This window comes from Pseudomonas sp. MIL9 (genome assembly GCF_016887925.1).
Classification (GTDB): Bacteria; Pseudomonadota; Gammaproteobacteria; order Pseudomonadales; family Pseudomonadaceae; genus Aquipseudomonas; species Aquipseudomonas mohnii.
Genome location: NZ_JAFEHE010000001.1, coordinates 56,766 through 423,995 on the forward strand (window position 1 = coordinate 56,766; position 367,230 = coordinate 423,995).

General features: G+C 60.4%; 365 protein-coding genes, 4 tRNA genes, 8 pseudogenes and 2 riboswitches (1 of these 379 cut by a window edge). Of the genes and pseudogenes, 214 read left to right on the plus strand and 163 right to left on the minus strand.

Going from position 1 to position 367,230, the window contains the following annotated elements; genetic code table 11:
* The 17 genes from JQF37_RS00270 to JQF37_RS00350 all read right to left on the minus strand — a co-directional run.
* A protein-coding gene (locus JQF37_RS00270; protein WP_130209809.1) for an ABC transporter ATP-binding protein crosses the window boundary here: on the minus strand, positions 1 to 1,636 show its 5' portion. It extends 11 nt beyond the left edge of the window; only the first 1,636 of its 1,647 coding nucleotides appear in the window; the start codon lies at positions 1,634 to 1,636; the stop codon falls past the left edge of the window.
* A gap of 2 nt (positions 1,637 to 1,638) precedes the next feature.
* Positions 1,639 to 2,466, minus strand: coding sequence for an ABC transporter permease (locus JQF37_RS00275; RefSeq protein ID WP_130209811.1), 828 nt, complete (start codon positions 2,464 to 2,466; stop codon positions 1,639 to 1,641).
* Positions 2,467 to 2,469: 3 nt separating this feature from the next.
* Positions 2,470 to 3,429 carry an ABC transporter permease gene (locus JQF37_RS00280; protein WP_130209813.1) on the minus strand — a complete coding sequence of 320 codons (960 nt, stop codon included), beginning with the start codon at positions 3,427 to 3,429 and terminating at the stop codon, positions 2,470 to 2,472.
* A gap of 160 nt (positions 3,430 to 3,589) precedes the next feature.
* The gene (locus tag JQF37_RS00285) at positions 3,590 to 5,191 is read right to left on the minus strand and encodes an ABC transporter substrate-binding protein (RefSeq protein WP_130209815.1); all 1,602 of its coding nucleotides are present in this window, start codon (positions 5,189 to 5,191) and stop codon (positions 3,590 to 3,592) included.
* Positions 5,192 to 5,292: 101 nt separating this feature from the next.
* The gene (locus JQF37_RS00290; RefSeq protein WP_130209817.1) at positions 5,293 to 6,708 is read right to left on the minus strand and encodes an aldehyde dehydrogenase family protein; all 1,416 of its coding nucleotides are present in this window, start codon (positions 6,706 to 6,708) and stop codon (positions 5,293 to 5,295) included.
* Positions 6,701 to 7,891 carry a pyridoxal phosphate-dependent aminotransferase gene (locus JQF37_RS00295; protein WP_130209819.1) on the minus strand — a complete coding sequence of 397 codons (1,191 nt, stop codon included), beginning with the start codon at positions 7,889 to 7,891 and terminating at the stop codon, positions 6,701 to 6,703. The genes JQF37_RS00290 and JQF37_RS00295 overlap by 8 nt, the downstream gene beginning before the upstream one ends.
* 30 nt (positions 7,892 to 7,921) lie before the next feature.
* Positions 7,922 to 9,529: a 5-guanidino-2-oxopentanoate decarboxylase gene (locus JQF37_RS00300; protein ID WP_130209821.1), complete on the minus strand. Its 1,608-nt coding sequence runs from the start codon at positions 9,527 to 9,529 to the stop codon at positions 7,922 to 7,924.
* 10 nt (positions 9,530 to 9,539) lie between these two features.
* On the minus strand, positions 9,540 to 11,639 hold the full coding sequence (locus tag JQF37_RS00305; protein ID WP_204149433.1) for an acetate--CoA ligase family protein: 2,100 nt from the start codon (positions 11,637 to 11,639) through the stop codon (positions 9,540 to 9,542).
* Between the two features lie 17 nt (positions 11,640 to 11,656).
* A complete protein-coding gene (locus JQF37_RS00310; protein WP_130209825.1) occupies positions 11,657 to 12,817 on the minus strand; it encodes an acyl-CoA dehydrogenase family protein in 1,161 nt (386 codons plus the stop codon).
* Positions 12,818 to 12,868: 51 nt separating this feature from the next.
* Positions 12,869 to 13,660: an enoyl-CoA hydratase/isomerase family protein gene (locus tag JQF37_RS00315; RefSeq protein ID WP_130209827.1), complete on the minus strand. Its 792-nt coding sequence runs from the start codon at positions 13,658 to 13,660 to the stop codon at positions 12,869 to 12,871.
* A gap of 349 nt (positions 13,661 to 14,009) precedes the next feature.
* On the minus strand, positions 14,010 to 15,422 hold the full coding sequence (locus tag JQF37_RS00320; RefSeq protein ID WP_130209829.1) for an amino acid permease: 1,413 nt from the start codon (positions 15,420 to 15,422) through the stop codon (positions 14,010 to 14,012).
* A 208-nt stretch (positions 15,423 to 15,630) separates the two neighbouring features.
* Positions 15,631 to 17,892: an ATP-binding protein gene (locus JQF37_RS00325; RefSeq protein ID WP_130209831.1), complete on the minus strand. Its 2,262-nt coding sequence runs from the start codon at positions 17,890 to 17,892 to the stop codon at positions 15,631 to 15,633.
* Positions 17,889 to 18,662, minus strand: a complete 774-nt coding sequence (locus JQF37_RS00330; RefSeq protein ID WP_130209833.1) for a transporter substrate-binding domain-containing protein — start codon at positions 18,660 to 18,662, stop codon at positions 17,889 to 17,891. Before JQF37_RS00330 ends, JQF37_RS00325 begins: the two co-directional genes overlap by 4 nt.
* 5 nt (positions 18,663 to 18,667) lie before the next feature.
* Entirely contained in the window at positions 18,668 to 19,384 is a 717-nt protein-coding gene (locus JQF37_RS00335; RefSeq protein ID WP_130209835.1) for a response regulator, read from the minus strand.
* 92 nt (positions 19,385 to 19,476) lie between these two features.
* Positions 19,477 to 20,124: a TetR family transcriptional regulator C-terminal domain-containing protein gene (locus JQF37_RS00340; RefSeq protein WP_130209837.1), complete on the minus strand. Its 648-nt coding sequence runs from the start codon at positions 20,122 to 20,124 to the stop codon at positions 19,477 to 19,479.
* Positions 20,125 to 20,423: 299 nt separating this feature from the next.
* Entirely contained in the window at positions 20,424 to 21,218 is a 795-nt protein-coding gene (locus tag JQF37_RS00345; protein WP_130209839.1) for a class II aldolase/adducin family protein, read from the minus strand.
* A 74-nt stretch (positions 21,219 to 21,292) separates the two neighbouring features.
* Positions 21,293 to 22,342, minus strand: coding sequence for an ABC transporter substrate-binding protein (locus JQF37_RS00350; protein WP_130209841.1), 1,050 nt, complete (start codon positions 22,340 to 22,342; stop codon positions 21,293 to 21,295).
* A gap of 308 nt (positions 22,343 to 22,650) precedes the next feature.
* Here JQF37_RS00350 and JQF37_RS00355 point away from each other — a divergent pair, with 308 nt between their 5' ends.
* Both JQF37_RS00355 and JQF37_RS00360 read left to right on the plus strand, forming a co-directional pair.
* Positions 22,651 to 24,612: an FAD-dependent oxidoreductase gene (locus JQF37_RS00355; protein ID WP_130209843.1), complete on the plus strand. Its 1,962-nt coding sequence runs from the start codon at positions 22,651 to 22,653 to the stop codon at positions 24,610 to 24,612.
* 178 nt (positions 24,613 to 24,790) lie between these two features.
* The gene (locus JQF37_RS00360) at positions 24,791 to 25,387 is read left to right on the plus strand and encodes a cupin domain-containing protein (protein WP_130209845.1); all 597 of its coding nucleotides are present in this window, start codon (positions 24,791 to 24,793) and stop codon (positions 25,385 to 25,387) included.
* On the opposite strand, the gene JQF37_RS00365 is transcribed toward JQF37_RS00360, so the two are convergent.
* Complete coding sequence (locus JQF37_RS00365; RefSeq protein WP_130209847.1) at positions 25,384 to 26,328, minus strand: helix-turn-helix domain-containing protein; 945 nt, start codon at positions 26,326 to 26,328, stop codon at positions 25,384 to 25,386. The two genes, JQF37_RS00360 and JQF37_RS00365, sit on opposite strands and share 4 nt — an antisense overlap.
* 161 nt (positions 26,329 to 26,489) lie before the next feature.
* Between JQF37_RS00365 and JQF37_RS00370 the strand changes: the two genes are divergently transcribed.
* The 12 genes from JQF37_RS00370 (at position 26,490) to JQF37_RS00425 (ending at position 40,903) form a co-directional block, all read left to right on the plus strand.
* Positions 26,490 to 27,848, plus strand: a complete 1,359-nt coding sequence (locus JQF37_RS00370; protein WP_130209849.1) for a glutamine synthetase family protein — start codon at positions 26,490 to 26,492, stop codon at positions 27,846 to 27,848.
* A gap of 184 nt (positions 27,849 to 28,032) precedes the next feature.
* Positions 28,033 to 29,121 (plus strand): polyamine ABC transporter substrate-binding protein, encoded by a 1,089-nt coding sequence (locus tag JQF37_RS00375; RefSeq protein WP_130209851.1) that lies wholly within the window; start codon positions 28,033 to 28,035, stop codon positions 29,119 to 29,121.
* The gene (locus JQF37_RS00380) at positions 29,118 to 30,419 is read left to right on the plus strand and encodes an FAD-binding oxidoreductase (protein ID WP_130209853.1); all 1,302 of its coding nucleotides are present in this window, start codon (positions 29,118 to 29,120) and stop codon (positions 30,417 to 30,419) included. Before JQF37_RS00375 ends, JQF37_RS00380 begins: the two co-directional genes overlap by 4 nt.
* A gap of 171 nt (positions 30,420 to 30,590) precedes the next feature.
* The gene (locus JQF37_RS00385; protein WP_130209855.1) at positions 30,591 to 31,187 is read left to right on the plus strand and encodes a paraquat-inducible protein A; all 597 of its coding nucleotides are present in this window, start codon (positions 30,591 to 30,593) and stop codon (positions 31,185 to 31,187) included.
* A complete protein-coding gene (locus JQF37_RS00390) occupies positions 31,184 to 31,840 on the plus strand; it encodes a paraquat-inducible protein A (RefSeq protein ID WP_130209857.1) in 657 nt (218 codons plus the stop codon). Before JQF37_RS00385 ends, JQF37_RS00390 begins: the two co-directional genes overlap by 4 nt.
* Positions 31,821 to 33,497, plus strand: a complete 1,677-nt coding sequence (locus JQF37_RS00395; protein WP_130209859.1) for an MlaD family protein — start codon at positions 31,821 to 31,823, stop codon at positions 33,495 to 33,497. Before JQF37_RS00390 ends, JQF37_RS00395 begins: the two co-directional genes overlap by 20 nt.
* A 17-nt stretch (positions 33,498 to 33,514) precedes the next feature.
* Entirely contained in the window at positions 33,515 to 34,060 is a 546-nt protein-coding gene (locus JQF37_RS00400) for a PqiC family protein (protein ID WP_130209861.1), read from the plus strand.
* Between the two features lie 389 nt (positions 34,061 to 34,449).
* On the plus strand, positions 34,450 to 35,034 hold the full coding sequence (locus JQF37_RS00405) for a histidine phosphatase family protein (protein WP_343227657.1): 585 nt from the start codon (positions 34,450 to 34,452) through the stop codon (positions 35,032 to 35,034).
* A 221-nt stretch (positions 35,035 to 35,255) separates the two neighbouring features.
* Entirely contained in the window at positions 35,256 to 36,914 is a 1,659-nt protein-coding gene (arnT, locus tag JQF37_RS00410; protein ID WP_239142498.1) for a lipid IV(A) 4-amino-4-deoxy-L-arabinosyltransferase, read from the plus strand.
* A 312-nt stretch (positions 36,915 to 37,226) separates the two neighbouring features.
* A complete protein-coding gene (locus tag JQF37_RS00415; protein ID WP_130209867.1) occupies positions 37,227 to 38,240 on the plus strand; it encodes an iron ABC transporter substrate-binding protein in 1,014 nt (337 codons plus the stop codon).
* Between the two features lie 3 nt (positions 38,241 to 38,243).
* Positions 38,244 to 39,842: an iron ABC transporter permease gene (locus JQF37_RS00420; RefSeq protein ID WP_130209907.1), complete on the plus strand. Its 1,599-nt coding sequence runs from the start codon at positions 38,244 to 38,246 to the stop codon at positions 39,840 to 39,842.
* On the plus strand, positions 39,839 to 40,903 hold the full coding sequence (locus tag JQF37_RS00425) for an ABC transporter ATP-binding protein (protein ID WP_130209869.1): 1,065 nt from the start codon (positions 39,839 to 39,841) through the stop codon (positions 40,901 to 40,903). The genes JQF37_RS00420 and JQF37_RS00425 overlap by 4 nt, the downstream gene beginning before the upstream one ends.
* Positions 40,904 to 40,919: 16 nt before the next feature.
* On the opposite strand, the gene JQF37_RS00430 is transcribed toward JQF37_RS00425, so the two are convergent.
* The gene (locus JQF37_RS00430) at positions 40,920 to 41,858 is read right to left on the minus strand and encodes a tyrosine-type recombinase/integrase (protein ID WP_130209871.1); all 939 of its coding nucleotides are present in this window, start codon (positions 41,856 to 41,858) and stop codon (positions 40,920 to 40,922) included.
* Between the two features lie 380 nt (positions 41,859 to 42,238).
* On the opposite strand from JQF37_RS00430, the gene arnB reads away from it, so the two are divergent.
* From arnB to JQF37_RS00495, 13 genes are all read left to right on the plus strand, one after another.
* Positions 42,239 to 43,387 carry a UDP-4-amino-4-deoxy-L-arabinose aminotransferase gene (arnB, locus tag JQF37_RS00435; RefSeq protein WP_130209873.1) on the plus strand — a complete coding sequence of 383 codons (1,149 nt, stop codon included), beginning with the start codon at positions 42,239 to 42,241 and terminating at the stop codon, positions 43,385 to 43,387.
* Entirely contained in the window at positions 43,384 to 44,403 is a 1,020-nt protein-coding gene (gene arnC, locus JQF37_RS00440; RefSeq protein WP_130209875.1) for an undecaprenyl-phosphate 4-deoxy-4-formamido-L-arabinose transferase, read from the plus strand. The genes arnB and arnC overlap by 4 nt, the downstream gene beginning before the upstream one ends.
* A complete protein-coding gene (arnA, locus tag JQF37_RS00445; RefSeq protein ID WP_090461941.1) occupies positions 44,400 to 46,391 on the plus strand; it encodes a bifunctional UDP-4-amino-4-deoxy-L-arabinose formyltransferase/UDP-glucuronic acid oxidase ArnA in 1,992 nt (663 codons plus the stop codon). Before arnC ends, arnA begins: the two co-directional genes overlap by 4 nt.
* A complete protein-coding gene (arnD, locus tag JQF37_RS00450) occupies positions 46,391 to 47,275 on the plus strand; it encodes a 4-deoxy-4-formamido-L-arabinose-phosphoundecaprenol deformylase (RefSeq protein WP_130209877.1) in 885 nt (294 codons plus the stop codon). The genes arnA and arnD overlap by 1 nt, the downstream gene beginning before the upstream one ends.
* On the plus strand, positions 47,272 to 48,921 hold the full coding sequence (arnT, locus tag JQF37_RS00455) for a lipid IV(A) 4-amino-4-deoxy-L-arabinosyltransferase (protein ID WP_130209879.1): 1,650 nt from the start codon (positions 47,272 to 47,274) through the stop codon (positions 48,919 to 48,921). The genes arnD and arnT (JQF37_RS00455) overlap by 4 nt, the downstream gene beginning before the upstream one ends.
* Positions 48,918 to 49,262 (plus strand): 4-amino-4-deoxy-L-arabinose-phosphoundecaprenol flippase subunit ArnE, encoded by a 345-nt coding sequence (gene arnE / locus JQF37_RS00460; protein ID WP_090461949.1) that lies wholly within the window; start codon positions 48,918 to 48,920, stop codon positions 49,260 to 49,262. Before arnT (JQF37_RS00455) ends, arnE begins: the two co-directional genes overlap by 4 nt.
* Positions 49,259 to 49,660: a 4-amino-4-deoxy-L-arabinose-phosphoundecaprenol flippase subunit ArnF gene (gene arnF / locus JQF37_RS00465; protein WP_130209881.1), complete on the plus strand. Its 402-nt coding sequence runs from the start codon at positions 49,259 to 49,261 to the stop codon at positions 49,658 to 49,660. Before arnE ends, arnF begins: the two co-directional genes overlap by 4 nt.
* Positions 49,657 to 51,042 (plus strand): UDP-glucose/GDP-mannose dehydrogenase family protein, encoded by a 1,386-nt coding sequence (locus JQF37_RS00470; RefSeq protein WP_130209883.1) that lies wholly within the window; start codon positions 49,657 to 49,659, stop codon positions 51,040 to 51,042. The genes arnF and JQF37_RS00470 overlap by 4 nt, the downstream gene beginning before the upstream one ends.
* On the plus strand, positions 51,042 to 52,625 hold the full coding sequence (locus tag JQF37_RS00475; RefSeq protein WP_223272712.1) for a glycosyltransferase family 39 protein: 1,584 nt from the start codon (positions 51,042 to 51,044) through the stop codon (positions 52,623 to 52,625). The genes JQF37_RS00470 and JQF37_RS00475 overlap by 1 nt, the downstream gene beginning before the upstream one ends.
* A 142-nt stretch (positions 52,626 to 52,767) precedes the next feature.
* On the plus strand, positions 52,768 to 53,946 hold the full coding sequence (locus JQF37_RS00480; RefSeq protein ID WP_130209887.1) for an MFS transporter: 1,179 nt from the start codon (positions 52,768 to 52,770) through the stop codon (positions 53,944 to 53,946).
* A gap of 161 nt (positions 53,947 to 54,107) precedes the next feature.
* On the plus strand, positions 54,108 to 54,815 hold the full coding sequence (locus tag JQF37_RS00485) for an HPP family protein (RefSeq protein WP_130209889.1): 708 nt from the start codon (positions 54,108 to 54,110) through the stop codon (positions 54,813 to 54,815).
* 160 nt (positions 54,816 to 54,975) lie between these two features.
* A complete protein-coding gene (locus JQF37_RS00490) occupies positions 54,976 to 56,082 on the plus strand; it encodes an enoyl-CoA hydratase/isomerase family protein (protein WP_130209891.1) in 1,107 nt (368 codons plus the stop codon).
* Between the two features lie 3 nt (positions 56,083 to 56,085).
* Positions 56,086 to 57,237 carry an acyl-CoA dehydrogenase family protein gene (locus JQF37_RS00495; protein WP_130209893.1) on the plus strand — a complete coding sequence of 384 codons (1,152 nt, stop codon included), beginning with the start codon at positions 56,086 to 56,088 and terminating at the stop codon, positions 57,235 to 57,237.
* A 160-nt stretch (positions 57,238 to 57,397) separates the two neighbouring features.
* Here the strand turns inward: JQF37_RS00495 and JQF37_RS00500 are convergent, their stop codons facing one another.
* The 6 genes from JQF37_RS00500 to JQF37_RS00525 form a co-directional block, all read right to left on the minus strand.
* Positions 57,398 to 58,171 (minus strand): enoyl-CoA hydratase, encoded by a 774-nt coding sequence (locus JQF37_RS00500; protein ID WP_130209895.1) that lies wholly within the window; start codon positions 58,169 to 58,171, stop codon positions 57,398 to 57,400.
* A 14-nt stretch (positions 58,172 to 58,185) separates the two neighbouring features.
* A complete protein-coding gene (locus JQF37_RS00505) occupies positions 58,186 to 59,313 on the minus strand; it encodes an acyl-CoA dehydrogenase (protein WP_130209897.1) in 1,128 nt (375 codons plus the stop codon).
* A gap of 167 nt (positions 59,314 to 59,480) precedes the next feature.
* Positions 59,481 to 60,674, minus strand: a complete 1,194-nt coding sequence (locus tag JQF37_RS00510; protein WP_130209899.1) for an acetyl-CoA C-acyltransferase — start codon at positions 60,672 to 60,674, stop codon at positions 59,481 to 59,483.
* A gap of 11 nt (positions 60,675 to 60,685) precedes the next feature.
* A complete protein-coding gene (locus JQF37_RS00515) occupies positions 60,686 to 61,447 on the minus strand; it encodes an SDR family NAD(P)-dependent oxidoreductase (protein WP_130209901.1) in 762 nt (253 codons plus the stop codon).
* Positions 61,448 to 61,463: 16 nt separating this feature from the next.
* Positions 61,464 to 63,128, minus strand: a complete 1,665-nt coding sequence (locus tag JQF37_RS00520) for an AMP-binding protein (RefSeq protein ID WP_130209903.1) — start codon at positions 63,126 to 63,128, stop codon at positions 61,464 to 61,466.
* Between the two features lie 166 nt (positions 63,129 to 63,294).
* The gene (locus JQF37_RS00525; RefSeq protein ID WP_130209909.1) at positions 63,295 to 64,311 is read right to left on the minus strand and encodes an AraC family transcriptional regulator; all 1,017 of its coding nucleotides are present in this window, start codon (positions 64,309 to 64,311) and stop codon (positions 63,295 to 63,297) included.
* Positions 64,312 to 64,615: 304 nt separating this feature from the next.
* Between JQF37_RS00525 and efeU the strand changes: the two genes are divergently transcribed.
* The 4 genes from efeU (at position 64,616) to JQF37_RS00545 (ending at position 68,430) form a co-directional block, all read left to right on the plus strand.
* A complete protein-coding gene (efeU, locus tag JQF37_RS00530) occupies positions 64,616 to 65,473 on the plus strand; it encodes an iron uptake transporter permease EfeU (protein ID WP_204149435.1) in 858 nt (285 codons plus the stop codon).
* Positions 65,474 to 65,674: 201 nt separating this feature from the next.
* Positions 65,675 to 66,775 carry an IS110 family transposase gene (locus JQF37_RS00535; protein ID WP_130211657.1) on the plus strand — a complete coding sequence of 367 codons (1,101 nt, stop codon included), beginning with the start codon at positions 65,675 to 65,677 and terminating at the stop codon, positions 66,773 to 66,775.
* 588 nt (positions 66,776 to 67,363) lie between these two features.
* Positions 67,364 to 67,933 carry an antitoxin Xre/MbcA/ParS toxin-binding domain-containing protein gene (locus JQF37_RS00540; protein ID WP_130205443.1) on the plus strand — a complete coding sequence of 190 codons (570 nt, stop codon included), beginning with the start codon at positions 67,364 to 67,366 and terminating at the stop codon, positions 67,931 to 67,933.
* Positions 67,933 to 68,430, plus strand: coding sequence for an RES domain-containing protein (locus JQF37_RS00545; protein ID WP_103404423.1), 498 nt, complete (start codon positions 67,933 to 67,935; stop codon positions 68,428 to 68,430). The genes JQF37_RS00540 and JQF37_RS00545 overlap by 1 nt, the downstream gene beginning before the upstream one ends.
* Positions 68,431 to 68,504: 74 nt before the next feature.
* On the opposite strand, the gene JQF37_RS00550 is transcribed toward JQF37_RS00545, so the two are convergent.
* Complete coding sequence (locus JQF37_RS00550) at positions 68,505 to 69,353, minus strand: LuxR C-terminal-related transcriptional regulator (RefSeq protein WP_130205463.1); 849 nt, start codon at positions 69,351 to 69,353, stop codon at positions 68,505 to 68,507.
* Positions 69,354 to 69,385: 32 nt separating this feature from the next.
* Between JQF37_RS00550 and JQF37_RS00555 the strand changes: the two genes are divergently transcribed.
* The gene (locus JQF37_RS00555; protein ID WP_189340321.1) at positions 69,386 to 69,547 is read left to right on the plus strand and encodes a hypothetical protein; all 162 of its coding nucleotides are present in this window, start codon (positions 69,386 to 69,388) and stop codon (positions 69,545 to 69,547) included.
* Here JQF37_RS00555 and JQF37_RS00560 read toward each other — a convergent pair.
* Positions 69,541 to 70,200, minus strand: coding sequence for an isoprenylcysteine carboxylmethyltransferase family protein (locus JQF37_RS00560; protein ID WP_130205441.1), 660 nt, complete (start codon positions 70,198 to 70,200; stop codon positions 69,541 to 69,543). The two genes, JQF37_RS00555 and JQF37_RS00560, sit on opposite strands and share 7 nt — an antisense overlap.
* A 30-nt stretch (positions 70,201 to 70,230) precedes the next feature.
* Here JQF37_RS00560 and JQF37_RS00565 point away from each other — a divergent pair.
* Positions 70,231 to 70,554 (plus strand): annotated as a pseudogene (locus JQF37_RS00565) (pyridoxal-phosphate dependent enzyme); the annotation flags it as partial.
* 77 nt (positions 70,555 to 70,631) lie between these two features.
* Here JQF37_RS00565 and JQF37_RS00570 read toward each other — a convergent pair.
* Both JQF37_RS00570 and JQF37_RS00575 read right to left on the minus strand, forming a co-directional pair.
* Positions 70,632 to 70,952, minus strand: a complete 321-nt coding sequence (locus JQF37_RS00570; protein ID WP_090469717.1) for a DUF2388 domain-containing protein — start codon at positions 70,950 to 70,952, stop codon at positions 70,632 to 70,634.
* Positions 70,953 to 71,088: 136 nt separating this feature from the next.
* On the minus strand, positions 71,089 to 72,102 hold the full coding sequence (locus tag JQF37_RS00575; protein WP_130205439.1) for a helix-turn-helix domain-containing protein: 1,014 nt from the start codon (positions 72,100 to 72,102) through the stop codon (positions 71,089 to 71,091).
* Between the two features lie 298 nt (positions 72,103 to 72,400).
* Between JQF37_RS00575 and JQF37_RS00580 the strand changes: the two genes are divergently transcribed.
* From JQF37_RS00580 to JQF37_RS00590, 3 genes are all read left to right on the plus strand, one after another.
* Positions 72,401 to 73,189 carry an SDR family oxidoreductase gene (locus JQF37_RS00580; RefSeq protein WP_130205437.1) on the plus strand — a complete coding sequence of 263 codons (789 nt, stop codon included), beginning with the start codon at positions 72,401 to 72,403 and terminating at the stop codon, positions 73,187 to 73,189.
* Between the two features lie 95 nt (positions 73,190 to 73,284).
* Complete coding sequence (locus JQF37_RS00585; RefSeq protein ID WP_130205435.1) at positions 73,285 to 74,391, plus strand: NAD(P)/FAD-dependent oxidoreductase; 1,107 nt, start codon at positions 73,285 to 73,287, stop codon at positions 74,389 to 74,391.
* A gap of 87 nt (positions 74,392 to 74,478) precedes the next feature.
* On the plus strand, positions 74,479 to 75,072 hold the full coding sequence (locus JQF37_RS00590) for a DinB family protein (RefSeq protein ID WP_130205433.1): 594 nt from the start codon (positions 74,479 to 74,481) through the stop codon (positions 75,070 to 75,072).
* On the opposite strand, the gene JQF37_RS00595 is transcribed toward JQF37_RS00590, so the two are convergent.
* From JQF37_RS00595 to JQF37_RS00605, 3 genes are all read right to left on the minus strand, one after another.
* A complete protein-coding gene (locus tag JQF37_RS00595; protein ID WP_130205431.1) occupies positions 74,993 to 75,913 on the minus strand; it encodes a LysR substrate-binding domain-containing protein in 921 nt (306 codons plus the stop codon). The genes JQF37_RS00590 and JQF37_RS00595 overlap by 80 nt on opposite strands.
* 160 nt (positions 75,914 to 76,073) lie before the next feature.
* Positions 76,074 to 77,183, minus strand: coding sequence for an RHS repeat-associated core domain-containing protein (locus JQF37_RS00600; protein ID WP_130205429.1), 1,110 nt, complete (start codon positions 77,181 to 77,183; stop codon positions 76,074 to 76,076).
* Positions 77,184 to 77,468: 285 nt separating this feature from the next.
* A complete protein-coding gene (locus tag JQF37_RS00605) occupies positions 77,469 to 77,816 on the minus strand; it encodes a DUF6124 family protein (protein WP_130205427.1) in 348 nt (115 codons plus the stop codon).
* 626 nt (positions 77,817 to 78,442) lie between these two features.
* On the opposite strand from JQF37_RS00605, the gene JQF37_RS00610 reads away from it, so the two are divergent.
* Together JQF37_RS00610 and JQF37_RS00615 are read left to right on the plus strand one after the other, a co-directional pair.
* Positions 78,443 to 79,240: an SDR family oxidoreductase gene (locus tag JQF37_RS00610; RefSeq protein ID WP_130205425.1), complete on the plus strand. Its 798-nt coding sequence runs from the start codon at positions 78,443 to 78,445 to the stop codon at positions 79,238 to 79,240.
* Positions 79,241 to 79,267: 27 nt separating this feature from the next.
* Complete coding sequence (locus JQF37_RS00615; RefSeq protein ID WP_130205423.1) at positions 79,268 to 79,678, plus strand: SRPBCC family protein; 411 nt, start codon at positions 79,268 to 79,270, stop codon at positions 79,676 to 79,678.
* A 108-nt stretch (positions 79,679 to 79,786) separates the two neighbouring features.
* Here JQF37_RS00615 and JQF37_RS00620 read toward each other — a convergent pair whose 3' ends face one another.
* Entirely contained in the window at positions 79,787 to 81,181 is a 1,395-nt protein-coding gene (locus tag JQF37_RS00620; RefSeq protein WP_130205421.1) for a HAMP domain-containing sensor histidine kinase, read from the minus strand.
* Positions 81,159 to 81,842 carry a response regulator transcription factor gene (locus JQF37_RS00625; protein ID WP_047530042.1) on the minus strand — a complete coding sequence of 228 codons (684 nt, stop codon included), beginning with the start codon at positions 81,840 to 81,842 and terminating at the stop codon, positions 81,159 to 81,161. Before JQF37_RS00625 ends, JQF37_RS00620 begins: the two co-directional genes overlap by 23 nt.
* A 178-nt stretch (positions 81,843 to 82,020) precedes the next feature.
* Here JQF37_RS00625 and JQF37_RS31240 point away from each other — a divergent pair, with 178 nt between their 5' ends.
* Entirely contained in the window at positions 82,021 to 82,323 is a 303-nt protein-coding gene (locus JQF37_RS31240; protein ID WP_130205461.1) for a hypothetical protein, read from the plus strand.
* A 184-nt stretch (positions 82,324 to 82,507) separates the two neighbouring features.
* Positions 82,508 to 83,440: a hypothetical protein gene (locus JQF37_RS00630; RefSeq protein ID WP_130205419.1), complete on the plus strand. Its 933-nt coding sequence runs from the start codon at positions 82,508 to 82,510 to the stop codon at positions 83,438 to 83,440.
* Between the two features lie 175 nt (positions 83,441 to 83,615).
* Here the strand turns inward: JQF37_RS00630 and JQF37_RS00635 are convergent, their stop codons facing one another.
* On the minus strand, positions 83,616 to 84,227 hold the full coding sequence (locus tag JQF37_RS00635) for a glutathione S-transferase (RefSeq protein WP_130205417.1): 612 nt from the start codon (positions 84,225 to 84,227) through the stop codon (positions 83,616 to 83,618).
* A 353-nt stretch (positions 84,228 to 84,580) separates the two neighbouring features.
* Between JQF37_RS00635 and JQF37_RS00640 the strand changes: the two genes are divergently transcribed.
* The 3 genes from JQF37_RS00640 (at position 84,581) to JQF37_RS00650 (ending at position 87,251) form a co-directional block, all read left to right on the plus strand.
* Positions 84,581 to 84,985 (plus strand): TraR/DksA C4-type zinc finger protein, encoded by a 405-nt coding sequence (locus JQF37_RS00640; RefSeq protein ID WP_047530036.1) that lies wholly within the window; start codon positions 84,581 to 84,583, stop codon positions 84,983 to 84,985.
* 239 nt (positions 84,986 to 85,224) lie between these two features.
* Complete coding sequence (locus JQF37_RS00645) at positions 85,225 to 86,829, plus strand: methyl-accepting chemotaxis protein (protein ID WP_130205415.1); 1,605 nt, start codon at positions 85,225 to 85,227, stop codon at positions 86,827 to 86,829.
* Positions 86,830 to 87,035: 206 nt separating this feature from the next.
* Positions 87,036 to 87,251, plus strand: coding sequence for a hypothetical protein (locus JQF37_RS00650; protein WP_130205413.1), 216 nt, complete (start codon positions 87,036 to 87,038; stop codon positions 87,249 to 87,251).
* On the opposite strand, the gene JQF37_RS00655 is transcribed toward JQF37_RS00650, so the two are convergent.
* The 4 genes from JQF37_RS00655 to JQF37_RS31660 form a co-directional block, all read right to left on the minus strand.
* Positions 87,248 to 87,487 carry a DUF2789 domain-containing protein gene (locus JQF37_RS00655; RefSeq protein WP_047530030.1) on the minus strand — a complete coding sequence of 80 codons (240 nt, stop codon included), beginning with the start codon at positions 87,485 to 87,487 and terminating at the stop codon, positions 87,248 to 87,250. The two genes, JQF37_RS00650 and JQF37_RS00655, sit on opposite strands and share 4 nt — an antisense overlap.
* Positions 87,488 to 87,625: 138 nt before the next feature.
* Positions 87,626 to 87,856, minus strand: coding sequence for a hypothetical protein (locus JQF37_RS00660; protein ID WP_130205411.1), 231 nt, complete (start codon positions 87,854 to 87,856; stop codon positions 87,626 to 87,628).
* Positions 87,857 to 88,016: 160 nt separating this feature from the next.
* On the minus strand, positions 88,017 to 88,241 hold the full coding sequence (locus JQF37_RS31245) for a hypothetical protein (protein ID WP_103404730.1): 225 nt from the start codon (positions 88,239 to 88,241) through the stop codon (positions 88,017 to 88,019).
* Positions 88,242 to 88,553: 312 nt separating this feature from the next.
* Positions 88,554 to 88,679: a hypothetical protein gene (locus JQF37_RS31660; RefSeq protein ID WP_256590283.1), complete on the minus strand. Its 126-nt coding sequence runs from the start codon at positions 88,677 to 88,679 to the stop codon at positions 88,554 to 88,556.
* On the opposite strand from JQF37_RS31660, the gene JQF37_RS00665 reads away from it, so the two are divergent.
* From JQF37_RS00665 to JQF37_RS00680, 4 genes are all read left to right on the plus strand, one after another.
* Positions 88,653 to 89,123: a hypothetical protein gene (locus tag JQF37_RS00665; protein WP_047530027.1), complete on the plus strand. Its 471-nt coding sequence runs from the start codon at positions 88,653 to 88,655 to the stop codon at positions 89,121 to 89,123. The two genes, JQF37_RS31660 and JQF37_RS00665, sit on opposite strands and share 27 nt — an antisense overlap.
* Positions 89,123 to 89,320 carry a hypothetical protein gene (locus JQF37_RS00670; RefSeq protein ID WP_047530026.1) on the plus strand — a complete coding sequence of 66 codons (198 nt, stop codon included), beginning with the start codon at positions 89,123 to 89,125 and terminating at the stop codon, positions 89,318 to 89,320. The genes JQF37_RS00665 and JQF37_RS00670 overlap by 1 nt, the downstream gene beginning before the upstream one ends.
* Before the next feature lie 125 nt (positions 89,321 to 89,445).
* Positions 89,446 to 90,459: an ABC transporter substrate-binding protein gene (locus JQF37_RS00675; RefSeq protein WP_130205409.1), complete on the plus strand. Its 1,014-nt coding sequence runs from the start codon at positions 89,446 to 89,448 to the stop codon at positions 90,457 to 90,459.
* 116 nt (positions 90,460 to 90,575) lie between these two features.
* Complete coding sequence (locus JQF37_RS00680; protein WP_130205407.1) at positions 90,576 to 91,013, plus strand: DUF3995 domain-containing protein; 438 nt, start codon at positions 90,576 to 90,578, stop codon at positions 91,011 to 91,013.
* Positions 91,014 to 91,137: 124 nt separating this feature from the next.
* Here JQF37_RS00680 and JQF37_RS00685 read toward each other — a convergent pair whose 3' ends face one another.
* The 7 genes from JQF37_RS00685 to JQF37_RS00715 form a co-directional block, all read right to left on the minus strand.
* Positions 91,138 to 91,500, minus strand: a complete 363-nt coding sequence (locus tag JQF37_RS00685) for a Na+/H+ antiporter subunit G (protein ID WP_130205405.1) — start codon at positions 91,498 to 91,500, stop codon at positions 91,138 to 91,140.
* Positions 91,497 to 91,775, minus strand: coding sequence for a K+/H+ antiporter subunit F (locus JQF37_RS00690; protein ID WP_047530017.1), 279 nt, complete (start codon positions 91,773 to 91,775; stop codon positions 91,497 to 91,499). The genes JQF37_RS00685 and JQF37_RS00690 overlap by 4 nt, the downstream gene beginning before the upstream one ends.
* On the minus strand, positions 91,772 to 92,260 hold the full coding sequence (locus JQF37_RS00695) for a Na+/H+ antiporter subunit E (protein ID WP_130205403.1): 489 nt from the start codon (positions 92,258 to 92,260) through the stop codon (positions 91,772 to 91,774). Before JQF37_RS00695 ends, JQF37_RS00690 begins: the two co-directional genes overlap by 4 nt.
* The gene (locus JQF37_RS00700) at positions 92,257 to 93,942 is read right to left on the minus strand and encodes a monovalent cation/H+ antiporter subunit D (protein WP_130205401.1); all 1,686 of its coding nucleotides are present in this window, start codon (positions 93,940 to 93,942) and stop codon (positions 92,257 to 92,259) included. The genes JQF37_RS00695 and JQF37_RS00700 overlap by 4 nt, the downstream gene beginning before the upstream one ends.
* On the minus strand, positions 93,939 to 94,283 hold the full coding sequence (locus tag JQF37_RS00705) for a Na+/H+ antiporter subunit C (RefSeq protein WP_007986256.1): 345 nt from the start codon (positions 94,281 to 94,283) through the stop codon (positions 93,939 to 93,941). The genes JQF37_RS00700 and JQF37_RS00705 overlap by 4 nt, the downstream gene beginning before the upstream one ends.
* A complete protein-coding gene (locus JQF37_RS00710) occupies positions 94,283 to 97,201 on the minus strand; it encodes a monovalent cation/H+ antiporter subunit A (protein ID WP_130205400.1) in 2,919 nt (972 codons plus the stop codon). The genes JQF37_RS00705 and JQF37_RS00710 overlap by 1 nt, the downstream gene beginning before the upstream one ends.
* Before the next feature lie 200 nt (positions 97,202 to 97,401).
* Positions 97,402 to 98,427 carry a DMT family transporter gene (locus tag JQF37_RS00715; RefSeq protein ID WP_130205398.1) on the minus strand — a complete coding sequence of 342 codons (1,026 nt, stop codon included), beginning with the start codon at positions 98,425 to 98,427 and terminating at the stop codon, positions 97,402 to 97,404.
* Here JQF37_RS00715 and JQF37_RS00720 point away from each other — a divergent pair.
* From JQF37_RS00720 to JQF37_RS00770, 11 genes and pseudogenes are all read left to right on the plus strand, one after another.
* Positions 98,422 to 98,985: an XRE family transcriptional regulator gene (locus JQF37_RS00720; RefSeq protein WP_130205396.1), complete on the plus strand. Its 564-nt coding sequence runs from the start codon at positions 98,422 to 98,424 to the stop codon at positions 98,983 to 98,985. The two genes, JQF37_RS00715 and JQF37_RS00720, sit on opposite strands and share 6 nt — an antisense overlap.
* A 157-nt stretch (positions 98,986 to 99,142) precedes the next feature.
* Positions 99,143 to 100,345, plus strand: coding sequence for an SfnB family sulfur acquisition oxidoreductase (locus tag JQF37_RS00725; RefSeq protein WP_130205394.1), 1,203 nt, complete (start codon positions 99,143 to 99,145; stop codon positions 100,343 to 100,345).
* A gap of 10 nt (positions 100,346 to 100,355) precedes the next feature.
* On the plus strand, positions 100,356 to 100,832 hold the full coding sequence (locus JQF37_RS00730; RefSeq protein WP_130205392.1) for an acyl-CoA dehydrogenase: 477 nt from the start codon (positions 100,356 to 100,358) through the stop codon (positions 100,830 to 100,832).
* A complete protein-coding gene (locus JQF37_RS00735) occupies positions 100,832 to 102,235 on the plus strand; it encodes an LLM class flavin-dependent oxidoreductase (RefSeq protein WP_130205390.1) in 1,404 nt (467 codons plus the stop codon). The genes JQF37_RS00730 and JQF37_RS00735 overlap by 1 nt, the downstream gene beginning before the upstream one ends.
* Positions 102,236 to 102,566: 331 nt before the next feature.
* A complete protein-coding gene (locus JQF37_RS00740) occupies positions 102,567 to 103,472 on the plus strand; it encodes an AMP-binding protein (RefSeq protein WP_130205388.1) in 906 nt (301 codons plus the stop codon).
* The gene (locus tag JQF37_RS00745) at positions 103,469 to 104,245 is read left to right on the plus strand and encodes an ABC transporter ATP-binding protein (RefSeq protein WP_204149436.1); all 777 of its coding nucleotides are present in this window, start codon (positions 103,469 to 103,471) and stop codon (positions 104,243 to 104,245) included. Before JQF37_RS00740 ends, JQF37_RS00745 begins: the two co-directional genes overlap by 4 nt.
* Positions 104,245 to 105,126, plus strand: a pseudogene (locus JQF37_RS00750) (branched-chain amino acid ABC transporter permease). Before JQF37_RS00745 ends, JQF37_RS00750 begins: the two are co-directional and overlap by 1 nt.
* A 4-nt stretch (positions 105,127 to 105,130) precedes the next feature.
* Complete coding sequence (locus JQF37_RS00755) at positions 105,131 to 106,180, plus strand: branched-chain amino acid ABC transporter permease (protein WP_130205384.1); 1,050 nt, start codon at positions 105,131 to 105,133, stop codon at positions 106,178 to 106,180.
* Between the two features lie 27 nt (positions 106,181 to 106,207).
* Positions 106,208 to 107,548, plus strand: coding sequence for an ABC transporter substrate-binding protein (locus tag JQF37_RS00760; RefSeq protein WP_130205382.1), 1,341 nt, complete (start codon positions 106,208 to 106,210; stop codon positions 107,546 to 107,548).
* 3 nt (positions 107,549 to 107,551) lie between these two features.
* Positions 107,552 to 108,319 carry an ABC transporter ATP-binding protein gene (locus JQF37_RS00765; protein WP_130205380.1) on the plus strand — a complete coding sequence of 256 codons (768 nt, stop codon included), beginning with the start codon at positions 107,552 to 107,554 and terminating at the stop codon, positions 108,317 to 108,319.
* Between the two features lie 14 nt (positions 108,320 to 108,333).
* Positions 108,334 to 109,764, plus strand: coding sequence for an FAD/NAD(P)-binding protein (locus tag JQF37_RS00770; RefSeq protein ID WP_130205378.1), 1,431 nt, complete (start codon positions 108,334 to 108,336; stop codon positions 109,762 to 109,764).
* A gap of 659 nt (positions 109,765 to 110,423) precedes the next feature.
* On the opposite strand, the gene JQF37_RS00775 is transcribed toward JQF37_RS00770, so the two are convergent.
* Together JQF37_RS00775 and ppnN are read right to left on the minus strand one after the other, a co-directional pair.
* Positions 110,424 to 111,356 carry a cation diffusion facilitator family transporter gene (locus tag JQF37_RS00775; RefSeq protein ID WP_130205376.1) on the minus strand — a complete coding sequence of 311 codons (933 nt, stop codon included), beginning with the start codon at positions 111,354 to 111,356 and terminating at the stop codon, positions 110,424 to 110,426.
* Positions 111,357 to 111,804: 448 nt separating this feature from the next.
* Positions 111,805 to 113,178 carry a nucleotide 5'-monophosphate nucleosidase PpnN gene (gene ppnN, locus JQF37_RS00780; protein ID WP_130205374.1) on the minus strand — a complete coding sequence of 458 codons (1,374 nt, stop codon included), beginning with the start codon at positions 113,176 to 113,178 and terminating at the stop codon, positions 111,805 to 111,807.
* A 214-nt stretch (positions 113,179 to 113,392) separates the two neighbouring features.
* Between ppnN and JQF37_RS00785 the strand changes: the two genes are divergently transcribed.
* Together JQF37_RS00785 and JQF37_RS00790 are read left to right on the plus strand one after the other, a co-directional pair.
* Positions 113,393 to 113,920, plus strand: coding sequence for a DUF3087 domain-containing protein (locus tag JQF37_RS00785; RefSeq protein ID WP_130205372.1), 528 nt, complete (start codon positions 113,393 to 113,395; stop codon positions 113,918 to 113,920).
* A gap of 36 nt (positions 113,921 to 113,956) precedes the next feature.
* Positions 113,957 to 115,510: a sensor domain-containing diguanylate cyclase gene (locus JQF37_RS00790; protein WP_130205370.1), complete on the plus strand. Its 1,554-nt coding sequence runs from the start codon at positions 113,957 to 113,959 to the stop codon at positions 115,508 to 115,510.
* 3 nt (positions 115,511 to 115,513) lie between these two features.
* Here the strand turns inward: JQF37_RS00790 and JQF37_RS00795 are convergent, their stop codons facing one another.
* The 4 genes from JQF37_RS00795 to JQF37_RS00810 all read right to left on the minus strand — a co-directional run bounded on the left by JQF37_RS00795 (position 115,514) and on the right by JQF37_RS00810 (position 119,031).
* Positions 115,514 to 116,431 (minus strand): LysR family transcriptional regulator, encoded by a 918-nt coding sequence (locus JQF37_RS00795; RefSeq protein WP_130205368.1) that lies wholly within the window; start codon positions 116,429 to 116,431, stop codon positions 115,514 to 115,516.
* Between the two features lie 68 nt (positions 116,432 to 116,499).
* Positions 116,500 to 116,874 (minus strand): DUF2784 domain-containing protein, encoded by a 375-nt coding sequence (locus JQF37_RS00800; protein WP_204149437.1) that lies wholly within the window; start codon positions 116,872 to 116,874, stop codon positions 116,500 to 116,502.
* Between the two features lie 60 nt (positions 116,875 to 116,934).
* Positions 116,935 to 117,810, minus strand: coding sequence for a 4-hydroxy-tetrahydrodipicolinate synthase (gene dapA, locus JQF37_RS00805; RefSeq protein ID WP_130205366.1), 876 nt, complete (start codon positions 117,808 to 117,810; stop codon positions 116,935 to 116,937).
* Positions 117,811 to 118,095: 285 nt separating this feature from the next.
* Positions 118,096 to 119,031, minus strand: coding sequence for a sensor domain-containing diguanylate cyclase (locus JQF37_RS00810; protein ID WP_196585862.1), 936 nt, complete (start codon positions 119,029 to 119,031; stop codon positions 118,096 to 118,098).
* A gap of 161 nt (positions 119,032 to 119,192) precedes the next feature.
* On the opposite strand from JQF37_RS00810, the gene JQF37_RS00815 reads away from it, so the two are divergent.
* The 3 genes from JQF37_RS00815 to JQF37_RS00825 all read left to right on the plus strand — a co-directional run bounded on the left by JQF37_RS00815 (position 119,193) and on the right by JQF37_RS00825 (position 120,424).
* Complete coding sequence (locus tag JQF37_RS00815; protein WP_047529967.1) at positions 119,193 to 119,891, plus strand: AzlC family ABC transporter permease; 699 nt, start codon at positions 119,193 to 119,195, stop codon at positions 119,889 to 119,891.
* Complete coding sequence (locus tag JQF37_RS00820) at positions 119,891 to 120,202, plus strand: AzlD domain-containing protein (RefSeq protein WP_189340332.1); 312 nt, start codon at positions 119,891 to 119,893, stop codon at positions 120,200 to 120,202. Before JQF37_RS00815 ends, JQF37_RS00820 begins: the two co-directional genes overlap by 1 nt.
* A 66-nt stretch (positions 120,203 to 120,268) precedes the next feature.
* The gene (locus tag JQF37_RS00825) at positions 120,269 to 120,424 is read left to right on the plus strand and encodes a hypothetical protein (RefSeq protein WP_189340318.1); all 156 of its coding nucleotides are present in this window, start codon (positions 120,269 to 120,271) and stop codon (positions 120,422 to 120,424) included.
* A 51-nt stretch (positions 120,425 to 120,475) separates the two neighbouring features.
* On the opposite strand, the gene JQF37_RS00830 is transcribed toward JQF37_RS00825, so the two are convergent.
* The 5 genes from JQF37_RS00830 to JQF37_RS00850 all read right to left on the minus strand — a co-directional run bounded on the left by JQF37_RS00830 (position 120,476) and on the right by JQF37_RS00850 (position 124,165).
* Positions 120,476 to 120,703 (minus strand): hypothetical protein, encoded by a 228-nt coding sequence (locus tag JQF37_RS00830; RefSeq protein WP_130205360.1) that lies wholly within the window; start codon positions 120,701 to 120,703, stop codon positions 120,476 to 120,478.
* A gap of 95 nt (positions 120,704 to 120,798) precedes the next feature.
* On the minus strand, positions 120,799 to 121,479 hold the full coding sequence (locus JQF37_RS00835) for an SOS response-associated peptidase family protein (protein WP_130205459.1): 681 nt from the start codon (positions 121,477 to 121,479) through the stop codon (positions 120,799 to 120,801).
* A gap of 81 nt (positions 121,480 to 121,560) precedes the next feature.
* Positions 121,561 to 122,274, minus strand: a complete 714-nt coding sequence (locus JQF37_RS00840) for an ABC transporter ATP-binding protein (RefSeq protein ID WP_130205358.1) — start codon at positions 122,272 to 122,274, stop codon at positions 121,561 to 121,563.
* A 3-nt stretch (positions 122,275 to 122,277) separates the two neighbouring features.
* Positions 122,278 to 123,114, minus strand: coding sequence for an ABC transporter permease (locus JQF37_RS00845; RefSeq protein WP_130205356.1), 837 nt, complete (start codon positions 123,112 to 123,114; stop codon positions 122,278 to 122,280).
* Between the two features lie 64 nt (positions 123,115 to 123,178).
* Positions 123,179 to 124,165: an aliphatic sulfonate ABC transporter substrate-binding protein gene (locus JQF37_RS00850; RefSeq protein WP_130205354.1), complete on the minus strand. Its 987-nt coding sequence runs from the start codon at positions 124,163 to 124,165 to the stop codon at positions 123,179 to 123,181.
* Between the two features lie 287 nt (positions 124,166 to 124,452).
* Here JQF37_RS00850 and JQF37_RS00855 point away from each other — a divergent pair, with 287 nt between their 5' ends.
* From JQF37_RS00855 to JQF37_RS00865, 3 genes are all read left to right on the plus strand, one after another.
* Positions 124,453 to 125,400 (plus strand): ABC transporter substrate-binding protein, encoded by a 948-nt coding sequence (locus tag JQF37_RS00855; RefSeq protein WP_130205352.1) that lies wholly within the window; start codon positions 124,453 to 124,455, stop codon positions 125,398 to 125,400.
* A gap of 147 nt (positions 125,401 to 125,547) precedes the next feature.
* On the plus strand, positions 125,548 to 126,447 hold the full coding sequence (locus JQF37_RS00860) for a polysaccharide deacetylase family protein (protein ID WP_130205350.1): 900 nt from the start codon (positions 125,548 to 125,550) through the stop codon (positions 126,445 to 126,447).
* 113 nt (positions 126,448 to 126,560) lie between these two features.
* Positions 126,561 to 126,800, plus strand: a complete 240-nt coding sequence (locus tag JQF37_RS00865) for a DUF1652 domain-containing protein (RefSeq protein WP_130205348.1) — start codon at positions 126,561 to 126,563, stop codon at positions 126,798 to 126,800.
* Between the two features lie 9 nt (positions 126,801 to 126,809).
* Here JQF37_RS00865 and JQF37_RS00870 read toward each other — a convergent pair whose 3' ends face one another.
* Complete coding sequence (locus JQF37_RS00870; RefSeq protein WP_130205346.1) at positions 126,810 to 127,697, minus strand: LysR family transcriptional regulator; 888 nt, start codon at positions 127,695 to 127,697, stop codon at positions 126,810 to 126,812.
* 127 nt (positions 127,698 to 127,824) lie between these two features.
* On the opposite strand from JQF37_RS00870, the gene JQF37_RS00875 reads away from it, so the two are divergent.
* The 8 genes from JQF37_RS00875 to JQF37_RS00910 all read left to right on the plus strand — a co-directional run bounded on the left by JQF37_RS00875 (position 127,825) and on the right by JQF37_RS00910 (position 135,506).
* Entirely contained in the window at positions 127,825 to 128,973 is a 1,149-nt protein-coding gene (locus JQF37_RS00875) for a muconate cycloisomerase family protein (RefSeq protein WP_189340315.1), read from the plus strand.
* 10 nt (positions 128,974 to 128,983) lie between these two features.
* Complete coding sequence (gene catC / locus JQF37_RS00880) at positions 128,984 to 129,274, plus strand: muconolactone Delta-isomerase (protein ID WP_007978984.1); 291 nt, start codon at positions 128,984 to 128,986, stop codon at positions 129,272 to 129,274.
* 55 nt (positions 129,275 to 129,329) lie between these two features.
* A complete protein-coding gene (gene catA / locus JQF37_RS00885) occupies positions 129,330 to 130,259 on the plus strand; it encodes a catechol 1,2-dioxygenase (RefSeq protein WP_130205344.1) in 930 nt (309 codons plus the stop codon).
* A gap of 183 nt (positions 130,260 to 130,442) precedes the next feature.
* A complete protein-coding gene (locus JQF37_RS00890; RefSeq protein ID WP_130205342.1) occupies positions 130,443 to 131,402 on the plus strand; it encodes an AraC family transcriptional regulator in 960 nt (319 codons plus the stop codon).
* Positions 131,403 to 131,675: 273 nt separating this feature from the next.
* Positions 131,676 to 133,040, plus strand: coding sequence for a benzoate 1,2-dioxygenase large subunit (gene benA, locus JQF37_RS00895; protein WP_130205340.1), 1,365 nt, complete (start codon positions 131,676 to 131,678; stop codon positions 133,038 to 133,040).
* On the plus strand, positions 133,037 to 133,525 hold the full coding sequence (benB, locus tag JQF37_RS00900) for a benzoate 1,2-dioxygenase small subunit (RefSeq protein ID WP_047529940.1): 489 nt from the start codon (positions 133,037 to 133,039) through the stop codon (positions 133,523 to 133,525). The genes benA and benB overlap by 4 nt, the downstream gene beginning before the upstream one ends.
* Positions 133,526 to 133,535: 10 nt before the next feature.
* Complete coding sequence (gene benC, locus JQF37_RS00905) at positions 133,536 to 134,549, plus strand: benzoate 1,2-dioxygenase electron transfer component BenC (RefSeq protein ID WP_130205338.1); 1,014 nt, start codon at positions 133,536 to 133,538, stop codon at positions 134,547 to 134,549.
* Between the two features lie 183 nt (positions 134,550 to 134,732).
* On the plus strand, positions 134,733 to 135,506 hold the full coding sequence (locus JQF37_RS00910) for a 1,6-dihydroxycyclohexa-2,4-diene-1-carboxylate dehydrogenase (protein WP_130205334.1): 774 nt from the start codon (positions 134,733 to 134,735) through the stop codon (positions 135,504 to 135,506).
* 11 nt (positions 135,507 to 135,517) lie between these two features.
* On the opposite strand, the gene JQF37_RS00915 is transcribed toward JQF37_RS00910, so the two are convergent.
* Positions 135,518 to 135,880 carry an NUDIX hydrolase gene (locus JQF37_RS00915; protein WP_130205332.1) on the minus strand — a complete coding sequence of 121 codons (363 nt, stop codon included), beginning with the start codon at positions 135,878 to 135,880 and terminating at the stop codon, positions 135,518 to 135,520.
* A 216-nt stretch (positions 135,881 to 136,096) separates the two neighbouring features.
* Here JQF37_RS00915 and JQF37_RS00920 point away from each other — a divergent pair, with 216 nt between their 5' ends.
* Positions 136,097 to 136,288, plus strand: coding sequence for a DUF2188 domain-containing protein (locus JQF37_RS00920; RefSeq protein ID WP_130205330.1), 192 nt, complete (start codon positions 136,097 to 136,099; stop codon positions 136,286 to 136,288).
* Positions 136,289 to 136,347: 59 nt separating this feature from the next.
* Here the strand turns inward: JQF37_RS00920 and osmE are convergent, their stop codons facing one another.
* Both osmE and JQF37_RS00930 read right to left on the minus strand, forming a co-directional pair.
* Positions 136,348 to 136,698: an osmotically-inducible lipoprotein OsmE gene (gene osmE, locus JQF37_RS00925; RefSeq protein WP_130205328.1), complete on the minus strand. Its 351-nt coding sequence runs from the start codon at positions 136,696 to 136,698 to the stop codon at positions 136,348 to 136,350.
* A 13-nt stretch (positions 136,699 to 136,711) separates the two neighbouring features.
* Positions 136,712 to 136,954, minus strand: coding sequence for a hypothetical protein (locus tag JQF37_RS00930; protein ID WP_130205326.1), 243 nt, complete (start codon positions 136,952 to 136,954; stop codon positions 136,712 to 136,714).
* A 163-nt stretch (positions 136,955 to 137,117) separates the two neighbouring features.
* Here JQF37_RS00930 and JQF37_RS00935 point away from each other — a divergent pair, with 163 nt between their 5' ends.
* Together JQF37_RS00935 and JQF37_RS00940 are read left to right on the plus strand one after the other, a co-directional pair.
* Positions 137,118 to 137,336, plus strand: a complete 219-nt coding sequence (locus tag JQF37_RS00935) for a hypothetical protein (RefSeq protein ID WP_130205324.1) — start codon at positions 137,118 to 137,120, stop codon at positions 137,334 to 137,336.
* Positions 137,337 to 137,425: 89 nt separating this feature from the next.
* Complete coding sequence (locus JQF37_RS00940; RefSeq protein WP_130205322.1) at positions 137,426 to 137,767, plus strand: hypothetical protein; 342 nt, start codon at positions 137,426 to 137,428, stop codon at positions 137,765 to 137,767.
* Between the two features lie 3 nt (positions 137,768 to 137,770).
* Here the strand turns inward: JQF37_RS00940 and JQF37_RS00945 are convergent.
* Positions 137,771 to 137,989, minus strand: a pseudogene (locus JQF37_RS00945) (transcriptional regulator); the annotation flags it as partial.
* On the opposite strand from JQF37_RS00945, the pseudogene JQF37_RS00950 reads away from it, so the two are divergent.
* Positions 137,990 to 138,217: pseudogene (locus tag JQF37_RS00950) on the plus strand (NAD(P)/FAD-dependent oxidoreductase); the annotation flags it as partial.
* 217 nt (positions 138,218 to 138,434) lie between these two features.
* Here the strand turns inward: JQF37_RS00950 and JQF37_RS00955 are convergent.
* Together JQF37_RS00955 and JQF37_RS00960 are read right to left on the minus strand one after the other, a co-directional pair.
* Positions 138,435 to 139,067, minus strand: coding sequence for a response regulator transcription factor (locus JQF37_RS00955; protein ID WP_130205320.1), 633 nt, complete (start codon positions 139,065 to 139,067; stop codon positions 138,435 to 138,437).
* A 34-nt stretch (positions 139,068 to 139,101) separates the two neighbouring features.
* Complete coding sequence (locus JQF37_RS00960) at positions 139,102 to 140,463, minus strand: cache domain-containing protein (protein WP_130205318.1); 1,362 nt, start codon at positions 140,461 to 140,463, stop codon at positions 139,102 to 139,104.
* A 341-nt stretch (positions 140,464 to 140,804) separates the two neighbouring features.
* Between JQF37_RS00960 and JQF37_RS00965 the strand changes: the two genes are divergently transcribed.
* The 4 genes from JQF37_RS00965 to JQF37_RS00980 all read left to right on the plus strand — a co-directional run bounded on the left by JQF37_RS00965 (position 140,805) and on the right by JQF37_RS00980 (position 145,349).
* Positions 140,805 to 142,862: a carbon starvation CstA family protein gene (locus tag JQF37_RS00965; RefSeq protein WP_130205316.1), complete on the plus strand. Its 2,058-nt coding sequence runs from the start codon at positions 140,805 to 140,807 to the stop codon at positions 142,860 to 142,862.
* 14 nt (positions 142,863 to 142,876) lie between these two features.
* A complete protein-coding gene (locus JQF37_RS00970; RefSeq protein ID WP_103404773.1) occupies positions 142,877 to 143,074 on the plus strand; it encodes a YbdD/YjiX family protein in 198 nt (65 codons plus the stop codon).
* 222 nt (positions 143,075 to 143,296) lie between these two features.
* Complete coding sequence (locus JQF37_RS00975; protein ID WP_130205314.1) at positions 143,297 to 144,202, plus strand: hypothetical protein; 906 nt, start codon at positions 143,297 to 143,299, stop codon at positions 144,200 to 144,202.
* An 82-nt stretch (positions 144,203 to 144,284) separates the two neighbouring features.
* Complete coding sequence (locus JQF37_RS00980) at positions 144,285 to 145,349, plus strand: GGDEF domain-containing protein (RefSeq protein ID WP_204149438.1); 1,065 nt, start codon at positions 144,285 to 144,287, stop codon at positions 145,347 to 145,349.
* A gap of 21 nt (positions 145,350 to 145,370) precedes the next feature.
* Here the strand turns inward: JQF37_RS00980 and JQF37_RS00985 are convergent, their stop codons facing one another.
* Together JQF37_RS00985 and JQF37_RS00990 are read right to left on the minus strand one after the other, a co-directional pair.
* The gene (locus JQF37_RS00985; RefSeq protein WP_130205310.1) at positions 145,371 to 146,936 is read right to left on the minus strand and encodes an aldehyde dehydrogenase (NADP(+)); all 1,566 of its coding nucleotides are present in this window, start codon (positions 146,934 to 146,936) and stop codon (positions 145,371 to 145,373) included.
* A gap of 10 nt (positions 146,937 to 146,946) precedes the next feature.
* Complete coding sequence (locus JQF37_RS00990) at positions 146,947 to 147,570, minus strand: isochorismatase family cysteine hydrolase (protein WP_130205308.1); 624 nt, start codon at positions 147,568 to 147,570, stop codon at positions 146,947 to 146,949.
* 97 nt (positions 147,571 to 147,667) lie between these two features.
* Here JQF37_RS00990 and JQF37_RS00995 point away from each other — a divergent pair, with 97 nt between their 5' ends.
* The 3 genes from JQF37_RS00995 to JQF37_RS01005 all read left to right on the plus strand — a co-directional run bounded on the left by JQF37_RS00995 (position 147,668) and on the right by JQF37_RS01005 (position 149,165).
* Positions 147,668 to 148,204, plus strand: a complete 537-nt coding sequence (locus tag JQF37_RS00995) for a helix-turn-helix domain-containing protein (RefSeq protein ID WP_130205306.1) — start codon at positions 147,668 to 147,670, stop codon at positions 148,202 to 148,204.
* A gap of 122 nt (positions 148,205 to 148,326) precedes the next feature.
* Positions 148,327 to 148,671, plus strand: a complete 345-nt coding sequence (locus JQF37_RS01000; RefSeq protein ID WP_130205304.1) for a hypothetical protein — start codon at positions 148,327 to 148,329, stop codon at positions 148,669 to 148,671.
* Between the two features lie 260 nt (positions 148,672 to 148,931).
* Entirely contained in the window at positions 148,932 to 149,165 is a 234-nt protein-coding gene (locus JQF37_RS01005) for a hypothetical protein (RefSeq protein ID WP_130205302.1), read from the plus strand.
* Between the two features lie 94 nt (positions 149,166 to 149,259).
* On the opposite strand, the gene JQF37_RS01010 is transcribed toward JQF37_RS01005, so the two are convergent.
* Positions 149,260 to 149,994, minus strand: a complete 735-nt coding sequence (locus JQF37_RS01010; protein ID WP_130205300.1) for a FadR/GntR family transcriptional regulator — start codon at positions 149,992 to 149,994, stop codon at positions 149,260 to 149,262.
* Positions 149,995 to 150,351: 357 nt separating this feature from the next.
* On the opposite strand from JQF37_RS01010, the gene JQF37_RS01015 reads away from it, so the two are divergent.
* The 3 genes from JQF37_RS01015 (at position 150,352) to JQF37_RS01025 (ending at position 153,598) form a co-directional block, all read left to right on the plus strand.
* On the plus strand, positions 150,352 to 151,362 hold the full coding sequence (locus JQF37_RS01015; RefSeq protein WP_204149439.1) for a mandelate racemase/muconate lactonizing enzyme family protein: 1,011 nt from the start codon (positions 150,352 to 150,354) through the stop codon (positions 151,360 to 151,362).
* A gap of 72 nt (positions 151,363 to 151,434) precedes the next feature.
* A complete protein-coding gene (locus JQF37_RS01020; protein WP_130205296.1) occupies positions 151,435 to 152,376 on the plus strand; it encodes an AEC family transporter in 942 nt (313 codons plus the stop codon).
* A 349-nt stretch (positions 152,377 to 152,725) separates the two neighbouring features.
* Positions 152,726 to 153,598 carry a DNA/RNA non-specific endonuclease gene (locus JQF37_RS01025; protein ID WP_130205294.1) on the plus strand — a complete coding sequence of 291 codons (873 nt, stop codon included), beginning with the start codon at positions 152,726 to 152,728 and terminating at the stop codon, positions 153,596 to 153,598.
* An 84-nt stretch (positions 153,599 to 153,682) separates the two neighbouring features.
* Here JQF37_RS01025 and JQF37_RS01030 read toward each other — a convergent pair whose 3' ends face one another.
* Positions 153,683 to 154,243 (minus strand): lipid-binding SYLF domain-containing protein, encoded by a 561-nt coding sequence (locus JQF37_RS01030; protein WP_130205292.1) that lies wholly within the window; start codon positions 154,241 to 154,243, stop codon positions 153,683 to 153,685.
* Between the two features lie 545 nt (positions 154,244 to 154,788).
* Here JQF37_RS01030 and JQF37_RS01035 point away from each other — a divergent pair.
* Together JQF37_RS01035 and JQF37_RS01040 are read left to right on the plus strand one after the other, a co-directional pair.
* Complete coding sequence (locus tag JQF37_RS01035) at positions 154,789 to 155,670, plus strand: metallophosphoesterase (protein ID WP_130205455.1); 882 nt, start codon at positions 154,789 to 154,791, stop codon at positions 155,668 to 155,670.
* Positions 155,671 to 155,967: 297 nt separating this feature from the next.
* Complete coding sequence (locus JQF37_RS01040) at positions 155,968 to 156,429, plus strand: EF-hand domain-containing protein (RefSeq protein ID WP_130205290.1); 462 nt, start codon at positions 155,968 to 155,970, stop codon at positions 156,427 to 156,429.
* 220 nt (positions 156,430 to 156,649) lie between these two features.
* On the opposite strand, the gene JQF37_RS01045 is transcribed toward JQF37_RS01040, so the two are convergent.
* Positions 156,650 to 157,678: a D-cysteine desulfhydrase family protein gene (locus JQF37_RS01045; protein ID WP_130205288.1), complete on the minus strand. Its 1,029-nt coding sequence runs from the start codon at positions 157,676 to 157,678 to the stop codon at positions 156,650 to 156,652.
* Positions 157,679 to 157,926: 248 nt separating this feature from the next.
* Between JQF37_RS01045 and JQF37_RS01050 the strand changes: the two genes are divergently transcribed.
* From JQF37_RS01050 to JQF37_RS01070, 5 genes are all read left to right on the plus strand, one after another.
* Entirely contained in the window at positions 157,927 to 159,180 is a 1,254-nt protein-coding gene (locus JQF37_RS01050) for an MFS transporter (RefSeq protein ID WP_130205286.1), read from the plus strand.
* Between the two features lie 128 nt (positions 159,181 to 159,308).
* On the plus strand, positions 159,309 to 159,623 hold the full coding sequence (locus tag JQF37_RS01055; protein ID WP_130205284.1) for a DUF485 domain-containing protein: 315 nt from the start codon (positions 159,309 to 159,311) through the stop codon (positions 159,621 to 159,623).
* Positions 159,620 to 161,293, plus strand: coding sequence for a cation acetate symporter (locus JQF37_RS01060; protein WP_130205282.1), 1,674 nt, complete (start codon positions 159,620 to 159,622; stop codon positions 161,291 to 161,293). Before JQF37_RS01055 ends, JQF37_RS01060 begins: the two co-directional genes overlap by 4 nt.
* A gap of 59 nt (positions 161,294 to 161,352) precedes the next feature.
* The gene (locus tag JQF37_RS01065) at positions 161,353 to 161,907 is read left to right on the plus strand and encodes a cytochrome b/b6 domain-containing protein (RefSeq protein WP_130205280.1); all 555 of its coding nucleotides are present in this window, start codon (positions 161,353 to 161,355) and stop codon (positions 161,905 to 161,907) included.
* A 3-nt stretch (positions 161,908 to 161,910) separates the two neighbouring features.
* Entirely contained in the window at positions 161,911 to 162,903 is a 993-nt protein-coding gene (locus JQF37_RS01070) for a nitronate monooxygenase (protein WP_130205278.1), read from the plus strand.
* Between the two features lie 97 nt (positions 162,904 to 163,000).
* On the opposite strand, the gene JQF37_RS01075 is transcribed toward JQF37_RS01070, so the two are convergent.
* Positions 163,001 to 163,888: a LysR family transcriptional regulator gene (locus tag JQF37_RS01075; RefSeq protein ID WP_130205276.1), complete on the minus strand. Its 888-nt coding sequence runs from the start codon at positions 163,886 to 163,888 to the stop codon at positions 163,001 to 163,003.
* A gap of 113 nt (positions 163,889 to 164,001) precedes the next feature.
* On the opposite strand from JQF37_RS01075, the gene JQF37_RS01080 reads away from it, so the two are divergent.
* The 4 genes from JQF37_RS01080 (at position 164,002) to JQF37_RS01095 (ending at position 167,999) form a co-directional block, all read left to right on the plus strand.
* The gene (locus JQF37_RS01080) at positions 164,002 to 164,673 is read left to right on the plus strand and encodes an MOSC domain-containing protein (protein WP_130205274.1); all 672 of its coding nucleotides are present in this window, start codon (positions 164,002 to 164,004) and stop codon (positions 164,671 to 164,673) included.
* Between the two features lie 139 nt (positions 164,674 to 164,812).
* A complete protein-coding gene (locus JQF37_RS01085) occupies positions 164,813 to 166,330 on the plus strand; it encodes a CoA-acylating methylmalonate-semialdehyde dehydrogenase (protein WP_130205272.1) in 1,518 nt (505 codons plus the stop codon).
* 106 nt (positions 166,331 to 166,436) lie between these two features.
* On the plus strand, positions 166,437 to 167,486 hold the full coding sequence (locus tag JQF37_RS01090) for a nitronate monooxygenase (protein ID WP_130205270.1): 1,050 nt from the start codon (positions 166,437 to 166,439) through the stop codon (positions 167,484 to 167,486).
* A 195-nt stretch (positions 167,487 to 167,681) separates the two neighbouring features.
* On the plus strand, positions 167,682 to 167,999 hold the full coding sequence (locus JQF37_RS01095) for a hypothetical protein (RefSeq protein WP_130205268.1): 318 nt from the start codon (positions 167,682 to 167,684) through the stop codon (positions 167,997 to 167,999).
* Between the two features lie 77 nt (positions 168,000 to 168,076).
* Here JQF37_RS01095 and JQF37_RS01100 read toward each other — a convergent pair whose 3' ends face one another.
* From JQF37_RS01100 to JQF37_RS01115, 4 genes are all read right to left on the minus strand, one after another.
* A complete protein-coding gene (locus tag JQF37_RS01100) occupies positions 168,077 to 168,748 on the minus strand; it encodes a class I SAM-dependent methyltransferase (RefSeq protein WP_130205266.1) in 672 nt (223 codons plus the stop codon).
* Between the two features lie 192 nt (positions 168,749 to 168,940).
* The gene (locus JQF37_RS01105) at positions 168,941 to 169,462 is read right to left on the minus strand and encodes a cupin (RefSeq protein ID WP_047529870.1); all 522 of its coding nucleotides are present in this window, start codon (positions 169,460 to 169,462) and stop codon (positions 168,941 to 168,943) included.
* A 232-nt stretch (positions 169,463 to 169,694) separates the two neighbouring features.
* Positions 169,695 to 171,554, minus strand: a complete 1,860-nt coding sequence (locus tag JQF37_RS01110; RefSeq protein ID WP_130205264.1) for an ABC transporter ATP-binding protein — start codon at positions 171,552 to 171,554, stop codon at positions 169,695 to 169,697.
* A 319-nt stretch (positions 171,555 to 171,873) separates the two neighbouring features.
* Positions 171,874 to 172,077 (minus strand): hypothetical protein, encoded by a 204-nt coding sequence (locus JQF37_RS01115; protein ID WP_130205262.1) that lies wholly within the window; start codon positions 172,075 to 172,077, stop codon positions 171,874 to 171,876.
* 628 nt (positions 172,078 to 172,705) lie between these two features.
* Between JQF37_RS01115 and JQF37_RS01120 the strand changes: the two are divergent.
* A pseudogene (locus JQF37_RS01120) lies at positions 172,706 to 172,908 on the plus strand (cell wall hydrolase); the annotation flags it as partial.
* A 309-nt stretch (positions 172,909 to 173,217) separates the two neighbouring features.
* Here JQF37_RS01120 and JQF37_RS01125 read toward each other — a convergent pair.
* Positions 173,218 to 173,305 (minus strand) — tRNA-Ser (locus tag JQF37_RS01125).
* A gap of 123 nt (positions 173,306 to 173,428) precedes the next feature.
* Between JQF37_RS01125 and JQF37_RS01130 the strand changes: the two genes are divergently transcribed.
* Entirely contained in the window at positions 173,429 to 174,100 is a 672-nt protein-coding gene (locus JQF37_RS01130) for a Bax inhibitor-1/YccA family protein (protein WP_130204109.1), read from the plus strand.
* Positions 174,101 to 174,168: 68 nt separating this feature from the next.
* Here JQF37_RS01130 and JQF37_RS01135 read toward each other — a convergent pair whose 3' ends face one another.
* Positions 174,169 to 174,606, minus strand: a complete 438-nt coding sequence (locus JQF37_RS01135; protein ID WP_008155029.1) for an Lrp/AsnC family transcriptional regulator — start codon at positions 174,604 to 174,606, stop codon at positions 174,169 to 174,171.
* A 136-nt stretch (positions 174,607 to 174,742) separates the two neighbouring features.
* Here JQF37_RS01135 and JQF37_RS01140 point away from each other — a divergent pair, with 136 nt between their 5' ends.
* Entirely contained in the window at positions 174,743 to 175,636 is an 894-nt protein-coding gene (locus tag JQF37_RS01140) for a DMT family transporter (RefSeq protein WP_130204108.1), read from the plus strand.
* A 7-nt stretch (positions 175,637 to 175,643) separates the two neighbouring features.
* Here JQF37_RS01140 and JQF37_RS01145 read toward each other — a convergent pair whose 3' ends face one another.
* Positions 175,644 to 176,687 carry an FUSC family protein gene (locus JQF37_RS01145; RefSeq protein ID WP_189340242.1) on the minus strand — a complete coding sequence of 348 codons (1,044 nt, stop codon included), beginning with the start codon at positions 176,685 to 176,687 and terminating at the stop codon, positions 175,644 to 175,646.
* Between the two features lie 44 nt (positions 176,688 to 176,731).
* Positions 176,732 to 178,357, minus strand: coding sequence for an NADP-dependent glyceraldehyde-3-phosphate dehydrogenase (locus tag JQF37_RS01150; RefSeq protein WP_130204106.1), 1,626 nt, complete (start codon positions 178,355 to 178,357; stop codon positions 176,732 to 176,734).
* A 327-nt stretch (positions 178,358 to 178,684) separates the two neighbouring features.
* On the opposite strand from JQF37_RS01150, the gene JQF37_RS01155 reads away from it, so the two are divergent.
* From JQF37_RS01155 to JQF37_RS01195, 9 genes are all read left to right on the plus strand, one after another.
* The gene (locus tag JQF37_RS01155) at positions 178,685 to 179,572 is read left to right on the plus strand and encodes a Dyp-type peroxidase (RefSeq protein WP_130204105.1); all 888 of its coding nucleotides are present in this window, start codon (positions 178,685 to 178,687) and stop codon (positions 179,570 to 179,572) included.
* Between the two features lie 164 nt (positions 179,573 to 179,736).
* Positions 179,737 to 180,489, plus strand: coding sequence for a GntR family transcriptional regulator (locus tag JQF37_RS01160; protein WP_090462367.1), 753 nt, complete (start codon positions 179,737 to 179,739; stop codon positions 180,487 to 180,489).
* The gene (locus JQF37_RS01165; RefSeq protein WP_130204104.1) at positions 180,486 to 182,216 is read left to right on the plus strand and encodes a fumarate reductase/succinate dehydrogenase flavoprotein subunit; all 1,731 of its coding nucleotides are present in this window, start codon (positions 180,486 to 180,488) and stop codon (positions 182,214 to 182,216) included. Before JQF37_RS01160 ends, JQF37_RS01165 begins: the two co-directional genes overlap by 4 nt.
* Before the next feature lie 26 nt (positions 182,217 to 182,242).
* On the plus strand, positions 182,243 to 182,488 hold the full coding sequence (locus JQF37_RS01170; protein WP_008060065.1) for a ferredoxin family protein: 246 nt from the start codon (positions 182,243 to 182,245) through the stop codon (positions 182,486 to 182,488).
* Between the two features lie 233 nt (positions 182,489 to 182,721).
* Positions 182,722 to 184,128, plus strand: coding sequence for an ABC transporter substrate-binding protein (locus JQF37_RS01175; protein ID WP_130204103.1), 1,407 nt, complete (start codon positions 182,722 to 182,724; stop codon positions 184,126 to 184,128).
* A gap of 74 nt (positions 184,129 to 184,202) precedes the next feature.
* Positions 184,203 to 184,985, plus strand: a complete 783-nt coding sequence (locus JQF37_RS01180) for an ABC transporter permease (RefSeq protein ID WP_130204102.1) — start codon at positions 184,203 to 184,205, stop codon at positions 184,983 to 184,985.
* Entirely contained in the window at positions 184,985 to 185,833 is an 849-nt protein-coding gene (locus JQF37_RS01185) for an ABC transporter ATP-binding protein (RefSeq protein ID WP_130204101.1), read from the plus strand. The genes JQF37_RS01180 and JQF37_RS01185 overlap by 1 nt, the downstream gene beginning before the upstream one ends.
* The gene (locus JQF37_RS01190; RefSeq protein WP_130204100.1) at positions 185,830 to 186,792 is read left to right on the plus strand and encodes a HEAT repeat domain-containing protein; all 963 of its coding nucleotides are present in this window, start codon (positions 185,830 to 185,832) and stop codon (positions 186,790 to 186,792) included. The genes JQF37_RS01185 and JQF37_RS01190 overlap by 4 nt, the downstream gene beginning before the upstream one ends.
* Complete coding sequence (locus JQF37_RS01195) at positions 186,789 to 187,067, plus strand: DUF971 domain-containing protein (protein WP_130204099.1); 279 nt, start codon at positions 186,789 to 186,791, stop codon at positions 187,065 to 187,067. Before JQF37_RS01190 ends, JQF37_RS01195 begins: the two co-directional genes overlap by 4 nt.
* Before the next feature lie 45 nt (positions 187,068 to 187,112).
* On the opposite strand, the pseudogene JQF37_RS01200 reads toward JQF37_RS01195, so the two are convergent.
* Together JQF37_RS01200 and JQF37_RS01205 are read right to left on the minus strand one after the other, a co-directional pair.
* Positions 187,113 to 187,831: pseudogene (locus JQF37_RS01200) on the minus strand (AAA family ATPase).
* Positions 187,832 to 188,585: 754 nt separating this feature from the next.
* Positions 188,586 to 189,533: a YcaO-like family protein gene (locus tag JQF37_RS01205; protein ID WP_223272619.1), complete on the minus strand. Its 948-nt coding sequence runs from the start codon at positions 189,531 to 189,533 to the stop codon at positions 188,586 to 188,588.
* Between the two features lie 621 nt (positions 189,534 to 190,154).
* Between JQF37_RS01205 and JQF37_RS01210 the strand changes: the two genes are divergently transcribed.
* Positions 190,155 to 191,393 carry an MFS transporter gene (locus JQF37_RS01210; RefSeq protein WP_130204097.1) on the plus strand — a complete coding sequence of 413 codons (1,239 nt, stop codon included), beginning with the start codon at positions 190,155 to 190,157 and terminating at the stop codon, positions 191,391 to 191,393.
* Positions 191,386 to 191,526 (plus strand): annotated as a pseudogene (locus JQF37_RS01215) (gamma-butyrobetaine hydroxylase-like domain-containing protein); the annotation flags it as partial. The gene JQF37_RS01210 and the pseudogene JQF37_RS01215, both read left to right, overlap by 8 nt.
* Positions 191,527 to 191,631: 105 nt before the next feature.
* Here the strand turns inward: JQF37_RS01215 and JQF37_RS01220 are convergent.
* Both JQF37_RS01220 and JQF37_RS01225 read right to left on the minus strand, forming a co-directional pair.
* Positions 191,632 to 192,369 carry a TorF family putative porin gene (locus tag JQF37_RS01220; protein WP_130204095.1) on the minus strand — a complete coding sequence of 246 codons (738 nt, stop codon included), beginning with the start codon at positions 192,367 to 192,369 and terminating at the stop codon, positions 191,632 to 191,634.
* Between the two features lie 108 nt (positions 192,370 to 192,477).
* Positions 192,478 to 194,220: an amidohydrolase gene (locus JQF37_RS01225; RefSeq protein WP_130204094.1), complete on the minus strand. Its 1,743-nt coding sequence runs from the start codon at positions 194,218 to 194,220 to the stop codon at positions 192,478 to 192,480.
* 103 nt (positions 194,221 to 194,323) lie between these two features.
* On the opposite strand from JQF37_RS01225, the gene JQF37_RS01230 reads away from it, so the two are divergent.
* From JQF37_RS01230 to JQF37_RS01250, 5 genes are read left to right on the plus strand one after another with little or no spacing between them, the layout of a single operon-like run.
* Positions 194,324 to 195,238 carry a LysR substrate-binding domain-containing protein gene (locus JQF37_RS01230; protein ID WP_130204093.1) on the plus strand — a complete coding sequence of 305 codons (915 nt, stop codon included), beginning with the start codon at positions 194,324 to 194,326 and terminating at the stop codon, positions 195,236 to 195,238.
* Positions 195,239 to 195,298: 60 nt separating this feature from the next.
* Entirely contained in the window at positions 195,299 to 195,916 is a 618-nt protein-coding gene (gene lexA, locus JQF37_RS01235; RefSeq protein ID WP_090322797.1) for a transcriptional repressor LexA, read from the plus strand.
* Complete coding sequence (imuA, locus tag JQF37_RS01240) at positions 195,916 to 196,545, plus strand: translesion DNA synthesis-associated protein ImuA (protein ID WP_130204092.1); 630 nt, start codon at positions 195,916 to 195,918, stop codon at positions 196,543 to 196,545. Before lexA ends, imuA begins: the two co-directional genes overlap by 1 nt.
* 7 nt (positions 196,546 to 196,552) lie before the next feature.
* Positions 196,553 to 197,968, plus strand: coding sequence for a DNA polymerase Y family protein (locus tag JQF37_RS01245; protein WP_130204091.1), 1,416 nt, complete (start codon positions 196,553 to 196,555; stop codon positions 197,966 to 197,968).
* Positions 197,944 to 201,042 carry an error-prone DNA polymerase gene (locus tag JQF37_RS01250; protein WP_189340188.1) on the plus strand — a complete coding sequence of 1,033 codons (3,099 nt, stop codon included), beginning with the start codon at positions 197,944 to 197,946 and terminating at the stop codon, positions 201,040 to 201,042. The genes JQF37_RS01245 and JQF37_RS01250 overlap by 25 nt, the downstream gene beginning before the upstream one ends.
* 129 nt (positions 201,043 to 201,171) lie before the next feature.
* Here the strand turns inward: JQF37_RS01250 and JQF37_RS01255 are convergent, their stop codons facing one another.
* The 7 genes from JQF37_RS01255 to JQF37_RS01285 all read right to left on the minus strand — a co-directional run bounded on the left by JQF37_RS01255 (position 201,172) and on the right by JQF37_RS01285 (position 208,522).
* Complete coding sequence (locus tag JQF37_RS01255) at positions 201,172 to 201,834, minus strand: flavin reductase family protein (protein ID WP_130204090.1); 663 nt, start codon at positions 201,832 to 201,834, stop codon at positions 201,172 to 201,174.
* 12 nt (positions 201,835 to 201,846) lie between these two features.
* Positions 201,847 to 203,334 carry an amidohydrolase family protein gene (locus JQF37_RS01260; protein ID WP_130204089.1) on the minus strand — a complete coding sequence of 496 codons (1,488 nt, stop codon included), beginning with the start codon at positions 203,332 to 203,334 and terminating at the stop codon, positions 201,847 to 201,849.
* Positions 203,331 to 204,527: an amidohydrolase family protein gene (locus tag JQF37_RS01265; RefSeq protein ID WP_130204088.1), complete on the minus strand. Its 1,197-nt coding sequence runs from the start codon at positions 204,525 to 204,527 to the stop codon at positions 203,331 to 203,333. Before JQF37_RS01265 ends, JQF37_RS01260 begins: the two co-directional genes overlap by 4 nt.
* Positions 204,528 to 204,656: 129 nt before the next feature.
* Entirely contained in the window at positions 204,657 to 205,715 is a 1,059-nt protein-coding gene (locus JQF37_RS01270; protein WP_130204087.1) for an extracellular solute-binding protein, read from the minus strand.
* A gap of 17 nt (positions 205,716 to 205,732) precedes the next feature.
* A complete protein-coding gene (locus JQF37_RS01275) occupies positions 205,733 to 206,521 on the minus strand; it encodes an ABC transporter permease (protein WP_130204086.1) in 789 nt (262 codons plus the stop codon).
* Positions 206,518 to 207,435, minus strand: coding sequence for an ABC transporter permease (locus tag JQF37_RS01280; RefSeq protein WP_130204085.1), 918 nt, complete (start codon positions 207,433 to 207,435; stop codon positions 206,518 to 206,520). The genes JQF37_RS01275 and JQF37_RS01280 overlap by 4 nt, the downstream gene beginning before the upstream one ends.
* 1 nt (position 207,436) lies before the next feature.
* Positions 207,437 to 208,522, minus strand: coding sequence for an ABC transporter ATP-binding protein (locus JQF37_RS01285; RefSeq protein WP_130204084.1), 1,086 nt, complete (start codon positions 208,520 to 208,522; stop codon positions 207,437 to 207,439).
* A gap of 140 nt (positions 208,523 to 208,662) precedes the next feature.
* On the opposite strand from JQF37_RS01285, the gene JQF37_RS01290 reads away from it, so the two are divergent.
* The 4 genes from JQF37_RS01290 to JQF37_RS01305 all read left to right on the plus strand — a co-directional run bounded on the left by JQF37_RS01290 (position 208,663) and on the right by JQF37_RS01305 (position 214,720).
* Positions 208,663 to 209,352, plus strand: coding sequence for a GntR family transcriptional regulator (locus JQF37_RS01290; protein WP_047529816.1), 690 nt, complete (start codon positions 208,663 to 208,665; stop codon positions 209,350 to 209,352).
* A 162-nt stretch (positions 209,353 to 209,514) separates the two neighbouring features.
* The gene (locus JQF37_RS01295) at positions 209,515 to 211,626 is read left to right on the plus strand and encodes an ATP-binding protein (RefSeq protein ID WP_130204083.1); all 2,112 of its coding nucleotides are present in this window, start codon (positions 209,515 to 209,517) and stop codon (positions 211,624 to 211,626) included.
* Positions 211,627 to 211,759: 133 nt separating this feature from the next.
* A complete protein-coding gene (locus JQF37_RS01300; protein WP_130204082.1) occupies positions 211,760 to 214,396 on the plus strand; it encodes an excinuclease ABC subunit UvrA in 2,637 nt (878 codons plus the stop codon).
* Between the two features lie 135 nt (positions 214,397 to 214,531).
* Complete coding sequence (locus JQF37_RS01305; RefSeq protein ID WP_130204081.1) at positions 214,532 to 214,720, plus strand: hypothetical protein; 189 nt, start codon at positions 214,532 to 214,534, stop codon at positions 214,718 to 214,720.
* A 54-nt stretch (positions 214,721 to 214,774) separates the two neighbouring features.
* On the opposite strand, the gene JQF37_RS01310 is transcribed toward JQF37_RS01305, so the two are convergent.
* Complete coding sequence (locus tag JQF37_RS01310; protein ID WP_130204080.1) at positions 214,775 to 215,296, minus strand: DUF4142 domain-containing protein; 522 nt, start codon at positions 215,294 to 215,296, stop codon at positions 214,775 to 214,777.
* Between the two features lie 217 nt (positions 215,297 to 215,513).
* Between JQF37_RS01310 and JQF37_RS01315 the strand changes: the two genes are divergently transcribed.
* Together JQF37_RS01315 and JQF37_RS01320 are read left to right on the plus strand one after the other, a co-directional pair.
* Complete coding sequence (locus tag JQF37_RS01315; protein WP_130204079.1) at positions 215,514 to 215,747, plus strand: DUF465 domain-containing protein; 234 nt, start codon at positions 215,514 to 215,516, stop codon at positions 215,745 to 215,747.
* A gap of 110 nt (positions 215,748 to 215,857) precedes the next feature.
* Complete coding sequence (locus JQF37_RS01320) at positions 215,858 to 216,046, plus strand: hypothetical protein (protein ID WP_130204078.1); 189 nt, start codon at positions 215,858 to 215,860, stop codon at positions 216,044 to 216,046.
* Between the two features lie 52 nt (positions 216,047 to 216,098).
* On the opposite strand, the gene JQF37_RS01325 is transcribed toward JQF37_RS01320, so the two are convergent.
* The 6 genes from JQF37_RS01325 to JQF37_RS01350 form a co-directional block, all read right to left on the minus strand.
* Positions 216,099 to 217,187 (minus strand): SMP-30/gluconolactonase/LRE family protein, encoded by a 1,089-nt coding sequence (locus tag JQF37_RS01325; RefSeq protein WP_130204077.1) that lies wholly within the window; start codon positions 217,185 to 217,187, stop codon positions 216,099 to 216,101.
* Entirely contained in the window at positions 217,184 to 218,329 is a 1,146-nt protein-coding gene (locus JQF37_RS01330; protein WP_130204076.1) for an SRPBCC family protein, read from the minus strand. Before JQF37_RS01330 ends, JQF37_RS01325 begins: the two co-directional genes overlap by 4 nt.
* Before the next feature lie 105 nt (positions 218,330 to 218,434).
* Complete coding sequence (locus JQF37_RS01335) at positions 218,435 to 219,298, minus strand: LysR family transcriptional regulator (RefSeq protein ID WP_130204075.1); 864 nt, start codon at positions 219,296 to 219,298, stop codon at positions 218,435 to 218,437.
* A gap of 212 nt (positions 219,299 to 219,510) precedes the next feature.
* A complete protein-coding gene (locus JQF37_RS01340) occupies positions 219,511 to 221,358 on the minus strand; it encodes an amidohydrolase (RefSeq protein ID WP_189340239.1) in 1,848 nt (615 codons plus the stop codon).
* A gap of 294 nt (positions 221,359 to 221,652) precedes the next feature.
* Positions 221,653 to 221,967: an SCP2 sterol-binding domain-containing protein gene (locus JQF37_RS01345; RefSeq protein WP_130204073.1), complete on the minus strand. Its 315-nt coding sequence runs from the start codon at positions 221,965 to 221,967 to the stop codon at positions 221,653 to 221,655.
* 64 nt (positions 221,968 to 222,031) lie between these two features.
* Positions 222,032 to 222,742, minus strand: coding sequence for a histidine phosphatase family protein (locus JQF37_RS01350; RefSeq protein WP_130204072.1), 711 nt, complete (start codon positions 222,740 to 222,742; stop codon positions 222,032 to 222,034).
* Between the two features lie 200 nt (positions 222,743 to 222,942).
* On the opposite strand from JQF37_RS01350, the gene sohB reads away from it, so the two are divergent.
* Together sohB and JQF37_RS01360 are read left to right on the plus strand one after the other, a co-directional pair.
* Entirely contained in the window at positions 222,943 to 223,965 is a 1,023-nt protein-coding gene (gene sohB / locus JQF37_RS01355) for a protease SohB (protein ID WP_130204071.1), read from the plus strand.
* Between the two features lie 175 nt (positions 223,966 to 224,140).
* Positions 224,141 to 228,052, plus strand: a complete 3,912-nt coding sequence (locus JQF37_RS01360) for a DUF6543 domain-containing protein (protein WP_130204070.1) — start codon at positions 224,141 to 224,143, stop codon at positions 228,050 to 228,052.
* 48 nt (positions 228,053 to 228,100) lie between these two features.
* On the opposite strand, the gene JQF37_RS01365 is transcribed toward JQF37_RS01360, so the two are convergent.
* Together JQF37_RS01365 and JQF37_RS01370 are read right to left on the minus strand one after the other, a co-directional pair.
* Positions 228,101 to 228,595: a DUF934 domain-containing protein gene (locus tag JQF37_RS01365; RefSeq protein WP_047529786.1), complete on the minus strand. Its 495-nt coding sequence runs from the start codon at positions 228,593 to 228,595 to the stop codon at positions 228,101 to 228,103.
* Complete coding sequence (locus JQF37_RS01370; protein WP_130204069.1) at positions 228,579 to 230,237, minus strand: nitrite/sulfite reductase; 1,659 nt, start codon at positions 230,235 to 230,237, stop codon at positions 228,579 to 228,581. The genes JQF37_RS01365 and JQF37_RS01370 overlap by 17 nt, the downstream gene beginning before the upstream one ends.
* A gap of 522 nt (positions 230,238 to 230,759) precedes the next feature.
* Here JQF37_RS01370 and JQF37_RS01375 point away from each other — a divergent pair.
* Positions 230,760 to 231,845: an ABC transporter substrate-binding protein gene (locus JQF37_RS01375; RefSeq protein WP_130204068.1), complete on the plus strand. Its 1,086-nt coding sequence runs from the start codon at positions 230,760 to 230,762 to the stop codon at positions 231,843 to 231,845.
* 6 nt (positions 231,846 to 231,851) lie between these two features.
* On the opposite strand, the gene JQF37_RS01380 is transcribed toward JQF37_RS01375, so the two are convergent.
* Positions 231,852 to 232,070 (minus strand): DUF2970 domain-containing protein, encoded by a 219-nt coding sequence (locus tag JQF37_RS01380; RefSeq protein WP_103405769.1) that lies wholly within the window; start codon positions 232,068 to 232,070, stop codon positions 231,852 to 231,854.
* A 169-nt stretch (positions 232,071 to 232,239) separates the two neighbouring features.
* On the opposite strand from JQF37_RS01380, the gene JQF37_RS01385 reads away from it, so the two are divergent.
* Entirely contained in the window at positions 232,240 to 238,869 is a 6,630-nt protein-coding gene (locus tag JQF37_RS01385) for an NEL-type E3 ubiquitin ligase domain-containing protein (protein WP_130204067.1), read from the plus strand.
* Between the two features lie 68 nt (positions 238,870 to 238,937).
* On the opposite strand, the gene metH is transcribed toward JQF37_RS01385, so the two are convergent.
* On the minus strand, positions 238,938 to 242,648 hold the full coding sequence (gene metH / locus JQF37_RS01390) for a methionine synthase (protein WP_130204066.1): 3,711 nt from the start codon (positions 242,646 to 242,648) through the stop codon (positions 238,938 to 238,940).
* A gap of 156 nt (positions 242,649 to 242,804) precedes the next feature.
* Here metH and JQF37_RS01395 point away from each other — a divergent pair, with 156 nt between their 5' ends.
* The gene (locus JQF37_RS01395) at positions 242,805 to 245,102 is read left to right on the plus strand and encodes a fatty acid cis/trans isomerase (protein ID WP_130204065.1); all 2,298 of its coding nucleotides are present in this window, start codon (positions 242,805 to 242,807) and stop codon (positions 245,100 to 245,102) included.
* Between the two features lie 227 nt (positions 245,103 to 245,329).
* Entirely contained in the window at positions 245,330 to 245,914 is a 585-nt protein-coding gene (gene nfuA / locus JQF37_RS01400; protein WP_007959519.1) for a Fe-S biogenesis protein NfuA, read from the plus strand.
* 114 nt (positions 245,915 to 246,028) lie between these two features.
* Here the strand turns inward: nfuA and cobM are convergent, their stop codons facing one another.
* From cobM to JQF37_RS01420, 4 genes are all read right to left on the minus strand, one after another.
* A complete protein-coding gene (gene cobM / locus JQF37_RS01405) occupies positions 246,029 to 246,775 on the minus strand; it encodes a precorrin-4 C(11)-methyltransferase (RefSeq protein ID WP_130204064.1) in 747 nt (248 codons plus the stop codon).
* A gap of 83 nt (positions 246,776 to 246,858) precedes the next feature.
* Complete coding sequence (locus JQF37_RS01410; protein WP_130204063.1) at positions 246,859 to 247,272, minus strand: cobalamin biosynthesis protein; 414 nt, start codon at positions 247,270 to 247,272, stop codon at positions 246,859 to 246,861.
* Entirely contained in the window at positions 247,269 to 247,973 is a 705-nt protein-coding gene (locus tag JQF37_RS01415) for a CbtA family protein (protein WP_130204062.1), read from the minus strand. Before JQF37_RS01415 ends, JQF37_RS01410 begins: the two co-directional genes overlap by 4 nt.
* An 11-nt stretch (positions 247,974 to 247,984) precedes the next feature.
* Positions 247,985 to 248,179 carry a CbtB-domain containing protein gene (locus tag JQF37_RS01420; protein ID WP_047529763.1) on the minus strand — a complete coding sequence of 65 codons (195 nt, stop codon included), beginning with the start codon at positions 248,177 to 248,179 and terminating at the stop codon, positions 247,985 to 247,987.
* Between the two features lie 119 nt (positions 248,180 to 248,298).
* Positions 248,299 to 248,525: riboswitch (cobalamin riboswitch) on the minus strand.
* 204 nt (positions 248,526 to 248,729) lie between these two features.
* Positions 248,730 to 248,942, plus strand: a riboswitch (cobalamin riboswitch).
* A 97-nt stretch (positions 248,943 to 249,039) separates the two neighbouring features.
* Between JQF37_RS01420 and cobW the strand changes: the two genes are divergently transcribed.
* The 4 genes from cobW (at position 249,040) to JQF37_RS01440 (ending at position 255,681) form a co-directional block, all read left to right on the plus strand.
* Positions 249,040 to 250,107 carry a cobalamin biosynthesis protein CobW gene (gene cobW, locus JQF37_RS01425; protein WP_130204061.1) on the plus strand — a complete coding sequence of 356 codons (1,068 nt, stop codon included), beginning with the start codon at positions 249,040 to 249,042 and terminating at the stop codon, positions 250,105 to 250,107.
* A gap of 3 nt (positions 250,108 to 250,110) precedes the next feature.
* Positions 250,111 to 253,953, plus strand: a complete 3,843-nt coding sequence (gene cobN / locus JQF37_RS01430) for a cobaltochelatase subunit CobN (protein ID WP_130204060.1) — start codon at positions 250,111 to 250,113, stop codon at positions 253,951 to 253,953.
* 64 nt (positions 253,954 to 254,017) lie between these two features.
* Positions 254,018 to 255,016 (plus strand): AAA family ATPase, encoded by a 999-nt coding sequence (locus JQF37_RS01435; protein ID WP_130204059.1) that lies wholly within the window; start codon positions 254,018 to 254,020, stop codon positions 255,014 to 255,016.
* Between the two features lie 2 nt (positions 255,017 to 255,018).
* Positions 255,019 to 255,681, plus strand: coding sequence for a VWA domain-containing protein (locus JQF37_RS01440; RefSeq protein WP_130204058.1), 663 nt, complete (start codon positions 255,019 to 255,021; stop codon positions 255,679 to 255,681).
* A 95-nt stretch (positions 255,682 to 255,776) separates the two neighbouring features.
* On the opposite strand, the gene JQF37_RS01445 is transcribed toward JQF37_RS01440, so the two are convergent.
* Positions 255,777 to 257,321 carry an MFS transporter gene (locus JQF37_RS01445; protein WP_130204057.1) on the minus strand — a complete coding sequence of 515 codons (1,545 nt, stop codon included), beginning with the start codon at positions 257,319 to 257,321 and terminating at the stop codon, positions 255,777 to 255,779.
* A 103-nt stretch (positions 257,322 to 257,424) separates the two neighbouring features.
* Between JQF37_RS01445 and JQF37_RS01450 the strand changes: the two genes are divergently transcribed.
* Together JQF37_RS01450 and JQF37_RS01455 are read left to right on the plus strand one after the other, a co-directional pair.
* Positions 257,425 to 258,321 carry a LysR family transcriptional regulator gene (locus tag JQF37_RS01450; RefSeq protein WP_130204056.1) on the plus strand — a complete coding sequence of 299 codons (897 nt, stop codon included), beginning with the start codon at positions 257,425 to 257,427 and terminating at the stop codon, positions 258,319 to 258,321.
* 255 nt (positions 258,322 to 258,576) lie between these two features.
* A complete protein-coding gene (locus JQF37_RS01455; RefSeq protein ID WP_130204055.1) occupies positions 258,577 to 260,136 on the plus strand; it encodes a TerC family protein in 1,560 nt (519 codons plus the stop codon).
* Between the two features lie 222 nt (positions 260,137 to 260,358).
* Here the strand turns inward: JQF37_RS01455 and JQF37_RS01460 are convergent, their stop codons facing one another.
* Positions 260,359 to 261,087, minus strand: coding sequence for a hypothetical protein (locus JQF37_RS01460; RefSeq protein ID WP_223272617.1), 729 nt, complete (start codon positions 261,085 to 261,087; stop codon positions 260,359 to 260,361).
* Between the two features lie 404 nt (positions 261,088 to 261,491).
* Between JQF37_RS01460 and JQF37_RS01465 the strand changes: the two genes are divergently transcribed.
* The 8 genes from JQF37_RS01465 (at position 261,492) to JQF37_RS01500 (ending at position 268,169) form a co-directional block, all read left to right on the plus strand.
* A complete protein-coding gene (locus JQF37_RS01465) occupies positions 261,492 to 262,340 on the plus strand; it encodes a transporter substrate-binding domain-containing protein (protein WP_130204054.1) in 849 nt (282 codons plus the stop codon).
* A gap of 51 nt (positions 262,341 to 262,391) precedes the next feature.
* Positions 262,392 to 263,054, plus strand: a complete 663-nt coding sequence (locus JQF37_RS01470) for an amino acid ABC transporter permease (RefSeq protein WP_047529744.1) — start codon at positions 262,392 to 262,394, stop codon at positions 263,052 to 263,054.
* An 8-nt stretch (positions 263,055 to 263,062) separates the two neighbouring features.
* Positions 263,063 to 263,725, plus strand: coding sequence for an amino acid ABC transporter permease (locus tag JQF37_RS01475; RefSeq protein WP_047529742.1), 663 nt, complete (start codon positions 263,063 to 263,065; stop codon positions 263,723 to 263,725).
* Positions 263,722 to 264,519, plus strand: coding sequence for an amino acid ABC transporter ATP-binding protein (locus tag JQF37_RS01480; RefSeq protein WP_204149440.1), 798 nt, complete (start codon positions 263,722 to 263,724; stop codon positions 264,517 to 264,519). Before JQF37_RS01475 ends, JQF37_RS01480 begins: the two co-directional genes overlap by 4 nt.
* A 30-nt stretch (positions 264,520 to 264,549) precedes the next feature.
* Positions 264,550 to 264,939, plus strand: coding sequence for a RidA family protein (locus JQF37_RS01485; RefSeq protein ID WP_047529738.1), 390 nt, complete (start codon positions 264,550 to 264,552; stop codon positions 264,937 to 264,939).
* 144 nt (positions 264,940 to 265,083) lie between these two features.
* Positions 265,084 to 265,848: an IclR family transcriptional regulator gene (locus JQF37_RS01490; RefSeq protein ID WP_130204052.1), complete on the plus strand. Its 765-nt coding sequence runs from the start codon at positions 265,084 to 265,086 to the stop codon at positions 265,846 to 265,848.
* Positions 265,849 to 265,887: 39 nt separating this feature from the next.
* Complete coding sequence (locus JQF37_RS01495) at positions 265,888 to 267,105, plus strand: amino acid deaminase (RefSeq protein ID WP_130204051.1); 1,218 nt, start codon at positions 265,888 to 265,890, stop codon at positions 267,103 to 267,105.
* Positions 267,106 to 267,233: 128 nt separating this feature from the next.
* Positions 267,234 to 268,169 carry a sugar kinase gene (locus JQF37_RS01500; RefSeq protein WP_130204050.1) on the plus strand — a complete coding sequence of 312 codons (936 nt, stop codon included), beginning with the start codon at positions 267,234 to 267,236 and terminating at the stop codon, positions 268,167 to 268,169.
* Positions 268,170 to 268,217: 48 nt separating this feature from the next.
* Here JQF37_RS01500 and JQF37_RS01505 read toward each other — a convergent pair whose 3' ends face one another.
* The 14 genes from JQF37_RS01505 to JQF37_RS31665 all read right to left on the minus strand — a co-directional run bounded on the left by JQF37_RS01505 (position 268,218) and on the right by JQF37_RS31665 (position 286,222).
* Entirely contained in the window at positions 268,218 to 268,493 is a 276-nt protein-coding gene (locus tag JQF37_RS01505; protein ID WP_007933743.1) for a peptidylprolyl isomerase, read from the minus strand.
* A 64-nt stretch (positions 268,494 to 268,557) separates the two neighbouring features.
* Positions 268,558 to 271,095, minus strand: coding sequence for a PAS domain-containing protein (locus JQF37_RS01510; protein WP_130204049.1), 2,538 nt, complete (start codon positions 271,093 to 271,095; stop codon positions 268,558 to 268,560).
* A 288-nt stretch (positions 271,096 to 271,383) separates the two neighbouring features.
* The gene (locus JQF37_RS01515; RefSeq protein ID WP_130204048.1) at positions 271,384 to 273,339 is read right to left on the minus strand and encodes an acetoacetate--CoA ligase; all 1,956 of its coding nucleotides are present in this window, start codon (positions 273,337 to 273,339) and stop codon (positions 271,384 to 271,386) included.
* Between the two features lie 83 nt (positions 273,340 to 273,422).
* The gene (locus JQF37_RS01520) at positions 273,423 to 274,196 is read right to left on the minus strand and encodes a 3-hydroxybutyrate dehydrogenase (protein ID WP_130204047.1); all 774 of its coding nucleotides are present in this window, start codon (positions 274,194 to 274,196) and stop codon (positions 273,423 to 273,425) included.
* Positions 274,197 to 274,203: 7 nt separating this feature from the next.
* Positions 274,204 to 275,595, minus strand: a complete 1,392-nt coding sequence (locus tag JQF37_RS01525) for a GntP family permease (protein WP_130204046.1) — start codon at positions 275,593 to 275,595, stop codon at positions 274,204 to 274,206.
* A 287-nt stretch (positions 275,596 to 275,882) separates the two neighbouring features.
* Entirely contained in the window at positions 275,883 to 277,298 is a 1,416-nt protein-coding gene (locus JQF37_RS01530; RefSeq protein ID WP_130204045.1) for a sigma 54-interacting transcriptional regulator, read from the minus strand.
* A 135-nt stretch (positions 277,299 to 277,433) separates the two neighbouring features.
* A complete protein-coding gene (locus JQF37_RS01535; RefSeq protein ID WP_130204044.1) occupies positions 277,434 to 279,011 on the minus strand; it encodes an ABC transporter ATP-binding protein in 1,578 nt (525 codons plus the stop codon).
* A 13-nt stretch (positions 279,012 to 279,024) separates the two neighbouring features.
* Positions 279,025 to 280,047, minus strand: a complete 1,023-nt coding sequence (locus tag JQF37_RS01540) for an ABC transporter permease (protein WP_130204043.1) — start codon at positions 280,045 to 280,047, stop codon at positions 279,025 to 279,027.
* The gene (locus JQF37_RS01545) at positions 280,047 to 281,108 is read right to left on the minus strand and encodes a microcin C ABC transporter permease YejB (protein WP_130204042.1); all 1,062 of its coding nucleotides are present in this window, start codon (positions 281,106 to 281,108) and stop codon (positions 280,047 to 280,049) included. The genes JQF37_RS01540 and JQF37_RS01545 overlap by 1 nt, the downstream gene beginning before the upstream one ends.
* Positions 281,108 to 282,976: an extracellular solute-binding protein gene (locus tag JQF37_RS01550; RefSeq protein WP_130204041.1), complete on the minus strand. Its 1,869-nt coding sequence runs from the start codon at positions 282,974 to 282,976 to the stop codon at positions 281,108 to 281,110. Before JQF37_RS01550 ends, JQF37_RS01545 begins: the two co-directional genes overlap by 1 nt.
* A 134-nt stretch (positions 282,977 to 283,110) precedes the next feature.
* Positions 283,111 to 283,392 (minus strand): peptidylprolyl isomerase, encoded by a 282-nt coding sequence (locus JQF37_RS01555; protein ID WP_047529711.1) that lies wholly within the window; start codon positions 283,390 to 283,392, stop codon positions 283,111 to 283,113.
* 106 nt (positions 283,393 to 283,498) lie between these two features.
* Complete coding sequence (locus JQF37_RS01560; protein WP_196584950.1) at positions 283,499 to 284,380, minus strand: triacylglycerol lipase; 882 nt, start codon at positions 284,378 to 284,380, stop codon at positions 283,499 to 283,501.
* Positions 284,381 to 284,667: 287 nt separating this feature from the next.
* Positions 284,668 to 285,756: a 3-deoxy-7-phosphoheptulonate synthase gene (locus tag JQF37_RS01565; RefSeq protein ID WP_130204039.1), complete on the minus strand. Its 1,089-nt coding sequence runs from the start codon at positions 285,754 to 285,756 to the stop codon at positions 284,668 to 284,670.
* A 337-nt stretch (positions 285,757 to 286,093) separates the two neighbouring features.
* Positions 286,094 to 286,222: a hypothetical protein gene (locus tag JQF37_RS31665; protein ID WP_262984223.1), complete on the minus strand. Its 129-nt coding sequence runs from the start codon at positions 286,220 to 286,222 to the stop codon at positions 286,094 to 286,096.
* A gap of 159 nt (positions 286,223 to 286,381) precedes the next feature.
* On the opposite strand from JQF37_RS31665, the gene JQF37_RS01570 reads away from it, so the two are divergent.
* The 6 genes from JQF37_RS01570 to JQF37_RS01595 all read left to right on the plus strand — a co-directional run bounded on the left by JQF37_RS01570 (position 286,382) and on the right by JQF37_RS01595 (position 290,908).
* Positions 286,382 to 287,140: a carbon-nitrogen hydrolase family protein gene (locus JQF37_RS01570; RefSeq protein WP_130204038.1), complete on the plus strand. Its 759-nt coding sequence runs from the start codon at positions 286,382 to 286,384 to the stop codon at positions 287,138 to 287,140.
* Complete coding sequence (locus JQF37_RS01575) at positions 287,140 to 287,583, plus strand: GNAT family N-acetyltransferase (RefSeq protein ID WP_204149441.1); 444 nt, start codon at positions 287,140 to 287,142, stop codon at positions 287,581 to 287,583. Before JQF37_RS01570 ends, JQF37_RS01575 begins: the two co-directional genes overlap by 1 nt.
* A 126-nt stretch (positions 287,584 to 287,709) precedes the next feature.
* Complete coding sequence (gene uvrY, locus JQF37_RS01580; RefSeq protein ID WP_008015884.1) at positions 287,710 to 288,351, plus strand: UvrY/SirA/GacA family response regulator transcription factor; 642 nt, start codon at positions 287,710 to 287,712, stop codon at positions 288,349 to 288,351.
* Position 288,352: 1 nt separating this feature from the next.
* Positions 288,353 to 290,176 carry an excinuclease ABC subunit UvrC gene (gene uvrC, locus JQF37_RS01585; protein ID WP_130211425.1) on the plus strand — a complete coding sequence of 608 codons (1,824 nt, stop codon included), beginning with the start codon at positions 288,353 to 288,355 and terminating at the stop codon, positions 290,174 to 290,176.
* Between the two features lie 32 nt (positions 290,177 to 290,208).
* Complete coding sequence (gene pgsA, locus JQF37_RS01590) at positions 290,209 to 290,769, plus strand: CDP-diacylglycerol--glycerol-3-phosphate 3-phosphatidyltransferase (protein WP_047529703.1); 561 nt, start codon at positions 290,209 to 290,211, stop codon at positions 290,767 to 290,769.
* A gap of 63 nt (positions 290,770 to 290,832) precedes the next feature.
* A tRNA-Gly gene (locus JQF37_RS01595) sits at positions 290,833 to 290,908 on the plus strand.
* A 465-nt stretch (positions 290,909 to 291,373) separates the two neighbouring features.
* Here JQF37_RS01595 and mhpT read toward each other — a convergent pair.
* Positions 291,374 to 292,603, minus strand: coding sequence for a 3-(3-hydroxy-phenyl)propionate transporter MhpT (gene mhpT, locus JQF37_RS01600; RefSeq protein ID WP_130211424.1), 1,230 nt, complete (start codon positions 292,601 to 292,603; stop codon positions 291,374 to 291,376).
* Positions 292,604 to 292,911: 308 nt separating this feature from the next.
* Here mhpT and JQF37_RS01605 point away from each other — a divergent pair, with 308 nt between their 5' ends.
* Positions 292,912 to 294,237 carry an OprD family porin gene (locus JQF37_RS01605; RefSeq protein WP_130211423.1) on the plus strand — a complete coding sequence of 442 codons (1,326 nt, stop codon included), beginning with the start codon at positions 292,912 to 292,914 and terminating at the stop codon, positions 294,235 to 294,237.
* 5 nt (positions 294,238 to 294,242) lie between these two features.
* On the opposite strand, the gene JQF37_RS01610 is transcribed toward JQF37_RS01605, so the two are convergent.
* Positions 294,243 to 294,731 carry a MarR family transcriptional regulator gene (locus tag JQF37_RS01610; RefSeq protein ID WP_130211422.1) on the minus strand — a complete coding sequence of 163 codons (489 nt, stop codon included), beginning with the start codon at positions 294,729 to 294,731 and terminating at the stop codon, positions 294,243 to 294,245.
* Between the two features lie 212 nt (positions 294,732 to 294,943).
* Between JQF37_RS01610 and JQF37_RS01615 the strand changes: the two genes are divergently transcribed.
* The 6 genes from JQF37_RS01615 to JQF37_RS01640 all read left to right on the plus strand — a co-directional run bounded on the left by JQF37_RS01615 (position 294,944) and on the right by JQF37_RS01640 (position 303,125).
* Positions 294,944 to 295,774, plus strand: coding sequence for a p-hydroxycinnamoyl CoA hydratase/lyase (locus tag JQF37_RS01615; protein ID WP_047529695.1), 831 nt, complete (start codon positions 294,944 to 294,946; stop codon positions 295,772 to 295,774).
* A gap of 111 nt (positions 295,775 to 295,885) precedes the next feature.
* Positions 295,886 to 297,334: an aldehyde dehydrogenase gene (locus tag JQF37_RS01620; protein ID WP_130211421.1), complete on the plus strand. Its 1,449-nt coding sequence runs from the start codon at positions 295,886 to 295,888 to the stop codon at positions 297,332 to 297,334.
* A 103-nt stretch (positions 297,335 to 297,437) separates the two neighbouring features.
* On the plus strand, positions 297,438 to 299,321 hold the full coding sequence (locus JQF37_RS01625; protein ID WP_130211420.1) for a feruloyl-CoA synthase: 1,884 nt from the start codon (positions 297,438 to 297,440) through the stop codon (positions 299,319 to 299,321).
* Positions 299,318 to 300,559, plus strand: a complete 1,242-nt coding sequence (locus JQF37_RS01630; protein ID WP_130211419.1) for a thiolase family protein — start codon at positions 299,318 to 299,320, stop codon at positions 300,557 to 300,559. Before JQF37_RS01625 ends, JQF37_RS01630 begins: the two co-directional genes overlap by 4 nt.
* A gap of 43 nt (positions 300,560 to 300,602) precedes the next feature.
* Complete coding sequence (locus JQF37_RS01635; RefSeq protein ID WP_130211418.1) at positions 300,603 to 302,357, plus strand: acyl-CoA dehydrogenase; 1,755 nt, start codon at positions 300,603 to 300,605, stop codon at positions 302,355 to 302,357.
* Between the two features lie 54 nt (positions 302,358 to 302,411).
* A complete protein-coding gene (locus tag JQF37_RS01640) occupies positions 302,412 to 303,125 on the plus strand; it encodes a GntR family transcriptional regulator (RefSeq protein WP_047529686.1) in 714 nt (237 codons plus the stop codon).
* Positions 303,126 to 303,131: 6 nt separating this feature from the next.
* Here the strand turns inward: JQF37_RS01640 and JQF37_RS01645 are convergent, their stop codons facing one another.
* The 6 genes from JQF37_RS01645 to JQF37_RS01670 form a co-directional block, all read right to left on the minus strand.
* The gene (locus JQF37_RS01645; protein ID WP_130211417.1) at positions 303,132 to 304,082 is read right to left on the minus strand and encodes a PDR/VanB family oxidoreductase; all 951 of its coding nucleotides are present in this window, start codon (positions 304,080 to 304,082) and stop codon (positions 303,132 to 303,134) included.
* Positions 304,083 to 304,111: 29 nt separating this feature from the next.
* Positions 304,112 to 305,173, minus strand: a complete 1,062-nt coding sequence (locus JQF37_RS01650; RefSeq protein WP_130211416.1) for an aromatic ring-hydroxylating dioxygenase subunit alpha — start codon at positions 305,171 to 305,173, stop codon at positions 304,112 to 304,114.
* Between the two features lie 162 nt (positions 305,174 to 305,335).
* Positions 305,336 to 305,629, minus strand: a complete 294-nt coding sequence (locus JQF37_RS01655; RefSeq protein WP_189340517.1) for a hypothetical protein — start codon at positions 305,627 to 305,629, stop codon at positions 305,336 to 305,338.
* A 60-nt stretch (positions 305,630 to 305,689) separates the two neighbouring features.
* Positions 305,690 to 307,777: a TonB-dependent receptor gene (locus JQF37_RS01660; protein WP_130211415.1), complete on the minus strand. Its 2,088-nt coding sequence runs from the start codon at positions 307,775 to 307,777 to the stop codon at positions 305,690 to 305,692.
* 111 nt (positions 307,778 to 307,888) lie between these two features.
* Positions 307,889 to 308,278, minus strand: a complete 390-nt coding sequence (locus JQF37_RS01665; protein ID WP_198132010.1) for a DUF2946 family protein — start codon at positions 308,276 to 308,278, stop codon at positions 307,889 to 307,891.
* A 287-nt stretch (positions 308,279 to 308,565) separates the two neighbouring features.
* Complete coding sequence (locus tag JQF37_RS01670; protein WP_130211628.1) at positions 308,566 to 309,006, minus strand: VOC family protein; 441 nt, start codon at positions 309,004 to 309,006, stop codon at positions 308,566 to 308,568.
* Between the two features lie 461 nt (positions 309,007 to 309,467).
* On the opposite strand from JQF37_RS01670, the gene adhP reads away from it, so the two are divergent.
* The 3 genes from adhP (at position 309,468) to JQF37_RS01685 (ending at position 312,076) form a co-directional block, all read left to right on the plus strand.
* Entirely contained in the window at positions 309,468 to 310,478 is a 1,011-nt protein-coding gene (gene adhP, locus JQF37_RS01675; RefSeq protein WP_130211630.1) for an alcohol dehydrogenase AdhP, read from the plus strand.
* Positions 310,479 to 310,887: 409 nt separating this feature from the next.
* Positions 310,888 to 310,961, plus strand: a tRNA-Cys gene (locus JQF37_RS01680).
* Between the two features lie 137 nt (positions 310,962 to 311,098).
* Positions 311,099 to 312,076 carry a site-specific integrase gene (locus JQF37_RS01685; RefSeq protein WP_204149442.1) on the plus strand — a complete coding sequence of 326 codons (978 nt, stop codon included), beginning with the start codon at positions 311,099 to 311,101 and terminating at the stop codon, positions 312,074 to 312,076.
* Here JQF37_RS01685 and JQF37_RS01690 read toward each other — a convergent pair.
* From JQF37_RS01690 to JQF37_RS01835, 32 genes are all read right to left on the minus strand, one after another.
* Positions 312,073 to 312,318: a hypothetical protein gene (locus JQF37_RS01690; protein WP_204149519.1), complete on the minus strand. Its 246-nt coding sequence runs from the start codon at positions 312,316 to 312,318 to the stop codon at positions 312,073 to 312,075. The genes JQF37_RS01685 and JQF37_RS01690 overlap by 4 nt on opposite strands.
* Entirely contained in the window at positions 312,318 to 312,665 is a 348-nt protein-coding gene (locus JQF37_RS01695) for a hypothetical protein (protein WP_204149443.1), read from the minus strand. The genes JQF37_RS01690 and JQF37_RS01695 overlap by 1 nt, the downstream gene beginning before the upstream one ends.
* A gap of 561 nt (positions 312,666 to 313,226) precedes the next feature.
* The gene (locus tag JQF37_RS01700) at positions 313,227 to 313,514 is read right to left on the minus strand and encodes a hypothetical protein (RefSeq protein WP_204149444.1); all 288 of its coding nucleotides are present in this window, start codon (positions 313,512 to 313,514) and stop codon (positions 313,227 to 313,229) included.
* Positions 313,511 to 314,005 (minus strand): hypothetical protein, encoded by a 495-nt coding sequence (locus tag JQF37_RS01705; protein ID WP_204149445.1) that lies wholly within the window; start codon positions 314,003 to 314,005, stop codon positions 313,511 to 313,513. The genes JQF37_RS01700 and JQF37_RS01705 overlap by 4 nt, the downstream gene beginning before the upstream one ends.
* 8 nt (positions 314,006 to 314,013) lie before the next feature.
* Entirely contained in the window at positions 314,014 to 314,223 is a 210-nt protein-coding gene (locus JQF37_RS01710) for a hypothetical protein (protein ID WP_204149446.1), read from the minus strand.
* Positions 314,213 to 314,416, minus strand: coding sequence for a hypothetical protein (locus JQF37_RS01715; protein WP_204149447.1), 204 nt, complete (start codon positions 314,414 to 314,416; stop codon positions 314,213 to 314,215). Before JQF37_RS01715 ends, JQF37_RS01710 begins: the two co-directional genes overlap by 11 nt.
* Before the next feature lie 43 nt (positions 314,417 to 314,459).
* Entirely contained in the window at positions 314,460 to 314,789 is a 330-nt protein-coding gene (locus tag JQF37_RS01720) for a hypothetical protein (protein WP_204149448.1), read from the minus strand.
* A 116-nt stretch (positions 314,790 to 314,905) separates the two neighbouring features.
* Positions 314,906 to 315,502 (minus strand): hypothetical protein, encoded by a 597-nt coding sequence (locus JQF37_RS01725; protein WP_204149449.1) that lies wholly within the window; start codon positions 315,500 to 315,502, stop codon positions 314,906 to 314,908.
* The gene (locus tag JQF37_RS01730; protein WP_204149450.1) at positions 315,499 to 316,050 is read right to left on the minus strand and encodes a hypothetical protein; all 552 of its coding nucleotides are present in this window, start codon (positions 316,048 to 316,050) and stop codon (positions 315,499 to 315,501) included. Before JQF37_RS01730 ends, JQF37_RS01725 begins: the two co-directional genes overlap by 4 nt.
* Positions 316,051 to 316,056: 6 nt before the next feature.
* On the minus strand, positions 316,057 to 316,224 hold the full coding sequence (locus tag JQF37_RS01735) for a hypothetical protein (protein ID WP_204149451.1): 168 nt from the start codon (positions 316,222 to 316,224) through the stop codon (positions 316,057 to 316,059).
* A complete protein-coding gene (locus JQF37_RS01740; protein ID WP_204149452.1) occupies positions 316,221 to 316,637 on the minus strand; it encodes a hypothetical protein in 417 nt (138 codons plus the stop codon). The genes JQF37_RS01735 and JQF37_RS01740 overlap by 4 nt, the downstream gene beginning before the upstream one ends.
* Before the next feature lie 302 nt (positions 316,638 to 316,939).
* Positions 316,940 to 319,441, minus strand: coding sequence for a DNA methyltransferase (locus JQF37_RS01745; protein ID WP_239142493.1), 2,502 nt, complete (start codon positions 319,439 to 319,441; stop codon positions 316,940 to 316,942).
* Positions 319,442 to 319,522: 81 nt separating this feature from the next.
* Positions 319,523 to 319,774, minus strand: coding sequence for a hypothetical protein (locus tag JQF37_RS01750; protein WP_204149454.1), 252 nt, complete (start codon positions 319,772 to 319,774; stop codon positions 319,523 to 319,525).
* Positions 319,775 to 319,855: 81 nt separating this feature from the next.
* Positions 319,856 to 320,320 (minus strand): hypothetical protein, encoded by a 465-nt coding sequence (locus JQF37_RS01755; RefSeq protein ID WP_204149455.1) that lies wholly within the window; start codon positions 320,318 to 320,320, stop codon positions 319,856 to 319,858.
* Complete coding sequence (locus JQF37_RS01760; RefSeq protein WP_204149456.1) at positions 320,317 to 321,024, minus strand: hypothetical protein; 708 nt, start codon at positions 321,022 to 321,024, stop codon at positions 320,317 to 320,319. Before JQF37_RS01760 ends, JQF37_RS01755 begins: the two co-directional genes overlap by 4 nt.
* A complete protein-coding gene (locus tag JQF37_RS01765) occupies positions 321,021 to 322,643 on the minus strand; it encodes a YqaJ viral recombinase family protein (RefSeq protein ID WP_204149457.1) in 1,623 nt (540 codons plus the stop codon). The genes JQF37_RS01760 and JQF37_RS01765 overlap by 4 nt, the downstream gene beginning before the upstream one ends.
* Complete coding sequence (bet, locus tag JQF37_RS01770) at positions 322,640 to 323,446, minus strand: phage recombination protein Bet (protein ID WP_204149520.1); 807 nt, start codon at positions 323,444 to 323,446, stop codon at positions 322,640 to 322,642. Before bet ends, JQF37_RS01765 begins: the two co-directional genes overlap by 4 nt.
* A 166-nt stretch (positions 323,447 to 323,612) precedes the next feature.
* Positions 323,613 to 323,852 carry a hypothetical protein gene (locus tag JQF37_RS01775; RefSeq protein ID WP_204149458.1) on the minus strand — a complete coding sequence of 80 codons (240 nt, stop codon included), beginning with the start codon at positions 323,850 to 323,852 and terminating at the stop codon, positions 323,613 to 323,615.
* A gap of 114 nt (positions 323,853 to 323,966) precedes the next feature.
* Positions 323,967 to 324,101, minus strand: coding sequence for a hypothetical protein (locus JQF37_RS31670; RefSeq protein ID WP_275424132.1), 135 nt, complete (start codon positions 324,099 to 324,101; stop codon positions 323,967 to 323,969).
* Positions 324,098 to 324,232: a hypothetical protein gene (locus JQF37_RS31675; protein WP_275424133.1), complete on the minus strand. Its 135-nt coding sequence runs from the start codon at positions 324,230 to 324,232 to the stop codon at positions 324,098 to 324,100. The genes JQF37_RS31670 and JQF37_RS31675 overlap by 4 nt, the downstream gene beginning before the upstream one ends.
* A complete protein-coding gene (locus JQF37_RS01780) occupies positions 324,229 to 324,429 on the minus strand; it encodes a hypothetical protein (protein ID WP_204149459.1) in 201 nt (66 codons plus the stop codon). Before JQF37_RS01780 ends, JQF37_RS31675 begins: the two co-directional genes overlap by 4 nt.
* The gene (locus tag JQF37_RS01785) at positions 324,426 to 324,848 is read right to left on the minus strand and encodes a hypothetical protein (protein ID WP_204149460.1); all 423 of its coding nucleotides are present in this window, start codon (positions 324,846 to 324,848) and stop codon (positions 324,426 to 324,428) included. The genes JQF37_RS01780 and JQF37_RS01785 overlap by 4 nt, the downstream gene beginning before the upstream one ends.
* Before the next feature lie 23 nt (positions 324,849 to 324,871).
* Positions 324,872 to 325,078 carry a DUF551 domain-containing protein gene (locus JQF37_RS01790; protein ID WP_204149461.1) on the minus strand — a complete coding sequence of 69 codons (207 nt, stop codon included), beginning with the start codon at positions 325,076 to 325,078 and terminating at the stop codon, positions 324,872 to 324,874.
* Between the two features lie 115 nt (positions 325,079 to 325,193).
* The gene (locus JQF37_RS01795) at positions 325,194 to 325,532 is read right to left on the minus strand and encodes a hypothetical protein (protein ID WP_239142494.1); all 339 of its coding nucleotides are present in this window, start codon (positions 325,530 to 325,532) and stop codon (positions 325,194 to 325,196) included.
* 652 nt (positions 325,533 to 326,184) lie between these two features.
* A complete protein-coding gene (locus tag JQF37_RS01800) occupies positions 326,185 to 326,472 on the minus strand; it encodes a hypothetical protein (RefSeq protein ID WP_204149462.1) in 288 nt (95 codons plus the stop codon).
* Positions 326,473 to 326,628: 156 nt separating this feature from the next.
* Positions 326,629 to 326,696 (minus strand) — tRNA-OTHER (locus JQF37_RS01805).
* Between the two features lie 76 nt (positions 326,697 to 326,772).
* On the minus strand, positions 326,773 to 327,264 hold the full coding sequence (locus JQF37_RS01810; protein WP_204149463.1) for an HNH endonuclease: 492 nt from the start codon (positions 327,262 to 327,264) through the stop codon (positions 326,773 to 326,775).
* A 37-nt stretch (positions 327,265 to 327,301) separates the two neighbouring features.
* Positions 327,302 to 327,502, minus strand: a complete 201-nt coding sequence (locus JQF37_RS01815; protein WP_204149464.1) for a hypothetical protein — start codon at positions 327,500 to 327,502, stop codon at positions 327,302 to 327,304.
* Positions 327,489 to 327,941, minus strand: a complete 453-nt coding sequence (locus JQF37_RS01820; protein ID WP_204149465.1) for a hypothetical protein — start codon at positions 327,939 to 327,941, stop codon at positions 327,489 to 327,491. Before JQF37_RS01820 ends, JQF37_RS01815 begins: the two co-directional genes overlap by 14 nt.
* 478 nt (positions 327,942 to 328,419) lie before the next feature.
* Positions 328,420 to 328,824: a hypothetical protein gene (locus JQF37_RS01825; protein WP_204149466.1), complete on the minus strand. Its 405-nt coding sequence runs from the start codon at positions 328,822 to 328,824 to the stop codon at positions 328,420 to 328,422.
* Positions 328,825 to 328,875: 51 nt separating this feature from the next.
* Positions 328,876 to 329,121 carry a hypothetical protein gene (locus JQF37_RS01830; protein ID WP_204149467.1) on the minus strand — a complete coding sequence of 82 codons (246 nt, stop codon included), beginning with the start codon at positions 329,119 to 329,121 and terminating at the stop codon, positions 328,876 to 328,878.
* A gap of 8 nt (positions 329,122 to 329,129) precedes the next feature.
* On the minus strand, positions 329,130 to 329,798 hold the full coding sequence (locus JQF37_RS01835) for a LexA family transcriptional regulator (RefSeq protein WP_204149468.1): 669 nt from the start codon (positions 329,796 to 329,798) through the stop codon (positions 329,130 to 329,132).
* 108 nt (positions 329,799 to 329,906) lie between these two features.
* On the opposite strand from JQF37_RS01835, the gene JQF37_RS01840 reads away from it, so the two are divergent.
* From JQF37_RS01840 to JQF37_RS02105, 54 genes are all read left to right on the plus strand, one after another.
* A complete protein-coding gene (locus tag JQF37_RS01840) occupies positions 329,907 to 330,086 on the plus strand; it encodes a Cro/CI family transcriptional regulator (RefSeq protein ID WP_204149469.1) in 180 nt (59 codons plus the stop codon).
* Between the two features lie 29 nt (positions 330,087 to 330,115).
* Positions 330,116 to 330,328 (plus strand): hypothetical protein, encoded by a 213-nt coding sequence (locus JQF37_RS01845; RefSeq protein WP_204149470.1) that lies wholly within the window; start codon positions 330,116 to 330,118, stop codon positions 330,326 to 330,328.
* Between the two features lie 18 nt (positions 330,329 to 330,346).
* Positions 330,347 to 330,559: a hypothetical protein gene (locus JQF37_RS01850; RefSeq protein ID WP_204149471.1), complete on the plus strand. Its 213-nt coding sequence runs from the start codon at positions 330,347 to 330,349 to the stop codon at positions 330,557 to 330,559.
* 32 nt (positions 330,560 to 330,591) lie between these two features.
* Positions 330,592 to 331,014, plus strand: a complete 423-nt coding sequence (locus JQF37_RS01855) for a hypothetical protein (RefSeq protein ID WP_204149472.1) — start codon at positions 330,592 to 330,594, stop codon at positions 331,012 to 331,014.
* A gap of 145 nt (positions 331,015 to 331,159) precedes the next feature.
* Positions 331,160 to 332,068 (plus strand): hypothetical protein, encoded by a 909-nt coding sequence (locus JQF37_RS31250; protein WP_239142495.1) that lies wholly within the window; start codon positions 331,160 to 331,162, stop codon positions 332,066 to 332,068.
* Positions 332,055 to 332,852 carry a hypothetical protein gene (locus JQF37_RS01865; RefSeq protein WP_204149522.1) on the plus strand — a complete coding sequence of 266 codons (798 nt, stop codon included), beginning with the start codon at positions 332,055 to 332,057 and terminating at the stop codon, positions 332,850 to 332,852. Before JQF37_RS31250 ends, JQF37_RS01865 begins: the two co-directional genes overlap by 14 nt.
* Positions 332,849 to 333,385 carry a hypothetical protein gene (locus tag JQF37_RS01870; protein ID WP_204149473.1) on the plus strand — a complete coding sequence of 179 codons (537 nt, stop codon included), beginning with the start codon at positions 332,849 to 332,851 and terminating at the stop codon, positions 333,383 to 333,385. The genes JQF37_RS01865 and JQF37_RS01870 overlap by 4 nt, the downstream gene beginning before the upstream one ends.
* On the plus strand, positions 333,382 to 333,597 hold the full coding sequence (locus tag JQF37_RS01875; protein ID WP_204149474.1) for a TraR/DksA C4-type zinc finger protein: 216 nt from the start codon (positions 333,382 to 333,384) through the stop codon (positions 333,595 to 333,597). The genes JQF37_RS01870 and JQF37_RS01875 overlap by 4 nt, the downstream gene beginning before the upstream one ends.
* On the plus strand, positions 333,590 to 334,486 hold the full coding sequence (locus tag JQF37_RS01880; RefSeq protein ID WP_204149475.1) for an MmcB family DNA repair protein: 897 nt from the start codon (positions 333,590 to 333,592) through the stop codon (positions 334,484 to 334,486). The genes JQF37_RS01875 and JQF37_RS01880 overlap by 8 nt, the downstream gene beginning before the upstream one ends.
* Positions 334,483 to 334,953: a hypothetical protein gene (locus JQF37_RS01885; protein ID WP_204149476.1), complete on the plus strand. Its 471-nt coding sequence runs from the start codon at positions 334,483 to 334,485 to the stop codon at positions 334,951 to 334,953. The genes JQF37_RS01880 and JQF37_RS01885 overlap by 4 nt, the downstream gene beginning before the upstream one ends.
* On the plus strand, positions 334,950 to 335,171 hold the full coding sequence (locus tag JQF37_RS01890) for a hypothetical protein (protein ID WP_204149477.1): 222 nt from the start codon (positions 334,950 to 334,952) through the stop codon (positions 335,169 to 335,171). Before JQF37_RS01885 ends, JQF37_RS01890 begins: the two co-directional genes overlap by 4 nt.
* Positions 335,168 to 335,836 carry a recombination protein NinG gene (locus tag JQF37_RS01895; RefSeq protein WP_204149478.1) on the plus strand — a complete coding sequence of 223 codons (669 nt, stop codon included), beginning with the start codon at positions 335,168 to 335,170 and terminating at the stop codon, positions 335,834 to 335,836. The genes JQF37_RS01890 and JQF37_RS01895 overlap by 4 nt, the downstream gene beginning before the upstream one ends.
* The gene (locus JQF37_RS01900; RefSeq protein WP_204149479.1) at positions 335,833 to 336,054 is read left to right on the plus strand and encodes a hypothetical protein; all 222 of its coding nucleotides are present in this window, start codon (positions 335,833 to 335,835) and stop codon (positions 336,052 to 336,054) included. The genes JQF37_RS01895 and JQF37_RS01900 overlap by 4 nt, the downstream gene beginning before the upstream one ends.
* Positions 336,055 to 336,154: 100 nt before the next feature.
* Positions 336,155 to 336,358 carry a hypothetical protein gene (locus JQF37_RS01905; RefSeq protein WP_204149480.1) on the plus strand — a complete coding sequence of 68 codons (204 nt, stop codon included), beginning with the start codon at positions 336,155 to 336,157 and terminating at the stop codon, positions 336,356 to 336,358.
* Positions 336,355 to 336,633: a DUF6378 domain-containing protein gene (locus JQF37_RS01910; RefSeq protein ID WP_204149481.1), complete on the plus strand. Its 279-nt coding sequence runs from the start codon at positions 336,355 to 336,357 to the stop codon at positions 336,631 to 336,633. Before JQF37_RS01905 ends, JQF37_RS01910 begins: the two co-directional genes overlap by 4 nt.
* Positions 336,630 to 337,823, plus strand: coding sequence for an oxidoreductase (locus tag JQF37_RS01915; protein WP_204149482.1), 1,194 nt, complete (start codon positions 336,630 to 336,632; stop codon positions 337,821 to 337,823). Before JQF37_RS01910 ends, JQF37_RS01915 begins: the two co-directional genes overlap by 4 nt.
* A gap of 12 nt (positions 337,824 to 337,835) precedes the next feature.
* Positions 337,836 to 338,381, plus strand: coding sequence for a hypothetical protein (locus tag JQF37_RS01920; protein ID WP_204149483.1), 546 nt, complete (start codon positions 337,836 to 337,838; stop codon positions 338,379 to 338,381).
* Positions 338,382 to 338,486: 105 nt separating this feature from the next.
* Complete coding sequence (locus tag JQF37_RS01925; protein ID WP_204149484.1) at positions 338,487 to 338,981, plus strand: HNH endonuclease; 495 nt, start codon at positions 338,487 to 338,489, stop codon at positions 338,979 to 338,981.
* 69 nt (positions 338,982 to 339,050) lie between these two features.
* Positions 339,051 to 339,290, plus strand: coding sequence for a hypothetical protein (locus tag JQF37_RS01930; RefSeq protein ID WP_204149485.1), 240 nt, complete (start codon positions 339,051 to 339,053; stop codon positions 339,288 to 339,290).
* A gap of 362 nt (positions 339,291 to 339,652) precedes the next feature.
* Positions 339,653 to 339,967, plus strand: coding sequence for a peptidase M48, Ste24p (locus JQF37_RS01935; protein WP_204149486.1), 315 nt, complete (start codon positions 339,653 to 339,655; stop codon positions 339,965 to 339,967).
* A complete protein-coding gene (locus JQF37_RS01940; RefSeq protein ID WP_204149487.1) occupies positions 339,967 to 340,245 on the plus strand; it encodes a hypothetical protein in 279 nt (92 codons plus the stop codon). Before JQF37_RS01935 ends, JQF37_RS01940 begins: the two co-directional genes overlap by 1 nt.
* A complete protein-coding gene (locus JQF37_RS01945; protein ID WP_204149488.1) occupies positions 340,242 to 340,463 on the plus strand; it encodes a hypothetical protein in 222 nt (73 codons plus the stop codon). The genes JQF37_RS01940 and JQF37_RS01945 overlap by 4 nt, the downstream gene beginning before the upstream one ends.
* The gene (locus tag JQF37_RS01950; protein ID WP_204149489.1) at positions 340,460 to 340,738 is read left to right on the plus strand and encodes a hypothetical protein; all 279 of its coding nucleotides are present in this window, start codon (positions 340,460 to 340,462) and stop codon (positions 340,736 to 340,738) included. Before JQF37_RS01945 ends, JQF37_RS01950 begins: the two co-directional genes overlap by 4 nt.
* A gap of 110 nt (positions 340,739 to 340,848) precedes the next feature.
* The gene (locus JQF37_RS01955) at positions 340,849 to 341,028 is read left to right on the plus strand and encodes a hypothetical protein (protein WP_204149490.1); all 180 of its coding nucleotides are present in this window, start codon (positions 340,849 to 340,851) and stop codon (positions 341,026 to 341,028) included.
* A complete protein-coding gene (locus JQF37_RS01960) occupies positions 341,025 to 341,459 on the plus strand; it encodes a proteasome subunit beta (RefSeq protein WP_204149491.1) in 435 nt (144 codons plus the stop codon). Before JQF37_RS01955 ends, JQF37_RS01960 begins: the two co-directional genes overlap by 4 nt.
* A gap of 69 nt (positions 341,460 to 341,528) precedes the next feature.
* The gene (locus JQF37_RS01965) at positions 341,529 to 342,059 is read left to right on the plus strand and encodes an HGGxSTG domain-containing protein (RefSeq protein ID WP_239142496.1); all 531 of its coding nucleotides are present in this window, start codon (positions 341,529 to 341,531) and stop codon (positions 342,057 to 342,059) included.
* Positions 342,040 to 343,287: a terminase family protein gene (locus tag JQF37_RS01970; protein WP_204149523.1), complete on the plus strand. Its 1,248-nt coding sequence runs from the start codon at positions 342,040 to 342,042 to the stop codon at positions 343,285 to 343,287. The genes JQF37_RS01965 and JQF37_RS01970 overlap by 20 nt, the downstream gene beginning before the upstream one ends.
* A 4-nt stretch (positions 343,288 to 343,291) precedes the next feature.
* Complete coding sequence (locus JQF37_RS01975; RefSeq protein ID WP_204149492.1) at positions 343,292 to 344,686, plus strand: DUF4055 domain-containing protein; 1,395 nt, start codon at positions 343,292 to 343,294, stop codon at positions 344,684 to 344,686.
* A complete protein-coding gene (locus tag JQF37_RS01980) occupies positions 344,687 to 345,802 on the plus strand; it encodes a hypothetical protein (protein ID WP_204149493.1) in 1,116 nt (371 codons plus the stop codon).
* The gene (locus JQF37_RS01985) at positions 345,799 to 346,047 is read left to right on the plus strand and encodes a hypothetical protein (RefSeq protein ID WP_204149494.1); all 249 of its coding nucleotides are present in this window, start codon (positions 345,799 to 345,801) and stop codon (positions 346,045 to 346,047) included. The genes JQF37_RS01980 and JQF37_RS01985 overlap by 4 nt, the downstream gene beginning before the upstream one ends.
* 131 nt (positions 346,048 to 346,178) lie before the next feature.
* Positions 346,179 to 346,955 (plus strand): hypothetical protein, encoded by a 777-nt coding sequence (locus JQF37_RS01990; protein WP_204149495.1) that lies wholly within the window; start codon positions 346,179 to 346,181, stop codon positions 346,953 to 346,955.
* A gap of 65 nt (positions 346,956 to 347,020) precedes the next feature.
* Complete coding sequence (locus tag JQF37_RS01995; protein ID WP_204149496.1) at positions 347,021 to 348,151, plus strand: P22 coat - protein 5 family protein; 1,131 nt, start codon at positions 347,021 to 347,023, stop codon at positions 348,149 to 348,151.
* A gap of 53 nt (positions 348,152 to 348,204) precedes the next feature.
* On the plus strand, positions 348,205 to 348,507 hold the full coding sequence (locus JQF37_RS02000) for a hypothetical protein (RefSeq protein ID WP_204149497.1): 303 nt from the start codon (positions 348,205 to 348,207) through the stop codon (positions 348,505 to 348,507).
* An 18-nt stretch (positions 348,508 to 348,525) separates the two neighbouring features.
* Complete coding sequence (locus JQF37_RS02005; protein WP_204149498.1) at positions 348,526 to 348,771, plus strand: hypothetical protein; 246 nt, start codon at positions 348,526 to 348,528, stop codon at positions 348,769 to 348,771.
* Positions 348,771 to 350,150: an SGNH/GDSL hydrolase family protein gene (locus tag JQF37_RS02010; RefSeq protein WP_204149499.1), complete on the plus strand. Its 1,380-nt coding sequence runs from the start codon at positions 348,771 to 348,773 to the stop codon at positions 350,148 to 350,150. Before JQF37_RS02005 ends, JQF37_RS02010 begins: the two co-directional genes overlap by 1 nt.
* 15 nt (positions 350,151 to 350,165) lie before the next feature.
* Positions 350,166 to 350,657, plus strand: coding sequence for a DnaT-like ssDNA-binding protein (locus tag JQF37_RS02015; RefSeq protein ID WP_204149500.1), 492 nt, complete (start codon positions 350,166 to 350,168; stop codon positions 350,655 to 350,657).
* Positions 350,657 to 351,046 (plus strand): hypothetical protein, encoded by a 390-nt coding sequence (locus tag JQF37_RS02020; protein ID WP_204149501.1) that lies wholly within the window; start codon positions 350,657 to 350,659, stop codon positions 351,044 to 351,046. The genes JQF37_RS02015 and JQF37_RS02020 overlap by 1 nt, the downstream gene beginning before the upstream one ends.
* Entirely contained in the window at positions 351,043 to 351,612 is a 570-nt protein-coding gene (locus JQF37_RS02025; protein WP_204149502.1) for a hypothetical protein, read from the plus strand. The genes JQF37_RS02020 and JQF37_RS02025 overlap by 4 nt, the downstream gene beginning before the upstream one ends.
* A complete protein-coding gene (locus JQF37_RS02030) occupies positions 351,612 to 352,034 on the plus strand; it encodes a phage tail terminator-like protein (RefSeq protein ID WP_204149503.1) in 423 nt (140 codons plus the stop codon). Before JQF37_RS02025 ends, JQF37_RS02030 begins: the two co-directional genes overlap by 1 nt.
* 68 nt (positions 352,035 to 352,102) lie before the next feature.
* Positions 352,103 to 352,750, plus strand: coding sequence for a phage tail protein (locus tag JQF37_RS02035; protein ID WP_204149504.1), 648 nt, complete (start codon positions 352,103 to 352,105; stop codon positions 352,748 to 352,750).
* A 9-nt stretch (positions 352,751 to 352,759) separates the two neighbouring features.
* Positions 352,760 to 353,143 carry a phage tail assembly chaperone gene (locus JQF37_RS02040; protein ID WP_204149505.1) on the plus strand — a complete coding sequence of 128 codons (384 nt, stop codon included), beginning with the start codon at positions 352,760 to 352,762 and terminating at the stop codon, positions 353,141 to 353,143.
* Between the two features lie 17 nt (positions 353,144 to 353,160).
* Entirely contained in the window at positions 353,161 to 353,451 is a 291-nt protein-coding gene (locus JQF37_RS02045; RefSeq protein ID WP_204149506.1) for a DUF1799 domain-containing protein, read from the plus strand.
* A gap of 24 nt (positions 353,452 to 353,475) precedes the next feature.
* Positions 353,476 to 356,202, plus strand: coding sequence for a phage tail tape measure protein (locus JQF37_RS02050; RefSeq protein WP_204149507.1), 2,727 nt, complete (start codon positions 353,476 to 353,478; stop codon positions 356,200 to 356,202).
* A gap of 9 nt (positions 356,203 to 356,211) precedes the next feature.
* Positions 356,212 to 356,541, plus strand: coding sequence for a phage tail protein (locus JQF37_RS02055; protein WP_204149508.1), 330 nt, complete (start codon positions 356,212 to 356,214; stop codon positions 356,539 to 356,541).
* The gene (locus JQF37_RS02060) at positions 356,538 to 357,230 is read left to right on the plus strand and encodes a phage minor tail protein L (protein WP_204149509.1); all 693 of its coding nucleotides are present in this window, start codon (positions 356,538 to 356,540) and stop codon (positions 357,228 to 357,230) included. Before JQF37_RS02055 ends, JQF37_RS02060 begins: the two co-directional genes overlap by 4 nt.
* Before the next feature lie 2 nt (positions 357,231 to 357,232).
* Complete coding sequence (locus JQF37_RS02065) at positions 357,233 to 357,940, plus strand: C40 family peptidase (RefSeq protein WP_204149510.1); 708 nt, start codon at positions 357,233 to 357,235, stop codon at positions 357,938 to 357,940.
* A 59-nt stretch (positions 357,941 to 357,999) separates the two neighbouring features.
* On the plus strand, positions 358,000 to 358,347 hold the full coding sequence (locus JQF37_RS02070) for a hypothetical protein (protein ID WP_204149511.1): 348 nt from the start codon (positions 358,000 to 358,002) through the stop codon (positions 358,345 to 358,347).
* 56 nt (positions 358,348 to 358,403) lie between these two features.
* Positions 358,404 to 358,997, plus strand: coding sequence for a tail assembly protein (locus tag JQF37_RS02075; RefSeq protein WP_204149512.1), 594 nt, complete (start codon positions 358,404 to 358,406; stop codon positions 358,995 to 358,997).
* Positions 358,994 to 362,197: a phage tail protein gene (locus JQF37_RS02080; RefSeq protein WP_204149513.1), complete on the plus strand. Its 3,204-nt coding sequence runs from the start codon at positions 358,994 to 358,996 to the stop codon at positions 362,195 to 362,197. Before JQF37_RS02075 ends, JQF37_RS02080 begins: the two co-directional genes overlap by 4 nt.
* Before the next feature lie 3 nt (positions 362,198 to 362,200).
* Positions 362,201 to 363,487 carry a hypothetical protein gene (locus JQF37_RS02085; protein ID WP_204149514.1) on the plus strand — a complete coding sequence of 429 codons (1,287 nt, stop codon included), beginning with the start codon at positions 362,201 to 362,203 and terminating at the stop codon, positions 363,485 to 363,487.
* Positions 363,488 to 363,489: 2 nt separating this feature from the next.
* Positions 363,490 to 363,843 (plus strand): hypothetical protein, encoded by a 354-nt coding sequence (locus JQF37_RS02090; RefSeq protein WP_204149515.1) that lies wholly within the window; start codon positions 363,490 to 363,492, stop codon positions 363,841 to 363,843.
* A gap of 56 nt (positions 363,844 to 363,899) precedes the next feature.
* Complete coding sequence (locus JQF37_RS02095; RefSeq protein ID WP_204149516.1) at positions 363,900 to 364,433, plus strand: glycoside hydrolase family 19 protein; 534 nt, start codon at positions 363,900 to 363,902, stop codon at positions 364,431 to 364,433.
* A complete protein-coding gene (locus tag JQF37_RS02100; protein WP_204149517.1) occupies positions 364,430 to 364,942 on the plus strand; it encodes a DUF2514 family protein in 513 nt (170 codons plus the stop codon). Before JQF37_RS02095 ends, JQF37_RS02100 begins: the two co-directional genes overlap by 4 nt.
* A gap of 386 nt (positions 364,943 to 365,328) precedes the next feature.
* Complete coding sequence (locus JQF37_RS02105) at positions 365,329 to 365,553, plus strand: transposase (RefSeq protein ID WP_223272751.1); 225 nt, start codon at positions 365,329 to 365,331, stop codon at positions 365,551 to 365,553.
* Between the two features lie 393 nt (positions 365,554 to 365,946).
* Here JQF37_RS02105 and JQF37_RS02110 read toward each other — a convergent pair whose 3' ends face one another.
* The 3 genes and pseudogenes from JQF37_RS02110 to JQF37_RS31255 form a co-directional block, all read right to left on the minus strand.
* The gene (locus JQF37_RS02110) at positions 365,947 to 366,255 is read right to left on the minus strand and encodes a hypothetical protein (RefSeq protein ID WP_130211626.1); all 309 of its coding nucleotides are present in this window, start codon (positions 366,253 to 366,255) and stop codon (positions 365,947 to 365,949) included.
* 44 nt (positions 366,256 to 366,299) lie between these two features.
* Positions 366,300 to 367,013, minus strand: a complete 714-nt coding sequence (locus JQF37_RS02115) for a YafY family protein (RefSeq protein ID WP_130211625.1) — start codon at positions 367,011 to 367,013, stop codon at positions 366,300 to 366,302.
* Positions 367,006 to 367,152: pseudogene (locus JQF37_RS31255) on the minus strand (helix-hairpin-helix domain-containing protein); the annotation flags it as partial. The gene JQF37_RS02115 and the pseudogene JQF37_RS31255, both read right to left, overlap by 8 nt.
* Between the last annotated feature and the right edge of the window lie 78 nt (positions 367,153 to 367,230).

The following is a 367,230-nucleotide window of genomic DNA, read 5'->3' on the forward strand; positions in this document are numbered from 1 at the left end:
CCAGCGTAGGGTTTGAATTCGGGAGCGCGCGGCTGGCCAGCAAGCGGTCGAGCCAGTCGGGGTCCATTTGCGGTTCGGACGAAAACAGCAGTCCGGTGTAATCCTGGTGCGGCGGAGTGAAAATCTGGCTGCGTGAGCCGTGGTCGACCACCCTGCCCCGTTGCATCACCAGCACCTCATCGGCAATCGCGCGCACGGTGGCGACGTCGTGGGTGATGAACAGGTAGGCCACGCCCAGCTGTTGCTGAATACGATTGAGCAGTTTGAGCACGCCTTCGGCCACCAGTTGATCCAGCGCCGAGGTGACTTCGTCGCAGATGATCAACTGCGGGTCGGCCGCCAATGCCCGGGCGATGCAGATCCGTTGTTTTTGCCCACCGGACAGTTCCCGGGGCTGACGCTCCATGAAGGTGGCCGGGTCGAGTTCGATCATCTCCAGCAGCTCAACCACCCGTGCACGCATGGCCTTGCCCTTGAGCCCCAGGTAAAAGGTCAGCGGCCGACCGATGATATCGACGATGCGCTGGCGTGGGTTCAGCGCCGTGTCGGGAATCTGATAAATCATCTGTACGCGCCGCAGCTGCTCCTTGCTGCGCTGGCGAAAGTCCGCCGGCAATGGCTGGCCGTCATACAGCACCTGGCCCGAGGTCGGCGGCAGCAGACCGGTGATCAGTCGCGCGGTGGAGCTTTTGCCGCTGCCGGATTCGCCGATGACCGCCAGCGTCTGGCCACGGTACAGCTTCAGCGAAACGTCATGCAGCACCGGCTGACGACCGTAACTGGCGCAGCTGTTGCGCAGTTCCAGCAGCGGTTGCTCCTGCTGCGGACACGCCTTGGGTTCGGTGCGGAAACTGCGTACCGCCCATAACGACTTGGTGTAGTCCTCCTGCGGATCGCCGAGCATCTTGCGGGTTTCGGCTTCTTCCACCAGTTTGCCGTGGCGCAGCACCATGATGCGGTCGGCCATCTGCGCCACCACCGCCAGGTCGTGACTGATGTAGATCGCCGCGCTGCCGTAGGTTTTCACCGCATCGCGAATCGCCGCCAGCACTTCGATCTGGGTGGTGACGTCCAGCGCAGTGGTCGGCTCGTCGAAGATGATCAGGTCGGGATGGCACGCCATGGCCATCGCCGTCATCACCCGCTGCAACTGACCGCCGGAGACCTGGTGCGGATAACGCTGGCCGATCTGCTCGGGATCGGGCAGGCGTAGCACCCGATACAACTCCACCGCTTCGGTCATGGCCTGGGCACGGCTCATGCCGCCGTTTATCACGGCGGTTTCGACATGCTGATCAATCAGCCGATGGGCCGGGTTGAACGAAGCGGCCGCGCTTTGCGCGACGTAGGCAATGCGCAAGCCACGCAACTTGCGCAGGGCTTCGGGTTTGGCCTTGAGCAGGTCGATGCCGTCGAAATGCACCGAGCCGCCGGTGATTTTGCAGCCGTCACGGGTGTAGCCCATGGCCGACAGGCCGAGGGTCGACTTGCCTGCCCCCGACTCGCCGATCAGCCCCAGCACTTCGCCGCGCTGCAGGGTCAGGTCGATGCCCTTGATCAGCGGATGCCAGGCGTCTTCGTAGTGACCTTCGATGTGCAGGTTGCGGATTTCCAGCAAAGGTTTGCAGGTCGTCATGTTCAGCATTCCTTGAGGCCGCTGGATTGATGCAGCATCCAGTCGACGACGAAGTTGACGCTGACCGTGATCAACGCCACGGCCAGGGCGGGCAGCAACGGGCTAATGTCGCCAAAGGTGATCAGTACGGCGTTGTCGCGCACCATGCTGCCCCAGTCGGCGGTGGGCGGTTGAATGCCCAGGCCGAGGAATGACAGCGCACTGATGAACAAAAACACAAAGCAGAAGCGCAGGCCGAACTCGGCAATCAATGGTGCCGCCGCGTTCGGCAACACTTCCCGGGTTACCAGCCACCACAGGCCTTCACCCCGCAGGCGCGCCGCTTCGACGAAGTCCTGGACCACGACGTTCATCGCCACCGCCCGGGACAGGCGAAACACCCGGGTCGCATCCAGCAGCGCGATCACCAACACCAACGAGGTCGCCGTGGTGCCGACCACACTGAGAATCAGCAAGGCAAAAATCAGCTGCGGGATCGCCATCAGGATGTCCACCACCCGCGACAGCCCCTGATCGATCGCACCGCCCTTGATCGCCGCGACCAGACCGCTCAGGCCACCGAGCAGGAACGCCAGCACCGTGGTGAGGAAGGCAATGCCCAGGGTGTTGCGCGCGCCGTAGACCAGGCGGCTGAACATGTCGCGCCCCAGGTTATCGGTGCCCAACAGGAACTGCCCGCCCCACGGCGCGAAGCCCTCGCCCACCACCTGGGTTTCGCCGAAGGGCGCCAGCACCGGAGCGAACAGCGCCACCAGGATGTACACAACGATGACCAGCAATCCGAACTTGGCACTCAGCGGCGCCCGGACCATTTGTTTAAGCACGCTCATGGTCTACCCCTTTGGATGCATCAGACGTGGGTTGCTGGCAATCGACAGCACATCGGCGCTGGTATTGAGCAGGATGTAGGTCGCCGCGAAGATCAGGCTGCAAGCCTGCACCACCGGGATATCGCGCTTGGCCACCGAGTCCACCAGCAACTGGCCGAGGCCGGGATAGACAAACACCACTTCGACCACCACCACGCCCACCACCAGGTACGCCAGGTTCAGCGCCACCACGTTGACGATCGGTGCCAGGGCGTTGGGCAAGGCATGGCGGAAGATGATCCGCGACTGGCGGATGCCCTTGAGCCGGGCCATTTCGATGTAGGGACTGGCCAGCAGGTTGATCAGCGAAGCGCGGGTCATGCGCATCATCTGCGCGATCACCACCAGGCTCAGGGTCGCCACGGGCAGCACCGAGCGCTCCAGAATCGTGCCAAGGGACGCATCCGGCGCCAGGTTGGAAATGCTCGGGAACCAGTTGAGCTTCACCGCAAACACCAGGATCAGGATGTAGGCGACGAAGAACTCGGGAAACGACACCGCACTCAGCGCCGAGGTGTTGAGCAAACGGTCGAACCAGCTGTTGCGGTACAACGCCGCGAGCATCCCCAACAGCAATGCCAGTGGCACCGACACTATTGCCGCCAGCAGCGCCAGGCTGAAGGTGTTGCCCAGGCGTGCCCCGACCAGTTCGGCGATCGGTCGCTGGTTGGCCAGGGAGACACCGAGGTCGCCTTGCAACAGGTTCCAGATCCAGTGCCCGAAACGGGTCAGTGGCGGCATGTCCAGGCCCAGTTGCGCACGGAACGCTGCCACGGTTTCCGGGGTGGCGGATTGGCCGAGCATGGCCTGGGCGATGTCGCCCGGGAGCATGCCGACCGCGAGAAAAATGATCACTGACACCGCAAACAGCGATAACAGCCCCAATGCCAAACGCTGAAGTAGCAACCTGAAAATACTATTCACCGCGCAGTTCCTTACGAGGACCACCATTTCCAACTGTAGGAGCGAGCCTGCTCGCGATGGACGTCAACGATGACGCGGACAGTCTGAGTATCCGCGTTGCCTTGACCTTTCTCGCGAGCAGGGCTCGCTCCTACAGGGGTTCTTCATCTTTGCCGAACGCTTACGCCTGCCACCAGCGCTCGATTACGCGCAATCCATCCAGCTCACCGTAAGGCGCCGTCTGCCCGCCATGCGCGACCCGGTTGGAGCGCGCCGCCACGGAGCTGGCGAACAGCGGCACGATTGCCCCGCCGTCATCCCGACACAGCGACTGCATTTCGTTGTACATCTCGCGGCGCAGCGGGTCGTTCATCTCGCCACGGGCAGCGTTGAGCAGTTGATTGAAACGCGGGTTGTCCCAGTGGGTTTCGTTCCATGCCGCGCCCTTGGCGTAACCGATGCTGAACATGCGGTCGGCGGTCAGGCTGCTGTACCAGAACGACGTCGTGAACGGTTGCTTCATCCACACGTTGGTGAAGAAACCATCGGCCGGCTCGCGTACCACATCGATGTCGATCCCGGCCGCGCGGGCCTGCTCCTTGAACAGCACCGAGGCGTCGACGGCGCCGGTGTACGCCGCGTCCGAGGCTTGCAGACGCACCTTGAGCGAGTCCATGCCGGCCTTTTTCAGGTAGAAACGCGACTTGTCCGGATCGTAGCTGCGTTGTTCCAGCGCGGTGTTGATGAAGCGGCTGCCGGGCTGGATCGGGTGATCGTTGCCCACCAGGCCATAGCCATACAGCACCGAGGACAACAGGGTTTCACGGTTGATCGCGTGCTTCATCGCCATGCGCACGTCATTGCTCTGGAACACCGGGCTGTCGGTGAGCATCGGGAAGGTATAGTGCTGCGCACCCTTGGTTTCCTCGATGACCAGGTTCGGATTGCGCTTGAGCAGGGCCACGGTTTTCAGGTCGACTTTGTTGATCACGTCCACTTGCCCGGTGACCAACGCGTTGATTCGCGCGGCGCCGTCGCCAATGGCGATCAGTTCGGCGCTGGCGAAGTGCGCCCGTCCCGCTTTCCAGTAATCCGGGCTGCGCTCCAGGGTCATGCGCACACCCGGTTCGAAGTTCTTCAGGCGATAACCGCCGGTGCCGATACCGGCCTGCCAGTCCGGCGCGCCGTCCTTGCCCGGCATGATCACCAGATGATAATCGGCGACCACGTAGGTGAAGTCGGCGTTGCCCGAATGCAGTTCGAACACCACGCTGTCGCTGCCGTTGGCGCTGACCTTGGCCACGTCGCCCAATACGGTCTTGGCCGCCGAACTGGATTTTTCCCCGAGATGATGCTGGATCGAAGCGACTACATCGTCGGCAGTCAGGGTCTTGCCATTGTGGAAGGTCACGCCCTGGCGCAGCTTGAAGGTCCAGACCCGGGCGTCCGGGGTCGAGGTCCAGCTTTCAGCCAGTTCAGGGATCGCCGAGCCGTCGACGGCAATTTCGGTCAGGGTGTTATAGATCGCCGAGAACCCGACGAAGGTGAAGGTATCGACCCAGGAGCCAGGGTCTTTCGAGTCGGTGGTGCTGGCACCGGCCAGGCCCAGGCGCAGCACCCCTCCGGGCTTCGGCGTCGCTTCTGCCGCCATGGCGCCCAATGGCAGACCCATGGAGTACGCGCCGGCCATCGCTGCGGCCGCTGCGCTGTACTTTAAAAAGTCACGGCGCGCAAAGCTGAATTCATGGTTCGCTTGAGTAATCTTGTTTTTGTTATCGCTCATTGCATTGCCCCTGATTGAAAGCTAAGGAAATACCCGTTCAAAACCACCACGCGAAACACCGGGCCATGGCCCGGTGCGAACAACCTTTGAATCCTTTACCGTCACACCTGGATCGCCTTCACTTCGACGAATTCATTCAGTCCCTCTTCCCCCCACTCCCGTCCGTTGCCCGATTGTTTGTAGCCGCCGAACGGCGCCTGATAGTTGAAGGCCGCGCCATTGAGGAAACATTGGCCCGCCCGCAGTTGCCGGCCCAGTTGCAAGGCCCGTTCGGTGCTGCCGGCCCAGACGCCGCTGGACAGGCCGAACGGCGAGTCATTGGCAATCTGGATCGCCTGCGCTTCATCCGCATACGGAATCAGGCACAGCACCGGGCCAAAGATTTCTTCCTGGGCAATGCGCATACGGTTATCGACCTCGGCAAACAGCGTCGGGCGAACGTAATGGCCGCGCTCGAAGTCCGGCGCCGAATCACCACCGCAGAGCAACCGCGCGCCTTCGGACTGACCGAGGCGGATGTAATCCTCAACGGTGCGACGCTGCCCCGCCGAACACATCGGGCCGAGGAAGCTCTGTGGGTCGAGCGGATCGCCCATGCGCAGGCTCAGGGTCTCGGCCAGGGCCAGTTCCAGCGCTTCGGCATAACGGCTGGCCGGCAGCAACATGCGCGTCAGCGCGGTGCAGGTCTGCCCGGAGTTGATCATCACGTCCTGTACGCCATAACGCACCGCCGCCGCCAGATCGGCATCCTCGGCGATCAGCAACGGTGACTTGCCCCCCAGTTCCAGGCACACCCGCTTCACCGAAGGTGCTGCCGCTTGCGCAACGCGCACACCTGCGCCGGTGGAACCGGTGAACGACATCATGTCGACGTCCGGATGCCTGGCCAGGGCTTCGCCGACCTTGGAGCCCGGCCCGCTGACCAGGTTGAACACCCCGGCCGGCAGGCCGATGTCCTCGATCATCTGCGCCAGCAGAAACGCGTGCAGCGGCGTTTCCTGGCTTGGCTTGACCACCACCGTGCAACCGGCGGCCAAGGCCGGCGCGAGCTTGCCGACCAGTTGGTGCAGCGGGTAGTTCCACGGGTTGATGAACGCACAGACGCCAACTGCTTCACGGATCACCAGCGAGTTACCGACTTCACGCACCTCGTCCATCAAACCGGCGAGTCCGATGTATTGCTCCAGGCCAATGATCGGCCCGTCGACCTGCACCGAACGGCACCATTGCACCGGCATCCCCAGTTCAGTGGTGATCACCGCGGCCATCTCATCAGCGCGAGCCCGAAGTTGTTGGGCCAGTGCGCGGATGTAACCGGCACGCACGCTGGACGGCGTCCGCGACCAGGGCCCGAAGGCCCGACGGGCAGCGGCCACGGCGTTGTCGACATCCCGCTCATCACCCAGGGGCACGCGACCGGTGACTTCTTCGGTGGCCGGGTTGATCACCTCGGCGATGCCCTGCCCCGACGGGGTTTGCCAGCGTCCATCAATAAACAGTGCCTTGTGATCAAGCATCAACCTGAGCCTCCATCAATTCCCGGGCGCAACGGGCGATGCGCTGGCAGGCATCGCGCAACGGCGCCGTCCCCACCACCAACCCGAGGCGAATGTGTCCGGCGGCGCTCGGGCCAAAGGCTTCGCCGGCCAGCACCGATACGCCGTGGCGATCAAGCAGACGGTCGGCAAATGCCTGGGCGCTGAGGCCGGTTTCGCGGATATCGACCATCACGAACATGCCGCCATCGGGCTTCAGCGCACGCACGCCGGGGCAATCGGCCAGGCTTTCGCACACCAGATCACGGCGTTGCCGATAGGCTTCGCGCATGGCCTCCAGTTCCGGCAAATGGCTTTCCAGTGCGACCACCGCGGCGTCCTGGATAAAGTCCGGCGAGCCGTAGAGCATGCACAGCGCCAGGTTTTCCAGGTGCGCGGACAAAGACAGCGGCGCCACCACCCAACCCACACGCCAACCGGTCATGGCATGGGATTTCGACAGGCTGTTGAGGGTCGCGGTGCGCTCGGCCATGCCCGGCAGACTCGCCGGGCTGACGTGTTCGCCGTCAAACAGCAGTTCGCTGTAGACCTCATCGGAAATCAGCCACAGATCGTGGGCGATGCACAGTTCGGCCAAGGCTTCCCAGGTGCTGCGCGGCAGGCTCGCACCCGACGGGTTGTGCGGGCTGTTCAGCGCCAGGGCACGGGTCCGTGGCGTGATGCGGGCGGCGACATCTTGCGGCAGTACGCGAAAGCCGTTTTCCGAGCGCACCGGCACCGGCACGACCTTGGCCCCGCACGCACCGAACACGGCTTCGTAGGTGACGTACATCGGCTCGGCGACGATCACTTCATCGCCGGGATTGAGCACGCACTGGGCCACGCTGAACAACGCGCACTGAGCCCCGGCCAGTACCGTGACCTGATCCGCCGACACCAGTTGACCGCTACGTTGCTGATGCCGCCTGGCGATGGCTTCACGCAGGGCACGCTTGCCGCGCACCTGCGCGTAGTGGGTGTTGCCGGACAACAGGCTGTCGATGGCGCCCTGGACGATGGGTTGCGGCGTGTCGAAATCGGGGTCGCCGACCGACAGCAGCAAGATGTCCTTGCCTTGCTCCAGCATGGCCAGCGCGCGGTAGTGAATATCCCAGGCGGCGGCGCCGTCACCGGCGATGCGTTGAGTCAGATCGGAAAAGCGCATGGCCCTATTCCCTCCACAAAAGGTTGAACATCAGCGAACGCAGGCATGCTTGAGTTCGATCAGGGTGACGCCGTTGCGATTGAAGCCGTGGCGCAAATCGGTTTGCAGTTCCGCAAGGTTCTGCGGCTGCGTCACGGTGCAGCCGAAGGCACGGCCCAGCGCGGCGAAATCCGGGTTGCGCGGCAGCACGCCGATGGGCTCGATATCCAGCCCGATCATGTCGTCGCGAATCTGCCCCAGGGCGTCGTTGTTCCACAGCAACACCACCAGCGGACTGTCCAGCTCCTCGACCGCCGTCGCCAGTTCCTGTGCGGTGTAGAGGAAACCGCCATCCCCCACCAGCACCAGGCCCGGCCGTTGCGGTGCACCGAACTTGGCGCCGATACCGGCCGGCAAGCCGTAGCCCAGGGTGCCGTAGCCGGTCGGGTGCAACCAGCTGCGGGTGGCCTCACTGGCGAAGGCGTAGTTGCCGGTGTACGCCAGTTGGGTCATGTCGGTGCTGATGAAGGCATTGGCCGGCAGTTCGGCAGCGATGCGCTGCAGAATGGCCTGATGGATCGACTGCAACGGGCCATGGCCGGCCTGGATGGCTTCACGCAATGCCGCCACTTTGCCAATCGCGGCGCTGGCATCGCGGACATCCGGTGACAGGCGTTCGAGTACGGCGGCCAGGGTCTGCTGTGCGTCACCGTGCAACGCCACGGCGCACGGGTAGAAGTCGTTGAACTTGCACGGATCGATGTCCACCCGCAGCAGTTCGGCGTTGATTGGCAGGCGTTCGCGCCAGAAATCGGTGTCGGCCATTTCCGTACCGACCGCCAGTACCACGTCGGCTTCGGCGATCAGGTTCCAGCCCGGCTCCACGCACAGCGACGAACCGGCATTCAACGGTGCGTCCGGTGGCAGCAAGCCTTTGCCGGCGACGCTGGTGAACAGCGGCGCGGCCAGTCGGGTGCTCAGTTCGGCGAGTTCTTGCGCGGCATTCAGCGCGCCCCCACCGGCGATGATCATCGGCCGTTTGGCGCCGTGCAGTCTGGCGACCGCCTCGTCCAGTGCGGTGGCCGTGGGGGTGCCGCGACCGGGGCGACGCACCACGTCATTGCTCCAGTCGCGAGCGACCGGTGCCGACAACACGTTCAGCGGCACCGAGATGTGCACCGGGCGCGGACGCTCGCTGTCAAACACCGCGTAGGCGCGGGCAATCAGTTCCGGCAGGTCTTCGGCGGTCAGGGCCACGGCCGAGAACGCGGTGATAGGCGCGGTCATGGCGCGCTGGTCCTGGCACTCGTGCAGGCTGCCCCAGCCCTTGCCGAGGCTGGCGCTGTGGTTGACGCTGGAAATCACCAGCATCGGAATCGAGTCGGCGTAGGCCTGGCCGATACCGGTGGCGGCGTTGGTCACGCCGGGACCGGTGATGATGAAGCACACGCCGGGTTTGCCGCTGACCCGGGCGTAGCCGTCGGCCATGAAACTGGCGCCCTGTTCATGCCGGGTCAGCACATGACGAATACCGCTGCCAGGCAAGCCACGGTACAGCTCCAGGGTATGGACGCCGGGAATGCCGAACACGGTGTCGACGCCATAATTGGCCAGCAGACGCACCAGCGCCTGGCCACCGGTCAAGGTTTTGCTTTGCATGTTCAGTTCCTCATTCATGGCCGAGGCGAATCAACGCGTCGACGGCAGTCGTGCCCTGGGCACCGACCAACAATGGGTTCACATCGAGTTCGAGCAATTGCGCGGCGTTTTCGCAGGCGTAGTCGGCCACGGCACGGATCGCCGCCACCAGCGCGTCGAGATCCGCCGCCTCGCGACCACGGAAGCCTTGCAGCAATGCCGCGCTGCGCAGGCTCAGCAACGCCTGGCGAATGGCCCCGTCGGTGGTCGGCAGCAACAGGCTGCGACTGTCCTTGAGCAGTTCCACCAGAATGCCGCCAGCACCCATCACCAGCGCCAGGCCGAAGTCGTTTTCACGCTTGATGCCGACAATCAGTTCGGCCAGCGGCGGCTTGGCCATTGGCTCCAGCAGCAACTGATCGAACGCCACGCCGGGTGCGTACGCGGCAATGCTCGCGCGCATTTTTTCCAGTGCCGCGCTCAGGGCCACCTCGTCCTTGAGGTTCAGCGCCACGGCGCCGGCCTCGGTTTTGTGTGGCAATTGGGCGCTGACCGCTTTGAGCACCAGCGGATAACCCAGGGCGTTGGCGTCCTGCAGTGCCCGGTCCGGGGTGCTCAGTACGCCGTTGGGGGTGGGCAGGCCGAATACGCGCAAGGCCTGCTTGGCGTCCCATTCGTTGAGCAAATGGCCTTCGCCTTGCAGCGCTTGCGGGCACAGCGGCACCAACGCCGATTCACCCAGGGCCAACAGGGCCTGACGGTTGCGCTGGTAATTGGCAATGCGCCCCCAGGCCGCCAAGCCGTCTTCAACGCCCTGCAATGCCGCCACGCCCTGCTCATGCATACGCTCGCGCGCATGGGCCGGCAGCAACTCGGGGAAGGCCGAGGTGACGAAACCGGTTTTGCCGTGACGCTCCAGCGCCTTGCAGTACAGGTCCAGCAGCAGGTCACATTCCTTGCGTTCGCCGGTGAACTCGGCCGGGTAGTCGAGCACCAGCATCGCGGCATCGGCTTCGGTGCGCAGGGCGCTGTCGAGCATGCGGTTCAGTGCCTCGCCATCGCCCCAGATCGCCGTGGTGAAATCCAGCGGGTTGACCAGGTTGGCGTAGCTGGGCAGCACTTGCGCCAGCTCGCCGGTTTGACCCGCGTCGAGCTTGGGCAGCGCCAGTTCATTGCGCTCGGCGTAGTCGGCGATCAGCCCGGCGTCACCCCCGGAACAGGCCAGTGCGATCAGGCTGTTGCCCGCCGGCAGGTTGCCGCAGGCGACGGCTTTCAGGGTTTCGACAAAGCTCACCGGGCCGCTGACGCGGATCACCCCGAGGCGTGCGAACAGCGCGTCGTACAGCGCATCGGAGCCGGACAGCGAACTGGTGTGACTCAGGGCCAGCTCGGCGCCGATCTGCGACACGCCGGTCTTCAAGGCGATGATCGGCACGCCCTTTTCCAGCGCCTTGTGCGCGGCGCGGGCGAACCCCGGTACGTTCTTCAAACCTTCCAGGTGCAGACCGATGGCGGTGACCCGTGGCTCATCGAGCAGCACGTCCATCAATTCGGCCACGCCCAGTTGCGCCTGGTTGCCGACCGACGCCATGTAGGCCACGGGCAGCGAACGGTCGCTCATGGACAGGTTGTAGGCAAAGTTGCCGCTCTGGGTCAGCACCGCCACGCCCTTCTCCACCGCTTTGCCGCCATGGGCCACCGGCCACAGCGCGCAGCTGTGCAGGTAGTCGAGCAAGCCGTAGCAGTTGGGGCCGAGCAAGGCCATGTCACCGGCGGCTGCGAGCAGTTGCTGTTGCAGGGCCTGGCCTTCAGCGCCGGTCTCGGCAAAACCCGAGGCGTAGCAGATCGCGCCGCCGGTACCGATGGCGGCCAGTTCGGCCACGCAAGTCAGGGTCAGGTCGCGGTTGGTCGCGATGAACACCGCGTCCGGGCCGCACGGCAGGTCGGCCACGCTGCGCACACACGGCACGCCTTCGAGGCTCTCGTGCTGTGGATTGACCAACCACATCTGCCCTGGGTAGCCGCCCTCGGCACAACGCTTGAGGGCACGGGCCATGCTGCGGCCGCCAACGAACGCCACATGCCGGGGTGCGAGCATGCGTTTGAGGTTGTCACGAATAGTCTGGGACATGGGAGTTCTCCGGGCGATCAGCGCAGCAGCGGCCGCAGCAGTTCGCGGGAAATGATGTGGCGCTGGATTTCCGAGGTGCCTTCCCAGATCCGTTCGATCCGCGCGTTACGCCAGATGCGTTCCACCGGACCTTCGTCCATCAGGCCCATGCCGCCGAAAATCTGCACCGCTTCATCGGCTGCGCGACCCAGTACTTCGCTGGCAAACAGCTTGGCCATGCCGGCCTCGCCATCGGTCATGGTGCCCTGGTCCATTTTCCATGCGGTGTGCAGGGTCAGCAGTTCGGCCGCGCGAATTTGCGTGGCCATGTCCGCCAACTTGAACGACACGCCTTGATAGGTCCCGATGGGCTGGCCGAATTGCTTGCGGTCCGCCGCCCATTGCAGCGAGACGTCGAGCGCCCGTTGCGCCTGGCCGACGCAGTTGGCCGCGACCATCACCCGCCCGGCGGTCAGCCAGGCATTGGCCACGTCCCAGCCCTTGCCGACTTCACCGAGCACCTTGGAGGCCGGTACGCGGCAGTCGTCGAAGAACATTTCGAAGGTGTGATAACCACGGTTGCTCACGCACTTGGGACCACGGCGGATGGTCATGCCCGGGGTGTTGCGATCGACCAGGAACGAGGTCACGGCGTTGCGCTTCTTGCCGTTGTGCTCGTAGGTGTCGGTGACGGCGAAGACGATGGCGAAATCGGCATGGCCGGCGTGGCTGATGAAGTGCTTGCTGCCATTGAGGACGAAGTCGTCACCGTCACGCACGGCACGGGTCTTGATCGCGTTGGCATCGGAACCGGCACCCGGCTCGGTCAGGGCGAAGCAGTCGATCTTCTCGCCCTGGATGCACGGCAGCAGGTAGTCTTTGATCTGGTCGCCGGTGCAGGCCATGAGGATCTTGGATGGCCGTGCGACGAACACGTGCAGCGCCCAGGAGACCTTCGACAATTCACGCTCGATCAGCGCCTGGGACAGGTAGTCCAGTCCGCCACCACCGACCTCTTCGGGCATGTTGAAGGCGTAGAAGCCCGCGGCAATGGCCTTGCCGCGAATCTGCGCGGCGAGCTCCGGGGAGACTTCGTCGGCGCGATCGACTTCGGTTTCATAGGGCAGCAGTTCCTTCTCGACGAAGCTGCGTACCGAGTCCACCAACATTTCTTGTTCTTGGGTCAGTTGGAAATTCATGGGTGTTACCTGTGTTCGTTTGCAAAGAGTGGTTGGCGAGGCGGTTCGGGCTTAGCGACCGATAAAGCGTGCCGGGCGTTTTTCCATGGCGGCGCGCAACGCTTCGCTGCCGTCTTCGCTGCGCCCGCAGAGCAGGCCGGCGGCCAGTTCCGCTTGCAGTTGCTCGGGCAGGCTGCGGTCGGCGCCTTCGCGCATGAGTTTCTTGGTTTGGGCAAAGGCAAAGGTCGGCCCGGCGGCCAGGCGTGTGGCGAGCTCGCTGGCGACGGTCTGCAGTTGATCGTCGGCGCAGACTTCGCTGACCAGGCCCGCCGCGAGGGCACGATCGGCGCCCCACAGTTCGTCGAGGAACAACAGGCGCTTGGTTTGCTCGGCACCGATCAGGCGTGGCAGGTGCCAACTGGCGCCGGCGTCCGGCGAGTAGGCCATGCTGGTGTAGCCGGCCTTGAAGCGGGCCGACTGCCCGGCGATGCGCAGGTCGCAGCACAGGGTCAGGTCCATCCCGGCGCCGACGGCGGTGCCGTTGATGGCGGCGATGGTGGGTTTTTCCAGGCTGTACAAACGGGTCATCAGGGCGTGTGCGGTTTCGGTCCAGCCGTAGGTTTCCAGCGCGCCACGGGCTTCTGCCTCGGCCCACTCATCGAGGTCGGCACCGGCGCAGAAGCTGCGACCGCTACCGGTCAATACCACCACGCGTACCGCTGGATCAGCGTTGTAGGTGTCGAGCAAAGCGTGAAGGCTTTTCAGCGTCGGGATGTCCAGCGCATTGCGCTGAGCCGTGCGATTGAGGGTGATCCAGGCAACGCCTGCTTCGACCTGACTGAGCAGAGAATCGTGAGTAGTCATGCGGGTCCTCGAATTATTTTGTTTGTCTTGAGGTGTTGCGACTTGAGGCCATACTAAACGAGTGTTCAGTAAGCCGGCAATTGGCGAAGAAATGGGCTGTAACAAGTCAATTAACCAGCTAACACATTGTTTTTATTGAGTTATATGTCTATTGCGGAGCATGAGCCAAAACCGCTGTTACAACTTCGAACAACTGCCTACCGGGCCTCTCACCGAAGTTGCAGACGCAAACAACTGTGGGAGCGAGCCTGCTCGCGATGACGGCCGGACATTCAACATCGCTGCTGACTGCCGCACCGCTATCGCGAGCAAGCTCGCTCCCACAGGGGGATGTGCTAAAGAAAGTGAATTAAGCGCCTGGCAAACTCGGTGCCAGCACCGCTTCGCGCTTGCGATGGAACAGGAAGTACGCGCCATAGCACAGGGCGATAAAGCCGAAGCCCCAGTACAGGGATGGACGCTGGGTTTCATCCAGGGCCAGGAACACGAACAGTGAGCAGCACAGGGTGATGCACATCAGCGGCAGCACCGGGAACCACGGGGCGCGGTATTTCAGGTCGCTGAGTTTGCCGCCGTCACGCAGGTAGGCCTTGCGGAACTTGTATTGAGCCAATGCGATGACAATCCAGGTCACGGTGCCGGACATGCCGCTCACCGCCATCAGCACCATGAACAAGGTGTCGGCCGCGATGAAACTGGTCAGCAGTGACACCAGCGCAAAGCACAGGGTGATGCTCAAGGCGCGCAACGGCACGCCACGTTTGCTGAGCGGCGAGAGACTTTTCGGCGCCATGCCGGTTTTCGACATCGCCCAGAGGATGCGGGTCGAAGCATAGAGGCCGGAGTTGCCCACCGACAGAATCGCCGTAAGGATCACGAAGTTCATCAGGTCAGCGGCATAGGGGATGCCGACCATGTCGAACACCTGCACAAACGGACTTTCCATCAGGCCCGCCTGCTGCCACGGCACGATGGCCGACAGCACGATAATCGCCAGCACATAGAAAATCAGCACGCGGAACACCACGTTGCGCACGGCGCGCGGGATGCTCTTTTCCGGCTGGTCGGTTTCGCCGGCGGCCACGCCCATGATCTCGCAGCCCTGGAAGGCGTAGACCACAGTCATCATCACCGCGAATACGGCAGACAAGCCGTTGGGGAACAACGAATCGCCGATCAGGTTGGTCGCCATTGGCGCGGGCGCACCGCTGCTCAGCGGCATCACACCGAAAATCACCAACACGCCAACGACGATGAAACCAAGAATCGCCGCCACCTTGATCCCCGAGAACCAGTATTCGGCCTCACCGAAGGCGCGGGTGGCCATGGCGTTGATGCCGAACAGCACCACCACGAACAGCGCCGACCAGTACCAGATCGGCACCGCCGGGAACCAGCGCGTCATCAGCATGCCGGCAGCGGTGAACTCCAGGCCCACGGTGGTGGCCCAGCTCATCCAGTACACCCAGCCGATCATGAAGCCGGTGGCCGGACCGATGAATTTGGTGGCGTGGGTCTGGAACGAGCCGGACACCGGCATCTGCACCGACAGCTCCCCCAGGCAGACCATCACCAGGTACATCAGGAAACCGGCGACCAGGTAGGCCAGAATCGCCCCCACCGGACCGCCCTGGTTGATGGTGACGCCGGAGCCCATGAACAGGCCGGTGCCGATCACGCCCCCCAGGGACAGCATAAAAATGTGCCGGCTTTTCAGGGCACGGGTCAGTTGGATGCCTTTACGGTCGATGTTTTCACTCATGTCGGCACCTCAGCAGTCAGTGAGGTGCGCAGCGCAGGACAGGATGTCGTGGCGCGGGGAAGGATCAGCTTTACGGCAATTCATTATTATTATCTCCAATAAGCTTCGAAGACCGCGCTGCGGCGGTTGCGTCGATTATTGGAAAGCCATGTAAGGTCGCGTTGTACGTATGGATCGAAGTTGTAGAAAGTCGTAACAAAAATGTACGTCAGCTCTGCAACAGGGGTTCCAGCGCCTGCAGCGCGTGTTTGCAGTGCTCATCGAACGCAGGCGCCAACTGCCCGATAGCCGTTTGATCATTGAGCAGGGCCGCCTCTTCCAGCGATCTCAGAGCGCCAGCCAAGGCACGAAAACCCAAAGAGTCGGCGCTTCCCGCCAGACGGTGGGCCAGGTGAGCGATTTCAGTGACGTCGTCGGCGTCAATCGCTTCGCGCAGCGCCTCGCGGTGTTGCAGGATCGAGTCGCGCAGCACCGCCAACAGCCCCTGCACTTTCTGCTCGCCGAGCAAGTTACGGTGGGTTTGCAGCAGCGGCCAGTCGATGGCGCCCGCTTCCAGCAGCGGTTTGGGCGTCATCAACTGCCCGCCCATGGCCTTGCGCAGAGAGTCCAGATTCAGCGGCTTGGCCAGCACGCCATCCATACCGGCGTCCAAATACCCGCGAACCAGCGCAGGTTGTACGCTGGCAGTCAGGGCGAAAATGCGCGAGGTACGATTCGGCCCATCGTCACTGCGGATCCGTTTGCATAGTTCCACACCGGTCATGCCCGGCAGATGCACATCCAGCAGTATCAGATCGAACCGCTGCACGGCGCATTGGGCCAATGCCTGCTCAGCCTCTTCGGCCAGCCACACCTGATGGCCGTCCCGTTGCAGCAACCCCTGGACCACTTCGCGATTGAGTGCCACGTCCTCAACCACCAGCACCTTCAATGCCGGCCCTGCCACCGTGATCGGTCGTTGCGCCGTGACGCCTGCAGCGGGTTGCAACGTCAACTCGAACCAGAAGCAACTGCCCCGCCCGACTTCACTGGTGACACCGATGCTGCCACCCATTTGCTCGACCAGGTGTTTGCAGATCGCCAGCCCCAACCCGGTGCCGCCGAAGCGCTGCGCCACTTCCTCGCTGGCCTGGGTGAAGCGCTCGAAAATCCTCGCCTGCATCGGCGGGGCAATGCCGATGCCGTTGTCGGTGACACTCACCCGCAGACGATCGCCGCCTACCCCTTCAGGTTGCGCGAGCAACGACACTTCGACACTGACCTCACCGCACTCGGTGAACTTGATGGCGTTGGCCAGCAGGTTGCTCAAGACCTGCCGCAAGAATTGCTCGGCACCGTGGTGATACTCGGCGATGCGCGGATCGACCCGACACTGCAGGATGGTGTCGTTATCCAGCGCCTTGGGCTCCAGTAGCGTCAGCACTTCATCGATCAATTGGCGAATCGAGAAATCCACCGGTTCAGGCAGGCTTGCGCCCTCCTCCAGTTTGGCGAAAAACAGCACTTCATTAAGGATGGTCAGCAATCCCTCGCCAGCCTTGTGCAAGGCATCCAGGCGTTTACTGTCCTGCGGATCGAGGCTGGCGCCGCGCAACAACTCGGCCATGCCGAGGATGCCGTTGAGGGGTGTGCGCAACTCATGACTCATGGTCGCCAGGAACCGTGACTTTGCCAGGTTGGCCGCTTCCGCTTCGTCCTTGGCGCGCATCAGGCTGGCGGTGCGTCGCTCGACCATTTTCAGCAACTCGTCGCGGTTGTCCTGCAAGGCCAGCCGATCGCTTTCCCGGCGGTCGATATCGCTGAGGATGGCCCGGCGCATGTCGTCGAGGGCGTGGGCCACGGTGTCGATTTCGTCTTTGTGGACACTGCGCCGCTTGTGCAGGCGCAGCGGCTCATGCCATTCGCCGGCCGCAATACGCCGGGCGAACCCTGCCATGACTTGCAGGTGCCGGGTGACCAAACGGTAAAACAGCCAGGACAGTGCGATCGCAAGACCACAGAGGAACGCCCCCATCCACAACAGGCTGGTCAACCCGGTGACATACAGGCGCTGATACACCGCCCCCAGATCGGTACTGACTTCCAGTTCACCCAGGTGCCGCAACGGCCCGGACGGCGGTTGGTAGTTCAGGGCGAAACGTTCGACGCGCAACGGCCCGAGCGGATCCGGATTGCCATGCAGCAAGTCGAAATCCGGGCTTTTCAAATGCACCCGCGCGACATCGGAGAAGTCCACCAGGCCGCGCAACTGCACATTCAGTTGCTCCTGGTTCAGATCCCACAGGCTGCGCTCCAGGCTCGCCAGATAACCGGCGCGGATCAGGTCCATGCGCGAGTCGATGTCGCGCATTTCCCGACGGTATTCGATGTACAACTGCACGGTACTGGCGAGCACGGTGAAGCACAGGCTGAACAACAGAATGAACAGCAGCAGGCGCCGCAACAGGCCACCGGGTCGCGGGCGCATCATTGTTCGTTCACCGGCAGGTTGATCATGTCGCGGTAGGTGACTTCGCTTTCATTGAGCAAGCGCTCGATGTCGCCGGCATCGACCATGCGCTGCAGTTGCGCATTGATCTGCGGCATTTGACTGGCCAGCGGCGAGCGTCGGGAAACCGCGACCCGCAGGTAGTCGACGCTCAGGGCCTTGGGCAACGCGACGATGTCCTTGGCGCCCGCCAGACTTTCGATGTAGAGCTGGCCGGTGCGGCGTTCCTGGGTGATGAAATCGATGCGCCCGCGAATCAGCTTGCCGAAGTTCTGGCGGCTGTCGGAGACCCATTCGATGTTGTTGTTTTGCGCGACCATGCGATCGAATTCCACGCCGTAACTTTCACCGAACAGCAAGCCGCCACGGTAATGGGCCAGGTCAGCCAGGCGTTCGAACTGCACGGGGTGTTGGCGATTGATGAATAACGCGACCTCTTCGCGCAGCACCGGCACCGTGGAAAACAGCATGCTTTGTTCCCGTTGCGCGGTGCTGTAGGCCAGCACCACATCGACCCGGCCTTCGGCGGCATCGAGCAGGCAGCGTTTCCAGTTGCCCAGTACCACGGTTTCGACGTCATAGCCCAATTCACCGAACAGCTTTTTCACCACACTCGGCGCCAGGCCACGGACCTGCTTGCCGTCGCTCCAGGAAATCGGCGGGTAGACCGGATAATCGCAGTAGCGGACTTTTTCCCTGGCCGGGGCATTGCCCGCCACCAGCGCCAGCATCAGCCAGAGCAGTCGCCCCACGGCCGTCACGCCGCCAGGCTGGCGGTGAACAGGTAACCGGCGCCGTGGATGGTGATGATCAACTGCGGTTCCGCCGGGTCGTCGTGCAGTTTGCGGCGCAAGCGGCCGACCAGCACGTCGATGGAGCGGTCGTTGGGCACCCATTCACGGTTGCGGATCTGGTCCATCAACTGATCGCGGCTCAGGGTGTGGCCGCTGTTGCGCAGGAACACGCTGAGCAGTTGGTACTCGCCGTGGGTCAGCAGGGTTTCGCTGCCGGTGGGATCGATCAGGCGCCGGCGGTCGGTGTCCAGCGACCAGTCGGCGAACTGTTTGACCGGTTTGGCGACCGCCGCCACAGGCTGGGGCGTTTGCGCATGACGAACCCGACGAATCAGGTTTTTCGCCCGGGACACCAGTTCCCGTGGATTGAGAGGTTTGATCACGTAGTCATCGGCACCGCATTCGAGGCCGACGATGCGGTCGATTTCATCGTTGCGCCCGGTGATCAGGATGATCCCGACCTCCGAACGCACCCGTAGCTCACGGGTCAGGGTCAGGCCGTCCTTGCCGGGCAAGCGGATATCGAGCATGACCAGGTCCACGGTCTGGCTGGCCAGAAAGGTTTCGGCCAGTTCCGCCGTGGCGGCGCAATGAACCTCGTAACCCTCCTGGGACAGGTAGGCGTGCAACAGTTCGCGAATCAGCGGATCGTCATCGACGATCAGTACCCGAGGCGTCATTACTGGTTGTCCTGCTTATGCCCGAAGGCGCATTTCTTATTAGAGTGTTTTTCTGCATCAGCGCCAGAGAGTAGCCATTGCTGAACAACCGATCAACAGCTGCTCGTCTTGATACAGAACCGTTGGCGACCGCCCGCTTGCAAACCATCGACCCAGGCCTCGCAAATCTGGATGCCCTGCTCCGGGGTAAAGGTCCCCGGATTGAGTCCGGACTCCAGCCACAGGCCGTCGAGTAAGGCGCTGAGGCTGATCGCGGCGAGATCGCCATCGAAGTTTTCCCAACCCTCCTCCTGTGCCAGCTCCATCAACACCTTGCGCAGGATGGCGCGATACTCGCCGTAGGAATGGTCGTGGGCCTGGTTGATCGCCTCGGCGGTTTTCACCGCGCCCCAGAACGCCAGCCAGGCATCAATGAGTTGCGGGTCGAGCAATTCGGCGGAAAACGAGCCGCGAAAAAACGCCGACAAGCGTTCGCGGGCATTGGGTGCGGCCTGTTCCATGGCATCGCGCAGCAGGGTCATGACGCGCCCGGTGATCGCCATGTAGGCCTCGGCCACCAGTTCGTCCTTGCCGGAATAGTGATGGCTGATCAGCCCCACCGAGACGCCGGCCTCGGCGGAAATCTTGCGGATCGACGCCCCCTGGAAACCGTGGCGCTTGAGGCACACCAGCGTCGCCTCGATCAGATTGGCCTTGCGCAACTCCGGTTCCATGCGGGAAAAACGGGCTTCCTGATTCATGGGTGACATGCTCCTGGGTTCAATCATGGGGGCTCGCACTACGCCGGCAAGCTGAACGACTGTACAGCAAGAGCCTGTCATGTCTCCAGTCTGGTGTGCGTCTGTGACCCTGTGGGAGCGCGGCTTGCCGGCGATGGCGTCGGCACATTCAACCTCTACGTTGCCTGACACGCAGCCATCGCGAGCAGGCTCGCTCCCACAGGGTTTTTCGGTTGCTCATCCATTCCGGCTACACCCACACATCCTGTGGGAGCTGGCTTGCCGGCGATGGCGTCATTCCCATCAACAGAAGATCCGGATCAATCCCGATACCCCGGAGCGACCCGCTCAAGCAAGCGCAGCAATGCCGCCCAGGCCAATTGCATGGCATCCGGGTCGTTCAATTCACCTTCATCCAGCGGTCGGCCGGGGTCGTTGAACTGGCGCTCTGTGTGCTCACAGACTTCAGCCGGGGGCAGCACCAATTCACCGGCCGCTTGCGCGGCCAGTTGGATTTCGCAGGCTTTTTCCAGGTAGTACATGCGCAAGAACGCCTGCCCCACGGTTTCGCCGACGGTCAACAAGCCATGGTTGCGCAGCATCAGCACCGGCTTGTCGCCCAGGTCCTGCACCAGCCGTTGCTGCTCGCTCATGTCCAGCGCCACGCCCTCATAGTCGTGGTAAGCGACCCGACCGTAGAACTCCATGGAGATCTGATTCACCGGCAACAAGCCGCACTTCAACGCGGCCACCGCACAGCCGGATTTGGTGTGGGTATGCAGCACGCATTGCGCATCTTCGCGGGCGCCATGAATCGCGCTGTGAATCACAAAACCGGCCGGGTTCACCGGGTAGGGCGACGCCTCCACGGCATGGCCGTTGAGGTCGATTTTCACCAGATTCGATGCAGTGATTTCCTCAAACATCAACCCATACGGATTGATCAGAAAATGATGCTCCGGGCCGGGAATACGCACCGAAATGTGGGTGAAAATCAGATCGGTCATGCGGAAATGCGCAATCAGGCGATAACAGGCGGCCAACTCTTCACGCAGGCGCTGTTCGGTAGCGCTGCGCGCAGGTGCGGCCGTCAGGTGAGTCGCGATTTCGTTCATTGTTTTAATTCTCCAGACTGGTCGGCTGGGCAGACAGTACGGCTGGACGTGCAAGGACGTCCAGCCACAGGCGGTTATTTACTGGCCCAGGCGTTGAAGCGCTCTTCAAGCTCCTCGCCATGGTCAACCCAGAAACCGACGTCCATCGACAACGCGCCCTTGAGGTTCTGCGGCGCCGTCGGTACCCATTGCGCCAGTTTATCGTCCAGGCGAGCGGCGGCCTCGGTATTGGTCGGGCCATAAGGAATCTGTTTCACGTAATTGACCTGGGCATCCGGCTGGTTGGCGAAGGCGATAAAGCGCTTGGCCTGATCGACGTGTTTGGAACCCTTGATGATCGCCCAGTAGTCCATGCCGTACAGACTGCCGGGCCACACCAGCCCCAGATGACTGCCGGTTTGCGCGGCGGCAGCGATGCGCCCGCTGTAGGTCGAGGTCATCACCACATCGCCGGCCGTCAGCCATTGCGGCGGTTGGGCGCCGGCCTCCCACCATTGGATGTAGGGCTTGAGCTGGTTCAGTTTGGCGAACGCCCGGTCCACGCCTTGCGGGGTATTGAGCACCTTGTACACGTCCTCGACTTTCACCCCGTCGGCCAGCAAGGCGAACTCAAGGTTGTACACCGCGCGTTTGCGCAAGCCACGTTTGCCGGGAATTTTCTGCACATCCCAGAAATCCGCCCATGAGGTGGGGGCCCGGGCCAATTTGTCGGTGTCGTAGGCGATCGCCACGCTCCACACCAGCGCGGCCGAACCGCACTCCTGCGCGGCTTCGGGGATCAATTGATCGGCATGGCCCAGGCGGGTCCAGTCGAGGCGCTCATACATGCCCTCCTCGCAGCCACGCATCAGGTCCGGACCCTCGATCTGCACCACGTCCCAATCGACGTTGCCGGTGTCGACCATGACTTTGATTTTGGCCATCTCACCGTTGTATTCGCTCTGGATCACCTTGCTTTGATCCACCACGCTGAACGGTTGGAAGAACGCCACATCCTGGGCTTTTTGTCCGGCGCCGCCGTAACCGACCACCACCATCTCCGATGCCGCCTGAGCGCTGCCCAGGCCCATGGCCATGGACAACACCAAGGGATAAAAACCGTGCTTGAGCGTTTGCGATTTCATCAGTGGTTCCTCGTGCAGGTGCCCGCCGAACTCAAGTCGGTGTGGCCCTTTTTTATTGTTGTGAGGTTCGCCCCAAGATGCGGGTGCCATTTCAAACTACTGCAAGGCTCAGTAAAAAAACAAGTTGATTTTTTACTGCGGGTAAATTTCTATAGAACAAAATAACAACACAAAAACCCTCTGTAGAAGCGAGCCTGCTCGCGATGGACGTTAACGCTAACGCGTGTTGTCTGGATGAACGCGTCGTCCTCAAGTCCATCGCGAGCAAGCTCGCTCCTACAGGTCAGACTGCCCGGAGTACCCGCACCATGCCGAGCCCGACCCCAGCCTTCGCGCACCTGTTCGAACCCTTGCAGATCCGTGGCAAGCGCCTGAAAAACCGCATCATGTCCAGCGGGCACGACACCTCGATGCCCACCGACAACCTGGTCAACGAACAGTTGATCGCCTATCACCGGGCGCGGGCCGAGGGCGGTGTCGGGCTGATCGTGTTGCAGGTGGCCGGCGTGCATGACAGCGCGCGTTATACCTCCCATGTGCTGATGGCCACTGATGACGCCTGCATCGACGGCTACCGCAAAATCGCGAAAACCTGCCATGCCCACGGCACCGTGGTGTTGTCCCAGGTGTTCCATCCGGGGCGGGAAATCATGGAGTCCAGCGATGGCTTGCTGGCCGTGGCCTACTCTGCCTCGGCGGTGCCCAACGAGCGTTTCCGGGTCATGCCGCGTGCGCTCGATCAAGGCATGATCGACGAGATCGTCGCCGGCTATGCCGCTGCTGCCAGGCGCCTGCATCAGGCCGGTATCGATGGCGTGGAAGTGGTCGCGAGCCACGGCTACCTGCCGGCGCAATTCATCAATCCACGGGTCAACCGCCGCACCGATGGCTACAACGGTGACCTGGAACAACGCCTGCGTTTCCTGCGTGAAGTGATTGCCGCCATTCGCGCCAGCACCGACGAACAGTTCATCGTCGGCCTGCGCATTTCCGCCGATGAGCGCGACCCCGAAGGGCTGACCGAAGACGAATCCCTGGCCGCCGTGCAATCGCTGCAAGCACAACTGGATTACGTTCACATCGTCGCCGGCACCTCGGCCTCGCTCGGTGGCGCGGTGCATATCGTGCCGCCGATGGCGATCGAGGCCGCCTACCTGGCCAAGGAGGCCGGCACCTTCAAGGCGGGCTTGAACATCCCGTTGTTCGTCACCGGGCGCATCAACCAGCCCCAGGAAGCCGAACTGATCATTGCCCGTGGCCAGGCGGATGTCTGCGGTATGACCCGCGCCCTGATCTGCGACCCGCAAATGCCCAACAAGACCGACGCCGGCCGCGCTGAAGACGTACGCGCCTGCATCGCCTGCAATCAGGCGTGCATCGGCCACTTCCACAAGGGCTTGCCGATTTCCTGCATCCAGCACCCGGAAACCGGACGCGAGCTGATCTTCGGTGAGCGCCGACCCGCGAGCACGCGCAAACGCATCATGATTGCCGGCGGTGGCCCGGCCGGGATGAAAGCCGCGGCTGTCGCCGCCCAACGCGGGCATGAGGTGACGCTGTACGAAGCCAGTTCGCAACTCGGTGGCCAGGTGTTGCTGGCGCAGTTGCTGCCACGGCGCAGCGAGTTCGGTGGCGCCAGCACCAATCTGCAACGGGAAATGGAACTGGCCGGGGTACGTGTGGTGCGCAATACCCGGGTCGACCGTGCCCTGGTCGAACGGGAAAAACCGGACATGGTCATCGTCGCCACTGGCGCCGAACCCTACTGGCCGCACTTCGAACGCGGTGGCGAATTGCAGGTGGTGGACGCCTGGCAGGTACTGCGCGATGAGGTGCAGATCGGCCGGTCGGTGGTGGTGGTCGACTGGCGCTGCGACTGGATCGGCCCCGGCATTGCCGAGCGTCTGACCCGTGCCGGGCATCAGGTGCAACTGGCGGTCAATGGCACCCATTGCGGGGAAAACCTGCCGCTGTACGTACGTGATCAACTGGCCGGCGAGCTGCACAAACTGGGGATTGCCATCACTCCTTACGCGCGTTTGTACGGTTGCGATGACAACACTGTCTACCTGCAACACACCGCCAGCGGCGAACCGATGCTGATGGAAAACATCGACACCCTGGTGCTGTGCCAGGGCCATCAGCCGGTGGACACCCTGGGTGCCGAACTGCAGGGACTGGTTGAGTTCCGGCGCATTGGCGACTGCCTGGCGCCGCGAACGGCCGAAGAAGCGATTTATGAGGGCCTGAAAGTCGCGTGGGAGCTTTGAGGCTGTTTATACTCCGGGGCTTTGACTCTAAATGACCGCTCTTTGCAGGCGCGAGCCCGCTCGCGATGGACGCTGACGATGACGCGCGCTTTCTGGATAAACGCGGTGTCTTGACGTTCATCGCGAGCAGGCTCGCTCCTACAGGGGGCGGGGCGTAGCCACCGGTTCGGAATTCCCCATGAGCAACAACAGCAAGACACCGCCTGAAACCGGCAGCGCCGAACCGCATTTTCTCGGCACGCGGATTCGTGGCCTGCGCAAACGCCGGGGCATGACCCTGGCGGAGCTGGCGCAACAAAGCGAACTGACCGCTGGCTACATCAGCCAGCTGGAGCGCAACCTCGCGTACCCGTCGATTCCGGCGTTGTTCAATATCGCCCGCAGCCTGGGGGTGACCATCCAGTGGTTCTTCGCCAGCGAAGCGGTCACCGCTCCCGAAGATGACGGCATTGTCGTGCGCAAGAACAGTCGTCTGAGCGTGCACTACGAGGACGGCATCATTGACCAGTTACTGACGCCACAGCCCAGTCAGCACCTGGAAATGCTGCATTCGCGTTTCCCTCCGGGCACCTACAGCCAGCAAAGCTACAGCCACGACGGCGAAGAAGCGGGTTACCTGCTCTCGGGGCGTTTCGAGTTGTGGGTCGGCGAGCGCTACTTTCAGCTCAACGAAGGCGACAGTTTCAGTTTCTCCAGCCAGGAGCCGCACCGCTACGGCAACCCTGGGGATGTCGATGCGGTGGTGATCTGGGTGATCACCCCGCCGACCTTCTAACGGCGCCCGCGACCACTCGGCTGCGCGGCACTCACACGCTTGAGGGTGTCGCTCGGCAACTCCTTGAACAGCGCACGATAGCTGCTGGAAAACCGCCCCAGGTGCCAGAACGACCAGTGCATCGCCACTTCGGCGACGGTGGTTTGCGACGGCGTGCTGATCAGCAATTCCCGGCGGGCGCTGTTGAGGCGACGCAGGCGCAGCCATTGGGTCGGCGCCATGCCGGTGAACGTCTTGAAGGCGTGTTGCAACTGACGCAGTGAAACCCCGGCAACCTGGGACAGCTCCAGCAGATTGAGGTGTTCTTCGGGCGTATCCGCCGCCCATTCCCCTACCCGCTTCATGATCGCCCGTTCCCCCGCACGGCGCTGCAACGCGCCCTGGTCCAGGCACACGCAGGCGTTGTCGAGGATGAACAGGCAATCGTCAAGCAACTGCTGGGTCAGCGCCTCGCGGCTCGGCGGATCGAAGGTCTGCGACAAGCGTGTCAGGGTGCCGCTGAGCCAGCGACTGAACAGCGCATTCTGCTGCGAATTGAGCGGGGCCATGAACAGCCCTTCGAGCCTGGCCACATCCAGCGTGTGACGCTGCACGAACTCCGGCCCGAACACCACGGCGATTTCCTGATAGTTCTCCGGGGTGATCCAGATGTTGCGACTTTCACCATTGAGCACATACAGCGCGTTGTCGCTGCGATCGAAGCAGAACGCCAGCGAGCCTTGCGGCGCACTGAAATTCTGCTCGACCCGGGTGTTCATGTGTTCCTCGTAAATCTCCACGCCTTGCAGGTCGAGATAGCGCACCAGACCGGCGAAATGCCCTGGCGACATCTGTTGGTAATGCTGGACCCAACCCGGTGTGGCGCGGATTTGCTCGGCCACGTCGGCGGTGTTGAACGCTTGAACCTGTAACGGATTAAACACTGTCGTAGGGGCTGTCATGGGTGACCTGGCGCACTCTTTTGGTGCGCTTTGTGCTGCTTAAAGTGGATAGATGGAAGCGCAAGGCTCGCCCAAGATAGTCGTCAACGCGCTACAGGGGAAGTGTCCGAAAGATGAAATCGGCTTCTCCTGGCGTTAATAAAACCAATAACGAGGTCTTTATGAATGTCCCTTTCGATCAGCTGTTCACTTGGCTGAAAGATCACAAGATTACCGAAGTCGAGTGCGTCGTCAGCGACCTGACCGGCATTGCACGCGGCAAAATCGCACCCACCAACAAGTTCCTGCATGAGCGAGGCATGCGCCTGCCGGAAAGTGTGCTGTTGCAAACGGTAACCGGGGACTTTGTCGACGACGACATCTACTACGACCTGCTCGACCCGGCCGATATCGACATGGTCTGCAAGCCGGTGTCCGACGCGGTGTACGTGGTGCCATGGGCCATCGAACCGACCGCCATCGTGATTCACGACACCTTCGACAAGTTCGGCAACCCGATCGAACTGTCGCCACGCAACGTGCTGAAGAAAGTCCTGCAGCTGTACACCGACAAGGGCTGGAAGCCGATCGTCGCGCCGGAAATGGAGTTCTACCTGACCCAGCGCTGCGAAGACCCGGACCTGCCGCTCAAGGCACCGATGGGCCGCTCGGGGCGGGCCGAAAGTGGTCGCCAATCGTTCTCCATCGATGCCGCCAACGAATTCGACCCGTTGTTCGAAGACGTCTACGACTGGTGCGAATTGCAAGGACTGGACCTCGATACGCTGATCCACGAAGACGGCCCGGCGCAGATGGAAATCAACTTCCGTCACGGTGACGCCCTGGACCTGGCCGACCAGATCACAGTGTTCAAACGCACCCTGCGCGAAGCCGCGCTCAAGCACAACGTGGCAGCGACCTTCATGGCCAAGCCGATTGGCGATGAACCCGGCAGCGCCATGCACATTCACCAGAGCGTGGTGGAAGTCGCCACCGGCAAGCCGATCTTCGCCGATGAAAACGGCAACATGAGCGAGCTGTTCCTGCACCACATCGGTGGCTTGCAGAAATACATCCCGAAAGTGCTGCCGATGTTCGCCCCCAACGTCAACTCGTTCCGCCGTTTCCTGCCGGACACCTCGGCACCGGTGAACGTGGAATGGGGCGAAGAAAACCGTACCGTCGGCCTGCGCGTGCCGACCTCCAGCCCGGAGGCGATGCGTGTGGAAAACCGCTTGCCGGGCGCCGACGCCAACCCCTACCTGGCCATCGCCGCCAGTTTGCTCTGCGGTTTCCTCGGCATGGTCGAGGGCGTCGAACCGAGCGCCGGGGTCCAGGGCCGCGCCTATGAACGTCGCAACCTGCGCCTGCCGATCACCATCGAGGAAGCGCTGTCGCAGATGGAAGAATGCGAGACCGTCGGCCGTTATCTGGGCAGCAAGTTCGTGCGGGGCTATGTCGCGGTAAAACGCGCCGAGCACGAGAACTTCAAGCGGGTCATCAGCTCCTGGGAGCGTGAGTTCCTGATGCTCAGCGTCTAACCCCCCTGCTCTCCCTGGGGACACGCATCCCCTGTGGGAGCGGGCTTGCCCGCGATGAGGCCGGCACATTCGACCGTTGTGGTGACTGACACGCCGCCTTCGCGGGCAAGCCCGCTCCCACAGGAAACCGGTGATAACCAACACATCACCTGAAGAATCCAATAATTCCAAGAAAGGTGTCGATATGCGTCTATTGAAATCCGTGGTTCCGGTTGCGCTGGCGGTATTGTTCAGCGCCGTTGCCCAGGCTCAGCCACAGGTCAGCGTCTACAACTGGACCGACTACATCGGCGAGACCACCCTCGCCGACTTCCAGGCCAACACCGGGATCAAGGTGATCTATGACGTTTTTGACTCCAACGAAACCCTGGAGGGCAAACTGCTCGCCGGGCGGACCGGGTATGACGTGGTGGTGCCATCCAACCACTTCCTCGCCCGCCAGGTGAAGGCCGGCGCGTTCCTCAAGCTGGACCGCGAGCAACTGCCGAACTTCAAGAATCTCGACCCGAAGCTACTGGCGCTGCTGGAGAAAAACGATCCGGGTAACGCTCACTCGGTGCCGTACCTGTGGGGCACCAACGGCATCGGTTACAACGTCGACAAGGTCAAGCAGGTGCTGGGGATCGATCATATCGACTCCTGGGCCGTGCTGTTCGAACCGGAAAACATCAAGAAGCTCAGCCAGTGCGGCGTGTCGATCATGGACTCGGCGGATGAAGTGTTCCCGGCGGTGCTCAACTACATGGGCATGGACCCGCGCAGCGAAAACCCCGAGGACTACAAGAAAGCCGAAGCCAAGCTGTTGAGTATCCGTCCGTACGTCACCTACTTCCACTCCTCCAAGTACGTGTCGGACCTGGCCAACGGCGACATCTGCGTCGCGTTCGGTTACTCCGGTGATGTGTTCCAGGCCGCCAACCGGGCCAAGGAAGCCAAGAACAACGTGAACATCGCCTACGCCATTCCCAAGGAAGGCGCCAATTTGTGGTTCGACCTGCTGGCCATCCCGGCCGACGCCAGCAATCCGAAAGAAGCCCACACCTTCATCAATTACCTGCTCGATCCACAGGTGATCGCCAAGGTCAGCGCCTCGGTCGGCTACGCCAACCCGAACCCGCCCGCCAAGCAGTACATGGACGCCGAACTGGTGAACAATCCCGAGGTTTACCCCTCCCAGGCAGTGCTCGACAAACTGTACATTTCCACCACGCCTCCGCAGTCGATCATGCGTCTGATGACCCGTTCCTGGAGCAAAGTGAAGTCCAACCAATGAACCAGTACACCCAGGAACACACGCTCTCCTACTACGCCGTCTCGGCCAGGGACATGGCACCCCGGCCCGTGCTGGCCGGGGACCTGGTCGCCGATGTCTGTGTGATTGGCGGCGGCTTCACCGGCGTCAACACCGCCATCGAACTGGCCCAGCGCGGGCTCTCGGTGATCCTGCTGGAGGCCCGGCGGATCGGCTGGGGCGCCAGCGGGCGCAACGGTGGCCAGTTGATTCGCGGAATCGGCCATGACGTCAGCGGTTTCGCCCGGCACATCGGTGCCGACGGCGTGCGCTATCTGGAGCAGGCCGGTATCGAATCGGTGGCACTCGTGGGCCAGCGTATCCGCGAGCATGGCATCGACTGCGACCTGCGCTGGGGCTTTTGCGAACTGGCCAATACCCCGGCGCAGTTCGCCGGTCTGAAAGCCGAATACGCCGGGCTGAAGGAATCGGGTTACGCCCATGAAACCCGCCTGATCGAACCGGGGCAGATCCGTGAGCAGGTGGTGAACTCCGGTGTGTATGCCGGTGGTTTGGTGGACATGGGGTCGGGGCATTTGCACCCGCTGAACCTGGTGCTGGGCGAGGCGAAAGTCGCCGAGTCCCTGGGCGTGCGGATCTTCGAACAGAGCCCGGTGCTGGAATTGATCCATGGCAGTACCGTGCAGGTGCGCTGTGCCGGTGGCACGGTGCGCGCGGGTAGCCTGGTACTGGCCTGCAACGCTCACCTGGAAGAACTTGAGCCGAAACTCAGCGGCAAGGTGCTGCCGGCAGGCAGCTACATCATCGCCACCGAACCGTTGTCGGCAGAGCTCGCCTCACAACTGATTCCGCAAAACCTGGCCCTGTGCGACCAGAAAGTGGGCCTGGATTATTACCGGTTATCCGCCGACCGGCGCCTGCTGTTCGGCGGTGCTTGTCATTACTCGGGGCGCGATCCACGGGACATCTCGGCCTATATGCGTCCGCAGATGCTCAAGGTCTTCCCGCAATTGGCCAATGTGCGCATCGACTATCAATGGGGCGGCATGATCGGCATCACCGCCAATCGCTTCCCGCAGGTCGGGCGCTTGAGCCAGCATCCCAATGTGTTCTACGCCCAGGGTTATTCCGGTCATGGCCTGAACGTGACCCACTGGTGCGCCAGGTTGCTGGGTGAAGCCATTCACGCGGGTCACAGCCACGGCTTTGACGTGTTCAGCGCCGTGCCGCACATGACCTTCCCCGGCGGCCGCGTTCTGCGTTCGCCACTGCTGGCACTCGGCATGTTGTGGTATCGCCTGCGTGAAGTGCTGGGCTGAGGCTGGCCTCAAGAGATAAACCCACCCGGTGGCGAGCCCCCTCGCCACCGGTAGCCGGCTGATCAGGCCGCTTCATTCAGTCTTCAAATTGCCTTTCGATTTGCTCAATGGCCAGTCACTTCTATATTGAGGAGGTGCTCATTCATTCCTGCCTCCTGTCGAGCTTGGCCAATGGCGACGACTGCCCCACTGATCATTTGCGAGCACTGCGACTGTGTGTACGAGAAAGTCACGCTCGCCAAACACCAGAAAACCCTGTGCACCCGCTGCGGTGGGGTGCTGCAGCGCTATGACGGCTTGACGCTCCAGCAGCGTCTGGCATTGACCCTGACCGCGCTGATGCTGTGGGTTTTCGCCAATTTCTACCCGGTCATGAGCATCAGTCTCAAGGGCCTGAAAAACAGCGCGACGCTCTGGGATTCGGTCATGGCCCTGAGTCTGGGGCCCATCACGTTCATCGCCATGGTGGCGGCCATCGCCATGATCATCGCACCGATCTTTCAGCTGTTGCTGCTGATCTGGGTCCTCGGTTTCGCCCTCGCCGCCCGACGCTCGCCCGCTTTCAAGTTCTGCATGCGCTGGCTGGAAACCTTGCGGCCCTGGAGCATGCTGGAAGTCTGCTTGTTGGGGGCAATGGTCGCGGTGATCAAACTCGCCGGTTTTCTCGATGTGTTGCCGGGGATCGGCCTGTTTGCCCTGGCCATCCTCAGCCTGATGATGATCCGCATTGCCGGGCGCGACATTCGCGAACTCTGGGACATCCTATGACAACGCCTCCGGTGGCCCGTGAACTCGGCTTGTGCCTGTGTCACAGCTGCGGACTGGCTTGCGACATGACCCACGAGCCCCACGAATGCGAGCGCTGTGGCGCTCCGCTGCACCGACGCAAAACCAATTCGCTGACCCGCACCTGGGCCTACCTGATCACCTCCCTGGTGTTTTACATCCCGGCCAACTTGCTACCGGTGATGAACACCAAAATGGTTGGCCATGGCGCCGACAGCACCATCATGAGTGGCGTGCTGGAGTTCTGGGAGGCCGGTTCCTGGGACATCGCCCTGATCATTTTTATCGCCAGTATCGCGGTGCCCGGCGTCAAGTTCGTGGCCATTACGTTATTGCTGGTGACGGTGCAACGGGGCAGCCATTGGGCGCGCAAGGAGCGATCACAGCTGTACCGCTTCGTCGAGGTCATCGGTTACTGGTCCATGCTCGACGTGATAGTGGTGGCGCTGGTGGCCTCGCTGGTGAAGTTTCAAGCCCTGGCCGATATCGAACCGCGGCCCGGCATTCTGTTCTTTGGCCTGGTGGTGGTGTTCACCATGCTGTCGGCGATGAGTTTCGATCCGCGCCTGATCTGGGATGAAAAACCGCAAGCCCCACACAATGAGGAGATCACGGATGAAGCAACTAGCCACTGACGGGGCGCAGGTTCCCGGACCGGCACCGGTCAAGACCCGCCGCTTCAGCGTGTCACTGGTCTGGATCGTGCCGATTGTCGCGGTGTTGGTGGGCATTTCCCTGGTGGTGCACAGCATCCTGCAGGAGGGGCCGACCATCACCATCACCTTCAAGACCGGTGACGGCCTGACGGCGAACAAGACCGAGGTCAAATACCGCAACGTGGTGATCGGCCAAGTCTCGGACGTGGAACTGAGCAACGATCAGAAAAGCGTCAACGCGACCGTCAAACTGGCCAAGCAGGCGGAGAGTTTTACCCGCGAAGACTCAAAATTCTGGGTCGTGCGCCCGCGTATCGGCGCCGGCGGCGTGTCGGGCATCGATACCCTGTTGTCCGGGGATTACATTGGCGCCGATATCGGCCAGGCCAATGCCAGGGCGAAAAATTTCAAGGGCCTGGAAAACCCGCCCCCCATCACCTACGGCGAACCGGGCAAACGCTTCACCCTGCATACGGAGGACCTGGGGTCGCTGGATATTGGCTCTCCGGTGTACTACCGCAAGATCCCGGTCGGCCAGGTCGTGGCCTATGCCCTGGACCCTGACGGCAAGGGGGTGAACATCGACCTGTTCGTCCACGCCCCCAATGACCAGTACGTTACCGAGAACACCCGTTTCTGGAATGCCAGTGGCGTCGATGTGAACGTCGGCGCCAACGGCTTCGCGGTCAAGACCGAATCCTTGTCCGCCTTGCTGGTCGGCGGCATTGCCTTCCGTGCGCCTGAATACAGTCCCAACGACAAGCCGGCCGCGGAGGAATATACCTACGAATTGTTCGAGGACCAGCAAACCGCCCTGGCGCCACCCAATGGCAAGGCGCAATACCTCGCCCTGCGCTTCGATCAGGCTTTGCGCGGGCTCAAGGTTGATGCTCCGGTCGAATTCCAGGGCGTGGAGATTGGCAAGGTGGTCGGAGTCAATCTCGATTTCGACGCGCAAAAACGCAGTTTCCCGGTCAATGTCGGGATCGTGATCTATCCGCAACGCCTGGGTCCGGCTCATCAGAAAATGCTCAAGGCCATGAATCATGACCCCAACGATGAAGCCGGCGGTGTGCGGCTGATGGGTTCCTTCGTCGAAAACGGCCTGCGCGCCCAGGCACGCACCGGCAATCTGTTGACCGGCCAGTTGTACATCGCCCTGGACTTCTACCCGAAAGCGGAAAAAGTCACCTTCGATGCCAACGTGCGCCCGGTCATGATTCCGACGATTCCTGGCAACCTCGAACAACTGCAGGAAAAACTCGAAGCCATGGTCGCCAAGATCAATCAACTGCCGATCGAGCGCATTGCCAGCAATCTCGACAGCAACCTGGTCGAATTGCGCAAAAGCCTTGGACAGTTCAACGCCAAGACCTTGCCTGGCGTGTATAACACGCTCACGGACGTCAGCAAGACCCTGCAAACGGCCAACTCGACACTTCAATCGGCCCATTCCACCCTGGCCGATGATTCGCCACAACGGGAAAAACTGGACCAGACCCTGAACGAACTCGGGCGCACATCCCGTTCATTGCGTGATCTGGCGGACTACCTGGGACGGCATCCGGAATCCCTGATTCGCGGCCGCCCCGACAACGCCGCCCCGATTGATCTGCAAGGACCACCGAGCAAATGACCAGAGGAGCCTCACCCATGGTTTTTCCGCTGAAGATTACGTTGATCGCTGCGTTGGCAGTGCTCGCCGCCTGCCGCAGCGATCCGATTCAGTTCCACACCCTGACCCCGGCTCAATTGAGCACCCACTCGGGAACAACGACAGATATCCGGATTGAAAGCCTGGTCGTCCCGCCCCAGGTCGATCGTCCACAAATCGTCGTGCGCGAGGGCAATACGGGCATGGCGATCCTCGAAACCCAGTGGTGGGGGGCGAGCCTGGTGGATGAGTTGCGCAGTGCCCTGGCCGATCAGATGGTCAACAGCAATCCGCAACGCAAACTTTCGGTGCGCCTGGAAGTACAGCGTTTTGATTCGATCCCCGGCCAATACGGGCTCATCGATGTGAAATGGCGTCTGCGCAACGGCGAGGAGATTCTGATGACCTGCCACAGTACGTTACAGACCCCTTCCGGGCCATCCATCGATGAACTGGTGGCAGCACAACAGAACAACGTTAAACGCCTCGCTACGCTGATCAGCCAGGCCGCCTCGAGCACGCGCTCGAGTTGTCCGTCAGCCTGATCACCTTGCACAGGCTCGGTGCTCAACGGTAACTGGATCGCCGTTGAGCCGGGTGATCTACGCCCAGCTCGACTGTGTCTCAAGCCCCGGTAAAAGATAAGAGTTACCAATAACAAACAAAGTTATCCGTTCGCGCATCGTTGCGTTTTTTTCACATTCATTTCACCCCCCCGACACCTGCACGGATTTAGTTTTCACCGCGACTAAATCGCCCTCTTGGTTATGAGGCAATCATTCGGCGCCGTTTGAATCCTGTCATTAACAGCACATTCAAATGCGCCTCCGCAGGTAGAAAGAACTTGATCAACAGCTTTTCGCACAAAGGGTCTCAGCACCCCGTTCAGGCAAAGCGCCTGCTCAAACCGTTGCTGACACTCAGTGGTGTGCTGTTGGTTGCCGCGCTGGTGACCGGTTTTGTCTGGTGGCAAAAATCGCCGGTCAATCTGGTGGACGCCGGAACGCAAGTCAGGACTCAACTGTTGCAGGTATGGGCGGCTGGCGAGGTGGTGGTCCTGGTGCGCCATGCTGAACGCTGTGACCGCTCAACCAACCCTTGCCTGGGGCCGGCTGATGGCATCACCCGCCTGGGCAGTGAAGCGGCCAAGGCCGTCGGGCAAGGCTTTCCGGGCCTGGGGATGACGCAGGCCGATGTCCTTTCCAGCCCGCTGACCCGCACGATGCAAACCGCACATTACATGTTTGGAAAAGACGCGCAGGCCCAGGATTGGCTAGCCACTTGTGGCAGTACCCTGCGCAATGACGTCGTGGCGCACAAGCGTGTCGGACACAATCTGGTACTGGTGACGCACAGCGGATGCATCAGCGATTTTGAAACCCAGACCGGCTTCAAACATGCCGCTACCAGTGAATATGGCAGTTCATTGTTCGTGCACATCGCGACCGATGGAGAGCTTCAGATAGTCGGCATTGTCAAGGCAGAAGACTGGCACTTGCTGTCTAATCAAAAACACTGAAACAACCATCAGGCTTAGTTAAGAGTGCACTTGTGAGCGCACTCCCTTTTATTGAGTTTTCGCTGAAACTAAATGACACGTAATCAATTCGGCACCGTCGGCCAACAACCTGAAACTGCCCATACTTGCAGGCAACTTCCGAGTACCAAGGACGAGCAATGACGCACCACCCTTCCTTACCCCGATCTGTTGACGGCTTGCCCCGTAACGCCTCCCGGCCAATGCTTTTCAGTGAGCGCTGGATCCTGTGTGCCCTGGCTGTGGCGTTCGTGGCGTTCTACCTGCGGCCACTGATGACCCATGGCTTGTGGATTCCCGATGAAACCCGCTATGCCCAGATCAGCCAGGAAATGTTGCTGAGCGGTAATTGGGTCTCACCGCACTTCATGGGTATCCGTTACTTCGAAAAACCCATTGCCGGTTACTGGATGATCGCCATCGGGCAAGCGGTGTTTGGCGACAACCTCTTCGGGGTACGGATCGCCTCGGCGGTGAGTACCGGCCTGAGCGTCTGGCTGGTTTACCTGATCAGCCGCCGACTCTGGAACGATCCGCGCAAAAGTTTTGCCTGCGCGCTGTTTTACATGAGTTTCGGGCTGATCGCCGGCCAGTCCGGCTACGCCAACCTGGACCCGCAGTTTACGTTCTGGGTCAACTTGAGCCTGGTCATGCTGTGGTTCGGCATCGACAGTCGTACGAGCCGTGGTCGGCTGGGGGCCTGGGCATTGCTGGGCTTTGCCTGCGGCATGGGCTTCATGACCAAAGGGTTTCTCGCCTGGTTGTTGCCGGCGCTGATCGCCCTGCCCTATACGCTCTGGCAGCGCCGTTTCAAGGAAATGTTGGGCTACGGCTCGCTGGCGGTGCTCGTTGCGATCATCGTCTGCCTGCCCTGGGTGCTTGCCATCCACCATCAAGAACCGGATTTCTGGAACTTCTTCTTCTGGAACGAGCACGTGCGCCGGTTCGCCGCCGATAACGCACAACACGCTCGTCCCTGGTGGTTCTACCTGCCAATGATGGTGGTCTCGAGCCTGCCGTGGGCGGCGTTGTTGCCAACGACCTTCATCCAGGCCTGGAAGAACAAGCGCCAACCGGTCTTTGCTTTTCTCCTGCTCTGGCTGTTGTTGCCATTGGCCGTGTTCAGCATGTGCAGCGGCAAGCTGCCGACCTACCTCATGCCGTGCCTGTTGCCCCTGGCATTGTTGATGGGACATGCCGTGACCGAGTTGCTGGCCCAAGCGCGAGGCCGGACGATTCGCATTAACGGCTGGCTCAATGTCGTCATTGCCACCGGCGCCTTGCTGGCTTTGCTCTATCTTCAGGCGACCAGGGAAATCTACGCGAACACCGAGATGTTCAACCTGTCCATGGTGTACATCGTGCTGGTTGGCTGGATCATCGCCAACGCCCTGCAGATCCTGCGTCCCCTGGAACTTTGGGCGATGCCGGCACTTGGCATCTGGCTGCTGGTCGCGCTGCTGCCGGCCGCCATGCCGAGCCAGATTGTCGACAGCAAAATGCCCGACCGGTTTATCGCCGAGCACCTGGACAGCCTGAAGCAGACCACGTCATTGCTCAGCAATGACCTGGGGGCGGCCTCGGCGCTGTCCTGGCTGATGAAACGCCCACAGGTCGATCTCTACAACATTGCCGGCGAGTTGAAATACGGCCTCAGCGACCCGGCCATGGCTTCGCGCATAGTCACCAAGTTAGACGTCGGGCAGTGGATGACCGAGGCGCGCAAAAAGGGTTCGGTCGGCGTGGTGATGCGCGTCAACAGTGTCGATGAGATTCAGGAAGTCGAATTACTGCCCATCGACGGCCAGCGTTTTCAGCGCGGCAACCTGGAAGTTCTGATCTTCCCACAAAGCCAGCCCTGACGGCGATTGATGTGGAAAACCGAGACCCTCGACGGGTTCTCGGTTTTTTTTGCGTCAGGGGTGCACTGGTTTTTCGGGTCCAGGGCAACGCTGCGCGAGCCCTTTGCGCAGAAGCCCGCGCTTGAGCCGTTACTGGCCTTCGCTGAAGCGTCAAATGACGGGAATTAACGATTTTTTTGACGTTTTTTTCTCATTCTCCGCACTACATTCGCCCGCCAAACATGCAAATGATTCCTATTGAACTACACTGAGCGACGTCCTATCCTCGTCAACTCTACGTGTTCGATTCTTAAAAGCCGGAGCTGCCCCCGCATGATTTCCCGTTTGCCGTCATTCCTGAAAAAAGCCCTGCTGGCCACCGCCCTGGTGAGTGCTGGCCACGTGTATGCAGCCGACAGCGTCGGTATTGTGGTTTATAACGCGCAGCACGAAGGTCTGACCAAGGCATGGGTCGAAGGCTTTACCCAGGAAACCGGTATTCCCGTCACCTTGCGTAACGGTGATGACACCGAGATGGGCAATCAGATCGTGCAGGAAGGCGCCGCGTCGCCAGCCGATGTGTTCCTGACTGAAAACTCTCCCGCCATGGTCCTGGTCGATAACGCGGGTCTGTTCGCCCCGGTCGACAAAACCACCCTGGACCAAGTCGACTCCGCCTACCGCCCGGCCCACGGCAAATGGGTCGGGATCGCCGCTCGCTCTACCGTATTCGTCTACAACCCGAGCAAGCTGCCGGAAACACAGCTTCCGAAATCGATCATGGACCTCGCGGCGCCAGCCTGGAAAGGCCGCTGGGCCGCATCGCCGGGCGGGGCCGATTTCCAGGCCATCGTCGCTGCCATCCTGGAGCAGAAAGGCGAAGCCGCGACCCTCGAATGGCTCAAGGCAATGAAAACCAATTTCACCGCCTACCGGGGCAACAGCTCGGTGCTCAAGGCGGTCAATGCCGGGCAGATCGACAGCGGCGTGATCTACCACTATTACAGTCTGGTCGATCAATCCAAGACCGGTGAGAACAGCAAGAACACCGCCCTGCACTACTTCAAACACAAGGATCCGGGTGCCTTTGTCAGCATCTCGGGCGGCGGCGTCCTCGCCTCCAGCCAACACAAGGAACAAGCCCAGGCATTCCTCAAGTACGTGACAGGCAAGGAAGGCCAGGACACGCTCAAGAACGGCACTTCGTTTGAATACGCCGTGGGCAAGAACGCTCAATCCAACCCAAAACTGGTGCCTTTGCAGCAGCTTGACGCGCCAACTGTCGATGCTTCCAAACTCGACAGCAAGAAAGCCGTGGAGCTCATGACTCAGGCCGGACTACTTTAATTGTTGCCTGAAACCCTGCCGGCAGGTATCGCCGAGGCGATACCTGCCCACCTGCGTCGTCGATCACGCGGCCGGTTCGCGAGCCGTGGCGGCGCGTGGGTCATCGGCCTGTCGGTGCTGGTTTCCCTGCTGGCGTTGCTCCCCATTGCGTTCGTCATCGGCGTTTATCTGCAGACCGGCTGGTCCACCCTGGTGCCACTGGTGTTTCGGCCGCGCGTCGGTGAATTGCTGGTCAACACCGTGTTGCTGGTCGTTATCACCATTCCTTTGTGTATTGCACTGGGGGTGGCGCTGGCATGGCTGACAGAACGCACGAATTTGCCGGGGCGACGCTGGTGGTCGTTGCTGGCCACCGCGCCGCTGGCGGTGCCGGCCTTCGTTCACAGTTATGCCTGGGTCAGCCTGGTGCCACCGATTCACGGGCTGTTCGCCGGCGTGCTGGTGTCGGTCATCGCCTACTTCCCGTTTCTTTACCTGCCGGTGGCCGCGACGCTGCGCCGACTCGACCCGGCCATCGAAGATGTTTCCGAGTCCCTCGGGCTCAAGCCCTGGGCAGTGTTTTTCCGCGTGGTGCTGCCGCAATTGCGCCTGGCCATTTGCGGCGGTGCCTTGCTGGTCGGCTTGCACCTGCTGGCCGAGTACGGCCTGTACGCGATGATCCGCTTCGACACCTTCACCACTGCGATCTTCGATCAGTTCAAGTCCACCTTCAACGGGCCAGCCGCCAACCTGCTGGCCGGCATACTGGCCCTGTGTTGCCTGGCGATGCTGACCGCAGAATCGGCGGCGCGCGGCAATGCGCGTTACGCCCGTGTCGGGTCAGGCAGTGCCCGGGAGCAACGGGTGGTGCAACTGAGCGCGCCTTTGAAGGCACTTGCGCTGGCCTTGCAGATCATCACTTGTGTCCTGGCCTTGGGCGTACCGTTGTTCACCCTGGGTAAATGGTTGATGGCCGGCGGCACCCAGGTCTGGGACTTGCCCGAGCTACTTCCGGCCCTGGAGCAGACGCTGCTGTTGGGCGTGGCGGGGGCGGCGCTGACCACCTGCGCCGCGATTCCGATTGCCTGGCTGTCGATTCGCTCACCGGGCCGCCTGCAACGGCTGCTGGAAGGTTGCAACTACATCACCAGTTCGCTGCCTGGGATCGTCGTGGCACTGGCATTGGTGACGGCGACCATCCACTTTGCCCGGCCGATTTACCAGACCACCGTTACGGTGTTGCTGGCTTACCTGCTGATGTTCCTGCCTCGCGCCCTGGTGAGCCTGCGTGCCGGTATCGCCCAGGCGCCGGTTGAACTGGAAAACATGGCTCGCAGTCTGGGCCGCTCGCCTGCCCAGGCCCTGTGGCTGATCACCCTGCGCCTGGCCGCTCCGGGTGCTGCAGCGGGTGCCGCGCTGGTGTTCCTGGCGATCACCAATGAACTGACCGCCACCCTGCTGCTCGCCCCCAACGGCACGCGCACGCTGGCGACCGGGTTCTGGGCCATGACCAGCGAAATCGATTACGCCGCCGCAGCGCCCTACGCGCTGCTGATGATTGTCCTGTCGCTGCCGCTGACCGGGCTCCTTTATCACCAATCCAAGAAAACGGCTGGCCGATGAACGCTCTAGAACTGCATTCGATCTCTAAATCCTACGGTTCCCACCGGGCCCTGGATAACGTCAGCCTGTCGGTGCCGACTGGCAGCCGCACGGTGATTGTCGGCCCGTCGGGATCGGGCAAAACCACGTTGCTGCGGATGATCGCCGGCTTCGAATTTCCCGATACCGGCCGCCTTTCGCTCAACGGCCAGACGCTTGTCGATAGCACCCATGAGGTGCCGGCGCACCAACGCCTGATTGGCTATGTCCCACAGGACGGCGCCTTGTTTCCGCACATGACCGTGGCCGCCAATATCGGCTTCGGGCTGGCCAGCAAGGGCCGCGAACGGCAAGAACGCATCGCTGAATTGATGGACAGCGTTGCCCTTGACGCGCGCATGGCTGACCGCTGGCCCCATGAGCTGTCCGGTGGACAGCAACAACGGGTGGCGCTGGCGCGTGCCCTCGCCCAGCAACCACGGCTGATGCTGCTGGACGAACCGTTTTCGGCACTCGATACCGGCTTGCGCGCCGCCATGCGCAAACTGGTCGCGCGATTGCTGGCGGACGCCGGCGTGACCACCATTCTGGTCACCCATGACCAGAGCGAAGCCTTGTCCTTCGCCGATCAATTGGCGGTCATGCGTAATGGGCGGTTGGTGCAGTCCGGGCATCCCCTCGACCTTTACCGGTATCCCGAGGATGAAGAGACCGCGCTGTTTCTCGGTGACGCCGTGGTCATGCCCGCCCGAATCGAGGCTGGCTGGGCCCATTGCGATCTGGGTCGGATTCCGGTCAACAACCACCGCAACAACAACTCGGCGCAGATCATGCTGCGGCCCGAGCAATTGCAGCTGGCCAGCATCGCGCCCAACACGACAGAGGTTGCCGGTTGCAACGCGGTGGTGACCGAGCGGGATTTCAGCGGCAACACCTGCACCCTGACCGTGGAGCTGCAATCCTTGAACGCCGGCGACGCGCCAGGTCGATCACTGCTGGTACGCAGCTCCGGCATGTACGCGCCACCGACTGGCAGTACCGTTCAGGTCTCGACCATCGGTCACGCCCATGTCCTGAGCTGACCGTTCACCCTTCCCTTCAAAGGTCGAAGCGATCTACCGCCCGGCGCCGCTCATTGTCATCACGCACATCGTAATTGGCCGTGGTCTGGATGTTGCTGTGGTGGGCGAGCTTCTGGGCGATCGACAAGTCGTGCTCCTCGATGACCCGGGTGATGAACGAGCGGCGGAAATCGTGGGGCATGATCTTCACCCCCACCTGGGCGCCCCGCTGGCGGGCGATGTAATAGATCGCATGCTTGGTAATGCGCTCACGGGTGATGTGGCTGCCGCGCCGTATGCGGTTGAACAGAAAGGTGTCGTCGGCCTCGCCTTCCTTCAACTGTGATCGGCGCAGCTCCAGCCAGGCGTCAAGTTTGGCGAAGGCCCAGGCCGGGGCGTATTTGATTAACTGTTTATTGCCTTTGGCGGTGACCCGAAGGCTGCGTTCAGTGAAATCGACCTGATTCAAGTCCAGGTTCACCGATTCCGATTTGCGCATTCCCGAGCCGTACAGAATCCCGATGATCGCCGCGTCACGCAGGCCCTGCGGTCGCGGATCAGCGGCGCACACTTCCATCAGTTCCTGGATCAGCGTCCGGCGAAGATTGCGTCCCTGGGACAGGCGCGTGCCCGCGATCCCCTTGACCGAACGCATTTTCAGCAAGTGCTCCTGGCTGATCAGACTCATGCGCCACGCCTCGTTCATCACACCGCGTACCGCATTGACGTACAGCGACGAGGTATTCGGTGCGTATCCATCGGCGCGCAGGGTGGCGACCAGCGCAATCACATCTTCTGGTTGCAGTTGATGCCAAGGGATCTCTTCGATGTTCACGTCTTCGAAGTCCAGACGATCGGCAGCGTCCTGCAGGACGTAGCGCATGGTCAATTGGCTGGACGGCGCCAGTCGCGCCAGATACAGCGTCAGTGGATTGGTCTTGGGAATATTCGAGTCAACAACAGGTAAGTCAATCAAACGAAACGGCCTTGAATGAAAACAATTCAACGAAACAACTAAGGGTGGAAAACAGACCATATACAGCGCCATATTTATGTAAGACTTTTCTGTTAAAAGCAGCGAGAAACCGTAAAAGTCTGAACAGTCGCTTAATGGCTTTTGGATAAACGATTCGCCGACCGTTTTTTCATGTTCCTTTCACAAAATCGGGCATACCCTCATGCGGCTCCGGCGACCCTCGGCATTTTCCCAACTTGCCGATCGTTGTAGGAAAAGTCAACGGACGGTATTTCTCATCAATTTCAAGTAACTGGTTGATGTGTTTTTGCGTCTAGACTGCGACCGGATCCATTTTTCTAGCCTCAACGGCTACACTCTTTTTCAGCCAAGAGGTGCGCATGAGTCAGGCTCTTCTTCCCTTCTCCCGCCCGAGTATCGGCGAAGAGGAAATTGCCGCGGTAGAACAAGTCCTGCGCTCGGGCTGGATTACCACGGGGCCAAAAAACCAGGCGCTGGAAGAACACTTCGCCAATTATGTCGGTTGCCGTCATGCCGTGGCACTGTCCTCGGCCACGGGTGGAATGCATATCACTCTATTGGCACTGGGCATCGGCCCGGGCGATGAAGTCATTACGCCCTCGCAGACCTGGGTGTCCACCGCCAACATGATCAGCCTGTTGGGTGCGACTCCCGTTTTCGTTGACGTCGACCGTGACACACTGATGAGTGACGTGGCGAGCATCGAGGCGGCAATCACCCCGCGCACCAAAGCCATCATTCCCGTGCACTACGCCGGCGCGGCATTCGATCTCGATCCGTTGTATGCACTGGCCGACAAGCACGGCATCACCGTGATCGAAGACGCCGCCCACGCGGCGGGTACGCGGTATAAAGGTCGCCACGTCGGCTCCACAGGCACCGCGATTTTTTCGTTCCACGCCATCAAGAACATGACCTGTGCCGAAGGCGCAATGTTCGTGACCGACGATGAAGCCCTGGCCACGCGGGTACGCATGCTCAAGTTCCATGGCCTCGGTGTCGACGCTTACGACCGCCTGACCCATGGCCGCAAGCCCCAGGCGCAAGTCATGGAGCCGGGATTCAAGTACAACCTGGCCGACATCAATGCCGCCATCGCGCTGGTCCAACTGGAACGGCTGGACGAGATCAACGCCAAACGCACGCTGCTGGCCAACACCTACCTGAAACGCCTGGAAGGTCTGCCGGTGCAACCGCTGGCCATTCCTGCCCATGCCCAGCAACACGCCTGGCACCTGTTCATCCTGCGTATCGACGCCGAGCGCTGCGGCCTCGACCGCGAAGCGTTCATGAAAGCTCTGCAGGAACAGAACATCGGCACCGGCATTCACTTCATCGCGACACACCTGCATATTTGGTATCGCCAGCGTTACCCTGACCTGTACCTGCCCAATACCGAATGGAACTCGGCCCGACTGTGTTCGATCCCGCTGTTCCCCGACATGACCACCGATGACGTCGAGCGCGTTGTCGGCGCCATAGAAAACTGCCTGGACACACGCCTGTGAGACCTTACCCAATCAACTTCGTTTCGATCGTGATTCCGGTCTACAACGAAGAAGAAAGCCTGCCGGAATTGCTGCGCCGTACTGAAGCGGCCTGCGAGCAATTGCACCACCCCTACGAGATCGTACTGGTCGACGACGGCAGTCGCGATGACTCCGCGCATCTTCTGGAACAGGCCGCCTCCCGCCCCGACAGCCCGGTAGTGGCGGTCATTCTCAACCGCAACTACGGCCAGCACGCGGCGATCATGGCCGGTTTCGAGCAGTGCAAGGGCGACGTGGTGATTACCCTCGACGCCGACCTGCAAAACCCGCCTGAAGAAATTCCGCGCCTGGTGGCCCAGGCTGAACTGGGCTACGACGTCGTCGCCACCGTGCGCAACAACCGTCAGGACTCGGCCTTGCGCCGTTGGCCATCGAAACTGATCAACCTCGCCGTGCAACGCTCCACCGGCGTGGCCATGAGCGACTATGGCTGCATGTTGCGCGCCTACCGACGCACCATCGTCGACGCCATGCTGGCCTGCCGCGAGCGCAGCACCTTTATCCCGATCCTGGCCAACAGCTTCGCCCGTCACACCACGGAAATCCTGGTGAACCACGCCGAGCGCGAACACGGCGATTCCAAATACAGCCCCATGCGCCTGATCAACCTGATGTTCGATCTGGTGACCTGCATGACCACCACGCCGCTGCGCCTGCTGAGCATCGTCGGCTTCGCCATGGCGGGCCTCGGCGTACTCTTCGCCTTCGCCCTGATCGTGTTGCGTCTGGCATTCGGAGCCGGCTGGGCCGGCGGTGGCACCTTTGTCCTGTTTGCCGTGCTGTTCGTGTTCACCGGCGGGCAATTCATTGGCATGGGCCTGCTGGGCGAATACCTGGGCCGCATGTACAGCGATGTCCGTGCCCGCCCGCGTTTCTTTATCGAAAAGGTGCTGCGTAGCCAGCCTGCCTCTCCTGTTTCCGTTGCCACCATCGATGGCCTCACCTCCACTTCTTCTGATCGGGTTCACCCATGAGCGCAAAAGCCGTTGTCTTCGCCTATCACGATATCGGTTGTGCCGGTATTGAAGCACTGCTCGCCAGCGGTATCGAAATCGCCGCCGTCTTCACCCACGCCGATGATCCCAAGGAAAACGCCTTCTACGGCTCCGTTGCGCAACTGTGTGCGAGCAAAGGCATTACCGTTCACGCACCGGAAGACGCCAACCATCCGCTGTGGATCGAACGTATCAGCAAGCTCGACCCTGACTACCTGTTCTCGTTCTACTACCGCAACCTGTTGAGCGAGCCATTGTTGGCCACCGCACGCAAAGGTGCGTTCAACCTGCATGGCTCGTTGCTGCCAAGCTACCGTGGCCGCGCGCCGGCCAACTGGGTGCTGGTCAATGGCGAAACCGAAACTGGCGTGACCCTGCATCGCATGGTCAAGCGCGCCGACGCAGGTGCGATCCTTGCCCAGCGCGCCGTTTCGATCGAACGCAGCGACACCGCGCTGAGCCTGCACGGCAAATTGCGCCTGGCTGCCACCGACCTGCTGCGCGACACCCTGCCGCTGCTGCTGCAAGGCAAAGTCACTGAAACCCCGCAGGATGAATCCAAGGCCAGCGTTTTCGGTCGCCGCACACCAGCCGACGGCAAGCTGGTCTGGCAAAAACCGGCGGAAGAACTGTTCAACCTGGTTCGGGCCGTTACCCAGCCTTATCCAGGCGCGTTCTGCGCGGTGGGCGAGCACAAGCTGATTGTCTGGAGTGCCGAAGTGGCCAAGGGCAATGAAGGCCAGGCTCCGGGCCGAGTGATCAGTGTCGATCCGCTGCGCATTGCCTGTGGCGAAGACTCGCTGGTGATCACCGCCGGCCAGCGCAACGACAACGGCCTGTACCTGAGCGGCCCGCAACTGGCCAACGAGTTGGGCCTGGTGGACGGTTCCGTGCTGCGCGGTGCCGAGTCCGGTCGCGCGCCGCGTCGCACCCGCGTGCTGATCCTGGGCGTCAACGGTTTCATCGGCAACCACCTGTCCGAGCGTCTGCTGCGTGATGATCGCTACGAGGTTTATGGCCTGGACATCGGTTCCGACGCCATCGACCGTCTGCGCAGCCATCCGAACTTCCACTTCGTCGAAGGCGACATCAGCATTCACTCCGAGTGGATCGAATACCACATCAAGAAGTGCGACGTGGTCCTGCCGCTGGTGGCCATTGCCACCCCGATCGAATACACCCGCAACCCGCTGCGCGTGTTCGAACTGGACTTCGAGGAAAACCTGAAGCTGGTGCGCTACTGCGTCAAGTACAACAAGCGCGTGATCTTCCCGTCGACGTCGGAAGTCTATGGCATGTGCCAGGACAAGAACTTCGACGAAGACGCCTCGAACCTGATCGTTGGCCCGATCAACAAGCAACGCTGGATCTACTCGGTCTCCAAGCAGCTGCTGGACCGCGTGATCTGGGCTTACGGCGCCAAAGGCCTGAATTTCACCCTGTTCCGTCCATTCAACTGGATGGGCCCGCGTCTGGACCGTCTGGATTCGGCACGTATCGGCAGCTCCCGCGCCATCACCCAGCTGATCCTCAACCTGGTGGAAGGTACGCCGATTCGCCTGTTCGACGGCGGCGAGCAGAAACGCTGCTTCACTGACATTGCCGACGGCGTCGAAGCGCTGGCGCGGATCATCGACAACGATAACGATGTCTGCAACGGTCAGATCATCAACATCGGCAACCCGGACAACGAAGCCAGCATCCGTCAACTGGGCGAAGAGCTGCTGCGTCAGTTCGAAGCTCACCCGCTGCGCGACAACTTCCCGCCTTTCGCCGGTTTCCGCGACGTGGAAAGCAAGGCGTTCTACGGTGCCGGTTACCAGGACGTGGAACACCGCAAGCCAAGCATCGCCAACGCCAAGCGCCTGTTGAACTGGGAGCCGACCGTGGAAATGCGCGAAACCATCGGCAACACCCTGGACTTCTTCCTGCGCGAAGCCATGCTCGAAATCGCGGACAAGCGCTGATGCAGGCAGGCCTACGCATCGATGTCGACACTTACCGAGGCACCCGTGAAGGGGTGCCCCGGCTGCTGGAAATGCTGGACGAGGCACAGGTCAAGGCGACGTTTTTCTTCAGCGTCGGCCCGGACAACATGGGGCGCCACTTGTGGCGCCTCATCCGTCCACAATTTCTCTGGAAAATGCTCCGCTCAAACGCGGCCGGCCTCTATGGCTGGGACATCCTGCTGGCCGGCACTGCATGGCCGGGCAAACCGATCGGTCGCGATCTCGGGCACCTGATGCGTCAAGCCCGTGACGCCGGCCATGAAGTCGGCCTGCATGCCTGGGATCACCATGGCTGGCAGGCCAATGCCGGACGCTGGAGCGACGCACAATTGATCGAGCAGATTCGTCGTGGTGTGGACACCCTCAGCGACATCCTCGGGGCAAAGATCGAGTGTTCGGCCGCCGCCGGCTGGCGTGCGGATGAGCGCGTGATCGAGGCCAAGCAGCGCTTCGGCTTTCGCTATAACAGCGATTGTCGCGGTCAGAGCCTGTTCCAGCCGAAACTGGCCGATGGACGTCTGGGTGCGCCACAAATCCCCGTGGATCTGCCGACCTTTGACGAAGTGGTCGGTCCGAACGTCGCCGCCAAAGACTTCAACAGTTTTATCCTTGACCGGTTCACACCGGAAAAACTCAATGTCTACACGATACATGCCGAAGTAGAAGGGATTCTGATGGCCAATGATTTCCGCCAACTGCTGAGCGATGCTCGGCAGCGAGGCATTCACTTTCAACCCTTGGGCGATCTGCTGCCCGACACCCCTGACAGTTTGCCGACCGGTCGCGTGGTGCGCGGCACACTCGAAGGTCGCGAAGGCTGGCTGGGAGTGCAAGACGCATGAGCAAACGCTGGGCATTCCCGCTATTGCTGGCCCTTGTGGCGCTGGCTTACCTGCTGCCTCTGGGAACCCACGGCCTGTGGATTCCCGATGAAACCCGCTACGCCCAGATCAGCCAGAACATGCTGCTGAGCGGCAACTGGGTGTCGCCGCATTTCATGAACGTGCGCTATTTCGAAAAACCGGTTGCCGGCTACTGGATGATTGCCATTGGCCAGGCGCTGTTCGGTCAAAACCTGTTCGGTGTGCGTTTCGCCTCGGCGCTGAGTACGGCCTTGAGCGTACTGCTGTGCTACCTGATCGCCCGGCGGATGTGGAACGAGCCGCGCAAGAGTTTCGCCTGTGCGCTGTTGTACATGAGCCTCACGGTGATCGCCGGCCAGGCCGGATACGCCAACCTCGACCCGCAATTCACCTTCTGGGTCAACCTGAGCCTGGTTGCCTTGTGGTTTGCTGTCGATAGCACGAGCCGCGGTCAACGTCTGATCGCCTGGGCAGTGCTGGGGCTGGCGTGTGGCATGGGTTTCATGACCAAGGGTTTTCTCGCCTGGCTGTTGCCGGTGCTGATCGCCCTGCCCTGGATGCTCTGGCAAAAGCGCTGGCGCGAGTTGCTGGTCTACGGCCCGGTGGCGATTGTCGTGGCCGTGGTCGTCAGCCTGCCGTGGGCCTTGGCGGTACATGCGCAGGAGCCCGACTACTGGCGGTTCTTCTTCTGGCACGAACATATCCGCCGCTTCGCCGGGGAAGACGCCCAGCATGATGCGCCATGGTGGTACTACCTGCCGTTGCTGGTGGGGTTCAGCCTGCCGTGGGTGGCGTTGCTGCCGCCGGCGCTGAAACAGGCGTGGCAGACCCGTCGCCAGACCAACATTGCGTTTCTGTTGCTGTGGCTGTGGATGCCGCTGATCTTTTTCAGCCTCAGTAAAGGCAAGCTGCCGGCTTACATCCTGCCGTGCCTGCTGCCGTTGGCCCTACTGCTGGGTCACACCCTGGCCGATCGCCTGAAACTGGAGCAAGGCCGGATCCTCGGTATCAATGGGATTCTCAACCTTGCACTGGGCGTGATCGCCCTGCTCGCCCTGGTCTACCTGCAGCTTAAAAAGCCGCTGTACGACCATGAACTGCACAACCTGGTGCTGGTGTTTATCGGTCTGATCGGCTGGATCATGGCCAACCTGCTGCAAGCCTTCAGGCCACTGCAATGCTGGGGGGCGCCGGCCTTTGGCAGCCTGCTGCTGATCGGCCTGCTGCCGGCCGGCCTGCCCAACTCGGTGGTCGCCAACAAGACGCCTGATCAGTTCATCCTCGATCACGCGCAGGAGCTCAGCCAGAGCACCAGTTTGCTGAGCAATGACCTGGGAGCGGCTTCGGCCCTGGCCTGGCGAACGAAGCGCCCGGACGTGTCTTTCTACAACACGGTCGGCGAATTGAAGTATGGCCTTGCCTACCCTGATTCGTTGAAGCAGCGCGTCAACTCCGATCAGATCCAGCAATGGATGCTCGAAGCCCGTCAACAAGGCTCGGTCGGTGTGGTGATGCGGGTCAAAGGTGACGACGAACTGCACGAGCTCGAACAATTGCCCAAGGAAGGCAAGCGTTATGAGCAAGGCAATCTGGTCATTTTGATTATTCCTCAGGCCGCGCCATGAGCCTGATTCTGCTGCTGCTCGCTTGCCTGCTGACGTGCCTGGGCCAGGTTGCCCAGAAATACGCCGTGGAAAGCTGGCGCGGGCAACCCTCGAGCTGGGCGCAGAAACTGCGCTCGCCGTGGCTGTGGCTGGCGCTCGTCTCGCTCGGGCTGGGCTTGCTGGTCTGGTTGCTGGTGCTGCAGCGCCTCGAAGTGGGCATCGCCTACCCGATGTTGAGCCTCAATTTCGTGCTGATCACCCTGGTCGCACGCTTCGTTTTCCACGAAACCATCGACCGCCGTCACTGGCTGGGTGTAGCCCTGGTGATCGGTGGCGTGGCACTGCTGGGACAACACGCATGAACCCGCGTCGCGGAATCACCTTCGCCCTGGGCAGCGTGCTGCTGGTCAGTGCGGCGCAGTTGGGCATGCGCTGGAGCATGAGCCACCTGCCGTCGCCTGAACAATGGCTCAGCGCCCCGATCGACCTGGCAGCCGTCGCCGTGGTGCTGGCCGCCGTCCTTGCCTATGCCCTTTCAATGCTCAGTTGGCTCCTCGCCCTGCGTGACCTGCCCCTGGGCCGGGCCTACTCGCTGCTGAGCATCAGCTACGCACTGGTGTACCTGTTGGCCGCCAGCCTGCCGCTGTTTCACGAAGATTTCAGCCTTTCAAAAAGCCTTGGCGTCGCCCTGGTCATCCTGGGCGTCATCACCATTAATTCTCGACCTGCAAGTGCGCCCGAACGTAGGAGTGCCCCATGAAAATCAGTGTGTTTGGTAGCGGTTATGTTGGCTTGGTGCAAGCCGTTGTCCTGGCGGAAGTCGGCCACGACGTGGTCTGCATGGATATTGACGAGAAAAAAGTCAAGTTGCTGCAACAAGGTCATGTGAGCATTTTCGAACCGGGGCTTGCCAGCCTGGTGCGCGAAGGCCTGGACGCCAAACGGTTGCAGTTCACCAGCGATGAACAGTTCGCGGTACAGCACGGCCAGGTATTGTTCATCGCGGTCGGCACACCGTCCCGCGAGGATGGCTCGGCGGATCTGCGTTACGTCTTGTCCGTCGGCGACGCCGTGGCGCGGCACCGCGAACAACCGCTGATTCTGGTGGAGAAATCCACTGTACCGGTCGGCACAGGCGATACCCTGCGTGCACACATCGAACAATGCCTGGCCAAGGACGGGCGTTCTCTGCAGTTCGATATCGTCTCCAACCCGGAGTTCTTGAAGGAAGGCTCGGCCGTGTCCGATTGCCGGCGTCCGGACCGTATCATCATCGGCTGCGAGCGCGATGAAGTGCGCGATGTGATGCGCGACCTGTATGCCCCTTTCAACCGCAACCATGACCGGATCATGTTCATGGACCTGCGCAGTGCCGAGCTGACCAAGTACGCCGCCAACTGCATGCTGGCGACCAAGATCAGCTTCATCAACCAGATCGCCGAACTGGCCGAACACCTGGGCGCCGACATCGAATCGGTTCGTCTGGGCATCGGCGCCGACTCCCGTATTGGCTACCACTTCATCTACCCTGGTTGCGGCTATGGCGGTTCGTGCTTCCCCAAAGACATGCGCGCCCTGATTCACAGTGCCGAAGAGGCCCACTGCTCCAACGATCTGTTGCAAGCGGTGGAAGCCATCAATGAACGGCAGAAACACAAGCTGTTCGAACGCATCAACGCGTTCTACAAGGGCGATCTGAAGGGCAAGACCTTTGCTCTCTGGGGCCTGGCATTCAAACCCAACACCGACGACATGCGGGATGCGCCGAGCCGGGTCCTGCTGGAATCGCTTTGGGCCGCTGGCGCCAACGTGCGTGCGTTCGACCCCGAAGCGATGCAGGAAACCCAGAAGCTGTATCCCGATGAAGCGAAGCTGATGCTGATGGGCACGCCGGAATCGGTGCTGACCGGTGCTGATGCGCTGATCATCTGCACCGAGTGGCAGCAATTCAAGGCACCGGATTTCGACCTGATCCGCCAGCGTCTCATTGCCCCGGTGATTTTCGACGGACGCAACCTGTACGACACCGAGCGCCTCGCCCGTGGCGGCTTCCTGTACTTCCCGATGGGCCGTGGCGAATCGCGCAAGTTGCCAATCCCGCATCAACAATGGCCGTCCGACCCACTCGACGCCTCAGCGTAATGTCGCTGTCCATCCGCCAACAGTCCTGCGTCGTGGGACTGTTGGCCCTGCTGTTGTTCATCGCCGGGGTATACCAGCAAGCGCCAATCGGTTTCGATTCGCGCTTCGTGCTGTTTGCCCAGGAGATGCTGCGACACGGGCCGTCGTTTTTCCCTACCACCTATGGTCAGCCCTACGCTGACTACCTGGGGCTTTCGACGCTGTTCATCTGGCTGACGGCCCTGCCGTTCGGCCAGGTCACCAGCCTCAGTGCCTGGTTGCCAAGCGCCATCGCCGGGGCGGTCGTCGTCACGCTGATGTACCGTCTGGTCGCACCTGTTTCCAGCCGATGGGCGTTGCTGAGCATCGCCCTGATGTTGCTGACCAACACCTTCATCACCGAAGCGCGCGCGGTTTCCCAGGACTTGATGCTCGCGGCGGTGGCATTTGCCGTGTTTTACCTGGGCTACGCCGCCGATCACTTCTCGGCACCCCGTCGATGGCTACTGATCTTCGCCTTGTTGCTGTTGGGTTTCGGCCTGCGCGGGCCGATCGGGTTGGTGATTCCCACCGGCATGCTGTGCAGTTATTTCCTGCTCAATCGCCAATGGCAGCGGTTTTTCGGCTTCGGCGTGACGGCCGCTGTATTGCTGGGCCTGTGTGTCGGCACGCTACTGTGGATGGCCAAAGCCAGCGCGGGTCCGGTCTTCATGCAGGACGTGATTCGCATGCAGTTCATGGGGCGCATGGACGGTAGCGAAGGCGTCAGCGGCTCGCTCTACTACTTCACCAGTTCGATGGGCAACTATGCGCTGGCCTATCCCCTGGCGCTGCTGGCATTGCTGGCACTGGCCCTGAACAAACCGCGCGACACCGGGCCGGCACTTCGATTGCTGCAGTATTGCGCTGCAGCCGGGTTGATCGTGATGCTCGGGCTTTCGATTCCCCAGGCGAAAAAAGCCCGCTACCTGCTGCCGATACTGCCCTTTGTGGCGATCATCGCGGCCTATCCCTTTGCCGTGGCCCAGGGTCGGGTGTTCAGTTGGCTACGCGGCTTGATGCAAGGCCTGTGGCTGCTGATGCCGGCGTTGTTCATCGGCGGACTGCTGGTGGCCCAACGACGGCTTGATCAACACTTGCCCAACCTTGCTACGGTGTTGGTGATCCTTGGGGTGTTACAAGTGCTTGCACTGGCGATCCTTGCCAAACCGCACTGGCGCCCGCAGACCCTGGCCGTTTGTTCGGTCCTGGCGTTGTGGTCGGTATACATCCTGGTGTTTGAACCGCTCGAACAGCAGATGTACGACACCCGGACTTTCAGTCGTGCGTCCTTTGCACAGGTGCAAAAAGACCCGGCGCCGCTGGTGCTGCATGCCTTGGGCAAGGACGCCAAGGCCATCAAGTTCATGGTCAATATCGAGCAGGACCTGCAACCGGTGTTCACCGAGTCGGCTCAAGAGCTGGACGCGCTCCAGGGGCCCTTGTGGTTGATGATGGACGCCAAGGACTACAACGCCCTGCACGGCACCCCCTGGGGCGCTTTGCCACCCGTACTGAGCGGGCGTTTCGACAAGAACGACTTCGTTCTGCTGCATCGCCCCTGATAGAAGGACCGAAGTCACGGGGCGCGATCGGATGACCTTTCACCGCAAACTGTTGAAGATCGAGCTTGTTCTTCAACAGCTTGCGGTGACGTGCTAAACAGGAGGCTTACCGCACCTGCTTTCGAATAAGGACATTCACCCCGTGGCCGCTTACTCCCTCGTTATCCGCCGGTTGTTGATCTGCTCGCTGACCATCGTTGTCAGCCGCGCGATCACCAGCCCCATGCTCACGCTGTTCCTGAGCAACAAGCTCGGCCTCAACCAACAGGACGTTGGCTTGCTGCTGGGCATCGCGGTGTTCATCGCAACCTTGCTCGCGCTCTACGGCGGTTACATCATCGATCGCCTGGAAAAACGCCGTCTGCTGATTCTGACGATGCTATCCAGTGCCATCGGCCTGGTGCTCCTGACCCTGGCCGAAAACCTTTACCTGACCACCGTCATCCTGGTGGTCACCGAAACCGCTTCGGCGTTGTTCCTCATCGGTTCAAAAGCCATCCTCAGCGAAAACCTGCCGGTGGGCCAACGGGCCAAGGCGTTTTCCCTGAGCTACACCCTGACCAACATTGGCTACGCCATCGGCCCGATGCTCGGCGTGGTGATTGCCGGGATTTATCCGATCGCGCCGTTCCTGATCGCCGGCGCCATCGCCTTTTTCAGCATTTTCCTACTGACCGGCGTTGCCAGGGATCCGGCGCTGCCCCCTGCAATCGGACAGGCGCAGAGCTTCCTCAACACCCTGATCACCCTGAAAAACGACCGCACCCTGATCATGTTCACCTGCGGTTGCCTGCTCAGCACGGTCGTGCACGGGCGCTTTACCTTTTATCTGTCGCAGTACCTGCTGGTCACCAGCGACGACCAGAACACCCTTAAAGTCATGGCGGCCCTGCTCGCCTGCAACGCCATCAGCGTGATCCTGTTGCAGTACCAGATCGGGCGTTTTCTCAAGCGCGAGCACTTGCGCCACTGGATCGTCGGCGGAACGGCCCTGTTCATCCTTGGCCTGATCGGCTTCAGCCTGGCCGATAGCCTGGTGGGCTGGTGCGTGGCGATGTTCATCTTCACCCTCGGCGAAATCATCATTTACCCGGCCGAATTTCTCTTCGTCGATACCCTGGCCCCGGCTGAACTGCGTGGCAGCTATTACGGCGCACAAAACCTGGCCGCCCTGGGCGGTGCACTCAGCCCGGTGATTTGCGGCTTCCTGCTGATGCACACCCCGGCGCCCACCATGTTTTATGCCCTGAGTGTCCTCGCAGCCTTCGGCGGGATGCTGTGCTTCATGAGCGGGCGTCGCGTGGCAATACATCAGAAATAATGAACTGAAGCTTCATTAATATGAATTTGTCAGCATCAGGAATCACCGGCACACTGTGTTCGTTCCTCCCCCAACAGTTGGAACAACTTCAAGGGCTTTCCGGGCTTCCCCCGGTAAGCCTTTTTTTTTCCTCGATTTTGTTCAAGGGAACGCTCTCCGTCATGCTCGCTCGCTGGTTACCTGCCGCCATCAACACCCGCCCCTCTGAATGGAGCCGCGCCGCCATCGGCATGGCCTTCGGCACCCTGCTCAGTGTCTGGCTGTGTGGGCAGGTATTCGGTATCGAGGTGGCACAACATCTGATCGGACCGTTAGGGGCGTCGGCGGTGTTGCTCTTCGCTGTATCGTCAGGGGCGCTGGCGCAACCCTGGTCGATTCTCGGCGGCTACCTCAGCGCGGCGGTGGTGGCGCTGTTGGTGGCGCACGTACTCGGTCGCACCTTGACCAGCGCCTGCCTGGCCGCCGGCATGGCCCTGGTCCTGATGTGCTGGCTGCGCTGCCTGCATCCACCGGCCGGCGCCCTCGCCTTGACGCTGGTGCTGGCAGACCCGGCGACCGTTGCCCTGGACTGGAAAGCCCTCGGCCCGGTGATGCTCGGCGCCTCGATCATGTTGTTCTGCGCCCTGGCCTACAACAACCTGACGCGCATTCGTTACCCCAAGCGTGCCAACGAACCGGTGGCCGTGGTGCCTGCCGATCATCCGCCAACTGACCGCCAGGCGATCACCGCTGAGGACCTGAAAAAGGCCCTCGCCGATATGGAGGCGTTCTTCGACGTCACGCCCGAAGACCTTGAACAATTGATTCATACCAGTGAGTTACACGCCAAACGTCGCAGTATTGGTGAAGTACTGAGCCGCAGCGCCTGAACACGTCGTTGTCGGCCACAGGCGTCGATGGTTGCCATGCATAAATGCAGTAAGCACCTGCACATTTCCCGGTTGTACATCACAAATTTGCACTGTTACGATCCTGCATCGCTCGCGCGCGAGCTTCTTAATAAAGAACAATAAAAGCAGGGAGTTAGTGATGACTGCTCAGGTTTCTTCTCCGCGGACACAGTCCATGGATGCCACGCAAAACGACGTGCTGGCCGAGGTTCGCAACCACATCGGTCACCTGACCCTCAACCGCCCCACCGGCCTCAACGCCCTCACACTGGACATGGTCCGCACCCTGCAGCGCCAATTTGATGCCTGGGCGCAGGATCCGCAGGTGCACGCAGTCGTCCTGCGCGGTGCCGGCGAGAAAGCCTTCTGTGCCGGCGGCGACATTCGCTCGCTGCACGACAGTTTCAAGAACGGCGACACCCTGCACCAGGACTTCTTCGTTGAGGAATACGCCCTCGATCTGGCGATCCACCATTACCGCAAACCGGTACTGGCCCTGATGGACGGTTTTGTCCTCGGCGGCGGCATGGGACTGGTGCAAGGCGCCGACTTGCGCGTGATCACCGAAAAAAGCCGTCTGGCCATGCCGGAAGTCGGGATCGGTTACTTCCCGGACGTCGGTGGCAGTTACTTCCTGCCGCGCATTCCCGGCGAACTGGGGATTTACCTGGGCGTCAGCGGCGTGCAGATCCGCGCCGCCGACGCGCTCTATTGCGGCCTCGCCGACTGGTATCTGGACAGCAGCAAACTGGCCACGCTGGACGAAAAACTCGATCAGCTGCAATGGCGCGACACGCCACTGAAGGACCTTCAGGGCCTGCTGGCGAAACTCGCGGTGCAACAGCTGCCCGACGCGCCGCTCGCGGCGTTGCGTCCGGCCATCGATCACTTCTTCGCCCTGCCCGATGTGCCGGGTATTGTTGAGCAACTGCGCACCGTGACGGTCGCCGACAGCCATGAGTGGGCCACGACCACCGCCGACCTGCTGGAAACCCGCTCTCCGCTGGCCATGGGCGTGACCCTGGAGATGCTGCGACGCGGTCGGCGCCTGAGCCTGGAACAATGCTTCGCCCTGGAGCTGCACCTGGACCGCCAGTGGTTCGAACGCGGTGACCTGATCGAAGGCGTGCGCGCCTTGCTGATCGACAAAGACAAACAACCACGCTGGAACCCGCCTACCTTGCAGGCGCTGGACGCCGGGCATGTTGCGAGTTTCTTCCAGGGTTTCGATGAGAGCGGGAGCTGAGTCATGCACGATATCGAATTGAGCGAAGAGCAAGTGATGATCCGCGACATGGCCCGGGACTTCGCCCGTGGCGAAATCGCCCCCCACGCCCAGGCGTGGGAGAAGGCCGGCTGGATCGACGATGGCCTGGTGGCGAAGATGGGCGAACTGGGTTTGCTGGGCATGGTGGTGCCCGAGGAATGGGGCGGCACCTACGTCGACTACGTGGCCTATGCCCTGGCCGTGGAAGAAATCTCGGCCGGCGACGGCGCGACCGGCGCCTTCATGAGCATCCACAACTCGGTGGGCTGCGGGCCGGTGCTCAACTACGGCACTGATGAACAAAAACAGACCTGGCTCGCGGATCTGGCCAGCGGCCAGGCCATCGGCTGTTTCTGCCTGACCGAACCCCAGGCCGGTTCCGAAGCGCACAATTTGCGCACCCGCGCCGAATTGCGCGACGGTCAATGGGTGATCAATGGCGCCAAGCAGTTTGTCAGCAACGGCAAACGGGCAAAACTGGCGATCGTGTTCGCGGTGACCGACCCGGACCTGGGCAAGCGCGGTATCTCGGCATTTCTGGTGCCCACCGATACCGCGGGCTTCATCGTCGATCGCACTGAACACAAGATGGGCATCCGCGCCTCCGACACCTGCGCCGTGACCCTGAACAACTGCAGCATTCCCGAGGCCAACCTGCTCGGTGAACGCGGCAAAGGCCTGGCCATCGCCCTGTCCAACCTTGAAGGCGGACGCATCGGCATCGCCGCCCAAGCGCTGGGCATTGCCCGAGCGGCCTTTGAAGCGGCGCTGGCCTACGCCCGCGAACGCGTGCAGTTCGACAAACCGATCATCGAGCACCAGAGCATCGCCAACCTGCTGGCCGACATGCACATGCAATTGAACGCCGCACGGTTGTTGATCCTGCACGCGGCGCGCCTGCGGACAGCCGGCAAACCCTGCCTGTCGGAGGCCTCGCAAGCCAAACTGTTCGCCTCGGAAATGGCCGAAAAGGTCTGTTCCTCAGCGATTCAGATTCACGGCGGCTATGGCTACCTGGAAGATTATCCGGTGGAGAAGTACTACCGGGACGCGCGAATCACACAGATCTATGAAGGATCGAGCGAGATTCAGCGGATGGTGATTGCGCGGGAACTGAAGAACTACCTGGTGTGAGGCCCTGTAGGAGCGAGGTAGCTGAGCTGAGGGCGCCTCAAAAGCATCGCGGGCAAGCCCGCTCCCACAGGTTTTTCGGTGCGAAAAAAAAATCCGCAGCACACCCAAAACCTACTGTGGGAGCGGGCTTGCCCGCGATGGCGTCAGCAAGAGCGCCGCATTACTTGCCCTGGAACTCAGCCTCACGCTTGGCAATGAACGCCGCCATGCCTTCCTTCTGATCCTGCGTTGCAAACGCTGCGTGGAACACCCGACGCTCGAAACGCACGCCTTCCGACAGGCTCACCTCAAAGGCGCGGTTGACGCTTTCCTTGACCATCATGGCGATCGGCAGGGACTTTTTGGCGATCAGCGTCGCGACTTTCAGGGCTTCCTCCAGCAGTACATCGCTTGGCACGATCCGCGCCACGATCCCGCAACGTTCCGCTTCCACGGCATCGATCAAACGCCCGCTCAGGCACATTTCCATGGCCTTGGCCTTGCCCACGGCGCGGGTCAGGCGCTGGGTGCCGCCCATGCCCGGCAGCACGCCGAGGTTGATTTCCGGCTGACCGAACTTCGCGTTGTCGCCGGCCAGGATGAAATCGCACATCAACGCCAGTTCACAGCCGCCGCCCAGGGCGAATCCGTTGACCGCGGCGATGATCGGCTTGCGACGGTTGGCCACGCGATCGCTGTCGCTGAACAGGTCATCGAGGTAGATCTGCGGGTAGGTCAGCTCGGACATTTCCTTGATGTCGGCACCGGCGGCAAAGGCTTTTTTCGAGCCGGTCAGCACGATGCAACCGATGTTCGAATCGGCTTCCAGACCATCGAGGGCCTGGTTCAGCTCGCCGATGATTTGCGAATTCAAGGCGTTCAGCGCTTGCGGGCGGTTCAAGGTGATGAGGCCTACACGGCCGTGGGTTTCCAGCAGAATCGTTTCGTAGCTCACAGATGGACTCCTTCTCAAAGATTGCGCGAAATAACCATGCGCTGAATGTCGCTGGTGCCTTCGTAGATCTGGCACACCCGCACGTCGCGGTAGATCCGCTCCAGCGGAAAGTCGTTCAGGTATCCGTAACCGCCAAGGGTCTGCAACGCCGAGGAGCAGACCTTCTCGGCCATTTCCGAGGCGAACAGCTTGGCCATCGACGCTTCGACCAATGCCGGTTTGCCGCTGTCACGCAGGGCGGCAGCGTAATACACCATTTGCCGGGCGACCGCAATTTGGGTCGCCATGTCGGCCAATCGAAAAGCCACCGCTTGATGCTCGATGATCGGCTTGCCGAAGCTCTCGCGTTCGCGGGCATAGTCACGGGCCGCTTCGAAGGCCGCGCGGGCCATGCCCACCGATTGCGAGGCGATGCCGACACGGCCGCCTTCGAGGTTGGCCAGGGCGATCTTGTAGCCTTCGCCCTCCTCGCCCAAGCGATTGGCCACCGGGACTTTCACGTCTTCGAAGAGGATCTGGCAGGTGTCCGACGCGTGCTGGCCGAGTTTGTCTTCGACCCGCGCGACTTTGTAGCCCGGCGAATCGGTCGGCACGATCAGCGCGGTGATCCCGCGTTTGCCGGCACTCGGATCAGTCACCGCAAACACAATCACCACCCCGGCGTTCTGCCCGGAGGTGATGAATTGTTTGCAGCCATTGAGCACATAGTGATCGCCTTCAAGGCGTGCACGGGTTTTCAAGCCGCTGGCATCGGAGCCGGCCTGGGGCTCGGTCAACGCGAAGGCGCCCAACATCGCACCGCTGGAGAGGGGCTTGAGGAAGCGTTCTTTCTGCTCGTCGTTGCCGTAGTTGAGGATCGGCACGCACCCCACCGAGTTGTGCACGCTCATGATGGTCGAACAGGCCCCGTCGCCGGCGGCGATTTCTTCCAGGGCCATGGCATAGGCCAGGTAACCGGTGTCGCATCCGCCCCACTGCTCCGGCACCAGCATGCCAAAGAAGCCCAGTTCGGCCATCTCGCCGATGGCTTCCTTGGGGAAACGGTGCTCGCGGTCCCATTCGGCGGCGAACGGCTTCAGCCGTTCCTGGGCGAATTGCCGGGCCATGTCGCGGATTTGTTGTTGGTCGTCATTGGGGATCATGGTGAATCCTTAAAAAATAAGCTTTCGTACAACTACCTGACTGAAACACTGCCCCCTGTAGGAGCGAGCCTGCTCGCGATGGAGGTTAACGATGACGCGGGCTGCCTGGATAAACGTGGCGCCCTTGCGATCATCGCGAGCAGGCTCGCTCCTACAGGGGGGCGGTGTCAGTACAGGCATTCCACGGCCATGGCCGTCGCTTCACCGCCGCCGATGCAGATGGCCGCCACACCGCGTTTCAAGCCTTTCTGGCGCAGCGCCGACAGCAGGGTCACGAGAATCCGCGCGCCGGACGCACCGATCGGGTGGCCCAGGGCGCAGGCACCGCCGTGCACATTGACCTTCTCGTGGGGAATTTCCAGTTGGGTCATGGTCACCAGGCTGACCACGGCAAAGGCTTCGTTGACTTCGACCAGATCGACCTGGTCCAGCGACCAGCCGGTTTTGTGCATCAGTTTCTTGATCGCACCGACCGGTGCCACCGGGAACAGGCCCGGCGTATCGGCAAACGCCGCGTGACCGTGAATCACCGCCAGCGGCTTGAGGCCGCGCTTGTCGGCTTCGGAACGGCGCATCAGCACCAGCGCCGCCGCGCCGTCGGAGATCGAACTGGAGTTCGCCGCCGTGACCGTACCGCCCTCGCGGAACGCCGGCTTCAGCGAGGCAATTTTGTCCAGCCTGGCTTTTGGCGGTTGTTCGTCGTTGCTGATCGTCACCTGTTCTTTGCCGACGGTCACGGTCAGCGGCACGATCTCGTCCTTGAAACGACCCTCCTTGATCGCCTGCTGTGCGCGGGTGGTCGAGGCGACGGCGAAGGCATCCTGAGCCTCGCGGCTGAAACCGTTGGTTTCGGCGCAGTCTTCGGCAAAGGTACCCATCAGGCGGCCCTTGTCGTAAGCGTCTTCGAGGCCGTCGAGGAACATGTGATCGAGCACGCGGCCGTGGCCCATGCGGTAACCGCTGCGAGCGCGGTCCAGCAGGTACGGTGCGTTGGACATGCTTTCCATGCCGCCCGCGACGACCACCTCGGCGCTGCCGGCGACCAGCATGTCGTGGGCGAGAATCGCCGCTTCCATCCCCGAACCGCACATCTTGTTCAGGGTGGTGCAGCGTGTCGATTTATCCAGCCCGGCGCCCAGTGCAGCCTGGCGCGCCGGGGCCTGGCCGAGGCCGGCGGACAGGACGCAGCCGAACAACACTTCTTCGACCGCTTGCGGGGCGATACCGGCGCGCTCCACGGCGGCCTTGATGGCCGCCGCACCGAGTTGCGGCGCGGTCAGGCTTTTAAGCTCGCCCTGAAAGCCACCCATCGGGGTGCGGACGGCGCTGACGATGACGATTGGATCGTTGGAAAGGCTCATGACAATTCCTCTTATTTGGCGGCCATGCGCAAGGCACCGTCGAGACGGATCACCTCGCCATTGAGCATGCTGTTTTCAATGATATGCCTGACCAGCTCTGCGTACTCGGCCGGTTTGCCCAGACGCGGCGGGAACGGCACGCCGGCGGCCAGGGAATCGCGCACTTCCTGGGTCATACCAGCCATCATCGGGGTTTCGAAAATGCCCGGGGCGATGGTCATCACACGGATGCCGAAACGTGCCAGTTCACGGGCGGCGGGCAAGGTCAGGCTGACAATGGCACCTTTGGACGCGGCATAGGCTGCCTGGCCGATCTGGCCATCGAAAGCGGCGGCGGATGCGGTATTGATGATCACGCCGCGCTCGCCATCGGCGTCCGCGTCGGCTTCGGCAATCGCCGCCGAGGCGAGGCGCAGCATGTTGAAGCTGCCGATCAGGTTGACGTTGATCACCTGGCTGAAGCTGGACAGCGCGTGCGGACCGTTCTTGCCGAGGATCTTCTCGCCACGCACGATGCCGGCGCAGTTGACCAGGCCATTGAGACCGCCAAAAGCCTTGACCGTGGCCTGCACCGCCGCTTCAGCCGCGGCTTCGTTGCTGATGTCCGCCACCACGCTTTGCGCGCCGAGGCGTTGGGCCTGGGCTGCGACGGCTTCGGCGTTCATGTCCACCAGCATCACCTTGGCGCCGGCCGCAACCAGCATTTCAGCGGTGGCCGCACCCAGGCCGGAGGCGCCGCCGGTGACGAGAAAAACCTTGTTTTCGATCTGCATCATTGTTTCCTTGGATTCAAGCTGAAACGTTCTTCGCGGCAGCCTCTTGAGCCTTCGCGATTTCCTGGTTGCGCAAGATAAAGCGCTGCAATTTGCCGCTTGGGGTTTTCGGCAACTCGCTGACAAATTCGATTTCACGGGGGTACGAGTGCGCGGCCAGGCGCTTGCGCACATGTTGACGCAGCTCTTCGGCCAGCTCCGGCGTGGCGCGGTATTGCTCGCCGATCACGACGAAGGCCTTGACCAGCTCGGTGCGTTCCGGATCGGGTTTGCCGACGACCGCCGCTTCGATCACCGCCGGGTGTTCGATCAACGCGCTTTCCACGTCGAACGGGCCGACACGGTAGCCGGAGGTGGTGATCACATCGTCACTGCGACCGACAAAACTGATGCTGCCGTCCGGGTTCCACTCCACGGTGTCGCCGCTCAAGTAGTAGTCGCCGACGAACGCCTTGGTCGGCGCGCCTTCGTAACCGGCGAACCAGCACATCGGCGATTGGCTGCGGTCGATGGCCAGGATGCCCGGCTGGCCAACGCCCAGTTCCTTGTACTGTTCGTCCAGCACCACAATGCGGTGGCCCGGCGAGGCGTAACCGGCGGCGCCCATATGAATCGGGTGCTCCAGGCCATGATGATTGCACAACACCATGCCCAGTTCGGTCTGGCCGTAATGGTCGTGAATGACCACGCCAAGGTTGTCGGCGAACCAGCGGATCACTTCCGGGTTCAGCGGCTCGCCGGCGCTGCTGACGATACGCAGCTTGCCTTTGATCGACTTGGCGAACTCGTCGCCCCCGGCGATCAGCAAGCGATAAGCCGTCGGCGATCCGGTGAGGTTGGTGATCCCGTACTTGTTGATCACCCGGCAGGTGCTTTCCAGGGTGAACGGGCCATCGTAGAAGGTGATCGGGTGGCCCATCGACATCGGGCCGGTTACGCCGAAATAGATGCCGTAGGCCCAACCCGGGTCGGCAACGTTCCAGAAGGCGTCTTCGGGGCGCAAATCCACGGCATCCCGGGTGTAGCTCTGGAATGCGACGATGGCCTTGAGTGGCACCGACAGCGCTTTCGACGGGCCGGTGGTGCCCGAGGTGAACATCAGCAGGAACGGGTCTTCACCGGTCAGCAGCACCGGTTCGCAGACATTGGAGAAGTTGGCCAGTTCGGCCCAGAAACTGAAATCGCCCTGGACGATGCCCTGCCCCTTGGGCCCGCCGACGGTGACGATGGTCGGGCAGTTGGCGACTTCCGCGAGTTTCGAGCGGTTGACCGCATCGGTAACCACCACTTTGGCGCCTGAGCTGCCCAATCGATGTTCGATGGCTTTCGGCCCGAAGGCCGTGAACAGGGGCTGATAGACCGCGCCAATGCGCCAGGTGGCGAACACGGTAATCAATAATTCGATGTTACGTGGCAACAGGCCAGCGACCTTGTCGCCCTTCTGCACGCCCTGGGCCAACAGGAAGTTGGCAAAACGCGCGGCCTTGTCCTGCAAGTCGCTGAAGGTGTAGGTCGCGCTGGTGCCGTCGCGGCCTTCCCAGAACAGCGCGATCCGACCCGGCAAGGCATGCCGGTCGCAGCACTCGATGCAGGCGTTGAGGGCAGTCAGATCGCCAGCGAGTACGGCGTCGACGGTGTGCTGATAATTGAACTGTGATGTAGCAGACAAGTAATCGCGCATTGCCAGAATCCCTCTGTATTTTTATTAGGTTGGGGGAACCGTAACTAACAGGGAAATACTCGCTCTGCGCGGGTGGTGGGGCAATGGTCAAAGTTATCAAGTTGCGTGACTGGTTTGGCCAAGAGCCGGGGGCCGTGGCGCCTGCCCAACCACCAACAAAACCGGATCAGCTCGATTCGTTGAGAATCAAACTGCGGTAGTGCCCCGGATTGGACCCCGACCACTTGCGAAACGCCTTGTAGAACGAACTCGCATCGGCAAACCCCAGGCGCGTGGCGATTTCCGCGAAGCTGATGGCCGGTTCCGCCAACCAGACGATGGCCAGTTCCTTGCGCACGCTGTCCTTGAGCCCTTGATAGGTTTGGCCTTCCTCGGCCAGCCGCCGACGCAGGGTCGAGGCCGACATGCACAGGCGTTGCGCCAGGGCTTCGGTTTCCGGCCAGCGTTCGGCGGGCAGTTGCCGCAGATCGTGCTTGATGCGGCTGGCCAGGCTCTGCGGATCGCGGTACTTGACCAGAATGTTCGCCGGCGCATGGGCCAGGAAACGCTTGAGCTCTTCCGCGCTGCGCTTGATCGGCAGGTCCAGGCAATCGGCGGAGAAAATCATCCGCGTGCGTGGACGGTCGAATCGCAGGTTTTCGGAGAACATCACTTGATAGTCGTCGCAGAAGTCCGGTTGCGAGCAGCGCAATTCGATGGCCAGGATCGGAATCCGCCGCCCCGCCAGCCAGCAGGCCACGCCATGCACGATCATCCAGTAGGTGAAATAGGTGAACGCCCGGCGCGGGTCCTGTTCGTCTTCCAGCAGCACAATTTCCGCCAGGCTTTGTTGGCGAACCAGTTCCGCGGGCAGGTGTTCGAGCATCAGTGACAAGAAGCTCAGGCCACTGGTGAGGCCCGCCGCCAGACTCGGCTGGACCATGGCGCAGCGACAAAGAAACGCCAGGCTGCCGGACTTGAGCTTGCGCGGGTCCATGCCGAAAAACTCGTCATCGCCGCGCCGCGCCAACAGACGCCACAACCGGGCGTAAGCGGTGGCCGGTACCCGTGCATCACTGGTGTGCAGCAGGAGCGGATCGATGCCGACCTTGATCAACACCTCTTCGGTGGCAACGCCTGGGGCGCAACTTTGCAACAGCGCTTCTCGCACCAGTTGAATGGAGATGGTGTCTTTTTCCGCCATGGAGCGAGGCAAACCCTGTTCTTGTTCGAGTGGTGGGCATAGTAGCGCAGCCGCCAACGCCGCGCCCCCTGTAGGAGCGAGCCCGCTCGCGATGGAGGTTAACGATGACGTGGGTTGCCTGGATGAACGCGGTGCCCTGACCTCCATCGCGAGCAGTCGAGCGTCGACCGGCTGCTCTTATAGGGGACGGGTTGATCTTCGGGATCGTTCAGCTCAGGTTCAGCTAAATGTCAATCGGTAGCATGTGCGAATGAGTGTCATTATGTTACAAATTCGCACCTTATCTGATTCCCCACGGTGCTGAATGCTCGTTCCTTTTCTGATCATGCTGCGCGAAGGCATCGAAGCCGCGTTGATCGTTGGCATCATCGCCAGCTACCTCAAACAGACCGGCCGTGGCCAGTGGATGCCCGCCGTGTGGATCGGCGTGTTCCTCGCCGCCGCCCTCGCCCTGCTGGTGGGCGGTGGCCTGGAACTGGTGAGCGCCGAGTTTCCGCAGAAACAGCAGGAACTGTTTGAGGGCGTGGTCGGCCTGGTGGCGGTCGGCATTCTCAGTTCCATGGTGTTCTGGATGCGCAAAGTGGCGCGTTCGATCAAGCACTCGTTGCACGCCTCCCTCGATCAGGCGCTGACCGGTTCCAGGCATCAGGTCACCGCCCTGATCGCCATGGTGTTTTTCGCCGTGGCCCGCGAAGGCCTGGAAACAGTGTTCTTCCTGCTCGCGGTGTTCCAGCAAAGCGAAGGTCCGGCGGCCCCGATCGGTGCCCTGCTCGGTCTGGTCCTGGCGATCATCGTTGGTTGGCTGATCTACACCGGCAGCATGCGTCTGAACCTCGGCGCGTTCTTCCGCTGGACCGGCCTGTTCATCCTCGTGGTGGCGGCCGGCATTCTCGCCAGCTCGGTGCAGGCGCTGCACGAGGCCGGGGTGTGGAATCACCTGCAAACCGTGCTCTTCGACATCAGCGCCACACTGCCAGTGGACGGTCCGCTGGGGTCGGTGCTGGCCGGCATGTTCGGTTACCAGGACGCCCCGACGGTCAGCACTTTGGGTGCCTATCTGATTTATCTGATCGTGGCGCTGGTGATGTTCTTCCGGCCACCCCCCGCGCCGATTGCGAACACCCGTACGCGCGAGCCTGCTCGCGATGGTCGTGAACGATGACGCGTAAAACCGGTTGTCCTGCGGCGCCCGCAGGTTTTTCGCGAGCAGGCTCGCTCCTACAAGGGACGGTGGTGTTTCAAATGACGGCGGTAGAACGCTGTCACCCTCCTGTANCTGTAATTGAATGGACTCGCCCAAGCCGAGGCGTCTGTGCGCCACGGTGGCATTCTTATAGAAGCCAACGACAGCGAGGGCGAGGCCATGAAAAAGCATACGACGACTAATCAGTCTTTGTCAGCCGATGCATCGACGTGTACGACCGTTGCGGTAGATCTTGCCAAGAGGGTTTTTCAGGTAGCTGGGGAGGATGCCCTCGGCCAGGTGATATTCGAAGATCGAATCAAGTCGCGCGAGGCCTTTCAGGTATTTCTTCATAAGCTTCCCGCGAGCGTGACGGTATTGGTCGAGACCGGGCCAGGTGCTCAGGCATGGGCGCGGTTGCTGCAAACGCAGGGCAACCCGGTACGCATCCTGCCGGCACAGCTGGTTGCCAATCATCGAAGCGGCCCAAAAAACGATCGCAACGATGCATTGGCTATCCTGCGCGCAGGCCGCGATTGCAAGATTTCGGCCGTACCGGTCAAGAGTGCCGCAGCGCTGGCGATGCAGGCTCTGCACCGGGCCCGACAGGGATATGTACGGCGACGCACTGCCGTAAGCAATCAGATGCGCGGTTTGCTGTTGGAGCATGGTGTGGTCCTGGCCCAGGGTGAAATCGCTATCAGCCAGCTTGTGCCTCGAATACTGGAAGACGCTACTCAACCGTTGCCCGATCTGCTGCGTGAGCTGATCGCAGAACTACTCGGCGAATGGGGTCAACTGGGCGAACGCGTCAATGTGTTGACCGGTCGGTTGGAAGCGGCAGCCAAGGAGGACGAGACGGCGAGACGGCTGATGACGGTGCGCGGTGTTGGTCCGATCATCGCCACGGCGCTGCTGGCCAAGCAGACCGAGCCTGAACGCTTCGCCAGCGCTCGGCAGTTCGCCGCCTATTTCGGGCTGGTGCCCAGCCAGCACAGCAGCGGTGAGAAGGTCAGACTGGGCAAGATGAGCAAGCAGGGCGATGCCTACTTGCGCAGTCTGACGATCCAGGGGGCGCATGCCGTTTTAAGACAGATACGACCTGATTCAGAGCAACCGGACGACCAACGTCTACAGCGTTGGATCTCCCGTCTGGGGCGCAAGGCGGCGGCTGTGCGACTGGCCAACCGCAACCTGCGCATCCTCTGGGTGCTGCTACAAAACGACCAGACTTATCGTCGCAAGCCGGGCAATGGCCAGGAGGCTGCGATGAGTCACTGATCCACAGAGTTCTGCCACCGGGGCGTTAAGCCGCTCCACCCTATGCTAAAGAACATTGACCCCAGGTCAGACCGTCGCGGATTGATGCCTGCGCTCCTACTGGCCCTTGAGGCCTTACTGTAATCGGCATACCGCGAGCTTACCCAATGTCGGCCAGAAGCCGCTCAGGCTTCCTCGAACAGGCCTTATACATAGATGCAACCGGGTAGCAGTGTTCAAAAGCGGGTTGAAAGTGGGGGCGAGTCCATACATAGGAGCGAGCCTGCTCGCGATGGTCGTGAACGATGGCGCGTGCTTGCAGGCTAAGCGCGGTGCCCTTGGGTCCATCGCGAGCAGGCTCGCTCCTACAGGTATTGCATTGGCGTTGTATCCCGGGATGCTGTGAAGAACCAAAAAAAGGACTGGGGTTCGCGGAGCAATCCGGCTGTGTCTGTTGAGAGATGAGAGGGTGCTTGCTCAATCCGGTAGCACGGCATCAGGCCTGGCGCTGCTTCTGTAGGGCGTGTTGCAGGTGAACGTTATTGGATTGGATAGTATTGCCATTTGGCACTATAGTTTATGCCAGATGTCAGAGTGACGGAGGCTGCCATGAGCGCCAAGAAAAAAGATGATGCAGCCAATGAGGTGGTCAAAGATGCCGGCCGCTTCACGAGTGTTCAACCGGGCCAGCTTGAAGCGGCCGCAAAAATCACGGGTCGAAAGAAACCTGCGGTGACCACTGCTGCGACAGATCACCCGCCACGCATGGTCGCGATCTTGCTCTCCGGGAATGTGGGGGATGATCGTATGGAGATTTACCGAGCCGTAAGAAACGGTTTTCCCTTGCAGTCAGTGCTCAACATGATCGAAAACAGCGAGGTGTATAAGCAACGTGGCGTGCTGTCGAAAATCGTTGGCGCTTCTGATCGCACGCTTGCGCGGCGGCTGAAAACGCCCAATGAAATCTTGACCTCGGAGCAAAGCACGCGCGCGCTCAACTATGCCGAAGTCTTGGAAAAAGCCACGGAGGTGCTGGGCTCGCGCGAGCTGGCCGAGCAATGGATGGTCAAACCTGCCCGTGGCCTGGACGGTGAAATACCCATCGATTTGATTTCCAACTCGGTGGGCTATGAGTTGGTGACTGATTTTCTGACGCGCATCGAATATGGGGTCTATTGATGGCTAAAGATCCCTTTAGCAGTGAGATTCACTTCTGGCGCCTCGACCCTGCCGAGTATGCCCCCACATGGCATTTGGGCGTGGGGGCAGAAAAGGTGGGTGGACGCTGGAACCCTAAAGGCATGGCCACGGTTTATGCCAGCCTGGATGCCTCTACGGCCATTCTCGAGGTGGCGGTGCACAAGGATTTCGACGCGTTGGATTGCAAACCTCATCGCCTGACGCAGGCCCGTGTGCTGGACCCCTCCAGGATTCACGTGGTACGGCCCGAAACCATCGCGAACCCCAATTGGTTGGTCCCTGGCACCCCAAGCCGCAGCCAGCAACAGTTCGGTGCCGATCTGCTGCGCCAGCATCCGTTTGTTTTGGTGCCATCGAGCGTGTCGCCGCATAGCTGGAATTTGCTGATGAACCCGCAAATGGCCATTGGTTTGTACGAGCAGGTGCTGCAAGAGCCTTTTGGTCTGGATGGCCGGCTTAACAAGCCTCAAGCCTGAAGCGCATCATCCCCTCAAGTACCCATCCAGCGATTGAATGAACGGATACGTGCTGCTGACAAGCACTGCGCAAGCTAACAACCCACGGCGCGACCTCGATCCCCTTGCAGCCTGTCGCCTGAAGCTTGCAGCTGATTTTCAGTGAGGTCGCGGATAAACAGTCCGAGCAATTCCGACTGGCTGCCGATGCCGAGCTTGGCGTAGAGGTTCTTGCGGTGGATTTTCACCGTGCCCGGACTGATGTTCAGTTGTTCGGCGACCGAGGCACTGGAGTGACCGCGCAACAGCAGCTGCACAATCTCCTGCTCGCGCCCGGTGAGAATGTGCGCGCCGAACTGATCGAAGGCTTCGCGGATCTTGAAGTCCAGATCCTGCGCGGGTCGCGGTTGCTGGGCCTGACGCAAGCGCCAGGCTTCATTGATGACCTGCTCGACCACCGCTTGCGCGCACTCGATCAACTGCATTTCGTCACGGCTGAACGCGCAACTGGCCGAGGAACGCATCAGCGACAGCACGGCCGTGGCACCGGCGCCGAGGTCGACGAAAAACGCCACTTCTTCTGCCAGACCGGTTTGCTGGTAATACGTCAGGTAGTACTCACCGAGGTAGAAGTGGTCCGGCGCAAACTGGCGCAATCGCCACAATCCGGGCGCCTGCCCGCGCGTACAGGCCAGGTAGAACGGATCGAGCAAATACGGTCCGCATTGATAGTCATCGACATACACCGCGCGCTTGTCCGCCGAGAAGGTGTCGAACAACGCCAGGGGGCGGTGATTGCCTTCGTAGACGAACAAGACGAAATGATCGACCGGGCATACTTGCCGCAACCAGTGGCTAAGGCCCGACAGCCGTGCATGCCCGGCGGGCAGGTCGAGCAGGTGGGCGACACCGGTGGTCCAGAGTTTCAGTTCCTTGGGGCGCATGGTGACTTCAAGCAAGGGAGGATCGCCATCAGATGCACAAAGTACGCCATGCCTGCCTTGGCCGTGCGGGGCAGGGCGGTGTGATCGAAATGCTTGAAAAAGATGCACTGCAACGGGGCCGGGTGTTACCGAGTGCTACAGCTTTGGTAGCAGAAGTGATTGGCGCCGACACCGGCTGCGGTTGGTTTCAGTAGATTGTCGGAATCAACCGCCAGCTCCGGGCGCAATAAGCCTCGTAGTCAGCGCCAAACTGCGCCCGCAACAGCGCCTCCTCGGAATGAATCCGCGCAATCAGCGGGATCACCGTCAGCGCGGCCAGCAACAGGCCGACTGCCGAGCGGAACGCCAGCGCCCAGCCTGTGGCGATGATCAGCATCCCCAGATAACTGGGGTTACGCAGGCGGCGATAAATTCCGTCGGTGACCAGGCTGTGCCCCGGTTGAATCGCCACCAGCCCGCTGAAGCGCTTGCCCAGCACGAACACTGGCCAGATTCGCAGGGCGCCGCCCAGGATGTACAGCACTGCCCCGAGCCAACGCACACCCTCGCCGCCGAACGTCCAGAAGTCGACCCGGTCGGTGTAGGCCGGTAGAAATCCGCTCAGTAAGCCAATGATGCCAAAGGCCGGTAGCACCCAGCGATTGGCCCGGTCTTCACGTTCGCCGGAACTGAGGTTGACCTCGGTGAACAGCGAAGCGACGACCATCGCCAGGGTGGCAAGCGCCACCACGACCAGCGCGCCATGGGAGAAAAAGGCGGTGAATCCGCCCAGCCCCCAAATCGCCAGCCAGAGGTAGGCGAGGGTGGACACGAAGGCGACAACAGCCAGTTTTACGGAAATTTTCATGATGCCTCCATCAGTGGGCACACCCTTGGCGAAACCGGCGCCGAGGTGATTGTCCACGGCAAGGTCTGGGACGAAGCCAACCAACGGGCCATTGAGCTGGCGCAGGGTGCGGACACCGAATATGTCCCGGCTTTCGATCACCCGGTGCTGTGGCAAGGGCACAGCGCGATGGTCGATGAAATCCTCGAAGACGACCCGCAAGTCGATGCATTGGTCACGTCGGTGGGCGGCGGTGGTTTGCTTGCGTACCTGGATCATCCGGCGATTGCCCAGGCCCATGACGGGGTGATTGTGGTCTGTGGCGGTGTCAGCATCACCCCGGCCCTGGTGGCCGGGTGGGCGCGGCATGCTTGAAGCAAAGCCTGTGAAGCAAGGCAGGGCTGGAAACGCTGTCCAGGTTTCACAAGCCCCACCGCTGAGGTTGGCCGTCGTTATTGACCGGCTGGAACGCCTTCCTGGACGAGAATGGCGCGAGCCAGGTCTTCGTCGCTTGCGTTGTTGAGGTCGGGGTGCTCCTGCCGGAGCTGTTTGAGAACCGATTCCAGGTAAGCGCCGCGAATCGTACCGCCACTGGCCACGAAGCTGGAGGCGTCATCACGGGCGGGAATCATGAGTTTGTGGTCCTTGAATGTCGAGTACAGCGATGCGGAAACCCCGGCTGAGGTGGCGACATCGCCTGCGTCCACCTTGGCCATTGCAGAGCCGAAGGGTAAACACAGCAACAGAGAAGAAACGATAATCAGACGGCGCATGACGGTGTCCTCTGAAAGCGTGAAGCAAAAAGGAAGTACCTCATCATTTAGGATGCACCACAGCCGTCAGGAGTTCCCTGTCGATACGCCATCAATCCCGAGCCTTGAACGTTTGGCTTGCCGGGCGAACGCGGGCTTACCGCGAAAACCGGCTGCGATATTCCCGCGGCGACACCCCCAGGTTGCGCTGGAAAGTGAGACGCATGCGCTCTTCATCGCCAAAGCCGCACAACCGGGAAATTTGATCGATGTTGCGCTCGGACTCTTCCAGCAAGCGCCGTGCGGCTTCCACTCGCAGCACTTCCACGGCCTTGGCCGGGGTACGGCCGGTTTTGAGCTTGTAGACCCGGGCGAAATTGCGCGGGCTCATTTGCACCCGTTGCGCGAGTGTCTCGACCGTGAGGTTTTCGCCCGCGAGATTCTGCGTGATCCACAGGTGCAGGTCGTCGAAAGCGGCGCCTTCGAGGGTTTGCGATTGCAGTAATTGGCTGTATTGGGCCTGGCCACCGGGACGCTTGAGAAACACCACCATTTCCCGCGCGACCAGCAATGCCACGTCGCGTCCGCAATCCTCTTCCACGAGGGCCAGTGCCAGGTCGATCCCGGCGCTGACGCCGGCGGATGTCCAGACCGAGCCGTGTTTTACGAAGATCGCATCGCTGTCGACTTCGATCGACGGGTAGCGCTCCTTGAGCACGTCGCACATCTTCCAGTGGGTGGCGGCGCGTCGGCTTTCCAGCAATCCGGCCTCTGCCAGCAGGAACGTTCCGCTGCACACCGAAGCCGTGCGTTTGGCGTCGGGCGATGCCTCCTTCAGCCAGGCGACCAGGTCCAGGGATTTGCTCATTGCCAGCAGAATATCCGGGGCGCCGGGGGCGATCAGGGTGTCGATCGGGTGATCGGCGAAATCACGCAATGGCAGGGTGTCGACGACCAGCCCCTCTGCTGTCTGTATCAAGCCGCCGGCCAGGCTCGCGGTGTGCAGGGTGTAACCGGGCAGGCCGCGATTCTCCATGTACCGCGATGCGGCCCAGAACACCGTTTGTGCCCCGGTCAAATCCAACAGGCCCATTTGCGGATAGGCGAGGAAAACAATGAGGCGCGCTTGTTCGCGGGCAAGGTCGGGATGAGTGTTCGGGACTTCGTTCATGAGCTTCTGATTTGGCGAGTGGGAATAATGATAATTCGCAAACGATATAAGCGTTATCGCCTCTCATCGGCTGTCTGGATTTCAGGGTTTTATGGCATTTGGCTCGTGAGAGTTCAACCCTGGCGTCGATCACCGAAGCGCAAGGGTGTTTTTCAGGAACGTGCCGGCGCGCTCCCTCACGCCCGGGGGAGGTCTGCCGATGATGAGAAGGCCTGATCCCGCGCCCAGTCTTTGTCATCCTCCGGGTGACGGCTGAGGGGTGGTAACGTGAGCGCTTTGAACCGTCAGGAGCATCGTCATGGATTTGGGTATTTCGGGGCGTTGGGCAATCGTCTGCGCCGCCAGCAAGGGCTTGGGCCTGGCCTGTGCACAGGCGTTGGCGAAGGAGGGCGTCAACCTGGTGATCAACGCCCGCGGCGACGAGACATTGCAGGCTGCCGCGTTGGCGTTGCGCCAACTGGCACCGACCATCGAAGTGCGCACCGTGGCCGGGGACATCAGCGAAGCGAGCGTGCGCGCGCAGGTGCTGGCGGCGTGTCCGCAGGTGGATATTCTGGTCAACAACGCCGGCGGTCCGCCGCCGGGTGATTTCCGCGACTGGCAACGCGACGACTGGCTGAAGGCGCTGGATGCCAACATGCTCACGCCCATCGAGCTGATCAAGGCCTGTGTCGACGGCATGGCCGAACGCGGGTTCGGGCGCATCGTCAACATCACTTCCGGCGCGGTGAAGGCGCCGATCGATGTGCTGGGCCTGTCCAATGGCGCCCGCAGTGGCCTGACCGGCTTCATCGCCGGGCTGGCGCGTCAGGCAAGACTGGCCGGGAACAACGTCACCGTGAACAATTTGCTGCCGGGGCCGTTCGAGACCGAGCGATTGCACAAGACCTTGAGCGCGGCCGCCAAGGCCAATGGCTCCAGTGTCGAAAGCGTCGCCGAGCAGCGACGAAAAAACGTCCCGGCCCAGCGCTTCGGCCAGCCGGATGAGTTCGGTGCGTATTGCGCGTTCATTTGCAGCGCCCGGTCCGGGTTCCTCACCGGGCAGAACCTGCTGCTGGACGGCGGCAGCTATCCCGGTACGTTCTGAATGGACGAGCGTGGTCATGGCCATGCTGTTGGCGATATTCTCCTGCCTGATCGATTACCGTGAGCGGGGGCTGGTTTGACATGAGGGCAGGGCGGGTGAGCGTCGATATCGACAGCGTGGTGGTTGGGGCCGGTGTGGTCGGGCTGGCGGTGGCCAGGGCGCTGGCCATGAGCGGGCGCGAAGTGATTCTGGTCGAGGCCGGCGAAGGCATAGGCGTGGGCATCAGTTCGCGCAATTCCGAAGTGATCCACGCCGGCATCTATTACCCCGGCGGCAGCCTCAAGGCGCAGTTGTGCGTGGAGGGCAAGCAACGCCTCTACGCCTTCTGCGACGAGCGCGGCGTCAGCCATCAGCGCCTGGGCAAGCTGATCGTGGCCACCGATGATGCCCAGCGCACGGCGTTGCAGGGTTTGCTGGAGCAGGGCCGGCGCAACGGTGTCGATGACTTGCAATGGCTGGAGGCGAGTGAGGCGCGGGAACTCGAACCGGCGTTGTCCTGCGTCGCCGCGCTGTGGTCGCCGTCCACCGGCATCGTCGACTCCCATGGCTTGATGCTGGCGTTGCAGGCCGATGCCGAAGCCGGGGGCGCGTCACTGGCGTTTCATACGCCGCTGTTGTCGGCGCGTTGCATCGAACAGGGTTTCGAGTTGCACATGGGCGGTGCCGAACCGATGACCTTGAGCTGTCGCGAGCTGATCAACTGTGCAGGGTTGTCTGCGCCCGAGGTGGCAAGCCGCATCGCCGGCCTGCCTGCGCAATACATCCCGGAGGCGCGGTTGTGCAAGGGCAGCTATTTCAGTTTCAGTGGCCGGGCGCCGTTTCGCCATCTGGTGTATCCGGCGCCGGAAAGTGCCGGGCTGGGTGTGCACATGACCCTCGACCTGGGCGGCCAGGCGCGATTCGGGCCTGATGTGGAATGGGTCGATCACATCGACTACCGCGTCAATCCATCGCGGGGCGACGGCTTTTATCAGGCGATCCGGCGTTACTGGCCGGGGTTGCCCGATGGCAGTCTGCAACCGGCCTACAGCGGTATTCGCCCGAAAATCAGCGGACCGCACGAAGCGGCCGCCGACTTTCTCATCAGCGGCCCGACTCAGCATGGTGTAGCGGGATTGGTGAACCTGTTCGGCATCGAATCCCCAGGCCTGACCAGTAGCCTGGCGCTGGCCGATCGGGTACTGGATACGCTCGCGCAGTAACCGCCGTACCGATGATCAGCCGCCGCGCTGCGGCGTGGGGATAGCGCTATCCTTGAGAGATGCGCTCATCGCCATCGGAGAAGTCTGATGATCAACGTACGCACTGCCCGCCTGCTTGCCGATTACAAACAATGGGCCAACCAGCGCCTCTTCGATAACCTGGCGCAACTGCCCCCGACCGAGGTCTACAAACAGCGCGCCGGCATTTTCAAGAACATGATGGGCACGCTGAACCACATCTATGTGGTGGATTGCCTCTGGCAAGCCCACCTCGAAGGCCGGGGACACGGCTTCAAAACCTCCCACGACATGGTCCACCCTGAACTGTCGGCACTGCGCCAGGCGCAACAGATCGTTGATCACTGGTATTGCGAGTGGGCCGCCCGGCAGACCGATGCCTCACTGGACAAGCCCGTCCGGTTCACCTTTCTCTCCGGTGAAAGCGGCACCATGAGCGCCGGCGCGATGTTGATGCATGTGGTCAACCACGCCAGTTATCACCGTGGCTGGGTGATCCAGATGTATTTCGATATTCCGGCCATGCCACCCTTGACGGACCTGCCGATCTACTTGCGCGAGACCGATCCGCAGTTCAATTCGCTCAATGTCCCGATGGTGGAGCCGACATGTGCTCCACAATTTTCGAGCGCAACCAACGTTCTGCCGGATCGTTATCGTTGACGCCGTTCCAGACCATGGACAGTTCGGACAGCTTGATCTCGAACGGCGCGTCATCGGCACGCAGCTGGCTGCTGCCCTCGATCAGCGCGCTCGCCGCGTAGTCCGGCACCGTCGCCAGCATGTCGGTGCCCGCCAGCAAGGCGCGCAACCCGGCAAACTGCGGCACCGCCAGCACCACCCGGCGCGAGCGGCCGATACGGGCGAGATCGGTGTCGATCGCCCCGGTCAAGTCCCCGGAAAACGACACCAGCGCATGGGGACGTTCGCAGAATTCATCCAGGGTCAGGGGCCCGGGCCGGTTGTCGCCGCGCAGGATCTTGACGCTCAAGTCCCGCAGTTTCTTGCGCTTGGCATTGGCCGGCAATTCCGTGGTGTAGCTGATCCCGACGGTAATCTCGCCGGTGGCGAGCATCGACGACATCAGCAGGAAATTCACCCGCCGCACGACGACCACCACGTTCTGCGCCTCTTCGCGTATCTGCTTGAGCAACGGCGGAAACAGACCGAATTCGGCGTCGTCGGACAGGCCGATGCGAAACACGTCACGGCTGGTGGACGGGTCGAAATCCTTGGCCCGGCTGACCGCGCCGGAAATGGTGTCCATCGCCGGCTGCAACTCCTTGAGAATCACCAGGGCGCGCGGTGTCGGCTCCAGGCTGCGGCCGTTGCGTACCAGCAACGGATCGTCGAACAAGTCCCGCAACCGCGCCAACGCCGCACTGACGGCAGGCTGGCCGAGGAACAGTTTCTCTGCGGCGCGGGTCAGGTTCTTTTCGAACATCAGGGTTTCGAAAATCACCAACAGGTTCATGTCCACGCGGCGCAGGTCGTTGCGGTTCATCCTGAGTACTCGCTGGGAGTGAGAATCCTCTCAGTAAAGCACTGAATGACAGCGACACGGGGCAGACATGTCGATGCCGAGGTGGTGTCTATCGGTAAGTTTTCAGTTTTTCCCAATAGTGCGATGTCATGTTATTAATTGGGTAGCTATCGGTTTTTGTTTAATAAAAATGGGTACTTCTGATTGCTCTTATTTGTTCCGCTAACGCGTCGTGGTTTGGACTTCTTACGTAGAGTATTTCATGCCAATAGTCGTTGGCTACAGTAGGTTTCGGTCGCTTGGAGATCGGAGTTGTTGAATCGAATTCACCGCTTCTTGCAGTATTGAGTTTTTGCCAGGCAATGGGGCCGGGCTCATCGGCGGTCGCGCCATATTTAGTTATGTCTATGTACTCAAGCAGGGTATGCCGATCAGCTAAAGGGTCGATTTTACTGGCTGCGACTTTTAATCTCGGCGGCAATGGTAATTCAGCTATTGGATATGCGTGTTTTTGAAGGTTTTTGATGACTATTTTCTGCAGGTTCAAGCTATTGTTTCTTGCGATGTTTAAATCATTTATGTAGGCAGCATTCTGGAAGGGTTGATGGAGGGAGGCGTAACTCAATTCTTCTAATTGTTTAATGGCATTGATGGCTTGATCGGTTGAAATTCCCGGTCTGATTTTAAGTGTATAGGGAGCTTCGTTGGCAATCTGAGTGGTTATGCTTCTTGCAGTTGTCGCCAGTATTTTTACAGGGTTGAAGTGACCGGTGGGGTCGCTAAAATTTACTGGGTCCCCTGCGCAATAAGCATACGAATTCAATCCTCCTTTCCCAAACGGACTCAAACTGTCCGGACTGTTAAACCGCATCAGCACCGGATTAAACGCCCGATAGCCATTGCCCAACAGATAGTGCCCGGTCAGTGGGTCGGGTCGTTCGCCATTGAATCCCATCAAACTCATCCATCCATTTGTAGCGTGGCGGTGACCATAGGGCGCATAGGCGATGGGTTGTGCCTGATTGGTTTTGAGTGTGTTCAACACCGAGCGTTGCAGATCCGTCGCCAGCAGCGCGGTGTCGTGTTCGGAACCCTGTTGCTGTTGTTGCGCCAGCAACCAATCACCGTGCTGGAAGATGGTTTGGCGCAACGCCCCCTGAATCTCCGTGGCCAGGCGGCTTTTGCAGTAGAAGCGCTGAAGGGGTGGCGCGTCAGACAGCCCCTGGTCGATCAAGCGGTCGAGGGCGTCGTAGCGATAGTGGCAGAGCAGTGTTGCGCGCATTGCTGGCATGGTGGGCGCTCCCGAAAGGCTGGTGGGGTGGCGAGCAGTATTGGCGGTTCGGGTGCGGGCGGGAACTATCAGAACTGTTAGGTTTGCTGAGCGTTGGTCTGGTTCAGGGCCGAAGGTGAATGATCATCTGTGGAGAAGGGCTTGTCGGAACGCTGCATCGTTGCGCTGGGCTGTGCAGTCGACGCCAGTCCTGAATGTGCGGTCTGTCTGAAGACTTCGGTCGGAGGGTTTGGGGCCGCTGCGCGACCCGGCGGGAGCGAGCTCCCTCGCCACAGGGTTTTGTGTTTATTCGGGTGGGTCGAGGCGGTCGAGTGCGCGGTTCACGGCCAGTTCGCCGAGCATGATCACTTGTGCGATGCCCAGCAGGGTGTTGCGACTGGTTCCTTGCGTACGGTCCGCGAGGTCCAGGGTCATGATGCTGGCCGAGGCCAGGGATTCGCAGGCGTGGGCCAGCAGGGATTCGGTATCGAGCTCGGTGTCGACAATGAACATGCTGCAGGGTTTGCGCGGGGTGGCGCGGATGTCGGCGGCGGAGGGGATGCGGTCGGTGGTTTCGTGGTGTTTTTCTGGATCGGGGTTTCTGGAATGTAAGGCTGGGTCGGTGTCTGGCGGGTTAGGTGTAGTTTTCAACATGGATGCAGCTCCTTGTGAATCTGAAGGAACCATCACCCTCGCTACCAAACGAAGGGTGGTGGCCATACGGAGGTTGGTAGACCGGCACACAAGGAAAAACCGGCGCACCCGTAGGTGCCCTGCGCATGGCCACCATTAATGCAGGTGTGAAAAAACCTGCAAGAGGTGACGCTATGCGCCTTGTGTAGGGGCGGGCTACCAAACCCGATCACTGTTCTTTTCAGCGACCGACAAACGATAAAACCCGACCCCAAGGCGCACAAGCCGGCGGATTCTGGCGTACCCGTAGGCAACGACGCAAGGCGCTGTAGCTTTCACGAAGTAACGCTGACAGCCATTCAACAATTGCCAGCGGCTGACGCTTTCGCGAGCCAGCGCTCTCTCATTTACGCTGCTGACCCGCTTGCGCGAAGCAGGCGAAATCAGGGGCTGGCGCCTGTGTACATAGTCGGACCAGGCCAATTGACCCTTTATCCGGGCGATGCCCAACCAGAGGGTAATTTTCTGACGGGTCGCTACACTCTTTCCGTCCTTGACCGCGTGATTCCCGCAACCTTCTGGCAGGCGCTGCGTGAGGCAAAACTGTTATCCGAGCGCGCACCGTTGCCGATCACTGGAGCTTGAGCATGAAAATCGATCTGAGTGGAAAACTGGCGATTGTCAGCGGCAGCACGGCCGGCATCGGCCTGGGCATCAGCAAGGCGTTGGCAGAGTCCGGCGCCACGGTGGTGGTGATCGGTCGCGATACGGCCAAGGTGGAACAGGCCTTGGCGAGCATCCGCCAGCAGGTGCCGGGCGCTCAACTGCGCGGGCTGGCTGCCGATCTCGGGACCGCCGAAGGTGCGGAAATACTGTTCGCCGCCGAACCACGGGCCGACATCCTGGTGAACAACCTGGGGATCTACGAAGCGGTGGATTTCTTTGATACCCCCGACAGCGAGTGGACGCGCTTCTATGAAGTCAACGTGATTTCCGGTGTGCGCCTGTCCCGGCATTACGTACCGGACATGGTCAAGCAGGGCTGGGGGCGGGTGATTTTCCTGTCTTCGGAATCCGGGATCGCGATTCCGGCCGACATGCTCAACTATGGCGTGACCAAAAGCGCCAACCTGGCGGTGTCCCATGGACTGGCCAAGCGGCTGGCGGGCACCGGGGTGACGGTCAATGCGATCCTGCCCGGCCCGACCTTGACCGATGGCGTGGAGAAGATGCTCAAGGAGGCGATTGCGCAATCCGGTCGCAGCCTGCAGGAGGAAGCCGACGACTTCGTGCGCAAGGCCCGTCCCACCTCGATCATCCAGCGCGTGGCCCATGTCGAGGAGGTCGCCAATCTGGTGGCCTACATCGCTTCACCGTTATCCTCGGCCACCACGGGCGCCGCCCTGCGGGTCGACGGCGGTGTCGTCGACAGCCTGGCCATCTGAACCTTACTGATCAAGAGAGAACATGACATGGCATCTGCATCAGCCTTCATCGACATCCTGGCCCCGGCCGATCAGGTCTGGCAATTGATTGGGGGATTCAACTCGCTGCCGGACTGGCTGCCGCTGATTCCCAAGAGTGAACTCAGCGAAGGCGGGCGGGTACGCAGCCTGCAAACGGTGGACGGCGCGGTTGTTATCGAGCGCCTGCAAGGGTTCGATAATGCGGGCAAGACCTACAGCTACTCGATTGTGCAGGCGCCGTTTCCGGCCACTGAGTATCTGGCGACGATCAAGGTCGAAAGCCAGGGCGAGGGCGCGCGGGTGACCTGGTCCGGCCGGTTTGAACCAGTGGGGGTGAGTGACGAGGAAGTGGTGGCGTTGTTCGCCGGGATCTATCAGGGCGGACTGCAGGCACTGCGGGCCAATTACCCGGCCTAGCCTGGATCTGTGGGAGCCAGCTTGTCGGCGAAGGGTCCTTCCGGCCTTGCAGCGCTGCCACGGCCGCTTTCGCTGGCAAGCCAGCTCCCACAGGTTTTGTGTTTATCCTCAGGTAGGGGTAATCAAGCTCTGGCGGCAATCGATCACCAGCCGCGCGCCCCCGAGCTCACTGCGTCCCACCTCGAGCGTAAAGCCGTGCAGGCTGACAATCGCCGCAACGATGGACAGGCCCAGGCCGAAACCGCTTTTCTGATTGCCTGCCTCGGCACGATAGAAGCGCTGGAACACTGCCTCGCGTTCGGCCTCCGGGATTCCGGGTCCGGAATCGAGCACTTCGATGCGGGTATGCCCCCCCTGATTGATCCCTCGCAAAATCACCGCGCCGCCGGGCGGGGTGAACTTGATCGAGTTGCTCAACAGGTTCGCGATCGCCTCGAACAGCAACGCCCGGTCGCCCTTCAGGGGCGGCAATGACCCAGGCACGTGCAATTGAAAAACCAGGCCATCGTCTTCGGCCAGTGGCAGATAAAAATCATGCAGTTCCTGCAGCAACGGCACCGGGTCGAGTTGCACGAAACCGGAACGGCGCTGGCGGTCTTCCAGTTCGGAAATCCGCAGCAAGCCCCGAAAACGCGCCATCAGGGTGTCGGCCTCGCTCAGTACCGAATCGAGTTGCGCCGCTTCGGCAGAGCCTTCACCGGCCTGTTGTTGCATGCGATAGAGCTGTGCGCGCAAGCGGGTCAACGGCGTGCGCAGGTCGTGGGCGATGTTGTCGCACACGCCCTTGACCTCGTTCATCAAGCGCTCGATGCGTTCGAGCATGGCATTGACGATGGCGGCGAGCATGTCCAGTTCATCGCGGCGATTGGACAGCGGCAGGCGCTTGGTCAGGTCACCGGCAACGATGGCCTCGGCACTGGCCTGAATCGCGCGAATTCGCCGCAGTGGACGACGGCGCAGCAAATGCCAGCCGACGATGCCCGGCAGAATGGTCAGGGTCACACCCCAGAACAATGCATGGAGGATGATGCGGGTGACGGCAAACAACGAGCCGTTGTCCCGCACCAGAACCAGCCAGCGACCATCCTCGGTTGGGGTCGCCACCGCGTCGCAGCTGTCGGCGGGCAAGGTCGGGTCGTCGGAGTCGGCGCAGTCGCTGAGCATGTGGATCTCGCCGTCCAGCGGCAAGTCGAGCGGGATACGGCGCAGGGCGCCGCTGAGGTGACGGTGCTGATCATCGAACAGGCCATAGGCGTCGATGCCGCGAATGTCGAAGGTCATGCTGACCGCGAGAGCGTCCACCAGTTGTTCGCCCTGAAAGCGCGAAAACAGGTGCTGACGTTGCATCAGCGAATGTTTGGCCAGATTGTCCAGGTAAGCGGACACCTCGTAGTACATGACCCCCATGAGAATCCCGCTCCAGGTCACGAACAACGCACTGTAGAGCGCCAGCAGACGACTGCTGGAAGAACGCCAGCCTTTAGACGGGTTCGGCAATGACATAACCCGAGCCTCGCACGGTTCGAATCAATGGAACATTGCCCGGTGGGTCGATTTTTTTGCGCAGGCGGCCAATGTGCACGTCGATCAGGTTGGTGCCCGGATCGAAGTGATAGCCCCAGACTTCTTCGAAAATCATCATCCGCGACAGGATTTGCCCGGTGTTGCGCATCAGGAATTCCAGCAGCTTGTATTCGGTGGGCAGCAGCGTCAGTAACTCACCATTGCGACTGGCTTCGTGGCTGATCAGGTTCAGTTCCAGATCCGCCACCCGCAACGTGGTGACGTGGGCGGTCACGGTGTTCTGGCGGCGCAACAGGACTTCGACGCGGGCGGCCATTTCATCGGTGGCGAAGGGTTTGGTCAGGTAATCGTCGCCGCCGGCCCGCAGGCCTCGCACGCGTTCGTCGACGTCGGAGAGGGCGCTGATCATCAGGATGGGGGTCGCCACGCCCATGGTCCGCAGCGTGGTGACGATGGCCAGGCCATCCAGCTCGGGCAGCATGCGGTCGAGGGTGATCAGGTCATAGTGGCCGCTGACTGCGCGCTCCAGCCCTTCGCGGCCGTTGTCGACCCAGTCGACTTCGAGGCCGTGGCTGCTCAGTTCGGCGACAATTTCCCGGGCGGTTACGGCGTCGTCTTCGATGGTCAAGATTCGGGTCATAGGCTGGCCTGATAAATCGGTTCAAGTCTGAGTTCGAAGCATTTTGCCAAGAATTGCCAGTGACTTAATAAATTAACTTTCATGTGATCACGGTGCATTTAAGGAACGTTGATATCATTGGGCCATAATTTCAACGGGAAGCTGCACCTTGCGTACTCTAAAGCCTGGCTGGATGCCGATGTGCCTGCTGTTGCTGAGTGTTGTCTGCTCATCGACATGGGCCGCCAATACACCCTGTTCGGGAAAGAAGGGCGGTGTCGCCCGTTGTGACGGTGATCTGTTCCTGTGTAACGACGGCTCTATCAGTGCTTCGAAAAAAAGTTGTTCATCTCTGTATGGCAGCAAAAACCAGGCCCGGCCACAAGTACGTGTGCAGGACGCCGAGGGCTGTGCTTGCGGAACCGGTTCGTTCTGCACAGGGCCCAGAGGCGGCGTTTACTGCCTGACGCCGGCAGGCAATAAAAGCTATAGGCGCAAGTAGTTTTCGTAATGCAGAAAACCCGCCCGGACTGGCTCTTTATTGCATCTTGCATGACCCTCGGAAGTTCCATCTTTGTAACCATCTGAAGTTAAAGGATTTATCTGGAATTCGCGACTGGCATGGTCACTGCAATTGTTCATTCGAAGAGTTGTAACACCATCTTTCTGCCTGGAGCGATACAACGATGAATAGATCCTCTGATGGTTTCTATCCCGCCGCGGATGAGTCGAGCACGCTCTCGGGCGTGTCCTGGGGGGCGATTTTCGCCGGGGCTGCGGCTGCGGCGGCGTTATCGCTGATCCTCGTGCTGCTGGGTTTCGGCCTTGGTTTTTCGGCGGTTTCGCCCTGGGCCAATGAGGGCGTGAGCGCCAAGGGCCTGGGCATTTCCACGATCGTCTGGCTGGCCGTCACCCAAATCATCGCTTCCGGCGCCGGTGGCTACATCGCCGGCCGGCTGCGGGTGAAGTGGGCGTATATGCACGGCGATGAAGTCTACTTCCGCGATACCGCCCATGGCTTCCTGGCCTGGTGCGTGGCGACACTCGTGACGGCGACGCTGGTGGCCGGTTCGGTCAGCAGCCTGGTCAGCGGCGGGGTGCAGGCGGGGGCGAATGTCGTCGGTGGCGCGGCCAGTGCCATGACGCAAGTGGCCGGTACGGCTGCCGCCAATTCGGACGGCGATCAATACGGTTACTTCGTCGACAGCCTGTTTCGCGATGATCGTCCGGCCGCCGTCAGCGATGACGCCGCCCGGGGCACCGTGACCCGTATCTTCGTCCGCTCCTTGAGTAACAACGGGCAACTGGCTGCCGAAGATCGCACTTATCTCGCGCAGTTGGTGGCGCAGCGGACCAACCTTACCCAGGCGGACGCTGAACGTCGTGTCGATGAAGTCTATGCCCGCACCCAACAAGCCGTGGCCGACGCCAGGCTGAAGGCACAACAAGCGGCAGACACGGCCGCCAACGTCGCTGCCTGGACCACGTTGTGGATGTTCGTTGCACTGTTGGCCGGTGCGTTTTTCGCCAGCCTTGCCGCGACTTTCGGCGGTCGTCGCCGGGATGCCGTGGTGTATCTGGAATCCGACACCTACGTCACCACCACAGCCATTCGCTAACTCAGGAGAAACCCCATGCGCTCATTACTGTTGTTCTTTCTTGGCGTACCGATCCCGATCATCATTCTGATCGCGCTGTTCATGCACTGATCTTCCGGGGCTTGTGCCTCTGCCGCTTCTGCCTTTGGCAGAAGCGGCATTTTTGCTGGAGGCCAGATCAGGCGCAGCCTGTCTGTCAGTCCATCGGCGTACTGACAAACGCCTCAAGCCCTTCGGCATACTCGGTGAATGCAGCGATACGCGGAAATTGCGCCCCGGCGACCTGATCCGGCACCACCAGGTTGGTAAAGCTCCAGGCCACGGCGAGGGTGAGTCCATCCTGATCAATCGACCCGTCGGTTTTCAGCGGGTGTTTTTCCAGTTCCCGCTCCAGGGCTGAATAAGCCGCCGCCAGTTGTCCTTCGACCCGCTCAACCCACGGCTCGTATTGAATCTCCGCCGGCCGCAGGTTGCGCTCGTAATAGAGTTGCACCGATTTTTCGCAGGCTGCCAACGCCAGCCCGATCAGGCGCAACGAGCGCACGCGTTGCTCGATACCCTTGGGCATCAGGCTGCGGCCAGGTTCGGCCAGTGCCTCCAGGTACTCGATGATCAGGGTCGAATCCATCAGGACTTCGCCATCATCCAGCACCAGCGTGGGGGCCTTGACCACCGGGTTGATCTGCTGGAACTGCTCGAAGTGCCTGAACACCGAAACCGATTCATGCTCCAGCGCAATGCCCAGGCGTTTGGCAGAAATGGCGACGCGTCGTACGTAAGGCGAATCCAGCATGCCGATCAGCTTCATTTAACCGCTCCTTGATATAGCCACTTCGGGACGGACAACCTTAGCTGAGGTTGCCTGGCGTGAAAATGGGGGGGGCGTGCCGGTGGCCATTTGTCTTCTATATACCTCCGCTGGATTGAATTTCTTGCTATAAACGCACTCCGATGCCCGCCTTAGATCATTTTTGAGGCTTTGCCGGGAAAATTCGCTGTCTTTTCAGTTGCTGAGGCCTCAAGTCGGCCTTAGACTGCCGCCCCTCGTAAATTGAGTGCCGGGTGGCGCTTGGAACAAACGGCGCCTTTCCGATGGCCTGCCCAGGTCCGCCGGAAAGCTCCCTTATTCGCCTTAATGCACGTTTTTTTATAGAGATATCAATGACAAAGGACAAGTTGCTGGCCATGCCGGCGGATGACTACATGAATGCCGAGCAACATGCTTTTTTCGCCGAGCTGTTGCAGAACATGAAAGTCGAAACCCATGAGCGCATCGAACAGAATCGCATTGCCATCGAGAGCCTGGACACCCCGGCCGACCCGGCTGACGCGGCTTCCGTCGAAGAAGAGCGCACCTGGCTGGTGAACGCGATCGATCGCGATCAGCGCATGCTGCCTCAGTTGGAACAAGCCCTGGAACGCATCAAGGAAGACAGCTTCGGCTGGTGCGATGACAGCGGCGAGCCCATCGGCCTGAAACGCCTGCTGATCAGCCCGACGACGAAGTACTGCATCGAAGCTCAAGAGCGTCACGAGCAGATCGACAAGCACCAGCGTCAGGCGTGATTCTGCAAGGCCGCCCGTTTAACCCGGGTAGCCTGTGAAAAGATCGCAGCCTTGGTCAGCGCCTGCCTCCCGTCCGGTCGGCGCTGACGAAGGCTGCGATCTTTGCTTTTCGACGCCTGCACAAAGCCCCGCACTTCTATTGATCTGCTGCAACGACCCCGACTAAAGGCCCATGGATAATGGCTTTCTGCTGGCGTTTAATGCGATGACAACAATTAGAAGATGGCGGGGTGATAACGATGACGAGAGACGGATCTCTGGTTGCGGCAGTGCCTGCACCAGTGCTTTTGCCAAAAAACCGCTGGCTGACGCCGTCGCTGCAGAGCATCGCCCTGATGCTGTTGCTGTGTGGCATGACGCTGGGGAGCTGGTCGCTTTACCTGAGCCTGCCGTTGGCGGTGCTCATTATCTGGCTGCCTCGCCTGCGTTCGCGTGCGACGCCTGAAGCGGTTCCAGCGGATACGACCAGCGCCATCTCCGCGTTAACCCGCGATCTTTCCTACACCACCAGTCATAACGCCCTGTCGGCCGCCGGCGTGGCCTTTTCGGTCAAGCAACTGGCGGACAAGCTGCAATCGCAACTCGGTGCGGCGGCGCAGATCGTCAGCAACGCCGAAGTGATGATTGCCACCGAGCAAGCCACCTCCACCCTCAGTCGCGAAGCCCTGAGCGCTGCCAGCGAGGCGCATCAGAGTGGCGTGGCCGGTCGAACCGAACTGATCGAGTCGATTGCGCGCATGCATCAGCTCAGTCAGCGCGCCAGTAACAGCCGCGAGCTGATCGAAGCCCTGAGCCTGCGCAGCGATGACATTCAGCGGGTCACTTTGGTGATTCAGTCCATCGCCAGCCAGACCAACTTGCTGGCGTTGAACGCCGCTATCGAAGCGGCGCGCGCCGGGGAGCACGGGCGTGGTTTTGCGGTGGTGGCCGACGAGGTTCGTGGCCTCGCCGCGCGCACCGCCACGGCAACCGGTGAAGTCGGGGACATGGTGGCCGATATCCAGCAACGCACCGCGCAAGTGGTGGAGCAGATCCGTCAACTGTCCAGCGACCTCGACACCGGCGTCCAGCAGGTCGAGCACACAGGGCAGCACCTGGATAACATCGCGCGGCTGGCGGCCAGTGTCGAACAGCAGGTCGGGGAAATTGCCCGAGGTGCAGAGACCAATCGCGAACAGCTCGACAGCCTGTTTCATGCCATCGAACAGATGCGCAGCGACCTGGCCATCAGCGACCAGCAGACTCAGCGTCTGGCCCAGGCCGCCGTGCAGATGGAAGGTCAGGCCGAAACCATCAGTGAGCGCCTGGCGGCAGTCGGGCTGGATGACTATCACCAGCGAATCTACGACCTGGCCCGTGAAGGGGCGAGCCAGATTACCGCGCGATTCGAAGCGGACATCGATGCCGGACGTATCAGTCTCGATGACCTCTTCGACCGAAACTACCAGGCAATCCCCGACACCAGTCCGCCCAAGTACCAGACGCGCTTCGACCGCTACACCGATCAGGTCTTGCCGGTGATTCAGGAGCCGCTGTTGCCGCGCCATGAAGGCCTGGTGTTCGCCATTGCCTGCACCCCACAAGGCTACGTACCGACCCACAACAAAGTCTTCAGCCAGCCCCTGACCGGCGATGTGCAGGTCGATACCTTGCAAAACCGCACCAAACGCAAATTCGCCGACCGCACCGGCATCCGTTGCGGCAGCCACCAGCAGGCGGTACTGCTGCAAACCTACACCCGCGATACTGGAGAGCTCATGCACGACCTGTCGGTGCCGATCCTGCTCAAGGGGCGTCATTGGGGCGGTTTGCGCCTGGGTTACAAGCCGGAAAATCCTCGCTAGCGGCTTAATGCTGTTCAGATAAGGGCGACCACTGTATCTGTGGTCGTCCTGAATGGCGTCTTTCGCCGGTTCCAGCAGGTGGGATGGGGGGCTTTATTGTTACGGTTTTGGCAACGCTGATGTGCGGGGCCGCTGCTTTTTCCGCTCGAATCCGCTGATTAACATGCCGGCATAGTTAGGTTGCTAACTGAGCTCGAGAGGTCAGCATGCGCGGTAAGGTTGATGTTGCGGTGATGATTGGCAGCGGTGTACCCGCCAGTTTGCGGGCATTGGGGCAGAGTGTCTGCTGGGTGGTGCTGCTCAACGGTGAACGCTGGGGGACGACGTTTTCCAGTCGCGATGAAGCGGAGGAGTGCAAGGCTGCCTGGTTGGCGCAATTGAATACCGCAACACCTGGCAGCCTGCGTTACGCCCGGGGCTAATGAATCTGATGCATGCGCAGGTTCAAGTCGTCGACCACCCGCGCCCAGTCGGCATCTTCACGCAATTGTTCTTTCAGGAAGCCTGCCTGTTGCGGTGTCCAGAACTCGGCGTCGATGAGTTTCTTGTCGTCGGGCAACGGTGAATGGCTGGCAATGAAATCGTCGATAGCTTTCTGGGTGGAGTCCAGGCCGAGCTGGTCGAACAAACCTTTCAAGTCGTGTGTCGGTGATTCCATCTTCATCTCCTTGCAGCGGTCGGTCACGTCGAGTACGAGATTTGAGGCGCGGCTACATTGCATCTGAGGGGGCCGCGCGTCAGGAGTTCGAAAGCGATGTTCAAATGCAGCAGTGAGCATAGACCGCAAACTCGAACATCAGGCTTTCAATGCACCTGCATCGACGGCCGCCTTCAACTCCCTGGCCGATTCCTGGGCCGCGGTGGCGGCGACGTCCGAGGTTTTGAACCAGCGATCTTTTTCGACCTGATGGTAGCTCACGGTATTCAGCGGCGGCTTGGCGCGCATGACAATGACAGCCTGGAATTCGCCGTCGACCTCTCTGGCTTCGCCCCAAACAAAAAATTCGCCGATATCAAATTCCGTCACGTAGCTGCCTTCCCTTGGAAATAACTGTTTTGTTTAACGCCGCCCACCCAGAGAGGGGTGAGTGTCGTTGGTCGGCCAGTATGGCAGTTGTTGCAGGCCGGCGGCTGAGTTAAGTCGCCGGCATGACGAAACGTCTATCCAAAGGCAAGGAGCGATCCTTTCAGATACGTGATTCAAGTGACCGGGCGAGCGCGCAGGCTTCGTTGTGATCACCGCGGAAACCTCTTACATGTCCTGTGGAAATTTCTTTGATATGGAAGAAGGCATTGCCGGCCAATATCACCTGGAACCTCGGTGGGCCGGGGATGTGGGTGACCCGTTCAGGGTGCTGTAACACCGCCGGATGCGGCGTCTGGGGATGAGCGAAGTGTGTCAGTGTGCACATATGAAGTCCTTTTCATTGTTTTACCGACGTATGTACGACGGTATGGGTAGTCTCGATGAGCGTCGCTGCTCTAGAATCACCCCCACTGGTGGGTGATCGATGTTTATCTAAAGCAATTTCTTTCTGGCGATATGTCAGAAAAGTGCTTTTTTTTGAGAGAATTTTCCTCGAAGTTGATAGTCCGTACTTCTCTGGCCGTACGAAGGGCGTTTTCCTTCAACCTTTGACGAACGTCAGGCAAGACGATGTGAGCGACATCCAGTAGTCTGCTCCAACCTCGTGATGGATGAGCCCTCTGCTCATCTCGGGATTTCAATTCGGGTTATCTGGCTTCACCTTCGGCATTGCCGCTTTTTTTGGCTGTGCGCTGTTTTCGCGTGCAGCGTCATTTTCAGATGTGGGGATGTTTCCTTGGCAGTAAGTAATCTCGATATGCATGCTTTGTTCGTGCTGGGTGATTTGCGCGCGAAGCTTGTTAAACAGTTTCAGTCACGTTTCGTTTACATCACCGAACAGAACGCTGAAGGCATTTACGTTGCCGAAATCGACACCGAGTCAGCGCTGGTGGTGGACGATAAACCCGGGCTCAAACTCAAGGTTGGCGATCATTTCAGTGCCTCGGTATTGCCCAGTCGCGAAGGCGGCAAACTGGAAATCAAATTCCGCGATATCAAACTGACGGTCTACGGCCTGGGCGATTATGCCTTTGTCACCACCGCTGACGGTCATGCCATCGTGTTCAAGGAGGGTCACAACGTGGTGACGGTGTTCGCCGCCCACGAGCAGTTGCAGGAAGGCCTGACCAAAACCCTCAAGGCCGTGACCGCCAAGGCCGCCAAGTGGCGCAAGGGTGAACTGGTGACGTTCAAGGCCAGCGAGTAATGAGCCTGACCCGCGCCGACTTCCATGAGCAGAACCTCGCCAACGCTCAAGCCGAGGCCCAACGGCTATTCGGGCAGAAGGCTGTGCTGCAGGGAGCCTGGCTGAATTGGGTGGCCTCGCAGATCTACGCGTTGCGCCCGGCAGCGTATGCCAGCATGGTCAGAAGAGAATTGGCGCGCTTGCAGGAAACTTCCTAAAACCAGGGCATGCCCCCTCGAAAGCGGGAACCTCTACTACAGTCAGTTGACTGACTATTCAGAGGCTTCGCGGTCTTCTGCCAGGCCATCCTGCGATTGCTGTGAACAGCACGAGGTGTAAAAGCATGAAAGGTTTTCGACGGTTGCTGGCCGCTGCCCTGGCCACTTTCGGGTTGTTGGCGTCATCGGTGCCCGTATCGGCTGCCCAGGCGCCGATCCACTTCGCCGACCTGAATTGGGAGAGTGGCAGCCTGATCACCGATATCCTGCGCATCATTGTCGAGAAGGGCTACGGACTGCCGACCGACACCTTGCCGGGCACCACCATCACCCTGGAAACCGCCCTGGCCAACAATGACATTCAGGTCATTGGCGAGGAATGGGCCGGGCGCAGTCCGGTCTGGGTCAAGGCGGAGGCCGAAGGCAAGGTGGCGAGTCTGGGGGATACGGTCAAGGGCGCCACCGAAGGCTGGTGGGTGCCGGAGTATGTGATCAAGGGTGACCCGGCCAGGGGCATCAAGCCGCTGGCGCCGGATCTGCGCAGTGTCACCGACCTGCCGCGCTACAAAGAGGTGTTCAAGGACCCGGAAGCCCCGACCAAGGGACGGTTCCTCAACAGCCCCATCGGCTGGACTTCGGAAGTGGTCAACAAACAGAAGCTCAAGGCGTATGGGCTGGAAGACAGCTACGTGAACTTCCGCAGTGGTTCCGGCGCGGCGCTGGACGCGGAGATCAGTTCCTCGATCCGTCGCGGCAAACCGGTGCTCTTCTATTACTGGTCACCTACGCCACTGCTGGGCCGTTTCAAGTTGATTCAACTGCAAGAGCCGCCATTCGACGCCGAAGCCTGGAAAACCCTGACCGACGCTGACAACCCCAACCCGCAACCCACCCGTTCGTTGGCCTCGAAACTGTCCATTGGCGTGTCCACGCCGTTCCAGAAGCAGTACCCGCAGATTGCCGAGTTCTTCACCAAGGTCGATCTGCCCATCGACCCTCTGAACAAGGCCCTGGCCGAGATGAGCGAGAAACACACCGCGCCGCGCCAGGCCGCCGAAGCGTTCATGAAGGCGCACCCGGATGTGTGGAAAGCCTGGCTGCCCAAGGAGGTGGCGGACAAGGTTTCCGCCGGGCTCTGAGCCGCCTCGGCGATCGCTGGCGGTGGCGTTGGTCGGGTCGAGACGACAAGTCCGTGCAGTTCAGGAAATGCCAACTAGGATGATTTTGTTCAAATCCCTTTCAAGGATTTCTGACCATGACTCTGGTGTTGGCTCAATGGCTGGTGACGATCTTCGCCGCGATCAGCCTGATGCATGTTTACTGGGCATTGGGTGGTGAGTGGGCCGCCGTGGCGGCGGTGCCGCAAGTGCCGGTGGAAGGCGGGCTGAAGTTGCGACCCGCCTTCAGACCGCGGGGCTGGATCACGCTGTTGGTGGCTGGTGCGTTGTTGCTGATTTCATTGCTGGTGTGCTTGCGCGTGGGGTGGTGGGTGCCGGCGGTGTCCCATTGGTCGCTGCAATGGCTGATCAGTGCCATCGCGATCATGATGTTCGCCCGGGCCATTGGGGATTCGGACCTGGTGGGCTTTTTCAAAGAGGTCAAGGGCTCGAAGTTTGCCCGGCTGGATACCTGGGTCTACTCGCCATTGTGCGTGGTGCTGGGGGCGGGGTTGCTGGCCGTTGCCTGGGGCTGAATCCATCGCGAGCAGGCTCGCTCCCACATTCAATCGCTGCACACACCACATCAGGCGGGACACAAATTCTGTGGGAGCGAGCCTGCTCGCGATAGCGTCAGCCCGGCCAATACAAAACGCTGAACTAGCGACCGCTTTCGCTACGGCGGCTGGAGACCTCCGCCGGCACATCATCCCCCGCCATGCGCTTGCGAAACAGCGCCGCCCTGGCCAACAGCAAGGTAGTCACCGGCACGGTAATCGCCAGCAAAATCGGAATCAGCCAGGCGTGCAGCACCGGCGCGGACTTGAGTGCCGAAAAGTAGATGATCGAGGCCAGTGCCACGCACCACGCGCCCAGGGTCGAGGCCAGCGCCGGCGGGTGCATGCGCTGGAAGTAATCCTTCATTCGTACCAGGCCGATGGCGCCGATCAGCGCAAACAGACTGCTGAGCACCAGCAGGATCGCCACCAGGATTTCCACCCACACAGACAGTGGCGCGCTCATTCGATCACCTCGCCACGCAGCAGGAATTTCGCCAGGGCAAACGAGCCGACGAAGCCGAACAGCGCAATCAGCAGCGCTGCCTCGAAGTAAGTGTCACTGGCATAGCGAATGCCCAGTGCGAGCATCATCAGCATCGCGATGATGTACAGGTAGTCCAGTGCCAGTACCCGGTCCTGGGCCGATGGTCCCTTGAACAGGCGGATGAGGGTCAGGATCATCGCCACGGAAAAGAGCAACAGGCTCAGCATAATTGCATTCGATAGCAGGGCGCTCATTCGAATATCTCCATCAACGGGCGCTCGTAGGTCGCCTTGAAGTGCTCAATGAACAGTGCTTCGTCTTCCAGATCGAAGACATGCAACAGCAAAATGCTGCGGTCCAGCGCCAGTTCAGACCAGACCGTGCCGGGCACCACGGTGCAGATCATCGACAGCGTCGCCAGGCCGTTGGCGTCGCGCAGGTCCAGCGGCACCTTGATGAACCGCGAGCGCGGTGGCCGGCGCCCGGCGTTGAGCACGCTCCAGGCCACGGCGAGGTTGGACGCCACCACATCGCGTCCGACCATCAGGAACAGGCGCAGGATCACCCCCGGCCGGCGGATGCGGATCGGCAGCGGGCGCAACTTGCGCATCATCAACGGTGCGCAGAACCCCAGCATTGCACCCAGCAACAAGTTGCCGGGACTCATCGACAGGTTCAGCACCAGCCATAACAGCCACAGCGCCAGCGACAACCACGGTGCAGGAAACAGGCGCTTCATGGTTGCACCTCCAGCATCGCGGCCCTGGCTTCCGGGCTGGGCACTGCCCGGGTACCTAGCACGGCCATCACATACTGCTGCGGGTTGTTCAAGGTGTCGGCGGCCGCCTGGGTGTAGCGCAACAGCGGTTCGGCCTTGAAGGTCAACAGGATGCTCAGACCCAAGAGCGCGAAAATCGGCACACACTCCAGCCGCCGCAGGACCGGCGACGGTCGCTCTTGCGGCGTCCAGAAACGCTGGATGCCCAGGCGCGAAAAGGCCACCAGCGAGGCCAGCCCGGAAAGAATCAGCAACGCCAGCAACCCCCACGCCGCGTTCGACACCGGCTCGTCACCGGCATTGCCCAGGCCCAGCGGGTTGAGCAGGGCGCTGAGCAGGCTGAGCTTGCCGATGAAGCCGGAGAGTGGCGGCATGCCGATGATCAACAGGGCGCAGGCAATGAAGCTCAAGCCGAGGAAGGCCATGGTCCAGGGAATCACCTGGCCGACCACGGCTTTGAGATCGTCGTCGAGGTTGATGCCCTTGACCGGTGCCGAAGCTTGCAGCGGTCGCGGCAGCATCTCGTTTTCATCTTCCAGCGGGATCTCGACGGCCGAGCGCGAACGTTCGATCAATTCGGCCAGCAGGAACAGCGCGCTCAGTGCCAGGGTCGAACTGACCAGATAGAACAGCGCCGCGCCGATCAGGTTGGGTTGGGCGAAACCGATGGCCGACAGCAGGATGCCCGCCGACACCAGAATGCTCAGGCTGGCCATGCGCTCCAGTCGTTGCGCGGCGAGGATCGCGATGGCCGCGCCAATGATGGTCGCCATGCCGCCGTAGATCAGCCAGTCGCCGCCGAAGTACGCCGACGCCCCGGCCTGGCCGGAGAACAGCAGGGTCCACAGGCGCAGCAGGGTGTAGACGCCGACCTTGGTCATGATCGCGAACATCGCCGCCACCGGCGCGCTCGCCGAGGAATAGGCCGGCACCAGCCAGAAGTTCAGCGGCCACATCCCGGCCTTGGCCAGGAACGCCACTGCGAGAATGCCTGCGCCGGCATGCAGCAGGCCGCGATCGGCCTGCGACACCAGCGGGATTTTCAAGGCCAGGTCGGCCATGTTCAGGGTGCCGGTGACGCCGTAGATCAGCGCCGCGCCAATCAGGAACAGGGTCGAGGCCAGCAGGTTGATCGAGATGTAGTGCAGCCCCGCCGACACCCGCGCGCGACCCGAACCGTGCAGCATCAGGCCATAGGAGGCGGCCAGCAGCACTTCAAAGAACACGAACAGGTTGAACAGGTCCGCCGTCAGGAAGGCGCCATACAGGCCCATCAACTGAATCTGGAACAGCGCATGGAAACTCGAGCCGGCACTGTCCCAGCGCGCCATGGCGAACAGCAACGCGCTGACGCCGATGATCCCGGTCAGCACCAGCATCAGCGCCGACAGGCGATCGACCACCAGCACCAGGCCGAACGGCGCCTGCCAGTTGCCCGGCAGGTAGACGCCGATGGAGCCGGGCACGCCCGTGGTTTGCGTCCATTGCAGCAGCAGGACGGAAATGCCCAGGCCCAGCAGGCTGGAGAACAGGTTTATCTTCGCTTTGAGCGGGCGATGTTTCTCGCCAAGCATCAGCATGATGGCGGCGGTCAGCAGCGGCAGCAGAATCGGGGCCACGATCAGGTGCGTCATTGCATTCATTCTTTAGGCTCCCGGCCATCCACATGGTCGGTGCCGGTCAGGCCCCGGGAGGCCAGCAAAACCACCAGGAACAGCGCGGTCATGGCAAAGCTGATCACGATCGCCGTAAGGACCAGCGCCTGCGGCAGCGGGTCGGTGTAATGCAGCAGGTCCTGCGGCACGCCGTCCTTGATGATCGGCTCCTTGCCGATGAACAGGCTGCCCATGCTGAAGATGAACAGGTTGACGCCATAGGACAGCAGGCACAGGCCCATGACCACCTGGAACGTCCGTGGCCGCAGGATCAGCCAGACGCCGGACGCGGCCAGTACGCCGATGGCGATGGCAATGACTTCTTCCATCAGACGGTCTCCTTCATGGCGACGGGTTTTGGCTGCGCAGCCGTTTTGTGACCCCGCACCGATTGGTGGGCGAGGGCGGTGAGGATCAGCAGCGTCGAGCCCACCACCACGGCGTACACGCCAATGTCAAAGAACAGCGCGCTGGCCACATGAATGTCGCCCAGCACGGGCAGGTCCAGATGCCAGGTGTGAGTGGTGAGGAATGGATACCCGACCGCCATGGCGCCCAGGCCGGTGACGGTGGCGAATAGCAGGCCGGTGCTCATCCAGCGCAGCGGTCGCAGGCTCATTTGCGCCTCGACCCACTGGGTGCCGGCGACCATGTATTGCAGGATGAACGCCACCGACATCACCAGGCCCGCGACGAAACCGCCACCCGGCTGGTTGTGCCCGCGCATGAACAGGTAAAAGGACACCACCACGGCAATCGGCAGCAGCAGGCGCACCAGCACCGCCGGCACCATCATGAAACCCAGGGCGGTGTCGCTGGCGTGGCGCGGGTTGACCAGGTCAGTAACCACGTCGGGCGCCAGCAGGCGTTGTTGCGCCGGCAGTTGCAGGCTTTCTTTCGGTGGGCGGAAACGCCGCAGCAAGGCGAACACGGTCAGGGCCACGGCCACCAGCACGGTGATTTCGCCCAGGGTGTCGAAGCCGCGGAAGTCCACCAGCATCACGTTGACCACATTGCTGCCGCCGCCTTCGGGCAGGGCACGACTGAGGTAGAACGAGGAAATGTCGTTGGGTGTCTGCCGGGTCAGCATCGCATAGGCCAGCAACGCCATACCGCCGCCGACCACGGTCGACAGCAGCAAGTCACGGATACGGCGGATGCGCGCCTTGCGCAGGCTGCTCGGCAAGGGCGCGACTTCTTCGATCCGTCGAGGCAGCCAGCGCAGGCCCAGCAGGATCAGCACCGTGGTCACCACTTCGACCACCAGTTGCGTCAGGGCCAGGTCCGGCGCCGAGAACCAGACAAAGGTCACGCAGGTCATCAGGCCGCAGACGCTGACCATGGTCAGGGCGGCGAGACGGTGGTACTTGGCCTGCCAGGCGGCACCCAGGGCGCAGGCAATGGCCAGCAGCCAGAGGATGACGAACACGATCGAGCCGGGAATCTTCGGTCGGTCGCCCCAGTGCAGGCTGCTGTGCAGCATCGGGATCAAGCCGGCCAGCACCGCGGCGAGCACCATCAGGAACAACTGGGCCTGCAGGCGTTTGGTACTGATCCGTCGTTCCAGGCGCCGGGCCAGGCGCATTTTGATCACCAGGATGCGCTCGAACAGGCGCTTGCCGTTGAACCGGCCAATCAGCGGCGGGTAGCGGAAGCGTCCGCGCTTGAGCTGATTACGCAGCAGCAGATACACCACGATGCCGCCGGACATGGCGATCAGGCTCATGATCATCGGTGCGTTCCAGCCGTGCCAGATCGCCAGGCTGTACTCCGGCAAGGTGCCGCCCACCACCGGCAGCGCGGCAGCGGCGAGCAGCGGGCCCACCACCTGGGCCGGGAAAATGCCCACCACCAGGCAGGTGAACACCAGCAACTCGACCGGCGCGCGCATCCAGCGTGGCGGTTCGTGCGGGGTGTGGGGCAGGTCGGTGGCGGTCGGGCCGAAGAACACGTCCACGGTGAACCGCAGGGAGTAGGCGACGCTGAAGGTCCCGGCGATGGTCGCGACGATCGGCAGGGTCATCTCGACCCAGGCTGTGGCGTTGATGAACACGGTTTCGGCGAAGAACATCTCTTTGGAGAGGAAGCCGTTGAGCAATGGCACGCCGGCCATGGAGGCACTGGCGACCATGGCCAGGGTCGCGGTGAACGGAATCAGCTTGAACAGGCCGTTGAGCCGGCGAATGTCGCGGGTGCCGCTTTCGTGGTCGATGATCCCGGCGGCCATGAACAGCGAGGCCTTGAAGGTGGCATGGTTGAGGATGTGAAACACCGCTGCCACGGCCGCCAGTGGACTGTTCAGGCCCAGCAGCAGGGTGATCAGGCCCAGGTGGCTGATGGTCGAGTAGGCCAGCAGACCCTTGAGGTCGTTCTGGAACATCGCGCAATAGGCACCGAGCAACAGGGTGCAGGCTCCGGCCCCGCTGACGATGTAGAACCATTCTTCGCTGCCGGACAGCGACGGCCACAGCCGTGCCAGCAGAAACACCCCGGCCTTGACCATGGTCGCCGAGTGCAGATAGGCCGACACCGGTGTCGGCGCCGCCATGGCGTGGGGCAGCCAGAAGTGGAAGGGGAATTGCGCGCTTTTGCTCAGCGCGCCGATCAGGATCAGGGGGAGCAGGATGGGGTAGAGGGCATGTGCGCGTATCAGATCGCCGGCGGCCAGGACCTTGTCCAGGTCATAGCTGCCGACCACATGGCCAAGCAGCATGACCCCCGCCAGCAGGCACAGACCGCCAGCGCCGGTGACCATCAGCGCCATATAGGCTCCGCGCCGGGCATCGGCCCGGTGATGCCAGTAGCCGATCAGCAGGAACGAAAAGAGGCTGGTCAGCTCCCAGAAAAACACGATCTGGATCAGGTTGCCGGAGATCACCAGTCCGAGCATGGCGCCCATGAACGCCAGGAAAAACGCAAAGAAGCGCGGCACCGGATCGTCCGGCGACATGTAGTAACGGGCGTACAGGGACACCAGCGTGCCGATGCCCAGTACCAGCATCGAGAACAGCCAGGCGAAACCGTCCATGCGCAGGACGAAGTTCAGGCCCAGGCTGGGCAGCCAGAAGAACTCTTCACGGATCACGCCGCCATGGGCGATTTGCGGGTACAGGAACGCGACCTGAAGGGTGCCGATCAAGGCCACCAGGCCAGCCAGGAGGGATTCGGTATTACGCGCGTTGTGTGGCAGCACGGCTGCCAGACAGCTGCCTATGAAAGGCAGAAGCAGTAGAACTATCAGGGACATAGGCTTCTAATCTGCGGAAGTTTGTGAAGCATCATACGTGCCAGCTCCCGGATCACCAAACGCCAAGCTGTCGCAGAATCCTACAAGGTAGACGGAAAAAGCCCGTTTTTCATTGTTTCAGAGAAAGGTGTTTGACCAGTCTGACGCCTTCGCGAGCCTGCTCGCGAAGGCGATTTATCAAACGCCACAGATTTCAGCGTTTAACCTTGAGTCTCGCGCTCCAGGGCTTCTTCAGGCGTAGCGACCTTACCCTTGGTCTTCAGCTCGCTGACAATCACCGCCGCGACGATCAACCCCGCCCCCAGTAGCGCAATCGCGGGCAAGCGTTCCCCGGCAATCCGCCCGACAATCCCGGCCCACACCGGCTCACCGGCATAAATCAGCGTGGCGCGGGTGGGCGAAACACTCTTCTGCGCCCAGTTCATCGCTACCTGAATCGCGGCACTGGCCATGCCCAGGCCCAGGGCACTGCACAGCAGCAGCCAGGAGAAGTCCGGAATCCGTTCCTGGGTCGGGACCACCATCAGGAACGACAGCAGGGATGTGACGGCCAGTTGCACCACGGTCACCCGCTTCACATCGACCTGGCCGGCATAGGTGCTGATCAGAATGATTTCCGCCGCAATGGCAATGGCGCTGATCAAGGTCGCGATTTCACCGGGGCTGAAGTGGAACGAAGCCCCGGCCGGGCCCGACAGCAGCATCAGGCCAGTGAAGGCCAGCATGATGCCGATGCTCGGCATCAGCCCCGGACGACGCCCCAATACCAGCCATTGCAGCAAGGGCACGAAGGGCACGTAAAGCGCGGTGATGAACGCCGACTGGCTGCTGGGAATGCTTTGCAACCCGACCGTCTGCAGGCCGTAACCGAGCATGATTGCCACGCCGATAAAGGCGCCGGCCTTGAATTCGAAAAAGGTCAGGTCGCGCAGGGTGCGCCAGGAGAAGAGGGCCACGATGCTTGCGGCGGCGGCAAAGCGCAGGCCGACGAAAAACATCGGCCCGCTGACGGTCATCGCATGCTGAACCAGCAAGAAAGTCCCGCCCCAGACCATGGTGATCAGCACCAGCACGCACTCGGCCTTGCTGAGCCGCAGGAAACGGGAGGAAGCTTGAGGAGCGTTCGGCGACGTCATGATCTTGCGCACTACCTGAGGGGGACGCACAATGCGCCCGAAGTTGGGCAGTATACTGCGCAACACCACCAAGTGAGCAATATAGTGCACAAAGATTCCACGCCCCGGGCTTCGGTCCTGCAGCACGTCAGCCAGAATATCCGACGCCTGCGCCATGCCGCCGACATGAGCCAGACCGCCCTGGCGGAAAAGTCCGGTGTCAGCCGCCGCATGCTGGTGGCCATCGAAGCCGGCGAAAAGAACGTCAGCCTGACCACCCTCGATCGCGTGGCCGAAGCACTGGACGTGGCGTTCAGCGACCTGATCCAGGCCCCCGACGCCCGCGATCACAGCCGCATCAATGAACTGGCCTGGGCAGGGACGATCCCCGGTAGCAAGGCGGTATTGCTGGCCAAGGCCAACGCCACCCGCGAAGTCGAACTCTGGGAATGGCGCCTCGAACCGGGCGAGCATTATCCGTCGGAACCGGATGCCGATGGCTGGAGCGAACAGTTCTACGTCTTCGAAGGCTGCCTGACCCTGATGGTCGGTGATGTGCCGCATCGTATCGGCGCCGGCGAGTTCTTCATGTTCGCCAGCAACCAGCCGCATTCCTATCGCAACGAGGGGCCGGTGGCGGTGCGTTTTGTGCGCAACGTGGTGATCTGAACTGTTTGCCCATCAACACTGGATAAACATTTTGCTGTTCTCAAGTTGTGAGGTTTTCTCGGTTATTCGTTTAACTGATTGAAAAATAAGTAATTAAATTTTCGGCACGACTCCTGCAAAAGCTCTGGTGCACTCACCCAGAACCTGGAGTCGGCCCATGACAGCCTCAGCCCAACCCACTCATACCGTCCATGTGATCCGCTCGGACGCCGAGGCGATTGCCGTCGCACACAAGCTCGCCGCGCGTTTCGCCGTCGAGGCCAGCGTACGGGATCGCGAGCGACGCCTGCCCGTCGCCGAACTCGACGAGTTCTCCGCCAGCGGCCTCTGGGGCATCACCGTGCCAAAAGCCTACGGTGGTGCCGGCGTCTCCTATGTGACCGTGGCCGAAGTGATCAAGATCATTTCTGCCGCCGATTCGTCCCTCGGCCAGATCCCGCAAAACCACCTCGGCGTGCTCGACATCCTGCTGCAAACCGCCAGCGAAGAGCAGAAGCGCTACTACTTCGACAAAGTGCTGAAGGGCTACCGTTTCGGCAATGCCTTCTCCGAATCCAAAAGCAAAAACGCCGGCGCCTTCGAAACCCGGATTCGTTTCAACGATGACAGTGCGCAAATCGATGGCGAGAAGTTCTACTGCACCGGCGCGCTGTTCGCGCACATCGTGCCGGCAGTGGCGGTCAACGAGCAGAATCAGGCGTTCATCGCCTTCATCGAGCGTGATAACCCCGGCTTGAGCGTGATCGACAGCTGGGATGGTTTCGGCCAGCGCACCACCGCCAGCGGCGGTGTGACCCTGAACGCAGTGAAGGTTCCGCTCAGCGCAGTGATCCCGGCCCATAAAGCCTTCGACGAACCCACCGCCGACGGCCCGATCTCGCAAATCATCCAGGCGGCCGTAGACACCGGCATCGCCGTCGGCGCCCTGGAAGAAACCAAACGCTACGCCCGTGAGGCGCGACCCTGGATCGACAGCGGCCAGGATCACGGCTGGCAGGACCCGTTCAGCATCGCCGCCATCGGCGACCTCGAATGGCGCGTGCATGGCACGGAAGCGATCCTGAAAAAAGCCGGCCAGGCCATCGATGCCGCGCTGCTCGACGCCAATGAAGACACCGTGGCCCACGCATCGGTGGTGGTGGCCCAGGCCAAAGTGTTGTCCGCCGAGATCGCCTTGCTCGCCAGCAGCAAGCTGTTCGAGTTGGCGGGAACCCGTTCGGTGCTCGGCAAATACAACCTCGATCGCCATTGGCGCAACGCCCGGACCCACACCCTGCACGATCCGGCGCGCTGGAAATACCACCTGATCGGCAACTACCTGCTCAACGGCGTGAAACCTGCGCGTCACGCCTGGAACTGAGGAGCTCAGCATGAACGCCTTGACCCAACCGATTGCTACCGAACAACCCTTGTCCAACAGACAGCATGACCTGCACAACGCCCGCAGCCTGCTCGAGGCCACCCTGCGTTTCGTCCGCACGCAGGCCCAACCCTGGGCCGGCAGCGGCTTGGCCAACGCCAGCGAAGATCCTTACGTGATCAGCCGTTTCGGCGACGTGCAGATCCGCATCGAAGTCGCTGCCGCACTGCTCGAACGCGCCGAAGACTTTGTGAACAGCCATGAAGACGCCACCGAAACAAGCATCGCCATTGCCGAAGCTCACCTGGCCAGCGCCGAAGCCCTGAGCACCGCGAGCAACGCCGAATTCGAACTCACCGGTCAACGCACCGCGCTGCCCGGTTCGCTGCACGACCCGTTGCGCTGGAAGCTCCAGGTCATCGGCAACTTCCGCCTCAATGGCATTCATCCCCCAAGTTCTCCAATCTCCGCAAAGGGAGCCGTTTGATGGCCCGTGAAATTCGTCTCAACGCCTTTGACATGAACTGCGTCGGCCACCAGTCGCCGGGATTGTGGGCGCACCCACGGGACCGCTCATGGCAGTACAAGGACCTGGAGTACTGGACCGACCTGGCGAAAATCCTCGAGCGCGGCAAGTTCGACGGTTTGTTCATCGCCGACGTGCTGGGCATTTATGACGTGTACAACGGCAATGGCGACGCGGCGATTCGCCAGGCCGCCCAAGTGCCGGTCAACGATCCGCTGCAACTGATCCCGCCGATGGCGCTGGTGACCGAGCATCTGGGCTTTGGCCTGACCGCGTCGCTGTCATTCGAGCATCCGTATCCGTTTGCCCGCCGCCTGTCGACCCTCGATCACCTGACCAAGGGGCGCGCGGGCTGGAACATCGTCACGTCGTACCTGGAGAGCGGCGCGAAGAACCTCGGGCAGAAATCCCAGACCGAACACGACGCCCGTTACGACTACGCCGAGGAATACCTGGAGGTTTGCTACAAACTGTGGGAAGGCAGCTGGGAAGAGGGCGCCATCCTGCGCGATCGTGCGCGCCGGGTGTTCAGCGATCCGAGCAAGATCCATGAAATCCGGCACGTCGGCAAACACTTCCAGGTGCCGGGCATTCATCTCTGCGAACCCTCGCCGCAAAGGACCCCGGTGCTGTATCAGGCCGGCGCCTCGAGCCGTGGCAAACAATTCGCCGCTGAACATGCCGAGTGCGTGTTCGTCGCCGCACCGTCGAAAGTGCTGCTGAAGAAAACCGTTGCCGATATCCGCCGGCGTGCGGCAGAGGCTGGGCGCGATCCGAAGAAGATCCTGATTTTCAACCTGCAGACGGTGATCCTCGGCGAGACCGACGCCAAGGCCAAGGCCAAATTCGAAGAGTACAAGACCTGGGTCAGTTACGAAGGCGCCATGGCCTTGATTTCCGGCTGGACCGGCATCGATTTCAGCCAGTTCAAACCCGATGAACCGCTCAAGCATGTGCACACCAACGCCATTCAATCTGCGGTGGAGGCGTTCTCCAGTGCCGACCCGAACAAAGTCTGGACCCCCAACGAACTGGCCGACTGGGTCGGCATCGGCGGCTTTGGACCGTTGTTCGTCGGCAGCCCGGAAACCGTGGCCGACCTGTTGCAGGAGTGGGTCGAGGAGACAGACGTCGACGGGTTCAACCTGGCGTACGCGCTGACCCACGAAACCTTCATCGATGCCGTGGAATTGCTGGTGCCCGAGTTGCAGAAACGCGGGGTCTACAAGACCGAATACGCACCCGGCACCTTGCGCGAGAAGCTGTTTGGTGAAGGGCCGCGATTGTCCGAGATCCATCCAGGCAGTGGCTATCGCGATCTGGCGGCGTTGCGTCAGCAGGAGAAAAAAGTCGTGTCTGCCTAGCGCCCGAGCACGCCACCTATCCCCTGTGGGAGCGAGCCTGCTCGCGATGAGGCCGGCACAGACAACATCGATGTCACCTGGCAGGACGCCATCGCTGGCAGGCCAGCGCCCACAAGTTGCTGCGTCGTGTACAGAGGTTGTGGTCACCGAGGAACCTGTGGGAGCGAGCCTGCTCGCGATGAGGCCGGCACAGCCAACATCGATGCCACTTGGCAGGACGTCATCGCCGGCAAGCCGGCTCCCACAAGGACAGTGTTGTTTTAGAGATTGCGTTAATTCTTCAGCCCAGCGGACCACCGCACGCTTTTGCCCATGACAGAGAGGTCAACCCATGAGCGTGCACGAACTCAAACGTCCGCCGATTGCGGACACCACGGAGTGGCGGGTCAATGCGCCCCAGGCCCTGGAGCATTTGCGTCACTGGGCGCAGGTCAACCCCTTGCAGCCGGCCTTGCGGCACAAACGGCACGGACAGTGGTTCATCTGGCGCTGGATCGACGTCTTGCGGGATGTCGAACGTCTGGCCGATGGCCTGCGTCGGCAAGGAATCGATGAGGACTCGCGGCTGGCCGTCAGCGGGGCCTTCGAACCGAACCTGTTACTGCTGGCCCTGGCCACCCGACAGGTGGGCGGTGAGGTGCTGGCCGTTGCGGACAACCTCGATGCGCAGGCGCTGCATAACGTTCTGTGGCGCGCGCTTCCCACTCACGCCTTTGTGTCGGGCCGGCAGACGCAGCAACTCTGGCTCAACCAGGGCCAGTCACTCCTCGACTTCGACCGGTTGCTTGGCCCGGTGGAAACCCCGCAACGCCTGCGCCTGGGGGTATTCGGCGCGCAATGGTGGAGCGAAGAGGGCACCGAGTGGCAGGCCGGCCTGACAGTGTTGTTCGAGCAATGGTTGACCCGTGGCCACACCCTGGCCTTCCCGGAAAGCCCCGGCAGTGCCAGCCGCGACCGTCGCGAAGTGGCACCGTCGGGCTTGCTGCTGTCCGCCGGGCGTTTGCACGTGCTGGCCGCTGAGATCGACAGCCGTCTCGCCCCGCCGGGCACCTGGCGCCGACGTCTGTGCGACTGGGCCATTGCCCATCCGGAAAAAGGTCCGCAACGCCTGATCAAGCACCGCGTTCGCCGTCTGCTGGGCTTTCACAACCTGCACTTCATCTGGCAAGCCACGCGCAGCGCCGGGTCTCCAACCGAGCCGACCTGGCTCGCTGAATTCAAACGGGACATCGCATGAGCTCGACCGATTCCATTCTGCAAGTCAGCGGCATTTCCCTGTCCTTCAAAGGCGTCAAGGCGATCAACGAGCTCTCGTTCGACGTTCGCCGTGGCGAGATCTGCGCCTTGATCGGCCCTAACGGCGCGGGCAAGAGTTCATTGCTCAATGTGCTGAACGGCGTCTATCGCTTCGATGCCGGTTCGATCGTGTTTGAACAGCAACCGTTCAAACGCATCGACCCTTTGAGCGCCGCCCGCCGGGGCATTGGCCGCACGTTTCAGAACAACGCGCTGTTCAAGAAAATGAGCGTGATCGACAACCTGCTCACCGGCCTGTCGCGGCATCTGCGCAGCAGCTTCATCGAGCAGGCGTTGGGCCTGCCGCGAGCCCGCCGTGAAGCGCAACAGTTCCGCCAGCAGGCACAGGGCGTTCTCGAGTTCCTCGAACTGCAGGCCCAGCGCGATGTGCCGGTGGGCAATCTGTTCTACGGCCTGCAAAAACGCGTGGAGCTGGGCCGTGCCTTGATTGCCGGCCCAAGCCTGTTGCTGCTCGACGAACCGCTGGCCGGGATGAACGCCGAGGAAAAACAGGAAATGGCCCGGTTCATCGCCGATATCAACCGTGAGCTTGGCACCACCGTGGTGTTGATCGAGCACGACATGAGCGTAGTGATGGGCCTGTCCGACCATGTGGTGGTGCTCGATTACGGGCGCAAGGTCGGCGATGGCACGCCCGCCGAAGTGCAGGCCAACCCCGAGGTGATCGCGGCGTATCTGGGAGTGGTGCACTGATGACGTTTTTCTTCGAAACCCTGCTCGGCGGCTTGCTCGCCGGGACCCTGTATTCGCTGGTCGCCATCGGCTTCGTGCTGATCTACAAGGCCAGCGGTGTGTTCAATTTTGCCCAGGGCGCCATGCTGCTGTTCGCCGCGCTGACCTTCGTCAGCCTGCACGATCAAGGTGTGCCGTTCGCCCTGGCGCTGGCGTTGACGGTGGTGGTGATGATCATCGGCGCGCTGTTGATCGAACGGCTGGTGCTGCGGCCGCTGGTCAATCGCTCGCAGATCACCCTGTTCATGGCCACGCTCGGACTGTCGTTCATCATCGAAGGCCTGGCCCAGGGCCTGATGGGCTCGCAGGTGCGGGCGCTGGATCTGGGCATCGATGATGTGCCGCTGTTTATCGGCGCGATGATGGTCAGCCAGTTCGACCTGATCGCCGCCGCTGCCGCCATTGTGCTGGTGACGGTGCTGGCGCTGTTGTTCAACAAGACCCGCATCGGCATCTCGCTGCGTGCGGTGGCGGATGACACCACCGCCGCGCTGTCGATCGGCATCAACCTCAACCGCATCTGGCAGATCGTCTGGGCGGTGGCCGGGGTCGTCGGGCTGGTGGCCGGGTTGCTCTGGGGCGCGCGGCAAGGGGTGCAGTTTTCCCTGTCGCTGGTGGTGCTCAAGGCCTTGCCGGTGTTGATCATCGGCGGCTTCACCTCGATTGGCGGGGCAATTGCCGGCGGGCTGATTGTCGGTGCGGCGGAAAACCTCGCCGAGGTCTAAATCGGCCCGCTGATCGGCGGCGGCATCACCCCGTGGTTCGCTTACTTCCTGGCCCTGGCCTTCCTCTACCTGCGTCCCGCCGGCCTGTTCGGCGAGCGCGCCATCGAGCGAGTCTGACCCCATGTCGATTTCCCTTACCCGCGAAACTGCACCGGCGGTACTGGTCCAGCGACGCCTGCCATTGGGTCTGATAGGCCTGCTGTTGATCGCGTTTGTCGTCGTGCCGCTGACCGGCAACGACTATTGGCTGAACGCCATTTTGATTCCGTTTCTGGTGCTGTCCCTGGCCGGGCTCGGCTTGAACCTGCTCACCGGCTACACCGGGCAGACTTCGGTGGGCGCGGCCGGGTTCATGGCGGTCGGTGCCTTTGCCACTTACGGGTTTCTCCTGCGTTTGCCTGAGGCGGGTCTGCCCGTGGCCTTACTCGGTGGCGGTTTGATCAGTGCCTTGGTGGGCTTCGTCTTCGGCCTGCCAAGTTCGCGAATCAAGGGTTTCTACCTGATGGTCTGCACGCTGGCGGCGCAGTTTTTCCTGGAGTGGCTGTTCGTCAAATTCCCCTGGTTCTACAACTACGGCTCCTCGGGAACGATCACCGCGCCGAGACTGGCGCTGTTCGGCCATGACCTGAACACACCGCTGGGGCGCTACCTGTTGACCCTGAGCACCGTGCTGCTGTTGACCTGGGTCGCGCTGAACCTGGTGAAAAGCCAGATCGGCCGCAACTGGATGGCCATCCGTGACATGGACACCGCCGCTGCCGTGATCGGCATTCCCGTGGCGCGCTACAAACACCTGGCGTTCGCCGTCAGCTCGTTCTACCTCGGCATTGCCGGCGCGTTGTGGGCCTTCGCCTACCTGGGCACGGCCAGTGCCAGCAGCTTCGATATCAATCGGTCGTTCCAGATCCTGTTCATCATCATTATCGGTGGCATGGGCAGCATTGCCGGCAACGTCGTCGGCGCGGCGTTCATCAGCCTGTTGCCGATCCTGCTCAGCCACGCCGGGCAAGCCTTGCTCGGGGGCGCGGTGGACGCCGGGCAACTGCAGAACCTGCAAAAAATCATCTTCGGCGTGTTGATCATCCTGTTTCTGATCAAGGAACCGGAAGGCCTGATCCGCCTGCTAAGCAACCTTCGTGAACGGCTGAGCCATTGGCCGCTGCGCTTCTGAATCCCACCCCTTAATTAGAGAGACAACATGCGTGCATCCTTGAAACGTTCCCTGATCGGCGCCGCGCTGACGCTGGCGGTTTTCGGCAGTGCAGTACCGGCGGCCATGGCCTCGCCGGACCAGCAGTTCTTCCCGTTGGCCACTTACCGGGTCGGCGCCTACGCCTCCAGCGGCGTGCAGGTGTGGGCCGGGATGATTGATTACCTGAACTACATCAACGAGGTGGAAGGCGGCATCAACGGGGTCAAACTGGTCTGGCAGGAATGCGAAACCGAGTGGACGGCAGAGAAGGGCATCGAGTGCTACGAGCGCTTCAAGAAAGGCCTGGATGGCGCGCCCGTGGCGGTCTATCAGCCAAACGGCGCCCCGGCGGCCTACGCCCTGAGCGAGCGGGCGGAAGTCGACAAAATCCCGTTGATCACCCTGGGCTACGGCCGCACCGAAGCCACCGACGGCACGGTGTTCCCCTATAACTTCCCGGTGATGCTGACCTTCTACAGCGAGGCGTCGAGCCTGATCAATTACATCGCCCAGCGTGAAGGCGGGTTCGACAAGCTCAAGGGCAAGAAGATCGCCACGGTCTACCACGACTCGGCCTACGGTCGCGAAACCCTTGGCCCGTTGAAGTTGCTGGCCGAGAAGTACGGCTTCGAAAACATCCAGATTCCGGTGGCCGATCCGGGCAACGAGCAATCGGCGCAATGGCGACAGATCCGTCAACTCAACCCGGACTGGGTGTTCCTGCGCACCTGGGGGGTGTCGACGCCTGTCGCGGTCAAGACCGCCGCGCGTTTTGGCTTCCCGGTGGACCACATCGTCGGCGACATCTGGGCCAGTTCCAGCGAAGACGTGCTGCCCGCCGGCGCTGCCGCCAAGGGTTATCTGGCGCTGACGCCATACCCGGCCGGCACGGATTTCGAGATCCACAAACGCCTCAAGCAATACATCCTCGACAAGGGCAAGAGCGACCTCAAGGACCTGAAGAATTTCGGCAGCGTCTACTACAATTCCGGGCTGGTGAACGCGGCGGTGGCGGTGGAGGCGATTCGCACCGCCCAGGGCAAATTCGGCAAGCGCCCGCTCAACGGCGAAGAAGGGCGCTGGGGCCTGGAACACTTGAACATCGATGATGCGCGGCTCAAGGACATGGGCTACTTCGGCCTGATGCAGAACCTCAAGCTGTCCTGCAAGGATCACGAGGGCGGTGGTTCGGCGCGGGTCCAGCAGTGGGACGGCGCCAACTGGACGCTGATCAGCGACTGGATCGCCGCCGACCGCGCGCTGCTTCGGCCGTTGATCGACGAAAAATCCGCCGCGTTCGCCAAGGAAAAAGGCCTGACGCCACGCACCTGCACCGGAGATGAATAAGCCATGAACCAGGCCGCCAGCGACATTGCCGTCCCTGACCTGTTGCGGGTCAACGACATTGAAGTGATCTACGACGGCGCGATCCTGGCCGTCGCCGGGGTATCGCTGACCGTGCCCAAGGGTGGCATCGTCGCCTTGCTCGGGGCCAACGGCGCGGGCAAAAGCACCACGCTCAAGGCGATTTCCGGGTTGGTGCGCGCGGAGCGGGCGCAGGTCAGCCGCGGCAGCATCGAGTTTCTGGGGCACGATACCGCAGGCGTCGACCCGAGCCTGCGGGTACGCCAAGGCATGGTGCATGTGCTGGAGGGCCGCCACGTGTTCGCGCAGTTGACGGTCGAGGACAATCTGCGCAGCGGCGGCTTTGTCCGTGGTCTCAGCCGCCAGGACATGGCTCGGGATCTGGAGCGCATCTACAGCTGGTTTCCCCGCCTGAAAACCAAACGCAAGATCCAGGCCGGGCTGACGTCCGGCGGCGAGCAGCAGATGGTCGCCATCGGCCGGGCCTTGATGACGCGTCCTACTTTGGTACTGCTCGATGAACCGTCCATGGGTTTGGCGCCTATTATCGTCCAGGAGATTTTCGAGATCGTCGCCCAGCTCAATCGCGAGGCGCAGGTGAGTTTCCTGATTGCCGAGCAAAATATTAATGTCGCGCTCAAGTACGCCTCACAGGCCTGTGTTCTCGACACCGGCCGGGTGGTGTTGTCCGGCAGCGCCGAAACCCTGCGTACGCGGGACGATCTGCACGACTTCTATCTAGGCAAACATTGATCAGCGAGAACGCCATGAGCGAAACCCCAAGCGGACAGGCGACCGACGCCATCCGCCACGCAGACATCCTGATCATCGGCGGCGGCCTTAGCGGCGCGATGCTGGCGGCGCAACTGTTGCGCCTGCCGGGCAAGCGCCGGGTGCTGGTGATCGAACCCCGCGCCGAGCTCGGTCGCGGCGAGGCCTACAGCGCCGTGGAGCTGGGCCATACCCTCAACGGCAACGCGGCACGCATGAGTGTCGACCCGGACAATGCCGACGACCTGACCCAATGGCTGACCGACTACATCGCCGTCGGTGGCTGGCCGGAATCGGACGAGCAACATGTGCCGATCAGCGAATTGTTCCCGCCTCGGGGCCTGTTCGTTCTGTACGTGCAACAACGCCTGGCCGAAGCACAAGCGGTGGGCGCGTTGAACGGTTCAACGGTGGAACATGTGCGGGCCGAGGTGGTGGATCTGCAAACCGATGCGGATTCGGTGCGGTTGACCTTGAGCGATGGCCAGCGCTTGCAGGGCGCTTTCGCGGTGCTGGCCACCGGAATGTTCCCGGCTGCGCGCACGCCGCAGACCGAATCCAGTGGCTTGAATGCGGCGGCGCTCGATCCTTGGGATGTGGCGGCCATGGGACAACTCGATCCGTATTCGACGGTCCTGATCATCGGCTCGGGCCTGACCATGGTCGATGCCGTGGTGTCGTTGGAACAGGCGGGGCATCGCGGGCCGATCGAGGTGTTTTCCCGGCACGGCCTGCTGCCCCATGTGCGGCGACAGCCACCGGCCTGGGTCGATTTTCTGGCCGAGGACCCCAGCATTCGTACGCCGCGACAGTTGGTGCGCGAATTGCGTCGGCATTGCCGCGATGCGATCGCCCAGGGCATCGATTGGCAGGCACCACTGGACACGGTGCGGGCGCATATCGGCCGCTTGTGGAGTCAGGCCACCGATGCACAGCGCCGGCAATTCGTGCGGCACGTGCGCCCCTGGTGGGAAAGCCATCACCATCGCTCGCCACCCTTGAGCGCCGAACTGGTGGCGCGCCTGCACGGGGAAGGGCGGTTGCGCATCCAGGCGGCTTCGTTCAAAGGGCTTGCGCCTTCCCAGGGCGGTGAGGTGAGCATCCGCATTCGTCGCCGGGGCGAGGCTGGCACTACGGTCGTCAGCGGCGCTGCGCTGATCAACTCCAGCGGCATCGAGTATGACTGGCGACGGGTGGCTCGGCCGTTGCCACAGCAATTGCTGGCGCGGGGATTGATCCGGCCGGGGCCTCTGGCGCTGGGAATCGCCGCGCTGGCCGATGGCGCGGTGCTGGATACCGACGGCCGGCCTGCCAGCCGACTGTTCGCCATGGGCCCCCCATTGCGCGGGATGTGGTGGGAAAGCACCGCCGTGACGGACGTCGCCAGCCAGGCCAAAGCCCTGGCCGCACGACTGGCCACACCCTAAACGAAGAAACCCCGCCATGTCGGCTTTTGACCCGGGATAAAACAAGCGGTCAGGGAAACGTTTTTCCGGAAATGGGCTAAGCGGGATGAGCTCGAAGGGCCTGGGGTACGGCGAGTGACGAGGGGAAGAGGGAGCGCAGGCCGCGAAGCGAGGGCAGCTCTGGAAGAGGCGTAAGCCCCATCCCTTGGGGCCTGCGCCTGCGGCTTGTTACGCCGTGGTATTTATACGTGTGCCGATCGAACCTGAGGTCGCTTTGGTCTGCTCGACTTCGCCCGGTTTGCTCCCGTCATGATCGCCGTCGCTATCGATTTGTACCGTCGGGGGCTTTTGGTGTTTGATGGCTGGAGTTTGTGGCAGGGTGATATGGGTCGAAGAACTTATTGCCGATGTCATGTTAATCCCCTTAAGGAGCAGTAGTTTGAGTGGGTACTCTCGGCGTCTTGTTTTAAATATTCAGGGTGTTTGACACGAGACCCACTCAATTAAAAATAAGTGAGATCGGTTCCCAGTCATTAGTTCGCCTGTATATGTTGGAAAGTTGTGAGGTGTGAAAACTATGTGATGCCTCTGTGAATAATGGCGGATTTGTTGTAACGGCTTTAATACAAATAGTTGAGTGCTCGCCAGGCCGTCACTATCCAAAGATGCGCTGTCAGTGATCAATGATCGAGGTCCGGGCGCTGCCAGGGATCAACGTGCGTCATCAGGTTCAAAACGCGGTGCCTTCGCATGACATTCTCCCGGGCTGCAACGGCGATGGCATGACCGTGCTCAACGGTAATCGAGGCATCGACTTCTATGTGAGCGTCCACAATGATCATGTCGCCCATTTTTCGAGTACGTAGATCATGTACCCCTTTGATACCTGATGTTTGTTGGAGCGTTTCGCGGATAGCTGCGATCTCTTGCTCATCCGCGGCACGGTCCATCAGGTCGTGCAATGAGTCCCAGGTGAAGGTCCAGCCCATTTTGGCAATCATGCCGCCGACAACCAACGCAGCAATGGGATCAAGAATCGGGTAGCCCGCGAGGTTACCGGCAATGCCTATTCCAACCACCAAAGAGGAAGCGGCGTCGGAGCGCGCGTGCCAGGCATTGGCAACCAACAAGCTGGATTTAACTTTTTTGGCGACGCTCAGCATAAAGCGAAACAACAACTCCTTGGCCACCAACGCTGCCAAGGCAACCCATAACGCAGTCGCATGCACCGTCGGAATTGATTCGGGAGTTTCAAGCTTTAGTACCGCAGAGCCAATCATGCCGACACCCACGATCAACAACAGCAGTCCCAATACCATGGACGCCGCGGTCTCAAAACGCAGATGCCCATAGGGATGACCTTCGTCGGCATCCTGCTTGCTTTTATGGCTGGCAAACAACACGACAAAGTCAGCGATCAGGTCGGATAAGGAATGAATACCATCCGCGACAAGTCCCTGGGACTTCGATAACAATCCAACGGCAATCTGGGTAAGCGAAAGTGCGATATTAACGATGACACTTACCCATGTGCATCGGGAGGCTGCCGCTGCACGCGCGAGTTGATTGTAGCCCTCGTCCTCGGAATCGCTGGAGAACTCTTCATGAATCATTACTTATGCCTTTAGTTGAGATTGATACTCGTTGTGTTACACGAGCAGCAGGGGCGCTATTTGAATAGCCCAAAAGCATAATGCTTGTAAGAATCCTGGCGCAAGAATATACGCAGCATTAATAAGCGACGTGCAGGAAATATGACGGGGTCGTGGAGTGCAAAGTTGTAAATGCTAATATTTCACGTACTCAAACTTATTGGGTTTGGGTAGATTTGATGTTTCAAGTCGGGATGAGCCGCACGCGGTTTGGTAGCGTTTGCACATTACCGATTTTGGCCGTTCTTTGCCGATTCCCCACATTCAATCCAAAGCCCCCGTCAAACCGCGATCGCGAGCTGTCTCGATCTCTCGGCCTTATCCGGTGGCGCCCGATTCATCTGTGCCTGGAAGCAACGAGCCGAAGCAATGGCTTCGGCTCGCGTCCCAACAGTCTGGATTGGCTGGCTTATGCAACCACTCGATAACACGGCACATACGCCGCGCCGCCGGGCAGTTTCATCCGGTGCTGGGCAACGAAGGCCTTGAGCAACAGATCCAATGGCTGCATGACCGCCGCATCGCCCCGGATCTGGTAAGGCCCGTTTTCTTCGATCAGGCGGATGCCCTTGTCCTTGACGTTGCCGGCAACGATGCCGGAGAACGCGCGGCGCAGGTTGGCGGCCAGTTCGTGGGGTGGCAGGTCGCGGCTCAGTTTCAGGTTGGCCATGTTTTCGTGGGTCGGGTCGAACGGGCGCTGGAAGCCTTCGTCGATTTTCAGCAGCCAGTTGAAGTGGAACGCGTCATTGCGCTCGCGGCGGAACTGCTTGACCGCTTTGAGGCCCTGGGTCATCTGCCGTGCGACTTCGGCGGGGTCGTCGATGATGATTTCGTAGTGTTGTTTGGCGGTCTCGCCCAGGGTGGCACCGACGAAGGCGTCCAGTTGCTCCAGGTACGGCGCGGCGTGTTTCGGGCCGGTGAGGATGACCGGGAAGGGCAGGCCCTTGTTGTCCGGGTGCATCAGGATGCCGAGCAGGTACAGGAACTCTTCGGCGGTGCCGGCGCCGCCCGGGAAGATGATGATGCCGTGGCCGACGCGGACGAAGGCTTCCAGGCGCTTTTCGATGTCCGGCAGGATCACCAGTTCGTTGACGATCGGGTTCGGCGCCTCGGCGGCAATGATGCCCGGCTCGGTCAAGCCCAGGTAACGACCGCCATGGATGCGTTGCTTGGCGTGGGCGATGGTGGCGCCTTTCATCGGCCCCTTCATCACGCCGGGGCCGCAACCGGTGCAGATGTCGAGGCTGCGAAGGCCCAGTTCGTGACCGACTTTCTTGGTGTATTTGTATTCTTCGGTGTTGATCGAGTGGCCGCCCCAGCACACCACGATCTTCGGCTCGACGCCAGGGCGCAGGGTGCGGGCATTACGCAGCAGGTGGAAGACGTAGTCGCTGATGCCCTGGGAGGTGCTCAGGTCGATGCGTTGGCTGTCGAGTTCGTTTTCGGTGTAGACGATGTCGCGCAGGGCGCTGAACAGCATTTCCCGGGTGCTGGCGATCATTTCGCCATCGACGAAGGCGTCGGCCGGGGCGTTCAGCAATTCCAGGCGTACACCGCGGTCCTGTTGGTGAATGCGGATTTCGAAGTCCTTGTAGGCTTCGAGAATGGTCTTGGCGTTATCGACGTGGGCGCCGGTGTTGAGGATGGCCAGGGCGCATTGGCGGAAGATGTCATAGGTGCTGCCGGATCCGGCTTCGCTCAGTTGTTGGACTTCCCGTTGGGAGAGGGTTTCCAGGCTGCCTTTAGGGCTGACCGAGGCGTTGATTACTTGTCGTTGGGACATTCAATGATCCTTAAAACGATGTCATTCCCACAGAAACAATGAATGACATCCGAATAGTGTGTATCCAGGAAAGAAGATGGCACTGATTGCACGGTCTCGCCACGTCCCCTTTTGACGATAAAAAGATGAAAAGGAGCCCCAGCATAGCTAAATCCCGCGCAGAGGCGATAATGCCCGCTATCTTTTTCCCTGCGACTGAAGGAAACCCGACGCAATGTTCGAAATCCAGCCGATGAACGCCGAAGCCTATCGTCAACAAACGCGGCGCAGTACGGTGATGATCGCCTTGATTTTCCTGGCGCTGGCCATGGCGCTGTCGACGTTGGCGGTGGCGGTGTTTGGTGAACCTGGCGGGGACAATCTTCGATTCAACATTGGCGGCGTGTTTGCCGCAGTGCTGGTGATGGCGGCGCTGATGCGCCAGGTGTTCTGGACCCGGCAATGGATGGCGCCAGCGGTCTACAGCTGGCAACTCAAGCGCAGCCTGATGAGCATCACTAACGTCATGCACCATGTCACCACGGCGGTGGCGGCGGGCGATCCGACGGCGATGAAGCTGTTGCGCTTCTATCATCTGGGGTTGAGCCAGATGCATCAACTGGATGGCAACTCCAGCGATCATGGGCAATTGAGCCGGGAAATGGAGCAGCACAAGGCGCGGATGGACGCGTTGGGAATCGATACCGAACAGACGCGGCTGGATCCGGCCTGGATAGAGACCGTGAAGCAGGTATCGCGTTAGACGCCGGCGTCTTCACACGCATTGAAGGAGCGAGGCATGGGGCATCCCTCCATTTACGAGCACATTGAAAAAAACCGCTCCGGGGTCGCGAGGCGCAAGATTCGCTCGGCCGTAACGCTGATGGTTGCCGTGTGCCTGTCGATGACGGTGATCGTGATCTGGGAAGCCTGGAGTTCGCGCCAGTACCATCTGCATGACAAGGAAGTGGCCATGTCCAACCTTGCGCAGACCCTGGCCTCGCAAGCGCAGTCGTCGATAAAGCAGGCCGATACGCTGCTGTTTGCGTTAGTCGATCGCCTGGAAAACGAGGGCATCGGGCCGGGGCAACTGGATCGCCTGCAACGCTTGCTCAGCGCCGAGCGCAGTGAGCTGAGCCAGATCCACGGCCTGTTCGTATATGACGAAAACGGGCGCTGGATCGTCAATTCGAACGGCGCCGAAGTGGGGGGCGCCAACAACTCGGACCGTGAATATTTCATCTACCACCGTGACCATCCCGACCGTGGGCCGCACATTGGACCGTCGATAAAGAGCCGTTCCACTGGCGAATGGATCATGACGGTCTCGCGCCGGGTCAATCATCCGGATGGCCGTTTTGCCGGCGTGGCGCTGGCGACGATCTATCTCAACCACTTCCTGCAGCTCTATGACAGCATCGACATGGGCGATAACGGTGTCATCAACCTGATCGCGGACGATGCCAGCATTATCGTGCGGCGTCCCTTCAATGAAGCGGATATCGGCACCAGCCTGGCCAAAAGCACACTGTTCACCCGGTTGTTGCCTACCGCCGGATCGGGGACGGCATCGACCAGTTCCATCATTGACGATGTCGAGCGAGTCATCGGGTATCGGCGGGTCGAGGGTTATCCCTTGATCGTTTTCGCCGCGCTGGACAAAGCAGAAGTTCTGGCGGGCTGGCGCAGGCAGTCCTTGCTCAGCGCGGGGGTCGTCTTGCTGTTGTTGGGGTTTTCCGGCGTACTCGGTTATCGCCTGATCAAGTTGATGAAACAGCAGGATCGTGCGCGGGTCGAGCTGCTCGGCACCCAGGACAAGCTCCTTGAGCTCAACCGCAACCTTGAGTTGTTGGCGCTGGAGGACGCATTGACAGGGCTGGCCAACCGCCGCCAGTTCGATTTGTTCATCCACTCGGAAATGGGGCGCGCGCGGCGCAACGTGACGGGCCTGGCGCTGCTGATGATCGATGTCGATTATTTCAAGGCATTCAACGATCAGTACGGCCATCTGGCCGGAGATGAGTGCTTGCGCAGTATCAGTGCAATCATCATCGACAATATCAAGCGCCCGGGGGACCTGGCGGCCCGGTTCGGTGGCGAGGAGTTTGCGGTGGTGCTGCCTGGCACCGATTACGTGGGGGCGTTTCTGGTGGCGGAAAACATCCGTCGCGCGGTGGAAGCGGCCGACCTCGAGCACAGTGAAAGCCCCGATGGCAGGGTGACCGTAAGCGTCGGCGTGTGTGGCTACAATCCGGCCTCACAAGAGCAGACCGAGGACTTGATCGGTGCCGCCGACAAGGCGCTCTACGTGGCCAAGACCAGCGGCCGCAACATGAGTGTGATTGCCAACTGACACTCAGACAAAGCGATCACTGCCCTGAACCAGTTTGGTGGCCAGGTACGACTGCTTGAGCTTTTCCAGCCACCAGTCCAGAGCGCGACCGTCATGATCACCGCGCCAGCCGGCGTACAGCACGTTGGGCTCGCGAGGGTCGGCCATCTGCTTTTCAATCAGCGCACCACTCTTGAGCAACGAGCCGACCCGGTGCCTCGGCAGCCAACCCACACCCAATCCGTCGCACTGCGCGAGGATTTTCGCGCGCATGGTCGGCACCGCCAGCATGGGTTGTCCGCCGGACACGCCGTAGGTACTGCCCTCGGTAGACCTGGATGAATCGGCCACGACAATCGCCCGGTGTCGGGCTACCTCGGCACGAGAAACCGGTTCCCTGGCCTTGGCCAGCGGATGCTTCGGCGACACCGCGAACACCCACTCCATTTCACCCAACTGCATCCAGCGCAAGGACGGGATCGCCGGTGGTTCGTTGGTGGCGCCGATGATCAGGTCCGCGCGCCCTTCACGCAGGGCTTCCCAGACCCCTCGCAGTACTTCCTGGGTGATGCGCAGCGGGACACCGGAGCCCAGCGCGTCGAACTCATGAATCACCGGCATCAATGTCTCGAATTCCAGCAGTTCGTCAGTGACGATCCACAATCGACTCTCCCAGCCGTTGGCCACTTGCTGCACCCGTTGCGTCAGGCGCGACACATCCTGCATCAGCCGCGCCGCTTCGTTCACCAGCAACTCGCCGGCGGGGGTGAGTTGCAGGCGATAGCGACGGCGGTCGAAGAACAGCGCATCGAAACGCTCTTCCAGTTGCCGGGCGGCATAGGACACCGTGGACGGCGCTTTGCCGAGGTGGGCGGCGGCTCGTGACAGGCTGCCGGTTTCGCGGATGGCCTCCAGCAAGGCCATGTCTTCAATCGACAGCATATTTTTCAATCCTCAATCGAGCACGCCACTATTGCGGGAGCCACCCTCGGCAGTTCACACCCGGTGTCTCAGGGCGTACGGCGTAATTGCCACTGGCGGAACAATCGAAGATAGACCAGCCCGTTGATCAGCAGCACTACGCTGCCCAAACCCAGTTGTATGCCCGGTGTCAGACCGGCCGGATAAATGACCGGCCAGACGTAATGTTCGATGAAACCAGCGCCATAGCCGCTTTGCCCGGCGGCATGGCGCAGCCGGTTTTCCCAGTCGGTGAGCGGGCAAGGCAGGTGGAAGAATTCCACCGCCATACCCCACAGCGCGGCGGGCAGGTGCCACCAGGCCAGGCAGCGCCATTTGAGCACCAGCAGCCCGCCAAACACGACGAACAGAATGAACGACAGATGAAACAGTACCAGCCCGTCGGCGGCGATTCGGTAGAGCATGTCGACTCCCGGACGCATCAGGCGAATCGTTCCATGGTACTCGGGCGGGTAGCGGGTGCTCTATCGATTGTCGTGCGCCAGCGCGCCGAGCACCTCCTTCAATCGCGTCACCATGGCCTCGCTGCTGCGTTGCATCGGCGCGCGCAGTTCATCCTCGATCAAGCCTTCGAGGGCCAGGGCGGTTTTCACCGGGGCGGGATTGGGTTCGATGAACAGGCTCTGGATCAGTGGCAGCAACCGGAAGAAGGTCACACGCCCGGCGGCCAGTTGGTTGTCGCGGATCTGTCGATACAGCTGGACGAACAGTTCCGGATGAACGTGCGCCGACGCCGCGATGGCCCCTTTGGCACCCAGGCAAAGGGCGCTGAAAATCTGGTTGTCTTCACCGCACAGCACATCAACCAGGCCACTGGACAGCAGCGCGAGGGTACTGGTCAGGTTGCCGCCGCAGTCCTTGATCGCGACGATGCGCTCGTGGGCGACGATGTTGAGCAGGGTCGCCTGTTCGAAAGTCACGCCGGTGCGGTAAGGGATGTCGTAGAGAATCAGCGGCACGCTGGAAGCATCGGCGACGGTCTGGAAAAACGCTTCGAGCCCCGCCTGGGACGGGCGGATGTAGTACGGCGGCGGCACCAGCAAACCGGCCACCGGACGCTTCAGGATCTCGCGCTGGAACTGCAGCAATTCGCTCAGGTTGTTGCCGGCCAGGCCCATGACCACGCGATTGGCCGGTACTTGCTCGAGCACGGCATCGAGCACCGCCAGTTGCTCCTGTTTGCTCATGGCCGCCGGTTCGCCGGTGGTGCCGCAGACAATCAGGCCATCGACGCCTTTTTCCAGCAGGTGGCCGACCAGTCGGCGCAAAGCGACGAAATCGATGGCACCGTTGTGGAACGGCGTGACGAGTGGAACCCAGATACCTTGAAACGATGACATGCGATGACTCCTGAAGGTTTGACCGATTTCGTCACCGTCAGAAGCGTAGTAGGAAGCAAGCAAGGGGAGGGTGGTCCGTCGCGCTCAATGTCCTGTCAGCTCATCTGACGGGACAGCGCGCCCCGGTCACATGAGCGACTGTTTCTTCGATTTGAGGGCGTGCGCAACGCAACCTTGCGCCTTGGCATTCAAGCCAATGACGTCAATGTTGAGGTTGAAGGTTGCGGACATGTTTGCTTACACCCTGAATGAGGCGCTCAGTTTTAAAAGGCGGCGCCGGGTTTGTCAATCACGAAAGTCGGCAAACGCTGCGCGCATGCGTCCGTTGCGCTTGGCCTGATACAGCAATTTGTCGACCTGTTCGACGAACGCCAGTGCCGTGGTGTGCTGCGTTGCGTGGGTAGTGCCGACCCCAAGGCTCAGGCTGAGCAGCGGCGATACCGCGGAAAATTCGTGGGGAATCTGCTGCTGGCGAATCAGGTGCAGGCACTTGTTGGCCACCAATCGGGCGGATTCGGCATCGGTTTCCGGCAGCAGCCAGACGAACTCTTCACCGCCGATGCGGGCGATGAAATCCCGTGGTCGATTCGCCGCCAGCGACAACGTGCGCGCCACGCGGCGCAGGCATTCGTCACCCTTGATGTGGCCGTAATGGTCGTTGTACTGCTTGAAATAATCGATATCCAGCACGATCACCGACAGCGGCGCGCCGCTGCGCTGGGCACTGCTCCATTCCCGTTCCAGCACGGTGTCGAACATGCGCCGGTTGGCGATGCCCGTCAGGCCATCCTGGAAGGAATACTCTTCGAGCTGTTTTTGCAGGCGTAGCAGGTGCTCTTCGGTTTTCTTGCGTTCACTGATGTCGAACATGAACCCGACCAGCGCCTCGACCTCGCCGTCCTTGCGCACCACGTGCACCACATCGCGAATCCACACGTATTCGCCGCTGCGGGTCAGTGCCCGGTAATCCGCCTCGTGATCGACGCCGGCACGGGATTGCGAGACGCAGAACTCCACCACGTAGTCGCGATCGTCCGGGTGCATGCGTTCGACCCAGTCATTGACCCCGACCCAGCTGTCCTGCGCCCAGCCCAGCAGGCTCTCGATCTGCGGCCCGATGTAGCTGAAGGTCATGGTCTTCCAGTCGATTCGCCAGGGGATCGCCTTGGTCGACTCAAGCAGGGTTTTGTAGACGTCGCTGTCGGTTTCGACTGAATGCATGAACGGCCGCACCTTGAGGGGAAAAATGCAGCGCCATCATGTTGCTACTATTGAGCCGGCGCAAGCGGGCAGCCGATGAATGGCAATATGCGCAAGATAGTTCAAGCCAACGTTGGCCAGTGCTGGCACAGTTCGCCGTCCTTCACTGGTTGTAGAGCGTTATGTCCAATTCACTCATGCCGCGCAGTGCGTTCCTTCGCGGCGCCGCGGCGATCATGCCGCTGTCCCTGGCCACCGCACCCTGGGGGCTGCTGGCCGGCTCCATGGCCATCGAAGCCAACCTCACCCCCCTGCAAGGCCAGGGTTTGTCGAGCATCGTGTTTGCCGGCGCCGCGCAATTGGTGGCCATCGGCATGCTCAAGGGCGGCGCCGGGATTTTTTCGATCCTGCTGACCACACTTTTGCTGACCTCCCAACACCTGCTTTATGGAATGAGCCTGCGTTCGGTGATTTCGCCGCTGCCGGGTCGCTGGCGGGCAGGATTGGGCTTTCTGCTCACCGATGAGTTGTTCGCCCTGACCAGTCAGCATGACAAGCAACAGTTCAACCGCTGGTACGCCCTCGGGGTCGGCTTGACGTTCTACGTCGCCTGGAACCTCTTTACCCTGGCCGGCATCGTGCTCGGCAGCAGCATTCCAGGCCTTGAGCACCTGGGGCTGGACTTCTCCATCGCCGCCACCTTCATCGCCCTGATCACCCCGGTGGTGCGCAATGTGCCGACGGTGGTGTGTGTTGCGGTGTCGCTGTTCTGTTCGGTGCTGTTCAGCTACTGGCAATGGGGCTCGGCGCTGGTGTTGTCGGGGTTGGCGGGCATGACCGCCGGTTTTATCTGCAATAAATTCTACGGTGGACGCACATGATGGTCTGGGCAGTGATTTTCGGGATGGGCGCGTTGGTGTTCCTCAACCGCTATGTGTTTCTGGAACCGCGCCTGCCGGTGCGCTTGAGCAGCAATGCCCGACAGTTCCTGGGCTTTGCCGTACCGGGGATGTTGACCGCGATCTGCGGGCCGATTGTGTTCATGCCGGAGAAGCAGCTGAATCTGCATTGGGACAACCCGTACCTGATCAGCTCGCTGGTGGCCGTGGGCCTGGTGCTGTACACCCGCAACACCTTGCTCAGCATGCTGTTGAGCATGGGCTTCTTCTTTTTGCTGCGAGGGTGGCTGTGAGCCGGGTTCGGGAAATTGTTCTACGCTTAAAGTTGATGACCGATCCCTTCAGGAAGAGAGGTGAACATGGCAACTGACCCAAAGCGTCCGGACCTTGACGACGACACGGATGAACCGACCGAAGAAGAGCTCGAGGAGCAGAAGCACTCGCAGCAGACATGGAAACATGACGACAGCCGCGAGCTGTCGGAGCGCGACATAGAGATACCTTTGAAGCCCTGACCGGGCCGCGTACAAATCAGCCCCGTCATCGAACGGGGCTTTTCAATTCTGTCAGACCGCCTCATTCCAGCGAATCTGGGTGATTCCCAGTTGCCGTGCCTCGACGCGCGCCGTTTCGAGGGAAGAATGTGCAGTCAGTTGAAACTCGTGCTGCGGGAACGCGTGGGCGTAGGCCGAATGAATGGCGTCGACCTCCGAGAATTTTACCGCCAGCTTGAAGAAGTGCTGTCGCACACCGTCGAGCAGGTAATGCACGGCATAAGGGATGAGCTCGCTCATGGATTCCTCCGAAGCCAACGGTGGCCTGGACGCGATAGTCGAGAAGAGGATTCGGAGAGCCCTGCATCCCCATCAGACTGACATGAATGACATGTTCAAGTTATTTCATCAATCAAGGTGGCTGCCTGGTTTCTGACGTTGCCAACCGCTTTGCTCACCCTGTGCCATTGAAATGCATCGCTGCCTTCACCCTGCAAAAGTACCAACTGCTCGGCGCGCTCCTTTGGGGTGGCCGGGTCCAGCCATTCCCGCGCCAGCTCGGCCGACAGCACGACGGGGCGGCGATCGTGAATGTCCAGCAAGCCGCCGGCGCTGTCGGCGGTGATGATGACAAAACCGTCATCGTCCCGAGGCGCGGCGCCGCCAACGGGGAATTGTCCGATTGCCGCGCAGTAGATCGGTCCCCGGTCGCGTCGTCGGATCAGCCAGGGTTGCCGGGTGCCGTCGCCGGCGTCCACCCATTCGAACCAGTTGTCGATCGGGCAGATTGCCCGGTGCGGCCAGATTGCCCGGAAAAACGGGCCATGGGCGACTTTCTCGACCCGCGCGTTGATCGGTGGCGCGCGATCCTTCGCCCAGTGCGGGCGCCAGCCCCAGCGCTGTGGGTCAGCATGCAAGCCGTCGTTCTCCAGATGCAGCAATGCAAGTTGCGTGGTGGGCGCAGCGTTGTAGCGCGCCAAGGGTTCATCGCCAACGTGATTGATCATCGCGTCGGGAATGCTCAGCGCTGCGACGAAATCGTGGATGCCTCGATACTGCGACAGCCTTCCGCACATCGACCGAACCCTCCGGATTGGAGTGTTCAGCATAGTTGCTTCCTGCAGGCGCCAGGCGCCTTCAGGATTTGGCATGCAGGTTCAGATCACATGCGCCCGCTGCAACTCGGTCAACGACAACGCTTTGAGTTGCGCCAGCAGCGGGTCCCGGCGGTCACGGGGATGCGCCAGTTCTACCGCCAGCTCCTGGCGAATGCTGCTGGGGCGATTGTCCATGACCAACACGCGATCACTGAGGTACAGCGCTTCATCGACATCGTGAGTCACCAACAGCAAGGCGATGGCGTGGCGCTCGGCCAGTTGTAGCAGCAAGTCCTGCAGTTTCATGCGGGTAAAGGCGTCTACCGCGCTGAAGGGTTCGTCGAGCAGCAACACTTGCGGCCGCGAATAAAGGCCACGGGCGATGGCCACCCGTTGCGCCATGCCGCCGGAAAGGGCCTTGGGCAGGGCCTGGGCAAAACCACCGAGGCCGACTTCCTCGATCAACTGCGCGACCCAGGCCTTGTCGTAATGGTTGTCGGCGCTGAAACCGATGTTCTGTTCGACCGTCAGCCAGGGCATCAGGCGTGGTTCCTGGAATACGAACGCTACTTCACCGGCGCGGCTGCGCAGTTCGCCCTGGAAGTCCTTCTCCAGTCCGGCGACGATCCGCAACAAGGTGCTTTTGCCGCAACCGCTGGGGCCGAGCAGGCTGACGGTTTCCCGAGGCAGCAACTGCAAGTGGATGTTGTTGAGCACGGTGGTGGCGGCGAAGGTTTTGCGCTCGACGCGAATATCCAGCAAGTGTTCGGTCATGGCTCAATCCTCTGTGCTGTGGCCGTTGAATGTGTCGCGCCAGGCCAGGAAACGTTTCTCCAGGCTGGCCAGCAGGCCGTCGCTGAGTTTGCCCAGCAGCGCCAGCACAATGATTGCCGCCAGGACGATGTCCGGACGGGAAGTCTCGCGACCGTCACTGAGCAAATAACCCAGGCCTTTGGTTGCCGCGATCAACTCGGCGGCCACCAGAAACATCCACGCCAGACTCATGCCGCTGCGCAGCCCGGTGAACAGGCCGGGCAGGGCGGCGGGCAGCAGAATCCGCTGCACCAGTCGGCCGTGGCTGAAACCGTACATCTGCCCGACCTCCACCAGTTTGCGGTCGATGTTGCGGATTGCCGCGACGCCATTGAGGTACACCGGAAAGAACGCGCCGATGGCAATCAGGACAATTTTCGAAGTCTCGTCGATCCCCAGCCACAGCAACAACAACGGTACCCAGGCCAGGCTGGGAATCGCACGCAGGCCGGCGAATGTCGGTTCCAGCCAGGCTTCGGCTTCCCGGCTCAGCCCGACCCAGGCAGCGAATACCAGGGCCAGGCTGGCGCCGATGGCGAAACCGAGCAAGACGCGCAACAGGCTGGTGCTGATGTGTTTCCACAAGGCGCCCTCGGCCAGATCCCTCAAGGTCAGCGCAATGTCGCTCGGCGCCGGCATCTGGTAGGACGGCAACCAACCGACACGTACGACGATTTCCAGCACGAGGATGATCAGCGCCGGCAGCGCCAGCGCCTTCAGGCGCAGGCGCCAGGCGTTGTTCAGCCGACGCGGAGCAGGCAATGCCAAGTGGGCTGGCAGGTTTTTGGTTTTGCTGGACATGGGATTCTCCGGTGATGACGAATCCGCGGCGGGCGCGGATTCAGTCTTGACCGTTGGCAGGTATTTACTGGCGAGCGACGGTTTCTTTGAAACCGGTGTCGATCAGTTGGTCGATGACTTGATCGACATTCACCCCGCGCCGCACAAGCTCTTCGGAAACCAGAATCGGCGCCGCTGCCTTGGAGGCGAGCACGTCCCTGGCGGTCAGTTGCGGGTTGCTCAGGTCGGTGCGCGACAGTTGCAGCCTGGCCACTTCCAGCGGCAGCCCGGATTCGGTGGCGAGCAGTTTCGCCAGCTCTTCAGGATTTTTTACCGCCCATTCCCGCGCCTGTTCGTACGCCTTGAGCACGGTGTCGATGGTGTGTGGATGCTCCTTGGCATAGCGGTCAGTGACGCTGACCACGCCATAGCTGTTGAAGTCGGTATTGCGGTACAGCAGGCGCGAGCCGGCCTGGACCTGGCTGGCGGCCATGTGCGGATCAAGCCCGGCCCAGGCATCGACATCACCTTTTTCCAGTGCGGCTCGACCGTCCGGGTGCTGCAAGTGCACCAGTTCCACATCGTCTTTGTTCAGGCCGGCCTGTTGCAGGCTGCGCAGGGTGAACAGGTAAGGGTCGGTGCCTTTGGTGGCGGCGATTTTCTTGCCTTTGAGGTCGGCCACGGTTGTGTACGGTGAATCCTTGCGCACCACGAGCGCAGTCCACTCGGCGCGGCTGTAGACGTAAACCGATTTGATCGGACTGCCATTGGCGCGACTGAGCACGGCGGCGAGGCTGGCAGAGGAGGCGAAGTCGACGCCGCCGCTGTTGAGGTATTCCAGCGAGCGGTTACTGCCCTGGCTAAGCACCCAGCTGATCTTGGTCTGCGGCAGGGCTTTCTCCAGAAAACCGAAATGCTTGAGCGCCAGGCTGACCGGTGAGTAATAGGCGTAGTCCAGGTGCACTTCGGCCGGCGGTGCTTCAGCTGCCTGGGCCGTGGGTTGCAGGCTCAGGGCCAGGGCGCAGGCGCTGAGCAGATATCGGATGGCGGGAAAACGGGCGATCGATTTCATGTAGCGGCTCCTGGCGAGATTCTTATATCCAAAAAAATAATTTATTCGAGTGCTTCCTGCATAAAAGGAATATTGCAGGCTCTGTGCCATGTTCTCGAAGTCGCGCTTTATCAGGGCTTTGCCATTGAGCTGGGGGCGTCGGGATGTACGGCAGAGAGCACTCTGTTGAGTCGCTGTTGCTGAGCCAACACCGCGCAATGCGGGTCATTAGCTTATGCATAAATAGAATTTAAACGCTTCTTGTAAGAGTGTTATGGTCTAGCGAAATCACTTTCAAGGAGCCCCCGATGAACCTCTCCCGATTCGTGCGCGGTCTGTTGACCAGCGCGTTGTTTGCCGCACCACTGGCCTACGCCGCCGAGCCGGTCGTCCTGCACGTCGGCGATCAGAACTACTACAACGTGCGCGCCTCGGTGGAAGCCTCGGGTGTACTGGAAGGCGCGCCGTATACCGTTGACTGGAAGCACTTCCAGGCCGCCGCGCCGCTGGCGGAAGCGTTGAGCACCGGCGCGCTGGACCTGGGTTTTCTCGGTGATTCGGGGTTCCTGTTCCTCGCCGCCAAGCAGGCGCCGGTCAAGCTGATCGGTGTCTCGCGGCAGAACCCGGACACCATCGCCTTGCTGGTGCCCAAGGATTCGCCGGTGAAAACCATCGCTGATCTCAAGGGCAAGAAAGTCGCTTACTGGCCCGGTGCCTGGAGCCAGCAATTGACCTTGCGTGCCCTGGAAACAGCCAACTTGCCGCAAGACTATGTCGACTTCATCAAACTGATGCCGATCGATGCCGCCGCCGCATTGCCCCAGGGCAGCATCGATGCCTTCCCGGTCTGGGAACCCTACATTTCCCAGCAAATCCTGTTCTCCGGTGCCCGGCCGATCCTCACGGCCAAGAACCTGATGCCGGGCCTGAGCGCCATCGCCGCGTCGACGCCTTCGATCGACAGCAAGCGTGAAGCCATCGCTGACTTTCTGGGACGCCTGAAAAAGGCCCGTGCCTGGGTCGACAACCACACCGACGAATACGCTGACCTCTGGGCGAAGAAAGCCAACCTCGATCAGGACGTTTCCCGGCATTGGTTGCGCCAGGCGCACATGTCCGTCGGCCCGGTGGACGCCCAGGCCGCCAAGGACTTGCAGAGCACCGCGGACTTCCTGTTCAAGGTCAAGGCGCTGCCGAACGAGTTGGCCACCGCACCGATCATCGACGACTCGTTCCAGCAGTCTTTTAGCCACTAACCGCTGTTTCCGGCAGCGGCGGAACCAAACGCTGTGTACCCTGATCCAACCTCGGCCCGCAGCGACCTGCGGGCCGGCGAAGGATGAACGGGCGAAGGACTTTGCCGGTTGACGTGGTGACCGAAACGGTCTGGCCCAAGGCAAAACATGAAACAGTTGGTCAAGGTTTTATCGGCGATCGCCATGGCAGCCAGTCTGCTGGGTTGCATCGCCGCCCCTATCGAAATGACGCCACAGACGGAACAACGTCTGCGCACCCAACCGCCCATCCGCTTTCTGCTGACCTTCGATGACGGTCCCAGCGCCTCGAGTTTCTGGAACCCGACGGAAACCGTGCTCGATAGCCTGGCGCGAAATGGGTTGCAGCCGGACATCAAGGCCGTGTTCTTTGTGCAGACCCGCGCTTCACGGGCTGGCGGCAGTGACATCGGGCGCGCGGTCATGCACCTCGAGCGCGATGCCGGGCACATTCTGGGCTTTCACACCGCCACGCCTTCGCACACCAACCATCGTTCCCTCGACCCGCAAACGCTGGAACAGGCGCTGACCGATGGCAGCGCCGACATCGCCGCGATCACCGGCGCCCCCCCGACGCTGGTGCGTCCGCCATTCTGGAACTACGACAAACGCACCTTCGCCGCTTATCAGCAGCACGGCATGCATGTGTTGCTCACCGATTTGAGTGCCAATGACGGCAAGATCTGGGGCTTTAACGCCAGCCCCCGCCGGCGCGCCCACTTCCTGCGCTCGATGTCCGAAGTACGCGAGCGCATCGCCCGTGGCGAGTTGCCGGTGGTGGACGGGGTGATTCCGGTGGTGGTGACGTTTCACGATCTCAATCGCTACACCGCGCGGCACACCCGCGAGTACCTGCAAATCCTGCTCGACGGCGCCCAGGCAACGGGGGTGAGCACCGCAGAACAGCCGTTCTACGACGACACCGCCGCACTGCAGCGGGCGGCGATGGCGCGTACCGTGCGCGACAGTTCGCAGCCGGTTGAGTTGCCCGGTTTCTGGAACTGGATCTGGGGCGCGAACGCCCATTGAAGAAGTGCTCGAAATTGAGAGGCAGCTAACATTTTTTGCTGGCGCAGGATTGGCAAAGTGCATCTATCCTGAGTGGGATCCAATCCGATCAATCGCCGTACGAGGCAGCGGCCATGGTTCCCATTTCAGTCCTTTGCAACATTGTCGAGTCCGGTTTTGTGCCGTTGGCCTGCGAGTGCACAGAGAGCGGCGGCCTGCTGCGTATCGAGATCTACGAACCCGCAAGCAGGCGAGTGGAGTTGTTGATCAGCGGTGTCTCGACCGAACACCTGACCAGCGTGCGTGCCATTTCCGATTTCATTGGTGAGTTGCGCACCGAGATGAAGGCCGGGCGCCGGGCGTTTGCCGGTTAACGCAGGTCCTCATGAGCCTTGCGGCAACAGCTCATCGATCATCCGCAGACAGTGGTTCAACCCCGGCGATACATCGCCCACCCGTCGGCTGAGAATGATCGGCGAGGTCGCGTTGTCTTCCAGTAACGGGGTGAAACCGATGTCGTCGCGGTGCACCAGTTGCACAGAAGCCGGCACCAGCGTGACACCGATTCCGGCCCCCACCAGTCCGATCGCCGTTTGCAGTTCGTTGGTCCATTGCGCCACATGGATCCTCACACCACAGGATTCGAAGAGTGCAATCACGTGGTCGGCGTAGCTTGGCCGTGGATTGCCGGGGTACAGCACGAAGGGTTCTTTTGCCAGGTCGCGCAGGCTGATGGGACCGGCGAGCAAAGGATGGCCGGCGGGCAGGGCGGCGACCAGGCGATCTTCGGTGAGGACGGTCTGGATGATCGCCGGATCGTCGATGCGTATTCGACCGAAGCCGATGTCGATACGCCCGGCCTTCAGTGCCTGCACCTGTTGCAGGGTGGTCATCTCCGACAACCCCAACTCCAGCTCCAGCGGTTCGCCGCTGCGCAAGCGGCGAATCAGTTCCGGCAACACGCCATAGAGCGTCGACGGCGCAAAACCGATGCCCAGCCAGGTCTTTTCCCCCAGGCCGATCCGCCGGGTGTTGTCGCAGACCTTGTTCAGTTGTTCCAGCAGCGCGGTGGAGTGCTCCTGGAAAAACCGCCCGGCGTCGGTCAGCTTCAGCGGTCGCCCGCGTTCCAGCAGCATTACGCCGAGTTCGTCTTCCAGCTGCTGGATCTGCCGGCTCAGGGGCGGTTGGGCGATGTGCAGCAATTCGGCGGCGCGGGTGAAGTTGAGGGTTTGGGCCAAGACCTGAAAGTAACGCAGGTGACGCAGTTCCATGGAGCCTCCAGTCGCCGATCGGTTGTATACCTTTAAGGTATCAAGTCAGACCAATTCTATATTGGCTTCACGAAAAAAGCCGTACGAGAATCGATCCCAGAACTTCAAGAACCTGACGGGTATCGAAATGCTTGCAACAGCCATTGAGTCGATCGAGACGATCATCGTCGATTTGCCGACCATCCGCCCGCACAAGCTGGCGATGCACACGATGCAGAACCAGACCCTGGTGATCATTCGGGTACGTTGCGCCGATGGCATCGAAGGCATCGGCGAATCCACCACCATCGGTGGCCTGGCCTATGGCAACGAAAGCCCGGACAGCATCAAGACCAACATCGACACGCATTTCGCGCCACTGTTGATCGGTCAGGACAGCGGCAACGTCAATGCCGCGATGTTGCGCCTGGAGCGCAGCATCCGTGGCAACACCTTCGCCAAATCCGGGATCGAAACCGCGTTGCTCGACGTCCAGGGCAAGCGCCTCGGCCTGCCGGTCAGCGAACTGCTCGGCGGTCGCGTGCGTGACGCCCTGCCGGTGGCCTGGACCCTGGCCAGTGGCGATACCGGGAAAGACATCGCCGAAGCGGAAAAAATGCTCGACCTGCGCCGCCATCGCATCTTCAAACTGAAAATCGGTGCCGGTGAAGTCAACCGCGACCTGGCTCACGTGATCGCGATCAAGAAAGCCTTGGGCGACCGCGCCAGCGTGCGGGTCGACGTCAACCAGGCCTGGGACGAAGCGGTCGCGGTGCGTGCCTGCCGGATTCTCGGCACCAACGGCATTGACCTGATCGAACAGCCGATTTCGCGCAACAACCGCGCCGGGATGGTACGCCTGAACGCCATGAGCCCGGCGCCGATCATGGCGGACGAATCCATCGAGTGTGTGGAAGACGCGTTCAACCTGGCGCGTGAAGGCGCGGCTTCGGTGTTCGCCCTGAAGATTGCCAAGAACGGTGGCCCGCGTGCGGTGCTGCGTACCGCCTCCATCGCCGAAGCGGCGGGTATCGGCCTGTACGGCGGCACCATGCTCGAAGGTGGCCTCGGCACGATGGCGTCGGCCCATGCCTTTATTACCTTGAACAAACTGGCGTGGGACACCGAACTGTTCGGCCCGCTGCTGCTGACCGAAGACATCCTCAGCGAACCGCTGGTGTATCGCGATTTCGAGCTGCATGTACCGAAAACCCCGGGGCTGGGCCTGAGCCTGGATGAAGAACGCCTGGCGTTTTTCCGCCGCGACAAAACATCCACTGCCATTCATCAAGCCTGAGGAGAGCATTATGCTGTTCCACGTAAAAATGACCGTGAACCTGCCGGTCGATATGAATCCGGAAGCAGCCGCCAGACTGAAAGCTGACGAGAAAGCCCTGGCCCAACGCCTGCAAGAGCAAGGCAAGTGGCGTCACCTGTGGCGAATCGCCGGGCACTACGCGAACTACAGCGTGTTCGATGTCGACAGCGTTCAGGAACTGCACGACCTGCTCATGCAATTGCCGTTGTTCCCGTACATGGCCATCGAGATCGATGCGATGTGCCGCCATCCTTCTTCCATCCGTGACGATGACCGCTGAACTTCGCCCGTTCAGCTCGCAACGCCAATAATTACAAGATGAGGAACCCACCAAAATGAACATCAAGATTTCCCATACTGCCGAAGTCCAGAAATTTCTCGAAGAGGCCAGCGGCCTGTTCAACGATGCTGGCAACCCGCGCGTCAAGGCCCTGATGTACCGCATCCTGCGTGATTCGGTGAACATCATCGAAGACTTGGCCGTGACCCCGGAAGAGTTCTGGAAAGCCGTCAACTACCTCAACGTACTGGGCGCGCGCCAAGAGGCGGGGCTGGTGGTGGCCGGGCTTGGCCTGGAGCATTACCTCGACCTGCTGATGGATGCCGAAGACGAACAGGCCGGCAAATCCGGCGGCACGCCGCGCACCATCGAAGGCCCGTTGTACGTGGCTGGCGCACCGCTGTCGCAAGGCGAAGCGCGCCTCGATGATGGCGTCGATCCCGGTGTGACGCTGTTCATGCAAGGTCGCGTGTTCAACACCGATGGCGAACCGCTGGCCGGCGCCGTGGTGGACGTGTGGCACGCCAACACCGGCGGCACTTACTCGTACTTCGATACCACGCAATCGGAATTCAACCTGCGTCGCCGTATCGTCACTGATGCCGAAGGCCGCTACCGTTTCCGCAGCATCGTGCCGTCGGGCTACGGCTGCCCACCGGACGGTCCGACCCAGCAACTGCTCGACCAACTGGGCCGTCACGGTCAGCGCCCGGCGCACATCCACTTCTTCATTTCCGCGCCGGACCATCGTCACCTGACCACGCAAATCAACCTCGATGGCGATCAATACCTGCATGACGATTTCGCCTACGCCACCCGCGACGAGTTGATCGCCAAAATCACCTTCAGTGATGACCAGGCGCGTGCAGCGGCCCACGGTGTCAGCGGTCGGTTTGCGGAAATCGAGTTCGACTTCACGCTGCAATCGTCGGCCCAGCCTGAAGAGCAGCAGCGCCACGAGCGGGTCCGCGCTCTGGAGGACTGATCACAAAACCCCTTGTAGGAGCAGCCGGTCGACGCTCGACTGCTCGCGATGGACTCGAGAACACCGCGTTTAGTCAGTAAACACGCGTTATCGTTAACGACCATCGCGAGCGGGCTCGCTCCTACAGGTGTTTCGGTTCTAGAATGAAATGATGCAACCCATAATAACAATCAGAGTGACCCGATGATGCAAGCGCAACTGTTGAGTCAGCGCAGCAGAGTGTTCGACCACGCCGACCCCCATGCGGTGTCTGGCTATGTCAATCAGCATGTCGGTAACCATTGTATTCTCATGCCCCGGACAGGCCGGCCGCTGGCCAGTCTCGACCATCGCAAATTCGCCAGCCTCGATCTGTGTCGCATCAGCTACGGTGGCAGCGTGCGGGTGACCTCGGGTGCGCTGGAGGATATCTACCACCTGCAAGTGTTGCTCCGCGGCAACTGCCTGTGGCGCGGGCACGGCCAGGAACATTACTTCGCCCCCGGCGAATTGCTGCTGATCAACCCCGACGATCCGGTCGATCTGACGTACTCGGCCGATTGCGAAAAATTCATTCTGAAAGTCCCCACCCGGTTGTTCGAGTCGGTCTGCGAAGAGCAACGCTGGCGTTATCCGGGGCAGGGCGTGCGGTTTCTGGAGAGCCGTTACCAGCTCAATGAGCTGGAAGGTTTCGTCAGCTTGCTGGCGATGATTTGCCAGGAGGCCGAGGCCACCGAGCAGATTCCCAGGGTGCAGGAGCACTACGCACAGATCATCGTCAGCAAGATGCTCAGCCTGATGAAGACCAATATCAGTCGCGAGTGCCTCGGTTCGCCGACGGCCACCTTCGAAGTGATCGCCGATTACATCGCGCGCAATCTCAAGCAGGACATCGACAGCGAAGAACTGGCGCGGCAGGCCAGCATGAGCCTGCGTTCGTTGTATGGCCTGTTTGAACGCAATGCCGGGCTCACACCGAAAAACTACATCCGCCAGAAACGCCTGGAACGCATCAATGCCTGTCTGAGTGACCCGACCTGCAACGTGCGCAACGTCACTGAAGTGGCGATGGATTACGGTTTCCTGCACCTGGGGCGATTCTCCGACAGCTACCGCAAGCAGTTCGGCGAGTTGCCGTCCGACACCCTCAAGCGCCGCCACTGAAACCTTCAGGCTTGATGTTGTCTGGTCTGGCCCCATCGCGAGTAAGCTCGCTCCCACAGTGATTTCGGTTGGACGCAAAACTTGTGTTCAGCCACTAAATCTGTGGGAGCGGGCTTGCCCGCGAAGAGGCCCGTACATTCACCATCGATGGCGCACGACACAACGCCAGCCCCCTGCACAAAACGGATACAAGTCTGCACCCCGCGGATAGTCCGGCATATCCCCCCGCCCTAGCATGACCCTGCCTGAACAATAACAACGGAGGCGGCGGCCATGACCCTGCGACCTGAATATATTCACTCCCTGCTTGAAGACGACCCTGCCCAAGGCCTGTATCGCTGCAAGCGCGAGATGTTCACCGACCCGCGCCTGTTCGATCTGGAGATGCAGCACATCTTCGAAGGCAACTGGCTGTACCTGGCCCACGAAAGCCAGATTCCCAATATCAACGATTTCTACACCACCACCATGGGGCGCCAGTCGATCTTCATCGCGCGCAACAAGGATGGTGTGCTCAACGCCTTCATCAACGCCTGCAGTCATCGCGGCGCGACCCTGTGCCGGCACAAGTCCGGCAACAAGAGCTCCTATACCTGCCCGTTCCACGGCTGGACGTTCAACAACTCCGGCAAGCTGCTCAAGGTCAAGGACCCGGCCAACGCCGGCTACCCGGCGAGCTTCAACTGCGAAGGCTCCCACGACCTGACCAAAGTCGCGCGTTTCGAGTCCTATCGCGGTTTCCTGTTCGGCAGCCTCAAGGCCGATGTGGTGCCGTTGGTGGAGCACCTGGGCGAGTCGGCGAAGATCATCGACATGATCGTCGACCAGTCCGCCGATGGCCTGGAAGTGCTGCGCGGTTCCTCCAGCTACATCTATGAAGGCAACTGGAAACTCACCGCCGAAAACGGTGCCGACGGTTACCACGTCAGCTCCGTGCACTGGAACTACGCCGCCACCCAGAACCAGCGCAAGCAGCGCGAGGCGGGCGACACTAACCCGACCATGAGCGCCGGCAGCTGGGCCAAGCAGGGCGGTGGTTTCTATTCCTTCGACAAGGGCCACATGTTGCTCTGGACCCGCTGGGCCAACCCCGAAGACCGCCCGCTGTACGAGCGTCGCGACGAGCTCGCCCAGGACTTCGGCAAGGCTCGCGCCGACTGGATGATCGAGAACTCGCGCAACCTGTGCCTGTACCCGAATGTGTACCTGATGGACCAGTTCAGTTCGCAGATCCGTATTGCCCGGCCGATCTCGGTCAACCGCACCGAGATCACCATTTACTGCATCGCCCCTAAAGGTGAGAGCGACGACGCTCGTTCGAAGCGGATTCGTCAGTACGAGGATTTCTTCAACGTCAGTGGCATGGCCACACCGGATGACCTGGAGGAGTTCCGTTCCTGCCAGACCAGCTATCAGGGCAGCGTCACGACGTGGAACGACATGTCCCGCGGCGCCGAGCACTGGATCGAGGGCGCCGACGAGGCGGCCAGGGAAATCGACCTGCATCCGCTGCTCAGCGGTGTGCGCACCGAAGACGAAGGCCTGTTCGTGCTGCAACACAAGTATTGGCAGCAGACCATGCTCAAGGCCCTGGCGGCCGAACAGTCCGAGTTGATTGCCGTGGAGACCGTGCAATGACCATCACCTATGACAGCGTGCGCGATTTTCTCTACCGCGAAGCGCGTTACCTCGACGACCGGCAATGGGATGAGTGGCTGGAGATGTATGCGCCGGACGCCACATTCTGGATGCCGTCGTGGGACGACAACGACGAGTTGACCGAAGACCCGCAGCGGGAAATCTCGCTGATCTGGTACGGCAATCGCACCGGCCTGGAAGACCGCGTCTTCCGCATCAAGACCGAGCGTTCCAGCGCGAGCATTCCGGACACCCGCACCTCGCACAACATCAGCAACATCGAGTTGCTCGAACAGGCCGACGGACTGTGCAAGGTGCGCTTCAACTGGCACACCCTGAGCTTTCGCTACAAGACCGTCGACAGCTATTTCGGCAGCAGTTTCTACACCCTTGATGTGCGCGGTGAAAACCCGCTGATCAAGGCCAAGAAAGTGATCCTGAAGAACGACTACGTTCGTCAGGTCATCGATGTCTATCACCTGTGAGGCGGCCGTCATGACCCATTCCATTGCGTTCAACTTTGAAGACGGCGTCACTCGGTTCATCGACGCCAATGCCGGCGAAACCGTGGCCGATGCCGCATACCGTCAGGGCATCAACATTCCGCTGGACTGCCGCGACGGTGCCTGCGGTACCTGCAAGTGCTTTGCCGAGGCCGGTCGCTACGACCTGGGCGAGGAGTACATCGAAGACGCCCTCAGCGCCGATGAAGCCGAGCAGGGCTTTGTCCTCACCTGCCAGATGCGCGCCCAGAGCGATTGCGTGGTGCGGGTGCCGGTATCGTCGGACGTCTGCCGCACCCAGCAAGCCAGCTACGACGCCACCATCAGCGCCGTGCGCCAGTTGTCCGACAGCACCATCGCGCTGTCGATCAAGGGCGAGGCGTTGAACAAACTGGCGTTCCTGCCGGGGCAATATGTGAACCTCGGAATTCCCGGCAGCGGTCAGACCCGCGCCTATTCATTCAGCTCGTTGCAGCGTGATGGCGAAGTCAGTTTCCTGATTCGCAACGTGCCTGGCGGCCTGATGAGCAGCTTCCTCACCGGCATGGCCAAGGCCGGCGACAGCATGAGCCTGGCCGGTCCCCTGGGCAGTTTTTACCTGCGCGACATCCGTCGGCCGTTGTTGTTGCTGGCCGGCGGCACCGGGTTGGCGCCGTTCACTGCAATGCTGGAGAAAATCGCCGAGCAGGGCAGTGAGTATCCGCTGCACTTGATCTACGGCGTGACCCACGATTTCGACCTGGTGGAACTCGATCGCCTGGAAGCCTTCGCCGCGCGCATCCCGAACTTCAGCTACAGCGCCTGCGTGGCCAGCCCCGACAGCCGGCACCCGCTCAAGGGCTATGTGACCCAGCATATCGAGCCGAAGCATTTGAACGATGGCGACGTCGATGTCTACCTGTGCGGCCCGCCGCCGATGGTGGAAGCGGTCAGCAAGTACATCGGCGAGCAGGGCATCAAGCCGGCGAACTTCTACTACGAAAAATTCGCCGCCAGCGCGGCGTAAGTTGCGCACAAATCCCGTGCACGACACAGAACCAATGTGGGAGCGAGCCTGCTCGCGATGACGGCAGAACATTGGACATCGATGTCGCCTGTGAGCCGGCTATCGTGAGCAGGCTCGCTCCCACAGGTCTGTGTTTCGTCCGGTACTTCTTCATTGATCTGCATCCATAGTCATGGGGTACACATGAACAGATTTCACGAAAAAGTCGCGCTGATCACCGGCGCAGCCCAGGGCATCGGGCGCCGGGTTGCCGAACGTATGGCCGCCGAAGGCGCCAAGTTGATCCTGGTCGATCGCTCCGACCTGGTGTTTGAGGTGCAGAAGGCGTTGGCGCCGACCTGTCAGGTCCTGGCCCTGACGGCCGACCTTGAGCAATACGATGAATGCAACCGGGTGATGCACACCGCCGTCGAGCGCTTTGGTCGGCTCGACGTATTGATCAACAACGTTGGCGGCACGATCTGGGCCAAGCCGTTCGAGCACTACGAGGCCGCGCAGATCGAGGCCGAAGTCCGCCGCTCGCTGTTTCCGACGCTGTGGTGCTGCCATGCGGCGTTGCCGTTCATGCTGGAGCAGGGCAGCGGGGCGATCGTCAACGTTTCGTCCATTGCCACCCGTAGCGTCAACCGCGTGCCGTATGGCGCGGCGAAAGGCGGGGTGAATGCGCTGACTGCGTGCCTGGCGTTCGAAACCGCCGGGCGCGGCGTGCGAGTCAATGCCACCGCGCCGGGCGGCACCGAAGCGCCACCACGAGTCATTCCGCGCAACAGTGCCGAGCAGAGTGCACAAGAGAAAATCTGGTACCAGCAGATCGTCGATCAAACCCTCGACAGCAGTTTGATGAAGCGCTATGGCACGCTGGATGAGCAGGCCGGGGCGATTCTGTTTCTGGCCAGCGACGAAGCGTCCTATATCACCGGCATGGTCATGCCCGTGGGCGGTGGCGATCAGGGCTGACGCACAGGCCGTTACAGGCGACGCTGAAACGCTTTGATGATGCGCAGCGTGGCGTCGCTGGTGCTCAGGTTTTTTACGGTATCCAGCGGGAACCAGATGAAGTCGACAATTTCATTTTGCGCCCGGACCTCATGCAGATTCACCACGGATGCTTCGTAGACGTGGTGTCGGGTGTCGCCTGTTTCCAATTCCATCAGGTACAGCATCTCGTCGGCGTAAAGGCCGGTTTCTTCCTGCAGTTCGCGTATGGCGGCGTCAGCCCTGGTTTCGCCGGGCTCGACTTTTCCACCGGGCAGCGCCCAGCGACACCTCAGCTTACGCACGAGGAGAATGTGCCGGTCCTGCTCGCAAATGACGGTTGCGCGTACTTTCATGTGTGACCTGATCGCCTGATGTCATGAAACTGTAACAAAAATGCAATATTCACGCCGCATGCCGTTTTGCCTGTGGCTGTGTTGTTCGATGTGAGTCATGCCTGAAAGTGCCATCGAATCGGCCGTGGTGATACGACGTCTGGTCGGCATTCGGACAAAGGGTGGGTGTAAGGTAGGCACGTCAACGTGGACATCACTGCCAAAACGGAGGTGACTATGAGTCTTTCGATGTTGAACAAGATGCATATGAACGGCTATGACGTAATCAGCGTGAACAACGGCCCGTGGCGGGTATGCACCAAAGGTGATCGTCTTGCCTCATTTGGCAGCCGCGAAGAAGCACTGGCGTTCGCAGCGTCGCTTCCTGGCTACAAGGCACGGTCGAGCAAGCAGGCGCGCAGCCAGTAAACCCGTTGATTGCATGTAAAGCCCCGGCATGCCGGGGCTTTTTGACGTTGGCGCAGTGGTCAGTAGCCTCCGCCACCGGAGTGCGAAGGCTCCCTGGCTTTTTGTTGTGCGTGGCTCCATTCGGCGCAAGTCATGAAACTGGTGTGGTCCACCTTCCCCCGGCTGTCGAAACTGACGTTGTACGGCTGTTTTTTGCCGGATTGGGTCAACGTGTAATCGAAGCAGGTGCCGGGCTCGACGGTGCGGTCCGTTATCGATAGCGGTGGGCCGCCGATCTGCTGGACCTGCTCCTTGCTCATGCCGGTGTCGACCTTGTCCACCAACGGCTGCCCCCGGAACGCCCCAGACTCGGTATTACAGCCACTCAATGCCGTCAGCACCATGACCAGCGAGCACAGAAGCCTGTTCATGGCGGCGCTCCGTTCAGTGAGGTTTGGTGGTTCGACTGATGGCCCGGGCTTTGACTTCTTCGGCGTAACCCGCCAATCGTCCTTCATTGCTCTGAAAAACTTCGCACAGCCGCAGGGCGGCCTGTGCGTCTACGTCATTGCCGGCCTGGCGCAACTGCTCGGCGATGCGTAACAGTTCCACGGCGGACCACCTCAAATCCGACGCAACACTCTGCAAATCACGGCGAAGTTCTTGTTCCGACTCGTTAAGCCACATGATGACCTCCTGAATGTCTGCGCTACGAAATTTTAGACCCATTTCCCAACCGGGCGTTGTGTTCGTCTGATCCCGTGCGGCTTCCTTTGGTCGGGAAGATTGCGCGAACCCGTAAATCCGCTGTCGTATTGGAGTATCGATTTCCTGGGCGGGGGCAATGCAAATGACAACGACCGATGACTTCCGGGCGCACGCTCATGAGCTGATCGTGGAGCTGGATGCGGCCACCAGCGAAATGATGAAACTCATTTCCGAGCACCGGCTCAGTGGGCCGGAATGGGAGCGGGTCACGCAATGGCAGCACGAGGCCTATGAGCGGTGGATGACTTATCTCAACACACGCTCCTACCCCGGCCCCGGCGATAATACGGTCGGCCACTGAGTGGCCGGACTCACCAATGCCGTCGTGAGAAATGGATGTCAGGGCGACGACACGCTACATTTCACGTTTTCAGGAATTAAGGGCGCTTTATGCAGAGCCGGATGTTGATGGGCGGAGTTGGATTGGCGTTATTGGCGGGGTGTTCATTGCCGACGTCCCTGGTCCCAGGTGAACCGAACGTCAGCAAGTACAGTGAAAAAACACCAAAAGAACTGGCGGCGTGCGTGTTGCCCGAGTGGCAGAAGGAGGTATCCCACACCACTCAGATCTCGATTTCCAACGGCTACAGGATTACCGCGCCGAGTATCGTCACTGCCGATGAAGTGCTGGACATCGTGAAGTACAAGGATGGCAGCCGCGTATCGCTTTATCAGGGGCCACCCTGGGCCAAATCAGGCGCGCTGCGCAAGGGCGTGCGCGACTGTCTGTAGGGTTCAATCGGACAGTTCAGTGACCTGGATGAGCTGATCGTCACCTGTCTGGGCACTGGCGGTGCCTTTCCTTTCCCGACGATCATTCATCCAGGTGTCCACCTGCGCGTTGAACTCAGCCGGAGCCTTGCGACCGACCTTTCGGGCGATGTCCAGAATGGTCTGCTGGGCGAGGGCGTCTTCCATGCGTTTTTGCGCCGTCATCATTGCGCCATGCACTGAATCCTCGGTGTGCAACCGACGCCGTACAGCCAGCCGAAATACGTGACTTGCCTGGACCTCGGCGCCTGGGGGGCGGTTTACACAGAGGGTTGGGATCGTCAGGTCAAACTGGTCAGGCAGGAAGGCAAATCGCTTAAAACCCAGATCAACACGGTGTGGATCTATCCGCCCGCCGCTGATCGCGCCAGTGCATGGGCGGCAGCAGATCCACAGATCCCGATTGCATGAGTGCGGTTTTGAATAGTTAAGGTGGTTTCTACCTTATCCATAAAAATTATCAGGATATTTAATGGCTTAGAAATTTTAGTAACTGAATGGTTAAGTAAAATATCTTGTTACACGGAGAAATATTCCGTAATATCCGCGCCGCGTTCACCACCACGGTTTATGCATTTTTAAATCCCAGGCGTCCATCAGCTGCCTGGGATTTTTTTTTGCCTGAAATTCAGCGCGAAATGATCCCGTGATCGATCGCGTATTTGACCAGTGCCGCGGGTTTGTCGATGTTGAGCTTGCGGCGGATGCTCAGGCGATGGGTTTCCACCGTGCGCACGCTGATGTCCAGCTCTCGTGCCATTTCCTTGTTGTTCAGGCCCTGGGCCATTTTGTACAGCACCTGGCTTTCACGGGGGGTCAGCTCATTGTCGGTGTTTTTATCGGCGATGAGCCGCTGGGCGATTTCGGCGCTGTAGAAGGTGCCGCCGCTGGTGATGGCCTCGATGGCGGCGATGATCTCCCGTGACGGTGCGTTTTTCAGCACATAGCCGCTGGCACCGGAACGCACCGACTCACTCACGTACTCATAGTTATCGTACATGCTCAGCACCAGCACCTTGAGCGCCGGGTACTGGCTGCGCAGGACGCGGGTCAGTTCAAGGCCGTTCATGTCCCGCAGGCTGATATCGACCAGCAACAGGTCCGGCTGACAGCGCCCGACCATCTCGATGGCCTCGGCGCCGGTCTCGGCTTCACCCACCACTTCCAGGGGAGCCATCACGCCCAGCAGTGCCTTGATCCCGTCACGGACCAGGGAGTGATCGTCAACCAGGGCGACGCGGATCGGGGAGGGCAGGGTCATCGTAGGCATTCACTCTTGGTGTTCTTGGGCGCGGTCAGCGTTGGCTGCCCGAGGGTTTCATGGGTAGCAGAACATCCAGCGAGCTTCTTCCCGGCATCGAGATCAACTCGAAACGCCCGCCAAAATGTTCGACACGTTCGCGGATATTACGCAAGCCAATGCCGGCGTGACGACGCTCGACCTGCGCGACGTTGAAACCGACACCGTCATCGACCACCGTCAGGCGCACGTTTTCTTCCGAACCGTGCAAGGTGATGGAGACGTTTTTGGCCTGAGCGTGGCGTTCGATGTTGGTCAGGCCTTCCTGCACGATACGAAACAGCGAAACGGCGGCGCCATCGACCAACTGGCAGTCGAACTCGTTGTCGTTGTACGTCACCGTCAGCCCGCTGCGTTGCTCGAATTCGGCGGCCAGTTGGCCGATGGCGGCCGGCAGGCCCAGGGTGTCGAGCAAGGACGAGCGCAGGTCGTGGGAGAGGCTGCGCACTTCGCCAATCGCTTGGCCCAGGCGTTCGGTGGCGTCTCTCAGAATACCCAGGCCTTTGTCCTGTCCGTTCTCCAGAACATGGCTGGCCAGTTCGAACTGAAACTTGATCGAGACCAGCACCTGACTGATGCCATCGTGCAGTTCGCGGGAAACCCGTGATCGTTCTTCTTCCTGCAGGCTGACAATGCGCTGGGTCAGGCGCTGCAGTTTTTTGTCGGCCAGACGATGCTCGCTGACATTCAGGGTCATGCCGGTGGCGAAGACGAACAGCACCGCCACCAGTGCGACCACGGCAATCGCCATCATCGTCTTGCGAATGCCTTGGGCGACTTCGGCGCGGGCCTGCTGGGTAGCGCGTTCCACGTCTTCAAGGTAGATGCCGGTGCCGAGCATCCAGCCCCAACGGTCGAGCATCACTACATAGGCGAGCTTGTCGGTCACCTGGCCGGAGGAGGGTTTGTTCCAGGCGTAGCGTTGAAAGCCTTCGCCCGATTGCGCGCTTTTGAGCAGCGCCTGAATCACCGGCAAACCGTGAGGGTCTTTCATGTCCCACAGGTATTGGCCCACCAGGTCCGATTGCCGCGCATGCATCAGGCTGCGGCCCTCGTGGTCATAAACGAAGAAGTAACCGTTGATGCCGAAGCTCAGCTTGCGCAGTTCTTCGAGCACTTGTTGCTGGGCGCGCGCGTCACCGTGGCCGTCGTCATACAGCGGCGCGATCAGGCTCTGCGCCATTTCCACGTAGTTTTTCAGTTCGGCACGCTTGCTCGCCAGAATGCTGTCTTCGATCAGCTGTGCCTGTTGATCGCCCAATTGGCGATTGAGGGAAATCACCAGCGCACAGATGACGGCGATGGCCAGTACCAGCGGCAGAATCCCGAGCGCGACGATTTTGTGTTTGAGCTGCATCTTGACTCCTGGCCCCGCGAAGGCTCGGGATCATATGCCAAACAGGCACCTTGTAGGAGATAGCCAAAGGTCCGCTGGTCGATGCAGATCTCCTGCTCGCGATGGTCGTCAACGATGACGCGGGCTGTCTGAATGCCCGCGTTGCCCTGATGGACATCGCGAGCAGGCTCGCTCCTACAGGTGATGGGGGGTCGTCTACGTAGAACTACGTAGAAAACGCGTACGTAGTAACGCGGATTTATTTGTGGACGACTTACGGGGATATTTGGCCAGCTCCGCATTGCGGACACAATTATAAAAATTACCGCCGCAGTCCACTGGCTGTCGGCAGGAGACCTTCTATGCCCCGTCTGGCTAAACACCTTGCCTGGTTTGCCGTGGCCGTCCTGGGAGCGATTGCGCTGAGTGTCGTGGCCTTGCGCCGCGGCGAAGCGATCAACGCCCTGTGGATCGTGGTTGCAGCAGTCGCTATCTATCTGGTTGCTTATCGCTATTACAGCCTGTTCATCGCCAATAAAGTGATGCAGCTCGACCCCAATCGAGCCACTCCCGCTGTGCTCAACAACGATGGTCTGGACTACGTACCGACCAACAAGCACGTGCTCTTCGGTCACCACTTCGCGGCCATCGCCGGTGCGGGTCCGCTGGTCGGTCCGGTGCTGGCGGCGCAAATGGGCTACCTGCCCGGCACGCTGTGGCTGATCGCCGGCGTGGTGCTGGCCGGTGCGGTGCAGGACTTCATGGTCCTGTTCATGTCCACCCGCCGCAACGGCCGCTCCCTGGGCGACATGGTCCGTGAAGAAATGGGCCGCATTCCCGGCACCATCGCGCTGTTCGGCTGCTTCCTGATCATGATCATCATCCTCGCGGTGCTGGCGCTGATCGTGGTCAAGGCCCTGGCGGACAGCCCGTGGGGCATGTTCACGGTGATGGCGACCATCCCGATCGCGATGTTCATGGGCATCTACATGCGCTACATCCGCCCGGGCCGCATCGGTGAAATCTCGGTGATCGGCGTGGTGCTGTTGCTGGGTTCGATCTGGCTGGGCGGGCAGATTGCCGCCGATCCGGTGTGGGCCAAAGCCTTTACCTTCACTGGCATCCAGATTACCTGGATGCTGATCGGCTACGGCTTCGTCGCTGCGGTGCTGCCGGTGTGGCTGATCCTGGCACCGCGCGATTACCTGTCGACCTTCCTGAAAATCGGCACCATCGTGGCCCTGGCCATCGGCATCCTGGTGACCATGCCCGAGCTGAAAATGCCGGCACTGACCCAATTCATCGACGGCACCGGCCCGGTGTGGAAGGGCGGTCTGTTCCCGTTCCTGTTCATCACCATCGCCTGTGGCGCGGTGTCCGGTTTCCACGCGTTGATCGCTTCCGGCACCACACCGAAACTGCTCGCCAGCGAAGGCCATGCCCGTTACATCGGTTATGGTGGCATGTTGATGGAATCCTTCGTCGCCATCATGGCCATGGTCGCGGCTTCGGTGATCGATCCGGGCGTGTATTTCGCCATGAACAGTCCGGCCGCCGTGGTGGGCGCCGATGCCGTGAGCGTCGCGCAAACCGTCAGCAGCTGGGGCTTCACCATTACACCGGACGCCCTGCAAGCGGTCGCCAGGGACATCGGTGAAACGACGATCCTGGCCCGTGCCGGTGGTGCGCCGACCCTGGCGGTCGGTATCGCGCAGATCCTGCACCACGTGCTGCCGGGTGAAAACACCATGGCGTTCTGGTACCACTTCGCGATCCTGTTCGAGGCGCTGTTCATCCTGACCGCGGTCGACGCCGGTACCCGTGCCGGTCGCTTCATGCTCCAGGACTTGCTCGGTTCCTTCGTGCCGGCGCTGCGCCGCACGGAATCCTGGACTGCCAACCTGATCGCGACCGCCGGTTGCGTGGCGATGTGGGGTTACCTGCTGTATCAAGGCGTGATCGATCCGCTGGGTGGCATCAATACCCTGTGGCCGCTGTTCGGCATCTCCAACCAGATGCTGGCCGGTATCGCGCTGATGCTCGGCACCGTCGTGCTGATCAAGATGAAACGCCAGCGTTACGTCTGGGTGACCTTGTTGCCTGCCGTGTGGTTGCTGATCTGCACCACCACCGCCGGCTTCATCAAACTGTTCGACGCCAACCCGGCGATCGGCTTCCTGGCCCTGGCCAAGAAGTACAGCGATGCGCTGGCCAACGGCCAGGTGCTGGCTCCGGCCAAGGACATCACGCAGATGCAGCACGTGATCTTCAACGCCTACACCAACGCAACACTGACCGCGCTGTTCCTGTTCGTGGTGTTCAGCATCCTGTTCTTTGCGCTCAAGGTCGGTGTCGCGGCCTGGGGCACCAAGGAGCGTACGGATAAAGAAGCGCCATTCCAGGCACTGCCGGAGGCGTAAGCGAGGATTGCACCATGTTCAATGACCTGAGTCGCCTCGGTAAATACCTCGGGCAGGCCGCGCGCCTGATGGTCGGCATGCCCGACTACGACAACTACGTCGAGCACATGCAACGCAAGCACCCGGACCAACCGGTGATGGACTACGAGGCGTTCTTCCGCGAACGCCAGGAAGCCCGTTACGGCAGCAAGGCTGGACCGAAGTGTTGTTGAGCAAATGAATAACCGGCCGGTCAGGCCGGATGAATGAGAAGGTCAGCCCGACCAGAAAGCCCTGCAGGTTCACGCGTGCAGGGCTTTTTTCGTTTCGCCCGGCAGGCATTGGCGCGCCGGTTGACCTTGAGCTGATCCGCCTTTTTCCGCCACGCCTGATGCTTCCCGGCGCAATCGGCTGGCCTCTACAGTCAAGAGCGCTACGTTACGGGAGATCAGGTCATGTACAGCTCACTGCAAATACCGGGCAGCGCTCGGCAGTTTCACGATCGGATCTATGCCGGCGACATCATTCGTATAGCCGAGTTGCCCGCCATGACGGCACTGGTGGCATTGACCCGTGTATGGCTGGAAGACGCGCTGCATCCCTGGGCGCCGCCAGAGATTCACCGTTATCTGAGCCATGATGAACAAACGCTGCGTTTTGCCCAATGCCAGAACGCCTTTGCCCGCTCTAAAGAGGTTCGCGAGCATTGGCGGGCCGTGGTGGAAAGCCTGGGCCTGGCCGCCGATGCCCTGGCCTGTGACCGCCTGCACCTGCGTTTTCAACCTCACCGAGAACCCCGGCAATCGATGCCGCGCGCCCGCACCACCGCCACCATCGCCTTCCACCGCGATACCTGGGGCTCGAATCTCTATGCGCAAACCAACTGGTGGGCGCCGATCTATCCGATCACGACGGGGCGGACCTTTGCCTTGTATCCGCACCTGTGGCAGCAAGCGCTGCGCAATTGCAGTGCGGATTTCGATATGCGCGCGATCCTTGAGCGCTCCCATCGCGACGGTCGTAATGCGGTGGATGCCGACGAGGCCATCCCGCATCTGCTGGAAGCCATCGACCCGCAGCAGGGGGTGGCCGTGGATATCGCCCCGGGGAGCCTGATTGCTTTTTCCGGGGCGCATGCCCATGCCGGCGTCGGCAACAGCACCGGATTGACGCGTATTTCGTTCGAAACACGCTCCGTTCTGATCGACGACGTGCTGGCCGGGTTGGGCGCGCCGAACATTGACGGTCACGCGCCGTGGCGGACGCCCGGGTTGTTTCGCCGAATGAGCGATACCCGGCGCCTGAACGAAATCCTTGGTTGCGGGTTCATGGAACCCTATCGACGGCCGCAAAACCGCTAGTTATGGATAGCCGTTTGTCGGGCGTAACGGTATGCTCCACCGCACGCTGCGAATGCCCAAGACAAATAACCACAGTGATGCCATGAGCCAATCAGAATCGCGTGCGAATGTTTTAGCGCTGTATCCGGAGGACACCCGCGAGGCGGCGGCTTTGCTCAAGCGAGCCGTGCCCCTGATGGTCCGCCACAACATTGCGCCCAATCCTGTGCATTACGCGCTCTGGTACACCTACAGCAAGGGCCAGGACCCGGAGCTCAATCGTCACCTGGACCGGGTGCTCAGAGACTTCGACTACTTTCCGCCAGAATCCGCCACCAAACTGTTTCGCGAGCACATCATCCGTGACGAACTGGACGATGTCCGCGCGGACCAGCATCAGGTCATCAGTCTGGTGGATGGCATGGAGCGGGATGTCTCGCGCAGCGTAAAGGGCAATCTGACTTTTCAGAGCCGTCTCGGCCAGTGCATGGAGATGCTCGATGAGCCGGTCAGCGCTCGTCTGCCGGACATCTTGAGCGAGCTGCAGCAGAGCACCCGGCTGATGCAGAGCCAGCAGGAACACTTCCTTGCCCAGTTGCAATCAGCGCAAAGCGAAATCAAAACCCTGCGGGACAAGCTCGAGCGTGCGCAACGGGCCGCCACGCTGGATGGCCTGACCGAGCTGCTCAATCGGTCTGCGTTCACCCGCCAGCTGGAGCAGGCGCTGGTCAAAGCGTCGCAAAACGTGGCGCTGGTCATGCTGGATATCGATCATTTCAAGCAGTTCAACGATCAGTACGGTCATCCGCTGGGCGATCGGGTGCTTCAGCATGTGGGGCAGGTACTGCGCGACGCACTGCCAGCCAACGCTTTCGCGGCGCGCTACGGCGGCGAGGAATTTTGTGTGGTGCTCGAACAATGCGCCGATCTCGCCGTGGCCAACGCCTTCGCCGAACAACTTCGGTTGAAAGTCCAGTCGCTGCGGATCAAGGCGCGGGGTACCGACACCGTGCTGGACACGGTCACCGCGTCCTTTGGTGTCGCCTTCACTGAACCCGGCGACAACCTGGAAAGCTTGCTGACCCGTGCTGATGACGCGTTGTACCAGGCCAAGCGCAATGGCCGGAACCAGGTGCATGCCATGGAAAAAGACCCGGCAACCGCCTGAATGCCGGGCCTTCTTTGACGCCTACTGACCGTCCACGCTGCGTGGCACTGCATGGGCGTTGATGTCTCGCAGTGCCTCCGGTAGCAGTGCATCGGGAAAGCCCTGATACGACACCGGACGCAGGAACCGCTCAATCGACGTCATGCCCACCGAGGTGAAGCGGCTGTCCGACGATGCCGGAAACGGCCCCCCGTGGATGGTGGCGAAGGACACCTCCTGTGGGTGGGCAAACGCATTGACGACAATGCGACCGGTGCGACGCTCCAGTATCGGCAGCAAGCGCCGGGCCAGTTCGATGTCCGTTTGCTCAAGGTGCATGGCCGCGCTGAGCTGACCGCGAAGCGAGCGGGCGACGGCGAGCATTTGCGCCGCGTCCCTGACCTTCACCAACAATGCCGCCGGCCCGAACACTTCGTGCGCCAGCGCCGTCTCGCTGAGAAAATACGCGCCATCGACTTCCAGCAACGCAGAGTGGCCATCCAGATCCCCATGGGCGGGTGCCCCCTCGACCACCAGCCGGGCGCCGGCGCGTTGCAGGTCGTCTAGGCCGTGGATGTAAGACCCATGAATGCCCGGCGTCAGCATCGGACGCGCAGCTGCCTGGGCCACGCGCTGGGCCATCGCGGCGCGCAACGCGTCAAATCCGCTGCCTTCGATGGCGATCAGGATCGCCGGTTTGAGGCAGGCCTGACCGACATTGACCAGCATGCGTTCGGCGAAACCATCTCCGATCTGCGAACCACGCCCTGCCAGCGCGTGGGGCAGGATGAATGTGGGGTTGACGCTGGTCATCTCGGTAAACACCGGAATCGGTTCCGGGCGCTGTTGCGCACGACGGTACAGCGCCATGCCACCTTGTTCCGAGCCGGTGAAGGTCACCGCCTTGATCAACGGATGGTCGACCAGGGCTTCGCCAATCGCGTTGCCACTGCCGCGCACCATGGAGAACACACCCTCAGGCAGTCCGCAGTCCTGCACCGCCTGGCGGATGGCCCTGGCCTGAATTTCCGAGGCGCCCGGGTGGGCGTTGTGGGCCTTGACGATGACTGTTGCGCCAGAGGCCAATGCCGAAGCGGTGTCGCCACCGGCCACCGAGTAGCTGATGGGGAAGTTGCTCGCGCCAAAAATCGCCACCGGGCCGATGGCGATTTTCTGCAGCCGATGGTCCATGCGCGGACGGGGTTGGCGATCAGGTTGCGCCGGGTCGATGGCCACTTGCAGGAAGCGGCCTTTGCGCACGACTTCGGCGAACTGGCGGAACTGGGTGGCGGCTCTTGCGACTTCACCCTGCAGTTGCGCCTCGGGCAAACCGGTCTCCAGCGCTGCCCGTGCCGCCAGCTCTTTGCTGGCCGCGTCGAGATTGTCGGCGATGCGTTCGAGGAAGGCCGAACGCTCGGCAAGCGAAGTATGGCTGTAGGCGTCAAACGCCTCGTCGGCGAGGGTTGCGGCCCTGTCGACCTGCTCGACGCCGCCGAGGGCGAAATTCGGCTCGATGAGCTGGTTGGTCGCGGGGTTCAGCGCCTTCATGGTCCCTTCGGTGGCAGGGATTTCATGGGCGCCGATCAGCAGGTTTCCGGTCAGTTTCATCTTGTGCACCTTACTGCGCCAGCGTGGCGATGAGTTCGCCCGTCGTCACGATGGCGTGGGCGAACGTCGGGCCGTTGAGTTCATGGGCGGCGTGCATCATTTCCGGCTTGAATGCCGCAGTGGCATCTCGCACCAGGGTGACGTGGTAGCCGAGTTCCTGAGCGTAACGGGCGGTGGCCTCAATGCAGGTATTGGCCAGCAGGCCGACGATGATCACGTGGGTGACACCCATTTGCTTCAAGCGGAAATCGAGGTCGGTGTTGGCGAAACCGCTCGATCCCCAGTGTTCGGAAACAACGATGTCACCGTCCTTTGGCGCGAAATCCGGGTGCCATTCACCGCCCCATTCGCCGCGTGCGAAGTGGTGCATGTGCTGGATCTTGCACTGGGAGGGGCTCGGGTGATCCCAGTTTTCGTAGTCGCCTTTTTCCCAGCGCCGGTGCGGTACGATGACCACCGGAATGTCGAGGGAACGGACGGTACGATCGAGGGCGCGCAGGTTGTCGAGCAGGCCGACTTGCTCGGCGATCGGCTTGATCAACGGGAAGACTTTGCCGCCCTCGGACAGAAAATCGTTGTAGGGGTCGACCAGCAGGTAAGCGGTCCGGCCAAGCGGGTAGGCAGCGTTCGACATGACAAATTCTCCAGGGAAGGGTTGATCCGTGCCACGGGCTTGCCTCGGCATGTTGTAGATATGATAATCATAGTAAGTGTGAAAGAGGCAAGACCGTATGGCGATAAAAAAGAGTAGTCCTGAAACCCTGTGCCCGATTTCCCGGGCCGAATCGGTCGTCGGAGATCGCTGGACCGTGCTGGTGCTCAGGGAATTGTTCATGCGCAGTCATCGCTTCGATGAGATCCAGGCGCAGACAGGCGGCACTCCCCAGATGGTCGCCGCACGCCTGAAAAGCCTGGAAGCCGACGGGCTGGTCGAACGTCAGGCCTACAGCGAACGACCGCTGCGTCATGAGTACCACCTCACTGAAAAGGGGCAGGCCTTTTACTCCGTGATTCTTGCCTTGCGTGCCTGGGGGGAAACCTGGTGCAAATCGCAAGAGGAGGGCCTGGCGGTCCGATACACCCACCAGACCTGCGGGCAACCCGCCGGGCTCGGGCCGCTTTGCGAACATTGTGGCCAGCTGTTGCGCCGTGAAGAACTGATCAGTGAGCCGAGTGCCGCTTATGCCCTGGAGCGACAGGCGCGGCGTGATGCGTTCAAGGGCAGTCGTGCCGCGGAGCCCTCGACGAAAGTCGAAAAGCCTGACTGAGCCTGGCCACTGCGGGTGACTATTCGTTCAGGTAATAATGACCATCACCGATCTCAAGTTTTGTTGTTTGCCAAAAACAAGGAAAATCGTGCACATCCAAAAGCTTCCCAGGAATTTGCGCGATGAAAATGTTGACCCGTCAAGCGCTCGTCGCATGCTTGCTGTTGTCGGGCTGTGCCTCGGCCCCGAACGCCCCGACGCTGACGTTGCAGACCAGGAAAGCTCCTGCGGATTACGCACACTGCGTATTACCGAAACTGCAGAGCGACTCGCTGCAAGCCACCGTATCGGAGACCCAGCGCAGCTACCGGATCGTCGTGTCCAGCAAAGTCGCCGCGGACGATGTACTCGAGGCCTACAAGGACAAGGCATCGAATGGCGGCAAGGTATTTTTGTACGAGCGTGCGCTGCTGGCTTCGACTTTCGGTCCTTCCCCACTCGAACGCGCCGCGCAGGAATGTCTTTAAGCCACGCGCCGGTCGTTCCGTTTCCATGACATCTGCGCGCTCGTGCGAGCGCGCCTGATGGACCTGAATTGATGCCATGGGTATTGCCTTAAAAGTTCGCGGGCGTTGAGCGGATCAACGAATGCGACCTGTCCGCACTGTAAGCGACAAGGCCACGAACTTTACCCACCTTTCTTCGGTCGACCCATCACCTGCCAGATCAGTGCGCTCCAGCGTGAGGGCCATGACCGATCGGGCACTACTATAAAAAGGTGATCGTGATGAGTTGTCTTATTTGTGCCGGCGTCGCACAGCGAATTCAGTGTCACGGCCCCTGGGAAGAGAGAGATTGCCCGGAGTGCGGCCGCTATCGCGTGTCCGATGAGCTCATCCTGACGCTGATGGAGCAGGGCCAGATTTTTGATGTCGGCAAAACCAGGTGCTGGCTTGATAGGCGGCGTGCGGACGGTGCTGTGCCTTCCATCGAGATCCATGAAGCACTGCTGGTGCCTTGATGGGGGCTGGGGACAGATCCCTGGTGCCTGTCCCCCGGCGCGACTGCGTCGCAGTCACCTGGCTTGTTGTAGAACAATGAGACAACTGGCGGCCTCAGAAGAACTTGATCTCGTAGCCGAATCGCGATGCGGCACTGACAATGTGCTGGCCCATGATCCGACGCGCCGCTTCCGCATCCCGGTTGACGAATGCCTGCACGAGGTCTTCATGCTCGCCGCGCGCTGCATGGGGAATATTGCTGAACACCGGACCCCGCCGTGCAAAGGTCATGGAGATCAGCGCGCGCATCGGTTCGAGCACCGTGCGGATCATTGTCTCGAGGTAGTCGTTGCCTGACGCGGCAGCCACCGCCCGATGGAAGTCGAGGTCAGCGTTGACCGTGTCCAGAGTCGGTTCCCCTTCGTACTGCATTCGCAGCACCGCCGCCTGAATCGTTTTCAGCGTGCGGGGCGTCATATTCGATGCCGCCAGTGCAGCGGCCTGGCTTTCCAGTACCGCCCGCACTTCGAACATGTTGCGCATCGTATTGTCACCGTCCAGCAACGGCGTGCTTTCACGCGGTGCCAAAGGCTCCGGTGACTGGGCGGCAGCCGAGACGAATACGCCCACGCCCTGGCGCGACTGGATCAGCCCCTGGGCTCGAAGCGTGGCGATGCCTTCGCGCACCACATTCCTGCTGACGCCGAAGTTTTGCGAGAGAAACTGTTCGGTCGGAAGGCGGTCGCCTGGCCGCAGTCGGCCGGAGGCAATCTCGTCACTCAACGAGCGGGCGATGTGCTCAGCCAGATGAGGGCGCCGCGCCACGGGTTGCACATTCATTTCACTCATGCGGATTCATTCCTCTCACTTGTCTACTTAATCTACATCAGAAGACTTGTTCCTGACAGTTGAAACTGAATTTCATAATCGACATAAGTCTAAAAAATCAATAAAAACAATAGTTTAAATATTTATTTGATCTGGAGTCATCAACAGATAGCGGTTGTTCAGTTGAAGGACAACAGGATGTCTTGTACGTTGTCCTCAACCTGGCACGGGCGAAATCCAAAAACACCGCGCCACCGTTGCAACCTGCTTGAGGCACCGTCTATGAAAATTGCCAGTATTGAAACCATTCCGCTGCGAATCCCCTTTACTACAGGAGGGCGGTCGGCCGGCGGGGTTTGGGGGCCGAAAGACCTTCAGATGGTCGATTCCCTCGTGGTCAAGATCACCACCGATGACGGCATCGTTGGCTGGGGTGAAACCTTCGGTTTTACCGCGATACCCGCTGTCAAAGTCGTGATCGACACTATCCTTGCGCCCGAACTGATCGGCAGTGATGCCACTCGGCGGGAGAAGTTGCAGGGCGATCTGCAGAAGAAATTTCACGTCTTCGGTCGCAGCGGTGCCTTCATCTATGGGCTCTCGGCGATTGACATCGCGCTGTGGGATATCGCGGGCAAAGCGGCCGGCAGACCGATCTACCAACTGCTTGGCGGCAGTGAAGCCACTTCGCTGGCGGCCTATGCAAGCCTGATCCGCTATGCCGACCCCGAACTCATCCGCATCAACGTACAGCGCGCGGTCAACAGCGGTTTCCGCCACCTCAAGTTGCACGAGGTGGATGTCGAGGTCATTCGCGCCGCGTGCGAAGCCGCTGGCCCCGGGGTGGAAATCACCCTCGACGTCAACGCCCCCTGGACGGTGCGCGAAGCGCTCGACATGACCGAGAAACTTCGCCCGTTGAATCTGCGCTGGATCGAAGAGCCGGTGTGGCCGCCGGAAAACTATTCGGGGCTGGCGACGGTGCGCCAGCAAGGCGGCATCCCGGTTGCAGCCGGCGAAAATGCATCGACGCTGATGGACTTCCAGCACCTGCTTGAAGCCGGCGCGGTCGACTTCGTTCAGCCCAGCCCGGCCAAAATGGGCGGCATCACCGAACTGCAAAAAGTCTATGCGCTGGCTAACGCCCACGGCGTCACCGTGATGGTCCACGCCTTTTATGACGGCCCCGGACTGCTGGCCGCCGTGCATGGCAGTGCGGCCCTGGGTGGTGCGAAATCACTGGTCGAATGGCGTTACTTCGATCTTGAAGCGCAGCTCTATGGCGACGCCATCATTCCGCGTAACGGCCGCATCGACGTACCGCAAGGGCCGGGGCTCGGCATCGAGCCGGACCAGGACGTCATCCGCGACTACCGCTTCAAACCCTGACCACCCAAGCCGCCCGGTCATTACCGGGTGATGGCGACATTCTTGATAAAAATAAATACGAGGATTGCGGACATGTTAGACAGGATCGTAGGGCCCATTCTGCCCGTCGCCTTTGTGATCGCGTTGGGCTATATCGCCGGCAAGCGCGGACGACTGACCCATTCGGACAGCTTGCTGATCAGCCGGCTGGTACTGGGCTGGATATTCCCGGCGCTGCTTTTTGTCGGGATGGCGAGCACGCCGCGCGAACAGCTCCTCGACTTCAAGTTCGTCGCGGCCACGTTCATCGGCATCATGGGCATGTACACGATTGCGCTGGCGATCGGCTGGTTCACCACTCGCAATCTCAAGGTTGCAACGCTCAAGGGCTTCGTCAACGGTTACCCGGACGCAGCTTTCATGGGCATCCCCATCCTCGCGACGATGTACGGCGCCGGCAGCATTTATTCGGTGCTCGTGCTGAACCTGGTCGCGAGCCTGGTGATGATCCCGCTGACGACCATGCTGCTCACCATTGCCGATGGAAAGGGCAGTGGTTCCCAGGCGTTCGTGTCGAGCCTGTCGGGGGCGGTGCGCCGTCCGCTGATGTGGGCACCGGCCCTGGGCATTCTGATCTCGCTGCTGCAGATCAAGATGCCGCCAATTGCCGCGGAGTCCCTCACGCTTCTGGGCAAGGCGACGCCTGGCGTATCGCTGCTGTGCCTGGGTTTGATCATGTCGTCGGAGAAACTGAAAATGTCCGGCGAAGTGTGGGGCAACCTCGGGCTCAAGCTGTTCATCCACCCGGTACTGATGTTCGCCGCCACTGTCGTACTGGGCACCCACGGGCTTTACGCACAACAGATGATCCTGCTGTGCGCGCTTCCATCGGCGACCATCCCGGCCATGTTCGCGAACCAGACCGGCGCCTATCAGAGTGAAGCCGCGACCTCCATTCTGGTCAGTACCGTGCTGTCGATCGTGACGTTTTCTGCGGCGATCTACCTGATCGATGGAGGGCTTGCCGCAGCCTGAGCATGTCCAACGGCGTGAACAGGTGCCGCCTTCAACTATCGCAGCCTGCAGGAACGGCCGCAGGCTGCGGTCTTTTATGAATCCACGGCCGTTCTCTGTCGATCGCTTCTTCGACGTGCGCGTAGAATGCGAGCGCCGTTCAGCACTAATGTGAGTTGTGACGGTCAATAAATCCCGCACGACCCTTCAGTGGTCATGCCGCTCGTAGCCGATCGGGTTCGTATCGGTATTTTGATCAAGGACAGTGAAAGCATGCTCGCCGCCATGTAACCGCAACATTCTCCACCCGGTTTCGTGATACGGCACTCGCCTCACGCTTTCCCGCCATTCCATTCGAAGAATCTAAAGCATGCACCTACGCAAAATTGCAGTTGGGCTGTCAGCCCTTGTTTTGCTCTCGACCGGGGCAGAAGCCCGCAGTCTGCTGGACCTCATCAAGCCGCCTGCCCAGCATCAGGAACAGCAGTCCCGCTCCGGTTCGATCAGCCAGAGCGCGGCACTGGACCTCTATTCAAACAAACAGAAGCAACCGTCGTTCGATGGCTGCGCGGATCTGTTCCCGGCCTCCAGACCGATCAACCTGGCCACCGTGCCTTCCACCATGAACCCCCTGGCCCTGTGTTCCGACAATTTCGCGGTGCTGTACTCGCAAACCAGCAAGACGCCGCTGGTGGTCGTAGAGCGTCTTAATGCCGCGCAGCTACAGGATGCAAAAGGGGAGGAACGCACCAACCAGTTCTACCCGGACCCTCGTATCCCCAAGGGTGGGCGGGCAGAATTGAGCGATTACCGCAGCCAGCATCCGGCCGTGGACCGCGGTCATCAATCCCCGGCCGCCGATGCGCCGAGCCCCAATGCAATGGCCCAGTCCTTCGCGCTGTCGAACATGGTTCCGCAAGACCCGACCAATAACCGCAAGATCTGGAGCAAGGTCGAGTCCGATGTCAGGAAGTTTGCCAAGCGGGCCGACGGCAATGTCTTTGTCTTCACCGGACCGCTTTTCGACGCTGGCCACGCGACGATTGGCGACAACAAGGTCTGGGTGCCGACGCGCCTGTTCAAGCTGGTGTATGACGCATCGTCCAAGCGGGCCTGGGCTTACGTACTCCCCAACGCGCAAACCCGTATCGAGAGACCGATGGACTATGACGCTTTCGTGAAAAGTACCGGACTCAAATTGCTGGGCAATCTGCCGGTCACGGGTTCAGTGGGGCGCAGTTGATGGCGTCGACTTGATGAGTGGCACCCCAAGGTTGCACGCAACCCTGGGGTGCTGCACATAGCCCGGCATCACGCGTGGCCGGGTCTAGCGCTTGATCAGGGATATCTTCGTCCCTTCGATACTGATCCCGGCCATCAATCCTTGCTGGTCGAAGATAAACGCGTAGGCGTCGTCCTTCAGCGTCGAGCTGGACAGGTTCTTCGCAACCCCTTCATCGACCACCACAACCGTCGGCCCTACGCCGATTTCCCAGCCCTTGGTTTCAGTGACGTATTTCAAGGCTTTGTCGTTCATCAGGAAAACCACATAGCCATAGGATTGGGCGCCCGCCTGCAGCCCCCACGAACCGCCGACGGAGTTGTAGTAATCCTCGACTTTCGTGCCCTTCATCAATACACCCTCACCATAGCTGCCGCCGAATACGAGGCCTGCCTTGATGATTTTCGGGAAGACAAGCACGGCTTTGGCTTTGTGCGAGAGGGTCTCGGATAAGGGATTGCTCTTGTAGAGCCTCTGCAACGCTTGTCGAGAGTCGGTATTCAGGTCTTCGGCGGTGGCCGCCCCCGCAGTGTTCAGGAGGCTTGTCGATGCCAATGTTGCTGTCGCGAGGACCATCGACAGGAAGAAGCGCATTGATTGAGTCATTTGCGTACTCCGATAAGGGAGCAAGGGACGAGAGTGGCGGTCAGCACCTGCCTCAGACAGGAACGGAACCCACTGAAAGTATCCGGCGCACCCTAAAGTGTGTGAATCGCAAGCGTCGCTGTGGAGGCCGGAGGCCTTGATCAGTCGCGATGCCATCATTTGTTGTGACCACTGTGCGAGGGCCGGGTTCGCCGTTGACCGGCACTTTCGTTCGATGGCGGGCCTGGCTTTCGATCAACGAAGGGAGAAAAGCGACTGGAAAGGTGTACGTCACCATTTTTTAACAAAGTGTGAACAATTGCTGTGATTAATTGGAAAGGTAGTTCGAGCTTCATTAACCCCCCCCTGATCGACCCTGCCCAGTGAGTTCCTGATTGAAACGCACGACGACTCCATCGCTGTCTGCAAAACGCTTGGTACTCCGAAGGATTGTGCGCTGCGCAGGCCTCGCCATCGTTCTTATATTGGCCGCTGGCGGTTATTGGCTGTACACCCCGCCATCGCCCTTTGTTCCGTTGTCAGGTCTGGAGCCTTCCGCTGTGTCGATGATCGCGTTGGGCGATCAAGGCAGCGCAAACATGCAGCAGTGGCGGGTAGGGCAGGCCATGGAACAGGTTGCGGCCAGAGAAGGGCGCCTGGACATGGTGGTGCTGCTGGGCGACAACTTCTACGGCAAGGCATTGACCAGTACCCATGACCTGAGCTGGCAAATCAAATTCGAGCGGGTCTATTGGGGGCACTGGCTCAGTCACGTGCCGTTCTACGCGGTCCTGGGCAACCACGATTACCCGGTGTCGCAGAAGGTCGAAATCGAATACGGCCAACAACACAAGGGGTCGGGCCGCTGGCAAATGCCGATGAACTTTTACACCAAGGATTTCGGCAGCGTCGATGGGCGTCCGTTGGTGCGAATGGTGTTCCTCGATACGTCGGCGCCACGTGAAAGCCTGAAACAGCAAATCGACTTGCTCGATCAGGCGTTTCAGGCACCCGGCCCGGCTCCGGTGTGGCGTATTGCAGCGTCCCATCACCCGGTGCGCAATGAGGGCGAACATGGTGAAGAGTCGGACTTGATCGCCCGGCTCCTGCCGGCGTTGCAACGCAATAAGGTTGATCTGTTCCTGTCCGGACATAATCACAATCAGCAGCTGCTGCTGCGTGCCGGGGAACCCGCGTGGGTCATCTCCGGTGCGGGCGGCCAGAAGCTCGACAACTTGAGTATCTCCCCGGAGCAAAGCACGTTCGCCGCATCACGGGCCGGCTTTGCCAAACTCGACTTTAACGCCGATCAGTTACGGCTGGCGTATTACAACGATCGAGGTGATCTGGAGTCCGACTATCGCTGGGCCAGAAACTGCCCGTGGATGGCCAAGGGGTGCTTGCTTCCCGACGTCGATCCACAAAGCATCGCCCAGTCGAAGCACTGACGGTCGATTTCGCAGCGTTGAAAGCCAGGGCGCCGGAAGTGCCCTGGCCGGATGAATCCGGCCAAGTCCTCGAAATGTGACGCCCGGCATGTGGGCCCCGTGTATCGCTGTGTATCCGAACGCGGCGTACGCAGACTGGCTTACAAATGCCCCTCGATCCTGATACATCCGGGATACACGGTTGCAGTCAAATAGCCCTGCCTTAGCGAGAAAGCACAACGCCCTCGCACCACGGCTTATCGCCTTCGTGGCAATGACCTTAGCGGCTTGGCCGCACACCGTACCCGGAGAACCACCATGTCCCGTATGTCGAACAAATCCCGCATTGGCCTGATCGCAGTCGCACTGGCCGGCAGCCTGAACCTCGCTTCGTCCGCCTTTGCCGCAGACGCACTGCCACAAGGCTATCAACTCGCGTCGGCGGAAAAGACCAGTGAAGGCAAGTGTGGCGAAGGCAAGTGTGGTGCCAGCGAAACCGGCGCCAAGGCGACCAAGGCCAGTGAAGGAAAATGCGGTGAAGGCAAGTGCGGCGATGCATCCTTCGCCCGTACCGACACCGATCACGATGGCCGCGTGTCGCTCAAGGAGCTGCTGGCCGTTGCTCCCCAGGGGGGCGAAGAGTTCAAGGCGATGGACACCAACAACGACGGTTACCTCTCCGAGGCCGAGGTCTACAAGTACCGCACCAACCAGTACACCTCCAACGGCAAGAAAGTGCCGACTGAACTGTTCACCAAAATGAGCAAAGCCCAAGGCTGATGGCATCGCGCCGTTCCAACCTCCCCGGGGTCGCACCCAGGGAGGTTTTCTGGTTTTCAGGCAGGGGACTTTTTGCAAGCGCTGACTTGCCGGCGAAGGCGTCAGCACATGCAACATCAATGCTGGCAGTGCCGACGCCATGGCGAGCAAGCTCGCTCCCACAAAGGGTATTGGTCGAACCGGAAATACGGGGCACGGCAAATCCCGCGTGAGCGTCCGGTCAGTCGAAGGCGTTGCGGTAGGCGAAAATGCCGGGCAGGCCGCCGGTCATCACAAATAGCAGGTTGCTTCCTGCCGGATAGTCGCCGGTGCGAACCGCCGCCAGCAGTCCGGCGAAGGCCTTGCCGCCGTAGACGGGATCCGTAAGGAGGCCTTCGTGGGATGCCAGCAGCCGTACCGCTTCGAGCATGGCCTCGGTGGGTGCGCCATAGGCTTCGCCGCGCTGGCTGCCGTCGACGCTGACTGCGCTTTCGGCCAGCGTGGCGCGGGGGTCAAGTAGCTGCAGAACCTGGCGGGTTTTTTCCAGGGTCGTGGTCGCCGCCTGGTCTTCGGTAGCGAGTACGGTATAGCCGGCGATTTGCGTTGATGAGTGGGCGAGGGTGATGCCGGCCAACAGGCCTGAATGGGTTCCGGCACTGCCATTGGGAACGATGATCCGGTCGAAATGCACACCGAGCGCATCGGCCTGGCGCAGGATCTCGGCCGCGCAGGCGGCGTAACCCAGACTGCCTCTGGGGCTGGAGCCGCCCAGCGGCATCACGAAGGGTTTTTGACCTTCATGCCTGAGTTTTTCGACCCGCTCGGCGGCATAACCATCAGGAACGACGCCAAGGGGAAGCCGATGGATCTTCGCGCCGAAAAGGGCGTCCAGCACAACGTTGCCGTTGTGACGAAAGTCATCGTCGGTGCGCACGGCGGACGGGGTCAGAATCAGTTCGCAGGCCAGGCCCTGGCGAGCCGCGACAGCAGCGGTCAACCGCGCGTGATTGGATTGGAAGCCGCCCCAGGTCACGAGTGTGTCGGCACCTTGCGCCAAGGCTTCGCCGAGTAAGAACTCCAGTTTACGCAGCTTGTTTCCGCCACCACCGAGACCTGTCAGGTCATCCCGTTTGACGTAGAGATTGCAGCCGTTCATCTCGGGCAACTGGCTCAATCGGGACAGTTTCTGAATCGGTGTCGGGCCTTCGAGCAGCGTTGCCCGCGGGTAGGCGGCGAGCGCGGTTTCGAGGTGACTCAAGTCATGGGGCATGCCGGTGTGCTCGTGAGGTAGAGGATGGAGTGGGTCTGTCACTCTATTAAGCGTCATCACGAAAGATAACTGCGTCATGGGGAATTACAGTTGATACACCATGTAATGAGCGCTGGAGCCCACGCCTGCTCTTGGCATCACTCATACAGATTGCTCTGATCAAATTAATTCGTTTTTTAAGATGCGTTGTCCCGCGTAGTGTCCGCCTGAATCCAGTTCTTCAATCCGAACACACTACCGGAGCCCCCATGAATTATGCCGATCGCAATCTTTTACATTGGCGCCGCAACCTGGCCGTCTGCGTGTTCGGTTCCTTCACCACGCTGGTGAGCCTGAGCATGTTGCTGCCGTTTTTGCCGCTCTACGTGCAGCAGTTGGGCGTCACTTCGCAGGCGGCGGTGGTGCAATGGTCGGCCGTGGCATTCGGGGCGACGTTTTTCGGCACGGCGCTGACAGCGCCGATCTGGGGGCGTCTGGCCGACCGTTATGGGCGCAAGCCAATGTTGGTTCGAGCGGCCATCGGCATGGCTGTCGTGATGTCGATGATCGGGCTGGCGCGGGACGTGACCGATCTGGTGGTGCTGCGCCTGATCGCGGGTCTGATCGGTGGCTACGCTTCGGCCTCCATCGTGATGATCGGTTCCCAGGTGCCGAAGGAAAAGGCCGGCTGGGCTTTGGGTGTGCTGTCGACGGGAGCATTGTCCGGCAATTTGATCGGGCCGTTGGTGGGAGGGTTCTTGCCGGAGTTCGTCGGTATCCGTGGCACGTTCTTCGTCGGTGGCGCCATGATCGCGGTGGCTGCCGTCACCACAATCCTGCTCATTCGTGAGGATTTCGATCGCGCGTCGGACGGGGCGCGCCGCGACAGAGGCACGCGGATTGAACGCGGGAGTTCGCGTTGGCCGGTCATCGCCGCGTTACTGTCGACCGCGATGATGGTGTTGCTGGCCAACATGTCGATCGAACCGATCATCACGGTGTACATCGGCCACCTGGGTGTCGCACTGGATGACCAGGCGCGCATCGCCGGCGTGATCATGGCCTGTTCCGCGCTGGGCAGCATCTTGACCGCCGCACGACTGGGGGCGCTGGCGGACCGTGTCGGCAGCTGGAACGTCATCATCGGCTGTTTGCTGTTGACGGGCGCGGTCATGGTGCCCCAGGCGTTTGTCACCCAATGGTGGCAACTGGCGATTCTGCGCGGGCTCATGGGCATGACCATTGCCGGACTGCTGCCGGCCATCGCCAAGCTGATCCGCCATTCAGTGGAGGAGCACAACACCGGAAAAGTCCTCGGCTATCTGCAATCGGCGCAATTTTCGGGGCAGGTGATCGGGCCTTTGATCGGTGGCCAGGTCGGTGCGCACTTTGGATTGCACCCGGTGTTCCTGGTGACGGGCGCGCTGCTGGTGTTCTGTGCCGGAATCAATGGTTGGGTGAAAAATCGTTTTCATTCGGGGGTATTGAAATTCACTAAAAACGATCACCAGATTCATAATTGATCATTTTACATGATCATGTGCCGGGCATAGGTTGAGGGTGCAAATACACCGCAGCCGGTGGCGGATCGAGTCTTCGAATCTGAGGCTGTGGAACAACAATAACGCAACCACTGCTCCACGGAGTCAACGTGAACCATGCATCTGAATCAGCCAGAATCCGCAACCACCCCCGGTACAAGGATTTGGTCTCAAGGCAGCGACGGTTCGTCGCTTGCCTGACCGCCGCAACCCTTGTTCCGTACTTCACGTTCATCCTCGTCGCGGCCTTTGCGCCCAGCCTTCTGGCGACGAAACTTTCCCCCACCAGCATCATCAACATCGGTTGGCCCCTGGGCCTGGCGTTCATCATCGGGGCCTGGTTGTTCACCGGGCTCTACATCCTTCGGGCCAATGGTGAGTTCGATGAACTGACCGCAGAAATCCGCGCGGGGGTGATCGCATGAAACGCCTTCTGCGCAACCTCATCCTGCCTGTCCTGCTCGGCGCATTCGCGGCTCGCGCCATGGCCGCCGATGTCTTGCAGAACGTCGAAAAGCAACCGGTCAACATCACCGCGATCAGCCTGTTCCTGGTCTTCGTCGTGACGACCCTGGGCATCACCTACTGGGCCGCTTCCAAGACCAAATCGATGGATGATTTCTACAACGCCGGCGGTGGCATCACCGGGTTCCAGAATGGCCTGGCGCTGGCGGGTGACTACATGTCGGCTGCGGCGTTGCTGGGCGTCACCAGCATGATCTTCTTCAACGGCTTCGATGGGGTGCTGTACTCCATCAGCTTCTTTGTGGCCTGGCCGTTGCTGTTGTTTCTGTTTGCCGAGCGCATTCGCAATCTGGGGCGCATCACCCTCTCGGACATCGCCTCGTTTCGGCTCGATCAGAACCGCATTCGCACCATGACAGCCTTTGGTTCGTTGACGGTGGTGTGCTTCTACCTGGTGGTGCAGATGGTCGGGGCAGGGCAGTTGATCCAGCTGTTGTTCGGCTTGCCCTACAACTATGCGGTCATCGCGGTGGGGCTGTTGATGGCGGTCTATGTGACCTTTGGCGGCATGGTCGCGACCACCTGGGTGCAGATCATCAAGGCCGGCTTGCTGTTGCTGGGCGGCACCTTGCTGGCGTTTCTGGCGTTGAGCAAGTTCGGCTTTTCCTTCGATCTGTTGTTCGAGAAAGCCGTGGCCACGCACCACGACGGCGAGCGGATTCTGCTGCCGAGCAAACTGGTGGCCGACCCGCTGTCGATGATCTCACTGTCCTTGGGCCTGGTCTTCGGCACGGCGGGGCTGCCCCACATCCTCATGCGCTTCTTCACCGTTCCGGACGCCAGGCAGGCGCGCAAGTCGGTATTCGTCGCCACGGGCTTCATCGGTTTCTTCTACCTGATCGTGGCCGTGCTGGGCCTGGCCGCCATCGTCATCGTCGGCCAGGACCCGGCCTTCTACGAGTCGGGGATTGTCGGCGGCAAGCTGATCGGCGGCGGCAACATGCCGGTGATGCACCTGGCCAAGGCCGTGGGCGGGGATCTGCTGCTCGGTTTCATTTCCGCCGTCGCCTTCGCGACGATTCTGGCGGTGGTGTCCGGATTGACCATGGCTGGCACCTCGGCGATTTCCCATGACCTCTATGTGATGGTCATCAAAAAGGGGCGAGCCGATGCCAGGGACGAGCGTCGTGTGTCGCGCGTCGCTTCGGTGGGCATCGGCATTGTCGCGGTGGTGCTGGGGATTCTGTTCAAGGATCAGAACATCGCCTTTCTGGTGGCGTTGACCTTTGGCGTGGCGGCTTCGGTCAACTTTCCGATCCTCGTGCTCTCGATGTACTGGAAAGGGCTCACCACCCGCGGCGCGTTGATCGGCGGTGTCGCCGGGCTGTTGAGCGCGGTCGGCCTGGTCATTCTCTCGCCCGCCGTATGGGTCAAGGTACTGGGCAATCCCGAGGCGATTTTCCCGTATGACTACCCGGCAATCATCTCGATGAACGTGGCGTTCTTCTTCACCTGGCTGGGTTCGGTGACCGATCGCAGTCATGGCGCAGGGCTTGAGCGCGAGCGTTTCGATGATCAACTGATCCGCGCCCGGACCGGGCTCGGTGCTGCGCAAGCGGTCAGCCACTGACGCGTTTTCGCCTAACCCCTACCTTTGCTGTTTTGCGCATTTTGCAAACGGAGTCAGCCATGCAACTCAAAGACAATGGCCTGAGATTTTCCCCTGTCACCGTCGCCCTGCACTGGGTCGTCGCGTTCGCGCTGTTGGGGATTTTCGGCCTTCAGCTGGCCATCGGTCACGCCTCCGGCGAGGCACTGCAGACAGAGCTCGGCCGGGTGCAAAACCTGTTGGGCCTGATCTTGTTCCTCGTCTCGATCTACCGCTTCTGGGCCCGGATCACCGCTTACCATCCGCTGCCCGTGGGCACGCCCAATCCCATCGAAGTGATCATCAGCCGCTCGGTGGCGGTGGCACTCGCCCTGGCCATGGTGCTGCTCCCGGTGGCCGTGTGGGCTTCACGGGCCGCTGCCGGCGAAGGGGTGGAACTGCCGGGGGGATGGTCGATTCCGACAGTGCTGCCGGTCAACGCGGTGTTGAAGGAAGTCGTCGACGTGCTGTTCAACATCGGTGCTTCGGCCTTCCTCGCCGGCCTTGCCTTGCATGTGTTCGGCGCGGTGAAGAACCACTTTCTCCTGAAGAACGACACGCTCAAGCGGATGCTTGGAAAACATGTGGAGCTGTGAGTCATGAACGAAGCCAGATTCGATTTTGCCGGTAACGCCATCACCCGGCTCTGCGGCGTGAAGTACCCGATTTTCCTCGGTGGGATGGCCGCGATTTCCGGCCCGCCACTGGTCGCTGCGGTGGCCAATGCCGGGGGCATGGGTGTGATTGGCGGCTTGCGTTTGCCGCCGTTGGCCTTGCGCCGCTGGATTCAGGAAACCCGCGCGCTCACCGATCAGCCCTTTGGCGTCAATCTGGTTCCGCAGTTCGGCGGGCCGGACGTGTTCGAAGCGCAGTTTCAGGTGATCCTCAAGGAGAAGCCCAAACTGCTGTCGCTATTCTACGCCGAAAAGTATGCCGCCGACATGATTGCCCGGGCGAAAGACGCCGGACTGGTGGTCATGGTGCAAGCGGGGTCGGTGGAGCTGGCCCGCATTGCCATCGCCCAGGGCGCAGACATTATCGCGGCCCAGGGCAGTGAGAGTGGCGGGCACTTGAATCGCGGCACGATTGGCATCATGCCGCTGTTGACGTCGATCCTGGCGGTCTCGCAGGGCCGGCCGGTGTTGGCCGCCGGCGGTATCGTCAATGGCGAAGACGTCCGCGCGCTGATGTCGCTCGGCGCGGCGGGGGTATTGGTGGGCACGGCGTTTATCGCCACCGATGAGTCAAACGCCCATCCGCTGTACAAGCAGAAAATCGTCGAGGCGACCACCGATGACACCGAGTACCGTACCGGCTACTCGTTCGGCTGGACCTGGGGCACACCACACCGGGTGATCCCCAACCGGGACAAATGGAACCTGCTGCGGCTCATCGGCGGCGGGGCCCGCGCCATCGACAAACCGCGCATGGCGAAAAAGCTGTCGCTGTACGCGGGGCAGGGCGTGGGCAAGATCCACGGTGTCGTCCCGGCCGCCGAGCGCGTGGCGGAGCTGGTGCGCGGGTTGCCGGTGACGACAAACCCAGTGCAGCCCTGGTCATTGGTCGAACCGGAACTCCGGTTACACAGCTAACTTGCCGGCGAGGGCGTCAGTACATCCAACATTGATGTTGGCAGAGCTGACGTCATCGCGAGCAGGCTCGCTCCCACAGTGCAATACAGGGGGGCATTTACACCGCAGCCGGGCGGGCTATCTGTTGTTGTGCCAGGCCGATGAAGGCGCTCATGGCCGAGGTGATCATCGAGTCGTTGCGGCGGATGAACACGGTGGACACATGGGCGAATTCTGGCGGCAGCGTGTGGCAGCGAATCGCATGCCGCACGCTGCAACTTTCCGCGATGGCCTTGGGCAGCAGGGTCACGCCCATGCCTGCGGCAACACACGAGAGGATCCCGTCGAGGGTGCCCAGTTCCATGATCTGGTTGGGTACCAGCCCGACCTGATAGAACCAGTTTTCCAGGGTCGAGCGATAGAAGCAGCCGGTGCGGAACACCAGCACCGTTTGCTGGGGCATTTTCTCGATCAGCGCGGGTAGCGTTTCGAAGTGGTTGCTGCTGACCAGTACCAGTTCTTCTGAAAACACTTCCTCCTGGGACAACGCCGAATTCTGGTGGAAGCCACCGACGAAGGCGCCGTCGAGTCGATGGGCTTCAATCGCCTTGATCAGCTCCACCGTCGTGCCAGTCAGCAGCGACAGCTGGACGTCGGGGTATTGCTCGCGGTACTTGGTCAGCACCTGCGGCAAGCGGATGGCGGCAGTGGTTTCCATCGAGCCCAAACGCAGCAGGCCGGTCGGGCTACCGGTGTCCATCAGCGCGCTGCGACTTTCATCGGTCAGTTGCAGGATGCGCCGCGCATAGCCGAGAAACGTCTCACCCGCCGAGGTCAGCACCACCCCGGACTTCTTGCGGATAAACAGTTCCCGGTTCAGTTCGGCCTCCAGCTCTTTCACGCGCATGGTGACGTTGGATTGCACCGTATTCACCTGTACTGCAGCGGCAGTGAAGCTGCCCAGCTCAGCCACGGCGCAGAAAATCTTCAGTTGGCGCATTTCCATGAACGTCTCCAGGCATCATAAAAAGTGATTACTGACATGATTATCGATCACTTTACGGCCTTTAACGACGGTTAGTAAAGTGATCGAAACCGACTGATGAGCGTAGTTCGACGATGACACTGACTTCGAAAATCGACCATGTCTTTGCCGGAGGGCTGGAGGTGTTGCAGCCCGAAGGTCAGCGCACAGGTATGTTCAAACGCCGAATCTCCGGCCCGGCCCGCGTGGAGTTGCACGGCATTGTCGGCGATGAGCACGGCGATACGAGGGTGCACGGCGGCCCGGAAAAAGCGTTGCATCACTATGCGGCGCAGCATTACGAGCGACTGGCGCAAGCCTTCGCCCACAGCGCCGGACAACTGGTGGCGGGCAGCCTGGGCGAGAATATTTCGGCCCTGGGGCTATCCGAATGCAGCGTGCACATCGGTGACGTATTCCAGATCGGCAGCAGCGTGGTGCAGGTATCCCAGCCACGTAGTCCGTGCTGGAAGATCAATCACCGTTTCGATGCCGAGCACCTGTCGATGTTTGTCGCCAGGGAGCGAATCACCGGGTGGTATTACCGGGTTCTCCAGCCGGGTTTCATTGAAGCGGGGCACCGCTTCGAACTGCTGGAAAGGCACACCGAACGCTTTTCCATCGACCGGTTCTGGCACGTGCAGCTGTCGCATCGGCCGGTGATCGACGATCTGCTGGCATTGGCGGCAGCCCCTGGCCTGGCGGATGACTGGCAGCGGCGCCTGACCCAACGGGCGAACTGGCTGCGGAAAAGCTCTCACAATTAGTGATTCATAAGATCATTAATCATCATTTTACATGATTCTTTGGCGGGCCTACCTTGGCCCTGCCAGGCACGCAGACAACCCGCCTGGCACCCGACAACAACAAGAGATGGCTCTTATCCATCACCAGGGGACACCCGCCATGAGCAACCAGCCAGCAGAGATCGCCCACTACATTCACGGCCGCACGACGCCAGGTCATTCCGGTCGTACCCAGAACGTCACCAACCCCGCCACCGGTTCGGTCATCGGCAAGGTGGCCTTGGCCAATGCCTCGGAAGTCGACGCGGCGGTGCAGTCGGCAGCGGCTGCATTCCCGGCCTGGTCGGCAACGCCTGCGCTGCGCCGCGCCCGCATCCTGTTCAAGTTCCTGGCCTTGCTCAACGAGCACCGCGACACCCTGGCGCGGATGATTACCCGCGAGCACGGCAAAGTCTTCACCGACGCCCAGGGCGAAGTGACGCGTGGTATCGAAGTGGTCGAATTCGCCTGCGGTATTCCGCAGTTACTCAAGGGTGACTACACCGAGCAGGTCTCGACCAACATCGACAACTGGACCATGCGCCAGGCGCTGGGTGTGGTCGCCGGCATCACCCCGTTCAACTTCCCGGTGATGGTGCCGATGTGGATGTTCCCGGTGGCTATCGCCTGCGGCAACACCTTCGTGCTCAAGCCGAGTCCGATCGACCCTTCGCCCTCGCTGCTGATCGCCGAGCTGTTCAAGGAGGCTGGGTTGCCCGATGGCGTGTTCAACGTGGTGCAGGGCGATAAAGACGCGGTCGATGCACTGCTCGATCACCCGGATGTGAAGGCCGTGAGCTTTGTCGGATCGACGCCGATCGCCAACCACATCTACGAGACCGGTGCCCGCCACGGCAAGCGCGTACAGGCGCAGGGCGGGGCGAAGAACCACATGGTGGTGATGCCCGATGCCGATATCGACCAGGTGGTCGACGCACTGATGGGTGCGGCTTTCGGCTCCGCTGGCGAGCGTTGCATGGCGATTTCGGTAGCGGTGTTCGTCGGTGACGTTGCGGACAAGGTCATGCCGAAACTGGTGGAGCGAACCCGCACATTGAAAGTCCTCGAGGGCACGAACCTCGCGGCCGAGATGGGCCCGATTGTCTCGAAGGCGGCGCACCAGCGCATTACCGGATACATCGAGCAGGGTATCGAGGAAGGGGCCGAGTTACTGGTCGACGGTCGTGGCTTTGACGGCGCCCAGGCCGGTGCGAATTGCGCCGAAGGGTTCTGGCTCGGCGGCACGGTGTTCGACCATGTCACCGCCGACATGAAGATCTACCAGGAGGAGATCTTCGGCCCGGTGCTGGCCTGCATGCGCGTCAAGGACTTTGCTGAAGCGATCGATCTGGTCAATGCCCACGAATTCGGCAACGGCACCGCGTGCTACACCCGTGACGGCCACATTGCCCGTGAATTCGCCAGCCGCATTCAAGTCGGCATGGTCGGCATCAATGTGCCGATCCCCGTGCCCATGGCCTGGCACGGTTTCGGCGGCTGGAAGCGCTCGCTGTTCGGCGACACCCATGCCTATGGCGAAGAGGGGGTGCGCTTCTACACCAAGCAGAAATCGATCATGCAACGCTGGCCGAACAGCATCGCCAAAGGCGCCGAGTTCGCCATGCCGACCTCCAAGTAGATATTGAGTTTTTTGGGTTGGAGGGCGTGTAGGCGCGGGCTTGCACGCCGTCCGTTGTCCCGGGGGGGCGAACTCCTCGCTCCCGGTTTTTTCCAAGGTGTGCTTTATGTCCAATCCACTGTTGTCCCTGTTGAACATCGAACTGCCCATCGTCCAGTCGCCCATGGTCGGTGTCTCCACGCCCAGGCTCGCGGCAGCGGTATCGAATGCGGGCGGGCTGGGTTCGATTGGTATCGGGGCGAGCAGCGTCGAGCAGGCGCGCGTCATGTTGCGGGAAACCGCCGCACTGACGGATAAACCTTTCAATGTGAACCTGTTCTGCCATCGGCCTGCCGTGCATGACCCTGTTCGGGAGTCGCAGTGGCTGGATGTTCTTGCCCCTTTTTTTAGCGAATTCGATGCGCCCGCACCGACGGCGCTGCGTGAGATCTACACCTCGTTCGTCGAAGACCCGGACATGCTGCACATGTTGCTGGAAGAAAAACCGGCGGTGGTCAGCTTCCATTTCGGCTTGCCGCCGCAACCGGCCATCGACGCGCTCAAGGGCGCCGGCATCGTCCTGTTTTGTTCCGTCACCAGTCTGGCCGAAGCGCGGATGGCGGAGGGGGCTGGGGTAGATGCATTAGTGGCGCAAGGATACGAGGCGGGTGGCCATCGCGGTGTTTTCGACCCACGGCAGGACAGTGAAATGGGCACTTTGGCCCTGGTGCGGGTGCTGAGTGCCGGCTGCCGACTGCCGATCATCGCTGCCGGCGGCATCATGGACGGCGCAGGCATCAACGCGGTCATGCAACTGGGGGCCAGCGCCGCACAGTTGGGAACGGCATTTATTCTCTGTCCTGAATCCTGCGCCAATGGTGCCTATCGGGAGGCATTGAAAGGTCCGCGAGCGCATCAGACGCAAGTCACCAGCGTCATTTCGGGCCGTCCTGCAAGGGGCATGGTCAATCGCAACTTCACCTCACTGGCGACGGGGGCCGTGGCGCTGCCGGACTATCCGCTGACCTACGACGCCAACAAGGCACTCAATGCGGCGGCAAACGCCAGGGGTAACACGGACTTCGCCGTGCAATGGGCCGGGCAGGGCGCACCGCTGGCCCGGGAAATGCCCGCGGCGGCATTGGTGAAATGGCTGGCGGCGCAAATGCAGTCCTGAAGGGATGGTTTCAGCGTGTCCGGCCTGGTTTGCGACGCGGTTAGCGGTCGAATCGACACCCTGGTGCCTGCCGGTCCGTTGAACGCTGGGTAGAAAACCAAAAGCCCTGAATAATCAGGGCTTTTTTTCGTATTACGAATGATGGAGGAAATGAACGAAAGGCCAGTTCGAACCCTTTGACTGGCCGGTGCGCTGATGGCTCATTTGCTGCGTGCGGCCGCTCGGTTCTGTGCAGCGTATTTCGCAAGGTTGTTGGATTCTTCTTCAAGATACAAATCCGCCGGACTCGGCCCTCTCGCCGCAATCAGTTCTATTTCCGCGGATACCGCGATAAAGCGTCTGCCGGCCTGGGCGTTCGGGGATGAGTCAGCGGTTAGGGCGTTTCGTTTTGCGCCTGACATGGTGACGTCCTTGTATTTGTTTAAAAGTCATCAATACCGGCACGCAGCCACTATTTCAATCCTTTCATTTGGCTTAACTGAGACAATTTATGACAAGAAAGTAACCGATTGAAAAACGATCACGGGCTGGCCGCAGGGCCTATCGCATCAGGCTTTCACCAACCAGCGCACCCAAGCAAGGGTCGAGGCTCATCGCCGTGGTTCGGCCACCAGGAGCAACGACTGCGGTACAGGGCTTTGCGGGTGTTGCGGCTCCTGCAGATTGACCAGCTGAAACCCGGCCATGTCCAGCGCATTGAGCCAACTGCTCAAGGTCCGGAAGTACCACGGCATGGGTTGCCACTCACCCTTGAACCCGGCGAAGCGCTCTTCGCGCCAACCATCCTGATAGTCGCCAGCCGCCGCCGTCCAGGGATGCAGCGTCTGTATCACCAGCCCCCCGCCAGGGACGAGCAGGGCATTCATTGCGGCGAGCAAAGGAATGATGTCCTGATGGAGCAAGGCGAAGTTGGCGCAGATCAGATCGTATTGACTGCCGATGTTCACCGTCGCCTCTGCCAACTCTTCATAGGTTGCCAGATGTACCGGCGAAGAGCCGGCCGCCTGCGTTGCATCGACCAGCGTCGCATCGCCATCCACACCGACCGCGTTGATCGCCCGTTTTTCGAGTTCACGCAACAACCAGCCTTCGCCGCAGCCCAGGTCGAGCACGCGTTCGGGTTGGCGCCCCAGCACCGCGAGCAGGATGGCCTGGTCGGTGACGGCAAGGCGGCTTTCAATGGCGCCGGTGCGGATCGCTTCGATCCAGGCCTGGGCGTTGTGGTTCCAGCTTTGCAGGAGAGTGGATTGCGGGGCGGGCATTTTGTCGTCCGATGTGGGTGGTCGGGATGGCGTCGGCTTTGATGAAGCTCACCGTGTTTCTGACTTTCACCGTCACACGGCTTTCGGAGGTGTCACTCTGCACGAGGGCAACAACGCTCGGGCGCTCGCCAGTTGGCATTCCTTATTTATCTGTTGCCTTCCAGCAACCTATTGAGGCCTTTGGCATCCGGTTCACAACCAGTAGCGGTTTACCGCGCCATGGGGGCCTTGCACAGGGTCCTGGCCGGGAAAGGGTAGCTTGTCGATATTCGCCAACTGCGCAGGATTCGGCGCTTCGCGACAGATGTCAGCGTGCTGGCCCGGTGGGTACGCTCCAACCACCAGAAAATCATCGCTCGATTCGATGTTGCAGTGGCCGGTGCCGGCGGGTAACAGCAACACATCGCCGTCGCTGACTTCCAGCACCCGCCCGTCCGGGCCGCCAAGCATCAGGCGAGCGTAACCTCTGGCGATACCCAGCACTTCATGGCCCTGGGTGTGATAGTGATGATAGTCGTAAACCCCGTCACGCCATTGCGGCGGCCAGCCATGGGCGCTGAAGATTTGTTCGAACAAAGCCGCCGGATCTTTGCCTTTGGCGGCAATGGCCTTGATGTAAATCAGCACCCGCAGGCGAGGGTTGTTCGGAACCCAACCGTTGCGTTCGAGCAACAGGGTTTGCAAGGGGGCGTCGACAGCTTCTGACCTGATCATTCGAGATCCTCCGCGACCTGCCAGGCCGCTGATTAAAGTCACCGCTAACGAGTGACATCGGACGGTCTTCAATCGTTCAAGATTTAAGCAGCCAACCCCAAAAACCGGACAGGCAGTCGCCACGATTTGCGATGATCTCGTGAGACCGTGCCAATGGACCTTGTTGCCGCTGGGGATCTCTGCACGACTGGACTGCAGCTGTTCGCCGATCACCGCTCTCGACCGTTCACACTCATACCTGATCCATCGTCTCAACCACCCCCTCATCCTCACCCAGAAACCCACCGCTTTGATGCTGCCACAGTCGCGCATAGGTGCCGTTTCTTCCCAGCAGTTCGGCGTGGGTGCCTTGTTCGATGATGCGCCCCTCGTCCATGACAATGAGCCGATCCATGGCGGCGATCGTCGACAATCGATGGGCGATCGCTATGACGGTCTTGCCCTTCATCATTTCATCGAGGCTTTCCTGGATGGCGACTTCGACTTCGGAATCCAGGGCACTGGTGGCCTCGTCAAGTAACAGGATCGGGGCGTTCTTGAGCATCACCCGGGCGATGGCAATGCGTTGGCGCTGGCCGCCCGAAAGCTTGATGCCGCGCTCACCCACCAGGGTGTCATAGCCGGTACGGCCTTGCCGGTCGCTCAGTTGGCTGATGAAACCGTCGGCCTGGGCATTGGCTGCGGCGCTGCGGACCTGCGCGTCGGTCGCGTCCGGGCGGCCGTAGGCGATGTTGTCGTGAATGGAGCGGTGCAACAGAGAAGTGTCCTGAGTGACCATGCCGATAGCACTGCGCAGACTGTCTTGGGTCACCTGAGCGATGTTTTGACCGTCGATGCGAATCTCACCGCTGTCTACGTCATAGAATCGCAGCAGCAGATTGATCAGAGTGGATTTGCCGGCACCGGAACGGCCCACCAGGCCGATTTTTTCGCCCGGGCGGATGTTCAGGCTCAATCCGTCGAGCACTTGGCGTTCACCGTTGTAGTTGAAGCTCACGTTGTCAAAGGTCACCGCGCCGCCAGAGGGCACCAGCACGCCGGCGTTTGGCGCATCCTGCACCTTGGGGCCGCGGGTCAGGGTGGCCATGCCATCCTGCACGGTACCGATGTTTTCGAACAACGAAGCCATTTGCCACATGATCCAATGCGACATGCCATTGATACGCAACGCCATGGCAGTAATCGCCGCCACAGCCCCCGTGCCGACTTCGCCCTGGTGCCACAGCCACAGGGCATAGCCGCCTGCTCCGAGGATAAGCGCAACCACCAGTGCCTGATTGACGATCTCGAACTGGCTGACCAGGCGCATCTGGCGAAAACCGGTGTGTTTGAAATCCTCCATCGCCGCGCGCGCGAAGTGCGCTTCACGTTTGGAGTGCGAGAACAGTTTCACGGTGGTGATGTTGGTGTAGGCATCCGAAATACGCCCCGTCATCGACGATCGTGCATCGGCCTGTTCCTGCCCGACTTGGCCCAGGCGTGGCACAAAGTACAGCATGGCCAGCCCGAACAACGCGACCCAGGCAATGAAAGGCAGCATGAGTTTCAGGGCGAAGCCACCGGCCAGGGCGATGATCGCAATGAAGTAAACGCCGATGCCGGGTGCGATTTCGATGAGGGTGAACAGGACTTCGCGCACGGCCAGTGCAGTCTGCATCACCTTGGTCGTGACCCGGCCGGAGAACTCATCGGAAAAGAATGAAAGGCTTTGCCGCAACATCAGCCGATGGAAGTCCCAGCGCAGCCGCAGCGGCAGATTAATCGCCAAAATCTGGTGTTGCACCATGGTGCGAAGCGCCACCAGCCCAATGCTGATGAGCAATACGATTGCGATACCCCACAGAACTCGACGTTCTTGTCCGTTCACACCATCGCCGGCCTGCCAGGTCGAGAGCAGATCCACGACCTGCCCAAGAAAGGAAAACAACCAGGCTTCGTAGATCGACACACTGGCACTCAGAAAGGCAAGCGCAAGGATATAGCCACGGGCGCCTCGGGTGCAGGCCCACAGGAACGGCACCAGGCCGATAGGCGGTGGTGGTGCTTCGTCGGGGGGGAATGGGTCGAGTCTTCGTTCAAACACGCGAAGCATTGTTGTCTCCGAATTGATCAAATTGAGGGGATTCTGCCATTTAACGCTTGCTTTGAGGGTTTGCAGGTTAAGGGTATGTCGCCATCGAGGGTGGTGTTCCCGGGCAGACACGGCTTCAACTGCCGCTGGACTGAGAGATGCAAGAACGTCATCTGGATGCAACACGTCGAGAGCTGCGAGAAGACACCGGCTTGTTGATTTGAGAAGGGCGGTGGGCCGTTCGTGATGGTTTCAACGTGACGCCACGCATCGCCTCGCACAATCCTTCCTGATTTCACTTCGTCCGCATGACCCGCCAGCTGCCAGTTGATTTGCAACCTCAATGGAGAGTCTTGCGACTTTCACCAATCCTGATCCGATCGAGGGCCCGGTTTAATGCGTCCAGGGCATCGAGGAGGGCTTTCGCTTCAGCTTCCCGACTATCCCCCCACAGGCGTTCCGCCATTTTGTTCAGGGCTTGGATAGATCGTTCAATGTCTGAAGCAGTCACTGCTGTTTTGCTGTCCGTCTGCGTCTTCTTCATTGAGTGTCCATTTGCTGGGTAATGGAGTGAGTGCGCCATCCTGGTCAATCCTTAAGCCAGATCGGTTACAAGTTCTCGTCGCGTCAGCTCAGACCAGATGAGCATTCCACACCAGTATCACGTTCGCCTATGAAGGTCTCATCTGCCCTGATCGTTTGCGGTGGGTACCGCGCGCGAGCGCCGGATCTACACCTGACCCGTGCTGAATTTCGGAGACTCACCCGCAAGGAGGCAGACGCAGTGCTGTACAGGGGGGCGTGCGGAGGGTGTGGCGCGATGGCGAGCCTGACTGTTCCGGGCCGGCGTGCGAATTCGCGGCGCCAGGTTCGGGGTTTTCTTCGTCTGGAGATTGAAAAGGCAAAGCCCCGAGGTTGACCCTTCTGGGCTTCGAGCTTCCTCGAAGGGGGAGTACAAGCTTGCGAAGAATCCTACCAGCGAGCATCCAAAAAGCAAAACCCCGAAGTTTCGCGGGCTTCGGGGTTTCTATTTCCTCCTGTCGGGGCGTTGATTAGGAGGACTTGGCCGGCATGATATCCGCGTCCAGACCATGAATCACTACGACCATAGACTACAAATTTCCGCTATCCAGCCCGCCTTGAGCGGGCTTCTTTTCGCCTGGAGAAAAGTAATGACCGCAACTGAAAAAGACCGCGACATCCTCGCCCGCACACTTTGGGGGGGGCGGCTCGCGGCGAAAGCCTGGCCGGTCAAATCGCCGTCGCCTGGACGATCCGTAGTCGCGTGGACGACGGCAATGTCAGGTACTGGGGGGAGGGGTATGTCGGCGTATGCCGGGAGCCGTACCAGTTCAGCTGCCGGAACAAGAACGACCTGACCGCCATCAGCAACGCGGCTACTGCGCAGTTACGCAGGTGCGCATGGCACTAGAGAAACAACAGGCCGCCGAGATGGCCTGGGACGATATTGTTGGGCATCGCAAATCCTCGGTTTTGAGGTCAGCGTAGCACCGCGTTTCGTGAAGGATTTTTTACTGTCGGCAGGACGCCGGGGGAAGTGATAGAGCGGCTTAGTTCTGGAACGCGCCCATAAAAGTTATGGAACACATTCCGGTTCCCAGTATTTTTACCAAACCCCAGAAACGACAAAGCCCTGAATAATCAGGGCTTTGTCGTATAAAGATGGCGGAGGCGATGGGATTCGAACTCATGGACCTGTTACAGTCGACGGTTTTCAAGACCGTTGCCTTAAACCACTCGGCCACACCTCCGTTTGTGTTGCGGGCGCCATAATACCTGAATGAAACACACTGTCAAACTCTCTGCATAGCTTGTTACAGAGCGTCTGTTATGATCTTTGCGACTGAACGTTTCAAACCAACAGGAGTGTCGCCATGCGCGAACAGGATTACGCAGTTAATAACAGCTTGCAGGCTGAGCAGCTAGAGGTTAGCCGCGTCCTGCGCAACACATACGGCTTGCTTGCACTCACGCTCGCATTCAGCGGTGTGATGGCCTTCGTTGCCCAGCAGATGCGTGTCGGTTATCCAAACATTTTCGTGGTGCTGATCGGCTTCTACGGGCTTTTCTTCCTCACCAACAAACTCCGCGATTCCGCCTGGGGCCTGGTGTCGGCATTTGCCCTGACCGGTTTCATGGGCTTCCTGCTCGGCCCGATCCTCAACCGTTACCTGGGCATGCAGGGCGGCGCTGAAGTGGTCAGCTCGGCCTTCGCGATGACCGCACTGGTGTTTGGTGGCCTGTCGGCCTACGTGTTGATTACCCGCAAGGACATGAGCTTCCTCGGCGGTTTCATCACCGCCGGCTTCTTTGTGCTGCTGGGTGCAACGCTGGCGGGCATGTTCTTCAAGATCAGCGGTCTGCAACTGGCGATCAGCGCCGGTTTCGTGCTGTTCTCTTCGGTCTGCATTCTGTTCCAGACCAGCGCCATCATTCACGGCGGCGAGCGCAACTACATCATGGCGACCATCAGCCTGTATGTATCGATCTACAACCTGTTCATCAGCTTGTTGCAGCTGTTTGGCATCATGGGTCGCGATGATTGATCGCCAGCCTTGAGTAAAAAACCCGCTTCGGCGGGTTTTTTCTTGCCTGTTATTTTCCCGAAAAACCACTAGGCCATTGGCGGCAACCGGCGTTTGACCGGGGTTTTCTTGACGATTGCCGTATTGGTTTCGGCGTGGGTATTGAGCCGGTCAAGCAGGGTGTCCAGCTGTTCCATCGAACGTACATGCAGGCGCGCGATGAAGCAGTCGTCGCCGGTGACCTTGTCGCATTCGGTGAATTCGGGGATGGCCTGTATCTGCCGTTCGACTTCCTGCAACTGGCCCGGCAGCGGGCGAATACGCACGATCGCCTGAAGCTGGTAACCAAAGCATTTCGGGTCGATTTCGACGGTATAACCCTTGAGCACGCCACGCTCTTCGAGTCGACGCAGGCGCTCGGCGACGCTGGGCGATGACAGGCCGCTGATCTGCGCCAGGGCCTTGAGCGAGCGTCGTGAATCTTCCATCAGCGCCGTGATCAACACTTGGTCGATGTCATCGGTCATGGTGCAATCCTCGATTAGGCATCTCTTTAAAATCACCTTTATAAAAAAGGAAGAAATCCAGTTTAGCCTGATTTATGCGCTGGAGAACCTCCCGGTGGACTGGGCATAATTTTGGCTCAAACACAGGAGTCTGATGATGGACAAAACAATACGTCGCGGCTCGTTCGAAATGACCGCCGCCATGCTGATCTCCGGGACCATCGGCTGGTTTGTGCTGGTGTCCGGGCAACCGGTACTGGATGTGGTGTTCTGGCGCTGCCTGTTCGGTGCCGGCACCTTGTTGCTGATTTGCGCCGCATTCGGTTTCCTGCGCCCCGGTATCCTGACCCGCACCACCTTCCTGCTGGCCGTGCTCAGCGGCGTGGCAATTGTCGGCAACTGGGTACTGTTGTTCGCCTCCTATTCCCGCGCTTCGATTGCCATTGGCACCGCTGTCTATAACGTGCAGCCGTTCATGCTGGTGGGCTTGGCCGCGCTGTTCCTCAACGAGAAGATCACCCTGCAGAAGATGGCCTGGCTGGGCGTTTCGTTTCTCGGGATGCTGGCGATTGTCAGTGCCCATGGCGGGCAGGGCGAGAGCGGTAACGAGTACCTGATCGGCATTGTTCTGGCGCTGGGTGCTGCATTTCTTTATGCGATTGCCGCGTTGATCATCAAACGCCTGACCGGCACGCCGCCGCATCTGATCGCACTGATTCAAGTCAGCACCGGGGTGCTCCTGCTGGCGCCGTTCGCGCACTTTTCGGCGCTGCCGCAGGCACCGAGTGCCTGGGCCAGCCTGGTCACCCTGGGCATCGTGCACACTGGCGTGATGTATGTACTGCTATACGGCGCGATCCAGAAACTGCCCACCGCACTGACCGGCGCGCTGTCATTCATCTATCCGATCGCGGCGATCTTTGTCGACTGGTTTGCCTTCGGTCATCGCCTGGAACCCCTGCAATGGATCGGCGTGGCCGCGATTCTGCTGGCGGCGGCGGGGATGCAACAGGGCTGGGGCCTGAAGTTGCGCCGCACGGTTGCACAGTGATCAGGCGTCAGATGTTCCAGCGCGGCGCAGTAGTCGCCAGGCGCTGGCGCATCTCGCCGATGTTGGCCGCCAACTGCCGGACCAGCAAACGATAACCGTCCAGCGAGCTATAGACCGGTGTGTCCAGGCTTGAATCCGGCAGCCCTTCAACAGGCCGGTTGAGCCGCTGGGACACGCCGGACTTCAGTGCCCGGGCCATGCCGATCAATTGCACGCGAATCAGTCGATGTTCCGCCTTCAGCGCCGATTGCAGATGGGCCATGGCGTCCGGGTCACTGGCATCCGGCCGGATGTTGCCAAGAATCTCCAGTGTGCTGACGCACATGCGCAAGTGACGCTGGATGGCATCGAGTTCGGTCATGGAAATCTTCACTTCCTTGGACACCGAGGGCATCAGTGAGCGCAACTGCACCATCACCGTGTTCAGGCGCCCCATGAGCTTGAGATGTTCGTCCGCCGTGACGGGTTCACCGTGGGTGATGCGTCCGTAGATCGTCGCGCAATCACGCAAGGCATCGGCCAGGTTGTAGCGCCAGGAATAGACCGCGTAGAGCGGCAGGGCGAAGGAAAACGCCAGGGCCAGGGCGATACCGATGAGGATATCGACCCCGCGCCACAGTCCATCGGAAACCGGATTGTCACCATGACCGGCGACGATGAACACGGTAATCGCGGCCAGCAGGGCCGTATAACCGCCCTTGCCGATGGCGTGGTACGAGAAAAAACCGCAAATCACCGCCATGGCGAAATAGGTCAGCCACGGCATGCCAAGCCACGCCTGTTGCACCACCAAGGCCAGGCCGATCGTCGCCCCGACCAGGGTGCCGATGGCCCGCTCGGCGGATTTTTTGCCGATGTTGCCGTGGTGTTGCAAGCCGCCGATCACCACCAGCATCGTCACCGACGCCCACTCGCCGTGGGGCAGGTGGATGCCGGTGGTCAGCAGGATCGACGCCAGCAACCCCAGTGATACCCGAACGGCGTGGATGACCCTGGCATGACGATAGCGCCGGTACGGGTCCAGCAGCGGACGCAGTAAACGGCGCAGCAGTGGTGGCAGTTGAAGGGTTCTGGACTGGCTCAGGTCGGCACTCCTCAGAAAATGTAATCGGTGGTCAGGAAGCTTGAACTGCGGCCGCTGATGATCTCGCTGATCAGTTCCTTGTTGCTCTCATGGAATTTGGTCGCGACCAGCGTCCGGATCGAAAACACCCGCAGGGCGTCATGCACCGACAAAGTGCCCTCGGCCGAGTTCTTGCGGCCGTTGAAAGGGTAGGTGTCGGGGCCGCGCTGGCATTGGGCGTTGAGGTTGATGCGTCCGACCTGGTTGGCAAAGGTGTCCACCAGCCGCCCGACCGCCACCGGGTTGGTGCCGAAGATGCTCAACTGCTGGCCGAAGTCCGACTCCAGGACGTAATCGATCACCGTATCCAGGTGCCGGTACGGCACGATAGGTACAACCGGGCCGAACTGCTCTTCCTGATAGACGCGCATTTGCGGCGTCACCGGGTACAGCAGCGCGGGATAGAAGAACGACGCGCGTGACTGGCCACCATGGGGGTTGACCACCATCGCCCCCTTGTCGAGCGCATCCGCCACCAGTGCATGCAGGTAGGCGACCTTGCCCGACTCCGGCAACGGCGTCAGGGCAACGCCGCTTTCCCAAGGCATGCCGGGTTTAAGCGTGGCGAGCCTGGCGTTGAATTTCTCGATGAAGCGTTCGACGACGTCTTCGTGGACAAAGAGAATTTTCAGCGCCGTGCAGCGCTGGCCATTGAACGACAGGGACCCGGTGACCGCTTCATTGACCGCATTGTCCAGATCCACTTCCGGCAGGACGATGCCGGGATTCTTCGCATCCAGGCCCAGCGCCGCGCGCAAACGGTGGGGTTTTGGATGGAGCTTTTTCAGGTCACTGGCGGCTTTATTGGTGCCGATGAACGCAAAGATATCGATCTTGCCACTGGCCATCAGGGCGCTGACGGTCTCGCGACCACTGCCGTAAATGACGTTGATCACCCCGGCCGGAAAGCTGTCGCGGAAGGCTTCCAGCAATGGGCGAATCAGCAGCACACCGAGTTTGGCCGGTTTGAACACCACGGTGTTGCCCATGATCAGCGCCGGGATCAGCGTGGTGAAGGTTTCGTTCAGCGGGTAGTTGTAAGGGCCCATGCACAAGGCCACGCCCATCGGAACGCGGCGGATCTGGCCGAGGGTGTCCTGCTCCAGTTCGAAGCGGCTGGAGCGACGATCGAGCTCCTTGAGGGCATTGATGGTGTCGACGATGTAATCGCAGGTGCGGTCGAACTCTTTCTCCGAGTCCTTGAGGTTTTTGCCGATTTCCCACATCAGCAACTTGACCACCGCCTCGCGCTGTTCACGCATGCGGGCGAGGAAGGATTCGACGTGCTGGATGCGCTCGGCCACGCGCAGGGTCGGCCACAAGCCCTGGCCTCGGTCATAAGCGCGGACGGCGGCGTCGAGGGCGGTCAAGGCGGTCTCGGCATCGAGCAATGGCGTGCTGCCGAGGATGACTTGTTCATCGCCATTCGGGCCACTGAAATACACCGGGCTGCGGACCTGGGCGAGGGGGCCGGGCCAGGTTTTCAATACGCCGTCGACCAGGTATTCACGTTGTTCGGTCGGGCTGTCGAGGCGGTATTTTTCCGGGATGCTGCCGGCCTCGGGAAACAGATTGCCAAGGATGTTCGCTGTGGTCATGTCGCTACCCCGTATCAGATGTTGGCGAGCCCCGGCCACGGTAGGCGCGGGCTCGCTCGCGAAGGTCGTGAACGATAACGCGTAAAGTCAGACGCCCCGCGGTGGTTTTGGGTTTTTCGCGAGCGAACTCGCTCCTACATTCAACGTTCAATGCCCCGGATTTTGAGTCGATCGCGCGGCGACAGGCAGAGTAGAGGGGTTGAGGGTCTGGATATTGTGTCTCTAGCGTAGACCGCTTTGCGCAGTTCTTGTACATGGACATTGACCTGAGCACACACAAGGGCCGGTGCTGCGGTTAAACTTCGCGCTCTTTCATAAGGAGTTCATATGAGTCATTACCAGCCGGGCATTCTCGCCACCCCTGTTCCGCCTCAAGCTCGTCATATGTTCTTCGCCCTCGAATCCGCCGCTGCGCTGCCGGCGGCGCTCGACAATTTGATGCAACTGGTGGACGGCCAGTCGGCCGTGGTCGGCTTCGGTGAGTCCCTGGTCAAGGCCCTGAACGGCAACATTGAAGGGCTGCGGGTGTTCCCGGCGCTGACGGGCGTAGGCGTTGACAACCCGTCGACCCAACACGCGCTGTGGTGCTGGTTGCATGGCGTCGACCGTGGTGAGCTGCTCAATCGCAGCAACGCCCTTGAAGCGGCCTTGGCGCCGGCCTTGCGCCTGGTGCAGATGACCGAAGGCTTCCGCCATCGCGACGGCCATGACCTGACCGGCTACGAAGACGGCACCGAAAACCCCCGGGACGAGGCCGCTGCGGCTGCCGCGCTGGTGGCTGAAGGCGTTGACGGCACGGTCGGTGGCAGCTTTGCCGCGATCCAGCAATGGCAGCACGATTTGAAGGGCTTCCACGCGCTGCCTTCCCATGAAACCGACCACATCATGGGCCGACGCCTGAGCGACAACGAAGAACTCGATGACGCGCCGATCTCCGCCCACGTCAAGCGCACTGCCCAGGAAAGCTTCGCTCCCGAGGCGTTCATCATCCGTCGCTCGATGCCGTGGATCGAGGGCGACCGCGCTGGCCTGATGTTCCTCGCCTTCGGTTTTTCCCTGGACGCCTTTGAAGTCCAGCTGCGGCGCATGAGCGGCCTGGAAGACGGCATTACCGACGGTTTGTACCGCATCAGCCGGCCGATTACCGGCGGCTATTACTGGTGCCCGCCGCTCAAGGACGGTCGACTGGACCTGCGTGCACTGCGTATCGACTGACAGACCACGAGCTGGCTTTTGTAGCGAGGGAGCTTGCTCCCTCGCCACAGGTGTTTCAGCGCACGATTGATCGTGCGCTCTAACATTATTCCCAAACAGTATTTCTCAGCCCTCTCTTTAGAACCCTAAGATCACGTCATAACTCGTTATGACAAGTGATCTTCATGACCGATAACGTTCTATCCCTCACTAGCGTTCCCTTGCACACCCAGCTGCGGGATGTATTGCGCGCCCGCATCCTCGATGGCCAGTACCCGCAAGACAGCCAGATGCCTTCGGAAAGCGAGCTCGGCGCGCTGTTCAAGGTCAGCCGCATCACCGTGCGCCAGGCCCTCGGTGACCTGCAAAAGGAAGGGCTGATTTTCAAGATCCACGGCAAGGGCACCTTCGTCGCCAAACCCAAGACCTTCCAGAACGTCAGCACCCTGCAAGGCCTGGCCGAGTCCATGACCGGTCGCGGCTACGAGGTGATCAACCGCCTGCGCAGTTTCAAGTTCATTGCCGCCGACAAACTGGTGGCCGAGCGTTTGCAGGTCGCCGAGGGTGAAACCGTGGCGCAGATCAAACGGGTGCGGTTGATCAATCGCGAGCCGATTTCGCTGGAAATCACCTACCTGCCCAAAGCCATCGGCGAGCGCCTGGAGAAGGCAGACCTGGTCACCCGCGACATCTTCCTGATCCTCGAAAACGACTGCGGCCTGGCCCTCGGTCACGCCGATCTGGCCATCGATGCGGTGCTGGCCGACAGCGATCTGACCCAGGCGCTGAACGTCGAACCCGGCTCGCCGATCATGCGCATCGAGCGTCTGACCCACGACGCTGAAGGCCGGCCTCTGGACTTCGAACACCTTTACTACCGAGGCGACGCGTTCCAGTACCGCCTGCGGATTGACCGGCAAAAAGGGGAGCAGGCATGAGCCGAAATACGTTGGAGCAGGAATACGACATCGTGGTGATCGGCGGTGGCACCGCCGGGCCCATGGCGGCGATCAAGGCCAAGGAACGCAACCGTGAGCTGCGGGTGCTGTTGATCGACAAGGCCAACGTCAAGCGCAGCGGCGCGATCAGCATGGGCATGGACGGCCTGAACAACGCGATCATCCCCGGCCACTCGACGCCAGAGCAGTACACCAAGGAAATCACCATCGCCAACGACGGCATCGTCAACCAGGCGGCGGTCTATGCCTATGCGACCCACAGCTTCGAAACTATCGAGCAACTGGACCGCTGGGGCGTGAAGTTCGAAAAGGACGAAACCGGCGACTACGCGGTGAAAAAGGTCCACCACATGGGCGCCTACGTGCTGCCGATGCCTGAAGGGCATGACATCAAGAAAGTGCTGTATCGCCAGTTGAAGCGGGCGCGGGTGAGCATCACCAATCGCCTGGTCTGTACCCGTTTGCTCAAGGACGAAGAGGGCGCGGTCAACGGTGTGATGGGCTTCGATTGCCGCACGGCCGACTTCCATGTGATCAAGGCCAAGGCGGTGATCCTCGCGTGCGGCGCCGCCGGGCGTTTGGGCCTGCCGTCCTCGGGCTACCTGATGGGCACTTACGAAAACCCGACCAATGCCGGCGACGGCTACGCCATGGCCTATCACGCCGGGGCCGAACTGGCGAACCTGGAATGCTTCCAGATCAATCCGCTGATCAAGGACTACAACGGCCCGGCCTGCGCTTATGTCACCGGTCCGCTGGGTGGCTACACCGCCAACAACAAGGGCGAACGCTTCATCGAGTGCGACTACTGGAGCGGGCAGATGATGTGGGAGTTCCACCAGGAACTGGAAAGCGGCAATGGCCCGGTGTTCCTTAAGCTCGATCACCTGGCCGAGGAAACCATCCAGAACATCGAAGAGATCCTGCACAGCAACGAGCGCCCGAGTCGCGGCCAGTTCCACGCCAATCGCGGCACCGACTACCGCACGCAGATGGTCGAGATGCACATCTCCGAGATCGGTTTTTGCAGCGGGCATTCGGCGTCGGGCGTCTGGGTCAACGAACGAGCCGAAACCTCGGTCAAGGGGTTGTACTCGGCGGGGGACATGGCAGCAGTGCCGCACAACTACATGCTCGGCGCGTTCACTTACGGCTGGTTTGCCGGGACCAATGCGGCGGATTTCGTCGCCGGGCGTGAGTTTTCGGCGCTCGATGCCGCGCAGATCGAAACCGAGAAACAACGGGTCTACGCGCCACTGGACCGCGAACACGGCCTGCCACCGGCCCAGGTCGAGTACAAATTACGGCGCTTCGTCAACGACTACCTGCAACCGCCGAAAGTGACCAAGAAAATGCAAATCGGCCTGCAGCGCTTCGGCGATATCCAGCGCGACCTCGATCAGATCAAGGCCCGCAACGCCCACGAACTGATGCGAGCCATGGAAGTCAGCATGATCCGCGACTGCGCCGAGATGGCCGCCCGGGCCTCGTTGTTCCGCGCTGAAAGTCGCTGGGGGCTTTACCACTATCGGGTCGACCACCCGCAACGCAACGACAACGACTGGTTCTGCCATTGCCACCTGAAGAAAGATGAAAACGGCCTGATGACCAGTTTCAAAAAAGCCGTCGAGCCTTACATCATCCCGCTCGACGCCGATGAAATGCAGGCCTACGACCGGTTGCGAGTCGGTGCCGACGCGGCTTGATGCCGTCAACAAAAGAGAGACCGAACATGGCCTATCAACCCCAGGAAATCTTCTTCCGCTCCAACGCGCCGGTCACCGTCGACGAGGACCTGTGCATCGCCCACAAAGGCTGCACCGTGTGCGTCGACGTTTGCCCAATGGACTTGCTGGCCATCAACCCGGCCACGCAAAAGGCCTACATGGCCTTCGATGAGTGCTGGTACTGCATGCCCTGTGAGAAGGATTGCCCGACCGGGGCAGTGAAAGTGGACATCCCTTATCTGTTGCGCTGAATGACAGGACGCCATCGCGAGCAAGCTCGCTCCCACAGTGTCTCTGTCGACCACAGGTCTTGGTTGTACCCACGAAACTTGTGGGAGCGAGCTTGCTCGCGATGAGGCCGGTACAAACAACCCAAAAGCCATCCGGCAACCACCGGACGCCTGTTTCAAACACCCCTCGTTTCCCACCACGCCCTGATCGTGGCGGAGACGAACATCCTATAAATGATTCGAGGGGAAACACCATGTTATTGCGTGCAGCATTTGCCGGTCTGGTACTGGCCTCATTCACTTTGTCGGCCTCAGCCGAAACCATCCGCATTGCCATCGGCACCCAGGACACCACGATCAACTGCGCCGCTGGCGGTCTGTTGATCCGCGAACTGGGCCTGCTCGACAAATACCTGCCCCACGACGGGCAGTACAAGGACGCGAAGTACGACGTGGAGTGGAAGAACTTCACCAGCGGCGCGCCCCTGACCAACGAGATGGTTGCCGGCAAACTCGATTTCGGCGCCATGGCCGATTTCCCCGGTTCGTTCAACGGTGTGGCGTTCGAAACGGCGGGCAAACACAGCCTGTTCATCAGCGTACTGTCGGGCAGCATCAAGGGCAGTGGCAACGGCATCGTGGTGCCGAGTGCCTCGGGCGTGCAGTCGCTGGCCGAGCTCAAGGGCAAGACCATTTCCGTGCCGTTCGCCTCGACCGCCCATGGCATGTTGCTGCGTGCCGTGGCGGCCCAGGGTTGGGACCCGCTCAAGGACGTGAACATCATTGCCCAGCCACCGGAAGTCGCCGGCTCCGCCTTGCAGGCCGGCAAGATCGACGCCCATGCCGACTTCGTGCCGTTCGCCGAGCTGTTCCCGAGCCGCGGGTTCGCACGCAAGATCTATGACGGTTCTCAGGCCGGGGCACCAACCTTCCACGGTGCGCTGGTTGACCAGAGCTACGCGAAAAAATACCCGGAGATCGTCGTCGCCTACCTGCGCGCCAGCATCGAGGCCAATCAATTGCTCGCCGCCGAACCGGAGAAGTACAGCGAACTGATCGCCAAGGTCACCGGGGTCGATGCCGAGGTCAATTACCTGTTCCACGGCCCGTTGGGCGTCCAGACCCGCGAACTGAGCTGGAAACCGGAATATCGCCAGGCCGTCGGCACCGCCATCGACACCCTCAAGCTGCTGAAAAAGGCTGATCGCGGGCTCGATCTGAATACCTTCATCGACGACCAGTACATCCGCGCCGCCTTCAAGGCCTCGAAACTGGACTACAACGCGCAACTGGCCAACTACGCGCAAACCCCGCTCAAAGCGGTCGATGCGTCCACTGGCAAAGCCATCACCGACTTCAGCCACGTGGCCGAGATCTGGGTGCGTGGCGAACCGAAAGTCCGTCAGTACGCGTCGGCGGAAGCAGCGTTCACCGCGCTGGCCAGCCTCAAGCAGGAAGGAAAGAACATCCGCGCGGTGTATGCCCAGGCCAGCGACAGCGGCATCAAGTTGCTGGCGGATCAGGCGTGGTTTGCCAGTGATGCGAAAGGGCGCCTCAGCGCGTTCCTGCTCAAGGGCCAGGCCCAACAATTCGCCACGGCCCAGGGTGGCAAGGTATTCGACTTCACCGATGCCACCACCCAGGCCGTGGCCGTGCGCTAATCCAAAAACACCGCAGTCCCCCTGTAGGAGCGAGCCTGCTCGCTCCTACAGGGAATCGGTTGAGAGGAACAATTGTGAACGGACCCTTTAAGCGCTGGCCACCCCGAGCCGCATCCTTGCTGCTCTGCCTGCTGTTCTGGCAGCTCGCCGCCAGCCATCACTGGAACCTTGGCCTGGTGACATTCGCCAATGTGCCAACACCGCTGGCCGTGATTCAGGCAGCTTTCGGTCTCGGTGACTCCGGCAAATTGGCCCGGCATTTGAGCAGCAGCCTTGGCCGGGTGTTCGCCGGATACCTCGCGGCACTGGTCATCGGCATTGCCCTGGGACTGGCCATCGGCCGTTCGAAATGGGCCGAAGACCTGTTGCTGCCGCCGCTGGAAGTACTGCGGCCGATACCGGCCGTGGCCTGGATTCCCCTGGCGATCCTGATGTTCCCCTCGTCAGAACTGTCGATGGTCTTCATCACCTTCACCGGCGCGTTGTTTCCGATCCTGCTCAACACCGTGCATGGCGTCGAAGGTGTCGATCCACGGCTGATCGCCTCGGCGAAAAGCCTCGGGGCAGGGCGGCGGGCGATTCTGCTGGAAGTGATCCTGCCGGGGGCTGCGCCAAGCATCATCACGGGCCTGGCCATCGGCATGGGCACCTCGTGGTTTTGCCTGGTGACCGCCGAGATGATCTCCGGCCAATACGGCATCGGCTATTACACCTGGGAGTCCTACACCATCCAGAACTACGCCGACATCGTGGTCGGCATGTTGCTGATCGGGGTGCTCGGGATGGGCAGCAGCCTGTTGATCAAGCGCCTCGGCGGTCTGTTCACGCCTTGGCATCGACCACGAGGAAAAGCCTGATGAGCGTCTTTCAACACCCGCAAGGGCGCATCGATATTCACGCCCTGTCGATCAGCCTGGGCGAGGGCAACGACGCTTTTGAAGCGGTGCAGGGGCTCGATTGCCAGATCGAACCGGGACAGTTCGTGTGCATCCTCGGGCCGTCCGGTTGCGGAAAATCCACCTTGCTCGGTGCGCTGGCCGGTCACCTGCAACCTCGCACCGGCGTCCTCAATGTAGACGGCGCGCCGGTGTCTGGCCCGTCGCCACAGCGCGGCATGGTGTTCCAGCAGCACACGCTGTTCCCTTGGCGCACGGTGCGCGACAACGTCGCCTTCGGCCTGAAAATGCGCGGCATCGGTAAAGCCGAACGGCACCGGGCCGCCGATGAAATCCTCGCCCTGGTGGGCCTTGAAGGCTTTGCCGAGCGCTGGCCGGATCAACTGTCCGGCGGCATGCAGCAGCGGGTGGAAATCGCCCGGGTGCTGGTCAATCGTCCACGGTTGTTGTTGATGGACGAACCCTTCGGTGCCCTCGACGCCCTGACTCGCTTGAACATGCAGGAACTGCTGCTGGACATCTGGACACGGATTCGCACCACCGTGGTGTTCGTGACCCACGACATCGACGAAGCGCTGTTCCTTGCCGATCGCTTGCTGGTGATGAGCTCGCGCCCCGGCCGGATCATCGAAGACCTGCACCTGGACTTCCCGCGGCCACGCACCACCGAGCTGGTGACGAGCCACGAGTTCTCGCGCTTGAAGCGTCATTGCCTCGAGCTTCTGCGTCACGAAGACGGTCGGCAGCTACCGCGCCTGAACCCTCTCGGACTTCCTCCTGAAAACAAACTGCCGCGATTTGCCCTATGACCTCACTCTTTGATGTAACCGATAACGACGACATTCTTGCCCTGCAACCACGCCTGACCGATGAGGATGCCGGCGTGCGCCGCATCGCGCTGATCGACCTGGCTGACCTGGAAGAACCCGATGGCCTGCTGTGGCTGGTCGATCGCCTGGCGCACGACCCGGCCGAGGAGGTTCGCGCCGAAGCCGCGCGCTTGCTCGAAGCCTGGGAGGACGGGCCCGTGGTCGAGGCGCTGTGCCAGGCCCTGACCGATCCCGCGCCAGCGGTGCAAGCCGCCGCCGCGCAAAGCCTCAGCCTGCTCAAGAGCGAAGCGGCCGGCAGGGTGATTCTGCCGTGGACCGTGCATGCCGACATCGGCGTGCGCATCGCTGCATTCAGGGCCTTGCGCGAGTTGCGCTTTCCCCAAGCCGCCCCGGCGGCCTTGCTGGCGCTGGACGATCACGACGCCAACGTCCGCCGTGAAGCGGTCGGCGTGCTGGGCTGGCTCAAGCAGCTCGATGCCTTGCCGGCCCTGGCACGGCTGGCCAGTGATGACCCGGACACCGACGTCCGTCGCGCGGCCACCGGGGCGTTGGGGCTGGCGTCAGACGCACAGGTGCTGCCGGCCCTGCGACAGGCGCTGCAGGACCAGGCCTGGCAAGTGCGCGAAGAGGCCGCCACCACGCTGGGCAAGGTCGGGCACGCCGATGCCGGTGCCGCGCTGGTCGAAGCCTTGGGCGACGATTACTGGCAAGTCCGCCTGCGCGCCACCCGCAGCCTCGGGCGTTTACGTTATGCCCCGGCCCTGGAAGCCTTGATCGAAACCCTCGGCCACCGCATCAGCAATCTGCGCAAGGAAGCCGCGCTGGCCTTGGGCGAGTTGAACGAGCGGGATGCCATCGCGCCGCTGTTGGCCGCCCAGGACGACGGCGACCCGGAAGTGCGCAAGGCGGTGCGCATCGCCTTGAGTCAACTGCAATGAACCCGCTGGCCATCGGCAATTCCCGAAGCAAACAACAATTGCGCCTGAACTGGCCGGACGGTCGCGAACAGCGGTTGGACCACGTCGAGTTGCGTCGCCAATGCCCGTGTTCGCAATGCCGGGCGTTTCGAATGCGGGGAATGGCGCCGCTGGTTGATGCTCGCATTCAGGTGGTCGAAGTGAATTCGCAGGGGTATGGATTGCAGTTGGTGTTCAGTGATGGGCATGAGCGGGGGATTTATCCGTGGGCCTATCTGGCTGGACTTAGGGACTGAATATTCAGTCTGGAGCATTTCCCCCCTATGTGCGGTTCCAGTTGTTTATGTCGCGAATGCAGGTTCAGTAATGGCTCGGATAAATGCATCGTCCACAGTCTTTGCTCCATACTTGTGCATGAACTCACTACCGTTGGCAAAGCGATTGAAGCGTTGCTGACTAATCATGTAAAAATAATCACAATGGTTAATGACTTCATCAACATTGTGCGAGGAAACTAGAATGGCGGTGCCCTCTCTGGCAGCGCCGTGAAGACATTGCCAAATATAGTGACGAAATTCTGGATCTACACCAGCAGTAGGTTCGTCGAGAATCACGAAGTCTGCAGAGATTGAAAGAAGAGAAAGAGTAAAGAACCAACGTGTTTCTCCGTAGCTGCATAGCGATGATTTTTTGTTCCAGATATCTCGGTACCGGTCAACTATCGCAGGGCTCCACGCGCTTAATTTTTTTAGGGTTTTATCTTGTGTCATTGGCTCGCTTGATGACAGCGCAGTCACCATTTTAAAAATGTCACGCATGCGCAACGGTGGAGAAGTGGTAATGATCTGAGAAAGGTATAAGAAATGACTAAAGTCGTTTTTTATGAAGCCGCACTTTGCTTTTTTAAGGTCACAGATGATATCGAAAAAGTTGTTTTTCCAGAGCCATTGGGCCCGAGAATTCCGACAATATCGCCTTGAATAACCTCAAGAGACGCCTGGGTTAAGAGGGGGGTGGTTGAATAGGAGAAATCAATGTTTTGCGCCCTGAACTTTTTCATCAGTATCGGCTCCATACAGGATTTATTCTAAGATATTTGAATGTCTTAAACAGTGTAAAAGTGAATAAAGTAACTATTGCGATTGTGGTGGGCTTATTGGATTGAAGGCCTTGTTCCATTATTTTGCTTGCAAGCGTTAGTGGGTTTGCAAGATTCAAGGTGTCAGTGATGTGGTTTGCTGTGCCGGTACTCATTACTCCGAGAATTAGCATGCAGAACGAAAAGATGGAAAGCAACGTGTTCGAGTTCTGAAAGTTGATCGGTAGCCATGAAAATACAGCCCCGAGAGTGCAGAACATGATGAAGCAGACGTAGAAGCGTAGTGTGATATTTAGTAATTCATTGAGGTTGTAGTTTCCAAATGGAAATTTCGTAATTAGGTAAAAGGTCGCACAATAGGATGTCGATATTAGTGAGTAGGTAATGAAGTGTGATGAAAGGAAAATTAGTTTTGAGTCCTTGGAGTAAATAAATGATCGGGTGAATCCGCTTTCCCTTCTTCCGATTATGTAAAAGGCGAATCCGAATAATGCAACGCTCGAGGAGATATAGGCATAAAACCATGCTGAGACTGTAATGTAGTTACTGGAAAAATAGTTGGCGTCTTGCCTGGTTGCTGCAAAAAAATAGAACATCGCGCAAGGTGATATCATGATCCAAAATAATGAGATGGGTTCTTTTAATTGTTCTTTGATGAAAATGGAGGTCAGGGAAAAAATTCTGGGCCAGATATTTTTAGTCATGATTGAATTCTCTATGGGAATGGAACCATTGTTTCTTTTCTTTCGTTATGTATTTCGAGACGAAAAGAGTCTGAGTAATCGTTGATTATGTTTATGTCTGCTGAATTGTTCATGTGCATAAATATACAGGGCGAAGTGAATTTGCAAAATGTGTAGTTGGTTCCTTCTATTTGAGTTGTTTTTACGTAGAGGTACCCTTCGAGGTTCTTCTGTCTCAAACATCCAATCAAATTTTCAGTATTTAACTTGCAATGTGTGCTTTTGTTGTGTGATGTGCGTGAGCGGTAGTTTAGTTGTGACGTGATTTCTTGAAAGGTTTTATAGTGGTTGCATTTTACAAAGTGGCGGATGTAAGAGTCCTTAAGAGTGTCTGAGTCGCCGTGAAAAACGCTGAATAAATTCATGAATCGAAATGTTTGCCATAACTCCAAAATTGACTTGTTCAATGCTTCTGCTCGACTTTCTGAATAAGACATTCCTGCACAGTAGTGAACATTTCTACTGGAGTCATTGCTCCCGTAAACTGTTAGTAAGCAAACTCCTGGAAAATCATCATCGGAAATGTCAATTATTAATAGTTGTCCTGATTTTGTCAGTGCATTGAATAGGCCGTATGAAGGGAGCGTTTTTATCGTAGCTGATATCTCGGCTGGTTTGATTGTCTCTATGCATTGTTTGGTTAGCCAGAATCGAGTGAGAAATTGGCGTTCTAATGATTCTTTAATAGAGCCAAGAATCGCAAGTTCTGGATTCCAATGAAAGCTGCATCCACACGTGTCTCGACTTGGGTAAATTTTGTCGTCATCGCTGTTGTGGTGGGTCAGGGAGACCACCTGCTCCGCCACCCCCACCACATCCACCGCTGCCCCCGCAACCTCCTGCACTTCCGGAACCACCAGCGACTTGTGGATTGGAACTCGATCCAACATCATTTCTAAAATTGAATAGCATTTTTCCAAGTTCGTTGTTTTTCATTTTGTTTTTACTCGTTGTGTTTGCCACTTGAAATTAAGTGGTGTTGCAAGAGTTAGTTGATTTTTCTGTTGTGTGCAAGTGAGGGGTTTTTTGTGTTGTAGGGGTATTCCTACACACTTTCAAGAAGTGCCCTGCATGAGATTTGGAGTCTTGGTGGTTTGGTTTGGTTTTAGTGCGGACAGTGTCTGGCGTGGAATTTTGAAATTTCTTTTTCAAACCGTATTTTAGTTTTCGGTAAGTAGAAATGGTCTTGCTATGTCGAGTAGGGTATTTCTGTAGGATTAAATGTGCGGTTTGTGTTTTTTTTATGATTTTTTATTTTTTCAAGTGCTGATTTTTTAAAAAATACGACGAACGGTAGGCCCTATTTTTTGATTGTCCGCTTCGTTAGAGTAAGGAGTGCAGAGCATTGCGTTTGCGGGTTGTCGAACAGCTAGCTTAGGGGTGGGTCAGCCAATGAAGTATCGACTGACATACCGCTTCCGTGGACAGCGGCTCAAGGTCTCGATTCTCGGTCGAGGAGAACTTGAAGTCCGGAGAGGGGGGGTGAAGCTCGCTACGCACTTAAACCAGGACGCAAGCATAGGTCTCAAGGAGGATTGCTTATGATCTCCATTGCCGAACGCTTATCACCTTATACCGAAGCGTTGAGCGTCTCGTCTTTTCGCAAATTGCTGATAGGCCAAAGTCTCTCGATGGCCGGCGACGCTATTTGTCTAGCCGCACTGCCGATAGCGCTTATCCGGACCGGCTACGGAGCAGAAGTATTTGGTTTTGTTATGGCGGCAGTCGGGGTAGGGAGCGTGATCGGGGCCCTGGCCGGAGGCTTGCTGGCGGATCGAAAGTCGCCGAAGCAAGTACTGATTTACACCGACACGGCGAGGGGTTGTGCGCAACTGGCCGCAGTGGCGCTGTTCTTCTCCGGTACACCGTGGTGGTGCTTGGTCTTTGCCTACCTGATATTTGGCATCGGCATTGGGGTTTCCCGTCCGTGCGCCCAAGTACTGCTTGCCAAATTACTGCCCAAGCAAGCACTGGTGGCGGGCAATGGTGCGATGAACTTTGTCGACAATCTGGTCGCTGTGCTGTTTCCCGCGACGCTGGGAGTATTCATCATTTTCTGGGATCCGGTCTGGGGCATATTGATCGATGGTTTGACATTCTTCTGCGCCGCCATTTACACGGCGATGTTGCCCAATTTTGAGCCCTGTGAGTTTGAGGAGGAGTTCTCGATCCGGGAAACGGTCAATGGCATTGCCATCGTTGCCGGCAACTCCAAACTTTTGCTTGGCTTCGCGGCTACCCTCGTGGTGAACGTATTGTGTTTCCCGATTTTCCTGGTCGTCGCTCCCTATGCCATCAGCAATCGATTCAACGAAGAAATGTGGGGTGTGTGTCTGGCCGCCTCGGGATTCGGTGCGTGCATCGGATCAATCGTCACGGTGCTTGTTTCCGGGCATGAACGACTGATCGGACTTGCAGTGACCTGCGGCCTGTTTTTGGCTGGCGCGATGGCACTACTCGGCATGGGAAGCTCGTCCTGGATGGCGATACTGGGGGCGACTCTGGTAGGTGTCGTCGAAGCGTCCTGGTTGACTGGATGGGCTACAGCGATGCAGACACTGGCTCCCGAAAAGGACCTCGGTAAAGTGGTGGCAGTCGATACGCTCTTTACCAGTGGCGTACACCCCTTCATTTTTCTCGGTAGCGGAATCGTCGGCGGGATGGTCGGTTATTCCCAGACCCTTTCCCTCACGGCAATTCTCAGTGCCGTAGGCACACTGTTAATTGGTTTGGCGTCCTTTACGCTCATACCAAGGAGTGCTCAAGATTTCGCGGGTTGATGCGCAGGATCGGGTTATCGATTTGCACTCGCAGGGGTATGGATTGCAACTGATCTTCAGCGACGGCCACGATCGCGGCATCTATCCCTGGCCCTATCTGGCACAACTCGCCCCCGAACCCACCGGAATCTAACGGTGGGAGCGAGCCTGCTCGCGATGGCGGCCTGACGGTCGCTATTGATATTGACTGGATGGCGCTTATCGCGGGCAAGCTCGCTCCCACAGGGATCCGTGGTGGTCAGAAAGACTTGCTGATGCTCGCCACTACCGTCGCGCTGCACACATCATCGAACCCCCAATTGCTGGCGCACTGGCTCTTCGACAGGTTGGTGTCGACGTAGCTCAGGCCCAGCGTTACACCGGCCAGTTCGTGGGTCAGTCGGACTTCCCATTCGCGGTACGAATCCTCGGCTTCACCCGAGTTCGAATACAGGGTCGGGTCCTTGAAGTCCATGTTGCCGTAACGCAATTTCAGGCCGGTGTCATAGGGCAACTCGGTTTCGTAACCGACGTAGGTGTAGAGCGAGTTCTGCTGGCTGTCTATGCCCGGCGCATCGTCGGAGTAATAGGCCCCGAGCTTTACCCCATAAACGCTGAGAATGCCGTAGACCTCGCTCTGATTGAACTGGCTCTCTTTCGGGTAACTGTATTTGAGATAACCAAGGTCGAGATTGACCGCATCGGTGGCTTGCCACAGCCAACCGGCGTAGTAGTCGATCTCTTGTCGGGTCTTCAGGCCGCCACCAAAATCGACGTTGGAACTCCATGCGCCCAGGTACAGGCCACTGCTGTGGGTCAGGGTTGCGCCGGCCTGCAGGGCCGGGTCGTTCTGGGTTTGCGAAATGCCACGGCTGCGGTAGTCGCTGGCCAGGTTGACGTCCAGCAGCAACGAGAAATCATCATTCAAGGGCACGGCCTGGCTGCTTAAAGGCAGCAGACTCAAGGAGCCGAGGGCGAACAGGGTGAAAGCTTTCATGGGGTACGTCCCGCTATTGTGATTGTTATAGGCAGAAGTCGGGCATGGCTGCGCCTGGCCCCGTGTTGAGAAACACGGAGTCGGGTAGCGGAGGGGTTGCTGTTTTTCTTAGAGGGTTGGTGCGTAGACCTGACGACCGGCGAACCAGGTTTGCAGCACTTGGGTGTCGTGCAGGGCTTTTTCGTCGACGCTGAACACATCGCGGTCGACCACGATGAAGTCGGCCTGTTTGCCAGCGGTCAACGAACCGATCTGTTTGTCCAGGCCAATGGTGCGGGCGGCGTTGAGGGTATAGGCGTAGAACATGGTTTCGCGGTCGATGCGTTCATCGGCGTTGAGCACGCCCATTGGGCCGACCCGGGTCATGGCCTGGGCCATGGCGTTCCATGGGTTGGGCGAAGACACCGGCCAGTCGCTGGCCCCGGCGATGGTTGCGCCTTGCTTGAGCAAGGAGTGCGCCGGGTATTGGTAACGGAACGCCAGGGCACTGACGTAAGGCTTGATCATGTCCGTGGTGTAGTCGTCGGCACTGGCCCACAGCAGTTGCATCGAAGCGATGACATCGAGCGGTTTGAAGCGGGCGAACTCTTTCGGATTGACGATCTGCAAGTGCGTGATCGAGTGGGTCACACCGCTCTGGCGGTCCTTGCGCGCTTGGGCGATGCCGTTCAGCGATTCGCGTACCGCGCGGTCGCCGATGGCGTGGATGTGCACCAGCCAGCCCCGTTGATCGATGGCGCTGACCAGCTCACCGAAGTGCTTGGGATCGATCAGCAGTTCGCCCGGTTTGTGCGAGTTGGTGTATGGATCGATCATCGCTGCGCTCTGCGCCGGGTACTCGATCACGCCGTCGGCGAAGATCTTCAGGCCCGGCAGCGTCAGGTTGGGAATGCCCTGGAACTGCTGGCGGACCTTGTCCAGGGTGTCGAGATCGGCCGGCACGCTTTTCGGATTGGCCACCAGCAACGCCGCGACGTGGGCGGTCATGCCGCCGCTTTCGGACAGGGCTTTGTACACCGGCAGCACGCCCACGGTTTTCTCCGTGGGCTTGAGGGCGAACAGCGGTTCGCCAGGCGCGGCGTTGGCCGCGGGGTCCATCCACGCCGTGATGCCGAGGCTGTTGTTGTAGCTCACCGCGGTTTGCGCCGCCTTGAGCATGTCGGCGGCACTCGGTGACGGCATTTTCGAGGACACCCGGTCCCAACCGGCGTCCACCAGAAATCCGTTGGGGCTGCCATCGGCGAGTTTGCCGATGGTGCCTTTCTCGGCGTCCGGCAGGTTTTTCAGCAGCGTCGCATCGATGCCGGCGCGCTTGAGCATCACATTGTTGGCCCAGGCCGTGTGGTGATCGCTGCCGGTAAACACCACCGGTACGTCGGCCCATTCGCCGCTGTTGAATGTCTTGCCCAGGGCTTCGGACTGCGCCCAGTAGGCCGAGCTCATGCCAGCCACGGTCAGGACATCGCCATGCCGGGCCTTGCCGTCGTCACGCCAGGCACGCAGGCGTTTTTCCAGTTCGTCGAGCTCGACCACCTCGTCTTCCATGTTGGCCGCGACCATTTCCAGGCCGCCGAAAATCGCGTGGGAATGACTGTCGATCAGGCCGGGCATCAGGGTCTTGCCACCCAGGTCGATGACTTGGGTCCCTGAGTCGATCAAGGCCTTGATCTGCACATCGCTGCCCACTTGCAACACTTTGCCGTTCTGCACCGCCAGGGCCTGAACCTTGGGCTGGTTGCGGTCGGCAGTGAAAATCTTGCCGTTGAACAACACCAGATCAGTCGCCGCCATGGCTTCCAACGAGGCAAAACTCATTGCCACCATCAGTAGATTCGGGATGAATCTTTTCATTGAATGTTTCCTTGTTATTGCGTCTGATGGCCAGATTAGTGGCTTGCCGCCGTCGGCAGAACGCCTCACTCACGAAAAACGTTTTTGCCTGAATGGAAAAAGAATGGACAAGTTGGGTGCACTGAAAATGTTCGTGGTCACCGCGCAACTGGGCAGTTTCAGTCGCGCCGCCGAGCAGTTGGGCAAGACCCCATCGGCCCTGACCAAAGCGGTCAACCACCTGGAGACGGAGCTGGGTGCGCGTTTGTTCGAGCGCAGCACCCGGCGGATTTCGCTCACGGAATCCGGACGTCTTTACCTGGAAACCGCGCGTCAGGTCTTGCAGCGGCTGGACGAGGCGGGCGAGGAGATCGAGCAGTTGCAGCACGGCTTGCGCGGCAGTCTGAAAATCACCGCACCGCTGGCTTATGGACAGGCTTTTCTTGACCAGGTCGTGGGCGGTTTTCTTGAGCAATACCCGCAGATCGACCTGCAAGTGGACCTGTGCGATGCGTTCGTCAATTTGCTCGAAAGCGGCTACGACCTGGCGTTGCGCGAAGGGCATGACGACTTGCCGGGGCTGATCGCCCGGGTGGTCGGCAGCAATCGCCTGGCGTTGTGTGGCAGCCCGGAATATCTGGCGCGCAAGGGGCTGCCGGTCACCCCGCAAACCCTTGATCAGCACGAATGGTTGTTGTATCGCCACCCATTGCTCAGCCGCGAATTCTGGTGGGTCGAGCGCGACGGCCAGCGCCTGAGTCTGCCGCAGCCCCAGACGCCACGATTGCGCAGCGACAATTACGATCTGTTGCTGGCCAATGCCTTGGCCGGACGAGGTCTGCTGCACACCCCGCTGTGGAGTGCCGCGCCGTACCTCGCCGACGGGCGACTGGTGCAGGTGATGGCCGACTACGACATCGACCCGGACAGCTTTGGCCCGCACATTCTGGCGGTGTACCCCAGCCATCGGCGGGCCACGGCCAAAGTGCTGGCGTTTATCGATTACATCGCAGGGTTTCTGGCTTCACGTGGTCTGTAAGAGCAGTCGGTCGGCTGCTCCTACAGAAGTCCTTGTAAGAAAAAACCGAAAAGAGTACAAATGTACTCCATGACGACTCTCACTCCCCGCCGTACTGCCATCCTGACCTTTATCCGCGAGCGCATCGCCGAACACGGTCAGTCCCCGAGCCTCGCCGAGATCAGCGAGGCGTTCGGTTTCGCCTCCCGCAGCGTGGCGCGCAAGCATGTGCTGGCGCTCACCGAAGCCGGGTTTATCGAGGTCAATCCGCATCAGGCCCGGGGCATTCGCCTGCTCGGGCAGCCACCGCGTCCCGAACTGCTGGACATCCCGGTGCTCGGTCGGGTGGCGGCCGGTGCGCCCATTGGCGCCGATGCCGAAATCCATAGCCGCCTGCTGCTCGACCCGTCGATTTTCTCCCGGGTGCCGGACTACATGCTGCGGGTCCGCGGTGACTCGATGATCGAGGACGGCATTCTCGACGGCGATCTGGTGGGCGTGCACCGCAACCCCGAGGCGCTCAATGGCCAGATCGTCGTGGCGCGCCTGGACGGCGAGGTGACCATCAAGCGTTTCGAGCGCGTCGGCGACCGGGTTCGCCTGTTGCCGCGCAACCCGGCCTACCAGCCGATCATCGTCGAGGCCGACCGGGACCTGGCCATCGAAGGGGTGTTCTGCGGTCTGGTGAGGCAAGGCTGATGGGTGCCGTCGTTGCGCTGGATACGCTGTTCAATGGCGGCCAGGTCTGGAAGGGCCGGCCTGCGCCGCCCGCCGTCAGCCCGCAACCCACCGGGCATGCCGCGCTGGATGCGGCGTTGCCCACGGGCGGCTGGCCGGAAGCGGCGCTGACCGAAATCCTCCTGGCCGGGCAGGGCGTGGGCGAGTTGCAACTGGTGTGGCCGGCACTGGCGCGGCTGTCGGCGGCGGGCGAGCGCATTGTGCTGGTGGCGCCGCCCCATGTGCCGTATCCCCAGGCCTGGCAGAGCGCCGGGGTCGATCTGCGCCAGTTGTCGATCATCCAGGCCAGCGAACGCGATGCGCTATGGGCGGCGGAACAATGCCTGCGTTCGGGCAGTTGCGGCGCGGTGCTGTGCTGGCCGCACAAGGCCGATGACCGCGCCCTGCGCCGCTTGCAGGTGGCGGCGGAAACCGGCTCGACCCTGGCGTTCGCCTATCGCTCGATCAGTGAAGCGATCAACCCGTCGCCAGCGGCCCTGCGCATCGCCATCGATGCCCCCATCAATGCCAAGCCTGCGCAACTGCGGGTGCTCAAGTGCCGGGGCGGCCTGGCCCGTTCGGCGCCGATTGCCTTTGCCGTAGGGCATTGAGGTTGCCATGCGCTGGGTCTGTATTCTTTTCCCGCAATTGGCACTGGACGCGGTACTGCGTCAGCGCGCCGACCCCGAGGCGCCGCTGGCGTTGCTGACCGGCCCGGCCCAGCGCCGGGTGTTGCAGGCGGTCAATGGCCCGGCGCGGGCGCTGGGCTTGCGTCCCGGCCAGTCCATGAGCGCCGCCCAGGCCTTGAGCAAGGGCTTTGCCACGGCCGAATACGACACGGCTGAAATCGAACACTGGCAGCAGTTCCTGGCCGCCTGGGCGTATCGCTTCAGTTCCCAGGTCAGCGTGCATTACCCGCGCGCGCTGGTGTTTGAAATCGAGTCCAGCCTGGGGCTGTTCGGTGGCTGGTCGCCCTTCGAGGCGCGTTTGCGCAGCGAGCTTGGCGAGTTGGGTTTCCGTCACCGCATCGTCGCCGCGCCCAACCCGGTAGCGGCGCGGATGTTGGCCAACGTCCATGACGGCCTGGTGGTGCCCGACGATCAAGCCTTGCAGTATCACCTCGGGCAATTGCCCGTCGACCGCATCGGGCTGGAGGCCAACGTCGCCACCGCGTTGTCGCGCATGGGCCTGCGCACCTTGAGCCAGGTGCAGGCGTTGCCTCGGCACAGCCTGGCGCGGCGCTTCGAGGCCCCGGTGCTCAAGCACCTGGACACCTTGCTTGGCTTGCGGCGCCTGGCGCTGGCGTTTTATCTGCCGCCGGACCGCTTCGATGTGCGTATCGAACTCAACTTCGATGTGCAATCCCATCAGGCCTTGCTGTTTCCGTTGCGCCGATTGACCGGCGATCTGTCGGCGTTTCTCTGCGGGCGCGACAGCGGCGTGCAACGCTTCGACCTGCACCTGGAACACGCTGGCTTGCCGGACACGTTGATCAAGGTGGGGCTGCTCAGCGCCGAGCGCGATCCGGCGATGCTCTTCGAACTGGCGCGGGGGCGGCTGGAGCAAGTGCAGGTCGAGGCGCCGGTGCGCGGTTTTCGCCTGCGCGCCGAAGACTTGCCGAGCTTCGTTCCGCAGTTTCAGGAGCTGTTCGACGATCGCCCACAGCAAACCTTGCCCTGGGAACAACTGCGCGAACGCCTGCGCGCTCGGCTGGGGGACGACGCGGTGCACGGCTTGCGCTTTCAGGCCGATCACCGTCCGGAGTGTGCGTGGCAAGCCAGTGCCGACCACCAGCCCTGCGCCGGATTGCCAAGCGTGCAACGGCCAGGCTGGCTGCTGACCGAACCGCTGGCGGTACACGAAGGCTCGACGCGCATTCTCATGGGCCCGGAACGCATCGAGTCCGGCTGGTGGGACGGCGACGACGTGCGCCGCGATTACTACCTGATCGAAACCCGTAGCGGCCAGCAGGGCTGGGCTTATCGTGCGGTCGGCGAGGATGGCCCGCTGTGGCTGCAGGGCTGGTTCGCATGAGCGCCGGGTATGCCGAACTGCACTGCCTGTCGAACTTCAGTTTCCAGCGCGGTGCCTCCAGTGCCCTTGAGTTGTTTCAGCGGGCAAAAAAACAGGGCTATCAGGCCCTGGCGATCACCGATGAATGCACCCTGGCCGGCATCGTCCGCGCCTGGCAAGCGGCGAAGTCCCTGGAGCTGCCCCTGATCATCGGCAGCGAAGTGCGCATTGAGAATGGCCCGAAACTGGTGCTGCTGGTGGAGAACCTCGAGGGTTACCAGGCGTTATGCCGACTGATTACCCGAGCCCGCCGCCGTACGCAAAAAGGCCAGTATCAAGTGTTGCGCGAGGACTTCAGTGAGCCGCTGCCGGGACTGCTGGCGCTGTGGGTGCCGGACGCGGTCGATGATTTCGCACAGGGTGACTGGCTGAAACAGGTTTTCGCTGAACGGCTGTGGCTGGCGGTTCAGTTGCACCGCGGTCAGGACGATGCCCGGCGCCTCGATGCGCTGCTGACGCTGGCCAGGGCGCTGCGGATTCCTGCGGTGGCCAGCGGCGATGTACACATGCACGCTCGCGGGCGGCGCGCCTTGCAGGACACCATGACCGCGATCCGCTATCACCTGCCGGTGGCCGATGCTGGGCTGCGCCTGCACCCCAACGGTGAACGCCACCTGCGCAGCCTCGACGTCTTGCGCGATCTCTATCCAGCGGCCTTGCTCGACGAAACCCTGGCCATCGCCCGGCGCTGCACGTTCGACCTCGGTCAGTTGCGTTATCAGTATCCGCGAGAGTTGGTGCCGCAAGGGCACAGCGCCGCGTCCTGGCTGCGCGAGTTGACCGAGCGCGGCATTCGCGAGCGCTGGCCCGGCGGGGCGAGCGAGAAGGTGCGCGGCCTGATCGACAAGGAACTGGGGCTGATCGCCGAGCTGGGTTATGAAAGCTATTTCCTGACCGTGCAGGACATCGTTGCCTTCGCCCGGCGCGAGAAGATTCTGTGTCAGGGCCGGGGCTCGGCGGCCAACTCGGCGGTGTGTTTCGCCTTGGGCATCACCGAGATCGACCCTGATCGCATGAACATGCTGTTCGAGCGCTTTCTCTCCAAGGAACGCAACGAGCCGCCGGACATCGACGTCGATTTCGAGCACGAACGCCGCGAAGAAGTCTTGCAGTATGTGTTCCAGCGTTATGGCCGGGGGCGTGCCGCGCTGACCGCCGTGGTCAGCAGCTATCACGGCGCCGGCGCGGTGCGCGACGTGGCCAAGGCACTGGGTTTGCCGCCGGATCAGGTCAACGCCCTGGCCGACTGCTGTGGCCACTGGAGCGATCAGGTTCCGCCCGTGGAGCGCCTGCGTGAAGGCGGGTTCGACCCTGACAGCCCGGTGTTGCGCAGGGTCCTCAGCCTGACCCGGCAACTGATCGGGTTTCCCCGGCACCTGTCCCAGCACCCCGGCGGCTTCGTGATTTCCGAGCAGCCGCTGGACCATCTGGTGCCGGTGGAGAACGCCGCCATGGCCGAGCGCACCATCATTCAGTGGGACAAGGACGATCTCGATGCGGTCGGGTTGCTCAAGGTGGATATCCTGGCCTTGGGCATGCTCAGCGCGATTCGTCGCTGTTTCGATTTACTGCGCCGTCATCGCAACCTGGACCTGAGCCTGGCGACGATCCCCTCCGAAGACGCGCAAACCTACGACATGATCGGCCGCGCCGACACCATCGGCGTGTTCCAGATCGAATCCCGGGCACAAATGTCGATGCTGCCCAGGCTCAAGCCGCGAAAGTTCTATGACCTGGTGATCGAGGTGGCCATCGTCCGCCCCGGACCGATCCAGGGCGGCATGGTGCATCCGTACCTGCGCCGGCGAAACAAGGAAGAACTCGAAAGCTATCCCTCGGAAGAGTTACGGGAGGTGTTGAAGCGCACCCTGGGCGTTCCACTGTTTCAGGAACAGGTGATGCAGATCGCCATTGTCGCCGCCGACTACAGCCCCGGCGAGGCTGACCAGCTACGCCGCTCCATGGCGGCCTGGAAACGTCATGGCGGGCTGGAGCCGCACAAGGATCGGCTGGCCGCCGGCATGAAGAAAAAAGGCTACACGGCTGAATTCGCCGCGCAGATTTTCGAGCAGATCAAGGGCTTTGGCAGTTACGGTTTTCCCGAATCCCACGCCGCCAGTTTTGCCTTGCTGACCTATGCCAGTTGCTGGTTGAAATGCCACGAGCCGGCAGCCTTCGCCTGTGCGCTGATCAACAGTTGGCCCATGGGTTTCTACAGCCCGGACCAGATTCTGCAGGACGCGCGTCGCCACCATCTGCAGATCCGCCCGGTGGACGTGCGGGCCAGCGACTGGGATTGCAGCCTGGAACCGCTCAGCGGCGGGCAACCGGCGATTCGCCTGGGGTTGCGCATGATCAAGGGCTTTCGCGAGGACGATGCCCGGCGTATCGAGGCGGCGCGTTCGAACGGTGCGTTTGCCGACGTCGCCGACCTTGGCGAACGGGCGCGACTCGATGCCCGCGCCCAGGAGCTACTGGCTGATGCCGGTGCGCTGCGGGGGTTGGCCGGTGATCGGCATCGGGCGCGCTGGGAAGTGGCGGGGGTGCAAAAGCAGCTTGGCCTGTTTGCCGGCCTGCCCAGTCAGGAGGAGGGCGCTGTGTCGCTGCCCAAACCCACGGTGGGCGAGGACCTGCTGGCCGATTACAACAGTCTGGGCACCACCTTGGGGCCGCATCCGCTGGCGTTGTTGCGCGGTGAGTTGAAGGCACGGCGCTGCCGCAGTTCCAAGGAATTGCTGGCGGTCGAGCACGGGCGGCCAGTCAGCGTCGCCGGCCTGGTGACGGGACGGCAGCGACCAGGCACGGCCAGCGGCGTGACCTTCGTCACCCTGGAAGACGAGTTCGGCAACGTCAACGTGGTGGTCTGGCGCGATCTGGCCGAGCGGCAACGCCAGGTGCTGGTCGGCTCACAATTGCTCAAGGTCGATGGGCGCTGGGAAAAAGAGGGCGAAGTGCGCCACCTGATTGCCGGGCGCTTGAGTGACCTGAGCCCACTGTTGGACGGCATCAGCGTGCGCAGTCGGGATTTCCGCTAACGACGCACCCCTGTAGGAGCGAGCTTGCTCGCGATGGGCGCAAGAACACCGCAGTTCATCAGGCACCCCGCATTATCGTTGACGTTTTTCGCGAACAAGCTCGCTCCTGCAGGGGATATGCGCAGCGTACTACTTGGCCACCGGCCAAAACCGCTCCCCACCCCCCGGCGCTTCCGTCCAGGCCTGCAACGAGCGTGTCGGCAGATCGAAGTAATCCCGCGTGCGCGCATAGCCATGCCCGCCCATCCGCCCGATCGCGTCGAGCCCCAGTTGATCGATGTACAGGGTTTTCGGGTCGATCAGTTCATCGCGGACATGGGCCATCAGCACTTCGCCGAAGATGATTTCCCGCGACTGGCCGATGGACAGCGCCATCATCCGGCGACATTCCAGCGCCACCGGCGCTTCGCCGATCCGTGGGCATTTGACCGTGGTGCCGGGAATGGCGGTGAGGCCGGCGGCGGTGAGTTCGTCGAAGCCGGGGGCGAAGGGCACGGCGCAGACGTTCATGGCGTCCACCAGCGCATCACTGACGATGTTGACGGTGAATTCCTGGTTGAGCTGGATGTTGCGCGTGGTGTCCTTGGGGCTCTGGTCGCCGTAGTTTTCCACGCCCAGGGCGAGGATCGGCGGATCGGCCGAGAGTGCATTGAAAAAGCTGAACGGGGCGGCGTTGATCCGGCCTTCACCGTCGACCGTGGTGACCAGGGCAATCGGCCGTGGCACCACGCTGCCGATCAGAATCTTGTATTTGTCTCGCGCACTCAGCGTGCTGAAGTCGAAGCTTTGCATGGGCAGGATTCTCTAAAGAAGTGGATCGATGGCGCTCAGTGGCGCCTGTGCGCTGTAGTCGTCGGCGAACGGGATGGCCGGTTGGAACAAGGTCTTCCAGTCCGGTTGGCCAAAGGCCCGCTCGCTGTGGCTGCGCATCAGTTTTTCGAATTGCTGTTGGGCCTGGCGTTGCAGGATGGAGTAGTCGACACCCTGGACCTGGCCGTCCTGCATCACGCAGCGGCCATCGATGTAACTGGCGATGCAGTCGTCGCCGCGTCCGGCCAGCACCAGGTTCTTTAACGGGTCGAACAGCGGCCCCAGGTGCAGGCCGCGCAGGCTGAACACGGTGATGTCGGCCTTGGCCCCCGGCGCCAGGCGACCGATATCGTCACGCCCCAGTGCCTTGGCGCCGCCGAGGGTGGCGGCGTTGTACAGGTCCAGTGTGCTGGTCAGCGAATGGCCGCCCTCCATCAGTCGAGCGATGTTCAGGCCCTGGCGCATGTTGTCGAGCAAATCCGCTGGCCAGGTGTCGCTGCCCAGGGCGAAGTTGATGCCCTTGGCCCGATAGCGGCCGAAGGCGTTGAGCGCCTCGCCATCCCGGGCAAATACCACAGGGCAATGCACCAGGCTCGCGCCGCCATCCACCAGCCGCTGCAGGTCGTCATCGCCCTGGGTGTAGATGCCGTGGGGCAGCAGGCTGCGCGGATTCAAAAGCCCAAGCTGCTGCAACCAGCCCAGCGGTGACGCGCCTCGCAGTTGTTCGACCATCGCCACTTCGCCGAGCCCCTGGCAACAATGCAAACGCATCGGTGCGTTCAGCTCGCGGCTCAGCGCCGCGGTGCGTTGCAGCAGCGCCGGCGTGCAGGTCTGGATGCGGTCCGGCAACAGCGCACCACGAATCAGGCCGTCGTTCGCGCCGTCGAAATCCCGGAAAAACCGTTCCGCCGCATCGAGTCCGGCCAGGCCCCGGGCTTCATCCCAGTGATGCGCCAACGTGCCGTCGGCCTGCCAGTAACTCATGCCGCTCATGTAGCAAGGGCCGAGATACGTGCGCAGTCCCAATTCGCTTGCCACACCGGCCACCGCCGCAAACTCGTCGTAGGTCTCCGCCCATTGGCGGTAGTACATCGAGGTGATCGGCATGGCGGTGGTGATGCCGTTGCGGATCAGTTGGGTGAAGGCGTAGCGATACTTGAAGACTTCTTCTTCAGGGCTGTAGCTCTCCCGTGGTCCGCGCGCCAGATAGTCCGCCGACCACATCCGGCCCATGTCGCGCTCGTCGCCGTTGTCCAGGGTCAGGACCGTCGAGTCGAGATCGCCCAAGGCATCCAGATCGATGAAACCGGGGCCGATCAGCGCATTGCCGTAGTCGATCCATTGACCCACCGGCCCCGGATAACCGCGCCCGACAAACACAATGCGCGAGCCTTCGAACACCACTTCGCCATCGCGCCACAGCACGTGTTGCGTGCCGTCGAAGCCGACCACGCAACTGGCTCGAAGCCCGATGCGATTCACAAACGACTGTCCAGCAGGCGACCGCCCGAAGCGATCAACTGCCCGCCGCGATAAACCTGGCGAACCGGCCGCGAAACCACGGCTTCACCCAGGGTCTGCACCGGCATTAACAGAAAGTCCGCCGGCCCGCCCAGCGCCAGCTCATAGTCCGTAGCGCCCAGTGCTCGCGCGCCATTCACCGTCGCCGCTTCGAACGCCGCCGCCAGTTCATCGTCCTTGTTCAGGTCGAAACGAAATGCCAGCAACATTGCTCGCTCCAGCATGTCGCCGTTGCCCATGGGCGACCAGGCGTCGCGAATGCCGTCGGAACCCAGGCAGACATTCACCCCGGCTTCGCGCAGGGCCAGGAATGGCGGCACCGCGCAATCGGCCGGTGCCGAGCTCATCAACGAAATACCCAGCGCCGCGAGGCGTTCGGCGACGGGTTTGACCTGGCTCCACGGCAGCATGCCGAGGCAGTAGGCATGACTGATCATCACCCGGCCCTGACGCCCGAAGTGTTCGGTGTAGTCGGCGATCAGCGCGATTTGCCACAGACCCAACTCACCCTTGTCGTGCAAGTGAATGTCCACGCCACGGTCGAACTCGCTGGCCAGTTTGAACACGAAGTCGAGTTGGGCGATGGGGTCGTTGTCGATGCCACACGGGTCGAGGCCGCCGACGTTCTCCACGCCCAGGGCCATGGCTTTGCGCATCAGTTCGGCGGTGCCGGGGCGGCTGATCAGGCCGGTTTGCGGGAACACCACCAGTTGCAGGTCGATCAGGTCGCGGTACTTTTCCTGCAGTTGCTGCATGGCTTCGACGTGGCGCAGGCCGAACTCCGGGTCGATGTCGACGTGGCAGCGCATGGTCAGCGAGCCACGGGCGATGCAGTTTTCCAGCAGGGCTCCGGCCCGTTGCGCGATGGGGGTTTGGACTTCACGCAGGATCCGCCGTTCGTTGGCGATGTAGTCCTTGAGGGTCGGGCCGGCGCTGTTGGGGCGCCACGGCTGGCCCCAGAGGGTTTTGTCCAGGTGCACATGGCTTTCCACCAGGGCCGGGGTCAGCAGTTGGTTTTGGCCATCGAGGTCGGTGGCGAGTAATTCAGTGGTCGAGGCCGGGCGACGTTGGGTGAACCGGCCGTTTTCGATCAGCAGGTCTTCGGCGGGGGTGCCGTAGGGGCGCACATTGCGCAGCCAGCGGGGTTGATTCATTGCAAACCTCAAGTTGTATGTTGTCAGGGCCGGCCTATTCGCGAGCAGGCTCGCTCCCACATGTGGAATGCGTCACCAGTGGGAGCGAGCCTGCTCGCGATGGCCGCGACTCGGTCTCAAGTCAGGCAATCAGCCCTTGAGCTTCGCCCAGATGCGGTCCTGCAGCTCTCGCGCCTTGTTGCTGCACTCTTTCTCGGGGCGTAGGCGCGAGGCGAATTCGTCGGGCATGTTGATGGCGTCCATCACCCGCCATTTGGCGTCGATCAACGTGTCGCTCTGGATGCCGTTGGCATAGGCGATGGCGTTGGACACGGCGGCGGCGTTTTCCGGCTTCATCATCCAGTCGATGAAGATCTTCGCGTTGCCGGGGTGCGGGGCGCTTTTCGGCACGGCGAAGTTGTCCCGGAACATCGCCAGGCCTTCGCGCGGGTAGACGTACTTGATGGTGCTCTTCTGCAGCGTGGCGCGGGCGGTGGAGCCGTTCCAGTTCTGCATCATGATCACTTCACCGGAGGCCATGCGGTCGACGGTGTTGTCCGAGCTGTACATCTTCAGGAACGGTTTCTGTTTTTGCAGCAGTTCGAGGATGCGCTTGGCGTCCTGCGGGTTTTCGCTGCATTCGTCGACGTTCAGGTAATGGCTGGCGGCATTGATCACGCTGCTGGAGGTGTCGAGTGCGGCGAGCTGGCCTTGCAGTTCCTTGCGCGGTTCGAAGAACTCTTTCCACGAGTCGTCGAGTTTGCCGCCCGGCACCCGCGCACTGTCATAGGAAAACCCGGTACTGCCCCACAGGTACGGTGCCGAGAATTTGCGGCCGGGGTCGAAACTCGGGTCGCGGAATGCCGGCTTCACGTATTGGAAATTGGGCAGGGTCGAGGCGTCGATTTCCAGCAGCAGGTTCTGGTTGATCAGGGTGCGCATGATCGACTGTGACGGCACGATCACGTCATACGCCGCGCCCCCGGCCTGCAATTTGGCCAGCAGGGTTTCGTTGCTGTCGTAGCCGTCCATGGTGACCTTGATCCCGGTCTCCTTTTCGAACTTGGCCAGCAGGTCGACCGGGTAGTAGTCGGTCCAGTTATAGAAGAACAGTTCCTTGGGCTCGGCGGCGTGTGCACTGAAAGCGGTGAAGCAACTCAAGGCCAGACTGGCAACGGCGAAACGCATGCTTTTCACTTTTTTGTTCATAAAAACAGGCTCCAGGCTCATTGTTGTTTACCGCGCTGTCCCAGCCAGAAGGCCAGCACCACCAGCACGATGGAAATCACCAGCATCAGGGTCGAAATCGCGTTGATCTCCGGCGTCACGCCGGCCTTGATCGCGGAGAAGATGTACACCGGCAGGGTGGTCGAACCCGGCCCGGCGACGAAGAAGGTCATGATGAAATCGTCGAGGCTGACCACGAACGCCAGCACCGAACCGGACAACACCGCCGGCCACAGCAGCGGCAAGGTCACCCGGCGAAACACCTGCCACGGGTTGGCGTACAGATCGTTCGCCGCTTCCAGCAGGCTCTTGTCCAGGTCATTGAGCCGCGCGCGGATCGGCAGGTACGCGAAGGGAATGCAGAAGCCGACGTGCGCGATGATCACTGTCAGCAAACCGAGCTTGATCCCCAGTGCCATGAACAGCAACAAGGTGGCGACCGCCGTGACGATCTCCGGCAGGATCAGCGGCAGGTTGATCCCGCCCTCGACCATTTTCTGTCCGTAGAACGGCCGGTAGGTGGCCAGCGCCGCGAGCAGGGCAATGGCCGTGGCGCAGACCGTGGCGATGCTGGCGACAATGATCGAGTTCAGCGCCGCCGTCTGGATCGACGGGTTGGCCAGAATCCGCCCGTACCAGGCGAAGGAGAACTCGGTCCACACCGTGGCCGAGCGGTTGGCGTTGAAGCTGTAGGCAATCAACACCAGGATCGGCAGGTACAGATAAGCCAGCATCAACAGATTGACTTCACGGGTCAGGGGCAGTTTTTTCAGGTGCAGGGCGATCATGCTTCGGCTCCCCGACGCAGGGTCTTGGTGGCATTGCGGCTATAGAGGGCGTACAGCACCAGGGACAGCATCATGATCCCCAGCAACAGGAACGACAGCGAACTGCCCAGCGGCCAATTGCGCGCGGTGCCGAACTGTTGCTGGATCAGGTTGCCGATCATCAGCGTCTTGCCGCCGCCGAGAATCGCCGGGGTAATGAACGCGCCGAGGCTCGGCACGAACACCAGCAGGGAACCGGCAATCACCCCCGGCATCGACAGCGGCAAAATAATCCGCTTCAGCGCGTGCCAGCGATTGGCTCCCAGGTCATAGGCGGCTTCCACCAGGCGCCAGTCGAGTTTCTCCAGGGTCGAGTAGATCGGCAGGATCATGAACGGCAGAAAGCTGTAGACCAGCCCGACGCTGACTGCGAAGTCGTTGTAGAGCAGGGTGATGCCGCCGGCCTGGGGGAACAGCGCATTGAGGGTTTGGGCGACCCAGCCCTGTTCGCGCAGGATGATCAGCCAGGCGTAGTTGCGGATCAGCAGGTTGGTCCAGAACGGGATGGTGATCAGCAAGACCATCAGGTTGCGCCGGCGCGGTGTCAGGCTCGACATCCACAAGGCCACCGGAAAGCCAAAGAGGAAGCACAACACGGTCGTGCCACCGGCCTGGAACACCGAGCGCAACAACGCTTGGGCGTAGACCCAGTTCAGCTCCAGTTCGCCGTCGAAACCTTCCTGGAAAAACAGCTGCACGTAGCTTTGCAGTTGCCAGTTGGCCTGCCAGTCGACGCCGCCATACACGTTGCGCGGCAACAGGCTGATGTAGCCCATGATGCCCAGCGGGATGGCGATCAGGGCCAGCAGGGTCAGAACCACCGGGCTGAGCAACAGCGCGCGGTTGAGGGCGGGAGAAGTGCTGCTGACGCTCATTTCAGGCCTCCATCAGCAAACAGGCGTGGGGCGGCAGGTTGACCGCGACGCGATCGCCCACCACCCGCCCGCGATTCAGGCCTTCGTTGTTCTCGCGCAGCATGACCTTGATGTCGTTGTTCAAGCGGCACTGATAGAGGGTCGCGGTGCCGACATACAACACCGCCTCGATCACCCCGCGCAGGTGATGCGGTTGCGTCGGATCGACCAGTTGCGAACGCTCCGGACGGAACGCCAGTTGCACGCTGGAGCCATCGAAGCCTTGGGCCGGGCAAGGGATTTCCACCGGCATGCCATTGGGCACGAAGAGTTTTTCGTTCTGCTGGCCGCGCTTGAGGTGGCCGGGCAGGAAGTTGATGTCGCCGATGAACTGCGCGACAAACTGATGTTGCGGCCGTTCGTAGATGTCATTGGGGGTGCCGATCTGCAGGATCTTGCCGGCGGACATCACCGCAATACGATCGGACAGGGTCAGCGCTTCTTCCTGGTCGTGGGTGACGAAAATGAAGGTGATCCCGGCTTCCTTCTGCACGCGCTTGAGTTCGACCTGCATTTCCTTGCGCAGCTTGAGGTCCAGGGCCGACAGCGGTTCGTCGAGCAACAACACTTTCGGTTTCGGCGCCAGGGCCCGGGCCAGAGCCACGCGCTGTTGCTGGCCACCGGACAATTCCGCCGGTTTGCGCTTGGCCAGGTGCTGCATTTGCACCAGCGCGAGCATTTCGTCGACCCGCTGCGCGATCTGCTTGTGATCAAGACCCTGCATCTCAAGGCCGAAGGCGATATTCTGCGCAACACTCATGTGCGGAAACAGCGCGTAGCTCTGGAAAACCGTGTTGACCCGGCGCTTGAACGGCGGCAAGTCATTGACCGGTTCGCCCGCGAGGCGAATTTCGCCGTCGCTGACGTGTTCGAAGCCGGCGATGGTGCGCAGCAGGGTGGTTTTGCCACAGCCGGAAGGGCCGAGCAGGGTGAAGAACTCGTTATCGGCAATGTCGACTGAAACGTTGTCGAGGGCTGGAGCCAGCCCCGGATCGTCGGAATACCGTTTAAAGACGTTACGCACTTCGATTGCAACTGGGCGACCCATAATGGTGCATTCCTCTAATTATTGTATGCAAAATCTGGATGCAATTTAGAAATACCCGGATTAACCTGCTCGTGCAACCCCCTTTTGAAAGGCTGTTCATTCGCCTGGGGCTGATTGCATGGCGCTGAAGGAGTGATCGAATGGCGGAAAAGAAACTGGAAACCACGGTCGACCGTGTCTACCAAGGGGTTTACGAGGCGATCAGCAAGCGCACCTTGCGTCCCGGGATGAAGCTGGGCGAGTCCTCGCTGGCCGAACTTTTCAATGTCAGCCGCACGTCGGTTCGTGCCGCGCTCAAGCAGCTGGAAGCCGATGGCCTGGTCACCACAGAGCCCAATAAAGGTGCGTCGGTATCGTTACCAAGCGACGAAGAGATCCGTTCGCTGTTCGAGACCCGGCGTTTGATCGAAATCGGCATCGTCAGCGAACTGTGCCGTCGCCGCGATACCGCCGTGACCCAGGATTTGCGCGATCACTTGCTGCTGGAGGACGAGGCGCATCAAAGTGGCGATCACGAGCGCTTGATCCATTTGCTTGGCGAGTTCCACATCAAACTGGCCCGCAGCCTGAACAACCCGGTGTTGCTGGACTGGTTCCAGAAACTGATCTCCCGCGCCTCGCTGTACGCCGCCGCGCTGGATGACGATAGCCACGAAGCCTGTCGCGATGACGAACACCTGCGGTTGATCGAGTACATCGAAGCCGGCAACCAGAGCGCGGCGATCGAACTGACCTGCATGCATTTGAACGGCATCGAGAAGGCGATACTGGATGTGGCCGCTACGTTGAAAACCGGTTATCACCCGCTTAAACACCTGATCGAGGTGTAATCATCCGGTCTGAAACTGCTCATGCACCCACATGGATTTTTTGCCAGCCACAGGTTTTGGTCGTTCAAGATGGATCGCGAGAATTAGCTATACCTCTATGAAACCAATGGCATCCGTGATGCTCGAAACAAACGGGTGTGATTTTCTGGATAAGGCCAACCGATGCAGTTTCTAGAGGATAGCCACGGGTGTGCCGGCTGGAGCGGCGAAATGGCCGGGCGCATTCGTGCGTTCGACTGGAGCCGGACCGAGCTGGGCAACATCGATACCTGGCCCAAGAGCCTGAGCGGCTCGGTGCAGCTGATGCTTGCCTCGCCACTGCCGATGGTGATGCTCTGGGGGCGGCCCGGCTACATGATCTATAACGATGCCTATTCGGAGTTTGCCGGCGGGCGTCATCCTTATCTGTTGGGTTCTCCGGTCGAGCTGGGCTGGCCGGAAGTCGCCGAATTCAATCGACATGTCGTCGATACCTGCCTGGCCGGCGGTACCTTGTCCTACCGCAATAAAGAATTGGTACTGCTCAGGAGCGGCATCCCGGAAGACGTGTGGATGGACCTCTATTACAGCCCGGTCGCCGATGATGACGGCCAGCCCGCCGGGGTCATGGCGATGGTCGTCGAGACCACCGAGCGGGTGATTTCCGAACGCCGTCGCCAGACCGCCGAAGATGCCTATCGCGCCGACAACGAACGGGTACGCCTGGCGTTGAATGCCGGCGCCTTGCTGGGTTCGTTTGTCTGGGACGTGAAGAGCAATGTGCTGAGCGGCGATGAGCGTTTCGCCCGCACCTTTTCCTATCCCGCCGAACAGCTGCTGGACAACCTGCCACAAGACATCGCTGAAGCGCATATCCACCGTGACGACCTCGGTTGGCTGCAGGAACAGGTCCGGCAATCGATGGCGACGGGCGAACCCTTCAATGCCGAATATCGGGTCATCCGCCCTGATGGCAGCTATCTGTGGGTACTCGCCAGTGGCTGTTGCGAGTTCAATGAACAGGGCGAGCCGTTTCGTTTCCCCGGGGTGTTGATCGACATTCATGAACGCAAGATCGCCGAAGAGTCCTTGCTCAGGTTCACCCGCAACCTGGAGCAACGCGTGGCCGATGAAGTCGAGGCACGGCTGGCGGCGGAAGAACAATTGCGCCAATCACAGAAGCTCGAAGCCATCGGCGGCCTGACCGGCGGCGTGGCCCACGACTTCAACAATCTGTTGCAGGTGATCGCCGGCAACCTGCACTTGCTGGCCCGGCATGAGCCGAATAACGCCAATGTCCAGCGCCGGGTTGCGGCGTCGATTGCCGCCGTCGAACGCGGGGCGAAACTGTCTTCGCAATTGCTCGCGTTTGCCCGTCGCCAGCCCTTGTCCCCAGCCATTTATACGCCTGAGCAGATTTTCGATGGCCTGGGTGAGCTGTTGCAGCGTGCGTTGGGTGAAACCTTCCAGGTGCAAATGCGTGCGCCCGCCAACCTTTGGCAGGTGTTCGTCGATCGCAATCAACTGGAAAATGCCATTCTCAATCTGGCCATCAATGCCCGTGACGCCATGAAGGGTGAGGGCATCATCGACCTGAGCGCAGAAAACATCCGCCTTGATCGCGCCTTTTGCACAGGCAAGGGTATTGTCGCCGGCGACTATGTACGGGTATCGGTGGCCGACACCGGTGCGGGCATGCCACCGCAGGTGCTCGCCCAGGCGTTCGAACCGTTCTTCACCACCAAACCGGATGGCCAAGGGACAGGGCTTGGCTTGAGCATGGTGTTCGGTTTCGTCAAACAGAGCGGCGGACACATCGAGATGTCCAGTGTCGTCGGCGAAGGTACCCGGGTGCAGCTGTACTTCCCGCGCAGCCTGCGCACGGCGGGCAATGAAACAAGCACTCCTGAAGTGCAGCAGCGGGGCGGGCACGAGCGGATTCTGGTGGTTGAGGACAATGAAGCGGTGCGCATTTCGACGGTGGAGTTGTTGCGCGAGGAGGGCTATCAGGTGCTGACGGCCGGCAATGCCGATATCGCCATGCAGATGTTGCTGGAAGGCGTCGCGGTGGACCTGATTTTCACCGATGTGGTCATGCCGGGCCTGATCAAGAGCTCGGATCTCGCGGCGTGGGCCAAGGTGCAGAATCCGCCCGTGACGGTGCTGTTCACCTCGGGGCATACCCGTGACATTATCTCGCGCAACCACCAACTCAGCCCGGATACCCATTTGCTGGGCAAGCCCTACGGCCCCGACGCGCTGACCCGCATGATTCGTACGGTGCTCAACCGTTGACCCAAAAACCTGTAGGCGCTGGCTTGTCGGGTCGCCGCATCGCAGCGATCGCGTCAGGTCGGTCGCCTCTTTATTGACTGCAAGCCAGCTCACAGTAATTTGAATTTTTCAGATATCCAATCAAGGCGACCTGATGACCTCGAACCGCACCTCCACTCCAACCTCCGGCATGGTCAAGGTACGCGGTGCCCGGGAACACAACCTCAAGAACGTCGATGTCGATATTCCCCGCGATGCCCTGGTGGTGTTCACCGGGGTGTCCGGTTCGGGAAAATCGTCGCTGGCGTTTTCGACCCTCTACGCTGAAGCGCAGCGGCGCTATTTCGAATCCGTCGCCCCTTATGCGCGGCGCCTGATCGATCAGGTCGGCGTCCCGGATGTGGACTCCATCGAAGGCTTGCCGCCGGCCGTGGCCCTGCAGCAGCAACGGGGCACGCCAAGCACGCGTTCTTCGGTGGGCAGCGTGACGACGTTGTCGAGCCTGATCCGCATGCTCTATTCCCGCGCCGGCAGTTACCCGCCGGGCCAGCCGATGCTGTATGCCGAAGATTTTTCGCCCAATACGCCCCAGGGTGCCTGTCCGGAATGTCACGGCCTGGGCCGGGTGTATGAAGTCACCGAGGCGCTGATGGTCCCGGACCCGAGCCTGACCATCCGCCAGCGCGCCGTCGCCTCGTGGCCCCTGGCCTGGCAGGGCCAGAACCTGCGGGACATTCTGGTGACCATGGGCTACGACGTCGATATTCCCTGGCGTGACCTGCCGAAAAAACAGCGCGACTGGATTCTGTTCACCGAGGAAACCCCGACGGTGCCGGTGTATGCCGGCCTCACTCCGGAAGAAACCCGGGTCGCCCTCAAGCGCAAGAAGGAACCGAGTTACCAGGGCACCTTCACCGGCGCGCGTCGCTACATCCTGCACACCTTCACCCACTCGCAGAGTGCGCTGATGAAAAAGCGTGTCTCGCAGTTCATGCTCGGCAGCCCGTGCCCGTTGTGCGAGGGCAAGCGGCTCAAACGCGAGGCGCTGTCGGTGACCTTTGCCGGCTACGACATCGGCGCACTGTCACAGATGCCGTTGTTGCAAGTCGCTGAGGTGCTGAAGCCGGTGGCGGCCCAGCATTACCTGGAGGAGGGTGATGAAGCGGGCGAGGTGCTGAGCCACAGCCAGACCCGCGAGGCCCGTGAACAGCGCGTGGCCCACGGCGCCAGCGGCCATGCGAACGCCCCCGATGTACGCCATACGCCGAACCTGTCGGTGGAGAAACGCCTGGCCGCGCAACGGATCGCCCAGGATTTGCTGGAACGGGTCAGTACCCTGACCGACCTTGGCCTCGGTTACCTGGCGCTGGAGCGCAGCACGCCGACGCTGTCATCGGGTGAGTTGCAGCGTCTGCGCCTGGCGACGCAGTTGGGCTCGCAGTTGTTCGGCGTGATCTACGTGCTGGATGAACCCTCGGCGGGCCTGCATCCGGCGGATGGCGAGGCGCTGTTCGACGCCCTGCAACGCTTGAAGGCCGCCGGCAATACCTTGTTCGTGGTCGAGCACGATCTGCAAACCATGCAGCGTGCCGACTGGTTGATCGACGTCGGCCCGGCGGCGGGGGAGCATGGCGGGCGGGTGCTGTACAGCGGTCCACCGGCCGGACTGGCTGACGTGGCCGAGTCGCAAACCCGCGCCTACCTGTTTGCCGAGCACGCCAGCCAAACCCGTACCAGCCGCAAGGCCCGGGATTGGCTACGCCTGGAAGGCATTACCCGCAACAACCTGAACAACCTCGATGTCGAGTTTCCATTGGGATGTTTCACCGCGGTGACCGGCGTTTCCGGTTCGGGCAAGTCGAGCCTGGTCAGCCAGGCATTGCTGGAACTGGTCGGCGCGCACCTCGGGCGTCCGGCCACCGACAGCGAGCCCCAGGAGTTGAATCTGGAGGACGACACGCCGCAGGTCAGCGGTGGCCAGGTCACGGCGGGGCTGGCGTCGATCAAGCGTCTGGTGCAAGTCGATCAGAAGCCCATCGGTCGCACACCGCGCTCCAACCTGGCGACCTACACCGGGCTGTTCGACAACGTGCGCAAACTCTACGCTGCCACGCCCGAGGCGCAAGCGGCGGGTTATGACGCCGGGCAGTTTTCCTTCAACGTTGCCAAGGGCCGTTGCCCGACCTGTGAAGGCGAGGGTTTTGTCAGCGTTGAGTTGCTGTTCATGCCCAGCGTCTATGCACCGTGCCCGACCTGCCACGGTGACCGCTACAACCCTGAGACGCTGGCGATCACCTGGCAGGGCCGCAACATTGCGCAGGTCCTGCAATTGACGGTGGATGAGGCGGTCGACGTGTTCGCCGGGCAAGCGGCTATCCGCCGCTCGCTGGAGGTGCTGCGCGACATCGGCCTGGGCTATTTGCGCCTCGGTCAACCGGCGACGGAGCTGTCCGGCGGCGAAGCCCAGCGCATCAAGCTGGCCACCGAACTGCAACGCAACCAGCGCGGCGCCACGCTCTATGTGCTCGACGAACCCACCACCGGACTGCACCCACGGGACGTCGATCGCTTGCTGGAGCAATTGAACAACCTGGTGACGGCGGGGCACACGGTGATTGTCGTCGAGCACGAAATGCGCGTGGTGGCGCAGAGTGACTGGGTGATCGATATCGGCCCCGGGGCGGGGGATCAGGGCGGCAAGGTGGTCGTGGCGGGGACGCCGCAGAAAGTCGCCAAGAGCAAGAAGAGCCGGACTGCGCCGTTTTTGGCCCGGGTGCTTGGCGCGGTGTGAATGGTCGGTGGCAGCTCATGCCTGTGTTTCTTGTGCCGAATCGGAGAACGGATGGAACGCCGCCCGCGAGATGGCTTCGAACCTGTATGGCCGGGCTGTTCCAGCCCCGCAATGACAGCGACGAACGAGGTCATCATGAGCGATGAAAAGGGTCCGGAGGACGACGCGATAACGGCCGAGCCGGAAAGCGCCGACAAATCGGTCGACCAGAAAAACCTTCACAGCGATAACGACAATGAGTTCAGTCCGGGTTTCAAGCCCGATCCGGATCGACCAAAGCCGGGTGATGAGACCGACGCCGACATTGATACCGATGGCGGTTAGGTTGAATGCAACGAGGCCGCATCCCTTGATGCGGCCTTTTTGTACATGAGGTGGTTATTTGCTTGGGTGCGCAGCCTGGAGTTTTTTCGCCATATCCAGGTGTTTTTCCAGCCCCGGCAGCATTTTTTGCGCGAAGCCTTTGAGTTCCACCGCGCCTGTGGTCTTGTCGTCGGTGACCGTGTTGGCCTCTTTCTTGAACAACTCGATGGTCTGTTCGTGGGCCTTGACCTGGTTGTTGGCATACGCCGCGTCGAAGGACTCATCGCGCATGTCGAGGATTTTTTCCTTGGCCTGGTTGGTCAGTGTCGTGCTGTCCGGCACCTTGATGTCATTCTTTTTCGCAATGGCCGCCAGTTCGTCATTGGCCTTGGAATGATCGGTGATCATCATGTTGGCGAAGGCCTTGATGTCGGCCGAGCTGCTTTTTTCAAGGGCCAGCTTGCTGGCTTCGATCTCTGCGATGCCACCTGCGGCGGCGTGATCGACAAAGTCGTTGGAAGTCGCGGCGAAGGCCGTGCCCATGCCGGTGCTCAAGGCGACGGCCAGAGTGAGGTGGCGCAGGTTGAATCCGTCCATAGGTGCATCTCCACGCAATTTTCATGGGTGATCGGGATGATCGTTAAGCTGTGGAGGCTGGCAGGCGGGAAAAGGTTTTATTGCATTGGCCAAAGGACGACGAACGGACACCGCCGGTCTGACAGGTGGTCGACAGAACCGGTCAACCAAGGCCATTCTGATAGTTGGCGAGCGCAATCAGTCGCGTTTGCTGCCGATTAACAAACGGAGGTGTTCCATGCCGGTGCCACACGACCTTTATCAGGATCTGAAACGCTCAAAGGAAGAAATCCAGCACAAACGCACCAAGGATCCGTTATTGGATTCGCTGCTTAACAAGTATTCGCAGGCCGATGCCGAAGTGGTCAAGGCAGAACAGGCCAAGTCCAGTGATGACGCAGTGAAGAAGCTCAAGGAGACGCGCCTGATGGTCAAGGACAAGATCGTCAAACAACTCGAGTCGCCGTCCTGAAAGATCCCGTGAGCCGCCGACGACCGGTGGCTGAACAATTGGAACGGCGCTAACGACCGGCACCTCGAATGATCAGAGACCGTCATTACGGCGACAGACGAGGTGCCCCCATGACTCATCCAAAATTCCCCAGCGAAGAACAGGGTGGCTTCGATCCCATCCCCACCCATCCCGAGCCTTTGAGCCCGGGGCGCAATACCGTCGATCCTGAAGAAGAGCCCGGCCTCGACGAAGTGCCGGATGATGAGGCAGGCAAACCGCCGAAAAGGCGCGAGGGTATTGACCTGGATTCCGATTGACTCATATCCCTGTGGGAGCGGGCGTGCCCGCTGCTGCAATGTGATTGCGTTGTTATTGCAGCGCCGCGCTCAGCGGCAAACGCACCATGTGTTTTGCCTTCAGCGAGCCGAAATACAGCCAGTCGCCATATTCGCGCGCGGTCGTGATCGGTGAGTAGTTGCCGCTGCTGCTGTCCTGCAGGTTGGCAATGACCCTGCCTTCGACATCGAGCCCGAGAACGAAGGCGCGTTTCTCCACCGGTTTGGGCAGCACGGTCATGGCGCGGGCGATCACCTTGCGTATGAACGGATGGGCCGCCGTGGCGTCGAGCAAGGCGTTGCGCGGTGCGTACAGCGCCACCCAGAAACGGTCGTGACCATTGAACGCCAGGTTGTCGGGCAGGCCTGGCAAGTTGTCGATGAACAGATCGTGGGTGCCTGCTTTGGGGCCGCTCAACCAGTAGCGGCTGATGCGATAGGCACCGGTTTCATTGACCAGCACATAGGCATCGTCCGGTCCGAGCGTCACGCCGTTGGCAAATTCCAGCTTGTCCAGCAGTACCGAGGTTTTGCCGGTCTGGAAGTCATAACGCAACAAGCGACCATCGCCACCGTGTTCGATGATTGCCTCGCCATCCTTGCCGTAGCCGAAGCGGCTGGAGGCATCGCTGAAGTAGGCATAGTGCCCCGGCTTGTCGATGGCGACGTCGTCGGTGAAACCGAAGGGTAGGCCGTTGGCCTCTGTCGCCAAGGCCACCAGGCGACCTTGGCCGTCCAGCGACAGCAAACCCTTGACCGCATCAGCGATCACCAGCAAGCCGTTGGGGTGGCGCGCCAGGCCCAAGGGCCGGCCACCGGTATCGGCCAGGACCTTGGTGACCTTGCCGTCAAGGCTCGTGCGGATCACCCGGCCGTCCTGCAAACCGGTGATCAGCGTATCGCCTTCCAGCAGCAATGCTTCGGGGCCATCGATGTCCGCGGCGCCAACAGACTCCACGCCCTTGAGGCGCTGATTGTCGGCATAGGTGCCACTGGTGAGCGATGGCGCGGGAGCTGGCGTCCAGGCCACGGGTTTGACCCTGGTTGGCATCAGCAGCAAGAAGCCAGCAACGACAATGACCACCAGCAGCAAGCCATGGCGAAAGCGGACCGGGCGACTCACGCGCGGACTTCCGACAGGGCCAGGTGTTTTTCCGCCATCTCGCGCAGCGCCAGCATCGAGGCCGCCGACTCACGATCGATGCGGCGCTTGAGCAACAACCGATTGGCAAGGCGCATCGCCAGGCCACTGAACTGATACTCCAGCGTGCGCACAAACCGCGTGCCGTCGCCTGCGGCTTCACATTCGTAAGTCAGTACCAGCGACAGTCCATGGTCGCCGAGCGCCTGGGCACGCCAGCGCAAGCCAGGCAGGTATTCATCGACGACCCAACGCAAATGCCCGTCGCGCCCACCGGCGCGAATGTCTTCCTCGAACCGCGCGCCGGCGTGCAGCGGGCCCTTTTGTCCGTTGATCCTGAGGGACGATGGATGCCACTGCGGCCAGTGGCTCACGTTGCTGGCGTACGCCAGCACGGCAAAGGGCGTTCCGGCGATCTCGATCTGATGCTGCATGCGGGTCATGGGCGTGCTCGTCGGCTGTGGGATTGCCGGCTCCGGCTCCCAGTAGAGGGTGCCGAACAGGTAATCCATCAATGGAAAAACGATGTTGAAGTTACGTTCCTGCATCAACTCACGGCGGTGATGCAGCTCATGCAGGCGCCGCATCTGGCGGACCCAAGGCAGGCGCGTCAGCGGGTTGTGCGGCGGTAGATGCTCGCAGGCATGGAACACTTCATAGGCCAGGTAACCGAGGACCAGGAAACCGCCGACCAGCCCGGCAACGTTGACGTCCACTTGCATGAGCAGCCACCAGAGGGGCAGGGTGATGAGCAAGGTGTGCAACACGATCAGCCAGGCCGGAAACAGAATCACCCGCCAGTCACGGGCGCTGTCATAAGTCATGTGGCCCGGCGCGAAAAAACTGTGATGGTCGCCGCTATGGCGGGCATAGAACAATCGCGCGTAACTTTTTTTCTGATGGCCCAGGTGCCGATGCACGCAGTACACGCCGAAGTTGAAGAACAACAAGGTCAGAGGCACCGCCAGCCATTCTGTCGGTTGCACCTGGTGCACAGTGCTCCAGAAAACGGCCATGGCGAACACGCCGAACAGCAGCACGAAGGTGCCGTGAAGCCAGGGGTTGTAGCGCGGATGGATGTTGGCGCGGTAGCGGCTGCGGAATGCTTCGGTGGTCTGCCTCACTGCAATCACCTGTCGTTATCGTTATCTCCAGCAGCGTAGACGATCCCGGCGTATTGGCTGGAGAACCTCGATGACACAAGTGCCACGATCCGGTGCAAGGCGTATTCAGGTCAACGGGTTCCAGCGTTGCGACCAGTCTTCATCGGACTGGATGACGTCGCGCAGCAGGTCGAAGGCTCTTTGCAAGGTCGGCGAGTCGCGGTCGCGGGAGTAAACCAGATAGGTCGGGTAACTGAACTCCGGTGCTTTCGGGACTTGTTCCAGTACACCGCTTTCCAGGTAACTGCGCACGACACGGGTGCGGAAATAGCCGCTGCCGCCGTTTTCCAGAATGTATTGCAGGCCCAGCGGGCCGAGATTGAAACTCAGGGCGGCTTTGGCTTTTTCCGGCAGCGCGGCATCGTGCCGGCGCCGGAAGTCCTGGCCCCAGTCAATGTAGACGTAAGGTTCGGCACGACCGGGCAGGCGCACAAGGACGAGCTTTTCCTCCAGCACCTGCTCGACCTGAAGCCGCGGCCAGTACTCGGGCTGATAGACCAGCGCCGCGTCCAGTACCCCCAGTTCCAACTGGCGCAACAGGTTTTCGCCGTCGCGGATTTCCATGCGCAGGGCGTGGCTGGGGATTTTCTCGCGCAACTCGCCGGCCCAGCTGAGCATCAACGGGTTGCACAGACTGACCTCGCCGCCGATGTGCAATACATCGCGGTAACCCTCGGGCAACGGCAAGTCCCGCCGTGCGGCCTCCCAGGTTTCCACCAGTTGATTGGCATACACCACGAAGGCTTCGCCGTTTGGCGTGAGGCGGGCACCGGCGCGGTTGCGCACGAACAGGATACTGCCCAGCTGGCTTTCGAGTTTTTGTACCCGTGCGGTGATCGCGGTCTGGGTGACGTGGAGCTTCTCGGCCGCTGCGGCAAGGCTGCCGTGGCGGACGATTTCCAGAAAGGTGCGGGCGAGATCGATGTCCATGGTGTGGTCGGTTCGAGAGGTGCACGCATTGTAAGAGTCTCGGTGGTCCGCCGATACCCTGGACTGATCCCTGCCATAAGAGGCGCAATTTGTGGGAGCGAGCCTGCTCGCGAAGGCGTCGTGTCAGCCGACATCAATGTTCAATGACACATTGCTTTCGCGAGCAGGCTCGCTCCCACCAATTGGATTGGTGGTGTTGGCGAGATCGTTGTTTAAAACGCAAAACACGAACAGCCAAACGCTCCCCAGAACCCACGGAAGTCACTGACCGGCGCATTCGACAGGCGCGCACGTTCGTGACTGTGCGCATGTACCGCGCACGCGCCGACACACTGATGGACCTGTGCCGTCAGCGGCGCCAGCGGCTTCCAGTGACCAGGCACCTTGGCCACCGGTGACCATTCGGGCACCACGGGGATTGGTGGCGGCCCGAGCTTCTCGAATTCGACGCTGCCGTACACGATCTTGCCGTCGACGATGGTCAGCACCGCTTCGATGCCTTTGATGCCTTCGTCCTCGATGTGGAAATAGTCCGCCGACAGCGCAATCAGGTCCGCCAATTGCCCGACCTTGATCTGGCCTTTCTTGCCCTGTTCAGACGAGAACCAGGCGCTGCCATGGGTGAACAGCTCCAGCGCGGTGTCGCGGCTCAGGCCTTGGGGGTGAAGTGCCAGCCCACCGACAGTCCGGCCGCTGACCAGCCAATAGAGCGAAGTCCACGGGTTGTAACTGGACACCCGTGTGGCGTCGGTGCCAGCACCCACCGGCACGCCTTCGGCCAACATCCGGGCAATCGGCGGCGTATGTTCAGCCGCTTTGGCACCATAGCGGTCGACGAAGTATTCGCCCTGGAACGCCATGCGATCCTGAATCGCGATGCCGCCGCCAAGGGCTTTGACCCGCTCGATGTTACGCGGTGTGATGGTTTCGGCGTGGTCGAAAAACCACGGCAAACCGGCGAATGGAATGTCGCGATTGACCTTCTCGAACACATCGAGCATGCGGCTGATGGATTCGTTGTAAGTGGCGTGCAGGCGGAATGGCCAGCGTTGTTCAACCAGGTGTCGAACCACGGGTTCCAGATCCTGTTCCATGGTGGATGGCAGGTCGGGGCGAGGTTCGAGGAAGTCTTCAAAGTCGGCGGCGGAGAACGCCAGCATCTCCCCGGCACCGTTGTGCCGCAGGAAATCGTCGCCCTGACCGTAGTGCGAGGTACTGGTCCAGTTCTTGAAGTCGGTCAGCTCTTCCTTGGGCTTTTGGGTGAACAGGTTATAGGCGATGCGTACGGTGAGTTGTTGCTCCTTGGCCAGTTGCTGGATGACTTGATAGTCGTCCGGGTAATTCTGATAACCGCCGCCGGCATCGATCGCACTGGTGACGCCCAGACGATTGAGTTCGCGCATGAACTGACGTGTGGAGTTCACTTGATATTCCAGCGGCAGCTTCGGACCCTTGGCCAGGGTCGAATACAGAATCATCGCGTTGGGGCGGGCGATCAGCATGCCGGTGGGGTCGCCGTTGGCGTCCCGCTGGATTTCGCCGCCCGCAGGGTTCGGTGTGTCGCGGGTATAGCCGACCACTTTCAGCGCGGCCCGGTTGAGCAATGCGCGGTCGTACAGATGCAGGACGAATACCGGGGTATCGGGTGCGGCCTTGTTCAGTTCATCGAGGGTCGGCAGGCGTTTTTCGGCAAACTGGAATTCGCTCCAGCCACCCACCACCCGTACCCATTGCGGTGTGGGCGTGCGGTCAGCTTGATCCTTGAGCATGCGCAGGGCATCGACCAGTGACGGCACGCCTTCCCAGCGCAGTTCGAGGTTGTAGTTGAGACCGCCACGGATCAGGTGCAAGTGTGAGTCGTTGAGGCCAGGGATCACCGTACGACCATGCAGGTCGACGACTTGCGTGGCCGGACCCTGCAAGGCCATGGCCTGGGCATCGCTGCCGACCACCACGAAGCGCCCGTCCTTGATCGCCACGGCACTGGCCTGGGGTTTCTTGCGGTCAACGGTGTGCAGGCGTCCGTTGTACAAAATGAGATCGGCGGGGGTGTCGGGCATGGTTTTACTCCCTGCAAGCAGCGGGCTGATCCAGGCGCCTATGGCACCTGCCGAAAGGCCTTGCAGTACACTTCGGCGATTGACGCCGTTGTGGTCGTCAGGTGGGCTCATGGCAGTGCTCCGCGCAAAAGGATCGAGGGGCAATCGGTCGGTGTCTGACGCATGCGGCCACAAGAAATATAGACGGCAATTCCATGGCTGAACGTTTCTTTGCCCCGGAAACGACGAATCCCGCCACTAGGGGCGGGATTCGTTGGCAATCAGGTGTGCTCCCGAAGAGTGGGAGCGACAGGCTTAGCTCGGGAACAGCTCGGACAGTTTCATTGCCAGCATCATGTCGCCTTCAGCGCGCAGTTTGCCGCCCATGAACGCTTGCATGCCGTCGGTTTCGCCGCTGACGATGCCTTCCAGGGTTGCGCCGTCCATCACCAGGGTGACCTGGGCGTCCGGGTTTTCGCCTTCTTTGAGCTCGCAGGTGCTGTCTTTGACAACCAGCGAGAAGTTCTTGGTGTCGTCGATGCGGAAACCGAAAACCAGGTCCAGACCGGCAGCGGCGGCTGGGTTGAACTTGGCTTTCATTGCTTGTACGACATCAGCTACGGAGGTCATGGTTCGATCCTTTCTTGGGTAATGAGAGCAGGGTAATTACAGCCAGGGTCACAATAGTCCGGACTCAACGAAACGTGATGAGTTCCGGGGCCTTCAGCAGTTGCAGGTGTGCATGACTGTTGAAGGAAGCCAGTGCCACCTCGCGACCACGAAACTTCAGGTGGTTGAGCGAGGTGTTGACGATTTGCCAGTTCAGTTCAAAAGCCTGCTTTGCAGGCATGTGCGTGATGAGGTGGAGCAGGGCAGTGATGGTGCCGCCGGAAGTGAACACGGCGATTTTCTGGTTATTGTCGGCCTGTTCGAGAATCCGGTTCAGACCGGCCTGCACACGCTCGACAAAGCCTGACCAGCTTTCCAGACCCGGAGTGTCAAAAGTGCCGGCGAGCCAGCGCTCGATGATCAGGGCGAATATACGCTGGAACTCCGCGCGGTTTTGCGCGGCATTGCGCAGGATGTCCAATGCTTCCGGTTCGTCCGGCAACATGGCCGGGAGCAGGGCGCGGATCACCGCGTCGGCGTCGAACTCATTGAAGGCGGAATCGGTTTCCAGGATCGGGACCGGCAGGCCTGCGGCGGCAAACTGTTCCAGCGCACTGTTGGCCGTGTGTTGCTGGCGGCGCAGGTCGCCGGACAGGCATCGATCGAAGCGGATGCCGAGTTCTGCCAGGTGTTGACCGAGGATTTCCGCCTGGCGAATACCGGTGGGCGACAGGACGTCATAGTCGTCTGCACCAAAGGAGGCCTGGCCATGTCGAATCAAATAGATACTGCCCACGTCCGCGTCGTCCCGGTACGTTGAAGGTTCGGCGAGGTTATGAGGATGGCGGTGAGCTGTCAATGAAAAAACATACGCTTGTTTGAAATGCTCGTTAGACGCCCGTTGCCAGAGGTTTCACAGCTGGCCGCAAGGGCGGCGCATGGGTATGCTGGAGTTATCCGCGCGCGTTCATGCCGCGCATCGTTTGAGGAGTCCCTGTGGAGTTTTTCACCGAGTACGCCAGTTTTCTGGCCAAGACCGTGACCCTGGTGATCGCCATTCTGGTGGTCCTGGCCAGTTTTGCGGCACTGCGCAGCAAAGGTCGACGCAAGGCTGCCGGGCAGCTGCAAGTCAGCAAGCTCAATGATTTCTACAAAGGCCTGCGCGAGCGCCTGGAGCAGACCTTGCTCGACAAGGACCAGCTCAAGGCCTTGCGCAAGTCCCAGGCTAAGACCGAGAAAAAGCAGAAGAAAAAAACCGAGGCCAAACCCCGGGTGTTCGTGCTGGATTTCGATGGCGACATCAAGGCGTCGGCGACTGAAAGCCTGCGTCATGAAATTACCGCACTGTTGACCCTCGCCACACCCAAGGATGAAGTCGTACTGCGCCTGGAAAGCGGCGGTGGCATGGTCCACAGCTATGGCCTGGCTTCCTCGCAACTGGCGCGTATCCGTGAAGCGGGCGTGCCGTTGACCGTCTGCATCGACAAGGTTGCGGCCAGTGGTGGCTACATGATGGCGTGCATCGGCCAGAAGATCATCAGCGCACCCTTCGCGATTCTTGGCTCCATCGGCGTGGTGGCGCAGTTGCCCAACGTCAATCGCCTGCTGAAAAAGCATGACATCGACTTCGAAGTGCTCACCGCCGGTGAATACAAACGCACCCTGACCGTGTTTGGCGAAAACACCGAGAAGGGGCGGGAGAAATTCCAGGAAGACCTGGATATCACCCATCAACTGTTCAAGAATTTTGTCTCGCGCTACCGCCCGCAACTGGCTATCGACGAGGTGGCCACCGGTGAAATCTGGCTGGGTGTCGCGGCATTGGAAAAGCAACTGGTGGACGAACTGAAGACCAGTGACGAGTATCTGGCCGAACGCGCCAAGCAGTCCGAGCTTTATCACCTGCACTACGCCGAACGTAAGAGCCTGCAAGAGCGTATCGGCATGGCGGCCAGCAGTTCGGTCGATCGCGTTCTGCTGAGCTGGTGGAGCCGCTTGACCCAACAGCGCTTCTGGTAACACATCGACAGGCATCGAACCGGGGCATTTGCCCCGGTTTTTTTTCGCCTGGCAATCAGCAGGGTTGTCCTCCAGAACGTGGCGAATTCTCCGAGGTCAGGAGTCGATCCGTCCTGCTTTCGAGGGCGTGGCGGAGGGTTATGTTGGTGTTCCCAATGTTTGCCATGGAATGCACATGAATGACCAACCGCGTGACCCTCACATTGCGCTCGCCACAACTGATCGACCGATGCACGAAGTACTGAATTCACTGGTGAGCGGCGCCTTGCCGCAATCTCCCGAGCAATTCGGCACGCAACTGATCCGGAAAAAATGGGGCGAGAACATCGACCCGCAGACGGCGCGGCTGGTAACACTGGATTACCACTATAGGGGACATCCGCCGCAGGGCGGGGTCGAGCAAGGTCAGGTCGCGAGCTCTCAAACGCTGGTACAGGCGTTGCTGTCCAATTATCAAACCGTCGGTGACGGCCGTTTCGCCGAAACCGTTTTCGGTCTTTACACACCGCCCGACGTCGGCCCGTCCATTCGCATTGTCCAGAACGTCGATGAATTTGCTGACCACGGCAATGGCAACCATCACACTTACGAAGGCATCTATCGGCAAACCGTGCCGCAGGTCTATGGGCCGACCACGCAAGTCGCGCTCAGGCCATCGGACTTCAAACAGTGGGTGTGGGAGCAGAATCTGAAAACCCGCTATCAGGCCTACCTTGAAAACGCCTGGCCTTCGGATGAGCAGATCGCCGGTGCGGCGCCTTGCGACCTGAGGACTTCGACCAAGGCAGCCTTCGTCATGAGTGCGTTCCTGCAACACCAGGAAGGCAGTTTGACCCAGCAAGGGCTGGCGCTGGCGCTGATGGCGTGCGGTTTGCCGGACCGGCAGACCTGGGACGCACTGACCATCACTCAATTGAATGCAGCCACCCGCGCCCATTCGCCCGTCGTCGCCGGTCGCCTGACGATCTACCGTTACACCTCGACCGATCTCTGGTGTTTTCGCCAGCGCACCCGCTCCGGGGTCTTGCTGTACATCCCGGGCAACTCCTCGCCGCTGCATGAATTCGTCGACATCCAGCACTTGCGCCAATGGATCGTCGCCCAAGGAAAAGTGGCCGAGACAGGGCAGGCGTTGGCCATGCACTTTGCCGAAGATGATCGGCAAGACGGCACCTTCCATGCGGGCGTGTTGACTGCGCTGGAGGGCATGGCGGTGTTCCCAGGGGAGCACTGGTTGAAAAAGAACGCCGGGTTTTTCAACAATGACGGGTTCTGGGACCCGCAGGACTATGTGGGCATTGAGCGTTCACCCGCGGCCACTGACCCGTTCGCTGAATTGGTGCTGACCATGAAGCAGGCGGCCATGGCCAGCGTCAATACCATCCGTGATGATGCCCAGGTCAATCGGGACGACTTGAGCGCGGTGGTGGAGCCGCTCGTACAGTGGATCAACCGCCTGGGTCCTTTGGCGTTGTTCATTCCTGGAGGCGAGGGCGTACTGGTGCTGGCCGGGATCATCGACGCCGGTTATGGCATCAACCAGGCCGTCAACGGTGAAACCCCGGAGAAGCGTTCGGAAGGTGTGTCACGCACGATTTTCGGCTTGCTCAATGCGCTTCCGCTGGCCAGATCGATTGCCGCACTCAAGGTCGAGGGCCGAGTGGCCGAAACTCTTCACGACGCATCTGAGCCGAGCAGTGAATTGAGCCTCCAGCCACTGACCGATACAACGCTTCAACCCGTCTCCGCGCCAGCCCTGACGTCGCCTGCGACTCGCCTGGAACTCATGCGCGGCGTGTGTGCACCGTTCGCGTCTTTCAGCGACGAGGTCCTGGGCCAGATTGCCCGGGTGAGTACGGTTAACGATGACATGTTGCGTCTGATGCAGACGGGGCGCCCGCCGACTCCGCTGCTGGCCGATACCATTGCCCGCTTCAAGCTTGACCATGAGCTTGAGGCGACAGCCGATCCGACGACTCGCGCCAGTTTATTCAACTCCCGTTATCAGGCACTCCAGCACTCGGATCATGAATGGGTCCGCTTGTTTCAGCTTGAGTACCCCGGTTTGCCGAAAGCGGTTGTGGAGCAAATCCTCGACCGTTCGGGCGTGGAGATCGAAGGGCCGGTCGATGCTGCCGAAGCGGTGAGGGTGCTCAGGCGGCTGGACGACAAAGCGCGTGAGTATCAGCAGCATGTCAGGCTCAATCGGGCCTATGAAGGCCTGTACTTGCGCTCGATTGTCCACCCCGAATCCGATGTCCTGGCCTTGCATTCTCTGGCGCGGTTACCTGGGTGGCCGACATCCTTGCGCATCGAGGTGCTGGAAGGAGCTGAGGGTGGTCGGCTGCTGGATCGCTGCGGCCCGCTTGATGCGCCGGATTGCCGACGCTTGATCAAGGTCGCGGATCGCTATTGGCCTTCTGCGGCGTTGAAACCTGGCCGTGACGGCTCGGACTTGTTCACTGCGCTGGTCGACCTGTTGTCCGTCGAAGAGCGCACCGCGCTGTCATTGCGTGCATCCGACCCGACAGGCGAGTTGCGCCTGCGCCTGGGTGAGCGAACATTGAGCCGTACTGAATTGATGCTCGGTCTGAGCAGGATGGATTCGAAATTGCCTTTCGAATCCCCTGGACTTCGTGGCGGCGGTTTTCCAGATACGCCCCAGGGGGCGTCCCTGAGCCGTGAAGTCGTGCGCTTGCAGGTCAGGGATATTTACCCTGATTTCACCGATGCCCAGGTCGACGAGCTGTTGGCGGGCGCCGGTGCCGGGGCTCAGGCGCTGCTGGAGCGCCTTACCCTGCAATTGCGCCAACTGCATACCGATCTGGTGCATTGGGTCGAACAGACCGTGTCGGACCTCGATGACATGGATCTGGATTTTCTTGCTGTTGGCGATGAAGGTGCCGTGGGCATGACCCCTCAGCAGGTGGCGGCGCACAATGCTGAAATGCTGGAGCACGTGATCGAGTACGAGCGTGAAACCAGGATAGAGCTTGCCAACGAATTGATGCTCATCTGGCAGAAGTGCCCGCCCGAGGCCAGTAGAGTCATGTCCGACGGGGCATTGGTCGGCTACCGGCTCGATCTGGCCTTTGAGGACTACCATCGCTTGCCGGTGATGAACGTTCGATTCGATGAAGTCGTCGAACTGTCGATGCAGGGGCTGCACCTGGTCGAACGCGAGAGTCTCAACGGGTTTCTGGAGAGTTTCCCTAACCTGCGCACGTTGAATCTGGAGCGACTCGACCTGCGTCTGCCCAACACGAATGGCGTGCTGGAAGGGCGTTTGCCGCCCGCGATCCTGCAAATGAAGCGGCTCACTTCGCTGAACCTCAAGTCGACGTTTCTGGAGTTCAAGGAGCACACGGCTGCGCAATTGAGCGACCTTACCAGCTTGCAGAGCCTGGACCTGAGCGACAACCCTTTGGCCGTTGCGCCTGTCGTTTTGGGGATGAAGGCGCTACGCGTGCTGAAACTGAGCAATACCGGCATCAGTCACTGCCCGATCGGCATCGTCGATGAGCCATTCATGACTTCGCTGGACTTGCGTCATAACCGCATCAGCCGGGTTCCCCAGGCGATATTGAACCAGGCAGTCTCCCGGGATCGGGTCTGGCTCTGGGACAACCCGCTGACGGATGAAGATTCCCTGTCGCGTCTGGTCCATCACCGTGAGCGGACCGGCATCAATCTATGGCTAAGCCAGCCGGGTGAGGGGTATGGCAGTGCCACGCCGTGGCTACAAGAGGGTGATGAAGTGTTGCGGGCGGCGCGGCAGCAGATCTGGCAACGGCTGGCCGCCAAACCAGTGGGCGACGCGTTTCTGCGTGTTATCGATGGCTTGAGCCTGACGGCGGATTTCCAGGTGGGTTACCTGATCCTGCAAGCGCGGGTATGGCGACTGCTGCAGGCCGCGGAGGCTTCAGAGGAGCTGTGGGGCTGGCTGCGCCAGTGCATGGAAGCAAGGACGCCCGATGCGGAAAATCCGTTCAGGCTGTTCACTGTTCTGGAGGACCGGGTGCGGCTGTATGTGGACTGGGTTGCCTTGGGGCGGCCCATACCAATGGCCAACTTTCCGAATCGCTAATCGGAAGTAAAACGCCTTGAACCCCGCAAAGGGTTCAAGGCGTGACGATCAACGGCGACGGAACAGCGGCAGCGGTTCGTCGGTGGCGGCCTGATAGGTCACCGAGAAGTCCTTGAGGCTTTCCAGCGCTTCATACGGATCTTTGTCGGCACGCAATGCAAAGGCATCGAAACCGCAACGATGCAGATAGAACAACTGGTCGCGCAACACATCGCCAATCGCCCGCAGTTCGCCTTTGAAACCATAACGGTCACGCAGCAGACGGGCGTTGGAGTAGTTGCGGCCATCGGTGAAGGCCGGGAAGTTCAAGGCGATGACCTTGAAGTTCGCCACGTCGTCACCGATCTCTTCGGCTTCTTCATCAGCATCCAGCCATACGCCCAGGCCGCCATCGCGGGCCTTGAGCATACGGCTGTGTTCGCGCCACAGTGCCAACGGGACGATGTAGTCGTCGCAGTTGGTGATCTCGTCGATGCTGAAGTCCTTGGGCAGCAGGTGCCAGGTTTCGTCGACGACCTCGTTGTTCTTAATGATTCGCTGCATAGACGCGTTCCTTGAAGAGGTCGATGCCAATACGCTGATAGGTGTCGATGAAGCGTTCGTCTTCGGTACGCTGTTCCACGTACACGTCGATCAGCTTCGAGATCACGTCCGGCATGTCGTCCTGGGCGAACGACGGGCCGAGGATCTTGCCCAGGCTGGCGTCGCGGCTGGCGCTGCCACCGAGGGACACCTGGTAGAACTCTTCGCCTTTCTTGTCCACCCCGAGAATGCCGATGTGACCCACGTGGTGATGACCACAGGCGTTCATGCAACCGGAGATGTTCAGGTCCAGCTCACCGATATCGAACAGGTAGTCCAGATCATCGAAACGACGCTGGATCGATTCGGCGATCGGGATCGACTTGGCATTGGCCAGGGAGCAGAAATCACCGCCCGGGCAGCAGATGATGTCGGTCAGCAAACCGATGTTCGGCGTGGCGAAGCCTTGCTCGCGCAATTCTCCCCACAGGGTGAACAGCTTGTCCTGCTCGACGTCGGCCAGAATGATGTTCTGCTCGTGGGAGGTGCGCAGTTGGCCGAAGCTGTAGCGCTCGGCCAGATCGGCGACAGCGTCGAGTTGCTTGTCGGTGATGTCGCCCGGTGCCACGCCGGTCGGCTTCAGGGACAGGGTCACGCAGACATAGCCCGGCTGCTTGTGGGCCTGGGTGTTGCGTGCGCGCCAACGGGCGAAACCCGGGTGCTGCTGGTCGAGCTCGGCCAGTTGGGCATTCTGGTTGTCCAGGGCCCTGTAGTCCGGGTCGACGAAGTGTTTGGCAACGCGATGCACTTCGGCTTCGGTCAAGGTGGTCTGGCCACCGCGAAGGTGCTCCATTTCCGCATCGACTTTCTGGGCGAAGATTTCAGGCGTCAGCGCCTTGACCAGAATCTTGATCCGCGCCTTGTACTTGTTGTCGCGACGACCGTAGCGGTTGTAAACCCGCAGGATGGCGTCGAGGTAGCTCAGCAGGTCTTGCCACGGCAGGAATTCATTGATGAACGCGCCCACCACCGGCGTACGGCCGAGGCCACCGCCGACCAGCACACGGAAGCCCAGTTCGCCAGCGGCGTTGTGCACCGGCTCCAGGCCGATGTCGTGGACTTCGATGGCGGCACGGTCGGACGTCGAGCCGTTGATGGCGATCTTGAATTTGCGTGGCAGGTAGGCGAATTCCGGGTGGAACGTGGTCCACTGGCGGACGATCTCGCACCATGGGCGCGGGTCGATCAATTCGTCGGCAGCGACGCCGGCAAACTGGTCGGTAGTGACGTTGCGCAGGCAGTTGCCGCTGGTCTGGATCGCGTGCATCTGCACGGTGGCCAGTTCAGCCAGGATGTCCGGGATGTCTTCCACCGCCGGCCAGTTGAACTGCACGTTCTGCCGGGTGCTGATGTGGGCATAGCCCTTGTCGTAGTCACGGGCAATCCTGGCCATCATTCGCACCTGGCGCGAAGTCAGTTGGCCGTAAGGCACCGCAACACGCAGCATCGGCGCGAAGCGCTGGATGTAAAGCCCGTTCTGCAGGCGCAGGGGGCGGAATTCTTCTTCGCTCAGCTCGCCTGCCAGATAGCGTCGGGTCTGATCACGGAACTGCTTGACGCGGTCCTCGATGATCCGCTGATCGTACTCGTCGTATACGTACATATAAGTCCTGTTCTCAGGCTTGGGCCGGTCGGAAACAGCGGCGTTTGTTGCTTGCTGGAGTCCGATGATACCTCGGCAATTCTGCGCGCACGGCCGCGCACTCCGTACGGAGCCGGGGCAAGATACCAGTTTGCAGTTATGCGCAAAAGTGATGTTTGAGTATATGTAAAGAACCAAATCGCCTAATGAGGATCGTTGTAGCAAAGACCCTGTTTGTGGTGCGGGCAAACGTCGTCTTTACTGTGATCGAGTCTTTATGCAATCACCGATAAAACCGACAAGAGGCGATGCAATGAGCAACCCTACCAAAGCGACAAAAAGTGATAGCACGGTCGATGCCTGGGCGATTCTGTTCCTGATCATTCTGGTCGTCGGCACAGCGGTATATTGGGTCAGTCATCAATAAACGACCCCGTCCGGGCCAACTTCCGACGATTGTCGGACAAAAAACGGAATAAACGCCGTTTTGCGGGCGTTCGCTGGCTATAATGCGCGGCGGATTTCCGGGGGCTCGGACGATAAATGTTGAAGTTTCTATGTGGTGCATTACTGGCGCTGGGTATGGTCGTGGGGTCTTTTGCCCGGGCGGAGTCTGTGCTGTTCCTGAATCCGGGGACGCCCACGGAACTTTTCTGGACCAGCTACTCGCAATTCATGCAGGCCGCGGCCGATGATCTGCACATCGACCTGCGCATCCTGTATTCCAACCGGACCGCCGAAGTCGCCATCGCACAGGCGCGCGAAGCCCTGCTTGGACCCCATCGCCCGGATTATCTGGTATTCGTCAACGAGGAAAGTGTCGCGCCCGAAATCCTGCGTCTGGCAAAGGGCAGCGGCGTGAAGCTGTTCCTGGTCAATAACGCGCTGAGCTCGGACCAGATGCACCTGCTCAGCGCACGCCCTGACAAGTATCCCGATTGGGTGGGCAGCCTGGTGCCCAACGATGAGGAGGGCGGCTACCGGATGCTCAAGGAGTTGATTCGCCTGCATCCGCCTGTCGCCCCCGGCCAGACGATTGACCTGTTGGCCTTCTCCGGATTGAAAATCACTCCGTCCGCGCAGTTGCGAGAGAAAGGCATGCGACGGGCGTTGGCCGAACACCCTGAAGTGCGCTTGCGACAATTGGTTTACGGGGGCTGGACCCGTGCGCGGGCCTATGAACAGGCCAAGCTTCTGTTCAAGCGCTACCCACAGACATCCCTGGTCTGGTCGGCCAACGACGAAATGAGCTTTGGCGCCATGCAGGCTTTCGAAGAGACGGGCGGAAAGCCCGGCAAGGATGCGCTGTTTAGCGCCATCAACAATTCACCGGCTGCGTTGCACGCGTTGCTGGACAATCGGCTGAGCGTGTTGCTGGGCGGTCATTTCACTCTGGGCGGCTGGGCCCTGGTGCAGCTGCATGACTACAATCAGGGCGTCGACTTCAGCCGTTATGGCGGTCGCGACCGGCAGATTTCGTTATTGCAGGTGATTGATCGGGCACAGGCCAAGCGACTGCTGGCGTTGGGCAGCGAGAAAAAATTCGGTGTGGATTTTCACAAATTCTCGGCCAAGGGGCAGCCGGTGTCTTATCGATATCCGTTCAGCCTGCAAGCCCTGATGCACTGATTCCGTTCATAGCCCGGCCAGAACCAGCACCAGCTTCACGATGCCGAACAGCGTCAGCGCGAACACGGCCGTGAACAGCACCCCCAGGATTACGAAATGGCTGGGTTTGCCGTGGGTAAAATCACGCGCCCGGTTTTTTCCGCTTTGCACCCCGAATGCAGCCGCCACGACGCTGTGCAGCATCTGCCAGAACGACGGTGGCTTGTTGTCGACTGGATCGTCCATAAATCCCCCCGCTTTAAAGTAGGTCCCCCAAGCATAGCCAATCCGCCGATTCGTGCCGTTGCGCGATTGACGCTGTCAGTTACATATTGCCGTTGAAGCCATATTTATCTAACGCAGACGGGCCAGTTGGAAATGGTGTCCTGATGATCCACTTATCAGGAGCGACAGCATGTCCACCTTACCCTCTACTTCGCCGCCGTCTAAACCGCTGCAGCCAGGGCAACACAGCATCCACAGCGAGTTACTCAAACAAATGACGCCTGGCTGGCTGATCGATGCCGTACCGACCAGACGGACCGCGATCAGTGTCGCCGGCACACAGCCCCCCGACTGGTATCTGCGTGCCTCCCCCGAGCAACAACGGGCGCTGACGGATAGTTATAAAAGCAGTTTTGCGGCGCAGACCGTGCTGGACAAGACGATGTCGCCGCTGCAAGACATCGAAACCTTTGCCGAGCCCTTGCTGATCAAGGCTTTGAAGGATCTCCTCGGCGTAGAGGTTGACGTTCACAATACGTTGTTGTGTCTGAGGCGACCTCTGGACATCGGCGTTCTGGAGATCGAACTGTCTAGCTTCGAGGTGTTGAAGCTATCGTTGTTGCAAGCGGCGCTGCATAACTTCGAGGCGTCCGAGTGCGAAGCGGGCGCGTTTCATGAGCAGTCGGGGTTTGTCGTCGAGACAGCCACGCCCGGCACATTCCAGGCTGCCGCGCTTAACCTGACGGTCAGGCAGTTCCTGTCGTTATGCCGCAGCCTGGATATTGGCGCCCAGTATCAAACCCATGTGCGAGCGTTTTTCCAGCCGACGGATGTGCAAGCCGAACATTCCCTGCGTCGCAGCTTTATCACCAGCCAGAAAGCGGCATTGAGGGCTGCCGCCGAACAGGCCTTGTTGAAAAAGGACATCGAACCCGACGACTACACAATGATCCTCTCGGTCATCAACGGTGAGGTCCACCCTCGGCTGGGCCATAAACAGGTATGGTTTCGCGACCTGATATTGATGAAGCGCAGAATGACCGGCTGCGTCGTGTTCAGTATCAGCGAACAGTACCGCTACACCAGCGAGTTCATCGTCTACATCCCCCACGACCCCGTGCAACCGCTCAGGCGTTGCAGTACCGCGCAGTTGCGCGAGGCATTCAAGCAGCAGTTCACGGCCCGGGATGCGACGCGGCCGGCGAGTGAGCCTACGGCCTACCAACGCTTTTTCAGCCAGTTCGTGGCCTATGCTGACCGTCCGTACTACTTCAACCAGTTCACCCGCAAGGCAGCGGGGGCTGCGACCGATCCGTTGCACTCCATCTGGGTGAAAGTCGCGCGGGTGGTTCCGCCCTTTTCAACGTTCGTCGGCATCAAGGAGTTGCCTCCCGAGCAACCGTTTGAACGGGAGCCGGTCGAAGACCCTTACCTCGATCCCTTCGGCACTACCCGGGAAGGGGTAGCGGGCATCTGGTCCGCCAACACCGACCTGTGGACCTATCTCTACGAACAAAGCCGCGCCAAAGTCATCGCCGACGCGCGCAGTCATGCGGTCCCCACGGCGGATGTCGATGCGAAGGCGCGGGCGGAAAAGCTCAATCATCTGCTGCAGCTCGGCATGCTGGGCCTGAACATGGTGTCGATGTTCGTGCCGGTGCTGGGCGAGGTCATGCTGACGGTGATGGCCGGGCAACTGCTGTACGAGTCGTTCGAGGGCGTGGTCGAGTGGAGCGAGGGCGATCGCGTTGCGGCCAAGGCGCATCTGATTGACGTCGCGGAAAACCTGGCGCTGATCGGCCTGATGGCGGGCATGGGCAAAGGCGTTGGCCGGTTGGCCGCGGTGAAGCCGGAGCCTGTGATCGAGCATCTGGAACAAGTCCGGCGCGCCGACGGCAAGACGCGCTTATGGAGACCTGACCTGAAGGCCTATGAATGTGACGTCGCGCTGGATCATGACGCCGGCCCGGACGCCCAGGGACTGTATCGGCTGAACGACCGGACCTTCATTCGTCAGGCGGGTAAAACCTACGAGACAACCTTTGAGACGACGCTGAAACAGTGGCGAATCAAGCACCCAACCGATGCACAGGCCTGGCAGCCGCTGCTGGAGCATAACGGTCATGGCGCCTGGCGCCACACGTTGGAGCGTCCCCTCGATTGGGATCGCCTGACCCTGTTGCGGCGCATGGGGCACAGCACGCAGGACCTGACCGACGAACAGTTGCTCAAGATCGCTGACGCCAGCGGTGTCGACGACAATGCGTTGCGCAAGATGCACCTGGATCATTTGCCTCCGCCACCTGAGTGGACGGAGGCGCTGGAACTGTTCGTCGCCGATCCGGGAACACCTGATGCGGTGGCGGAACCGGTGGCACAGTTGCAGCGTGCATGCCCTGGACTTGGAGAGTCCGCTGCGAAACGCGTGTTGATGGATGCCAGCGCCGAGGAACTGTCACGCTGGCAAGCAACGCGGCGTGTTCCCTTGAGCATGTTGGAGCAAGCCCGTTGGTACGTGGAACAGGGGCGTGTGAGTGTTGCCTTTTCCGGTCTGCACCTGGAGAACATGGCATCGGCCGACACCCGATGGCTGGCGCTGCGCTCGCTGGAAAAACTGCCGGGCTGGTCCGATGGGGTGCGCCTGGAAGTCCGCGACGGTGATGTTGACGGGCCGCTCATCGATGGAATCGGTAGCCAGACGGCTGTGAGTCGCAAGTATCTGGTCAAGAAAGGGCCGGCCTACCAGGCGTTTGATGAGCGAGGCGAAGAGCTCAACGGGGTCCCCCGCCAGGGCGACAACTTTTATGCCTCCATCATGCATGCCTTGCCCGATGAAGCCCGCCAGGCGCTGGGCATGCCGCATGTCGCGCAGGGCGCTGAACTGCGCACGGCCATCGTCCGCTACGCCACGGGGAATCGGGCTGAACTGGCCCGTCTGCTGGAAACGCGCAACGGTCACAACCGGGCCTTCAAACCGCCGGTGCGGATCAATGAACGGCAGTTGGGGTACTACGCCAGCGGTCGCGGGCAAGGCGTCAATCCTTCACTGGCGACGCGGGTGCAGGATGTTTATCCGGCGCTGACAGATCAGCAAGCCAATGGCTTCATCCTTGAGCAGTTGCGGGCGGGGAAAACCGACGCGCAGATATACAACCTGTTGCAGGCGCGGGCGCGTGAGTGGGAACAACTTCAATTCACGCTTGATGAATGGGTCGCAGGGGGGGCAGAGCAATCCGTCCTGCATTCGATGCTGGGGGGCAAGGCCGCCGTCGCACGCAACATCAAGCAATGCTGGCGCAACGCGCCATTGGCCGCCCAGCACCCCCGTTTCAGCTCCCTTGAACTGGTTTGCGATGATCCGCTTCCGCCGTTGTTGGCGGATTTCTCACACGTCACCGATCTGCAGATGAGCGGGCGGTGCGTCACGGATGCCGCCGTAGATGGGCTGTCGGGGCGGTTCCCCCGGCTGAAAAACCTTAAGATCAATGCCACAGGAAACGGCTTCAGCAATGTACCCGAGTCGTTGGGCGCGCTACAGGAACTCACGGGGCTGAGCCTGTATTCGGCCACTCCCTACGCGGCAGACATGCCGGCGAGACTGAGTGCCCTGACCAGGCTTGAAGAACTCAGTGTGTATTCAACCTGGGGCGTTGCGATGGCGTTGGACGTCACTCGGCTCCGCAATCTGCGCATACTGGAAGTGCAGGCGCCTTCCATGGACCAGTGGCCTGCCGGTGTGCTTGAACTGCCTCATCTTGAACGTCTGAACCTTCGAGGCACCGGCATCCGGACACTCCCCGACGGCATCTTCGAGGGGCATGAAAAGCTGTGGTCCGGCCTGTCCCTGGACTGGTCGAATTTTCCTCGCGAAAACTTCAAGCCCGCGTATGAGTACGTCAAGAACCATCCACAACACCTGATGGACCTGGACGAGATGGTCCGGGGCTATTGCAGGAGTGAATTGAGGCGCCTGGGTGAAGGCCTCAGCAGGTCGCCCGAGGATCTGTTCAGCCAGTTTCTCCAACAGTGGCCGCACGCGCAGGCGAGGTTCGAGGCGATCGAGGCCATGAGTGGGCAATACCAGTTGCTGGATCAACAACTCAGTAGCTGGATCCTGCAGTCGATGGATGCGCGAATGGACGTCCATGAGGTGGTCAAGCGGACAATGGCAACGGCTTCGATCAGAGCCTGCTGGCGTAACGGCGCATTCAATCGCTATGGCGCCGCAATCGAGGCTTCGGTGCTGGACCTGTCGAATCTGGACCTCAGCGGGTTTCCTGAACTGCCGCAAGGTGCATTCCCGCAGGTCGAGACGATGTACCTGAATGGCGCGCAAGCCACCGCCGAACAAGTGCGTGGCTTCGTGCGCGGGTTCAGCGAGCTGCGACGACTCGACCTGCGCAGCGGTGGCTTGACCGACGTGCCGGTCGCGCCGGGCGATCTGGCGAAGTTGACCCGACTGGATCTTTCCGGCAACCGGATCATTGTCCATCCTGCGGTGCAACAGGGGTTCGACGGACTGCACGCGCTGCGATCCCTGGACTTGAGTGATAACCCGGTGCATACGCTGGACGTCAGCGCCATGGAGGAGCTCGAGGCCTTGAATTTGCGGGGGACAGATCTGCAGGAGTGGCCGGCCGGTGCGCAAAGTCTGCCGCAGCTGGTGTGGCTGGATTTACGCGACAGCAAGATCACTGCGCTGCCGGAAGCGGTTTTGCATAGCGAGAGCTTGCTGGCGGTCAACCTCGAAGGCGCAGCGTTGAGTCAGCAAGCGAAGGCCGCGCTCAAAGTCGCCCGGGAGCGAATGGAAATTGCCAAAGGGCTGCCGAGCGGAGCGCTGGAAAGGTTCGCCCGGGAGCCGATACCCATGACGTTTCCGCCATCCGAGAGCGGTTTCTCGATAGTCGATGAGCTGTTGCCATTGCCCAAAACCGGGGCAGCAGGCGTTGGCGATACTGTCCAGCGTTTGCAAGGGCTGCGGCCGACACTCGCGAAGGATGAGGCCATGCAAATGATCGAGCGGATGCGCGCCAACGGCGCCAACGAGGTGCAGATTCTGCAGCGCATCGACGGTTGGGAGCAGACATCCGCCGCGTTGAGGCGAAAGTTGAATGATTGGCTGTACACCCGGGAATCCCGTGGCCCGGGCTGGGTGATTTCATCCCGCAGCCGCAGGCTGGCCGCCTTGCGCATTGTCGAATGCTGGGGCGAAGGGCTGATGGTCGGTGACGGCGGTGCCACCTCTGTGCTGAGTCTCAATGGCCTGCAATTGGGCGATCTGCCTGAGCTACCGGTGAAGTTGCCCCATGTGGTCAGCCTGAACCTGACCGGGGTAAGGATGACCGCGCAGGGTTCCAACGGCTTCCTCAAGGCGTTTACCCAGCTGGAAACCCTGGAACTCAACGGTAATGATCTGGAAATGTTGCCCGAGCCCCTCCAATCCATGAGCACGCTTGAACACCTGTCGGTGTCTGCCAACCGGTTACGCGACACCGAGTCGCTGTTTTCGTCATTGAGCCATCTGGAGCGCTTGCGCCGGTTGGACCTGAGCTACAACGAACTGGAGGCCTTTGATGTCTCGTATTTTCAGTGGCTGGAGACCCTTGACCTGCGCAACAACAACTTGACCGAGTGGCCCGAAGGCGTGCTCGACGCCGATCACCTCGGGATCCTGAACCTCAGTGGCAACGACATCACGTCGATTCCTCAGCCAGCGCTGGATGGCAGCCATGAAACGCTGATCGCCGGCACCGACCTGAGCGATAACTACAACCTGTTGCCGGAAAGTCTCGAGCGACTCAGGAGCTTCCGTGAGGCAGGCGTGCATGACACGGTGTTGGGGATTTCCCGTTCGGAGCTGGACGAAATGATCGAGGACGCGGCTGACCGAGGCCAGGAATTAGATGAAAGCGTCGAGTCGGATGAGGAACTGCCGGATGAGCAGCCCGACGCTAAGCAAAGCAAACCCTGGCTGTCCAGCGCGGCCCCCGAGGAACTGCCCGGCAAAACGCGGATCTGGAATCAGCTCGCGGCCGAGCCGGATAATGCGGCGTTCTTTCATTTGCTTTCACGCTTGCAGGACACGCGGGAGTTCCAGGTGGCGAACGCGGACTTGACCCGTCGGGTGTGGACTGTGCTTGAGGCCGCTGCGAGCAATGCCGAGCTCAGGGAAGTGCTGTTCGCCAGTTCCACGACCCATGGCACCTGTGTCGACGGCCGAATCCTGACCTTCAGTGCACTGGAAAGCACAGTGTTCACCCACAATGCCTTGCTCGACATTCCTGTCGGGCGTGCGGGGGCGAAAGGTCGGGCGCTGTTGAACCTGTCCAGGCAACTGTTCCGGCTGGACAAGGTCGATGACCTGGCGAGCAAGGCCGCTATCCATGCCGGCCAGGACCAGGCAGAGGTACGCCTGGGTTATCGAATCGGACTGACACGGGGGTGGAGCGACGGACTGGACTTGCCCGGGCAGCCGAAGCACATGACCTACGCCTCGGGCGTATCGCCTCAACAATTGGCGGATGCTCGTACTGCGGTCATGAATGCCGAGCGGTCCGATGCCTTTTACGAAGACCTGATTCAGCGCGACTACTGGATGAGTTATCTGCGCGAGACGCACCCTGAAGCGGTGAGGAAAATCGACGAGGCGGCCATGGCTCCAGAGGAGGGCCAGGCGGTTGACGATGCGGCACTGATGAGCCAGCTGTTTGATCTGGCCGCCAACCGCAATGGCAAGCTGATCGAGCTGTCTCGAAAAGAGGTCGAAGCGATTGAGCGCTCGTCGGTCGCCGAGCCCAAACCGGGTCCTTCCAACAGTTAAACGATAGTGCCCATAAAGCCTCGCGGTGCCGATTCTTCCGGCAGCGCGAGGCTTTTTTCATGGGCGTTTCAGTCGTCGTAGCCGAGGTTCGGTGCGAGCCAGCGTTCAGTCACACTCAGCTCCTGACCTTTACGCGACGTGTAGCTTTGCACCTGGTCCTTGTCGATCTTGCCCACGGCAAAGTACTGCGCTTGCGGGTGGGCAAAGTACCAGCCGCTGACCGCTGCCGCCGGGAACATCGCGTAGTGCTCGGTGAGGAATACACCACTGCGGCCGGCGTGCATTTCGCGGGCCTCGGGGTCGAGCAGGGCAAACAGCGTGGCTTTCTCGGTGTGATCCGGGCAGGCCGGGTAGCCCGGGGCAGGGCGGATACCGGTGTATTGCTCCTTGATCAACGCCTCGTTGTCGAGGGTTTCGTCCTTGGCATAGCCCCAGTGTTCTTTTCGCACCTGCTGGTGCAGCCACTCGGCACAGGCCTCGGCCAAACGGTCGGCCAGGGCCTTGACCATGATCGAGTTGTAGTCGTCGCCAGCGTCCTGATAGGCCTTGGCCACTTCTTCGGCACCGATACCGGCGGTGGTGATGAAACCACCCACGTAGTCGGTAATTTCGCTGTCTTTCGGTGCGACGAAGTCGGCCAGGGAGAAGTTCGGCTTGCCGTCGGTCTTGATGATCTGCTGACGCAGGTGATGCAGCTTGGCCAGGGGCTTGCCGTCATCGCCATAGACTTCGATGTCATCGTCGCGCACCTGATTGGCCGGCCAGAAACCGAACACCGCACGGGCGCTGATCAGTTTCTCGTCGATCAGTTTGGCGAGCATTTCCTGGGCATCGGCGTACAGCGCGGTGGCGGCTTCACCGACCACTTCGTCCTGGAGGATGCGCGGGAACTTGCCGGCCAGGTCCCAGGAGATGAAGAACGGCGTCCAGTCGATGTATTCGGCCAGTACTTTCAGGTCGATGTTATCCAGCACCCTGGTGCCGGTGAACGTTGGCTTGACCGGCTCGTAGGTGCTCCAGTCGAACTGCGGTTTCTTCGCAATCGACGCGGCGTAGCTCAGGCGTTCGGTGCGGGCGCTGCGGTTGGCGGTGCGCTCGCGGACTTCGATGTATTCCTCCCGGGTTTTCTCGACGAAACCGGCCTTCAGTTCCTTGGACAGCAACTGCGTGGCCACGCCGACGGCGCGGGAGGCGTCGGTGACGTACACCACGGCGTCGTTGCTGTACTTGGGCTCGATCTTCACTGCCGTGTGCGCTTTGGAGGTGGTCGCGCCGCCGATCATCAATGGCAGATGGAAGTCCTGGCGCTGCATCTCGCGAGCGACGTGGACCATTTCATCCAGCGACGGGGTGATCAGGCCGGACAGGCCGATGATGTCGCACTTTTCGTCCTTGGCGACCTGGAGGATTTTCTCCGCCGGTACCATCACGCCGAGGTCGACGATGTCGTAGCCGTTGCAACCCAGCACCACACCCACGATGTTCTTGCCGATGTCGTGCACGTCGCCTTTCACCGTGGCCATCAGGATCTTGCCCTTGGCTTCCGGTTTGTCGCCCTTTTCCAGCTCGATGAACGGGATCAAGTGGGCCACCGCCTGTTTCATCACGCGGGCGGATTTCACCACTTGCGGCAGGAACATTTTGCCGGCGCCGAACAGGTCGCCAACGATGTTCATGCCGGACATCAGCGGACCTTCGATCACTTCGATCGGGCGGGCGAAGGACTGACGGGACTCTTCGGTGTCTTCAACGATGTGGGTGGTGATGCCCTTGACCAGTGCATGCTCCAGGCGCTTGTTGACGTCCCAGTTGCGCCACTCTTCGGTCTCGGCTTCCTTGACGCTGCCGTCGCCCTTGTACTTGTCGGCGATGGCGAGGAGGGCGTCGGTGCCTTCCGGGGTGCGGTTGAGGATCACGTCTTCCACGGCGTCACGCAGTTCCACCGGGATCTGGTCATAGATCTCCAGCTGGCCGGCGTTGACGATACCCATGGTCAGCCCGGCGCGGATCGCGTACAGCAGGAACACCGAGTGAATCGCCTCGCGCACCGGGTTGTTGCCACGGAACGAGAACGACACGTTGGACACGCCGCCGGACGTCAGCGCATACGGCAGCTCGTCGCGGATGTAGGCACAGGCGTTGATGAAGTCCACGGCGTAGTTGTTGTGTTCTTCGATGCCGGTGGCCACGGCGAAGATGTTCGGGTCAAAGATGATGTCTTCCGGCGGGAAGCCGACTTCGTTGACCAGAATGTCATAGGAGCGTTTGCAGATTTCTTTCTTGCGCGCTTCGGTGTCGGCCTGACCGGCTTCGTCGAAGGCCATCACGACCACCGCAGCGCCATAGCGCTTGCACAGTTTGGCGTGATGAATGAACTGCTCGACACCTTCCTTCATGCTGATGGAGTTGACGATGCCCTTGCCCTGGATGCACTTGAGGCCGGCTTCGATCACTTCCCACTTGGAGGAGTCGATCATGATCGGTACGCGGGAGATGTCCGGTTCACCGGCAATCAGATTGAGGAAGGTCACCATGGCCTTCTTCGAATCGAGCATCCCTTCGTCCATGTTGATATCGATCACCTGGGCGCCGGCCTCGACCTGCTGCAGGGCGACTTCCAGGGCTTCGGTGTAGTTGTCTTCGCGGATCAGGCGGGCGAATTTGGCCGAACCCGTGATGTTGGTGCGCTCGCCGACGTTGACGAACAGCGAGTTGCGATCGATGGTGAACGGCTCCAGGCCCGACAGGCGGCAAGCCTTGGGGATTTCCGGAATCTCGCGCGGCGCATAACCGGCCACGGCCTTGGCGATGGCTTCGATGTGGCCCGGCGTGGTGCCGCAGCAGCCGCCGACGATGTTCAGGAAGCCGCTTTGGGCAAATTCTTCGATGACCTTGGCGGTTTGCGCCGGCAATTCGTCGTACTCGCCGAATTCGTTCGGCAGGCCGGCGTTCGGGTGCGCCGAGACGTGGGTGCTGGCCTTGTTTGACAGCTCTTCCAGGTACGGGCGCAGCTCGCTGGCACCGAGGGCGCAGTTCAGACCGACGGAAATCGGCTTGGCGTGGGCCACGGAGTTCCAGAAGGCCTCGGTGGTCTGGCCGGACAGAGTGCGACCGGAGGCGTCGGTGATGGTGCCGGAGATCATGATCGGCAATTCGATGCCCAGTTCTTCGAACACGCCTTGCACGGCAAAGATCGCAGCCTTGGCGTTGAGGGTGTCGAAAATGGTTTCGATCAGGATCAGGTCGGCGCCGCCTTCGATCAGGCCTTTGGTGGACTCGGTGTAGTTCTCCACCAGTTCATCGAACGTCACGTTGCGGTAGCCGGGGTTGTTCACGTCTGGCGACAGCGAGCAGGTGCGGCTGGTCGGGCCGAGCACGCCGGCGACGAAGCGCGGCTTGTCAGGGGTTTCCAGGGTCTTGGCGTCGGCGACCTTGCGCGCCAACCGTGCACCTTCTACGTTTAATTCGTACGCCAGGCCCTGCATGCCGTAATCGGCCAGAGAAATCTGAGTGGCGTTGAAGGTGTTGGTTTCGAGAATGTCGGCGCCGGCATCCAGGTAGGCTTTTTCGATACCGCCAATCACATCCGGGCGCGTCAGCACCAGAAGGTCGTTGTTGCCTTTGACATCGCTCGGCCAGTCAGCGAAGCGTTTGCCACGGTAATCCTGCTCCTCGAGCTTATAGCTCTGGATCATCGTGCCCATACCGCCATCGAGAATCAGAATGCGCTCTTTGAGGGCGTGCTTGAGAGCTTGAAGGCGAACGCTGCGATCGGACATTTGGACTACTCGGTAAGGCCATGACGAAGGGCCGGGATGATAGCAAACCTGTGCGCTATTGGAGCATGCGCGGATTTAACGTGAATATCGCTCATGATGATGTGATCGCCGGACCGGTAGAATCGCGGCGTTTTTTTAAAGATCGGGACCAGGGACATGTCATATCGCGTCGTCATCAGCATTGCGTTGTTGCTGTTTAGCTGGGGCGCCGTCGCGCAAAGTCCCACTGTTGCCACGGGTATTTCTTATACGCGCGACATTCAGCCGATCTTCACTGAAAAATGTGTGGCCTGCCACGCCTGCTACGACTCCCCCTGCCAACTCAATCTGGGCAGCGGCGAGGGCGCCGCTCGCGGTGCGAACAAATCCCTGGTCTATGACGGTAATCGCACTCACGCCGCCGCGCCGACCCGGTTGTTTTATGACGCCTTCGGCAAGCGCGCCTGGCAGCAAAAAGGCTTCAACTCAGTGCTCGACGCTCAGGGCAGCCAGGCGGCGCTGATGGCGCGGATGCTCGAGTTGGGCCATAAGGCGCCCATGCAGCCCAATGCCAAGTTGCCCGAAGAGATTGTCCTGGGTCTGAATCGGGAAAACACGTGCGCCATGCCGGCGGAGTTCGATGCCTATGCCGATTCCCACCCGAAGGAGGGCATGCCGTTGGCGGTGACGGGTCTGACCGATCAGCAATATCAGACCTTGCAACGCTGGCTGGCCTCTGGCGCGCCCATCGATGAGCAAGGCCTGGTGCCCAGCGCGAAAGAGGCGTTGCAGGTGGTGCAGTGGGAGAACCTGCTGAACGCACCGGGTGCACGGCAAAGCCTGGTGGCGCGCTGGTTGTTCGAGCACTGGTTTCTCGCGCACATCTATTTCAAGGATGGCGAACCCGGGCATTTCTTCCAGTGGGTGCGTTCGCGCACGCCGAGCGGCCAGCCGATCGATCTGATCAACACCCGCCGGCCCAATGACGATCCCGGCACTCAGATCTATTACCGCCTGTGGCCGGTGCAGGGCGTGATCGTGCACAAGACCCACATCACCTATCCGTTGAGCGCGGCGAAGATGGCGCGGATCAAAACCCTGTTCTACAACGGCAACTGGCAGGTCAACGCGCTGCCGGGCTATGGGCCGGAACGCCGGGCCAATCCGTTTACCACCTTCGAAGCCATCCCGGCCCAGGCGCGTTATCAGTTCATGCTCGATAACGCCGAATATTTCGTGCGCACCTTTATTCGCGGCCCGGTCTGCCGGGGCCAGATTGCCACGGACGTGATTCGCGATAACTTCTGGGCGCTGTTTCAGGCCCCGGAGCATGACCTCTACATCACCGACCCGATATACCGCGGCCATGCGACGCCATTGTTGGCGATGCCCGGGCAGAACGACGACGTTGGCAGTGTCCTGAGCCTGTGGCATGACTACCGCGACAAGCGCAACGCGTATGAAACCCTGCGCCGGTACAGCTATGCGGACCTGCCGCCGCCGAGCTGGTCGAGCCTGTGGGCAGGTAATGACAACGCCTTGTTGAGTATCTTTCGACATTTCGACAGCGCCTCGGTGACCAAGGGCCTGATCGGCGAGGTACCGCAAACCATCTGGCTGTTCGACTTTCCGTTGCTGGAGCGCACTTACTATCAGTTGGCGGTGAACTTCGACGTGTTCGGCAACGTCTCGCATCAGGCCCAGACGCGCTTGTATTTCGACCTGATCCGCAATGGCGCGGAGCAAAACTTCCTGCGCCTGATGCCGGCCAACTCCCGCGACGGTTACCTGAACGATTGGTACCAGAGCAGTGGCAAATTCAAGATGTGGATGGACTATGAATCGATCGACAACGACACGCCGACGGCGCTGAAACTCGATCCGAAGGACCCCAAACGCGATTTCGTCAAGCAGTTGCTGGCGCGCTATGGCGAGCTCAACGCCAACCCGGACCCGATCAATCGCTGCGACGGAGCGTACTGCTCGCGACCCAACATCGATCTGGACTTGCAGGGTGCCGAACAAGCCCTGAATCGCCTGACGTCGCGCCCGGCGGCCGGCCTCCAGGTCATAGACCAGTTACCTGAAGTGACCATGCTGCGCGTCGAGACCGCGAGCGGCCAGCGCGTGATCTACAGCCTGCTGCGCAACCGCGCGCACAGCAACGTGGCGTTCCTGCTTGGGGAGTCGCTGCGGTATGAGCCTGGGCTCGACACGCTCACCATTTATCCGGGGGTCATGGGCAGCTACCCGAACTTCATGTTCAACATTCCCGCCGAACAAGTCCCGGCCTTTGTCGACGCCATGGAAAACGCCAAGGACGCCGGCAGCTTCGAGAGGATTGTCGATCGCTGGGGGGTAAGGCGCAGCCATCCGCAGTTCTGGCAGTACTTCCATGACTTGAGTCGCTACATCCATGAGACCGATCCGGTTGAAGAGGGCGTACTGGACATGAATCGCTACCAGAATCTTTGATCGATTTTTGCAAGGTGCCTGATGTCCCGGTCTGCGTAGCGACCATCGGATCAGGATCGTGGGAAAGCCGCGATTGGGTGGTCAATTGCAGCTATCGGTGGTTTAAAGTCGGGATTGACGGCGAATGGCCGGGTAAGGCTGCTCCTGTTCTTTCCTGACAAAAATACTGGGACTTTGTCCGGCGCGATGATTGGCGTAAACTGCGCCCAAGCCTGCGAGGAGTTTCCATGACCGCTATAACCATCACCGACGCCGCCCACGACTATCTGGCTGATCTGCTCTCCAAGCAGAACACCCCGGGCATTGGCATCCGCGTCTTTATCACCCAGCCTGGCACCCAGTACGCCGAAACCTGCATTGCCTACTGCAAGCCGGGCGAAGAAAAACCCGAAGACACGGCGCTGGGGCTTAAAAGCTTCACCGCTTACATCGATTCGTTCAGCGAAGCTTTTCTGGACGACGCGGTTGTCGACTACGCCACCGACCGCATGGGCGGCCAGCTGACCATCAAGGCGCCAAACGCCAAAGTCCCGATGGTCAACGCCGACAGCCCGATCAACGAGCGTATCAACTATTACCTGCAAACCGAAATCAACCCTGGGCTCGCCAGCCATGGTGGTCAGGTCAGCCTGATCGACGTGGTTGAAGACGGCATCGCCGTTCTCCAGTTCGGCGGTGGTTGCCAGGGCTGCGGCCAGGCAGACGTGACCCTGAAGGAAGGCATCGAGCGCACCTTGCTCGAGCGCATCCCCGAGCTCAAGGGTGTTCGTGATGTGACTGACCACACGCAGAAAGAAAACGCCTACTACTAAGGCGTTCGCTGCGAAATTAAAAAACGGCGCCCGTGAGCGCCGTTTTTTATGGGTGTTCGATAACCTTTGTCGATCCGACAAGCCCCCTCGCCACAGGATTCAGTAGGGTTGGGTTCAAGGGCGATAGAGATGCGCATGCCCTGCGCGATACAGCGACGACTCGCTGAAATGGTCACTGCCCAGCACCCGTCCCACCAGAATCAATGCCGTGCGCCGAAAACCCTTGGCCTGAACCTTCCCGGCAATGTCTTCCAGCGTCCCCACCACCCAATCCTGATCCGGCCAGGTCGCCCGGTGAACCACCGCGATCGGACAGTCCGCGCCGTAATGCGGCAGCAATTCGGCCAGGATTTTTTCCAGATGATTGACCCCCAGATGAATCGCCATGGTCGCTCCATGCTGCGCCAGGCTGCCCAATTCCTCGCCGGCCGGCATCACGGTTTTGTCGGCGTATCGGGTCAGGATCACGCTCTGTGAGACATCGGGCAGGGTCAGTTCCGCACCCAAAAGCGCTGCGCAGGCGGCCGTAGCGGTGACCCCGGGAATGATTTCAAAGGCAATGCCGAGTTCGCGCAGGTAGCGAATCTGCTCGCCGATGGCGCCATACAGGCTCGGGTCGCCGGAATGCACGCGAGCCACGTCCTGGCCCTTGGCGTCGGCGATCTTGATCAGGTCGATAATCTGTTCCAGATGCAGTTCGGCGCTGTTGACCACCTGCTCGGCACAATGCCCTTGCAGTACTGCGGCGGGCACCAGCGAACCGGCATAGATGATCACCGGGCAGCTGCGAATCAGCCGCTGGCCTTTGACGGTGATCAGCTCGGGGTCGCCAGGACCTGCGCCTATGAAGTAGACGGTCATCGTCGATTCCTGTGGGAAAAAAGGGCTGGGCAAGGCACCAGATGAAGATTGCTCATGATCGAAAGCGCGGATTATCGAGGATTTTACGTCGAGCAGGCCAATGCGAAGGTGGCCTGGGCATATTTTTGTCGCTTGATCAGCAGCTTGGCCGGCGAATGGGTCAGCTGTTCGGTCAGGGCCAGGGCGGCACTTTCCGCTATGCCGTAGCAGCCGGTTCGCTCGAAGGCGATCTGCGAATGATGGCTGAGTTGTGGCTCATAGCCGGCCAACTGTTCGCTGCTGAAGTACGTCAGTGGCAGCGCGAGTTGCTCGGCCAGTTCGACAAGGGCCGGTTCATCTCGCTTCAAATCGATACTGGCCAGGGCCTTGATCTGATGCAGTTCGATCTGGTGCGCTTGCAACGCCTGATCGAGCAACGCCCGTAACGTGCTGACGGGGCAGCCCCGTTGGCAGCCCAGGCCGACCACCAGGGTCGGCGCTGTGCCGGTATCGGTCATGCGTGGTATTGGCCATCGCGTTTGCGGCGGAACAGCCAGGCGCTGATCAGGCCCAGGGCCAGCCAGAACGCGACATTGGTCAGCTGCGAAGCGATTTTGAATTGGGTTTCCAGTGCTTGCGGTGCCAGCATCGAGTGCACGTCCGGCTGCGGCGCGCCAATCACATGAGGGACGGCAATGATGGCTGCACCGAGGACTTTCATCAGCCAGTGACGGCTGAACGCGATCAGCGCGATGCCGACTGCGGTTGAAGCGGCGGTGCCAATCCACCAGGTCTGCCGTTGCGCCAGGTCGGCAGCGGCGGTGCCTGGCAGTTCCGGCGGCAGGCCAAGGGTCGGCGCGAGCACGAAGGTCGCGTAACCGGCCAGGCCCCAGAGCAATCCCTGAGAGGTTTTGGTCGGCGCGCGCAAGGTGTACAGGCCGGCGAGCATCAGGGCGAAACCGACAGCCACCACCAGATTGCCGCCGGTGGTCGACAACACGCGCTGCCAGCCGTTTTCCGGCTCCCAGGCTTCGGCATCATGGGTGTGGGCGGCGACGCCTGGGGCGTGTTCGTGGACTTCAACAGCAGCGGGTTCGGATTTTTCGTAGGTTTCGGCCTGCAAAATCAGCGGAGCGACCCAGAAGCTTTGCAGCAGGGTCAGCAGCAGGGCGGCCAGCAGCCCCGTGAATCCAGCGGTTTGCGCGATACGCTTGATCATGTCGACAGGTCTCAATGGCACGGGAAGGCAGCGCTGTGACGGGTATCGTGAGCGGCGTTGTGAACGGCTTCGATGTGCGAGAAACCGGCGAAATACACCAGGCACGCGCCGAGGATCGACGCACACACGGCGGCGGTCAGGCGTTGAGTCAGGGTTGTGGTGCTGCTGGTGGTGGTACTGTGGCCGGTGCTGCTGATGATCGACATGGCGCATCCCTCAGTTCTGTCAGCGGGGAATGGGAGCGCATGCAAATCCCTGCACGAGCGAGCGCGCAGAGGTTCGAACAGCGCCCGCCCACCGCGGGTTTGTCATTCAGTGATAGTTAGGTTCACTTTGTGTTGCGGGCCGGTCTCCGGGCTCACGAGGGGTGCGGGCTATCGCCTGAACCTGCAAGCATCACCTTCCCATGCCGCACTGGCACAGTGGATCTGACGCTTCGCTCGCTTACCGTTGCGGGGGCAGCACCGGACTGACATGGCTTTAGAGTAAAGCACATGATTCACCGGTTTCCCGTTTCACCCTGTGAAGGGCACCCGTAACAAGGCGTGTAGGAGAGCATGGGCAGAGGTGGGGCGTCAATTGGCAAGTGTTCTCAACTCGGGACCGCATTGCTTCAATCGCGAACAGGCTCGCTCTCGCATTTGACCGCATTTTTCTCGGAAAACCCGACCCCGGTGGGAGCGAGCCTGCTCACGATGACGGCGTTGCAGGCGCTGTAGAACTCAGCATGAACATTGACCCGCCCCAATACGATGCGTAGCCTTGCGCTTTCGAGGTTCTTCGGTGTTTGCCGAAGCTAAGAAGGGAACGCGGTCGATGCCGCGGCTGCCCCCGCAACTGTGAACGGTGATGTTCGCTGCCACGCCACTGCATGCTCAGGTCCTGAGCCCGCGGGAAGGCGCAGCCAACGCCAGTCAAGCGACTGGCACGCCGTCAGCCAGGAGACCTGCCTCGAACAGATTCTCACTACAACCGGGCGGGGTGATCCGGTGGCGAACGCTTCCGGCGCGCACAGGCGTTGCCGGTTCTCGTCCCGTATGCCCGCCACCTTGCCAAAGGGCATCCGATGAAAACACTGGCCAAACTCCCCGTCACCATCGTTACCGGCTTCCTCGGCTCGGGCAAAACCACCTTGCTGCGGCACATGCTCGACAACGCCCAAGGGCGTCGCATCGCGGTGATCGTCAACGAGTTCGGCGAACTGGGCATCGACGGTGAAATCCTCAAGCAGTGCTCCATCGGCTGTACCGAAGAAGAAGCCAATGGCCGCGTCTACGAACTGGCCAACGGCTGCCTGTGCTGCACCGTTCAGGAAGAGTTCTTCCCGGTGATGCGCGAACTGGTCGCCCGTCGCGGCGATCTCGACCACATCCTCATCGAAACCTCGGGCCTGGCCCTGCCAAAGCCGCTGGTCCAGGCCTTCCAGTGGCCGGAAATCCGCAGCGCCTGCACCGTTGACGCGGTGATCACCGTGGTCGATAGCCCGGCCGTGGCCGCCGGCACCTTCGCTGCGTTCCCGGATCAGGTGGACGCCCAGCGCAAACTCGATCCGAACCTGGACCACGAATCGCCGCTGCACGAGCTGTTCGCCGATCAGTTGTCCAGTGCCGACCTGGTGATCCTCAACAAGGCTGACCTGATCAGCCCGGAAGACCTGGCCCGCGTACGCCTGGAAGTCGCAGAAGAGCTACCGCCTGCGGTGAAGGTCATCGAAGCCTGCAGCGGTCGCCTGCCACTGGACGTGCTGATCGGCCTGGGTGCCGGTTCCGAAGAACACATCGACAGCCGCCACAGCCATCACGATCATCACCACGACGATGACGAGCATGACGACCACGATCACGACGCTTTTGACTCTATCTCCATCGAGCTGCCGGTCTCTGACGAGAGCTTGCTGATGGACGCGCTGACGCAACTGGTGATCGAGCACAGCATCCTGCGGGTCAAGGGCTTCGCGGCGATTCCGAACAAACCGATGCGCCTGCTGATCCAGGGCGTGGGCACTCGTTTCGACAAGCACTTCGACCGCCAGTGGGGTGGCGAAGAAGAACGCACCACGCGTCTGGTGTTGATCGGCCAGGCGCTGGACGCCGCGCTGCTCGAAACCCAATTGCGCGCCGCGCTCAGCGTATAAGCCATGCACCTGCTCAGGACCCAGCCCGGCGGTTTCGTGTCGGACGACAACATTGCCGACCTTGGACAAACCCCCGCCGAGCTGGTGATCCTGTGCAGCGGCGACTCCAGCCTGGCGCTGCTCGCCGAAGCGGCGCAGCAGTTGCCCGACGATTACCCGAGCGTGCGCCTGGCCAACCCGATGCAGGTACAGAATCACGCATCGGTTGATCTGTACGTCGACGAAGTGCTGCGCCACGCCAAGGTCATTCTGATCTCGCTGCACGGCGGCATCGCCTATTGGCGTTATGGCGTGGAGCGGCTGGTGGAGCTTTCGCAACGTGGGGTGCAGCTGATTCTGGTGCCGGGTGACGATCGTCCTGATCCGGAACTCAGCGACCTCAGCACCGTGGCCCCGCAGGACCGCGAGCGGCTCTGGCACTTCCTGCGCCAGGGCGGCATGGGCAATGCGCTGGACCTGTTTCGCTGCCTGGCCAATCGCTGGCTGGGTCGTGACTACGCTTGGTCCGAGCCGCAAGTCTTGCCGCGCACCGCGATCTACCACCCGCACAAAAGCCCCGCGCAACTGAGTGATTGGCGAGCCGAATGGCGGGCCGATCAACCCGTGGCGGCAGTGCTGTTCTACCGCTCGCACTTGCAGGCGGCGAACACCGCTTTCATCGATGTCTTCTGTCAGCGTTTGCAGGCTGCGGGGTTGAATCCGTTGCCCATCGCCCTGGCCAGTTTGAAAGAGCCCGGCTGCCTGTCGGTGGTCGAGGATTGGCTGGATGAGGTTGAGGCCGGGGTGATTCTCAACACCACAGGCTTCGCCCAATCGAGCCCTGAAGCTCCGCATTTGCGTCCGTTTCGCCGCAATATCCCGGTGATTCAGGCAATTTGCGCCCAGGATAACGAGCCGGGATGGCGCGCCAGCGAACAAGGGCTCGGCCCGCGCGATCTGGCGATGCATATCGCCCTGCCGGAACTGGACGGGCGGATCATCAGCCGGCCGATCAGCTTCAAGGATCTGGCCTGGCGCAGTGAGCGCAGTCAGTCCGACGTGGTCTGCTACCGCGCGCAACCGGAACGCATGGACTTTGTCGCCGAACTGGCGCGGCGCTGGATTGATCTGGCGCGGCTGCCGAATGCCGAAAAACGCGTCGCGCTGATCCTCGCCAATTACCCGACTCGCGATGGGCGTATCGGCAATGGCGTCGGCCTTGATACGCCGGCGGCGGCACTGAATATCCTCCGTGCACTGCAGGCCGAAGGTTTTCCATTGCCGGCGCAGTTGCCGGACAGCGGCACCGCGTTGATCCAGCAACTGCTTGGCGGCGTCAGCAACGATCTCGATACCCTCGACCAACGCCCGTGTCAGCAAAGCCTGGCCATGGACGATTACCTGCAGATGTTCAACGCGCTGCCCGAAGCCAACCGCCGGGCAGTGCTACAACGCTGGGGTGCACCCGAGAGCGATCCGATGTGCCGCGCCGGACGGATGATGATTGCCGGGTTACGTTTCGGCCTGACCTTCGTCGGCATTCAACCGGCGCGGGGTTATCAGGTGGACCCGAGCGCGGTGTATCACGACCCGGACCTGGTGCCGCCCCACGGCTATCTGGCGTTTTACTTCTGGCTGCGCAACACCTACGGCGCCCACGGCGTGATCCACGTCGGCAAGCATGGCAACCTCGAATGGCTGCCGGGCAAGGGTGTCGGGCTCTCTGAACATTGCTGGCCGGACGCGCTGCTCGGGCCGTTGCCGAATATCTATCCGTTCATCGTCAACGATCCGGGCGAGGGCGCCCAGGCCAAGCGGCGAACCCAAGCGGTGATCATCGATCACTTGATGCCGCCGTTGACCCGCGCCGAAACCTACGGCCCGTTGCGCAATCTCGAACTGTTGGCGGATGAGTACTACGAAGCGCAACTGCTCGATCCACGGCGTGCCCGCGAGTTGCAGCGCGACATCCTGCAACTGGTGCGCGACACGCACATCGACCGCGAACTGCAACTGGACGAACAACTCGACAGCGATGCCGACGCGGCAATCTGGTTGCCGCGCCTGGACACCTACCTGTGCGATTTGAAAGAGTCGCAGATCCGCGATGGCCTGCACGTGTTCGGCGAGTCACCGACCGGGCGCCTGCGCATCGACACCTTGCTCGCGCTGCTGCGCATTCCACGGGGCGATGGGCGTGGTGCGCAATCGAGTTTGTTGCGAGCGCTGGCGAAAGCCTTTGAGCTGGGCTTCGATCCGCTCGATTGTGCACTGGCCGAGCCGTGGAACGGGCCGCGTCCGCATGCGCTGTTGTCGATCAGCGATGAACCCTGGCGCATTACCGGCGACACCCGCGAACGCCTGGAACTGTTTGCCACACAACTGATCTCGCAGGCGCTGGATGCCCCCTGTGGGAGCGAGCCTGCTCGCGATGGTTTATCAGCCACATTGACGCCAACTGACACACCATCGCGAGCAGGCTCGCTCCTACAGGAGGCCGGCTGGACTGAGGTGCAAGCCATCCTCGACAACCTGCGCGAAGTGGTCGCGCCACGCCTGGACGCCTGTGGCCCCGCCGAAATGCGCGGCCTGCTCGATGCCCTGAGCGGGCGCTTCGTCCCGGCCGGCCCCAGCGGCGCACCGAGTCGCGGGCGCCTGGATGTGCTGCCGACCGGGCGCAATTTCTATTCAGTGGACGTGCGCAACCTGCCGACCACCACGGCATGGCGCATCGGTTTCCAGTCCGCCAACCTGATCCTTGAGCGTCACCTGCAAGACCATGGCGATCACTTGCGTCAGCTCGGTCTGTCGGTGTGGGGCACCGCGACCATGCGCACCGGCGGCGACGACATCGCCCAGGCCATGGCGCTGATGGGCGTGCGTCCGGTGTGGGCGACCGGCAGTCAGCGGGTCGACGATTTTGAAATCCTGCCGCTGAGTTTGCTCGACCGCCCGCGGGTCGACGTGACGTTGCGCGTCTCGGGTTTCTTCCGCGATGCCTTTGCCAATCTGATCCGCCTGTTCGACGCCGCCGTGCAAGCAGTTGCCGCACTGGACGAGCCGGACGACCTCAACCCGCTGGCGGCCAAGGTTCGCGCCGAACGTGAAGCGTTGCTGCAATCGGGACTGGATGAAGACGCGGCCAGACGTCAGGCCGGTTGGCGCATCTTCGGTGCCAAGCCCGGCGCGTATGGCGCGGGCGTGCAGGGTGCCATTGACGGTCGCCTGTGGCAGAGCCGCGAGGATCTGGCCGAGGTCTATCTGAACTGGGGCGGCTACGCCTACGGCGGCTCCGACGAAGGCACCGCCGCCCGCGAGCAGTTCGCCCAGCGCCTGAGCCAGGTGCAAGCGGTGCTGCAAAACCAGGACAACCGCGAGCACGATCTGCTCGACTCCAATGACTACTACCAGTTCCAGGGTGGCATGCTCGCCGCCGTGGAAAACCTCAGTGGTGCAACGGCGGCCAGTTATCACGGCGACCATAGCCAGCCGGACCTGCCCAGAATCCGCACGCTCAAGGAAGAGCTGAGCCGGGTTATCCGCTCCCGGGCGGCCAATCCGAAGTGGATCGAAGGCGTCAAACGTCACGGCTACAAAGGCGCGTTCGAAATGGCCGCGACTGTCGACAACCTGTTCGCCTTCGATGCCACCACCCAGTTGATCGACGATCACCAATACGCGCTGCTGGCGGATGCCTATTTGCTCGACGCCAATACCCGTGACTTCGTTCGCGAGCACAATCCCCATGCCTTGCGCGATATGACCGAACGCATGCTCGAAGCACAGCAGCGGGGCATGTGGAAAGAACCGGGCGCGTATCGCGAGGCGCTGGAGAATCTGTTGCTGGACATAGAAGAAGACAGTTAAAACACCGCCGACCCTGTGGGAGCGAGGTGTTTGTGAAATCACCGACCATGACCGAGATTGAACAATGACCGACACCCCCCATTTCCCGCTCTCCGCCGTGGTCGGCGCCGACGATTTGAAACTCGCGCTGTGCCTGACCGCCATCGACCCGAAGATCGGCGGTGTGTTGATCGAAGGCCCGCGCGGCATGGCCAAGTCGACCCTGGCCCGTGGCCTGGCGGACCTGCTGGCCAGCGGTCAATTCGTCACCTTGCCTTTGGGCGCCACTGAAGAGCGCCTGGTGGGCACGCTCGATCTCGACGCTGCATTGAGCGAAGGTCGCGCGCAATTTTCCCCGGGGGTGCTGGCCAAGGCCGACGGTGGCGTGCTCTACGTCGATGAAGTGAATCTGCTGCCCGATCACCTCGTCGATCTGCTGCTCGACGTTGCGGCCAGCGGCACCAACCTGGTCGAGCGCGACGGCATCTCCCACCGGCATTCGGCGAAGTTCGTGCTGATCGGCACCATGAACCCGGAGGAGGGTGAGCTGCGCCCGCAACTGCTCGATCGATTTGGCTTGAACGTTGCCCTCGGCGGCCATACCGCGCCGGCCGAGCGCGGGCAAATCATCCGGCGGCGCCTGGACTTCGACACCGATCCGCACGGCTTCTGCGCCGAGTGGGAACGCCGGCAGCAGGCGTTGCGCGAGCGTTGCCAGCAGGCACGCAGCACGTTGGCCAGCATTGCCCTGGACGATAGCGCCTTGGCGCAGATTACCGAGCGTTGTTTTGCCGCCGGGGTCGACGGATTGCGCGCCGATCTGGTCTGGTTGCGGGCGGCGCGGGCCCATGCCGCCTGGCGCGGGGCGCGTGCCATAACCGTCGAAGATATCGATGCGGTCGCCGAATTTGCGTTGCGCCATCGCCGTCGTGAGCAAACGCCACCGGCACCCCCACAGCAACAGTCCCACGCCGGTCAACAGCCAAACGCTGGCGAAGGCCAGGGGCAGTGGGGCGAAATGCCTGCTCAGGCGCTGCCGGTCGGGGCCCGTCGTGAAGTGCCGAGCTGGCCAAAAAAGCCCTAGGCATTCGCCCTCGCTCTGACGCGGGGGCGAATGCCAGACCCCGCGCCGGACGCCTCGACCACGGCAAGCAGGGCAAACGTCATGCCGCGCGCGACGGTTCGATCAACTGGCCCGGTACGTTGTTGAACGGCCGGCCACGTCAGCGCGATGACCTGTTGTTCCACCTGCGCACCCGCTCGCCCCATGAACTGTGGCTGGTGATCGTCGATGCGTCGGCATCCACGCGTCGCCACCAGGCCTTGAGTGATGCCAAAGGTTTGCTGGCACAGCTGTTCGACGATGCTTACCGCCAACGCGCGCGCCTGGCCTTGCTGACCGCCAGCGGAACGCAGCCGACGTGGCAGGTGCAGGGGTTGAAGGCGTCCAGCGGTTTGCGCGCCTGGCTCGATGGACTCGGGGCCGGCGGTGGCACGCCGTTGCTGGCGGCGTTGAGTGAAGCGGGGCACTGGCTGAGCGCGCGGCGCAAGCGCTTCCCGGCGGAGCAGCAACGGTTGCTGGTAGTGACCGATGGCCGCTTGAAGGATTGGCCGACGTTGCCCACGCTCGATTGTCCGGGGCTGGTGATCGACATCGAGCGCGGGCCGATTCGCCTCGGGCGCAGCCGGGTCCTGGCGGCGCAGTTGCAGGCTGAGTACCGGCATATCGACGGGTTGCTTCCGCGCTGAGATGTGCGGTGCCCAGGCTTCCCTCATCGGCGGACCGCCCATTCAAAGATGAATTCGGCCGGCTCACCCTTCCTGACAGGCCTGCACGCGGGGTGTCATTCAAGCACCAGGTTCGAGCGCTGCGCTGGAATCGGATTGCGCATCAGCGTGCCCACCACCAGCGCTCCCAATAATCCCGCCAGCCCCGCGACCCAAAGCAGCAGGCTGAACCCCGCCACGAACGCTTGGCGGGCCAGCGGTTCGACCCTCATGCGAGCCGACTCAGGTACCAGGCTCAGTGCTGCACTCATATCACCGGCCACCACCCGCGAGGCGATCCCTTGGGCCTGGCCGAGCAGCGCCGGACCCTGGGTCGACAGGTCCGAGTGCAGCTGTTGTTCGGCGTGGCTGGCGAGCAGCGCACCATACACGCCGATGGCCAGCATCACCGCACTGAAACGCATGGTGGTGCTCATGCCCGAGGCCATGCCGGTGCGCTCGCGCGGCACGCAGGCCATGATGTTTTTCTGCGTATCGCCATTGAGCAATCCGGCGCCGGCACCGGTCACGGCGATCGCCAGGGCGAAGGGCAGGTAGCCGCCGCTGTTGACCGCCCAGGCGCTGAGCAGGTTGCCGCTGCCCACCAGCGTCAGGCCGATGGCCATCATGTTCGCCGGGGTCACACGTCCGGCCAGGCGCGCACCGAGGCGCGGGAAGATCAACATGGGCACGGCAAACGGCAACATGCCGAGCCCGGCGAAGATGGCGCTGAAACCCAGGCCGTTCTGCAGGTAAAACGGCAGCAGGGTCATCATCACTTGGGCGCACGCGGCGTAGGCGAACATGCCGAGCAGGGCGCCGATGAAGCGTGGATGCCTGAACAGTCGCAGGTCGATCATCGGCCGCTGTTGCAGGCGCTCGATCAGCACAAACAAGCCCATTAACAGCGCACCGCCCAACAGGCGGGTGTAGGTGAGGGGGTTGTTCCAGCCGATCCGGCTGGCTTCGATCAGGCCCCAGATCAGGCACAGCAAGCTCGCGCTGAAGGCGAGGCTGCCCCATGGGTCGAGGCGCGCAGCCTGAGCGTCACGGGATTCCGGCACTGCACGCCAGACCATGTACATCAGGAACAGGCCGACGGGCAGGTTGAGGTAGAAAATCCAGCGCCAACCAACGTATTCGGTAATCAACCCGCCCAGGGTCGGCGCCGCAGTCATGGCCACGCCCATGCAGCCCCCCCAGAACGCCCAGGCTTTGGCCCGTTCCACTTCATCGTGGAAGGTGTGGCCGATCGAAGCGAGTGCCGAGGTCAGCAACAACGCGGCGCCGACGCCTTTGATGGCCCGGGCGATGTCGAGAAACAACGCGTTTGGCGCCGCGCCGCAACCGAGGGACGCGAGAATGAAAATGCCCAGGCCCCAGATCAGGGTTTTCTGCCGGCCAAAGCGGTCGGCCAGGCTGCCAGCGGGTAGCAGCAAGGCGGCGAAGGCCAGCATGTAGGCGCTGACCACCCATTCGATGTCTGCGAAATTGGCCCCCAGATCCCGGGCGATGCTGGGCAAGGTAACGGCGACGATGTTGGTGTCGAGCACGATCAGCGAACACACGGCCGACGCGGTAAGTAAGGTCAGTTGCTTGCTGGCCCTGGGTTTGACGGACATGGCATGGGTTCTCTACTGTGAGGTTTCGTGCAGCTTATCGCCGGTATACGGAACCTTTGTTAGGCGTACCTCGTCACTTCATTACCTTTGAGCTAATGCACCGATGGACATCCGTCACTTCCGCTATTTCCTCGCGGTCGCCCGGCACCGCAACTTCACCCGCGCCGCCGAGCAATTGGGGATCGCGCCGCCGACCTTGACCCGGCAAATCCAGGACATGGAAGCCGAACTGGGGGCGCGTCTGTTTTTGCGCCAGGCACGGGACGTCAGCCTGACCGAAGCGGGCGCGGCGCTGGTGATCGAGGCCGAAGCCACGGTGCGGCAATTTGAGTCGGCCCAGCGCAATGCCCAGCGTGCCGGCCGTGGCGACATCGGGCACATCGAACTCGGTTATGTTGCTTCGGCGGTGTATTCGGGGCTGCTGCAAAAGCAGGTGCAGGGTTTTGCCGGCCAATACCCGGATGTCAGCCTCAATGTGCGTGAAAGCCCCATGGCCAGCTTGCCGAACATGATTCTCGAGGGGCGCTTCGACCTGGGCTACATCCGCTGTCCACTGTCCTTGCCCGATGGCATCGAAGGCGTACGCCTGAGCGACGAAGGTCTTGTGCTGGCGTTGCCGGCGGATTCGTGGCTCAACCGCCTGACGGTCATCAATTCGGCGCACTTGCAGAATGAAAACTTTATCCTCCCCGAACAAGTCGTTGGCACCTTGCAGGTGGCCGCTCAGGGCGATTTTGTGCCGAAGCTGGGGGCGCAGCCGGGTGGGCTGGTGGCGGTGATCGCGCTGGTGTCCCTGGGGCAGGGGGTGGCGGTGGTACCGGAGTCGGTGGTCGGCCATGTCAGCTTGCCAAACGTGGTGTATCGGCCAATCAAGGATTGCAGTGCATCGTCGTGGCTGGCGTTGATCCATCGGCGGTTTGAGAAATCACCGGCGGTTCTCCGGTATATCGATTGGATAAGAAAAGCGGGGTCGCTCCAAAAGAGCCTCTACAGATTTTGAAATGATTTTCGGCTGTAGGAATTATCCCGATCAACTGTACGATCCAAGTCCTTTTTTCCATTCAGGACTTGCATGAACACCCTCACGGAGCCCCCCGGTTACCCTTTCCCTTCGCGCCAACGCGCGTTCTTGACGCACGCCAAGCCCCCGTTATTCCGGCACCCAAACGCCCTTGTCCTTGCAGTTTCACGGCCTCTGCGCCGCGCCTTGCCGTGCCCGGCAATCTGAATTCACTGACGAGATCGAGACGTTTATATGGAATGGATAGCTGACCCCACCGCATGGCTGGGCTTGTTGACGCTGATTGTGCTGGAGCTGGTGCTGGGCATCGACAACCTGGTGTTTATCGCGATCCTCGCCGACAAATTGCCGCCTGAGCAGCGCGACCGTGCGCGAATCATTGGTCTGTCCCTGGCGTTGTTGATGCGTCTGGGTCTGCTCGACAGCATTTCCTGGCTGGTGACCCTCACCCAACCGCTGTTCGAGGTGTTCGACAAGAGCTTCTCCGGGCGTGACCTGATCATGCTGTTTGGCGGTGTGTTCCTGTTGTTCAAGGCCACCATGGAGCTGCACGAACGCCTCGAAGGGCATGTCGGCCAGCGCTCGTCCAACACGGCCTACGCCTTGTTCTGGCCGATCGTGGCGCAAATCGTGGTGCTCGATGCCGTGTTCTCCCTCGACGCGGTGATTACCGCAGTGGGCATGGTCGATGAACTGGCGGTGATGATGATCGCGGTGATCATTTCCATCGGCCTGATGATCGTCGCGAGCAAGCCGCTGACCCGTTTCGTCAACGCGCACCCGACGGTAATCATGCTGTGTCTGGGCTTCCTGATGATGATCGGTTTTGCGCTGACCGCCGAGGGGCTGGGCTTCCATATTCCCAAGGGCTACCTGTACGCGGCCATCGGTTTCTCGATCCTGATCGAGGTGTTCAACCAGATTGCTCGGGCTCGCCGCAAGCGTTCGATGCAGGGCCTGCGACCGATGCGTGAACGCACGGCTCACGCGGTGATGCGTTTGCTGGGCGGTCGCAAACTGGCCGTGGAGGAGGTCGGTGAAGACATTGCCGACCTGTTGGACAACGGCGAAGCACCGACTGAAGAACTGTTCGACCGTCGCGAGCGGGTGATGATCAGCGGCGTGTTGCAACTGGCTGAACGGCCGATCCGTACCCTGATGACCGTGCGCGCCGACGTCGATCACATCGACCTGGACGAAGATGCCGAGGCCATTCGTACGAAGTTGATGCACTCGTCCTACTCGCGTCTGCCGTTGATTCGTGACGGTGCAGTGGATGAGCCGTTGGGCTTCGTGCACAAAAAGGAATTGCTGAAGGAATACCTGGCCGGCAGCGAGCCTGATCTTGCGCACCTGGCGCGCCAGACCATCAATTTGCTCGACAGCTATTCGATCCTCAATGCCCTGGAACAGATGCGCAAGGCATCGACCCACATCGCTTTTGTGGTCAACGAATTCGGGGATTTCGTCGGTGTACTGACCATGACCGACATTCTGGAATCGATCGCCGGCGAGTTGCCCGATGCGAGTGAGATCGAAGGTCCGGATGTGTTCGAGGACAACGGCGGGTTTGTGGTCAGTGGCGCCTTGAACCTGGCGCGGGTGCGGCAACGCACCGGATTTGCGGCGCAACCGACCGACGACTATCAAACCCTGGCCGGGTTGGTGGTGAGCTTGTTGGATCGCCTGCCGATGATCGGTGACAGCCATGAGTGGCAGGGCTGGCGCATGACCGTCCTCAAGGTCGAAGAGCGGCGGGTGACGCGGGTGTTTCTGGCGCGTGTCGACCGGTGATGTTGCGGCGGGCCCAAAGGGCTCTTCGCCGACAAGTCAGTGCCTGCAGATATGTAGATGTATCTGCAGGCGCTGGCTTGCCAGCGACAGCGATCTCACTGATTGGCAAGTGCTTGAGCCTTTCAAGTGCAATGGGTCTGTATATCACTGGCGTATCAGCGCGGACGCGTTGCCTTGACTGATGTCGCCGCGGCGTTCATCCCGCATCGGTCTGCTGGGGGGTTATTTCTTGCCTGGCAAAACAGTCTGGGTTACCGGGTAGGCGAACGATTCTTCGTTGTTTACCGTTGCATAAACTGTTTGCGCCTCTCCGGGTTTCAGTGGTGCAGGGACATTGGGCAAGTGGCCAATGGCTCTGCCCGGTCTCCAATTAACAAAGTTCAAGCCAACTAAATACGGCAGCAGCGTTGACCCGCCAAACGTATCACCCGATGGAACCGAAAAGAGGGTGGTAATGGACGTTTTTATCGGGAAGAAAATCGCGCCCGGATAAGTTCCGCATAATGGGTAGTTTGGTGTGCCGCGAACGCATTTGGCCGCAGGCTCTTGCCCAACAACCAGCCTGGTAGGCGGTGAACTGATGCCATTTACAAACACCGAGAACGAAATCCCCTTGCCTGGCAGGCTCGAGAGGTTCAACTGAGTCATCGTGAAATCTCCATTGGCAAGCGTGGTTGCCTGTCTCAGGATATCTCCGTCGCTTGTTAACGCCGTTACCATGAACGGTCCCGCCGACCCAACGCCGACGATAGTGCCCGCAATGGATGTATCGCTTTTGGACAGAGGCGTCGTGACACAAACTTCCGCGCCGTTCTGGCCAATGTACTTTGCGTTGACCAGGCTCGCGCATTCTTCGTTCACCGTGGTAACGCTGCTGGTCTGTTCGATGTTGCAACCCGATAAAAAAGTCCCGAGTGCGGCCGTTATAAAAAACATCCTTGGCGTATTCACATTTAATTCCCTGAAGTGACGATGTTTATAAGTGATATGCCGGGCCAGTATTTCTTCAGGGCTTGCGGGGCGTCTACTGTCAGAGTTGACAGGTTGGCAAAGGTTTTTGGCTGCTTGATGTGCCAACTGCTATGCCGCGTGAGTGTCGGTTTTTGTGACAGGCAGTGCTTCCCGCGCACTCAAACGAAGCGCATTTCCCACCACCTGTAGCCAACGGTAGCACCCACTCGTTGAGTCAGCAGGTAACGCCCGTGACGGTGTTCCCGTGCATGCCGTTGATTCAACTGAACTTTCAATTGCACCGGGTTTTCCCTGCGAACCTGTGGCACACTTTCTGCTGTCTATTCCGTTGTTACATACCAAGTTCCGGTATAGCGGAATAACCATCATCTGGAGTGCTTGCCATGCATCGCCGTCCTTCCTTGTTCAAAGCGTGTGTTTTTCTTTTCGCGGCCTCTGCTGCTGCCGTGGGCGTGGCCCAGGCAGCCGACAGCAAGCTCGATAGCGTTCTGGCCCGCGGCAAACTTATCGTGGGCACCGGCAGCACCAATGCGCCGTGGCACTTCCAGGGGGCGGATGGCAAGTTGCAGGGGTTCGATATTGATATCGGGCACATGATCGCCAAGGGCTTGTTCAATGACCCGAACAAGGTCGAGTACGTGGTGCAGTCGTCCGATGCGCGGATTCCCAACCTGCTGACCGACAAGGTCGACATCAGTTGCCAGTTCATCACCGTGACCGCCAGCCGTGCGCAGCAAGTGGCGTTCACCCTGCCGTACTACCGCGAAGGGGTTGGCCTGTTGTTGCCGGCGAACAGCAAGTACAAGGAAATCGATGACATGAAGGCCGCCGGTGACAGTCTCACAGTGGCCGTGCTGCAAAACGTCTATGCCGAAGAGTTGGTGCATCAGGCATTGCCCAAGGCCAAGGTCGATCAGTACGACAGTGTGGACCTGATGTATCAGGCGGTGAACTCGGGCCGTGCCGACGCGGCAGCCACCGACCAGTCCTCGGTGAAATACCTGATGGTGCAAAACCCCGGTCGCTACCGCAGCCCGGCCTACGCCTGGAGCCCGCAGACCTACGCTTGCGCGGTTAAACGCGGCGATCAGGACTGGCTGAACTTCGTCAACACCACGCTGCATGAAGCCATGACCGGCGTTGAGTTCCCAACCTACGCGGCTTCGTTCAAACAATGGTTCGGTGTCGACCTGCCTACCCCTGCCATCGGTTTCCCTGTCGAATTCAAATGATCCCGTGAGAGTGGGGCGCCGAAATGCGCCCCGCTCAAGGTACTGTCAACCATGAACTATCAGTTGAATTTTGCCGCCGTGTGGCGCGATTTCGACACCTTGCTGGCGGGGCTCGGCCTGGGCCTCGAGCTGGCGCTGGTGTCGATCGCCATCGGTTGTGTGATCGGCCTGATGATGGCGTTTGCTTTGCTGTCGAAGCACCGCGCATTGCGGGTGCTGGCATCGGTGTATGTGACGGTGATCCGCAACACGCCGATTCTGGTGTTGATTCTGTTGATCTACTTTGCCTTGCCGAGCCTCGGCATTCGGCTGGACAAGATTCCCTCGTTCATCATCACGCTGTCGCTGTACGCCGGGGCTTATCTGACCGAAGTGTTTCGTGGCGGGTTGCTGAGCATCCCCAAGGGCCAGCGTGAAGCGGGGTTGGCAATCGGCCTGGGCGAGTGGCAGGTCAAGGCTTACGTCACCGTACCGGTGATGTTGCGCAATGTTCTGCCGGCCTTGTCGAACAACTTCATTTCGCTGTTCAAGGACACTTCGCTGGCCGCAGCCATTGCCGTGCCGGAGCTGACCTATTACGCGCGCAAGATCAATGTCGAGAGCTACCGGGTGATCGAAACCTGGCTGGTGACCACGGCGCTCTATGTCGCGGCCTGTTACCTCATTGCCATGCTGCTGCGTTACCTCGAGCAGCGTCTGGCGATCCGCCGATAGGAGGCCCCATGTACGAATCCCCCAGTTGGTTGCATGAGTTGTGGGTCGCCCGGGAAGTGCTGTGGCAAGGCTTTCTGACCAGTGTTCAGGTGTCGGCCCTGGCGATTTTGCTCGGCACCGTGGTCGGCGTATTCGCCGGACTGGTGTTGACCTACGGCAAGTTCTGGATGCGCGCGCCGTTTCGTTTCTACGTGGACGTGATTCGCGGCACCCCGGTGTTTGTGCTGGTGCTGGCCTGCTTCTATATGGCGCCGGCGCTGGGCTGGCAGATCAGCGCGTTTCAGGCGGGTGCGTTGGGCCTGACGCTGTTTTGCGGCTCCCACGTCGCCGAGATCGTGCGCGGTGCGTTGCAGGCATTGCCCCGTGGGCAGATGGAAGCGAGCAAGGCCATCGGCCTGACGTTCTATCAGGCCCTCGGTTACGTGCTATTGCCCCAGGCACTGCGGCAGATCCTGCCGACCTGGGTCAACTCGTCCACCGAGATCGTCAAGGCCTCGACGCTGCTGTCGGTGATTGGCGTGGCCGAATTGCTGCTCAGCACCCAGCAGATCATCGCCCGGACCTTCATGACCCTGGAGTTTTACCTGTTCGCCGGTTTTCTGTTTTTTGTCATCAACTACGGCATCGAATTACTCGGCCGGCACATTGAAAAGCGGGTGGCCCTGCCATGACTCAAGTACAACCCTCCAACGTCCCGAGCGGACAGCCTCTGCTGGACATTCGCGGCCTGCACAAACAATACGGCCCGCTGGAAGTGCTCAAGGGCGTCGACCTGACCCTGCAGCGCGGCAACGTGGTCACGCTGATCGGCTCCAGCGGCTCGGGCAAGACCACGCTGTTGCGCTGCGTGAACATGCTCGAAGAGTTCCAGGGCGGGCAGATCATGCTCGATGGCGAATCCATCGGGTATGACGAGGTCAACGGCAAACGCATCCGCCACCCGGAAAAAGTCATCGCCCGTCATCGCGCCATGACTGGCATGGCGTTCCAGCAATTCAACCTGTTCCCGCACCTCACCGCCTTGCAGAACGTCACCCTGGGTTTGCTCAAGGTGAAAAAACTGGACAAGGACGAGGCCGTGGCGCTGGCGGAAAAATGGCTGGAACGCGTGGGTTTGCTGGAACGTCGCGATCACTATCCTGGCCAGCTGTCCGGCGGTCAGCAGCAGCGCGTGGCGATTGCCCGGGCGATTGCAATGAACCCGAGCCTGATGCTGTTCGACGAAGTGACCTCGGCGCTGGACCCGGAACTGGTCGGCGAAGTGCTGAACGTGATCAAGGGCCTGGCCGAAGACGGCATGACCATGCTGCTGGTGACCCACGAAATGCGCTTCGCTTTCGAAGTCTCGGACAAGATCGTGTTCATGAATCAGGGGCGCATCGAAGAGCAGGGGCCGCCCAAGGAGCTGTTCGAACGGCCGAAATCGCCACGGCTGGCGGAATTCCTCAAGAACACGCGCTTTTAAACATTCGATTTTCAATCAGGAGAAACACTCATGAGCATTACTCGTTACGGCACCGGCAGCACCGCCGCCGGCGGTCAGCCTCGCCCGTTCGCCCGAGCCGTTGAAGCCGATGGCTGGCTGCACGTTTCCGGGCAGGTGCCGGCGGTGGATGGCGAGATCATCACGGGCGGCATCGTCGAACAGACCCACCAGACCATGAAGAATCTGATCGCGATTCTGCAAGAGGCCGGTTATGGCCTGGAAGATGTGGTGCGTGCTGGCGTGTGGCTGGAGGATCCGCGGGATTTCACCAGTTTCAACAAGGTCTTCTCCGAGTACTTCAAACCCGAACACGCCCCGGCCCGGGCCTGCGTGCAGGCGAACATGATGGTCGACTGCAAGGTCGAGATCGACTGCATCGCGTACAAGAAAAAGGCTTGAACCGAGGTGGCTTCATCGCTAGCAGGCTAGCTCCCACAGGGGAACGCATTCCACATGTGGGAGCTAGCCTGCTAGCGATGACGGCCTTACGGTCGCCGCCGCACTCTAGGTAAACTCCCGGCACTTTGTATGGGAATCACTGACATGACCGAAGACACCATCAAACGCCGGGCACGCGGTCTGGACCGGGCGTTCGACATCCTCGATTTCCTCAAGGAGATCGGCCAGCCCCTGCGCCCGAACGAAATCGCCAGTGGCATCGGCAGCCCGAAATCCACGGTCTACGAACTGGTGGCCTCGTTGCTGGAACGACGGATTCTGGAGCCGGTGGGCAAGGACGGTCACGTTTACCTCGGGCGCCAGCTGTACTTCCTCGGGCAGGCGCATCTGCGCCATTTCGACCTGTCCCGTGAGGCCGATCACGCTTTGCAGGAGATCGTCAGCCAGACCCACGAAACCGCGCAGATGTGCCTGCTCAACGGGCGCAAGTACACCGTGGCGCTGATGAAGGAGGGCGAGCGGCATTTCCGCATTTCCTCGGACATCGGCGAAAACGCGCCGATCCCCTGGACCGCGTCCGGGCGCCTGCTGCTGGCGCACCTGAGCGACCAGGCAATCATCGACCTGATCGACCATGACGACTTCATCCTGCCCGATGGCGAGCGCCTGCCGCTGGAGCAGTTTCTCAAGGAAATCCGTCAGGCCGGCATCGATGGCTTTTTCTCCTTCGATAGCGTCGCCGACACCTTTACCCATTGCTTCGCCGCCCCGGTCAAAGACCCCAACGGCGTGGCCATCGCGACCCTGTGCATCGTCGCCCCCCGGGCCGATGCCAAGAAAAATTACAACGACTACCGCCGGGTGCTGATCGACAGCGCCAACAGCCTGGCCCGTCGCATCAACGAATAACAGCGGCTGCCTGCGGCCGCGAATGTGAGGAGTTCGACCATGACTACTGCCGAAAATACTGCTGCCGTGGAAAAGGGTTTTGCCCGGACGGGCGCCAGTCTTGTCCGTGACGTCAGCCTGCCCGCGCTGGTGCTGCATCGCCAGGCGCTGGAACACAACATTCGCTGGATGCAGGATTTCGTCAGCAACAGCGGCGCCGAACTCGCGCCCCACGGCAAGACCAGCATGACCCCGGCGCTGTTTCGCCGGCAGCTCGACGCCGGTGCCTGGGGCATTACCCTGGCCAGCGCCACGCAAACCCGCGCGGCCTATGCCCATGGCGTGCGTCGGGTGTTGATGGCCAACCAACTGGTCGGCACACCGAACATGGCGCTGATCGCCGATCTGCTGGCCGATCCGGCGTTCGACTTCTACTGCATGGTCGATCACCCGGACAACGTTGCCGACCTCGGTGCCTATTTCGCCTCGCGCGGTGTGCGCCTGAACGTGATGATCGAGTACGGCGTGGTCGGCGGGCGTTGCGGCTGCCGCAGCGAACAGGAAGTGATCGACCTGGCGAAAGCCATCGCCGCGCAACCGGCGCTGGCCCTGACCGGGATCGAAGGCTATGAAGGGGTGATTCATGGTGATCACGCCATCAGTGGCATTCGCGCGTTCGCCGGTTCCCTGGTGCGCCTGGCGGTGCAACTGCAGGACAGCGGCGCGTTCGCGATTGCCAAGCCGATCATCACCGCTTCGGGATCGGCCTGGTATGACCTGATCGCCGAGGAGTTCGAAGCACAGAACGCCGCAGGGCGGTTCCTCAGCGTGCTGCGTCCTGGCAGTTATGTCGCGCATGACCATGGCATCTACAAGGAGGCGCAATGTTGCGTGCTCGACCGCCGCAGTGACCTGCACGAAGGGTTGCGCCCGGCGCTGGAAGTCTGGGCGCACGTGCAGTCGTTACCGGAGCCGGGTTTCGCGGTGATTGCCCTGGGCAAGCGTGATGTGGCCTACGACGCCGGTTTGCCGGTGCCGTTGCTGCGTTACAAGGCCGGCGTGCTGCCCGCCAAGGGCGACGACGTGAGTGCCTGCAAGGTGACAGCGGTGATGGACCAGCACGCGTTCATGACCGTGGCGCCGGGCGTCCAGTTGCGGGTGGGCGACATCATTTCGTTCGGCACTTCGCACCCGTGCCTGACGTTCGACAAGTGGCGTACGGGGTGCATGGTGGATGAGCAATTGAACGTCATCGAAACCATGGAAACCTGCTTCTAAGTCCAGGACCGAGTTGCGGCCATCGCGAGCAAGCTCGCTCCCACCATGGACTACCTTCTCCTGTGGGAGCGAGCGTGCTCGCGATGGCGTCCGCCCAGACAACAAAGAGCACCAGAGACCGCACAACCATGAGCACCCTCAACACCCTGGGCCCCCATACCCCGCGCATCGCCCTGATCGGCGAATGCATGATCGAACTGCAGCACCGCGCCGATGGCAGCCTGCAACAGAGCTTCGGTGGCGATACCTTGAACACCGCGGTGTACCTGTCCCGAGAGCTGGGCAGCGCGGGCACGGTGGACTACGTCACGGCCCTGGGCGATGACAGTTTCAGCGATGCCATGTGCCGGAACTGGGCCGAGGAAAACATTGGCCTGGGCAGGGTGCAACGCCTGCCCGGACGTTTGCCGGGGCTGTATTGCATCCAGACCGACGCCGCTGGCGAGCGTCGTTTCCTCTACTGGCGCAATGAAGCAGCGGTGCGCGATTGCTTTACGACGCCGGCCGCCGCGCCGATCCTGGCGGCGCTGCCGGACTATGACGTGCTGTATTTCAGCGGCATTACCCTGGCGGTACTGGGCGTGAAGGGCCGGGAAAAGTTGCTGGAAACCCTGATCGAGGCCCGCCAGCGCGATGCGCGAATCGTCTTCGACAATAACTACCGGCCACGGCTGTGGGCCTCGGTCGAGGAGGCGCGGGCGGCCTACCGCAGCGTGCTGCCTTATGTCGACCTGGCGTTGTTGACCGTCGATGACGAACAGGCGCTGTTCCATTTCTCCGATTGCGCGGCGGTGTTTGGCGCGTACGAGCAGATCGGCACGCCCGAAGTGGTGCTCAAGCGTGGCGCCGAGGCGTGCCTGATTCGGTGTGAGGGTGAGTCGTTCGAAGTGCCGGCCCAGAAAGTCGAGCGTGTGGTGGACACCACGGCGGCGGGGGATTCGTTCAGTGCGGCGTACCTGGCTGCGCGGCTCAAGGGTGCAAGCCCGGTCGAAGCGGCGGAGGCGGGGCACCGGCTGGCGAGTCGGGTGATTCAGGTGCCGGGGGCGCTCATTCCCAGAGCTTGAAAGGCACGTCCTGTGGTGAGGGCGCAAGCTCCCTCACCACAGGGGGCTTCAATCCCGGTAAAACACCTGCACCAGGTGATAGCCGAACTTGCTCTTGATCGGTCCATGCACCACCCGCAGCGGTTTCTTGAAAATCACCGCGTCGATGGCTCCGACCATCTGCCCCGGCCGCACTTCGCCCAGGTCGCCACCGCGCTTGCCGGACGGGCAGGTGGAGTACTTCTTGGCCAGCACATCGAAGGCTTCGCCCTTGGCGATGCGTTGTTTGAGCTGCTCGGCTTCTTCCGAGGTTTTCACCAGAATATGGCGGGCTTGAGCTTTCATGGGGCGGATACCTTGCAACGGTGGTGACATGGGTGTGACGCGGGGCGCGCGATTATGCCCTAACTCACTGCGGTTGGCCGATCATCGTGCGAATCTTGTTGGCCAGCAGATCAATGGAAAACGGTTTGGCCACCATGTCCATGCCTTCCTCGAGAAACCCCTGACGCTCGGCGGCTTTTTCCGCGTAACCGGTCATGAACAGCACTTTGAGTTGAGGCCGGTGCTGACGGGCAATTTCCGCCAGTTGCCGGCCATTCATGCCCGGCAAGCCGACATCGGTCACCAGCAAATCGACCCGCAGTCCGGATTCGAGCAGGGGCAGGGCGCTCTTTGCGTCTTCGGCTTCGTAGGCGTGATAGCCCAGCTCCTTGAGCAGGTCGAACACCAGCATGCGTACGGCCGGGTCGTCTTCCACCAGGACCACGGTTTCACCGGCAATGGCCGAGGGCGCCTCGCTGATGACCGGCGATAACACGTCTTGCGGTTCAACGCCGTGCAGGCGCGGCAGGTACAAGCGCACGCTGGTGCCCTGGCCGGGCATGCTGAACAGGGTCACATGGCCACCGGATTGCTGGGCGAAACCATAAATCATCGACAGGCCCAGCCCGGTGCCCTGGCCAATGGGTTTGGTGGTGAAGAACGGATCGAAGGCCTTGGCCAGGATCTTCGGTGTCATGCCCGTGCCGTTGTCGCTGACGGCGATCATCAGGTAATCCCCGGCCTTGACCGGTTCCAGGGTGGTGATGTCGCTGCCGTCGAGGTAGACGTTGGCGGTTTCAATGCACAACTCGCCACCATCGGGCATGGCGTCCCGGGCGTTGATCACCAGATTGAGCAGGGCGTTTTCCAGTTGGCTGACGTCAGTACTGACCGTCCAGACGTCTTTGGCCAGGCGCAGCTTGAGCTCGATATGGTCGCCCTTGGTGCGGCGGAACAGGTCTTCCAGGGAGTGAATCAGGTCGTTGGCGTTCAGCGGTTTGCGATCCAGCGACTGACGCCTGGAGAACGCCAGCAGACGATGGGTCAGGGCGGCGGCGCGGTTGGCCGAGGACACCGCTGCCTCGGTGAAACGGGCGATCTCGGCGGCGCGGCCGTCGGCGATGTAGCGTTGCATCAGGTCGAGGCTGCCGATAATCCCCGTGAGCATGTTGTTGAAGTCATGGGCAATGCCGCCGGTGAGCTGGCCCACCGCTTCCATTTTCTGTGCATGGCGCAGGGCTTCTTCGGCGCGCTCACGTTCGAACATCTCGTTCAGCAGCTTTTCGTTGGCCTCGGCCAGTTGCCGGGTTCGGGCGCTAACCCGTTCTTCGAGGGTTTCATTGAGGTTGCGCAGCGCTTCTTCGGTCTGTTTGCGCTCGGTTTCGTCGATCACGAAGATGTAGAAACCGTTCACCGCGCCGTCTGCACCGTGGCGCGGCAAATAGTTCATCAGTGCATGACGGATGCTCCCGTCACGGTGCGGCGTCTTGATGCTGAAACAGCAGGGCCTGCCGGACAGGGCTTCGGCGATGTACCCGGCGCGCAAGGCGTAGGCCTCGTCGCCCAACACCTCTCGAACGGTCCGGCCGTAGAGCTCCTGGGGTGTCAGGCCGTACCAGTCCAGATACGCGGCGTTGTTCAGGCGAAAGCGTTCCTCGCGGTCGACATAGCTGATCAGGATCGGCATGGCGTTGATGATCAGTTGCAGCTCGGTCTGGCTCTGGCGCAGGGCCTGCTCGGTGTTTTTGCGCTCGGTGAGGTCCAGGGCGGCACCCAGGAAGCGGATTGGCCGGCCATGGTGGTCCTTGTAGCAACGACCGCGGGCAAACACCCAGCGCAACTCGCCATCGGGTTGCAGCAGGCGGTATTCCTCGGCGTATTCGGTGCCATGGGCGATGCAATGCTTGATGCTGCGGGCGATCAGGGCACGGTCTTCCGGGTGCACGCCGTGAAGGTACTCGGTGATCGGCAACTGGCTGGCCATGGCCGGGTCGATGCCATGCAATTGGGCGAAATGGGCGTCAGCCAGGAAGCGGTCCTCGCTGATGTCCCAGTCCCAGGTGCCGACCGTGTCGGTGGCGGCGAGGGCCAGTTGCAGGCGTTCCTCGGTTTCCTGTTGAGCCTTGAGGCTGGCGGCGGAACGCTGTTCCAGTTCGAGGGCGATTCGACGGCGTTCGTTGGTTTCGATGGCGGTGACCAGAATCCCGGCCACCTCGGCGCTTTCGTCGCGAATGGGGCTGTAGGTCAGATCGAGCCAGAAGTCGGAATCCTTGCCGTCGCGCTGCAGGGTGAAGCGTTGTTCGCTGTAGGTCCGCACTTGCCCTTGCAGGACGGCTTTGTAAATCGGATCGGTAAAGTCCTTTAACTCTGGCCAGATAAGGTGTGTCGGTTGTCCGAAAGCGTACGGATGCTTGCTGCCGGCGAGCAGGGCGAAGCCGTCGTTGTAGATCTGCGTCAGCTGCTCGCCCCAGAGCAACAGCATCGGCATCGGTGAATGAATCACAATGTCCACGGCGGTTCGCAGGCTCTGCGGCCAGGTGCTGGCAGAGCCCAGCGGGCTGCTTTCCCAGTCCAGCCTGGCAATCAAGGCCTGGGCATCGCTGCCGGTCGGTGAGGCGTTCATCTAGGTGTCCTGCATCAAGTCGGTATGACGGCGTCTACTCAACTGGCTGAGCGGCAAACGCTGGATGCCCCGGCATTTCGGAGGTCCGGGCCATTTTATCCATTGAATGCTTCGTAGGTGTTTTTTGCTATGGGCATCAACGCGTATTAAGACAACTGGCCAATCTTTACGCGAATGTTGCATCTGACAAGCAAACCCTGTGGGAGCGGGCTTGCCCGCGATGTGGGTGGCACCGTCAACATTGACGTACCGTCATCGCGAGCAGGGTCGCTCCTGCAGTGGAATACCTTAGTCCCGCAGTTCCGGGCGGTCGTGGAATTGCTCCAATGCCCCGGGGTTGGCCAGCGCATCGGTGTTCTTCACTGTTTGCCCATGCACCACATTGCGCACTGCCAATTCGACGATTTTGCCGCTGATGGTCCGGGGGATGTCCGTGACCGCGACGATCTTTGCCGGCACATGGCGTGGCGTGGTGTTGGCGCGAATGGTCTGGCGAATCTGTTGTTGCAGCGCTTCGTCCAGTTCAACGCCTTCACGCAGTCGCACGAACAGCACCACCCGCACGTCATCCTGCCACTGCTGACCGATGGCCACGCTGTCGAGCACCTGCGGGATTTTTTCCACCTGGCGGTAGATTTCCGCCGTGCCGATGCGCACGCCGCCGGGGTTGAGCACGGCGTCGGAGCGGCCGTGGATCATCATCGCGCCGTGGGGCAGTTGTTCGGCGTAATCGCCTTGGGCCCAGACGCCAGGGAACTGACTGAAATACGACGCCCGCAGTTTTTCGCCGTCGGGGTCGTTCCACAAGCCAATGGGCATCGCCGGGAAGTGCCGGACGCACACCAACTCGCCTTTTTCACCAATGACCGGTCGACCGTCCTCGTTCCACACTTCAACCGCCATGCCCAGGCTCTTGCCTTGCATTTCACCGCGACGCACCGGTTGCAACGGGTTGCCGTTGACAAAGCAGGAGACGATATCGGTGCCGCCCGACATCGAGGCCAGGCACACGTCCGCCTTGAGGTCACGGTAGACGTAGTCGTAACTCTGCGGTGAAAGCGCGGAACCGGTGCAAAGCAGGGTTTTCAGGCTGCTCAGGTCATGGCTTTGCCGGGGTTTGACGCCGCTGGCTTCCAGTGTGGCGAGGTACTTGGGGCTGGTGCCGAAAACGCTGATGCGCTCGTCGTCGATCAGGTCGATCAAGCGTTCGGGGTCGGGATGAAACGGTGAGCCGTCGTACAGCACCACGGCACTGCCCACCGCCAGCGCCGAGACCAGCCAGTTCCACATCATCCAGCCGCAGGTGGTGTAGTAGAACAGGCGTTCGCCGGGGCCGAGATCGCTGTGCAAGCCGTGCTCCTTCACGTGTTGCAGCAACACGCCCCCGGTGCTGTGGATGATGCATTTGGGCACGCCGGTGGTGCCGCTGGAATAGAGGATGTACAGCGGATGGGCGAATGGCACGGCGACGAAATCCGGCTCGCCACCGGGGTCGTAGAAATCGTCCCACAGCGTCACATTGGCCGCCGTGCGGAAGTCTTCGATGTGAGCCTGCGGCCGGGCATAGGGCACTACGATCAACTGTTGCAACGAGGGCAGGCGTTCGAGGATTTCGTTGACCTTGACAGTCTGGTCGATCTCCTTGCCGGCATAGCGATAGCCGGCGCAGGTGAGCAGCACTTTCGGCTCGATCTGGCCGAAACGGTCGATCACCCCTTGGGTGCCGAAGTCCGGTGAAGAGCAGGACCAGATCGCGCCGAGGCTGGTGGTGGCGAGCATCGCCACCAATGTTTGCCAGGTGTTGGGCATGCACGCGGCCACCCGGTCGCCGAGGCCGACACCGGCGGCGATCAGGCCGTTTTGAAAGCCGGCGACATGCTCGGCCAGCTCCCCCCAGGTCAAGTGTTCGCGCTGCCCGTTTTCTGCCACGGCCACCACGGCCACGGCATCATCGCGGCGGCGCAACAGGTGCTCGGCGAAGTTCAGGGTCGCACCGGGGAACCACTGGGCGCCGGGCATTTGCGGGCCTTCTACCAGCACCGCGTCAGGTTGCTGATGGAAGCGGATGTCGAAGAAGTCGACGATGGCCTGCCAGAAATCCACGCGTTGATCGATGGACCATTGGTGCAGGGCAGGGTAGTCATCGATGTGCAGGTGGTGTCGCTGATTGATGAAGCGCCGAAAGGCCTCCATGCGGGTCTTGCCGATGCGTTCCGCACTGGGTTGCCAGAGGATGTCGGACATGGTTTGCCTCTTCTTATTCATGAGTTCAAGCGGGCATTTGTGGCGAGGGGGCAAGTCCTCTCGCCACAAGGGTTCAGCGGTGCTTACTGCGCCAGCCAACCACCATCTATGTTCCACGCCGCGCCGCGCACCTGGCTGCCGGCTTCGCTGCACAGAAACAGTACCAGTTCACCCAGTTGCGGCGGCGTGACGAATTCCAGAGACGGCTGCTTCTCGGCCAGCAGATCATGTTGCGCCTGTTGCGGGTCGATCCCGGTGGCGGCGCGGTCATCGATCTGCTTCTGCACCAGCGGTGTCAGCACCCAGCCGGGGCAAATGGCGTTGCAGGTGATTTGGGTCGTGGCGGTTTCCAGGGCGACCACCTTGGTCAAGCCGATGACCCCGTGCTTGGCCGCGACATAAGCCGCCTTGCCCACCGAGCCGACCAGGCCATGCACCGAAGCAATGTTGATCACCCGACCCCAGCCCTTGGCGCGCATGCCCGGCAGGCTCAGGCGTGTGCTGTGGAACACCGACGACAGGTTAATCGCGATGATCGAGTCCCAGCGCTCCACCGGGAACTCCTCCACCGGCGCTACGTATTGGATGCCGGCGTTGTTGACCAGAATGTCGATGCCACCGAACTCGCGCTCGGCATAGGCAATCATTTCGGCGATCTGTGCCGGGTCGCTGACGTCGGCCGGGTGATGGCCGACCTTGCCACCGTACTGCGCCACTTCGGCGATCACTTGGGAGGCATCGCCGAAGCCGTTGAGGATCAGGTTGGCCCCGGCCTTGGCCAGGCTGAGGGCAATGCCCAGGCCAATGCCGCTGGTGGAGCCGGTAACCAGTGCGGTCTTGCCCGAAAGAGTCGTCATGAATACCTCACACAATGCCAGTGGCGTAGAAAGTGCCGATCACGACGAAAACCGCCAGGGTCTTGATCAGCGTAATACAGAAAATGTCTTTGTAAGCCTCGCGGTGGGTCAGGCCGGTGACTGCGAGCAGGGTGATCACCGCGCCGTTGTGCGGCAGGGTGTCCATGCCGCCACTGGCCATCGCGGCTACACGGTGCAGCACTTCCAGCGGGATATTGGCCGCATGGGCCGCAGCGATGAATTGTTCGGACATGGCTGCCAACGCGATGCTCATGCCACCCGAGGCGGAACCGGTGATGCCGGCCAGCAGGGTCACGGTGATCGCTTCGTTGACCAGCGGGTTGGGAATGCTCTTGAGCCAGTCGGCCAGGACCAGGAAGCCGGGCAGGGACGCGATGACCGCACCGAAGCCGTATTCCGACGCGGTGTTCATCGCCGCCAGCAACGCACCACTGACCGCGCTTTTGCTGCCTTCGGCGAGTTTGCTGCGAATCGCCCGGAAGCCGAACGCGAGCACCATGATGATGCCCACCAGCAGCGCCGCCTGGACCGCCCAGATCGCCGTGAGTTTGGCGATGTCGGTGGTCACCGGCGCGGCCATGCCCGGCAGCGCGAGGCTGTGGGTCTTGCCGTACCACTGTGGAATCCACTGGGTGAACAGCAGGTTCATGATGCCCACGGCCAGCAGCGGCGACAGGGCGATCCACGGGTTGGGCAGCTTGATGTCGGCGGCGGTTTCCGGCTCGTTGCGCAGTTCGGTGCCATAACCTTCACCGGCGCGTTGGGCCTTGTTGCGCTGGCGCTGCAAAAACAGCATGCCGGCGCAGAACACGAAGATCGTGCCGATCACGCCCAGCCAGGGCGCGGCCCAGGCCGTGGTGTTGAAGAAGGTGCTGGGAATGATGTTCTGGATCTGCGGGGTGCCGGGCAGGGCGTCCATGGTGAAGGAGAACGCGCCGAGGGCAATCGTCGCCGGAATCAGGCGCTTGGGGATGTTGCTCTGGCGGAACATTTCAGCGGCAAACGGGTACACCGCGAACACCACCACAAACAGCGACACGCCGCCGTAAGTGAGCAAGGCGCAAACCAGCACGATCACCAGCATCGCCTGGCGGGTGCCGAGCAAGCGAATGGCAGCGGCGACGATCGAGCGCGAGAAACCCGACAGCTCGATCAGCTTGCCGAACACGGCACCGAGCAGGAACACCGGGAAATACAGTTTGATGAAGCCGACCATTTTCTCCATGAACACGCCGGTGAAAGCAGGCGCAACAGCAGAGGGGTCGGTGAGCAGAACGGCGCCGAGGGCGGCAATCGGGGCAAAAAGGATAACGCTGTAGCCACGGTAAGCAGCCAGCATCAACAGCGCGAGGGCTGCCAAGGCAATGATCACACTCATGGTGTGTCTCCTGGGTTGTTATTTTTGTAGGGTGGATCTTTTGTAGGAGAGCGCTATAGCGAATTGTGTGCCAGATAGTTAAGTGTATGAAATATAAGGGAATATTTAGATTTTCTTGGGGTGGGTCCAGGATTTTGTCTCTATATTGAGACTTTTGTTTGCTCGGCCGGCCTCATCGCGAGCAAGCTCGCTCCCACAGTTGGCCGAATTTTTGCAGTCGATCCAATGAACCTGTGGGAGCGAGCTTGCTCGCGATGGCCTGTCTAACAATGGAGATCCATGTCTCTTTATGGAGACTCTGCAATTCCCAACGCCAGCATCTTCTTGTACAGCGTCGACCGACCCAGCCCCAGTCGCGCCGCCGCTTCAATCACCTTGCCCCCGCATTGCGCCAGGGTGGTTTCGATCAATTGCCGATCGAAGCGTGCCCGGGCAGCGCTGAAGGTCTCGTTCGCCACCGGTTCGACGGGCAGCGGTGCCATGCGCTCCACTGGCGTAAAGGTCCCGATGGCCGCGCGGATATCCGCCACCGTGAGCCGCAGGTCGTCACTGAGCAACGCGGCCCGTTCCAGCACGTTGCGCAGTTCGCGAATGTTCCCCGGCCAGGCATGCTGCCCCAGCAGCGCCAGTGCCTCGCCGTTGAGTTCGTGCTGGCTGCGCAGCTCTTCAAGAATCGCTTCGCTGAGGGCGGGCAGGTCGTCGAGGCGGTCGCGCAGCGGCGGAACCTGAATGGGCAGGACGTTGAGGCGGTAATACAAGTCGGCGCGAAATTCGCCGCGTTTGATCGCGGCCTCCAGATCAGTTGAAGTCGCGGCGATCACGCGCACATCGCTTTGGATCACGTCGTTGGAACCTACCGGTTCGAACTCCTTTTCCTGCAATACCCGCAGCAATTTGCTTTGCAGCGGCAGGGGCATGTCACCGATCTCGTCGAGAAACAGCGTCCCGCCCTGGGCGATCTGCAACTTGCCGGCGCGGGCCTTGCGGTCGGCGCCGGTAAAGGCGCCGGGCGCGGTGCCGAAGAATTCCGCTTCCAGTAATGATTCGGGGATGGCCGCGCTGTTGATGCTGACAAACGCCTTGAGCGCGCGCGGCGAAGCATTGTGGATCGCCTGGGCCAGCAGTTCCTTGCCGGTGCCGGTTTCACCCAGCAGCAACACCGGCGAATCGGTACTGGCGCTGCGGCGAGCACGGCGTTTGACTTCCAGGCTGGCGGCGCTGGTGCCGATGAAATGGGCGAAGTTGTATTTGGTCTGCCGCGCCCGCAACAACGAGCGGGTCGAGGCCAGTTCTTCCTGCATGCTCATGTAGCGCTTGAGCATCGGCGACAGGCTGCGAAGTTCGTCGAACAGGGCAAAGCCGATGGCGCCGATCACTTCGCCGGCGTCGTCCTGAATCGGCAGGCGCATGACCACCAGCGGCTCCTTGGGGGTGTCCTGCATGTCGAGCAAAATCGGGCGTCCGGTGCGCACCACTTCGCGCAACAGGCTGCCGGGGATCACGCTTTCGCAGGCCTTGCCGATCGCGTTTTGCGCCGATTGCAGGCCGAAACGCTTGGCGTAGCGTTCGTTCATCCACACGATATTGGCGTCGCGGTCGACAATCACCGTGCCCTCGCTCGACTGTTCGATGATCTCGAACAATGAGCGGATCGCCAGCAGGCGTACGCGCTGGTAGTCCTTGAGGCTTTCGGTGGTGTTCATGGGGGCATGTCCTGATGGTGTGTTGTCAGTGCCGGCCACATCGCGAGCAGGCTCGCTCCCACATTGAAATACATTTCCCTGTGGGAGCGAGCCTGCTCGCGATGGCCGCGATGCGGTTCAGCGGCATGTGCCGGATTATGACGCCCCCGAATGCGCCGCGGCCAACAACTCCTTGGTGTACGGGTGCTGCGGCGAATCGAAGACGTCGTGGCTGGCGCCGCTTTCGACCACTTTGCCGTCCTTGACCACGATCATGTCGTGCGCGAGGGCGCGGACTACTGCCAGGTCATGGCTGATGAACAGATAAGTCAGGCCATGTTTTTCCTGAAGCTGGCGGAGCAGGGCGACCACTTGCTTTTGCACGGTGCGGTCCAGGGCCGAGGTCGGTTCGTCCAGCAGGATCAACGCCGGTTTCAGCACCAGCGCGCGGGCGATGGCAATGCGTTGGCGCTGGCCTCCGGAAAACTCGTGGGGATAGCGATGGCGGCTCTGCGGGTTGAGGCCGACTTCCTGCAGCGCCCGTATCACTTCGGCGTCGCATTGGTCGGGGCTCAACTGGCTATGGACTTCCAGGCCTTCACTGATGATCTGTGCCACGGACATTCGTGGGCTGAGACTGCCGAAGGGGTCCTGGAACACCACCTGCATCTTTTTGCGCCACGGCCGTAGCTGTTTCTGAGTCAGGCCATTCAACGCGTGGCCCTGAAAGCGAATACTGCCCTCGGAATCAAGCAGGCGCAGGATGGCCTGGCCGAGGGTGGATTTGCCGGAACCGGATTCGCCAACGATGCCCAGGGTCTTGCCGCGCTGCACATTCAGGCTGATGCCGTCCACGGCCTTGAGGTAAGTCTTGCGCTGAAACAGGCCGCCACCGACGGCAAACTGCACCCGCAGATCCTCCACCTCCAGGACTTTCTCCCGCTCGTCCCGGGGCAGGGCTTCGCCTTCCGGCTCGGCATTGAGCAGGACGCAGCTGTAAGGGTGCTTCGGTTCGGTGAACAGCGTTTCGCAGGGTGCCTGCTCGACGATTTCGCCGGCCTTCATCACGCACACCCGCTGGGCGATGCTGCGCACCAGGTTGAGGTCGTGACTGATCAGCAGCAACGACATGCCCAGGCGTTGTTGCAGGGATTTGAGCAGCAGCAGGATCTTGCGCTGCACCGTCACATCCAGGGCCGTGGTGGGTTCGTCGGCAATCAGCAATTCCGGTTCGCAGGCCAGGGCCATGGCGATCATCACCCGTTGACGCTGGCCGCCGGACAGTTGGTGGGGATAAGCCTTGAGCCGCTCCTTGGGTTTCTGGATGCCGACCAGATGCAGCAGCTCCAGAATCCGCGCTTGCGCCACCTTGCCAGCCAGGCCCTTGTGCACCAGCAAGGTCTCGCCGATCTGCTTTTCGATGCTGTGCAGCGGATTGAGCGAGGTCATCGGCTCCTGGAAGATCATCGCGATCCGGTTACCGCGCAGTTCGCGCAATACGCTGGACGGAGCGCCGAGCAGTTCACGGCCGCGATAGCGAATGCTGCCATGGCTTTCAGTGCCGCCCTCGGGCAGCAGTTGCAGGATCGAGTGGGCGGTCACCGATTTGCCGGAGCCGGACTCGCCCACCAGCGCCAGGCATTCGCCGGGGCGGATGTCGAGGCACAGATTGCGCACCACGGTCTCGCCACTGAAGGCCACGCTGAGGTCACGGATTTCGATCAGGTTGGTCATATCAATATCCGCATCAGGATCGGGGATCGAAGGCGTCGCGCAACGCTTCGCCAATGAACACCAGTAACGAAAGAATCAGCGCCAGGGTGAAAAACGCCGTCAGCCCCAGCCATGGCGCTTGGAGGTTCTGTTTGCCCTGAGCGATCAGCTCACCCAGGGAGGCGCTGCCGGCGGGCATGCCGAACCCGAGGAAGTCCAGCGCGGTAAGGGTGGAAATGGCCCCGGTGAGAATGAACGGCAGGTAGCTCAATGTCGCGTTCATGGCGTTGGGCAGGATATGTCGCACGATCACCTTGCGATCGCTCAGCCCCAGCGCCCGGGCGGCCTTGACGTATTCAAGGTTGCGTCCGCGCAGGAACTCGGCGCGCACCACGTCCACCAGGGCCAGCCAGGAAAACAGCGCCATGATCCCCAGCAACCACCAGAAATTCGGTTCGACGAAGCCCGACAGGATGATCAGCAGGTACAGCACCGGCAGCCCGGACCAGACCTCCAGCAGCCGTTGACCGATGAGGTCGACCCAGCCGCCGTAATAGCCTTGCAGGGCGCCGGCAGCGATGCCGATCAGCGCGCTGACGAAGGTCAGCATCAAGGCGAACAGAATCGACACTCGCGCGCCGAAAATCACCCGCGCCATCACGTCCCGCGCCTGATCGTCGGTGCCCAGCCAGTTCACGCTGGAGGGCGGGCTCGGGGACGGTTTGTTCAGGTCATAGTTCGGCGTGTCGTCACTGAACGCAATGGGCGGGAACAGCAGCCAGCCACCGTCCTTCTTGATCAGGTTCTGCACGTAGTCGCTGCGGTAGTCGGCCTGGAACGGCAGTTGCCCGCCGAACGCCTGTTCGGTGTAGCGCTTGAGGGCAGGGAAATACAATGAGCCCTGGTAGCTGACGATCAGTGGCTTGTCGTTGGCGATCAGTTCGCCGCCCAGGGTCAGCATGAACAGACCGACAAACAGCCACAGCGACCACCAGCCACGGCGGTTTTTCTTGAAGCGTTCGAAGCGGCGACGGCCCAACGGCGAAAGCTTGAACATCAGGCGTTCCTCGCGGCGAAGTCGATACGCGGGTCGACCAGGATGTAGCACAGGTCACCCACCAGTTTTATCAGCAGGCCGAACAAGGTGAAGATGAACAGCGAACCAAACACCACCGGATAGTCCCGCGAAACCGCCGCTTCGTAACTCATGCGGCCTAGGCCGTCGAGGGAGAAAATCACCTCGATCAACAGCGAACCGGCAAAAAACACGCTGATAAATGCCTGGGGAATCCCCGACACCACCAGCAGCATCGCATTGCGGAACACGTGGCCGTACAGCACGCGGCGTTCGCTCAGGCCCTTGGCACGGGCGGTGACCACGTACTGGCGGGTGATTTCATTGAGGAACGAGTTCTTGGTCAGGATCGTCAGGGTCGCGAACCCGCCGATCACCAGCGCCGTCACCGGCAGCACGAGGTGCCAGAAGTAGTCGACGACCTTGCCCAGGGTCGACAGTGACTCGAAGTTGTCCGAGACCAGCCCGCGCACCGGGAACCAGTTCAGCGACGTACCCCCGGCGAACACCACGATCAGGAACATCGCGAACAGGAACGCCGGCATCGCATAGCCGATGATGATCGCGGTGCTGCTCCAGATATCGAAATGGCTGCCGTGGTGCACGGCCTTGCGGATCCCCAGCGGGATCGACACCAGATACGTGATCAGCGTCGCCCAGAGCCCGAGGGAAATGGTCACCGGCATTTTTTCCAGGATCAGGTCGGTGACGGTGGCGCCACGGAAGAAGCTCTTGCCGAAATCCAGGCGTGCGTAGCTGGTGAGCATCAGCCACAGGCGTTCGTGGGCCGGTTTGTCGAAGCCGTATTGCTTCTCGATGTCCTTGATCAGTTGTGGGTCGAGCCCGCGACTGGCCCGGGAACTGCCGCTCATGGCTTCGCTGGAGCCGCCGCCGACACTGACGCCGCCGATGCCTTGCAAATGGGCGATGGCCTGTTCCACCGGGCCACCGGGTGCGGCCTGGACGATCACGAAGTTGACCAGCAGGATGATCACCAGCGTCGGAATGATCAGCAGCAGGCGCCGCAGAATGTAAGTCCACATCAGTGTGGCCCTCCGGGTTTGCCACGGCGGATGCGCTCGGCGGTCATTTGCTGGTTGGTCAAGGGTGTGGTGCTCACTTCCCACCAGCTTTCGATGGCTTCGTCATTGCTCGCTTGCACGTCGGGCATGCCGAAGCGATTCCACCACACGGTGGAGGTGCCCGGCGGGTAGTAGTTGGGAATCCAGTAGTAGTTCCACTGCAACACCCGGTCCAGGGCATGGGCGTAGCGCAACATGTCGGCCTGGGTGTTGGCGCGCACCAGGCCGTTGATCAGGGTATCGATGGCCGGATTCTTCAGGACCATGTAATTGTTGGAGCCTGGGTCAGTGGCTGCCGCCGAACCGAAATAGTTGAGCAGTTCGCCTCCCGGAGACGTGGTGACCGGGTAGCCGGTGACGATCATGTCGTAGTCGCGGCTCATCAGACGATTGACGTACTGCGAGGAATCGATGCGGCGGATATTCATGTCGATGCCGATCTGTTTCAGGGTGCGCTTGTAGGGCAGCAGCAATCGGTCCATGCCGTTCTGGCTGACCAGGAAAGTGAAGCTCAGCGGATCTCCGTCGGCGTTGACCAATTGATCGCCATCCGGTTTCCAGCCGGCCTGTTCCAACAGGTCCAGGGCCTGCAACTGCTTGTCGCGGATCACGCCACTGCCGTCGGTTTTGGGGGCTTCGAACACAGTGGTGAATACTTCGTCGGGAATCTGCCCGCGAAGCGGTTCAAGAATCGCTCGCTCGCCGGCATCCGGCAGTTGCCGGGCGGCGAGGTCGGTGTTGGAAAAGAAACTCTGCTGGCGGATGTACATGTTGCGCATCATCTGCCGGTTGCTCCATTCGAAATCCCAGAGCATGGCCAGTGCCTGGCGTACCCGGCGATCCTGAAACATGGGCTTTTGCAGGTTGAATACAAAACCCTGGCTCGGTTGCGGCGCTTCGGTCGCCAGATGCGCTTTTTGCAGTCTACCGTCGCTCAGGGCCGGGCTCTCATAACCGATGGAGTAACCGGTGGCGGAAAACTCGCGGTTGTAATCATAGGCTCCCCCGCGCAGCACCTGGCGTGCCACGTCGGTATCGCCGAAGTACTCGATGCTGAAATGATCGAAGTTGTACAGGCCGCGGCTGACCGGCAGGTCCTTGCCCCACCAGTCGGGATTGCGCTCGAAGGTGATGCTGCGCCCGGAGTCGACCTTGCTGACCTTGTAGGGCCCGCTGCCCAGTGGGGGTTCGTAACCGCCGCCACCGGCGAAGTCGCGGGTCTTCCACCAGTGTTCGGGAAACACCGGCAGAGTCGCGATGTCCAGCGGCAGGGTTCGGTTTTCGTTGGTCTTGAAGTCGAAGCGAATGGTCAATGGCGCCTCGACTTCGACGCCTTTGACGTCAGCGAATTGAGTGCGATAGCGCAGACTGCCCTGGGTCATCAATAGATCGAAGGTGTAGCGCACGTCTTCGGCGGTGATCGGCTTGCCGTCGGCGAAACGCGCCTTGGGGTTCAGATAAAAACGCAGGGACAAACCGTCATCGGAGCGTTCCATCTGCCGCGCCACCAGGCCGTATACGGTATAGGGCTCATCCAGCGAGCGCTGGGCCAGCGGCGAGTAGATCAGGCCGTCAATCTGCGTGACGCCAATGCCTTTGTCGATATATGGCAATACGTGATCGAAGTGCCCGATTTCGATCGCCGAGCGACGCATCGTGCCGCCCTTGGGGGCTTGTGCATTGGTGTAGGCAAAGTGGCTGAAACCGGCAGGGTATTTGGCCGGTTCGCCATAGACGGTCAACGCATGTTGCGGGGCGGCATTCACACCGGCGGCGCCTGAAATCAAGGCCACGGCAGTGAAGAATAAAGTCGGGAAAGCCAGTCGCATTGTCAGCCTTAGAGCCGGGTGGTCGTTAACGACAATTTGTACGCTAGCGGCGCGTCCCTCGCCAGCCTATTGCGTATCTGAAGCACAACGGCCCACCAAAAGGCGGGCCGTTGCGCGTAGAGCTCGGGTGTCGATCAGTCCTGACGGCTGGTCACTTCCAGCAGGTGGTAACCGAACTGGGTCTTGACCGGACCTTGCACCACGTTGATCGGTGCGCTGAACACTACGGTGTCGAATTCCTTGACCATCTGGCCCGGACCGAACGAACCCAGGTCACCGCCCTGGCGGCTGGAAGGGCAGGTGGAGTTGGCTTTGGCGATTTCGGCGAAATCTGCGCCAGCCTCGATCTGGGCCTTGAGTTCGTTGCACTTGGCTTCGCTGGCAACAAGGATGTGGCGGGCAGTGGCTTTAGCCATGGGAAATACTCCTTTCAATATTCGGCAAAGTGCTGAGCCTACCGGATTCGGTGGGCTATTTCTCCTCAAAGTTCCGTTCCATAGGGCCCGAACAGTGAGAGCCTTATCAAAGACCGGCTTTTTTCAGGCGTTCGGCATGCCGCACATACAGGTCGATCGGGTCGACCTTTTTGGCAAGTTGAACGGCCGGCGCCTGGAGTGTGCCGAGATGATCGAGTGCATAGTCGGACCGGATGACGGTGCCCAGATGGGAGCTGTATCGACCCACCATGCCATCGTTCTGCTGCGCTTCAGTGGTGAAATACTGGGAAAATGCACGCAAAAAGCCATGCAGCGGATCGAGTGCCTCCAACCCGTCGTCCAGAATGCTGGTCTGCAGGATACCGCTCCAGGAGTAATAGCGAACGCCGTTGACCAGTTCCCGCCCCTTGCCACCCCAGGTTTTCGGTAGGCCTTGAGGGTACTTTTCATTGAAGTGGCTCACGCCCTCGGTGCTCAGGGCGTTCAGCGCGGCGATGGCATTTTGGGGCAGATGACGATGACCGCTGAGTAACGAGAGGAAGTCTGCGAACAGGGTCGCGACCGTTTCCGCCACGTGTTCCGGCAGACCTCCGGGTGTCAGCGCCTTGCGCAGGAAGTCAGCCAGTTCCGAGCCATGGTTCGGCCCGCTGACAGACGTCACCGAGGCCACGCATTGTGGAGCAACCGCTCCCGCATACCGGGCGGCGAGTGCCCCCTGGCTATGACCGATCAGGTTGACTTTATTCGCGCCGGTCCCTTCCAGAACCCGTTCGATCTGCGCCAGTAGCTGCTCGCCCCGCGTTTCGTTGCTGTGGGTCGCCGACAGGTGTGGCACGAACACCCTGGCACCCGCACTGCGCAAGGCCTGTTTGATGTCGTGGAAGAGCTCGAAGGTGCCGATTCGGTCAAAACCGAAAAGCCCGTGGACCAGCAGGATTGGATATTGAGTGTTTGCATTCCTTTGCATGTTCATTCCTTTCAGCCGTTCAGGGAGGTGTGTCGTGCCTCACTCTAAAGCACTCCGACGGCCGCGCGATGTATGAAAAAGCCGCTGTATCCCGATGAAAACGGGCTAGAAACAGTGAGAGAACTCGGATGTGAATGAAGTCTTGATCGGAATGTCCGGAGAGCTTTTCAGTGTCTGCTGAGTGTAAATCAACAAATGGCCTACTTCGTGTAGGCCATTTTTCCGCTAAATCTGAAAGGTTCCAACCGCCGACCAGTCCCCGGGTGAAGACGGTCGGTGAGTCGGGGTCATACCGGTTGTGGATTGCTGCGTTGTACGCGCAGGCGCTCTGCGGCCTGACGCAGCAACGCTTGCGTGCCGGCCCAGCCCAGGCAGCCGTCGGTGATCGACATGCCGTATTTCAGCGTCGGGCTCAGCGGCTGGCAACCTTCGAACAAGTGACTTTCGATCATCATGCCGATCAGCGAGCGATCGCCTTGCAGGCGCTGTTCGAGCACATCGTTGAACACCGCCGGTTGGCGCAGCGGATCTTTGCCGCTGTTGGCGTGGCTGCAGTCGACCATGATCCGTGCCGGGATCTTCAGTCGGGTCAAATCGCCGTGCACTTTGGCGACGCTGGCCCGGTCGTAGTTCGGCCCGCCATGACCGCCGCGCAACACCAGGTGAGTGTCCGCATTGCCCGGGGTCTGGATGATCGCCGGATGCCCTTGGCTATCGACGCCGAAATGGCGGTGCGGATGCGCGGCCGAGCGCATGGCGTCACTGGCGACCCCGACCCCGCCGTCGGTGCCGTTCTTGAAACCGACCGGCATGCCCAGGCCGCTGGCCATCTCGCGATGGATCTGTGACTCGGTGGTCCGGGCGCCGATGGCCACCCAGCTCAGCAGGTCGTCGAAGTAACCGGCAGCCATGGGTTGCAGCAACTCGGTGGCAACCGGCAAACCCATGAGGAGCATTTCGCGCATCAGTTCGCGGGACAGGGTCAGGCCGCCTGCCATGTCGTCGCTGCCATCCAGGTGCGGATCATAGGCCAGGCCTTTCCAGCCGACGGTGGTGCGAGGCTTTTCGACGTAGGCACGCATCACCAAGAGCATGTCGTCGCTGACTTCGGCGGCGAGTTGAGCCAGGTTGCCGGCGTATTCGAGCGCGGACTTAGGATCGTGGATCGAGCAGGGGCCGACGATGACCAGCAGACGGGAGTCTTCACCGTTGAGGATCGCCCGAACAGCCTGGCGATGAGCAGCGACTTGCTGGGTCAGGGCGTTGGTCAGTGGCAATTGCTGTTTGAGTTGCAACGAGCTTGGCAGGCGCAGGGTCAGCGCTTCGTTGGCAGGACTCAGGGTGGACAGTGGCAGAGCAGAGACGGACGAGTTCATGTTCAGGCTTCCTGGGCAGGCGGCGGGTTCGTTCCCGCGCACTCGGCCCTACTGGGGTGTTCGACAATTGGCCGGATTGGCTACGTGTGTGTGCTTGCCACCTGTGGGTGACCGATCGGAGGCGGCATGCTGTCCCGAGCGGAGGGTGGTAAATCGCCAGGCGGTAAAACTGTCGTAACGGTAATAAGTGGCGTAGTTCATTGCGTTGATCCTCAAGGTGTCTGGTGTGTCGCAGAAAATGTCAGGTGCTGAAAAAACAAAACCCCCGGTCGGGAGGCCGACCGGGGGTTGAGAATTCTCTGGTGGCGACCCGTTTAAAGTGGGCGCCGGGTGGGTATCAGGCGCGCCAGTGGCTAAACCAATACCCAAAATAAAAGCTGACCGGAGCACAAATGTCGCTCACCCGGGCAGCCGCAACCGAGCGCAGGGCGCTGGCGGTAGGAAGCGGTGAGAGGGTGTTGATCATGGTGTATCTCCGATGGATGGTCCGAGCTTACTCGAGCCAGGTACAAGGATTCAATCAGAAATTGCTATCGATGATTCAGGGCATTCTCAATCAGTTGAGCGCCTTGGAGGTTGTGACACACTCTGCGTTTCCGAATACATCACGTCACAAGGACGGAACATGCCGCCTCTGATCATCGCCGCCGCCCAATCGTCTTCCATTGCCGGCGACCTTGCCGGCAATATCGCCCGGCATCAACGCTTCATGCGGGTGGCAGCCGAGCATGGCGTGCAATTGCTGGTGTTCCCTGAGTTGTCGTTGACCGGTTACGAGCGCGGACTCGCGGCACAGTTGGCGCTCGCGCCGGAGGCTGCCGTGCTGCAACCGCTGCGTGATTTTGCGCAGGAAGTCGGGGTGACGACGGTGGTCGGGATGCCGATACGTCTGTCTGATGCTGCTCCCGTATTGATCGGAGCGCTTGTACTGGGCGCCGATGGTTCACTCGGGGTCTATAGCAAGCAGCATTTGCACCCGGGAGAAGAGGTCGCATTCGCACCCGGATATGGCGGCAAGACGCTGCTTGTCGGTGCCGATACGGTCGCCCTGGCGGTGTGTGCAGACTTTACCCATGCCTCCCATGCCGCTGCGGCAGCACAGCAAGGGGCTGACGTGTACGCGGCCGGAGTGTTGATCACCGAAAAGGGCTATGGCCCGGATACGGCGTTGTTGAAAGGTTATGCGCAAACCCATTCGATGGTCGTGCTGATGGCGAACCATGGAGGCGCCACGGGAGGCTGGGAGTCGGCGGGGCGCAGTGCAATCTGGTCGGGGGGCGGCTTCTTGATTGCAGCTGCACCGGGTGCCGGTGACTTGATGGTCGTTGCTCGACGCGATACTGACGGATGGAACGGACAAATCGTGCCGGTCAGGGAGGTTTGATGGGCTTCGAATGGTGCGCGGCGACGGAGGGTGATCTCGATTTCGCGCGCGAACTGACCCGCAGGAACATGCTGCGCTATTACATTCGATACGACCTGTTATGGCAGGACGAGGCGTTCGACGTCGCCTGGGTGGGGCGTGAAAACCGGATCATCATGCGTGATGACAGTCGAGTGGGGTATGTCAGTCTGAGTCGGGATCCCCGGGCCCTGTACATCCGCGAACTGCACATCGTCGAAGCATGCCGAGGGCGGGGGGGCGGGTCCTGGGTGATCGATCAGGTATTGGCCATGGTTCGCCAGGAACGACGCCCGGCATTGCGTTTGACGGTGTTTGAAAATAATCCGGCGCGAGCCTTGTATGAAAGAAAGGGCCTACAGGTGGTGGGCGCGGACGAGTGTTTCCTGAGAATGCAGCGTGATGTCGAGGGTTCGCATCGCTGAAACACGCTTGCCACAAGCCTTTCAAGATGTATTGAAACTTTTTATATGGCGCTTGCCGCTAGGTCTGCCAGTTGCTTTTTGCTAAGGTGTCGGCAACCCAATAAGACCATATCGCGAGGTGTCTGCTTGATTAGGGTTCTAGTAGTCGATGACCATGATCTCGTTCGTACAGGCATTACACGAATGCTGGCTGACATCGATGGCCTGCAAGTGGTTGGCCAGGCTGAGTCGGGTGAGGAATCCCTGCTCAAGGCGCGTGAGCTGAAACCTGATGTGGTATTGATGGATGTAAAAATGCCCGGTATCGGTGGCCTTGAAGCCACGCGCAAATTATTGCGCAGTCATCCGGACATCAAAGTCGTAGCCGTGACCGTGTGCGAGGAAGATCCGTTCCCTACACGCCTGTTGCAGGCCGGTGCTGCCGGGTACCTGACCAAGGGCGCCGGGTTGCCGGAAATGGTCCAGGCCATCCGCCTGGTGTTCGCCGGGCAGCGCTATATCAGTCCTCAGATTGCCCAGCAATTGGCGATCAAATCCTTCCAGCCGACCAACGATTCTCCCTTCGATGCCTTGTCGGAGCGGGAAATACAAATCGCGCTGATGATTGTCGGCTGCCAGAAAGTCCAGATCATCTCCGACAAGTTGTGCCTGTCGCCGAAGACCGTGAACACGTACCGTTACCGCATTTTCGAAAAGCTTTCGATCAGCAGTGATGTCGAGTTGACGCTATTGGCGGTTCGTCACGGCATGGTCGATGCCAGCCTCTGAAATGACTGATAATTTTGATCCAGGCGCCTTTCTGTCGACCGTCAGCGGGCGTCCCGGTGTGTATCGCATGTTCGACAGCGATGCGCGCCTGCTCTACGTCGGCAAGGCCAAGAACCTCAAGAATCGCCTGTCGAGCTACTTCAGGAAAACCGGCCTGGCGCCCAAGACCGCTGCGTTGGTGGCGCGAATCGCTCAAGTCGAAACGACCATTACGGCCAACGAAACCGAAGCCCTGTTGCTTGAGCAGACGCTGATCAAGGAATGGCGCCCGCCCTACAACATCCTGCTGCGTGACGACAAATCCTACCCTTATGTTTTCCTCTCGGATGGCCAGTTCCCGCGCTTGAGCATTCATCGCGGCGCGAAAAAGGCCAAGGGCAAATATTTTGGTCCGTACCCCAGTGCCGGCGCGATTCGCGAAAGCCTGAGCCTGTTGCAAAAGACCTTTTTCGTCCGGCAGTGTGAAGACAGTTACTACAAGAACCGTACGCGCCCTTGCCTGCAATACCAGATCAAGCGCTGCAAGGCGCCTTGTGTCGGTCTGGTGGAGCCTGAGGTGTACGCCGAAGACGTGCGACACTCGGTGATGTTCCTCGAAGGTCGCAGCAATGCACTGAGCGACGAGTTGTCCGCTGCAATGGAAGAAGCGGCGATCAATCTCGAGTTCGAGCGCGCTGCGGAGTTGCGCGACCAGATCTCGTTGCTGCGTCGGGTTCAGGATCAGCAAAGCATGGAAGGCGGGACGGGCGATGTCGATGTCATCGCGGCGTTCGTCAATCCGGGCGGTGCCTGTGTTCACTTGATCAGCGTGCGTGGTGGGCGAGTACTGGGAAGCAAGAACTTCTTTCCGCAGGTCGGTATCGAAGAGGACGTTTCCGAAGTCATGGCGGCGTTTCTCGGCCAGTATTTCATCAGCAGCCCGGAACGCGACTTGCCGAGCGAGCTGATCGTCAACGTGGTTCACGAAGACTTCCCGACGCTTATTGCGGCCATTGACGAGCTGCGCGGTCGCGAACTGACCATCAGCCATCGGGTGCGTGGCACACGAGCGCGCTGGCAGCAATTGGCTGTGACCAATGCCGAACAGGCACTGGGCGCGCGCCTGGCCAACCGCCAACACGTTGCCGAACGCTTTGAAGCCCTGGCGCAGGTGCTGAAACTGGACGAGCCGCCTCAGCGCCTTGAATGCTATGACATCAGTCACTCCAGCGGTGAGGCCACCGTCGCCTCTTGCGTGGTATTCGGCCCTGAAGGCCCGATCAAGTCCGACTACCGCCGCTACAACATCGAAGGCGTTACCGCAGGTGATGACTACGCGGCGATGCACCAGGCGCTGACCCGGCGCTTCAGCAAGCTGAAGGACGGGGAGGGCAAACTGCCGGACATTCTGCTGGTGGATGGCGGCAAGGGGCAGTTGTCCATGGCGCGAGATGTGCTCAATGAGCTGGCGGTACCGGATCTGATCCTGCTCGGTGTGGCCAAGGGGGCAACGCGTAAGGCCGGTTTCGAAACCCTGTACCTCAATGACGCCGCTCACGAGTTCACGTTGCGCGGCGACTCCCCCGCACTGCATTTGATCCAGCAGATTCGCGACGAAGCTCACCGCTTTGCTATTACCGGGCATCGCGCCCGTCGTGGCAAAACCCGACGTACGTCTACACTGGAGGGCGTTGCCGGCGTTGGACCGACACGTCGCCGCGATTTGTTGAAACATTTTGGTGGATTGCAGGAGCTGTCTCGTGCCAGCATCGACGAGATCGCCAAAGCCCCCGGGATCAGTAAAAAGCTCGCAGAGTTGATTTATGCAAATCTGCACAGCGAGTAGAATGCCACCTCACCTCGTAGCCAGTTGTGCCGATGAATATCCCTAATCTGATTACCGTTCTACGCGTCCTGCTCATCCCGATCTTTATTTTACTGTTCTACCTGCCTTACCAATGGAGCTACGTGGCGTCAGCCTCTGTCTTCGCATTTGCCGCTGCCACGGACTGGCTGGACGGGTATCTGGCCCGCCGTCTTGAGCAAAGTACCCCGTTCGGGGCTTTTCTCGATCCCGTTGCCGACAAGTTGATGGTTGCCGTTGCCCTGGTGCTGTTGGTACAGGAACACGGCAACCTCTGGCTCACGCTGCCGGCTGCCGTCATCATCGGTCGAGAAATCGTTGTATCTGCCCTGCGGGAGTGGATGGCCGAACTCGGTGCCCGCGCGCACGTCGCGGTGTCCAACCTGGGCAAATGGAAAACCGCCGCGCAAATGCTGGCGCTGGTGATCCTGCTGGCCAATCCGTCGGATTTCAGCTTCTGGGTCCTGATGGGGTATGCCTTGCTGATGGTGTCTGCCGGTCTGACATTGTGGTCCATGGTCCAGTACTTGCGGGCTGCCTGGCCGCATCTGAAGACCGACGTAGAAAAAAAATAAAACTTTTTTGAATCAAGGGGTTGACGGGGCTTCTGAATTCTATAGAATGCGCCACACCAAGACGCGGGAATAGCTCAGTTGGTAGAGCACGACCTTGCCAAGGTCGGGGTCGCGAGTTCGAGTCTCGTTTCCCGCTCCAAACATAGCGCTGCATATTTCAACTGAAGTGTGCGGCGATCGAAAAAAGGACCTTCGGGTCCTTTTTTCGTTTCTGCAGGAATCACTCAAGTCCAGCACCACCCAGTGTGTTAAGTCCCGACTTGAATTCGGACGCGCACTGAATCGGTTTGTTGCTGGAGCAGCTTGGATAACGAGATGAGCATCTGGCGCTGAAACCCTGCAGACTGGGCCTGAGGGCAGGGCGCCATGGCGCGCACTCGAGATCTTGGCCTTAGAGCGTTGTCGCAAGGCAAGCCCGAGGCCGCCCGGTCCACTAATCCGGGCGGTCCTGGGTTTTTTCGCACGATCAGTGGCGAATCATCACCGGCTTCAGCTCGGTGCAATCCTCAATAAAGGCGCGACCAAGCGCTCGGCCACCATGCTGATCAAGCTGATCATCGAGCAGGTGCAGTGCTGGTGTCCGAGGGGTTCTGTTACGCCTGTTCTAGGCTTCGGTGTGTCGGGCAGTGCCAAGCTCGGGCGGGCTCAGCGGCGCCGTCCGAATCATGACGCTGATGATGGTCAGCGCGGCGATCACCACCCCGGGGGAAGTCGCCAGCAGTACCCCGGTGGTGCCCGCACCTGCCGCGAGAAGTTGCCCGGCCGCGAGCGGTCCGGCCACCGAGCCCAGGCGGCCGATGGCCACGGCCGCACCGACACCGGTGGCGCGTACAGCGGTTGGATAGGAGGGCGGTGCCGAAGCATAGAGCACCAGTTGTGCGGCCATGACGAACAAACCGGCGGCGAAACCCGCGATGGCCATGGGTACGATGCCCGCCGACAACCCGACCCCAGCCAGCGCCGCTAACAATCCCGCGTACACGAACAACACCACTTTGAGGGCATTGCAACGGTCCAGCAGCACGCCGCCGAGCAGCGACCCAAGTGCACCGCCGATGTTGAATAGCATCTGCACGATGCCCGCCTGGGGTTTGCTGAAACCTTGTTCCAGCAACAGCGAAGGCAGCCAATTAAGCAGCATGTACATCACGGTCAGGGTGAAGAAGTAGCTGAGCCACAACGCCAGCGTAGTGCGCGCACGCCCTTCACCGAACAGCGCCTGGCCGGTGGAGGAGCGCGCGCTGAGGGGGCTTCCTCGCTGCTGGCGAAAGGCATTGGATTCAGGCAGCAGCAGGATCATCAACGGCACAGCCAGCAAGGGCGCCAGGCCGCCGATGACAAACGTTGTCTGCCAGTGTTCACTGGAAAACATCGCCACCACCGCCGCCAATGCGCCACCCAGTGGCACGCCACAGTACATGACGCTGATGGCGGTGCCTCGGTTGCGTTCGCTTGCCGCTTCGGCGCACAGGGCGATCAGGTTGGGCAGCGCGGCGCCCAGTCCCAGGCCGGTCAGAAAACGCACCAACAGCAGGCTTGAGTAGGTTTCGACAAACGCGGTGCTCAGGGAAAACAGCCCGAACAACAGCACGGCGAGCACCAGGATTTTCTTGCGTCCGATTCGGTCGGCGACCCAGCCGCCGAAGAACGCCCCTGGCAGCAGGCCAATGATGCCGATGCTGAATACCCAGCCGAGCATCTTCGGGTCCAGCGCAAAACTCTGGCGCAACCCTGCGGCGGCGGTTCCGGCGGCTTGCAGATCGAACCCATCGATCAGCGCAACGATAAAGCACAACGCAATAGTCAGCGTCGAACGACGCGATGGACTGTCCATGGGCAAACCTCATTGTTGTTTTTGTTGTGGTGGCGAGCGCGATTGGCTGCTGGCAATTAAGATAACAAATATAACTAAAAAATGAATGTCGTATAAAAAAATAAAAAAACATCAAATAAACACAGTAAATTCATATGCTTATCGTGAGTTTCAATATTGGACAGAAAAATAGATATGAATATTAATGTACGATTATCGGCTATTAGCTGTTGACGAGAACCGTCGGCTGTTTCCATTCTTTGTCCGCGAAGCCGAGAGAGCCGAGCGTGTGTCACCCCAAAAACAACAACAAAAAATGGACATCGAATATGCCAGAACTCCCTTTGAAGGGCGCCGTTGCAGTGGCGTCCACCTCCAGTGTGTCGAACCGTACTCCACACCTGATCAGCGCGTTGCTGATGTTGAGTGTCCTGCCCACCCCGTTGTGGGCGGCGGGATTTATCGATGACAGCCACGGTACCTTGACCTTGCGCAATTACTACTTGGACCGTGACTACAAGGACGACGGTGCGAAGACCGCCGCGCGGGAATGGGCCCAGGGATTCATCCTCAACCTGGAATCGGGCTATACCCCAGGCCCAGTGGGTTTTGGCCTGGATGTACGAGGGCTGATGGGGGTCAAGCTCGACTCTTCACCGGACCGCAGCGGTACCGAGTTATTGCCGGTTTCGGCCAGCGACAAGCGTGCCGCCGATGAATATTCGCGCCTGGCGCCAACCGCCAAGCTGCGGTTTGCACAAACCACTGTGAAGACCGGTGACGTGTCGATCTTCCTGCCGTTCGCCTTCGCCAGCCCGTCGCGTCTGTTGCCGCAAACCTTTCGCGGCACCACCTTGAGCTCCAGGGACATCGACGGCCTGACCCTCAATACCGGCTACATCGACCGCATCAACAAACGTGACTCCACCAACTACCAGGCCATGACCATCGCCGCGCCCAACCGGCGCTTCAACGCGACCGCAACGACCTCGCACCTGGCTTACGTCGGCGGTGATTACCAGGTCAATAAAGACCTCAGCCTGCGCGCCTATCACTCGGAGGTGGCGGACCTCTACCAGCAGGACACCCTGGCGTTGCTGCACAATTTGCCCTTGGGCGATGGCGTGCTCACCAGCGACCTGCGCAGTTTCTTCAGTCGAGAGGATGGCAGTGCCAAAGCGGGGAACGTGGACAACCGCAATCTCTCGGCGCTGTTTGGCTACCGCCTGGGCGGTCACCGGTTCAGCCTTGGCTATATGCATTCCAGTGGGGAAACGGCCACGCCTTACATCTCCGGGACTGAGCTGATGGGCATGAGCGAACTGACCATGAGTTCGGACTTTCTCAACGCCAAGGAGCACACCTGGCAGGCGATCTACGACTATGACTTCGCGGCATCGGGTGTGCCGGGCCTGAGGAGCCGGCTGCGTTATGTACGCGGTGACAACATCGAGCTGGCGGCTTTCAATGCCGAGGATCGCAAGGAGCGCGAGTTCCAGATGGAGCTGGGCTATGTGATCCAGAGCGGCCCGTTGAAGGACGTCGGGCTGGTGGCGCGCAAGTCGATCTACCGCAACGACTTCCCGGGCGGCGCGGCTTTTCGCGATGAAAACCAGACCCGTTTCCTGGTGCTCTATACCCTGGCGCTCTGGTAAGCCTGTCAGTCCTGATACACCTTCTTCAGCAAGCGCAGCAGCTCTTCACGTTCCTGACCGTCAAGGGCTGCGGTGGCTTCAAGGTCACTCTGTGCGGCGATCTCTTTGAGCTCTTTGAGCAGGGTTTCGCCGGTCTTGCTGAGGAAGATTCCGTAGGAGCGCTTGTCCGGCTTGCAGCGCACGCGCACGGCAAGGGCGCGGCTTTCCAGCTTGTTTAGCAGGGGCACCACCTGGGGCGGCTCGATCGCCAGGGCCCGAGCCAGGTCCGCCTGCATCAGGCCGGGGTTCTGCTCGATGATCGCCAGGGCCGAGAACTGAGCGGGGCGCAGGTCGTGATCGGACAGTCGAGCGATCAGGTTCTGGAACAGCTTGAGCTGGGCGCGACGCATGGCGTAACCGATCAGGTCGTCCAGAGCCGAATCCAGCGGCACACGCTCCTCGGTGATGTCCGGCGGGGCCTGGTTGGCGTCGGCGATGTGGGAAGGCTTGGCCATTAACAGTGCAATCCTCAAAGATGGAAATTAAGAAGGCTATCTAGTTTGACGAGATTGGCGAGCGCTGGCTATGCCGTCTTTTCAAAGCGCCTGAAAAGCTTAGGTCTTACAACGTGAAAAAAATGGTTATTTAGCATAATAGTTAATTGACATAACTAATATTGCGGTTTAATTTCGAATCATCTTCACACCAAGAACAAGAGCGTACCGCCATGAGCAATTACGAAGGCCGTTGGACCACCGTCAAGGTTGAGATCGAGGAAGGCATCGCCTGGGTCATTCTCAATCGCCCGGAAAAACGCAACGCCATGAGCCCGACCCTGAACCGGGAAATGATCGACGTGCTGGAAACCCTGGAGCAGGATCCGGCCGCCGGCGTGCTGGTATTGACCGGTGCCGGCGAAGCCTGGACCGCCGGCATGGACCTCAAGGAATACTTTCGCGAGGTGGATGCCGGCCCGGAAATCCTCCAGGAGAAAATCCGCCGCGAAGCTTCGCAATGGCAGTGGAAACTGCTGCGCATGTACGCCAAGCCCACCATTGCCATGGTCAACGGCTGGTGCTTCGGCGGCGGCTTCAGCCCCCTGGTGGCGTGCGACCTGGCGATCTGCGCCGATGAAGCCACCTTTGGCCTCTCGGAAATCAACTGGGGCATCCCGCCGGGCAACCTGGTGAGCAAGGCCATGGCTGACACCGTGGGCCATCGCCAATCGCTGTACTACATCATGACCGGCAAGACCTTTGGCGGGCAGAAAGCCGCCGAAATGGGCCTGGTCAATGAAAGCGTGCCCCTGGCTCAACTGCGCGCAGTGACCATCGAACTGGCGCGTAACCTGCTGGAGAAAAATCCGGTGGTGCTGCGCGCCGCCAAGCACGGCTTCAAGCGTTGCCGCGAGCTGACCTGGGAGCAGAACGAGGATTACCTCTACGCCAAGCTTGATCAGTCGCGCTTGCTCGACACCGAAGGCGGTCGTGAGCAGGGCATGAAGCAGTTCCTCGACGACAAGAGCATCAAGCCCGGCCTGCAGTCGTACAAACGCTGAGGCCTGTCAGCGAACGGCGGGCGTTTCTCGCTGTTCGCTGCCGCGCCCTGGCGCTACGGTGACACCGTTTCAATGCATTCCCCCCGATAAAGACAATAAAGAGGAATCACCATGCTGGACGTGCCCCTGTTGATCGGCGGCCAGTCGTGCCCCGCCCGCGACGGTCGAACCTTCGAGCGTCGCAACCCGGTGACCGGCGAGGTCGTCTCGCGGGTTGCCGCCGCGACCCTGGAAGATGCCGACGCTGCTGTCGCGGCCGCCCAGGCGGCGTTCCCCGGCTGGGCCGCGCTGGCCCCCAACGAACGTCGCACCCGGTTGCTCAACGCTGCCGAGCAACTGCAGGCGCGTAGCGCCGAATTCATTGCCGCCGCCGGCGAGACCGGCGCCATGGCCAACTGGTATGGCTTCAACGTTCGCCTGGCGGCCAATATGCTGCGCGAAGCGGCGTCGATGACCACCCAGATCACGGGTGAAGTCATTCCTTCCGATGTGCCTGGCAGTTTTGCCATGGCCCTGCGTCAGCCTTGCGGCGTGGTGCTGGGTATCGCGCCCTGGAACGCTCCGGTCATCCTTGCCACTCGCGCCATAGCGATGCCTCTGGCCTGCGGCAATACCGTGGTACTCAAAGCCTCGGAGTTAAGCCCGGCGGTGCACCGCCTGATTGGCCAGGTATTGCAGGACGCCGGTCTGGGCGATGGCGTGGTCAACGTCATCAGCAATGCCCCGGCGGATGCCGCCGCGATTGTCGAACGGCTGATAGCCAACCCGGCTGTGCGGCGGGTCAACTTCACCGGTTCCACCCACGTTGGGCGGATTGTCGGCGAACTCTCGGCGCGTCACCTCAAGCCGGCCTTGCTGGAACTGGGCGGCAAGGCGCCGTTGCTGGTGCTGGACGACGCGGACCTGGACGCGGCGGTTGCTGCGGCGGCGTTTGGTGCCTACTTCAACCAGGGGCAGATATGCATGTCCACCGAACGCTTGATCGTCGACGCCAAGGTCGCCGATGCGTTTATCGCCAAGCTCACCGCCAAGGTCGCGACCCTGCGCGCAGGCGATCCTGCTGCGCCGGATTCGGTCTTGGGATCGCTGGTGGACGCCAGTGCCGGTACGCGCATCAAAGCCCTGATCGACGATGCCCTGGCCAAGGGGGCGCGGCGGGTGGTGGGCGGTCAACTGGACGGCAGCATCCTGCAGCCGACCCTCATCGATGGCGTCACCGAAGACATGCGTTTGTACCGCGAAGAGTCCTTCGGCCCAGTGGCGGTTTTGCTGCGTGGAGACGGTGATGAAGCACTGCTGCGCCTGGCCAACGACTCCGAATTCGGCCTGTCGGCGGCGATCTTCAGTCGTGACACCGGGCGTGCGCTGGCCCTGGCGCAGCGGGTGGAGTCGGGCATTTGCCATATCAATGGCCCGACCGTTCATGACGAGGCGCAGATGCCCTTTGGCGGGGTCAAGTCCAGTGGTTACGGCAGCTTTGGCGGCAAGGCCTCGATTGAGCATTTCACCCAATTGCGTTGGGTGACCTTGCAGAACGGACCACGGCACTACCCGATCTGAGCCGGCGTCGCCGCTTCGTGCAGGTCATACATAACAATAACAACGCGGCATCCACGATTCGCCCCAGCGGCGTCCGTCGGCATGCCCTTTGGAGGACATCCCTGTGAGTTCCGAATTCAGATCGCAACCCCAGCCCGAGCAACCTGCGCCGAGATACCGCGAGGTGTCCATCGGCCGCGCACCGGTGGAGGTTACTGAAGAGCAGGGCGTGCTGCATATGCGTTCCCTGGAGCCGCTGGCCGCGTTGCCGGCGCGCTTGCTCGATCGTCTGGTGCATTGGGCCCGGGTGCGTCCCGAACAGACATTCATTGCCGCACGCCAGGCCGGTGGCGATTGGCGCCGTGTCACCTATAGGGAAATGTTGGAGAGCGTGCGGGCGATTGCTCAGAGCCTGCTGAGTTATGGGCTCTCGGCGAATAAACCGCTGGCGCTGCTGTCGGGCAACGACATCGAGCATTTGCAGGTGGCCCTCGGTGCCATGTACGCCGGTATTCCTTACTGCCCGGTGTCGCCGGCGTATTCGTTGTTGTCCCAGGATTTCGCCAAGCTGCGGCATGTATGCGACCTGCTGCAACCGGGGCTGGTGTTCGTCAGCGATGGCGTGGCCTACCAGCGCGCGATCGACGCCGTGTTGCCTGCCGAGACGCCGCTGATCACTGTGCGCGGTCAAGTGCCCGGGCGCGCCCAGGTCAGCTTCGCCAGCCTGCTGCAAACCCCGGGCGGCAGTGCCGCCGACCAGGCATTCGATGCCACCGGCCCGGACAGCATCGCCAAGTTTCTTTTCACCTCGGGCTCGACCCAATTACCCAAGGCGGTCATCACCACCCAACGCATGCTCTGCGCCAACCAGCAAATGCTCTTGCAGACGTTTCCGGTGTTCGGTGAAGAGCCCCCGGTGTTGGTGGACTGGCTGCCGTGGAATCACACCTTCGGTGGCAGCCATAACGTGGGCATCGTGCTCTATAACGGTGGCACCTTTTACCTCGACGATGGCAAACCCACGGCCCAGGGGTTTGCCGAAACCCTGCGCAACCTCAAGGAAGTGTCGCCCACGGCCTATTTGACGGTGCCCAAGGGCTGGGAAGAATTGGTCAACGCCCTGGAACAAGACGCCGAGTTGCGCGAACGCTTTTTTGCGCGAATGAAATTGTTTTTCTTCGCCGCCGCCGGCCTGTCGCAAAGTGTCTGGGATCGCCTCGACCGTGTGGCCGAGCTGCACTGTGCAGAACGCATTCGCATGATGGCCGGGTTGGGCATGACCGAAGCCGCACCGTCCTGCACCTTCACCACCGGGCCATTGTCCATGGCCGGCTATATCGGTTTGCCGGCGCCGGGCTGCGAGGTGCGCCTGGTGCCGGTGGACGGCAAGTTCGAAGGGCGCTTTCGCGGGCCGCACATCATGCCGGGGTATTGGCGGGCGCCCGAGCAAACCGCCGAGGCGTTCGACGAACAGGGCTTCTATCGTTCGGGCGACGCGCTCAAGCTCGCCGACCCCCATCAGCCGCAACTGGGGCTGATGTTCGACGGGCGAATCGCTGAGGATTTCAAGCTGTCTTCAGGGGTGTTTGTCAGTGTCGGTCCGCTGCGCAATCGCGCAGTGCTCGAAGGCTCTCCCTATGTGCAGGACTTGGTGATTACCGCGCCGGACCGTGAATGCCTGGGAGCCCTGGTGTTCCCCAGGCTCTACGAGTGCCGCCGGCTGGCGGGCTTGAACGCTGACGCCAGCGACGCCGAAGTGCTGGAAAGTGCCCCGGTGCGCCAGTGGTTTTTCGACTGGTTGCAGCGGCTCAATCGCGTGGCAACCGGCAATGCCAGTCGCCTGGAATGGATTGCCTTGCTCGACGAGCCTGCGTCCATCGATCGCGGGGAAATTACCGACAAAGGTTCGATCAACCAGCGCGCGGTATTGCAATGGCGCGCGGCCAGGGTCGAAGCGCTGTATCGCGGTGAAGATGCCACGATTCTGCGTGCCGGGCCCAAGCCTTGAGCGGTGTGGGGCAGTATTCGGCGTTTGCCGATGCGGCGATTTTCGAGGCGGTGCGCACACCTTGGGTCGATCTTGGCGGCTCCTTGTCACAGGTGTCGCCCATCGACCTGGGGATCAAGGTTGGCCGTGAGGTGTTGGCCAGGGCTGGGGTTGACCCCCTGGCGGTGGACAGCGTGCTGGCCGGCTCCATGGCCCAGGCCAGCTTTGATGCCTACTTGTTGCCTCGGCATATCGGGTTGTACGCCGGTGTGGCGCAAACGGTTCCTGCACTGGGGGTGCAGCGCATCTGCGCCACCGGGTTCGAGCTGTTGCGCCAGGCCGCTGAACAGCTGCGCGATGAGGTGCAACTGGCCCTGTGCGTGGCCAGTGAATCCATGTCACGCAACCCGATTGCGGCCTACACCCACCGGGATGGGTTTCGTCTCGGCGGCGAGGTGCAATTCAAGGATTTTCTCTGGGAGGCTCTATACGACCCGGCCCCGGGACTGGACATGATCGGCACCGCCGACAACCTTGCGCGTCGCTATGGCCTGAGTCGCGAGGTCGTGGACCGTTACGCCTGCGATAGCCATCAGCGCGCATTGCAGGCGCAGCGTGACGGCGCCTGGGTTGAAGAGATCGTGGCGGTAGATAACCAGGTGTTCGAGCTCGAGGGGTATCGGCCGAGGGGCATCAGCCTGGCGCGTCGGGCCAGTGCCGTCACCCAGGACAGCCACCCACGGCCCACCGACCTTGCGGCCCTGGCGCGCTTGCGTGCCGTGCATGCCGATGGAGTGCAAACTGCCGGCAACAGTTGCGCAGTGGTCGATGGTGCGGCGGCAGCGCTGGTGGGGCGTGCTTCGGCCTGCACGCGTCCGGCGCTGGCCCGGCTGCTGGCCAGCGCGGTGGTCGGCGTGGCTCCGGAGTTCATGGGGATCGGCCCGGCGCCGGCGATCCGTCTACTGCTGCAGCGCAGCGGGTTGAACCTGGGTGACATCGGCCGTTTCGAGATCAACGAAGCGCAGGCGGCCCAGGTACTGGCGGTGGCCCAGGAACTGGAACTGGACAGCGCCCGGCTCAACGTCCAGGGCGGCTCCCTCGGGCTGGGGCATCCACTGGCCGCCACCGGCCTGCGCCTGGTCATGACCCTGGCCCGGCAGTTGCGCGAGCACAACCTGCGCTATGGGATTGCCGCTGCGTGTGTGGGCGGTGGACAGGGCATGGCGTTGTTGATCGAGAACCCGGCGTATCGCGCCTGAGCTTTTAAGCGGCATTACTTCTTCTTATCCGATGAGGTTTCCCATGTGGAACTATCAGGCGCCCCTGCGCGACATGCAATTTGTGCTTGAACACTGGCTGCAAGCACCCCGGGCGTGGAGTCGTAGTCCAGCGTTCGAGGCGCTGGACATGTCATTGGCCGTTCAGGTATTGGCGGAAGCCAGTCGATTCAGCCAGGGTGTACTGGCGCCCTTGAACGGCAGCGGTGATCGTCAAGGTTGCCGCTGGGTCGCAGGCCAGGTCAGCACGCCAGAGGGTTTTGCCGAGGCCTATCGGGCCTATGTCGACGGTGGCTGGCCGGCGCTGGCATGCGCCGAAGGGCTGGGCGGCCAAGGGTTGCCGCAACTGCTCGACGCGGCGCTGCAAGAGATGCTGTACGCCAGTAATCACGCTTGGGCCATGTACACCGGGATTGCCCACGGCGCCTATCTTTGTCTCAAGACCCACGCCGCGCCCTGGTTGCAGGCGCGCTACTTGCCCGAGATCGTCAGTGGTCATGTCTTGCCCACCATGTGCCTGACCGAGCCGCAGGCCGGCAGCGATGTCGGGCTGCTGCGTTGTCGCGCGACCCCCGAAGGCGACGACAGTTATCGCCTGCATGGCAACAAACTATTTATTTCCGGCGGTGAGCACGACCTCACGGCCAATATCCTGCACCTGGTGCTGGCGCGTCTGCCAGATGCGCCGCCGGGCAGTCGCGGCATTTCACTGTTTCTGGTACCCAAGCTGCTGGACGATGGTCAAGTCAATGGTGTGCGGTGTGACGGCATTGAGCACAAGATGGGCATCAAGGGCAGTGCCACGTGCTCCCTGGTGTTCGACGGCGCCCAGGGCTGGCTGATCGGAGATGCCCATCGCGGCCTGGCGGCGATGTTCGTGATGATGAACTCGGCGCGCCTGCATGTCGGCCTGCAAGGCCTGGGGCATGTCGAGGCGGCGTGGCAGAACGCTCGGCAGTACGCCGCCGAGCGCTTGCAAATGCGTGCGCCTTCTAGGCCGCAAGGGGTGCCGGTCCAGGCGGCTGACCCCATCCGCTATCACCCGGCCATGCGCCGCGTGTTGCTGGAGTTGCGCACTACCAGCGAGGGTATGCGAGCCATCGGCTATTGGGCCGCGCATTTGCTGGACCAGGCCGAGCATGACCCTGACCCGCAGGCGCGGGAGTGCGCCGGCCAACTGGCGCAGTTGCTGACGCCGATCATCAAGGCGTTTTTCACCGACCAGGGTTTTCGTCAGGCGAGCAATGCGTTGCAAGTCTTCGGCGGTTATGGCTACGTTGCCGAGTTCGCCATTGAGCAAACGCTGCGCGACAGTCGCATCGCGATGATCTATGAGGGCAGCAACGAAATTCAGGCCAATGACCTGCTGCTACGCAAGGTGCTGGGGGATGACGGCCGTGCCTTCGGCCTGCTGCTGGCAGCATTGCGCACCGAGGCCGAGCACGCTGGCCAATGCGCCGAGGGTGCAGGTTTTGCACGCGCCCTGGGCAGCCTGTGCGACTCGTTGGCCAGTGTGGTCAAGGCCATACGTGAACGGTCGCTGGAGGACATTGAGTACCCCTATCGGGCTGCACCGGACTTTCTCCAGTTATGTGGTGTCGCGCTGTTGGCCATGGCATGGACGCGTGCCGCGCGGGTGTCCAGGGCGTTGCCCGAAGACGATCCGTTGCGTGCCGCCAAGCTGCAAAGCGCCGGGTTCTTTTTCGATTACCTGCCCTCCCGGGTGACGCAGCACCTGAGCGCGATAGACGGTGCGCGCGCAGCGCTGGCGTTCATCTGACGGGGGCAGTCGCTTGCGGTACTATGGCGGCCCACGTTTCTGGAAGCCGCCCGGATGAGTAAACCCGGTCAATTGGTGCTGGTTGCACTGCGCAAAATGATCGCCAGCGGGGAGCTGGCGGCCGGCGAGCGCCTGATGGAAATCCCCACGGCGCAGCTGTTTGGTGTGTCGCGCATGCCCGTGCGCATGGCATTCCGTACCCTCGAACAGGAAGGACTGCTTGTGCCGTTTGGCGGGCGCGGGTATCAGGTTCGTTCAGTCAGCCCAGACGACATTGCCGGCGCCGTCGAAGTGCGTGGCGTGCTCGAAGGCCTGGCTGCGCGTCAAACCGCCGAGCGCGGTTTATCCGATGAAGCGCGTGCGGCCCTTGAGCGCTGTCTGGTTGAAGGCGATCAACTGTTCGAAAAGGGCTATGTGACCGAGGACGACCTCGAGGTCTATCACGATCTGAATATGCGTTTTCATCAGGTCATCGTTGAAGGTAGCCACAACCCGGCGATTGCCGATGCACTGGCACGCAATGATCATCTACCGTTCGCGTCGGTGACCGCGCTGGCGGTGGATCGCGAGGACATGGTTCGCGAATACCGCCGTTTCAACTATGCCCATATGCAACATCACTCGGTGTTTGATGCCCTGATCAATCGCCAGGGCGCGCGGGCCGAAGCCATCATGCGCGAGCACGCCAACGCGACCTTGCGTTATGCCGAGATCTTTAGCGCAGCCACCGCCAGCGCGCGAATGAAGGTCATTTTGCCCACGCCGTGAGGCATTTCAGATATCGAGCACCAGCAGCGGGGTTTTCGCGCGTGAGCAGCAGGGCGTGAACTGGTCGTTGAGGGCTTGTTCCTGCTCGGTGAGGAACAGGTCGCGGTGTTCCGGTATGCCTTCGAGCACGCGGGTCATGCAGGTACCGCATACCCCTTGTTCGCACGACACGGCAATCTCGATACCGTGGCGTTCCAGGACCTGGACCACCGTCTTGTCGGCGGGTATGTCGAAGACCTGACCGCTACTGGCAACCTTCACCGAAAAAACGCCGTCGAGGCTGCTGTCCACCGGCGCCGCCGCGAAGTACTCGCGATGCAGGCAGTCCTCCTGCCAGCCCTGGGCTCGGGCGCTATCGAGCACATGTTGCATGAAACCGCCGGGGCCGCAGACATACAGGTGCACGTTGTCTTCGGGCGCCGCCAGCACCTGGGCGGCTTTCAAGGCCGTGTGGGGTTGCTCATCGAAATGCAGGAACACCCGCTCGGCAAATGTCGACGCCTTGAGGCGCTGTACAAACGCCGCGCGTTCTTCGGCGCGGGCGCAATAATGCAAGTGGAAGTCGGCACCGACATGCGCCAGCCGTTCGGCCATGCACAGGATCGGGGTGATGCCGATGCCGCCGGCAAACAGCAGGCTGCGTCGGGCGTCGTGCGCCAGGGGGAACAGGTTGCGCGGTTCGCTGATCTGCAGGCGGGCACCCTCATGAATCTGGTCATGCAGGCTTTGGGAACCTCCTCGCGAGGCCGGATCCTTGAGCACGCCGATCAGGTAGCGATGCCGTTCTTCAGGGTGATTGCACAGGGAGTATTGCCGGATCAGCCCGTTCGGCAGGTGCACGTCGATATGCGCGCCGGCACTGAAGGCCGGCAGCGGGTGGCCATCGACGCTGGCCAGTTCATAGCTGCAAATGTCCCGGGCTTCGTTGTTACGGGAAACCACCACCACTTCGATCATGTTAAGTCCTCGCAGAGTTGTCGCGCCGTTCAGGCGGTGGTCGTGGTGATCAGTTGCGGTTCGACGGCGCGTTCCTTGGCGATCAGTCGCTCCAGAATCTTGCGTGACTGTACGCCGCCGGCATCGATATTCAGCTTGAGCAGGTTACGTGTCGGGTGGGCCAGCAGATTCTGTTGCTGGCGCTCGAGCATCTCCAGGTCCTCGCTGAAAATCTTGCCCTGGCCTTCGCGAATGCTGGCGGTCAGTGCTTCGTCGTGGGGGTTGAAGTTGCGCGCCATGCCCCAGAAATACCAGATCGAGGTCTCGGTTTGCGGGGTGATGAAATCCACCACGATGCTCGCGGCCTTGTGCTCGGGTGCGGCGTGGTAGCCGCCTTTGCCGGCGTGGGCCACGCCGACTTCGATCAGCACATGGCTGGGCGGGGTGAAGCGGCAGATCTGCCAGCGATCCACCGGCACATCGTCGGCGAGGTTATTGCCACGCAGGGCCATGCGCCAGAACGGCGGGGCCATGATGTTTTCCATATGTCGGGCGGTCACCACTTCATCGCCTTCGACCGTGGTCACGGGCGGTGCTTCGTCGATTTCCTTCTGGCCGATGCTGGAGGCGTGGACATAGGTTTCGTGGGTCAGGTCCATCAGGTTGTCGATCATCAGGCGGTAATCGCACTGGATGTCAAACAGGCCGCCGCCATAGGCCCACTGGTCACTCACCGCCCACTCCAGGTGATGGATCAGCGCGGGGTCGGCCAGGGTCTGATCGCCGGGCCACACCCAGATGAAGCCATAGCGCTCAACGGCGGCAAACGTCTTGTTGCACGGAAACCCCCGCACCCGCTGCCCGGGCATTGCCACGGTCTTGCCGTCACTCCCCATGACCAGTCCGTGGTAGCCGCAGACCAGGTTGCCGTTGTCGACATAGCCCAGCGAGAGCGGTGCGCCGCGATGCGGGCAGAAGTCTTCGACAGCCACAACCGCGCCTTGCTGGCCACGATAAAACACCATTTTTTCACCGCAGATCTGCCGACCCAGTGGTTTTTGCGCAATTTCATCGGGGGTGCAGGCGACGTACCAAGTGTTCTTGGGGTACATGGTGACTCTCCAGTTAACGGATTGTTTTTATTTAATGGATCCATTAAATAAGCCGCTGGATGGAGAGTCAATCTTTTATCGGTGAATTATCGGGCGATTATCGGTAGATTTTGTTTTAGTGGATCCATTAGCGGTTGGTTCAGTAGCGAATCATCGCCGATTTCAGTTCACGGCGCGCATATGGACTTGGCGCCCAGGCAAAACCGGACCAACGAACGGCACGTCGCTACAAAAGGCGTGTTTGTTGTTTTTGCGAAAGTCGGCGATGGTTTTGAAGTCGAATTTGAGCCGATTGAACAGCCACATCACTTCGAGGTTGCGCCCCTCGTGTTTCGGGGCGCTGGTCTCGATAGCCCGGTTTAACCCGGAACCTCCCGCTTCAATTGGCCGCCGAGTCGGATGTCCAGCCAGGGCGCTGGATTGAGATGTGGCGGGAGCGTTACCTTCGTTGTTCAAGTTTCGCTCCCCCGCCCTCGGATCCAGGCCGTAAACATTGAGCCCAAGCGACTCGTCAATTTAGAAATCCAGGGTCACCCCGGTATACAGCGCTCGCCCGTCACCCGGCGAGTGCAGCGAGGCCTTGGCACCGTCGGGGTCATACCAGACGTATTCATAGTAGCGGTTGGTCAGGTTTTTCAATTGCAGATCGACACTGACGGACCGGGTCACTTGGTAGGTGGCGCCGAGGTTCATCAAGACATAGCCGCCGTAGGTCCCCTTGGTGTTCTCGCGCTCCAGGTAGTAGTTGGTCTGGCCATTCATCCAGGCCGTCAATTGCAGGGCAGGCGTGGCCTGGTAGCTGACGCCGGCGTTGTACAGGTGATGAGGGATGTGGTCGATTTCCTGGCCTTTGCTGTTGGGCAAGGTCGAGCTCGGCTGGAGGATTTTCGAATACTGCCAGGAGTAGGCCATCCAGATGTCGGTGCGCTCGTTCGGGTGCAGGTTCATCTGCGCGTCATAGCCCCAGCGCCGGGTTTCGCCCACGTTATCCGATTCGCCACTGGGGTCGTTGAGCCGACGACTGACTTCGCCACTGGCCTCCTGTTGCCAATAGGCCACGCGGCCGTCGATCCAGTCCGCCGGGGTGAACTTGATGCCGGTTTCCCAGCCATCGTTGATGGACGGGGCCAGGTCGGTATTGCGCGGTGGAATCTTGTAGGCCGCCGCGCCTGTGCCCACCTGGAAGGTGCGGCCCCAGTTGGCATAGACGCTGGCTACGTCCCACGGCGAATACACCACGCTGAGCTTGGGTTGTTTGATCAACCCGTAGTCATTGATGTCGTAGTCCATGCCGGTCATTTCGTTGGTGAAATCACCCTGGATCTTGTCGACGCGATACGCCGGGACGATCTTCAGCGAATCGAACGGCTTGATCTCGGCCTGTACGTAGGCGCCGTAGGTGTCGAAGTCGAATTGCTGATCACGGGTTTGTGCCAGGCGCGCACGGTCCCTGGTGCGGTAGCGCTCGCTCTTGTTCTGTTGCTGCTGCATGTCCGCGCCGCCTTCCAGGGCGAAGTCATGCAGCCAGTTGACCTCAGGACGCCAGGTCAGGGAGGTGAGGGCGCCGTATTGGGTTTCGTAGGTGTCGCGCTCTTGCTGGGCGCTGGTGCTCCAGTATTGCGTCCAGCGCCGGTCGTCGAAGGTGTTGACGTAGGTTTTTGCCGACCAGGCCAGTGTGTCGGCCAGTTCGGTGTCGAAGTGCACGCTGACCTGGTTCATCCGCCGCGTGCCTTTGTCGGTGGCGTTGTAAGTGTTGGTCATGGTCGGGTGTTGGTGAGCATCCTCTTCACTCAAGTAACCGGGTTCCTGCGCCTCGGTTTCGTAGTGACGGGCGATCAGGCCGATGCGGTAACTATTGTCGTCCGGGGTGTAGAACCATTTGCCGGACATCGAATACCTGTCCGCCTCGGCGTGATCGCGATAACCGTCGGACTTCTGGTAGGCGAAGAAGTAGTTCTGCGTCCAGTTGCTGCCTTCGATGCCCTTGGCCAGTTGAGTTTCCTGGGTGTTGTAACTGCCGTAGCGAACTCGTGCCTTGGTGTAGTCGCCGCCAGTGCGGGTCAGCATATTGACGTTGCCGGCGATGTTGTTCAGGCCATAGCGCGCATCGCTGGTGCCGCGCACCACCTCGATGCTGTCCAGTTCCATGGGGAAAATCATGTCCATGTACGGCATGTTGCCGTCGTTACTGTTGCTCGGGATGCCATCGATCAGCAGCTTCACCGCGTTGACCTCGCCTTCACCGTTGAACCCGCGAAAGGAAATCTTTCCGGAAGTGGTGCCCTGGTTGAACTCGGTGAGCATCACTCCGGGGGCGCGACTGAACAGTTCCCAGCTGTAGTTGACCGGCATCTTTTCCAGAATGTCGGCGCCAAGGATATCCACCGAGCTGAGCACGCTGCTGGTGCTCAGAGGGCCGCTGCTGCCGGTGTTGCCCTGGACCGTCACGGTGCCCAGGGTCAGGGTCGAGTCTTCGACCTTGGGGGTTTCTGCGAGGGCGCAAGGCAACGGTGCCAAGGCGAACAGACCGCACGTCAGCAGCGAGCATTTGAAAGGAGACACGGGCACAGCCTTTGCGCGAAGCAAAGTCGTAAAAGCAGGCATAACTCAGACTTCCTGATGACCAAGAGCTTTCCCGGGGAGCGCATTGGTGTGCACAACGCCCAGGCAATAGAAACCACGCCGAACAGGTGACGGCGGGCAAAGGGTTGGTAATCAGGCGGAGGGGGAGGCGCGAGGTGTCAGGCTGGGCCAGCGCACCCGGGGATGCAGGGTGGGCAGGGGCGGGTTATCGAAGGCGATATCGGCGCTGTAGCGCGGTAAATAATGGCGATAGTAATCGCCGGGCACAGCCGCGAGGCCTGCATGCCCACAGCAACAATCGCCATGTTGCATGACGCTTTTGTTCGGGGGCGTTGGTAGCGCGACCAGTCGTTTATCGATTGAAGCCGGTAGCGCCTGGGAGCTGCCGCCCGAGCAAAAGCCTCCCCAGAGCATCAACTGCAGATCTGGCGTTTGCATCGCACGGCTCATGGGCATGGCCAGCATGTTCAGCAGCAGAGCCAGGCAGGCGATCCAGGGGGTCATGCGCTTGAGTGGGAACATCGACGAGTCCAGCGGTGGGACGGTATTCGATTGCAACGGGCAACGTTCAATGGGGCGCTATCTTGCCTGATTTTTTCGCGCTCCGGGACCGGAAGTTGCGCTCATCCACAGGGCAGGCATGGGACAAGTTGACGCAGTTTGCCGCGGCGTGGGGGCAATCTCCAGGTACTGGCTCGGAGGGTGAGGGCATCCATCTGGCCGAGAGTATTGGCTGTGCAAGCTGTCGCAATTTCGGCAGTGGGACTCAGAGGGATGCCGCCAGGGGCAGTCGCTGGTTTCGCCGCGCGTCAGTTCCGCGATTTGCCGAGCAGGCGACGCTTTTGTTTTTCCAGGAAAAACATCACCTCAAGCTTCAGGCCATCGGGGTCGAGGAAATAGACCGCATAGTAGCCCTCGCCATAATCCGGATAATCAGTGGGTGCGTCGACAATCGTAACCCCCTGATCCAGCAGGAACGCGTAGAGCGCATCGACGTCCTCACGCGCGCCCAGCTCGAACGCATAGTGGTGATAGCCGACATCGCCGGTCCGGTGCTTATGTTTGCGACCCTGGGCATCGGCTTCCGTGATCCAGAACATGGTTTCGCCGTTGGTCCAGCCGATAACCCGGTCGAACTCCCATTCGATGGTGAATCCCAGGAAACCGAGTACCTGATCGTAGAATGCCCTTGAGCGTTCCAGATCACTGACGCGAATGGCCAAGTGATCGATCCCGATGACGTTCACCATGTCAGGTCTCCTCGATTTCGATTTCGCAGCACATGTGCCGGAACTGACGAAGATACACCCGTAACAGGTTTCAAGCATGGCACGAAAGGTCACGTCGACATGACCGCGCCACACCTGGGAAATCGCCTGGCTTCAAGGGCCGCGGCGACTGTCACTGAAAGGGGCGGCGCCCTGTCGATCAGCGTCGCCAGTTGACCTCCGTCAAAGAAAGGCACAGAACATGTGTACTTGCGCCAGTTGCCTGGCCAATAGGCATCCCCCTTTTCAGCGACTTGTGCCATAAGATCGGTAGCGCCGGCGACCAGGCAGCGCAGCAATGGCATCCATTGAATCCCGACCCTGAAGCCGGGTTGCGGGCATTGCGCCAGACCTCGGACCGCTTGATGGGTTGTGCCGTACTGTTTTCGCACTTGTTGGACCTGCTGAAACGCAAGCTCACTCACGGATACAAGGAGATAAGTATGAAAGCTGCAGTTGTTGCCCAAGGGCATCGCGTGAATGTGATCGAAAAAACATTACGGCCTCTGAAGCATGGTGAGGCGCGCCTCAAAATGCAGTGCTGCGGCGTCTGCCACACTGACCTGCATGTCAAGAACGGCGATTTCGGCGATAAGACCGGGGTGATCCTGGGTCATGAAGGCATCGGTATCGTGCAAGAGGTGGGGCCGGGCGTCACTTCGCTGAAACCCGGTGATCGAGCCAGCGTCGCGTGGTTCTTCCAAGGGTGCGGGCATTGTGAATACTGCAACAGCGGAAACGAGACACTCTGCCGCGAGGTAAAAAACTCCGGTTACACCGTGGATGGCGCCATGGCCGAAGAGTGCATTGTGGTCGCCGATTACTCCGTGAAAGTGCCTGATGGGCTTGATTCTGCCGCAGCGAGCAGCGTGACCTGTGCCGGAGTGACGACTTATAAAGCTGTGAAGGTTTCCAACATTCGCCCTGGGCAATGGATCGCGATCTACGGGCTGGGCGGTTTGGGGAATCTGGCGTTGCAGTATGCAAAAAATGTGTTCAACGCCAGAGTTATTGCCGTGGACATCAACGACGATCAACTGCAATTCGCCAGGGAAATGGGCGCCGATCTGGTCATCAACTCACGTAACGAGGATGCCGCAAAAGTCATTCAGGAGAAGGTCGGTGGCGCTCACGCCGCTGTCGTGACGGCCGTCGCCAAGGTCGCGTTCAACTCTGCGGTGGATGCCCTGCGTGCCGGTGGACGCCTGGTCGCAGTCGGGCTTCCGCCTGAAGCCATGAGCCTCGATATTCCGCGGTTGGTGCTTGACGGGATCGAGGTGGTTGGCTCACTGGTCGGCACTCGACAAGACCTCGCCGAAGCCTTCGAGTTTGCCGCGCAAGGCAAGGTGGTGCCGAAGGTAACGTTGCGTCCGATCGAAGATATCAATGAGATTTTCGACGAAATGCAGCAGGGCAAAATCAAAGGCCGCATGGTCATTGATTTGAGTCATTAACAGGCCATTGGGGGGGGAGGGGCGCCGTTTCCAACGCTGCTGGGCGAAGGGATCTGGTGCCGCTCACTTGCCGGCTCGCGCCATGTTCCACTCGAGTGATCGAAAAAAGCGATCCCGCTGGCCTTTTCTAAAAGCTGCCATTTCCCGGCCTTGCCTTGAACCATCGGAGGCGAGCGCACCCGTGGCGAAAGGGACCTGACCTCAATGAGTAATGAAACCAGGCCCCAGAATTTTTTTTGAAATCAAGGGGTTGCCAGCCTCAAGAAATGAGTACATAATTCACGCCATCGAAAGCACTGATCGCTGAAAAAGCTCAATGTTTTCAATGAGATAGCGCAGAATTCAAGATGTAGTATCTCATAAGAGTTTTACGCGTTTGTTGTTGTGCTACTCACAACAAATGTTTTGAGGCCGAGTAGCAAAATGGTTATGCAGCGGATTGCAAATCCGCCTACGCCGGTTCGATTCCGACCTCGGCCTCCACTATTGAAAGCCCCGCAGCCATTGAGCTTGCGGGGCTTTTTTTATGCCTGCGGATTTTGTTCGACGGGACAATTGGGACAATCCTGGGACACCGAGACTGTTTGCATGTCCAAGGGACGAACGGCAAAATCCGCAGCATGGCGACTATCGAACAGCGTCCCAATGGGACATGGCGGACCAAGATCCGCAAAAAGGGATACCCAGCACTTTCGGCTTCGTTCGACACGAAGGCGGAGGCGCAGCGGTGGGCTTCTGAAATCGAGGGTGATATGTCGCGCAAGCGATTCGTCGATACCCGTGAGGCCGAAGCCACCACAGTTGCGAAAGCTTTTGAGCGCTATGCGCGGGAAGTATCTGCGCAGAAGAAGGGGGCTCGCCAGGAGCTTACTCGAATAAAGACGTGGTCCGAGGGAAAGTATGGCAGCAAGTCGCTTGCCGAACTGCGGTCATCCGACCTGGCTGAATACCGCGATGCGCGCCTGGCTGCCGGTGCGTCGACCAATACCATTCGGTTATCGCTGGCATTGATCAGCCACTTGTACACCGTGGCGATCAAAGACTGGGGGATTGAGGGGCTGAGCAACCCGGTCGCAAAGCTGAGGATGCCCAAGGGCAGTCGAGAGCGTGACCGCCGGCCGAGCGCCGCCGAATTGAAAGCCGTGATCAAGGCAGCCGCCGAAATCCATGCGGAAATGCCGGTGATCATTGAGATTGCCGTCGAGACCGCAATGCGCCGTGGCGAGCTGCTAACTCTGCGCCGTGCAGACATCAAGGGCAAACATGCTCTCCTGGAGGACACCAAGAACGGTAGTCGCCGGCTGGTGCCGCTGTCGATCAGGGCGCGCGCGCTGCTTGATTCCCTGCCGGCACGCATCGACGGCCAAGTGTTCTCCTTGGCTGCGCATTCTGTCAGCCAGTATTTCCTGCGCGCTTGCCGGGCAGCAAAGGTGCAAGACCTCCACTTCCATGACCTTCGACACGAGGGTACATCGCGGCTGTTTGAGAAAGGGCTTTCGATCATGGAGGTAGCCTCCGTGACCGGACACAAGACGATGGGGATGCTCAAGAGATACACCCACCTGTGCCCGGACACGTTGGCCGACAAGCTCGGTTAGCCGACACGGGCAAGCGTCGGCGGTGTCTGGCGTTTGCGGCCAGCGCGAGCCGGTGCGTGCCGTCCTTCCTCGCATTCCTGCAAGAACTTGCGCACCGTGCTGACTCTCCAGCAGATCCGGCTGCCCTGCTTGAAGAACGGCGGCAGCCAATACGCGCCGGCCTGGCGCGCGCTGCGTATCGATGATTCTGACCGGCCAAGCAGTTTGGCTAGTTCGGGGATATGGATGATTTCTGGTTCCATCATGATTTCACCTCCTCGCTCATGGCGGCGTCGATATCCTCGTCAAGACACCACTCAGTCACAGGCATAAGCGGCATCGCTATTGATCCGTCAGGATTTTGCTGAACTGGTATTGGCGAATATGATCCGCGATGGTTGAGCGACTTATCCCGCAGCCAGCGATACCGCTCAGCATCCTTGATATAGCAATCCAGCTGCTCACGCTGAGCGCGCAGAACAGCCAGTCCATTGGTATTTTGCTCGCGTAGAGCCTCGTTCTCTGCTTCAAGCTTGGCCAGTTGGTCTTGAACAGCCGCAGTCGCGGCGGCAATGAAGCAATCAAGCGTCTTCTGTATTGGGTTGGTCATGCTTTTTCCTCGCAGATCTTCGTGGCTTCAATGCTTGCCAAAATGCCCATTTTTCTTTTCTCGACGCCTAGTGGCGATATGTCTGTCATATGGCACTCTTGGCACCAGAGCTTACCGTCGTTAATCTTTGTGGCTTCACCCTTCTCATATTGGAATTCAAGACCGCGCACCACCCATGGCCCATACTTCCGTTGGCATGAGGCGCATTCGCTTATTTCTGCAACCCGCTTAACTTCTGCCAAATACGCTGATGACCCTGTTTTTCTGGTCGGTAACCCTTTACCTAGGGTTCTTCTTACTCGAGAACAGGACTTGCTGCATGTGACCACCCGCGCAGAAAGCGACGGCGTCATTTCCATGCTCTTACCGCATGAAACGCAGTGAGTTTCGACTCTAACTTCGCGGGCTTTTGCTGCGCATGCGCGACTACAGCAATTGACGTCTGCACGCTTTGCCCATGCATATGGCCGGCTGAAGCTTATTCCGCAGATAGGACATCCAAGAACAACCTGCCCAACCGCTCTGCTAAGAGGAGTTAGGCATGAGATTTCTCTAACCATCTCAACCCTCCTTGCTCATAGCTCTGTCGATCTCGGCATCCCAGTCTTGAGGCAGCACGTTGCTGTCCAGGCGCTCCAGCAGCAGGCCATCGTCCCAAGTTGCCTTCAGGTGCTGGTAGCGCGCGGCATCTGCGAGCAGCTCCAGAATCAGGCGAGGATTTGCCTCAGCAACAAAGGAAATGTCGCCAAGATCCATGTGGCGCAACGAAAAGCAATCTCCTGCGTACCAGATCGGGCAATTATCCCTTGCCGCCTCAGCCTGTTTCTTCAGTTCGCTGTAGTCGCTCATGCCTCACCTGCCAGGCGAACGACTGTCGCGATTTCGGTGTAGGCCGCGTAGGCGTCATCGGCATTCTGAAACGCCAGAGTGATGCTGTATTTGCCGCCAACTTGGTTCAGGGTGTTGAAGCCTTTGCTCAGTAAAAGGCCCACCGACTTCCGCCCGTTCTTGAAGCCGTCGGCGTCAGCATTGGCGATATCGCTGGTGGTGTAGCAGGCGATCGAGCCGCCGCGCAGGTGCTCGATCATCTGGGCTTGCTGGGCGACTGTGGCTTGGGCTGCGATCAGCTCGCCGTTGTCGCGCAGGGTTTGCTGGAGCGGGTGAAGGTTTTGCTGTTCGCGGGATGCTTGCCACGCCAAGCAGGCCAGTCTGAGCATCGGGTCTGCAAAGCTGCCATCCTGACGCACCCAAGCCAGATTCTTCTCTGCCTGAGTCCTGACGCTCTCGCCGTACGATTGAGTTACCTCCGCCAGATACCAGGCGGAAAACTCTTCGCGCATCTGCTCGCTCATACCTTCCTCCAAGTAGCAGCCGACACCCGAGCCCAGCGCTCTTGGGTGACGATGATGAAATTGCGGATACCGGTCAGGACCTTGTGCATCTCGCCGTCGAACTCGACGAAGGAGTCGGTCTTGCGGATGTCCGGTACGCGGTCGATGGTGTCGAGCAGCTTGCCCGGGCCGCCTATAGGGTTTTGCTCATGGACGTCATACTGCATGGCGCACCTCGCTGATCACTTTCATCATGCCCTTGGCGTAATCCGCCGGATGGACTTTTGCCGCCTCTTCCAGATTGCACACCATCGTCTCCACCGGGCCGCGCTCATCGAACATGCAGCGCGGCAGGTAAACGACAGATGCAAGCATTTCGGCCGCGTAGACACGGCCTTCACGTTCTTCAATGCGAGACATGGGGATGCTCCGGCCGCGCGGGGCGGCAAGCAGGGGGGGGTGATTAATCCACTTGGTACCAGACGCCGCAGTCGACTCCTTCGGCCTTCAAGGATTTGTACATGGCTTGCACACCGGCATAGCGACGATTGCCTTGGCCGCCAAACGGGGTGCTGAGATGAAACGCGCGAGAGTGATAGGTGGTGGCGCTCTGCATCCACCCCGTAATGCCCGCTTTGTCTATGGTGGATTCACGGAGGAGCCCGACACGGACATAAACACGGTCAAGGTTGGCTGAGCCACCATCATCTGGCGCAGCTTCAGCCGCTACCTTGCCTGCCTCGATTGCGCGCGCAACAGCTGCTGCCAGCGCCGGGAGCTGATTTTTGGTCATGCGAATTCCTCGCCCGCTACATGCGGCAGAGTTGAGTTGTGAATTAGGGGTTTACAACTGGATAGATCAGCGGATGTAGCCGAAGTAGAACCAGACGAGGGCGGAGACTGGGATTATCATTGATTCAGCTCCTTGACCTTGTCGAGGCAGGCGATTCGTCGAATGCCGACCGCAAGATCGGCATGCCCTGAGCCATCACCACTGGACATGGTTTCGAACCATTTGATGGATTGCTCTACGGCCTTCAGAAGCTCAGAATTTCGTCGCTTAAGGTAGGCGATCCTTTCTCCAGACACCGCTTCACGCTCCAGAAAGATCGAGTATGCCTCCTGCGATACGCGCACCGTTCGCCCATCAATTCCGAAATTTACCCAGCCGTCTCCACTTGGCGGCCTGCGCTCAATCAAAGCATCGGCGTAATACTGACGGTTTTCCCAGCCATGCCAAGCGCAGCATACGTCAGGGATCTGGTCCCAAACGGTGTGGCCTGCATCGGTGGCTGGTTCGTCTAGCCATTTGTTGAAGGTGGGTTCTGGGAAGCGCAGACGGTCTGCCTCACGGTCTCTGTCTACCGCTTGTTTTCGGTAGCCGTCGTCGTATAGCGCTTGACACACCCCGTTGTAATCAGAAGTCAGTCCGCCGTTACGAAGAAGATTTTCCATTTCCGCAACTGTGGCCGATTTAGGCGCTTTTTCACCCCAGTTATTACTCACGGGTTCAACTCCTTTATCAGGCTGATAACTGCTTCAACCGCAAACTCAGCAGCATTGAAACAACTAACGCCAGGGATAGTTTCTGCTTTCAAAACCTCACTCCACACAAGCAATGAGACTTCCTTATTTGAAGGGAATACTACCGCTACCGGCGCGGGCGGCGAGGTGCAAGGGATTCGGATAACTGAGCCGACAGGGTAGTAATCGTGAGGCGCCATGTCGGGAAATTCCAAGGCGTTTGCATCGCGAATTTCGATCCAGCGTCCCTCGTCCTTGAGTTGCCGCGCCGCCATACCGGCAAGGCTCTCCGCCGGCTGCGTTGTGTATTGCTTGTATTGGCGCTCGACGACTGGGGCGGCGATCTTGCCAGTTCCTTTGCAGTATTCGCAGGTTTCCAGCCGACCAATACCGCCAGTCCCCATACACTCGCGGCAGGCTGTCGGCGCATTAAGCACTTGATTCAGGTCAGACCAGTTTTGATTGGTCGCCTCAGTCAGCAGACTTTCCGCCAGCTCGCGCGACATGGTTACGGTTTTATCTTTGGTCATGGCTTTTCACTCACAATTTATGGCGTCTTGAAAGGCAATGTGCGCATCATCTGCGCGAACACCTTGGCGAAAGTAATAGTCCCAGTCATGTACCGCGTCCCAGCTGGCTTCTGGACGACCGAGGTTCAGCCACATACGCTTGATGGCAGCCATGAATGCTTGGCGCTCGCTCATTCGCTTGCTCCCGATTCGGTGGGTTTGAGGGCGGCATCGAGGATGTCGCGAGTTTCATCAAGGCCCGCGTATTGATCCCAGTATTCACGGCCAAGAGCCTCGCGAGTATCTACGATCGCCTTGATCAGTTCGGAATTCCGCTGCTCGGCGGCTGTCAGGCGCTGTTGTGCTTCGTCTGCGCGCTTACCTTCGCCCTTCCAGTAATCCATCTTATGTTCGAGTTCGCGCACTTGACTGCTCAGATCAACGCAACCGCCTTTGTACTTGGCCAGCTCTTCCCGCAAGGCAGCCAGCTCGGATTGGGCGGCGTCAAAGTCAGAGGCCATCACAACTTCAGGACGCATCACGGCTTTGCACATGCCTTCTACACCTGGAAGAAAACCTTTTAGTTTCCAGCGCATTACTTCACTCATCACAAATCCTCCGATAGTCCGTTATGAAAAATGCAGCACCAAAGCGCAGCGGTGAGGATCGACAGCAAGGCCCAGCCGGTTATGAAATTCGTCAGCATGATTGATCCCTCATAGCGCGGAGCTGGCTTTGGAAGGTTGAGCGTGTTCCCGCTGGCGGGCCTTTGAACACTCTTTGTGATTGCCGGTACTTCGTGGCTTCCGGCACTGATCACAGAAAAATCCAAGCTCCAAATAGCCAGCCTTGAGCTTTCCTTTGGATGACATAGGGCCTCCCGGTGGCGGGTGAATTAAGTGGGAAGGGGTTAGGCGGTAGGTAGAGAGTCGAGAGCGGCGAACAGATCTGGCATGGCGATTTCTTTCTCGGCGGCCTGCAGGTACTGAATGCCATCGAAGAAGTAAGCGGTGTTCAATTCGCTCGCGCTACCTCGGCGACCAGCCTTTAGCGCCCGATACGGGACGGTCATCAGGCCGCCGAATGGATCGTGCACCAAGTCGCCAGGATTGCTATACCGCTCGATCAGTCGGTCAACGATGTCGAACTGCAGCGGGCACACGTGGTTTTGCAGGCCGCGCTGCGTCTGGTTGCCGTTCAGGGTGATCATGCGGTTCACGTCATGCCACACCTCGGCGTGATGGCTGCCTGGCGCAAGGCTCATAAAGGTGGACGGAAGGGCGCCGCGAGCTTCAAGCTCTTCACCGATGCGAACATGGAACTCGTAGTCGTAGACGTTGGCTAGGCTGTATTCCGTAAATGCTTTGGCAAGCTTGTCAGGGCCCATCCCGGCGAGGTCATCAGCTGTGAGATGGCGGTTCCCGCTCGAGCGCCAGAAAGCGTGCGCGTCGACCTGCCAGCGCGCTCTTGTGTAGTCATCCTTGCTCTTGGTGACCTTCACATCTGCATAGCCCTTGGAACGATCAGTCTGTGGCTTGCGGAAAAGCAGTACGTATTCGGGCGACCCGACACCCATTTTCGAGCCGTCCTTGCACTGCTCCGACCAGCCCAGGCGGTAGGTCTGGTTGTTCTCCCGCACCACGTCAGTGATAACCGTGATCATGCCCATGTAATCGAATCCGTGTTTCAGGGCGTGGAATGTCGCCTCCATGTGAAATGGGGATACGGTCGGCGCGCCGGCGCCGGTGACGTTGCCGAACTGGATGCGGTCCTTCACGTGGCAGCAATACATTCGGCCAGGCTGGAGGATCCGAAGAAGCTCAGGTGTCAGGAAGTCCATCTGCTTCCAGAAGTGCTCGTTGCCTTCGGTGTGCCCGAAGTCGTTGTAGCTGGGCGTGTACTCGTAGTGGTTGGCGAAAGGGATGCTGGTTACAACCAAATCCACTGAATTCTCTGCCATGGCCTGCGCTTCAAGCACGCAGTCGTTGTTGGCTGCACGGAACTTTTCGCCGGATACCTCTAACCGCTCTACGCCGATTGTGCGGGCCAGGATGTCTTGCATGGAAAGGCTGTTCAGGCCGTGTTCGCGGATGATTGCGGTCATGTTGTTCACCATTTCGTTGTGCTGGCGCCACTTGTCCATCAGCGTGCGGAGTACTTCGCGCTCAGCCTCGGAGTGGATGATGTGAATCTCAACCGGATGTACCTGCAGGAAGCGTTGAATCCTGTGGATCGCCTGAATGAAGTCGTTGAACTTGAAGCCGATGCCTACGAACACAGCCTTGTGGCAGTGCCGCTGGAAGTTGCAGCCGCTGCCAGCGATAACCGGCTTCGCGCTCAAGTACTGAAACTTGCCGTCGCTAAAGTCGATGATCGCCTGTTCGCGCTCATCCAGATCCTGCGATCCGTAAACGCTTACGGCGCTGGGTACCGCTTGCTGAATCGCGCGGCGCTCGTACTCAAGGTCATGCCAGAGGATGTAACTGTTGTCGGGGTCGCCGCGCAGAATCTCGGCCATCTTTGCGATACGCTGGTCCAGGCTATCCCGTTTCTCGCCGCTGGCTTGCTGAACGCCCAGGGAGACGTTTTTGAACAGCAGGCCCTGGCCGTCCTTCTCGGTACCGGCCGCCGCATGGTCGGCCTGCACCTCGTGAAACTTCACCTCGAGCGGCGGCAGGTCGTAGCCTTCATCACTGAACCCAAGGTCGGAAGGGCGCTGCAGAAAGGCCGCCCAACTATTCAGCCATAGCCAGAACTCGCGCTCATTGTGTGGGTAGAGAGTCAGGTTGTTGGCTTTCGTGCTATCGCGCTGGAAGAACCGGGTCAACGCCTGGCCGGTGTCCATGATGCCCAGGAAGCCTGCGTAGTGGATCAGCTCCTTGTAGCGATTTGGGCTTGGCGTAGCTGTCGCGACAAACCGGTACCGGACTTTCTCAAACAGGGTCAGAAAGGTCTGGTAGGTCTTTGAGCCGTAACTGCGCAGCACGCTAGCCTCATCCAGGCTCGCGGCTGTGAACAGGTTCGGGTCGAGCTTCCCATCCCGTATCGATTCGTAGTTAGTTAGGTAAAACACATGGCTATCATCCATTTCGGCAGCCGTGCGGATGAATTTGAAGGCCACGTTGAGCATTGCGCCGTCACGGCGGAACTCTTGGCGCACGCCCAAGGGAACGCAAACCAGTACCGGGCCGCCTGCGTACTTCTGTATCAGTCGCAATATCTCGATCTGCATGACCGACTTGCCTAGGCCAAACGCCGCGAACACCGCCCGACACCCGCCGCGCACCGCCCACTTAACGATCGCCTTCTGATGAGGCTTGAGTATCGGGTTAATTTCGCTTTCATCGATATCGAAGCCGGCGAAGTCCGCGAGGCGTATCTTCTTTCGTAAAAAATCCACGTAGGCGGACATGGCTTTCTCCATTGCAGGCGCCGCCCTCCGTGACCGGATGCGACAGATTTAAGGTTTCGTGACAGGCAGGCGTGACGCAAATCAGGGAAGAGTACAAATGTGCTCTTTCAGTGATTCGTCAGACATTCGATCCGCTGCCCAGATCAGCCGCGATACGACGTCTTGCTCTTCCGTGATGTCGAGTCGTGACATGAGGCTTTTCAGGCGGGTGTCATCGTTGTGATACAGGTCCAGCGATATGCGGCGTGAGAGTAGGCGGGCAAGGCGTTCGGTTTCTGACTGCTTGTCCCGGTCCCGCTTCTCCTGCTGGCGCTGTGCAGGGGTTTTGGCCATGTTCCACCTCTTCAATTCCGTGGGCTGGCAGATCCAGCCATGTCAGTCGACGGCGCTGGCGCACCTGGTTACTGATGCGCTTCATGCCGCCACCTTCTGCTGATTCCAGGCGCCGACCGCTTCGAAGATCCTGGCTGCGTGAGCCTCGTCGAGCGAGACGGATTCGGGTATGGCGAGCCAGCCAGAAGCCACCATCTGGCTCTGGTTCGCCGACGCGCGTAGCTCCATGTAGCAATGCTCGATCACGTCTGCGAGATGGTCGGAGAGGTAAACGCCATCCGGTGCCACTTCGACCGACTTGGTGTAGCGCTCGCCGCGGGCGTCAATGCACATGACGCTCAGGTAAATGGTCCATCGGTGAGCGATTCCGCACACAGCCTGTCCGATCTTGCCCGGTGCGATGTTCTTGAACGACTTGTAGTTGATCATCCCCTGTCGGCCGCTGGGATCTATGTTCACGACGGCGACGTGGTTGGCACTGAGCAGCGCCCGGCATGACCGTTCGATGCGATTCTTGAGGCTGTGAGGCTTGCGAACCTTGCTCATGCGACCCCCGGTGTTCTGACAGGAAAGTCGATCTCATGCTCGGCGATCAGGCGCAGCAGCACCTTCGGGTTGATATCGAGTTGTCTCGCGCAGGCCGCCCGGGTGCAGCCGATATCCCGGATAGCCTTGATGCGCTCGACCAGCACAAGGTCTTTTGAATGGTCGGCCTGACTGCGGAACTTCAGCCCGTTCTGCCCAGCAACCCGCTTCAGCGTTGTGCGACCGATATGCAGCCTGGCGCACATTTGGTCCTGTGTTAGGCCCTCAATAATCAAAGCTCGGATCTGCGGGACCAGCGCCAGATCTTCCTGACGTGCTGCGAGCGATACCCGGCAGGCGAACTTGATGCCGTACTGCGCCGCGATGTGGTTGGCTCGCCGGGTGCTGATGTGCAGATCCTTCGCCGCCGCAACAACCCCCTTGTCGTGGTAGGCCTTCAGCTTCTCTGCGATCGCAGCCTCTTCAGCTTCACCCTTGGCTGACTTTTTGATCTTCGCCGACAAGTCGCGCTTTGGTTGCGCGACATTGGGCGACCCCGAGAAGACCTCGCTATTGAACGGGATCGGACTGAAGAGGCTTCGACAAATGCCGATGACCTCAATAGTCCCTCCCTTGCTCAAAAAGGCCTCCATCTTCAGGGCCAGTGCATGGCGGTCAGGGTCGAGTGCCTTGACCATGTTCAGATCGTTGCTGATGTAGTTCATGCTGCCACCTGCTCCAGGGTTACCCCCGGCACGTTGAATTCAGAACCAAGGGTATCAACGAGATCGTCGAGGCCCTGCCAGTTGACGGTCAGCACGCTGATAGGCACCTGGCCAGCCGCCACAGCCTTCACCAGCGCATCGAGGTCTGTTACCCGCGCTTCGGTCTTCGTCGGCCGAGGCTGAACCTTGGCTGATGGCGCTACAGCGGTAACGCGCTGCGCGGGCTGCTCAGCTCTAACCGGCGCCGGATTTACAGCTACCGGCTCGACCTGCTTGGCCTTGGCGTCCTCGATCTTTTGCAGTTCCTCCTTGCGGATCTGCTCGCGCTGCGCTTCGGCCTTCACTTCCTCGGCCTTCTCATGCTCCGAGATCCGGAACTTGATCAGCGTCACCAGATCGTCGTTGGCCTTGGTAACCAGCTGCTGAATGTCGCTGAACAGGAAGGTGTGATCAGCGGCAAGTTCGGCGAGGCTGGACAGGTTCATGCGAATGCAGTCGGCTGCCTGGCTGGCGTCGATCTTCGCCCGGGCCAGCTCAGTGTCGACGGCATCCTGCAAGCTGGCGATGGTGCGCTTGTTCTTCATGGCGCCGAGGAAGTCAGAAGCGATCGCCGGAAGCGTCACCTTGCCAAGCGTCTTGTTGATTGCCACGATGTGATCAGCCAGCGCCTGCTCGGCCTTCTGCTTGATGTTCGACTTGACCAGCAGTTCTTGCGCCTTCACCAGCTTGTCTACTTTCAGGCGAGTTTCGCGGGCGTGCGCCGAGACGCGATCCAGCGACGAGAACAGTTCGTCGATGGTTGCGGTTTGCGACAGAGCCTGCTTCTTGGCCGCAGCGACCGCTTCCTCGACATCTCCGCACCACTTGACTGCCTTCTTGGCATCGGCGAAGTCTTGGTCGGTGGTCAGTTCGGTTTTCACCGAGTCGATGACTGCCAGCGCCGATTGCTCGAACACTTTCAGGTTGCTGGCGGTAACCATGCCGGTCAGCTCGATGCGCAGCGCTGGAAGCTCATCAGGCGCCTTGCCGACGACAATCGAAGGAGCATCGGCCATTTCGAAGTTCGCCAGATCAGCTTCGAACTGTTTCCAGCCTTCGACCAGCTGCTCGGCGCGGCCCGGGACCGGGCGATATTCCATGCTGACGAAGTTCTCGGCGGTGCCGTCGGAACAAACGAAGATCACGCGCTCGGCGCCGCTCACCAGCAGTTGCTGTTCGAGCTGCCAGTAGTAGTGGGGCGCGAGGTCTTCAGCCTTCACCTGGGCGACCAGTGATTCGTTGAACAGCTTATGTTCGAACAGCGTTTCGCCGAGCATCGTCATGCCGTCCATGGAGGCCAGCAGGTTGCCCAGCGTGCCAACAACCGGATACAGCTCTTCGCCGATCTGCACTTCAACCAGCGGGCGGGCCGCTGCCTCGGTCGCGTGGCCTTTGTCGAAGATGTACTGCTGCGACGGCGTGACGTCGGCGACGATGCCGGTCTTCTTCATCGCGAGCAGTTCGGTGCGGGTCTGGTACTTAGAGGCGCCCATCATTGCTGGAGCTTCGGAGGCGGTGAAGTGCTTAGCGCGCAAGGCGTGCCACTCGGCGCTCCCTTGAGCCACGTTATGAATTTTCATGCTGCGTCTCCTTCGAGAGCCTTGAGGTTGGTGATCTGCTCTTTCTGCGCATCGGTCAGCGTGTACTTGCTGCTGATTGTCGCGATCAGGTGTTCGGGGCTGGTGCGGTTGGCGTCAATCAGCGGCTGCCACTTGACGAGGTTTTCTTTGAGCAGGTCATCCGGGTAAGCCGGCAGCGCTTCGGGTTCTGCCGGCGCCTGCTGGACTGGCGTTACGTCGCGCGCCGCTTCCTCAAATGCCTTGCCTTCCATCTCGTCCGCCGTCGGGGCTGACCCGACTTCAGGGAACGCCTTTCGCAAGGCCTGGGCCTCGGCGCACTTGGCGAGCTGAGCAAAGGCGCGGCGCTTCCACATAGCGTTCGGTGCCGCGCTGTCCTTGCTGGCGGTCGCATAGTTTTCGAGCCAGCGCTCATTGGCGGTGAACTCGGCGACAAGCCCGTTGGACATCTGGCGCTTAACGGTCACCCGACACCATTCGGGGTAGGTCACATCGACACCCGAAAGCTTTGCGGTGATCGATGGTCCGAATTCTGGGTCGCTGATGCCGGCGTATTGCCCGGTGCGCGCCGCCTGAATGCGGTATAGGCCAATCCCCGGCATCACTGTGTCCTGCATCTTTTTCGTGTCTTTGTTCCAAATTGGCACGATGTGAACAGGCTTCAGCATTGGGTCAAGGTGCGCAGCCTGGCAGTAGGCCAATACCATCACTACCGAGTTGTGCGCGGCGCCCGGGTACAGGCTGCTGCTCAAAACCTCGACGAGCGCTGCCTCTGAAAGAGCGGGTAAGTTGTCGGCCTGCTTCATTACTGCGGACATGGAGAGATCCTTCCGCCATGCAGGCGGCGTATGAGTTCGATTTAAGAAGTGAGCTGACCGACGTAGGCGCTGGACAGCATGACGAAGGTGGTGCCGAGTAGGACGATGGCTGAGCCTCGGAGCATGTAAATGCGTTTGGCGCGCTGGTAGCTGGTCATGACGGCTCATCCTCCAGATAGAAGCTGTCAGGCTCATGCATAACCTGAGCGTCATCGCGAATAATGAGAAAATCGGTGAAATGCATCGTCTGCAACTTCCCGCATACATCAATCCGGCAAAGCCCAGTCTCGACACAGATATCCACTATCGGCCACCACCAGTCTTGGCCGTTCTCGCTGCCCCACAAAGGCTGTGGCAGTGAGTTGATCAGCTCCATATTGAGAAGGTCGCTCATTTCGCCACCGCCACAATAGGAAGGCTTCGAGGCTCGCCGTTCTCTTGGAACAGCATGTACTGGAGCATTACGACCGTCAGGCCGCAGGCGAGAATCCAGAAGAGTGGTTTCATCTCATTTCCCCCTGTACTGGACCGGAACGAAGGTGTGCTGCTCACGGCCGTGTTTATGGACAGACCAGTACTCCATGTCGATGCGGTTCATCAGTTCCTGGAAGGTGTAGATGCGGGTTCCGAGTTGGAATTTCATGGCAGTCTCACAACCAGCATGCCGCGCCGGGTCTGAACCTTGATGCGCTGAGGCAGATCAGCGACCAGAAAAAAGCCTCGCGATTGCAAGGCTTGGATGAGGGATTCGTGGGTTCTCGCGATGATGGTCATGCCGCACTCCTTGGCCGATGCGCGATGGCGACATCCAGCCTTTTGCAGTAATGGTCGAACTCTTCGAGGGTCAGAGCGCCGTCCGTGTAGAACTTGGTGATGTTGTGCAGCACCAAGGTTTCGTACCTATCAGGGCATCCGGCGTGATTCAGTTCGTCGAGGTCTTGGTCGATGAGGATGTGCACAGAGACGCTCATAATTCCGAATCCTCGGCCTGAGCCTGGAGCGCGTCGTCGGCCAGCGGTGCGAGCAGGGATTCAGCGATCTCGCCAAGCTTGCCCAGCGGGTGATCGGAGCGGCCCAGCAACTCAGCGGTCGCGGTCTTATCCGTTTGCCCACGCTCGGCGGAAATCAGTAGCCAGCCCAGCGCCGAAGTATCGATTTCGCAGTCAGCGAGACGTTTGTTAACGAATTCGTCGACTGCCAGGGCGAACTGATCAGCCGTCACACCTTGAGGCTTACGCATACGGCGCTGGAAGGACACGCCACAGCCACGGAGCAAGTCCTCGGCGGCGTTGTACAGCCACTCGGCCCGGGCAGTCTCCCGAGGCGTCTCGCTAACTGGAGGCGGTAGTCGGTTATCAAATTCACGTTGAGCAAGTGCTTGCGGGGTCATGGTCGCCTCCAGAGTGGGTGGGGTTATTCGGTTGGCGGGGTGGGGACTTCATGCCAATGGGTCGGCGTGATGTCGCAGCGGTCGCCATCGATGTAACGCCAAGGCCGATGTTCGTTCCCGCACGTCATGGCGAAGAACGGGCCGTCGTTGGTCTTTTTGCCAAGGCGGTAGGCCAGAACTTTCTGGCGAATCGGCGGCAGCCTGTCGCTGCACTTAATCCATTCGCTCATGCGATGTAGCCTCCGGGCATGGTTGTAACGACCTTCCTCGGTGCGTCATGCATCCGACCTTTGGCGCAGTCGTGGACGTCGGGGCGGGGCTTGCGGGGTGAGGGGGTTGTGCGTTTCATGGCTTACTCCGTGCTGCGAGCATCGCGTCGGCCACCTTGTAAGCGCCTTGAGCTGTATTGATTTCGCAGCCCTCAAGGCCGAACAGGCATGGAGCGCCAGCAGTAGAAATCAACGCCTGCATTGCCTTAGCCGCGAAGTAATCGCGAACCGTGAGCCCGAAGCAGGTGCCGTGTCCGCCGTATTCGTTTGCGCCAACGGGGAATGCAGGCTCTTTAGCGGCATCCGAAGCGTGGCACTCAAAGCAAATTCCGCCAGATTGCTCCGACTCTTCAATCAGGCTGCTGCATCTCAAACACGACCCGAATAGTTCGGGATCTGGTGGCTGAAAATTCATGACCTTGTCTCCAATCGCCCAATAAAAAGCCCGACCGAAGTCAGGCTTTACCTTCCCTACGAAACGACCGGGCCCATGAGGGGTCGGGTCGTTGACTGTCTGTTACATGGCTGCAAATCCTCCGCGTTGAGTTGAACTATCGAGAAATGCTCGGTAGTTGGAATAGGTGCCGGTCTCTCATCCGGCATGGCAGCTGTGACGCGACTTGCTCGCGAGTGGTTTCCTGGCGTAAAGGACGCTCAGCTACCACCAAAGCCACCACCTTCCGTTTTGGCTTTCGCCGAATAAGTGCAGATGACCGGAGCTGATCCCGGCATGACTATCAGGAACCTAGTTGACACCGGAGTTTCACCGGGGCGAAGGTTTCAGTCCCTGTTTCTTGGCCTTGGCGCTGGACACTTGGGCGCTTACTCAACAATGTTTCATCCAGCCATTCCCGCCTACCATCAGGTCTTACACTTGCGCATCAGCCTGCGCATTCATCTGCATCGGAAGGTGTTCGGTCAGCTGTAGGAGTTCGCATCACCTAGGATTGCGTCCGACTACCACCAGCACTGTACGGACGCGATTCGTCCGAACACCTTCCGATGCACTCTCCATCACCATGGAGATATCGGGCCATTTTCGTCTGGCAAGACGCGTACGGAGAGGGTTAGGCGGTTGCTTTGTCGATTGCCGCAGCAGCATCCGCGATGGCTTTGTCAGTGACCTCGTTGCGGTGACCGGGCAGATAGCCGATCAAAGCCATGTGCGCGGTCTTGAGTGCAGCCAGAAGCGCTGGCGCTGAGGCGATCAACCTGGCGTCGTCTCGCCAGTTGGCAAGCTTCTGGCCTTGCGTGATTGCGACATAACCAGCATTCAGCATATCGCAGATGATTTCATCGGTTGGCCGCAGTTCAGTGATTACTTCCCACGGCCCCGGCGTATGTTTTTCACTCATGATCTTGCTCCGTTCGTTGGCTTTCGAATGCCTCCCGGGGCGTGAGAGGCATTTGTAAAGCCAGATGGCCAGCCTGAAACAGCAGGAAGCCATCTGATGTGATGCAGGGGGCGGCATTGCGCCGTGTGTACTCTTCCGCATCGGGGATTGATCTGTTCGGCTGAGCGGGATTTGAACCCGCGACCTCCCGTGCACTGGCCTCTACCGAACTGAGTTACCAGCCTCACAATCCATTGGCATGCCTGCCGCCGGTCTGTGCAGATCAATCCCCGATGCGCTCTCATAGAGAGGATCGGGCAGTTAACCGTGATTCGAGAACTCGCCATGGAGACGAGCCCTTAATGCAATGGCAACCGCTTCCGCCTCGGCGATATCTGCATACATACCGCCGTTGTGGATCTTTCTGTTGACCGCGACCTGAACGTGCCATTTATTTCGGCGACCAGACCACGAAACGCCCTTTACCCCTGACTTGTTGTTGCGGCGTAAAGAGCTGTTATGGCAGTTCTGGCTTCTGTTGCACTCCCGAAGGTTTGCGATTCGGTTGTCGGAGCGATCACAGTTGATATGGTCAACGTCGCCCGCAGGCCACTTCCCGTAATAAAGCGCCCAAGCAAGCCTGTGAGCCTTGAAGGTGCCTTTTGCGACGTTTATCCGAAGGTATCCATCGTGGTCGAGGCGCTGCTTTACAGCGCTGTCACTACCCACGATGTAACGCTTCCTCACGAACAGCCCGGTGATCGGGTCGTAGCTCAGAAGCTCAGCTATTTTCTCTACTGGAACGTCTTTCACTCGCACCTCCTATCAGGCTGTCGTGGCGCTGGCTGTTCTATTCGGATTCCTGCTCAAGCCAAGCGATATTCGGCGCCTCTTTGCGGAGCGCGTAATACTCAACCTGAACCTTGGCGCTGTTGATCATCTTGCCGCCGAGGTTGGCCAATTCAGAGGCGTCCTTAGCTTTGATTTCTCCGGCCTGTAGTTGGCGGAAAACATCAGCCAAATTCTTTCTTAGTGCTTCAGCATTTTTCATTAGCTTCATCCTCAACAGTTTTCTTGATTAACATTTCCAAGCGCTTTAGCTGGACGAGTATTTGCGGCACGTCAGAGCTGGATAATGAAGTCCCCACTATCAGCACTCGCCGAATGTAGGAGTCAGCCAGCCCTTCGCGTGATTGCTTTGCGTACCCTCTTTGTCTGCGGAGGATTTCTTCATGATTTTTGCAGTACCTTTCCTGCTGCGCCGCTCTAATGGCCTCTTTGTTTGCTTTTCGATACTCAACATAGCTTTCATGTTTCGCTGAGTAACGATTGCGCAAGTATTCGTTCAGCCTTGACGCATTGGCCGCTCGATAACGCTTTTGGTATTCACTGCGATCAGCACGCACTTCAGCTAGGTTGTGGCACTTCTTGCAACAAGAAGTAATTCCGCTCTTTGAGCTCGAATTCTTCTTAAAAAGGCTTTCATCCATCTCTACGTGGCACCGTGTGCACGTTTTCATGCATCACCTCCGGTTGTCATCCCAAAGCGCCCTGTTGCCAAGGCGCTCCAGTGATGCTTTCCGCCGTGACCCGCTGCTGGCGTCGGTCACCGGCTTGAATCAAATGTCACTCCAGCCGCGGGCCTTTCGGCTTGTTCTCCCGCTGGATAACTGTTCTTGGCGCTTTACGCTGCACGCCCGGGTCAGTTGCCAACCCTCTGAACCGTTTAGGCCGGTTCATCGCTGCCTTTGAATCTGAGGCCGGGGGTGATCCGGCAATGGTGAAGCAGTGCGACTAAAGAGCGGCGGGTCTTGTCAGTCCCTGGCGCCTCGGTGTTCTGTGGCGTTGAGGTAATTTAAGCAAGCTAAATCTCCTAGGTCAAGCATCCTGAATAAATAAATTTAGATTGCTGAATTTTGCAGGCGTAAAAAAGCCCGCTCGAGGCGGGCTTCACGGTTTACTCAATAATCAAAATAGGGTGCTCAGCGTTCCTTGAGGCAATACTTCAAGGCCTCGGATCATACGGCCATCCTTAAATAGAAATTGGTAGCTTTTGTTCCCCGTGTACCCGCCAAAGCTATTCCTAGCGTTCACATCAACAAAGATAATGAAACCGGTGTACAGCTTACGCCCCTCAAAAGCATTGCCGATCATGTAGCCCTGCCTGGGTTGAGAGAACTGATACTGAGCAGAATATGGATCTTTCAAGACTCGCCCAAAATAACCTTTGATCTCGCTTTCCGCCTGGGATTGCGAGGGCGCGGATCCATAGTAAGCGCTGGATATCTCTTGCTGGGTTGGGCCAGAGGCGCAACCAGAAAGAAGAAGTGCTGCGACAGCAATAATGCACGCAGAACGAAACAGTGACAGCATTGGCATCCCTCCATAGTTGAGTCAAAACTCTACCATAGCGCACAGCCTTGGCTATGGGTTCCTCCGCACAATAGCTCCAGCAGCTCCAGCCTTAACCTCTTCCGTATAACCGGCCAGCTTGTCCTCGGCATCCGGAAACCCCGAAGTGATCGCCAGTATTTCCCGCGCATCACTCTCAAGCCCTGCCTCGGATAGCCGTACGGCTATCTTCATCAGATCGACACTGGACCACTTGAGTAGGTCGGTGACCTCTTTTAGGTCGTAGCGCAGCTGTTGGTTCGGTTTGGTTAGCCCCATCACACCTCCTACATTTCCCCGCCACGCCATATGACCCTGCCGAGGATAGAAACCTCATGCAAGGCCTCTTCCGATACCTGCTCGTCTGGATACTTTGTTTTATCTGAGTTATCGCTTCGGATGAGCCATCCACCAGTGATCTGCTGGATGAGACGCTTAATACTTATCCCGCCATCAGGTCGCCGCAAGACATAGGCCTGGCGATCTCTAGGCTCAATTTTTGAGCTATCAAATAGAACCACATCCCCAGCAAATACATAGGGCTCCATGCTGTCCCCCTCGGCATAGATGATGCGCAGATTCTCCGGCTTAGCCTTCATACGGGCCAGCCAGTCTCGCTTGAAAACCAGGCCCTCAGTGACCTCAACGTGGTCGTTTAGATAGCCATCCCCGCAGGAGCCGCGAGCCTTGTACTGCGGAATAAGGGCGTAATCCTTTTCACTTGGAGATCCGTCCTGGGCATGCTCGATCATCTTCCCTGTCCCATTGGCCAGCCACTCGGCGCTCACGCCGGTTGCAGCCGCCAGCGCAAAAAGATTCTCGGGCTTCATGCTCTTGCTATCCCCGGTAACCCATTGAGTTACGGCTGAGCCGGTGACGCCGCATTCACTGGCGATCGCCTTCTTGAGCTTCTTGCTGTGCTTGATCGCCGCAGCGATTCGTTCTGGTCTATTCATCCGCAAATATTAAGCCCGCTTAACTTTAGTATGGTTGCTGTCGCGGAGGTCCCTTGCTGTTAAAAAATTAGCATGCTTAAATAAGGGCATCGCTAAAGGAGCGAACCTATGAAAACCACCGATGCAGCCGCCTTCTTCGGCTCGAAAAAGAAGCTTGCCGACACGCTGCTCATTAACCCGAGCGCGGTAACGCAGTGGGGCGAGTTCGTACCGGAGTCTCGCCAGTACCAGATTCAGGTGCTGACCAAAGGCAAGCTCAAGGCAACAGAAAAGAAATCTGCCGCTTAACCCTTCCAAACACCCAAGGAGCCTCACCAATGGCATATGACAACCCGGCCCACAAACGCAGTGAAGTTTGCAAGCTCCGCTACAAGCCGGAGGACTTGCGCTACCTGCGTATGGAAGCGAAGCGCGCTGGTATGCAGCTCGCCACGTATATCCACGACCTTTCTCTTTTAGCTCGCCGTCTTGGCGCAGCTGAGTTGATCCGCGAAATGAATGACCTGCGTGAACAGGATAAGACGGCCTAACGGGCCTTTGGAGGCCCAATGCACGAATCAATTTTCGATGCGTTGGAGGACGGGGCGAAAGAAGAGGTGCGGCAACTAAGTGCCGAACTCGGCTGGAGCCTTGAGAAAACCGCGCAGGAATACCTGGAGGCGGGGAGGACGTTGGCGCTACAGCGCCAGATGGAGCAGATGAAAAACTCTGGTCACGTCATCCACCTTGCAGAGCACAAAAAGGCCCTCGAAAAGGGCTAATTGCGGCACACAGAGCAACCCGGAGAAAGACCATGAGCGCACGAGACATAGCTATCGACGAGAGCTCAGCGCTGAGAGAGGTGCTGATTAAAGCGCTTCCCAGTACCTGTCGGGACGACCTGACGATCGTGGCAGTTGAGCACGCTAAAGCCATCAAGGCCGCTTTTGACGATCTCTACACGGTTCGTGACGAGAGTAGTGACGGCCTGGATGAACTCCGGAGTTTAGTCGTCACCCTTAAACAGATTCTTGAAGATGTCCCGAGCCTTGGCTTGGAGGTCTGCGACCTCTTGTTCGGCGGCGGCGATCTGCTCAAGCCCGGCTTCATCGAGTTTCGCGCCATGCCCGCAAGCAGGACAAGTGGACTGATTGTCTCGCTTCACGTCACCGATAAGCTGAGAGAACTCGTTGCCGCAGCTGCCGCAGGTGACCTTAAAAAGTTGCGTATCGAGTAATGACATGTCCGGCCTCCTGGGCCTTTTCGAGTGGAATCAAAAAGCTACCACAGATGCGCCGGACACCTAAACAGCCTGAATTTCAGGCACAAAAAAGCCGGGATTGCGCCCCGGCTGATTCGTTGTAACACGTGAGGTAATCGTAATGGCAAGAGCACGAAACATCAAGCCCAGTCTGTTCACCAACGAGATTCTCGGCGTTGGGCATCCACTCTGCACTCTTCTGTTCCAGGGCCTTTGGTTGCTGGCAGACAAAGAAGGGCGCCTTGAAGACCGTCCGCTTCGCATCAAGGCTGAAATCTTCCCCTATCGCGAAGCTGATGTGGACGCGATGTTGCACTGGCTGGCGCACAAAGGATTCATCGTTCGCTACCAGGCTGACGGCAAGTCGTACATCGAGGTCATCAACTTCACCAAGCACCAGAATCCACACAAGAACGAGAAGGAGTCAGAAATTCCTTCTGTATCAGATGGTTGTATCACTTCCGATTTTCTCGGTACTCGTTCCGAATTAATCGGAACCGCTAGGGCTGATTCCCTCTCTTCTGATTCTGATCTTCTGATTCCTGATTCACTGATTCCTGATGTTCTGATACCGGATTCAGAAACCTTGCCGATCGCCGAAGCTCCGGCGCCGTCGAACATCCAAGTCCTGAAGCCAAAAGCAAAAACGAAAACTGAAGCCCAGATCGCCAACGCCAACACTTGGGATGCGTACACCATTGCTTACCTTGAGCGCTACGGTGTCGAGCCAGTGCGTAACGCCAAGGTCAACGGGCAGATTGCTCAGCTTGTCCAGCGCCTTGGGGCTGATGAGGCCCCGCAAGTCGCTATGTTCTACGTGACCATCAACGACTCATTCTTCATCCGCGCATCGCATGAGTTCGGATTGTTGGTTGCTCGCGCTGAAGGCATCCGCACGCAGTGGATCACCGGACGCCAAGTCAACGCCGTGACTGCTCGCCAAGTTGAGAACACTCAGGCCAACCTGAACGCTGCACAAGAGGCTGCCCGCAACATCCGGGCAGGGGGTGAGCGCAATGCTTTCCTCTGACGCCGTCGCAAACCTCGCTGGCGCCCTTTGCGCTACTGCGGAGACCCTGGGCCAGACCATCAGCGCTAACGCTGCTCAGTTGATGGCTGAGGACCTTGCAAGCTACGAGGCGGCCGATATCCGCGCAGCCCTTCAGTCGTGTCGCCGCGAACTGACCGGCAAGCTCACCCTGGCCGCAATCCTCCAGCGCATTCAGGCATCCGACGGTCGCCCTGGCAAGGATGAGGCATGGGCCATCGCGCTGATGTCAGCCGATGAAAGCGACACGGTGGTGATGACCGACGAAATCCAGCTCGCGCTGGGTGCTGCACGACCAGTCCTCGACATCGGCGACAAGGTCGGGGCTCGGATGGCATTCATCAATGCCTATGAGCGACTTGTGACGCAAGCCCGTGACGAAGGCAAGACAGTCAACTGGCACGTATCCATCGGCTTTGACGCCAATCGCCGACTTGAAGCCATCACGAAGGCTGTGCAGCTCAAGCGTATTCCGCAGGAGCGCGGCCAGTTGTATCTCGCCGACCTGACGCATCAGCCAATCACTGCTGATGGCCAAGCTATTGCCGCCCTGCTCGGCGGGCCTGAATCCAGCGTCAAGCCAAGCGCCGAGATCAAGGGCCGGATTGGCGTCATCAAGTCCGCCCTCCAAAACATGCGCAAAGCCAGCGAGGAAGACAAGGTTCTGATGCGGATCAATGCCGCCAATGACCTGGCTGATCGCTTGGCCCTGCTCAACAAACAAGTCGCCGACGGGCAGAACAAGAATCAGGAGCTTTCCCAATGACCGACCATACCGAACTGAAACGTCTGGCCGAAGGCATGGAGGGTTGGGACAACCTGACCAGGTGCTGGCCCTGCGACGAGAACGGGCCTGACTGGCAAGTCGGCCAAGTTGACGAGGACGGCTACCGCTATCCGGTGCTGACAATCGACACCGAGCAATACGACGCCGAGTCGCACGCTTCGACACTTGCCAAGTATTACGCGGCTGCCAACCCTGTCGCCGTGCTGTCTCTGATCGGTGAGCGCGACAAGCTAAAGGACGAAAACGAAGTCGCCCGGATGCGGATCAAGGAACTGGACCTGCTGTTTGGTCGCTACATCCTCGCCATGCGCTCGGCGGTTATCGAAGAAAACGCCGAAAAGGGCATGGAGTGGATTTATAACTCGCTCGCGGGGCCGGGCGAGCTGCCACCAGAAGACGAAACGGACGCGCAGGCCTACTTCGACCGCGAGATTGTCGCCGTTGACAACGGCATGCAAGAGGTTTTGGCCTTTCACGATGCGCGCCGCGCAGCCAAGGAGGCATCCCAATGAGCGATATCTGTGACGACGCCGACGTAGTAATCGAAGAGGCCCGCAATCGTGCCCTTGCCCAGATCCCCCGTTACACCGGCATCAGCGCCACTGAGTGCGAGTGCGGCGATACCATACCTGAAGGTCGTCGTCAGGCTATTCCGGGGGTGCAGATGTGCGTGGGTTGTGCTGAGCGGGTGGCGCTGGTGAATGGAGGTGTTCGCCGTGGATGAATTCAAAAAATGGGGTCATGACGAACTGGCTCACGACCTGGCTCAAAGCCTTCGGGTTAACCCTGAGCATATCGTCTGGGAGAATATGCAGATGGGGCCGTCCGGCTCTATTCGTCCCGACGTCTATTTGCTGAAAAAGCGTTACTCGACGTTTGCCCCCGTCACGTATGAGGTGAAGATCAGTGTCAGTGACTTCCGTAGCGATATCACGTCCGGGAAGTGGCAGGGCTACCTCAATTTTTCCAGCGCAGTGATCTTCGCCGTGCCGGCTGGACTGATCAAAAAAGAAGACGTGCCGGCCGGATGCGGTCTGATCGTTCGCCATGAAGAAGTTTGGCGGATGGTCAAGAAGCCAACGATGCAACACCTCGAAACTTTGCCTCGAGAGTCATGGCTGAAGCTGGTAATCGACGGGATCGGGCGAGCTATTGAACAGCGCGATACACCTGTACTGCGCCACGCCTTGAATAGTTGGTCTGCTGAAGAGCGTCTGCGCAAGCAAGTCGGCGGCGACATCGCAACGCTGATCGCCAAGGCAATGCGATCCAAAGATGACGTTGCTAATGAGTTGATCGTCCGGGAGAAACAACGCCAGGAAATCCGCGAAGGCACTCAGCGCGAATTGCAGTGGGCGCGCGAGGCTGTCGAGCGAGAGAAAGGACGCCTGACCAATGAGCTGCATGGTCTAGCTGATGCGCTCGGTCTTAGTCGTGAGTCATCCGTGCATGACCTGACCAACGCCTTGCGCGCGGCGACCCATCGCCTTAGTGAGGACGCCGAGGTTAATCGCTTGTGCAACCTCTTTGACCGCATCCAAAAAGCGACTGCTGACGCGATGCTGCCGCTACCGGGCGAGCAACTGGAGCTGATGGTGAGGGGGCTGCAATGACCGACAAAATCAGCGTGAACAGCTCCAGCAAGCTCACCGAAGCCATCGGCATGCTCACCGCCATGTTCCGCGAGAAGAAGTTCGTGGTGGTTTCGCTGCGCCCGGGCAAGGATCGGACGCTCGATCAGAACGCATTGTGGTTCGCCCTGTACGAGCGTATCGCGCAGATGACCCAGATCGGCGATGTCGAGGACGCGCGCCGGTACTGCAAGTTGCACATCGGCGTGCCGATCATGCGTGCCGACGATGCCGACTTCCGCGATGGCTGGAACCGGATTTTTCTCAACCTGCCCTACGAGCAGAAGCTGGAGCTGATGGGCGCTTGCTCGATCTTCGGACCGGATGGCTTCCCGGTTACCCGCCTGTTCAACCGTGCTCAGGGCATCGCCTACACCGACCGCATCGTGGACGAGTTCGCGGCCAAGGGCGTGTTCTTCGGGGATCTTCTCGGGGAGGCGGCAGCATGACCACTCTCGAAGAAATCAGCCTGTGCCCGAAGGCGAATCGGCAGTTCTGGTCGGACCGTGCTCGTTCAAGCCTTGCCTTCATGCGCCACAACGGCGCCGGTCCAGCTGATCGCCGTCTGGAACGCGCAGCGTTCCGCAAGAACATGGCGCACCGCCGGGCGCAGACCTATCTCGATCTGCGCGGGCAATTGGATATGTTTTCGGGGGTGGCGGCATGAAGCGCACTCCACTGCAACGCAAGACTCCACTCGCCTCCGGTCCGCGCCGCAAGCGCTGCCCGTCCTGCCGAGTGATGTTCACTCCTTCCCGTGCTGCTCAGGCGGTGTGCGGAGAGATCGAGTGCGCCATCGCTCACGGAAAGTCGGAGAAAGGCCAGGAAGCTGCCCGCAAGGCCTTGGCGGATATATATCGCCGCGACATCAAGGTGAGAAAAGAGGCCCTGAAAAGTCGCGCAGATCACCTCAAGGATGCCGAGAAGGCCGTTCGCGATTACCGCCGCACCTACGAGCTGAGCATCGGCAGCGGCTGCATCAGTTGTGGTGGCTCGCAGGAGTCGATTCTGGCGGCGCAGGGCTGGAAGACTGGCGGGGCATTCGATGCTGGCCACTTCCTCGGCAAGGGCGCCCGGCCAGAGTTAAGGCTTATCCCGACCAATATTTGGCTTCAGTGTAAAGCCTGTAACTCAGGCTCCTACATGCATGCGCGCAAGGGTTACACCGTCTCCCAAGGCTTTCGTAATGGCTTGATCGCCCGCATCGGCCTGGAAGCCGTTGAAGCGCTTGAGGCTGACCACGAACCGCGCAAGTACACCGTGGATGAACTGAAAGCCATCACCGCCGAATACCGCGCCAAGACCCGTGAACTCAAGAGGAAATCCGCATGAACGATATCGCTCAATGGCTCGGCTACGGCGTGATGGTCGCTGGTGGGGCTCTAATCATCGCAGCGGTGTTGTTCTTCACTGCGCTGGCCTGCGTGACCTTCAGCAACAAGATGGCCAAAGCTCTTCGCGCAGGCTGGGATTTGAAGACCCTGCGCGATCATATGCGCCAGCTTGAGACTGAAGGCAAAGTCAGCAAGAAGACAGGTGTGAAGCCATGATTACCACCATCCCAAGCGACATCATTCCTCACCTGTGGCTACTCCTGATCATGCCGGGGTATTGCGTATTGGCTGCCTTGATTCGTCGGGGGATTCGGCCATGAACTGGAAAGCGGTAGCAGGCAGCAAGCACTGCATCACATCCGATCACGACTATCTGATCAGCAAATACGCGCTTCAGGAAGGACACGCCTACGTCGCCCGGACGCCAGACGGGAAGATCCTGCACTCAGACAAGGATCTGGCCAAGGCCAAGGCGGCATGCAACGACCATTTTGAATCGACACAGGGGATCGCAGCATGAAGGCGCACGAATTTCTCGGTAAGGCTCAGGCCATCATGCTGGAGCGCGGCAAGCAATACGACAAGCCGGAAGGCGAGCGCAGCATGGGGACTGCTGTGGCCGCGTTCAACGCCATCACCGGCCAGTCATTGAGTGAGGCAGAAGGCTGGCTGCTGCTCCAGATCTTGAAAGACGTACGCCAATGGCAGAACCCGGCCTACCACGCTGATTCCGCAGAAGACTGCGTGGCCTATGCCGCGCTGAAGGCCGAAGCCCTCGCCGGAGCCGCCCAATGACCGAACGCAAAGCCACCGATGAGCAGATCATCGAAGCGCTCAAGACGATGTCCATGGCTGACGCTGCTGCGCACTTCGGCCTGAACGAGCGGACGTTGTACAAGCGCAAGGCGAAGATGGCATTGAAAGGCTGGAGCCCGGAGCACGACATGACTCATATCGTGCCCGACGGCTTCCGCCTAAGCGGTACATCCAGCCTCTACAAGGAAGGCGTCAAGGCACCTGTATTGCAGTGGGTGAAGACCAGCGCCGACTTGGAGCGTCAGCGGGCGATGAACGAAGCGTTTGCCAAAGCGTTTCTGGAAGACGTCAACCCGCTGCCGGAGATCGCAGGGCCTATTGAGGACTTAGATACCGACATCATCCCGTGGTTTCAGATCGGTGATGCCCACGTCGGAATGCTTAGTAATAGCTACGAGACTGGCCACAACTTCGACCTGAAGATTGCCGAGCGTGAGCTGATCATCGCCATGCACAAGCTGATCGACCGGGCGCCGAGCTGCGAACGCTGCGTCATTCAGGACCTTGGCGATATGTCGCACTACCAGGACTTCACCGCCAAGAGCGAATCAGGCCACGACTTCGACTTCGACAGCCGGTACCCGAAGATGATTGAGGTCTGTGCGCGGATCATGCGCTCGATCGTCGACAAGGCCCTAGCCAAGTTCAGTTTCGTTGACGTGATCGTAAACCAGGGCAACCACTCCCGGTCGAACGACGTCTGGATGCGGATCTTCCTGAACCACGTCTATCAGGAGAACCCACGCCTTCACGTCCTCGACAACTCCAGCGTGTTCATCCCATACCGCATGGGCAACACGTTCGTGATGTGCCACCACAGTGACAAGTGCAAGCCTGACCGCCTCATCGACGTGATGGCAACCGACTTCTCCGTGGACTGGGGTGAGTCGACCTACCGCTACATCGACATCGGCCACATCCACCACCGCATGCAGTCGAAGGAATCCGCCGGCGTGACAGTTGAGTCGTGGAACCAGCTCGCCCCGGGCGACAAGTACGCCCACGACGGCGGCTGGCGGTCCCGTGCGTGCCTCACTGCCGTGTTGCGCTCCAAGACCTACGGCGAGAAGGGTCGCATCACCATCAGTGCCGAAGAGGTCAAGGACATCATCGCCAAGGCTGTGCCGGGTGCTGAAGCTTCGAAACGTCGCGCTGTGTATTCGGTTTAAGGGGGATTCAAGATGACCTATCGCAACGTGGTATCCGCAGTGGTGCGCGCTCTGGCCGCCGAGACCATCAACTCTGCAGGCGGGTGTGATTTCGAACCGAAGGTGCAGTGCGCCAAGCAGAAAGGGGAGATCGTCGGGAAGGAGGCTGCGCTGCTGGTTGACTGCATGGTGCATAGTCGGCTGCACAAGGCATTGCCAGCTGATCAATGGCAGGCGTTGCTAGCCAAGTTCTCTACCCACACCGATCGCAAGCATGACGCGATCATCTTCCTCGCGAAGAAAATGACATCGCCTGCACCTGAACGCTTCCGTCATGCTGCGGTTGTTACTTGGGCAATTCCAAAGCTGCCCGGCGTACAAGGTAAGCGGTCGACAAACGTGCTTCCAGAAGGTTGGTATGTGCTTTCGAACTGGTGTGATGAGGGGCGCCCTGAGCCTACCCTCTATCGCTGGAGGACTGCTATCCGCAAGGGACTGGAAAGTCTCGTGGATCAGGCGCTTATTTCAGCCCAAGAGGTTCTCGATGTAGAGGGCCTAATTGAGGGACATGCGGCGTAGAAAACAGTTACAATAAGCGCGCATGGCTAGGCTTAGCGGCTGAAAAGGGGTTGTCTCGCTCCCTGCCATGCTCCACATGAGACCATCGAATTGGAGACGTTCGATATGCTTACTCAAGCACGCCTTAAAGAGATTGTTCATTACTGCCCTGAAACCGGGAAATTTACGTGGATTATGGATCGTGGCGGCGCATGGGCCGGTAAAAGTGCCGGATGCGACCGAAACACGAAGAGCGGTTACATCTCTATCCGGATAGAAGAAAAGCTCTATCGCGCCCATCGTGTCGCGTGGCTGTATGTGCATGGCGAGTGGCCGACCTTGCATATCGATCACATCAACGGCGTGCGCGATGACAACCGAATCGAAAACCTGCGGCTCGCGACCCAAACGCAAAACCTCTACAACAAGCGCGCATGCAAAAACTCGAAAACGGGAGTTAAAGGAGTTTGCTGGGATTCTTCCACCGGGAGATATCAGGTCAAAATTTCTATCAATGGCAGGGCGAAACACATCGGGCGCTATGACTCGGTAGAAGAGGGTGCCGCCGCATATGCCGAGGCCTCGCGAAAGCACCATGGCGAGTTTTCTAGAACTGCATAAAATAAGGTTGACGCAGTTGATAAAACGATAGATATTAGCGCCATCCTGTCGTACTTGCGCATGTAGGTGATGCAAGCGACAAACAAACCCGGCCACCGCGCCGGGTTTTTTTATTTCCTCGAATTCATCCTTCTGGAGGTGCGCGTGAAGCTGAAAGCCAAAAGCAATCTGCTGGAGCGCGCCAGAACGGCATGGGAGGCGGTCGCACGCCAAGTTGGCGAGACCGACTTCTCGCGCCATCCACGCACCGGCGAGTATTTGCATCCCGGTGTCGCCATGGGTTGGCGGATCCACAAAAAGAATCTGTAGTTTCACCTGTAGCCAGGACAGCCTTCTGGAAGGCCTGGACGTCGATAGCCGGGTAGTGCGACGTACGGAATCAACACCGGCAGCCAGCGCACCCTGACCTCACTGTGCTTCCAGGGTGGCGCGAGACAAGAACTGCGAGATCGATGCATTGGGGTGTCGACGCCGTGATGGTCTTTGGCTGGCAGCGTGGGAAGACACGCGCACCTATTCAGGGCCTCGACATTGATCGGGGCCTTCTTGTTTTCAGCCCCGCCACACCCTTCGCTCTGAGCTGGGAGTGCCGCCGGGGCTGATCTATTCGCCGCTGCTCCCCAGCGTTTGGCGCCTCACACTGGCGCCTTTTTATTCCTTGGAGTCACACCATGGCCGAACCCGCTAGCACTACAGCTTTCGGCGTCCTGCTTGCGAAGTATGGCGTCGTCATTGGTGGGTTTGCCGGAGCACTGGCTTCGCTGATGTTCCTGCAAGGCCTGACCCGCAAACAGGCGCTGATGGCCGTTTTAACTGGATTGGCCGCAGCCATCTTCTGCACCCCTCTGGCGATCGAGTTCTTCAAGATTGCCTCTGGCAGTGAAACTCAATACGGCGTTGCCTTCCTGATTGGCCTGCTGGCGATGAACATCATCCCAGGCCTGAGAGCACTGGCAGGAAAGTTTGGCGCTACGGGAGGTGCGTAATGCACGTCATCCTTCAAGTCGTCGACGCCTTCCTGTGCGTGCTGGTGGTCATTGCAGCCGCTGAGTACCTGCGCCGCGTGCGCCCGATGGACGAGCCACTGCTGAGCATCTCGTTCTACCTGGTCGCCATCGCCGCGTTCGGCAGCTTCATCTTCAACATCAAGGGTCACCCCGTCAGTCCATTCGCAATGACGATGCACGCGGCGGTGATCCTCTACGCGATCGCCAAGCGCGGCCATATCTGCAATATCCCGCCAAGTTCCACGGAGCGCACATGAACCTGATTCCCCAATGGCAACAGCTCTGGAAGATGTACAGCGTTCAACTGGCCGCTGTGCTGGTAGCGCTCAATACCGCTGCCTACGTGTGGCCATCGTTCCAGGCACTGTTCAGCCCAGAGATCTTTTCAGCCGTGAACGGGCTCCTGGCTGCCGCCATCGCCGTAGTGCGTGCGATCCCGCAGACGAACATCGCTCCAGTGGATACGCCGAAATGACTCCCGAACAGTTTTGTTACTGGCTTCAGGGTTACTTCGAACTGAAGCAGACCATTGACCATCGCGCCGGCGCCACGCCAGAAACGATGAAGGTCATCGAAGACCACCTGAAGACGGTGTTCGTGAAGGTAACGCCTGAGGTTCAGATGCAGCCTGTCAAGATCGAATGGCCGGCTGATACGAAGCCGATCGATATTACCGAGGCGATTCGGAAGAGCTTCCGCGACGCTCAGCGTAGCCCCTATTACGGCCAGCCGATTCAAATCACCTGTTAAACCAAAGGGTGCCTGGCTTCGTGCGGGCGCCAATCAACACGCAATAAAGTGCGCATATCCGGCTGAAACGCTTGGAATACTCGCATTTAATTTCACATCGGGTGATCGCCATGGCCAGACAACTTGTGCTACAGGCCTATCACCCATGGTGGTTCCGCTTCTACGTGGTAGCCGTGAACACCTTCGCTTACCTGATCAACATGGACGTCGACGAGGACAAGCTGAAGGCTCAGGCCAGAAAGGCGATCCGGTACCGCGAGATCGAACCAGGTGAAGAGGCTAAGCCATGACGACCATCGCCTACAAGGACGGCATCATCGCCTATGACGGCAGAGTCTCGCGCGGCAGCACCATCATTTACGACGACTTCGACAAGATGCGCGAGCGTGAAGGCGTGTGCTTCTTCGGTACTGGCTCTACTGGCGATATCAATGAGCTGGTGGGTGCATGGTTCGGCGAAGAGGTCATTGGCGAGTGCGATGCGAATGCCCTGGTTCTGCATGACGGCAACATCACCCTGATCGGCTATGACGAGGGCAAGGTCTGGAAAAGCCCTGTGGTGCTCGACAGGCCGTATGCCATTGGTAGCGGGGCAGACCACGCTTTGACAGCCTTCGACATGGGCGCTACCGCATACCAAGCCATCGAGATGGCGATTAAGCGCGACTGCGGCACTGGCGGCAAGATCAGAACGCTCACCGTGACCAAGCCAATCGAATGATCGTTGAATGACGTTCGAACGACGTTGAATGAATCGTTGCGAAAACCAACCCCATGAATGAGGCTGACTATGGCCCTATGCGGCGCATCAAAGCGCGGCAACGGGGAACCATGTAAGCGTCACGCAATACCGGGTTCCTCTCGCTGCAAGCTGCACGGCGGCAAGAGTTCAGGCCCCAAGGAACAGCGGGGCAACAAGAACGCCGCTCGTCCTGGTTCCATCTACAGCAAGTTCCTGACCGATGAAGAGAACGATGCGCTCGCCAGTATTGAGCTGGGTCGCGTCGATGATGAGCTGCGCCTGACGCGCATTCGATTGATGCGCGCCTTGAGCCGCGAGAACGAGTTCGGCAATGAACTGGAGATCGACAGCGAGAAGCATGAGACGGGCGAGCACGGCGGGACAACTACCACCAGCAAGGTGAGGGACTATTCCGGCCTGATCGATCGCCTGACTGCTCGCATCGAAAGCCTGGAGCGAACCCGCGCCGAGCTGCTCAAGACTAATCCTCCAGAGTTGCCACCGGTGACCAGAATCGAGATCGAGGTGGTAGGTGGAAGGAAGGACGCTGCGGGTGCAAATGACGCAGCCGCAGGCTGACTTCTACCAACTCACTGAGAAATACCCGGCATTCGTCGGCGGGTTTGGCACGGGCAAGACTGAAACTCTTGCCAACTGCGCGCTGAGAGACGCCCTGGCATCGTCAAGCGCCTTGATCGCCCTGTACGAGCCCACCTATGACCTTGTGCGCCTCATCCTTGCCCCGCGCATGGAAGAGAAGCTCACGGACATGGGCATTCGGTACAAGTACAACAAGCAAGAGAACATCATCTACACAAGTTCGCCCAACTGTGGCGACTTCGTGCTGCGGACGCTGGAGAATCCTGCCCGCATCATTGGTTACGAGTCATACCGGGCGCACGTCGACGAGATCGACACGCTGAAGAAGGTTCAGGCGCAGATGGCCTGGCGCAAGATCATTGCGCGGAACAGGCAGCGTCCTGATGGTGTAGAGCAACCATTCAACCGGGTGTCTGCCTACACGACACCGGAAGGCTACCAATTCGTCTATGACACCTGGGGCCGCAATCCAAAGCCTGGCTACGTGATGATCCAGGCAGCGACCAGTTCAAACCCGTTCCTGCCAGAAGACTACGAACAGAGCCTGCGCGAGAGTTACCCAGCCGCGCTGATTTCGGCCTACCTCGAAGGTAAGTTCACCAACTTGACCTCGGGTAGCGTCTACCCGGACTTTGATCGGGTGCTCAACCACTCTGACGCCACCTTGCAAGACGGCGAGCCAGTGCTGATCGGCATGGACTTCAACCGGTTGAAGATGAGCGCTGTGGTCTATGTGCTGCGCGATGGCTGGCCTATTGCGGTCGATGAGATCGTAGACGGCCGCGACACGCCGCAGATGGTCATGATCTTTAATGAGCGCTACAAGCTCAAGGGTCACGCCGTTCAGGTTTTCCCTGACGCCTCCGGCCAGAACTCCAGCAGCAAGAACGCGAGTGAGTCCGACCTGAGCATCATCAAACAGGCCGGCCTGACGGTTCGCGTCAACTCGACGAACCCAGCCATTGCCGACCGTGTGAACGCCGTGAACGCACTGATCCTCAACGGACAAGGCGAGCGGCGATTCAAGGTCAACACGAACCGCTGCCCGCATCTGACTGACGGCCTCGAACAGCAGGCCTACGACAAAAACGGAATGCCGGATAAGACAAGTGGAATCGACCACGTCATCGACGCTGGAGGTTATCCGCTGGCTCACCTGTTCCCGATCGTCAAACGCACCGCATCCACCGCACCTTTGAGAATCTAAAGCCATGTCCGATGACCCAAGCAAAACGCTACCGGCAGTAGACGCCATGCGCGAAGACTGGGCCATCGTCGAACCTTTGATGGGCGGCACCCGGGCGATGCGCGAGGCTGGCGAGCAGCTGTTGCCGAAGTGGCCGAAGGAAGAACCCGAGGACTACTGCAATCGCAAGAAGCTGTCCACGCTACTGCCTGCCTACAGCGAGACGGTAAAGAACAACACTGGTCGCGTGTTCGCCGAGCCGATCGTGCTGGGTGAGGATGTTCCTGATCCAATCAAGGCCTACACCGAGAACTTCGACCGCCAGGGCAACAATCTGCAGATCTGGGCTCAGACTTTCTTTACTGTGGCGCTGTCGCACGGCCTGTGTCATGTACTGGTTGAGTACCCGAAGACGACTGACGCCGAGGGTAACCAGACCATCGTTACCAAGGCTGACGAGCAGGCCGCAGGGGTTCGCCCTTATGTGGTCATGATCCGACCTCAGCAGGTGATTGGCTGGAGATCCAGTTCGGCCGATGGCGAACACGTCCTGACCCAGTTCCGCTACATGGAATCGGTCGAAGAGGACGACGGCATCTTCGGCACCAAGTGCGTCGAACAGATCCGCGTGCTAGAACCGGGCAAGTGGTCGGTCTACCGCAAGAAGGAGGCCGCAAACAAGGAAACCGCGTGGATGCTGTACGACGAGGGCGTCAACTCCCTCAAGCACATCCCGCTGTCGACCCTGTACACCGGACGCACGGGCTACATGACGGCCAAGCCGCCATTGCTCGAACTGGCCCACCTCAACGTCAAGCACTGGCAGTCGCAGAGCGATCAGGACAACATCCTGCACGTCGCCCGGGTGCCGATGCTGGCGATCATCGGGGTCGATGACGCTACGTGGGAGCTGAAAGTCGGCACCGCGTCCGCCACCAAGTTGCCGAAAGAAGGCGACATGAAGTGGGTGGAGCACACCGGCAAATCGATCGAGGCTGGACAGGCGTCACTGACTGACCTCGAAGACCAGATGCGGATCGCCGGCGCCAAGCTGCTCCAGAAGGAGAAGCAGGCGGTGAAGACCGCAACCCAGGCCGAGGAAGAGTCTGCTCAAGAGTTGAGCCCGCTGCAAACCATGGCCAGCCAGCTGGAAGACACGCTTGATCAGGTGCTTCAGTTCTTCGCCGAGTTCACTGGCGAGGGCGAGGGCGGTCACGTCCAGGTCAATGGCAACTTCGACTCGGACTTCATCCCTGAAACGACTCTGCCGCTGCTGCTGAACCTCGCCACGCAGGGCAAGATCTCCGACGAGACGCTGTTCTCAGAGCTTCAGCGCCGCAACGTGGTGTCGCAGGACATCGACTGGGAAGAAGAGAAAGCCAAGATCGCCGAACAGGGGCCGAGCCTCGGAGCGTTGTAAATGCCAACCGTCAACCAAGTCCTCGAAGACGAGCAGATCGCGCACGCGGTCAGCCTCGAAAAGTACAAGGTTGGCGTGGTCAAGCGGATAATCTCGCTGCTGAACAGGTCTGATGCTGACCTATCGGCGGCCTTGGCTGCTGCATTGGAGCGCCTGCCGCCTGAATCCTTCACGGTTGAGCGGCTGGAGCTGCTGCTGGATCAGGTAAGGCTGATCAACACTCAGGCCTATGCACAGGTCGCCCAGGAGCTGCAGAAAGACCTGAAGGAACTGGCGGGCTACGAGGTTAACTGGCAGCAGGCGCTGTTCGAGACAACCATTCCAGAGCCTGTGCTGGTTCGCTTCCCGATTGCCAGCGTCAGCTCCGAGCAGGCTTATGCTGCAGCGATGGCGCGGCCGTTCCAGGGCCGATTGCTGCGTAACTGGGCGACCGAGATCGCCGCCGACCGTATGGTCAAGGTCCGCAACGCCATCCGCACCGGTTACCTCGAAGGCAAGACGACTGACCAGATCATTCGCGGCATTCGCGGTACCAGGGCGTCTGGATACGCCGACGGCTTCCTTGAGCGGCCCCGCAAAGACCTTGCGAGTGTCGTCAGGACAGCGGTCAGCCACACCGCAGCGACTGCGCGGGACGAGTTCGTCAAGGCCAATGAAGAGATCATCAAGGCAGATCGCTGGGTTTCGACCCTCGACAACAAGACCTCTCCGATGTGCAGGATTCGTGACCAGCTTCAATACACCGCCGTAACGCACAAGCCAATCGGCCACAAGGTGCCTTGGCTGCAAGGCCCGGGCAAGATCCACTGGTGCTGCCGGTCGACGTCGGCACCGGTGACCAAGAGCTGGAAAGAGCTGGGCATGAACATCGACGAGATGACGCCATCCCAGCGCGCCAGCATGGACGGCCAGGTCCCGGCGAACACCACCTACAGCGAATGGCTCAATCGCCAGTCGGACGCCCGCAAGATCGAGGTACTCGGCCCGGCCAGGTATCAGTTGCTGAAGGATGGCAAGCTCGACCTCGAGGACTTCTACACGCCGACAGGTGAGTGGATGACGCTGGACCAGATTCGCGAGCGTGACGCGGCGGCCTTTGCTAAGATCGCAGCATGACCGACAAACCCCGCTTCCACGTCATCGACGGCACCGCTCCCCCGGATACCCCGGCCGAGCAGGTGCGTCGTCGTGTGCGTGCAACGCCCAAGCCTGCGACGATGGTTCAGTGCCATCGCTGCGGGGGCAGGGAAGTGATCGAGACCAAGATCGGCGTCCTGATGAAGAACGGCAAGCCAACTGGCGGGACGAAGGCGCTGCTTTGCGTCTGTTGTCTGCTCAAAGGCGAGCGCGTCACGCTGTAGCGTCACAAAACGAATTCAAACAGCCCTGGCATCCGCCGGGGCTTTTTTATGCCCGCGATTTACACAGGCCTCGTCAATGACGGGGCTTTTTATTTGCCGCCAGGCGGCCAACAGACCCAAGGGGTTAGCAGATGTTTATTTTCGGCAAGTGGTATCCGTTGATGGCGGAAGAGGGTGGTGGTGAAGGTGGTGACGGCGGTAATGGTGGCGGTGGTGGCGGGTCAGGCCCGGAAATCACTCCTGAACTTCAGGCAATCATCGACGCTCGCGTTGGTGAAGCGGTAACCGGGCTGAAGACCAAGAACACCGAACTGCTGGGCAAGCTGAAAGCCACTGGTGACCAGCTCAAGTCCTTCGAAGGCATCGACCCCGATGCTGTTCGCGGCATTCTCTCGAAGTTTGCCAGCGACGAAGAAGCCCAACTGATTGCCAAGGGCGACATCGATACCGTCCTGGCCAAGCGTGCTGACCGCATGAAGGCCGGCTTCGAGAAAGACCTGAAGCTGGCTCAAGACGCAGCTGCCAACGCATCCAGCCGCACCGAGAAGTTCGCCTCGCGCGTCCTCAAGGGCGAAGTGGTCGGCGCAGCAACTGAAGCCGGCGTTCACAAGTTCGCTATGGAAGACGCGATGCTGGCCGCAGCCCGCGACTTCGAGCTGGACGACGACGGCAACCCCGTCGCCCGCGAGGGCAAGTACGGAAAAGACGGCAAGCCGCTGACGCTCAAGGAGTGGTTTGCGGAAATGAAGGACTCTCGTCCTCACTGGTTCCCTGCTACCGGCAACGGCGGTGGCGCGGGCCACGGTGGCGGGAATGGCTCCAAGGTGATGACCCAGTCTGAATTCGATGCGCTCCCTGCCAAGCAGCGGGCTGCAGCGATGGAAGGCGGCGTCAGCATCAAAGGCTGATCAACAAAACCCAACTCCCAGGCCCGCCATGAGCGGGTTTTTTATTGCCATAAGGAAACCGCCACATGGCCAACATCTTCACCGCTCTCCAGCCGGTTCTCTACAGCGCCGCCCAGGAAGTATCCAACGAACCGTTCGGCGTGATCTCCGCGATCACCGCTGACTTTGACGACAAAGGCGTTGCCGTTGGTGACGCAGTCAAGGTTCCGGTCGCACCGATCCGTGCTGTCAAATCCTTCACCCCGTCGATGGCAATGCCAACCGGCGACGACGCGACCGCTGACGGTGTGTCGGTTCAGATCACCAACACCGACTACGTCGACTGGAACCTGACCGGCGAGCAGATCAAGTCGCTGGAAAACGCCGGCTCCGACAAGGAGTGGGTTCGTCAGATGATCGCCCAGGGCATGCGTGCTCTGCGTAACAAAGCCGAAGTCGCTGCCTGCACCGCGATCAAGGTCGGCGCAACCCGCGCTGTTGGCACTGCCGGTACCAACCCGTTCGCCTCGGACATCAACATCATCCCTGACGTACGCAAGGTGCTGTTCGACAACGGCGCCCCGATGGCTGACCTGCAGCTCTGCATCGATTCGAGCGCTGGTACCTCTGCTCGCAAGCTCGGCATCATCCAGCAGGCGTATCAGGCTGGTAATGACCAGGAGCGTCGTTCCGGCGATCTGCTGCGTCAGTTTGGCTTCTCGATCCGCGAGTCTGCCGGCATCACCGCGCACACCAAGGGCACTGGTACCGCTTACGTCACCTCCGGCTCGACCGGCATCGACGTGCCAAGCGTTGCGCTGGTGACCGGTTCCGGCACCGTGCTGGCTGGCGACGTCGTGTCCTTCGCGGCCGATACCGCGAACAAGTACGTCGTGAACAACGGCGTGGCTGCTCCGGGCACCATCACTCTCGGTCGCCCAGGCGCCCAGATCGTGATCCCGACCGCCAACGCCATGACCATCGGCAACAACTATGTGCCGAACCTCGCGTTCGAGCGCTCGGCTGTTGTGGGTGTGATGCGCGCGCCGATCATCCCGGCCAACCCGATCATCAGCCAGACCCTGATCAGCGATAAATTCGGCATGACTTATCTCCTGCTGCAAATCGCTGGTTACGGCATGACCACCTGGCAGCTGCACATCGCCTACGGCTTCAAAGTCGTTCAGGGCGAGCACGTTGCCGTCGTCATGGGCTAAGGCCTGAATTGGATGGGGGCTTCGGCCCCCGTCCGCTCAAGAGGAAATGAATCATGGCTGGTTTGACCAAAGAGCAAAAAGCAGCAAAGGCCCTGCTGGAAAAGGTCGTTGAGCTGAGCGGCCTGAAGGCCGAAGAATTCGCGCTGCTGTCGGCTGAAGAGCAGGCGGCGCACGCCGAAAAGGCGCAGGAAGCGATTGACGCCGAGGTTTTGGCAAAGGCAGACGCCGCCAAAAAGCCTGACGAAGAAGAGGTGGACAACTCCCACCTGATTGCAGTGACCAAGGACGGCGAAACCCTCGAAGTTCATCCATCCGCCCTCGCTGACCACAAGCGGATTGGCTGGAAAGAAGCCTAATCCAAAAGGATCGCCGCAATGTCCAGAACCTCCGACAGCCCTGCATCATCTGCATACGCTGTGACCCCGAGCGATACTACCTTGCTGTCGCCGCTGCCTCGCTCGCTCTACGTGGGGGCAGCTGGCAACGTAGCAATCGTGCCTGAAGACGGTATCGCTTCGGTCGTGTTCGTTGCGGTATCCGCCGGGCAGATCCTGCCAATTCGTGCCAAGAAAGTGATGTCTACCGGTACGACTGCTTCCAACATCGTGGCGATGTACTGATGATCGGCCTGGGCGCGAGCATCTGGCGCGGCGTCAAGGGCGTCGGGGCCAATGGCAGCGTTTCATTGCCAGCCCCTACAACGGTCAACTTCACTTCGGCGCAGGTTTCACCAGGCTTTACCGGCTCGGTCAGCACGACCAAGAATGCGGCGCGCATCTATGCCCGTGGCGCACTGACTCTGTGGTGCGGGTATATCACCGGTACCGAGGCGAAGCTGACCAACCCCACGGACTTCGGCGATAACGCTGGATCCATGGAAGTGGCCATCGATGGCGGGGCATTTGCCGCCGCGCCGAACACTGCATCGGTCTATACCCTGTTCACTGGATTGCCGCACGCCACCCGATTCGTCGAAGTGCGCTGGGTTGCCGCCATGGCAAGCGCTCCGTACATCGCATCGTCCGGAAACGTGCTTGCGGTGACTGGGCAACCTCCGGCACTGCAAACCTTTGTCGGCAAGATCGAGACAGGTGCTGATTCATCCTTGGGCCTGTACAACGGCGCAGTCATCGCCAACGCGACAAACTACACGCCGTCGCTAACAACGCCGAAGGGCGCCACCTACGGGTCCTGCATCAACTCGGTCAAGATCAAAGGTGCATTCACCAAGCTGGCGGTCACGCTAAACGGAACCCGCAAGGTGGGTGTCAGCAAGAACGGTGGGGCGGCTACGTATTACTCTGTCGCAGATGAGACTGATTTCCCACCGCGCGCCTTGATCATTCCGTGCGACGGGTCTGTCTCGACGTACAACGTTTGGGACGACGGCAACCAAGTGCCAACCGGTGGCACCTTTTGCGTGTCGGCCGACTCGGCATTTCTGGACATCGGCACTCGTCGGCGTCTGGATCAGTACGGCGACTCGATCACCTACGGTTCTGGGCCAGGCGCCACATCGGCGGATACGGAGACCATGCGCGTGGCTGCGGCCCTCGGGTTCGTCGGCAGCACCAACGGGATCAGTGGCCTGACCATTGCCGGGATGAAAACGCTGCTCGACAACGTGTTGCCGCTGAAAACAATCGGCGCCGACGACGTTGCAATCCTGGCCATTGGCGGCAACAGCGCAACGGACGGCATTGATGCGACTGATCAGGCCGACTACTCGGCATGCATCGATAAGCTGCTGGCCAAGGGTTATGGCAAGGTCTTGTGCCGAGGCATCCTGCCGAACGCTGGTGCCCAGGCCGCAGTAGATGCTGCCAACGTCATTCTGAAGGGAGTGATGGACGCCAAGGCGAATCCAAAGCTTGTGTGGATCGATACGAGCACCTGGAACACCTTCACCACCATCGACGGAACCCACCCAGACGCAGCGGGCTACGTGACCATTGCTGGTTTTGCCATTCCTGCCTACACCACCGCGCTCGGTCTATAACCGCATGAGGCCACTATGTTGATCATTGAAAACGGCACCATCGTGGCCGGCGCCGAGTCATTTGCCACTGCTGCAGAACTGGTGGCGTACGCGGCGAACTTCGGCCGGGTGATTCCGGCTGATACGCCGTCGCAGGAAGCACTGTTGCGCCGGGCTGCGCTCCAGATGGATGCACTGAACTGGAAGGGCCGCGCAGTCAATCGTGACCAGGCGCTGGCGTGGCCACGCTTCAACGTCTGCCGGAATGGCTGGGTGCTCCCATCCGACTCCATCCCGGCACAGATCAAGGCCGGGCAAATGGCCCTGGCCACCGAGATTCACGCCGACGACTTGTCACCGCCTGAGCAACGCCTTGGCGCGATCAGCCGGGAGAAGGTAGGCCCGCTTGAAACCGAGTACTCGACTGCAAGCCCCATCATCAGCAAGCCTGCCGCTGTTCGGCAGTCCTATGCGCAGTTCTCTGGGCTTCTGCAGTCATCCAACCAGGTCTCACTGAGTAGAAGCTGATGTCAGATATCTATGATCGGGCGAAGGCGAGCGCTGCACGAATGCTGGCGCCTCGCAGTAAGGGCGGCAAAGGACTGGAACTGTCACTGCTCCGCGTCACGACCGGTGAATATGAACCTGACACTGGCACAACCCCAGTAACCACCAATCAATACGACGGATCGGGCTTCCGCGAGAACTACAACCAGCGCGATATCGACGGATCACGCATCAAGCAGGGCGACGTGAAGATTCTGGTCTCGCCGCTGCTGCTGGACGGGACCGACACACCGCAGCCGATCAGCCAGGACAAAATCCTGTTCGACGGCGACACCTACACGGTGCAGAACGTTGACCCATGGGATTACGCCGGCCTCGCGGTCGGATTCAGTGTGCAGGTGCGCAGATGAGCTTCGCACTGGATCTTAAGGCGTTCGCCGAGAAGGCCAATGCCAATGCCGAGACTGTGATCAAGAAGGTCGCCATCGACCTGCTGAATGACGTAATTGATCGATCTCCAGTCGGTAAACCAGAAATTTGGGCTGCCAACTCAGTAGCCAGGCAGTACAACGATGAAGTCGCCCGTCTCAACGCCGAACTGCGGAATGACCCGGCCAACCTCAATAAAAGGGGGCTGTTTAAGCCTGGGATCAAGATCAATGACAGCATGGATCTTGTCGCCGGAAAGGGGTATGTCGGCGGCAGGTTCAGGGGCAATTGGCAGGTATCGTTTGATACTCCAAAATCCGGCGTGCTGGATCGCATTGATAAGTCTGGCGACGACACAAAAGCTGCTGGCGCGGCTGTAATCCAAGGATTCACAAGCGGAGTCAGCACTATCTGGCTGATGAACAATATTGTTTACAGCTTGGCCCTTGAATATGGGCACTCAACACAAGCCCCGGCCGGCATGACGCGCATATCTGTGCTTGACGCACAGGCTTACATTAATGACGCCATCGCGGAGCTTCCCTGATGTCAGACAAGATCATCCGCAGCCTGTTTGAAGGCCACTTGAAGACGTGGGCGACTGCCCGGGTTCCGGCGCTGCCGATTGCCTATGAAGACGTCGCCTTCACGCCGCCGGCTGACGGCTCGCCTTACCTGCGCGCCTTCCTGCTGCCGGCCAACACGACCAGCGAGGACCTGGAAGGCAAGCACACGGCTTACCGAGGCGTCTTCCAGATCAGCATTGTGACCAAGGCCGGGATTGGCCGCGGCACTGCTGAAGGGATTGCCGACGAGATCGCCGCACTGTTCCCGAACAACCTTGCCCTGACGAAAACAACCTTCACCGTCTACGTCCGCTCGCCGATGGCGACTGCGCCGGACCAGCAGGGCGACACGACTACAACGCTGCCGCTGTCGTTCCAATACCGGGCCGACACCACCACCTAATCCGCCCATTGGGCAAACCCAGAGCCCGCCATTGAGCGGGTTTTGTCATTCTGCATAGAGGAAACCCCATGAGCGTCAAATTACCTAACGGTGCGACATTCGAACATGCCGCCACCTATGCTGCCGCACTTCCGTTCTCTGCCATCTCCAACGCTTCCGAAGCAATTTGCACCGTAACCGGCGCTACTCTGGCTGTCGGCGACATTCTGCTGGTTGCTTCCGGCTGGACCGCGCTGAATAACAAGGTCGTGCGCGTCAAGGCTGCCACTGCCACCGCGATCACCCTGGAAGCGATCGACACTACCGACACCACCGTCTACCCGGCAGGCTCCGGTACCGGCACCCTGAAGAAGGTGCTGACCTGGGTGCAGATCCCGCAAATCACCGACTTCGCATCGTCCGGCGGCGAGCAGAACTACGCCGACGTCGCCTTCCTCGAAGCTCAGCAGGGCTTTCAGATCCCGACCGACAAGTCTGCTGCCAGCATGACCATCACCGTCGCCGATGACCCGGCGCTGCCATACGTGCCGGTCGTTACCGCTGCCGACACTGCCCGGACCATCCAGGCCGCGCGCATGAACCTGCCCGGAACCGACAAGATTTACTACGGCGTCTACACCTCGTTCTCGCAACAGCCGGCCATCTCTCGCAACAACGTGATGACCAAGACTGTTTCCATGGCCCTGCAAGCCACCGCCACCCGCTATACCTCGTAAGGAAACTACATGGCCAGTTTCAAGATTGCCCAGAACGCCACGTTCAAGGCTGAAGTCGATATTCCGCGCGTCGGCCTCGATCCTGTCAAAGTCGAATTCGAGTTCAAGTACCGCGACCGCAAGGAGCTATCGAAGTACCACGACAAATGGAACAAGGAGCGTGACGCGCTGATTGCTGAGTCCATGAAGGATGGAGCCACATGGGAAGAAGCAACCGATGCACAGGTGAGGCTTGAAGTTGGCCAGCTCAAGGAAATCATTGTCGGCTGGGGTTTCGACGACGAGTTTGGCGAAGAGTCCCTGACCGAGCTGGCATTGACCTGTGTAGGCGCTCCGTCGGCAATCCTCAATGCCTATAAAAAGGCCTATGAGCTCGCCAGCCGGGGAAACTGATAGCCGCAGCGCGCGCGATGTATGAGCCGCGCGCCACAGCCGAAGACATGGCGAAGCTGGGCCTGACGCTGGCCGACATTGCAGAGGATGACGTGGAGATCTGGCCAGACAACTGGCCAGTCTTCCGTTTGTTCAATGCACTCGGCACTCAGTGGCGCGCCGGGCCGGGCGGCGCCACCGGACTGGATTACTCAGTCGTGCGCGAGGTTGCCATCCTCATCGGCATCAAGAAGCGGCAAATCCACGAACTATTTCCTGACCTTCAAGTAATGGAGGCCGAAGCGCTCGCCGTCATGGCTGAGGCGTAGTGAATTTATTGTCAGGAGAGTGGCATGACACAAGACATCGCCAGCCTTGGTATCAAGGTAGAGACCGGTGAGGTAGCCAAGGCGTCCACGGAGCTGGATGGTCTGGCGCAGGCTGGCGCGAAGGCCGAGAAGGCAACGGAGAGCCTGTCCGGTGAGAGCAAGAAGGCCAGCATCTCCATCAAGGCGATGGCGGCGGAGACGAAAGCGGCTGAGGCGGCCACGGCCAAGCTCGGCAAGCAGACTGCGGCCACGGGCGTATCAGCGGCGCAAACTGCTGCGGCGTTGCGCGGCGTGCCGGCTCAAGTCACGGACATCATCACCAGCCTTCAAGGCGGCCAGGCTCCACTGCAGGTCCTCCTGCAACAGGGCGGCCAGCTCAAGGACATGTTCGGCGGCGTAGTTCCAGCTGCCAAGGCACTGGGCGGATACGTCACCGGCCTGATTAATCCATTCACCCTGGCTGCGGCTGCGGCTGCTGCATTGGGCCTTGCCTATTACAAAGGCAGCGAAGAGGCGACCGCGTACAACAAGGCGCTGATCCTGACTGGCAATGCTGCCGGAACCAGCGCTGATCAGTTGGCCTCGCTGGCCAAGCAGATCAGTTCGACCATCGGCACCACCGGTGCTGCTGCTGAAGTGTTGGCGCAACTGGCCGGCAGTGGCAACGTGGCAGCCTACAGCTTCGAGGAAATCACCAAAGCCGCCCTGACGATGAAGGATGCGACCGGCAAGGCGGTGGAAGAAACAGTTGCGCAGTTTGCCTCCATCGCCAAGGAGCCTGTAGCAGCATCCATCAAGCTCAACGAGCAGTATCACTACCTGACCGCTTCGGTTTACGAGCAGATCGTCGCACTGGAGAAACAAGGTCAGCAGGCCGAGGCTGTTCGCCTGGCCACTGATGCGGTTGCCGACGCCATTCAAGGCCGCGGCGATCAGATCACCCAGCGCCTTGGTTTGATCGAGGGCGCATGGAATAAAGTCGCCAAGGCAGCCAACTGGGCCTGGGATGCAGCGCTTGATGTTGGGCGTGAAGCGACCTACGAAGAGAAACTGGCCGAGCTTGAGACCGCCGCGTCAAACGCCGCCCGATTGGGTGCAGGTCCGCGAGGGACTGGCGGTCAAGGTGCAGCGGGTATTGAGGCGCAGCGTGCTTCCCTGATGCTTGAGGAGCAGGATCGTCGCCGTCGTGCCCAGGCCAACAAGGATGATCAGGACGCTGAAGAGCGGTCGATCCAGGCCCGCCAACGACTGAACCTGCTGGTAGACAAAGGCAAGTCGCTCACCGAGCAAACCGCTGCAGCCTACGCCAAGATCGACAAGGACGCAGAGTCAGCGGCACGGCGCGGCACGGCGTACACGAAAGAGCAACTCGCCCAGGCCAAGAAAGTCGAGTTCGAGCGAATCAACGGCAAGCCAACCAAATCTGGCGGCGCCAAACAACTCAACCTGACCGGATACAACGACGCCCAGAACGCGATCAAGGATCTGCAAGCCACCTACTCGAACTCTGAGAAGGAGCTTGAGGCGCAGCAGAAGGCAGGCCTGATCACACAGGATACTTACGCGACTCAACGCGCAGTTCTGATCAAGGCTGAAAAGGAAGAGGTGACCTCTGCCTATCAGGCCGAGATCAAAGCACTTGAGGCGGTAAAGGCTCAGAAGGGCACAACTGCAGAGCAGAGCATCCAGCTCGACCAGAAGATTTCTGATGCAAAGAGCGCGATGGTCAGGGCGCAGAAAGACTCAGATAGCCAACTTGAAGTTTTGAGGCTGAAGGAGAAGGAGCGCCTTGATAAACAGAAGCTGGCAATCCAGACCTACACCGACGCGCTGAATCAACAGAACATCACGCTTCGCCAGCAAGGGCAGCGCGAGGCGGCAAGTCTTGGTATGGGTGACCGGCAGAAAGGGCTGCAAAGCCAGTTCAATGGCATCGACGACAAGGCCAATGCCCAGCGTATCGATCTGGCCAACCAGTACGGCGACGGCTCGCGCGGCATGAGCCTCGACGAGTACAACGCCAAGCTGAAGGCCGTTGCGCAGAGTCAGCAAGATCTGCGCAACACCGTGATCGCCAACTACGACGACATGACCTCTGCGCAGGGTAGCTGGACCGCCGGCGCGTCTTCAGCCTGGGAAAACTACCTGGAATCGACGCGCGATGTGGCCGGGCAGACCAAAAGCCTGCTCACCAACGCCTTCACCTCGGCCGAGGACGCCCTTGTCCAGTTTGTCACCACCGGGAAGCTTTCATTCTCCGACTTCGCGAAATCCGTTCTGTCGGACATGGCCCGTATAGCAGTGCGGCAGGCCAGTTCGTCGGCGCTGAGCGGGTTGTTCGGTATTGCCGCAAGCGCGGCTGGCGGAGCATCTTCCGGGGGCTCAGCATCCTACACCGGCGCCTACGGCTTCGATGCTGGTGGTTACACCGGCGACGGCGGCAAGTATCAGCCTGCTGGCATTGTGCATAAGGGTGAGGTGGTGATCCGTAAAGAGGTGGTCCAGCAGCGCGGTATGCGCGGATACCTAGAGCGCCTGAACAAGCGCGGCTATGCGGACGGCGGCTATGTCGGCTCGTCCGACGGATCTGCGTCGCAAGGTGGCGGCGGAGAAACGCCAATCGTCGTCAACGTAGATGCGCGGGAAAGCGGGGCGTCAGGGGTTGACCCTGTTCGCTTGGCCGAGGCCATCAAGGTCACTGTCAGGCAGGAAATAGCAACCGCACGCCGTAACGGCGGCCAGCTCGCATAAGGAGGCGTCATGCCGACATTTACATGGGTTCCGACCTATGACGCCACCAAAACGATCACACCTAATGTTGACGTCATCAAGTTCGGCGGTGGTTACGAACAGCGGCAGGGTAGAGGTATCAACCAGCAGGCGCGCAAGCTCGCCCTGACGTTCAAGCGGCCCAAGGCAGAGATCGAGGCCATCGATACATTTCTCAAGGCTCGCGGCGCGATTGAAGCTTTTGACTACGTACACTCAGGCCAGGCAACAGGGAAGTATGTCTGCCGCGAGTGGACGAGAACCAATATCGCCAAAGGCATTGACGGCCTGTCTGCGACCTTTGAGGAGGTGTTCGAATGAGCGAGCTTCAGGGTCAGCTCGCGCTCGCGAATGGCATGTCGATCTGGGAAGGGTTCGAGCTGGTTTTGTCAGATCAGACGCTTCGCTTTCATGCTGGAGTGAACGAAACGCTTGGGTCAGTTGTGTGGCAGGGGAACGTCTATACGCCCTGGCCAATCAATGCCGTTGAGTTCGGCACGCCGAGTGATGGAGAGCCAGCGCGACCAAAACTTCAGGTCGGAAACTTCGGTGGCACTATCTCTGCGCTGTGCCGTCAGTACGACGATTTGCTTTGGGTAAAACTCAAGCGCCATCGGACCTTGGTCAAGTATCTGGATGCGGCTAACTTTGCTGGTGGAAACCCATCGGCAAACCCTGCTGAACACTATCCAGTCGAAACCTGGTTCATCACGCGCAAGGTTAACGAGACGCCTGCTGCGATTGAGTTCGCGCTGGGTTCGCCTCTGGACCTTGAGGGCGTCAAGTTGCCACGCCGTCAGGTGGTGGCAGGCACTTGCCTGTGGGCCTATCGCTCTGGTGAGTGTGGTTATGCCGGCGGGCCGGTCGCGGACTATACCGACAACCCAACCAGCGATCCTGCCAAGGATCAGTGCAGCCGTACCTTGCGGGGCTGCAAAAAACGCTTCGGTGAGTTCGGCGAGCTTCCGTTTGGCGGCTTCCCGGGCATTGCCCGCGTTCCGAGACTTTGACCATGAGCAAACTGTTCGAGAAATGCCGGGCTGACGCCGAGGCGCATGCCTTGGCTGAGTACCCGCGAGAGTCATGCGGCCTGGTCGTCAGCGTGCGCGGAAAGCCGTCCTATGTGCCGTGCCGCAATCAGTCGGAAGAGCCGGATCACTTCATCTTGCACCCCGAGGACTACGCGGCGGCGGAAGATCTGGGTGATATTTTCGCGGTGGTGCATTCGCACCCTGATGCCGGCCCCGAGCCAAGCCTGCACGATATCGCGAGTCACGCGGCCAGTCGCATGACCTGGTGGATTGTCGGGCTGAAGGATGGTGCTGCAACCTGGCACGAAATGCCGGCCTCCGGCGAAATGCCGCTCGAAGGCCGGGTTTTTGTCCATGGCGTGATCGACTGTTACACCCTGGTCCGCGACTACTACCGGCAGGTGCTCGGCATCATCCTTCCTAACTACCATCGCAAGGATGACTGGTGGCACAACGGCGAAAACCTGTACGTCGACAACTTCGAGCGGGCCGGCTTTGTTCCCGTATCCACTCCAGAGCCAGGCGATTTGATAGTCATGGCCATCGGTAGCCCGACTCCGTGCCACGGTGCCATTTGGCTGGAGGGTGACGTGCTGTTGCACCACCTGTACGGCCGCCTGAGCTGCAAAGAAGTCTACGGCCGCGCCTATCGGGAATGCACCACCCACATCATGCGCTACAAACGATAGACCCTGTATTTGTTCGGTCTTTGCCTGTTAGAGTCGCCAAAACACATGGAGGCTCAGCAATGCGGAAAGCTATAACAGCCCTGGCACTGATCGCGCTGGCGGGGTGCACTACGCCGGACGATCTGCTGAAAGGTGATCCAGCGGTTTCCAAGGTCACCAATAAAGACCCGAAGACATTCGCCCTTTGCGTCTATCCAGATTGGCAGGAATACCAATCGACAGCCACGATGAGCGAAACCACAGACGGTTATCGACTCGTATCGGGTGGGGAGATGAACGGACAGACAAACGACGTTCTCGACATCAAGCGCACTGCGAGTGGGAGCACGGTCAAGCTCTACCAGCGAATGGCCTGGCAGCAGGTTGGGCGCAGCAAAGTAACCGAATCACTTAATCGCTGCCTGTAGATAGGGCAGAACAACAAAGCCGCCTCCGGGCGGTTTTTTATTGCCTGGAGAAAAGTATGTGCGCTGCCAATGTCCAGCCTATGACCACCATTTTGCTGTCCGGCAGCCTGGCACAAGCTTTCGGTCGCGAGCATGTCAGACACCTTGAGACCGGCACGACTATTGAGGCGTTCAGCGCCCTGAGGCACACGATCCCAGGCTTCGAAGATTTCATCCGTGACTCCGCGCGCAAGGGTCTTCGCTACGCCATATTCCGCAATCGCGAGAACGTCGGCGAGCGCGAGTTCACCTTGAGCGGGACGACAGAAATTCGAATCGTTCCGGTCCTTTCTGGCAGCAAAAACGGCGGACTGTTCCAGACCATTGTTGGTGTTGCGCTGATCGTTGCTTCGTTCATTCCTGGCTTCCAAGCGCTTCTGCCAGTAGGTATCGCGATGACCCTTGGTGGCGTCGTGCAGATGCTGTCACCGGTTCCAAAATCCCCCAGCCAGCAAGAACAAGCCAGCACCGAAAACAAACCCAGCTACCTCTTCAATGGCGCGTTCAACTCGACGCAGCAAGGCCTTCCTGTTCCGGTCATCTACGGGAAGATGCTGGTGGGCTCCAGCGTAATCGCGGTCGGTACCTGGGCGGAGGCCATCCCTGCATGAGTGAAGTAATCATCGGTAGGAAGGGCGGAAAAAGCGGGGGAGGCAGCAGCTCTTCGCGCGCCGCTGTTGAGGCGCCGGACAGCCTGCGCTCGCGTCAGCATGTACGAATTCTTCACGCGATCTGCGAGGGCGAAATTCTTGGGTATCTCGGTGGGCCGCAGGGCATCTTCTTTGACGATGTTCCGCTGCAGAACGCCGATGGCAGTTACAACTTCTCCAACGTCAGCATTGATTCTCGCGTTGGCACGCAATGGCAGGCCTATCTGCCCATCACAGGGTTGGAGGCGGAGCAGTCGGTCGGCGTTGAAATGAAGTTCAACGTGGCGCTTGAGCGCGCAATTACAGACACCGATGTGGACGCAGTGAGAATCACGGTCAGCGTGCCGCAGCTGTCTGAACAGAATACACAGAATGGTGATACCAACGGTTCGAGCGCCATATTCCGCGTCGAGGGAAAGCTCGGTACCGGCGGCTGGTTTGGTCTGTGCGATGACATCACCATCAGTGGCAAGACCATGAGTCGCACTCAGCTCTCCTATTATCTGCGTCTTCCGCCGTCCGGCGGGTTACCGCGTTACATCCGGCTCACTCGTTTATCCGCGGACTCGGGCAGCGCTGCCATCCAAAACCGGACCTTCTTTGACAGCTACACCTTGCTGTGGGATGAGAAGCTGCGCTACCCGAACACCGCGTTGTTGGGTGTATCGATCGATGCTGAGCAGTTCTCAAGCATCCCACGCATGGCTTTCATGGTTGGCGGGATGAAAGTGTTGATCCCGAGCAACTACGACCCCAACACCCGAATTTATGCAGGGTCATGGGATGGATCGTTCCAGCGTGCCTGGACCGACAACCCGGCTTGGGTCTGGTACGACATGCTCACCAATACCCGCTATGGACTGGGTGGCTTGCTCGACTCGACCTTAATCGATAAATACGCGCTCTACAGCATTGCTCAGTACTGCGACGCTCTGGTGCCGGACGGTTACGGTGGTCTTGAGCCGCGTTTTGCCTGCAATCTGGCACTCACCACCCAGCAGGATGCTTGGAAGCTGGTCAACGACATGGTGTCGGTGTTCCGGTCTATCTGCTTCTGGGCTGGCGGCACGCTGACTGCCGTACAGGATGCGCCGCGCTCCAGCCGTTATCTGTTCAACAACTCGAACGTGGTCGGCGGTGAATTCAATTACCAGTCGGTAGCTTCCGATCAGCGTTACAACGTAGCGGCTGTCACCTGGAATGACCCGCTGCAGCAATACAAGCAGTCGGTTGAGGTGGTTGAACGGCCTGATTTGATCGCGAAGTGGAATCGGATTCAACAGAGCGACGTGGTAGCCATTGGCTGCACATCGCGCGGTCAGGCACGTCGTCTCGGTCGTTGGTTACTGTACGCCGAAAGCGAGGCGGTCACCTTCGCCTCTGGCGCCGATGGGGCCATCCCGCTGCCGGGCGACATCATCGATATTACCGATGCCCATCGGGCTGGCGCACGCAACGGTGGACGGCTGCTCGCTGGCAGCACGGCTTCTAACCTGCTTCTGGATGCTCCGATCGGCTTGGTCGGCACCGGCGTAGTGGGTGTGGTGATGCCGGATGGATCGTACGCGACCGCTGCCGTGACTGTAGGAGCGGGAGCAACTTCCATCACAGTATCGCCGCCTTTGGCCTCAGCACCTCTGGCCAGTGCGCCTTGGGCGTTTTCGACAGCATCGCTGGAGACGCAGAAATTCCGTGTCATCGGCATCAGCGAAGGCGACGACGGCACCTATGCGATCAGCGCCGTGGCGTTCGACCCTGACAAATTCGACGAGGTCGAGTTTGGTACGCCGGATGTCGACAACCCAATAAGCAATGTGAACCTGTCTGCGCCGGATGCTATGGGGCAGCTCACTTTCCTCGAATCGCTGTATGACACCGGAACCGGATTGGCCGCAGCTCGCCTATCGGTGAGCTGGACGCCACCGGCGCGTGCGATGCGTTACCAGGTTGAAGTCAAGAAACCGGGCGGTAATTGGGAATATGTCGCCGAAATTGCGACGCCAAGCATCGATTTCGACTCGGCTTCCTCAGGCCTTTGGACTGTTCGAGTCACGCCAAAGTCGGTCCTTGGTCTTGCGGGTCAGGCCTCATCTCAGGAGTACTCCGCTCAAGCACTTTTAGCTCCGCCTTCGGAACTGGTTGGATTGCGACTGGATGTCATAAACAGTGTGGCCACGCTGGCCTGGGAGCCAGTGCCAGAACTGGACGTGAAGCTCGGTGGCAGCATCAACATTCGGCACTCGCGCAATGTCTCGGCGACTTGGGACACGGCGTTGCCGTTGACCGAGGTAGCGGGGCGCTCGACTTCTTCGGTGGTGGCCTTGCTGCCCGGCAAGTACCTGGCGCGGGCGGTCGACTCTTCAGGCGTTGGCGGTCCGATCGCCGAGGTTTGGTCGGACGCGCAGGTGCCGCTTCCGGCTAACGTAGCACTGATTATCACCGAATCGCCGACCTTCCATGGCGCAGCGGTCAATGCGTCGGCCGCAGACGGCGTGCTGAAAATGACCGGTGCCGGATATTTCGACGATGTGCCGGACGTTGATGCGTTGCTCGGCGAGGTGGACAAGTTCGGTGGTTCGATGCTGACGGCGACGTACAGTTTTGCGGCTCCGGCCGATCTAGGCTACGTCTACGACTGCCGCCTGACAGCTGATGTCGAGGCGGATCTGTATGACGACGGCACCTACATCGATACGGTCCAGGACTTCGACGCGCTGACCAGCATCGACGGCGACCCACCTAACGGTGCGTCGTTGTCGCTGTGGGTGCGCACTTCGGACGTCTCGCCTGCAACATGGTCGGCCTGGAAACCATTTGTCGTTGGCGACTATCGTGCGCGCCAGTTCGATTTCCAGCTTCGCGGATCGGTGCAGCAGACCACCAACTGGATCGACATCTCCAAGCTTGAGGTCGTGATCGACATGCCTGATCGCATTGAAAGCGGTAACGATCTGGCAGTGCCGGCGGGTGGGTTGGTTATCAGCTACACGCCGCCTTTCAATGCACCGCCGGCGGTCAGCCTGACCGCGCAAGGACTTTCCCCGGGCGACTACTTCGATGTTTCCGCCAAGACCGTCACCGGTTTCACGGTCTTCATACGCAATTCCAGTGGGGTCGCCAAGTCAGGCTGCTCGATTGACTACATCTCAAAGGGGTACTGATTTATGTCTCAGCACGATATGGACGTTGCCAACGGTCCAGGGCTGACATTCCGCACCGACATGAACGCCGCATTGCAGGCGCTTGCATCACAGAGCAGCGGAGCGTCTGCCCCGAGTACGACCTTTCCGTGCCAGTTATGGGCGGATACCGGAACTGGCAGACTGAAGCAACGCAATGCTGCGAACTCTGCCTGGCTAGACAGGGGCCCCATAGACTCGGCAGGCGATCTACCGCTGTCTGGCGGCACTATGACCGGCCCCATTAACGACGCTCCGACCCAGACAATTGCCTCGGCGGCCACCACAGACATCGGCGCGGCAACATCGAACGTAGTCGCTATTAGTGGAACCACCACTATTACCGGGCTCGGAACAATTGCCGCTGGCGCCAGGCGGACAGTTCGCTTTCTTGGTGCCTTGGTGCTTACCCATAATGCCGCATCACTAATTCTGCCAGCAGGAGCAAATATCACTACGGCGGCGAACGACGTGGCGGAGTTCCTTAGCCTTGGATCTGGAAACTGGTTCTGCCTTCGTTATACGCCAGCAAGCGGGCTTGCCGTTTCTCCTGGCGGGAAGAACCTGTTCCTCAACCCAGTAGGCGCCGTCAACCAGAGAGGCTATGTATCTGGAACGGCAACAACGGTTGCCAATCAGTTTACTGTCGACCGAATGAAAGTCGTTGTCTCAGGGCAGAGCCTGACTCTTACGGCAAGTGGGATCGGTTTCGTCATGACCGCTCCTGCCGGTGGCGTTGAGCAAGTTATCGAAGGGAACACGATCGAGGGCGGGGTCTATACGCTGTCATGGACAGGTACTGCAATCGCCACCGTCAATGGCACAGCAATATCAAATAAAGGGCAGACAGGCTCTCTTACAGCGGGCACCAATGTAACTATCCGATTTACCGGTGGAACCTATACAGCCGTCCAGTTTGAGCTTGGAGCGATCGCAACACCTTTCGATAAGCGCCCTTTTGCAGCGGAGCTATCTCTATGCCAGAGGTATGCAAGAAAGTGGGTCGCGAATGGCGAGAGCGGGGTTTCGAATGGTGGTGGTGGGGATTTCGGTGTTAAGCACCCTGTAGTGATGCGGGCTGCCCCGACATTCACCCTGCTCTCAATCGGAATATTCGTGGATGGTGTTGCGTCTGGCACTCCAACATCTATCACCATGGTAAATGCCGGAGCTGATGGTTGCTGGATGGGATATGGCACTGGAGGCGCGACGACGGCTGGGCGCGGTTGCGTGCATCGTGACCACACAGGAATCTTTTCGGCGGACCTCTAATTATGTACGTATTAGCAAAAAGTGGGCTTGTGACAAGGGTTCTGGATTCGGCGCAGATCCCATCAGATCCGATGAACCTGGATTGGATTGAGTACCAGAACTGGCTTGATAGCGGGAATACCCCGTCACCAGACTCATCGGCAGATAGGCAGGATGCCGCTGTAACAGAATACCAGTGGCGTGATGTTGAGCTAACCCTGGTAGCTGATCAGCTGCTGCGGGTCGAGGATGGCGATCCGACTGCTTTGCCAGGAACAGCTATTCAGTGGCGAGATTACCGAATCAAGTTGCGCGCCTGGGTCGATGGCGCAGAGCACTTTCCAGACTCTGCCAGCCGGCCAGTACGCCCGGCATAAAAATTACCTCAACACCACGGCCGCCTAGAGCGGTTTTTTTACGCCTGGAGAAAGCCATGCCAATCACCGCGCAGCAGCTGCTGCAGATCCTCCCGAACGCCGGCAAACGAGCCGGCGTTTTTGCACCTGTCTTAAACACGGCGATGCAGCGCTACCAGATCGTCGGCACCAAACGGGTCGCCGCGTTCATTGCTCAGGTCGGGCATGAGTCGGGCCAGCTGATCTACGTACGCGAGTTGTGGGGACCTACACCGACTCAGGCGCGGTATGAGGGCAGGAAGGACCTTGGCAACACCGAAGCCGGTGATGGATTCAAGTTCCGAGGCCGTGGCCTGATCCAGGTAACTGGCCGGGCGAACTATGCTGCGTGCGGTGAAGCACTGGCGCTGGACCTGATCAGCCATCCCGAATTGCTCGAGCTACCACAACATGCGTGCATGTCGGCGGCTTGGTTCTGGGCAACGCATGGGCTGAACACCTTGGCAGATGCTGGCGATTGCGTTGGGATCACCAAGCGAATCAACGGCGGGGTAAACGGCCTGGCCGAGCGGAAAGCCTTCTACGCCGCCGCGCTGAAGGTGCTGGCATGAGCATCTTGCTTCGACTCCTCCCTTATATAGCGGCGCTCGCGCTGGTGGCCGGCGCGCTGTTTGGTGCCTATCACCATGGCGTGACCGTCACGGATTCAAAATGGCAGGCCCAATGGTACGCACGCGACACACGGGACGAAGCTGCCCGGGCCGCAAATGAGTCTGCCGCCCGTGTGCTCGAGCAGGCCTATCAACAGTCAATCAACAAGGCGGTGCAAGATGGCCAACGAATCATCGACCAAGCGACTGCTGACGCTTCCACTGCTCGCGCTTCTGCTGACGGCCTGCGCGGGGCAGCCGACAAGCTTGCCGCTCGACTCGCAGCCAGTGAAGCCGGCGGCAATTCCTGCACTGCCGCCGCAAGCAAGGCAGCTGCCCGCGCCGCAACGGTGCTTGCCGACGTGCTCAAGCGCGCTGACCAGCGAGCGGGCGACCTGGCTGAAGTTGCTGACCAAGCCAGAGCCCGGGGAGTGACCTGCGAGCAGGCGTATGATGGTCTTTCAAAGTAGGGATTGTGTTCGGTCGGCAGGACGCCGGAGGAGGGCGCATTAGGCGTGGGACAATCCTGGGACACTGGATGTCCCATATACTGCTGCATGGATATACAGCATGTTTTACAAAATCCTAATAAATACAGTAGCTTGATCGTAGAGGCCCAATGAAATATGGGGCCGATAACGGATTGCAAATCCGCCTACGCCGGTTCGATTCCGACCTCGGCCTCCACTATTAGAAACCCCGTAGATTAACGTCTACGGGGTTTTTTATTGGGCTAAAAAAAGTGAAGCGTTCGTATCCGTCCGGCCAAGTCATCTACCCAGCCCTGCGAAGCCAAGACATGGTGTGCACTTAAATGTAAGTGGGCACCAGTTCTAGCCTTTTAAGCGGGTATTTCATGCAGCCACAACGCCGTTCCTACTCCAAGTCCTTCAAAGCCCAGGTCATTCAAGAGTGTGCCCAGCCCGGCGCTTCGATTGCCAGCATCGCGCTCAGCCATAGCCTCAACGCAAACCTCGTCTACAAATGGATTCGGGTGCAAGCGCAGAAAAGCACGGCGCTGCAACCTGCATTTATTCCGTTACCCATGCAGCTGTCCGGAGCAAATTCGCAATGCGCATGACTTGCCATAGGCACGGGCACCATACGACATTCCCGCACGTCTTAAATGAGACGTTAAGTGTCTGCTATGGGTCGATTTTATTGATGAAAAATTGGCCGAGGCTCTGTGTATCAGGCTACGCACACCGTCACACTTGGTGATGGGCCGCAAGATGTATTGCCGGAACGCCTACATAGAGCGTCATAGTTTGCGGTTGGTGTCTGATGGCCAGTTAGCCCAACACACCTTGCCAGTTAGACGGGCGCCCACTTATGCGGCAGCAACTCCGTAAGGTGTGTTGGCTGGACGCTTACGCAATAGGTGATCTGAGAACACTTACACTGGAAGTGACGACACCGATACCTGACAGCAAAGGCATCGGTGTCTCTTGCCTGCTCTGGCAGTCTGTCGGGGTCAACTCATCTCTGGAACGAGGTGACTCATGAACGTCAGGTTTTCAATAGCGTACATATACTCAGAGAATCTCGGATCTCCATCGTTGAACGCCTTTGCCACTTTTTGTGCGTTCTCAAGATTGTCCCACATTGCTAAGTCCGCGAAGATTCGGTCGTCGCTCATAGGGCAGTAGGCACGGTACTCGATCAAACCAGGAAAGGTCTTTAACGTTTCACGAAGCTCTGCGCGGAGCACAGGCACTTGCTCAACGCATTCCTGTTTGACCTTGAAAATGGCTAATTCGAGTACATGAGATGAGTGCTGCATAGGGATGACCTTCTGTGTGTTAAGGAGTCCCAATTATCAGTGGCTCATACTGACAGCGTAGTGTCAGTAGAGGTGATCGCTTTCCACTGGCTTGCCTGGTGCTTCATATACGCTTGGAGATCAAGGGCAGGATTGTCGGGTGATGGTTGTTGGGCAATAGCGATGGAGGCTATGCGATCGACCCGAAAATCACGGTAAGCCGCCCTGGCACTACACCAGCTTCCAACTGTCCACTTTCCTCCCCAGTAGAAAAGGCCAAGGGGGGAAATGAGGCGTTGCGAAACCGCACCGTCCAAGCTGGTATAAGTTATCTTCAGCGCCTGGGCGTTTTCGATGGCATTTCGAAGGGTTGCCAGATGGCCACGCGTCGAGGAAGGTGTTGTTCCAAGTGCCCTGATTTTTGCCGTGCTGGGGTCAACCTTGTGATGGACTATGGACGCTGAGATTTTGCTCAACAACATCCTTGCAGCAGCACTTAGATCGTTATCGGCGGAAGCTGAAAGCATTTCCATCCCGAGCATCAATGCATCCAGTTCGAGCCTGTTCAACGTTAAAGGCGGCATCTCAAAATCGGCATCCAAGGCATACCCCACGCCAGCGGTTCCATAGATTGGGATTCCACTGAAGGAAAGGTCGTCGATGTATCGATAGATTGAGCGAACGGAAACGCCAATTCGGCTAGCCAGTCGTTCAGCAGAGATTGGCTGATGGACACGAATCAGATTTACCAATTGAAATAAGCGATCAGCTTTACGCACTAGGTGTGCTCAACTGAGAGTCCTTTTCAAGCTCAATGGCCGCGTTAATGGCGGCCCGAGCTTGTGGGCTATTCTTCCAGCAAGTCGATCCCACTGCTGCCGATGTCTGAGCCAGGATGTCACAAGCATTCGCTTTGCTGGTAAGCGTCCGCCCAACACACCTTGTGTGATTAAACGGGCGCCCACCTGTGCGGCAACAGCTCGGTTATCTCACTCG

What these genes read in the sequence shown, in the direction of transcription:
- JQF37_RS00510 (WP_130209899.1), bottom strand. Translation starts at nt 60,674, where the DNA reads ATGAGCCTTTCCAACGATCCAATCGTCATCGTCAGCGCCGTCCGCACC.
- JQF37_RS01225 (WP_130204094.1), bottom strand. Translation starts at nt 194,220, where the DNA reads ATGAAAAGATTCATCCCGAATCTACTGATGGTGGCAATGAGTTTTGCC.
- JQF37_RS00990 (WP_130205308.1), bottom strand. Translation starts at nt 147,570, where the DNA reads ATGTCGAACGCTGCCTACCCGCTTGGCCGGACCGCTTACCTGCTGGTC.
- JQF37_RS01760 (WP_204149456.1), bottom strand. Translation starts at nt 321,024, where the DNA reads ATGAACTACATCAGCAACGATCTGAACATGGTCAAGGCACTCGACCCT.
- JQF37_RS01710 (WP_204149446.1), bottom strand. Translation starts at nt 314,223, where the DNA reads ATGCAGTATGACGTCCATGAGCAAAACCCTATAGGCGGCCCGGGCAAG.
- JQF37_RS00575 (WP_130205439.1), bottom strand. Translation starts at nt 72,102, where the DNA reads ATGAACGAAGTCCCGAACACTCATCCCGACCTTGCCCGCGAACAAGCG.
- JQF37_RS01740 (WP_204149452.1), bottom strand. Translation starts at nt 316,637, where the DNA reads ATGAGTGAAGTAATGCGCTGGAAACTAAAAGGTTTTCTTCCAGGTGTA.
- JQF37_RS00580 (WP_130205437.1), top strand. Translation starts at nt 72,401, where the DNA reads ATGGATTTGGGTATTTCGGGGCGTTGGGCAATCGTCTGCGCCGCCAGC.
- JQF37_RS01190 (WP_130204100.1), top strand. Translation starts at nt 185,830, where the DNA reads ATGACCTCACTCTTTGATGTAACCGATAACGACGACATTCTTGCCCTG.
- JQF37_RS01140 (WP_130204108.1), top strand. Translation starts at nt 174,743, where the DNA reads ATGGACAAAACAATACGTCGCGGCTCGTTCGAAATGACCGCCGCCATG.
- JQF37_RS00820 (WP_189340332.1), top strand. Translation starts at nt 119,891, where the DNA reads ATGGTCTGGGCAGTGATTTTCGGGATGGGCGCGTTGGTGTTCCTCAAC.
- JQF37_RS01065 (WP_130205280.1), top strand. Translation starts at nt 161,353, where the DNA reads ATGCAACTCAAAGACAATGGCCTGAGATTTTCCCCTGTCACCGTCGCC.
- JQF37_RS01095 (WP_130205268.1), top strand. Translation starts at nt 167,682, where the DNA reads ATGGCTCATTTGCTGCGTGCGGCCGCTCGGTTCTGTGCAGCGTATTTC.
- JQF37_RS00695 (WP_130205403.1), bottom strand. Translation starts at nt 92,260, where the DNA reads ATGAAGCGCCTGTTTCCTGCACCGTGGTTGTCGCTGGCGCTGTGGCTG.
- JQF37_RS00285 (WP_130209815.1), bottom strand. Translation starts at nt 5,191, where the DNA reads ATGAGCGATAACAAAAACAAGATTACTCAAGCGAACCATGAATTCAGC.
- JQF37_RS02000 (WP_204149497.1), top strand. Translation starts at nt 348,205, where the DNA reads ATGGCTGGTTTGACCAAAGAGCAAAAAGCAGCAAAGGCCCTGCTGGAA.
- JQF37_RS00380 (WP_130209853.1), top strand. Translation starts at nt 29,118, where the DNA reads ATGAACCAGTACACCCAGGAACACACGCTCTCCTACTACGCCGTCTCG.
- JQF37_RS01465 (WP_130204054.1), top strand. Translation starts at nt 261,492, where the DNA reads ATGCATCGCCGTCCTTCCTTGTTCAAAGCGTGTGTTTTTCTTTTCGCG.
- JQF37_RS01540 (WP_130204043.1), bottom strand. Translation starts at nt 280,047, where the DNA reads ATGTTCAAGCTTTCGCCGTTGGGCCGTCGCCGCTTCGAACGCTTCAAG.
- JQF37_RS01155 (WP_130204105.1), top strand. Translation starts at nt 178,685, where the DNA reads ATGAGTCATTACCAGCCGGGCATTCTCGCCACCCCTGTTCCGCCTCAA.
- JQF37_RS01490 (WP_130204052.1), top strand. Translation starts at nt 265,084, where the DNA reads ATGACCGAAGACACCATCAAACGCCGGGCACGCGGTCTGGACCGGGCG.
- JQF37_RS01295 (WP_130204083.1), top strand. Translation starts at nt 209,515, where the DNA reads ATGCAGTTTCTAGAGGATAGCCACGGGTGTGCCGGCTGGAGCGGCGAA.
- JQF37_RS01505 (WP_007933743.1), bottom strand. Translation starts at nt 268,493, where the DNA reads ATGAAAGCTCAAGCCCGCCATATTCTGGTGAAAACCTCGGAAGAAGCC.
- JQF37_RS00930 (WP_130205326.1), bottom strand. Translation starts at nt 136,954, where the DNA reads ATGTGGCTTAACGAGTCGGAACAAGAACTTCGCCGTGATTTGCAGAGT.
- JQF37_RS01885 (WP_204149476.1), top strand. Translation starts at nt 334,483, where the DNA reads ATGACCGACAAAATCAGCGTGAACAGCTCCAGCAAGCTCACCGAAGCC.
- JQF37_RS00290 (WP_130209817.1), bottom strand. Translation starts at nt 6,708, where the DNA reads ATGCTTGATCACAAGGCACTGTTTATTGATGGACGCTGGCAAACCCCG.
- JQF37_RS00355 (WP_130209843.1), top strand. Translation starts at nt 22,651, where the DNA reads ATGCCGAGCCCGACCCCAGCCTTCGCGCACCTGTTCGAACCCTTGCAG.
- JQF37_RS01970 (WP_204149523.1), top strand. Translation starts at nt 342,040, where the DNA reads ATGACGCAGCCGCAGGCTGACTTCTACCAACTCACTGAGAAATACCCG.
- JQF37_RS01220 (WP_130204095.1), bottom strand. Translation starts at nt 192,369, where the DNA reads ATGAAAGCTTTCACCCTGTTCGCCCTCGGCTCCTTGAGTCTGCTGCCT.
- JQF37_RS00815 (WP_047529967.1), top strand. Translation starts at nt 119,193, where the DNA reads ATGTCCAATTCACTCATGCCGCGCAGTGCGTTCCTTCGCGGCGCCGCG.
- JQF37_RS00970 (WP_103404773.1), top strand. Translation starts at nt 142,877, where the DNA reads ATGTTCAATGACCTGAGTCGCCTCGGTAAATACCTCGGGCAGGCCGCG.
- arnE (WP_090461949.1), top strand. Translation starts at nt 48,918, where the DNA reads ATGAGCCTGATTCTGCTGCTGCTCGCTTGCCTGCTGACGTGCCTGGGC.
- JQF37_RS00845 (WP_130205356.1), bottom strand. Translation starts at nt 123,114, where the DNA reads ATGTCCAGCAAAACCAAAAACCTGCCAGCCCACTTGGCATTGCCTGCT.
- JQF37_RS00655 (WP_047530030.1), bottom strand. Translation starts at nt 87,487, where the DNA reads ATGGAATCACCGACACACGACTTGAAAGGTTTGTTCGACCAGCTCGGC.
- JQF37_RS01915 (WP_204149482.1), top strand. Translation starts at nt 336,630, where the DNA reads ATGACCGAACGCAAAGCCACCGATGAGCAGATCATCGAAGCGCTCAAG.
- JQF37_RS00295 (WP_130209819.1), bottom strand. Translation starts at nt 7,891, where the DNA reads ATGCGCTTTTCCGATCTGACTCAACGCATCGCCGGTGACGGCGCCGCC.
- JQF37_RS02110 (WP_130211626.1), bottom strand. Translation starts at nt 366,255, where the DNA reads ATGCAGCACTCATCTCATGTACTCGAATTAGCCATTTTCAAGGTCAAA.
- JQF37_RS01530 (WP_130204045.1), bottom strand. Translation starts at nt 277,298, where the DNA reads ATGAACACCACCGAAAGCCTCAAGGACTACCAGCGCGTACGCCTGCTG.
- JQF37_RS00850 (WP_130205354.1), bottom strand. Translation starts at nt 124,165, where the DNA reads ATGAAATCGATCGCCCGTTTTCCCGCCATCCGATATCTGCTCAGCGCC.
- JQF37_RS01300 (WP_130204082.1), top strand. Translation starts at nt 211,760, where the DNA reads ATGACCTCGAACCGCACCTCCACTCCAACCTCCGGCATGGTCAAGGTA.
- JQF37_RS02020 (WP_204149501.1), top strand. Translation starts at nt 350,657, where the DNA reads ATGTCAGATATCTATGATCGGGCGAAGGCGAGCGCTGCACGAATGCTG.
- JQF37_RS01370 (WP_130204069.1), bottom strand. Translation starts at nt 230,237, where the DNA reads ATGTACGTATACGACGAGTACGATCAGCGGATCATCGAGGACCGCGTC.
- JQF37_RS01975 (WP_204149492.1), top strand. Translation starts at nt 343,292, where the DNA reads ATGTCCGATGACCCAAGCAAAACGCTACCGGCAGTAGACGCCATGCGC.
- JQF37_RS01290 (WP_047529816.1), top strand. Translation starts at nt 208,663, where the DNA reads ATGGCGGAAAAGAAACTGGAAACCACGGTCGACCGTGTCTACCAAGGG.
- JQF37_RS01990 (WP_204149495.1), top strand. Translation starts at nt 346,179, where the DNA reads ATGTTTATTTTCGGCAAGTGGTATCCGTTGATGGCGGAAGAGGGTGGT.
- JQF37_RS00275 (WP_130209811.1), bottom strand. Translation starts at nt 2,466, where the DNA reads ATGAGCGTGCTTAAACAAATGGTCCGGGCGCCGCTGAGTGCCAAGTTC.
- arnT (WP_239142498.1), top strand. Translation starts at nt 35,256, where the DNA reads ATGCTTTTCAGTGAGCGCTGGATCCTGTGTGCCCTGGCTGTGGCGTTC.
- JQF37_RS00830 (WP_130205360.1), bottom strand. Translation starts at nt 120,703, where the DNA reads ATGAGCGAGCTCATCCCTTATGCCGTGCATTACCTGCTCGACGGTGTG.
- JQF37_RS01415 (WP_130204062.1), bottom strand. Translation starts at nt 247,973, where the DNA reads ATGATCAAGCGTATCGCGCAAACCGCTGGATTCACGGGGCTGCTGGCC.
- JQF37_RS01980 (WP_204149493.1), top strand. Translation starts at nt 344,687, where the DNA reads ATGCCAACCGTCAACCAAGTCCTCGAAGACGAGCAGATCGCGCACGCG.
- JQF37_RS00730 (WP_130205392.1), top strand. Translation starts at nt 100,356, where the DNA reads ATGAACGCCTTGACCCAACCGATTGCTACCGAACAACCCTTGTCCAAC.
- JQF37_RS01605 (WP_130211423.1), top strand. Translation starts at nt 292,912, where the DNA reads ATGCCAGAACTCCCTTTGAAGGGCGCCGTTGCAGTGGCGTCCACCTCC.
- JQF37_RS01875 (WP_204149474.1), top strand. Translation starts at nt 333,382, where the DNA reads ATGAGCGATATCTGTGACGACGCCGACGTAGTAATCGAAGAGGCCCGC.
- JQF37_RS02080 (WP_204149513.1), top strand. Translation starts at nt 358,994, where the DNA reads ATGAGTGAAGTAATCATCGGTAGGAAGGGCGGAAAAAGCGGGGGAGGC.
- JQF37_RS00855 (WP_130205352.1), top strand. Translation starts at nt 124,453, where the DNA reads ATGAACCTCTCCCGATTCGTGCGCGGTCTGTTGACCAGCGCGTTGTTT.
- JQF37_RS01210 (WP_130204097.1), top strand. Translation starts at nt 190,155, where the DNA reads ATGATCTCCATTGCCGAACGCTTATCACCTTATACCGAAGCGTTGAGC.
- JQF37_RS00670 (WP_047530026.1), top strand. Translation starts at nt 89,123, where the DNA reads ATGAGCCTGACCCGCGCCGACTTCCATGAGCAGAACCTCGCCAACGCT.
- bet (WP_204149520.1), bottom strand. Translation starts at nt 323,446, where the DNA reads ATGAAGCAGGCCGACAACTTACCCGCTCTTTCAGAGGCAGCGCTCGTC.
- JQF37_RS00310 (WP_130209825.1), bottom strand. Translation starts at nt 12,817, where the DNA reads ATGAATTTCCAACTGACCCAAGAACAAGAAATGTTGGTGGACTCGGTA.
- JQF37_RS01450 (WP_130204056.1), top strand. Translation starts at nt 257,425, where the DNA reads ATGGACATCCGTCACTTCCGCTATTTCCTCGCGGTCGCCCGGCACCGC.
- JQF37_RS00335 (WP_130209835.1), bottom strand. Translation starts at nt 19,384, where the DNA reads ATGACGCCTCGGGTACTGATCGTCGATGACGATCCGCTGATTCGCGAA.
- JQF37_RS01830 (WP_204149467.1), bottom strand. Translation starts at nt 329,121, where the DNA reads ATGGGGCTAACCAAACCGAACCAACAGCTGCGCTACGACCTAAAAGAG.
- JQF37_RS02015 (WP_204149500.1), top strand. Translation starts at nt 350,166, where the DNA reads ATGTTGATCATTGAAAACGGCACCATCGTGGCCGGCGCCGAGTCATTT.
- catC (WP_007978984.1), top strand. Translation starts at nt 128,984, where the DNA reads ATGCTGTTCCACGTAAAAATGACCGTGAACCTGCCGGTCGATATGAAT.
- JQF37_RS00470 (WP_130209883.1), top strand. Translation starts at nt 49,657, where the DNA reads ATGAAAATCAGTGTGTTTGGTAGCGGTTATGTTGGCTTGGTGCAAGCC.
- JQF37_RS01910 (WP_204149481.1), top strand. Translation starts at nt 336,355, where the DNA reads ATGAAGGCGCACGAATTTCTCGGTAAGGCTCAGGCCATCATGCTGGAG.
- JQF37_RS00590 (WP_130205433.1), top strand. Translation starts at nt 74,479, where the DNA reads ATGATCAACGTACGCACTGCCCGCCTGCTTGCCGATTACAAACAATGG.
- JQF37_RS00625 (WP_047530042.1), bottom strand. Translation starts at nt 81,842, where the DNA reads ATGACCCGAATCTTGACCATCGAAGACGACGCCGTAACCGCCCGGGAA.
- JQF37_RS01790 (WP_204149461.1), bottom strand. Translation starts at nt 325,078, where the DNA reads ATGAGCGAATGGATTAAGTGCAGCGACAGGCTGCCGCCGATTCGCCAG.
- JQF37_RS00515 (WP_130209901.1), bottom strand. Translation starts at nt 61,447, where the DNA reads ATGCAGATCGAAAACAAGGTTTTTCTCGTCACCGGCGGCGCCTCCGGC.
- JQF37_RS01475 (WP_047529742.1), top strand. Translation starts at nt 263,063, where the DNA reads ATGTACGAATCCCCCAGTTGGTTGCATGAGTTGTGGGTCGCCCGGGAA.
- JQF37_RS01560 (WP_196584950.1), bottom strand. Translation starts at nt 284,380, where the DNA reads ATGCAAAGGAATGCAAACACTCAATATCCAATCCTGCTGGTCCACGGG.
- JQF37_RS01435 (WP_130204059.1), top strand. Translation starts at nt 254,018, where the DNA reads ATGACCGACACCCCCCATTTCCCGCTCTCCGCCGTGGTCGGCGCCGAC.
- JQF37_RS00965 (WP_130205316.1), top strand. Translation starts at nt 140,805, where the DNA reads ATGCCCCGTCTGGCTAAACACCTTGCCTGGTTTGCCGTGGCCGTCCTG.
- JQF37_RS01940 (WP_204149487.1), top strand. Translation starts at nt 339,967, where the DNA reads ATGCACGTCATCCTTCAAGTCGTCGACGCCTTCCTGTGCGTGCTGGTG.
- JQF37_RS02045 (WP_204149506.1), top strand. Translation starts at nt 353,161, where the DNA reads ATGTATGAGCCGCGCGCCACAGCCGAAGACATGGCGAAGCTGGGCCTG.
- JQF37_RS00745 (WP_204149436.1), top strand. Translation starts at nt 103,469, where the DNA reads ATGAGCTCGACCGATTCCATTCTGCAAGTCAGCGGCATTTCCCTGTCC.
- JQF37_RS01555 (WP_047529711.1), bottom strand. Translation starts at nt 283,392, where the DNA reads ATGGCTAAAGCCACTGCCCGCCACATCCTTGTTGCCAGCGAAGCCAAG.
- JQF37_RS00785 (WP_130205372.1), top strand. Translation starts at nt 113,393, where the DNA reads ATGTTCGAAATCCAGCCGATGAACGCCGAAGCCTATCGTCAACAAACG.
- cobN (WP_130204060.1), top strand. Translation starts at nt 250,111, where the DNA reads ATGCACCTGCTCAGGACCCAGCCCGGCGGTTTCGTGTCGGACGACAAC.
- JQF37_RS01420 (WP_047529763.1), bottom strand. Translation starts at nt 248,179, where the DNA reads ATGTCGATCATCAGCAGCACCGGCCACAGTACCACCACCAGCAGCACC.
- uvrC (WP_130211425.1), top strand. Translation starts at nt 288,353, where the DNA reads ATGACTGATAATTTTGATCCAGGCGCCTTTCTGTCGACCGTCAGCGGG.
- JQF37_RS02050 (WP_204149507.1), top strand. Translation starts at nt 353,476, where the DNA reads ATGACACAAGACATCGCCAGCCTTGGTATCAAGGTAGAGACCGGTGAG.
- JQF37_RS01160 (WP_090462367.1), top strand. Translation starts at nt 179,737, where the DNA reads ATGACCGATAACGTTCTATCCCTCACTAGCGTTCCCTTGCACACCCAG.
- JQF37_RS01700 (WP_204149444.1), bottom strand. Translation starts at nt 313,514, where the DNA reads ATGAGCGACTACAGCGAACTGAAGAAACAGGCTGAGGCGGCAAGGGAT.
- JQF37_RS01685 (WP_204149442.1), top strand. Translation starts at nt 311,099, where the DNA reads ATGGCGACTATCGAACAGCGTCCCAATGGGACATGGCGGACCAAGATC.
- JQF37_RS02070 (WP_204149511.1), top strand. Translation starts at nt 358,000, where the DNA reads ATGCGGAAAGCTATAACAGCCCTGGCACTGATCGCGCTGGCGGGGTGC.
- JQF37_RS00325 (WP_130209831.1), bottom strand. Translation starts at nt 17,892, where the DNA reads ATGATGCGCCCGCGACCCGGTGGCCTGTTGCGGCGCCTGCTGCTGTTC.
- JQF37_RS01365 (WP_047529786.1), bottom strand. Translation starts at nt 228,595, where the DNA reads ATGCAGCGAATCATTAAGAACAACGAGGTCGTCGACGAAACCTGGCAC.
- JQF37_RS00520 (WP_130209903.1), bottom strand. Translation starts at nt 63,128, where the DNA reads ATGCGCGATTACTTGTCTGCTACATCACAGTTCAATTATCAGCACACC.
- JQF37_RS01100 (WP_130205266.1), bottom strand. Translation starts at nt 168,748, where the DNA reads ATGCCCGCCCCGCAATCCACTCTCCTGCAAAGCTGGAACCACAACGCC.
- JQF37_RS00360 (WP_130209845.1), top strand. Translation starts at nt 24,791, where the DNA reads ATGAGCAACAACAGCAAGACACCGCCTGAAACCGGCAGCGCCGAACCG.
- JQF37_RS02030 (WP_204149503.1), top strand. Translation starts at nt 351,612, where the DNA reads ATGTCAGACAAGATCATCCGCAGCCTGTTTGAAGGCCACTTGAAGACG.
- JQF37_RS01085 (WP_130205272.1), top strand. Translation starts at nt 164,813, where the DNA reads ATGAGCAACCAGCCAGCAGAGATCGCCCACTACATTCACGGCCGCACG.
- JQF37_RS02010 (WP_204149499.1), top strand. Translation starts at nt 348,771, where the DNA reads ATGATCGGCCTGGGCGCGAGCATCTGGCGCGGCGTCAAGGGCGTCGGG.
- JQF37_RS00620 (WP_130205421.1), bottom strand. Translation starts at nt 81,181, where the DNA reads ATGTCATTGCCGAACCCGTCTAAAGGCTGGCGTTCTTCCAGCAGTCGT.
- JQF37_RS01270 (WP_130204087.1), bottom strand. Translation starts at nt 205,715, where the DNA reads ATGAACAAAAAAGTGAAAAGCATGCGTTTCGCCGTTGCCAGTCTGGCC.
- JQF37_RS01340 (WP_189340239.1), bottom strand. Translation starts at nt 221,358, where the DNA reads ATGCCCGACACCCCCGCCGATCTCATTTTGTACAACGGACGCCTGCAC.
- JQF37_RS00300 (WP_130209821.1), bottom strand. Translation starts at nt 9,529, where the DNA reads ATGCAAAGCAAAACCTTGACCGGTGGCCAGGCGCTGGTGCGTCTGCTG.
- benA (WP_130205340.1), top strand. Translation starts at nt 131,676, where the DNA reads ATGACCCTGCGACCTGAATATATTCACTCCCTGCTTGAAGACGACCCT.
- JQF37_RS01670 (WP_130211628.1), bottom strand. Translation starts at nt 309,006, where the DNA reads ATGGTGAACGTCATCGGGATCGATCACTTGGCCATTCGCGTCAGTGAT.
- JQF37_RS00595 (WP_130205431.1), bottom strand. Translation starts at nt 75,913, where the DNA reads ATGAACCGCAACGACCTGCGCCGCGTGGACATGAACCTGTTGGTGATT.
- JQF37_RS01080 (WP_130205274.1), top strand. Translation starts at nt 164,002, where the DNA reads ATGACACTGACTTCGAAAATCGACCATGTCTTTGCCGGAGGGCTGGAG.
- JQF37_RS01115 (WP_130205262.1), bottom strand. Translation starts at nt 172,077, where the DNA reads ATGAAGAAGACGCAGACGGACAGCAAAACAGCAGTGACTGCTTCAGAC.
- JQF37_RS02085 (WP_204149514.1), top strand. Translation starts at nt 362,201, where the DNA reads ATGTCTCAGCACGATATGGACGTTGCCAACGGTCCAGGGCTGACATTC.
- JQF37_RS01520 (WP_130204047.1), bottom strand. Translation starts at nt 274,196, where the DNA reads ATGACGACTCTTTCGGGCAAGACCGCACTGGTTACCGGCTCCACCAGC.
- JQF37_RS01045 (WP_130205288.1), bottom strand. Translation starts at nt 157,678, where the DNA reads ATGCCCCATGACTTGAGTCACCTCGAAACCGCGCTCGCCGCCTACCCG.
- JQF37_RS01665 (WP_198132010.1), bottom strand. Translation starts at nt 308,278, where the DNA reads ATGTTCCCACTCAAGCGCATGACCCCCTGGATCGCCTGCCTGGCTCTG.
- JQF37_RS01565 (WP_130204039.1), bottom strand. Translation starts at nt 285,756, where the DNA reads ATGAACTCGTCCGTCTCTGCTCTGCCACTGTCCACCCTGAGTCCTGCC.
- metH (WP_130204066.1), bottom strand. Translation starts at nt 242,648, where the DNA reads ATGTCCGATCGCAGCGTTCGCCTTCAAGCTCTCAAGCACGCCCTCAAA.
- JQF37_RS01030 (WP_130205292.1), bottom strand. Translation starts at nt 154,243, where the DNA reads ATGACTCAATCAATGCGCTTCTTCCTGTCGATGGTCCTCGCGACAGCA.
- JQF37_RS00545 (WP_103404423.1), top strand. Translation starts at nt 67,933, where the DNA reads ATGGCTAAAGATCCCTTTAGCAGTGAGATTCACTTCTGGCGCCTCGAC.
- JQF37_RS01800 (WP_204149462.1), bottom strand. Translation starts at nt 326,472, where the DNA reads ATGAGTGAAAAACATACGCCGGGGCCGTGGGAAGTAATCACTGAACTG.
- JQF37_RS00485 (WP_130209889.1), top strand. Translation starts at nt 54,108, where the DNA reads ATGCTCGCTCGCTGGTTACCTGCCGCCATCAACACCCGCCCCTCTGAA.
- JQF37_RS01640 (WP_047529686.1), top strand. Translation starts at nt 302,412, where the DNA reads ATGAGTAAACCCGGTCAATTGGTGCTGGTTGCACTGCGCAAAATGATC.
- JQF37_RS00550 (WP_130205463.1), bottom strand. Translation starts at nt 69,353, where the DNA reads ATGCGCCCCAAGGAACTGAAACTCTGGACCACCGGTGTCGCCCACCTG.
- JQF37_RS01485 (WP_047529738.1), top strand. Translation starts at nt 264,550, where the DNA reads ATGAGCATTACTCGTTACGGCACCGGCAGCACCGCCGCCGGCGGTCAG.
- JQF37_RS00865 (WP_130205348.1), top strand. Translation starts at nt 126,561, where the DNA reads ATGGTTCCCATTTCAGTCCTTTGCAACATTGTCGAGTCCGGTTTTGTG.
- JQF37_RS00940 (WP_130205322.1), top strand. Translation starts at nt 137,426, where the DNA reads ATGCAGAGCCGGATGTTGATGGGCGGAGTTGGATTGGCGTTATTGGCG.
- JQF37_RS01850 (WP_204149471.1), top strand. Translation starts at nt 330,347, where the DNA reads ATGCACGAATCAATTTTCGATGCGTTGGAGGACGGGGCGAAAGAAGAG.
- JQF37_RS00400 (WP_130209861.1), top strand. Translation starts at nt 33,515, where the DNA reads ATGGTTTTTCCGCTGAAGATTACGTTGATCGCTGCGTTGGCAGTGCTC.
- JQF37_RS01445 (WP_130204057.1), bottom strand. Translation starts at nt 257,321, where the DNA reads ATGTCCGTCAAACCCAGGGCCAGCAAGCAACTGACCTTACTTACCGCG.
- JQF37_RS00755 (WP_130205384.1), top strand. Translation starts at nt 105,131, where the DNA reads ATGTCGATTTCCCTTACCCGCGAAACTGCACCGGCGGTACTGGTCCAG.
- JQF37_RS00975 (WP_130205314.1), top strand. Translation starts at nt 143,297, where the DNA reads ATGTACAGCTCACTGCAAATACCGGGCAGCGCTCGGCAGTTTCACGAT.
- JQF37_RS02060 (WP_204149509.1), top strand. Translation starts at nt 356,538, where the DNA reads ATGAGCGAGCTTCAGGGTCAGCTCGCGCTCGCGAATGGCATGTCGATC.
- JQF37_RS00675 (WP_130205409.1), top strand. Translation starts at nt 89,446, where the DNA reads ATGAAAGGTTTTCGACGGTTGCTGGCCGCTGCCCTGGCCACTTTCGGG.
- JQF37_RS00555 (WP_189340321.1), top strand. Translation starts at nt 69,386, where the DNA reads ATGCACAAAGTACGCCATGCCTGCCTTGGCCGTGCGGGGCAGGGCGGT.
- JQF37_RS01795 (WP_239142494.1), bottom strand. Translation starts at nt 325,532, where the DNA reads ATGAATTTTCAGCCACCAGATCCCGAACTATTCGGGTCGTGTTTGAGA.
- JQF37_RS01750 (WP_204149454.1), bottom strand. Translation starts at nt 319,774, where the DNA reads ATGGCCAAAACCCCTGCACAGCGCCAGCAGGAGAAGCGGGACCGGGAC.
- JQF37_RS01570 (WP_130204038.1), top strand. Translation starts at nt 286,382, where the DNA reads ATGCCGCCTCTGATCATCGCCGCCGCCCAATCGTCTTCCATTGCCGGC.
- JQF37_RS00770 (WP_130205378.1), top strand. Translation starts at nt 108,334, where the DNA reads ATGAGCGAAACCCCAAGCGGACAGGCGACCGACGCCATCCGCCACGCA.
- JQF37_RS01855 (WP_204149472.1), top strand. Translation starts at nt 330,592, where the DNA reads ATGAGCGCACGAGACATAGCTATCGACGAGAGCTCAGCGCTGAGAGAG.
- JQF37_RS00740 (WP_130205388.1), top strand. Translation starts at nt 102,567, where the DNA reads ATGAGCGTGCACGAACTCAAACGTCCGCCGATTGCGGACACCACGGAG.
- JQF37_RS01025 (WP_130205294.1), top strand. Translation starts at nt 152,726, where the DNA reads ATGCACCTACGCAAAATTGCAGTTGGGCTGTCAGCCCTTGTTTTGCTC.
- JQF37_RS01110 (WP_130205264.1), bottom strand. Translation starts at nt 171,554, where the DNA reads ATGCTTCGCGTGTTTGAACGAAGACTCGACCCATTCCCCCCCGACGAA.
- arnT (WP_130209879.1), top strand. Translation starts at nt 47,272, where the DNA reads ATGAGCAAACGCTGGGCATTCCCGCTATTGCTGGCCCTTGTGGCGCTG.
- JQF37_RS00320 (WP_130209829.1), bottom strand. Translation starts at nt 15,422, where the DNA reads ATGAGTGAAAACATCGACCGTAAAGGCATCCAACTGACCCGTGCCCTG.
- JQF37_RS01500 (WP_130204050.1), top strand. Translation starts at nt 267,234, where the DNA reads ATGAGCACCCTCAACACCCTGGGCCCCCATACCCCGCGCATCGCCCTG.
- JQF37_RS00800 (WP_204149437.1), bottom strand. Translation starts at nt 116,874, where the DNA reads ATGCTCTACCGAATCGCCGCCGACGGGCTGGTACTGTTTCATCTGTCG.
- JQF37_RS00705 (WP_007986256.1), bottom strand. Translation starts at nt 94,283, where the DNA reads ATGGAAGAAGTCATTGCCATCGCCATCGGCGTACTGGCCGCGTCCGGC.
- JQF37_RS01730 (WP_204149450.1), bottom strand. Translation starts at nt 316,050, where the DNA reads ATGACCAAAGATAAAACCGTAACCATGTCGCGCGAGCTGGCGGAAAGT.
- JQF37_RS01825 (WP_204149466.1), bottom strand. Translation starts at nt 328,824, where the DNA reads ATGCTGTCACTGTTTCGTTCTGCGTGCATTATTGCTGTCGCAGCACTT.
- JQF37_RS00635 (WP_130205417.1), bottom strand. Translation starts at nt 84,227, where the DNA reads ATGAAGCTGATCGGCATGCTGGATTCGCCTTACGTACGACGCGTCGCC.
- JQF37_RS00615 (WP_130205423.1), top strand. Translation starts at nt 79,268, where the DNA reads ATGGCATCTGCATCAGCCTTCATCGACATCCTGGCCCCGGCCGATCAG.
- mhpT (WP_130211424.1), bottom strand. Translation starts at nt 292,603, where the DNA reads ATGGACAGTCCATCGCGTCGTTCGACGCTGACTATTGCGTTGTGCTTT.
- JQF37_RS01245 (WP_130204091.1), top strand. Translation starts at nt 196,553, where the DNA reads ATGCGCTGGGTCTGTATTCTTTTCCCGCAATTGGCACTGGACGCGGTA.
- JQF37_RS01515 (WP_130204048.1), bottom strand. Translation starts at nt 273,339, where the DNA reads ATGTCCGACATCCTCTGGCAACCCAGTGCGGAACGCATCGGCAAGACC.
- JQF37_RS01865 (WP_204149522.1), top strand. Translation starts at nt 332,055, where the DNA reads ATGCTTTCCTCTGACGCCGTCGCAAACCTCGCTGGCGCCCTTTGCGCT.
- JQF37_RS01645 (WP_130211417.1), bottom strand. Translation starts at nt 304,082, where the DNA reads ATGATCGAAGTGGTGGTGGTTTCCCGTAACAACGAAGCCCGGGACATT.
- ppnN (WP_130205374.1), bottom strand. Translation starts at nt 113,178, where the DNA reads ATGTCCCAACGACAAGTAATCAACGCCTCGGTCAGCCCTAAAGGCAGC.
- JQF37_RS01480 (WP_204149440.1), top strand. Translation starts at nt 263,722, where the DNA reads ATGACTCAAGTACAACCCTCCAACGTCCCGAGCGGACAGCCTCTGCTG.
- JQF37_RS00640 (WP_047530036.1), top strand. Translation starts at nt 84,581, where the DNA reads ATGACAAAGGACAAGTTGCTGGCCATGCCGGCGGATGACTACATGAAT.
- JQF37_RS00995 (WP_130205306.1), top strand. Translation starts at nt 147,668, where the DNA reads ATGGCGATAAAAAAGAGTAGTCCTGAAACCCTGTGCCCGATTTCCCGG.
- JQF37_RS01070 (WP_130205278.1), top strand. Translation starts at nt 161,911, where the DNA reads ATGAACGAAGCCAGATTCGATTTTGCCGGTAACGCCATCACCCGGCTC.
- osmE (WP_130205328.1), bottom strand. Translation starts at nt 136,698, where the DNA reads ATGAACAGGCTTCTGTGCTCGCTGGTCATGGTGCTGACGGCATTGAGT.
- JQF37_RS01165 (WP_130204104.1), top strand. Translation starts at nt 180,486, where the DNA reads ATGAGCCGAAATACGTTGGAGCAGGAATACGACATCGTGGTGATCGGC.
- JQF37_RS01105 (WP_047529870.1), bottom strand. Translation starts at nt 169,462, where the DNA reads ATGATCAGGTCAGAAGCTGTCGACGCCCCCTTGCAAACCCTGTTGCTC.
- JQF37_RS02040 (WP_204149505.1), top strand. Translation starts at nt 352,760, where the DNA reads ATGGCCAGTTTCAAGATTGCCCAGAACGCCACGTTCAAGGCTGAAGTC.
- JQF37_RS01015 (WP_204149439.1), top strand. Translation starts at nt 150,352, where the DNA reads ATGGTCGATTCCCTCGTGGTCAAGATCACCACCGATGACGGCATCGTT.
- JQF37_RS01705 (WP_204149445.1), bottom strand. Translation starts at nt 314,005, where the DNA reads ATGCGCGAAGAGTTTTCCGCCTGGTATCTGGCGGAGGTAACTCAATCG.
- JQF37_RS01620 (WP_130211421.1), top strand. Translation starts at nt 295,886, where the DNA reads ATGCTGGACGTGCCCCTGTTGATCGGCGGCCAGTCGTGCCCCGCCCGC.
- JQF37_RS01610 (WP_130211422.1), bottom strand. Translation starts at nt 294,731, where the DNA reads ATGGCCAAGCCTTCCCACATCGCCGACGCCAACCAGGCCCCGCCGGAC.
- JQF37_RS00910 (WP_130205334.1), top strand. Translation starts at nt 134,733, where the DNA reads ATGAACAGATTTCACGAAAAAGTCGCGCTGATCACCGGCGCAGCCCAG.
- JQF37_RS00985 (WP_130205310.1), bottom strand. Translation starts at nt 146,936, where the DNA reads ATGAAACTGACCGGAAACCTGCTGATCGGCGCCCATGAAATCCCTGCC.
- pgsA (WP_047529703.1), top strand. Translation starts at nt 290,209, where the DNA reads ATGAATATCCCTAATCTGATTACCGTTCTACGCGTCCTGCTCATCCCG.
- JQF37_RS01175 (WP_130204103.1), top strand. Translation starts at nt 182,722, where the DNA reads ATGTTATTGCGTGCAGCATTTGCCGGTCTGGTACTGGCCTCATTCACT.
- JQF37_RS00630 (WP_130205419.1), top strand. Translation starts at nt 82,508, where the DNA reads ATGAATAGATCCTCTGATGGTTTCTATCCCGCCGCGGATGAGTCGAGC.
- JQF37_RS01660 (WP_130211415.1), bottom strand. Translation starts at nt 307,777, where the DNA reads ATGCCTGCTTTTACGACTTTGCTTCGCGCAAAGGCTGTGCCCGTGTCT.
- arnB (WP_130209873.1), top strand. Translation starts at nt 42,239, where the DNA reads ATGAGTCAGGCTCTTCTTCCCTTCTCCCGCCCGAGTATCGGCGAAGAG.
- JQF37_RS01040 (WP_130205290.1), top strand. Translation starts at nt 155,968, where the DNA reads ATGTCCCGTATGTCGAACAAATCCCGCATTGGCCTGATCGCAGTCGCA.
- JQF37_RS01950 (WP_204149489.1), top strand. Translation starts at nt 340,460, where the DNA reads ATGACTCCCGAACAGTTTTGTTACTGGCTTCAGGGTTACTTCGAACTG.
- arnF (WP_130209881.1), top strand. Translation starts at nt 49,259, where the DNA reads ATGAACCCGCGTCGCGGAATCACCTTCGCCCTGGGCAGCGTGCTGCTG.
- JQF37_RS02105 (WP_223272751.1), top strand. Translation starts at nt 365,329, where the DNA reads ATGCAGCCACAACGCCGTTCCTACTCCAAGTCCTTCAAAGCCCAGGTC.
- JQF37_RS02090 (WP_204149515.1), top strand. Translation starts at nt 363,490, where the DNA reads ATGTACGTATTAGCAAAAAGTGGGCTTGTGACAAGGGTTCTGGATTCG.
- JQF37_RS02100 (WP_204149517.1), top strand. Translation starts at nt 364,430, where the DNA reads ATGAGCATCTTGCTTCGACTCCTCCCTTATATAGCGGCGCTCGCGCTG.
- JQF37_RS01535 (WP_130204044.1), bottom strand. Translation starts at nt 279,011, where the DNA reads ATGACCAACCTGATCGAAATCCGTGACCTCAGCGTGGCCTTCAGTGGC.
- JQF37_RS01835 (WP_204149468.1), bottom strand. Translation starts at nt 329,798, where the DNA reads ATGAATAGACCAGAACGAATCGCTGCGGCGATCAAGCACAGCAAGAAG.
- JQF37_RS00825 (WP_189340318.1), top strand. Translation starts at nt 120,269, where the DNA reads ATGGCAACTGACCCAAAGCGTCCGGACCTTGACGACGACACGGATGAA.
- JQF37_RS00365 (WP_130209847.1), bottom strand. Translation starts at nt 26,328, where the DNA reads ATGACAGCCCCTACGACAGTGTTTAATCCGTTACAGGTTCAAGCGTTC.
- JQF37_RS31675 (WP_275424133.1), bottom strand. Translation starts at nt 324,232, where the DNA reads ATGACCATCATCGCGAGAACCCACGAATCCCTCATCCAAGCCTTGCAA.
- JQF37_RS01495 (WP_130204051.1), top strand. Translation starts at nt 265,888, where the DNA reads ATGACTACTGCCGAAAATACTGCTGCCGTGGAAAAGGGTTTTGCCCGG.
- JQF37_RS00415 (WP_130209867.1), top strand. Translation starts at nt 37,227, where the DNA reads ATGATTTCCCGTTTGCCGTCATTCCTGAAAAAAGCCCTGCTGGCCACC.
- JQF37_RS00790 (WP_130205370.1), top strand. Translation starts at nt 113,957, where the DNA reads ATGGGGCATCCCTCCATTTACGAGCACATTGAAAAAAACCGCTCCGGG.
- JQF37_RS01965 (WP_239142496.1), top strand. Translation starts at nt 341,529, where the DNA reads ATGGCCCTATGCGGCGCATCAAAGCGCGGCAACGGGGAACCATGTAAG.
- JQF37_RS00605 (WP_130205427.1), bottom strand. Translation starts at nt 77,816, where the DNA reads ATGTTGAAAACTACACCTAACCCGCCAGACACCGACCCAGCCTTACAT.
- JQF37_RS01255 (WP_130204090.1), bottom strand. Translation starts at nt 201,834, where the DNA reads ATGCAAAGCTTCGACTTCAGCACGCTGAGTGCGCGAGACAAATACAAG.
- JQF37_RS00315 (WP_130209827.1), bottom strand. Translation starts at nt 13,660, where the DNA reads ATGACTACTCACGATTCTCTGCTCAGTCAGGTCGAAGCAGGCGTTGCC.
- arnD (WP_130209877.1), top strand. Translation starts at nt 46,391, where the DNA reads ATGCAGGCAGGCCTACGCATCGATGTCGACACTTACCGAGGCACCCGT.
- JQF37_RS01985 (WP_204149494.1), top strand. Translation starts at nt 345,799, where the DNA reads ATGACCGACAAACCCCGCTTCCACGTCATCGACGGCACCGCTCCCCCG.
- JQF37_RS01010 (WP_130205300.1), bottom strand. Translation starts at nt 149,994, where the DNA reads ATGAGTGAAATGAATGTGCAACCCGTGGCGCGGCGCCCTCATCTGGCT.
- JQF37_RS01920 (WP_204149483.1), top strand. Translation starts at nt 337,836, where the DNA reads ATGACCTATCGCAACGTGGTATCCGCAGTGGTGCGCGCTCTGGCCGCC.
- JQF37_RS31240 (WP_130205461.1), top strand. Translation starts at nt 82,021, where the DNA reads ATGTGCCTGCTGTTGCTGAGTGTTGTCTGCTCATCGACATGGGCCGCC.
- JQF37_RS01745 (WP_239142493.1), bottom strand. Translation starts at nt 319,441, where the DNA reads ATGTCCGCCTACGTGGATTTTTTACGAAAGAAGATACGCCTCGCGGAC.
- JQF37_RS01310 (WP_130204080.1), bottom strand. Translation starts at nt 215,296, where the DNA reads ATGGACGGATTCAACCTGCGCCACCTCACTCTGGCCGTCGCCTTGAGC.
- JQF37_RS01170 (WP_008060065.1), top strand. Translation starts at nt 182,243, where the DNA reads ATGGCCTATCAACCCCAGGAAATCTTCTTCCGCTCCAACGCGCCGGTC.
- JQF37_RS00690 (WP_047530017.1), bottom strand. Translation starts at nt 91,775, where the DNA reads ATGAGCGCCCTGCTATCGAATGCAATTATGCTGAGCCTGTTGCTCTTT.
- JQF37_RS00920 (WP_130205330.1), top strand. Translation starts at nt 136,097, where the DNA reads ATGAGTCTTTCGATGTTGAACAAGATGCATATGAACGGCTATGACGTA.
- lexA (WP_090322797.1), top strand. Translation starts at nt 195,299, where the DNA reads ATGTACTCCATGACGACTCTCACTCCCCGCCGTACTGCCATCCTGACC.
- JQF37_RS01995 (WP_204149496.1), top strand. Translation starts at nt 347,021, where the DNA reads ATGGCCAACATCTTCACCGCTCTCCAGCCGGTTCTCTACAGCGCCGCC.
- JQF37_RS00490 (WP_130209891.1), top strand. Translation starts at nt 54,976, where the DNA reads ATGACTGCTCAGGTTTCTTCTCCGCGGACACAGTCCATGGATGCCACG.
- JQF37_RS00505 (WP_130209897.1), bottom strand. Translation starts at nt 59,313, where the DNA reads ATGATCCCCAATGACGACCAACAACAAATCCGCGACATGGCCCGGCAA.
- JQF37_RS01275 (WP_130204086.1), bottom strand. Translation starts at nt 206,521, where the DNA reads ATGATCGCCCTGCACCTGAAAAAACTGCCCCTGACCCGTGAAGTCAAT.
- JQF37_RS01755 (WP_204149455.1), bottom strand. Translation starts at nt 320,320, where the DNA reads ATGAGCAAGGTTCGCAAGCCTCACAGCCTCAAGAATCGCATCGAACGG.
- JQF37_RS01315 (WP_130204079.1), top strand. Translation starts at nt 215,514, where the DNA reads ATGCCGGTGCCACACGACCTTTATCAGGATCTGAAACGCTCAAAGGAA.
- JQF37_RS01395 (WP_130204065.1), top strand. Translation starts at nt 242,805, where the DNA reads ATGTCATATCGCGTCGTCATCAGCATTGCGTTGTTGCTGTTTAGCTGG.
- JQF37_RS01455 (WP_130204055.1), top strand. Translation starts at nt 258,577, where the DNA reads ATGGAATGGATAGCTGACCCCACCGCATGGCTGGGCTTGTTGACGCTG.
- JQF37_RS01650 (WP_130211416.1), bottom strand. Translation starts at nt 305,173, where the DNA reads ATGTACCCCAAGAACACTTGGTACGTCGCCTGCACCCCCGATGAAATT.
- JQF37_RS01930 (WP_204149485.1), top strand. Translation starts at nt 339,051, where the DNA reads ATGCAAGCGACAAACAAACCCGGCCACCGCGCCGGGTTTTTTTATTTC.
- JQF37_RS01890 (WP_204149477.1), top strand. Translation starts at nt 334,950, where the DNA reads ATGACCACTCTCGAAGAAATCAGCCTGTGCCCGAAGGCGAATCGGCAG.
- JQF37_RS31670 (WP_275424132.1), bottom strand. Translation starts at nt 324,101, where the DNA reads ATGAAATTCCAACTCGGAACCCGCATCTACACCTTCCAGGAACTGATG.
- JQF37_RS00370 (WP_130209849.1), top strand. Translation starts at nt 26,490, where the DNA reads ATGAATGTCCCTTTCGATCAGCTGTTCACTTGGCTGAAAGATCACAAG.
- JQF37_RS01320 (WP_130204078.1), top strand. Translation starts at nt 215,858, where the DNA reads ATGACTCATCCAAAATTCCCCAGCGAAGAACAGGGTGGCTTCGATCCC.
- JQF37_RS01265 (WP_130204088.1), bottom strand. Translation starts at nt 204,527, where the DNA reads ATGAATCAACCCCGCTGGCTGCGCAATGTGCGCCCCTACGGCACCCCC.
- JQF37_RS01195 (WP_130204099.1), top strand. Translation starts at nt 186,789, where the DNA reads ATGAACCCGCTGGCCATCGGCAATTCCCGAAGCAAACAACAATTGCGC.
- JQF37_RS01775 (WP_204149458.1), bottom strand. Translation starts at nt 323,852, where the DNA reads ATGAGCGACCTTCTCAATATGGAGCTGATCAACTCACTGCCACAGCCT.
- JQF37_RS01735 (WP_204149451.1), bottom strand. Translation starts at nt 316,224, where the DNA reads ATGAGCGAGCGCCAAGCATTCATGGCTGCCATCAAGCGTATGTGGCTG.
- JQF37_RS00540 (WP_130205443.1), top strand. Translation starts at nt 67,364, where the DNA reads ATGAGCGCCAAGAAAAAAGATGATGCAGCCAATGAGGTGGTCAAAGAT.
- JQF37_RS01005 (WP_130205302.1), top strand. Translation starts at nt 148,932, where the DNA reads ATGAGTTGTCTTATTTGTGCCGGCGTCGCACAGCGAATTCAGTGTCAC.
- JQF37_RS00870 (WP_130205346.1), bottom strand. Translation starts at nt 127,697, where the DNA reads ATGGAACTGCGTCACCTGCGTTACTTTCAGGTCTTGGCCCAAACCCTC.
- JQF37_RS02095 (WP_204149516.1), top strand. Translation starts at nt 363,900, where the DNA reads ATGCCAATCACCGCGCAGCAGCTGCTGCAGATCCTCCCGAACGCCGGC.
- JQF37_RS01815 (WP_204149464.1), bottom strand. Translation starts at nt 327,502, where the DNA reads ATGAAAAATGCTGAAGCACTAAGAAAGAATTTGGCTGATGTTTTCCGC.
- JQF37_RS00305 (WP_204149433.1), bottom strand. Translation starts at nt 11,639, where the DNA reads ATGTCCCAGACTATTCGTGACAACCTCAAACGCATGCTCGCACCCCGG.
- JQF37_RS00535 (WP_130211657.1), top strand. Translation starts at nt 65,675, where the DNA reads ATGAAAAAGCATACGACGACTAATCAGTCTTTGTCAGCCGATGCATCG.
- JQF37_RS01385 (WP_130204067.1), top strand. Translation starts at nt 232,240, where the DNA reads ATGTCCACCTTACCCTCTACTTCGCCGCCGTCTAAACCGCTGCAGCCA.
- cobW (WP_130204061.1), top strand. Translation starts at nt 249,040, where the DNA reads ATGAAAACACTGGCCAAACTCCCCGTCACCATCGTTACCGGCTTCCTC.
- JQF37_RS31245 (WP_103404730.1), bottom strand. Translation starts at nt 88,241, where the DNA reads ATGTGCACACTGACACACTTCGCTCATCCCCAGACGCCGCATCCGGCG.
- JQF37_RS01185 (WP_130204101.1), top strand. Translation starts at nt 184,985, where the DNA reads ATGAGCGTCTTTCAACACCCGCAAGGGCGCATCGATATTCACGCCCTG.
- JQF37_RS01820 (WP_204149465.1), bottom strand. Translation starts at nt 327,941, where the DNA reads ATGGATGAAAGCCTTTTTAAGAAGAATTCGAGCTCAAAGAGCGGAATT.
- imuA (WP_130204092.1), top strand. Translation starts at nt 195,916, where the DNA reads ATGGGTGCCGTCGTTGCGCTGGATACGCTGTTCAATGGCGGCCAGGTC.
- JQF37_RS00700 (WP_130205401.1), bottom strand. Translation starts at nt 93,942, where the DNA reads ATGAATGCAATGACGCACCTGATCGTGGCCCCGATTCTGCTGCCGCTG.
- cobM (WP_130204064.1), bottom strand. Translation starts at nt 246,775, where the DNA reads ATGACCGTCTACTTCATAGGCGCAGGTCCTGGCGACCCCGAGCTGATC.
- JQF37_RS01845 (WP_204149470.1), top strand. Translation starts at nt 330,116, where the DNA reads ATGGCATATGACAACCCGGCCCACAAACGCAGTGAAGTTTGCAAGCTC.
- dapA (WP_130205366.1), bottom strand. Translation starts at nt 117,810, where the DNA reads ATGTCATCGTTTCAAGGTATCTGGGTTCCACTCGTCACGCCGTTCCAC.
- JQF37_RS00960 (WP_130205318.1), bottom strand. Translation starts at nt 140,463, where the DNA reads ATGCAGCTCAAACACAAAATCGTCGCGCTCGGGATTCTGCCGCTGGTA.
- JQF37_RS01545 (WP_130204042.1), bottom strand. Translation starts at nt 281,108, where the DNA reads ATGTGGACTTACATTCTGCGGCGCCTGCTGCTGATCATTCCGACGCTG.
- JQF37_RS01230 (WP_130204093.1), top strand. Translation starts at nt 194,324, where the DNA reads ATGGACAAGTTGGGTGCACTGAAAATGTTCGTGGTCACCGCGCAACTG.
- JQF37_RS01550 (WP_130204041.1), bottom strand. Translation starts at nt 282,976, where the DNA reads ATGCGACTGGCTTTCCCGACTTTATTCTTCACTGCCGTGGCCTTGATT.
- efeU (WP_204149435.1), top strand. Translation starts at nt 64,616, where the DNA reads ATGCTCGTTCCTTTTCTGATCATGCTGCGCGAAGGCATCGAAGCCGCG.
- JQF37_RS01765 (WP_204149457.1), bottom strand. Translation starts at nt 322,643, where the DNA reads ATGAAAATTCATAACGTGGCTCAAGGGAGCGCCGAGTGGCACGCCTTG.
- JQF37_RS00775 (WP_130205376.1), bottom strand. Translation starts at nt 111,356, where the DNA reads ATGATTCATGAAGAGTTCTCCAGCGATTCCGAGGACGAGGGCTACAAT.
- JQF37_RS00710 (WP_130205400.1), bottom strand. Translation starts at nt 97,201, where the DNA reads ATGTCCCTGATAGTTCTACTGCTTCTGCCTTTCATAGGCAGCTGTCTG.
- JQF37_RS01375 (WP_130204068.1), top strand. Translation starts at nt 230,760, where the DNA reads ATGTTGAAGTTTCTATGTGGTGCATTACTGGCGCTGGGTATGGTCGTG.
- JQF37_RS00560 (WP_130205441.1), bottom strand. Translation starts at nt 70,200, where the DNA reads ATGAAAATTTCCGTAAAACTGGCTGTTGTCGCCTTCGTGTCCACCCTC.
- JQF37_RS01335 (WP_130204075.1), bottom strand. Translation starts at nt 219,298, where the DNA reads ATGGACATCGATCTCGCCCGCACCTTTCTGGAAATCGTCCGCCACGGC.
- JQF37_RS01935 (WP_204149486.1), top strand. Translation starts at nt 339,653, where the DNA reads ATGGCCGAACCCGCTAGCACTACAGCTTTCGGCGTCCTGCTTGCGAAG.
- catA (WP_130205344.1), top strand. Translation starts at nt 129,330, where the DNA reads ATGAACATCAAGATTTCCCATACTGCCGAAGTCCAGAAATTTCTCGAA.
- JQF37_RS00345 (WP_130209839.1), bottom strand. Translation starts at nt 21,218, where the DNA reads ATGAACGAAATCGCGACTCACCTGACGGCCGCACCTGCGCGCAGCGCT.
- JQF37_RS01870 (WP_204149473.1), top strand. Translation starts at nt 332,849, where the DNA reads ATGACCGACCATACCGAACTGAAACGTCTGGCCGAAGGCATGGAGGGT.
- JQF37_RS01060 (WP_130205282.1), top strand. Translation starts at nt 159,620, where the DNA reads ATGAAACGCCTTCTGCGCAACCTCATCCTGCCTGTCCTGCTCGGCGCA.
- JQF37_RS01305 (WP_130204081.1), top strand. Translation starts at nt 214,532, where the DNA reads ATGAGCGATGAAAAGGGTCCGGAGGACGACGCGATAACGGCCGAGCCG.
- JQF37_RS01925 (WP_204149484.1), top strand. Translation starts at nt 338,487, where the DNA reads ATGCTTACTCAAGCACGCCTTAAAGAGATTGTTCATTACTGCCCTGAA.
- JQF37_RS00600 (WP_130205429.1), bottom strand. Translation starts at nt 77,183, where the DNA reads ATGCCAGCAATGCGCGCAACACTGCTCTGCCACTATCGCTACGACGCC.
- JQF37_RS00525 (WP_130209909.1), bottom strand. Translation starts at nt 64,311, where the DNA reads ATGGCGGAAAAAGACACCATCTCCATTCAACTGGTGCGAGAAGCGCTG.
- JQF37_RS00680 (WP_130205407.1), top strand. Translation starts at nt 90,576, where the DNA reads ATGACTCTGGTGTTGGCTCAATGGCTGGTGACGATCTTCGCCGCGATC.
- JQF37_RS01470 (WP_047529744.1), top strand. Translation starts at nt 262,392, where the DNA reads ATGAACTATCAGTTGAATTTTGCCGCCGTGTGGCGCGATTTCGACACC.
- JQF37_RS31660 (WP_256590283.1), bottom strand. Translation starts at nt 88,679, where the DNA reads ATGCATATCGAGATTACTTACTGCCAAGGAAACATCCCCACATCTGAA.
- JQF37_RS01715 (WP_204149447.1), bottom strand. Translation starts at nt 314,416, where the DNA reads ATGTCTCGCATTGAAGAACGTGAAGGCCGTGTCTACGCGGCCGAAATG.
- JQF37_RS00725 (WP_130205394.1), top strand. Translation starts at nt 99,143, where the DNA reads ATGACAGCCTCAGCCCAACCCACTCATACCGTCCATGTGATCCGCTCG.
- JQF37_RS01075 (WP_130205276.1), bottom strand. Translation starts at nt 163,888, where the DNA reads ATGGAAATGCGCCAACTGAAGATTTTCTGCGCCGTGGCTGAGCTGGGC.
- JQF37_RS01510 (WP_130204049.1), bottom strand. Translation starts at nt 271,095, where the DNA reads ATGAACGCCTCACCGACCGGCAGCGATGCCCAGGCCTTGATTGCCAGG.
- JQF37_RS01035 (WP_130205455.1), top strand. Translation starts at nt 154,789, where the DNA reads ATGATCGCGTTGGGCGATCAAGGCAGCGCAAACATGCAGCAGTGGCGG.
- JQF37_RS01960 (WP_204149491.1), top strand. Translation starts at nt 341,025, where the DNA reads ATGACGACCATCGCCTACAAGGACGGCATCATCGCCTATGACGGCAGA.
- JQF37_RS01780 (WP_204149459.1), bottom strand. Translation starts at nt 324,429, where the DNA reads ATGAGCGTCTCTGTGCACATCCTCATCGACCAAGACCTCGACGAACTG.
- JQF37_RS02075 (WP_204149512.1), top strand. Translation starts at nt 358,404, where the DNA reads ATGTGCGCTGCCAATGTCCAGCCTATGACCACCATTTTGCTGTCCGGC.
- JQF37_RS02055 (WP_204149508.1), top strand. Translation starts at nt 356,212, where the DNA reads ATGCCGACATTTACATGGGTTCCGACCTATGACGCCACCAAAACGATC.
- JQF37_RS00935 (WP_130205324.1), top strand. Translation starts at nt 137,118, where the DNA reads ATGACAACGACCGATGACTTCCGGGCGCACGCTCATGAGCTGATCGTG.
- JQF37_RS02005 (WP_204149498.1), top strand. Translation starts at nt 348,526, where the DNA reads ATGTCCAGAACCTCCGACAGCCCTGCATCATCTGCATACGCTGTGACC.
- JQF37_RS00735 (WP_130205390.1), top strand. Translation starts at nt 100,832, where the DNA reads ATGGCCCGTGAAATTCGTCTCAACGCCTTTGACATGAACTGCGTCGGC.
- JQF37_RS00875 (WP_189340315.1), top strand. Translation starts at nt 127,825, where the DNA reads ATGCTTGCAACAGCCATTGAGTCGATCGAGACGATCATCGTCGATTTG.
- JQF37_RS00340 (WP_130209837.1), bottom strand. Translation starts at nt 20,124, where the DNA reads ATGAATCAGGAAGCCCGTTTTTCCCGCATGGAACCGGAGTTGCGCAAG.
- JQF37_RS01150 (WP_130204106.1), bottom strand. Translation starts at nt 178,357, where the DNA reads ATGACCACAGCGAACATCCTTGGCAATCTGTTTCCCGAGGCCGGCAGC.
- JQF37_RS00980 (WP_204149438.1), top strand. Translation starts at nt 144,285, where the DNA reads ATGAGCCAATCAGAATCGCGTGCGAATGTTTTAGCGCTGTATCCGGAG.
- JQF37_RS01840 (WP_204149469.1), top strand. Translation starts at nt 329,907, where the DNA reads ATGAAAACCACCGATGCAGCCGCCTTCTTCGGCTCGAAAAAGAAGCTT.
- JQF37_RS01900 (WP_204149479.1), top strand. Translation starts at nt 335,833, where the DNA reads ATGAACGATATCGCTCAATGGCTCGGCTACGGCGTGATGGTCGCTGGT.
- JQF37_RS00840 (WP_130205358.1), bottom strand. Translation starts at nt 122,274, where the DNA reads ATGACCGAACACTTGCTGGATATTCGCGTCGAGCGCAAAACCTTCGCC.
- JQF37_RS00760 (WP_130205382.1), top strand. Translation starts at nt 106,208, where the DNA reads ATGCGTGCATCCTTGAAACGTTCCCTGATCGGCGCCGCGCTGACGCTG.
- JQF37_RS02065 (WP_204149510.1), top strand. Translation starts at nt 357,233, where the DNA reads ATGAGCAAACTGTTCGAGAAATGCCGGGCTGACGCCGAGGCGCATGCC.
- JQF37_RS31250 (WP_239142495.1), top strand. Translation starts at nt 331,160, where the DNA reads ATGGCAAGAGCACGAAACATCAAGCCCAGTCTGTTCACCAACGAGATT.
- JQF37_RS01020 (WP_130205296.1), top strand. Translation starts at nt 151,435, where the DNA reads ATGTTAGACAGGATCGTAGGGCCCATTCTGCCCGTCGCCTTTGTGATC.
- JQF37_RS00395 (WP_130209859.1), top strand. Translation starts at nt 31,821, where the DNA reads ATGAAGCAACTAGCCACTGACGGGGCGCAGGTTCCCGGACCGGCACCG.
- JQF37_RS00645 (WP_130205415.1), top strand. Translation starts at nt 85,225, where the DNA reads ATGACGAGAGACGGATCTCTGGTTGCGGCAGTGCCTGCACCAGTGCTT.
- JQF37_RS00810 (WP_196585862.1), bottom strand. Translation starts at nt 119,031, where the DNA reads ATGCATTCAGTCGAAACCGACAGCGACGTCTACAAAACCCTGCTTGAG.
- JQF37_RS00890 (WP_130205342.1), top strand. Translation starts at nt 130,443, where the DNA reads ATGATGCAAGCGCAACTGTTGAGTCAGCGCAGCAGAGTGTTCGACCAC.
- JQF37_RS00425 (WP_130209869.1), top strand. Translation starts at nt 39,839, where the DNA reads ATGAACGCTCTAGAACTGCATTCGATCTCTAAATCCTACGGTTCCCAC.
- JQF37_RS01945 (WP_204149488.1), top strand. Translation starts at nt 340,242, where the DNA reads ATGAACCTGATTCCCCAATGGCAACAGCTCTGGAAGATGTACAGCGTT.
- JQF37_RS00835 (WP_130205459.1), bottom strand. Translation starts at nt 121,479, where the DNA reads ATGTGCGGAAGGCTGTCGCAGTATCGAGGCATCCACGATTTCGTCGCA.
- benB (WP_047529940.1), top strand. Translation starts at nt 133,037, where the DNA reads ATGACCATCACCTATGACAGCGTGCGCGATTTTCTCTACCGCGAAGCG.
- JQF37_RS01345 (WP_130204073.1), bottom strand. Translation starts at nt 221,967, where the DNA reads ATGACCTCCGTAGCTGATGTCGTACAAGCAATGAAAGCCAAGTTCAAC.
- JQF37_RS01000 (WP_130205304.1), top strand. Translation starts at nt 148,327, where the DNA reads ATGAAAATGTTGACCCGTCAAGCGCTCGTCGCATGCTTGCTGTTGTCG.
- JQF37_RS00475 (WP_223272712.1), top strand. Translation starts at nt 51,042, where the DNA reads ATGTCGCTGTCCATCCGCCAACAGTCCTGCGTCGTGGGACTGTTGGCC.
- JQF37_RS00765 (WP_130205380.1), top strand. Translation starts at nt 107,552, where the DNA reads ATGAACCAGGCCGCCAGCGACATTGCCGTCCCTGACCTGTTGCGGGTC.
- JQF37_RS01380 (WP_103405769.1), bottom strand. Translation starts at nt 232,070, where the DNA reads ATGGACGATCCAGTCGACAACAAGCCACCGTCGTTCTGGCAGATGCTG.
- JQF37_RS01130 (WP_130204109.1), top strand. Translation starts at nt 173,429, where the DNA reads ATGCGCGAACAGGATTACGCAGTTAATAACAGCTTGCAGGCTGAGCAG.
- JQF37_RS00795 (WP_130205368.1), bottom strand. Translation starts at nt 116,431, where the DNA reads ATGCTGTCGATTGAAGACATGGCCTTGCTGGAGGCCATCCGCGAAACC.
- JQF37_RS00860 (WP_130205350.1), top strand. Translation starts at nt 125,548, where the DNA reads ATGAAACAGTTGGTCAAGGTTTTATCGGCGATCGCCATGGCAGCCAGT.
- JQF37_RS00375 (WP_130209851.1), top strand. Translation starts at nt 28,033, where the DNA reads ATGCGTCTATTGAAATCCGTGGTTCCGGTTGCGCTGGCGGTATTGTTC.
- JQF37_RS00390 (WP_130209857.1), top strand. Translation starts at nt 31,184, where the DNA reads ATGACAACGCCTCCGGTGGCCCGTGAACTCGGCTTGTGCCTGTGTCAC.
- JQF37_RS01280 (WP_130204085.1), bottom strand. Translation starts at nt 207,435, where the DNA reads ATGAGCGTCAGCAGCACTTCTCCCGCCCTCAACCGCGCGCTGTTGCTC.
- JQF37_RS01050 (WP_130205286.1), top strand. Translation starts at nt 157,927, where the DNA reads ATGAATTATGCCGATCGCAATCTTTTACATTGGCGCCGCAACCTGGCC.
- JQF37_RS01690 (WP_204149519.1), bottom strand. Translation starts at nt 312,318, where the DNA reads ATGGAACCAGAAATCATCCATATCCCCGAACTAGCCAAACTGCTTGGC.
- JQF37_RS02035 (WP_204149504.1), top strand. Translation starts at nt 352,103, where the DNA reads ATGAGCGTCAAATTACCTAACGGTGCGACATTCGAACATGCCGCCACC.
- JQF37_RS00350 (WP_130209841.1), bottom strand. Translation starts at nt 22,342, where the DNA reads ATGAAATCGCAAACGCTCAAGCACGGTTTTTATCCCTTGGTGTTGTCC.
- JQF37_RS01360 (WP_130204070.1), top strand. Translation starts at nt 224,141, where the DNA reads ATGAATGACCAACCGCGTGACCCTCACATTGCGCTCGCCACAACTGAT.
- adhP (WP_130211630.1), top strand. Translation starts at nt 309,468, where the DNA reads ATGAAAGCTGCAGTTGTTGCCCAAGGGCATCGCGTGAATGTGATCGAA.
- JQF37_RS01635 (WP_130211418.1), top strand. Translation starts at nt 300,603, where the DNA reads ATGTGGAACTATCAGGCGCCCCTGCGCGACATGCAATTTGTGCTTGAA.
- JQF37_RS01090 (WP_130205270.1), top strand. Translation starts at nt 166,437, where the DNA reads ATGTCCAATCCACTGTTGTCCCTGTTGAACATCGAACTGCCCATCGTC.
- nfuA (WP_007959519.1), top strand. Translation starts at nt 245,330, where the DNA reads ATGACCGCTATAACCATCACCGACGCCGCCCACGACTATCTGGCTGAT.
- JQF37_RS01410 (WP_130204063.1), bottom strand. Translation starts at nt 247,272, where the DNA reads ATGACCGATACCGGCACAGCGCCGACCCTGGTGGTCGGCCTGGGCTGC.
- JQF37_RS01695 (WP_204149443.1), bottom strand. Translation starts at nt 312,665, where the DNA reads ATGACCAACCCAATACAGAAGACGCTTGATTGCTTCATTGCCGCCGCG.
- JQF37_RS00685 (WP_130205405.1), bottom strand. Translation starts at nt 91,500, where the DNA reads ATGAGCGCGCCACTGTCTGTGTGGGTGGAAATCCTGGTGGCGATCCTG.
- JQF37_RS01720 (WP_204149448.1), bottom strand. Translation starts at nt 314,789, where the DNA reads ATGACCAAAAATCAGCTCCCGGCGCTGGCAGCAGCTGTTGCGCGCGCA.
- JQF37_RS00955 (WP_130205320.1), bottom strand. Translation starts at nt 139,067, where the DNA reads ATGACCCTGCCCTCCCCGATCCGCGTCGCCCTGGTTGACGATCACTCC.
- JQF37_RS01135 (WP_008155029.1), bottom strand. Translation starts at nt 174,606, where the DNA reads ATGACCGATGACATCGACCAAGTGTTGATCACGGCGCTGATGGAAGAT.
- JQF37_RS01955 (WP_204149490.1), top strand. Translation starts at nt 340,849, where the DNA reads ATGGCCAGACAACTTGTGCTACAGGCCTATCACCCATGGTGGTTCCGC.
- JQF37_RS01285 (WP_130204084.1), bottom strand. Translation starts at nt 208,522, where the DNA reads ATGGGTCGCCCAGTTGCAATCGAAGTGCGTAACGTCTTTAAACGGTAT.
- JQF37_RS00610 (WP_130205425.1), top strand. Translation starts at nt 78,443, where the DNA reads ATGAAAATCGATCTGAGTGGAAAACTGGCGATTGTCAGCGGCAGCACG.
- JQF37_RS01525 (WP_130204046.1), bottom strand. Translation starts at nt 275,595, where the DNA reads ATGAGTGTGATCATTGCCTTGGCAGCCCTCGCGCTGTTGATGCTGGCT.
- JQF37_RS02025 (WP_204149502.1), top strand. Translation starts at nt 351,043, where the DNA reads ATGAGCTTCGCACTGGATCTTAAGGCGTTCGCCGAGAAGGCCAATGCC.
- JQF37_RS01895 (WP_204149478.1), top strand. Translation starts at nt 335,168, where the DNA reads ATGAAGCGCACTCCACTGCAACGCAAGACTCCACTCGCCTCCGGTCCG.
- JQF37_RS31665 (WP_262984223.1), bottom strand. Translation starts at nt 286,222, where the DNA reads ATGATCAACACCCTCTCACCGCTTCCTACCGCCAGCGCCCTGCGCTCG.
- JQF37_RS00495 (WP_130209893.1), top strand. Translation starts at nt 56,086, where the DNA reads ATGCACGATATCGAATTGAGCGAAGAGCAAGTGATGATCCGCGACATG.
- arnA (WP_090461941.1), top strand. Translation starts at nt 44,400, where the DNA reads ATGAGCGCAAAAGCCGTTGTCTTCGCCTATCACGATATCGGTTGTGCC.
- JQF37_RS01785 (WP_204149460.1), bottom strand. Translation starts at nt 324,848, where the DNA reads ATGACCCCGCAAGCACTTGCTCAACGTGAATTTGATAACCGACTACCG.
- JQF37_RS01615 (WP_047529695.1), top strand. Translation starts at nt 294,944, where the DNA reads ATGAGCAATTACGAAGGCCGTTGGACCACCGTCAAGGTTGAGATCGAG.
- JQF37_RS00650 (WP_130205413.1), top strand. Translation starts at nt 87,036, where the DNA reads ATGCGCGGTAAGGTTGATGTTGCGGTGATGATTGGCAGCGGTGTACCC.
- JQF37_RS00385 (WP_130209855.1), top strand. Translation starts at nt 30,591, where the DNA reads ATGGCGACGACTGCCCCACTGATCATTTGCGAGCACTGCGACTGTGTG.
- JQF37_RS01575 (WP_204149441.1), top strand. Translation starts at nt 287,140, where the DNA reads ATGGGCTTCGAATGGTGCGCGGCGACGGAGGGTGATCTCGATTTCGCG.
- JQF37_RS00915 (WP_130205332.1), bottom strand. Translation starts at nt 135,880, where the DNA reads ATGAAAGTACGCGCAACCGTCATTTGCGAGCAGGACCGGCACATTCTC.
- JQF37_RS01905 (WP_204149480.1), top strand. Translation starts at nt 336,155, where the DNA reads ATGAACTGGAAAGCGGTAGCAGGCAGCAAGCACTGCATCACATCCGAT.
- JQF37_RS00570 (WP_090469717.1), bottom strand. Translation starts at nt 70,952, where the DNA reads ATGCGCCGTCTGATTATCGTTTCTTCTCTGTTGCTGTGTTTACCCTTC.
- benC (WP_130205338.1), top strand. Translation starts at nt 133,536, where the DNA reads ATGACCCATTCCATTGCGTTCAACTTTGAAGACGGCGTCACTCGGTTC.